Below are 461,373 nucleotides of genomic sequence, written 5' to 3'. Positions count from 1 at the left end.
TATGCCTCCCAGGCAGATGAATCTGCTTCAGGATCAGGTTCGGTAGGAGGAATTGGTTCTGGGTAAGAGAAACCGGTAATAACTCTTCTAACTTCTTCATAAAAGGCACTTGTGGCTGCCAAACTAGCTTGTGAGACAGTCGTTTCCGATTGCTGCTTAGTAGCTAGAGCAGAACTAAGATTAACTACTAATATAAATAAGACCATCATAATACCTAACATACCTATTACAAACAAAACAACATTACCTTGCTCATTCCGATAATATGATATTATGTTCTTCACTCTATCACCCTACCGTATGCCGCTGCACTATATGGTATGCTTGGTACGGAACCTCTAAACAATTCAGGAATAAAAACTAACTTAATATTAACAGCAAGCTCAGCTGTAAATTCTTTATCATATTCCCCAGGTTCTGTAGTAAAACTATCGAATACTAAATAATCTCCAGTTGCATCAATAATAGTTTTTGCTGCATCCCGAGCGTCATTCAAATCCTTTGTTACAGAATAAACCTCTGCATATTCGTTCACCGCAGACTTAGCCACTACTACAGCATTGACTCCAACAATAAACTGCCATATTATCATTAAAAAAATTAAAGCTAATGGGACAATACCAAGAAATTCAATAGTGGCACTTCCGTTTTCACTTTTTCTAATTTTATTCAGCCATTTCATAAGGCAATCCTCCATAAACAGCTCTTTTAATTGTTATCGCTAACCCTTAATTTATAGTAACGTCATGTTCCTCAGCCAGTTTAACTAATTTGTTATCAGCCTGCTGTCCTAACTCTGCAGCCTCTAACAGTTTTTGGTCTGATTCCTTTAATAATTTGCTTACCTCCTCTTCCGATTCTTCCGCTACCGTTTTCTCTAATGCTTGATATTGTAATTTAAATGCTTCTTCCCAAGCAGAAAGCTGTTTCAATCGCATCTCATGAAGTTCTTTCACTTCTCCTGATTCAGGTTGCATATCTTCAATATATTTCTTAATTTCTTCAATTAAAGGTAAAACATTTTCAGTTTGTAAATCATAAGTTTCCTGAGGGCTTTCTGTAGCAAATGACTTTTGTATTTGTTCATCTACCTGTGAGGCTAGTGAATTTACATTCTCTACATAATCGTTGTGATATTTTGCGATTTCTTCTGCTTCTGGTGATGTACTACATGAAGTTAAAATAAGTAAACTTAAGAAACTAATAAACCAGATTGTTTTTTTCATCTAATATACTCCTTTATTATTCAGTGTGCCCTAACCTATTTCTAGAGATTTCGGATAATTTTCCTAAGTTGTATATATCGATCGGATAAACCTTTTTCAAACTTTTTAGTCCAATAATTAAAGTAGTCTTCTTTACTGAAGTTACTCATATCCTGCTTATCAGTTACGATATCAAGTGATTTTTTTAATTGTTCTTCAGCGATACCACTAGTCATGTTAAACAGGGTTTTGGGATCTCTAAACTTGAAAAATGGTATTAACTCCGGATTATTTTCATTTTTATAAATAACATCAAAATCATTCCTATAACGATAACTATCATAGAACTGTTGAAATTGTATCCACCCCGGTGCAAGAAATAATGAAAGCACCTCGTCAATATCACTATCAATGAAATACCCTCTATCAAGAATATCTTGGGCAAACTTATTCACTCTACTTCTAAGTTCTAACATCTCATCTTGTAATCTAAGCGTTTTATCTACTACTTTATAAGAACGATCATAAATATCTATGAATTCCGGTTGTAATACACCTGAATTCAATATATTTCTTAAATAGTTTCGAATTTCTCCATAGATTTCAAAATTTAATTCTGCTCTTGTTTTTGTATTGTTCTCTACCTTATCAAATGTAATAGTAAAATAGACCAATTGTTTCAATGCATTTAACGCTTCATCTTTATTAGATGAATCAGGTGATAATATGGCAATATTTTTTATCTCTCGAGAAAACTTTCCTAAATAGTACGCTAAATAATAGCGATGGTTATTAATGGCATATGGGAATAGTTCAATTGTTACATCCTCATTCCACTTTTTATGCCTCTTTCCAAGCTTCAGTAGCTCATTTGCAGTAATTTGTTGCATGTATGTCACCTAATTTTTTAGGTAACAGAATAGAGTAAATCTCTATTCTGTTACCTGTATTTTAAAATGTTTATGAGAACCAACCTTTGATCATGCTACCTACCTTTTTAGCTCCCTTGGCTATGGATTTACCGGCATTTTTAATACCGTTACCAACACTTTTCCCAAAGTCAGTGATTTTATCCCAGTTATCTGCTACTAATTTAGTAGCTTTCGAGACTACAAATAATCCACCGCCTACTATTACTAAGCCTGCCCCCAAAGCCTGACCACCTGGGATTGCCGTTGCCACACCACCGACACTCATTAATGTTTCCCCGAGGTTTGCTCCAATATCGGCTATTGCAGAGGTTCGGGCAGAACCATCTTTCGTATTCTGCCAAGTGTCTATGGCATTTCCAATACTAACACCAGTTTTATAGGCTGATAGACCAGCATTTACACCGGAAGCTACAAAGTTTAACTTTGATAAAGCACCCATTGAGCTCCATGTGCTTGATAAATTTCCGAATTCAGTTTTAGTTAGAAAAACATCTGCCGAATCCTTGATTAAATTACCGTATTGAGCAAATCTAGAAGCAGTTGAAATTTGGTAAGCGTTATTGGTCATGCTTGCAGCATTTGCAGCAAACGTAGCCTGCCTTATTGCTTCTAGATCCTTATAACCACTATACATGTTGTATGCAGTATCACCTATGTCATAAAGATCAACTGCAATATGATCACCAAGCTGTAATTTAATGGTATCAACCATAAATCCTTTAAAGAAATCTGGACTCAGACCATTAGGACCTAGACCATGAAGACCATTTGGATAATTAGTCTCTATATCTATTGCAGCATTCATCATATTATCCCAAACATATTTTGCTGCATTAAACTCATCAGTATCATAGAATTGTTCTGGGGCTGAAGGATTATAAGGACCCGGTGGGTTTATTGTTGTGCCAGAACCTGGTTGACCAGCAAATGGCCCAGCACCACCTCCGCCACCGCTGGACCATGGATTACCCTGATGGCCATTTCCATTCCAGCCTGAATTAGACCAAGGATTTAGAGGTCCATTACCGTTTCCATCCCACCCTGAGTTAGACCATGGATTTCCAGAATAACCATTCCCTAGCCAACCGGTATTTGACCACGGGTTTCCTGTAAATCCATACATACTCCACCCAGAGCTTGACCATGGATTTCCTTGGAATTGATTACCATCCCAGCCTGTATTGGTCCACGAATTCCCTTGAAATGATGATCCATCCCAGCCTTGTTGGGTCCAAGAATTACCTTTAAATCCAGATAAATTCCAACCATTTTGGCTCCATGATTGATTCGTCCAACTGTTCCCATTCCAGGAATTACCATTCCAACTATTTCCATTCCAGGAATCCCCAGACCATTGCAGGTTACTACCGTCCCAAGACTTTCCATTCCATGGACTACCTTGCCATGGATCACCCGACCAGGAGGAAACTGCGTGGACAGTTGGTGTCATTACAGGTAAGAAGGTGAGAAATACAATTCCTATTAAAGCAAATATTCTCTTATAGAATGTTTTCAAAGGATATCACCTCCAATCGTACAAAATATAAATCGGTAAATTTATTCTTCAGTTCCCTTATCATATTTTTCATTAATTGACTTTTTAAGTTCGTCTAACTTATCAGTACTAATATCTTTTAATTCCTTTACGACTTCGTCTTGACCATCACGAATAATAACACGAATTTCATCACGTAGACTGCGTAAATAATTCATTTGTTCACGTGTAATAATTCCTTCATTTCTAAACAAAGTCGCTAATCTCGCAATGTTATTCGACTGTTTAGTTTCTTTTGTTCCCCACTCTACTTTTATACTCAAAATGTCAAAGTTATTATCAAGTCTTATCGCATCAACATTTCTTAAAGCATCTTTCTTCCAGCGCTCCCAGGATTTTAATACTTCTTCAGCTCGCTTGAATTCTTCCTCTAATTCACTTTGATCATTAGCTGTGGAGAAAATCCCTCCGGAAACATCTGCCATGGCTTTTAACTGCGCCTGTGCTTCATTGTCTACTTTAAATCCAATGATGTTAATAATAGGTTTAGCATTAGAATTTGAAAGTGACTTAGCAACAGCTACCGGATCACCATCACAAGTCTCTACGCCATCACTCACCACATAAATTAAGTTAGTATTATTTTCTGTGTCATACTTAGCCAATGATTCCTCTGCTTGCTTAAGCGCATCTGCAAGTGGTGTCCAACCAGCAGGTTGAATTTTATCCAGTTCTTTTTGAAACGCCGTCTCATCATACGGAGCATATCCATAAAGTTGCTCAATTGTACTACAAGAAAGATTTTTATCACTATTTGATCCGGTACCCTTGTGACCATAAACTCGTAAAGATACATTTGCTTCTTTGGGAACTTGTTTCATGAAATTATTAATTGCTTCCTTAGCTATCTGCATCATCGTTTTATTCCCAATATATGCGCCCATACTACCACTTCCATCAAGAAGAACTTCAACATTATAATTCTCTTTAAAGTGGAATCGAGAATCAGGTAAGTCTGGATCTCCAAATGAACCAAATTCCCATTTTTTAATAGTATCTTTTGGATCTGGATAGTCCTCTGCTACTAATGAATATAAATACTTAAAATAAGCATTTAGTTGTTCTTCCGTAGCATCCTCAGGAAGTGGCTCCAATTTTCTAACATCTTCAAGTACTTGGTCAATGACACTATCGTCATTTACATCGATACCAGAATAAGGACCTGCCTTTTGCTGAATAACGTCAGCAATGCTACTGGGTGGCTCGGCAATATCTTCAAGAAAACTGAGGTTACTAGATTCTTCTTCCTTATCTTTGTTATCTGGCTCATCTAAGTTCGAAACCTCTTCAGTTTTCGTTTCTGTATGTTTGTCTGGTTTTGCATTATCTGTATCATCTGACTTATCCTTTTTACACCCTGCTAAAGCAATAACAAATATGAGCAAAATAGTAATTATCAATGTATAGCGCTTCATAAAAGAACTCTCCTAAACTTATAAATTGCAAAATTTACTTCTCTGATAAACTACTACAGTTTTTATTACTTTCCACCAATCGTATCTACAAAATCAGAGAACTTCTGTTTTACAGTATCCCCGATACTATTATCATTACTAAAGACTGTAGAAATAATACCAACAACAATTACAACTACAGCAGCGATACCTAACCACTCCAGTGTTTGTGATCCAGTTTCCTCCTTTTTCCAAGAATTTAGCTTGTTCATTACCCTTACATAGTAACCATTGATCTTTTTCATTATTCTTCCTCCTATTTTTTAAAATATTGAAAATAAGCTATTTTCACCCAGTAACATATTCATGATCATCAAGCCTGCAATCATCAATATAGATACAGGGGCAATTAAAAAGGTTGTTACAAGTGTTACTTTTGGAGAAGCCTTTGCTGCTAACTCCTTCACTTTCTCCTCACGTATTTGTCGCATATCTTCTGCCTGAATTTTAAAGGTAGTGGCAATTGGAACTCCTAAATTCATCCCTTGAATGAGCGCTTTAATTAGAGATTGGAACTCGGGGTTATCATTACGTCTTAGCAACTCTCGATAAGCCCTTTCTCGCGGCACCCCTAAATCAATTTCATTGTTAAAACGTGAAAATTCTTCTCGGATAGGACCATCAAAGTGTCGAATCACCTCCCGTAAAGCGTGATCAAGACTTACCCCTGCTTGAACACTTGTACTTACTGTGTCCAAGAAGTCTGGTAATTCCTTTCGAATAAGCTCCTGACGTTTCTTAGCCTCCCTTTTAATTAAGAGAATGGGAAGAAAGTAGCCCAAAATAGGAGCAAACGCTAAAATATATTGAGAAAAAGGAAATCCGATGATTAGTACTAATATTCCGATAAATAATCCTATAAAGAATAATAGAATCTTAAGACCTTGAAATCGTTGTACAGTTAATTTAAGAGGATTTCCTGATTTCCTTAACCATTCTTCAACATCATGATTTTCACTAAAAAAATTAATGCGCTGTCCTAAATCCGAAAAATCATCTGCATATTTCGTCATTTGTTCAAACACAGCTGCCCTTTTGTTTTTCTTTTTCTCCTTTTTTTCAAAAGGATCAATATTTGTTACTTCTGAGACATATTCTAGTCGCTTCTTTTTTTCCTGTAAGAAAGTCCACATATGCTTTAAAAATAGTAAAATACATAACCAGAAACCTATGATTGTTATAATTATTAATGCATCCATAACCCTACACCTTTATATCTGTGATCTTTCGAATAATTAAAAACGATAGAACAATAGCACCAATAAATAAAATTAAAATTATGACTCCGAAACCAGAAAAGAGTGGATCAATAAAACCTTCGATAACATTATTCATTACTAGTAATAGAAAAATAGGCATAACTGGAACAATAAACGAAATATACTTCTGTTCAGCTGTCATTGTTTTAATGGTCTGTGCTAAAACCTTACGATCCTCAAATGTATTTGCCATCGTCTCAAGTGTGACAGCTAAATTTCCACCTGTCTTTTTTTGGATAAGTAACGTTGCAATAAACAAATTGAAATCCCTAGATTTATTCCTTTTTTGAACGGAACGGAAGGCAGACTCTAATGGAACACCAAGTTTCAATTCGTTCGAGATCCTTTTAAACTCATCCCCTGCTGGTCCAGTTACCTCTCTTGAAACAATCTCAATTCCTTGTGTAATCGTAAGACCAGAACGCGCAGCATTGGCTAGTAATCTACAAACCTCTGACAATTGTTCATTGAAACGGGCTTCATAATTATTTTTACGAATGTAAAATAATAAGAAATGTGATGCAATCATAATCCCAATAGAAAGCAGTAAACTTAATCGCAATGGCATGTTGAAAATAAAATTAAACAGTACAAATAATATAAGCGAACCAACTAATAGGATTCCTATGTATTCCGATGGTAATAGCTTAAGATTGGCGTTTAGTAATTTGCTTTTAAGCTTTTTTGCACTTTCTTTATTGTCATAGCGTTCGCCTAATTTACTAATAAAGCTTTTTCTTTCTTCCTCTGGAAACCATTTTTTAACCTTATAAGTCCATTCTTTTTTTTTGTCGCGGTAGCCAAGGAAGAAATATATACCAATCAATAAAAATAGCACTGCGAAACTATAGAGTATAGACACGGTGATATTCATCGGAAATCTCTCCTTTCGGCTCAAAAAATGTTTGTTCGAAATGATACCCAAAAATATCAAGGTGGCTTAAGCATTTTGGAATAGTACCAGTTGGCGTATAAAACCCTAATATTTCTCCCTTTTCATTTATTCCTGTACGTTTAAAGTAGAAAATATCCTTAACTTCAATTTTGTTTTCTTTATTCACAGACACCTCTGCTATATTTAGGATTTTCCTTGTCCCATCAGTTAGGCGCTGCACTTGAACTATATAATCTATTGCCCCGACGATATACTCACGAATAATATGAGTAGGTAAATCCATTCCAGCCATTACGACCATCCCTTCAACCCTGTTTATTGCGTCGGCAGGGGTATTAGAATGGACCGTAGTTAATGATCCTTCGTGACCGGTATTCATTGCTTGTAGCATATCAAATGCCTCAGCACCACGGACCTCTCCTACAATAATACGATCTGGCCGCATCCGGAGAGCATTCTTTACCAATTGACGGATGGATATTTCCCCTTTTCCCTCTACGTTCGGTGGCCGTGCCTCGAGTCCAACTGCGTTATTTCGATCCAATCTTAATTCAGCAGAATCCTCAATGGTTATTAAACGTTCACCAAGTGGAATTTCTTTTGCTAAAGCATTCAGAAGTGTTGTTTTCCCACTTCCAGTACCACCTGAAATCAATATGTTTTGCTTGGTTTTAACTAGTGCTTGTAGAAATTCTTCCATGTCCTTCGTAAAGGTTCCGTTTCGTCTAAGGTCCTTCATTTCAAAAGGAGTTCTTCTAAATTTGCGGATAGAAATTATAGTTCCTCCTAGGCTTACCGGTGAAATTACTGCGTTCACACGGCTTCCGTCAGGTAATCTAGCATCAACCATAGGAGAACTCTCATCTATTCTTCTGCCTAGCGGTGCTACTACACGATCAACAATATGCCTTACATGGGATTCATCCTTAAATGAAATATCTACTTGTTCCAACTTTCCTTTTTTCTCGATATATATTTCTTTAGGTCCGTTAACTAGTATTTCAGTGATATCGTCATCCTGAAGTAAAGGCTCTAAAGGTCCGAACCCGACACTTTCATCAATCAATTTAGAGAGAAGTGCTTCTTTATCATGCCTCGGAATCACTACTTTTTCCTCGGTCATAAATTGATTGATATAGCGTTCGATTTTTAACTTTTTCTCTCGTTCATCTAATGTGGTAATCTGATCAAGATTTATCTCAGTAAGTAATCTTGTCTTGTAATGCTCGACCAACTCATCTATGTAGGTACTATTTACATTAAAGTCCGGTTGTAGGTTACCCTTTTTTTCTTTACTAACTTTTTGAAAAAGAGCCATTTACACACCACCTTTTCTCTGTCTGCCAACGTTACGTGAAAGAAGTTTACTACTTTAACATGGAACGAACCCATTTTTGAACGTCTCTTGCTACTGGGGGTAATTTTTTATCCTTTTGTTCTTTTCTCAAAGGAACTCCTTGATTGACAAATGATTGGACTCCCTTCAAATCCCTTCTGACTCTAGCCGCAATTGGATAACCAATGAATCGTTCTAAATCCTTCTGATTCAGTTCATTGTCTTTTCCACTATAGTTAATAATTAGTTCCATCTTCTCATTCATCACTATTCCAAGCTGTTGAAATAATTCTTCCACACTCTTTAGTACACGTATTGCAATAGTGTCATAACTCATAACATAGTAAATTTTTTCTGATTCCTCTAATGTGGTATAAACTCTTTCATCAATCCAAGTGGGAACATCAATAATAATGAAATCATAGCTACGTTTACTTGCTCTAATTAGTCTTAGAATAAATTCTTCATCAATTCGCTCGGCTAATTCTGCATCCCTAGGACTTACTAGTATATCTAGACCCGAATGAGGCTCTTTTTCTGCTACATTGCGAATATGATGCTCGTTTAATTCTTGTATAACTGGATATAAATCAATAATTGTCCTATTACTATCAATACCTAGAAAAGTTTCGGCACTGCCATATTGTAAATTAAGGTCAATAAACAACACCTTAGCAGTAGATTCCACTTTTAGTGTTTGTGCAAATGCAGTACTTAATAGTGATTTACCTGCCCCACCTTTACCACTATAAAATGTAAAAACCTTTCCTCCGCCACGTTTAAAACCTTCCACAGTTGAAGACTGTTCGTGATTAGCAAGCTTCAACTCTGCAATCTCACGAATTCTATCTCCTAATAACCAATCCTCATCTGGCAGAACCAAATATTCCATAATACCCATACGATTTAAATCCCGTAACAACTCGAAATTCGGTATATCACTGATATAAATTAGGTGTGCTTTAGGATATAAGGATAAAACAGTCTGTGCAGTATCTAGCGGAGACATTTCATCCGTTCTCAGCATCAAGACAATTTGAACAGAGAATTTTTTAATTTCATCTATTTCTAGCATTTGAAGTTTATATTCCTGACTAAGTTGTGATTGAATCGAAGAGAGTAAATCCTCGTTATTCCCAATTACATAGATTTCATTTATTCTTTTCATGCAGATCCCCCATTACGATTTGCTTCAATGTAGACTAATAGATTTACTCCTTAGAATCAGTAGTAGTTTCTTTCTCTACATCTTCTTTAGTCGTATCTTTCTTTTCAGAACCTTCTAAGTTGCTATCTTCATTTTCTGGATCCTCAACAGAAGGATTACCTTGATTTGGCATTTGACCAACATTTGCTCGAATTACTCTTACTGTTTCTGCGTAATTTAACATATGGATCAAATCAGTAACTTCATCAAATGGAACTTCAACTTGAACTCCATTAAATTCCTTAGTTTCATTATTTGTCGCAATTCGAGCTACTTTTAAGTCTTTCATAAATACTTCAGTAACTTTCTTCCCCTCTACTTCATGAGAAACGATAATATCGACACGATCCATGTCATATAATCGTTCATCAAAAAAGACATTAGCTGTTTGCAAGATTGTAATTAAACGATTGTTTTCTTCTGTAACAGTTGAGGCTTGTTTTAGCATATTCTGCGTAATAATTTGTCCTTTTGATAGAGGTACAATCGATACAGTATTTTGAAAATCATTCACATTCGTAATATACTCATCTCGTATGTATTTAGCTGGAATTTCTGTAGTAGTAACATCATCAGGAGTAATTAAAGCTCTCGAATAGATCTCTCTATCAGCAACATAAATCTTCACCATAGTTCCAAGATTATCATTAAGATCTTTTACCTTTTGTAAAACAAAATAACCAGATAAAGCTGCTAATAAAATCGCTATAATAAAAAATATAATGGCTCTTCGCTTCGACTCTAACAACTTCTAGACCTCATTTCTTAATTATGTGAATTTTTCCATTTGGTTAGATATACATAAATAATTACATAAAGGTTTCAAAAGTCAATTCCATAAATTACCATGAAAATGCAAGATTAGGACTTTTATAACGGGAGACTTTTTAACTATATCCTTAATTCAATTTCACGTATATTTCACAAAAAGGAATCAAGTCCTACTAATATGGAAAAAAATTACTATTACATTGTCACTATTTGTCAAACTTAGGTAATTATAATCATTTTGAAATTTCTTAAGACAAATACAAATTGTTTACATAAATATTACGTATATAAAAATTAGTTAATTACTCATACTACAAACAGATTATAAAAAGGAGTGACACTAAATGGGTGAGATGACACAATTTCGTCCTGGCGATAAAGCACCAAATAATGGGGTTTATATCGAAATAGGGGAAACAGGTAGTAGTGTGAAGGATCCACAACAGATTGAATTAAATGCTGGAGAAACATTTCCTGACACAACGAATCAAAATCGGGTTTGGAAAAACAAACGTAAGAGTAACCAAGGTACACAAGGAAGAAATGGAGCACGATAGTCTATTAATCCATATTAAAAAGGAGCTAGGTCTCCAGCTAATGGATCCTCTTGCTCCTTTCACCTATTCCTTTTTCAATTCCTCTAATGCTTTTCTAACTTTGCCAGAAGCTCGTAGAACCCCTAATATAGTTGCTAATTTAGCATTTCTATCCAGTTCTTCAGCAACATCTCCGGCACAAAAAAGAAGGCTAATCTAATAAATTAGCCTTCTTTACACCTACATTTGTTCCTCTCTCGTTGGCCCCATAACACCGGGAACCTTTAAGCCTGCCTGTCTTAGTAAAACTGTCATTTGGCCACGATGATGGGTCTGGTGATCAATCATCTTACGTAATAGTGTTCCCCTCTGGATTTGCCCCCCAAAGCTTTGAACTGTCTCCTCTAATTGACCATCTGTAAAAGTCCGAACCTCTTGGATAACATCTTCGGAAATCTTCTTATATGCTTGCACAATTTCCTCAGCATTATTCGGTACATCCTTTGGACCACCTGCTGGCGTAACTGTTAATCCTACTTCACCACAGAAAAATGCTGGTGCTGTCGCCAAATGCCATCCAAGCCACCCTAACGTGTTATGCCCATCCACAATGGATTGATTAAGTTTTTCATCAGTCATTGCCTTAAGTACACGTAGGGTCCCTTCCATTTCGTGATTCCAGTCCTGTAAAAAATCTTCAACTTTTCGATACATACTTTTCTCCCCTTTCCAACTCATTCATCACCATTTTAACCAATTTATCAATTAATTACATGGGACATGCATATATATTAGTAAAAAAATATGAAAGGAGTAGAGATATGAAAACTAAAATTTCCATGCTTGGAGCATTATTAGTGCTTATATTTACATGTCTTATTGACGATCCTGCTGGTAAAATAGAGAATTCATGGTATTATCAATTCGCAAATGAGGACACGATAGATGCAGACGCACAGATCGATAAAAAATATGTCGCAACCACCTATGAATTTATCCTTGAGGATATGAAGGAAGAAGAAGATTATATTATAGAAACATATCGAGAATATGAAATTCATAAAGACAAAGAAGGTAATGTTATTATTCGGATTCCTACATCTAATTATAATTACTTACGCTATGAAAAATAACTACAAACGACATAGGCATTCACCTATGTCGTCTACTTATATATTCCAAAAAACAGCAATTGCCCCTTCTCCTGCATGAACCGCTAACGAAGAGCTTACTTCACCTATTCTAATATCAACATTGGGCATCTCGCTTTGTAGCATTTCTTTTAACGCTACCGCTTTCTCTATTGCATTAGCATTGGCAATATTTATTCTTCTAACAGAATATTTTTCAGCTGACGCTTTCAATAATTCTATAATTCTACGAGTTGCCTTTTTCTCCGATCTAATTCGTTCTTTTAGCCCTAGTTCACCATCAGGCCCAATCGATAAAATAGGCTTTATCTTTAGCAGGTTGCCTAATACAAATTGGGTACTTGACATTCTACCACCTTTGAATAGCTGTTCCAGTGTGCTTAGTAATATTAGATTCCTTTGTCCTTTTGTCATATGACGAAGCTCATTTGCAATTTCTTTGGCATCTTTACCTTCTTCGGAAAGCTCCAGTCCCCTTTCTAGTAAACTAGTTATCGCAAAAGAAAGAGAATAAGAATCTACTACTTCCACTTCAAATCCAGCTGCATCCTTACCTGCCATAGAACTAGAGATTGTTCCACTTAATTTAGATGAAACATGTATGGCAATTACTTGATCATATTCTTCCTTTAATTGTTCATAAAGCGTTTTAAATTTACCAATGTTTGGCTGTGAGGTTTTGGGAACCTCTTTTTCTGTACGAATGATTTCATATAACTTTTCTGAGGTTAAATCGATACCATCTTCATATTCTTCTCCATTTGAAATAATGACAATCGGGACTACATAAATATCTGGATGGGCTTTCAGCTCATCGGTCAAAAATACAGTACTATCTGTAACAAAAGCAATCTTCTTTGTTGGCATACATGTCCCCCATTCTAACTCATTTGATAATTTTTAAGCTACAATTATAGAATATTATACCAAGTATTAGTATCTGGTAACAATACCTTATTGAACATTAAAATTTTCTTTCTTTCCCCGAGCTTGAACCGTATAATAGGAGAGAATGTATTGAAAAAAAGAAAAGGTGTTATCATTATGAGCTTATTAACAGTAAAAGATTTAAGTCACGGATTTGGTGACCGTGCAATATTTGAGAATGTTTCCTTTCGATTATTACAAGGTGAGCATATTGGTCTTATCGGGGCAAACGGTGAGGGTAAATCCATTTTTATGAATATTATTACTGGAAAATTAGAACCAGATGCTGGTAACGTAACTTGGGCAAAACATATCCGTGTTGGTTACTTAGATCAACACGCAGTCTTAAAACAAGGAATGTCAATCCGAGATGTGTTACGAACTGCCTTTCAATATTTATATGATTTGGAAGCAGAGATGAATCAGCTATTTGCCAAAATGGGAGAGGCTTCACCAGAGGAATTGGAAAAACTTCTAGAAGATACAGGTAGAATGCAGGATACCTTAACGAACAACGATTTTTATACAATCGATGCAAAGGTCGAGGAAGTAGCCAATGGACTCGGGTTAAATGATTTCGGACTTGACCGGGATGTACATGATTTAAGTGGTGGTCAGCGTACCAAAGTACTGTTAGCTAAATTACTATTAGAAAAGCCCGAGATATTACTTCTTGATGAGCCAACCAACTATTTAGATTTCGAGCATATCGAATGGCTAAAAAGCTATTTACAAAACTATGATCATGCTTTTATTTTAGTGTCTCACGATATTCCATTTTTAAATAGTGTCGTCAATCTGATTTATCATGTGGAGAATCAAGAACTTACTAGATATCCTGGCGACTACAATGAATTCTTACGCTTATATGAGCTTAAAAAACAGCAGCAAGTTGCAGCCTATAAAAAACAACAAAAAGAAATCGCCAACTTAAAAGACTTTGTTGCACGTAATAAGGCCAATGCAGCTACTGCAAGGATGGCCATGTCCCGTCAGAAGAAGCTCGACAAAATGGACGTAATTGAACTGGATGTAGAGAAGCCAAAGCCAGAATTTAATTTTAAACTTGCCCGTACACCAGGAAAATACTTGTTTGAGACAAAGGACCTTGTGATTGGATATGGTGAACCTTTATCTCGCTCGTTAAATTTATCGATGGAGCGTGGTCAAAAAATTGCTCTCTACGGGGCAAATGGAATTGGTAAAACGACCCTTCTTAAAAGTATTTTAGGAGAAATTACTCCTGTTTCCGGTAGTGTTCAATTAGGTGAAAACCTTCATATCGGTTATTTTGAACAGGAGATTAAGTCCGAAAATAACAATACTTGTATACAAGAAATATGGGATGAATTTCCCCATTTCACACAATATGAGGTACGTGCAGCTCTTGCAAAGTGTGGTCTAACTACGAAGCATATTGAAAGTAAGATCCAAGTGCTCAGTGGTGGGGAAAAAGCCAAAGTTCGTCTATGTAAATTAATTAACCGTGAAACAAATTTACTTGTACTCGATGAACCGACAAACCACTTAGACCCAGATGCAAAAGAAGAATTAAAGCGAGCACTAAAAGAATATAAAGGTAGTGTTCTTCTCATCTCCCATGAGCCCGACTTTTATGATGGGGTAGTAACGGATATGTGGAATTGTGAGGATTGGACTACAAAGGTATTTTAAGCTAATACGCTTATGGATTTGATGGGGTTAAATAATGCCCTTTCAAACTCATAAGCGTTTCATATTCAATGCTTTAATAAGCAATTTTTCAGGTTATGTATTTTATTGTACCATGCTATGTATTTTTAAAACGAGTATATATTTGCTGAGATAGATTCAAAAATAGATATCATAAAAGCCACACAATCCCCCCTAACATCTATCTTTGTCAGTCTTCCATTGAAATATTTCTAAATCGATCCAATCATGTTGTCCAAATGCTATCCCTTCCGCCTCAAGTCTCATCAGCTGCTCATAATAAGATTGTTCATCTTTCAACCCAATTTTCCCTTGCGCATTGATTACTCGATGCCAAGGAAGCTGATACTTCTTACTCATCGAATGAAGGATTCGTACTACTTGCCGTGCAGCTCTTGGCGACCCTGCCAAGCTTGCAATCTGACCATATGTTGCTACTTTACCTTCTGGGATGTTTTGAATTAGTTGGATGACTCTCTCAGTAAACGGTGTCATTGTTGTTCCTCCAATGGTTGTCTTCTCATAAATTAAGCAGTCTTAGTCTTAATCGTCTTTTTCGACAGAGGTTCATTCACGTGGCCTTGCCCATATTAAACAAATAATTCCAGACCAATATCTTTCTACACGCTCAATTTGCAGTCTAGATTTCTCCACTAGCTTAATCATATTTCGGTTACAATGGCAACCAGAAACTTTATTGAAAAGAGGATCCACTATCTTTTGTGTGACTGAAAGAAATGGATTCGTACTTAATCCATGCTCCATCAACAATACTTTACCATCTTTCCTGCACCAATCATTTATTTTGTTCAACGTATCAACAGGATTCGGATAGCCGCACAAGGTTAAAGTCGAAACAATGGAGTCGAACGAATTGGATTCGAATTGTACATGACGAATATCTTTATTTATAAAACTGGTCTTTATATGATGCTTGGATGCTTCTCTTTCTGCACCTCTAATCATCTCTTTACTAAAGTCTACCCCTAATAGCTCATTGACCTTTTCCCTTTCGTAATAGGCGAAATTCGCACCTACTCCAATCCCAATTTCCAATACGCTACCATAAGCGTCTGGTATAATTCTACTTCTCCATTTTACAAGGGTAGGGTTATCCCGATTATTTTCATAGGCCGATACTTGTTTATCATATTTCCTAATTAGCTTCTCCTGTTTCATGGCTAGCTCTCCCTTATTTTAAGGTGGGCATAACGTATTCCTCCTCTACTTTAACACAAAAGAAATCGTACCACTAAATAGATAATCGAAAATTATAAAAATTTATCTTTAGAATAATAAAAGGAGTTAAAAGCAGAGGCTCTTAACTCCAATTTCATCAAAATAATCATTTATCATCAGTTCCGTTTAGAATCATTCCCAAATGAATGATCTTTTATTCTATCTCCTCGCGCCAGCTTCCCCAATTCCAGAATCCTACCTCATCTACCACTAAATTGCTTATCCATTTTTCATCTTTTAAGGTGAGTATTTCTTTAGTTGGTCCTGTAATCACGACTCCATAATGATGAATACCGTTTTTTTCTAAATAGGCTATTCGGTCCTTTAGCCTTAATTTTCCAAAGATTATTTTGTCTGCTTTCTTTTCATGCTCTTGTAAAAAATTTAAGGTTTTATAAAACTGTTGATGTAATAAGGAAGCATTCCCTTCCTCATACTCAGGAGATGAATAGCTCTCAGATACTGTACCACCAATGAACCCCTTCGATTCCTCCCTAGATTCTAATATCATATCATCCTCATGCCATATAGGAAAATTGGGAAAACCAATGGGGTCATGAATGATGCCCTCATTAAATTTATCATTTTCTTCGAAGCCGGTATCAACTGCAAACCAAATTAACTCCATATTTTTTTGACTGAATAACTGAAACACTTTCTCTGTATCCAAAAGATTAGAAAAAGAAACATAGGCAGAAACAACTGTTCCTTCTGGAAGCTTTTCTAATTGGTCCCAATCTGAAGAGCCTGCTTCCTCTACACCTGGAAAAACAAAAGCCGGGCCTTCCTGTGATAGCCTGCCATAATATTCATTCTCTGGATACCCCATTAACGAAAATATATAATTAACCTTCATTTCACCTACGACAACATTTTCATCTCCAATAACCTTCTTGAAATCACGATTAGCCTCTAAACCAAAGAAAGGCTTTACATTAATATCTGTACTACCGTAATACCCATATGGATTTGTTACCGTTAATGTATAATCGATGATATTTCTGAATACCTCTGACCGATCCGGTTTCCCCCAGCCATAATAAACAGAAGTAAGCACCGAGGATACAATTGTAAGTAGTATAAGAATACCTAGTGCGGTAAATGCTGTTTGAAATCTTGCTTTCCATTTACTTAATCGTAAAATTTTCCGTTGTTTTTGTTCATTCATACGATAATCAGTTGATTCTTCAGATGTGTTCTCTTCTAAATATTCTTGATATGTTTCTAGTTTCTCTAATTCCTTCTCTATTTCATCCATTTCGCTTTCTGATAATACACCTTTTTCATAGTCTTCTAGTTTTCGTTTAAAATCATCCGTCATGCTTTGCCCTCCTCTGCCTTATTGTCTGTCGACCTCTAAATAATAAGACCTTAAAATAAGATTGCTTTACATTCATTACGTTAGCTGCTTCATACTGAGAAAAGCCGTGAATATCATGCAAAAGAACTGCCAGCCTATGCTTCTCAGGTAAATTTCCTACTAGACGAATAACCTCATTAATTTCCTCTTGTACGATGATTTCTTCATCTGTTCCTATCTTCTTATCAGATATAAAGGAAAAATAACGTTCATCCTTTATAATCATCTTTTTATGTTTACGGTAATAGTCGATAAACACATGATGTGCTATTGTAAATAGCCATGACTTAATATTTTCTCCTTTATATGTTTCAATATAAAGATGTGCACGGATAAAGGTTTCCTGTACGAGATCCTCTGCTGTATGGTAATTCTGACTTAAAGAAAGGAGAAAATGAAATATATCGTTAAAGTATGCTTGATAAATTTTATTAATAGTATGCTTCATTAGCTCCTCCCCTCAACAATTAAACGCATGAAAATCAAAATGGTAACAAGAAAAAAACACCCTTTCGAAAAATAATAATTCTAAAGGGTGCTCAAAAGGTTAAACTAAATATAAAAGTACACTGAAGAAATGGCAGATAGTGCCGGCTAAAACAAATATATGCCATACCAAGTGGTGAAACTTAAAACCACGCCACATATAGAATATTGTTCCAACTGTATAACATAGACCACCAGCTACAAGTAATGCAACTCCTCCATATGGAACATTATCCAAAATGCGATTCCAGCCAATAACAACCATCCAGCCCATCAATAAATAGAGGATGGTGGAGGTGACGAGAAACTTCTTCACAAAAAATGCCTTAAAGATAATCCCTGCAATAGCTAACCCCCAAACAATACCAAACATTGTCCAGCCAAGCGTACCTTTAATAACGAGTAAAGTGAACGGCGTATACGTACCTGCAATAAATAAATAGATCGAAGAGTGATCAAAAATTTCGAATAAATCTTTTGCCTTCCCCTTTGGAAGTGCGTGTACTAAAGTTGATGAAGTGTATAAAATCACCATACTAGAGCCGAAGATTGTAAAACTAACTACATGTAAAGCTGTACCATTCATAACTGAAAACACAATGAGCAAAACTAAGCCTGCTATACTAAGCAATACACCTATCCCATGTGTTATCGCGTTAGCAACCTCTTCACCGGTTGTAAATGTGTGAGTTTCTGCCAAACCTATCATCCCTTACTTCAAAAATAGTTGTTTATATCTTTTTTATTACCTTATTATAACAACTTTAATCGTCCCTATCACTATTGTTTGTATCTTTAGTCACATCTGTTCTGGAGCTTGTATTCCTAATAGACGTAGCCCTTCCTTTAAGACAGTTTTCACAGCAAATACCAATGACAATCGATCTTGTTTATGAGATTCCTCTAAGATTTTTACTGAAGCATAGTATTTATTAAACGCCTTCGATAAATCAAGTAAGCACTTTGCAATTTGAGATGGATCAAGGCCTAACATAGCTCTCTCAATCGCCTCTGGAAATGAAAGTAATTCCTTTATAATTTGCCATGCTTCCTCATCATGTAACTCTATTTTATAATCAGTTTCTCGTACATAATTTCCCTTTCTTAATAAAGCAGCAGCGCGGGCATGTGTATATTGTACATAAGGACCAGTTTCTCCTTCAAAACGAAGCATGTCTTCTAATGAAAATTCAATATCATTCATGCGACCATTTTTTAAATCATGGAAGATGATTGCTCCTACACCGACTTGCTTAGCAATCTCCTCTTTATCAATTAAATTAGGATTCTTTTCTTCAATATTAGCTAAGGCTAACTGTATTGCTTCCTTAATCACATTCTCCAGTAAAACTACCTTGCCTTTACGAGTGGACATTTTTTTACCATCTCTTAAAATCATCCCAAATGGCACATGGGTCATCCCTTTTTGCCAACTGAAGCCTAATTTTTCAAGTACTGCAAATAGCTGTTTAAAATGTAAGGTTTGTTCATTGCCAACCACATAAATTGACTTGTCAAAATGATAATTGTCTTGACGATAAATCGCTGCAGCTAAGTCTCTCGTTGCGTATAATGTAGTTCCATCTCGCTTTTTAATTAAGCATGGTGGAAAATTTTCAAGTTGCACAACATTTGCACCATCCGATTCCACCAGTAGCCCTTTCTCTGTCAGCAGGTCTACAACTTGCTCCATTTTATCATTATAAAACGCCTCTCCATGATAGGAATCAAAGGTTATCCCTAGTAGATCATATATTTTCATAAATTCCTTTAATGACTCATCCCGGAACCATTCCCACAGATCCATGGCTTCCTTATCACCATTTTCAAGCAATTTGAATGCCTCTCGTCCAAGATCATTCAATATAGGATCTTTTTCCGCTTCTTCATGAAATTTAACGTATAAGGCCAATAATTCTTTTATAGGGCTTCTTTTTACTTTTTCCTCATCACCCCATTTTTTGTAAGCGACGATTAGCTTGCCAAATTGTGTTCCCCAATCCCCTAGATGATTTATTCGGATAACGTGATATCCATGCTTTTCTGCTATCAAGGATAAAGAATTTCCAATAACAGTAGAACGAAGATGGCCCATAGAAAAAGGCTTTGCGATATTAGGAGATGAATAATCAATGGTTATCGTTTTACCACATCCAACATGGAAAGATCCATATCGCTCTTTCTCCGAAAAAATTAATTCGAGGGTCTGCTTTGTTACATACTTCTTGTTAAGAAAAACATTCACATATCCTCCTGTTGCTTCCACTTTTTCAAACAGGGGTACGTTCACTTTTTGCGTAATTTCCTCGGAAATAGTTTTAGGGGATTGACGATATATTTTCGCTAGTTGAAAGCATGGAAAAGCGGAATCACCCATGTGGTTAAACTTTGGTTTTTCAATCATGCTTAAAATTTCCTCTAGCGATAGTACACCATCCAATATTTGTTCCAATGCATTTGCGAATTCTTGTTTGTAATTCATTATTATTCTCCTCCATTTAAAAAAGCCCCCACCTCTTCATTGTTAAAGAGGCGAGAGCTATAATAATCCCGCGGTACCACTCTAATTGTTTTATAACATATAAAAACCACTCTAAATTGATAACGAGGTCTCTCCCCGTCTTTCCCTACTAAGGTTCAGGAAAGCATCTCCAAAGTCCGGTTCATTATTTGATCATGCACTAGGCTTCCACCATCCCCAGCTCGCTTCGCTTTTCAAATAATTACTCTCTTCCTCAACGATTTTAGTTGTAAAAGTTTTTACCATTATACCAATAAAAAGATTACTTGTCATCATCTTCTCGGCTAGGGAGTGTTTCTTTTCCATTTAGAGTGTTGCACCTTCAGTAGCTTGAATTGTAGTTATTTGTTATAATTTTCTTTATCATTACTATATTTTGTAGAAAGGTTTTGTTCATGAGAAAAGTAGAGACATTAATTAAATACGAGAACCCTGATAGTCGTAAGCTACACTATTATTATCAGTACACGTTTGCAATAAACAAAGTTATTGAATTCTTAAATGAAAAATATGGTTTTTCTTTCCAGCTATATAATACCGAGAGAAGAAATGCTGGTGATTTTAACGAAATAATTAGCGATATACTGCAAAATAAACCCGAAGAGCTTGAGTTAGTTGCTAGTGTATACGATTCGTTTGGTCATGCAGATATTTTACCGAAAGATAATGGCAAACACGAGATTAAGCCATCTAGTACGAATAACATTTATTATTTTTCAGTATTTGATATTGCAATAGTTACCCTGCCGGTATATAGTTATGGACACCCGTTTACGGAAAGCTATTTATTTGGAAAAAATGACGGACAAGTCCTCGACTTCCTACAGTATATCGATGATTTAGAGCGTCAGTTTATGCTAGATGGAATTACAGTTTTTACAGATACTGATGAAGGACTTACTAGGTCAAAAGAAAAAATCACTCAGCAGATCGCACGGGAGGACGTATTACTGGAGGATAGGATAAAGACAGATATTTTTCGCTCCATTGATGAATTTTTCCTACATAGCGGGACTTTCTTTAAGACGTACCATATTCCTTATAAACGAGGGATATTATTATATGGCAGTCCAGGTAATGGAAAAACTACGTTAGTTAAATCTATTGCAGGAAGTGTTGCTGCTCCAATTGTTTACTGGCAAATCACAGAATTCACTTCTAGTTACTCAATAAGTGAAATTTTTTCAAAAGTAGTACGTTTAGCCCCGATGGTTCTAGTGATAGAAGATATCGACTCCATGCCTGAAGAATCTAGATCCGTATTTCTTAATACTCTAGATGGAGCAACATCTAAAGAGGGTATTTTTCTAATTGGAACAACAAACTACCCAGAAAAAATCGATCCCGCCTTAATTAATCGTGCAGGACGCTTCGATCGTGCTTATGAAATTAAACAGCCATCTGATATTCTAAGAAAAAATTATTTATTAAAGAAGGGTATCAGCCAATTTATAGAAGAAAATCAACTGGAGAAGTTAATCAGTAAAACAAAAGGGCTATCCATTGCACAGTTAAATGAAGTATATATGTCCATAGCACTTGATTGGCATTATGAGAAACAGGTCGATATAGATAAAATCGTAAATGATTTACAAGTAAATCAAAAGAAAGTACAGAAGCAGGATTGGGTAACGGATGATATAAGTGGTAGAGTAGGATTTTAAATTTTATTAATACATTGACATGTGCTACCTTTAGTTCATAATAAATTAAAAGCTGCTAAAGGTAGCCAAATTATATATAGGAGAGTAGGAAAATGAGTAAATCAAAAGCATTAAAGCACCGAAAAAAACTTGTACGCGAGGGCAGACTAAATCCAGAAATAAATCGCAGCCCCTATGCTCAGTTAAATCTAAGAACAAGAAAAACGAAAACAAAAAAAGATCATGTGTATCGAATGAAACATAAGAATCGTAATCCAAAGCAATGGGAAAACGGTTCTTTTTATTATCTTTTAAAAACAGCTTAGAGAAGCATGTGGATAAGAATTAAAAAGAATAAGGTCATACCGGTATAGAGGTGAACATATCTAAGTTTTATAGTAGGTTTGTATAGTCTCAGCCATCCAGTTAGCACTTGGAATGCTAAGGCAAGTAGTGCCAGTACTCCTACAAGCATTTTCACATTATATATTGTAAATCCATACCGGTAAATAACAAGCGTTCCGTGCAACATAATAGCTAAAAATGCAATATTCCCTGTCCATCGATGAATGGTCACTACCTTCTTTGAAAAGCGTGCAAGTCTTACTTTTGTCCTCCGATTAGGTACATTACGAATTGTTTCAAAAACAGCATTCCTCATCCAGTTATATAAAAACAATAATGCGCCCAAAAGTCCTATCCATACATGTATCTGTATATTTGGATGGTGAACCACATTCCAAACGATGATACCAAGTAATAAAAAATTTAATAGAAACCATTTACTCATGCTTGTCTCCTTTTCCCCAAACGATAAATTACCTTGCATTCTTTCCTTCAAAAACAGCAAAAAGTAAAAAAGGTCTGTTTTACTTCTGTGAATAGCCTAGTTTGCATTTAACTTTGAACCCAGTCCTTTTATTAGAAGTTGGCTTTAGGTATTAGCCTCATTCTTAATGACCTTCATTCAACAGGATACCATGTTACCATCCGGCTAAGCATCTTTTTTTAACAGCAATTCCATTCATCCTAGGATTCTTACGACATATTCCATTAATAAGGTAACATTTTTGAAATAATTGTTAGAATAAAGGATTTTTCTGGAGTTAATTCCGCTTTGTGGAGATTTTTTCAGACTGGAATAACATTCCAATCAATTGCTTATCCAAGTGGTAACCTAGCATCTTTCGTATCTTCTGATGGACTACCATATTTTTCTACTGATAAGTTATGTTACATCTAGTAATCTCTAGTTGTAGCCCAAAACTAGCAAATAACTAGGAGGTTAACAACTTGAATAAACTTAAAAAATTATTAGTTACCGCGACAATGTCATTATCTATTTTGACTTTACCATCTATTGCTGGTGCAGCACCTTATACGGTTCAAAAGGGTGACACTTTCTCGTCTATTGCCAAGAAAAATGGTACTACTATAGATAATTTACAAATTGCTAATAATCGATCTGGAAGTACTTTATTAGCTGGAGAAACTATTAAAATACCAGACTATGTTTCTATCGCTGACAAAGAATTAATGGCAAAGCTAGTACATGCTGAAGCAAAAGGAGAGCCCTATGCAGGGAAAGTTGCCGTAGCAACTGTCGTTCTTAATCGTGTTGATCACAAGGATTTCCCGAACACTATTAAAGGGGTAATCTATGAACGTTCAAATGGACACTACGCATTTACACCAGTAGAAAACGGAGAAATCAACGGTGGATATAAAGCTGAGGATATGAAGGCTGTGAAAGAAGCTATTGCATTTAGAGGACAAGGTAGTGGTTCTATCTACTTCTATAATCCTAAAACTGCAAAGAGCAACTGGATTAAATCACGACAACTAACTTTAACTATCGGTAATCACCGTTTTGCGAAGTAATTTAGAATAAACATAAGATGTGAAAGTATGTCCCGTACCAGCAATTTTACGAATTAAAAATCTTGCCTTTAGAGCAACCTATGATTATCAAAAAAGATGCCTGTCACATCCCATATTCATTAAAACGTGGAACATGACAGGCATCCTTTTATTATACAATCTTTAAACCAGTAACTCCGATAATTATTGCTAGCAGGCTGACCATGCGAAATAGACTTTTCGATTCACCAAAGAATAGCATGTTCATGAGAACAACTCCGCCTGTCCCTACACCGGTCCAGGTTGCATAAGCGATGCTTGTTGGCAAATAATCAAATGAAGCATAAATAAACATAAAGGATAAGGCAAGACCACCGACATAAACTAGTGCATTCGTTACATTTTTTCTTTCATTAAATTTATTCAAGCCCCAAACACCAATTAATTCGTTTACCGCGGCCAACACTACATAGAACCAACCCATTGGTTAAGCAACTCCTTTCTTTTTATTTGGTTTATCATCTGACAACTTAAGCCCAATCACTCCAGCTATTATTAGCAAAATGAAAAACACTTTTCCCGTACTGATATGTTCATGAAAAATAAATGTATCCATTAAAAATGTTCCAACCGTACCAAATCCTGCAAATATTGCATATACCGTTCCAGTAGGTAAACCCTCACACGCTTTTGCTAAAAAGTGTAAATCCATTAGTATAAAAGCTACAATGATTGCCCAATGCCACCAGGTAGATGCCGTATTAAAACCATAAATCCAAACTAATTCTGACAAACTGGTTAACACAACATAAATCCATGATTTATTCATCCTAGCACTCTCCATCATTCGTGACTGACATTCAGTCATTCACCTATTAAAAGAAATTTCCTTTAATCATTAAAGGAAATTATCTATTTCAAATAACTACTCCTATAAAACCTAGCATCTTTTATTACTTAACCTTATGGGATTCGTAACTTTTTCTACTGTCCTATGATTGTTTTACACCTAAGCCGTACATGGAAAACTCTAAAACCTCTTTTTTCTTGATTGCTTCCATATCTTTATCACCATGAGAATATAAAAAAGTTTGTTCTGCGGCTGATTCGATAAGATCAATCAATAGTACTGCAGTTTGATCAGGGTCTAAATCCTCACGAAGAATTCCGTTTTCCTTTGCATTTCCTAGGAACCTACTCATCCAGGAGTAATACTGTGAATATAGCGTTTCCCAGTCCTGTAGGTATTCAGTTGCTGCTAATCCTGCATACACTAAAGCAAAAATTTCACGAAATTCCTTTGTGACAGAGAAAACGACATCGATAACGCCCTCCATTTGCTGTTTGAAAGGATCCTTTATATTTACAGTACGCATAATTTCATGAAGTGTCTTTTCCACCATCACTTCTGCAATAGAAGGGATGACTGATAGCTTTGAAGAAAAATAAATATAAAAAGTTCCTTGAGCGATACCCGCTTTCTTTACGATATCCGATACTTTTGTCTTTTCTAGTCCTTTTTCTGTAAAAACATCCATTGCTGCATGAATTATTCGCTCTTTTTTATTGTCCATTTACTTCCTCCACAGTGACTGATTGTCATTCATTATACACTGATATACTGAAAAGTCAATAGATATAACCCTTTTTAGGCTAAAAAACAACCGACATTCTCTGTCGATTTATAGCTCTTCTTCTTGATTTTACACTTTATCGTTCTAACGTTTTCATGAATACGTACTTTCATTGATTATTTACCATTATTTTTGGATGATAACCAGCAATTTTTCCTTTACCCACTATTTGTTCATGAACTTGAACAGAGTTGATTAAATAAGAGAAAAGCTTATAGGCTTCTCTCTCCATTAATACCATTTATTGAATAGCTAACTGTAATTTCTGCACTTAGTGAATGTGCTACAGTGCAATACTTATTCTTAGATAAATCGATTGCTCGTATCACTTTATCTTCCGGAAGTTCACCTTCTAGCGCATAATGAATATTCACCTTTGTGAACTTCTTTGGATGTTCATCTGCTCGGTCCCCAGATACCTTCATATCAAATGAAGTTGGACTTAACCGCATTTTATTAAGAATCGAAATAATATCAATACCTGTGCACCCTGCCACTGCGCTTAATAGTAGCTCAGTTGGTCTGGCACCAGAATTCTCTCCCCCATCATCCTGTGATGCATCCATTTTTAATTCATGACCAGATGGTGTTAATCCTGTAAAAGCCATTTTCCCATTCCATTTAACAGTCATTTCCATTCTCTTTCCTCCTAAATAAGTTTTCGTTCTACTTACTAGTTTGCCTAGAATTATCCTACTTAACAAGAAAAAAGCTTCATACGTTTAATACATCCGATCACTAATTTGATATAGTATAGATATATTTTTTATAAAAATAGAATATAGAGGAGAGAATTTTAATGCAAAGACTAATATACGAGGATGCTTGGGCAAGGACTATCTCCGAAAAGGATCGAATTATTATAGAGAATAGCTTTAAGAATGCATTACCTAAAGGAAATTCCATTGAAATCACATTAGTTCGATGGGATATGAATTATAAAAATGAATTGCTCTTAATTGCTCTTATCCATAATTATACGAAGCATGACTTTCCTTTTATCAAAAGAAATTTACAGTATGTCCATAATGGAAGAATATTCGCAGAAAATACATTTACTTACCCTAACCTTGTCGTTCAAGCAAGGACAAGCATGCCTTGGACTTTTATTTTTCCAAAAGGAAGCTACAAAGAAAACGAAGAATTTGATAATGGGAGTATAGAAATCGTGGACAGGGCTTGACGCATAGGATAAAGAAGGAAGAAAACACAAAAAACGTTTCCAAAGAAAACGTTGCATGATTCCCCTATTTATGTTACTATAGGCAAGTGATTGCCGATTTCACGATGATGTGATAATAATTATCCTATTTTATTATATCACTTCTATTCGGAGGAGTCAACTAAAAAGAAAAAGATTGGAGTTGATGGAATGGACAATGACGTTAACATTCGTATGGAGCAGAAACGAGTTAATGATGTCATTCAAGAAATCAACATCAAAGAGAAGAAGCTCAATTCGAAAGCAGGAGGATTAAAAGAAAGTATTATTGGTCTCCGCAAAAATTTTTGGGAAGATGTTACAGTTAATCTTGAAGAGCTTGATGATGTTATTGAAACACAGGCTAGTATTAAACAGCAAGCAGAATTACTTTCGGAACGAGAACGATCTCATGGAGAGATTGATAAACAACTTAAAACATTAGAACGCTTAAAGGACTCTCCTTATTTTGGCCGAGTTGATTTTAAGGATGAGACTGATGAGGAATTTGAACAGCTTTACATTGGGATTGCTTCCTTAATGGATCAAAATGAAGAAAATTTTTTAATATACGATTGGCGTGCTCCAATTTCTAGCCTTTACTATGACTTTTCACCAGGTCCAGCTCACTTTCATACTGTCCAAGATACAATACATGGAGAAATCTCTCTTAAACGCCAATATATCATCCGCCAAGGGAAAATTAAAGGTATGTTTGATACAGGTGTTACAATTGGAGATGCATTACTACAAGCGGCACTTGGTCATAATGCAAGTACCTCCATGAAGAGTATCGTAGCAACTATTCAAAAGGAACAAAATAAAATTATTCGCAATGAACGAAGTAATATGCTAATCGTTCAAGGAGTTGCAGGCAGTGGAAAAACCTCCGCTGTACTTCAAAGAATAGCTTATTTATTATATCGTTTTCGAGGAAATCTAACTTCTGATAACCTTTTACTTTTCTCACCAAACCCTTTATTCTCAAGCTATATTTCCAATGTTTTACCTGAACTTGGTGAAACAAATATTAAACAAACAACATTTATAGACTTTCTTCGTGAGGGAATTGAGAAGAATATTTCAGTTGAATCTCCATTTGAACAAATGGAATTTACATTAACATGTAAGAATCCAACCGTATTTGAAACACGAAAACAAAATATTAGGCTAAAATCTAGTCTTTACTTTAAGGATCTTGTAGATAAATATGTCTCTACTCTCCAAACCCAAGGCATTCAGTTTCGAAATATCACATTTCGAGATGCAATACTAATTTCAAAGGAACAAATTTCGGATTATTTTTATGAACTCGAAGAAAATGTCTCCTTACCAAATCGTATGGAAATTGTTTCAAAGTGGTTGTTAAAGGAATTACGTCTAATTCAGAATAGGGAAAAGGACAAGGATTGGGTCATGGAGCAAGTAGAGCTGTTAGATAAAGAATCCTATCTACAAGCCTACTACGAAAACCAACGAATCGATGAAGACGATTTTGGTCTGGAAGAGGATATCCTCCGAAATGAGGTAGTAAAAAAACAGTTTGCAAACGTTCGAAGCCAAGTGCGTAAATTTGCGTTCGTGAATGTTTTAGAAACATATTTTAAGCTTTTTACTGATTGGAATGTAAGTCCGCTCCCCGAAAATTGGGATGCGATACGTACGTTTACGAAGGAAAATCTTCTGAATAGATTTCTCACTTGGGAAGATGCTACTGCCTACCGTTATTTTAGAGGAAAGTTACTTGGGGATCAGAAAAGTCGCTCCGTTCGCCATCTATTTATTGATGAGGCGCAGGATTATACCGCTTTTCAGTATGCATTTATTAAGGAAATATTTCCATATACACGGATGACTTTATTAGGTGACATTAATCAAGCGATATACACATATGGTTCGAGTCTAAACCCACTAATCCCTGAATTTGTAGGAGAAAATCATGAAAGGATTGTACTTACGAAAAGCTATCGTTCAACGAAAGAAATCGTTAACTTCACAAAAAGATTTGCTCCTGGTGGCGAATTAATTGAGCCTTTTGATCGACATGGAGAACCACCAGAAATTATCACACTGGAGGAGGAATCTTCTCTAGTCGATGTATTAACAGAAACCATCCATAATCTACAGGATAAAAAACATGAAACGATAGCAATTATATGTAAGACTTTCCACGAAAGCAATGAGATTTTTAAGCTACTAAAAAGCAAAGTAGCTGTAAAGCAAATAAATGAAGAAACCTATTCATTTGAAAAAGGAATTTTAGTGCTTCCTGTATACTTGGCAAAGGGGATTGAATTTGATGCAGTAATTGTTCCAAATGCATCAAACAATCACTATCACCAAGAATCAGACAGAACGCTATTCTATACAGCTTGCACAAGAGCTATGCATTCCCTAACCATAGTCACAACACATACACCATGTAAATTTCTACAGGAGGCTACTTCTTAGGTATTAGCAGAAAATAGACTTTTAAAAGAAACCGTGCACATGAACTGAAGTCATGTGCACTGTTCTTTATTTCTTAATTGGAATCCATATCTCACTATAATAATCTTCTGATGATGGGTCTTCATCACTCAAATATACTTCCATTTCTGGGCCACCTGAATGTTCATAGCCAGTAGCTGGAAACCATTCTGAGAAGATTCTGTTCCATACTTTTGGCATTGCATCAGGCATAGCACCATGAACTGGAAAAACAGCCCAGGTAGAGGCAGGGATTTCCCTTTCTTCCCAACCAGAAGGTAATTGATCGATATTCTTTTCAGCTCCAATGAAATAGGTTAAATGCTCCTGTGTTGAATCAAAATCTAAACAAATACCTAATAATCCAAGCGGGCCACAGTTCTTTGCAAGCTCGGACGATAACCCGTTTGTATTGGATTCGTTCCAGAATGCTGCAATTTCTCGATGATTTTCTCCATTAACAGTACGAGTCCTAATGCTTTTACCAACTACTAAAAATCTTTCCTTTTCGACAATTTTGTAATCCATTTCCACATCACCCTTTATTTGAATTTGAAAGGAAAGCTTTGGATATGCCTTCAAGGACTGACTACTCTTCTTGGCCATTGAAGGACTTACATTATGAATTTTTCGAAAGGCTTTCGTAAACGCTTCAGGGCTTTCATAGCCATACTTAATAGCAATATCGATAACCTTTGCATCAGAATATACCAACTCCTGAGCTGCTTTAGTAATTCTACGGTTTCGGATATACTCGCTCAAGGTAAATCCCGTTAACATGGAAAACATTCGTTGATAGTGAAACTTGGACATGCATGCTACTTTAGCGATATCCTCAATTAATAATTCACCATCTAAATTATCTTCAATGAACTCAATACTAGCAACCATATACTGAAGTCTCTCCATTCTCTCTCCCCTTTCTAAATTCAGATTATCAAAGTATTTATCGAAAAACCTGCTTTTCCTTGCTCACTTATGACAGGTTCATAGACTAACTTTTTGCATAATCCTGAAACCAATTAATTAAATATAGGTGATCTGGATATTGAATAAAGACAACCTGCGAGAGTTCCTTGAAACTTGCAAGTAATTTAGTTTCTATTGTAGCATCGCCCTCTTACCAACGTGCTATAATTTGATATAACCTTCCCTCATCGATTCATACTTTTTCGATAACTGATTACAATTTGCTTCAACTTCTTCTATAGTTAAATATTGATTTATCATTCATCTTCACCCTACTAGAATTTGCTTTTATCTATGTTAAGAGGATTACTCCTATTTTAACGTTATAAGGCGTCACTTTATTGTTTACTATTTAGTTACTATTGTAAATAAAAATTAGATCTAATGGGGATTATATTACAAAAAAAGAGACCAATACGAATTGGACTCTAATATCATATTTCACTTTTACTATATATCTCTACACCCATTAACGCCTGGGTTGCTAGATGATCAGCTTCACCATTTTTCTTCCTAGATATTAATTGAAATTCTGGATTAATTCCTAGCTTTTCAACATCCCCTTCAATTCTATCAATCCATAGCAGCAATTCAGCATCATAGCATGGCCATTCATCATTCAATTGATTAATAACCCCTTGAGAATCACCAATAAATATAACTGGCATATGTTGAACACCTAGAAATTCCAGCTCCTTTACTGCTAAATGTAATGCTGCGTACTCCGCTTCACCATTTGTATTTAACTCCTCAACAAGAGCATTTTTTCGAATGCGATATTGTTTTCCTCCCTGTTCAAAATAAATAGCACATCCTAATCCTGACTTCTTCGTGTTCCCATCGAAACCACCATCAAAAAATACAGTAATATCATGTGGAACAGCTTCTACCTTTGTCACATACTTCTTAAGTTCCTTTATGGTCCATGTTGTATCGTATTGATCATATAAAGTTAATTGCCTTACTCGCCCAGTTTTAACTATGTCTTCCGCTAATAATAAGGCTTTTTCCGGAGTTATTTCTTCTGATTTGAATCCTATCTCTGTGCCCGTTGGAGTTTTATATTTCCATTCGATGAACAGCTTCATCCCTATCCTCCCATCCTATCTATTATCTCTTATCTCTTATTTTCTACCTGACATCCTTTAACCATTCACAATTTTATATGCTAGGTATAAACTATTACACCTACACATTATTACCTTTTAAAAAAAGCCCTAGGAAAAATTCCTAGAGCTTTATGTTAGCGCAATTTATTTACATATTGACGCTTATTATCGATTGTCCCACTTAAACAAATCGCTGCTGGATCCTTCGTTATGTCTAGTTCAATATCTGATCCATCCTTTGGAAGGGTTTCTTCAAATATTACCTCATATTCTTCTACAGACACTTCTTTTCGTCTAGCAAATAGTTGTTGGTGAGCTTCTACAAAAAGGTGCTTCTTAAAGCCAGGCTGTAAGATTCCTGAGAAAAACTCTCCAACTGCTCCAGATCCATAGCTATACATGCCGATTCTAGCTCCGTCTTGTAATTCTTCTTTATTCTCAAGTAGAGATAGTAAGCTTAAATAAAGAGAACCGGTATAAATATTCCCTACATTTCGGTTGTATGTTGTACTAGCTTGATAATTATACAGTAAACGATTTTGAACATCCTCAGAAGCTTCATCTAAAACCGTTCTGAGAGCTTTAAGACCCATTTTTGTATACGGAAGATGGAAGCAGATTGCCTCCATATCACTTAATTGAAGTCCTGCTTTTTCCTTATATGCTTCCCATACCTTATTAAAGAATAAAATATATTGTTCATTGGAAAACTTTCCATCTACAAAAGCCATGTCCGAATATATTGGACGCCAAAAATCCATGATATCATTTGTCAGATAAACATTATGCTCTTCTAATTCCATGATTCTTGGATTCGCGCTAATAATCATTGCCACTGCACCGGCGCCTTGCGTAGACTCTCCAGAAGTTTTTAGACCATATCTTGCAATATCAGAACCTAATACAAGCACTTTACTATCAGGATTAAGAGCGATATGTCCTTTTGCCATTTGAATTCCAGCAGTAGCTCCATAGCAAGCTTGTTTTACTTCAATTGCTCTTGCATGAGGATTTAATCCCAAAAGCTGATGCACATAAACAGCACCCGATTTAGAGTGATCGATACCAGATTCAGAACCAAATATGACAAAGTCAATCTTTTCTCTGTCCTCATCATCGATAATTTCTAATGCTGCATTTGCTGCTAAAGAAACCGAATCCTGTGTAACAGGGGCAACAGCCATTTGACTTTGTCCAATACCTATAGTAAATTTCTCTGGTTCTACGTTTCTTGCAACAGCTAGCTTATTCATATCCACATAAATATGTGGGGCATAAAATCCTATTTTATCAATACCAATTTTCATGTTGACTTCCCCTCCTGACCAATTCCCTTTCATTATATCCATTTGTGAAAAAACACACAAATGATTTATAGATTATATATCAAAATGAAAATTCATCGAAACGAAAAAAGTAAGCCCGTCCAGAATTATTGGACAGGCAGATAACCATTACCCATTATCACGCTTCCGTTTGTTTTTCTTTCCATTAACATTTAAAAACTCCGTATCACTTGCTATCTCGACATCTTGTTTGTCGTTTTTCTTAGGTTCTGTATTATATTTAATTCCATGGTTCTTTTGTTTACCTGTATCACGATTTTGATTCTTATTCTGTTCAGACATAATAATCTCCTCCTTGAACTTCATATCAAGGATTATTATATCCAGAGATTCATTTCTTATTTTTTTGTAAATTGATACTCTACTTCGTCTTTCCCCATTACTACTTTCATATCATATTCATCCAAGAACCAAGCATCCTTTTCATTAAAGTAAAAAGTAATTCCTTCTATTTGTTGATTTACACCGATTTCTCCATCAAGGCCTACAGATATTCCTAAAAAATAATTTGGATGCTCTGTTTGAATCCCACCATATATCTTCAAGAAAAATTGAACATAGTCCCCTTTTTCCAAACCCATCTCATCCATATACCACTTCGCTGCCTCTTCTGTAATTTGTAAACTCATCGGTACACCCCACTCATTAATTTTCACTATCTATTCTATTATAGATTAACTCAAAAAGCAGACTATATGACCTCACATTTCTTAAAAATTCCTGTCATATTTGATACATAAGAAAAAGGAGGACCCCCCTCCTACCTCAACCTTTATTAAAATTTGGGCTTAATTGACTCCATACATCAAAGATATTGCCATCTAAATCATAAAACACAAAGTTGTAGCCAGGATGTCCACGGTCTTCGATTTCTCCTAATATTACTTCTTTTGTTTGAAGAAAGGCATGAAATTCTTCTAATTGTTTCAATCCATCTACTTCAAACGTTAAAGAAAAGTGTATTCTCCCATTGGCATCCTTAAATCCTATATGTTCCGTTGGCATCGCCTTGACCAAGAAAAAGCTTTGATTAGCAAAATCTAAAATTGCTTTCATTTCATCCCGGTAATTTTCTATCGCTCCGAGTATTTCCTGATACCACAAGGACGCCTTTTCTGGATCTTTAACAGGCAAATAAGTTGTTCCAACACGTTTAATATAATTAACCACTCAACATCTCCCTTTCTAGAATTATCTATAACATCTTATAATCGTATAACCATTACTCTATTTAATAATTGCTTCGATATTATCCTTTGGATAAATCTCTCCATCTGTCGCTCCATTAGCTTCTGTAAAAACCATCATAATTCCATCAACATGGGTTGTTGTATTTGCTTATTGTAACCTCCAAAAAATGATACTAGACAAGCACCTTCTCATAACAAACACATTCATGAACGCGGTTAAACTTTTTCATTATCTGTTCTTTATTCTCACCCACATAATGTGCAAATGTTACGACTGGAAATAGCTCGGGAACCGTGTATTTTATATGTCCACTTAGCTCTTCATTTCCCTCCAAATATACATGCAAATAAGAATCAACCTTATTAAATCCGCTCTTCTTATACCAAGCGTTGACCCAATCATCATCTCGTGTCCATGCTTCCAAGCGGTTAAGCTGCTTTTCTTTTGCAATTTCTTCCCCTTTCTTTAGAAGCTCTGAAGCAATGCCTTTACGACGATAATCGGGATGCACAGCAATATGCCATATCATACCACCAAGACCCGATCCTCTTGAACAAATTGTGCGCTCTTCCTTCTCATACTCTATATCTAATAATCCAACGATTTGATTATCCTCTACTGCAACAAGTTCAATTGCGGAATGATCATACGCTTCCTTTTGTTTCAAAACATTATCAAAATATGCAGTATCTAAAAATGCCAATACTCTGCAGCGCACCCATCCCTTTTCATCATCTGGTTGATATGTCCTTATCTGCATAATTTCTGTCCCCTTTATTTCGTATAATTTCAAAATACGTAAACTACTTCCATATGCGTTGAACATCGATTAAACTAAAATTTTTAAAAACAAGCTTATAAATATCTGGCATCTCTAGCGTTCTCCAAAACTGATATCCATACGTTTTGTCAAAATAGCTCATCATTAGTACCATAATATTGCCATGAGTACCTATTACAATGTTTTTTCTCTCATTTTCGGCAAGTATGTTTTTTAATGCTTTACATCCTCTTTTTTGAGCGTCTCGATTGGATTCGCCACCCGGAAAGGAGAAGGAATCATCGTGCCAAACCCTTTCGATAGCTGCTTGAAAGTCTTCCACAGGATCTACCGATAGTCTTCGTTCCTTAAAATTATCTTCCAATATAATATGTTTACTAATATGCTGAGCAATTCCATGAACTGTTTGAATTGCTCGCTTATAGGGACTTGAATATACAAGGTCAATATCTTTTTCTCTTAGAAGTTCTGTTATGTGCTTTGCATCTTTTAATCCCTTAGCGGACAGTGGTCTACCTAGTTCGTCGGGGGTATATATGGAATGAGCATGTCTTACGAAATAAATAGTGGTCATCATTTCGTCCCCTTATCTATGTTATATGGAAAATCTTAGCATAATTCAGATTACTAGAAAACAAATCTTTTTTAATAAAGTTACTTTAACTTAAATATAAGAATTAGTAATTCCTAATGACATTACCCTATTGATACTCTTTACATAGAATTCCCTTTCACCATTACCCTTTTAAAATCAGTATTATTTAGTATGAACATATTTCACAATATCGTAACGAGCAGGACAAAAGTAATATCTATTCCCGTGCTAAACTAAGAATAAAGAAAGCTAAGGTAATCACAAGAGGAAGGAGATGTTTACGATGCTGTCTGATCTCATGTTAGGATCTCGTAACAGTACACATCAGAAAATTTCTACTGAATTAAGAGAGCTTTTAAGTTCAATAGGTACAATAATAAAAATATATAAAGGTACCTATCTTTTCCATGAAGGTTTAGATGCCAACGAGATTTATATGGTTAATTCTGGACTTGTTCAAGTCTCAAAGTTAACTGCCGATGGAAAAGAGTTAATCCTCCGAATATGTAGCCATGATGATTTAGTTGGCGAACTTTCCTTATTTAGTGATGATCCTAACTATTTATTAAGTGCAAAAGTACTCGCTCCTGGTGAGGTCCTTGTCATTAATAAAGATGAGCTTGAAGAAAGTCTACTTTCAAATCCAATGTTAACCTTTGAATATATGAGGTGGACCAGTATCCATATGCGTAAGTCCCATTCAAAGATAAGAGATTTACTACTAAACGGAAAAAAAGGTGCACTATATTCAACCTTAATCCGTTTAGCAAATAGCTATGGTCTTGAACAGGATGAAGGCACATTGATTGATGTAGCCCTTACTAATCAAGAATTAGCTAATTTCTGTGCAGCTACCCGGGAAAGCGTTAATCGTATGCTTGTCGATTTAAGAAAGTTAGATGTTATTTCTATTGATAAAACGGGTAAAATTTTAGTTAGAGACATCGATTATCTTAAAAGTGAAATCGGCTGTGAAGGATGTCCTATAGAGATCTGTAACATTAACTAAATAGTAAAATACAGGAATTGTAAAAGTAAAACTAGTAATCGTTAACTATTATTCTTTCCAATACTATAGATGCCAGGTATCCACGTAATCTATCAATTATCCCGTGTCACCTGGCGTCTATTTTATTGGTGTACTCCCCAACTCTATCAACAAATAAATTCTAAATAAAAAAAATTACTACTCCAAAAGTTTATAAACAAAGATATCGATCCGAGTGTCTTCTGCTCTGCCAATTATTGATACACTTAAAACCTCCTAATCGCATCTTCAACTATATAGAAGACATCTGGGCGCTCAATTGGATTCCCACCAGTAAATACAAGCATTTGATTACCCATCTCATAAATATCAATTTGTAGAGCTTTCTATCACAGTAGGTGTGATATTTTTCACAAGGAATAGCCATAGATTGTCAAAAAACGTTTAGAAAATGTCCATCAAATTTGTAAATTTCAACGTAAAATAGAAGATAAGTGTTTGGTAGAGTCACTTATTTCGTTTAGATTGGAGATTGTTATTGATGAAAAAGCTTTTCCTCTTTGGTGGAACCATAGTACTGGTAGTAATCGGTGCTTTTTTTCTTATTAAATTTATCTTTTTAAATGATACAGCATCCGAAAAAACAACGGATATTTCTGAATTAGCAGCAAGGAAAGCCTTACCTCTTCCTCCACTACTAGAGGATTTAAATCCAGACCCAAATCAAGCTGAATTCCATTTGACAGCACAAAAAGGAAAGCTTGAAATCTTGGACGGAGTGGAATCACATACACTAGGCTATAATGGAAACTATCTTGGCCCAGTGCTTCGAGTTCGAGAAGGTGAAAAGGTTAAAGTCAAAATGAAAAATGATCTTGACGAAGCCACCACACTTCATCTGCATGGGCTTCGAGTAGACGGCGAAATGGACGGTGGTCCACATTCTGGAATTAAACCAGGTGAACGATGGGAGCCGGAATTTACAATTAATCAACCAGCTGCTACACTTTGGTACCATCCGCATATGATGGAAAAGACCGCTAAGCAGGTTTATGAAGGTTTAGCTGGACTTATATATATTGAAGATGAAAATTCAGACCAGCTTGCCATACCTAAGGAATATGGCGTGAACGATTTCCCGATAATTATTCAAGATAGACAACTAGATGCTTCTGGAAGCATGGAATATGATCCTGGGATGAATGATGTTATGATGGGACTTTACGGAGACACCTATTTGGTAAACGGTGCTATTAAACCATATCTTGAAGTTCCAAAAGGAATTGTTCGACTTCGACTTCTAAACGGTTCTAATGGTAGAACCTATCATTTTGAGCTAAGTAATCGAAGTGAATTTTATCAAATAGCTAGTGATGGAGGATTATTGGAAGAGCCAGTGGAAATGACTACTCTTCGTCAAAGCCCTGCAGAGCGAGCTGAAGTACTTGTAGACTTTTCCAAATTTAAAACCGGAGATACGGTAAGTCTTGTTGATGTGTCAACCGATGCCAAAATCGAATTAATGGAATTTGTTGTGACGAATAAAGAGTCGGGAGTTAACGAGATTCCAACTCAATTAGCAAAGATTTCTCACTATGATCCAAATAATGCTGTAAAGACAAGACAATTTGTAATGTCAGGTGTTGGGGCAACTCTTACCATTAATGATAAAACAATGGATATGACCCGTATTGATGAAGAAGTAAAATGGAATGATACGGAAATATGGGAAGTTACTAATCAACGAACTGGTATCAAAGGCGGTATGGCCCACCCCTTTCATTTACATGGTGTCCAATTTCAAGTAATTGATCGAGACGGAGAAAAACCACCAGAAAATGAGACTGGTTGGAAGGATACTATACTTATACAGCCGGGCGAAACCGTACGCATCATTACTAGTTTTAAGAATAAAGGAATTTTTATGTATCACTGTCATATTCTCGAACACGAGGATGCTGGAATGATGGGGCAATATGAGGTCAAATAATAGGCGTCTGGGCACTACTAGGAATAGTCACTTTTATTGACTAGCACCATTTTCATATTCCACTATTACCCTAATACATTTGTCCATTTCCATTTTTAACTAGCTTCATATGATGAAGTAAAGTTTAATGGAGGTGTATCATTTGTCTGTAGAATATTATCATGGTCTCTGTAATCGTTATAGAGGAAGAGCTGTCAAAATTGTAACCCGTGATGGTAGGGTTCATCGCGGAATCATTCATCGTGTTGATGGAAGAAGGGTATATTTACGTCCTATAGATGGTGCTAGAAATTTAGGTGGCTATGGATATGGATTTTTTGGTGGATTTGGTTATGGGCTAGCCTTAGGTGCTATAACTTCTATAGCATTACTTCCTTTCTTCTTCTGGTAATCGTTAAGCATTCTAGTACGAAAAACTCTCCTAATGAAACATTATGAAATAGGAGGTGTTCAGCATGCTTCCAATAGTCCCAGGAAGGCGACCGATGCCACCTAGTCGTCCAAGATTTGTACCGCGAAATGAACAAAGAAGACAACCGAACACGACGAGCAATGTACTTGCTATGTTTCGGGATAACGATGGGAACCTTGACTTAACAAAGGTTCATACTACTGTGAAACAAATTAATGATATTTATTCCCAAATTAGCCCTATGGTTTCTCGTTTTATAAAAAGATAATAGACTTCCTCCTCATTGTCAGATCCAAATCTTTTTGGATCTATTTTTTCCCATAAAGCTGATAAAACTAAGAAGAGTAACCTAGTAGGCTACTCTTCCTTTATGATTAGAGAGGAATTTAAAGGTAATAGATGAAATTATGGTAGAGAAAACCATGCTTTTAATCCAAAATCTCTAATAATTGATAATGCATCTTATTCAAAGCGCCACTGACAAAAAATAGAAGGATAAAAATAACACTACTCTTCGTGCAAAACCTCAGACCAGCTCCAAATCCTAAACCACGGCTACCAAATACTCTATCCATACCAACCGTATTCACCATAGGGTCCTTCTCTGAATATGAAAGGTATTCCCTAAGCTACAATATTAATTGCTATTAATACACACCTCCAACATAAGCAGTACCAACAATAATTAACAGAATGAATAAAACTACTACTAACGCAAATCCTTCTCCGTATCCAACTCCACCGCCACTCATTTTATTACACCTCCTTAACTAATTACACAATACTATATGTCTTTAATTAGAATGCTGATAAGGATAGAATCCTATGTTTTATGTATTTAGGCATGAAAGAACTATTTAGGACTTCTGACATAGAATAGTAAAAGGTTAATAGACTAGACGGATAGAATTACTAAATAATCGAAAGGAGCTATATCATGTATATTCGCAGAGCTTCTAAAAAAGAAACGAATGAAATACTGAAACATGCACATCAGGTTTTTATAGAGTCAACCAATGGACTATTCGATACAAATTTAGAAAAGGCTAAACAAATTAACTCACTTTTTCTCTCAAATGGTGGATATTATCTAATATGGTATGAGAATGATACGATTCTAGGTTGGATTGGAGTAGGGATAACATTTGATCCTTTTACAGATGAGGAAATCGGAATTATTCCAGAATTATATGTCCTTCCTCCACATCGTAATAAGGGAATAGCGAAGAAACTATGTCATGCAGCAATGAATAACTTTAGAAAACAAAAATGTAAACGAGTGCAGCTTAATGTATTCGAAAATAATTTGGCAAAAAATCTTTATCGTATACTAGGATTTCGTGATATTTATACAACAATGGAAAAAGTACTTGATTAATTTTATACGATAATCTCTCCCAATTTAACAAAGTCGCAGGATCTAACTGCGACTTTGTTTATTGTAATTTTTTCAATACAAACCTTTCTATAACATGCCATGGTAAAAATTTTTTAACGAACCATAAGGACTTAGCACCCTTCCCTATAGGATAGCGTAGTCTTGGGTGCTTTGTTTCGCATATTTTTCGAGCAAGTCGCGCAACCTCTTCAGGATGGTCACTAGCATTTTGATAAGCCTGTTGTGCAAGCGTAAATACTTTTTTCTTTATCGTATCCTCATCCTTTATGTATGCCCCTATGGCAAGACCCTTTTCCCATATCCCTGTTTTGTAAGAGGCAGGCTCCACCAATGAAACGTAAATATTTTCAGGAAGCAGCTCAAGCCTTAGACTTTCACTGAATCCTTCAACAGCAAATTTTGACGAACAATAAGGCCCCATACCTGGAAATCCAAAATAACCACTGACACTACTAAGATTAATTATTTTCCCATTTGGAGATTTTCTCAACAAGGGTAAAAAGTATTTCGTAGTTTGAACCAAACCAACAAGATTCGTTTCATATTGGTTTTTCCATTCTTCCATAGGTAAATCAGTGATAAAACCACCTTGCGAATAACCAGCATTGTTTATTAAAACATCTAATTTTGAGTATTTTTGACTTACTAGCTCAGAAACTGATGTGATTTGTGCTTCATTTGTCACATCCATATCTACTAACTCTAGCCGTTCTCCCCGTTCGAGCAGATTAATCTTCTCCTCTAGCTCCCTGCCATTTTCCTTATTCCTCATTGTCGCGATAACATGATACCCTGCACGAATCAGCTCAATCGTAATTAATTTCCCAAACCCGCCATTTGCACCCGTAATCAATGCAACTTTCAAGAAAACTCCCCCCAATCTTTATCCAGTTTCTCAACGCTTACAAGCATTGCTAAGAATATATACATTATAGTATATAAGACTTTCTTGCGTATAAGAAATCCACATTGAGCTTAATAAAGACCTAACTTCCTAAAATTTAACCATACTAATGAAGGGTTTCTTTAAAAAGCTATAACGAAAACTAATAGAAAGATAAAATTCCAAATAAATGCATATATTTTTTAACAATTACGACTTGACCAAATTTTTCGTTAGTGATAATTTTTATTTAGTCTATAAAAATAATTCAACGAGGAAGATTGATTATGCGTACTACATTATCCATTGCTGGCGTAGCGGCATTTATTTTCCTATTAGCTACCATCCCATTTTCTATCACTATTACAGAAGGAAATCTAGTAATTGATTTCCAGGTAATACTCTTTTACGTCAAAGATTATGTCGCCAGTATAGGGAACGGAGAAATCTTTCATTATCAGGTTGGAAAAAGCGGAACATACAATCTTCTTGCCGATTTACCTCCTTATTTTCTAACTTCACTACAATATCTTACCCTTTCTGGCTTTATTACTATTTGTATGAGTATGCTAGTTTCAGCGTGGTCCAGTAAATCGAAAAGGGAGTGGGTGAAGGACATCATCGGTTTCCTTGGTACCTTACCTGACTTTATTTTAATCTTATTTTTACAGCTTGGAGTTGTATTTATCTATCAGTCAACTGGATTTAAGATAGCTAAAGTTGCCTCCCGCTCCGCAGATGAAAATGCCTTTTTACTGCCATTAATAACACTAACATTGATACCTACGATTTACTTAATTCGCACATTATCAGAGCGGACGTACGATGTGCTTGCTGAAGATTATATTTTATCTGCAAAAGCTAAAGGGTTAAAAAAGCGGCACATCTATATGCACCATGTCATTCGTAATGTCTTACCTTACTTAAAGGCAGATTTACATAAAGTTATCGCTATAATGATGAGCAATCTATTTATTGTGGAGTATCTGTTTAATGTAAGAGGACTTACTACATTGTTATTTGGTGGGACAATGTATCAATATAATCTTGTTGTAAATACATTATTTTCACTTGTTCTGCTTTATTTACTAATCTATTGGTTGCTTAGGCTACTCATTTTGATCATGGAGAGGGTGTTTGCACATGGGTAATTGGCGGTTATGGCTAGGAATCATTGCATGCAGCTTCCTCATACTCATTGCCATTTTTGGACCATTTTTTGCCCCATATGAAAAGGACTATGTAGAGCCTACAGGATATTATTATAACAGCTCCGATGATTTCGGCTTTTACACCTCCCCCTATCCTCCCTCGAAGAAGCACCTTCTTGGGACTGATCAATGGGGATATGACATCCTGACATTACTACTATATGGAGCGAAATATACCTTGTTTGTAGGGATTGGGGTTGCATTTTTACGAATCTTAATTGGTGGTTCTCTTGGAATATGGTTTGGGCTGTCTAACAAAGAGAAGAAAAAAACAAAGCAGTCAATATTCGGGCTACTTGGTAGTATCCCTGCTTTTTTAATTGTTTATTTTTTACTTGTTGGTATAACTATCAATTCCTCATTATCTGTCATGGAGTTAGTATTATTACAGTCATTTTTAATGGTTATTATAGGATTCCCTGGGGTATATGCTGCTACGTATAGTAAAACAAGTGAGCTAAGAAAAGAGCAATTTATTATAGCGACTAAAGCACTAGGCGCAGGTAAATTACGTATTCTATGGAAGCATATTTTACCACATTTAAGAGGAACACTACTTGTCATGTTTGTAAAAGAAATCATTTTAGTTCTTACCTTAATAGGACAGTTAGGCATTTTTAATCTTTTCCTTGGGGGTACCATATTTCGCTTAGGTGGAGGTGACCCACCAGTATATATTTCCATTAGTAGGGATTGGGCGGGTTTAATTGGACAATGGCGATCCTTTGTGTATGATTCTCAGTGGATTTTATACTTCCCTTTACTTGCCTTTATTTTCCTCTTATTTTCTTTTTATATGTTATCAAGGGGAATCGAACTAAAACACAAATCTACCTTACAGAAGTTTCCACATATCTAAATAAGAACCCGAAATGAACCGCATCCTTAACGAACATACTGTGTATTATAAATGGGGTGCGGTTTAAAAATATCATCAAGCTGAGGTTCTCTTCGATTTAATAGATTCATTTATTATTGTTCTCAGATAATCGTTTTATACGGGAAGAATTCTCCTCCATTACCTTAAGACTCTTTTTCAGATCCATAATCTCTTTGTAGGTTACGTATAAAATACTATAGCGTACTTTCTGATAACCCTCAGTATCCATCTTTTTCCCCAACCGAATTAGCCACTCTTCTATTGTTTCTGACTTTCTCCTCCCCCTTTTATTTTCCCTTGCAATTATAGGGTTTTTCCGGAGCATATTTAACCAATCCCTATTAATTGAATATCAGTACAAATAAACCAGATTGAAAGAAAAGAATTACTACAACACCAGTTCAAAAAGAATCACTCGAAAAAAGGATAGCACGTGGACATTTTCACCTGTGTAGATTTTTAGAAATATTCTCTTGTTGAAGAGGTATGGAAGGTTTTTGTATTAGGTAAGCATTTTTTCGATTGTTTTTGCTTACATATAGTAGTAGGACTGTTAATAAACATATTGTAATATGATCAATATTGGAGAGGTTGCTATGTCTACAGCTCAATATAAAAGGATAAATGGACAAAAAATCTTTGTTCAGATGATTGGAGAAGGAGAAGCTATAGTCTTCCTACATGGAGGACCAGGTAGTGAGCATCGTTTTTTCCTACCGTATATATTGCCCTTATCCAAAAAATTTAGGCTAGTTTTATATGATCAGAGGGGGTGTGGTAGATCTGAAAGAGACCCCAACAATCAATATACGATGCGTGAAGAAGTGGAAACATTAGAAGAATTACGCAAGGAACTAAATCTAAAAAAAATGAACCTATTTGGAGAATCTTGGGGAAGTATTTTAGCATTGCTTTATGCAACTACCTATCCAGAAAAGGTGAAGAAGCTTTTTCTTACTGCTACTATCGGAATAAATGCTGCTGGACTTAAATCCTTTGAAAGAGAATTATTGAAAAAAATCTCCATAAAAGACAAAGTTAAACTAGTCCATGTAGAAAGAAAAATGAACAAAGGAACTGCTTCGGTTGAGGATGTTTTACAAATTTTAGATCCATATTATGTATTTGCAAAAAGTTCCATTGAAAATAAAGCACAGACCATGATGAACCAGACGGTTAACCATTTCATTGGTGAGGATATTAGCAATAATTACGATCTTACGACAGAACTAGATAAACTTAAAGAAATACCGATACTTATCGCGCAAGGAAGCCACGATATCCTTCCACCAAGGAAAATAAAAAAACTACTAACAAACTTCCTATCCCATGCTGAACTACATGAGGTACATAATTGTGGCCATTGGACCTTTATGGAGAAGCCTAATGAAATTAATCGTTTAGTAGAGGATTTTTTTAACTAATTTAGTTTAGTTAATATGCTGATTACTTTAATAAGATATACTGCCCCCAATTGTTATTGATAAACTAAATTAACAATTGGGGGCAGTATAGGATGGATTAACAATTTTTCACACGTCAAAAATAATAGTTCAGCCTATCTTAATTGTGTCTGCATCCACTTCAGCTAATGATACTTTCCAAATAAATGTTAATCCAAAGCCTAAAAACATAATAACTGCGGCAAACAAATATGGATAGTGAATGTTCACATCAAATAGCATGCCACCCAGGGCTGGACCCACGATATTACCTAAGCTCGTATAGGTTGAGTTCATACCTGCAACAAATCCCTGTTCTTTACCTGCTGCCCTTGATAAATAAGTGGTTAAAGCAGGTCGTAATAAATCAAATGCTAAGAAGATGATCGATGCAACGATTAGTACCATTAAGAAGCTTGATACTACTGCCGAAGCAACTGCTAAAATTGTTCCGACTACTAAGCAAATTTGGATCAATTTCTTTTCACCGAGTGTATCTACCATTTTTCCAAACAGGAAAAGTTGTACAAGTACTCCAAAGATGGAGCTAATTGTAATAATCACAGCAATGTCTTTTGGAGTGAAACCGAATTTATGATCAGAAAACAGACTAAATACTGTTTCATATGCTGACAATCCAAAAGCAAGAACAAAAACAATAACAAATGCGATAAAGTATGATGGATGAAGGGACTTTTTAAAATCTCTTAAAATATTGCTTCGTTTTGAATTCGCAGAGATTTCAGCAAGCTGTTCCTTTGTAAGTGGCTCCTTTAGGATAAATATCGAAATAATACAAGCTAGAAAAGCGATCGCTGCTGCAAAGTAAAACGGCATTCGGATACCGTACTCCGCTATAAATCCTCCAATCCCTGGTCCAATTATAAAACCAGTGCTAATGGCTGCAGACATATATCCCATGGCTTTAGAACGTTCCTTAATGGAAGTAACATCAGCTATATAAGCAGTTACTCCTGGCATAATTAAGGCTGCGCAAACCCCTCCTAGCATTCGTGAAACATAAAGCACTGACACATGTGTTCCTAACCCAAAGATGAGCTCCGATACTCCAAAAAGGAATAGCCCGATAATGATCATTTTCTTTCTACCAAATTGATCAACAAAACGTCCAGCAATTGGTGAAACAAGTAATTGTGTAACAGCAAAAACCGCCACAAGATAACCCATTGTTTGTCCTGATAAGTCCATGATATTTATAAATGAAGGCATTACCGGAATAATAAGTCCGATACCAAGAAATGGGATAAATATATTGCTAAGTAATATAATGATAATCATTTTTTGTTCTTTTATAGGTTTTTGCATATAATTTTCCTCTCTTTTGCTAATTCAACGCTGTGAGATACCTTTCCAATAAATTTTCCATGATGCCTCTAGTTTTTCTTCTAGTCTTTTTTCATCATTTCCGTATACTAGTTCCAGATAGATGGAATCCACTACTCCTAAAAAGGCAAGCGTCAGTGTTCTTGCCGAAAATCCTACAAGTAAGGATGCATCAAGCCAGGTCTGGAATTTATTCTCAAGAAGCTCGTGTACTACCTCATCAATATCAACAGCTTCTGCCTCTATTTCCTTTGCAAGATGAGCCGGAGGAAAAAAAGACATTCTTAGCCAAAACTTTAACTGCTCACTTTTTTGAAATAGATTAATGACAAACCTTAGAAATCCATATAAATCTTCTTTAGGATTATACGAATTAAGTGAATTAAAATATTGTCGTGTAGCAGATAATTCATTTTCCTTTGCATCATGTAATACTTGTAAAAATAAATCGTCCTTCCCTTTAAAATGTGCATAAATCGATTGTTTCTTCATGCCAACCTCTTCTGCAATCTGGGATAAAGACGCACCTTCATATCCATGTATCGTAAAGTATTTTAAAGCGACTGTTTTTATTTGATCACTCTTCATTAATATACCCCTTACTAACGAACGGTCGTAAGGTACATAGTAGCAAAATGTTATAACTATGGCAAGGAAGAATGACTGAGAGCTTGATGATTGGGCAACTTCTGAAACCTACCCTTTAAACGATATTTCTGGTGATTCAGTTTACTCTTTAAATATTAATACCGTGAAGACAAATTTAGGAAAATGGATATTATTCATATATGTATAATAGAGACATAGCTATTAAAGAAATCCACTATTATATTTCAAATAGTGGATTTGCCACTGACCTTACCGCTAAATGGATAGTAGACTAATAATATTAATATTATCAGAAAATAAAAAACAGCACTCTCCCAAAAAAGGAAAGTGCTGTTGTGTTTTATCTGATTAAAACCTTAAATGCTTTCATCATTATTTATCTGCTTCATCACATCTTTACTAATTAGTTTTAGTCTAACAATTTTAGGTGCTGTATGATCACAGGAATAAGAACAATGATTACATATGATAGCTATTATTATTGCATCAATCGCAGCAATAGTTATTCATTTCCTATTGATTAACAAAATAGATACTTCCCTCATACAATATTATTAAAATTGGAGTTGATTATCATGGTGAAATGGATTAATGTTTCGATGTCAAAACATCAATTAAAGCTTTTTGATGGAAGCACCCTTATAAAAACCTATCCTATTGCTGTTGGAAAAATAGTGTCGCCCACTCCTTTTGGATCTTATAAAATAATTAATAAACAACCTAATCCAGGTGGACCATATGGTGTATTTTGGATGGGCCTGTCAAAACCTCATTACGGTATACATGGGACAAATAACCCATCTTCAATTGGTAAGAATGTTTCACATGGATGTATTAGAATGTATAACCGAGATGTTTTGGATTTAGCATCTAGAGTCCCAATTGGTACTGATGTTGTTATTCGTAAATAATTATAAGGATTGTGCCTCATGCTGTAAAAATCAGTACTTCAAATCCCGCTCCCCAAAAGCTCTCTCATTTCTTGCTCTTTTTCTTCATGATAATTATAAGGTCTGGGTTATCCTTTTTGCATACCTACTTTTATGTAGACAAGCAGTTTAACGTAACAGGAAAAGATATTATGAATCTATTTCATGTAGAATTCATTCAACTTTACTTTCATTAGTTTAGAATGGTATTAAAACATAATATTTTATGAGAAAGGGATTGTTAAAATGGACAAGTGCATTTAATTGATCCCAATCTAATAAATACAGTTGAAAGGAGAAATACTCTGTCGGCAAAATGAGGATTATAAAATAGTAAAGCGATTCCTTTACTTCTCAGGAATCGCTTTATATCAATGTTTAATGCTGATGATTCCGATTGGGCTCGAACCAACGACCTCCACCCTGTCAAGGTGGCGCTCTCCCTGCTGAGCTACGGAATCATGTTATTATACTTGTCTAGTATCTATTATTATATGGAAAGGATGAAAACCTGTCAATCTATATAAAGATACATCGTATCGAACATGAGCTGCCCTCCACCTTATCCAGGTAGAGGGTAGGGTAACATTATTATATACTTACCTAATATTCGTATTTTGATCAAATACCAATAGCCACTTCCCATTCACATTTTCAAAAAGAAGATGTAGATAATAATTCAATTGATATGGATTTCCTTTCTCATCAAAATCATCATAATGTACATAAAGTAGTGCGGATGCCATTTGTTCTGTTTCTCTAGTATTTATCACTTCAAACTCAATGCACCAATCATTATCAGCAAACCAATCCTCATGGAAACGGATGAATTCCTCTCTACTTTGGATTAGCTTCCCATTACCCAAAACTAATGAAATTGAAACTGGATGAATGGTAGAATCAAAATCCGTTATGTTTTTCTTCATCACCGAATTCAAATGAAACGTTAGAGCTTGTCTAAAAGTCATTCACTATCCCCCTCTTCGAATTACTTCAATCATATTTAAATTCGACATTATAAATATATTTACCTTTATATTTTTTTCTCTAAGCTATAAACCTCCCATTTTATTCGACACTCGAAATATATCCTTGGAACAATACCGATTTATCCGATATAATTATAATCATCTAATATATTACGATAAAAAGTTTCATTATTTCGACAACGGGGGTTTACTTTTGTGAAAACGGTCTTTTCTTTTTTAAAGCCATATAAAATTGGTGCAATTGTCGCATTCAGTCTGATGCTTATTGAACTTGCCGTGGAACTACTACTTCCTTTCTTTCTTGGCAAAATGATTGATGATGGCGTACTAAATAAAGATTTAGGTAACATCGTTATGTGGGGAAGTATTATGATTGGGCTTGCACTTTTCTCATTTATTTCTGGATTGACTAATTCCTTTTTTTCATCCCACGTAAGCTGGGGGTTTGCACATGATATTCGGGAAAGGCTGTTCCGAAAAATCCAGGAATTTTCCTTTGCAAATTTGAATCACTATCCAACATCCCATCTTATGACACTCTTCACCAATGATGTACGCCAGGTTCAGAACACTATTTTCATGGGGCTGCGAATCATGGCCAAGGCACCATTACTAGCAATAGGTGGCGTGATTATGGCATTTGTCGTCAATCCAAGATTAGCGATTATTTTCCTAATAACCGTTCCACTTTTAATAGGATTCCTATTATGGGTATTAAAGTTTGCCTCTAAAATGTTTAACCATGTGCAAAAAAGCATCGACAATGTGAATCAAGTAATGCAGGAGAACCTTGCAGGAATGCGGTTAATCAAAGCTTTCTTCAGACGCGACTTTGAGGAAGAACGCTTCCAGGATGCGAATACAAATCTTCGTGATGTTACGAGAAGAACTTTTCGCTTTATAGAGGCATCTATGCCTGTTCTTCTTTTTGTCATGAACTTAAGTATTATTGTGATTCTCTGGATTGGGAATAATCAGTCCCTAGCTGGTACTACAGAAGTTGGAGATGTGGTAGCTACTGTGAACTATGCGATGCGTGTAGCAATGGCAATTTCAATGTTTTCATTCATTATTATGGCGATTTCGCGTACGAAGGCATCTTCTGAACGAATTAGCGAGGTACTGTTAGAGGAGGTTGATCTATTAGATCATAACGATGCAGACATGAACCAGATAGTAACAGAAGGAAAAATTGATTTTCGGGATGTATCATTTCAGTACCCTACTTCTGATTCACCTGTATTATTCAACGTAAGCTTTACCGTATATCCCGGGGAAAAGCTAGCAATTATTGGTGCAACTGGATCAGGTAAGTCATCCTTATTTCAACTGATTCCAAGACTATATGATGTATTAGACGGTGAAATTCTTATTGATGATAAACCAATCACTTCCTATCGATTGGATATATTACGCAAGAGTATTGGCTATGTTCCACAGAGTCCACTCTTATTTAGTGGTCCGATCAAAGACAATATCTCTTGGGGAAAAGACAATGCAACAGAGGATGAAATAATAAAAGCAGCAAAAAATGCGCAAATACATGATACCATTATGGAATTACCTAATCAGTACGAAACACAAATTGGTCAAAAAGGGGTAAATTTATCTGGTGGTCAAAAGCAGCGAATTTCTATTGCTCGAGCATTAATTCGGAAACCTAAAATCTTAATGCTAGATGACAGTACAAGTGCACTCGATTTAGCTACCGAAGCCCGATTACTTGATGCTATCCAGGACGACTTGAATACTCTATTGATTATTACACAAAAGGTTTCTACTGCCATGAACGCAGATCGAATTTTGTTATTAGATGAAGGAAATATTTTATCAATCGGTACACATGAAGAATTAATGCATGAGTCCGAATTTTATCAGAGGATTGTTGAATCCCAATTTGGAAAGGAGCTTCCACATGTCCATTAAACAAGCGCTTAAACATCCTTTTCAATATAAAAAAATACCAATCAATTCGATAGCTGAAGAAGTCACTAAAAAACGAGCGAATGATGCGGTCGGTACCATAAAGCGAGTTTGGTCTTATTTAGCTAGAGAAAAAGCAAAATTATGGCTCGTTATTTTAATGGTACTCATCAGCTCTGCTATGAGCTTACTCGGTCCATTTATGGTTGGTAAGGCAATTGATAGCTTTATTGTTACGAAGGAAGTATCCGGACTTGGTTTATTAGTGATTGGTTTGATTACCGTCTATATATGTCACTCCCTTTCTGTCTTTCTTCAAAGCTTTTGGATGATTGGAATTGCCCAAAATACCGTGTACGATTTGCGTTCTGATTTATTCCGTAAATTCCACCGTTTACCAATCGCATACTTTGATAAAAGACAGCACGGTGAATTAATGAGCCGTGTAACCAATGATATTGATAACGTCAATAATACATTGAATCAATCTGTTATCCAAGTGTTTTCTAGTATCATTACTCTTATTGGAACTATCGCAGTAATGCTCTATTTAAGCCCACTACTAACCATTGTAACCATGTCCATTGTTCCAGTTATGTTTGCTGCTACCCGTTGGATTACTAGACGTACTGGTCCATTGTACAAACTTCAGCAAAAGCGCCTTGGAGAGCTCAATGGTTATGTGGAAGAAACCATTTCCGGACAGCATGTTATCAAAACATATTCCCAAGAGGAGCGTGTTATTAACGAATTTGAGAAAAGGAATAAAGATCTAAATCATTCTGGGTTCTGGTCATTAACGATATCTGGCTTTATTCCAAAGGTAATGAACATGCTTAACTTTTTAAGCTTTGGTATGATTGCGCTGGTTGGTGGAGTTCTTGCATTAAATACAGAATTGGTAACTGTTGGGGTAATTGTTATCTTCACCGAGTACGCGAGACAGTTCACCCGACCATTAAACGAACTTTCTAATCAATTTAATTTACTTCTTTCTGCAGTAGCTGGTGCGGAGCGCGTATTTCATGTAATGGATGAGGTGGAAGAAGAGCTAGATGAAGATGGAGCAATAGAGCTAACACATACAAATGGGCATTTTTCCTTTGAAAATGTGTCATTTGGGTATGAGGAGAACGCTACATTATCTAATGTTACCTTTGAGGCGGTACCTGGTCAATCCGTTGCCTTTGTCGGCCATACTGGAGCCGGTAAAACTACCATGATTAATCTGATTTCCCGTTTTTATAATTATGACAGTGGTAGAATTACATTAGATGGAATTGAGTTAAAGAATATTAAACGTTCTAGTCTTCGGTCTCATATGGCTTTCGTTTTACAGGACTCCTTCCTCTTCCATGCTACGATTCGTGAAAATATTCGTTACGGCCGTTTAGATGCGACAGATGAAGAGGTCGAAAATGCAGCTAAGAAAGCCAATGCACATGATTTTATTGAACAATTACCAGAAGGCTATGATACCGTTCTAGACCAGGACGGTAGTGGAATCAGTCAGGGGCAAAAACAATTATTAACAATAGCAAGGGCCTTTGTTGCAGAGCCTTCTATATTAATATTAGATGAAGCTACTAGCAATATTGATACAATAACCGAACTAAAAATACAGGAAGCTTTAAAGGAATTGATGAAAGGGAGAACGAGCTTCATCATTGCCCACCGCTTAAATACCATACAGGAAGCAGACCAAATCATTATGCTAGAGCATGGGCACATTTTAGAAAAAGGAAGTCATGAAGAACTACTGAACAAGAAAGGACATTACTACAACCTATATAAAAGCCAGCTTCGTGAAGTTGTTGGTAGTTAACATTACAACTCCCCTATTTTCATGGTAAACTATGGTTATGAAGCTAATGAGGTGAGTTAAAATGGGCAGAAAAGGAAAAATGCTTGAAAGAGAAATTACTAGTAATTATTTACATGAAACAATTACACTAAAAATCTATTTGCCAGAATCTTTTTCACCTTTGTATAAATACCATATCTGTATCATGCAGGATGGCAATGATTATTATCAGCTCGGTAGGGTTGCTACATTTAGCGACCGATTACATGAGGAAGCTGAAATTGAAAATACAGTTTTTGTTGGAATTCATTATAAGGATCGGTACGATCGATTAAAAAAGTATCATCCAAAGGGTGAACAATATGAAGCATATACGAAGTTTTTAATTAAGGAGGTTATTCCATTATTAGATGACTTCCTTCCTACCTATCATATGGGGGGAACTCGTGCTTTAATGGGAGATTCACTAGCAGGTACTCTCGCTTTACTAACGGCAATCCGATATCCAAATACATTTGGAAAAGTCATTATGCAGTCTCCGCTTGTGGATGACATCGTACTAGAAGCTGTTCAAAATGCAAATAAGATACAGGCTTTGGATATTTATCATACAATAGGTACAGCTGAAACGAATGTAGAGACAACTGAAAAGCCAAATGTTGATTTCATAACACCTAACAGAAAGCTGAAAGAGCTTTTAGATGAAAAAGGGCTCACATACTTCTACAAAGAGATACCTGATGGCAAACATACTTGGAAGTATTGGCAAGCAGATATGACAAATGCCTTGACATCCATTTTCGGAAATTAATTACAATATTGTTTAAATAGGTAAAAAAACACTTTTCTTAGCTTATTTTTTATTATAAATTAAGAGAAATCATAAACAATAATTAAAATAAACTGTAGGAGGTATAACATGAAATACGGTATTGCAATTTTCCCTTCCAAAAAAATTCAAGATGAGGCAAACTCATATCGTAAACGTTATGACCCGCACTACCCATTAATTCCACCACATATTACAATTAAAGAGGCATTTGAAGCAGATGATGCATTAATCGACGAGCTAGTACCGGAAATGAAGCGCATTGCTAATGAAACAGAACCGATTACAATTCGTATCAATAAGGTTAGCTCCTTCGTTCCAGTAACGAATACCATTTACTTGAAAGTCGAACCAAATCAACAGCTTGATGGTCTTTATGAGAAGCTACACTCTGGAAAATTCCCACAAAATACGAAATATACATTTGTACCGCATATTACGATTGGGCAAAAATTACTTGACGATGAATACTCTGATGTTTTTGGTCGTTTGAAAATGAGAAACTTTCAATTTGAAGAAATAATAGATCGTTTCCAACTTCTATATCAGCTCGAGAATGGTTCATGGACAGTATATGAATCTTTTGTATTTGGAAAGGAATAAGTATGGACATAAAAATAACACAAAATGCTAAAGAAAAAGAACATGCATTTCGTATACGTACCCTTGTATTTGTGGAAGAACAAAAGGTACCAGTCGAAGAAGAAATAGATGAATATGACAAAACTGCAATTCATTTTGTAGGCTATGAAGATAATAAGCCTATTGCTGCAAGTAGATTGCGTTTTGTTGAAGAATACGGTAAATTAGAGCGTATCTGTGTATTGAATGAATTTCGTGGAAAATCATATGGTAAGGAAATTATCGCTGCAATGGAACAGATTATAAAAGAAAATGGCTACAAAAGAGCCAAGCTAAATGCCCAAACACATGCAGAAGGCTTTTATCAAAAACTAGGCTACAAGACAGTTTCCGATAAGTTTCTGGATGCTGGTATTCCTCATGTGACGATGATAAAGGAATCCTTATAGTTTTATAGTACTGCCCCTTCTTTACTTTCCGAAGTAGAGAAGGGGCAATATTTTTATCGCCAATTTGAAATGTATGTTTTACCATATTCCGGTCATCCTATAAGGTGAAAGGGGACGCTGTGAAGTGCTTTCATATTGGCAAATGTTTATAGAGTCAGTCTTTGGATTTTTTATCCTGTACTTTCTAACAAAAGTACTTGGAAAAACGCAAATATCGCAACTTACTCCGTTCGATTTTATTTCCGCCATTATATTAGGTGAACTAGTAGGAAGTGCTCTATTTGAGGAAAAAGCAGGTGTTCTTCACATCGGCTTTGTCATATTGATATGGGGTGGGTTAATTTATTTCGTTGAAATGATCACCCAAAAGTTTAAAAGAACACGTTTTTTATTAGAGGGGTCTCCAGAGATTATTATCCGTAAAGGTAAGCTCATTCGCGATGTAATGGCAAAAAACAAGCTTGATATTAATCAACTACAACATCTTCTTAGAGAAAAGGATGTATTTTCGTTAAAAGAAGTTGAGTATGCAATACTAGAAACAAATGGTGCTATCTCCGTATTAAAAAAATCTGATTATCAAACTCCGAACAGAAAGGATATGAAGCTTGCCCCTCAACCAGTACAGCTCTCCACTACATTAATAAATGATGGTGAAATAATTTATGATAATTTAGAGGAAAAAAATCTAACAGAGCAATGGCTAATAGAACAACTGAAAGAACAAGGTTATGATGATGTTAACGATGTCTTTTATGCAGAATATATGAAGGATGAAGATTTGCTAGTATTACCTTTCGTCAATCGGAAAAACAGGAATAAATAAAACTCCCCCTAAGGTAAAAACAATTTTTTTTCTATCTTCCTTAGGGGAAGCATATCGATATTCGCTGTTATATCATCTAGTTATTCGAGTACCTCGAACCTTCCTTTGTAAGCTTTCCTTAATTCGGATGGCCTTATTTAAGTGTAAAAAGTTATGCCTAGTCCCCGGCATTAACAGAAGACCAGCAATTGATTTCTTACCCCAATATTCAGCAATACCGCTCGCCTCAGGTAATAGCGCACATTCCTGATACAAGCGATTTACATGACTAGGTTCAACTGCCCTATTTAAATCTTCTGGTGTTAGTGCTGAAATAATGCAACGCGTTTGTAATCCTACCCTATCTCTGTAGACTAATAATTCATCTAGGTCAATGGTGGAGCTTAATCGTGCTATATCCTTGTCAACCATTTCATTCCCGCTATGATACACATGAATATTCAATTTAGATGGCCAATCTTCTAGCGTGTATACCTGTTCTTTATCAGCTACTAAAATATTCATTGTCATATCCTCTACTCTCGTTATGTGCCAAAGATGCCATGCGATGGAATTTTTAGTATCTGGGTTAGAAACCGGGAACCTTCGAAATGTTTCCACGTCTAAACCATTTAACAGATTGTCTTGTAAGGTCGAATAATTCCAGTCTAATTGATTTATTTTTGATGAATGTAACCAACTATGCTGATAATGAAACAACTGAATAGCCTCTAAATGATATTCAGATTTTTTAAGAAGTTCTCTTAATCGTTTATGATTGTTATTCCAGTCTTTACGTTGTAATTTATCGATGGCTAGCACCCCTTATTACTCTATTTTTCTAATAAGCATTAACTAACATTCAATTCTTTTATTTTCCCAAGGTATAACCTTCCCTTGCACGCTTAATATCAAAAGAAAACTCATTAAACAGTTCTCCAAAAGGAATTGTTTCTTTCTTTGCTACTTGTAGTCGATTATTACGATGATAGTGTCTTCCTAAGGCTACGCCAATTGGATAATCCTTCTCATGTGCCGCAATTAATGGATCAGCATATTCAGAATCGAATATTCTTAATAAAAAATCTGTACGTAAGATGATTTGAATTTCCCCTAAGTGAGAAAATGGACCAGCTATATTCAGATTTCTTGATTTGATAAACCCATGCCTGTCCTCTAAAGTAGTAGCTCCTGCAAGCTTATCATCAATAGCAGCAAAGGAAATATTTTTTATCCGTGATAAAATAATTGCACCAAAGCATTGAATACATGGTTCCATCGTCGAATAAATCATTGCACCAGACAGTTTTTCATAATCACTTGTTTTGACTTGAACTAATACATTCATTTCTGCATGAGCGATTCGACAATCACATAACTGTCCTTCTGGTGCAGTCAGTTCATGTACCCTATTCCTACCCTCTAGAAAAATTTCTCCTTCTGAATCAACAAGAACCGCACCAATTGGTATAGAACCATGACAATATGCTTTCCACGCTTGTAAGAAGCACCTTTTCCAGGGTTCACTTAATTCGTTCCAATTCTCCATAATATCCCCCATTATTTATTTATTTTAAATCATCTTAACATAAAGAAATAAAAAAAGGACTATCATTTTTTAGACAGTCCAGTTATAACTTTTCATTGAAAAATTGCCCAATCCCAGTAATATCGGAATAAACCCTATCCATATTTGGATAGGAGAGAATAGCCTGTTCTTCTTTAGTAGAAGGAATATGGTTTTGTTGACTCCTTTTTTCTTCCTCACTTCGAAGCTCTTCATAAGTAGATTGCAAAATGGCACGATATGATTTTTTTACAGAAGATACTGTTCTCTTTCGCGTAACCATTCGTCTTTGATAATCCGCATATTCATGTTGTTGAATTGGTAAAATATATCCCATATCCATACCTCCTCAACCTTTATTTAAAATATTCGTATTTCTCCTACAGTTTATGACTGTCCAAATAAAATTACCCTTCCATCTTCTTTTCTAATTCTCTTATCCAATACTCTATATCTCCAATTGTCTTTAGATAACGTCTATTCCATTCATCCATATCTTTTTCAAAAGCAAGCATTTTCTTTTCTGGCTGTTGAAACCATTTTTCATTCCGTTCAAGGTGCTTCTCGATAATGCCAAGATTTTTAATTAGTTTATTACGATCCATGGGGTGTTGTCCCTCCTCGCTTTAAAAAAATGCAGCTATATAAGCTGCTATGGGTATGGGATATGGTAAGTTTGTTGCTTCATATGTTAAATCCAGGAGAAAGGTCTTCTGTCGCGTTCGTCGTCTCCATCGCGTTCGACACTCACTGACTCTCTAATGCTTGACTCTAAGCGCTCCTCTTCCCTCTCACGTCTAAAGCCCCCAAAAAAAGGATCATGTCGTCTTTTCGTCTCAATAATGACATTTTCCGCTTCAATTACTAGGTCTTTAACACGAATAACCTTCTTATTTTCAGACATCTATGGTCACTCCTTCATAAGAATTTGCTCGCTATTAGTCTATGAAAACTACCCAAATGGGTATAGTCAACTGCCCTATATTTTCACTATTTTTTTCTGTAAATACGTTTTTTTTACATTAGTCGAGAATAGAATATTGTACATGTGCCCACACAATATGCCTTTATACACATATTCTATTAAAGACAATAAGTCAATAAAGTAATGAAAGGAGAAATGTTTCATGGGTTGTGGCCATGGTAGAGTAGAAGGAAGAGAAAATGATTCCTGCGTATGTGAGATTCTTCGCGATATTGTCGATGCTCAAAACGATGTATTTGAAAACTGCTGCGAAACTAGCTGCGAACAATCAATCAATGATTTATTAGGCGAAACAAATCCTGGAAACGGATTGGATACAGTTCCTGTAATCCTATATTGTGCAGGTGACTGTAAGCCGTTTAAAGGATTTGGGGCGAAACGTGGTAACGGGTTAGGTACAATTGGCGACATAAAAGCAAGCTTCATTTTCCGTGTGAAGAGTGTAACAGAAGAATGCTGTGCGGTTCTAGAATTATTGCTTGATCCAGATGACCAATGTGATTGCGAGCACTTAAAAGATCCTTGCGATCAAGAAACTGATAATCTACAAAACACTGGCATTTGTATCACGGTAGACCTAGATTGCTTCTGTCATGTAACTTGCTTACCAGCTATTAGTGTATTTGATTGATTAGATTATACACCATGGAAAGCTCGACTTTCCATGGTGTCATTTTTTTAAAAGCCTATAAGCTGAATTCCCTTAACATCCTTAATACTAATACTAGTAGTCGGCATCCTACGACCTACCTGCATTATAATATGGTCTTCTTGAAAATCCTTGATAATCCCTCGATATTTCTTTTCCTCTGTAATAACTTCACATCGCATTCTTGGTAAATGATTTGGTGTATTGATGAAATACATCACCTTTTCCAGAATTGACATGTCTCTAAATTTCTTTTTTTCATTATTATCTTTATTATCCTGTGGTTCTATCGGTATAGGTGATTCTGATGGTTCTGCTGGTGTACTATTTCCAGTTAAATCCTTGTTACTTGTATTCTGTGCTGAGTTAGCAAGATCATTTGCATTTGGGGGAGCTTCTTTTAAGTCATGTACAATATCCTTTGATATAGCACTTATATTCGTTCGTTGTTTCGTTGGCTTCGGATATTTTTTTACCGGTTTCTGGACAGACTCTATCTTGTCTTCCTTTTTAGGTGTTCTATACGTATGTTGCATAGGGGCACTTGGTCTAATAACAGTTGGTTGATGAATATACATTAATGGCTCATTCGCAAACTTACTACGTTTTGTCACGATATACTTTCTCCTCTCTAGAACATTGATCAACATAGTATATGAACGAGGAAAATGAATTGTGTTATTTGCCTATTAGATCATTTTAGATGCTGAGAGAATAATTTTATGTAAATAGCAGCCATCTTGTTTTTTCTATTTTAGCTTAGAGATATCCTCAAGCCTTTCTCCCGTATTTTTTTACGTCTTTAACTACAGATGATTTTTTCCGGCTTCATGAATATCATTCTCTGGATTAGATCTTTATCTAAAGAAATACAAAAAAGCCCCTCATCACTTTGAAGGACTTTCCTTTTTCATATACAAAATAGTTACTAACTACAATAACAAATTCATAAAGGTAGTTGCTAAACCAAAATATATTAATACAGAAATAATATCATTAATTGTTGTAATGAATGGTCCTGATGCTACTGCTGGATCAATTTTCATCCGATACATAACAAGTGGAATTAAGGAACCAGCTAAGGTCGCGATAACTAAGGTAGTCATAATAGATAGGCCAACTAGTAAGCCTAGGTACAGGTTATGTTGCCAGAGGAAAATCACGATAGCGATAATAATGCCACAAACTGTTCCTGTAATTAAGCCGGTACCTGCTTCACGAAGAATTAACTTTAATTTACCATCTTCCTCATACTCACCTGTCGCAAGACCTCTTACAGCTACCGCTAATGCTTGGGTTCCTGTATTTCCTGCCATTCCGCCTATCAATGGAATAAAAATGGAAAGAATTGTCACCTTACTTAGAGTTTCTTCAAATTGCCCTATCAAACTTGCGGTCAACATTCCTAGAAATAATAATATAATTAACCATGGCAACCGCTTCTTTGCAGCGATGAATGGGTTTGTATCAGGCCGATCTACATCAGAGATACCTGCCAATTTAGAATAATCCTCACTTGCTTCTTCATCAATGACATCTAAAATATCGTCTACGGTAATAATTCCTATTAGATGACGCTGAAAATCTACAACGGGTACCGCTAGAAAGTCGTAGTCACGCATCATCTTTGCTACATCTTCTTGATTTTCTGCAACCGACACATTGAATACATTCTCATTCATGATGGATTCTATATTCGTTTCATCATCTGATATAATTAAGTCACGTAAAGACAGTACACCGACTAATTTTTTGTCATCGTCTATGACATATAAATAATAAATTGTTTCTGCATCTGGCCCATCTTTTTTTAATTGAGCCATTGTATCTTTTACCGTTTGAGTTTTATAAACGGAGATATACTCCGTTGTCATAATACTACCCGCTGTTTTTTCTTCGTAATGGAGTAAATCCTTAATCTCATCTGCTTCTTCTACGTCCATAATCGTTAAGAAGCTTACCACCTTGTCTTTCTCCATCTCATTCAAAATATCTACGGCATCATCTGTGGCCATTTCAGCAAAAATCATCGATGCAAATCGTGGATCCATTTCAGAAAAGAAGATTTGTGCGTCTTCTAATTCGATATGCTCCATAATCCCAGCAACTTCTTCAGGTGAAAGATAGCTATAAATACGCATTCGATGGGTTGCTTCTACTTCCATGAAAAATTTTGCCTGATCATAGGGGTGTAAATCCAAAAAGTATTCTCTAAATCCTTCTAGATTTTCATCGGTGAGAAATTGTTTGATTTTTACTATGTTTTCAACTTTTAGCTCTTCCATATTTTCCATGGCGCAACCTCCTTCATATTTACTATAATAGTTATACCATACCCCAACAAATTGTTCAGCTAACATTTGAATTAAATGGTATAATAATATAATGCTTTTAAAACTTAAAAAAAAGCAGGAAATCGTGTAAACTTATATATGATAAGAATAAATAGAAAGTAATGATACAAAATGAATACTAATAAAAATAACATTGATTATACATTAATTTCAATTATATTGCTTTTAGGCGTTGTTAGTGTTTTTACAATTGCTACAGTAGAGCCCACACTTCCCGCGAAATTAGCAGAGCAGCATTTTCTTTTAAAACAAATCATTTGGTATATTGGTGGGGGCATTATTATTGCCCTCATTATGTTAATCGATTACGATCGTTTCCGCCAGTTAACTTGGATATTCTACGGAATTGGAATGATTATGCTACTCATGCTCTTTTTTCGGTTTCCAGGAAGTATTATTATTGAAGCCAATAATGCTGTGAGCTGGATTGCTTTCCCTTTGCTTGGTACAATCCAACCTGCAGAATTTATGAAGGTTATATTAGTATTAGCCTTTGCGCACGTTATGTACAGCCATAATAATAAGGTTGTGGAACAAACGGCTAAGAGTGATCTTTGGTTACTTGCTAAAATGGTTCTATTGGCTCTACCTCCTATGGCATTAATTGCAGTACAACCAGATTTAGGTGGTTTCCTTGTTCTATGTGCTATAGCTGGAGCAATGATTCTAGTCTCAGGTATACGTTGGCGTCTAATATTTTTCATTCTATTAGTTGGGCTTGGAGTAATGGGAATTATCATTGCTGCTTACTTTATTTTTCCAGATACTGTTGCTGTCTTTCTGAATGAATCCGTCTTTAAACACGTAACCAGCAGATTTTATGGGTGGATTTATCCCGAACAATATTCAGATTCTGGATTCCAGCTACTTCGTGCAAAAATGGCCATCGGTTCGGGGCAACTTTTTGGTAAAGGCATTGAAGGAATGCAAGTTTCTGTTCCCGAACGTCAAACTGACATGATTTTCACCGCTATAGCTGAACAATTCGGTTTTATCGGCTCTAGTATAGTTGTTACCTTATTTTTCTTGTTAATTTATCGACTAATCCATATTGCCATCCAAAGTAACGATAGCTATGGAAGCTATATTGTTACTGGAATCGTCGGCATGTTTTCCTATCAAATCTTCCAAAATATCGGAATGTCTATTCAGCTTTTACCAATCACTGGACTTCCACTACCTTTCTTAAGCTATGGGGGAAGTTCGACATTAACGTATCTTATTGCAATTGGTTTAGTACTCAATATCCATTCTAGAACGAAGAAATATATGTTTGAATAAGCGAGAATAGCACATACTATTCTCGCTTTTCATATAGAGGAGGCTACTGGAATGAAAATTGATGTTATAGGTGATGTGCATGGTTGTTATGAAGAACTTTGTATGCTCTTTGAAAAATTAGGCTATCGTAAAGAACAAAGAATTTATTTACATCCAGATGGAAGAATTCCTGTATTTGTTGGAGATATAACTGACAGAGGCCCTGCTTCACTACAAGTTATCCAGCTCGTTTATGAAATGGTTGTAACTCAGAGGGTTGCTAAATATGTACCAGGAAATCACTGTAATAAGCTTTATCGATTCTTTTTAGGTAATAAAGTAAAACAACAGCATGGACTTGAAACAACCGTAGCAGAATTTGAGCAACTTAATCCGAAAGCGAAGTCCAATATACGGCAACAGTTCATCCAGCTATATGAAGAGGCCCCACTTTATTTACAATTGAAAGAAGTAAATGCTGTTGTTGCACATGCAGGAATAAAAAAGCGTTATATAGGACGTTACGATAACAAGGTTAAGACCTTTGTTCTATATGGGGATATAACTGGTGAATTTGATGCAAAAGGTAAGCCTATCCGTCGTGATTGGGCACAGAAATATGATGGAGATACATGGATTGTATATGGCCATACTCCTGTTCTAAAGCCAAGAATCGTACGGAAAACGATTAATATTGATACAGGATGTGTATTCGGTAATATGCTTACCGCTTTTCGGCTACCTGAAGAAACTACTGTCTCTGTTCCATCGAATCAACCGTTTGTCGAGGAAAAATTTAAATCCTTTCCAATTAATTAATTTTTAACTGGAAAGGATTTTCTTCATATCGTCAGGTATTTCACTAGTAAATGCTAGCCATTCTTTTGTTTCAGGATGTTCAAATTGAAGCTCACAACTATGTAATGCTTGACGATTGATTTTATCCAAGCTTCCACCGTATAGGTCATCGCCAGCTAGTGGATATCCTATATACGAGAAGTGCACCCGAATCTGATGTGTTCTCCCAGTTTCTAGTTGAATAGCAACTAAGGCATATTGTCCGTCATCTTTAACAACTTCATAATTGGTAATAGCGCTCTGTCCATCCTCGCGTACTGTTCTTTCGATTATGGAATCAGCTTTCCGCCCAATATTTGCATGAATAACACCTTTAGTCGGTTTTGGAACTCCTTCCACAATTGCAATATATTTTCGTTTTACCCGACCTTGTTTTTGTCCAATCGATAATTTAGAGTGACTATAGCGATGCTTAGCAATTAGTAATAAACCAGAAGTGTCTCGATCCAATCTGGTAACAACATGTACCGTATAGGGTAGTCCCTGCTTTGCATAATGAAATAATACCGCATTTGCAATGGTTCCTGTTTGATGATGTAATGACGGAATCGTTGCCATTCCTGCTGGTTTGTCTAGTACAAGTACAAAGTCATCCTCATATACAATTTGAATGGGAATATCATCTGGGAGCATATGATTCCCTTTCTTTTCATCAGGAAACTTAACTGTTATCCTATCACCATGTTTAAGCTTGTATCGTAACGTAGCAGATTTACCATTAACCAATATCTCTCCACCATCGGATATAATGCTTTTTAGAATTCGTCTAGAGAAGCCCTGTTCTTCACGTAAAAAGTCACGTAAAATCATTACATTTTCTTTTTCAAAGGTCCATTTCATGAATACGCTCACCTTTTGTCCTGAATAAATGAGTCGCGCACTCGATTCCAAAAAGGAAACGGTCTAAATCTCGCAAAACGAATTTTTTCCTTTGCTACCCGACATTGAATAGACTTTACATTGGTGTAGTTGTGTGTAATATGGTCTATCGTAATCAGAAAACTCCGATCCACCAAAGGCTTTAATAGGCATGTATGATGCTTTGGTAGAATAAGTGGTGATCCAATCGTTCTGAACACTCGATTATTGATGGATGCCATTTCTGTTAATTGAATTGCTTCAAGAGAAGGGTGTATAATCCCCCCACCAAGTGACTTATTATAGGCAGTGCTCCCAGATGGGGTAGAGATACATAAGCCGTCACCTCTAAAGGTCTCAAACCGTTCTCCTTTTATATCGACATCGAATACAACAGATCCCTCCGTTGTTTTTATCGTTGCTTCATTTAATGCTAGAAAGGAATCCACTTGACTACCAGTTTTAGAACGAATGATTACCTCTAGTAAAGGGTACTCTACGATTTGGTAAGGAGTTTTAGCTATTTCAATTACTAACTTTTCTAGCTCCTCTGGTACATAATCAGCGTAAAAGCCTAAGTGTCCTGTATGAATACCAATAAAAGCAGTCTGGTTCAATCGATTTTGATACCGATGAAATGCTTCAAGAAATGTTCCATCTCCCCCAACTGAAATAACTAAATCTGGTTCCTCTTTATTATAATTTAGATTAAAATCAATTAAATGCTGCTTCATTTTTAACTTAATTTGATTCGATCTGTCGTCACCTTTAGAAACTATTTTAAAATTCATATTCTACCCCACCCTATTACTGCAATGTTTTCTATTTCCGATAAAAGATACGCTGTGCTTCCTGGATTTCAGTCTTAATTTTTGACATTTCCTCATCTAGCATAAAGGCTGCTTCTGCAGCAAGATGTAGCCTAGCTTTAATCTCAGCTGGAATCCTACCCTTATATTTGTAATTTAGTGAATGTTCATTCGTTGCCCAGAAATTCATAGCTAATGTTCGAATCTGGATTTCCGCAAGTACAACCTTATTTCCGTGTATCGTTTCGACGGGATACTCAATAATCATATGATAAGATCTGTACCCACTCTCTTTTTCGTTAGCTATATAGTCCTTCTCCTCAATAATGGTAAAGTCTTGTCTTGATCTAAGCATATCAACCACTGTATAAATATCATCTACAAATTGACAAACAACACGAACACCAGCTATGTCCTGGATATCCGTCTCAATTCGATCAAGTGGAATCTGTCTCTTTTCTGCTTTCTCTAGAATACTTTTTACAGGCTTAACACGTGCCGTAATAAATTCAATTGGCGAATGTCTAGCTTCATATTCAAACTGGGCTCTCATTCCCTTTAATTTTACCTTTAATTCTTCTACTACCTGTGTGTATGGCGCAAGTATTGCTTCCCAATTCATCAAAACACCACCTAGTTAAATACATGATTCGTCCTTATTCTACCATAATTATAATGGATATTCTTTGCATATTTCCAATTCATTGGCCATAATCAATATAATTACCGATTTTGTCGGAGGTTACCATGACACAGGAAATAGAAATTGAATTTAAAAACCTTTTAACCAAACAAGAGTATTTAAAATTGTTGAACCACCTTCCGTTTCCAAAGGATGGGCAAAAACAAATTAATCATTATTTTGAAACGATTGACTTTAAATTAAGGGAACAAAATTCAGCACTGCGGATACGAGAAAAAAATGGAACTTACCAGCTTACATTAAAGGAGCCACATCAGGATGGTTTATTAGAAACACACGATGACTTAACCCAAATGGAAGCAATGCAGTGGATGAACGGGAATCCTATTGCTAAATTGTCCACAAGTAAACGGCTATTGGAATTAGGAATAAGAGTTGAAGAATTGAAACCATTTGGTAATTTGACAACCATTCGGAGAGAGTATAAAGAAGATGGGATTATCTTTGTCTTAGATCAGAGTTTCTATCATAATCAAGAAGACTATGAATTAGAAATTGAAGCAAATAATCACAACTCTGGTTTACAGGCAATAAATAAAGTATTAAACGATTGGAATATTACTAAAAAAGATACACCCAATAAGATTGCTCGCTTTTTCATGAGTCTCCCGTAGCCTGCTCATCCAATCAGATAATTTGCTCATGTATATTTAATGTTGCTAAAATGTAAACAAATATTAAAGGAGTAAATTACGATGACACCAGGAACAATATATGAAGCAATTGGTGGACTTGAAACAATAGATAAATTAGTTACAGCTTTTTATAAACGTGTTGCAAAACATCCCTTACTGATCCCGATTTTCCCAGAGGATTTAACAGAGACAGCAAGAAAACAAAGTCTGTTCCTAACCCAATTTTTTGGTGGACCAAGACTTTATTCAGAGGAACGGGGACATCCAATGATGCGTCGTCGACATTTACCATTTGAAATTACACCATCAAGAAGAGATGCCTGGTTAGAATGTATGGCCGAAGCTTTGACAGAAGCTCAAATCGAAGAACCTTATCTTACAGCTATATTTGAAAAATTGACCATGACGGCTAATCATATGATGAATACACCTGAACCATAGAAAGGAGAATCAATGTGAGTTGGGAACGCACTGTGCTAATGAACTCACAGAAAGAAAACACATCGCCCGAATATAGTTGTTTTACAGCAAAAAAACCGATAGAAATATACGTATTTATTGATCCTATGTGTCCTGAATGCTGGTCACTTGAACCATATTTAAAAAAGCTTTCTATAGAGTATGGCAGGTTATTTACACTACGCCCCATTATTTCCGGCTCATCCAAACCGCTAAATCATGGAAATTTTGATCGACCAAAGAAGTTAAAAGAGATTTGGGAAAGAACTGCTTCCAGAACAGGTATGAGCTGTGATGGTGATTTGTGGATAGAAAATCCCATTCACTCTCCAATTACTGCTTATTTAGCGATAAAAGCAGCGGAATTGCAAGGGCTTCGTTATGGCAAAGCTTTTTTACGAAAGGTACAAGAGTATTTATTTCTAAAAAAGAAAAATATTTCGGATGAGTCGGTGCTGATGGAGTGCGCTAAAGCAGTAAAGCTTGATTTACAAGAGTTTAAAGCTGATTTATACGCTGTCTCAGCAAAAAAAGCACTACAATGTGACATTAAACTAGCCCATGAAATGGAAATAGATTATATGCCTACGATGGTTTTCTTTCATAAAAATATTGAGGAGCAAGGAATCAAAATATCTGGACTCTATCCTTATGATATTTATGTACGTGTATTAAGTGAAATGTTAGATCACACACCAATCCCATCTCAACATCCGCCACTTGAAAGCTTCGTTCGACATTATGAGGTTGTTGCTTCCAAGGAAATATCTGTTGTTTATAATTGGTCTATTGAAAAAGCCGAAAGAGAAATGAAGAAGCTTCAATTAAAACAACTAGTTGAAAAAATACCAGCTAAACATGGTACCTTTTGGCAGTATGTTGGGGAAAAAAATAGCCATCATTAGTATGTTATTGTAGAGCCAAGGGAGTCTCCCATTGGTTCTTTATTATTTTAAGCACGATTAAAAACTAAAAACAAATAAAAAAAACAGGATATACGGGGCAGCGTATATCCTTATTTTCTCTTTTCTTTGTATATAAACAAAGGGGGATGGGAGAAAGTTTCATGATCAAACAAAGGGGTTTTGTTTGTGATTCATCTCACATATATAATATATCAAGCTAAAAGGAATTTTTCAATGACTTTGCTCATCAGTTCATAAATCTGTCACTTCTAATCCATATTCCTGTAACATATACATTTAAAAGACTACTATGCTTTAAAGAAGGAGGCTCGACCCATGCGTGAGTTATTACCCTATCTATTTATTATCATAACGTTTTTTGCTTTTCTATTAAATTTATTCGGGCTAATGAAGCTCATTCCCCTCTACTTTACACTACCAATATTATTCTTCTGTATTTACTTTACTATCTTCTTGTTCGCGCATCGAAATAAATATCGTGGGAGAATGCGGTAGAGTTTATTTGGATAAATTTAAATAAATCTATTGGGAATCTCAGAAATAGGGGGATATTCCAAATTTCCAGCTAGCCCACAATTTCTGAAATTATCAATTACCTAAATTGAAAAAGGATGACACGTAGTCATCCTTTTCTATTATTTATGCAATAATAACTGTTCCATTTCATTCAGCTTTTCTTCAAACACATCTAATGCATCCAAGATAGGTTGTTTTGAAGTCATATCGACACCAGCTTTTTTCAATACTTCAATTGGATAGTCACTGCTTCCTGCTTTTAGGAAGTTTAAGTAACGATCAACTGCTCCTTCTTCACCAGATAGGATTTTACTAGCCAAAGCTGTTGCTGCTGAGTATCCAGTTGCATATTGGTAGACATAGTAGTTGTAATAAAAATGAGGAATTCTTGCCCACTCTAGTCCGATTTCTTCATCTGATACAACATCTTCTCCAAAATACTTTTTATTTAAATCATAGTAAATGCTTGTTAAATAATCAGCAGTTAATGCTTCCCCTTCCTGTGCACGCTTATGAATTTCATGTTCAAATTCAGCAAACATTGTTTGACGGAATAAGGTCGCACGGAATCCTTCTAAGAAATGGTTTAGTAAATATAGCTTTTGTTTTTCGTCTTCTATTGTTTTTAACATATAATCATTTAATAATGCTTCATTGGTAGTGGAAGCAACTTCAGCAACAAAAATAGAATAGTTTCCATAACGGTATGGTTGGAATTTTCTTGTAAAATAACTGTGAACAGAATGGCCAAGCTCATGAACGAGAGTAAATAGATCATTAACTCGATCCTGCCAGTTTAATAAGATGTACGGATTTGTGCCATATGCTCCTGAAGAATAAGCACCACTACGTTTTCCTTTATTTTCTTCTACATCAATCCAACGATTAGAAAAGCTCTCTTTTAGAACTTCATCATACTCCTCGCCAAGAACCTTTAAGCTATCAAACACATATTGCTGAGCTTCATCATAAGGGATTTCCATATCGACATCTTGAACTAAAGGTGCATACATATCATACATATGAACCTCATCAATACCTAGTACCTCTTTACGAAGCTTAGCGTAGCGATGTAATAATGGTAAGCGCTCATTTACAGCCTCAACAAGATTATCATAAACCGTCTCCGGGATATTGTTACTATCCAAAGCAGCCTGTCTTGCTGAATCATAATGATGCACTTTAGCATCAAAATTATGTGCTTTAACCGTTCCACCTAAAGTGGAAGCAAACGTATTTTTAAATTGACCATATGTTGTATACATTGCTTCAAATGCATCTTTTCTTACACGACGGTCCTTTGATTCTAAAAATGTTCCATAGCGACCATGTGTTAAATCAACTTCTTCTCCCTTTTCATTCTTTATACTAGGGAATTTCAAATCAGCATTGTTTAACATACTAAAGGTCTGTGAACCAGTTGATAATGCCTCAGAGGCTTCTGCTAATAGTGCTTCCTCTGTTTCACTTAACACATGCTTTCGCTGTCTCAATATTTCATTCAATACATGCTCATAGAGTCTTAGTTCTTCCTTTTCTGCTAAAAAACCTTTTATTTCAGCTTCATCTGCTTTTAATATCTCTGGGACTAAAAAACTCATCGAACTTTGTGCTAGTGTAAGAATACTTTCTGCTTTAGCATTCACTGCTTGATAAAAGGAATTAGTAGTATCTTGATCATAGCGCATATGCGCATATGTATAAAGTTTTCCTAGTCTTTCCGATAGCTCATCTTGAAGCTTTAATACACTGTAAAGTGAATCAGCAGTATCCGCTACCTTCCCCTGATATTCTGTAATTTTAGGAATTTCTCCTTTTAAGCTATTAAGCTCTTCCTCCCACTCTGTGTCCGTAGCGAAGATATCCTCTAATCTCCATGTACGTTCAACAGGTACTTCATTTCTTGATTGAAGTTCTTTCGCCTGCTTTGCCAAATTTGTTCCTCCTTTATCATTCTTTCTATAAATAGTAATTCGGTTAGAAAACAATTGTATTCCAATAGAAGAATACTATTTCCCTTATTCACAAAGAATTATTATATCCTCTTCTATGTCCTAAAGGAAAAGTTCTTACTGAATAACTATATTATTTAGTATAACGAAACAATTAGGAATCATGCTCGTATTTTGCACTCAAAATTTTGCAAATCTTGTCGATAATTTTAGCATCACCTAAAATTGCTTTTTCTATGTGGTCAAAATGCTTTATTTCAGCAATTTTTACATAGGCTTTATTTGGTAGTTCTTTTAAAATATGGAGAAGTACTAACAGTTGAAGAAATTCTTCTATAGGATTTAACGAGGCATTTATTAATGGGAGCTTTTGATAGGGAGGTAGTTTTGTTTCACAGGCTTCTAAAGAAAATCTTCCTCCTATAGGGATTGGGGCTATAATCTCCAGGCAGATTCTACTTTGCCAATCCCAGGGCTCTGTTTTCATTAGAAATTGAGACGCCACCGGAAGATATACGAGAGGTGTAATGTGCTCTCGGTGCATTCTTTTTTCATATAGCCACCGCTGCCAGACAAGTTCGCTACCATAAGGTCTGGTTGGCTGGCTTATTCTAAAGCGATATTTTGCTTTTTTCCATTCATGAAATAACAATTTCAAATTTATATCACTTGCTTTAAACAAATCAACAAACCGTAATTGATGAAGTTTCTTCATGGTAATATTTATGACTGCCTGCTTGTTTCGGGTTAGATAGGGATTTTTTGTGATGATGAAATGGGAGGTTTGAGAATCAAAGAAGTACCAAGTAGGTGAAAATTTGGCATTAAACTGATGAAGAAATTGAAGCGTGAATAAATTTATCTTTATGGTGTTTCTTCCAATCCGTTTGAATTGGTTTGCTCCTAATATCCAGATGGGAGTTATTCCCATAGATTGATAACCTTTTGTCCGTGAATGTATTTCCTGTGGAGTAGTAGTAGCACATTGATATTCGATAGCTACTTTTTTCCTATTTAGGCATATAAGCAAATCGGGTCGCTGTTTTATTTCTGGAATATATTCTTCTAATCTCACCGAAATACCTTGTCTGCGGAGCCACTCGAATAGTAGTAACTTACCCGTCTCATGATAAGCGCCTTCCCCCTTGTCATATGACAGACAGTGTGTCCTAGCTACATGGGAAAAATGTGGGATAGTCTTATTACCAGCTTTGACAATAACCCTTTCATTACAGGTAGGGCAGAAAAAGTTTTCCTTTACTCGAAGTATTGCTATTTCATCCCTAGTTAAGTGAAATAATGTGACTAATTTTCCTGTTTTCAATTTTGCTTGAAGCAAAAAAATCACCTCCAACTTCTATAATTCGATAAAGGTGACAAATTTCCTTCTACATTTTATAACAAAAAAAGAGATACCAATTTAGGTATCTCTAATTATGCTGAGAAATAGGATCGTACTTCTTCAAATGTATTGGTATCAAATATTTTCTTACCATATTCATCAAGTACGTGGATGGTCATATCAGAGTCTTCTCCATATTCAAATACGCGTGATATAATATCCTCTTGTGCATGATCATCGAGAACATCCTGTGAAAACTCCATATAAAGATAATATTTACCATTATAATAATATAGTGTTTCTTCCTCACTATTCGTATCTTCTTGGAAATGATGGCTTAACTGAATTACATCCTCAAAGTCATCAAAGCTTGCAATAATCCAAAGGTTTTCTTCGATAAAGTCCTCATCGAGGTCTTCGTTTTCACTTTTACCGAATTTTTCCTCCAAATATGTTTCAACTTTTTCATCAATTGGAATATCTATTGTCGAGCCTTCATCATCCAACGGGAATTCCAAATTATCACCGTTCTTAGATAGCTGAGCCTTCGTTACTACTATCTCTAATCCTTTTTCCAGCGCATGGACTTGAATCCACAAAGGGCCTTCTACATGAAAGTCCTCCTTGTAGTTTACTTCATCCATCATTTGCCAGAATAATTGTTCACTACGTTCGCGATTGTACCAAATTTCTTCTCGCTGAAACCCTCGATCTTCAATATCTACATAGGAGATAAAGAATTTTACCGTATTCTCATTAATTCTTTCGATTTCCATGTAATTCTCTCCCTTCTTTTGAAATTCTTGAGAAGAGCTTATTCGCATTATCTATATCAATGGATTTTTGTCTCTTTCCTATATTGTATGTTAGCATATTGCATTTTGAAAATTAATATGCCTATATCTAATTATTTAAAGTATTATTTTAACGTAATATTATCTATTTGTCATTAATTATTTGCCTATAATTAGTGATGAAAAACGCAGACCGTCTATTTCGATCTGCGCTAATTACTTTTTATATCATTGCAACCTTAATTTACCATGCGAATGGCATCACGTAATTGGAATGTGCGTACCGTCCTTGGCAAAAATCTGCGAATCTCATCTTCGTTATAACCTACCTGAAGTCTCTTCTCATCCAAAATAATTGGTCGTCTTAATAAACCTGGATTTTGTTGAATTAACGTAAATAAATCCTTTAACGGAAGCTGCTCAATATTTACATTTAATTCTTGAAAAGCTTTAGAACGTGTAGATATTATTTCGTCTGTACCGTCTTCGGTCATACGAAGAATTTCCTTAATTTCATCTAGTGATAAGCCTTCCGAGAATATATTCCTTTCTCGATAAGGAATATTATTATTCTCAAGCCAAACTTTTGCTTTTCTACATGATGTACAGCTTGGTGAGGTATAGAGTGTTACCATCTTACTTCACTCCTTAAGGTATGTCTACGTTTATTATTATTAAATTATAATAAGTTTAAATAACTTATATCTCTAAGTATACTATACTTGTCAAGTAAACGATAGGTGCATACTGCTACTTTCTCAATGTTCATAAAAAGTTCTTATTTTGGTTTTCTTCCTATATTTCATTTTAAAAAAACTTCATTTCTACTTTGACCTTTTGTTAAAAATCCCTTTACTTATTTTATATGAAGTAACAGTAACACACTAGTTACAAGAGAAGATTCAAATACATGAAATTTCTGGAATAATAAAAAAAAACAGCAGGGATCAATAAAATTCTTCCAAAGATAGTATTCACAACTACCTTTGGCGAGTTAAATCCCTGCCATCTTTTAATTTTTGTATTTCAAGTGCATATTACTTTTTATCCAATCTAGCTAGAATATCTTCTGCTTCACGGTCTTCATCATAAATTAACACTTCTTCTACTGGTTGATATGCTTTACCATATATTTCTTCGTCCTTATAGGTATGAATAGATTCGTACATTTTGCACATCTTTTTAAAAATTACTTCCTCTGATTCATTATTTGGAGACCAATATAGAATTTCCATTGGACTTTCTTTATTAGTCGCTAACGATCGTCGATTATAGCCTATCGATTGTGCATGGGTAAAACCTTCTCGCTTATAGAAAGACAATCTCTTTTCGGTATCACTGTCATCATAATCAATTGGTTCAACTTCTAAAATAATCGGTTTGTTATGTTCTTTTAGTTTTTCTATAAGCTTATGGCCGATTCCTTGTCCCCTTGATTTTGCAGATACCCATAAATAATCAATAAAAATAAAGGTATCGAATTCAGCATACATGAGTACATGATGGGATCCCTCATCTTTATGATAAACATCACCCTTTTCCTTTAATAAAAGCTCCATATGCTCTTTAGACTTCATTTCTTCAATAGGAAAGTACTTACTTAGCTTTTCATACCAATCCATGGATCTACTCCCTCTTCTTTTGTCCTTGTTAGTATAACGAAAGCAAAGAAAAATGTTAAATCAGCTTTCATGCTGTATAGGTTAAGTATGTGCAGGAATATGAAAAAAAGCGAAACTTTTAGTAAAAGTTTCGCTTTTTTTCATTAATTACGGTGTATAATCAACGTTTTGTGTATATGAGTTACCAGCATTCCAAATTAAGAACTCATGTATACCATTATCTTGAAGAGCTTTTATTTGTGCCTCTACCTCAGCTTTACCATATTGTGTAACTGGTATACCAGTACCATTATAAATCCATGGAGCCTCAAAGTCCTGTATCCACGGTCTGGAGACCGGTGGATTTGCTAATTTACCAAGGACCTCATTCTCAACCTTTGCATATTCATCCGTTAAACGGTAAGGTTCTCTATCAGGTAGTGGAATTCCGAAATAGTTGTTAGACCAGTGACTTGGATAAATCATAGACGAAATAACATCAACATTTTCAGAAATCTTTGAGAAGTTCTGCCCAATTCCGGGTGCCTCTGGAATCGTTGCTGAATATCCAAATATATCAACTGCAACATCCACATCATATGCTTCTAATTCCTTTTTAGCATATGCAACAAAATCTGTTACAGCTTGAACTCGTTTTTGAACATTATCAATATCGTCATCGGCATATTCACCTTCCGAATAGCCTAGCTCTTTATCACGACGCTCGAAGCCTTCTGGAAATCGTACATAATCAAATTGAATTTCTTGGAATCCCATTTCTGCTGCAATTTTTGCAATTGCTACATTATGATCCCAAACTTCCTTCAAAAACGGATTAACAAAGGATTCTCCACGTCCATTCTTCCAAACAGTCCCATCCTTTTCTGTAAAAGATAATTCTGGATTAGAATTGGCAAGCACACTATCCTTGAAAACAACAATCCTAGCAATTGGATAGATATTATTTTCTTCTAACGTTTTCATCATTTTAACTGGATCCTTAATATAATTTTGCCCTAACTCAGCAAATGGGGACCCCTTTTCTGGTGTAAATGTTAAATTTCCAAAATCATCCTTAATATCAATTACCATCGCATTCAAGTCTGTTGTATTGACGAGTTTTATCAAGGAATCAAATCGACTACCACCTGCTGAATGCCCAGTTACGTATATACCACGTACAGCATCAGGATATTCGAAATGATAACCAGAATCAAATACAAAACGTTTGAAATTCGTATTTTGATCTAAGGGCTGAATTACTGTTTTTCTCTGTGTATGATCAGATGCAGTTAACTCCTCTTCCCCACTACTCTTAAATGGTATCGCAAATGGAAGTGCAATGACTAGTAGGAGAACTAGCGGAATAGTAAACCTCTTAAGCTGTAAATTTTTCATTCTATCAATCTCCTAGATAAAAAATTAAGCTTGCTCCCGCCAAGTTGCGATACAACTCATCGTTTGCAACACTTTAAATCTATTATAAAACAGAATGATCTTATTTTGAATGACAAAAATAGATTTTTGTCAGATTCCGAGAATGATTGTCGAATAACGTTCAGCATGACAGCTTCCCCTTAACCATTATATTCATCCATTCGAAAAAATGGACATTTTACGGAAATTCACCTAAATATTTCCTAATTAATTATTATTGTACTGAACTACTTGAAACTAGCATCCTAATAGCAAAGCTAGCAGTTCATGCAACACTTTGGTCTGTATGACGTTCTTCACCATTTACGTACTTGTTGTTTGTTCCTCCTATCTTATCTGCTCTCATAGCAAAGACCTTACAAATTATGAAAAGATCATAAAAATAAATCACTAAGATTTTTCAAGTCGAAAAGGGTAATTTACAAATATAAGGGCAAATTATATGTGAATTTCGCCTTCATAATTAGTACTTGAAGGCAAATGCTTTACTTAGTTAGACCAGATAAACCACTGATTTTCATTCAGTAAGAAAGGAGATAAGAAGATGAACAGACAAACTTGGATTGTCATTGCCGCAATCGTCATTATAGTTGTAGTAGGTTTTTTAGTTTATCAAAATGTAGGGCAGGAGAAAGGCACTGAGCCATCGGTTGAAGAAAACAAAACAGGAAATAAGCAACCAGAGAAAAATAAAAATGAAGAATCCGATGCAAATGAAAAGGAGGATCATACAACTGTTCAGCATAAGGATTATACTGGAAAAGTAGCACCAGACTTTTCAGCTAAAGATTTAACAACTCCACCAACTACTAATTGGATTACCCATGGCGGAGATTTGTTTAATAGAAGATATTCTCCTTTAGACAAGGTGAATGCATCGAATGTTAAAGGATTAAAGCTAGAATGGGCGACTAGCTTAGGCTCTGGACTTGAGTTTAAATACTCCGGCGAGCAAACCCCATTAGTATACGACGGAATCATGTTTAGCATTACCGGAGCGAATGTCGTACAAGCATTGGATGCTAAGACTGGCGAAATCATTTGGGAGTATGTTCCCCAACTTGCCGATGGATTAGATACTCCTTGCTGCGGGTGGATAAGCCGTGGTGTTGCTATTGGTGATGGAAAAGTTTATATAAGCTTACTTGATGCGAGGCTAGTTGCACTTGATCAAAAAACCGGAAAACTCCTTTGGGAAACTACAGTCGCCGACTGGGAAAAAGGATACACCGTTACCTCTGCACCACTATATTACGATGGAAAAATTTATACTGGGGTTGCAGGTGGAGAGTACGGTATTCGTGGGTATCTAGCAGCGTACGATGCTAAAATGGGAAGAGAGATTTGGCGTACGTATACAGTCCCTGGACCAGGTGAAGTTGGTCATGAAACATGGCCAAAGGATAACGATAGCTGGCTAAAGGGTGGTGCCCCAATATGGCAAACACCAGCAATTGACCCTGACTTAAACATGGTATATTTATCAACTGGTAATGCATCTCCAGATTTTGATGGGAGTAATCGTGAGGGAGATAACCTTTTCTCAGCATCCATCTTAGCGTTGGATGCTACTACAGGAGAATATAAGTGGCATTTTCAGGAAGTAAAACATGATATTTGGGATTTAGATGCGCCTAACCCTGTCATTCTATTTGATGCCACAATAGATGGAAAAATGAGAAAGGGACTTGGCCAAGCAGGAAAAACTGGATGGGTATACTTACTTGATCGAACAAATGGCAAACCATTAATAGGTATAGAGGATCGGCCAGTACCACAAGAAAAACGACAAAAGACAGCCGCTACCCAGCCATATCCAATCGGCGATAACTTCGTACCTCAGTCGATTACAGATGAAATGAAGAATAAAGATTTGGGTAAAGACTTTGATTACAAGATTGGAGAATTATTTACACCTTTTTGGGATGAGCCGGTGACCATTACACCATCTCCACAGGGGGGAGCAAACTGGCCACCTTCAGCTTACAATCCGGAGACAGAATTATTTTATGTGTTAGGAAACTGGACCTACTTTGCTTATGCCCATCATGAAGGTGATGAGGCAAATGAGTATAAGCAAGGACAGAATTGGATAGGTAGTGTTATGCAGCCAATCGAAAACGCTCCTAACCGAGGAACTGTAACTGCAATTGATGTAAAAACGAATAAAATTGCATGGCAGCATGAATGGGATGCTCTTGCATATAGTGGCGTATTAACAACAAAGGGTAACCTTGTGTTTGTTGGACATAATGATGGGCGGATTATCGCTTATAATGCGAAGGACGGTAAACAGTTATGGGAATTTAAAACAGATGCTGGAGCAAATGCACCTCCTATAACTTATGAAATAGATGGAAAGCAATACATCACCATTTTCTCAGGCGGAAACTCCTTAGCTGGAACTACGCATGGGGATAAGATTTTTACATTCTCGTTGGAAGGACAATATGCATCCTTAGATGATGTACCAAAGGACAAGATTAATACATCACCATTCTTTAAGGATACCGATAATGATAAAAGTCAGGGCATGACTGCATCCGATGGAGATGAGAGTACAACAAAAGGATTAAAGGTATATGAGAACAATTGCTTAGCTTGTCATGGAGCTGAGGGAGTCGGTGGACATAACGGACCGAAATTAATTAATTCGAAGAAAACACGAGATGAGCTAATTGCACAGGTAAAGAATGGAAGTGGTAATATGCCACCATTTGGAGATAGCTTATCAGAAGAAGAAATCAATGCAGTTGTTGATTATCTTCAATCCATCATTAAAAAGTAACTAAGAATAAAAGGTAATGGTCAATATTAATGGCCATTACCTTTCTATTATTATCTACAAATTAATTGGAAGTTGTCTTTTCAGCTAAAGGTATATGAATTAATCGATCATCCTTCGCAGTGGGTTTACCACGATTATCATGGTTGCTTGTAATGACAAATAATGCATCTTCTTCAATAAACACATCTCGTAGCCTTCCAGCCTCGTCATAGAAGTCAGTTAATGCCTCCGTTGTAACATCGTATGTGAAAATTTTCTTTCCTGCAAGGGATGCAACATATAATTTCCCATCCCTAAATGCAACTCCAGAAGGCGCCCATGTACTGTCCCCAGAATGTACTAAAGGAGTTTCCATGCCATCTGCTTCTTCATCTCCTTGAATGACTGGCCAACCGTAGTTTTTACCAGCTTCAATTAAATTTATTTCATCATGACCATCTTCCCCATGTTCTGAATTGTACATATGCCCTTGATCATCCCAAGTGATTCCTTGGGAATTTCGGTGACCATAGGAGAACACATATGAATCTTCAAATGGATTATCCTTTGGAATTTCACCATTTAACTCTAGACGTAATATTTTACCTGCTAGACTATCTAAATCTTGTGCTAAATCATTTTTTCCAATATCACCCGTTGTAGCATATAGCTTACCATCAGGACCTATAGCAATTCTCCCACCAGTATCTTTTTCTCCACCGGGAATATGATCTAATAGGACATTTTCTTCTTTCCAGGTTGAGCCTTCTAGTACTATGGAGATAATTCGATTAGTAATTTTTCCACCCTTATCATACGTATAGTAAGCAAAAGCTCTCTTAGTATCCTTAAAATCTGGTGCAAGTGTGAAGCCTAAAAAACCAGCTTCGCCTTTATGAAAAATCTCCTCTTTTAAATCAACTCCTTGTACATCTACTAATCCGAATTCACCATCAATTGCTACAATTGTTCCATCTCGCTGACTAAGATAAAAGGTGCTACCATCCTTATTAATAGTCCAAGGAATGAATAATTTATTTGCATTAATATTTCCATCATCAGATGCAATCACCTCAATGGATTCCTCAAATACTTGTATTGCTTCAGGATCATCATTCCTCTGAACCTGTTTAGCTTCCTTCTTACCTGTATCTTTCTTTTCTTCACCATTGGTTAATAAGAATATTAAACTAGCAATAACAAGTACTCCTATTAATCCCAGTAAACCATATTTCTTCATATCTTCACCTCTTCATATATTCTTTCTTCGTACCTGCATACGAAGCTCGTATAGAAGTAATTATTTCCAATATTTTGTAGTTTAAACATTTTCATAGAAAAGAATAGTATTTTCACAGATTTTAAAGAAAGTAAAAGAAATGTACTTGCCATAAATGGAGAAATAATAAAATGAAGCTGGGATTAACATGATGGAATCAAAAAACAAAGTAGAATAATGAAATAGGTACGACACCACGGAAATATACTCTGCTTTCACTTTCAGTACAGAAATGACATCTGCTAGAAATAGAATGGCGAAGAAAAAGTGGTTTCCATTTCAAAGGCACCCAATTTTCACCCACAAAGCAGTAAATTATTCCGCTTCTATGTTGATTCATGTAGTTATATCCCAGCCCTATCAGATTTATAATTTAAATAACCTACCAAACGGACTAAACACCTTATGAACCAGGTCTGATGGTCCAAGTAATTCAGGAAAATATGCCAAAGCAATTGAAAGGATGATTGACATTGTTAAAAAAATAATCATTACAATTTTCTCTTTTTTTAAACTCTTATTTATCCTTTTCCATTCAATCACGAGAACTATAATTGCTACTACGATAATTCCGATAATATAATGAGCTTTCATTATTCTATCACCTTGTCCTTTGGAACACCTTGTGGAGTTGTTGATCGACCTGGCCGAGAAATGGAAATCTTTGTATTAACCTCTACATCAACTTCGGAAAAAGTATCCGTCCAATTATCCTTTACCGTAGCCCATTCCTTAGGATAATGACTATGAAAAGCTTCATCAAAACCAAGTACATCTGTTTTAAAGTCCTTTTGAATTACCTCCAATGTGTCATATATTTGATGACGAATAGTTTCCTCTAGTTGGCCTTCTAGTTTTTTTAAAATAGCTGGACTCATTACATCTAAATAGGTATTATTTTCAACAATATCATCATCAGCTTGAATATCTATCGTCATCTTCCATTTTCCGTTGTTTATCGTTGGTTTCATTTTTGTTTTAGCATTGATAATCGAAAACGATATATAACCTGCTGCCGCTTCAGGCTCAATAGTAACGGAAGCTTGGTCTACCTTATTTATTAACCAGAAAAGACCTCGATTTCTTTCATCATCCAATTCTCCTATCAATTTCCCGTCACTAAAAATGGCAGAGCCATTGACTTTTAGCCCAACCTTACCCGGTATTTCCTTATCAACCAATAGGTATGGCAAAGCAGCCCCTCGAGTATCGTCTGCAAGCATTTGTAATAAATCCTTTAACGTAACATCTAACCCAAATTTTTGATCAGCCAGCTCTCTAGCCGCTTCAGCTGTACTTCTTTCTAAATCTGGATTTACTTGTAATAATTCAATTGGTTTATCCTTCGTAACAAATACATATGCCTTGATTCGGGGAAATGGGTGTCTAGCGAAAAAATCTACATGTTGCTTTATCCCCTGTTTAGCCAATCTTTCTCCAATTAAAATAACTCTATTATGCCCAAGAAATAGACTACGTGGCACTTTTTCTTGGAGTTTGGAACGAGCATCATAAATTGTTTTACCAGTTGCCTTCTCTAATGACACCATAGTCCCGACACTGCCACTTCCTCCCAATTGACCTCCGCCACTACCGCTACTACCTAGTCCTTGAGGATTTACAATTTGCACGGATAATTCAACTTCTCCTTCATCTGTCAAATCAATACCTGTTGCAACAATAATTGCCATATCATTTATTTCTATTCGGTCCCAGCATCCACTTAGTAGAAAAGGAAAGGTGCAAATGAGCAATAATAAACGTCCAGGTTTAAAATAGTTACGCATTACTTTTTCACCTTTCCTTTATTCCTTCTATTCTTAGTAGCTCCTTTTTTCCGTACTTTTGCGATTACCAATAGAAGCATAGGAATGATAATTAAAACAAAAAAATCATAGAATGGAAAGCTAGTAATTAGAATTTGTTCGAGCTCCTGTAAACTAGAACTTGTCCAAAAGCTCAAGACCGTTAAAAATAGCCCAATAGGCAACACAATGGGACGAAAATCCGATATATGTAAGACTTGGGCTGTTCCAATGACAACGACATAATAAAATAATGATACCTTAATGAAGGTTCCTGCTACCCATATGGCCATTACGACAGATTCTAAATGCTGTAAAAAATCAGCAACACTTATAAACCGCGCTGCTTCCATCACTGGATAGGTAAATGATGTTGTGATAACACCAAATAAAAGCAAAGTTACTAAGTTAGTAATTACTAGGGTAATCATAACAGTAATCACGGTTAGAATGCCTGCCTTTCCAATTTTCTCACCCTTTTTAAGGACTGGTAGGATAAAGGCGATGATAAATAATTGTAAAAACCAGCTTGCTGGAATAATTGCCCCTTTTAGTGAGGGTTTTAGTCCATATTCCATTACTGGGAATAAGTTATCCAGATTCAATTCAGGAGTTAATAAAATCATTATTAATGTAAAAAAAAGAATCACAAATGGCACAAGCACTTGGGCAGTTCTAGCCATAACTTCTATACCGCCTCTAACTGCCAGTCCACAAACTAAAACCATACTTCCAATAACAATTAATAATGGCGTACGTGGAAGAAAACTTCCAATAACAAAGTTCCCATACTCTAAAAGGATAATTCCTGTAGCGTGAAAATAGTATAGAACGATTAATACCCCAATTAATTTTCCAATAAGTTTTCCCGTGATTGTTCCACTATATTGAATAATTGTTTGTTCTGGAAATCTCTGTTCTAATTTTACTGCCAAAAATATAACGAAGAGCCCCGCTAGTGAAGCCCAAATCGGCGATAACCACATATCTTTTTTAGCGTATTCTCCAGTAATTGCCGGGACGAGTAGAATTGCAGTTGCAATAATAGTTGGATAAAGGAGAGTTGCCATCTGTAACGCACTAATTCTTCCTTTTTCTATCAAGTCTATTCACCTCACTACGTACAGTTGGTTTAGTAACTTTATCCATCTCCTCCCTTTGAAGGATTCGGCTTTTGATTAGGTGCTTGACGATATTCATTATAGTCACCAGTAAAATGCGGACGTTTATTTAATTTCCATAAAGGAGCACGTATTAACACATCCTTCATTTCATTTGCCTGCATTGGAGCCATTGGACTTAAGTAAGGAACTCCAAATGAGCGTAGGGATGCTAAATGAACAATAATCAGGATAATCCCTAGCATTACCCCAAGAAGTCCTAGAATCCCAGCTAGTATTACAATGGGGAATCGAAGCATCCGTAGAGCAATTGCAGCTGAATAACGAGGGATTGTAAACGAAGCAACTCCTGTTATCGCCACAACAATTACCATTGGTGGTGAAACAATCCCTGCTGAAACTGCTGCATCTCCAATTACTAGAGCCCCAACGATACTAACAGCAGACCCTACCTGTTTTGGTAATCGTAGCCCTGCCTCCCTTAATGCCTCGAAGGTTATTTCCATTATTAATACCTCTACAATTGCTGGAAATGGCACCTGCTCTCTAGAGCCTATAATACTTATCACTAATGAAGTAGGTATCATTTCCTGATGAAAGGTTAGAACTGCTACATATAAAGAAGGGAGTAAAAGTGATATGACTAGAAAGATATATCGTAACCAGCGAAGTGCTGTTCCGATTAGAAATCGACCATAGTAATCTTCACTTGCTTGTAATAGGGAGTAAAAGGTTATAGGGGCAATTAATGAAAAGGGTGAGCCTTCCACTAAAATCGCTACTCTACCTTCTAACAAATTAGCTGTAACTACATCCGGACGCTCTGTGGCCAAGGTTTGTGGAAAAGGAGAATAGGGATGATCTTCAATAAACTCCTCTACTGTTCCACTATCAAGAATTCCATCGATATCAATTCGTTTTACCCTTCTTTTAACCTCTTCAATTAAGTCCTCACTCGCAAGTCCGTCTACATATGCAATTACTACACTAGTCTCGGAGTATTTTCCTACTAAATATCGAACCATCTTTAATTTGGGACTACGAATTCTTCTCCGCAATAAGGAGGTATTCACTGTTATATCTTCAATAAACCCTTCTCGTGGTCCCCTTACTACGCTTTCAGATTCAGGTTGCTCTATGGCCCGCTTCTCCCATTTTGTTAAACTGACGGAAAATGCCGAAGAATTTTGACTAACAAAAATCACCGTCTTCCCAACAGAAAGCTCATTAACACAGTCTATATACGTACTTACTTCTTTTATATTGGGAGCACTGACCGTCTTCGTCATTAATGATTGAATCTCTGTTCCCATATTCCTCTCATTCATTAATGGGGAGAGGACACTTTCTTCAATTTCTTGTTCATTAGATAAACCTTCAATATAAATTAATAAAGCTTTTGTCTTGTTACCTATATAAAACGTACGATAAATTACATCTGAGCAATTTTTATAAATGGAGCGAATTTTTTCTTCATTTTTCGATAGGTCACTTGAGACTATATCCCCATTTTCTTTCCTTTTATTTGAGGAATTTGCATTTACTGTATTATCAGCATGAACTTCATTGTTCTCTTTTTCTTGTTGATTCGGATTTAAAGTTTCTTTTAGCTTCACTTTACTAACTAACGGTTTAGGTCTTCTAATTTTCACCCCAATCATCCCCTCAAAAAAATAACAATGCTTCATTATAGATTGCATTTATACTAGGAAATTTATACATCCACATCCTCTAACTGGAATATGTTCCATTAATGAATTCAACCAGCCGATAGACGAAGCTCTGATAAATCGACAGAAGGATTAAACTCCTTATAAAATGATAAAACCGTATGCAATCAGTTGAAATACTTAATTGCATACGGTTTAAATCTAAATTATATTCGGTTGTTTAAAGTGAGAATTCCCTTTTTATATCATAAAAAATGATAGGATTACATACGCCAAGCCTGCGATTGTAGCAGAAATTGGTAAAGTGATTATCCACGTAATAACCATACTCTTAGCTGTTCCCCAGTTTACTGCTTTTACGCGATGGGCAGTACCAACTCCCATAATCGAAGAAGAGATTACATGAGTTGTACTAACTGGAAGATGGATTAGTGTTGCTCCAAAGATAACAGTAGCTCCAGTTAAATCGGCTGCAACTCCGTTTACTGGGCGGATTTTCATGATTTTTCCCCCAACAGTTTTAATAATCCTCCAACCGCCTACTGAGGTTCCAAGTGCCATTGCAGTAGCACAAGAAAGCTGTACCCAAAACGGAACCTCATTGACAGATAAATATCCATTTGTTAATAAAGCTAATGTTATGATTCCCATTGACTTCTGCGCATCATTTGTACCATGTGCATAGGATTGTACAGCCGCAGTAAGCACTTGTACCATCCGGAACCTACGATTTGTCTTGGCAAGGTTCGCATTCTCGAAAATAACCTTGATAATAGAGTAAATAACGTATCCCATACCAAATGCTAGAAGCGGAGATATAATTAGTGCAGCAATTATCCCTAAAAAGCCACTCCACTGAATATGAGATATACCAGCAGCAGCGATTGCTGCACCTGCAATTGAACCAATAAGTGCATGTGAGGAGCTACTTGGAATTCCAAAATACCATGTTATTAAATTCCAAGCAATTGCAGCTATTAATGCAGCTAGAATAACAATAGATCCATTTGGTAATGTAAATGGATCAACAATACCTTTTGTAATGGTTTTTGCCACTCCAGTAAAGGTCAAGGCTCCTATAAAATTCATAGTCGCTGCCAAAATAATGGCATGACGAGGTTTTAATGCTTTTGTTGACACGGATGTAGCAATTGCATTCGCTGTATCATGAAATCCATTAATAAAATCAAAGACTAATGCAAAAATAATTATTAAAACTGTAATGACAAATAAACTTCCCATTTGTTAGCACCCTTTACGCATTTTTCATGAGGATTGTCTCTAGCGTGTTTGCAACCGCTTCACACGCGTCCGCAATCTCCTCAAAGCTCTGGTAAATTTCCTTATATTGAATAATGCGAATTGGATCCTTTTCTGTCAAAAATAAATTTTTTATGGATTCTCTTTCGATTACATCACATTTTGACTCGACCGCATTAATTTTTATTACTTTCTCCCGAATGTTTTTATATTTCTTTGTTGTTAAGAGCTCAACAGATTCCAAAATTTCATAGGAGCATATTTTTATTTCTTCTACAAACTGTAGCATGTATTGATTTATATCTGTTATAGCATACATTTCAAATAATGCAGCACATTGTTCCAGCCCATCTAAAACATCATCCATACTATTAGCTAGTAGTAATATATCCTCACGATCAATAGGCGTAATAAATGTAGTGTTTAATTCTTTGATGATGTCGTGAACAATCTCATCACCCTTATGTTCATATTCCGTCATTTTATTTGCAAAAATCGCTAAGTCTTTTTCCGTTTTCACCTTATAATCCGAAAAGAAATCGGTAGACTCTTTTAGATTTGTTGCCATATTAGTTAAATATGTAGAAAACTTGTTCTTCTTCGCCATTAAAATCCCCCTAATATCTTACTGTTTATTAGCTTAAACCAAACTACAAATCCTATCCGTTATCCATTATAAATTTATCATTCGCATTTGTCACATATTGTCGAGTTAAATAGAAATTCGAAACAAAAGAATTTATATCAAAAGATACCAACTAACATAAACTGTTACGAAGTATTATTCATAAAGGTGGGAAGAAATTGAAATACTCTTATCTTGATGCATTAGCAATATTAGGGGTTGGAGGTGCACATCCGGGGGGACTTGAGTTAACGAAAAAAATTTTTTCTACTATGGATATAAAGAATGATACTACCATCTTAGACTCTGGGTGTGGAACAGGTCAAACTTCTGCATTTTTAGCACAAAAATATGGTTGTAAAATTACATCTATTGATAATAATGAGCTGATGATTGAGAAAGCAAAAAAGAGATTTGAAGTACTTAACTTACCTGTTCAAGTTATGGTAGCGAATACAGAAAGTCTGCCATTCGCCAATCAATCCTTTACTATTGTACTATCTGAATCTGTTATTGCATTTACAGACCTGGCTAAGACCCTGCGAGAATTCAAGCGAGTTCTAAAGCCTTCTGGAAGTTTAATCGCTGTAGAAATGGTACTGGAGAGGCCACTCCTAGCAGAAGAAATCGAAAAAGTAAAACACTTTTACCAACTATCAAGAATTTTGACTATTGAAGAATGGTTGGAGGAATTCAAGCAAGCTGGATTTCAACATGTCACAATAGAAAAAGATTATCCTAGTTCCACAATTCCATCTCCGGAAAACACTCCTGATTTTACTCTTTCAGATGGTATAGAGGAAGATGTTTTTATGGTAATGGAATACCACAAACAAATGCATCTGAAATTCCAAAGCTATTTAGGTTACCGAATTTTTAGGTGTAGTTAATTAAAGTACTATTATTCGGATATTTCTTGGAGATTAGCTGATACAACAATTTTAAATGGTAATAGTATATACGTATTATACAACAAATGATTTTCTAAACTTTGAAAAATACAAGCATAATAGTGATAAGAAATATAATGAAAAAGTAACCACCAAATGTTAATTAAACAAACTCGTCTCCAATGATTACCTTTGGAGACAAGTTTCTTTAATTATTGTTTTTACTCACCTGAGCAACTCTACTCATGAGGTTAATCACTTATTTGTAGGATTATTTTTCCGACATTTTGATTTTTTTCCATATATTCATGTGCTTTAGCTACTTCTTTTAATGCAAAAACAGTATCCACAACTGGTCTTATTTGTCCTCTATCCAAATATGGAATTACAACCTCTGCAAATTCTTTTGTTAGGTCCTCTTTATATTGATCACTTCTTGGAGTCAATAACGTTCCATATAACTGGACATATTTAGTCATCAAGTCCATTATATTAAGCTCTTCAATCCTATTACCGCCTAACACACCTATTAATACCCATCTCCCCCCCTTTTTAATACTCGTTAAGTTTTTCTCCCAGTAACTTGCACCGATAAAATCTAAGATGATATCAACACCTTCACCGTCCGTAATCTTTATTACTTCCTCTTCAAATGCTTGTTCTTTATAATTAATTAAATAGTCTGCACCTAGTTGCTTGCAGAATTCTAGTTTCTTCACAGAACCAGCTGTTACAATAATTTTTGCATTCGAAATTTGCTTTGCCAACTGGATAGCAGCAGTCCCAACGCCACTTGCTCCTGCATGGATTAATACTGTTTCGTTTTGTTTAAGATTCCCTATCCAATATAACGTTTGATAGGCAGTTAAAAATACCTCTGGTATAGCCGCAGCCTCATTAAAGGTATAGCTATCCGGAATTCTTATGGCACGATTGGTAGGAATAACTGCATATTCAGCATACCCACCTCCATTAACTAATCCCATTACTCGATCACCAATTTGATAAGGACCACTACCCGATATTTTTTCAACTGTACCAGCTACTTCCACACCTAGAATGGGATTATTAGCATATGTAGCTCTGCCCTCTCTTGTCATAATATCTGTACGATTTACAGCAGCTGCATGTACTTTAACAAGTAATTCACCTTCCTTAATATCTGGTACTACTAAGTCAGCTATTTGTAATTGTTCTGGTCCACCTGGTTTTCTAACAATAATTCCTTTCATTTTCCTTTACTCCTTTACATATTTCTTAGAATCTTATTTTTATATTTCATGCTTTTGTATTGTATCATCCTAACTCACAACCTATGCACAATATATTATCCATAAAAATAGGTTGTTATATTAATATACGTGTCCACAACTTCTTTTCTATTTTAAGTATAATATATTACCCCTAGTAAAGGAGGTGCTGAAGATGAGTGGTGGCGGATACGGCGGATACGGATCTGGAGCTGGATTTGCTTTAATTGTCGTGTTGTTCATTCTACTAATCATCGTCGGTGTAAGTTATACCGGTGGTGGCTATTAATGACGAGGGGAAGAGCAGAATATTATTACTCTGCTCTTCCTTTATTATTATCTCCAATTCATTTGTCTTTATGGGTAACTATTCTTTCTCAGCAACAAGATTCTAAGATTTTATAATCGATCGGATAATATGAATTGAATCCCACTCTCCAAATGAAAAGAAAGTTATTGGATATTTCTTCTTAAAGAGCTTCCTTTGAATCTCTTTCTCATGATAGCCCTGTTTGTGTAGTTCTAAAATAGATGCTTCTAATTCTTTTAAATTCTGGAGCTTACGAATCAATGCTTGTCTACTTTCTTTCACATAACCTGCATGGCAGCAAAATAGTTCACCAAAATCATAGGTTAATACATGAGTAATAGATTCCATGATAGTCGGAATACTTTCTTCTCGTAGAATAACATTCGTTCTAGGCTGAACAAATAAATCTCCAGAAAAAAGCTGTCCTGTCTCTCGATTTAGGAAGGAAAGGTGATCGATTGCATGTCCAGGAGTTTCTATTACGTCCCAAATTGCATTCCTTGAAGTAAACGTTTTACCAAGTTCTTGTGCTTCAAATGGCTTTCTGCTACCCCAAAACATTTTTCGGTAAAATGGATAATTCGCTTTTCTTGAACACTCCTCGATCATCATTCGATTCATATAAATTGGTAAACCATGTTCATTTTGCAAATAGGCAGCTCCCCCAATATGATCCTCATGAGAATGCGAAATGACAACCTGATCAATATCCACATCTATAAAGAACTTTTTAAATTCCTTTAACAGTCTTGGTGCCCCAGTATCAATTAGGACACCATCTATATTAAAACTGTATACATTTAGCTTTACACTAGAAAACATAATTGTACCGTTAATAAAACCAACATTGCTCTTTTCTCCTATCCATGCTTTTGTTTGAAATATTATACGCGCCACCCCCTGACACTCATTTTTTTTTAGAATACCATAAAATGGCTGCTCATTAGATATTTTCTCTTGCATTTCCGAATAAGACTATATATAATATAAAAAACTTAATATATATAGCAATGAAAAAGGCGTAGTACTATTTACCCGCTGATTTTAAGAGAGCTTGTGGTTGGTGGAAACAAGCATCAAGGTAAACAGGAATTGGACTTTGGAGCGATTATTAAATAAAGTGATCTTAATATTTTTTAAGATAATTAGGGTGGCAACGCGGTTCATTCGTCCCTTCTTTAGGGAATGAATGGGCTTTTTTTAATGCAAAAAAATAAGGAGTGAGTGAATATCATGAAAACTATTTTTTCAGGAATCCAACCAAGTGGTTCATTAACCATTGGAAATTATGTTGGTGCTATTCGCCAGTTTGTGGAGCTTCAGGAAACCCACAACTGTTATTTCTGTATTGTTGATGAACATGCAATTACCGTACCACAGGATCGTTTAAAGCTTCGCCAGAATATCCGATCATTAGCAGCGATCTATCTAGCTTCTGGAATCGATCCAAAAAAAGCGACACTATTTATCCAATCTGAAGTCCCTGCTCATACTCAGCTAGGTTGGATGATGCAATCCATTAACTACATGGGTGAACTAGAACGCATGACACAATTCAAAGATAAATCAGAAGGAAAAGATGCGGTTTCTGCTGCTCTATTTACCTATCCATCGTTAATGGCAGCCGATATTCTTCTTTATAATGCGGATTTAGTGCCTGTTGGCGATGACCAAAAGCAGCATTTAGAGCTAACTCGTGACTTAGCCCAACGCTTTAACAATCGCTTCCTAGAAGTGTTTAATATCCCAGAAATTAGCATCCCAAAAGTCGGTGCACGCATCATGTCATTACAAGAGCCAACGAAAAAAATGAGTAAATCAGACGAAAATCTTAAAGCCTCCATATTTATGTTAGATGAGCCAAAGCAAATTGAGAAGAAAATCAAAAGTTCTGTTACTGACTCTGAGGGAGTCGTTAAATACGATAAAGAAAACAAACCTGGCGTATCCAATTTATTAGATATACATTCTGCATTCTCTGGTGAAACTATTGCAGAACTAGAAGCCAAATATGCAGGAAAAGGATATGGGGATTTCAAACAAGGGGTAGTAGACGCTGTCATCTCCGTACTAGAACCAATCCAAAAGCGCTATTATGAAATTCTAGAATCTGATTTGTTGGACGATATCCTAGATCAAGGTGCAGAAAAAGCCTCACTTGTTGCGAATAAAACAATTCAAAAAGCAAAGAAGGCAATGGGATTAGGACGAGTTAGAAAATAATCATAAAGAAAATACCTAAAAGCTTGGAGTATAATGATATGCTTCCTCTAAGGAAAATAGATTTCTTAATCTGTCTACATTGAAAGGAGCATATCATTGCCTCTAGGCATTTTTCTTTGTATATCTATGTTAACTAATAATTTATCTAAGGAATAAGCTCTATCTTCAGTGCATCCCACAGCTAATCTTAATACTAATTTGTCGATTGCCATATTAACTTCGAGCTATAAAGCATAAAAATCAGCGAGAAAAATTTCCTCACTGATTTTTTGACTTTTGCTTTGATATACCCTCGGCGTATTGATTTTCAAGTTCCCACATTTTTTCAAGAAATGGTTGCCCTTTTATTAATTTTTCACAAAGTTCCTCATGGGCTGTGCTCCATCCAAGTTTTACTCCATCGTACAAGGCTTGCCATACCTCATCTTCATCCATAAAGCGAATAAAAGGATATTTTTTTGGATTCCACTCGGTTAACCAATATCGTAATTCTTCTAAATTATTAGATGTACGTAACTGATCTAAACCCATCATTAATAATTGCTTCAGCTGTCTTTCTCTTCTCGTTAAACCAAATACTAAGTCAGGAGACATGGATAACATATGATACTCCTTTTCATAATTCGTACCATCAAATCCAAAGCTCTGTGGTTTAGATTTTTCAATCATTTCATAAACAAGCTGTTCTTGCCTTGGGATTAAGCGACTCTTACGGATTGGAATACGATAGCCAATAGTATCAAATACCAATATATCATTTCCATCCGTTACTATGCAGGCATAGTCAACAACAGAACGATCCTGCCCCTTTCTTGTATATGCACGCTTATAAATAGCATCCAGTAAACCTTGTGGTAAATCATGCATATCATTTTCAATGTACTGATATAGGGATTCTGTTATGTATAACAAAGGGACTTGGTCAAGTAGTTCTATTCCATCATCTTTTCGCCATTCATGAAAATAACATACATTATACCCGTTTTCTTCTCCTTCAAACCAGTTCACCCAAACATCATGTAAGTATAACATACAACACCCCTCACTCTGAATGAATCCTTTCCTGAGGCTGTTCAAAATTACCAACTATACCAGTATTTTTGAACATACACTTTAGAATACATTATGACCATCATTTAAAAATTTATTCGAGAGAGTGCAAATTATCAGGTCATCATTTATTCGGAAATGAATATATGGCTACTGTCATTATGAAAAGACCAATTGGCAAGAAATAGCATTCTATCCTTCCCCCGACAAATAAAAAATACTCTAACCACGATACTCCTGCTGGTAAAAAGTTCATATATGCAATTAACGTTACTCCACCAGTAACAGCTAGCCCAAAGCCTATTAAAAAGAAAACAACATGTCCCATATAATAACCACCCATGGCTTGTCCTATGTTTTTATTAAATTATATGCAAGGAAGTTAGGAATAATGAAAATCAGAAGGATATTTTCAATGCGTAAGTCCATCTTGCATATAAGGAAAATTATGTACATGCTCTTGCATTGGGAGCATATTTTGGGCACGTGCTTCTTTATAGTTTATAGGATTAACATTGCACTCATGCTTGTGAAATCGGATATAAACAAAAAAATAACTGACTTTAAGGATGCACCCTTTAAGTCAGTTATTTTAACAATAAATTTTGATTAATATTTTTTAAATATGAGAGCTACGTTATGTCCACCAAAGCCAAGTGAATTACTTACAACAACATTAACATCTTGGTTTCTAGCTTTATTTGGAACATAATCCAGATCACAGTCCGGGTCTGGTGTTTCATAATTAACGGTTGGTGGTATGATACCATCTTCTATTGCTTTCACGGCAATGACAGCCTCAACACCGCCAGCTGCACCTAATAAATGACCGGTCATAGACTTCGTTGACGAAACTGCCAGCTTGTATGCATGATCACCGAAGATAGTTTTAATCGCTTCGGTTTCAAATTTATCATTCAAATCCGTGCTTGTACCGTGGGCATTAATATAGTCAACATCCTCTGGCTTTAGGCCAGCATCACGTAAGGCATGCTGCATTGCACGCGCTGCACCTTCTCCATGTTCAGCAGGAGCTGTGATATGGTACGCATCTCCAGTTGCACCATAGCCAACAATTTCTGCATAAATATGGGCTCCACGTTCTAAAGCAGTTTCCAATGACTCTAAAATAAGTATTCCTGCTCCTTCTCCCATTACAAAACCATCACGGTTTTTATCAAATGGGCGACTTGCCGTTTTCGGATCCTGATTGAAGGATAGTGCTTTAGCTGAAGAGAACCCAGCAAACGCCATGTTTGTAATTGGAGCTTCTGTACCTCCTGCAATAATATAATCAACATCACCTCGTTGTACTGCTTTAAAAGCATCACCTATGGAGTTCGCTCCTGATGCACATGCTGTTACCGTACAAGAGTTAATACCTTTTGCTCCAGTTTGAATAGAAACTTGTCCTGCAGCCATATCAGGGATCATCATTGGAACAAAGAATGGACTTACTCGGTTTGGTCCTTTTTCCAAAAATTTATGGAACTGTTCTTCATACGTTTTCATTCCTCCGATACCAGAACCAATCCATACTCCAACTCGATGAGCTATATCTTCTGTAATTTCAAGGTTAGCATCTTTTAATGCCATTTTAGATGCAGCAACAGCATATTGTGTAAAGAGATCCATTTTACGTGCATCTTTTTTGTCAACATATAAAGTTGGGTCAAAATCTTTAACCTCTGCTGCAACTTTTGCTGGAAAATCGTCTTTGTTCACTTGAGTAACAAAGTCAATTCCAGACTTACCAGCAAGGAGGTTATCCCACATAGTTTTAACATCATTACCAACTGGGGTAAGTGCTCCAAGCCCTGTCACAACTACTCTTCTTTCTGACATGATTAAGTACTCCTCCTAAAAAGTTTTTTCAAATATTGGGAATAGCATGTTCTCGTGCCATAACTTAGCGGCCCCAGCGTAATGCTACTGCTCCCCAGGTTAGTCCTGCTCCAAAACCAACTAATACAACTAAATCATTATCCTTAATTTTACCATCTTTAGCACTTTCTGATAAAGCCATAGGTATAGAGGCAGATGAATTATTACCATATTTTTTAATGGTTTTCGCCATTTTTTCTTCTGGAATACCTAGTTTTTCTCTTGCTGCTTCCATAATTCTAATATTTGCTTGATGCGGAATTAAATAATCCACATCTTCCTTTTTAAGACCTGCCTTCTCAATGACATTTAACGATGATTCCGGCATTTGTCTTACAGCAAATTTAAAGACCTCTCGACCATTCATGTAAATATAGCCTTTATTCTTTTGGTATAAATGCTCGGCACCGGCTCCGTTTGCACCAAGTTCAAAAGATAAAATCCCTTTACCTTCTGAAACCTCTCCCATGACAGCAGCACCTGCCCCATCACCAAACAGCACACAAGTATTACGATCTGACCAATCCGTTATCTTTGAAAGTTTTTCAGCACCAACTACTAAAATATGTTTATATACCTTTGTTTCAATAAATTGCTTTGCTGTTATCATTCCGTACATAAATCCTGCACAGGCGGCACTAACGTCCATTGCAGCAGCATTCCAAGCCCCTAGCTTTTCCTGTAAAATGCACGAAACAGAAGGAAACGGAGTATCTGGAGTAACAGTTGCGACTAATATTAAATCTAATTCTTCAGGCTTTACTCCAGCGTTTTCTAACGCACTTAAGGAAGCATGAAGTGCCATATCAGAAGTATTCATATCATCCTCAGCAATTCTTCTTTCCTCAATTCCAGTTCTTGTTCGAATCCATTCATCACTAGTATCTACTATATTTTCTAAGTCCGTATTAGTTAAGACCTTTGACGGAACATAATGTCCTACACCTAGTACTCCTACACCCATGTACCTACATCCCCTTATTTTGTTATCAAATATTATGACTTGGTACTAATTTTAATGCAAAAAAGAAAGACTTGCAAGCTGTAAATTCCCCATGACTATTTCCAAACACCATTCATTTTAGTATTGATTAGGTAGCAAGCCTGTCTCTTGATAATGTTCAATGGATTCATTCAATTTGGTTTGAAAGTACTTTGGTACATTTGGACTATACTCCCCTAAAGTAATATAATCATCTTTAAAATCAAAAGACATAATCTGTCCTTGTAATTTTCCTTTGTTAAACATATCCGCTGCAAGTAAATAAAGCTGGTCCACATGCTGAACAGTACTAGTTAAAACAGTATTAGGTTCAACCTTGAATTGATCCGTTACAAAGCCAATTGCATATAAATTATCTATACTAGCTTGCTTAATGATATCCTCATTGAAGGCATCACCTGCTGGATAAAAAACATCAACACCTTTAGCCTTCATCTTTTGGTAGGCATTGATAGCAACTTCTTTATCGTTCCAGTCATAGATAAATTCCATATTGACATTTGTATTTGGATTCTGATATTTTACTCCTTCATAGAAACCTTCAATTTCTGGTTGCCATTGATATGCAGCTATAATGCCAACCTCATTTGTGGAGGACATTTCACTAGCGAGCATTCCAGCAAAAAAACCCATCGCATTTGAATTAAAAGTCATACTAGTTAAATTAGAATTATAATAATTTCCATTAAAGTAAACAAAGTGTATATCTTTAAAATTCCTTGAAAGTTCATAAAAGGATTCCCCATATGTACTACTATGACCAAAGATTAAGTTAACACCATTATTAACAAGTTCACTAACGGCCTTTGATATTTCTTCCTCTGTTTTTACATTTTCGATAACTTCAATTTCAACCTTAAACTTTTTCTTAACTGCTAATAACCCATCAGACCCTTTCGAATTCCATGGGTTATCTTCGATTGAACCTTCTACTATCATCCCTGCTTTATATAGATTACCTTTGTTCTCACTCCCTTGACAGCTACTTAAAAGTAGTCCAACAGCAATTATGAAGGATAAACTGATTATTCTCCTCAAGTCCGGCACTCCATTCAAATTTCGGTTAATATAGATCTTTATAACGCTCATAATGCTCAAATATTTTCTTCATACGCTTCTCTATAGGAATATTGTCACGAATGTAAAGAGAATTTTCAAGTTTTACTGCATCGTCAAGGAAAACATTTCTTGAAAATACCTTTATCATGGCTTGTGAGGAAGTTTTCTCAAGTAAAGGCAGTGTTGCTTGAATAAATTCTTTAACATGTATCGCAGTGGAACGAAATTCCTCGGAATTGAAAGGTACAGTGCGATTGTCCAAAATGACACCTTCCTCTGTCATGTCCATCCATTCCCCATATAGTATCGGTGTACTTATAGTGACCGTATTTTCTTGTTCTCTCAAAGACTGTATATTGTTGGTGATTCTTATAACTTTGTCCACAGTTATATGATTAGGGAGTGGATTATTACCTATTATAATTGCAATCGGAATAGTTAAGCTACTTTGGGGATTCATTAAATGAAATAAACTGTTTCTTCCAAGGAACATTGCCAGGTTTTCTTTCTTATCTGTATCAATATTATCCATACCTACTACTTCTACACCCTGTTCTAGCAAAAAATTAACATAATGAAAACCTATCCAATGAAAACAATTATAAACCAACACCTCCATTGCTGTTCCTCCTTTATAAAAACAGTTAACAAGACGTTTAGAGCTATTTAAAGCGTAATAATATTCTTATCGATGTAACGCTATGAATAAATACTTTCCATTTATGTGTTCATTTGGTAAACTTAATAAAGAATTAATGATATGTAAAAAATGAGGTGTAATGTATGCGCTATATTGCTTCAATTTTTTGGGCTATTTTAATTTCCTTTGTGCTTTCATACGTATTATCTAGTATGGCCGGTGCTTCGCTTGATTTAGTTGCTACATTTATTGCAGCAGCTATTATCTCCATCTTTATTTTTATTTTGGGTGATGGTTTATTACGCGAAGAAAAAGAACAATAATATAACATTAGATTTCCTCATAAAGGGAAGTCCCTTTAGGGTCTGATTCCCTCATCTTACTACAGCCTTTTTGTAGTAGAGGGCTCAGACCCTTTTTCATTCAATTAATACCAAGGTAATAAGCTTATACCAGTAAGTCCAGATAGAGGTAAAACGAGTCGTCTGAACCTTCTCCTAGGACCATAAAATCCACCATAGGCAGGATAACCAAAACCAGGCGCACCGAATCCACCGTAGGCTGGGTAACCGAAACCAGGTGTACCGAATCCACCATACCCATGCCACCCATAGCCATACTGACGTTGCTCTTGTACATGGGAAGTTATTTGATCAGACATTTCATTTTCTAACGGTATAGCAAAATATACATAATCCTCATCCAAGCCTGTAATGATGCCATCAAATCTTGTGCCATCTTGTAATTGTGCTAACACATAAGCGTGGATATGTGTCTTACATTCATCATACATATTCTTTTCCTGTGCCATTTCTATCAACCTCCTCACATAATAGACTATTCACACGCCTAGATAGAGGTGACAAAAAAACCAATAAATAGCAATCTAGTATCAGGGGGATAATTTTTATGAATCAAGAATTGTTAGAGCTCATTAAATATATTTTCTTAGGACTACTACAAGGATTTACAGAACCAATTCCTATCTCATCTAGTGGCCACCTTGTATTAGCTAGGGAAATCCTTGGTGTACAAGCAAATGGATTATCCTTTGAGATATTGGTTAATTTCGGTTCACTAATTGCAGTCATTCTAGTTTATTGGAATGATATAATACGATTAATCAAAAATGGATTTCGTTACATAATCTCGAGAGATCCTAATACTAAATCTGATTTTCACTTCATTATTATGCTAATAATTGCAACCATACCAACAGGGATTATTGGACTCCTCCTAAAAGATAAAATTGGTGATTTAAGTAAATCCTTTGTGGTTGGAATTACGTTACTAATTACCGGAGTTGCGTTATGGACTATTCGTAATTTAAAAGGAGAAAGGGGAGACAAACAGATTCGGTTAAAGGATGCATTAATTATTGGCCTTGTACAATCTGTTGCCCTAATGCCAGGTATTAGTCGTTCTGGTGCAACCATTGTAGGAGCAATGCTATTAGGATTGAAACAGGAAACCGCCTTACGCTTTTCATTTTTGCTATATATACCTGTGAGCCTAGGAGTCGGTATTCTTGATATTGGTGATTTAGTTCGCGATGAAAATTTTAATACAATCCCATATTTATTAGCATTTATTTCCTCAATAATTGCTACATACTTTGCACTTAAGTGGTTTATGAACATCATGGCAAAAGGGAAATTAAAATATTTTGCTTTCTATTGTTTCATTGTCGGTACACTAGTTGTACTCTTTCTTTAATTAATAAGGGACTGCAGCTACAAATTATTGTAGCTGCAGTCCCTTTATTCATAACTATTTTGCTTTACTAATAAATTAATCTGGTATCCCTAAGGCAATTTTTGCATAACGTGACATTCTTTCTTTGCCCCAAGGTGGATCCCAAACTATATTCACTCTAGTTTCCTTTACCTCTGGAATATCATATAGTGCACGTTGAATATCTGCTTCGATATGTGCAGATAATGGGCATCCCATAGCAGTAAGCGTCATCGTAACTGTGCAAATACCCTCATCATCCAAATCTACATCATATATTAAGCCAAGGTTAACAATGTCAATTCCTAGCTCTGGGTCAATTACATTTTCAAGAGCCCCCATGAGATTTTCTTTTAAAGCTTCATCCATGGTTTTCCCTCCTCCTATCATCATATTTTCATTTAAACATATTTCCATTGTTTTTTAAATAAATTTAGTTACAGATGTGAATCAAACCATTTAACCGTTTCTAATATAGCGAATCTGCTCACTTTATGATCACGATTTTTTTCCCTTAAAAATTTCAAATTTTCCTCATTTGTATAGTGATCTTTCACCTGTTGATAGAAGGAATAGGAATGGTCAAATGGAACGGTTTGATCGTGATCGCCATGCCAAAATAATAAAGGACGATCCTTCAATTTTTCTTTTTGCTCTGACAAATCGTATGTAAATAATAGATCATATAGCTCTTTTACTTCTTGTTCTGATAAAGGAAGCTCGCCTGATTCAACATAAACATCTACTAATTCTCTAGCAAAAGTCGTGATTTTGGGAGAGCCCATGAGAACTGCGGCAGCTTTTATCCAAGGATATTGTGTTAAAGCAGATGCTGTTGTTATCCCACCCATGCTCGTACCTGCAACACCGATTCTTCCATCTAATAACAGGTTTTGTTTTTCTAAATCATTCTTTATCTCATTAAGCTCTTTAATATTTTGTATAACAATGTTAAATAAGTAATAACGTACATCAGGAATTTCATTTGTTTGTCTTTCTCCATGATATAGACTATCAGGCAAGATGACACGATACCCCTTCTCTGCAAGTAAAAAAGCAAGTGGCAAATTATGCTCCTTTGCACTTGTGATTCCATGATAATAAACAACAGCCGGCAACGCAGAATGTTGCTTCTCTGAATCAACAACAACTAAGCTTGGTATTTCACCAACATTCTGCTTCAATATTCCAATCATTCGCAAAAATCCTCTCATCCAATATTTTGTAATACTTCTATGATAGTATCTTTCATGTAAATGTTAAACTAATTTAACCGATATTTTACGGAAAATTTATTACCTTATGCTTTACAGATGTTGAAAACATGAATACACTAGGATTTAAATGAGGTGAGGAAAAATGAGTAAACAACATTTAATAGCTTTAGACTTAGATGGAACGTTATTAACTGATAAAAAAGAAATCAGTAACAAAAATAAGGAAATATTAATGAGGGCAATGGAAGATGGTCATATTGTTGTAATTGCTACGGGAAGGCCACATCGAGCAAGTATACAATATTACAAAGAACTCGGTTTAAATACCCCTATGGTTAATTATAATGGAGCATTAATTCACCATCCAACGGATACAAAATGGGATGTCCTGCATAATCCAATGCCAAGGCGAACTGCATTAAATATTGTACAGACCTGCTATGATTTAGACACATACAATGTTGTAGCAGAGGTTCAGGACAATGTCTATTTAGATAAGTTTGATCAAAAAATCATTGATATCTTTCACCAAGCATCCAATGATTCTCCATTTATCATTGGAAGCATAAAGAGCAAGCTTACAGAAGATCCAACCAGCCTATTAATCCATCCTAAAGAAGACCATATTTCCTCATTACGTAAACACCTTGATGAATTTCACGCGGAGGTCATCGAACATCGTAAATGGGGTGCACCATGGAACATCATTGAAATTGTAAAAAAAGGAATAAATAAGGCTGTCGGTCTTCAAAAAATTGCCCATTATTTTCAAATCCCACAGGAACGGATTATTGCTTTTGGTGATGAAGATAATGATTTAGAAATGATTGACTTTGCAGGAGTCGGCGTTGCCATGGGGAATGCAATCGATCCACTAAAATCAATCGCAAACCATGTTACCGTTACAAATGAAGAGAGTGGAATTGGTTTATTTCTAGAAGAATATTTAAAACTAAACGTAACAAATGTAAAGTAACGGCTTGCATGCCGAATTTTTCCTACTATATTATGATTAGAATTTTTCCATACTAAAAGTGAACGGATTACAAAACGTTCACTTTTTAGTTGGGAGGAAACGTCTTGGGCAAAGGGAGTAAGTCAAGAAGATTTAGTCAACTAAGTACTGATGCTGTGAAAAAACATGATGAAAAATTCCCATATCGCTCGAACTTCACAGATGCAGAACGTAAACGGGAAGAAGCAGATAATCATACAGTAGGAGGATTTTAACATGGCGAACAATCTTTTCCAACAAGCTAAAGATGCTGTTACACAATTTGCTAATAATATGACTGGAACGAATGAGCAAGATAAACAAGCTGCACAAAACGCAATCCAAGCTGCTATGAATGAGGCTACTCCTGAGGAGAAGCAACAATTACAGCAGTTACAAAATCAGCTTGAACAGCAAAAGCTTAGCTAACCTCCGTTAGCATGGCGGTAACTCCTTTTTTCAAAATAGAATGCTTGTGATGGTAATAGCTGATTCATTCCAAAGGATGAGAAGGGATTACTGATGAAACAAGCATTCACAAGGTGTTCCAGGATAAATTCTTGGGACACCTTTTCCTTTAAGGCTTTTTAATTATGTGCTTTTCTGCTAATATAGAGGTAAAGCACGCTTATGGGAGGTATTGAAATGGGAGTTCGAGCCGAAGCTACGCCAAATCCTAATGCAATAAAATTTACAACTGATAAGCTAATTTTCGAAGGGACTAATAGTATTTCAGTAATGCCAGGTACAATTAGCGAGCACGAAATTATGAATGACCTGATGAAACTCGAAGGAGTTGATAATGTCTTCGGTTATCAGAATTTTATTACTGTAAACAAAAGCTTTGATGCCGAATGGGATGATGTCACTCCACGGGTTAAAGAAGTATTTGAAAAGCATGGATACTGATTGATTAGGCTTTTATAGGTGTTAAAGTAAGCTTGCAGAAATTCTCCTGCAAGCTTTTTTATTCACTCTCCTCAGACATTTCCAACTGTAGGTCTATAGGAACATAATTAGGATTAATAATCTCACCTTCAGAACTTCGAGTATACAGATTAACAATAACTACCTCATCTAAGTTAATCATTTCTTTCATAATCGGAATCTCAATAATAAATTTACCCCATGTCTTATCTACTCGTACTTCCTTTTCTCTACCAATTTCCTTTTCAGCTTGAACTACAGAGTAATAAAATTTATTATCCGATGCATCCGCTTCACCTGTAATTATGATTTGATTCTTGTCTATCTGAATATCTAAACTTTGAAATTTCGCATAAGTCGTTACCTGCTCTACTTGTTGCTCCTCCTCTGCCTCTCTCCCACATCCTACTAGGATGAGAAGCACACTAAATAATAGTATTATTTTCTTCTTCATGACATCCCCTACTCTTTTCTAAAGGTACCAAATACACCTGTTGTTTGCACGATATTTACAAAAGCCGATGAATCAATTTCCTTAATTATTTTTTCTAAATCATATAATTCATAGCGAGTAATGACGAGGTACAGCATATTTTTCTCTTGATTTGTATACGCACCTACAGCAGGTAGAATAGTTATCCCTCGAACCATTTTGCTTTGAATAGCTTTCTGCAGTTCTTTTGCCTTTTGTGTCACAATCATGACAGTAAGCTTGTTATAACGAGTATGGATGGTATCAATGACACGGGTTGTAACATATAACGCTACCATCGTATAAAGTGCATTTTCTGGTTCATAAAGAATCCCTGCAAGTGCAATAATCACAGCATTTAAGGAAATTATATAAATACCAATTGGTTTATCTTTCATACGAGATAGGACCATCGCAACAATATCCATACCTCCTGTCGAGGCTCCTACCTTCAATGTAATACCAACACTGATCCCCGCAACTAATCCACCGAAGACAGCATTTAAAATAATGTCATTAGAAAGTTGCATAACCGGTAAAAATTGCAGGAATATGGATGAACATATTACAGAAATAATGCTATATACAGTAAATCCCCTTCCAACTTTAAACCAACCTAAGATGAACACTGGAATATTTAATAGAAATAATAGAATTCCTGTTGTTATATGAAACCCTACAAAATCAAGAAAAACACTTGAAATTAACTGAGCTGTACCTGTAAATCCACTTGCATACACATTGGCACTAATAAGGAAGAAATTTAAGGAAATTGCATTTAAAAATGATCCTATAATAACGACTATAATTCGTTTGGCTTCGATTAAAAACATAACAGTCTCCTTTTTGAATCGCAATTATTTTGACTATATCTCATTATAGCTATAAACTAAACTTAATATAATTATTTATGGGGAATGAAGGTGATAAGATGAGTATTAAAATTATGGCAGATTCGGCAAGTGATCTTACAAAGGAATACTTCACGAAATATGACATGGAAATGGTCTCACTAACTGTTCATCTGGATGACAAGGATTATGAAGACGGTATTACGATTTCGCCTAAGAATGTTTTTGATGCAATGCGTGTTGGTAAGTCACCAAAGACATCGCAGGTTTCGCCACAGACGTTTAAATCTATTTTCACCTCTTATGCAGAGTCTAAACAAACATTAATTTATTTGGCTTTTTCATCTGAGTTATCTGGTACATATCAAACAGCAAAAATGATGGAGTCAGAAGTAAAGGAAGAATATCCAGATGCAAATATCTACGTAATTGATACCAAATGTGCTTCCATCGGCTATGGACTTGTGGTACTTCATGCTGCTAAAATGGCGCAGGATGGAAAATCAGCTGCGGAAATTATCGAAGAAGTAAAAAACCACTCACTAAATATGGAGCATATCTTTACTGTGGATGATTTAGAATATCTATATCGTGGTGGTAGAGTAAGTAAAACAGCTGCATTTGTTGGTTCTTTATTGAATATTAAACCAATCCTCCATGTCGAAAAAGGAAAATTAATTCCACTAGAAAAAATGCGAGGGTCAAAGAAATTATTAGGACGTATGATTGAAATCATGGAGGAACGTGGCGGAAATTTTGAAAACCAAGTTATTGGAATTAGCCATGGTGATGATTTAGAGCGTGCTGAAAAGCTTGCCGACATGATTAAAGAGAAGTTCGGTGTAAAAGAATTTGTTATCGAATATGTCGGTTCAGCAATCGGTGCTCACTCCGGTCCTGGAACACTTGCACTATTCTTTTTAAATAAAAATTATAAATGATTACACATTACTGATTCATTTGCTAAAAATGGATCAGTTTTTTTTCGAAAGAATTTACTATTATGCAAAGGAAATTTGAAACATATTATAATAAAACTTCGTCTTAAGGTTATAGGAAAACAATTCCTTATTAAATGAGGTGAAAACATGAAAAAAATCGGGTTAATTAGTATATTTGGTATTATTGGTATTTGGGCAATCTGTTTTTTTGTCTTTACAGATAAAATAGTTGCAGAGATTCCTTCCTCTACAAGCTACGTATCAACTCAGAAGGATTTTACAGTACATTTTACCAAGCCAATGGATCCAGACACCTTTACAAATGAAACTGTGATAGTTAAAAAGAAAAACGGTAAGCGTGTAGCAACCGATTTAGAGTGGAACGATTCTTACACAGTTTTAATTATAAGGGCACCTAAAAGTGGCTACAGTATAGATGAAAAATACACGATTACCATTTCCGAAAATGTCAAAACTGCATCAGGGAAAAACCTGTCTAAAAGATTCTCATATGATTTTACTGCGGTAGCTGAACTAACGCAGATAAAGGATAAAAAACAGCTTGTCTCTTTATTAAAAGATCAAATAAAGAAAGATCAGCAAATAGGAGTTGAACTTTTTGATAGCAAGAAAGAATCTGCAGGTAGTGATACCGAAATGGATACCGCTAGCTCTGAAGAAAGTACCAATGATAGCGGTGGTACCTCATCCACTAACGTCCAAGTAGCTGGTGTAGATGAAGCAGACATTATCAAGACAAATGGAAAATCTATTTTCTTTGTCAGGGATGGGGATATTATTATTACCTCTGCAAACAAAGAGAATAGTAAGGTTCTTGGTATGATTAAAACAAATGGATTTTCTCCAAAAGAGATCTATTTGTACAATGACCTATTAATTGCGATTGGAGAAAAAGCTGAACCACTTAGAGAAACACCCGACCCAAAGGATACCCAAGACAGTTCAACTCAAGGAATAGGTATACCAGAACCAATCTATTACAGTCAAACGGCAATAAATATATATGATATTAAAAACCCTAAAGAGCCAACAAAATTACGTGAAGTAAGCGTTGAAGGGTATTATAGCAATTCAAGAATCCTAGATGGATATCTTTATTTAATGGCAAATGAAATTCCACCCTACCATATTTTAGAGACACGTGAGGATATAGAAATTAGGCCATATATAAAAGACAGCACATTAAGTGAGGAAAGTAAACCAGTTGATTTTGAAAATATGTATTTCTTTCCCGAAAGTAACGACGAACAGTTTTTAATCTTAACATCTATTGATCTAAATAATATGGAAAAGGAAGCACATATAGAAACGTACTTAGGGGCTTCAGACCAAATCTATATGTCCCAAAAAAATCTATATATCGCAGTAAATAAATATAAAGAAGTCGAAAAGAGTACAAATAATACAACCGATAAATCCGCAGAAATTATGATTTGGCGTCCTCAAGACGTGGATACTGAAATAACTCAATTCCAAATTAAGAATGGAAAATTAAAGTACAACACATCAACTGTAGTAAAAGGAACATTAATTAACCAATTTGCTATGGATGAGCGAGATAATACCTTCCGTGTAGCAACGACAAAAGGTGAAACGATAAATGAACAACAAAAGTCAACCAATAATATATATACTTTTGATATGAATTTAAAACCATTAGGATCTGTTGAAGGTTTAGCAGAAGGGGAACGCATTTATAGTGTGCGTTTTATGGATCATGTAGCATATATGGTTACCTTTAAACAAGTAGACCCGTTATTTGTCATTGACTTAAAGGATCCTAAAAATCCTACGGTACTTGGTGAACTAAAGATTCCTGGGTTTAGTAACTATTTACATCCTTTAGATGAGAACCATGTCATTGGGTTTGGGCAAGATACAACACTTTATAAAGAGAAAGGTATGCAAGAACCATTAATTCGAACAGAAGGAATCAAAATTTCAATTTTTGATGTGAGTGATCCAACGAACCCTAAGGAAAAATATAGTAAGGTAGTTGGTAAGGGAGGCTCGTACTCTGAGCTGTTACACAATCATAAGGTATTATTCAAGCATCCAACTGAAAATCTCTATGGTTTCCCAGCTTCCCTATCGGAAACAAAGCTAGTTACCAAAGATGGTTATGCTTTTGAGGAGTACTTCCCTACATTTGAAGGTGCACTACTCTTCAAAATTACACCTGAAGATGGAATTGAGCTAGTCGATAAAATTACACACCAAAAGAATGCAGAAGAATATCCGGAATGGGAAGCTGAAATTAGGAGATTAGTTGCTGTAGATAATACCTTATATACCTTCTCCTACAATCAAATGAAAGCTTTTGATTTAAAGCAAAAACAAGTAATCCAGTCCGTTAATTTACCTGATATAAGCTATGATCGATAATTTAAATAGAGGATGCATAAATAGCATCCTCTATTTTTAATGTACTTTAAAACTTGTTTACTTAGCATGATTTTTCCAGTTGATACATATATTTTTTATAAGTTTGTAATTGGTTATTATACATGAGGGAGGATAGGATATGCTAATACACGAATTAATCACAATATACGAGGCTGAACGCAAAGAATCACCGAAGACATTAAACGACCTACTAGATTACTTCCAAAGAAAATATATTGCAGAAGAAATTGATATAAAATCATACCGTGAAATATTTAATCTTCTTCATCAAGAAGGTGCAACCTCGGCTCATGAATTAATATAATTGCTATAAATAAACTGGTATAGACAATCCTAACTGCCAGATGTTAACCATGTAACATCTGGCTTTTTACTATGTTCGCTAATATTTTTTCATCTTCAGCATACGTAAGTTTATGTTTTACTATTTCGGATAAGGATTTCCAGTCTACTTCATCTATTATTTCGTCCGGATCCTCTATGCCAGTACTTTCACCAACTATTTCTACTAGAAAATAATGAGCTTTGACATTAACTTCCTCTATCACGCTTGTTTTAACAAATAATAATTCTTTTACCTCAACTGTATATCCAGTTTCCTCTCTTACTTCACGTACACAGCATTCTTCAGGGGTTTCCCCCTCTTCTATACTACCCGATGGGACCTCCCAAGTATCGGATTCTTTTGCTCTTACCATCAAAACTTCATAATTATCATTTACACAAATCGCTGCTGAACCAAACCATTTTTTCATTAGCACACTCTCTACTCAGACATTGAATTTTAATAATAACTATTAGAAAACCAAGTACTTAGGAATACGTATCCTGCAATAATTTGACGGAATGCTGGATTAGTTTCTCCAATACCTTCGTGTCGATATCAGCAAGCTTATTAATATATATACAACCTTTACCACTCGTGTGCTTCCCTAATTTCTCCAGCAACTCACCACGATTCTGGTCACCCGGAGCTAAATATAGACTAATTTTAGCTTTGCGTGGAGAATAACCAACCAGTGGTGCATCTCCCTCATGTCCCGAAGCATATTTATAATGGTATGCGCCAAACCCAATTATACTTGTTCCCCACATCTTCGCAGGATATCCTGTTGTATTTGTGAAAATATCTAATAATTGGTAAGCATCTTCCCGTTTTCTCGGATTTTCAACTGCTTCGATAAACTCTATTACGCTTCCATCATTTTCTTTTGTTTTTAATTCGTACATCGTAATCCTCCTAGTTTTATACTTTCCTTTTAACACTCTCCTCCAGCTCTTTTCTGAAACTTCTTAGCTACTCGATAAGACCTGTGAGTTATTTCTTTATTAATTTATATATCTTCCATTGTTAGCCCTTTAGGTGATTCCTCCCAGTATTCTTGCTCAGGATTATACCCTTCTTTCTGCCACTTTAATAGGACACTCTCATCCACAATCGTATTCGGTAATAGACGTAAAGCCTTAGGATTCGTAGCTGCTAAGTAATTTTTTGCATCATTAAAATCCTTTATTTGTGACTTTAACACCACCATTTCTGAATAGGTATAAGATTCACCTTGTTTCCCATTGAGGATAAGATACTTTCTTCTTAGAGTCGGTGCATCAATCTCCTGTGATGGTAAAACATATTCCTCTTCCAGTAGAACACGATAAATCTTATCAGTTAGAATAGAATATAATGCATGTTCTTCTTCCTCATGGATTGGTGCATAACCCGTTTTCTCTACGATAGTCTGTCCCTGTGTGGACAATATCCACTCCTTGAAAGGTTGTATATTCGGATTTGTACTTCCAGCTGTCACAGCATATATCTGATAGGTTATTGGATACTCTCCACTCTTTATTGTTTCTATTGTTGGATATACATCATCAATGGCTAGATGGCGAATCGATTTATTTTGTACCATTTCCATTGAAAAGTTTCGAAAAGAATATCCTATTGCATTTTTAAAATTTTTATAATCTGCTGTTTCCTCAATAATCCCACCCATTAAACTAACAATATCTTCCTTTGGTGGATTCATAATTGCTGTATCTCCCATCAATAATTGGAGAGCCGTTTGACTACCACTGTTATTCGGTCGTTGAAACGCTCTAATAGAATCATTTTCCCCCCCTAATTCTTTCCAATTCTTTACTTCCCCTGAATATATTCCTTTTATTTCCTCTAATGCTAAGTTATCTATTCTATTCTTTGAATTTACAAAGAAAACAAACGCTTCCATTCCAATTGGAGTTAAGGTTAAGTTTACCCCGGAATTAAGGGCCTGTTCAATTTGCTCAGCGGACGGAGCTAGTGCAAAGATTATATCAGCGTCTTGATAAATTATATTTTCATAGGCATAAGGGGTCCTATTGGACATGATTTCACTATCGTACACATCATAATCCTTCTCTGGATAAGTGGCTTGTGCAAAGGCAGCGTATACGGGATAAATAGCAGTTGCTCCGTCAATTATCGGAAGGTCCCCTTCTATTTGAAAGAAAGAAGGTTCGTCTAAGGTTACCGCCTTTGTACCATTCTTAAATGGCTGATAATCATACAGATCAAGATCCGTGTTCATGGTAGGGATTCCTCTAACATATGCATTGATCCCTTCATTAATAACAACAGAAATTACTGCAATCGTAAAAAAACTAATGACATATTTTCGGAGCCTTTTCCCTTGCACAAATGGAAAGAATCCATTAAAAATAAAACATAAGATCCCTATTGCAAACAAGATAAAAAAAGGTATGTAAAAATTGCCCCCACCCAAAACCATTGAAATGAAAGACAACATGTACGTGAAGATAGATATTGTAGTAGTAACTAGTATAAATAGAAATATTCGTAAACCAATAGAATCCTTCACATATATTCCCCCCCAAAAGTATTACATAGCGTAAATCAATTATACAGAATGTTCATAACACTTACAATATAAGATAAGCAGCATCAGAACAATGCTGCTATCTCTTAATCATTCTCCTGTTTCCTTTGTTTCCATCCTAAATAAATAACTGCTACAAGAAATAAAACAAGAACAATGGCAATTGGAGCAATAAAAGCCCAATTTATTCCAGTATTTTCCTCAACTATGTATACATCAACTGATTCCCGTTTTAAGCCAATCTTATATTCGCCATTATCTAATTGTCGGACAATATCATCGCCAAGAAGTCCTCGTAGTTGTAAGTTTGAATCCAAATCTGTAATAGAAACAGAGCGAAGTACACTATCATTATTAATAGCAATATACATCGTTTCGTCCTTATAAGTCCGTTTAAATACGAGCATCCCATGATCTGATCCCACTAATTCGGTATCCCCGTATTGGAGAGCAGGAAAATTAGTTCTTAAAGATAATATTTTCGAATAGACTTCCTTTAGATCGGGGTCTCCACTGTTGAAATCTACCAGCTTCTCTGTTTCCTCTAAACCAACACCATACATTGGAATCTCTGAACCCTGAAAGATAGAAGTTACACCAGGACTAGTTAACATGTATGCTAAGGCAAGCTGCCACGTATTTACATCATCTCTTCCATTCATACCTGCAACTTGTGCAAATCGATCCATGACTTTGTTATCAACATAAATAAGTCCGTTCCTATTCCCAAGTTCCTGCCAAGTATGAAAAATGTCAGAAACGGGAGAATCAACATGAGATAATACCTCTACGATTTTCTTCGATAGCTCCGGATTTTCTACCACGTCTATTGAAGGTATTTGAAGGAGAGCATCGGGTGTCTTATCCGAGAGAACATTCGCAACTATGTACAGATCCTGTTTCTCTGTCTTAAGTTCATTGGTGAGTCTCTCCAAAAAAACAGAATTCGATTGGTCTGCTGCATGTAATGTAAATCCATCTATATCCGTTTCATGAAGCCAATATTTTGCCACATCAATTAGCATATTCTGAACCTCTGGATTAGATTGATTTAATACAATGACACTATCAAGCCACGGTTCGTTCATTGAATCAACTCTCTTGTTTGATACTATCCAGTCTGATTTAGCAGTGTCGGTAACAATTGGGTTTGTGCTCGCCACATAATTGTTCACAAGCTCAATCATTACTTTCATATCTCGTTTATGTGCTTCACGTACTAATGCTTTCAGATCCTCAATCGTCCCGAATTGTTCTTCAACAGAATAGAAATCTTCCACCCAATAACCGTGATAGCCATCTGTTGCATTTTCCATAATTGGAGATAAGGATATTGTTGTAAAACCTAAATCCTTTAAGTCATCGAGTTTTAATTGTATCCCCTTTAAGTCCCCACCATGAAAAGCATATGGATCATCTAAACGAACCTCTTCACTAAATGCATGGTCACCATTATTAAATCGGTCTACCAAAATGGAATAGATTATTTGTTCCTGTATGTCATTACCTTTCGCATATCCTATAGTTGGAAATATATATGTAAATAATAGAATTGCTGATGTTAGCATAATAAATTTCTTCATTTTTTTCCTCCAACTTTTTTGTCATTCTTTTCTATTATTAACCTTTCAGACAAATAGTCAATGATAACATCTAATTTGTAAATAATTCTCCATAAAAAAACAGTCTCTTCAGACAAATAGCTGAAAAGACTGTTCCATTTTTTTTACATAAAACCGCCTGGTAAACGGAAGAATCCTAAAGCAATTGTAATTGCAAACGCAATAACTAATTGAATCCATCCAGCCGTAGCGGAGTCACCATCTTTTGTTTTACCTAATGTCATCTCCATTGCAGCAATTACCCAAATACCAGCCAACCCTTTGATAATTGCCTCTACCATCATCGGGCTACCATTAAAGTAATTCTTGATTAGTAGTCCACCAGAAATTAAGATTATTAAATAATCTAAACGAAGTATCATTTGTACAATTTTTGCTGCTTTGTCTTTTCCTTGTTTATGTAGAACTAATGTAACAAAAAACAGTATGAATGCCAGAACCCATGCAGTAACATGTAAATGTGTATTCATTCTATTCCTCCTATGTATTATGAAATTTAGGGTCATACTACTTCTAATCTATCATACCATGTCCGTTAACTAATACATATGAAAAATTATTGACAAATACTGACGTTTTTATTCATGAGGAAGATGGATTAGACACGTGGTCCTTGCTTCCAACAGGAACAACAAAATCTGTTTAATAAATCTCATAGTTATGTTACATTTTTAATATAGGAGGGATTTTTTATGACGTTAAGTGAATCTATTATGAAACAAACGGATACTTACGGTGCTAAAAACTATCACCCACTTCCGGTAGTAGTTTCAAAGGCAGAGGGTGTTTGGGTTGAAGATCCTGAAGGAAATCGATATATGGATATGCTTAGTGCTTATTCAGCAGTAAACCAAGGACACAGGCATCCGAAGATTATTGATTCGTTAATCGAACAAGCAGGAAAAGTAACACTCACTTCCCGTGCATTCCATAACGACCAGCTTGGACCATGGTACGAAAAAATATGTAAAATTACAAATAAGGATATGGCATTACCAATGAATACTGGTGCAGAAGCTGTTGAAACTGCAGTAAAAGCAGCACGTAGATGGGCTTATGAAGTCAAAGGTGTTCCTGAAGGTAAAGCTGAAATTATTGCCTGTGAAGGAAACTTTCATGGTCGAACAATGTTAGCGGTTTCGCTTTCTTCAGAGGCTGAATACAAACGTGGTTTCGGGCCAATGCTACCAGGTATCAAACTTATTCCTTATGGTGACATCGAAGCATTAAAGGCTGCAATTACTGAAAATACAGCTGGTTTCCTTTTTGAACCAATTCAAGGAGAAGCTGGTATCGTAATTCCACCAGAAGGTTTTCTAAAAGAAGCATATGAAGTATGTAACGAAAATAATGTTCTTTACATTGCCGATGAAATTCAAGCAGGTCTTGGCCGTACTGGTAAAATGTTTGCTTGTGATTGGGAAGCCGTTGAACCAGATATGTATATACTTGGTAAAGCACTTGGTGGTGGTGTAATGCCAATCTCCTGTGTAGTAGCAAATAAAGATATTTTAGGAGTATTCAATCCTGGATCACACGGTTCTACATTTGGTGGAAATCCTCTTGCATGTGCAGTGTCCCTTGCTTCCCTAGAGGTTCTATTAGAAGAAAATTTAGCCGAACGCTCACTTGAGCTTGGGAACTATATGATGAGTGAATTGAGAAGCATTAACAATCCAAAGATTAAAGAAGTACGAGGAAAAGGCTTATTTATTGGCGTTGAACTAACCGAATCTGCAAGACCTTATTGTGAAGCGCTAAAAGAAAAAGGCCTATTATGCAAAGAAACGCATGAAAACGTAATTCGTTTTGCACCTCCATTAGTTATTGAACAAGATGATTTACAATGGGCAATCGAACAAATTAAAGATGTACTAAAGGGTTAACTGTATGATGCCGCATATATACTATGTGCGGCATTTTTTTCATGTGCTTTTAATTTTTGGATTCATCGTTTGAATTATTGACATGCATTCTATATATGGAGGTATCTCTTTTATTTCTTGGGGTGCATACTTTCCTTAGTCTGGCGTATTCTCCCGTTTAACAGGCTCATCGCTCTTGACTACTAGATGAATGATTATCTCATTCACACCCTTCAACAATTCTCCAATCCAACATAAACTAACTATGAGGAGGATTCATATGCCAGCGAATGTAGGAGCTGTAAAAGTAAACAACGTTTCATCATCTGCAGTATTTAATATTGGTGATGTATTTTCTATAAACCCAGTGAGTTCAGCGAAGACATATACTGGTGGTGGATCTTTTAATACAGGTAATGGGACACGTGTTCAAATCAGTAATTCTTATAATTATGTATATGATAAAGATATTATCGACCAGGAGACCAAATAAATTGGAGTGAATATGATGAATATTACGGTTCACCAATCCATCCATATCAATCTAATAAAGGTTGGATCCATAGCTAACTCATCTGTTTTACAAATTGGTAGTAGTGGAGCAATTCAGGCAAGGTCCGAGCTTTATAACACTGGTGGATATACGGAACCTGCTGAAGCAGCAGAAATAGAGGAAGAAGCAATTCCAATAGTTCCCCTAGCAAGGTAAAAATTGCACAACTATTAACATACTGCATAAGATAATTTAGGCATTAGCCCACATAACAGATGGGCTAAATGGTACTAGTGAAGGGGAATAAAGAAATGAATATGTATGGATGGAACAACAATTATAATTATGTCTACGAACTGCAGCAAATTGCAGCAAATCAGAATCAACAAATTAAATTGCTTGAAGAGAGAATTAATGAATTGGAGAAACAAATACAAGCAAATAGTGGTACTTCAATTGATAGGATCGAATACCATTTTGATCAGCTGAAAATTGAACGTTTGGAAGGAACACTTCATATCGGATTATCTCCTCAGGAGCTTGCAAATATTGATGATTTAAATATACCAAATCCAACTGTACAGAATAACCCAACACTACCAGCAATTTATCAGCAATCCCTTATCCCTAATCTTTACGGATTTGTCAATGAACAGGGTCCAGCAATAATACAACGTCTTTCTAAACAGTACAATAAACCAGTTGATAAAAGACTGGAAGGAGATATGATCCATGATATGTTAGGTCAAATTCCTGACAGGGTAAAGTTTTATGATAAAGAGGCTAGAGAGCAACAAATGACAGATCCGAGTCAAATCGAGAGTTATATAGCTGATCAAATAAAAAAAGAGATTTACCTTTCTTTAGAACGATTCATGGCAAAATCTAATACTGAAAAAGGAGAGGACTAGATGAATATTGAGGTGCATAACTGGGGAATATGTGTTGGTAATGTCGGTATTGAAGCAGTTGCCTCATCCTCTGTTTTCCTAATAGGAGATAATAAGGAAATGAAATTATCTTCTTTTTTTGATACTCCCCCAGAATCGTATATTGTTGGGGCTTTAGTTCCACTAGCTCCTCAAACATAATGGGGTGATACCTATGCTACACCGGCTAGTTCAAATTAAAGAAGTGGATTTAAATACGATGACCTTTAGTGGAATATTTAACATTGGAGACACCGTTAATTTTTCACCAAGGTCAAAAGCTATCGCTGTGCAACGAGAAGGAAATGTATGGAATACAAGCTATGATGTCCATTTTCATTACTATCCCATTTTTCAGCTACCAGCAAAGTGGATAGAGAAACCGATACCAGTAGTCTCAAAAAACAACCATCATGACGGTATCATTTCTGTAAATTGTGTATCGATCCAAGCGGTAACTCAAGCAGCTGGAATCCAATTTGGTGGAATTGATTATATTAATGCGGAATCGAGAATAAAACATATTCGAATAATTAAACAAGAAGAAGAAAATATGGACTAGAAAATACACGTATTTTCATCCTTTGTCATATTTTAAAGTAAATTCTTATTTTTTTAGTAGGTGTATTACATGCCATCAATTGTCGGACCAATCAAAATTAATAGTGTAGGTGGCGGTGTTGTAAACTTTGGGGATGCTTTTTATCTTTCTCCAAAAAGCTCGTCTAAAACATCTGCTGGCTCAGGATCTTTCAACACTGGGGACTTCATTAATACGAATACAGGGGCAAACTTAACAAATCCTATTGACCCAGATGTCAATGATCAAAATCAAACGGCCAATGCATAAGAAATCCGTCTCTAAAAGGAAAGGATCTTTTGAAGAGACGGATTTTTCTTTTATGATACTTTTACTAATAATTGTTTGCTAAAGAAGTATAGATACGTTTCCTTAACTGGAGCTTTCCATATGGTTTCAAGTGCATGCCGGTATAAATCTAGCTGGACCTTATATCGGTTCACCAATTTTTGTATAACTCTATCAGTGACCTCTTGTTCAATAAAGTCTGTCTTATAATCTAAGATTATCCAACCATTATTAGATGGTATTAACACATCAAATACTCCCTGTACTAGCACCTGCTCATCGGTCTCGCTTTGCCAATTAGCATAGACCTCACTGGCAGGAAGTGTAATACTAAATGGTACTTCACGATATAGTGTTTCAACGGTTAGCATATGTTCAGCAATTTCTGTATCAAAAAATTCCACTATTGCCTTCACATCAATTCCATCCGCTTCTGGTCTTCTCAGAATCTCCCGTTCTACTAGCTTTTCTACAAATTCAAAAACTTCCTCTTCAGACATCTTTCTTTTAAAGGGTAGATGCTGCATTACTGTATGCATTGCTGTACCTTTTTCAGCGGCGGAAAGTGACTTTTCCTTTTGCAAAAATAATGGTTTTCTTACTATAGGTGTCTGAAATGGTTGTAGTATTTGAGTTGCACTATACTCATCCTTTATTTGTCGCTGGCGCTTAATCTCTGTGACACTTTGCTTTGCTCTTGACTGTGCTGCTTCTGTATAAGGGTATTGGTAAGACAATCGTTCATTAACAAAGTGATCCATGGTTGAACTATCTAATTCTATCGGTTGCCACATGTTAATTTTTTCTTTTAACTTTACGTCTTCCTCCACTAATTCCTCTTCATCATTCGTAAGTTCACTTCCATGAAGAATTGTAATTTCCCATTCAGATGGATCAACGCGAATTTCTTCTAACACAGCATCCAACACTTCCTCTGTACGTAAAGCCTCTGTTTGGTGATGTCGCATGAGTGCAGGGCAAACCCAATCTAGATAAGAGGTTGAACGGATACGAAAATGAGCTGGAAGTATCCACTCTGAATGCTCCATAATAGACTCCCATTTTTCCTGTTTCTTTGTAAAGGAGGCAACATTTCCAACCATAACAAGCTTTTCTCTTGCCCTTGTTAATGCTACATAGAGTACACGCATTTCTTCGGCAAGTAGCTCTCGCCTTTTTTCTTCTTTTAACGCATGGTAGAACAAGGTTGGGTATGTTATTCTTTTCGCGGGATCAATGTATTTTGAAGCAAATCCTAGGTCTTTGTGCAACAAATAATTTTGTCTTAAGTCTTGCATATTAAATTGCTTATCCATTGCCCCAACAATAACAACCGGGAATTCTAGTCCCTTACTTTTATGAATCGTCATAATCCGAACGACATCTTCCTGTTCACTTAATGCCCTTGCTGCTCCAAGATCATCTCCCTTTTCCTCCATTCGCTCTATAAAACGAAGGAAGCGAAATAATCCTCTGAAGGAAGTATTCTCATAGCCTCTTGCACGGTCATATAATGCTCTTAGATTTGCCTGCCGCTGTCTACCACCAGGCATTCCCCCAACAAAGTCATAATATCCTGTCTCACGATAAATTTGCCAAATCAATTCCGACAATGCTCCTTGTCTTGAAGCAAGTCGGAATTGATCGAGCAGTTCTGTAAAACGAACTAATTTTATCGATATTGGATCCTCGTTCTCTTGAAGATACTTCTCTACAGCCGCGTAATACGAATCGCGTCTGTCTGCTAGTCGTACCTTGGCTAGTTCATTTTCGTTTAGCCCAACAATTGGTGATTTCAGAACAGAAGCAAGTGGAATATCCTGTCTAGGATTATCAATAACCTTTAAAAGATTCATCATAATCTTCACTTCGATTGCTTCAAAATATCCAGTTGAAAGCTCTGCATAAACAGGAATTCCTTGTTTTTTTAGCTCATCGACAATTGTAGGTGCCCATGTCATGGAACGTAAGAGAATAACAATATCTCGATATTGTACATCCCGGAGCTTTTCCGTTGCTTTATCTACAACCTGAAGAGGTGCTTTACCTTGCGTTCCAATCCATTGCTTTATCTTCTTCGCATATACCCTCGCCTCAAGCTGAGCATACTCTAGATCCTGATAATTTTCCTCTGCATCCTCATCTTCCTGCATTATTTCTTCAGGCATCTCTCTGTCAATTATAATAAGCTCTGGATTTGGTTCTGCCAATGGCAAATTGTCATACATTTTATTAGCGTAAATTAACTCTGCATCCTGGTCATAGTTTATTTCTCCAAGATTCTCATCGAGTATCTGTCTAAAAATATAATTAGCACCTATCAATACAAGTTCACGGCTTCTAAAATTACTAGCCAAATCAATTCGAGTCCTTGAGCTACCTTCCATAGCAAAACGTTTATACTTATCGATAAAAAGAGATGGCTCTGCATGTCTAAAGCGGTAGATGCTCTGTTTTACATCGCCTACCATAAACATGTTTCCAGCTCCTACCTGATCACTTATCAAAGTTAAAATAGTTTCTTGTACTAGATTTGTATCCTGATACTCATCTATTAATAGTTCACTAAATTGTTTCTGCAAATTTTTTGCTACATTCGATGGCTTTGGCGCATCTATCGTAGATGTCTCTCCTTCGATTAATAGTTGCAAACATAAATGCTCTAAATCTGAAAAGTCTACAACAGCTTTCTCACGCTTCGCCAAAGTAAATCGTTCCATGAAATCCTTCACAATTTCTGTAAGTGATTTCACCACTGGAGCTAATTCCCTCATGTCCTCTATATGTGATACAAGATTACGATTAAACCAGTTACTTTTCACCTTGTTCCAGCGAGCCTTGTAGCTGTCACGCAGCTTTTTCACTTTACTTTTTTTATCTTCATTGCAATCTTGTTTTTTCGTAGAGAGTCGAGAAAAATCATTGGTTGTCATAAATACTTGAAGCTCTTCCCATTTATCTAATAAAGAAGTTGCTTGCTTAAGCATTTCCATATCAGCTAATATCGTTTCCGTATATTGATATGGGCCGTCATTTACCTTCGTTAATTTAAGCGCATGAGTCATTTCTTGTTCTATACCGCTAAACGTATCCTTTAGTTCCCGTTTAATAATTTGTAACCAGGGTAACTGATCCTCTGACCAATTTTCAGGAATCTGATAAACTGCAGCTAAATCATCGAGCCATGCATTTGGCCATGGGCTTTGAATTGCAAAATTATAAAGTGATAGAACTAGCTTTTCTACATCCACATCGTTTCGATCTCCAGAAAAACGATCAACTACTTGAAAAAATTTCTCCTGGCCATCCCCTTCTTTTCCATACCAGTCCTCAAATAAATCATCGAGAACATCTTGCTGCATAAGATCTGCTTCCATATCATTTGCAATGCGAAAACTTGGATCAATGTCGAGTAAGTATGCATATTGTTTCACGATATCTAAGCAAAAGGAATGTAGTGTTGATATCGATGCACGCTGTAAAAGGGATAATTGCTTTTTTAAATGAACTGATGTTGGATCTTGTTCTAATGCTTTTTCTAGGGCAAGTCCAACACGATTTCGCATTTCCTGTGCAGCAGCATTTGTAAACGTTACAACGAGAAGGGAATCAATATCAACTGGGTTTTCTTTTTTTAATAGCTTTTGAATAATTCGTTCTACAAGTACTGCCGTTTTACCTGAACCTGCTGCTGCTGCAACTAATACATCACTGCCTTCCGTATAGATAGCTGCTTCTTGTTCTTTTGTCCATTTAACCATTGATATCCCCCTCCTTTTCTCTTAGTTTCTCTAATACCTCATCCTCTTTCATTTCGGACAATCTTCTAAAATGATTGGTTTCAAGGGAGGTGTCAAACTGACATACAGATAGAAACGGGCAGAATGTACAAGCTACCTTTTGCTTTCTTTGATACGGATTTAAGTGAACAGCTCCACTCGTAATATCAATCCCAGCATGTAACATGAGATCATGAATATGATTCCGTAAGTCTTGAAATGTCTCATTACTTGCGATTTTAGAGTCAGAACGGAATGCTCCGTCCTTTTTCAAACCAGCTGGGATAATTTGACTAAATCCAGTATTCAGAGATGTATCCATCATCTGAATAACTTCTTCGTTATTAATCAATAAGCCTTTCATTTTGTAACTCTTAAATATTTCTTCCTCTAATTTTTCATCAGACAATCGGGAATCACCTGTGATCATCGGATTGTGTACATGAAAATAAAGTACACCAGCTGGTGTCGCTTTTTTTCCTAACCAGCTCTCCGATTGGGATAAGACAACATCTAGATAAGTAAGCATCTGTAAAGCAATTCCATAGTATACATCCACCATATCTAGTCCTCTTGCACTAGATTTATAATCGATGATTCGCAAATATAAATCCTCTTGATTGATTGCTTTATCTACCCTGTCAATCCGACCGCGAAGCCTAATCTCATATCCGTTTGGTAATGTTAATGTAACAGGCTTTAATCGATCATGCTTAGAACCAAAGCCAAGCTCTAAACCAACAGGTGAAAAATGACTTAATCTTGCCTGTTCACTGAGGACATAGGCTGCTCGTGCAATTACCTGCTGTAACTTGTATTGAATATATTGATACCTATTGGTACTGTGCAAAATTTGATGTTGTAATATTGGAGCAAGGGTCGTAACTGCACGTTCTGCATAAGCATCGGTATCTTTTTTAGATAAAATGGCAAAATCTCGTCCCTCTTCTTGTATCCATTCGGTAATCATTTTCAATGCTTCATGAAAAAGGTTCCCAATATCTGGTGCATCTAATTTATATGTTCTTCGTTCATTTAACCCTAAACTATATTTTGCAAAATGCTGATACGAACAGCTGTAATAAGTTTCTAATCGAGAAACACTTGCCGTTAGTTCTCTCGGATATAGTTGTTCAACTGTTGCTGTATCCATGTTTGTTGGTGTATTTTCATAATATAAACTCTGTAATATGGTGTACGTTGTATCATACTTACTATGATTCTCCATGTACCAATTTAAGACATGCCACCATACAGGCTTTACAGGGTATCCTTTTCTACTTCTAGCTAGCTGAGTTGTGAGCGCAGATCTTGTTTTAATAGGCGTAGTAATAAAACGGTCTGCTTCAAATAACTCATCCGGATCCTGCAATAGAAGATGCTCTTTACAGGATGGAAACATATCCTCCATCCGTTTGATTAGCTGAGACGGCATTTTCGCTTTTCCTTCCTCATCACTTAGCGGATAACTAACCCACAAATAATCAGAAGCAGATGTAAAGGCTAAATACATGCAGAACCAGTCATCTAAAAGCTGTCTTTTACTTGTATCCGCAAGCTTCATTCCGCTCGATGCTAATAATTCACGCTCCACCTCGTTAATCATTCCATCTGATGGGGGCTTTAATGGCCATACCCCTTCATTAACACCTACTAAGAATGAGCATTTGATTCCACTAATTCGCGAACGGTCAATGGTTCCAACAATTACATGGTCGATGCTTGGAGGTACGTGGGAAAACTTTAACGTTTCTAGCCCTGCATCTAGCGTAACACGGAAGGTCGATAAGGACATCCCTTCACTTCCTGACAACTCCACCATTTCATCCAATAGATCAATGATGGCATTCCAGACCTGCTCCTGTTCACGTCCCTTTTCTAGTTGACCACTCTCATCAAAGTAGGTTCTCATTTCCTCAAGTTTTGCTGATACCCCTATGTTCTCTAATAAGGTAAACAGGACTAAACAAATTTCCTGTATAGTTTCTGCGGCTCTAATAGCTTCGTCAAAGCTAGCTAGAGCTTGTATCACCTGCTTACGATAGCGATTGATTCGTATTTGCATTTCCTTTTCAATATCTGTCTGTGTTGCTTGCTCAAAGCCACGGAATCGCTGGAAAATCCAATCATCCTTACTTAGCCACTGCTTTCTTGTCCTAATTCCATATTCTAAGCAATAGTTTTCTAGCTCATCAATTGCATCACTGGTTAAAGGATATTCTTTATCAGTAGCTGGAATAAATCCCGTCTTCAGCATACGAAAAACTGCATCATACCGCCAGTTGGCCTCCACTACTTCTAATACAGAACGTATAAACTCTATCAAGGAATGGTTTAACATCGTCCGTTTTTCATCAATGAATACAGGGATATGGTAATCCTCAAAAATAGTTGAAATAATATCCTGATATGTTTCTGTTTGACGGATCAATACTGCTATATCCCGATAGCGGTAATTTTCTTCACGAACTAATCGCAATATCTCCTGTGCAACCCCTTCAATTTCCGCTCGTGGATGCACTGCTTCTGCAAGGAGTATAGGAGCATCACCATGAAAAGCTCTTGCCGGACGCACATCAAAATAACGCTCCAAGTGAATGAAATACGGTCTATTCTGAAATCCACTATCCTCAGGGTATAGAACTACGTGATCCTCTATTTTAATGTCATTTAATTCAGCAATTTGCTTTAAGGTTTGATAGGTTTCCTTTGTCTGATGAAATAAATCTAAATCAGAAATAATTGGACTATCCACATGGTCTACTGTTAATGATACTGTCACATGCTTACATTTTTTTAGTAGTGTTTCTACTACTACTAATTCTTTTGGTGTAAACCGGTGGAATCCGTCAAAATAGATTTCCGCACCTTCTAGAGATTTTGCCTCTTCTATCTTCTCCGCTAAAAGACTCAATTGATCCTCACTATCAACATATTGACCGGATAATGCTTGTCCTAATTTTTCATAGATAAAATGGAGGTCATCTAGTTTTTGTACTAGAGAAACCTCCCCTGGCTCCTTATGAGCATATTGATTTACCCAATGTCTTTGTGCAAGTAGGGCCTCTGGAGATATGTCATATCGCTTGAATTCCGTGATGATTTTCTCAAGCTGATTCAAAAAGCCCTGTTTCTCAACTGCTTTTTGGAAAACCTGCCAATCCCCTTCTTTTTCCTCAATAATTTTTCGTAGCATCATCTGTATTCCTACAGAGCTAATAAATTTCCTTGTAGCACCTCCCGTTTCCTGTAAAATTATCCAAGCTAAACGGGAAAAACTTGTTACTTGTGTTCGAATACTCCCTTGAAATCCTCGGTCTCGGAACAAGGCATACTCCTGTTCAAAGGTCATTTGATCTGGAACAATATAAAAAATCGGCGGACCCTGGGGGTTACCTATTGATTTTTCTTTTATTTCTTTGTATGCATAGTTACTTTTATCAGTTCCTGACCTACCTATAATAAATCGGAGCCCCATCTAAACGCCCTCCTCACTAATGAAAAAAACTCCTGACTAATTACATGTTCAAGACAGAAGTTTTTGATTTTAAATTTATTCTTACTCAGCGTCAGTAGTCTCTTCTTTTTGCATTGATTTAGAATGTAACTTTTTCTCTATGAATTTACCTACTAACCAGAAAAGCGCAATACATATTCCTACTACAATTGTTTTCGTTGGATTTTGAGCAAATGATACAATACTAGATCCTATATAAGAAATTGAAAATATCATAACAGATTTACCAAGCAATACCGCTAAAATAAACTGATACATATTTATTTTCGATAAGCCTGCTACAACATTAATAACAGAGGATGGCGAAAATGGAAAGCACAAGAGCAAAAACAATGGTCCAAATCCGTGTCTTTCTAGCCAGCCTGTTACTCTATTTACTTGTTTATTCTTGCGGATCTTCACAAAGATTTTTTTGTCCCCTAAATTTCTAACAATCAAGAATACAATTATAGCACCTGCACTAGAACCTGCCCATGAAAACAAAAAACCTTCCAGTAAACCATAAGCTGCAGCATTTGCCATTACAAATACAACTAATGGTAAAAAGGGAAGAAAAGCTTCTATAAATGGTAACAATATTCCGGGTAATGGCCCTAAGCTTTCATAATTCTTTAGTAATTCCATTATGTACTGATCGAGTTCATCATTTCTAGCAGCATTCTGCCAATCTGTTATAATACTAAACAAATTCATCCAGTAAATCTCCTCATCAAGGCCTTTATATGTACTAACTTTATTTTAATAGAATTTCCCTGTTATGAAAAGCTTTAACCAAGTTTCGTTCACTTATAAACGTTTTTAATACAAAAAATAAGCCTCTACCCTTCCTTAATCAATTAATTAATATACATTCCTGTTTATTATAGTACATTAGCATACGTTAACGTTTCTCCACATTTTTTTGCTTTTCAGTGTATTTTTTGCTTATTTTGGCGTATAATAGAACAAACGTTCCTAAAATGGAGGGTAACTTATGCGCTATCTGACAGATGAAGAATTAAACATAGCTACTCGCTTTCTTTTTCTCTCGATGGCAATTGTCGTGATACAGCAAGATATAGGAAGCATCCAAAAGGGTCCCTTTAAAATAAAGGAACCATATATTCAGCTTTTGGAAAAGATGAATTCCAATGCCTTGACAGAGCGCCGACAATTACGTTCTACAATGGAAAAGAAAAAGCTTAAGGTAATGCTTTTAAATAAAAATGATTCCTTTTCTTCCTACCTTTTTATATGCAAAGGAAAAGAGGAAAAGCGAAATTACTTTAACCCAGCTATTCGAAAAAAAGTGCAAGAAATAGTACAGGAAATTATGTGGAAGTCCTTGTCCCCGGAACAGTCTTTGGTTGCTGCAAATGCCTGATTCGATTGTCTAATAAGTAACGAAATTGTGCGGTTCGATGTATTTGATTCATTACTGATCCATAGGAAGCGTCTAAAATAATCCGCTTTCCATTCCTGAAGATAATTTCAGTAGTTTCATTGGTCGCACGGCTGACATGTTCAATATGGGAATGGGCAATCCATGAGCATTTTGCATTTGTTGGAGATGTTGTCGGGAAGAAATACATGCCACTGGAAGGATCAATCGATATTGGGGCCTTATGGGTAATTCCACAAATATCTCGCGTCCCGTCTTGTCTGCCCTTAAGACTGGAACCGAAGAACTTACAGGCATGATCGATGAGTTTGCTAGGAGGTTGTTCTACCATATATTCTGCTTCTTCCTCTAGAACAACAGTATGTACAATTCCTTTTGCATCTTTTTCTGCAACAACTGCAAGGGTGCATGGGGTAATTTCGTGTAACGGGGAGTAAAATTCATCTATTAGCATGATAATCATCCTTTCATTTCGATATGAAAGGGTGAGGCTTATATGTATTAATGTAGCAAAAAAATCACTAAATTGATACATATAACAGCCATTTTTCAACAAAATTCACTTTTAAAGCTTTATTCCTTCTCATTTCCATGATTTTGGGAAATATTTCCATATACTGCTTCTTTTTCTAGCTTCAAATCCCTGTGATATGTCTCTTTTGCTAGGAGAAAATCGGGATTTAAAAACGTAAATGTATTTAATTCTGGGATATCTTCTTTTCTAACCATTTCATCCCTCCTTAGAATAAAGTATGGAGTATTTTCCATTTTTTCATACAAGTATACTAAAAACACTTCAAAGTTAGATACTGACACTAACGTTTGAAGTGTTTTAACTTTAGGGATATATTTTTATTAATAAAGTAAGTTAACGAGGTCTTCTTTCGAAATTTTACCTAAATAATGTGCTACATCAATATCTTTTAATGCTTCTTCAATAGCATTTTTATCATGACGTACACCGATCAATTTATTTTCTAGATCTTTTACTTCTCCAAGACCAAAGAAGTCTCCATAAATCTTACAGTTTTCAATTATACCTTTGTTTACATCTAGGCGGACATCCAATAAACCAGATGGAAACTTATGAGATGCTTGTACATTAAAGGCAGGTGATTTTCCATAATTCCATTCCCATTTTTGGTAACGTTCTTCTGAGATTTTGTGAATATTATTCCAATCTTCTTCTGTTAATTCATAGCGTGGAACATCCTTCACATCTTCTACCTGGAAAATATGCTTTAATATACGCTCTTTAAATTCTTCCATTGAAATTTTCTCTTCAAGAAACTCAGAAATATTAGCAACACGGCTTCGGATAGATTTAATTCCTTTGGATTCAATTTTCTCCTTTTTCACCTTTAAAGCTTTAACGACATTTTCAATTTCTGAGTCCAGCATCAATGTCCCGTGACTGAACATACGTCCTCTTGTTGAGAACATCGCATTACCAGAGATTTTACGCCCTTCTACAACGACATCATTTCGTCCTTGAAGCTCTGCGGGAACACCCAATTCATTTAACACCTCAATAACTGGCTTTAGGAACTTTGCAAAGTTATGAAAGCTTTCTCCATCATCTTTTGTAATGAAACTAAAGTTTAAGTTTTGTTCATCATGGTAAACTGCTCCACCACCCGAAAGACGACGAACTACTTTAATACCGTTCTTCTCAACGTATTCTGTGTTAATTTCTTCAATAGTATTTTGGTTTCTGCCAATAATGATAGAAGGCTTATTAATATAGAACAGTAGGTATGTATCCTTCTCACCAAAGTTTTGCAAAATGTATTCCTCTATTGCTAAATTTATCATTGGATCTGTAATACCTTGGTTATCTATAAATTTCATGATAATCCCCCTTCTAATAATGACTAATTTCTACATTAAGTTTATCGAAAAAGAATATTGTAAGCAAAGATTAACCCTTAACTCTCCCAGGTAACTCCCTCTGCTGCTAAACGAATTTTCCCACTAAAAATGGCTGATGCCTGCTGTACTAAATCTTGATGATTACCGTACTGTGGTAAATGACTCAAAATAAGCTCTTTCACCTTTGCTTCCTTGGCAATAGAGGCTACTTCCACACATGTCATATGCCCCGCTCCTGAACCATCTTGGTCAGCATAGAAATTGCTATCTGCGACTAACAGATCAGCATCTTTACAAAATGGAATCCATTCATTCTGGAAGCTAGTATCTGCTGTATAAACAATAGATTTCTCTCCATCGGTTATCCGCATTCCATAGCATGGAACAGGATGCTTTGTTTTCAAAAAAGTAATTGAAAATGGTCCGATGTCTATTAAGCCGGTTGGATCATATGCAATGCCCTTTGTATAGTCATGTGTTAATTTGGCAAAAGCATCTTTATCTTCGGTATGTCCATAAATAGGTAAGATATCTTTCTGATTACGGACAAGCGATTTTACAAGCCTACCATATTGCAAGACACCAACATCAGCAATATGATCCTCATGATAATGCGAAAGAATAACAGCATCAATATCCATAATATCCTTATATTTTTGTAATCGTGATATAGCTCCACTTCCAACATCTATCAGAAGTGTGAAGTCATCCTTTTCCAATAGATAGGCTGATGTTGCACTTTCTGGAGCTGGAAAGGCTCCCCAATAACCAATGATTGTTAACTTCATTTTCTAACCACCTCAATAATTAAAATTGTTGTAACACAGAATTGACCTGAAACATACTGTTATAATACAATAAAAATACCAAGTAAAAGGAGGAACACATATGATTACGAATATCCTTGAGTTTTTCCGAAATCTTCCACCTAAAAAATGTCAGCAATGTGGAAGAAAAATAAATGAGCAAGCTGATTGTTATATTAACATTTGCGAAGAATGTGATCATCCAGCTAGATAACTCAGACTACGGATGACAACCATTTGTATTCCTACACAATTGTACGCCTTTCACAGATTGGAAACAACCTTTGCGCAATGCTAGGTTGTTAATTTTTTTGTTAAGAGTCCCCCCTACTCTTTGTCTTCTTATTTTTTTCCCTTAGATCAACCAAAAGTTACTCTATTAAAAAATATCTGAAAAAATAATACCCATCTCCCTAAAATTGTATTATAATATTTAGACTACCGAAATATTATTTGGAGAAAGGGGATCTATATATGACAACTGCAACATCTAAAAGACTATTACGTGCCGAGGTACCAGAGGAACAAAAGTGGGATTTAACGGATTTATTTTCGAGCACGGAAGCTTGGGAACAAGAGCTACAAGCAGTGCAAGATGAAATTACCGAGGTTACACAATATAAAGGGAAACTTGGTTCTAATGCGAAAACTTTATTAAACTGTCTAACCACGCTAGAAAACTATCAAGAACGTTTAGTTCGTGTTGGTACATATGCGAGTTTAAAGTCTAGCGCTGACGGAAGTGATCCAGAAAACCAGCGAGATGCTGCAAAAGTATCTTCTGCCATGGCTAGTATTGGTGCCAAGCTCTCTTTTATTAAATCCGAACTATTAACTTTATCCAAAGAAAAAATTGAAGAATTTTTAAATGACGAAAAAGAATTACAAACATATCAAAAAATGCTTGAGGATATTTTGGAAGAAAAGCCTCATACATTAGCTCCAGAAATAGAGGAAACGCTAGCCGCATTAAGTGAAGTCCACGGATCTCCATATATGCTATACAGCCGTAGTAAAGCATCTGATATGGTGTTTGACTCCATCTATGATGAAGCGGGCAATGAACTTCCAATGTCTGCCGCATTATATGAAGATCGTTATGAGCTTGAAGCAAACACGAAGCTAAGACGTGACGCATATGAATCATTTACAAAGACATTAAACCAATATAAAAATACATTTGCTGCAAACTACGCAACTGAGGTTACCAGACAAGTAACTATGGCTCGTTTACGAAACTATAATTCTGTTACAGATATGTTATTAGCACCACAGCAAGTTACAAAGGAAATGTATCAAAATCAATTAAAGGTCATTCAAGCAGAGCTAGCACCGCATATGCGTCGTTATGCAAAGCTAAAAAAAGAAAAACTAAACTTAGACGAAATGAGATATTGTGATTTAAAAGCACCACTAGATCCAGAATTCAATCCAAAAACAACTTATGAAGAAGCAAAAACGGTAATTTTAGATGCACTTAAGGTAATGGGTCCAGAATACCTAGAAATCATGGAAAAAGGATTAAATGATCGTTGGGTAGATTTATCTGACAATGTAGGAAAAGCAACGGGTGCATTCTGTTCTAGCCCGTACGGAGTACATCCATATATTTTAATTACATGGACAGATACAATGCGAGGCGCGTTTGTACTTGCACACGAATTAGGCCATGCGGGACACTTCTATCTTGCAGGAAAAAATCAATCCTTAGTAAATACGAGACCTTCAACATACTTCGTTGAAGCACCATCGACACTGAATGAATTGCTTCTTGCCAATCATTTGATGAATGGTACCGATGATAAGCGAATGAAACGTTGGGTTATTACGCAGCTATTAGGTACATATTACCACAACTTCGTTACACATTTGCTAGAGGGAGAATATCAGCGTCGTGTTTACGAATTAGCTGAAGCTGGTACTCCTTTAACTGCAACAGTATTAAATCAACAAAAGCGCGAGGCTCTAGAAAACTTCTGGGGTGATTCCGTTTTATTTGATGAAGGTGCTGGTTTAACCTGGATGCGCCAACCTCATTATTATATGGGACTTTATCCATATACTTACTCTGCTGGATTAACTGTATCCACTGCAGTTGCAAAGCGTATTCAAGAAGAAGGAAAGCCAGTAGTTGACAGTTGGTTAAACGTTCTTCGAGCAGGAGGCACATTAAAACCACTAGAACTAATTAAACAAGCTGGAGTCGATATGGCAAAACCAGATGCCATTCGAGAAGCAGTTGCTTTTGTCGGATCATTAATAGATGAACTAGAGAATAGTTACGAATAAAAATATTTTTGAAATAGCCTAGTCGAGGACTAGGCTATTTTTTGTGTAATTAATTGGATTGATTACATTCTCAAGTATATGTAGATGCTCAGTGAACTTCTATGGTTCATTTCAATCTCAGTTTCCTTCTGAAATGATGTTTATTGCACTTCTATGCTTCGTTTCACCCTTAGTTTCCTTCTAAAATGATGCCTAGTGCACTTCTATGTTTCATTTCAATCTCAACTTCCTTCTAAAATGATGCCTAGAGCACTTCTATGTTTCATTTCAATCTCAACTTCATTCTGAAATGATGCCTAGAACACATCTATGTTTCATTTCAATCTCAACTTCCTTCTGAAATGATGCTTAGTGCACTTCTATGCTTCGTTTCACCCTAGACTTCCTTCTGAAATGATGCCTAGAACACTTCTATGTTTCATTTCAATCTCAACTTCCTTCTAAAATGATGCCTAGAGCACTTCTATGCTTCATTTCATTCTCAACTTCCTTCTAAAATGATGACTAGAGCACTTCTATGCTTCATTTCATTCTCAACTTCCTTCTGAAATGATGCCTAGAGCACATCTATGCTTCATTTCATTCTCGACCACCTACCGGAAATGATGTTTAGAGCAAATTACAAAAATAAAAAAACCACGGTATCAACAATCTCCGTGGTCAACTGTAACATTATTTATATGGATAAATATTTCCGAACTTGCTCTACTGCCTTTTCTGCTTGCTCTATACAATCTGGAATACCGACCCCATTGAAGGAACTACCTACAAAATAAACACCTGGTAGATGTTCACTGGCCTCTTTACGGGCTTTGGCAATTCGTTCCATGTGACCAACAGTGTATTGGGGCATTACATTCCTCCACCGAGAAATAACACTAAACTCTGGCATAGCTGTTATATTCATTGTTTTGTTTAAATCTTTTAGTACTAGTTCAACTAAGTCTTCATCAGGTAGATCTACTACCTCTTGATCACTTGGTCTACCTACATAACAACGGATCAATGCTTTACCTTTTGGTGTGCTGGAAGGCCATTTTTTGTGTGTCCATGTACAAGCGGTAATTCGGAAATCACTATTCCGTGAAACAACGAATCCTGTTCCATCGATATCCTGTTTAATAGCCGATTGTTCAAAGGCTAGCGCAACGTTTGCTACAGAGCTTGAAGGAACATTTGAGAAACCCTGTAGAAAATCGTACTGGCTAAACATTTTGGGTAATGTTTTATGTGGCGTAGTAGCAATTACCGCTACTGCTTTTATCACATCACCACTACTTAATAAAACATGGTAACCGTTATCCTTTTTCTCGATATGGTCTACAGCATTATTTAACAAAATGGTCCCCTCATCTAACTTCTCGACTAATTTGTGAACCATTGTTTCTAGGCCATTTTTGAACGAAAAAAATGCACCAGGGGGGTTACCTTTTTCTTTTGTTTTCACAGGCTTTGGCATCGTTTGTTTTAATCCTTTGATTAAACTACCATAGTTTTGCTCTAATTGATAAAAATGCGGAAATGTTGCCATTAAACTCATCTCATCAATATCGCCGGAGTAAATTCCAGATAATAATGGTTCAATTTCGTTTTCCACTAATTCATTTCCAAACCGACGTCGCATAAAAGCCCCTAAGGATTGATCTACACTCGCATCCCCTTTTCCTTTAACAAGATCAAGTAATGCTCTAAGTTTTCCAAATGGAGATACAAGTCCTGTTTTTAAAAAAGGACCAATTTGCATTGGCACACCCATAAATGCTCCTTTTGGCATTTTATGTAGCTTTCCTTGAACTAAAATATAGGATTGTCCAGTTCCATTACGAATGACTTCATCTTTTAACCCTAGTTCTTCAACAAGCTTCATACCTGGCTTCTTTCTTGCAATCATGGAATCTGGACCACGTTCGATGGTAAATCCATCCTGTTTATGTGTGATAATCTTTCCACCTAAGCGATCACTTGCTTCAACCAGCTTCACTTCGTAGGGCAATGCTTCTTCTTTTAATGCCTTTTGCATATAGTAGGCAGCGGTTAAACCAGTGATCCCACCGCCTACTATAACAATTGTTTGCTTATCCATTACGCATCACGCTTTACTCGATTTTGAACAACCTTCGCTAATGTCTCAATAAATAGTGGATGTGTATTTGGCATAGGAGGACGATAGTAGCTCGCTCCTAGTTCATCACATACAACTTTACACTCGTAATCATTATCGTATAGCACTTCTAAATGGTCTGCGATAAATCCAACAGGGGTATAGACAAATGTGCGGTATCCTTTTTCTTCATAAAGGGAACGAGTAAGGTCTTGTACATCAGGTCCTAACCATGGATCAGGAGTATTTCCTTCACTTTGCCAACCTAGCTCATAATTCGTAATACCGGCTTTATCTGAAATTAATTTCGCAGTTTCTGCCAATTGATCTGGATATGGATCGCCATTTTGTAAAATTTTCTCTGGAAGACTATGAGCGGATACTACTAATACTGCTTTTTCTCGCTCCACGTCAGACATTTTTGCATAAACTTCCTGAATCCGATCAGCCCAATATTGAATAAATCCTGGTGCATCATACCAGCTTTCAACAGATTTTATTTCAATACCGTATTTAGCTGCTTCCTCATGAGCACGCGTATTATAGGATTTTACGCTAAATGTTGAATAATGCGGTGCTAGTACAATAGAAACAGCCTCTTTAATACCATCTTTTCCCATTTCCGCTACAGCATCTTCTATAAAAGGTGAAATATGTTTTAGTCCAATATATGCTTTAAACTCATATTCATCTTGTATTTCATTTAGTTTTGCTTCTAGTGCTTTTGTTTGTTCTTCAGTAATTTTAGCAAGAGGAGAAGTACCTCCAATCGCTTTATAGCGATCTTTTAAATCCTGTAACTGTTCATCAGAAGGCTTTCTTCCGTGACGAATATGCGTATAATAAGGTTCAATATCTTCTTCCTTATACGGTGTGCCATAAGCCATCACTAGTAGTCCTATTTTCTTTTTTTCCATTTTCTACACCTCTTCATGTCAGTTTTAATTTATTATCTTGCTGAATACGTGTGAATTAAATCTGTAAGTTTTTTCAAAGTCTCTGGATGAATATCCGGTGTGACACCATGTCCAAGATTAAATACATGACGACCATCTTTCATTGATTGATCAAGAATCTCTTTTGTACGCGATTCAATCGTATCCCAATCAGCTAGTAAAATTGCTGGATCAAGATTTCCTTGTAACACCTTTGTAACTCCAAGCTCTCTTGCCTCTTTTATGGATGTCCTCCAATCAAGACCTATTACATCAAGAGGTAGCTCATTCCATTCTAATAAAAGATGACTTGCCCCAACACCGAACATAATCAGTGGTACACCCTCATTTTGTAGTTCACTAAAAATTCGATGCATGACTGGTTTTATATAAGTACGATAATCCTTAGCATTTAAAGCGCCAACCCATGAATCAAAGATTTGAACTGCTTTAACACCAGCCTTAATTTGGGCCTTTACATAAGTAATCGTCATATCTGCAAGCTTATCCATCAATGCAAACCAGGCATCTGAATGAGCATACATAAATGCTTTTGTCTTGCCATAATTCTTCGATGGACCACCTTCAATTAAATAGCTTGCGATCGTGAAAGGTGCTCCACTAAATCCAATAAGAGGAACCGTCAACTGTTCAGTAGTAAGTAGCTTAATTGTGTCCAATACATATGGTACATCCTTTTCAGGATCAATTGTGCCTAAAGCTTCAACATCGTGAAAACCCTTTATCGGATTTGCTATGACTGGTCCGATCCCTGCCTTAATGTCTACATCAATACCTATTGCAGGTAAAGGAGACATAATATCCTTATACAGAATAGCAGCATCCACATTGTACATTTCTACAGGTAATCTTGTAACATATGCACAAATTTCGGGCTGATGTGTAATTTCAAACAAAGAATATTTTTCCTTAAGTTTGCGATATTCAGCCTGTGATCGGCCCGCCTGTCTCATAAACCAAGCAGGTGTGTAGTTTGTTGCTTCACCTTTATAAGCGCGAATAATAGTGTCATTTAGCTTCATTTTCTCACCCTTTTGGAAGTTCTAGCAGTGAACATTCCTTATTCCTTTATGTATTTGCTATTACTTAAAATTAGTCCTAAATACGATTAATTCCATCCTCTACTATACCTATTTCAAGGTTTGATGTATAGCAAGATACCTACTTTGTCATGAATTTGTCTAATTTGCGATTACTACAGAATAAGAATGAAACAATGTTATTATTACCTGGGAAATAATGTCCAATTTTGTCGAATAGCTAACATTATAGAAGCGAGTGATTACTTGTAAACATTCTTTAATTGTTTCTGTTATAATTGCAACCATAGTTCGGTAAAATAAAGGAAGAGAATAACAATTAGGACTGCCGCTTATTTACGTCTGCATCATACATATTATACGATAATTAAATACAATACCCAAATGATAGGCATTACTAAATAATAATTAATACAAAGAGAGGAGAGGTTATATGAATGCCTATATGACAAATGGAACAGTTGATTTCCTAAAAAAAATAGAGGAGAAATATCCCTCTATACGCTTTCACTTTATGTCTGGCTCTGTCAATGATGTTGCATATTATGAGGGTAACAAAAAACTATTTGTTGCTGGGAGAGAATATGAAATTATCATTCAAACAGGAGAAATAAGAGATAAGGGGTATATTGTCATGAATCATATCCCTGTTACAGATGAAGGTAGACCTGTCTTTGAAGATAACTTTAAGAAAAGAAAGCATGTGGCTGAACATTATGATGGATTCCAAGCATTCCGTCTATTAAAGCCTAGGAAAGGTAATACATATGTTGTACTTACCCAATGGCAATCTAAGGTGAGCTACGAGAAGTGGAAAAACTCAACAGACTTCAAAAAGTCACATGTCAATATCAAACCACCTGCTTACTTCGCAGATCGCCCTTTTGTCCATACATACAATATGATTGAAAAAGACTGACATGTTTCTAAAAGAATAGAAGAGACAGCACCTTAACCTTGTGTTGTTTAGGTGTCTGTCTCTTCACATGCTACTTGTTCTTTAGCACATATTCCTCAAAAAACGCTTTATATTCCTCTTCTGTTTTTTGTCCCTCTAATCGGCGTACCTCTTTACCATCCTCATAATAGACAAGAGTTGGTGTTGACTTAATCCCAAATTGGGGAACGGCAGTAGAAAATTCTAACAGATTTAGCTTTTTCATATCAACATTCATTTTCTTAGCTAGCGGGGCTAAATATGGTGTTGTTTTTTGACAGTAAACACAAGTTGGGCTGTAGTAATAAACTGTCATTGGCTTTCCACTCTCAACTTCTGCTATTAAATCCTTAGGCAAAATTTGATTATCGTAGTTTGGATCTTTTAATTGGTCAATTGTTGCTTGTTCCAAATCAGTCGTTCCATATGGGTTATTTGCTTCTAAAGCTTTATCATTTTTATAATCTATCACAAAATATAAAGCAAAAAATAACACGACAATAACACCGATAATAATTAGCATTTTCTTTTGCATGGTTATTTCCCCCTAGCCTGTTTAATTAATAGTATATGTAAAACAAAAATCAAAATAAAGGCTGTCCCTGCCAAAAATGGAATGGTTATAAAACCAAAATAATTCACATATTGAAAGTTACAAGGAACAAGTCCACAAGCTCCACCAGTTTCACTTAGAGCTGGTAATTTCTGAATTAGATAATGATATGTAGAAACACAAATGCCTATTCCGCTCATAATTAACCCCGGAAGTGCTATGGATATATTTTTCTTTAGTATTGCGGTACCGTAGATCACGATGAGTGGATACATTAATATCCGCTGGTACCAGCATAGCTCACATGGTTCATATCCCATCACTTCCGAATAAAACAAACTACCTGCTGTAGCAATAATTGCTATACCCCATATTCCAAGCAAGATATTTTCTTGTTTTTTCGTTTGATTCATTTAGGAATCTCCTCACCCTTGTTTTGATTTTTCCCTAGTATTATACTAGGAATTTTTACAAAAAACAAAAAAGAGGGCTTACCCCTCTTGCTTCAAAAGATGATTTTTATGCACATAAACTGCTGCCTGTGTTCTATCATGCACCTCAAGTTTTGCCAAAATATTACTTACATGCGTTTTTACAGTCTTAATGCCGATATACAATTGTTCACTAATCTCTTGATTTGTCATCCCATTTCCAATACATAAAAGAACTTCCATCTCACGATCTGTTAATTCATCATGTGGTTTACGCTGTTCTTTTCGAAAACTGGTCATCATTTTACTAGCAACCTTTGGCTCTATAACATTTTCACCTTTCGCCGCTTTCTTTATAGCGGAAACAATTTCATCTGCTGACGAGGTCTTTAATAAATAACTAAATGCCCCAGCCTCTAATGCAGGGAATACTTGTTTATCATCATAAAAACTAGTAAGAATAATAATTTTACAAGCTGGATATTCTTTCATTACTTGTTTAGTAGCATCAATACCTGTACCATCATCCATCATCAAATCCATAAGCACCACTTCTGGTCTTTCACGGAGTATTAATTTCGCCCCTTCATTCCCACTATCAGCTTGACCAATTACTTCAATTTCTGGATCTGTATTTAAATAGGCGATAATACCTTTTCGCACTATTTCATGATCATCTACTACAGCAACTCGAATCATTTAACATTCCTTCCCCTCATATTCATTTACTATCTTATTTTTTAACAAGGTATCCGTATATCAATATATGTTCCTTCATCGACATTAGATCGAATTGTGAAAGTACCGCCAAGCTCTTCACTTCTTTCTTTCATGGTTTTTAAGCCATAGGAAGTCTTCTTCTCCTGATCCTGTAGTAAGTCAAAGCCTTTGCCATTATCGGCAATATGGAGGAATAACTCTTCCCCCTTTTTATTTGCTTCGATCTTCACCTCGGTTGCATAGGCATGACGGAGTATATTGGATAAGGATTCTTGAATGATACGAAATACATGCTCTTCCGTTACAGCAGGTAGTTTTAGTGTATCCTCAATGGAAACTTGAAAGCGGATTTGCGATTTTTGCTGTAGTTCTTCAACAAGCTTCTTAATCCCTATTGGTAATGGGTTCCCTGATAAATGAACAGGTCTTAGATGGAGTAATAATGCCCTCATTTCTGTTTGTGCCTGATTAGCAGCACTTGCTACTTCAATCATTTGCTCCTTAGCAAGGGCCGGTTTGTTTTCAACTTGCCTTATTGCAGCTTCGGACATCATTGCTAATGCAAACAACTGTTGACTTACTGCATCATGCAAATCCCTGGCTATTCGCTGTCTCTCTTCAATCACAGCGGATTTATGTGCTGATTTTGCAAGCTCGGCATTTTCATCTGCCAACCTTTGTAAAGATTTCACTTGATTCTGTAACTTCTCCCCAAGCTCGTTTAATTCTCTTCCAATTCTATTAAGCTCATCTCCTTCATCAATATAGATGCGAGATTGATAATTTCCATTCGCATACTGGGTAATAAGAACAGAGAGATAATCCATCTTCTGTTTTAAATCACCACTGGAACGGAAGCCAACATAAATGGAAACGAAAAAAGCAATAACAATATAAAGTCCGATAAATAGAAAAATACTATTTGCTGTTAGCCATTTAGGGCTAATTAACACAAAAATTGATAGTAAAATTGCTAATATCGTCACAAAGGTTAAAAACAACCCATTAAGATGTGACACTATATAACTATATCGGATACTGGAAAACCGTTTCTTCACCTCATATCCCCCTATACAAGATCAACTCGTATTGACCCAGCCTTTAATTTTAATGTGAAGTTTAATTTTCTTGTTGCAGTATCATAATTAGGTGTTACATAACTGAGAGATCGATTAATGCCATCAACAGTTTGACCAACAATATCAATATCTCCCGCTTTAACTGATGCCTTAATTTGGAATTCTATGTTTTCAGGTATTAAGATATGCACATCGCCAGCAAGTGCATTAACAGTAATTGGAATTTCCTTTTCAGGTATATATGCTTTAGAGAAATCATAATAGAAATCCCCCGCCAATGTCTTAATTGTTGTAGGCTCTACTTTCCAGTTCGGCTTATTAAACTCATGATTTCCTACTGTAAAAAAAGAACTATTACTATATTCAGCATCAATAACTTCTTCATGATTGCCTTTTTTCTGAATTATTATCTTTGGTTTAAACGAATTTCCAATAAACAGAAAGCCAAAATAAATAATTAGAAGTGGCCATAACTTAAATACATCACCAAAGGAAAAAGTGATTATGTCAAATCGGTCCAATAAAAGCAATGATCCAAAGATAAAGAAAAATGATCCCCAGGCGTAGCTTCCACCACGATGCTTCATACGGTCTATCATCCATTTTATTCCAAATAGGATAAATAATGAAGGATAAATATACCCCCATGCGTCTCTTCCGTTAAAATCCATCACACCTATATTTTCTAAAACTAAAACGACGCCAAAGCCAATTAGTAAGACGGCTATTAGAAATCGAAAGAATCCAATTTTCACCCTTGTTCTCTCCCTTGTGATAATGTAAAGCTAAGTAACTTTTTATTTTTTAATAAGTTATAAACGGCAATTAATGTTACAACGAAACCACTAACAACAATAATCGCTTGTATTGGTACATTTGCTGCAATTAAGGATGATGTAACAATATAGGATACTGGAGTTAATCCAGTCGAAACGGTCATAAACATACTCATCATTCTACCTAGCATATGCTTTTCTGTAGTTTGCTGTAGCATGGTAATTAAAGGTATATTGATAATTTGCGTCAGTACTGACATTAGGGCAACAAGTCCTGCCATCATAAAAGTGTTAGCAGATAGCCCAGTTATACTAAACGATATTCCTAACCCAATTAAACTCATAATTACTGCTTTACCTGGTCTCTTTAATTTCCAGCTAGCGAGTAAGATTGCTCCTGCTAGTGCACCAACCCCCATTGATGTCTGAATCGTTGCGAGGCTTGCTGCATTTCCATCAAATACATCCTTAACAATAACCGGCATTCCAATTGCTATTGGTCCAGAGAAAAAGAAGTTTAGGAAAAACGCCATGATTACAACCGAAATAACAAGTTCGTTCTTCCGCGCATATTGAAATCCTTCCTTTAAATCGGTTAGTGGTGCAGGCTTTCTAACCTCCTCCTGCCTTTCTATCTTCAAACGAATGAACAATACTGCTAAAGAAGAAATAAATAACATGATAAACGCTACGGAATAAACACCAGCAAATCCTAATAAAGCAATTAATGTACCACCTAAAGCAGGACCCAAAATTGGACTTATTTGATTTGTCATCTGTATAAATGAATTTCCACGTTGCAGCTGATCATCTTCTAGTAATGTTGGAACTAATGAATTCATTGCTGGATAACTAAAAGCATCAGATATTCCAAATAATCCAGATAACACTAACAAATGCCAAATAGCTACAGTATCAGTCCAAATTAATAGAATTAATATTCCAATTAATAACGCCCTAGAAAAGTCAGACCAGAATAAAATAGTACGTTTATTCAGCCGATCCGCAAATAATCCTCCGACAACAAGTAGAATTAATCGTGGAATGGCTGCTACAAAAAACAACATCCCAAAATAAAAACGATTATCTGTAATACTTAGCATCAGCCATTCCGTACCTATTAAATATACAAAATATCCTGGTGATGAAAATATCGCACTTATTAATAGTAGAACAAAGTTACGATTATGAAATATGGGGACCTTCACATTCTCTTTCTTACTAACAGCATTCATTTTAAATGCTCCCTTCTCCTAAGGTTGTTAACTATATAGTAGACAATTTCGGAGATTGGAAAAACCATCTCTAGAATGCTTTTCACTCCGTCTCAAGACGGATATCTCTTTTTTTGGATATATTCAAAGAAATAGATAACACTTATCATGCAAATATACCCAAACACGAATCCTGCTATCACATCTGTTAAATAATGAACATTTATCAAATACCTACTAATTCCAATTAAAAATGCGACAAATGCAAAAAATACTTGGATTGAAAATGATAGCATTTTCGAATTTATCTTTTGTACTAGAAAATATGCAAGGAGACCATAGCAGACAATTGAAACCATTGCATGTCCTGATGGAAAACTCTCCCCCACTGCATTTGCTGCTACTAGTATTGTAGGTCTCTCTCGATGGATGAATAATTTGAACACCCCATTTAATTCATGTGTCACACAAATAGCTGTAAAATATAATATTCCTGGGAGCCAATCTCTATATATAACGATGAGAACAATTGCCATGATACCAGCAAAAGGATAGACAAACTCTTTAGAGCCTAGATTCGTTACAGAAAGGAAAAAATAATATATTTCAGTATGAGCGAGCCTATGAACTAGCTCTCTTGACATCTGGTCTATATAAGGTACTTTCCCATGAAAAATATCCATGATCCATACGCCAATCATCATTAATACCATGATAAAGAAAATTACAGAGATAATTTTCCGCTGAGCCAAATACTAATCCTCCCATTACTATGTATTCTTAATTACCATGATAGCCTATTTAATCATTATTAAAAATCATTTTTTCATATATAATAGTAAAAAAGAAAAGGGGTGGAGTAATGCTACAAGAAATACATAATGCGATTGATGCTGTATATCCTGAGATGCTTGAAACTCGACGGTATCTCCATCAATATCCAGAGCTCTCCTTCAAGGAATTTAAAACAGCGAAGTACATAGCGGATTTTTACGAGAAAATAGGTATACCATATCAAAAAAATGTAGGTGGTAACGGTATTGTTGCTACATTAAAAGGAAGGAAGCCTGGAAAAACCATTGCGCTACGAGCCGATTTCGATGCTTTACCAATTCAAGACGAAAAGGATGTGCCATATAAATCTAAAATTGATGGGGTGATGCATGCTTGTGGACATGATGGACACACCTCAACTCTACTATATTTAGCAAAGGTTATGAAATCCTATCAAGAAGAACTACCTGGTACCATTGTGTTTCTTCACCAGCATGCCGAGGAATATGCACCAGGGGGCGCCAAACCGATGATTGATGCTGGAGCCTTAAAAGATGTTGATGCTGTTTTCGGCACCCATTTATGGGCCACTACCCCTCTTGGTTTTATTCAAACAGCTAAGGGAGTACTAATGGCTGGAGCGGATCGGTTTGAGATTGTTATACAAGGCCAAGGGGGACACGGTGCCTATCCTCATGAAACAAAGGATTCCATTGTCATCGGATCGCAAATCGTTACACAGTTACAGCAAATAATCAGCCGAAGACTAGACCCACTAGAGACAGCAGTTATAACAGTAGGCATTTTTGAGGCGGGTAATGCTTTCAATATTATTGCAGATACAGCTAGATTAATAGGTACTGTGCGTTATTTGAATACGGAGATCCAAGATAGAATAATTAAAGAAATGGAGAAAATTATTAAAGGAATTTGTATAGCCAATGGATGCAACTACACATTTAACTATGAAAAAGGCTATCCGCCAGTGATTAACCATGATAAAGAAGCTGAATTAGTAATGAAGGTTAGTCAAAAACTTGCTGAAGTTGAAACGGTGGAAGAAATAATTCCTGTTATGGGTGGAGAGGATTTTGCCTATTATTTACTTGAGAAGCCGGGAGCATTTTTCTTCACAGGTGCAGAGAAGGAAGGAAATCGTTATCCACACCACCATCCACACTTTGATTTCGATGAACGAGCAATGCCTATTGCAGCGAAAACGTTAATTAGTGCTTATTATGCTTATCAAGAAGAATAATTGCCTCGTAAATTAGTTCATACCCAAAAGTCAGCATCAATAATCTGACTTTTGGGTTTCAAGATGGAAAAGTATTTATGTTGCTGAGAATGGTTTTCTATTAAATTACCATAATCAACTCTTTGATAAATTTAAGGATAACAGCATTAAATATACTTTGAAATAGTCACAAAACATAAAAGGGTGGCCCTTTATTCTTCTCAAAAGGACTACCCTTACTGTATTATACAAGCTTGTGCTTTACATACCCATTCGTAAACAAATATACAAATAGAATTCCACCAACAAGTGTTATGGCAAATCCTAAAAATGCTTGTGTAAAAAGAAAGACGATTGCATAGAGTATAGTCTGAATCATTGCTAGCTGAACAAGCCATTTTATTAGTGCTGTCTTTCGTTGTTCGACGTCAACTGGATATAAATCTAACCACATAATTGTACGATGATGCTGATATAGTGTCATCATTTGGAAGCTACTCATATATAGAAATAAAATCGCGAAAAGAATCTTGATCCAGATATTTGGAATGTAATAAATAAATAGCCCACCAATTACAATTAAACGAATATACATCGACATATAATCGCCACCGCGAATAAAGGTAATACGGTACAAATAGTCATACGTATTCTTCCTATCAAATGGGATTCTCTTTTCAACGAAGGATACGAGCCAGTGTCGTGGTCTAATTCGATTCTTCAAATGTGGTACATCTGTGAATAGATTAGCAAATCGATAAAAGGACTGCATACGATGTTGATCTTTTTCTACTAATAATTCCCAAGCAAGACCAGCTTGTTTTCTAGAAAGACCGAGGTCATAAAGAAAAATAATGACAAAAAGAATCGTTGTTATTCCCGCGATAACCATTTCCCCACTTATAAGAAAGTAAAATACGGCAACATTTAATACAAAGCGTGCAGCTTGATCTGTGTAACGGATATTTTTATCCCGTATCTTTAACATCCACCAATTTGCGAATAAATTCCACAATTTAAAAATTAGCACAACCAAAATAGTAAAAAGATATACTCTTCCCTCACGCTCTGGAAATGATGCAAAATATAATGGTCCAAATGCTGCAACTACAAGTGCAACAATATATAGTTGAATGACAAAGCTATAGATAAGGGCATTTCGAAAATAAGCACTCATTTTATGCTCAGCAGCAATTAAAAAGACGAGATCTGGCTCTTTTAACAAGGTTCGTACAGGACTATAGCTCACAACAATTCCGAAAACGATTCCCATTAACCAAGCTGTTGGGAAATTTTCTGGTATATTAGCTAACCACTGCTGATAATAATATGCTGCTGCCGCAATGAAAAACAGCATGGCGAAAGCAATATGTCCATTAAAGATATATTTTAAATATCTGCTAGTATCCTTTATATGAGTGCTAAATCGCTTCATAAAAAAGTCATGTGAGTTAAACATGGCTATCTTCCTTTGTTAGCTGAACATAGAGATCATCCAGCGTAGCCTTTGGCATATCAAATTGCTCTCGTAAATCCTCTAATGTTCCATAGGCTCTAATTTCCCCATCATGAAGAATTACAAACCTATCACAATATCGTTCAGCAGTAGCTAATATATGAGTAGACATAAGGATACCAGATCCATTTACTTTCATCTTATTCATTAAATTCAAGTACGATTGTATGCCAAGCGGATCAAGTCCCACAAATGGCTCGTCCACAATATAAAGTGGTGGTTCAATAAGAAATGCACACATTATCATCACCTTTTGACGCATTCCCTTGGAAAAATGCACTGGAAACCACTTTAGTTTTTTCTCCATTCGAAATTCCTTTAACAATATTTCAAGCCTCTTCTCAAACAGTTCCTCGGGAATATCATATGCCATTGCCGTTAAACGCAAATGCTCATATAAGGTTAACTCATCGTAAAGAATCGGCATCTCTGGAATATATGCTAATTGATTTCGATAGATTTTCGGGTTTTCCTTGAAGGTCGTACCATTAATAGATATTGACCCTTTTTTCGGCTGCATTAACCCAATGATATGTTTAATGGTCGTACTCTTCCCAGCACCGTTTAATCCGATTAAACCAACTATTTCTTTTTGGTTCACGTCAAAAGATATGCCATGAAGAACATTTTTATGGGTATAGCCCCCAACCAAATCTTCAATATGTAATAACGGTTCCACAAAGCTCTCCCCCCTAGATTTTCACTTGTTAAAATTTTATCATTAATACATTTAAAATCCAAAAGAAACTCCCATTAAGATTTTCGACATTTTTCTACTGTGATGCATAGAATTTAGATATTTGTTCAAAATAATAGTGTAGGGTCGAGGATTATTCACTGTAATCCATTTTGTTCAACAAAAATGAGGTGTTAGCGTTGGAAATTATTGAAGATGCTTCACTAAAAAATTTGTTATAAAACAAATGGGGTGTTGGTGAAAGATAATCTAATGCTATAAAACCCTTTTGTTAGAAGATATCTCAACGCCAAGGGATACTAACAAAAAGGTTTTTGTAAAAAAACCAGTAATTTGCATAAGCGAATAACAAGGTCATTTACAAGTCCCCACATTAGTATTATCCCCGACTCTACACAAAACAGGCTTGCCATTTAGGCAGCCTGTTTCTTTTTTTGTTTTAGAAGTTGGGTTTGAAGCAAATGTTCTTTAACTAAAACAACATACTTTCCTTTACTTTTACACGCCCAACTAATTACAATAGAAGAAAAAGTCAGGAGTTGGTAATATGGCACATGAAGATTGTATATTTTGTAAAATAATTGCCGGAGAAATTCCTTCTGCAAAGGTGTATGAGGATGATTATGTGTATGCATTCCTTGATATTAGTCAAGTAACAAAAGGACATACATTAGTCATTCCAAAGATTCATACGAAAAACATTTATGAAACTCCTAGTGAAATAGCAAGTGAGCTATTTGCACGCATTCCCAAAATCGCAAATGCAATTAAAGAAGCTTATCAACCAGCTGGATTGAATTTGTTGAATAATAATGAACCAGCTGCAGATCAATCTGTCTTCCATTTACATATTCATTTAATTCCTCGTTATGGCGAGGGAGACGGCTATTCGGCAAATTGGAAAGTTCATACCAATGAATATAAACAAGAGGATTTACAACGAATTGCGGCAGATATTAATAAGGAAATTAAGTAGTCAAAAATAACTAACAATTATAAAATTGTACTTTTTATTTTAAATAATGTTTGATATAATTTAAGTAAGTTTCTGCAGCTGACAACGAGTGTACAGTTGAGGAACTAAAATAAAGAGCTTAGCAAAGCTTAGTTGAGGAGAGATACAAATGAATACTAGGATTTTAGTAATTCTATCACTTTTAGTGGGGATTGGTGCAGTGCTGCACTTTATCATGCCTCCAATTTATGGTGTTACACCAGACATGATGTTGGCCATGATGTTTATAGGAATTATGCTGTTTCCTAAGCTAAAATATGTGAGTGTACTGGCCATTGCAACAGGTATTTTATCTGGATTAACTTCGAATGCACCAGGTGGACAAATTGCTAACATCATTGAAAAACCGGTAACGGCACTGATTTTCTTTGCTTTATTTCTATTAGTGAAAGATCGGTTAAATAGTAATATCGCTGCACCTGTGCTAACTGCGGTTGGAACCTTGATAAGTGGGTCAATTTTTCTAAGTCTCGTATTTTTTGTTATTGGCCTAATGGATGGAGCATTTTTATTTGCTTTTACAACTGCTGTTTTACCAGCAGCCGGACTAAATACTGTCTTAATGGTAATTATCTATCCGGTCGTCCAACAAATATTGAAACGTTCAAAGCCAATTACAGTTTAATGATTTGTACGTTAATCCTCTGGCGTTCACTTGTCAGAGGATTTTTTAAACCGATAGTAATTTATCCATGCGGCAAATTTCCGTACAGACTAGAATACTAAACATAAAATAGAGAAAACCAGGAAAAAATATAGTAAGTGGGAAAGGAGCGGTAAAGTATGGCAAGTGGTAAATCATTGTTTTTAGGAATTTTAGTAGGAGGTGTTGTAGGTGCCACCGCAACATTATTAAGTGCGCCTACATCTGGAAAAGAACTACGAACCAAGGTAATGAATCAAGGTATTGAGTGGAAGGAATTATTAGAGAAGCTAAAGCTAGACAGTTTACGTTTGAAAAATCAGCTTGCAGCAACATCTAAGGAAGGCGTTTCCCTAATTAAAGAATTAACACAGGAAATGAAAAGCTCCGTTGTCGAATGGAAGGAATCAGTTGAGCCACATCAACATAATATCCATCAATACTTAGAACAAATAGAATCCAGTTTGAAGGATTTGGAAGAAAAAGTACAAAAGGGTTAAGTTTACACAGCATAACTTAACTTTAATGAGGTTCCACACTACTGATACAATAACATTATAAGTTTGATTCAAGATAAAAGCTTTCCCGAAATTAGTTTCGAGAAAGCTTTTTCATCTTATTATTCATTCGGTTCTAAGTCTTCAATGGAATCAATGTCCATATAAGCAGGAACCACTAAACCAATTTTAGCTCCTTCTAGGTTTGCACCTAAATCATCAAAGTCGTCCTTATAGCTATCATAGAAATCCTTATGTGTGATTGGTAGCCAAGCAGCTAAAGTAGCGTCACCATCACCACCTGCAATAGATTCAAACATTACAGCAACGTCAACAGGAGTAATTGATACCTGAAAGCCCTTTTGTTCCATCACTTCTTTTAGAACACTTGCAGAAGCTCGTTCAGAATCCCATGGTGTCGATACTAATTCAATTTTAACACCATCAACATCATTTATCCCTTCTGTCCATTCCTTAACCTTATCTGAATTATTTGCTACCCATTTCTTTGCTACTTCTGCAATATCCTCACCTGTTTCATTTGACTCATACATAATTTCTTCCATATCCTCTACTTCCCAATGGAATTGGTCTAAGATTTTATACGCTTCAGGCTTATCTTCCTGTAAGCCTTTACGAGCCAAAGTTCTTATTTCTTCAACACCACCATATATCCCTTTTGGATCTTCTAAATATTTCATATCCGGATACTTGGCAAATGTCCAATGCGGGTTCCAGCCAGTGATAATAATGGGCTTTCTAGCTTTCATCGCTTTATCCAGCTCTATTGCCATCGCTGCCGTTGAGGATTGTTCAAGTGTCCATCCATGTAAGCTATCATATGCTTCAATTGCCTTTTCTGTTGTAACTGTAATACCTGCCCCTGGCTCAATACCTGTTATTGTATAATTGACTGCCTTGCTATTGCCTGTTTCATTACTGTCATTCTTTTGTTCAGAAGAGCTATCACCACAGCCCGCTAGTACGAGTGCAGCAATTAATCCAATTACTAAAGAGAACCTTTTCATTGACTTAAAAACCCCTTTACATCTTTTTTTCAAGCTAGTCTCTCATTACGACTATTAATCAAGTTTTTTGTATTTTCTAATTAGCTATTCTAAAAACAAAAGCAGACAAAATGAATTGCCTGCTCTATTATAATGACATTATTTCGCTTCAAGATCTTCAATAGAATCAATGTCCATATAAGCTGGAACTACTAGGCCGATTTTTGCACCTTCAAGATTTGCACCAAGGTCAACTAATTGATCTTTATACTCTTCATATAAGTCCCCATGTGTACCAGGTAACCATGCGGCTACCATACCATCAGCCTCACCATTAGCAACTGCTTGCCACATAACAGCATTATCAAGTGGTGTAAGCTTGACCTTAAAACCTAGATCCTCTAAAACTTTTCCAACAACATGAGTAGAAGCAACCTCTGTATCCCATTCTACATACACTAATTCAATTTCTTGACCATCAACTTTTTCTGCTCCTTTAGTCCACTCTGCAACTTTATCGGCATTTTCATCAACCCAATTAGCAGCAACTTCTGAAGGATTTCCGCCATTCGAAATTTCTAGCATAACAGCATTCATATCCTCTTCTGTCCAGAAAAATTGATCAAGTACTTTATATGCGTTTGGCTTATCTTCTTCCAGCCCTTTACGAACCATCGTAGAAATAGTCTCCTCATCACCAAATGTGCCCTTCGGATCCTCTAGATATTTAAGGTCATATTTAGCAAATTTCCAGTGTGGTGACCACCCAGTAACAATGATAGGCTCTTTATTTTTTATGGCTTCTCCTAATACGGTTGCCATTGCTCCACTTGATGATGCTTGTACTTCCCAGCCATCAAGTCCATAATCCTCTACTGCTTGTTCTGCTGCCTTAAATACGCCAGCACCTGCTTCAATACCTGTAATCGTGTAATCAACTGCTTTACTATAATTAGTTTCTCCATTACCATCAGTTGCAGTTCCATCAGATGAATCCTTATCACCTGATCCGCATCCTACTAAAACTAGGGTAAGAGATAGACCTAAAGTTAAACAAAGACTCTTCCATTTACGTTTCAACATATGTGTAAACCTCTCCTCTTTAATGATTTATATGGAACTTCTCATCTTTGAAAAGATACCAGCTCTATAAATAAGGGTATTTCCAAATTACATCCACTAATGTTTTTTAGAATTTGCACTTTGAGTAAAGCGATCAATAATGATTGCTAAAATTACAATTCCAATACCAGCTACAAAACCTGTCCCTACCTGGGCACGTTGGAGAGCAGATAATACTTCTCGTCCAAGGCCGGGTGCCCCAATCATCGATGCAATAACTACCATCGAAAGTGCTAACATAACCGTTTGGTTAATTCCTGCCATAATGGTCGCTTTAGCCATTGGTAGTTCAACCTTTAAAAGCTTCTGCATTCCCGTACTACCAAAAGCTTCTGAAGCTTCAATGAGCTCTTTAGAAACCTGACGAATTCCTAGGTTAGTAAAGCGTACGGTTGGTGGTGTTGCAAAAATTAGTGATGCAAATATACCTGGTACCATCCCAATACTGAAAAAAGCTACTGCCGGAATAAGATAAACAAATGCCGGCATAGTCTGCATAAAGTCCAAAATAGGCTTTATGATTGATTCAGCCGTTTTGCTTTTAGACATAAGAATCCCTACAGGAACCCCAACAATAACGGATAATAAACTTGCAATTAGAACTAATGCAAATGTGTTTATTAGGTGCTCCCAAAATCCTTGATTATAAATTAACCATAGACCTAAAATTGAAAAAACTGCTAAACCAAGTTTTTTTCCACTCAAGAAAAATGCTACTAAAGCAACAATGATAATAATAATCACTGGTGGTACTAACAATAGATTATCTGTTGTAAAGTCCATGAAATTGCCTAAATGCTCTTTTATAGGATCAAATAAGAATGAGAATTTTTCTGTAATTTGGTCTGTCAACCACTCCGTACCCTCTGCAATGGGTATACCATTGATAAACCAATCTTTTAACGTATTAAACATTTTCGTAATTCACCTCGCTATCCCCTGCAAGTGCGGCAATCACAGCACCCCGAACAATAATTCCTACTAATCTTCCATCTTCAACGACTGCAGTAGGGATTGGTGAACCATTAATGATAGTAAAAATTTCATGCATGGAAGTTCCCTTTTCAACCTGCTTAATATCGGTCCTTAATATTTCAGAAATATCACGAATATCTTTCTTCTTCGCCTCTGATGCATCATCAGCCGTAACATACCCCTTCAGGTTTCGTTTACTATCTACTGCTAATATACTAGATATACCAGCTTCCTTCATTCGCTCTAACGCTACTCGCGGGCCATGTTTATCCGTATTAATTGTTTCAGGTCGCTTCATAATATGTTCTGCCGTTAACACCTTCGTACGATCAACATCCTCTACAAAACGCTCTACATAATCATTTGCAGGGTTCATTAGGATTTCTTCTGGCGTCCCAATTTGTACAATCGTACCATCCTTCATTAGTGCAATCCTGTCACCAATACGAAGTGCCTCATCTAAATCATGGGTAATAAAAATGATTGTCTTTTTCATTGTGGATTGTAAATCAATTAATTCATCCTGCATATCCTTACGAATGAGTGGGTCAAGCGCGGAAAAAGCCTCGTCCATAAGTAGAATTTGGGGATCATTAGCAAGTGCTCTTGCTAAACCAACACGTTGTTGCATGCCACCTGATAACTGATTAGGCTGCTGATCAAGATAACCACCAAGTCCAACCATTTTTAAAGCTTCGGTAGCCTTCTTCGTTCTTTCCTCTTTAGATACTTTTTGAATTTCTAACCCAAATTCTGTATTTTGCAATACTGTCCGATTGGGAAATAATGCAAAGCGCTGGAACACCATTCCAAGCTTTTCTCTTCTAACCTGACGTAACGCCTTTTTATCCATTTTTGCTAGGTCCTGGCCATTAATCAATATACTTCCTTCTGTAGGTTCAATAAGTCTATTAATCAACCGAACTAAAGTTGATTTACCACTACCCGATAAGCCCATGATGACAAATATTTCACCAGGTTCAACGGAGAATGATGCACGATTAACACCAACAGTACTCCCAGTCTTTTTTAGAATTTCTTCTTTAGAAAAACCCTGTTCCAGTAATTCTAATGCTTGTTTTGGATTTTTCCCAAAAACCTTGGTGAGGTTTTTAGCTTCTATAATAGGCATTCCCTTCACCTCTTTCGATATTTTCAAGTAGTATCCATAATCCACTAGAGTTATAGATTTACAAAAACAAGTCCTACTCAATTGCAATACACTTTATTACTATACACCTGTTTATATGAACTGGACAAACTGTGTATTCCTTAATTTTTGTTTATATTTTTCATACAGTTTAAACTGTACATGTTTATGAAGTGATTTACTTAAAAATGCTCTTGAATACTCCAAAATACGTATTACTTTACCATTTTTATATTGAATGGAAGTATTGTAACCTTATGATAGGTTAGGCTTTGGGAGGTTTGTATGTTGACAAACAACATCGAAACAATTAGGAACGGAATACTTATGGAATTTGCAAAAACGGTAGAGTTATTTGATTTATCACCAATTGAGGCAAGAGTATTTACCTATTTATATATAGAAGGAAAAGCCCTAACATTAGATGATCTTAGTGAAGCACTTGGAAAAAGTAAAACATCGATGAGCACAAGCGTACGTAGCTTAGTAAATTTAAATTTAGTAAAGCGGGTCTGGAGAAAAGGTGTTAGGAAAGATTTATTTCAGGCAAATATTCAATTATTTAAGCACTTGATGAATTTATATTTAAAAAAATGGAATGATGCCACTTCTGATCGTACAGATGCATTACTAGATTTTAAAAAACAATTCGAGCTGCTTTCCAATGAGGAGAAAGATGAAAATATTAGTAAAAAGCTTGATGAATTATTGGAATTCCACCAAATGCTAGAAGATTTCTTTCAAGAAGCACTTCATATGAAAAGATAGCTTTCAATAAATACAAAAACTCTCAGAATAAGCGATTGATTCTGAGAGTTTTTCCACATTTTTATTATAGAATGTCTTTTTCCATGAGCTGGGTAAATTCCTCCATTAGCTCTGGAAAATACCCTTCTTTTTTTAGTCCATAAATTGTTTCAGCTGGCGCTAATTTTTCAGTTAATAAACCAGCAAATTTTACTAAAAGAGAAGAATAATCCAAGAGCCCTTCCTCTTTTTGCTCCATGAATTCCTGATTCAATACTTCGAGTAAATGAAATAGCCCATCATATTCCTCAGGAGAAACATTTTTTTCGATGACAAGCTTAGTAAAAGGGAATTTCTCTATGTCTATTATTTTTGTTAACAATTGTATTTGAAATGTTGCTAAATTGTCATTTTGAAACAACCTAAACCCCCCTCTATTCCCCCACTCGACAGATTAATATCAGAATATAATCGTTATTATCAGTATTAAAATATATATTTTTTTAGTAAAAGCTATTGCTTTTTTCGTTGTAAGGTACTATCATCAAAAAAGTCTTTGCTGAAACAGTAAAGGCATATAATAATGTGAACAATATGTCTAGAATGGAGCGAACTTTTAATGAATTGCTGGAAATCCATTAATTTGGATAAACAATATGGTTTCAGATGGATTAATCTAATCTCTATCCTTATTGGAATAATGACTTTTATCGTATTATATATCCCGTTTTCTATGTATCATCAAGGTGCCAAGATAAATGATTCTGTATTTATCATATTTTTCGTAGCAATTATTTGTTTGCCTACCATTCATTCATTTATGCATATTTTACCATTAATCATTTTAAATAGAAAAATAAAAGTGAAGAGTCAGCGAAAGATTGGATTACCACCAATATTTACTTTTTATACGAATTCGCATTTAAGAAAGAAAACCTATATTCTAACTGCTATTTCACCTACTATGTTCATTACGATACCAGGGATAATAGCATCCTTTCTATTTCCGAGCATCTATGTATATTTTCTCTTGGCTACATCTTTAAACATCGGCATTTCATTTATTGATTTCTTATCTATACGTCACATTTTAAGCGCACCAAAGAATGCTTATGTTGAAAATGGTGATGAAGGATTTGATATATTACTAAAAGCAGAGTAGTAGTAGAGGGAATTCCTCCCTCTGCTTTTTTAATTTTCACTATCCATATTGTGAATTTTTTGTTACAGTAAACTATAGTAATCTTACTTTAAATAGTTGGATAAGCTGACGGCATATAAGATAATATTGCATATGTGGGGAGGTTCAAGATATGATTATTATCTTCTTGTTCTATGCGTTAATTATTTTGTTCATTTTCAATACCATGACTGAAAAATTTTGTGCAAAATTAGAGATGAATGCTAAGAAACAAGCAAATGTATTTCGGGTAACAAATATTATGATTCTTATCTTACTCGTTTCCTCTTATGTTAGCGTGCTAAATGTTATGATGTAAACTAGAATTTTTTCGTGAAATGTGTAAAATGTTAGTAATTCCACTTTTAGCTATTATTTTTAGTACAAACTATGGTATATTAATCAATGCAAGAGAAGTAACCATAAGATTAGGAGTGTAATTTGATGAAAAAATTAACAATCGCAGCTACAATTACAGCTGGCGTACTACTATTATCCGGATGCTCAAATGACAAAGCAGATTCAGAGGTTGTTGTAAAAACTGATGCTGGTAACATTACTAAAGCAGACTTTTTTAACGAAATGAATGAATATATTGGTCAAGATGTTCTATACAACTTGGTTCTTATAAAATTACTAGAAGAAAAATATGATGTGTCTGATAAAGAGGTAGATCAAGCTGTTCAAGAAGTAAAAGAACAGCAAGGTGACATGTTCCAATATTCCCTAATGCAACAAGGGTTAACGGAGGATACATTCCGTGAACAAACATATCGTCGACTATTACAAGAGAAATTTGCATTTGAAGGTATTAAAATAAGTGATGAAGAATTACAAAAGAAATTTGATGAAATGAAGGAAAACAAAGAAATTGCTATTCGTGCAAGTCATATTCTTGTAGAAGATGAAGCAAAGGCAAAAGAACTTAAAAAACAGTTGGATGAAGGAGCTGACTTTGCGAAATTAGCTAAGGAAAATTCAACTGATGAGGGTTCTGCAGCAAATGGTGGAGATTTAGGTTATTTTACAGCTGGAAAAATGGTAAAAGAATTTGAGGATGCTGCATTTAGCCTAAAAGAAGGCGAAATTAGCGAACCGGTAAAATCTAAATTTGGCTACCACATTATTAAAGTAACAGATGTTCCAACCTTTGATGAGAAAAAAGAAGAAATTCGCAAACAGCTTGCATCTGAAAAAATCGATAATGAAAAGGTTCAAGAAAGACTTAATAAACTAATTAAAGATGCTGATATTGACGTGAAAATGGACGAGTATAAGGATTTATTTACTATTCCTGAAGCTAACACAAATACAAATTCAGACAAGTCCACTGACAAGGATGACACCAAAACAGATAAAGAAAAGGCTTCTGACAAAGACACTACTAAGTCAGAAGATAATAAATAAGAAGTTATTCACTTAAAACAATAAAAAGGCCAATCTCCCTATAATGATTCTTTATTTGGAGATTGGCCTTTTTTTAATTCACTTCCTCAGCCTGCTTATGTCGACGTTCACGTTCTTCTTCCATTCGCTGTAGAAAAACTTGACCATCTTGCTCAATATAGTGATTTTCCAGCCTTCTTTCGGCTCGCATTGCTCGGAAAGACATATAACCACTAAAGAAAATAAACAGAATGATCATAAAAACCCACCAAGGCATACCAAAGATCATGTCATTACCCCCTTGTCCAGCATGTCTAACACATATATATGTACAAGTGGTTAAAATAATGACGAGTTTCTCTTATTCCTCGAAGGTAGGCTTATAAAAAGCACGATTTTCCATAGCAAAAAGTTTCTCTGTAAATTCACCTGGTTTTACCTTATCAAGTGCCCGATTTAACATATTCATCTTCGCATCAATTAAATCAATAAAATGAAGTATTTCTGCCTCCCGCACTAAAGGTGGAGTGGGACTACCCCACTCCGCTTTCCCATGATGGCTTAATACTAAATGCTGTAAGATTAGTACCTCTTCACCATCTATCTTTAATTCTTTCGCAATATGACCAATTTCTTCTACCATCATAGGGATATGACCTAATAATTTTCCCTGAAGGGTATATGAGGTTGAAACCACACCAGACAATTCCTTTATCTTTCCAATATCATGAAGAATAATCCCGGCATATAATAAATCCTGATTTAGCTGAGGATATAATTCACATAACTCTTTGGCGATTTTTAACATACTAGTGATATGATGTGCAAGTCCTGATGCATATTCATGGTGATTCTTAGTTGCAGCTGGATATAACAATAAGGGCTCTTGATATTTTTTAACAACTGCACGAACAATGCGCTGAATGGTAGGATTTTCCATTTCAAAAATAGCTTCCGTTAATTTTTCCATTAATTCCTCTCGATCAACGGGAGCCTTTTCAATAAAATCCGAAACCTGAACGCCATCCGTAGTTTGAGCAATTCGTATCGCATTAATTCGCATCTGTGCTTTGCCACGAAACTGATTTAATTCACCTGTAATGTGAATAATTTGTTCCTGGATAAAAATACTTTCATCATCCTGTGTTATATCCCATAGCTTGGCTTCAATTTCGCCGGTTGCATCTCTTAATACTAATGTTAAAAACGGTTTTCCATTGCTTGCTGTTCCCTTGGTTGATTCTTTTATCAAGACAAAGCCTTCAAAGGTATCACCAATTTGATAATGCCCAATTCCCCGCTTCATACAATATCCTCCCCTTTAATAGAAATGAGATTGACAAGGTATACAATTTCTCACTGTCAATCTCTGTAGTAATGTTTCTTATTCGTTTTTGGGAATATATTCAAATATCTTCCCGGATTCGATAATCTGAATAAATTTCATTAGCCAATCATAATAATTTTTCGCATATTTCAATCGTTCTAAATCATGATTGATTTTTTCTTTTAATTCCTCATCATCAGTAATACTTTGAAGCTCGGTTAAAACTTCTATTGCTTCATCCGCTTCCTCTATATTCGATTCAGTGTACTTTCTCCAACGACTTCCAAACAGGGAAGTAAATGACTTATACCAGTCCTCCTCCGATTGGTATAAGTCCTTTCGTATCCCTTTTTTATATGTAGATTCCACCATCTTCATATCGGATAGTGCTCTCACACCTGTTGACATACTTGTCTTACTCATCTCTAGAGCATCACGCATATCATCCAATGTCATCGGCTCGTCTGAAAAATAAAGTACACCATATAACCTTCCAATAGAAGAAGTTAATCCATATAGATTCATATTCTTCGCGATTGTCTGGATGAATTTTTCTATTGTTTCCTCGTACTTATCCCATTCTTTTCGATGCTTTTCCTCAGGCAATGGATGTCCCTCCATAAAGTGAAACATTCTATTTATTTGAAACATGGCATTCATCAAAGCTTTAGGCAATGTATCTTTCAAGATGCATTCCTATAACCTAAAAATCAGTTTACCACTAATTTTCCATTATTGGAACTGGATTTGTCAACTTGATTCTATTCTTTTCTCCAAATTCTTCTAATACTTCTTGCTTACAAGTAAATAAAAGTATTTGATGATTCTTGGATATGCCTTCTAGAATGCCTATCATGCGATTTAAACGAGCTTTATCGAAATGAACAAAAGCATCATCCATAATAAATGGAACACGTAATTCTTCCCCCATCACTTCGCTGATTGCAAGCCGAAGTGAAATATAGAGCTGGTTTATTGTACCCTGTGATAACTCCTTTACCGAATATCGAATATGATTCCGATCTTCCACAATAAATGGCTTTCCATTTGCTGGTGGATAGATCATTTGATAGGTACCATCCGTAAGTATTTCAAAGAATGTCAGGGTCTTTTCAATCACTCTTGATAAATATTTCTCCTTATATCGGTCTTTCGTTGCGGATAATAATTCCTTAGCTGCTTTATAAACGGCCCATTCCTTTGCAAGCTTTTTAAGTCTCTCCTGTTCCTGCTGGAATTGATGTAAAGTAAGAGAATAGTTTTCAGAGGATTCTAATCGGTTAAACTCCGCTCTTTCTTCAGCTAATAATTGAAGCTTCCTCTCTTTAATTGCTTCATTTTGTTTCATTGATTCCTTTACTTCATTTATCTTTAACTCGATGGTACTTCTTTTGGGTGGAGAAATAACTAATTCTTCCCATTTATCCTTAGGAAAGTATGAAGCAGTTTGTATTTTAATTCTTTCACAAGCTAAAATAAGCTCCGATCGCTCTATTCCTTCCTTATTCCTTTGGTAAAATTCTTCCTCACTATCTACGTTTGCCATTTTCCATAGCTCTATTATTTCCCGTTCAATCGTTACATATTGCAGCTTATTTGTCTGTAGTTGTTCTTTAATAGTTTCTAGTAAATCCTTTTTCTGCTGTATTTCTCTTTCAATATCTTTAAATTTCTCTAATTCTTGAGCCAACATATCAAGTTTACCAGAGAAGGTCCTTGGAACTGTCTCGTAAGCATTAATTTCAAAATGAGTATTTACTAATGTTTGAAATTGTAGTATATTCCTTTGAAGCTCTTCCTCATCATGCTGAAGCAAAGGTAGTTTTTTCATTTCTTGTATAATTGCCTTTAATGAATGATAGAGATCCGGCCAATAAGTTACATCTATGTGTTGAAGAAATGGATAAAGTTCCTCCTGATGGAATAGCTCCTTAGAAAAACTCGCTTCTTGATTATCAAGTAATATTTTCTGTTCCTGTAAACTATTCTCCTGTAATTCACAGTCTTTTAATTTTTCCTCGAGTAATTGCAGCTCTTGTTTGCATTTAGCATCATTCTCTAATAGCTCTTCGGCATCACGGATTTCTTCTGGAGAAGCAGACGAAACAAGCTGCATTGGAAAAGCTTGCTGTAACATCCATTCCATTTTTTCAGCAGATTTTTTATTCCAAAGCCATTGAACACAACCAAAAACGATACTAATTAGCGTTATATTGAGAAATAATTGATATTTCGTAAAGAACGTCAATAGGAGAAAAAAAGCCGCTACCAAAGAACTCATTCCCAATAGAACGTTGGCGATTTTTGCTGATTTCTTTTTTCTTTTCTCCCATGATTGTTGTTCTTTCTCAGCCTCAAGCTGCAGACCTTCTAACACCTTATTTTCTTTAGCTGTATCGATTAAATCTTCAAGCTCTCTCCGTTGAGAAATGGGTAACAACTTAGAGGAAATACTCTCCTTTTGTTCCTCCAATACCATTTTCCGAGATTTTATAAGCTGTAGACTTTCGGCTAATGCTTCATATTCTTGGGAAAACTTCTCCGTCTCTGTTTTCAATCCACTCCAATGTTTCTCTAAGTGAAAGGGAAGATTTAACTGCTGTACCTCTTTCAAGCTTAGCCCAATATGTAAATCCGTTATTCTACTACTTAATTCATCCTGAAGCCTATTGATAGTTTCTTTTAACTTCTGTACCTCTGTTTCATTGCTATTATGCTTTGAAGCTTGTTGCAAAATTTGTCTTATTTCTTCATAAGGAAAATTAGTTATATGTTGCTCAAGCTCTAATATCTCTTGTTTTAATCGATCATGATTATTTTTTAGGACACTCATTTCACTTTGTAAGGGCAGTTGCTTCTCTTTAAGTAATTCATATCGCTTCCTGCCATCCTCAGGAAACGGGATTTCCTCTGGCAATTTTGCGAGCTTTGCTTGATTTTCATTGTATTCTTCTAATTGTGGTAAAACTTGTATAATTTTTTCAAGCTGATATAGCTGTTCTCGTTCTTTTTTTATTGTATCTATCAATACATTGAGCTCGTCCTCTAGAGTCAAGAGAATATTTTTCTTTTCTCGATAGGCTGCCTCCTCATGCTGATGGTGAGATAATTCTTTTTGAATATGCTCAAGCTTAGCTAGTTGCTGATTAACTATCGGATTTCTCCCATTCGGTTTAAAATACTCATTCACTTTTTGTTCAAGACGCTTTTCTATATTCTGAATTTGTGCCGAACCTGTTAAACCTATACCGAGCAGTACTTCACTTAAATCATCCTCAGTCATTCCTTGAATTGTCATTAAATCCAGTGCTGAAAAAGAAAAAATTGCTTGATAGGTGGCTTTATCAATACCCGATAAGCGTTCTTGTAGCCAGCCTTCATCAAATTCATTGCCATCAGGCGTATAGCATTTAGCAGCACCATTTCGGTTCTCATGAAAACGTTCAATTGTAAATTCACCAATCTTAGGATCTCTCACTGTTAATATGCCACCCATTTTACTACTTGTCTTTGGCTGATAAAAATCTCGTTCCTTCGGTGGTAGCCCAAAAAGCATGAACATAAGAAAGCGTTGAACAGTTGTTTTTCCTGATTCATTTTCCCCATAAATGGTAACAAAGGATTCATCTGTAAAGTCCAAATGGAAGTCTACCCATTTTCCAAATCCATATATGGTTGCCTGTAAAAATTTCATTCTCTCACCTCACATTTTCTGAAGTTCATAAGCAAGGAATTGATAGGCATCTAGCTTAATTTCCTCTTCTTCTTCCTTCGTTAATGAATCTAAATATTTTCGTGCTTCTCGATGTTGAAAAAGCTCCCCTATATAGTCTGATATTGAAACATCATCTACGTTTTTCATTAATTCTCCAATAAAGTGCTCCCCCATGATGATATTATTTTGTCGATTTCTTTGCTTTGTGGTGAGACGAAATACGTATAGCCAATTCCGCTGATAGCTTAATTCCTCATTTACTACACCGATAATTTCTTCTAATAAATGTTCATTTTTCCAAATAAATAAATTATCCTGTCCACTAGTTAAGGATAGATCTATAAGTTGAGGTACGTAGGAATGGTTTTGTATTAAATTATTTTTTAATTCTGCCACAAAATCATGAATCTGTTCACAATCAGATACATCTAGTTCTATATTTGTAAATTGAATAGCCTGAAGAGGAATGAACTCGGTACTTGTTCCTAGACTAGTCATCTCAACGTAATAGCAACCCTTTTCACCTGTTTCCTTTCTGTTTCTTCCTTGTATATTGCCAGGATATAAAATGGTAGGGTTCTCCTTTAAAACTTCCCGTTTATGAATATGACCAAGTGCCCAATAATGGAAGTCCTTTTCAATTAAATCACGAAGCAGAAAAGGTGCATATAAATCATGCTCTGTATTGCTTTCAATACTGCCATGTAACATAGCAATCCGAAAAGGAATGTTGGAATTATTAACTGTAAATTCCTCAGCCTTTCTTTCTATAACTGCTCGGTTCTCATAGCTGAAACCAGTAACGGAAGCAAGCTCTATATTGTCTTTTTCAAAAATAAATGTTCGTACCTGTTCATCTGGGAAAACATAAACATTTTCTGGATAAGTAATCGGAAAAATATTGCCCTTTATGTAATCATGATTCCCATAAGAAAGGTATACCTTTATATCATGTTGAGCTAATAACTCAAACGCATGACGAAGCTTTATCTGTGCTTTTAAACTTGGTTTGTCATTGTCAAATAAATCTCCTACAAGTACAACGAAATCTACCTTTCTTTTAATCGCAGCTTCTACTAAATGATCAAGTGCGTGAAAAGTACTTTGACGCACCTCCTGTAAAATAGTTTCATTAGCAATCGATAATCCTTTAAATGGACTATCTAAATGTAAATCCGCAGCATGGATAAAGGAGATCTTGTGTTCCATATTCCATACCTCCTTCCTTCGTATCTATTTTATCAAAAAGGCAAAACGAATGCACGTTCGTAACAACAGGATAAAAATATTACTTCCTTAGGATAAAGATGTATAGCTAATAAATCGCTATTGGGTTGAAAAAGACAAAAAGATAAGTGCATTAACTAAAAACGATTAAAATGAAAAATCCGAACTATTTCTAATTCTTTTTAAAGAATTATGAACTATAGTTCGGATTTTCAATTCACTTTTTCAGATTTTTGGAGACTACAGTCTATTTTACATTCGTTTCGCTAGTATTAACCAAGAAGTCCAAATAGAAATAATAATAAAAGATATCATCATCCGTATTATTGTAATAGCATCCATCTCTATAACCTCAAACCGTATAAGAGCTAACAATGAAACAAGTACAAATAAAACAATAAATACCGAATAATACATTCCTTTTTGCTTTATTTGTTTTGTACGTTCATCCTCCTCTTTAAATTGGGGATATAGATATGCAATTACAAATGCCATATATGCTATCGATCCCCAATTTAATATTTCCACAAAAGAAATGTCATGGGTTATAACAGATAGAGTCAACCTCGTTAGAAAAATAATTGTTAGTAAAGCACCTACAAAGACAAAATTCTTATTAATAGCCATACCTTTGCCCTCTTTTCTACGTAATTACATATTCCCTATTCACGTTTTGTTAACTGTAATGCCTTCTTAATATCCTTCAATGAACTTGATTTTCCATATAATAGTACCCCGCCTTTATACACCCTAGCACCAATAACAGCGAATATAAGAATAGTAGCAATCAATATACCAATCGATAGTAGAACCTCCCATATAGCTATATCTAGAAGACCTACACGAATAAACATTAGCATTGGTGAGAAAAATGGGATATAGGATGTTATCGTTACGATGGTTGCTTCTGGCGCTCCCATTCCAAACATAGCTAATAAGAACGCGATAACAATTAAGAAGGTCATCGGTATAATCATTTGATTTACCTCTTCCACTCTACTTACTAAAGAGCCAAGCATTGCTGCTAGTGTTGCGTAAAGGAAATAACCTAAAATAAAGAAGAGAACACCGTATAGAAGAATACTTACGGATACATTTTGTAAGCCAAGGGATTCCAGCATCCCACCCATTTCCTCTTGCTTCGCTTGTAGCATGAAGAAACCAACTAAAATAAATATAGCAACCTGTGTCAAACCTAATAAAGCTATCCCCACAATCTTTGCAAACATATGAATAACTGGAGATACACTGGAAACTAATACTTCCATTACCCGTGAAGACTTTTCTGTCGCAACATCTGTAGCTATTAGTGTGCCATACAGTAACACAGCAAAATATAATAGCATTAACATGACATAAACTATCCCACGAGCATGGTTTAATTCCTCCTCTGATTTACTACTTTCATCTAATGCTACAGCTTTCATTGATACAGGAGAAAAGATCTCCATTACTTGAGCTTGCTCAATTCCTAATTTTTCAGTCGCTAGACGCCCTTTTAGTTGCTGTAAATGTTGCTGTATATCTGATTGCAAATTTGTGTTCGATATGTTCTTCGCATAGTATGTTGCTTCAAGAACTCTGTTTTCATCTAATCCAAGTGTTAGGAGTGCAACATATTTTTCATCCTTAACTGCAGCTTTCCCTTCCGCTACAGAACCAGAGAACGGTTCTAGTTTTAACTCTGTCTCACTAGCTTGCAAACTAGAATTCAATGGAGCTAATAGTTCACCAGTTTCATCAATGACCGCTACCTTCCCTTCATCTTCTCCAGAAAGTACACCTATGATAGAATCAAAATTTGTCATGAGAACAATAAAAACTAGAATTAGAATGGTACTTATATAAAACATTTTTGATTTAATTCTAGATAAATACGTATGTGATGAAATGATCCAAAACTTATTCATAGGTTGCACCAACTTTCTCAATAAAAATATCTTGTAAGGAAGGCTCTTCTAATGCAAACTTGCGAACAAATCCCTTTCCTTGTAGTGCTTGAAAAATTTCTTGTGAAACAGCTTCACTTGTAATCTGTAATAAACATCCCTCTGGAGTTTGTTTATAACGGACTACCCCTTGAAAGTCTTTTAAAAAATCTAATGCTATATCTGCATGTATGGCTAGATTCTTTTTCCCAAAGGATCGTTTAATCTGTCGAAGTGATCCTTGAACAACTGGATTGCCCTTTTGTAAAATACACAAATTCTCACATAACTCTTCCACATGCTCCATTCTGTGTGATGAAAATACGATAGATGTACCTTCATTTTTCAAATCAATAACGGCTTCCTTCAACATTTCTACATTAATTGGATCCAACCCTGAAAAAGGTTCATCCAAAATTAGTAGTTTTGGCTTATGAATAACAGAGGAAATAAACTGGATTTTTTGCTGATTTCCTTTTGATAGCTCCTCTACCTTTTGGTTGAGATAATCTGGAACTTTAAACCGCTCTAACCAGTATTCTAACTCCTTCAATGCTTCATTTTTTCCCATTCCACGTAAGCGAGCTAAATAGACAATTTGTTCCTTTACTCTTAACTTTGGATAAAGTCCTCTTTCTTCTGGCAAATAACCAATAGAACTACTAGTTTCATAATTTATTGGACTTCCATTCCAAGTAATCTCACCAGCTGTACGGTCAAGTAATCCTAGTATCATACGAAAGGTTGTTGTCTTTCCTGCACCATTCCCCCCTAGAAATCCAAACATTTCATTAGCCGGTATTTCTAGTGATAGATTGTTAACTGCAACATGTTTTCCAAAGCGTTTTTTAACCTGATTTAATAGTAATGTCATATGTTTACCTCTATTCCTTTGATTGATAAAAAGCAGCCGCAACACCAAAAATGATACAATGAAGCATATATAATATCGTTAATAGAAAGAAAGCAAATGATATTCCGTCAAAAATAATGACAATGGGCCAAGTAATCAACATGATGACAAGCATAATATCCCATGTTCGACCCTTCGCACGGTTATTTACTTGATAATATCGTTCATCATAACGATGCTTTTTCTTTCCTACATTTCGTTGCACAAAAAATATAGTAAGCATCAACAAATAATTAGCGATTAAAATCAAAATGACCCATGGTGACTGTAAAAACTCTTGGCTAAGCATCATATTCCTCCAATGTTATCGTTCAATTTTCTTTAAAATGATAATAAAGTGCCGTTACCCCCATAGTAATACCGTGAAGAAACAGTATTGCCATTAAGAAAAAATAGCTAAAGGATACCCCATCAAACATAACAACCACTGGCATAGCTATCAGCATCACTATTAACATGAAATTCCATGATCTACTCTTTGCCTGATTAAATATATACTTAGAGCGTTCATCATCTGCGTATGTTTTTTTAATAATCCTTCGTTGGTACATATATCCAATTATTAGGGCAACAAATAGCCAAGCAAAAATTAGCAAAATCCATGGATTTTTCATAAACTCATCACTAAACATTTTCATCCCCCTCAAAGATAAATAAATCTTCAATCGTACATTCAAAGATCTGTGCTAGTTTATGTGCTAATACAAGAGATGGCTTATATTTTCCCTTTTCCAACGAAATGATTGTCTGTCTAGATACCTTCAATGCCTCCGATAATTCTTCTTGTGTCATATTCCTTTCTTTCCGTTTTTCACGAATTAACGTTTTCATGTTATCTCCTACTTTTTTGTAAAGTAAACTTTACGTAAAGCGTACTATACATCTTTATTCATGTCAAGGGTACTTTACATATATTTTTATTTTTATTTCTAGCAGGATTTTTCAGAAAAAAGTCGAATATTATGGTACGGAGTATACTTCAGGAGGTAAACGATATGAAGAAATACGTTTTAACAGTATTTGATAAAACAGGGGAAAAATTATTGGATGAGTCCTTTGAGGCAGCAAATGATGAGGAAGCTAAAATCCTTGGTGAAGAGCGATTAGCGAAAGATGGATATTTAGAGTATACACATCGTTGTGTTTCTCCAGAGGCAAAATTAGTTTTATTTCATCGGTAAGTAAGTATCATTTAACTAGTAACAACCTTACTGAAATTTTTGTAGAACTTTAATCCAAATAAAGCTGTCTAATAAGCACAATCAATTGCTATTAGACAGCTTATTTTATTTTAATAAGTAGTGGGTTCCTATTTTCTTAGAAAGCACTGTTCCGGCATTCTCTATTTCCCGATGAACGTAGGCTTTCTTTTTTCCAAAAAAGCCTGAACCCCTTCTTGATGATCTAATGTACTTCTAAGCTCCCATTGATTTTGCTTTTCCTTCTTCAAATAGTCATTTAGAGTTTCCAAATGGCTTTCATGATAAGTCAGCTTAGTTTTTAACATTGCTTCTAATGGTGATGTGAGGAGGGTATGAGCTAACTTTTGTGCCCCAACTAGAATATCTCCTTCTACTAACAAATCAGCTAATCCTAGATTTTTTGCTTCATCACCAGTAACTTGTTTTGGGTTTCCCCAAATGAATTGCTTTGCTTGTTGAGTACCGAGACGCTGCTCTGCCCAAAAATGGCCACCACCATCTGGAGCAAGGCCAACGCCGGCAAATAACATTCCGAACTTTGCTTCTTTGTTCGTTACAACATAGTCTGCTGTTAATGCTAAGCTTAAGCCTAAACCAGCAGCTGATCCCTGAACAGCCGAAATAACTATCTTCGGCATCATATAAAGCTTCCGTACGATATCAGAAATCGTATCCATCACATCATCAAAAAATTCCTTATCGGAAAAATCCTTCATCATCGCGATGTCACCGCCAGCACAAAAAGCATTACCTTCTCCTCTTAGTATGACGACTTTATCAGCCCTTTTTTCTACTTCCTTTACGACCTGTAATAATTCCTCAAGCATTTCCAAATTCAATGCATTGTAGCGATCCGGCCGATTTAATTGAATATAGGATATATTTAGTTTGCTTTCACAAGAAACATAATTCATTAAGTACTCCCCCTTGTCTATCGTGCATATTCAACATATTCGATATCGATAGCAATAATTCCTGCAAGAACGAGTATAATGAATACTCCATAAAGTAAAATAATGTCGGCAACTAGAAGCTACTCCGTTTGATAAAACATAAAGAACGCAAGAATATACTCCTTGCGTTCTAAGAACAAGTAATTTTAAAGTTATGGATAATTATTGACCACCATAAAGCTCTTCTAATGGCTTCGTAATAATTTGACTAAGTTCATTTATAACCACGTTTAAGCGTTGTTCCTTTTCCATCAAGTTAGCAATTCCTTCATGCTGCTGGACAAGCTCAACTATTTTACGTGCATTTTCTACCTCTTGTTCTGTAATATTTAAACCCTGCATCTGTTTTTGTTGCAATTCCATTTGTGTATTACGAAAATCCTCGAACATTTTACGAGAGGTTGGATTATTCATAACCGCTTGAAACGCAGTTTTTAGCTCATTAAATTCCACACTTTCACGAATTGCTTTTTCTAAATCATAGGCACTATCATACAAATTTGCCAAAACAAATTCCTCCTTGCTGTCGGTTACACCCACTATAACAAACCCATAATCTAATGTATACCAATAACTATCCATTTGTGACACACAAAAAAAGCTTAAAGTTTTCAACTATTGGTATAATGGAGAAAAGACTAAAGTAAATGAGGTTTTACTATTGATTGAGCAATTAAAAAAACTATTTCCATCACTTCAATATTATGAAACTATTCCAAATAAACTTGATAATCGGTTCGTATGGTATGTAACAAATAATTCACATGTTATAAGCATTGATCCAAAGGAGTTAGATAGTAAAAACGAACAATTGCTTAACTTATTTCTAATACCGTTTGAACATCTTTTCCCACCAAAATCAAAGGAAGAATTAATATGGGAAATGTATCTTCAGGAAACAGAAATAAACACGGATATCATTAGCAAGTACCGTTTAGTTTACTTTTCTATTGAATCCAATCATATAAAACCAGTTGATTTTAAAGAAGCAGTAAACCAAATCTTCGAAAAGGAAACAATTATACTTTGGGAAAATGAACGAGAAGGGATTCTGGTTGATATCATGAAGGATCATGAAGAGGAATCCATTTCATATAAAGAAATTATTGATATATTGATTACCGATTTATATGGAAATATCAAATTTTTCATTGGGCCATATCGTGAGAATTTAATAGGAATTAAACAACATTATGAATTCGTGAAAAAAGGTGCAACAATTGCGTTACCAATAGCGGAAGAAAATGTAGTATCATACCTAGACGGAATTCCAATCATTTTAATGAACCATGCAGATTATCAATACAAAAATGAGATACAAAAGATGATACTGCAGGATTTTCTTAACGATAGAGAATTTTTGAATATGATAAAAGTATTATTTGATAGTAATCTCAACATTTCTGTCGCTGCGAAACGACTTTATATGCATCGAAATAGTCTGCAATATCGCATCGAAAAATTTCATGAAAAAACAAAGTTAGATATTCGTGGATTTCATCATGCCTTAATAGTTTACTTGGCTATTTTAGCCAAAAATGAGTAAACAGGATTAGTATTTGTAAACCTGCACAAAGTTGTACATATTCTTTGTGCAGGTTTACCATTTTGCTTAATAAAGTTATCTACTATAATAAAAACAAATAGATTAAACGCTTTCATTATAGAGGGGGACTTTACTTTGGCAGAATTGCGATTAGAGCATATTCAAAAGAAATATGATAAGGATGTTGTTGCAGTAAGTGATTTTAATCTTCACATTGAAGATAAGGAGTTCATTGTTTTTGTCGGCCCTTCTGGCTGTGGTAAATCAACTACATTACGTATGATTGCTGGACTGGAAGAAATTACAGAGGGTGAACTATATATTGATGATAAAAAAATGAATGATGTTGCCCCAAAAGATCGCGATATTGCGATGGTTTTCCAAAACTATGCGCTTTATCCACATATGAATGTATATGATAATATGGCTTTTGGACTTAAATTACGTAAATTTAAAAAAGATGAAATCGATAAGCGCGTACAGAACGCTGCCAAAATCTTAGGTTTGGAAGCGTATTTAGATCGTAAACCAAAAGCACTTTCTGGTGGTCAACGTCAGCGTGTTGCGCTTGGACGTGCCATTGTCCGTGATGCAAAGGTATTCTTGATGGACGAACCTTTATCAAACTTAGATGCAAAGCTTCGGGTACAGATGCGTGCTGAAATCCAAAAACTGCACAAACGTCTCCAGACAACAACTATTTATGTGACACACGATCAAACAGAGGCAATGACAATGGCCACTCGTTTAGTTGTTATGAAGGATGGCGTTATTCAACAAGTGGGAGCACCAAAGGAAGTATATGACAATCCGAATAACGTTTTCGTTGGTGGATTTATTGGTTCTCCGGCTATGAACTTCCTAAGAGGAGTCATTAAGGATGACGGATTTGTCATGGATGATGTTAAAATTAAGGTTCCTGAAGGTAAATTAAAATTGTTAAAAGAGAAAGGCTATATTAATCAAGAAGTCATTCTTGGAATTCGCCCTGAAGACATTCATGATGAATTAATATTTATTGAGTCTTCCCCAGAGACAAATATATCTGCTTTCATTGATGTTGCTGAATTAATGGGTGCAGAAACATATTTATATTCCAAAATTAATGACCAAGACTTTATAGCACGTGTCGATTCCCGATCTGATATAAATAGTGGAGAAACCATTAAACTAGCATTAGATATGAATAAAGCTCATTTCTTTGATGCAAATACAGAAGAACGAATTAAGTAAGAGGGCCTTATGCTCTCTTTCTTTTTTTTGATCTTGATTTAAGCTGTTTCCATACTGACCTAACAGATACATATCTTAGCTTAAATCTTATAGAAACTTTTTTGTAAAGAAGGGAATTATTTCTAGAAATTAGTAAATAATACAATTAACTTTCGAGGAACAATGTAAAGGGAAAGCCTAGAAGACTTTCCCTTAAAGAGGTTTACACCTCGATGCCATTATTATTGAATTTTACCAGATAATTGTTGTTGAGCAGTTTGTACTAGACGCTTCGTGATTTCTCCACCAACAGAACCGTTAGCACGAGAAGTAGTGTCAGCACCTAGGTTTACACCAAACTCAGAAGCGATTTCATATTTCATTTGATCTAGAGCTTCTTGTACACCAGGAACAAGTAGTTGGTTTGAATTGTTGTTGTTAGCCATGTTTATCACCTCCTGTAACTATATTGTTAGCAGAAGAGAAAATCTTATCACAAAAAAGCGTTGGTAAATTGTGGTTTGCTTATGTTTTTCTTGAAATATTGGTGGCTCTATACGCCATACTTTTTTCCAAAATGAATAGCTTATCTATTCCCTAATAACCGTATTTCATGCTCCTCAAGAATTGATTACTACTTCTCAGCTTAACCGAAAAAATCCTGCCTCATCATAAGGCAGGATTTTCTATTTTATTTCGGATGTGTCATTTCTCTTGGATTCACATATTGATCAAATTCTTCAGAAGTTAGTAGGCCTAGTTCAATAGCAGTCTCTTTCAGTGTTGAATTATCTGCAAATGCTTTTTTAGCAATCTTTGCTGCATTTTCGTAGCCAATATAAGGGTTTAATGCTGTCACAAGCATTAAAGAATCATTTAAATACTTTTCAATTTGATCATGGTTTGGTTCAATACCCACAGCACAACGATCATTGAAGGAAAGTATGCTATCTGCTAATAACTGACAGGATTGTAGGAAGTTCATCGCAATTACAGGTTTAAATACATTAAGCTCAAAATTCCCTTGACTTGCTGCAAAACCAATTGTTGCATCATTCCCCATCACTTGAGCGGCAACCATTGTTACTGCTTCACTCTGTGTTGGATTCACTTTACCTGGCATAATTGAGCTACCAGGCTCGTTTTCTGGTATTGTAATTTCGCCAATTCCACAGCGTGGGCCGCTGGCTAACCAACGAACATCATTTGCTATCTTCATCATATCTGCAGCTAAGCCCTTTAATGCACCATGAGCAAATACCGTTTCATCATGACTTGTTAATGCATGGAATTTATTCGGTGCAGAAACAAATTCTTTGCCAGTAAATCGGCTAATTTCTGCGCATACACGCTCTGAAAATTCAGGGTGAGCATTCAAACCAGTACCAACTGCAGTACCACCAATAGCTAATTCCTTTAGATAAGGAAGGCTGGCTTCTATCATGCTTTCTGATTTTTCCAGCATTCGGTGCCATCCACTAATCTCTTGTCCAAGTGTTAAAGGTGTTGCATCCTGTAAGTGTGTACGACCAATCTTTACGATATCCTGGAATGCATCCATTTTGTTTTTAAAGGTGCTTTTAAGTGTACGTAAAGCAGGTAATACAACATCCTCAAGCATTAAAACTTCAGCTACATGCATGGCTGTAGGATATGTGTCATTAGAGCTTTGGGATTTATTAACATCATCATTTGGATGTAATGTTAGATCACTGCCTTGCTCCTTTAACCACTCATTTCCAACATGAGCAATCACTTCGTTTACATTCATATTGGATTGTGTTCCACTACCAGTTTGCCAAACAACTAGCGGAAAATGTGCTTCTAAATTTCCATTAATAACTTGTGTCGCTGCATATTCAATGGCTTCTGCTTTTTTCGCATCAAGCAGGCCTAGATCACTATTTGCTTTTGCAGCACTCATTTTCAAAACTGCAAACGCTTTTATAATTTCTGTTGGCATTTTCTCATGACCAATTGGAAAGTTTTCCTTACTGCGCTGTGTCTGTGCACCCCAATATTTATTAGCAGGTACCTTCACTTCCCCAAGGGTATCGTGCTCTATACGAAATTCCATATGTATTTCCTCCCAATTTGATTTTCAAATCCCTCTCTATTGTACCAAATTTTTTAAAAATGAAAATCATATTCATTGCACGTGTATAAAAAAATTATTATGGTAGAACTATGAATTATTCACAAAATTGTAATCCTTACATAGTTAATTTAGCCTTATACTTATTAATGTATTAATTAGTTGTTTAGGAGGGCTCTCCATGCCTAACATTTGGACACATATGCTCTTTTGTGAAGATATGCTTGATGCTATAAGTAAACCAGAGAACATACCTAGCCGTAGTTATATATTAAATTTAGGTGCACAAGGACCTGATCCTTTTTTCTATTATAATTTTTGGCCGTGGATAAAGGATGCATCCATTCCAAACATAGGGAATCTTCTTCACAGGAAAAAATGTGGAGATTTTCTTATGGATATAATTGTATCTGCAAAGGACAGCTCCACAGAAATAAAATCGTATGTATTTGGGTTTGTAACCCATCATATATTGGACCGAATCGCACATCCTTTTATCAACTATTATGCAGGATATGAAGGGAATAATCACTCGAAATACGAAATCATTATTGACACCTTAATGATGGAACGCTATAAGAATCTAAAAACCTGGAAAACACCTGTCTACAAAGAAATCCTTTTAAATAAACAGCAAAAAAATGAAATCGCTAATTTTCTTTATCAAGCAATTCGTAAGCACTATCCTGAGGTCACAGAATCTTCTTCAAGCTATATTAAAAAAGCTTTTAAAGATATGAAATTAGCTTTAATGATACTATCTGATCCATATGGTTGGAAAAACAAATTATTGAAAAAGGTAATTTCTGCTTTCTCCCACCAACCGATTACCAACCATAAGGATTATTTAAACTTAGAACACCAAACCTGGTATCACCCTGCGACGAAAAAACCTAGTACAAAGAGCTTCATTGATTTATACGAGCAGGCTCGAATTGAGGGTATAGAAATTATGAAAAAAGTGATTGATTATTGGTATAACAACGGTACTAGTAGGGAAGATTTAGAGGGATTAATTGGAGATATTTCGTATGATACTGGATTGCCACTCAAGCTAAAATTAGAGAACCAGTATAGTGAGCCTATTCTGTAATAAAAGCCGCAAAACCAGTGAGGGTTTGCGGCTTTTGTGCATACTTCTTTTGTATCTAAGCAGTCTTTTTCCTAGCAGCTTCTGCTCCCTTTTCCACATTTACAAAGCTTAAAATAAGAATTCCAGCAATAAAGAATACGATTAACGATAAAATACCAAACCGATTATTACCCGTTATTTGCCCGATAAATCCAAATACAAACGGGCCAAATACTGCCGAGAACTTGGATGAAATCCCGTAGAATCCAAAGAATTCACCCTTTTTATTCTCTGGTACCATACGACCAAAAATAGATCTACTCAAGGCCTGTGCACCACCTTGGACCAGTCCCACACATGTTGCCAATAAGTAAAAATGCAAGGCTGACTTCATGAAGTAACCTAAAATAACAATCCCTAAATAAACAAATAATGTAATCAAAAGTGCCTTTTTGGGCTTTATTTTTCCAGCTAACCAACCAAAAAAGAAGGTACAGGGTATGCCAACAAATTGTGTAATAAGAAGAGCGATGATTAAATCATTTTGTCCAATGCCGATTTCAGTTCCATAAATAGTTGCCATCCTGATAATTGTAGAAATTCCATCGTTATATAACCAAAAGGCAAATAAGAAAATTAATAAATGCTTAAACTGACTTATTTCCTTAAAGGTATTACCGACTCTTGAAAAGCCGATTGCCACATATGATCTATCTCGTTTTATCGGACTTTTCTTCTCATCATGAATATTTTTCAATAAAGGAATGGAAAAAATAAACCACCATATTCCAACCATAGCGAAGGAAACCTTCATTGCCATTACAACATCTGATAATCCAAACCACTCAAATTTAAGAATCATTAAAACATTTATTAATAATAAAATTCCTCCACCAACATACCCCAGGGCAAATCCTTTTGAGGATACCTTATCCATATCCTTTTCCTCTGCTACCTCAGGTAAAAAGGCGTCATAAAAAATATTACCTCCTGAAAAACCAATGGAACCAACGATGAATAATAACGCAACAAAGAGGTAGTCTCCTTCGCCAGTAAATGCAAGTAGGATACTTGCTATCATTCCCATAAAGGCAAAGAACCGCAAAAACTTTTTCTTGGCTGCAGAGAAATCACTAATAGCACCAAGAATAGGAGCTAGAATTGCCACAATTAGTACTGCAATTGAGTTAGCATAACCCCAATAACTAGTTGCTAGGCTAGATTCTATTCCTTTTGATGCCACGTTGGAATAGAAAATCGGTAGAACCGCCGCTAGCATCGTTGTAGCAAAAGCAGAATTTCCAAAATCATAAAGTGCCCAGCTTAGCTGGGTCTTCTTATCCTTTTTCAACTAATAAACACTCCCCTCAACATAAGAATAGCTGATCAATGTACTCCAATTGTAAATTTACGGTAAATATTACATTTTTTCTAAAGATGCAGCTACTTCATTTGTTTCCTCAATCACTCCTGCTAAATTAACCATACGATTGACTTGTTCATCTACGATTGCTTCAAGCTCTTCGATTGTTGCAGTAGTTACTTCGATAATTGATGCAAGATTATCCACGGATTGTTCAATAGACAGGGAGGATCCTTTTATCTCCTCTGCCTGTTTGTTTAGGTATTGCAAATAATGAATAAAGTTATTTAATTGTTCTGTAATGGTTTCAAAGTTCTGCTTAGCCATTAATGTAACTTCTGTACTGGCCACTAATTTTTGCTTGTTGTTATTCAATTCTATTTGTGTATACCTTGCATCTTTATCAATCATCTGTAGGTCTTCACGAATTTGTTTTGCTGTGTTCTGGGAAACCTCTGCAAGCTTACGGATTTCCGATGCTACAACAGAGAATCCCTTTCCAAATTCGCCCGCACGTGCAGCCTCGATACTTGCGTTCAAGGCAAGCAAATTAGTTTGCTCAGCAATATCTTGTATCTTCTCTGCATTTGCATTATTTACATCTATTCGATTAACAAGTACCTCCATATTATTTGTTAAACCATCAAAGGAAACGTGAAAGTCATTTATCGTTTCATATAAATTTCCCATAGAGATTTTGCCTTTATTTGATAAATTAACAAGCTCCTCACCATCGGCCATACTACGGGAAAAAGATACAATCATTTTTTCCAGTAATCTGTGGGTTGAATTAACCGTTTCAGTTATACCAAAAGCAGTTTCAGACTGGGCTTGACTTGCTTTTGAAATTTCTCGAAAGCTAGTAAGCATTTCTTTCATTTGCTCCTGGTTAAGACTACTATCCCCTTCAATAACTTCCATCTGCTTCCGAACCTTTTCTGCACCACTTTGAATTAGTAGAGTACGATTAGCCTCTTCTTTGGACTTCTCTTCTATTTCACCCATTGCTTGAAATAGAGTTAACAGAAAACCACGTGATACTTTAATTTGTATATATAAAACAATAAAAACTAGAGTAAAAAAAACCATTGTAATTGCTATAGATCGGGTATCAAATCCCACTGCCTGTCCGTTGAATATAATAAACAAGACTAATAAACCGATTCCTAGGATACCACCAGTCGTTAGTACAGCACGGGATAAGGATATAGCGGCGACCGCTAATAAAAAGAAGGTAAATAATATATTCGTCACATAACTAGAACCTAGCATTACAATTAGTGATACTCCAGCTAAACAAAAAATAGCAATATAAGGCACTGCAAAACTATATATCCTCTTAACATTAAAAATGGCAATTAACAAGATTCCAATGCCACCACCAATTGATATCGCTATCATATTTATTGCTGGTGCACCGACAATGAATTCAGCACCTAATCCGAGAAACAATGAGAATAATAGTATGTATAGTAATAGCTTATTTTGTTTTTGCGAAATAGTAACATCTAATTTCATAAGCTCCCCCCAACTTATTTTTTATTCAATTTCTTCCATAAAAATAGCCTTACCATACTCAGTGTGGGCAAGGCTGGTCTATTACTTTTCCGATTTTATTCCCAAATATATTGTAAATATCTTTCTCGAACTTTCTCAAAATCTTCTTTATTACCCTTTTGAATCGAAGAATTAATTTTTTCCTCAAGCATTTTCTTATTCCAATTAAAACAGATTTCATCTAAAATCATCCGTGAAGATAATTTAATTTCAAAGGATATCTCTCTTTTAGCGTTAAGGACATTTCCTTCGTACGGATAAAAGTGGTAAACTACCCTTTCCTTTTTCATGAAGTACGCCCCTCCTGCTCCTTTATGTTTATTATCCTAAATTTTTAGAATAATTGCAATGGGATTTAATAAAAAAACCATTAAAACTTAGTTCTATTTCTTGTACGAAGGAAACAAACTTAAAACATACCAATTGATATTGACAAACGCTTATTAGTTTCTCTAGACCCACCCATTTCCTATCTGATATAGTGATAAAGTTAATGAAATTAGCTGGAGGCATTATCATGAATCGTACACCAGATTTAAGAGAAGGTGAAAAAGGTGCATGGATTAGTATCTTTGCTTACCTATTTCTTTCCGGAACAAAATTAATTATTGCCTATATAGGGAATTCAGAAGCATTATGGGCCGATGGATTAAATAACTCTACGGATGTTATTGCCTCCATTGCTATCCTTATAGGACTTCGAATATCCCAAAAGCCACCAGATCAAAACCATCGATATGGCCATTATCGCGCAGAAACAATTTCTTCCTTACTAGCAGCATTTATTATGGCAGCTGTCGGCATACAAGTAATATTCTCTACCATTACAAAGATATTAGATAAAGGAAGTACCGCACCCGATATGGTAACGGCCTGGACTGCCTTGGGTGCTTCTGTAATCATGTTTATTGTCCACCGCTATAATTTAGCTCTATCGAAGAAAATAAATAGTAGTGCCCTATATGCTGCTGCTCAAGACAATCGTTCAGATGCACTTGTTAGTATTGGTGCATTTATTGGTATAATTGGAGCTAAATTTGGCATTGGCTGGCTAGATCCATTAGCTGGGCTTGTAGTGGGAGTCGTCATCTGTAGGACTGCTTGGGAAATTTTCAAGGATTCTACCCTTGCACTTACCGATGGTTTTGATGAGAAAAGGTTAACGGAGATAAAACAAACGATTACAAAATATCCTGAAGTTAAATTAGTTGCGGATATAAAAGGACGTGTGTTAGGAAATCAACCAATCCTTGATGTTACGATTAAGGTTAATCCAGAGCTAAATGTTCATCAAAGCCATGATATTACGGTTATGATTGAAAAAGAATTGGTTGAAAAGCATGGGATTTTGTATACTCATATTCATATTGAACCTTATATTGAATGAAAAATGGCCAGCACAGTATTTAGAATTAAACTGTGACTGGCCATTTTTCAGAAAGTAGTTAATAAAAATACAGACAGGATTGCTCCTACTACTACAAAAATTACATTTAATCCGATATAAGCTAATCCAATAGCAACTAATCCACCTACAAGTCCAATGTAAGGTTTATCAGGATTGACAGAAAGAATCCCTGGAAAAATCAATGCCCCTAAGGCAGCATATGGAATCGCATTTAACCAGCGATTAACCCAATCTTTAAACTGTAATTTATCTACGATGAAAGCAGGAATAATTCTAGGGAGCATGGTCACAAGAGTCATTCCAATAATAATAAGGAATATCATGCCTGTTCCTCCTTCAGTAACAATACACCACTTAATCCGCCTAATACTGTACCTGAAACTATCGCCCAGCCGCTACTCATAAATTGCAAACAAATAGCATTTATGAACATAGCAATGATAGCAATTAATCCAACTTTAAGCTCTTTTTTTACGGATGGGATTAATAATCCAATAAACATCGCATAAAGTGCTATACCCATACTTTGACTTAATGTCTCGGGTATAATTTCTCCTACTAAACCTCCTAGAAGCGAACCGAATACCCATGAAAAATATGCCGTTAACGTAAGGGCACCATAAAACCAGTGGCCATTTTTCTCTTTAGCCTCCTTAATATGTAAAGAAGAAACTGCGAAGGTTTCATCCGTTAACCCTAGTGCTAATGGTACTTTCCATCTAATAGGAACAGACCTAAGCTTATTCATAAAGGAAAAGCTCATTACAAAGTGACGGAAGTTTAAAACAAAAGTTGCAATTATAATTTCTACTGCCCCTGCACCTAAAGCAATCATATTTGCACCCATAAATTGACTTGCCCCAGCAAATACGAGCACACTCATTAATGTTAACTCCAATAACGATAGTCCTGATTGCTTTGCTAAAACTCCAAATGTAACTGCTATCGGAAGATACCCAAGCATGATAGGAAAGCCAACTGTCATCCCTCGTTTAATCAAAATAGCACGTGTTGTAAATTCTTTCTTGTTTACATTTACTGTCTCCACTTTTTCTTCCCCCCTTAGTTAAATTTCTACCATTATAACTGATTTTTCTGATATAAGAATGATAAATGCCTATAAAAATACACGGGATTCTTAACAAAAGAATCCCGTGTGTTATTTCTTTTTACCGATCTTGTTCTGTCAAAATTATCGGATCCCCATCGGTAATAACAATTGTGTGCTCATATTGAGCGGAACGTCCTCCATCAATTGTCCTTGCTGTCCAATTATTGCTATCTACCTTACTTCGCCAATCACCTTCATTTAACATTGGTTCAATGGTTATTACCATTCCCGGCTTTAAGCGAAGTCCTTTATTAGGAAGGCCGAAATGTGGAACATGTGGGTCCTCATGGATTGATGGACCAATGCCATGACCCGTGAAATCTCTTACTACAGAAAAGCCTTCTCCCTCTGCATACGTTTGAATTGCATGACCGATGTCACCAATACGATTTCCCGCTCTCGCCTGCTCAATTCCAATATAAAGTGATCTCTTAGTAACCTCCATCAAACGTAGACCCTTTTCATCCACATTTCCAACTGCGTACGTCCATGCAGAATCCGCTAATCCTCCATTAAGATTGACAACCATATCGATTGTCACGATATCCCCGTCCTGTAGTAAATCTTCACGTGGAAAACCATGACAAATTTCATCATTTATTGATGCACAGGTTGCAAAAGGAAAACCATTATATCCCTTCTGCTCTGGTATAGCTCCGTGCTCTTCTAAAAACTTATCAACAAAAGCATCAATTTCCAATGTTGAAATACCTGGTCTAATCATCTTAGCGATTTCCTTGTGTACCTCCACTAGCAAATCTGCAGCTTTCTGCATTTGTTCAATCTCACGTTTGCTTTTTCTGTTTATCATGTAATCGCCCTTTCTATTTATTCAGCATACGCCGTTAACTAATTTAGTTTCCATTAAATAAGTGTATCACAATTTAGGATCACTTACATTAAATCAACCAGTTGTATAGTATGTTAAAGCTAATACATTATAAACCACTTTAGCCTAGTTTTCTGTACATTCGCCCTGTCATATCTGGGGAAATATCATACATTATAATTGAGGAGGTGGAAAGATATGAGTAATGTAGTAGGTGGCTACGGCTCTGGTTTTGCTTTACTAGTAGTGTTATTTATTCTACTAATTATCGTTGGAGCGAGTGGTTATCATCGAGGCTATGGATATGGTGATGGCTGGTACTACTAGTCATCATAAATATATGAATTTAGTAATATGGAGGTGACTTATTAATGAGTCGCGGATATGGCGGTGGATTTGCATTTATCGTTGTCCTCTTTATCCTGTTAATTATTGTTGGAGCAGGTGGATATGGTAGGGGGTACTATTGCTAGTATAGAGAATAAGGTCTGCATATTTGCAGACCTTATTCTCCCTTTTTATAACACCACAATAGGCTCTCCTTGTTCAATTCTTCTTCTTATTTGTTCCATACTTTCCTGTAAGCCTTGATTTCGATCCTCGGGTGCAATCTTTTTATTTAAGGCCGCATAGAGTGTAATATCACGTACCTTTAAAAATAATGTTAGTTGTTCCTTCCATCTTTCCGGAGGCATAAATTCTTTTTGATAGCCTATCATAAAATTATCAATAAATCGATTGGCAAATACTCGCTTTTCATCTAAACCCTCTTCATTTCTAAATAATGAATAACAAGCATAGTATAGCGGAATTGCAATATCGGAAACATACCAAAAATAACATGCATCATCAAAATCAAAAATATAAATAGTATGATTATCGTAAAAGAAGTTTCCATTATGCACATCATTATGGATTAATCCATAGTTTGTTTCTGGTAATTCATTTAATTGCTTGATAATCTCATTCTTCCGTTGAATAACCTTTAATTCGGTTGGTACATATTTTTCTAACGCAAACAAATCATCCTCAAACCAATGCTTTCGATATCCATGCTTAGATTCATATTGATCAGTCAAACGATGTATTTTGCCTATTTCCCTTCCCCAGCTTTGGAAAAGCGTATCATTAAATTGGTCATCCGTTGAACGTACCCCTATTCCTTCAACCTTGGAAAAAAGGCAGGCAAAAAAACTTGTTTGATCGGTAGCGGTTTGTTCCTCTATTATTTGGTTATATTGCGATGGAAAAACAGTAGGAACGTTTGCACCATGATGAGACAAATAATTAACCCAGTCAATTTCCCCAAGAATTTCTTCCATTGATCGGTGAGAGCTATGAGTTACCCTAAGTATGAAAGGTTTGTTCCCTTTATATACTTCATATACATAATTCTCAAAGTCTCCTAGCAACTTATACTTTTGTTCCAGCCCGAATGCTTCAAAGAATCTATTTAATATTTCCTTTTGATAAACATGATCAACAGCCATTTCCATTTTCTTTTCTTTTCCCCCATTTAAGTATCCAATGTCCCTCAATATTTTGCATTAGAATAAAAACATCTAACCGTTTGTTATCTCATGCCAATAATAAACTAATGTCTCCATCCCCTTATCAAAACTATCTAATGGAAAGCTTTCATTTGGTGAGTGTAGTCGATCCTCAGGTGTACCGAATCCTAATAAGACAATTGGAATAGTATAAAGATGATCAATCCATTCCACAACTGGAATAGATCCACCCATTCTAACATAGACCGCCTCTTTATCGAATGCTTTTGTATAACTCGTTGCCGCTTTTTGGATTAATGGATGATTCGGCTCAACCTTGTAGGCTTTAGCAGAGAGCTTTTCTTTTTTCACTTCTACAGTAACACCCTTTGGAGCAACCTTTTTAATATGGGCTTCTAATAAACGTTGAATCGTTTCTGGGGCTTGACCTGGCACTAGTCTGCACGTAATCTTCGCAGTTGCCGACGTTGGAATAATCGTCTTCGTACCTTCTCCCTGATACCCACCAAATATCCCATTCACTTCAAATGTAGGTCTAGCCATCGTATGTTCTTTTGCTGTATACCCTTTTTCCGAAACAGTCTCTGTAATACCAGTTGCCTTGACAAAATCCTCACTTGGAACTTGTTTAATTAATTCCTTCTCCTCACTAGTCAAAGCTTCTACACCATCATAGAAACCTTCGACTGTTACAACTTCATCGTCATTTTTCATTGAAGCGAGAATATGGGATAAGGCCATAATGGGGTTACGTACTGCCCCACCATACATACCAGAATGCAAGTCATGATCTGGTCCCGTAACTGTAATTTCAATACCTGTAAATCCCTTTAATCCATAAAGTATGGTTGGTTGATTTTTCGCTACCATACCTGAGTCTGATATCACAGCAAAATCTGCCTGAAATAGCTCTTTTTTCACTTGGAGCATGGTATATAGGTTTTCACTACCAATTTCCTCTTCCCCTTCAAGACAGATCTTCACATTTAATGGGAGCTTTCCTTCCGTTTTCATTAATGCTTCAAATACAGCTAGATGCATGAACACTTGCCCCTTATCATCACTTGAACCGCGTGCATACAATCTACCTTCTCTTATCTCTGGCTTAAACGGATCACTATCCCATAATTCGATCGGATCGACCGGTTGAACATCATAATGCCCATATAATAGTACAGTAGGAGAATCAGGACCCGCTTCCATATATTCCGCATATACAATTGGATGTTTATTTGTTTCAATTTGTTGAACTTGTTGAAAACCAATCTCTGTTAAGTAAGTTTGTAGATACGTTGCTGCTCTTTGGACATCATTTTTATGTATACTATCTGTACTAACACTAGGTATTGACAAGAATTCTTGTAACCTTTCTAATAATCTTTCTCGATTGTCAGACAGATACTTCAATGCTCTTTCACTCATTTTTTGCCATTCCTTCCATTTTAATATTGTGTTCATTTTAGCATATTTGGGTTAAAAGTAACTATACTGTGTTTCCTGAAAAATAAAAAAGCAGCTAAAAGCTGCCTGTCATTTAAGCATCCCCTAAAGCCTGTGCCAAATCTTCAATGAGGTCTTCTACATCCTCAATCCCAACCGACAATCGTATTAACCCATCAGAAATACCAAGTTCTAGCCTTCTTTTGGACGGTATAGATGCATGAGTCATTTTTGCAGGTAAGGAGATTAGACTTTCTACTGCACCTAGGCTTTCTGCCAGTGTAAAATAGTTAACTCGCTTAAGGATCTCTTCGGCATAGTTTCCATCCCCGACATCGAATGATATCATACCTCCAAAACCTCTAGTTTGACTTTTAGCCAATACATGGCCCGGGTGAGTAGGCAATCCTGGATAATACACCTTCATAACCCTTTTATGCTTTAACAAGAAATCGACTATCTTCTTTGTACTTGCTTCTATTGCCTCCATTCGCAGAGCTAGTGTCTTAATTCCACGCATTAATAACCAAGAATCCTGTGGACCCAATACAGCTCCTACTGAGTTCTGGAGAAAATGAATTTTCTCAGCTAATGGCTCAGATTTAACAGATACTAAACCGCCAATCACATCACTATGTCCGCCAATATATTTTGTAGCACTGTGAAGTACGATATCTGCTCCTAAGTTTAACGGGTTTTGCCAATACGGTGAAGCAAAGGTATTATCTACTATGAGCAGCATATCGTTATTGGATGTTATCGCCGCCATTTTCCTTATATCCGTTATTTTCAGTAAAGGATTGGTTGGGGTTTCGATAAGAATTGCTTTCGTATTTTCTTTTACAGCATTCTCCACATTTTCAATGTTACTTGTATCAACAAATGTATACTCCAAATTAAATCGTTTTAATACCTTTGTTATTAATCGGTAGGATCCACCGTACACATCATCTGTTAAAATTATATGGTCTCCCGCACTGAATAACAGTAAGATTGTCGTAATTGCGGACATACCGGAACTAAAGGCAAAACCATGTGTTCCATTCTCCAATTCAGCAATTACCGATTCTAATGCAGTACGGGTTGGATTCCCTGTTCGGGAATATTCATAGCCCCTCAGCTTTCCTATACCATCTTGCTTAAAAGTACTAACCTGATAAATAGGAACAGAGACAGCACCAGTTTGCTCGTCACGCGTAATTCCACCGTGGACCATCCTTGTTTTTGAACGCATTTATATCTCCCCGCCTTTTACCTTAGAATAAATATCTTTACTTAAATAACGATCGCTGCCGTCAGGAAAAATCGTAACAATATTCGTGCCCTCAGGTGCAACTTTTGCCTCTTCCAGCGCTGCATGCATAACGGCACCGGAAGAACTCCCTACCAGTAAGCCTTCTCTGTTAGCAAGCTCTTGTACTAGTGCGAAGGCTTGCTGATCTTGGACGGTATATATTTGATCAAAATAGGACGAATCTAAAAATGGAGGAAAAAACTCCATGCCAATCCCCTCTGTTCGATGTGAACCAGGCTTACCTCCTGCAATAATGGAACCCTCGGGCTCGACAATAATTGTCTTTATCGTTGAATCTCTTTCCTTGAAGAATTGTGCACACCCCATAAATGTCCCACCTGAACCTGCTCCTGCGATAAAAATATCGACATCCCCCTTTAAATCCCTCCAAATTTCAGGCGCTAACGTGCTGTAATATGTTTTCGGGTTTGCTGGATTCTTAAATTGCTGGGGTGAGTAACTACCTGGAATTTGCTGAAGTAGTTCATTGGTCTTCTCAACGGCACCAGTCATACCAGCCTCCTTCGGTGTATGAATTATTTTTGCACCTAATGCCTGCATAATAAGCTGCTTTTCCTGACTAAAATGCTCTGGAACGACAAATATTGCCTTTAGCCCAATCTTTTTTGCGGCTAGTGCCAAGCCAATACCCGTATTACCAGCTGTAGGTTCAATGATAGTGTCACCTGGAGATAGCTTACCTCTACGTATTGCATCCTGAATAAGCTCGACACCTAGCCTATCTTTTACACTTCCACCTGGATTGTAATATTCGAGCTTTGCAAAAATATAAACATTTTCTGGAAGATGGAAATGGTTTATCTTAAGAAGTGGTGTATTCCCAACTAATTCATGTATGGAATTATAAACCACCTGTCTCCCCCCAATGTTAAAAGACTTCTCGCCATTCATCCTTTTTTAGAAGCATTTCCCTTGCGATTTCCTGTGCTCCCTTTAAACTGTGATTTTGGGCCCAGCCACACTGAACCTCATTACATGCCGGTACCTCATCCGCTTCTAGAACATCCTGTAAGGTCTTCTCTAACGCTTTTAAAACCTCATCATAGGAATCATGATTTAGGAGCGATAGATAAAATCCCGTTTGACATCCCATTGGACTAATATCCAATACTTGATCCATATGATTTCGAATATTCTCTGCCATTAAATGCTCTAATGAATGGAGACCTGCCATTTCCATATGCTCTTTATTAGGCTGTTTAAATCGAATATCATACTTATAAACCTGATCCCCATTCTCCCCAACTGTTACACCTACTAATCGTACATAAGGAGCTTTTACCTTTGTATGATCCAAATTAAAACTTTCAACGTTCATCTTCTTCAAAATGATTCCCTCCTCTTTTTTCCCTTTATAATCTGCTATGACAAACCAAACGAAATCATTCATTTGCTTCGTATAAAAAGTAAAATTTTGTTTTGTAAACATATTTTTTACGTTGTTAATTATAGGATAATACTCTCGTTCTAAATCCTCTGAAAGTGTAAAAAAGCCAGCATTTTTTGCTTCGTTTATTTTTCTGTTCTTTTCAAACTCTGATGCAAACATTGTATCCGCATAGACAACTTTTCCTCCTGGTGATAGAATCTCTGAAAACCGTTTTATTACTTTGGCTTTTTCTTCATCTGTCAAATGATGAAAAGCATACGTATTTACAATCGTGTTAATTGGTCTCGTGATTTGAGGATAGAGTAGAAAATCCCCATCCAGTATTGTCATATGAGGTAGTTTCGACTCAGCAATTATCCGCATTGCCTCTGATGGCTCAATACCAATTACATCCAACCCTTTTTCAAATAGCTTCTCCGATAAATTACCAGTTCCTACACCAAATTCCAGTACTGTTCCAGAAGAATTATCAGCAACTAACGATAAGATTTCCTCATAGTTACGGAAGACCTCCTGATACTCTGGATTCTCTCCTGCAACAGTCCGATCATAATCTTCTGCCCAATCCTCAAATATCTCCACAAACTCCCGTCCCATTTGTAACAACTCCAATTTCTTATTAAACACAGTAATCAACTATGTTTAATAAGAATTATATGTCTAAGATTAAATAAGTTGAAAACTTTTATTTCGTTCATAAAAAATAGTGCTTCCAAATTAGTGGAAGCACTATACAATTACCTACCTTTATTCTGTGGGAAAATACGCTCAATCATATTTCCCATCTCTTCAAAGAAACCTTCAACAGGTTGCCCCTGATCAACATCATTAACATAATTATTCGTCAAATTCATAAAATCTGGATTGGTTGAGACATATACATTGTCAATATCATTATCAACAGATTTGACGATAGTAGAAATTTTATTTTTGACATCGTCTGTTAATGCATCCCCATTATCGCTTAGACGGTTTCTGTTATTATTATCATCTAGCTGTGCAGCAACATAAGCATTATTATCTGTTGTTAGAACATAAGCACGTTCAATGACATCAATTTGATCGACGATTTTGTCTGCCGCCTCATTAGCAACATCATATCGATTCCCATTGTTATTATTGGTCCGATTGTCATTTGTCCTGTTGTTGACATTATTGATATTTCTGGTATTGACATTATTCGGCTCTTCTAAATCACGTTGAAGCGTGTAATTTCGATTATTATCATTGGCATCATCATGGTCTTGATAACGGACAGGATCTACATTTTGATTAGTGGTTCCTCGTTGACTTTCTGCATCATCATTATTACCATTTCCACAACCTGCCAAAACAATTAGAGCTGACGCCGCAATACCAAACAAGCTCTTTTTCATGGTTGTTTCCCTCCCTTTTTCACTTTTTAGTATGTACCTCGTCATTTTGATTATGCTAAGGAAGGCAATCCTTTATATGGAATCAACCCCAATAGGATTGTCATAGTTCATTAAAAAACCCATCCTTTAATTGGAAGCCACACCAAACTGTTATTAGAAAATATATATATATTAGGGGAAAGCTAGTAATACCCTTTAGTTAAAAAGGAGGGGAATTTCATGGATATACCAGACTATGATAAGGCACTATATTACACACTTTGGGGACAATGGGATGATTTACTTGTGCTCATGGTGCGGACAAAGGATGACTTACTTTCTAAGAAGATACAGAATTTTCTCCATGCCTACCATTATTCTTTAGATGAACAAAAAATTGTACAATCACATGAAAACCTTCTATATTATATTGACCATGCAATGAAATATACTCCCACTGCTATTTTGGAAATGTAAGTAAAAAAGGAAGGGAAATACATTCCCTTCCTAATATAAATATGGATGAAGATAGGAAAAACCGTCTTGCTTATTTTTTCCTTTTTGATTTCCATTATTATGTTGATGATGACCATTCTTTCCATTATTACCTTTATTTTTCCCATTATTTCGATTATCTTTCTGTTTTCCATGCTCCTTATTATGTTGCTTCCCTTTATTCTTATCTTGCTCTTTGTGCCCATCTTTTCCATGATTACGATTTTTATTATGGTCTTCTTGATTGTTTCCTTTTCCTTTATGTATGGAATTATTTATATCAATATTGTGAGGCTTACCTTGATTCTTTGCTTTATTCTGATTTTCTTTACCGTTATTTTTGGGATGGTTATCTCGATTTTTATCTTTTAGCTCACTAGGATGTAATTGTTCTTTTAAATCTTTATCAGTTCTTTTCTTCCCCTTATTTAATGGTTTTTCATCAGCAGTATCTTTTTCCTTGGACGTTCCAAGAGAGTTTTTACGATTATAAAATGATTGCAATACTTCCTTTTCATCTTCAGTAAGTACTTGTTTGTCTTTTTTATCTGTATCAACCTGTTTTGCTAAAACCTCGTTCATTGATTGCTTTGCCTTTTCAGCCTTCATCCTAACTTCATCGGGAATCTCTAAGGTGACCACTTGCCATTCTGTATTTTTCTTGGAAAAGTGATCATGGATCTTAGTTATTAATGGATTACCCGCATCCGCTTTATCCACATAGTGGACCCCAACTAATACATTCTTAGCTGTATTCGTGTAACCATTTTCTTCACTCAAATGAATAATTTCATCAATTGCTTCCTCTACTTTTTTACCTTTCAAACCTTTTACCTTTTGTAATAAACGTAATGCATCTTCATTTAATGCTTTTACATCAGCTACTTTGAAATTATCACTTATCTCTAGCTCGATACTTGGATTAATATCGATATCAACATATGCATACGCTTCATTCTTATTTGTAATAAAATATAAGGGCAATAATGCAATTAAAATTATACAAGCTAACGCAGCAGTACGTATAGAGAAAAAATTCCTTTGAAAAACAGAAGTAGAGGTTTTCTCAATAATGGGTTCATATATTACTTCGAACCCGATATCTACACCTTTTATAGTAGCCGCTTTTTCAAATGAGCCATCTGGTGTCAGCACTACCATATATTTTTGGTGCCGCTCCATGACAATACCCTTTTTCACTGGCCCACCCCTTTCAAATAATCCTTGAGAAAAACAAAATCTTCACTTAGAACAATAAAAATGGCCAATATAAACTTTCGATTACGTTCTAATGTCTTCTTACTTACATCAACTTTTTTAGCTAAATCCTTAATCGGTAATTTTTTCTTCTTATTTACATAGGCACTCATCTCCTGGTCATCTTGAATTATTCTTGCGATACGAACTGCAGTATCACGAGCATCACGGTGTTTTGGTGCAATCTCTGTTAGCTCATGAAGGGATAGCTTAAACGTCGCAAGCCTTTCTTTAAATTCAAGGATTTCTTGTCTGCGATACCATGCTTCTTGTTCTTGTTGATAAATTTCCTTTACTGCTTCAAGTTCAGTCGGACTTTCCATATATTCTTCGTCATATGTCTCATCCAATGAGATAGCTACTTTATTTTTGCTATTAAATCGGATATAGTCAATGACTTTACGTTTTATAACTAAATTAGCAAACGTTAAAAAAGAACTCCCTTTGTGTGGTGAATACTGTCGAATTGCCTCATGAAACGCTAATAAGCCTATACTGTACTCATCATCACGCTCCGGGTCAATAAATCGTTTACATACTTCTGAGACAGATTTAGCTATAAATGGTTGATAATTTTTTAATAAAAAATTAAGAGCAGCCTCATCATCCTTTTGCGCTTTCATTATTAGTTTATCTAAGGGGATGTCTTTTAATGAATTGTGTATGGTCATAGTAGACCACCCCATTCTTTCATATATTTCGATTGTATTACAAACTTTATGGGCGTTGCCAAATTAAAAACTATTCTAATTATTTCATTAAGGGTCATAAATACCACCATAATCCTCTATATTTTTCTATTAAGAATATGAATATCTTACCGTACAAGTATTACAATGCCCATCACAGAATTTTACATTTAGATTAAAAAAAGTTAATGCCCCTCATTATTGTGTCCCATCTATAAAAAAAATAGAAGAGAAGGACAGCCTCTCTCCTATTGTATCGGTTATTTTTGATAAATAATAAGAATCACTTATTATTTCGTTGAAAGAAGTATTCTATTGGAATAAACAAGCCAACCTCTCCGTGTATATCATGGTCGAGTGTGGCAAAGATTACACCGATTACCTCGCCTTCATCATTAATAATAGGACTTCCACTATTGCCACGGTATACCGGAGCTTCAATCATTAAAACAGGCTGATCCCAATCTTTTAAATCGGTGTATCCAATGATTGTTCCTTCATTTGCAATCCTATTAAATGCAAGTGGGTTTCCAATAAATGAAATATGTTCATTTCCCTCGAAGCTAAAGCTCTCTGCAAGGGTTAAATATGGTAATTCCTGTTCAGACTGAACCTTTAATAAAGCTAAATCCACATCTGGAAAGGCAGCCTCGATTGTACCTTGAATAAGACCTTCATTTGGAAAGGCTACTGTAATTGGGGCACCATTATCGACTACATGGTAATTTGTAAGAATATAACCATCTGGGGAAATAGAAAATCCTGTTCCCTTGCTTTCCCCTGTTTCTATGACAACAACTGCTTCTTTATACGTTTTTATATCTTCTTGGATAGAAAGTCTCGTCGAGGTTATAAGGAAGTCTATGGCTGGAATGGAGAAAGTATACGGTAATATTGCTATTATGTTAATTACCATTGTAATAGCAATAAGCCAGAACATCCATTTAGAAAATGGACGTTTTGGCTTTTTTTGTATATCTTGTGATGCTTTTAAGAGCGCCTCTTGTCTTGCTTGCTGGACAAGCTCATAAAGCTCCTCATCTTCAAATTCTTCATATAGGTCTTCATCAATGATGTCTGGTTGTATATTTTTCTCCTCATCCATGAGTACACCCCACATCTGTACCATTCTAGACTGCTCTTTGCGAGATACCTTGTTGCATCTTGTACATTTGATAGTACGTGCCTTTTTCTGCAATTAACTCCTCATGATTACCTTGTTCTATAATTTTACCATGATCCAACACAAATATGGTATTTGCTTGCTGAATGGTTGACAAGCGATGGGCAATAACTAAAGTTGTTCTACCTTGTTTTAAAACCTCTAGTGCATGCTGAATTATATTTTCAGTCTCTGTATCAATGTTAGCAGTCGCTTCATCTAGAATAAGAATTGCTGGATCAAAAGCAAGAGCACGAGCAAAGGATATTAACTGTCTTTCACCTAATGAATACGTTGTTCCACCCTCAGATACTTTTTCATCGTATTTCTTCGGCAGCTTCTCAATGAATCGATCCGCACCGACCGTTCGTAATGCTTGAATAGCTTTTTCTCGTGTTATTTTCGGGTCATTCATGGTGACATTGGAAATAATAGTCCCTGAGAATAAAAATGGATCCTGTAACACAATCCCCATATGACTACGTACTTGTTGTCTGGACCATTCCATTGTGTTATGACCGTCAATAGTTATTGTTCCTTTTTGCGGATCATAAAACCTAAATAATAAATTCATAATCGAGCTTTTTCCAGAGCCGGTATGTCCCACAAATGCTACTGTTTCTCCCGATTTAATCGACAATGATATATCTTTTAAAACATAATCCGCATCATTATAAGCAAATGAAATATGATCAAATTCAATGTTACCTTTATAACGTTCTAATTTCTCTTGGTTAACCTCTTCGCCTTCTTTATCCATTAATTCAAACACACGGCTTCCAGCAACCCTTGCTTGTTCTAGTAATGGCAATTGATTTACGATATCATTTACTGGCTCAAATAATCGGTTTAATAAGTCCACTATTGCATAGAGCATCCCAATAGAGATAATGTTTTGAATGTCTAAAGAAGCAGAACCAAAATACCAAATAAAAGCGACAAATGAAATATTTCGAAAGACCGTAACTAAATTATACGATGTCAATGCACTTAATTTTAATAATTTTCGTTGATACGTAAAATGTCTTTTATTTAATACTTCAAATTCTTCCTTCGTCTTTTTTTCACGACGAAATGCCTGTATGATGGTCATTCCTTGAATAGCTTCATTTATTTTTCCATTTATTTCACTGATTGTTGAACGGATTACTTTATTGTATTTAGTTCCGAAAAACTTATAAAACTTCATCCATACAATGATTAGTGGTATTAATAATAAAAACCATACAGCTAGTTTTGCATTCAAGATAAATAATGCGACAAAGATTCCCGCCATATAAATTGCACTTGTAATGATGATACTTAGAACCCTTTCATACAAATCACGTATAGCTTCCGTATCATTGGTAATACGAGCAACAATTTTACCTGCAGGCTGATCAACAAAATAGTTTATTGGAATTCGCTGCGTGTGTTCAAAAATGTCATTACGCATCTTTTTCACTATTTGATTGGAAGCTTTTTGAAGCATAAATGTCTTATAGAACTGAAAAATACCAGCAATGATAAGCAAACCAACATATAACGCTAATAAGAGGAGAATTGGTCTTTGTTCAGGCTTGAAAAACGAATAGATATCACTTGCAGAAATTTTCTCACCTGTAAACGTAATACTCTCTGTCTGTAATTTGATTGTAACCGTATTACCATTTACACTTCTTTCCCCTTGTAAAGGAACTTCCTCCCCTTGAACTAGGAAGTATTCACTCCCAATTTGTAGGATAGTATTCGTATTTACAATCTCATCTTTTTCATTGATGCGATCTTCGCGTTTATAGTAGTTGTTTTCAAATTCAACAGTTGTACGATCATCTTTTACAGGAACGCTATACCATGTCCCTTCAATTCCTACAACATGTTCATCTATAATTGTTTTCGCAATAAGTGGCCCCGCTAATTCCAATGAAGTAGCAATCATCAGGCAGATGATACCAATAATAATTCGCTTTTTAAATTGTAAGGCATATTGAAATAGTCTTCTCTCAGTAGATCTCTTCTTCATTAGGAGATCACCTCCTCATCATCCAGCTGCTGTTGTTCATACTGTTCCTTATACCATCCAGCATTTTGCATGAGCTCTTCATGGGTTCCTTCTTCTACAATTTTCCCGTCTTCGAGCACAATAATATGATCCGCATGGGTAACAGCAGATAGGCGGTGTGCTGCAATAAAGGTAGTTTTATTCTTTCGCTCTTTACGTAAGTGTTCGATAATCTTAGATTCTGTTTTCCCATCTACTGCTGATAGAGAATCATCTAAAATCAGAATCTCGGGCTCTTTAATAAATGCTCTCGCTAAGGCAACCCGCTGCTTTTGACCGCCAGATAATGTTACACCACTTTCCCCTACCATTGTGCCAAGGCCTTGTGGTAACTGCTTAATATCTTCTACAAAATGTGCAAGCTCCATAACGTGGAAAATCTCATCATCAGATGCATCATTTTTCCCAAACTGAATATTCTCTCGAACACTTTTCGAGAACATAATTTGGTCTTGAGGAACATAACCAATCCAAGAACGAATTTGTTCTAAATTAATCATTTCCATGTCGGTGTTTGAGAACTTAAGTTGTCCACGTACTCCTGGATACTGGCGTAGCATGATTTTAAATAAAGTAGTCTTACCTGATCCTGTCTTTCCTACGATTCCAATAGTTTGCCCCTTTTGGATATGCAGATTGATATTCTCTAATTGATTTATTTTTGTTCCTGGATATGAGAATGAGACATTATTAAAATCTATCGAATCAACATGGCCAACTTCTACGGGATTTTCTGGATTTTGGACATCTGCCTTATAGTTAATTGTCTCATTCACTCGGTCTAAGGAAGCATTACCACGCTGCAAGACATTAATTAATTCTCCAACCGCAAACATTGGCCAGATTAGCATTCCTAAATATACGTTAAAAGAAACTAAATCTCCTAAAGAAATAACATTCTCAAAAACTAGCATCGTTCCATATCCGAGGCCTATTGTATAAGAAAGTCCAACAAGAATTTTCATTGTTGGTTCAAACATAGCATCGATTTTTGCAACCGCAATGTTTTTTTGATACACTTCCTCTGTCATCGTTTCGAAACGGTCTTTATCCTGTTTTTCCTGAACGAATGCACGAATAACACGAATTCCACGAATAGATTCAAGTACCTCATTATTCATATTTCCAAAAGCTGCTTGTGCATCGGTAAATCTAGCATGAATTGCCGCACCATACTTATTCATGATGATAGCCATGATTGGTAATGGAATTAATGCAGCTAGGGTTAACTTCCAGCTAATAGAGAATCCCATCATAGCAATTAGCATGAACATAAATGTTGTGGAATCCACTAGTGTTAACACTCCAAAACCAGCAGTCTGAGCAATCGCCTTTAAATCATTCGTGCTTCTTGCCATTAGGTCACCAGTTTTGTATTTCCCATAAAATGTTGGTGTCATTTTTAAAAAGTGGTCAATTAGCTTCGAACGAGTCCAACGCTCCAAAATAACGGCACCACTAAATAGCGTGTAATCCCACAGAAAGGATATACAGTAATGAATTACTAATAGTACTACATAGCCAACGACAATAATAGTTAATAATTTTGCTGTCAGCGTACTAAATTGGATTTGATCAATTGCATATCCAATTAACCTCGGCGGAATCAGACCAATTGCACTTGCGATAATTAAAGAAACAATCGCAAAGGTATATCGTTTCCAATAATGTTTGAAAAACCAATCTAGTTTCTTAAAAACCTGAAACATCTATATCACCTTCTCTTTCTTTCTAGTTGCTTTATATATGAACCTCCACTACCTATAGATTTTTAACATTCATTCATGTGGTTATTTAGGTTACAAGGCTAATCTCAAATGAGGAATATTCAGTCACTCAAAAAACAAAAAAATGCATGTGCTAAATGGCACATGCATGTATCAATAATAGGAATACAAGACTAAAACAGACGTATAATTCCCTTAAATATCATAAAAAGGCCATAGCACACAAATGACCTTTACATAAACGAATGAAACAAAGCATACCTATGTACATTGAGTTTAAGGCATAATTTCCCGCTTACCAGAGGTCACAAGATATATTAAATTATGAACGATTAGGTTTACTTTAATGTTATTCATCTTCCATGACCTCCTTTTCTTAAAATTTTAGTACCTCATCATTATAGATTGGCAAAATTAAATAGTCAACACTTTTCTTAAATAAACTATTTTCAAACTTTTTTACGCACTTTATAACATCTAGGATTAAAATTGATGATCTTTTGGACACTTTCCTTCGATAAATTAGTTCCCTGTGAGATTTCTTCTATACTAGAATAAGGGTTCCTTCTCACATAACCACTAACCTTTTCAAGCTCTAATAAGCAGTCAATACACATATAAAATACACTATAGCTCATTTGCCTTTGACATAATTTACAATGACGGACATGCCCATCCATCCAATTCACCCCTTTATAGTTTTCATTTTGTATAATGTTCGAAAACTGCTATAGTTTTAATGGGGTAACCCAAACTGTTCATTTTAGAAGGAGTGTGAAACAATGCATCTAGACGATATGCTTGCATTTAACAAAAAATTTGTAGAGGGCAAACAATACGAAAAATATGTAACCGATAGCATTCCCAATAAGAAAATGGTTATTTTTACTTGTATGGAATCGCGATTAGTAGAGCTTCTGCAAAAGGCATTAAATATTCAAAACGGCGATGTCAAAATGGTTAAAAATGCTGGTGCCATTATTCGTAAACCATTTGATAGTATTATGAAGAGTATCTTAGTTGCTATTTACGAATTAAAGGCAGAAGAAGTAACTGTGATTGGGCACCATGATTGTGGGATGTCACGAGTTGATACGAAGGCATTAACCGATAAAATGGTGGAAAAAGGTATTCCAGAAGAAACGATCCGGACATTGGAAAATGCAGGAATAGATTTCGAAGATGAGTTTCACGGCTTCGAAACAGTAGAAGAATCTGTCATTCAAAGTGTTAACTTAATACGAAATCATCCATTACTACCATCCTATGTAAAGGTTCATGGATTAGTAATTGATCCAGGAACCGGGAAAGTGGATGTTGTTACGAGAGAAGATTAAAAAAGTCCCTTGGGAAGGAATTCCCCTGGGACTTTCTTTTTTTTCCCTAAATCCCATTCCCATTCCTTCATACATAAAATCAAGCATTTTAGACATACTAATCTCTGACCGTTAGACAACCTGGAGGTTTCTATGTGGAAAAAACAAAAGCCTAAGAATAAAGGAATTTCAATATTCCCAATAAAGATTGATACTCTAGAAAAAATTCTTATTGATAAATTCGAAGGAAATCCAGATCTAAAGTTTTCTAGATATACGGTAAGCAATCGTAATGTTGTCGTGTTTTTTATTGACTATCAAATCGATATGGCTAGCATTCAACAATCATTACTTCAACCTTTAGTAGAGTTTGACAAAAATGGTAAAAAGCTTACCAATGAAACCCTTATGAATTCTATACCAGTTAATTCGCCTTCAACTAGTGTTGACATAGAGGAAATTCTTAATGGTTTACTTATCGGTAAAGTATATATTTACATTGAAGATGAAAAAACTGCGGTTGACTATATTTTTGCTAAAAAAGAAAGCCGTTCACTAGAAAAAGCAGAGACAGAGTCAATTGTACTTGGCCCACAAATATCTTTTACTGAATCATTATCAAAGAATATGAACATCGTACGTTGGCTAATTAAATCACCTGATCTAGTCTTAGAAGAATTTAAGATTGGAAAAGTATCGCCCAAAGATGTCCGTCTTGTTTATATGAAAAGTCTTGCCAACGATGATGATGTACAGACGATGAGACAGCGATTAAAGGAACTCGATGTTGATGAAGTAGAAGATGCAATTGTATTAAAACAATATATAGAGGACTCGCAGAATAACTTATTCCCGCAATTTGATATTACAGAAAGACCCGATCGTTTCGCTTATAATATTACCAAAGGAAAACTTGGTGTTCTGGTCGAAAATAGTCCTTCTGGATTTACAGCACCAGCAACATTATTTAGCTTCTTAGAATCTACCGAAGATTTATATATGAGATGGCAGGCCGGGTCTTTTTTACGAATACTACGCTTTGTCGCCATGTTTATTTCGATTTTACTAACACCTACCTATGTTGCGGCACTGACATATCAATATGCAATTATTCCTACACAAATTCTGATATCGATTGGGCAATCACGCGTTTCCGTTCCCTTTCCACCAATTTTTGAAGCACTATTATTAGAGTTTCTTCTTGAACTATTACGAGAAGCAGGGGCTAGATTGCCTACTAAGGTGGGGCAAACAATGGGTATTGTTGGTGGTATTGTTATCGGTCAGGCTGCTGTAGAAGCTGGATTAACTAGTAATATCCTCATTATTGTTGTAGCAATGAGTGCCCTTGCTTCTTTTACTACGCCTAGCTATTTATTCGGAACTACCATACGATTAATTCGTTTTCCATTAATTATTTTGGCTGCATTTTTTGGATTAATTGGTATTGTATTTGGCATTACTTTTTTAATAATACACACACTTCGATTAAAGTCTCTAGGTCGCCCTTATTTGGTTCCTTTGTATCCACTACAAATCAAGGACTTTAATAAGGTGTTTTTCCGTACTCCCTTTAACCATAGTAGTAAACGAGCACGATCTTATCGTCCAAAATTTATTAAACGCTTTAGCTCTAAGGATGCAGATCAGATACGGGATATTGATGAGTAGGTGAGGTATGAATATTAATGTTTCAATAAAACCAGGAAACCGAATTCGAGCATTCTACCTATTCTTTATTATTTTTGATATACAAATGGGGGTAGGAGTCATTGGTGTTCCACGTTTTATCTATATGGAAGCAGGTCGTGATTCCTGGATAGCGATTCTTATTGCTTATTTGTATATCGCGTTAGTTATCTATGTTATGTTTGTGATCTTAAAAAAATATGAAAATACAGATTTATTTGGAATCCATGCAGATATTTTCGGAACTTGGATTGGAAAATTAATTAGTACTATCTTCATCATTCATTTTGGGACAAGCTTCCTCTCCATCTTATTAACGTACACAGAGGTTGTTCAGCTTTTTGCCTATCACGAACTACCAAACTTTGCTATAGCCTTCTTAATCATGCTACTAGTTCTTTATGCTGTATTTGGCGGAATAAGGGTTGTGGTTGGGTTATCCTTACTACTTTTCATTTCAACCTTTTGGCTTTATTTCATCCTCTATGACCCGATAATGAGAATGGATTGGCATAATTTTTTACCCATGTTTCAAACTTCAATTCCCGAACTATTAAAAGGAGCTAAAGAGACCTCCTACACACTGGTGGGATTTGAAATATTAATGATCATTTATCCATTTATAGCAAATAAAAATAAAGCAAAACTACCAGCTTTTCTTGGACTTACACTATCCATTTTTACAGTTCTATTAGTCACTACAATCTCTATTGGTTATTTCGCTGCAGAAGGTTTAAAACATATTGATTGGGCATTACTAATCCTATTTAAAAGTGCTTCTCTCACTTTTTTAGAGAGATTAGATTATATCGTTGTTATGGTTTGGCTGATGGTCATTTTACCAAATCTTGTATTTTTACTCTGGGCAATATCATATGGAGTGAAACGAGTATATAAAGTCCCTGAAAAAATTACCATATGGGTTTTGGCAATCTTTTATTTAACCATTGTCAATTTTTTTCATTATGATTACCAAATTGGTAAATTGACTGATTTAATTGCGAGATATAGTTTCTGGCTAATTTATGTTTATCCATTCATTCTACTCATATTCGTGTTAATAAAAAAGAGGAAGAGACGTCAAGGAAGTGAAGAAGCATGAAAACTATGAAGATATGTTTGATATTGGTTAGTTTATTGTTGCTTCTTTCTAGTTGTATGGAATCATTTCAGCTAGAGAATTTAGGAGTCATACTCACCCGAGGTACAGATATCACGGATGATGGTGAGATAGAGGTTACCCTAAGTCTTTTACAATTTGTAAAGGATTCCCCAAACGTAAATACAACAATTAGAGGAAAAGGAAAAACTGTAAAAGGTGCAGTCAGGAACGCAAATACCAAGACCAATCAAGAAATAGTGGTTGGGAAGCAAGAATTAGAAATTTACGGAAGGAGTGCAGCCGAAAAAGGTATTAAACCGCTCCTTGATACGTTAAGAAGAGATGCAAATGTCCCAAATACATTATTTTTAGCGATTAGCGAATCTGACGCAAGTAGTTTATTCAATGTTCAGGATCCAGGCATTAGTGCTAATCTGGGAGAATTTTTACATGGTCTCATCAGACCTGGGGAAGAAAAACGAATTTTTCCCGAACGCTCCTTACCAAAGGTTGCCGCATTAATTAACACACCAGGAATAGAGCCAACTCTACCAATATTAGGGATGAAGGAAGGGATCCCTTCTAAATACGGTATCGCCTTATTTAAGGAAGATAAAATGGTGGGACAGCTTCCCTTAAAGGATGAAGTGTTAGTTCAAGTCATGGAGGGCACCCTCAGGGAGCATTATTATGAGATGACCATTCCGATTGAAATGGTAGCAGATTACCTATCAGATAAAAGCCACGCCAAAAAAAATAAGAATGTCAATATGGTCTATATTGTAGAGAAAGGGAAAGGCAATATCAAATTGAAAAACAAAGAAAAATTACAATTCAAGACTACTATTAATATGCTATTAAACCTATTAGAAATATCAGAAAGTCTAAAGCTTGATAATCCCGAAGCAATTCATGGTCTTGAAAAAGAAATTGAAAATAATATTAAAAAGCGATTTGAAGAAATTCTTTCCATTATACAAGAATTAAATGCAGATATTTTTGGCTACGGGGTTCAGTATAGAATTCATAAGAAAGGAGGAGAACTCACGACGGAAGAATGGAATAGACTCTTCCCTAAAATTGATGTTGAAATTGATGTAAACGTTAAAATCATCCGACATGGTGAAGTCCATCGATAATATTAGAAGAAATGTGGAAATGCATAAGGGAAAATTGAAATGCATTTCCTTTCTTTTGTACATTAAATGTTCATAATAACTGGATTGCCATATTCTAATTAACTTGCTATGATAATATAGTTCAATAAGTGAACTATTTAACCTATGAACCTTTTTAAGGGAGGTGTAACGTATTTGGAATTAAAGGAATTAGTAGATCGGTATCAGGCAGCCATAAATCTGGTCTATCGAAAGGTTAGTATTTTATTAAAGGAAAAAATAAATGTTGATATCACATCAGATCAATTTCCAACGCTACAATACATTGCTAATAATAAAAAATGCACGAGTACTGATATTGCCTATACTTTTGGAATAGGAAAAAGTGCTGTAACTGCACAAGTAAACCGTTTATTTGATAAAGGCCTTATTATTCGAGAACGCGATGAAAAAGACCGTAGAGTAGTATATCTTCTCGCTACAGAAAAAGGAAGAGAATTTGTCACAAATACGGAGAAGATTTTATTCGAAGTATTAGGAAAATACTTATCAAACTTTGAAGATGAAGAAATCAATACGTTTATTCAATTATTAGAAAAGCTAGCCAGAATTATGGATGAGGGGGAAGTAGATGAATGAAATATATAATTCATTTTAGATGGATAATTGCATTGGTCTGGATTGCGAGTGCTATAGCACTTTTTATATTTGCTCCCAATTTACAAGACCTTGTACGTGAAAAAGGACAAATAGCAGCGCCAGAGGATTCACCTTCCGTTCAAGCACAAAAATTAATCGATTCCATGCAAACGGATAAAGAAGCGAATCGTACAAGTGCGGTACTTGTATTTCATGAAAAAGATGGGTTTAATACAACAGAAAAAGATAGTGTTGGAGAAGCAATTGAACGATTAGAAGAACAAGCAGATCATTTAGGTATTTCAAATATACTCTCTTTTAAAGAAGATCCACAAATAGAAGAGCAAACCGTTTCAGAGGATGGGAAAACGATTATCGTTCCATTGGAAGTTTCACTAAAAGACCGTGAAATAGCTGATGCGAGCGATGCAATCTATGCTTCACTTGAAGATGTTACGATTGATCATTACTTAACTGGAGAGGCTTTTATTTCACAGGATATAATTACCAACTCTGAAGAAGGTTTAAAGAAAACAGAAGTTATTACAGTAGTATTAATCCTGATTATATTATTTGTGGTATTTAAATCTTTTGTAGCTCCTTTTATTCCATTATTAACAGTTGGAATATCTTATTTAGCAGCACAAGGGGTTGTCTCTATATTAGCAGATAAATTTAATTTCCCATTATCAACCTTTACACAAATTTTCATGGTTGCAGTTATGTTTGGTATAGGTACAGATTATTGCATCCTGCTAATTAGTAGATTTAAAGAAGAAATTTCTAATGGAGAATCGATAAAGGATGCTGTATTAAACACTTATAAAACTAGTGGTAAGACCATCGCATTTGCAGGAATAGCTGTACTTATTGGTTTCTCCACTATTGGACTTTCCACCTTCTCCTTGTATCAATCAGCTGTTGCAGTAGCAGTCGGAGTTGCCGTCGTCCTTATTGCACTTGGTACATTAGTTCCTTTCTTTCTCGTTGTACTCGGTAAAAAGCTATTCTGGCCATTTGATAAAGCTGTATCCCATAAAGAAAGTAAGCTTTGGGGGATAGTAGGAACCTTTGCATGGGCACGGCCTTTCATTGCATTAATCATCGTTGCAATCATCGTTGTCCCTGCACTAGTATCCTACGATGGCAGTAAATCCTATAACTCTTTAGAAGAAATCGGGGATTCCTACCGATCTGTTAAAGGCTTTAATTATATTGCTGATAGCTTTGGACCAGGTCAAACAATGCCAATGTCTGTCGTCTATAAATTAGATACACCCATTGATACAGCTTCAGACTTTCAGCAAATTGAACGAATTTCTGAGTCATTAGCAAAGTTGGAAGGTGTCGATCAGGTAAGAAGTGCGACTAGACCAACAGGTACCATCATTGAAGACTTCTTAGTAGGAAACTTTACAGGTCAATTATCGGATGGAATAGGAAAAAGCACGGATGGTATAACCGAAATCCAGAGCGGGTTACAAGAAGCAGCCTCTGAACTTGAAAGGGCTAACCCTAAATTAGCCGATGCCCAAGATGGCGTTGACCAATTATTGCAGGGAACCAAGGCTGCTAACAATGGCATCGGAGATATTCAATCAGCCTTAGGTCAAATTGAACAAGGTATTGAATCAGGCGCTATGGGTGCTGGTGAAGTGAAAACAAACCTTCAAACAATTAAAGATAAGCTAGACCATACCATTTCTGGTAATAAAGAATTGCTGAATGGATATCAACAGTTAGCACAAGGTCTAACTGATTTAAATAATCAACAATTTAGTAGTTTAAGCCAATTACCGGGTACTATTACTCACGTATATGATAGTCTAGAAATCGTTCTTCAGAAACATCCAGAATTACAAGAGGACACTGATTTTATGACAGCATATATGACTCTTAAAGAACTACTAAACCAAGTAAAACCATTAGGAAGCATTCAACAGCTTATGGAATCTAAGGTTATTGAACCATTAAATCAGTTAAACGATAAAAATAAACAATATAATCTAAGCATGTCCATAGCTGCACAAGAGCAGATTTCATCAGGGATTGGACAATTAATAAATGGAGTTGACCAGCTCCAAGCAGGGTTAGACAAAGCTGCGAGCGGTCAGGGTCAAGTAGTTGGTAATATTCCAAGCCTACAGGATGGACTTTCTCAATTATATGGTGGTCAAGAACAATTGAAAACTGCCTTTCAAGACATGCAAGATCAGCTTGGTCAATTAGCAGCAGGATTGTCTGACGGTGCCGATGGACTTCAACAAATTGGTGATGGCCTAACAGACGTACAAGGATATCTTGCTGATATCAAAACAGATGAAGATAATCCAATGGTCATGATTCCTGAAGAGGCGCTCGAAAATGAAGCATTCATGGAAGGCGCTAATATGTATCTATCAGACGATAAAACGATTGTCAAATTTGATATTGTATTGAAATATAATCCATATTCAACGGAAGCCATTCATATGGTAAATAACGTAAATGATAAGGCCAAGGAAGCTAAACAAGGAACCATTTTTGCTGATAGCAAAGCCTTAATCGGTGGAATCAGTAGTACAAACAACGACCTGCAAAATGTTTCTGATGAAGACTACTCTAGAACGGTAATATTCATGATAATTGGTATTCTCATCGTATTAATCATTTTACTACGTTCGATTTTTATGCCAATATATCTAATCGGGTCTTTAGTTTTAACATACTTTACTTCTATGGCATTTACTGAAATTATCTTTGTCAATATTCTTGGATATGATGGTTTAACATGGGCAGTACCATTCTTTGCTTTTGTTATGCTTACCGCATTAGGTATAGATTACAGTATCTTCTTAATGGACAGATTCAATGAGTATCGTGACGGCAATCTAAAAGAAGCTATGCTAACGGCAATGAAGAAAATGGGTACAGTTATTATTTCTGCAGCAGTAATACTGGGTGGAACATTCGCTGCGATGCTACCTTCTGGAGTGTTATCTATTTTACAAATAGCCACTGTCGTGTTGATCGGATTATTCCTTTATGCATTAGTCATGTTACCACTGTTTGTACCAGTGATGGTTAAATTATTCGGAAATGTTAATTGGTGGCCATTTACAAAGAAAAATTAAAGTAGCATGTACAGAAAAAAGCTGGAATATATTTTGTTTCAGCTTTTTTCCTTATCTCTTGCTAATTTCTTACGTAATTTAATCCCAGGGGGCTGTTCCAACCAATTATACTGAATCATTATATCTGCTCCGCTTTTCGCTAACTTAGCCACCTCTAGTGATAGACGCTCATAATTCAGCATTAAATCACTGCGCTGACTTGCTGCAGATGCAGTACCGTAATTACCAATGCCAGCTTGCATCATTAAAGAGATATGAAACATATTTAATTTATCGGAAAAAGTCCACGTGGTAGAATTGCTAATACTGATATCTGGGACTTCTGGAACCTCTATATCCTCTTCCTTTAATATGTCCGTAAAAATTTTCACATGCTTTTTCGCTACGTCACTACATCTTAATATATATTCCTGTATATCCTTTGAAGGAGATGTTTGTGCAAATGCTAAACAAAGCTTATTGCCTATAGAGTTTGTCATAATATTCATATACAAATAAGAAATTTCAATAGCGTTAAGTGGCCTCTTGTCTTGAAACGGATTAAGCCCGCTTAAATAATCTTTACTATCTACAAAATCTGTCTCTTTAGGTACAGAAATATATGGGTGTCTTGAATTGACTCCTTTTTCAAGCGCTATATCTAAGGATGTATTGTAAAGTATCGTAGTTTCATGAATTACCTCTGTAAAATAATCACGAATATCCTTCCTAGTACTCATGGAAAGAAGACCACCATATGTTACAGAACCTATTTTTGCCATAAAATTAACATAGGTTAAACAAAAGACATCTGTGAAAAGCCAAGGAGCATTAGGATTTACATCTTGTTCTGCAAATCCGTTAGGTGTGGCATAGTTTTCTTTTTTAAAGATAGCTGTTAGCTTCTCAATATGTGAACATGACAAATCATAAGCATGTTGGATAACTGGTTTTATTTCTTCATCTTTTAAATCCTTCAACATAAAACTCAGTACCTGCAATGACATACTATCATTCATGTAAACTGTCCATAGTGATGCTATTTCACCTGATGTTAAATTGATATGCTTATTCACATTTTGCCTCCTTAGAACAGATATCTTTTGCTTTATTATTTCCTATTCAGAAAAAAATATTTGTTTTGGAAGCAACGTTTAAATCATTCGAATTTGTATCTATAAGAATTAAAAAGACTATTCTCTGTCACCAAGAACAAAGAATAGCCTATTTACCTATTTTGCCGATTCTTTTATTATTTCAATAACCCGATCACGTGATTTTTCACTATGATATTCTTTCATCTTATCCCGCATAACCGGTGCCTGCGATACTAACTGCTTAAGCTGTCTAGCTAAGGATTCCTCTGTTAAATCTTCCTCTTCTAATACTCTTGCATAGGATTTTTCCTGGAAGGACTTTGCATTGATAATTTGGTCGCCTCTGCTTGCCTCTTTTGATAAGGGGATAAGTAGCATAGGGATTTGTAATGCTAAAAATTCATATATTGCATTAGAGCCTGCTCGTGACAAAACATAATCCGTTGCAGCAAATATATCCTTTAATTCGTCATGCACATACTCAAATTGCATATAGCCCTCTTGACTAAAACTAGAATCTGTTTTTCCTTCTCCACAAATATGAATAATTTGAAAATGCGAGAGTAAGTTTTCTAAGGAAGACCTTACTGTTTCATTTATTTTGGCAGCTCCTCCACTTCCACCCATAACTAGTAGAACTGGTTTTTGGTGATGAAAGCCACATAATTCAAGTCCTCTTTCTTTATCCCCTTGGAATAATTCTTCACGAATAACTGCACCAACATATTCTGCCTTTTCCTTTGGTAGAAAGTTAACTGTCTCAGGAAAGGTTGCCAACACTTTCTTAGCAAAAGGGATAGCAAGCTTATTAGCAAGTCCAGGTGTGTAGTCCGATTCATGAATCACTGCTGAGACACCTCGCATTTTTGCAGCTAGAACTACCGGAACTGATACAAAGCCCCCTTTAGAGAAGATGACAGCAGGCTTTTGTTTACCAATTATTCTCCATGCTTGCAGGGTTCCTTTTAATACTTTGAATGGATCTTTAATATTTTCTAGAGACATATATCGTCGTAATTTCCCTGTTGAAATTGAATAGTAAGTAACACCATCTAATTGTTCAATTAATTTTCTTTCAATACCGTCTTTCGAACCAATATAATCAATTTTCCATCCTTCACGTTTAAAAACAGGGATCAATGCTAGATTTACAATTACATGTCCTGCTGATCCTCCGCCTGTGAATAGAATCCGTTTATTTTTCATATGATTTGGTAATCCCCTCTTTCCAATTACACATGTAAGCCTTATAATAGCATTTATGTAATCACTATCGTTCCTTCTCTATCCTATAAGAAAAATATGAAAAAAGGAAGCATTATAAATGTATGAAACCAAAACCATCAAAGAAAAGATCAAGTTATTTTTCATCATCTTTTTTCCCATTCTTATTACACAAGTAAGTCTAAATCTAATGACCTTTTTTGACACGGTCATGTCTGGGCAGGCTGGAGCAATCGATTTAGCTGGTGTTGCAATCGGATCGAGTCTCTGGGTCCCGGTTTTCACTGGAATAAATGGTATATTACTAGCCATTACACCGATAATATCCCAGCTTTTAGGTGCTAGATCTTATGACTCACTCGCAAAAAAGGTGCAGCAAGCTATCTATTTATCTATGATCCTAGCAATTATAATAATTATACTAGGTGGCCTTTTTATTAACCCCATCCTAAATATGATGAATTTAGAGAGTGAAGTTAGATTTATTTCCAAATACTATCTTATTTCATTAGGGCTTGGAATTATTCCTTTATTCATTTTTAATACATTGCGTTGCTTTATGGATGCCTTAGGACAAACGAGAGTTTCCATGATTATCATTCTTATCGCATTACCAATAAATATCATCCTTAACTACTTATTTATCTTTGGTAAATTTGGTTTTCCTGAGCTTGGTGGAATTGGTGCTGGCATTGCCACATCACTTACGTATTGGTTAACAAGTATACTTGCTATACTCATTATCCATAAAATGAAGCCGTTTAAAGAATATCAAGTCTTCTCAGCTTGGGTTAAACCAAAGACAAAACACTGGAAGGAACAACTTAAAATTGGTATCCCAATCGGCTTTGCTATCTTCTTTGAAACGAGTATCTTTGCTGCAATTACATTATTAATGAGTGAATATAATACCAATACAATTGCAGCCCATCAAGCCGCAATGAGCTTCTCTTCACTATTGTATATGATTCCACTAAGTGTTGGTATGGCACTGACAATTACTGTCGGCTATGAGGTAGGAGCAAAACGACTAAATGATGCGAAAGCTTACGGTTATATCGGTATAAGTGGTGGTATTTTTATTGCGTTACTTAACGGAATGATTTTATTCCTATTTAACGATTATGTTGCCAGCTTATATAATAGCGACCCAGATGTCATTGCATTAACAGTACAATTTATAAGCTTTGCTATTGTCTATCAACTGGCAGACGCATTCGGTGCACCAATTCAAGGAGCACTTCGTGGATATAAGGACGTTAATATGACATTAATTATCGCACTCGTATCTTATTGGGGTATTGGATTACCAACTGGCTGGCTATTAGCAAACTTCACTTCACTTGAACCATTTGGCTATTGGGTAGGCATTATCGTTGGACTAAGCACTGGTGCTGGAGCATTATTAGTTAGGTTACGCTATGTTCAGAAAAAATACGACAAACAGCAAAACCCATCTGTTGATTAACAAATGGGTTTTGTTTTGTTAAATAGAAGTAACTCATATGAACAAACCAGCAATAGTTGCTGACAGAATGGATGCTAATGTTGCCCCGAGTAAAAGCTTCAATCCAAACCTTGATACTTGTCCCCCTTTTTCACGATCAATCCCTTGAACTGTTCCAGCTATAATCCCAATGGATGAAAAATTAGCAAAGCTTGTTAAAAACACCGTTACAATTCCGATTGTTTTTTCCGAGACTGTTTCAAGCATCGGTTGAAACTCAAGCATCGCTACAAACTCATTCGTTACGATTTTCGTTCCCATGATTGCACCAGATTCTAGTACTTCATTCGCTGGTATACCCATTAAATAACCAATTGGTGCTAATACATAGCCGAGTATTTGCTGTAAGGTAACACCAGCAAAAATAGCTTGAATAATCCAGTTCACTAATTCAAGTGACGCTATAAAAGCTACTAACATGGTAGCGACTATTAATGCTATTTTTCCTCCTTCTAGAGCACCATTACCCATTGCTTCAAAAATACTATTTTCGTTGGAAACATCCGTAATGTCGACTTTATCATCCTGTTTGGAAACATAAACAGGTGCAATAATTGATGCAACAATTAATGCGCTAAACATATTAAGAGGTAAAGCAACAAGAACATATTCTGCTGGAAGCATTTGAATGTAGGCACCAATAATTGAAGCTGATACAGATCCCATCGCTGAAGCACTAACAATATATAATCGGTTAGCATTTAAATGATGAAATTGTGACCGAATAGCAATTAAAGCTTCAGACTGACCAAAGAAAATACTATTAACAGCATTGAAGGATTCTACCCTCGGTAATCCTGTTATTTTTGAGATAATCCCACCAATATATTTAATAATGATTGGCAAAATCTTCAAATAGGTAAGGACAGATAAGAGTGTAGCAAAGAATACAATTAATAAGAGAACATCAAAGAAAAAGACGCCGCCTTCTTTTTCTACTACACCACCAAGAATAAAATCAATTCCTGCCTTTCCAAATGCAATTAGTTTATTAAAAACTGCAGATATACCATTGATTATGCTTTGACCAATTGTTGTTGAAAACATAAACCAAGTAATAAGTAGTTGTACTAGAATCATTATACCTATACCACGGTAATTTATTTTGCTTCGGTCATTGGAGAGTAAGTATGAAAGCCCAAGGACAACTATTATTGCTAAAATTCCAAGAAGAATATCCATAAAGTTTCCCCCTATACAAATATAGTTTCGGTTTTAGTTGTCCCCAAGTATTTCTGAAATAACAGGAACTTAGAAAATTTTTTACTAAGTTCCTGGAAAATTAGTCCCCTCTAAATAAAAAGTCATGTTCATCGCAGCTTTTTTGCATAAAAAAATCCTGCTATAACATATTGTCATAGCAGGATTTACCTTAAATTATCCTTCTAATAATAAATCATATGGATCTTCTAGTAACTGTTTCACTCGTACTAAGAACTGTACTGCTTCTTTACCATCAACTATTCTGTGGTCATAGGATAAAGCAAGATACATCATAGGACGAACTTCGATAGAATTATCTGGCATTGCGATTGGACGCTTAATGATGTTGTGCATCCCTAAAATACCAACCTGTGGTGCATTCAAGATAGGAGTAGATAGCATAGATCCAAATGTACCACCGTTTGTTATGGTAAATGTTCCACCTTGAAGATCGCTTAGCCCTAATTGTTTGTCACGAGCTTTCTTACCTAGATTTGCAATTTCACGCTCAACACCGGCAAAATCTAATCGATCAGCATCACGTACCACAGGTACGACTAAACCATCGTCAGTAGATACAGCAATACCAATATCATAGAACTTTTTAATAACAAGATCTGTTCCTTGGATTTCTGCATTAAGCAGTGGGAAGTCCTTTAATGCTCCAACTACTGCTTTCGTAAAGAATGACATAAAACCAAGTTTAACGCCGTGCTTTTCCATGAATTTATCCTTACGCTCACTACGAAGCTTCATAACATTCGTAAGGTCTACTTCATTGAAAGTAGTTAGCATAGCAGCAGTATGCTGCGCTTCAACAAGACGATTAGCAATTGTTTGACGGCGACGTGACATTTTCACACGCTCTACAGGCTTTGTAAATTCTGTTACTTCTGCCTTAGGAGCAGCTTGTTTAGCAGGTACTGGTGCTTGTTTTGGTGCACTTGCAGCAGCTTCGACATCCTCAGAACGTACACGACCAAGTGGATCACGCGTTACTACTGTACTTAAATCAATATTTAATTCACGAGCTCGTTTTCTTGCTGCAGGTGATGCAACTACATCATGCTTCGAAGCTGATTGTTCCTCTACCTTTGGCGCTGGATCAGCCTTTGGAGTTTCACTTTTTACAGCAGGTGCTGGTGCTTCTTCTTGCACAGGTTCAGCAGTAGCTCCACCTTCTTCACTAACCTTTGCAATTACATCCCCAACTACGACGTCATCTCCTTCTTCTTTAACGAATTCAGTGATAACACCGGATACTTCGGAATTAACCTCCACGTTTACTTTATCTGTCTCCAATTCGACGACTGGATCGCCTTTTTCAACGCGATCTCCTACTTTAATAAGCCACTGAGCGATTGTTCCTTCTGTAATGGATTCGGCAAGTTCGGGTACAATAATTTCTTTCACTGGAATCTCCTCCTAAAGTCGGTTAATTGCTTGTTGCACAATGTTTTCTTGTTCTGCCTTATGCACGTTTGGATCACCAACAGCTGGTGCTGAACGATCTGGACGACCGATATAGCTTAGCGTTTGCCCTTGCTTTAATAATTCACGTAAACGTTCCTCTACAAAGCTCCAAGCGCCCATATTCTTAGGCTCTTCTTGAACCCAGACAATTTCTTCAAGATTTGGAAGTTCACTTACAATCTTCTCTAATTCCTTTTTAGGGAAAGGATAAATTTGCTCTAGTCGAACAGCACGTAACCAATCAAATTTTTCCCCTGATTGATCAATCGTTTCTTCAATATCTATCATTACTTTTCCAGAACCAATTAGTAAGCGTTTAGCATTCTTTTTACTTACTTTTAGATTTGGTTGATTACGTAATGGTTGGAATTTACCTTCCGTAAATTCTACCGCCTCTGATGCAACTCTTTGATTGCGAAGTAAGCTACTCTTTGGTGTCATTAAGACTAATGGACGAGCTTCCTCCTTATCACGTAATGCTGCCTGCCTACGTATTAAGTGGAAGAATTGTGCTGATGATGTTACATACGCTACAATCCAGTTATTCTCTGCCGCCATTTGTAAGAAGCGCTCTAGTCTTGCACTTGAGTGTTCTGGACCTTGACCTTCATATCCATGAGGAAGCAATAAAACCATATTAGATTTTTCTCCCCATTTTGCACGTGCAGCAGAAATAAATTGATCAAAAATAACTTGTGCTGCATTAGCAAAGTCTCCGAATTGAGCTTCCCAAAGTACTAGTGTATTAGGTGACTGAACACTGTAACCATATTCAAATCCTAATACTGCTGCCTCAGATAATGGGCTGTTACGAATATCAAAGGAAGCCTTAGCATCTAAGCCGTGAAATATACTATATTTTTCATTCGTGACAGCATCGTTCAATACAGCATGTCTGTGTGCGAAAGTACCACGTTCAGAGTCTTGACCTGTTAAACGAATTGGAATACCATCTTTAAGAATAGAACCGTAGGCTAAAGCCTCACCAGCTCCCCAGTCTACCGTGTTTCCTTCTTGTAAAGCCTCTCTGCGACGTTTAAATATTCTCGCCAGTTTTTTATTTTCAGTAAATCCCTCTGGACGATTAAATAATCCTTCATTAAGAACTACAAGTTCATCCATTGAAACAGCTGTCTCGTATTCTTCTAAATCAGTATTTAAGGCGTCTGGCATGTCCTTACATTCAACCTTAGCAAGATCAGTTTCACTCATGCCATCATAAATAGCCTTTAGATTCGTCTCTACTTCGGCAACCATTTTATCAAATTCTTCACGATTGATAATGCCTTTTTCTACTAGGTTATGAGCAAAAACATTGGCAACAGTCGGATGTTTGTCAATGATACTGTATAGCTTAGGCTGTGTTACCCTTGGCTCATCCATTTCATTATGTCCGTAGCGACGGTAACCGACTAAATCAATGAGGATATCCTTATGAAATTCCTTACGATAATCATAAGCAAGCTTAATTGCAGATACACAAGCAATTGGATCATCTGCATTTACATGAATTACTGGAATTTCAAATCCTTTTGCTAGGTCACTAGCATATCTAGTTGAACGTCCGTCCTTTTGATCAGTGGTGTATCCTAATAAGTTATTGGCAATGATGTGTAAGGTTCCTCCAGTTGAATATCCAGGTAAATTTGCTAGGTTAAGTGTTTCTGCAACTACACCCTCACCAATAAATGCTGCATCCCCATGAATTAATACTGGAATTGCCTTTGTAACATCTTGTTCAGGATAGCCACTTTGGGAACGATTATCTTGTGCTGCACGAGCATAACCTTCAACAACTGGATTGACAAATTCTAAATGAGAAGGATTATGAGCTAGGGTAATTTTTATTTTCGTTTCTTCCCCATCTTTAACATCCTTCACAGCACCAAAGTGATATTTAACGTCTCCTGTCCATCCGTAATTAATCCCCCTTGAACCTTCTGAAGGAATTAATTCTTTATTCGGTGAATGGTGAAACTCGGAAAAGATTTTATCAATAGGTTTTCCGAGAACATGAGCTAGAACACTTAATCGACCACGGTGTGCCATACCCATCATTATATGTTCCACTTTGTCCGCTATTGCATGCTTAACAACATGATCAAGCATTGGAACCATAGATTCAAGTCCCTCAATGGAGAATCGTTTTTGACCGACGAATGTCTTCTGTAAAAACCCTTCAAATCCTTCTACGTTTGCAAGACGATCTAATAGTTGTTTTTTCTCATCATTCGACAGATTTAAATATGCCTTACCAGATTCGATATAGTTTGATAACCATTCACGCTCTTCATCACTATCTACATGATCATATTCAAACGTAATGGAACCCGTATAATATTTTCTTAATTCACGTACTACATCTAAAGCATTATCCACACCTGCTGGGGCTTTATCCCATACCCAAGATGCAGGAATATCCTTTAATTCTGCTTCTGTCAAACCATATTTTTCTGGATGTAATAGCTCAGACTTTCTTTCTTCTTGAACACTAACTGGATAAATATTTGCTTCTAAATGACCGAAACGACGAATAGCCTCAACCAATTTAACCGTTGAGGTGATTTTCTTAACATCATTTATGGAAGTGCTAGCGTTTTCGTAAACGATATCATTTGAAGCCTGTAACCAAATAGGTGCTCCATGTTGATCGAAAATTTCCTTTAGAGATGGATCAACTGCTTGAGGATCCTCTTTGTAAAGATCATATTGTTCTTCAACATAACCTATATTAGGACCATAAAACTCTCCCCAGAATCTTTGTGAAGATTCATCATTTTGTGCCACGACTTATACCCCCATTAGAAGTTAACTTTCTCCGCATAATTTACGGCTTTTTTACACAATTCTAATTATAGAACTGAGTTATGACTTCATCAACTAATATACCTTATTTTGTCAAGGGAAACAATACATCTTATGCGTACTAAAACAAAATTGAGATAAAATAAAAAGATAGGGAATTTTCTTACTTTTCATTTCGGAAATTTGTAACCATTCTTAGTTCACATTCTGGAATTTATTCGATATAATGAGGACAGCAAATAATGTCTTTTCATACATATTGAAAAACTTGAAGGAGGGCACTCTCATGAAATTAGCACTACTTTTAGGTGTAATAGTTGTATTTTTAACTTCTATTTTTACTGCAGGATACGAAGCAAAACCAGGGGTACCAAAGAAAAATCAATAATGTTGAGAGCTAGCCCAGGACATGAGCTAGCTCTTTTATTTTTTGGGCTTATAAAATTACTTAAACGCCATTTCCTATATTTAGAACAGAAGGCGCTCTTGTAATCGCCCTTAAGTTAAAAGTGGAAAACCTTGTTGCCTCAATACCTCATAGACAATAATTGCTGCTGTGTTTGATAGATTTAATGATCTTACCTTATCGTTCATATGAATTCGAAGGCACTGATCTTCTTTACCAATCAGTAAATCCTTTGGAATTCCAGTCGACTCTTTCCCAAAAACAAAAAATAACTCCTCATCCTTGTTACTAAAGTCAAAATCGGTATAATGTTTTGTTCCAAAGTTTTCTATATAATAAAACTTTCCGTTTGGATATTTTTCATATAACTCAAAGATAGAATTATGCTCCTCTAAGTCAACTTGTTCCCAATAGTCAAGTCCAGCCCTTCGAACCATTTTACTATCCGTAGAAAATCCTAGTGGATGGATTAAATGTAACTTAGTATCTGTTGCTAGACAGGTTCTTCCAATATTTCCCGTATTAGATGGGATTTCTGGTTCATATAATACGACATGTAAACTCACACTTCATATCTCCTTAAACTTCTATTGTACAACTCTATCATTATAGCATTAATCACCAATACGGAAAAATTTATATTGTATATTTGGCGTATAAGCAGAAGAGTCCTCATAAGACCAATAGCGGTGGCGGCTATTTTGTGTATGAGCATTGACTAGTGGCATTCCATCGGCGTCTTTTTCAACCACAATGGTATTATGATTCCATCTACCGTCCCCTTCAAAATCGTAGCAAATAACGTCACCTGGTATTAATTCACTAGGTGACTCAACCTCTGTTCCTTTCAGACCATGTGTTGAACCAGAAAGAAACCATCTCAAAGCATGGGCAACCGCCCAACTATAGCTCCAATTATTCCCTTGATACCACCAGCCTTGATTTCGATGTGGTGCCCCTCGCATTGGAGCTCCTCCGGCTCTTAAACACTGTGAGATATAATTAGTACAGTCTACTTCAAATTTCCGATAAGCTGGATTATAACTATTCCACCATCTCTCCGCATATTGGACGGCTGCTCTTCGGTCATAAGTAAATCGTACAGACCGATCTACTGCATCCGATTCAACCTCTACCTTCTCCAGATGCTGTTTGGGAACATATTCTTCCATTTGACGATGTTCAATAATTTGGTCAGATTTTAATATAAATCGATGTGGAATAATTCTCTCTTCCTGAAAAAAATGATTCCCTTGCTTCATTAACATCGATATATGCAGTTGATAATACAATTTTTCTTCATTGCCTAAATTAATCCTCTGGAAAATATGTCCTTTCCCCTTGATTCTGGCAATCTTAACCCTTCGAGATTCATTTAAAATCTTTAGACGATTCCACCAATCAAATTCCTCATTTTCATTGTTAAAAAAGTTTTGCCAAAACATTTCTAGCTGTCGCACAAAAATCCCCTCCCATAGAATGTATATGGAGGGAATGCGGTCTAAAGTAGTAAATATTTGTTCTGAATTACTATTTTTAATTAATAAACTCCAGTTAAAACTAACTAGAAGTTTGCACTTCTCGAAATGCTAAACCTTTTCTCATTTCAAAGAGAACATCTTCATCCTTCTCGAATCTCATCGATTTTTCAATAGCAATGAACGCTTCCTCCGTTCCAATTTTCCCTAGTGACCATGCTGCAGTTCCTCGAATAACAGGCCGAGGGTCATTTTTCATAACCTGAATTAAGTCCTGAACTGCAGTAGTGTCACGGTAATGTCCAAGCCCGATGATAGCATTTCGTTGGATTGGCTTTTTACCACGCCAAGACCCAGCAATATGTCCAAACGTTTCTTTAAATTCACGGTTCGTAATGGTCAGCATTGGTTTTAGCTTCGGCTTGGCAATATCATCCTCAGGCTCAAATTCCGAATGTATATGAAAATCTATTTTTTTATTTTTGGGGCATACAAGCTGGCATGTGTCACAGCCATATACCCTATTACCAATTTTTGAGCGAAATTCATCCGGTAGGAAATCCTTTGTTTGCGTAAGAAATGCAATACATCGTTGTGCATTTAATTGCCCGCCTTGGACGATTGCTCCAGTTGGACAAGCATCAATACATATTCGGCAATCCCCACACCCATCTTCGGCAGGAGTATCTGGTACAAAAGGAATATTCGTCATGATTTCTCCTAGATATACAAAAGATCCAAATTCTTCTGTTATTAAGAGCGTATTCTTACCAACGAATCCGACCCCAGCACGTTCAGCCACTGCTTTATCAGACAATTCACCAGTATCGACCATTATTTTAGTAATCGCATTATCAATTCTTTCATGTATAAAGCTTTCTATTTTTTTTAGTCGTTCTCGTAGGACATGATGATAGTCCGTTCCCCAAGATGCTCTACAAAAAAATCCCCTTCGTTCTTCTTTTGTACTTTTTGGTGCATCTTTTCTCATTCGTGAAGGGTAAGCGACTGCAATTGAAATTATTGACTTTGCTTCGGGAAGTAGTCGTTTTGGTTCGGTTCTTTCCTCATTGGTTCCTTTTTCAAAACCAGATTGATAACCAAGCTCCTGCTGACGAATTAGTCGTTCCTTTAATTCACTAAACACATCTGCTGTTGTAAAACCAATTTTATCAATACCGATTTCCTTACTATAGGCAATAATTTCTTCCTTTAATTGATTTGTATTCATGGCAGTGCCTCCCTTCTTTAATTGGACTATTCTTAAGATACATTATGTCCGTAAAAAGTAAAAACGCAACGCTTCGTAAGTTTTTACGAAACACTGCGTTAAGACATATGTATGGAGCGGGTGAAGGGAATCGAACCCTCGACATCAGCTTGGAAGGCTGGAGTTTTACCATTAAACTACACCCGCATTTAAAGTGCTTATTTTAACTTGAGCATTTTTGAATGCAGAAATTATTATAGCAGGTATATGGACAACATGCAAGATTTTTTTATTCCCATTAAAAACATTAATTACGTATGCCTAGCCAACCCATTTTGTAGTTTGGCATTATAAATTATTCTCTGGCTAAAATAGGCTTAACTTCAGTTAAACCAATCTCCTCCCATCTTAACCCATTATCAAAGTTAGGAATATTATATAAAAACAATCATTTACATCATTGATGGGAAGTAATAAAATAGTCACTATACGAAGGGAGCGATAAGGTTTGTCAATTTTTCCAGTAATTTTGTCTCAAACAAAGTTTATTCATCAAGATAGCTTAAAATTTCCTTTAGAGGAGCGTGCTCTTCAATTTGGGGATGGTATATATGAAGTAATTCGAATTTATAGTGGCACCTATTACTTATTTGATGAGCATATTGATCGGCTATACCGGTCTGCTGAAGCTATAAAAATTAAACTCTTATATCCAAAAGAAGAACTTAAGCAATTATTATTAGAATTATTAAAACGAAATGAAGTGACGGAAGATGGAAAGCTGTATATGCAAGTGTCTCGAGGTTCTGCACCTCGTGATCACGTTTTTCCAAAGGATGTCGATCCGAACATTTATGCTTATATTGGCTCCCAGCCTCGCAATCTAGAAAACTTAAAAAATGGTGTAGCAGTTATTACACAGCCTGATATTCGTTGGCAAAATTGCTACATAAAAAGCTTAAACCTGTTGCCGAATGTCATGGCAAAGCAAGAGGCCTATGAACATGGCTGTTATGAAGCAATTCTGCACCGTGATGGGCTTGTTACAGAATGTTCTTCCTCGAATGTATACTTTGTAAAGGATGGGAAAATATACACACATCCTGCAACTCGGAATATTTTACACGGATGTGTACGAATGGCCATTGAGCGTTTCGCACGTGACCTTCATATCCCTTTTATTGAAGAAGCATTCATGCTAGAGGAAATTGAAGAAGCAGACGAAATCTTCTTATCTAGTAGTACTTCTGAGGTTACTCCTATTATCACGGTTGATGGTAAGCAAATAAGTGATGGGAAACCTGGCGCTATTACAAGAAAATTGCAAGCAGCATATGAAAAAGATGCAGCTATATTAGAAAATTCAATTAGTAGTTTAGTATAAAGTCACTATATAAGAGCGGGTCTATTTCCTTAATTACATGTGTTAACAAGGATATTGACCCCCTTTCTATTTACTAGAAAATTTTATTAAAGGAGTGTCTTATGAAAAAAATTACTATTTTAGGCAACCCTGGTGCTGGGAAATCAACGCTTGCTAAAAAATTAGGAAATATGCTAAATATCCCTGTATACCATATGGACACCTTTTATTGGAAACCAGGCTGGGTAGCTCGTGATGAGCAGGAACTCCTTCAGCTGCATGACGAAGTATTAACACAGGAAAGGTGGATTATTGATGGAAACTATAGTGTAACACTTTCGAAACGATTGGAAGAGGCTGACACCGTAATATTTTTACACTATTCCACAATAAAATGCTTATACGGTATAACGAAAAGGCGAATACAGTACCGTAAAAAAGCCCGACCTGATATTGGAAAGGATTGTCCTGAAAGACTTAATGTAGACTTCATTCTATGGACGAAAAATTTTAACAAAAACAAGGCAGTTAAAATCTATGAAAAACTTGCGAGAATACCGCATGCCGAGGTACATATCTTTAGAAATCGGAAACAGTTAAAAAACTTTTTAAAGGAGTTAGAACAAAATCTAGCAAATTAATAATTCGCAATTGCTTCGCAAACCGAAATAGTTTAGAATAAGGAATATTAGAAAGATATTTTCAATATTTTAATATTAAATTTCAAGCACAGGATGAAAAGGACGATTAATTTTCGCAATTTTCCGCACAAAGAAATGGAGGTTTTAAAATGGCAAAACGAGCTATTCAAGTAGACGACTTTCTAAATTTCGAGGTGTATAGTGATCCACAGTTTTCACCAGATGGATCTAAATACGCATACGTATCAACAACTATAAATGAAAATAAGGATTATGAATCGAATTTATTTATCCAAAACATGGACGAAGCGGATGCAAGACAGTGGACATTTGGACACAATAAGAATAGTAGCCCACGGTTCTCTCCTGATAACAAATCCGTTGTATTTCAATCCAACCGAAGTGGCATGCCACAGCTTTGGCTACTACCACTGGACGGTGGTGAAGCTAAACAGCTTACTACATTTAAAAATGGCGCTGTAGATCCTGTATGGTCGAAGGATGGTAAATTTATAATTTTTACCGCTCTACTAGAAGAGGGTGATGATGTTCTTGACCAAAAGGAGCTGTCCAAGGAAGAAAGACAGAAAGAAAACGAAGAGACAAATAAAAAACCTCTAGTTGTTAAAAAGCTGAATTATAAGTCAGATTCCTTAGGGTTTCTAGATGATAAAAAGTCCCAAATTATCTTGTACGATGTGGAAAAAGAAAACTTTATACAGCTTACCAATGGTGATTATCATTATGCTTACCAAGATATTTCTCCAAATGGTACTACAGTTTTATTCTCAGGAAATATTAGTGAAAATGCTGAATATGAGCTGAAAAGTGATATTTATGCACTAGATATAGCCTCCAGAGAGATAACAAGACTTACAGATGGAAAAGGTTCCTATTATTCAGCAGTATTTTCTCCAAGTGGTAACAAGATTGCTTATTTAGGTCATAAGCAAGAATATCTCAATGCAACTTTAACAAAGCTATATATTTATGATTTAGAGACAAAAGAACATACATGTCTTAGCACGGAATGGGACTTCCCAATTGGCGACCTAATTGCTGGTGATACTCGCTTAGGCAGCTCGGAAAACGGTCCAGTTTGGTCTAATGATGAAAATCGATTATTCTTCATTGGTTCGATTTACGGTGCTACCAACCTATATGAAGTTAGCCTGCAAGGAGAACTTAAAGAATTATATAATGTAGATAGTCATGTGTTCGGATTTTCTTATAATAGATTAAAGGATTCCTTCATAATTGGTGTAAGCACTCCTACGAACCCTTGTAATTTTTATCTATTAGATGCCAATTCTCAAGTAAAACAGTTAACGGATGCTAATAGAAAATTTTTAAATGAGGTAGAGATCGGAACGCCAGAAAGAATCTCCTTTAAGGCAAAGGATGGCTGGGATGTTCATGGATGGATCCTTCGTCCTTATGATTATAAAGAAGGGGCTAAATATCCACTCATTCTCGAAATTCATGGTGGGCCACATGTCATGTATGGGCAAACATTTTTCCATGAAATGCAATTACTAGCTGCAAAAGGATATGTTGTTCTTTACATTAATCCACGTGGAAGCCATGGATATGGCCAAACATATGTAAATGCTTGTCGTGGTGATTATGGTGGTGGAGATTATCAGGATCTTATGTCTGCTGTAGATTATGTACTTGAAACATATGAATTCATTGACAAGGAACGTCTAGGTGTAACAGGTGGAAGCTATGGGGGCTTCATGACAAACTGGATTGTAGGACATACAAACCGCTTCAAAGCAGCCGTTACACAACGTTCTATTAGTAACTGGCTAAGCTTCTATGGAGTTAGTGATATCGGTTACTTCTTCAATAAATGGCAGCATGGCTTTGATCTTTTAGATGACCCAAAAGCACTTTGGGATATATCTCCATTAAAATATGCGAGCAATGTGGATACACCACTACTAATCCTGCATAGTGAACAAGATTATCGCTGCCCAATTGAGCAAGGAGAACAGTTATATGTAACACTAAAGCATTTGAAGAAGGACGTAGAATTTGTCCGCTTCCCTGGTGCAAACCACGAATTAAGTCGTAGTGGCAAACCAGAACTTCGGATTGAACGATTAAATCATATTTGTTCATGGTTTGAAAAGTACTTATAAGAACATATAAGAAAACGAGGCTGGGACATAACAAAGAGATTTATTCTAAAAACGAACAATGGCCAAATTAACTTCGGAAATATACGTAGACTCCTTGAAAAAGAGAACCACTTTTTCTGCGTGCGATGTATCGCTGCCGGAGCATTCCTTGTCTGCGGGAGGAGAGGCTCACCAGCCGCCCGCGGAACGCGAAGTATATTTCCGAAGCGGGTTTACGCTGTAACTATATGAATTGTTCGATTTTTATTTTCAAATAAATTCTTTTGTCCCAGCCTCTTCTATTCCACATTTGGTCCAAACACACGATTTTCTCCTGATGAACCTTTTCCTGCTAAGCGTTTCGATAATGTATTCTTCCAACTTTCTGCAAGTAACTCACAATTTGCTAATTCTTTTATTAGCTTCAGCTCAGCTTTTTTATCATACATCACTCGGTTACAAACCGTAATTGTCCAATTCGGATATGGTCGGTCGATGAGGTTTAATTCCATCCCTTCCTGAACGCTTCCTTCCCTCAATACTCTGAAATACCAGCCAGTCTTTCCCGATTCTTGGATTCGCAGTGCAAAATCCATAGTCCGAAACCGACGGGCAGGCTTCCAGCATGGTCTTCTCGGTTGGGAAACTTGGATAATCGCCGTTCCAAGCTGATATGTATCACCGATACAAACAGTATCTTCATCCAAGAATAGTAGGGCGAGGTTCTCACCAAAAGCTCCTATTCCAATATCCTTATTTATCAGTTCCTGTTGCCAATATTCATAATGTCCTACATTATAGGCAAATATAGCTTTTTCTGGACCACCATGATTCTTCTTGTCAGCAACTTCATCTCCAACTAACCCCGTCTTGCCCAGCCAAACTTTTTCATTCGTACTTTTCTTGAACATGCCACTCTCCCATTGTTTATCCATTGGTTCTTTGGCATCTGGATCTCCAACCTTTTTTACCTTTCCTACTAATAATTTTGCAACATACGGTTTAGTCAATCATTCTCCCCCCTCTCCTAAAAGCCGATTAGTAGCATATCTTTTTTCATAGTAAAGTCTAGAAATCTAATAAGCAAATATAAAATAAGGGTACTAATATTTATCTCTTAGTACCCAATACAACCTCAACATATTAATTCATATTTTCTTGTAAAAAATCATTTAATACTTTTATATATTTTTCCTTATCCATCACAAATGATTCACCATGGTTTGCGCCATGAAACGTGACTATTTTAGCTTTACTGTTTGTATTTTCATAGAGTTTGTGAGCCATTTCTGTCGGTACAAATGTATCTGCATCACCAGTTATATATAATATCGGGATAGTGGTTTTTTTTACTTGTTTTAGAGCAGAAGCTTCTGTGAAAGAATAGCCCGCCTTTGCTTTTGTTACCAGACTAGTCGTGTGAATAAATGGAAATGGTGGAAGATGAAACATCCTCTTTATCTGGTAGGAGAATAAATCCTGTACACTCGTATATGGACTATCTGCGATGATCACTTTTACATTTGGTGGTAACTCTTCTCCACTAGTCATTAATACAGTAGCAGCACCCATGGATAAACCATGTAATATAATCTCGGTATCTGGTCCAAGCTTATCGACTAATAAATTAATCCAGTCGAGATAATCTAAACGATCTTGCCAACCAAATCCGATATAATCTCCTTCACTTCTACCGTGTCCACGTGCATCAGCTGTAAAGAAGTTATAGCCTAATGCTTCATAATAATATTGACCAAATAGCCCCATATCACTTCCACGACCTAAATACCCATGTGCTGCAACCACAACTACATTGGATGGTTTCTTTGCCTTGAGAAAGTAACCCTGTAAGGTTAATCCATCTCTTGAAGTCATTTCCAAATGCTCAAATTCCTGGTTTTCTACCCATTCTCTCCATCCACCCTCTAGTAATACATTCATGGTTTCGGCTGATACCTCGAGGTCTTTATTTCCTTGTAAAAAATCCTTTGGCCCACGGTTTATTGCTAAATCATAAAAATAGAAACTAGCTACAATATCTATAATAATCAAAACGACAACAAGTCCTGTTATAATCTTAATGATTCTTTTCTTCACTTAACTACCCCCTACCGGAAATGCCAGTTAATTTCTATAATACTATTATACTAGAGATTTCCATTACATTCCTTTGGTAGATATTTGTAAACTCCCCAACTAAAAATGGATTGACTGAATTACAGTCAACCCATTTGAATTTTAAACATGCCTACTTTCCATTAAATGAATGCCAATCCCCATCATGATAACACCCATTAGGACTAGTACACTAATTGGGAAGAGTAACTCATGAAATGAATAACCGTAGACAGTTGCACCATTTAAAATTTCCATTCCGTATTTTATCGGATTAATTTTTGATAAGGTTAGTAAGACCTTCGAGGATACAATCTCTAGAGGCCAATATGCTCCTCCAATCATTGCCATACTAACCGATACAATTGGAAGAACTGCATTAAATTGTTGCGCTTTTTTTACAACTGCAGTAATTAAAATGCTAAGTGATACAATGGAAAAGACATATGGAATTAATAATAATAAACTCTCTATGAATCTCCCATAAAAATTTACTCCCATCAGAAAACGAAAAGTTAAGAAGATAACAACCACCTGTAAATAACCTGTTAAAAAGCTATAAATCAAGTTTGCTACATACATCTCCCATTTTTTTACTGGTGATAAGATAATCCGATCCCATACACCATCTTGTTTCTCCGTTAATATTGGAAGTACATTATAGGCGATGGTGTAAATAACAAAAAATAATGTAAAGCCAAATAAACTATGCAATGAGTTATCATAAACAAATGAATCTTCATTTTGAAAACTGGAGGTTTTCATTTTAAATACTGGTGAATGCCTCAGATTTGTAAATTCTTCTACTATCTTATCTTTATCACTTCTTGTAGATATATTATCAATTAATTGTTCTTGTTGGAGTTTCTTGGTATAAGCAGCTTGGACGGTCTGTTGGACTAGTCCTTTGTTAGGTGAATCCACACCGACTAAAACTTCAAAGGTATTTTCATGTAGAATAATACCCAATTCTGCTTTTCCAGATTCTATTTTATCTTTTAATGCTTTCTCGCTCATCCAACTAAAAGAATATGCCTCTTCCTTTGCCAACTCTTTTCCAATTATAGAATCACGAATAGTCTCATTTTCACTGTGAATCGGAACGTAGATTGACGACCCTCCCATTTCAGAGCTACCAATAATAAATGCAAAGAAAATAGACATACCGGTAAAAATTAGGAACGTCCATGGATTCCGAACAAACAATTTCAGTCTTGCTAATAGTATTCCTATCACTTTGATATCCTCCTTTTCGGAAAGCATAGCGCTGCAACAATAACCAGACTAAAAGCAAATAATAGTAAGAAGATTAAATGATCACCAATATCTAATAGGCTATCCCCTCTTAAGATACTTATATATGCAGACATACTAGCACCGTTTGGTGTTATGTTTCCTATTGCTTGAAAAAATGGTAAGAAGTCGCCAATAGGAAAAAAGCTACCACCTAATACCGATAATAAGGTAACTACGACACTGCTAAAAAAACTAGTAATAGATACAGAGTTAATTCGATAGCTAATTGCAGATAATAGTACGGCTAACCCTCCTACAGAAAAAGAAAATGCTAGTGTAGTAGCGAAGAATGCAATTAAATCTGGCCAAACAATGCCAAATACAAGCCACGAAAAGGTGAATACAATAATTGTTTGCATAAATGCAAAAATAGTACCAGACAGTAATACGCCGATAAAATAAACCCAACCTGAGACATCGGAAATGATGATTCGATCAAATACATTTGATCTTTTTTCTCGAAATGCATGGCTACCTATGGAACCAGCGATATAAAGAACATTCATCACTACCATCCCAATTGAATAATATGCTTGGGAGGATATAGAACCTTTCTCATCAATGGTAGTCATTTTTCCTACCACTGTCTCATTACTTACAGCTATGACCGACGGGTCGATTCCATTTTTATCCAGGAATACACCAAGTGATAACTGATCCTGAAACTGGGTTAGAATATTGTTCACAATACCTGCCCCTACATGACTTCCTTCATTTAAGTTTATCTTTAGGCTAGGCTGTTCAGATTCTCCGAGAACTATATACTTCAATAGCTCGTAGGTAAAATTTTTCGGAACTTCAATAATGGAGGTATATGTGTTATCCTTTAAAACTTTATCTCTATCTGAAGGATTCACATAATCAAGCTCAACAAAATCCTTCATGCTTTCATCTGTAAAAACTTCCTTTAATGCAGTAATTGGCATTGACTGATTAATGTTCTCTTCTATTCCAACTAGTACATTTGGTGGAAGTTCCTTCTCTATTTCATGAAGAAATCGGTCTACTTGTTCCGGTTCTGATTCATTTTCGATTAAGGCAATTTTTACTGTAATTGGACTACTTCCTGCTTCCATAAAACCACTTAATGCTGTTCCTAGTATGGTTATTAAAACCATTGGTAAAGCAATAAGTAATAATAATTCCTGTGGATTCCGGAAAAAAATTAAACCTTGTTTTTTGATGATGTTCCATAGCATCATATCCACCTCTAATCCCTTAAAGCTCGGCCAGTAAGATGTAAAAAGACATCTTCCAGAGTAGGGGCCTTATTATCCACTGAACTCAATTCAATATGGAATTGCTCTGCAATTCTTATTACCTCTGAAAACATATTGACAGCTCTTGGAACGATAATTAGAATCTCTTTTTCCCCTACAGTTATTCTGTTTACAGAAGGATGATTCTTTATGGACTCAATAAAATCTGTACTAAACCGCTCGGCTTTGATCGAAATAGTATTTTCAGAGGATAATATTCGTTTAATTTCCTCCTTAGTACCTGAAGCAATCAAATTTCCCTTATCCATGATATAGATTCGGTCACATAAGAACTCTACCTCCTCCATGTAATGACTAGTGTAAAGAACAGTCATTTTCCTTTCTTCATTAAATCGTTTTACGGTTTCTAAAATATAGTTTCGAGATTGTGGATCTATCCCCACTGTCGGTTCATCCATGATGATAACTTCCGGATCATGCAATAATGCAACCCCAATATTTAACCTTCGTTTCATACCTCCTGAATACTTTTTTACTACCTCTTTCCTTCGATCTGTCAGTCCTATTTGTTCTAATACTTCGTCTATTTTTCTATTTAACTCCTTCCCTCTCAGCTGGTATATCCTACCGAAAAAGCGCAGATTTTCTTCTGCTGTAAGATCCTCATATAATGCAATCTCTTGTGGTACCATTCCTACCACCTTCCGAAATGCTGACGGACTTTTGATAATGCTTTTATTGTCATAACGAACATCTCCACCTGTTGGATCCAATAAGGAAGATAGCATAGAAATAGCTGTTGATTTTCCAGCACCGTTAGGTCCTAATAACCCAACAATTTCTCCCTTTTCAATGAACATATTTAAATTCTTAACCGCATAGGCATCTTTAAATTTCTTCGTTAGATCTACTAATTCAATCACTTGAATCCCCTCCTAATCAAAGAATACGTTTATAATAACCGAAAGAATACTACCGTAAGTCATTAGATTGGTCACTTCGAACATGACTAAAGTCATTTTATTATAAAAAAAGAACAGTACTTTTATGGTAAGTACTGCTCCTCGACTTATTATTATTTATTTTTCATGGATATGTTCTTCAAAAATAATGATATCGAAAAAATTACCAGACCAACCACTAGCCATATGACTCCACCAATATGCTGCTCTCTAACTGGTTCAAATGGTAGTAATAGTAGTACATCCTCCGAAGATAGCTTATATCCTGCTGGTAAACATACCTCTAGGGCTTGTGTAAAAGTTGTCAAATCTGTATATGCCTCATATAAGACCCCATTTGATACCATTAGAACAATAGAAAGTGGAATAAGCAACAGAATGCACAAAAGATGGTAAAGAACAATATACTTCATACGATGAGCAAGACGATAGATGATTGGCGTCCATAATAACGTGGCTGTAAGCAATAAACCCAGCAAATAAAAATAGTTCAAATATAAATCAATTCTTGCTTGATCAAAAATTGGTGGATGATGATAAGCGTATAAAAACAAAAAGAATGCTCCAATAGTAAAGTATGGCTTAGTTAAAAAATGAACACTACTTTTAATGATGCTTATATTCAGTAAACGATAAACTAGTTTGCGCTTCATCCCAATTAAAAGCATAGGCGGAGCCACGAAACATAGTAATATAATCTGAATAATATGTGAGCTAAACTGAATTCTACCAATAATATTTAATGGACTTCCAGCTGCAATAAAAATAATAATTAGTCCAACTAAAAAAATAACTGTTTTCCAAATAGAATGCTTTTTTTCCTGTGGGAGCAAAAACAAATAAATAATTGCAGTAAACCCTAAAAAGAGAAATATCCCTGCATTCCAAAGCGAAGAAAATTGAAATTCTTCTAGAATAACATCAAGCATTTCATACACCACCTAGCCAGGATTGCTGTCTAATTACCCTCATTATAATAGAAAGCTTCCTGTTAGGTTATTCCTAGTTTTTACAAATTCATGAATACTGAACATCCCTAAGTGGTAGAGATCTAGTCTAAAGTTCATGCTTTATAGCAAAAATTGCAAGCTGTGTTCGATCTCTTAGTCCTGTTTTTTGAAGGATTTGTGTAATATGATTTTTGACCGTTCCAATGGAAAGAAACAACTCTTCTGATATTTCTTTGTTGGTTTTACCCTCTCCTACAAGCTTGGTTATTGAAAGTTCGCGAGGAGATAAATCAATAGTCACAGCCTCTCTCCTTGCACTCTGAAGTAATTTTGGCATTACCTTTGCAGCTACTTCATCATGGATAGTTAATCCACCATGCATACAGCTATGTACCGCTTCTATTAGTTTAGTAGAATCAGATGTCTTTAGTAAGAAACCATTTGCCCCTTCCTTTAAAGCGGTCATCGCATAATCGTCATCATTAAACGTTGTGAGTATCAGTATTTTAACCTCTGGCCACCGCTTCTTAATCATCCTAGTAGCTTCAATACCGTTCATAACTGGCATCCGAACATCCATCATAATAAAATCGATGGTGTACTTTTCTAAAATCTCTATGGCCTGTAAGCCATTTTCCGCTTCATGCGTGACTTCTATATTTTTATCCTGCTCCAAAATCACCTTTAACCCTTGTCTAACAATGGCTTGGTCTTCAACCAATAACACTCGCCACATCATTATTCACCTCCAATGCAGGAATGGTACCCGTCACAAAAAACTGGTTATTAGTTTGGTATACTTCTAAACGACCATTAATCTCTTCTAGTCTACTTTTCATATTCGTTAATCCAAAGCCATATTCAAAAGATTTAGCTTTATGAACCATATTCGAAACTTCAAATGTGACATCTCCTATTGCTGACTTACCGATAATTACTTGCACCTCTTTAGAATGTCCGTGCCGCATGGCATTTGTCAATGCCTCCTGAATCACTCGAAATAATACAACACTTTTCTCATTTGACAGGGGAATCGATAAGACACCTTGCTTTATCGTAAACTGCACGAAAAGATGACTCTCTGCTTCAAGTTTTCGGATAAGATGTACAACTGTTGCTATGCCTTCATTTTCTTCATTTTGAAGCGCTTTTACTGCATGCCTTGTTTCTTCTAAACTTTCCTCTGCCATTTTCTTCAATTCACGATATCCTTCATTCTTTGATTGGATGGCCAACACTTCTAACTGCATAATTAATGCAGTTAAACGATGCCCTACAGAATCATGTATATCACGAGCAATTCGATTGCGTTCCTCAGCTCTTGCATTTTGCTCTGCAGATAAATTTAACCGTTTCAGCTTCCTATATTCCCCAAGTAATTTCTCATATAAATTTTTTTGTTCTTTAAAATAGTTCTGGTAAACACTTGTCATAATCATTAAAAAATAGAAAAGCACTGCCATAATGGTTAATTCTATAGTCAGTAGCTGCTGTTCAAAACTGACAATCAATGACAGCGAAACATTTGATATGATGTAGAACCTAAGTTTATTTTCACTTAAGCGCTGGGAAGAGATCATAGTCACATATAGTAATAGAATTATTGTTAACAGATTACCTTCCACAAAGAATATACCATGTAACACAATAACGACGGATAAGCCTAGATATAAAATGATAGATACCCGTTGTAAAGATAGGAAAAAGAAGGCTCCCACAGCAGCAGCTAAAAATAACATGCTAATTCCTTTATTAAGACTATATTCAACAATCATATAAGCCCAAAGTAAAAGAAATATAAAAAAACGCAACCAAAACTGATACATAATGACCTCTTTCATCTCTAATAGTATTTAGCATTATTTTATCATAAGAGATGCATTTGAAATATAAGGATTTTTCATACTACTCCATATTCTGATTAACATAAATATCGAAAGAGGAGGTGCTTTGGGAGCTTCAAAAAAATACTCACAGAGGCATATTTAGGAAGAACACCTAATGGAAGAATTCCACTATCTATTACAAAAGCAGCTTTAGGTGTAAGACAAATTCGAAAATGGCTTAAAGCAGAAAAAGAAGCAATGTATTATTTCATGATTCATTCCTCATATGATTGTAGCCAAGCATTACGTGATTTAGATGGATCTAAAATACGTTGCCCAGATTTAATGGAATCGGTAGAACCGATGATTGACTTTTATCGAAATATAAGATGATGAGAAGAAACAAATTGAGATACTTTAAGAATCAAAGCTTCAATTAGGTTAGGAAATTTTCAATAGAAGGAATTAAAGTTATTTACTTTTACTACTTAATAACAGCAGGAGACCTAATCCCTGCCTATTTAAACTCAGATAATATCTTCTAAAGCTTGTTCAATCGTTTCAAACATAAAGTGGTACCCAGCCTTCGATAATCTCTCCGGAACGACCCAACGACTTTTTAATACTAATTCTGTTTCGGTCCGAATGATGACAGCACCGGTTTCCAACATCCATTTGGGTGTAGGTAGACCAACTTTAACCCCCATCCTGTCTCGCAATGCCATCATAAACTCCCTATTACTGATTGGATTAGGAGAAGAGCAATTGAACACACCTTGAAGTTCCACGTGTTCATTTAAAAAAAGCACGATTTGAAATAAATCCGCGACATGAATCCAACTAAATTTTTGTCTACCACTTCCTTGTATTCCACCTAGACCAAATCTTACTAGATTGCGATATGGTGTCATTACACCACCATCTTTTCCAAGTACAATCGCTGTTCGTAATGCAATCTGTCTTGTTTTAGGTAACTCAAATTGAAAAAATTCACTTTCCCATGTTGTCGCCACATCAACGGAAAATCCCGTTCCAATCTCACCGTTCTCTTCAGTCATTGGGCGATCTTCTGCATGACGATAGATAGTTGCTGTACTTGAATTCATCCATACCTTTGGTGGACTTTTGCATGCTAAGATACAATTTCCAAGGATATTAGTGGTAGTTATCCGAGACTGCATAATTTCTACTTTATTCTTTTTGTTGTATCGACAATTTACCGACTTTCCTGCCAAATTGATGACGAATTCCGCATTCTCTAAAGCAGCAATAATTGCTGCTTCATTCTCCCATGGTATATGTCCAGAGCTCCTCGAAATGATAAATACCTTATAGCCCATTTCTTTAAATCTTTCTTCAAAGTACTTACCTATAAAGCTTGTACCGCCTGGAAGAACTACCTTCTTCATTATACAATCCCTCTACTTTCTAATTGAACTTCCACATTCATTTATGTAATATTTCAAACTACAATTTAAATCGTACATTATATAAAAATTGTTCAATCAAGTAACATTATTCGAGGAAACAGTAATAGTCCTATAGGACTCAAAGCGACAAAATACTAAAAAAAACGCGTGGTATAGGTATTTTGCAGCAAGAAATTAAATACTAAGAATATTTTACCATTTCGCAATAATCACGATACTATACCCTTATTTTTATAGTATAATGATGGGGACAGAACATAGGTCATCATCGACTATCCTTATTGGAGTTACTCGGCGGCTTCAAAAAATCCCCAGGAAAGGGGCTGAAGCTTGTGATTCCAATTGACAAGACCCTTGAGTTAATGTTAGCGTTCTCAACACTTGTGTTGTTGGTTGTGAACACCCGTGAAAAAAAGTAATCACCCTGACTCTGCATAAGAAACAGGATAATTACCTTTTTCACCATGTACGGAAGTCGCCGAAGCCTATGTAACTGTTCGAGTCGTAAGTTGCTGCTTACGACTCGCCTCTTCCATGCTACAAGCCTTCGGACACTCCCAAAGTTTATTATACAGAATGGGATATGCCCGGCACAACACTTTTTTGAAAATTGCATCACTTTATTGCGTTTTCGTTTCGTCAGTTACTCATTTATGCCTCTCCTTTAGAAAAAAGCAATGCACCATTACGCTGATCTTCATCCTTCCATAATCCCAATTTATCAATGACTGCTATCGTAAATTCTGGAAATGCAGCCCCTTTTGCAGTAATAATATTATCCAATACTTCAACTCGATTGCCCGTATATTCTGCACCTTCGAAATGGCTCTTAAATTTTTCAAAAGTTATCGCATTACATGTAAAGCTTTTCCCTTTTAAAAGTCCTGCTTGAGCGAGAAATACAGAAGAACCACACATTGCGGCAATTGGCATTTGTAATGAATTTGCTTTGCACAAAAAATCCTGAACAGTATGATCTTCCATAACTTCTCCTACGTTATCTCCTCCAGAGATTAATAGTAAATCATAATCAGCTAGTGTAACTTCTGGTAGTGATAAATGCGCCTTTGTGATAAGCCCTCCAAGGCTTTCTACTTCATGACCATCAATAGTTGCTGTTGTTATTAATGCTTTACCAAGCTTTCTTAAGAAGAATAATGTATGTGCAATTTCAAAATCAACATAGGTTGGATATGCAAAAAACAAGACTTTTTTCATAATACTCTCCCCCTAATTATGTATTACCCACTCATTGCTTCACATGATAGTGAAGCCTTACTACATTAGTCTCTAGTATATTTAATCAATAAGTTTGTATTTCATGGACTACATAATGATTTATATTCATCACCCGCAAAAAGTGCGGTGATTCCGATCCACTTATCAATAGTGGTGCTTTTAAAAATACTTCCCTAATCAATCAGTGTTTCACAACCGGAAATAATTCCGTCACCGTTTAATTGATTAAATAGACGGTTAGCATGGTCCTACCTCTCTTTCTACCTTTCCAAACGTCCAATATGTAACATTGCCCACACTTGTTGTTGTATTACTCCACCAACTGATATAAGCATGTTTAATTAATTTTCTTAATAATGCTAATTATACATCAAGAAAATTAATTGCACCAATTAGAGCAGAATAAGAATTATACATTCAATAAACTCCTAATAAATAGGAATGCCAGGCTCCAATATTCTGATACCTGGCATTCCTATTTATTAATAGTAAAAAGAAAATATTACTACAAAAATTAGTACTAGTAATAAAAATACTCCATACAGAGACAGACAAATAATACTAGTCACACGTCCCGCAATGGCAAGACCTCTTCCGGATTGTCCGGATAATGTAATTTCTTTTACACTAATATTCGCAAGTACAAGGCCAATAATTCCAAAAATAAATCCAATATAAGGTATTACTAATGATAGAATTCCTAAAACTAATGCTGCAACAGCCTTACCATTTGTTTCTTGTGGTGCCTCCACAATATTCCCCCCTTTACTACTCATTGATTATGTATATACAACAAAATATCAGATATATCCCATAAAGTATAGGGTTAAAATCTTAGTGACAGAAAAAATTCCCTTTTAACATTCGGATTTAGTATACTTATCATAGGATTTTTTTATGACTTTATTCGGAGGTAATTTCATGGTTCCTAAGCTTATTTTAGCTTCTTCTTCACCGAGAAGAAGAGAGCTTCTAGAACTCGTCAATCTAGCGTTTACTGTTCGCAAGCAAGAGTTTGACGAATCCACCATTACTACGGTAGAGCCAGCTCAAAAAGTAGAACAGCTTGCGATTAACAAAGCTAAAAGTATAACTATCTATGAAGACGAGGTTATCCTTGCAGCAGATACTGTCGTATCGTTTCAAGGACGCATTTATGGAAAACCCAAAAATAGTGATGAAGCCCTCACAATGCTTAGAAGCCTAAGCGGGAACGTGCATGAAGTATATACCGGAGTCATGATTCGTTCCCTAACAAAAGAAATTTCTTTTGTTGAAAGGACGATGGTGGAGTTTTGGCCATTGGAGATCGAAGAAATCAAAGAATATATTGCAACAAAGGATCCTTTTGATAAAGCTGGGGCATATGGTATCCAGAGCCAAGGTGCTGTATTAGTAAAAAACATTATAGGTGACTATTTTAATGTGATGGGTTTACCGATCTCTCGTGTAGTTCGAGAACTAAAACAATTTCAAATAGTACCTAATCCTACTAGATGCTAAGGAGACAATCTACATGCTTAAAAGTGAACAAGATATCCTAAAAGTAATCCAAAACGATTCCGAGATGATGGCAATTATTAACGCTGCGCAAACAATGCAGCTTCCTGATTGGTGGATTTGCGCTGGATTTGTTCGTTCAAAAATTTGGGATGTACTACATGAATTTAAGGAACCGACAATTATTGATGATGTAGATGTCGTCTATTTTGACCCAAATAATTTGGAGGAATCGATTGAAAAAGACTACGAACAAAGACTAAAAAAGCTCATGCCTTCTGTCCCCTGGTCTGTTAAGAATGAAGCACGTATGCACCATATCAATAATCTCGAACCTTATAAAAGTACCGTGGATGCCATCGCTAAGTTCCCCGAGACGGTTACTTCGTTAGGAGTAAAGCGAACTGAAGATGGAGAAATCCTCCTCGTTTGTCCACATGGTGTTACAGATGTATTATCCTTAACCGTTCGACCAACACCTTTTTTTAAACAATCGGAGGATAGAATGAAAATCTACCATTCTCGAATACATAAGAAAAATTGGAAATCCAAATGGTACAAGGTTACTTATTTCACAGAATAGGAGAATTAAATCGTGAGGATTAAAATAACCCAAATAACAAAGGAAAATATCCGGGAATGTGTGCGACTTGAAGCAGGAATATCGCTACCATAGCATGGGCTTATGTGGATGAAACTTTTACACCATATGCTATTTATCATGAAGACAACGTTATTGGTGTTGCAGCTGTGGAATATATTCCAGAAAACGATTCTGAAGACAAGCACTGGATTCCTCGTTTTATGATTGGTAGAGAATACCAAGGTAAGGGATATGGATTAAAAGCAATGGAAGCACTGATTGGAATGATTGCTAAGCATGAAGACTGTGAACGGATTCGGTTATCCGTCGTACCAGAAAATAAAGGGGCTATTGCCTTTTATGAAAAAGTGGGCTTCCATATGACGGAAGAGACAATAGAAGGGGAATTAGTTATGGAGTATCTCTTAAGGAGCTAAAAGGTACTCCAGATTAAGCAAAACAAAGCTCCAAAAAAAGTATGAAAGGAAGATAATTTTTAAAAATTACCTTCCCTTTTTAAACGATATATTTTTCAGTTTTTCCGCTAATCTAGAATTTCATCTAAAAAGTTTACTAATCTTTCTTGAAACTCTTCCGTAGCAACTGTATAGGCCTTTGTATGACCAGCATTTGGTACAATCCATAATTGTTTGTCACCTCCCGCTGCTTCGAAAAGCTCATGTGCCATTTCTGTAGGTACTAATTCATCAGCATCCCCATGTATAATAAAGAGTGGTTTTGTATTCTTTTTTACTTGTTCTAAAGCAGATGCCTCTCCGAAATAGTAACCAGCCCTAACCTTAGTAATGACACTTGTCACATCTAATATCGGGAATGATGGGAGATGATACAAGTATTTAAGCTGATGTCGAAGCTCCTCTTTAACTGTTGTATAACCACTATCAGCCACAATCCCTTTGACTTCATCAGGAAGCACTTCCCCACTCGTCATTAAAACAAGTGCAGCTCCCATCGAATTTCCATGTAGTACTATTTGGTCTTCATCATACGTCTGAATGAGAAGGTCAATCCAACGTAAGTAATCTAGTCGATCATGCCATCCATAGCCTATGTATTCCCCTTCACTCTCACCGTGTCCTCTTGCATCTGGTAGTAGCACATCAAAACCATTGTCATAATAAAATTTTACCAAATCATCCATTGTTTCCCTTGTACCACGATATCCATGTGCAAGTATTACTGCTTTTCCTGTATTTGCCTCATTCTTTAAAAATCCTGCCTTTAGGGTTAAATCATCATATGAAGTAATTTCGATAACCTCGGGTACCTGCTCACTATACCACTTTTCAGCCTCTTCAATTATTGATAAAGCAGTTTCAGTAGCCTGAGCATTGACACTTGCGGGCTCACTATGTAGCTCTACTTCTGTTCCTCTCTTTATACCTACCCCATAAAAATAATTCCCACCAATTACTAATCCAACAACGATGATACCAATTAATATACCACCTATTATGCGTAGCTTCTTTTTCAATTTTTTTCCCCCTGTTGACTACCTAACTTATTTTTCTAATAATTCTACCATAAAAAAAGGATTTCTCATAAGCTTTGAGAAATCCCTAATTACATTAGTCCCATTCTAAAAATTCCAAACGATTTCCAAATGGATCTGCTAAATAAAAACGCTGTGCTCCAGGTAAATTTTCATCAACAGTATAGCTTACTTTTTTTGTATCTAGATAATCCATAAAGCCCTTAAGGTTGTTTACTAAAATCGCCGGATGTGCCTTTTTCGCAGGATAAAATGGCTCTTCTATTCCTACGTGGATGTGAATATTACCAGCACTAAACCACGCTCCACCGCGTTTCTGTAAATTTGCAGGCTTTTCCACTTCCGCAAATTTTAATATCCCTTGATAAAATTCTCTAGCAATTTCTTCGCTTCCTTTTGGAGCAGCTATCTGTACATGATCAAATTTTTCATAATAAAAATTCATCTACTTCTCCCCCTTTTATTTCTAGCATAATGGAAAGAGCGAAACATTAATAATACAAATAGCAAATAATATCTGAAAACTTTTACTTATAGCTTCGTTGTAATGGTCCTGTTCGTCCATTTCATGAATGTACTCATACAAAAATGACCAGCCTCCCTAGGGGAAACTGGTCGCTTCATTAACTATTCAATAGCCACATATGCCGTATTTGAAATAAAAAGTTTTAAACCACCACTTCACCAAGTGGGTGTTTGCAGAAGCTTTCCTGCCTTCCGCTCTACCATGGCGGCTCGACATTAGAGCTCCGATATAAAACTCCCTATATTTCATTTAGAGGTTAAAACTTAATGAAATACGAACATCGTAGCTTGTATTCTTATCGTACTACTTATAATCTGAAATAGCAATGTTAATATCATCCAATCGAGGAAATTGGGCTATTCTGACTATAGTTTACCTCAAAAAATTAGTTCATATACCTCACGCAATTGTTGTATTCGTAAATCATCCTGCACGTTCTCTGCATAATGAATTTCTCGCTCAAGTATATGATTCAAGTATTGCATTTCCTTATCATTTAGATCTTCAACAAAGTCCGCTTCACTTGAATATGAGTTGTGCACCAATTTGTTGTAAATGGATTGACTTAATTCATTATTCTCGTAATTGGATAGTGATTCTCTTAAATACATTAATGTATGATCGATTATGCTCACCCACTTTAAATCCTTGTATTCTTTTTCTTCGCTCGATCTTCTAATTGTGACTTTGGTCGGTGGTTAGCTGTTTCTTCCGTTAAACCCTGAGGATTAACACTAGAAATAATTCGTTTTTTACTCCAATTATCGCTTTTCTCTGCCATAAAAACACCTCCTCTAACTAGTATTTCAAAAATAGAGGTGTTTATCCTTTTGATATCTTACAGACCAGCTATTATTTTTGTCTACTATATCCAAATTTTAGAAGGATATTGGTGCATCTATACATCTCCTAATCCTTCATATTCTTTACGTAATTCTCGTTTCAATACTTTTCCACTTGGGTTCTTTGGTAAGAAGTCTGTGAAGGCAATATACTTTGGTACTTTGAATGTTGATAGGACTTTTCTGCAGAAATGCATTACCTTTTCTTCGGTCAAACTAGCCCCTTCCTTTGGAACGATAATTGCAGTTACTGCTTCAATCCAATATTTGTCGGGTATGCCGATTACTGCAACTTCTGACACTCCATCTAATTGGTAGATTGTTTCTTCCACTTCCCGACTCGAAACATTTACGCCACCAGTATTTATCATATCTTTCTTCCGATCAATAATTGTAATATATCCTTCTTCATCCATAACACCTAAATCACCACTATGAAACCATCCACCACGAAAGGCTTCTGCAGTCTTTATAGGATCGTGTAAATATCCCTTCATTGCATGAGGAGTACGGTGAACTATTTCACCAACTTCTCCTCGCGCTACCTCTTGATCATGCTCATCCACAATTCTTGTTTGCAAATTCAATGTTGGCTTACCTGCTGAGCCGAGCTTTCGTAGTTGATCCTCTGGCTGTAATGCGGTTGCTAACGGAGAAACCTCGGTTTGCCCATAAAAATTCCAAAACCGGGCATTTGGTAACCTTTCAGATAATTCCTTTAACACCTCTCGTGGCATAATGGCTGCACCATAATAACATTTTTCTAATGTAGACAAATCACGAGTATCAAATTCTGGATGTCTTAATAATGCAATCCACACGGTTGGTGGGCAAAACAGTTGTGTTGCTCCCTCTTTTTCAATCGTACGTAGTATCATTTCAGGGCTTGCACCATCCAAAATAATTCCACTTGATCCTAAATAAATACTCGGTCCCAAAAAGCAGTGGAGCTGGGCACTATGATACATAGGAAGGGCATGAATTAGTACGTCCTCTTCAGACATTTTCCCATCTACAATACAGCTAACATACTCACTTATAATACTCTTATGAGTTAGCATTACTCCCTTGGGCCTTGATTCTGTACCACTAGTGTATAACACATGAGCTAGATCATCATCAGATAGTTCCGCATCTACATAATGGAATGGTTGATCCTGACGTCCAATATGTAATGGTATCCATTCTTCGAGAAATTCTGCCTGCCTTTCTCCCTCATCCATATCCATTAAATAGCGAAACTGAATATCCATTCCCATAGCTGCTAGTTCTAACACTGGAGCATATTCCTCAGAAGCGATTAACCCAATTACACCAGCATGATTTAATATGAAGGTAACATCATCTTTTGTTAGCATGTAATTAATGGGAATCATTACTGCACCTATTCGAGATAGGGCGAAATTAACGATAACAAAATCCAGACTGTTTTTAGACATGACCGTAATCATATCTCCTTTTTTCATTCCGCTTCCAAGAAAAGCATGTGCAGTTTGATTGACCAAATCATCCAGTTCCTCATAATTTAACCGCTTATCACGATAGGCTAAGGCAAACTTCTCAGGAACCCGTTCCCTTGTTCTTACTAGGAGATCACCTAATGTGTTTCTTCGTGCACGTTCCAATAAACCAGAAAGTCCATCAACTACATTTGAATCTGAATTCATTTAACAATCCCCTTCCAATGTTATATGATGACTGTTCTGTTACAATATTCTATTAATTATTTTAATTCAGTTAATTTGTAATGGCAATATACCTGTCAAAACTACATGATATTCGCCTAATTTCGACCTAACAAGCTTCTTTCCATAAGAATCGAGAATATAGTTAAAATGACTACTTACTAGGGGGAAATATGATGGAAGAATCAATGGACAGAAGACCAAGGCACCTCGCTTATCACGAGACACTCGAAATTCACGAATTAGTAGCTTCTCAATCCAATGGATTAATGAAGCTGAAGAAATCAATCGTGGACGTTCAAGATCAAAGACTGCGTTCACTTTATCAAAACACGATTATGGATTTAGAAGCCAATATTAGGGAGCTACTTCAATTTTATGGAATGGCACCTAGAGCAGATATTGCCAATCCACTAGAATTAGGGACTGGCTTCTATGCAGGAGACTTATTGGCACTAGCTAAAACAAGTGTACGTAACTATGCTAATGCTATCACAGAAACTGCTACCCCTGCAGTCCGTGAGACATTGACAAACCACTTGCAAAAAGCGATAAAATGCCATGCAAATGTGTTCAATTATATGTACGAAAATAATATGTATCCAGCATATGACTTAAAGAAGCTATTAGAGCATGATGTCATGAACGCGAACAACGCTTTAGAAATGAATTATTAAAAGGTATAGTTAAACTTTATTCCTTTCAACTGAACGAAAAAAGACACGGACTCTTTTCATATGAATCCGTGTCTTACTTCATTATCTATCAAATACAACCCTTGTGTTTCCAATCATATCATGTAATCCTTGTTTCTGTTCTGTAAAGCCAACAACGACATACAGTAACATGAGAATAGTAAAGACACGATAAATAAACCTGCCAACTACTTCTCTAAAAATTAAGTCACTCCACCGAAGAGGTTTTTCATCTTCACGAATTACTCTGATTCCTAATATCATTTTACCTATTGTTTGTCCTAAGAACTTAGTCATCAATAAAAAGTATGCGTAAAAGACGATAGAGCCTACAATACCAGTCACAGTCCAAAAGCCAATACTTATTGCAATACCATCATTAATAAACTTAAATGGAGATAGCAATATACCATTTAGACTAAAGATGACCAATACATCGATAAAGTAAGCCCAAAAGCGCATCCAAAAACCAGCATAGCGCTGATTAGTATCAGGGACATCATTTTCATATGCTACACTAATTTCACTCATAAATGGTCCTCCTTAATTGGAATATAAGTACATTGCTCTTGGTGCATTTGATTCACGAATTATATCCAGCATATTGATTAGCTCTTCATCTTTACCGATAAAGCTCTGCATTGACATGCCAAAAAACTTCTCAAAGCCTAATGGACTATTATATTTTACAACCTGTGCATTCTTTAGCTTCAAATCGTTTTTCATCAAATCAATCGTGTCATCCAAAGAGCCAAGTTCATCCACTAATCCATTTTCTTTTGCCTGGCTTCCTGTATAAACACGGCCATCACCCAGTTCTCGCACCTTCTCTTCAGACAATCCTCTACCTTCAACAATAACTTGAACAAAGTCACCATACATGTCATCAATCATGGTTTGCAGAATTTGACGTTCCTCATCTGTCATTTCGCGAAATGTTGACATAATATCTTTATGCTCGCCACTTTTTATGGTATTCACTTCAATTCCCAGCTTATCGGTCAGCTCCGACAGATTATATCCCTCCATAATCACTCCAATAGACCCCGTCAATGTTGCAGGATGTGCTACTATTTTATCAGCAGGTGCAGAAATATAATATCCACCTGAAGCCGCAGTATTACCCATGGACACATAGATAGGTTTTTTATACTCTTGTTGAATATCTACAATTTTGTCGTGAACCTCGGCACTTTCTACAACACCGCCCCCAGGAGTATTGATTCGTAATATGATTCCATCCACACTAGAATCCCTTGCCGCTACATCCAGCATCTTTAAAAACTGCTTATGATTATAAGAAGTTGTATTCAGTAATGTACTTGGAGCGGTATCCTGAATAACTCCATCTAAATGCAGCACAACAATTTTCCCCTTTGTTCCTTTTTCAACGAGCTCTTCTGGAAATTTATTTTCAGGAAAAGTAAATATTTGTTCAAAATTTGCACTTGCTATGCTTGTGGCAACTTGAAATCCGATCGAAACAACAAATAAAACTACTGCTATAAGCAGTGCAAGCCAACGTTTCTTATTCATGAAAAATCCTCCTATATTTCCAAAAATATATACATTATGAGGATACACTATTTAAGTAAGGATTCCTAATTATTACCTAAAAAGTTATTGACCTTGCAAATCCAAATTTTACAAGAAGTGGATTCCTTAACTTATCCAAAAAGAAGATGCAACTCAATTGTTGCATCTTCAGACGTATTATTTAAATATACAATGTAGTATGTTTCTTTGTACGCTTCACCTTTGGTGGCTGGTATCCTCGTTCAAATATTTTCCCCTTTACTAGGCTACACCGCTCCAAAAATCCTTCTAGTGAATCTACGCTTAATTCTTCTATAGCCTTTTGCATCACCATTGCTGCTACACGTGCATCTTCTAATGCATTATGGTGTTGAAAGGTAATCCCATGCCGTGCTGCAAGTGTATTAAGTTTATGGTTTTCCATATCTGGCCATACTTGCCTGGAAATAGTTGCCGTACATAAATACTCCATTTCAGGATATGTAATATTATCACGATCTAAGGTCTGTCTAATAACACTCATATCAAAACTAGCATTATGTGCCACTACAAGATTACCTGCTAAGTAATTCTCCATTATTGGCCAAATTTCAGAGAATGTCATGGCATCTAGAACATCCTCTTCACGTATACCATGTACACGAATATTAAATGGATTAAAATAAGTTTCAGGATTAATTAGGCTATAATATTCATCAATGATTTCCTTATCATTTGCTACTACAATTCCTACCGCACAGGGACTATTACGCTTTTCATTGGCTGTTTCAAAATCAATGGCTACAAAATTCATCTTTTTCCATTCCCTTATGAGTACTTTAATCACATCATAACATGTCAGTTCCCTGATTGTAAGCAAAAAAGCGCCACTGTTAACTGAACAGTGACACTTTTTATTATAGTAGCCCTACCATTTTTAACCCGTGTAAAATTCCATCTTGATCAACGGGCTTTGTTATATATTTCGCAACCTCTTTCACTTCATCGACACCGTTCCCCATGGCAACACTATTCTCTATAGTTGACAGCATCTCCATATCATTTAATCCATCACCAAAGGCATAAATTCTTTCATTTGGTATGTGTAATTTCTCCATCACCTTTTCAATTCCCTTTGCCTTGGATCCCCCTTTGGGTAGAACATCGACAGATACTTCATGCCAACGGACAAAATCAAATGCAGGAAATTCTTCTTCATATTGTTTTTCCTTCCCTTCCTCACAGAAAAGAAGTGATTGAAAAATATCATTTTCTTGATAGTACAATGGATCTACAGATGGAGTACCAACCTTCAAAGAAGAAAAACCAGCTGTAATATATGGATGCTCTGGAACATTTGCCTTCATCTTATTAGGATCCATAAATACAATTGGATGTTCGTTCTTTACTGCGGCATGAATAAGCTTTTCTAGAGAAGCTAATTCCATAGGATTTTTATAAACAACTTCCCCCTTTACTACTACATATTGTCCGTTATAACTGACAAAGGTATCAATACCTAACTCTTCGCCTATTTTTTTAAACATAAATGGACCACGGCCAGTAGCTATTGCCACGAAATGTCCACGCCTTTTAAGTTCGTGAATAGCCTCTTTCGTAGAAACTGGCAACTCTTTATTATGATCTAATAATGTTCCATCAATATCAAAAAAGATAACACTTTGCTCGTTCATTTGAATTTCTCCCTCAATACCTATTTTGTACCTTTTCTCATTCTATCCTATGAAAGCACTTACAAGTCAAATAATAAAGAAAAGTTTTAGATATAGTCAATATAAGAACAAATAAAGAAGGTGCTGGAAACATTCCAGTACCTCCCTTATCAATCCCATTTCTTAATCCGTTCAATCACATTTTTTCTAAATCTTGAAACCAATGTTTCTTTCCCTTCCGAACTCTTCTGCTTCTGCCATTCATTATAACTAGCTATGGCTATCAAAATGGATCCAGCAATTAGTAGGTAACCCCACCATGGTAGCTTTCCCCAATAAGGTCGTGTTTGCATAAAGACATTGAATAACAGTACACCTGCTCCAATAAAGAAGAATGACTTAGTTTGGTAAATCATCCCTGCAATTAATGATACTAACGACAATACTCCGATGATTAAAGCATCGTAGATCGTATTACTTTGTAGGCCATCTTGAACAAGTAAGATCGCCACAATAACTAAAACAGCCCATTGAATATAATTGGTAATTGTTTTTTTATCTTTCATTACATAACATCTGAGTACAATAACAACTATAATCCATGGTAGCACATAAAATTCCCTTACGAATAAATCTGGTAACTCAACATGGCCTAGGAGTGCATAATACGGTTGTAGCAAATAGACTGAAGCAGCAAATACCATCCATTTTGATGGAATATCGGTTATCCTATTGCGATTGATAAATAATAATATAACAATTAAAATTCCTGGTAATATCTCGTACACTAACATTTCATTCCCAAAGCTATACTGGTAGCTATTTAGAAAAGTAATGAATGCCATCAGAGTGTACCAATCAAGTCTAGTATTATTCTTTTTATGCTCGTATAGATGGCTATATAATATCCTACCAACAACAACAAGAATAATACCAAAACCTGCATGTACAACTAACTCATAGTCAACCAAATAATCATTCTCTGCAAATTTCATTACTGCTGCATACATCAATAATAATGGAATAATAGAAATTACATCCCATTTCATTCGATGTAATACCAGTAATACTAATGAACCGTAAAGCAATATAATCATAAACAAATCTATTTCATACGGATAGGAAATATAGAAGCTTGCTATACCCACACTTGAGAAAGGAAGAAAGTAGTATACGATACGCTTTTTCCACACCTCATTGCAAATAAACCAACTAACTAGAAGAAGTACACTTATAATTAAGTACGTGTAAGGTATCCCTTCCCACCATTCTAATTTGGAAAATAGAAGAACCAATGAAATCCAAGCTGTTGTAAAACCTGCATACATATACGTTTTAATTTGCCACTCAGGTCTTACCATTTTTACTGTTATGCCATATATCACAGTGGTAAGAAGAAAAGCCCACAATGAATCTGTACCAAGTAAGAATAAACTTATAGATAATGATATTGGAAGATAAATCTGTCCAACCCAATAATAAGCTTTCATTAGGCGCTGTTCTTGGTTTCTTATCGTTAGCCCTATACCTAGTAGTGCAATAGCTCCAATTACAAATTCAAACCATTCGAATAGTGTTGGTATTTGGGTTAATTCTGTATGAAGTACCACTAACACACTAAAGTAAAATATTAACGAAATGCTACTCATGATATAGGGAATAGCAGCCCAATTTGTTTTCCGATAAAGAAGGTAGGCCATTCCAATTCCACCTAAATAAATGAAAGCCCTAGTGATTGATTCTAACCCAAAACTTAAGCTGAATATAATGCCTAAACCATAAAAAATTTGTGCTGTATAAAAACTACTAGATGAAAAGTTTATCCACGAACTCTTCTTCCATATGTAGCTAGCAGCAAGTACGAATAAACTACCAAATATTACGCCAACCACTTGAATAGGCTCTTCTATAAACATTGCATTAGTCGGTTCCATAAAATGAGCATGTATAGTGATAATAAACAGAGCTATTGAAACCGGATGAAGCCAAGGTGCAATTTTCTTCATTGCAACTCGATTTTCATAATGGTTCATGACAATTGCAGTCAATCCTAGAATGAAAAACATCAGACTCTGTATGAATTTTGTTGAATCCAGTAGTGCGATAAATAATGTGATGATTAGCATCAGTCCGCTAATGTCACGAGAACTTTCTTTTATAGGCTTCCATAGTGCTATATTAACAAAACACCCACCTACCAGATAGAAAAGAAAGACAAATAGATAGAATGGAAATGTAATAGAATCATAATTAAACCAAAGCTTTCCTAATAACGATAATTCGTATATGGCACTTACTAGAAAAATCGGACTTAAATACGTAAACAGCTTATTCTTAACGGTTGACGCAAGATAAGTAAAATTAAGAGCGATAATAATATAGGCAATCATTAATATGATAGAACCTACTCCAGCCCTTAGTAAAATTCCTTCCAAACTAATATACAAAAATGCCATTGCTGATACGACAGCACTTGTTATACGAAATATCTTATGCAAAGATCCAGAATCCTTGATAAGCTTCGGTAGTGCTAAAAAGATTACTCCAAGTAATGCATATGCAATCTCCCCTACTCCTTCAAGGATAGAGTTTTCTACGAACTGATATGCTCCATAAATTAGCATTGCAGTAAAAACAAAATGGTAGGATCTATGATTACTAACAAAAATCATTGCAAAATAAATTACGGCTGTTAATAGCAAATTAAAACTATACATGACTTCAGAATCATAGAATACTAACATCAGCAAAGTAGAAAGGATAAGATTCGCTTGAATAAAAGGGATAAACTCCTTTATAAATAATGTTAGTTTTTGATGATTCTTAAATGTACGATAACCAAGAATTAGTAGTGCATTGTACAGCATAATACCGAAATAAAAACCATCAATTGGTAAATGGAGAGCAGCAATTACTAGCCCTACTAATATGCTCAATGTGACATAGGAAAACCAGACGAACAATCGAGATGCTAGTTTTATTGCCAAGTAAGCATAAATCGGTAAGACCACTAATGTTCCGATCGCTCCGAATAGGTATTTACCCTCTCCAGAAAAAGACAAATAGCTACCAAATAGCTCGAAGTAACCCGCCGAAACTACGATTATTGGTAAAAACAAACTACCTAACACGATAAAAGCAAAGCCAGTTTTTTTAATATGTAATACACTACTCGTTAACCATGCTAAGGTGTAAAATAAAACAGATACTGCTGTAATTAACCCTGTCTTTGTCCAATTCCCTAGCGTTTCCCAAGTACTAGTTGCTAATACCAATCCGCCTAATAATAGTAAAATTACACCAAGATTTAGCCCCCATGTAATGTTACGCTCTCTAACCTGTTTCGCAGTTAATTCTCTTTTAGACTTTATTACTGGTTGAGAAGGAACAGTTTGTTTTACTTCTTTCTGAAGTTCTTCCTTGGTCTGTGTAATACTATTTACCTGTGGCTTAGGTGCTTCCTTGGTCTGCGTAATACTATTCATCTGTGGCTTAGGTGCTTCCTGCTTTGATATTTTCGTGTCCTGTTCAATCTGATTTCCTTTTGGCAGATTACTATAATATTTTGTATGTGAATTAACTACCTTTGCAGCAATATTTAATGATAAATATCTAGCTTTTACTAGTTTATTTAATTCTTCACGTACAATCTCCCTTTTCTCCTCTGGGCTCAGCTGTGTCATTGTTTCACCAACCTTATGTAAAAATTTTCTACATCCATCATAACAGTATATTGATTCTGATTCATCAACATTTTTATAATTTGCGAACTATAGGGTATTGACAATATAATAAAACATGTGTAAATTGATTTTAACAATTTTATATCGAAATATTTCTTATCCAGAGAGGTGGAGGGACTGGCCCTTTGAAGCCTCGGCAGCGGACTCATACGAGTACTGTGCCAATTCCAGAAGTGTAACGCTTGAAGATAAGAAGAGATAGATTCATGAAGTTTATTCACCTCTTCTTATTTTTAAGAAGAGGTTTTTTGTTTTAAAAAATATAGGATGAGGTGATTAAGATGAGCTTTCAAGCTACAAATGAATTATTAAAAGTAATTGAAGTACTGAAAGAAAAAGAATGGGTAGATTTGACTCATACGTTTGGCCCTGAATCCCCACACTTCTCAGCTTTTGAATCAGCAGAGTTTAAAACTTTATTCACACATGATGAAGGATTCTTTGCCCAACAATTTACGTTTCCAGGTCAATATGGTACACATCTAGATGCACCTATACATTTTGTCCGAAATAAACGCTATCTTGAAGACCTGGAATTGAAGGAGCTTGTTTTACCACTCGTTGTAATTGATAGGTCAAAAGAAGCTTCTATGGATAATGACTACACACTTTCCGTAGCTGATGTTCTTGAATTCGAATCAACATACGGGCAAATTGAAGCAGGTAGTTTTGTTGCCTTAAGAACCGACTGGAGCAAGCGGTGGCCAAACCATGATTTGTTCAATAACAAAGACGAAAATGGTGTTGCTCATGCACCAGGATGGGGACTAGATGCACTAAAGTTTCTATTCGAGGAAAGGAATATTAAAGCTGTTGGACATGAAACATTTGATACTGACTCTGCAATAGATTACAGAAAGAATGGTGCACTTTTAGGAGAGTATTATGTTCTAGAACAGGATACATATCAAGTGGAGCTACTAACTAACTTGGACAAATTACCTGCAAAAGGTGCAGTTATTTTTAATATTGTACCAAAGGCTAAAGAAGCATCAGGATTTCCTGTACGATCATTTGCTTTATTACCATAACTTATAGAGAGAAGGAAAAAGAATGAGTGATAGATTAGTTAAAGTACCATTTCGGGCTGATCATGTTGGTAGTTTACTGCGTCCGGAAAATCTATTAAAGGCAAGAGAAGAATTTAAAAATGGAATTATTACCAAAGGTAAACTGCGAGAAATAGAAACACAGGAGCTTAAACGAATTGTAGCAAAACAAATTGAGGTCGGACTCGAGCTTGTAACAGATGGTGAATTTCGCCGTTCTTGGTGGCATATTGATTTTCTTGAAAATTTAAATGGCCTTGAGGGGTATGTTCCTGAACGCGGAATACCCTTCCAAGGAATAGAAACCGACCCCTACGATGTCCGTAATATTGGAAAAATATCCTTTAACCATGAACACCCATTTTTAGAGGATTTCAAGGTTTTTAATGAAATTGTTGCAGGGCGAGCAGTGGCAAAACAAACAATACCTAGCCCGAACCAACTATTTCACCGAGGAATAAGAAATACAGCAATCTATCCTACAGTCGAAGAATATGCTAATGACATTATCCTAGCTTATCGTGATGCAATAAAAGCTTTCTATGATATTGGTGTACGTTACCTACAGTTAGATGATGTTTATATTGCAGGCTTAAATGCTGAAAGTTTAGTAGCTTATGAGCCCGGTCTCACACGTGAAGAATTAATTGATTTAGCGCTCCGAGTCGTCAATGGCGTATTAGAGGATAAGCCTGAAGATTTATATGTGACCACCCATTTATGTCGGGGAAATTATGAATCCAGATGGGCCTTTGAAGGAAGCTATGCACATATTGCTCCTACTTTGTTTGCTAAAGAAAGGGTGAGTGGATTTTTCTTAGAATATGATGACCATCGCTCGGGTGATTTTAAGCCACTAGAGCATATCCCAATTGGCGGTGCACAAGTAGTATTAGGACTGGTTACTTCAAAGTTTGGTGAATTAGAAGATAAAGAGTCCATTAAAAAACGCATCCTAGAAGCAGCTCAATATGTCCCGCTAGAGCAATTATCACTTAGTCCGCAATGTGGATTCTCTTCGACACATCATGGAAATAAATTGACCGAGGAACAGCAATGGAAAAAATTAAAGTTTATTGCTGAAGTTGCCAAAGAAGTTTGGGGATAGACATTAGATTCATCATAATAATACCAGGTCAAGAGATGTTGACCTGGTATTTATCTATCGTTATTTTGTTACTAATTCAAGCTCAACAGGAATAAATTCTTCTACTGTATCACCATTAATGATTTTGCCTGCAGCTTCAATTCCTTTTTCTCCAATTAATTTTGGTTGTTGAGCAATTGTTGCATCTAATCTTCCTTCTTCAACTGCTGCTACAGCGTCGTCCGTTGCATCAAAACCAACAACTACTACATTTTCAAGTAATCCTTTTGCTTCTAACGCCTCAAGTGCTCCAAGCGCCATTTCATCATTATGCGCAAATACTGCATGAATATCTTTTGTACTTTGAATAATATTTTCCATTACAGTTAAACCTTCTGTTCGATCAAAATTTGCTGTTTGATTAGCCACTACTTGTAGTCCTTCTGCATTATCCACAATATTATGGAAGCCCTCTCCACGTTCACGAGTAGCAGATGCTCCAGGAATACCCTCTAGTTCTACAATATTACCTGCATCACCTAGTTTTTCAGTGATGAATTTTCCTGCCATTTCTCCACCAGCAACGTTATCAGAAGCAATGTGTGTAACCACCTCTCCACCATTTGCACTTCTATCAACCGTAATTACTGGAACACCCTTTTCATTGGCTAGTTCAACAGCAGATGCAATCGCATCAGAGTCAACTGGATTTACTAATAAGACATCGATATCTTGTTGTAACAAATCCTCTATATCACCTAGCTGGGTAGATGGATCATCTTGTGCATCGGAAACAATGAGCTTATATCCTGCTTCATCTGCAGCAGCCTGTGCTCCATCACGAAGTGTAACGAAAAATGGGTTGTTTAATGTTGATACAGAAAGTCCAATTTTCACCTCTTTGTCACCTTTATCACTTGCTTTGTTAGAGCTTGAATCATCTGAGCCAGGCTTGTCTGTAGAACATGCAGCTAATGCTACTACTAAGATTGCAACTAAACCAAACATTTTAAGCATTTTTTTCATTAGAAATTCCTCCTAAAAATGACTTTTTTATTATTTTTGGATGTTATTCATCCATTACTAACGAATTATTTTGAACGTCTATCTAGTAAAACTGCTAGTAATATAATTCCCCCTTTCACAATCTGTTGATAGAAGGATGACACATTTAATAGGTTTAAACCATTGTCAATTACACCAATGATTAGAGCACCTATTAATGTACCTACTATTTTTCCTTTCCCTCCCATCAGGCTTGTACCACCAATAACTACAGCTGCAATAGCATCAAGCTCGAAGCTCGATCCAGCTGTTGGCTGAGCTGAATTTAAGCGACTTGTTAAGATTATTCCAGCAAGTACAGACAGCATACCAGTAATAGAATATACCCATATTTTTACACGGTCTGCCTTAATTCCTGATAATATCGCCGCTTCCTCATTTCCACCTATTGCATAGACTTGCCTTCCAAATACGGTCTTCCGTAAGATAAAGTACAAAATAGCAAATGCGATTAACATAAGTATGACAGGAAAAGGAATGCCGAAGACATACCCCTTACCAATCATTTGAAAACTAAAGCTATCCGATAACCCAGTAATAGGTCGACCATCTGTATACACTAATGTTGCTCCACGATAAATCGTCATCGTAGCGAGTGTAGCAATAAAGGGTGCAACCTTACCTTTGGTGATGACTAGCCCATTGATCGCCCCTAGAACAAATCCGATTAATAATCCAATAATAATAGCTAAAATTGGATCCATTCCACTCGTTAACAGCCCAGCTGTCAACGCACTACCTAACGCCAGGATAGAACCAACTGATAAGTCAATCCCAGCTGTAAGAATGACAAATGTCATACCAAAGGCAATTAGAGCGTTAACTGAAATTTGTCGTAATAAGTTTAATAGGTTATCAAATGTAAAAAAACTATCACTAAAGATTCCTAGAATAATAGAAAAGACAATTAGTCCGATAAAAGGACCTAAAATGGAAATATTATTCGTTATGAATCGCTTCATTTTCTAATTCCCCCCAGTAGCTGCCAGCATAATAATCTCCTGATCAGCGTCTTCCCGATCTATGAAGGCGGTTACACTTCCTTCATGCAAAACCATGATTCGGTCACTAACACCAAGAATCTCAGGTAATTCCGAAGAAACCATGATGATTGCTACACCATGCTCTGTTAATTCATTAATAATAGAATAAATTTCTTTCTTGGCACCAATATCAACACCCCTAGTTGGTTCGTCCAATATAAGAACCTTTGGATTGATACCAAGCCATTTTGCTATAACTACCTTCTGTTGGTTTCCACCACTTAGTGACTTGACCTCTTGTTCTTTTCCAGTTGTTCTAACATGTAAGCGTTCGATAAGATTTTCTACTAAATCTCTTTCTTTTTTATTAGAGATTACTCCTTTTTGCGATACAGTTTTTAAGTTAACAAGTGCAATATTTTCACGAATAGATGATCCTAAAACCAATCCTTTTGATTTTCGATCCTCGGTAATAAATCCTACCCCAGCGTTAATTAGATCATTAGGATGTCTCATCTTTAATTCCTTACCATTTAGTTTTACAGATCCTGAATCTTTTTTACGGTAACCAAAAATGGTTTCCATTACTTCCGTACGGCCAGCACCCATCAGGCCTGCAACTCCAAGAATCTCTCCTTCTTTAACAGTAAAACTTACATTATGAAATGTACCATCCTTGCTTGATAAGTTATCTACCTCAAAGACAATATTACCTATCTTACTTTTCCTTGCAGGAAAGCGCTCGCCAAGTTCACGTCCAACCATCATTTTGACAACTTGCTCAAAGGAAGTATCGCTTATATTTTCTGTGCCGATATACTCCCCATCTCGAAGTATAGTAATTCGATCACAAATTTGGAAAATCTCTTCCATTCTGTGGGAAATATAGACGAAAGCTACACCCTTCCTTTTTAAATCTGTTACAACCTCAAACAAGCTCGCAATTTCCCTCTCTGTCAGTGCGGCTGTCGGCTCATCCATAATAATTAATTCTGCATTTGTTGCTAGAGCTCTAGCAATTTCAATCATTTGCTGCTTTCCGACTGATAGGTCTCCAGCAATGTCATCTGGAGAAATATTAGTAACTCCTAATTTCTGCAGGCTCTCCTCTGTTAGGGCTTTCATTTTCCTGTGGTTTAGGATACCACTACGCCCATAAGTAAGCTCTTTGCCAAGAAACATGTTTTGCGAAACTGTTAAATGTGGAATAATATTTAATTCCTGATGGATGACGACAATTCCTCTAGCCTCTGCCTGCTTGGGATTGGTGAAATGAACCTCCCCACCATTTACTTTTATTTGTCCACTATCACGTTCATGGATTCCTGTTAATACCTTAACAAGCGTTGATTTTCCCGCTCCGTTCTCTCCCATAAGTGCATGAATCTCACCTTTTTTTACTTCGAATTGCACATTATGAAGGACTTGATTACCAGAAAAGGATTTACTCACCCCAACCATTTCAACTAAAGGTGTAACCATCATAAGACCCTTGCTCCTTTCATTTAAAATAAGACGCCAGATTGGAGAATCACATTTGCGTATGGAGTTGCTTCACCAGTACGAATGATGGCTTTTACATGACTTAATTGCTGTTTTAATTCTTCATGGGTGATATAGTCAATATTGATAGCTGAATAATTATTTATTAGGTTATCATGTAAAGCACTATTGTTTATTTTGATTTCTTGTGCTAGCGTCATTTTTTCAACTACCATATCCTCAAGGACTATTTCTAGAACATTTGTAAAGCTTGGTTCCCCAAGCTTTAACGATAAATCAATGCAGGGAACCTGGTCTGGAATTGGTAATCCACAATCAGCTATAACAATCCTATCGGTATGCCCCATATGAGCAAGTATTGTGGCAATGTCACGATTTATGATTCCTGTTTTCTTCATTTTGCTAAATCCCTTTCCTTTAAAAAGTCGTTAACCTGTTGTTCTGTTGGCATACCTGCCTGTGCACCAAATTTTGTCACGGAAAGAGCTGCAGCTGCATTGGCAAAGAGAATTGCATCATCTAATGAAGCGCCACTTCCAAACTTTGTTGCAAATGCTCCATTAAAGGTATCTCCTGCACCAGTTGTATCTTCTACTTCTACGGTTAATCCAGGAACAGTAGCTTCTTCATTACCTTGATAAAATGCAACTCCATCCGCGCCTTTCGTAATAATTAATTTCTCTTGAATGGTATGAAGTATCGTATCCATGGTAATTGCTTCTGCCTCGATGTCATTAGGCGTTAAATATGTTGCTAAATTTATTACTTTAGATGGTAATGCTTGATATGGAGCTGGGTTAATAATTACTGGGATATTATTCTCGTTACAAAGCTCTGTAGTATATACAACCGTATCCAACGGAATTTCTAATTGAAGTAATACGACATCACTCTCTAATATTAACTCCTTATGTGAAGCTACTACGGAAGGGGTTACACCCCGATTTGCTCCTGGTGCTACAATTATTCGATTATCATTCTCTGAAATAATAATCGTTGCAATTCCAGTCGCTTCGTCTTCGGAAATAGAAATACCATTCGTGTTTATTCCTTCTTCTTTCAGAATATTTATCAAGCTTTTACCAAATTCATCGTTACCAACGGAACCAATCATGCTTACATAGGATCCTAGTCGGGCTGCAGCTACTGCCTGGTTCGCACCTTTCCCACCAGGAAGAGTAGAAAAGCTATCCCCAAGAACCGTCTCACCTTGATTAGGAACTTTACCCGTTTTTACAATTAAATCCATATTGATACTTCCTACCACTGTCACTTTCGGTTTCTTAACCACTGTCATTACCACCTTTATTTAGTTGATTCTCGTTTGACTAAGGTAACTTCATATTCTTCATGTTGAACCTGTTGATTAGGTTCATTTATTTGTTGTATTAATAGTTGTGCAGCGCGAGTACCCATTTCATATATTGGCTGTTTCATCGTAGTGATTGATGGCGTAATTTTTTCTCCTAAAGAAATACCATCAAACCCGATGATTTGTATATCCTCTGGAACCTTAAGACCTAATTCTTGGGCTGCCTTTAGTACACCAACTCCCATTAGATCATTAGCTACGAATATACCATCAACTTCAGGATGACTCTTTAATAGATTTTTCGTTGCATCCATAGCTTTATCATATTGGTAATCCCCAGATACTACGTAACTAGATAAAAACCACTCTTCATTTTTAACTTCATCTATATAGCCACCCAGTCGTTCCTTCGTATTGCTAACATTGTCTGGACCACAAATATGAGCAATCCTTTTACACCCTAATTGCTTCAAATATCTCACTGCCTGTCTAGCGCCATCCCTGTTTTTTACCGTTATTGAAGGAAGCTTCGCGCTAACAATTCGGTCAAGTGCAACTATTGGAACATGGATCCCCTGCAGACTTTTTTCTGTAACGGTACTTGAAACAACAATTATTCCATCTACAGATTTTTGCTCTAATGCGTAAATATAATGCATTTCCTTTTCTGGATTATCATCTGTGTTACAGAGTACAAATGTATAATCATTGAGCTTTGCAAAATCCTCAACTGCCCTTGCTAGCTCTGGAAAAAAAGGGTTCATTATATCTGGAACTAAAAGTGCAATCATTTGAGAACGACCATGAAAAAGACTACGAGCTACATTATTAGGACGATAATTTAATTGAGAGATGGCTTGTTCTACACGCTTTTTCGTTACTTCGTTTACATAGCCACTATTATTAATAACTCGAGACACAGTAGCTACAGAAACCCCAGCCATCTTAGCTACATCTTTTATAGTAGGCATTCTAAATCAACCGCCTTTTTTATTAGTAAAGAACTATATGTAACGGGTTACATATAGGTGAATAAATAAACACAAATTAAAAGCAATTTCAATTTGTGTAACCCGTTACACCTATAATAAAGCGCTTTCTTTCAGAAGTCAATAACAATAATTTACAGGTTCAACATCCTTAACAAATACTATATGATTGTTTTATGGTGGAAGTTTCACTTTATTTCCCTCCATCTTTTGGTAAAATAAAGAAAACTAACGAATCATTTTATATTCAGTAAGGAGAACTTTATATGTGGTATTGGCTAATTATTTTAGGTATTATATTAATCATTTTATTAGAGGAAGGATTATATTATATTTCGAACCGCATCGCCTTTAACAGCCAGAAAAAAGAACAGATAGAAGAAAATACAGAAGAAAAGTCCAATTCAAGAAGACGAAGAAAACTTCGACTAAAACAATAATCCTATGCGATATAGTTCTGAAGAGGAAGTAATAGCATAAGATCAGAATACATATAGTTTTAGTCTGAAATCAGCCTGCCATGCCTAGCACGCTATACACTCTCCGATATTAGGATGTCGTAAACAAAGGCTTGTTCATAATTTAACTCACCGTTTAGATGCTTTTCCATGACAAGTAAGTACCTCCAGCTATAGTAACAGCATTTGCAGTGTATGTATTAAAAGTGGTTTGATGAATGATTTAATTATATAACTAAAAGAACGACTGCTCCAGAAATGGACGCAGTCGCATATAAATTATTTTAATTCAATGATTATCTTCGTCCCTTTCCCTTCCCTACTTATTAGCTCAAATGTAGCATTTTTAATTAACCGAATCTTTTCAAATGGGTTTTTAAACCCTAATCTAGAACCATTACCTTTCAGCAGTTCCTCCTGCTTCTTCTCTGGAATTCCTGTTCCATTATCTTCTATTGTAATTAGAACAGTTCCTGCGACTTTTTTAACGGTCATTTTCAAAATGCCACCGTTATCCATCTTTGCTATACCGTGCTGTATCGCGTTTTCAACTAGTGGTTGCAACGTCATGGTGGGGATCAGTACATTTATATCTTCATCAATATCATAAACCACCTTTAGTCTATCCCCATACCTTAACTTCTCTATCTCTACATAGGACTGAACAAATTCAATCTCATTAGCTAACGGAATCAGTTCTTGATGTAATTGAGAATCTAATTTAGATCGAAAATAGATAGATAGATGTTCAAGTGCTTCACGAGATTTTTCAGGATCATAATAAATCAACGCAATGATTGTATTTAACGTATTATAAAGAAAATGTGGGGCAATTTGTCCACTATAATATTTCAATTCATTTCGGATTGAGTCACGAAATGATTCTTTTATTAATAATAATGATTGAATATGTGAAATAAATTCCTTTACATCTATAGGCTTTGTGATAACATCATTTGCACCTAATTGAATGTAATAAGGCATGTTATGGCCTGAAGCAGATAACAATAAAATAGGTAATTCAGCTAAGGCATACTCTTCTCTTATTTGTTTTAACAAATTAAACCCTATCTCATCTTGTGCCTTAACATCAATAATTGCCAAATCAACAGCTGCTTCCTGTAATAAATCATAGGCATCAGAAGAACTATTGCATGCTAATACGGAATACCCATATTCGATTAATAATTTAGTCATATAATCAAGGTGTTGGTAATCTTGATCTAATAATAGGATAACTTTAGAATCACTAGCTTGATAATGTTTTATAGGATATGAGTTTTCTTCTAAAAACTCTGTTTCATCAAGGGAGGCAGCTATTTCCTTCTCATGAGAAACTGGTAACGTAAATGTAAAACACGAACCTTCTCCAGGTACAGATTGAACCCAGATCTGACCATTCATTAATTCGATAATTTTTTTCGTGATAGTTAACCCTAGTCCTAAATTACCTTTTTTGTCAACATTTGGACGTGATACTTGGAAGAAGGTATTAAATATTTGCTCCTGATATTGTTCTTCTATTCCAATACCGGTATCTTCAACTGATACATAAACTTTTTCTTGATCATAAGAAGCAGAAACTGTAATCTTTCCTTCTTTCGTGTATGCAATAGCATTCTGGATTATTTGATAAATGATTTGCCTTAGACCATTTTCATCTGCTAAAACATACGGTAAATCTACCGGAATCTGATTCTCAATTTTAATGGTATTAGAATCCCTTAAAATAAAGCTATGCTCCTTGATTACCTCATCAATTATTGCTAACTGAACCGGCTTTATATCAAGCTGTAAATGATCATGTTCCCCTCTTACAAAGTTTAAGTCTTCTACTAAGCTAGATAATCTTTTACTAGAATAATGCATTCGATAAGCTAATTCGTATTGTTCTTTTTTTAATGGCCCTTTGCTCCCTTGCATTAAAGCATTGGTATACTCTGTAATTTGATGAATGGGCTTCTTTAATTCTTCTGTTGTTTTTTGTAAAAAATGATCTCTAAAATTCCCTAGAACAAGTAACTCCTTGGATAAATTATCAATTCTTTCATACGATAACTTCCTACGGTATCCGATAAAAAATGAAAAAGTCATGGTCATCATTAAAAATAAAAATAATGGAATTTGCTCCGTATTTATCTGAAAGAGCAGTTCAAGACCTAAAGTAGTCACATATGCAGTAAAGCAGGTAGTTGCAACTAATAAATAATCGGATCCATCGACTTTCTGCTTAAAAGCTTTCATAATCATTACTATAATGTAGATAAAGGCTAATGCTAATACGCTAACAAATACATATTGCACGAATGATAAATACCTGAATAGAAGACTAGTTGATTTTGGTATACCAAAATAGATAGCTTGAAATAAGAGGATCCATTTAATCCATTTGGTTAACTTATTCGAAGTATTATTACGAAATGTCTCATAAATAAATAGAAAGAAAAATAAAACAGCTAAGCTGATAAAGGATAATTGGATACTTAATAACCACTTCATCGGTATTTCTGGATAAAGTAAATAGATAAGCTTCTCATTTTGCGTTGAAACATAAATACCTTGTACAAAACAAAATAGTGAAAAATATAATTCATTTAAGGTATTTTTTTGAAGTACAAAATAAAAAAGAAAGATAATACCTAATAGGATATATCCACCAACGATAACTCCATCAATAAACTTACTTCTATCTGATACCAAGCTTATTTGATCTGACTTACCAAACAAAACAGGCTTTACAATTCCACCGTTCGTATTTTCTGACGCATTCGCTACATGGACTATTATTTCTAATTGTTTCTCTACACTATGTCCTCTTACAATATATTTTCCTTCACGGTAGCTATATTCATCACGACTAGAAGAAGGAACCCCAAGACCGCCAACTAACTCTCCGTTTATATAGATTTCACTAGCATGTCGAATAGAATCAATTCGTAAAGCATACTCGTCATCTTCAGGAACTACGATAAGTAATCGATATGTACCTACTTGTATATCTGACATACTCCTGTTAAACTCATCATCCCAATTAGTAGGGACGCTAATAAATTCAGGGGATAGGTTAGTATGTTCATTAGGATCTACGAAGACATCCCGATAAAACTCCCACTCTCCATCTAATTGGACAGTACTACTTCCATCCCAATTGCTTAAGTTTAATGTTCCATCCTTCACTTGGTGATAATTACCATTTGGTAAATTCAATAAAAGTAAGATAATGGTGACGATAACAACAATAATTGATATGATAATCGAAGCTATTTGCCTCATAAGCTACTTCCTTTTATATAATATTTCATTTTTTTACATTTTTTATGTATATTTAACAATATACAACATTTATCTTCGTTGCATGATTAACTAATAAAGGATGATTTTTGTTGATTCAAACCATTTTAGTTGATGATGAAAAATTGTCACTAATCCCTATGATAGAAAAACTAAAGCAATATAATGAAATCGACATTGTAAAAGCTTATTCTGATCCAAATCAAGTCCTTTCCGATATGAAGGATATCCACTTTAATGTCGCATTTCTAGATATAGAAATGAAAAAAATTGATGGGCTAACCCTTGCTAAGGAAATCCATTTGATTAATCCTAATGTACAAATAGTGTTTGTCACTGCACATTCAGAATATGCAATCCATGCATTTGAACTTGACTCAACTGACTACTTGTTAAAACCCGTAACTACAAGACGACTTGATAAAACCATCCATCGACTAAAACAAAATCTAAATCGTATAGCTAATCAACCATTAGATTCTACTCCAACGAATCAACTTATAGTAAAAACCTTTGGTGAGCTTCTAATTTATTACAACGACAAACCCGTATCGTTTAAAACTGCTAAAGTGAAAGAACTATTTGCATTTCTCATCACCTATCGAAATACGTATATACATCGCGATATCATCATCGAAAAACTATGGCCTAATCATGATTATAAAAAAGCAAAGATACATTTACATACATGCCTTTCTCACCTAAGAAAGCTATTAGAGCAAATGAATCAAGCAGGTACAATTGAATTTAAAGACCAGCATTATTGCTTAAACTTACGGATTTCTTTTTGTGATGCATTCGAAATAGATGATGTGCTGAAGGGATTAGACAGTGTTAATGACTCGAACATAAGTATTTTCGAAAAAATCGCTAATTTATATAAAGATCCTTATCTTGAATTGAATGGTTATGAATGGTCTTATGAAAAATCACAGGAATATCATCAGAAAATCATGCTTGTATTGAACAAAATAATCAACTATTACCAAGGAAAAGATTTACATAAATCATTATTTTATTTATCGATGCAACGTAAGGTAGAACCCTATTTAGATGAGAATATAAAGAAGAGCATGGAAATCCTAATGAAACAAAATAATCGATCAGAAGCAATTAAAATCTACTTAGACTATTGTAATTTAATTTCGAATGATTTAGGTCTTGAACCATCTATTTCCATTAGAAAAATCTATGACTCTTTAGTTTCTGGTTAATAGCAAATTGCTAGAGAACAGATTTACTCCTAGCAATTTGCTATTTGTATTTTTAGAATTATAGATGATTATCTCTTTAATTTATTGTCTGGATGAAACTTTTTCCTTCTCTTCATGTAATAAATAATAAGTAGGAACATCGCAATTATTAATACTCCAAACCCAATTGACCAATATAAAATGTTACGCTTATCACTATTTTCCTTTTTCTCTTCCATACTATCTAAGTTCGTTTTTTCTAACTGCTGTGTATTCGTAAAGAATTGGTCGGGTCCTGTTTGAACTGCAATTGATGAATTATTTTCCGAGTACTGTAAATAAGATAGGAAATCTCTAGTATAATATTGATTGCTATCATTTAGATTATCTAGTACCAGCATAGAATACGATTGATTCCAAGGATTAGACTGCATAAAACCATAGTAGTTTACCTCTGTCTGCAAAAATCCATGTGCACTTAATTGTGGAACATTTTCTTTATAATTTACCAGTAAGTCATCTTTCATTGCTATTAACAAATCGTGTTCTGCCAAAGAACCGATAAAGATAATGTTTCCATTTTTCAGGTCTTCCTCTTTTATTTCGGATGTTTGTTTTAGCTTAATTTCAGGTAGCCTATTATTAGTCGTTAACACATTAAACAAAGAAAGCATATCCTTACTAGATATTCCTTGTTCAGGAAGGACAATTGTTAATTCTTCCGCTTTATTGGAGAATGGATAAGGAAAATTGTTAAAGTACATATCTGACTTTTCGCCATTCCCACTCGTCGGAAAAATTAGCTTACTATCATTAAATAGTTGAATCCATCTATTTTGATCAAGTGCCACACATGATTGATCCATACGCAAACCGCTTGTCTCTATTTGCAGTGTCATTAACGGTTTATCCTTTAGAGTTGCTGGATCAATAGGAATAAGCGCCTTTATATTTCCGTTTTCATCTTCCTCTAGAGAACGAACATCTACAGGATAAGGAACATCATTTATGTTTACAATCAATTCAATTTCAGCTAATGCTACTTCTTCTTTATCTTTTAGTGTTTCTTTATTTGAATGAATAGTAGCAGAGCGCTTAAATTTTAGTTCCATGGTTGGATTTTGAATAGCACCTGTTTCCATCGGTAAGGAATAATAATATGTTTCTGTTTTCGTATGTTGACTATCTAGTTGAATATTGGGCATCCCTATCTCTTTAAACGTAATTTCCTGTTCATTCGCGTCTCCCTCAATCGGCTTAGGAAGCTCACTTACTTGTATAACATCTCCAGAAAATTGTTCATAGTATTGACTAGAGGTCAATAGATCAGTATTATGTAGAATATTTTCCGGTTTTTTTGCTAGAACTACCAATGCACGGGCAGCCTGGTTATTTTGTTTTAGTTGAATTTGGGAGAGATATAAGGAATCTTCCTTTACATTCGCTATTTCATCTTGAATTAACTGCTTAACCCAAGATGTTTTAAATTCCTCAGTCCCCCCAACTACGATACTATTTCCAAGCATTTTTTTTACTTCTTGCTCTTGCACAACGGTTACCGTGTTTTCAATTGATTGGTTCGATAAGAAATTCGCAATTATATATGCACTCTGCAATGTCTCCATTGATGGATTTTGCGGAGTGATGACGGATACTTGATTCTCTAGTGAACCAATATAAAATCTAGGATAGTCATATAATGCCATATCCTCCGAATTGTTCGGTAAAGCATCGATGTGTAAATAAGAATTCGGTTGGATGGACATCCAATTACCTGTTGTATACTGTGGAACACAGATCCCCTCTTTAACAAAGCCATCAAAGCTTACCGTAATCGTATGACTTCCTTCTAACAACGCTGCGCCAACTAATGGCACCTTTATTATATTAGTCGATTCACCTGCTAGAGTAGTTGAATAAATAGGCTCCTCGTCAACCTTAATCGTGATTGAAGACGGGTCAATGAGTAACTCTGACTTTGCCACCTCCAATTGTAAATATTGATCCTTGGCGGTAACATTCGAGTGTAGTTCATAGTAAAATTGAGCTTCTGCATACGGGCCATATAATTCTATTGGCTCATTAGTCAATGATTGTTCTGTTACTTCTTGACGAACAATTTGTATGTTTTTGTCGTTAATTTCTACTACCTTTTCTGCAAATACCTCCAGGGGTAAAGCATTAATAAAAAAGAATAAAATAATAATTGATAAAATAGATAACCTTCTTTTCTTCAAGGTTATTTGCCTCCTTCACCTACTTTGAAACGTTCGGTTTTATACCAAACTTGTTCCTCTTTTCTTAAAACCCTTTTGATTTCCAAAAACAAGGCATATACAACAAGGACAATCCACATTTGCGAATAGGTAAAGTACATGCCTATTACATACAAAATATTTTTTATTGAAAGCTGATTGCTTTCAATGCTTAAGCTAATCATAATCTCAGTTATAAACAGTAAAAACGCCATTCCCCATAACACTAAAGCAACATTTCCAATTTGCAGGTCCAAGTCAAAAAATAAATTACATATAAATATCATGTTGGACAAAATAACGCCGAAGAAAAATAAGAAGTAAGTAAAAAAGAAATAAAAGATATCAAACATAATTTTTTTATGTTTAAGACTAAACATTTTACCTAAGAACTTTAAAACAACATATTGATTTCCTCTTGCCCATCTCGTCCGTTGTTTCCACCATACCTTAAATGTTTCTGGTTCTTGTTCCCATGTAATAGCAGCTGGAAAAAAGCGAATATAATAGCCCAGATTGTAAACGCGAATCGTGAGTTCTGTATCCTCTGCTAATGCGGACGTATCCCAGCCTCCTAATTGCTCCATAATTTCACGTCTTATAGCAAAATTCGTGCCAGGTATTGTTGTAATATTAAACCAATAATAGCGCCCGGCTTGTGCCATCCATTGAAAACAAATTGTTTCAATATTAATAAACTTTGTCAGCCATGTATGATTCGCATTTATAACCCTAAATTTCCCCACCATGGCTCCTGCGTTTGGATCATTTACCAATCCCATCACTAAATTCCAAACTGCTCTTCGCTCTGGGGTATTATCAGCATCATATACCACGATAATTTCAGAATTTGAATGTTGTAAGGCATAATTTAAAGCACTAGATTTACCTTTTCCTTTAAATTCGCCTTCAGTTTCCATGATGCGAATAAACGGGAATTGCTTAGCAATTTGTTCTCCAATATCCTTTGTTCCATCACTACAATTATCGCAAATTAAAATTACCTCTAATTTATCCTTCGGGTAATAAAGACGAGACATAGCGGTCAATGTTTGTTTAATTACCACCTCTTCGTTATGTGCTGGAATAAAGATGCTTACGGTTGGAAGTTCTACCTTTTTCATTTTCTCCTCCCACGAAGGGATAACTTTCTCATATCGCTTAAAATGTTGATATCCACCTTGGGCGAGAAACATATGATAGATTAGCATGATCCAAATGATAATTAGTGAAATATAGAATAATAGATTAGCCATGCTTTGTCTCCTTAAATAATCGTTTACGATAACGCATCCGAAGCGTTACAATATGGATGATAAATAACATTACGAATATCGCAGTTACGATTACAATAATCCATAAATATTTTTCTAATGAATCTTCAGCGAACTTATCCTTTATGATTGTTAACCAAGATAATTCACTTTTTACTTCTATCTCACCATTCCCAGAGGTAACAATCTCAACAAGATCTGTCTTAACAACATGTTTTTCATTTTTCAATTCAATCCATTCGACATTCGGCACGTTTTCAATTAGTGCCACCATCTGCTTTAGATAATCTAATCCATACTCCTTCCCTAAATACGGATGATAGAATCCACCAATTACCGAACCAGGAACTTGTAATACTTGGTTTAGTGATTTTTCTATGTCTAGAATTGGATTCGAAGAGGCTGGATCAACAAAGCCAATCGTCTCTGGATATAATATCATTCCATTTAGTAAGGAGGGTTTGCTAATAAACAGGGGACTAAACATAACCTGCCAATCTTTATCAGTAGCCTGTATTTGACCAAAGATTGCCGAAAAATAATGAGATGTGACTTGGTAGCCGTTAGAGCTCATCGTATAATGTGGCGCTTCAAAAGCTGTAGGAGCAAGTCCCAATCTAGTAAGGGAATGAATGGAATTCTCTAATTTTCCATTTATATATTCTGTCTCTATCCTTTCAATCCCTTGAATATATTGCTCATATTCTTTGTTATTTAAGAATTGATCTTCTGTCATTATTTTCTCTGGCTTATCTTTTGGATTTATGGTTGTTATTGGCTGATTTAATATCGAATCCCAAAATTCGAATCCCTCTCCAGTTTCTTGTTCATTTCCATACATATGGGTGTAACCATGGGAAATAACGTAAGCCCCTCGATCAACTAATTCCTTTAACACCTTTGTAAGCTTCGGTTTATCTGATAACGTAACAATTTCATCTGATTCTGGATTTACATAGACAGGGATAATTGCCAAATAGACAGGAATATCTCTATCTAATAAATAATCGGCAGCTTCATATACATATTTGGGATCAGACATAGGAGAAATATCCTCTAATCGTATATATGCCGGATGAGTATTCGGCTTCGTCAGCTGAAATAAGTCAAAAAATGCTGCTGATATAACATTTCTCCCCTCTGCAAACAGGCTAGAAATAGTTATAAATGAATTTCTACCATCTTGTATCATAACAGGATATTCCTTACTAAATTGTTGACCTTCGACAAGTACTCTTGCAGTAGCTGATGGTTTCACAGACAACAGGTCAATTGGGTAGTTCAATTCAAAATCTCCTATACGATGAATTGATTTCATCCCTAAAAACTCCCAATCTCGAAATTGTGGAAGGGTTTTAGCTTCTTTTCCTACACCAAGTACTTCACCTTTAAAGTCTGTAAATAAATTTAGCTTCTCAATATTTGCTCCTTCTTTAGTAGCGTAATAGATAATAATATCCTGCTTCTCGATGTCTGCTTTTCGTACACTCTTTAAGTCAATTATTTCTACATGTTCAAACAATCCACTTAATGTACTGTCAAGAAAATAAACGTTCGCTAGGGTTTCATCATTTGTACCATAATATGTTATAAGAACGTTTCTATCGTCCAACCCATTAACTGATGTAGCTGCTGCAATGTCTATAGGAACAAGCAGTGGGAATAAGAATAGACCGCACAAGACGCCCAATCTTTTATAAATCATAAAACACAGTCTCCTTATCCACTTCTTGAACAAATTCCAAATAATTAATATCCTTCATTTGTTCGTTATATTCCTCAAAACTTATATGAAAAGTTAACGTCACCATTCTTCCATTCAATAATTGATGTGTTTTTAACTGTTCGGCTAACTTATCTGCAACAATCTCAACATTGTCTTTAGTTGTCTCAATTAATAAAAAGGCAAACTTATTATTACGATACCTATATTTTTTATCTGAGAAACGCAAAGAATTACTTACCTTTTCCCCTATGCCTTTCAACAAATGATCTAACTCTTTCTGACCATATGTCTTAAGAAACTCTTTATAATAATCTAATTCCAACAGTAGAATCGTAAACTTACCGCCATAACGATTTATTCGATTCATTTCCCGCTTAATTTCTATTTCCATTCTTTCAGCATTATCGAATGATGTATCAGGATCTACAGCAACAAAATGCTTTACTTCCTGTCTTAATCTATTTCTTTCTAGAGCAACTTTTCGATGTTGTTCTTGAATGGATCCACCAATTAAATCCGTTACTAATAAGCCCACACCAAAAAAGACAAAGTGCTCCATCGTTAAGAATTCATTATAGAATCCGCCATACTCTATGTTTTGAAGTCCTAAATATAAAAGGACCGAACCAATCGCAAATAAAAAGAGTAAGCTTATAATTAAACTTAGAAGCGTACCAAAGAACAATGCCATTACCGTAATAACACCATATAATAGAAATAATAATTTACCTACTTGTCCATTTGACCATAAAAAGTCAAACATCAGGATATAACTAGCAACTAGTAGACATATTTTAAAAAGCAGATGCTTTTCTTCATTCAAAAACTCCTTCATCTATTCCTTTCCTTTCTGCTAATAATGGAAGCAAGTTATCAAAAGCATGTGTTACTAAACTAGGTAAATCGATATAACCACCATAATACTTGCTTGATTCATCATTAATTTGATGTTTTTTCATACTTTCATAAAGCTGCTTCGCTAATTCGTGTTCCTCTATTTCTAAACACATTAAAATAGCAAGTGCATATACGGAAGCTCCTTCATATTGGACAATTGGCTGCTTCGTTTCATTAGAAAACCGACCATATAACACCCCATCGTATTCGTCTAAAGACTCTTTTGTAAACTCTACTAAGGCAGATACATCTCCGCCCCACAATGCTCTATGATAACCAATATAATATTGATCAATTAAGTTAATATCCTTATCATATTCATACCGTTTTTCGTTAGGATAATAGTTCTGCGGGAAAAAGCCATTTTCAGACAAAGGAGCAGATAAAAGGATGTTTCGATTTCTTTCATACTGGTCCTTCTGTAAAATATTTTCTTTATACATATAATCCAACGTATCTGGAACCAAATAGCTTAGCGTGAGGAAGTCTCCTTTATATTGACTTTTTATATCGACATGATTGATAAAGACTCCATCTAGCATATTCACCTTAACGAGTTCTTCACTCATTTTCTTTGCCATGTTCAAATAAGTTTTATTGTTCCAATTTTCCCCGGCAATTTGTAATGCATGGATAATTCTTAAATCATCTATTAATGCATTTGCCGGTGCTGGGTCATTCTTCTCGATTAACCATGGAATCAGGGTACTCTTATTCATAAAATACTTTTTTAGAACTTTTACCTGCTTATCGAACTCAGCTTGATCACTTTTTTCTACTAAATATTCCATCCATAATCCGATGGACTCTGACAAATAAATATCAGATTGGTTTGTTAAATCTGTTTTTATTAAGCCATTTTTTTCATAGAGCTGATTCTTCACAAAGGCTTCTCCAGAAAGCTCATCTTTCATCTTAAGTCCTGAGTTAGAGCCGCTTCTTATACTTAAGATTGTCCAAAGGATTAGAAGAAGGATGATTAGAAGAAATACTGTTAAAATGAGCGATTTTTTCATGTTCAACTATGCCACCTCATACTCAGTTACTCCCCTAAATTACCTGGTAGGAGATTTATTATTTTGGCCTTCTTTTATTTTCGTACATAACTTGATCAGCATAGCTCAGCAAGTCTTCTTCAGATTCACCATGAATTGGGTAGATACTATAGCCCATGCTAAAATTTAAAGGTATTTTAATCTTGTCGACTAATACGACATTAGTAAGCAACCCTTCAAAAGCTTTCATTATCGTCTCTAATAAATTTGGGTTCTCCACAATAATTAAAAACTCGTCACCTGATTTACGAAAAACATTATGCTTAGCAACATTTAGAATTTGTTTAGAGCACTCGATTAAAAATTTGTCCCCAACGATATGGCCATACGCATCATTAATATTTTTGAAATTATTAAAGTCCATAAATACGATTGCAAATGAATTGTTCATTGATTTAGAATGGTTAATTTGGTCCTGAAGACATAATCGAAAGCTACGGAAATTAGGAAGTCCAGTTAATTCGTCTGTAAATGCCAATTTTAATAACTTTTCATAAGGAATGGGTTCATCCAACTTGAAGTTATACGATAAATTCATGTGATATCACCCTTTCGTCTTTTATTCTCACTTTAAGGAAAATAATCTATATCGATTTTTATTACATGTTGTTTTAACCAGAAGAACAAAATTGTACCCAAGGAGATATAATAGTTTTAAGCTCTTACAAATCACTTAATTTTTATGACGAAATGATCTTTATCTAGTAAAAACATAAAAAACAATGAACCATTAATAGGTATTTTGTTATAAAAATTATATCACTCTTCTAGTACTATTTAATTATATTTTTCAAGAACAAAAAGAAGCAACCATACCTCGATACATGATTGCTTCTTCTGCTATAGAGCTTTTTTACCCTTTACATGCACTTCTTCTATATAATTTTGTAAAATAGGTTCTAAGTCCCATTTTCTTCTTGTACAGCAATTATCAATATATTTTCTTTAGTCCGTTTCCCTACCTCTATCTTTTTTCAAATTCCCTCTTGGCTTAATAAATGCAATTATTAGATGTTATACCTAATGCATTATCCTCCTTTTCTCTGAAATTCTCAACAACCAATTCTTGTATCCGTGAATGGAATTATTCTTTTTACTCAAACCAATTTTCATTATTATTGAAATAAATTTAATAGGATCATGGAATTAATTTACATACTTGTTAGGCTCAGATTCTTAGGTATGTGTGCATCCTATCGGGATATGTGCACATACATGTTCCCTATAACAAAAATCAACGTCAAGGCAAGGTTCTAACTTACTTGCTTTGACGTTACCAATCCATTTCTTTAGTAAACCTCATAATTTTGCCCTGTCTGTGCACCTTCTACACTTTTCTTATAGGCGAGTGCTACACGGCTTGCAGGTACTGGTGTAAAACCGACAAAATAACTCCCGAGTCTATCCCAAGACTCCTGAACGATATTCGGACTGACACTGTTGATCCGGATACCACGAGGCATCTCAATCGCTGCAGCTTTCACAAAGGCTTTTACACCTCCATTTGCCATAGCAGCTGATGCTCCCATCCTGATAGGATCATCCATCATGACACCAGTAGTTAAAGTAAAGCTTCCTCCATCGTTCACATAGTTGTGGCCGAGTAAAACTAAATTAATTTGCCCTTTCAGCTTACTCAATATTCCTCGTTCATTTAACGCAGGTGTTAGTTCCGTTATGGAAGCAAAGTTGGCTCCACCAGCAGCATTAATTACGGCATCTACTTTCCCAATCTTCTCATACATTTCCTTAATACTTTGTTCAGAAGTATTATCAACTGAAACATCCAAACCATTTCTTCCAGCTCGAATTAGATCATGATGCTCAAGTGCATTACATATTTCACTTCCAATTGTTCCAGCTGCACCAACCACTAAAATCCTCATCAACATATCTCCTTTGGATTCTCTGTATTCATCTCCATAATAAATATGTATGATACACAGTTTGTAAACTATTCCACATAAATTGTTCAGGCACTATATGACCTTTAGTAATAAGGTTGATAACGCCACTATGATATATTTCATGTCCAGGTCGACCTTTAGATGATGTTTTTATTACTCCTATAAGTCATTTCATCATCAATTCAACCTCAAAATGATGTTTACCCACTCCTATGAGTCATTTCATCTCTAAATCAACCTTTAAATGATGTTTAGAACACCCCTATGAATCATTTCATCTCTAAGTCAACCTCGAAATGATCTTTAGATCACCCCTATGAGTCATTTCACCCCAAACTCAGCCGCGAAATGACGCTTACATCACTCCTATGAGTCATTTCATCCCCAAATCAAAATCGAAATGATGTTTAGATCACTCCTATTTAGTCATTTCATCTCCAAATCAACATCGAAATGATGCTTAGAACACCCCTATACGTTCCCCCCCAAAGCCAGCCTACTAAACAATACAAAAGTCATCCCTCAACTGATTGCACAATAAATTGAGGGGGGAACAGAATATTAATCCATTGTTCCCATTGGCTTATTGTATTTGACGAAAAATGTTAATACGAGTCCGATTGCAGCAAAAACACCGGCTAGGGCAAATGCCATATTTACTCCATGTATCATTCCGCTTAAACCTTCAGATGGTATGGCTGTTGAAGTCATTACTGTGACAAGCATTGCTGTACCAATTGCACCTGCCACCTGTCGTAAAGTATTATTCATTGCCGTACCATGTGGAAGCATTTCTCGTGATAATTGATTTAACCCAGCTGTAGTCACTGGCATCATAACCATCGATATGCCAAACATCCGAAACGCATTTACTGTTGCAATATAAGTAAAAGTGGTTTCAGGAGAAAACGTAACGAACATAAATGTAGTTACTGTCACAATAATCAACCCGATTAACGATAACCATCTCGCTCCATACTTATCAAACAAACGTCCTGTTATTGGGTTCATTAACCCCATAATAATTGCACCTGGGAGTAAAGCCATTCCAGACTTCATAGGAGAAAAACCAAGCATATCCTGCATTAATAAAGGAAGAATAACAGCTCCACCAATCATGGCTAAAAATACGGTCATTCCTAACACGGTAGTTAACGTGAATACAGCGTTTTTGAATATCCTAAACTCCAATATTGGATGTTGTAGTTTTAATTGTCTTACTATAAACCAAAGTAAACCAAACGCGCCAATGATTAAGCTGCCAAATACCTGTATACTAGTCCAGCCTACACTTCCAGCAATACTAAATCCATATAACAGCCCGCCAAATCCAATAGTTGATAAGGCAATTGACACTAGATCAACCTTTGGAAACGTACGCTTTGTAACATTAACTAAGACAAAATACGCGACAATAATATCTAGTAATGCAATCGGGAAGACAATATAGAATAGACTTCTCCATGGATAATGCTCGATAATATAGCCTGATAATGTCGGTCCTATTGCCGGTGCAAATGAAATAATTAAACCAAATAACCCCATCGCTGCGCCTCTTTTTTCTATTGGAAATATTAGAAACATAATCGTTTGCATTAATGGCATTATAATACCCGCACCACTTGCCTGTAACACCCTTCCTAATAGTAAAGAATAAAATTCAGGTGCGATTGCACAAATTAATGTTCCGATAGCGAACAATCCCATTGCTGTAAGAAATAGTCCCCTCGTAGTGAACCTTTCAATCAAGAACGCCGTAATCGGGATCATAATTCCGTTTACAAGCATAAAAATCGATTGTAGCCATTGGACTGTATTATCATCAATACCGAAGTCATGCTTAATGACAGGTAATGCAGTAGCTAAAAGGGTCTGATTTAAAATTGCTACAAAAGCACCTGATAAAAGTACAATGATTAGAGGAACCTTCTTAATATTTTCACCTGTTGTTACATGATTATTTCTTCTAACCATCTTGCTTCCTTCTTTCTCTTTTTTCTCATTCTTATTGATGCCACAACAACACTTTTTTATGTTACTTTGAGAAATCTAGGTTCGGTTAAAAACTTAACGCTCGCATAAAATTTATGCGAGCGTCGATTTACAATATTATGGAAAGTGGTATCTGTGCCAGGTCTTATCGTACTCTATCCGATATCTAAATAGAGGAATATCGTAAATAATCAAAAAAATGGAACAAGCTCTCATTATAGAAAAGATACTTTGAGCTACATAATATAAAGTGATTTTTATCCTCGTATCACCTATAATTTAGGGAGAAGGAGGACTTACTAACCTATGTGCTTAATACTTTTTCAATTACAAGACCATCCATCATATAAACTAATTCTCGCAGCAAACCGCGATGAGGCATATGATCGTCCTACTAAGGAGGCAAGCTTCTGGGAAGACAAGCCTAATATTTTAGCTGGCAGGGATTTATTACAAATGGGGACCTGGTTAGGAATAACAACGGAAGGTAGATTTGCTGCGCTAACAAATTATCGTCATCCAGACCATATGAAATCAGGGAAATTCTCGCGTGGTGAAATAACAACGAACTACCTAGCAGGGAATGAATCCTCTAGACAATATATAGAAAAACTTAGTCAAGCTAAAGGGAATTATTTGGGCTTCAATCTTCTTGTTGGAAATGCTGATGGCCTAGTGTATTATAATAATATAGAAGATAAGATAACAAAAATTTCACCAGGAACTCATGGATTAAGCAATCATTTTCTTGATACACCTTGGCCAAAAGTAGAAAAGGGAAGAACAAAGCTGAGAGAGTATGTTAACCAAACAAATCAGGTGAGCCATGAGGAGCTATTTCAAATTCTGGCAGATTCAGATGAAGCACAAGAGGAACTTTTGCCTGATACTGGAATTGGATTAGAATTAGAAAAAAAACTTTCCCCATTGTTCATCAAGATGCCTGATTATGGGACCCGATGTTCTACCGTATTAACGATTGATAATTCCAATCATGTAGCCTTCACCGAAAGAACATACATTTCTGGTGTTTTCCATAATGAAAAAAAATATAACTTTCAAATATAAAGTGGAAACAAGGACTATATCCAAACACTTATAAAAAGAAAGGGGGAAATTGGAGTGAGATTTATATTGGAACTAGCGCGAATTATATTGATTTTTGGTTTACTAGGGGCTATTTTTAGTTCTGTTTTAAAATATGTTTATCAATCGTTCGGCGTAATTCAATATGAATGGCTAGGGTATATTGCTATATTACTACTATTGTTTGTAGCTTATCGGAATAAATGGCAATTTTCCGGTTGGTACAAGGGGAAAGGAAGAGAAAAGCTACCCCAATCAATCACTAATTTGCTAGTCTCTTTCTCTGTAGCGTTATTAATAGTACCTTCCGTCTTTTCTTACATTTTATAAAGTTATTGGAGTTATTCTCCCATTTATATCAGAAAAGTCTAAATAGGAGACCCTAAGCAATAGGGTTTCCTATTATTCTATACTCATAATATCCCACGCAGTAATCATACCTAATAATTTCCCATCTGCTTCACCATTATCCGTGATTAGTAATGCGTCCATGCGATTTCCTTTACTAATCTCATCTTTAAATAACTCTACTGCCGTGTAAACAGAAGTGTCCTTATCTATAAATTGATGATTCGTCTCCTTTTCATATGGTAAAATTTCTTCTATTAGCACATCCCTGATTGAGGTTTCTTTATTCATTGATAACCATTTCGTTATACCGCTCCCTGTTACGAGCCCTTTGAATTCCTGAGCGTCATAAATTGGAAATTTAGAATACCCCTTCTCTCGAATAACGTGCAGCAACTCCGAAAGTGCCTTATTGCTTTGAAAGATATGTACCCTTCTCTCAAAAATAGGAATAACAAGTCGCGGCTGTGTAAATTCTTTTTCAATCTTCTCAATACTCTCCACAACGGAATCATGGGGTTCAGCAATTACTTGAAAGGTATCCAAGCGATTATGTACAATGGCATTTCGTAGCTCAGCAAATTCAAGTAAATCATCCTTATATCTGCGTACAATAGCATTATATCTTGTTAAAATCCGTACCGCTTTGGAAAATCCAATCCCTTTACTGCTTTGTAATTCCCCATCCATTGCTTTATCAATTCGATTAAATGCGGTAATAAATCGTTCTGAATTCTCTGCCATGAATATTTCTCCTTTTAAACTGGAAAAAATAACTAGAAACGTTAAGATATCTTCGTACCGTTTTCTACCTTTTCATCTGGTCTTAATAGTATTACATCATCCTCACCAGGCACCCCACCAAGTACTAATACTTCCGATTTGAATCCTGCAATTCGCCTAGGTGGAAAATTAACAACCGCAACGACCTGGCGACCCACTAACATTTCAGGATTATATCGTTTCGTTATTTGAGCAGACGATTGCTTCATACCAAGCTCACCAAAGTCTATCTCTAGCTTAATAGCAGGCTTTCTTGCCTCAGGAAATGGTTCTGCTTTTACGACCGTTCCGACCCGCAAATCTAGCTTTAGAAAATCTTCAATTGTCGCCATAGTATGTACCTCCTAAAAAAATAATAAGCCCCTATGTGAATAATCGTTTAACATGGGGGCTCTCTTCTTCTGGTTGTTTATCCTCTATTATTACTATTGTACTATCTCTTATACATTTCTAAAAGCTTTTAATTAGCTATCTATTTATAAAATATGTAAGTATGTATTCTTTTCTTTCATAAGAAAATATTATATCCTAGTAACTGTGTACGAATTAATTTTAGGGGGATTTTACCATGACAATGAAAAAAGCATTAACCCTTGCAGGATCAGATACGAGTGGTGGCGCTGGAATTCAAGCAGATTTAAAAACATTCCAAGAACATGGCGTTTATGGTATGAATGCTTTGACTTCTATCGTTACGATGAACCCAAATGGTTGGAATCATGATGTGACAACCATCGATGTGGAGGTTGTAGAAAAGCAGCTTGATACTGTTCTATCTGTCGGTATTGATGCAATGAAATCAGGTATGCTTGGTACGGTTGAAATTATTAAGCTTGGTGCCCAAAAAATAAAGGAGCATCATATAGATAAATATGTACTTGACCCAGTGATGGTATGTAAAGGGGAAGATGAATTACTATTACCGGAGAATACTGACGCTATGCGTGAAGTCTTACTCCCATTATCACTAATTGCAACACCAAATCTTTTTGAAGCATGGCAATTAGCACAAACCTCTGGTCCTATCAAAACCATTGACGATATGAAAGATGCTGCGAAGAAAATTATTGACCTAGGGGCAAAGAATGTTGTTATAAAAGGTGGAAGAGCTATCCAGCATGAAAAAGCAGTAGACTTATTTTATGACGGAAAAGATTTCACACTACTTGAAAGTGAGAAAGTCGATACTACCTATAATCATGGTGCAGGTTGTACATTTGCAGCTGCAATTACAGCTAATCTGGCAAATGGACTATCTGTTTTAGATGCGGTTACAAATGCAAAGAAATTTGTATCGGCTGCTATCAAGCATGGCTGGAAACTTAATGAATATGTTGGACCAGTTATGCATGGTGCTTACAACAAAATGTAACGATATTTCACTTTTTTAAAAAAACTAACGCATGCCTTTTTACACAAAAAGGAGAATGCGTTAGTTTTTATCTTTAATCGTTTTTTATTTATTTCATGAAAATATTTCCTACTCATTTAAAAAGGAATCTACTAGCTCAATAAAAGCTACTCTTTCCTCTATATTAGGAGCATGACCGGAGTTTTCAAATACAACAAACTGTGCATTAGGAATATGTATAGCAATTTCTTTTCCATCTTCAGGTGGGTTCAATCCATCATGTCTTCCGTTTATCACCAATGTTTTTGCTGTCACCTTATGTAAATCTGGTCGAAAATCGAATTCGACTAGGGCATTAGCAGCTATCTCTTGTTGTTCTCTTGTTAGTCCCCCTGGGATACCTTCAAGCCATTTACCAACGGATACTAAATCATAGAAAATCTCTGTGGATAGCTGTCCCATTTGCTCTTCGAAGGTGAGACCATTTAACTCATTTGCATGTCTACCCAACAAACTAGTTGATGGATCTTTAGCATGAGAATTCCCCGAGACAAGAATCAATTTGTTCACCCGATCAGGAATTGCAACCGCCACTCCCTGGGCGACATACGTCCCCATTGACATACCGAATAGATTTGCACGTTCAATTCCGAAATCATCCATAAAAGCAATCACATCTTGAACATGGTCATTCAATGTATAGATGAGGGGTTTTTCGGACTTTCCATGTCCTCTGGAATCAAGCCCAATTACTCGAAAACGGTCCTTAAAATAGTCCATTTCCTGTTTAAGCATGAGATGATTACTTGTTAATCCATGAAGAAATATCATCACCTCTCCTTTTCCAGTTTCCTCATAATAAAGCTCTATTCCATTAACAAAAGCTTTCGGCATACTATTCCCTCCAATTGAAATGGTACTATCATTATAACAAAAAGTAATATCTAGTAATTGTTTTAACTAACTATATTCAACTCATATTAAAATCCGAAATCACGTTGAATATAAAAAAAGACAAGGAATTAGGTTATTTCCCAATTCCTTGTCTTGTATTAAGCCTCTTTTTCTTGTAAAACAGCAACAGGCTGTTTCGTAGGTAACATATTAAAAATTATATTTAATAGAATGGCAGTTACACTTCCTGCTACAATTCCGTTACTTGTTAAGATTTGTATACTAGATGGCAGCTGGGCAAATAGTTCTGGAACAACTGTAACCCCTAGTCCCATACCAACGGAGCATGCTACGATCATCGAATTGCCTGTAGATTTTCCAATTTCCTTACTTAACATTTTAATTCCTTGGGCAATAACCATACCAAACATCGCAATCATAGCCCCTCCAAGAACAGAGGTTGGAATGACGGTTGTAAATGCAGCAATTTTAGGAATTAATCCTAATGCCACTAACATTCCACCAGCGACCATAATCACTTTTCTTGTTTTTATTCCAGTTATCTGAAGCAGTCCTACATTTTGCGAGTAGGTTGTGTATTGAAGGGCACTGAAGAGTCCACCAATGACAATCGCTAAGCCCTCCGCTCTGTATCCTTTTGACAGGTCTTCTTTTGACAGCTTCTTATCGGTCATATCACTTAATGCAAAATAGACACCAGTTGATTCCACTAAGGAAACACATGCAACAAGTGTTAATGTAATAATCGCAGGCCATTCAAATGTTGGCATCCCAAAATAGAAAAACTCTGGTAATCGAAAATAAGATGCTTGATGTACTGCACTTAAATCCACTTTTCCCATAAAAGCAGCAATAATCGTTCCACCAATCAAACCGATTAAGATAGAAATCGAACGGATATAACCTTTCGAAAATCGGTACATTAAAATGATAAAGAATAATGTACCAAAGCCTAAAGCAATATTAGAAATAGAACCAAAATCAGCAGCATCTTGGCCACCACCAAGATCATTAATTGCTACCGGTATTAGCGTTACCCCTATTATTGTAACAACAGTCCCAGTTACAATAGGTGGAAAAAAACGGACCAACTTCCCGAAAAAGCCACTAACTAGTACAACGACAACTCCGGAAACAATAATTGCTCCATACATAGCACTTATCCCGTACTGACTACCAATTGCTATCATTGGGCCTACAGCGGTGAAAGTGCAACCAAGCATAACTGGTAAGCCAATTCCAAAAAAGCGATTTTTTACAACCTGAAGTAATGTTGCGACACCACTCATCAATATATCAATTGCTACTAAATAAGTGAGCTGTTCAGGGGTTAAACCTAGTTTACTACCTATTATTAAAGGAACTAATACGGCTCCTGCATACATTGCAAGTACATGTTGAATGCCTAAAGTAGTTGTCTTCATCATAATTCCTCCCTAAAGATTACTTCATTATGATGTAAAGATTCGATAATCGCCAATGATTCTACACGAACACCTTGATTTCTAAGGAAATCTCCACCTGCTTGAAATCCTTTTTCAATGACAATCCCAACACCAGATAGATGTGCTCCAGCTTGTTGAACAATATCTATTAATCCACGAACAGCCTGTCCATTCGCTAAAAAGTCATCAATAACTAATACTACATCATCATCTTTTAAGTAATCCTTTGAAACGGAAATCTCATTTGTTTCATTTTTAGTGAAAGAATGTACCTCTGCTGTCAATAAATTATCAACTAATGTGAGGGACTTTCTCTTTCTAGCAAAAACAACAGGTACACCAAGCTCTAACCCTGTCATTAAAGCAGGTGCTATACCAGATGATTCTATCGTCAGGATTTTCGTAATACCCGCTTCTCTATATCGTTCTGAAAATTCCTTACCTATCTCCTGCATTAAAGTCGGATCTATTTGGTGGTTTAAAAATGCATCAACCTTTAATACCTCTTCCGATAATACCCGACCTTTTTCTATAATAGCCTTCTTTAATAGTTTCATAGAAACCTTCCTTTCTATTCATGCATTTCACCGTTTATTTTCAAAACAAAAAAAGCTCGAAAAACATGCTCCCACTATGAAGAAGCACTGTTTTTCGAGCCAAAAGGTTGTCGAAAAATCGAATGAGAAAATACATCAATTAATAGAATGTAATTGATCATTCAGCCACTTTTCATAGTCAGTTCATTTACGGTGAACCGGTAGAAACTTGCAAGCCATATCCTTGCGATTATATGAAAAACGTATTTAATTGTTTTAAGTATAGCGGTTGAAAAAGACAAAATCAACCCTATAACCGAATATAGAAAGATTCTGATATTTCCAGATTACGAATTAAACTTAGCTTTATGCCGTTTCCAAACACGTCGATAATCCACTCTCCCGTGGTGATCCAACTCTATATTAGCGTATTCACTATCTTTATGCTGATATATCGTGTGCGTGCGATGATTTAAGAATATTATTTGATACTCCGATTTTAAATAATCCTCCATTTCAAAATAGAGTTTCCACCTAGAGGATTCATCCTGAAGCAATTTTATTCTGGTCATAAAATTATCTACTTTTTTATGAATTTCTTTACTCATAGAAGGACAAATTGGTAAATGATTAGAGACGGTAGCAGTTAAGACAGATAATAGATGGTCATCTGACAATGCTATACCACCAACTACTAAATCAAATGAACTTATGATTTTTGGCTTACTTAGCTCTGAGGATTTTACAATTTCAATAGTAGAGTCTATACCAGCTCGCTTTAATTGATTTTGTAAAATTATTGCTTCCCGTTCATGATTAACCCCTTCTCTAATTTCTTGTGCAGCAATCTTCAGTGTTGTATCAATCGGAATCATTTTAGTAGCTGCTATGAATTTTTTCTCGTTCAATTCTAGACTTCTATTCGATAGAAAGCTAGATGCAACAATTTCCCCTTCGATACAGAACTCTACAGGATTAATGATTTCGCTTAAACGTTTTCTAAATCGAATGTCCCTTATCAAAGATCGACTACAATTAAAGGTGATATAATCTGCCCCCTCTTCTATCTCTCTAATTTCCTCCCACGAATCGTCAGGCGCCTTTAACATCAGGGGATGGTTAACTTCTCTTGCTGAATTTGCTGTTTTAATTATTTCAATCTTGTCCAACCATGGTCTCTCACGATAATAATTTTTAAAAACATCTAATCTAACTAAATCGTCATCATGAACAGTCAATCTATATGGTCCTGTACCAATAGGGAATTTCTGAAATTTCTTCTCATCCCCCAGTATTACTTCTATAGGTACGATGGAGGCTTTACTATTGGAGAAATATCTTGGAAATAAGTAATCAACTTCATTCAAATAAAAAACTATCGTATACGGAGAAGGTGTAGCAATTTCTTTGATTGATTTCACTATTATATTATTGCTTGGTATCCGTTTAATGGATTGCTTAACATCTTCACTAGTCATTTCTCTCCCGTGGTGAAATGGAACGCCTTTTTGTAAATAAAATATCCATATCCTTCCATCACCACTTTCCCAACTCCGTGCTAATCTAGGAAGAAGGACGTTTCTTTCAGGGTCATATTCGACAAGCCTATCAAAGATTTGCTGGATCATATGTCCATCATGTCGCGAAACTGCTTTTATAGGATCCATACATAATTTCGTTTCATAGAATGAATATCGTAATATATCCTGTTCTACATTCTCATCCTTTTCATGTACGATTCCTAAATCTGCCTCCATCCATTGGTTGAATTCGTTTTGTAAGGATTTTAATGATTTTGCTATTTCAAACGCCTTTCTATATTTCCCAGATGAAACAAGCTCCTTTGCCTCTTCAAATAGCAGTTGCTCCTCTGTAAGAATGATGGTGAGTAAAGGTTTTTTACCCCTTCCTCTTTGTATCACCCATTGGATATCCCCTTGTTCATGCAAAGATTTTAAAATTGTTTTTACATGTCTTTCACTGCAATTCAATATGACGGCCAAGCTTGATATCGTTGTTTCCGTCTGGATATTAGAGGGAAAATAGTGTAATAACGATTTTAAATGATTCCGATATTTCATAAATTCCTCCTATTATTTTATTTCCACAAATCGTACTATGTAGCCTTATGAAAGGCAGAAATAAAATTATACTTCGCTATCTAAAAAAAGGTGAACATATCAATATCAAATCCTCACTTTTTATTCACCTTTTTAAAGGATACTATAAAATATAGCTTTAATCCATTTCCATACAGTACATACAGAAAAATAAGGAAAGAGGCATTTTAAAATGAAGAACCAAGCAATGAACGTAATGAAAGAAAAAGAGATTTCGCTTTGGAAAAATAGAAATTTTTTACTCCTGTGGGGTGGAACTGCAGTATCCAATTTTGGTTCCCAGATGTATTCGGTCGCAATACCATTATTAATTTATGAGATGAGTCAATCCGCTTTAGCAATGAGTGCAATGCGAGCAATAGAATTTTTTCCAAATATCTTTATTGGTATGCTTGCAGGAGTATTAGTAGACAGATTCAATCGAAAGAGGATGCTACAATGGACAAGTCTTATTCAAGTTATCGCTATGATTTTTATTGTTACTCTTTTATTCTATGAGAAGATAGAATTATGGCACTTATATTTATTTGGTTTCATTTTATCCTCTGCAGGTTATACGTTTGGTAATGCCAACCATTCAACAATTCCACAAATTATAACAAAGGAACAACTTACCACTGCAAATGCTAAATTAACATTTGTGAGTACTCTAATTTCTATTATTGGCCCTGGAATTGCAGGATCATTACTTGTTATATTTTCTTTTTCTTCTACATTAGCTATTTATACTGTAAGTCTATTCATTCTTTTTCTTTGTATGCAGTTGCTTCAATTACCAACAGAGGAAAAATCAAGTACAGGTAATATATCCATTTGGAAAGATATGAAAGAGGGTATTGATGAATTAATCCAAAATAAAATATTATTAACGCCAACTATAACGGTTCTATTTATTAATTTTGCTGCTAGTTTAGTAATTGGTGTGCTTATTTTCTATGTTACAGATCAATTAGGAGCGACCGAGGATGAAGTAGGGCTTATGTTTTCTATTTCAGCTATTGGAGGATTACTAGGAGCATCAGTAGTAAGTAGTATTCGAAAAAAATGGGGACGTGGAAATATTTATACCTATTGTTTATTATTCGATGTTGTAGGTATGGTTACCTTAATCATTGCACCAAATTGGTGGACAATTGGAATTGCCCTAGGTATTAGGACGTTTTCCACAACTATTTCCAATATCGTCTATTTTACTATTCGCCAAGAATTCACACCAAACCATTTATTAGGCCGTGTTGCAGGAACATCATCCATGCTCATGAAGCTTACCCTCCCCCTTGGTTTAACCATTTCAGGATTATGGGCTGAATGGCTACCAATTCCAATTTTATTTGGTATTTCAGCACTTATTATTTTTGTTCTCTTTATAAGGCTTTATTTTCATCCATTTCGTAAATTGCAATAAATCTAATGGGCTAAGAATTTTCTTCTTAGCCCAGCACTAAATTAACCATATTGATTTTACCTAGCTTTTTACTAAATACTTTAGGATATATACCTATCATGGAAAATGTGTCGCAATATAGCAATGAATTTAGCAACTTCATCCAAGATTAATCTATAACACATTTAAAAAAATTCACATCATTTTTCCTTTCAATATGACACAGGATATGGCTCTACATTACTTCTTAGCTCAAGCTCTTCTGCACCACGCAGTACCTGTAAGGAAACTGGTTCATTAATGGCTTTTGAATTTAAAAACCGCTCAAACGATTCATAGCCTAACACTGGAACATTATCCAATCCAATAACGATATCTCCCGGTTGCAATCCAGCATTCGCTGCAGCAGAACCATCATTTACTTGTAAAATTTCTGTACCAATTGACTCGTGATGAGTTGTGTGTACGATCCCAATCCACGCTTGCCATAAGTTTTTCCGATTATCTAATCCTGTTTCATAAACACTTTTAAGGTTCTCCAGAAATTGTCCAGTCCCAAATAACATATTTTCCTTTGAAGCTGCATCCATTTCTTCGAGATAAGAAGCAGAATATGTAATACTGACCTTTACCCCTTCATCCACAACCTCTACGTTTGTTATCGTTGTAAAATCACCATCATTTCCCTGTAAAACAAAGCGCCTCATAGGAACTATCTCGGTAAAAGTACCCTCTGAAGTTGCACCCCAGCCATGATCCATATAACCCTTTCCACCTACACGAAAATCCAATTTCGCTTCTTTTGTATACCATTTATTTAAGTGCTCCTCTTTTGTAAGAGCCTCCCAAACCTTTTCCATCGGTGCATTTACAACGATTTCCCGCTTAACAAAATTTTCAACCTTGGTCATCTCGACTTTCCCCTTTTTCCACATAATTTTTTAAGCTCTCGAGCTTATTATCTAGTAAGTCTGCGATGTATTGAAGCATTTCATTGTATGCAAGTTGTAATTTCCCTTTATTCAAGGAGTATACACGATATTTTCCTTGAATCTTTTCAGAAATAATATTTTCTTCCATTAAAATATTCAAATGCTTCTTGATTGCTGGTTGTGAGATATCAAATGCAGCTACAATTTCCTTTTGAGTTAAATCACCCTCCTTTAACATATTCAGGATAAATCTTCTTGTTGAGTCGCCTAAAGCTCTGTACACATCCGACATCTTTTTTCACACCTTATTCATATAACCTTTTGGTTATATATAATTTAGCAAAGGATTTCATATTCGTCAACACTTATTTAAAATTGTTTCATTCACATCAAGACAGCTTAGGAGTAACATGCTATTCTATGATTAATAAATAATAAGAGGAGAAATTAAATGAAAAAGACCCTTGGACTTTTACTTCTTTCAACCATCATACTTCTTACGGGCTGTGGCATTATTGAGGAGACAAGGAAGACGATTCATTATGCTACAGAAACAACGGACTTTATTAATGAACTAAGCGCCTTTTCAGTAGAGGTACAGTCAATAATGAATAACGGAGAAGTGAATGTAACTTCCATAGAGGAGAAACTATTGGATATAGAAAATACCATAGCTGAATTTAATTCTATTGAGGCCCCTGCAATTGCAGAAGGCATACACAACGAAATACTCATACAAAACGAAAAACTACTTGATACAATTAATAAAATACAATCTGGAGAACTAATGATAGAGGATCTCAATAAAACAGACTTCACCCAATCTATAGATAACATTACAAAGTTTATGGATCAAATACAAAATTTAGAGAACAATTGAAAAAGGATTATTTAAAAATAATCCTTTTTACAGTCATTACTCATAAAATCTCATATACTTTTTTTCTTTCCGGTAATAGTCTAATCTATTTTGTAAAGTACCTGTATGAAACTCAAATTTATGTCCATCTGGATCAGTAAAGTAAATAGATTGTTTATCCCTAGCATCCCTTTTCTCTTCCTATAAGTATACGCACATTTAGTTCCTTTAGCTTTTTACAATGTGTGTCAAAGTCCTTCTCATCCACTGAAAAAGCGATATGTGTATAGGAATGTTCTATTTCGTTTCGAGGAATTTTCTTTTCTTCATTTAATGCCAGCCATAGTCCATTCAAATCGAAGTAAGCAGTTGTTTTCCCCTTTACCAAGAGTTTTGCATCAAATACATGTCGGTAAAATTGAATGGATTGCTCTAAATCCGATACCGAAAATAATAGATGATTAATTCCACCTAATTTCATTCCTAATCCTACTCCTCGTCTCTTACCATAACAATAAACTTAACACCATCGTCCCTAACAAACTCGCTCTGCTTTATAAAATTAAACTTCTCATATAGGCGAATTGCTCGAAGGTTAAATTCTGCCACCGTTAATCGTATATTGCCTTTTGCTTCTCGTAAAACTTCTTGTAAAATAAACCGTAAAAAAATAGTTCCTATTCCTTTACCAGTTAATTCCGGTTTCATGCCAATTCCAATATCCACACAAGAATCAGCATAGGCATTAACCTCATGCCCCTTAGGTACTTGTGCATCTCTTCCTGTACAAAAGAAACCGATTACCTCTTGCTTATGAAGAACTGCTCGATAAGAATTACTCATCAACTCCAAAATGGCTTCGCCAGATAGAACATTATTATAAAAATCATACGGCTTTTCATATTTCCAAGTTAGGATCTCAATTGCAATATTTTCTTTAATTCTACATGTTGTCAATTCCAATTTCTTACCCTCTATTCTTTATTAGATAACCATAGTGACATATATTCTTCATCATAAAATGCATGATTAACCATAAGTGCCTTCTCTTCTAATCCAAATGTCTTAAAGCCATACCTTTGATAAAGTCCCTTTGCTTCTTGATTATTAGATACTACAGACAGATTGATTTTAGATATACCGCCTAATTCGTATGCCTGTTTAAGTGTAGCCTCAAGAAGTAATTTTCCAATACCTTGTCCCCGATATGCGGGTTTTACGTACATTGCAAAAATACTAGCTTTATGTTTTAATTTTTCTTTTGTTTCGGGAAATAATGTTACCATTCCGATCATCTTATTTTCCTGAAATACACCAAAATTATAGGTATTTGTCTGTCGAAAGCTCTTCTCATAATGTTCAACTATATTTGGGCTTGTAATTACTTCCTCAAAGCTCGTAGAAAAGGCTTCTGGATTTACTTGCAATGCCTCTAAACGTAAATCGTAATATTCCTTAGCATCGTGTGGCTTTAACAAACGAATTATCATAGCCATTCCCCCTATAAAATTCCTATTCTAGTATTCTAGTTTTTTCGACTAAAACCCTTTAAAAAATTAAATGTTTTCAAAAAAGTATTGATTACAAACACACGTTCCTATATAATAATAAGAAGAAGGACATGAAAATGTATGCCGTGTCCCGCTATGCAGAAGGAAAAATCGACATATGGCTCTCCAGTATATGATAGACTTTGAAAAAAAGCTTATAGCGAATTGTTTGAGGAGTTTATTCTATTTTTCAAATTACGAAGAAGATATTACACGAAGTCTTTACGAAATAAAAAATCGCTTATTGGACGGGAAGTTCTGTAGAAAAAATATAAAAGCCGTATCATATTAGGATACGGCTGAGCGCTTAAGTATTTTTCTGGCGGAGAAGGTGGGATTCGAACCCACGCGAGCTCTAAAAGCCCCTAACGCATTTCGAGTGCATCCCCTTATAACCTCTTGGGTACTTCTCCATAATAGAGAAATGATGCTGGTGAGAGCAGACGAGCCTCCTGACACTACGAATGAAGTCAATGCACCATATAACAGGATTTATTGTACATCTAATAGGGAGATTATGCAATAATTTGAAACCATAAAGAAATATGTTAAACCACTATGAATTATTACGTCAAAATGACAGGAAGATTTATCTATAATAGGGTCTAGTCCTAATTCACACCTTCAGTGAATTAGGGAGAATTCCTGAAATACCTAAATTATCGAATAACAAAAACTACTCTTCTTTACATACTCTTTTACGTCTTGAAGATCTATTGGAATGTACAGTAGATTATCTCTACGAAAATGAGAACCTAAGAGAAAGATAAAAATAGAGAGGAGAGAAGTTGATGAAGAAATGTCATTAATTAGAAACAAGAGATTGGAAAAAGATTGAAAATTGATTAAATGTATGTAGTTTACATATTAAAAAGCCTAATAATAGAGAATTACCTTAATATACTCTTCCTAGTATTCTTGCAAAAAACCTTTCAGGGATAAAGCATATGATGAAATAATAACGGATTTGAGAGAATTTTGCTAACATCCAATTAGATTTTCTTTGAACCCACCTGCAATCAGTTTTCAATCTTATAACATGCTACCACCTTATTTTCGACTATTCAAACAACATAATCATACTGAGAATGGGCTAGAATTTTTGGAACATATACCCATCCTATACCAGACTGGGCATTTCGTCCTACCCATCACTTCCTGTATGGGCGTTTTGTCCAAATCTCTTTTTATTTTGGACTAATAGTATTATAGTGGTTACGGAGGATTGAATTTATGAAATTTAATAATAGATTACAGCTAATAAGAAAAGAGAAAAAACTAAGTAGGGCTGAATTGGCTGACATGCTTGGAATCTCTTATTCAACTGTTGCTAAATATGAGTCGGGTACAAGAGAGCCTGATTTAGATACTTTGGAAAAAATATCTATTATATTTAATGTGACAACAGATTATTTATTAGGAAAATCTGATAAATCACATCTAACCGAAGTAATAACTATCGAATCAATGATAGAAAAGATTGCAAAGGAATTCACATATGCTGATTTAATGTTTAACGACTTAGCTAATATGACAGTCCAACAACTTGAAGAAGTTTATCAATTTATAAAGTTTAAGAGAAATCAAAAGGAAAATTAAATAATTACATATAGTCGTTATCAACTATGTAAAACATAGATGATATATATAATAAATCTAAAGGGGACAAAGAATAATGAAGAAAATTTTGTTTTTATTAGTAGCGATACTACTCTCTATCGCTCTAGTTGCTTGTAGTGAAGATAAACCGTCTTCAAGTGAAGATAACAACAAAGCAACAAACACTAAAACAGATGAAGGTGAAAATGATTCTAGTGAATCCGCTGAAGAAGAATCTAGTGAACCAAAAACCTTCTCAATCGGAGACACTGCTGAGGTTGGGGGAATTAAATACACATTAAAAAATGTGTCCCAAACAGATGAACGCAATGAATTCGCAGGTACTGAACCAGCTATGGTTGTAAAAGTAGAATATGAAGTAGAAAACGGATCTGAAGAAGAGATTCCTATTGGTGCTGACTTAGAAGTTTATGATGGATCAGGTAGTAAAATGGAACTTTATCCGTTAGATAACACATTAGGTAGTTTACAACCAGGTAAGAAAATTCAAGCTGTGGGCCATTTCGGAATTCAAGAAGGACCTATTGAAGTTTATTTCAAACCTTTAATATCTTTCGAAGAGCCAGCAATATTCAAAGCTGACATAAAATAAGATAAGTGGTGTACATAATAGTACACCATTTTTTACAGTTGAAAACAGAACATACATTCTAGAATGGAGGTGTACACTTTTAATATGCGATCTAGTGTATTAAGGGAAAGTAAATCCACTTAAACTAGATTAGCAAGAATCACAAAAAATATCATAAAAAATGATTAAAAACAAGACATTCGCCGTCAAAATGTCGGCATTTAGGTTTTAATAAAAGTAAATGCGGCTCCCTGCTAAGTAGGAACCGCATTTTCTCAACGTTTAAGTGATGCTGGTGAGAGGACTCGAACCTCCGACCCCTTCATTACGAGTGAAGTGCACTACCGGCTGTGCTACACCAGCATAGTAATTAAATTCATGATATACTCCGAACATAAAGCTCCCTGCATTTTCTAAATAACCCATGGATGTTGAGTGCTGTGCTTCATAGAATACATGAACCTCCGTAGCAGGTTTACGATATTAGCTAGGATACTTCGTATAGCTTACGAAAAAAATAATACTCCTATCCTTGGATGATTTCAAGTAAAAATTATTGGTAATCTATATCCCCTATTTTCATTATAAAAGCTACTAGATGTTATGAACCACAGCTTCTATTTCTACAGCTTTATAAATTTATAAAATTTATTGCAAACTTTATAAACCTGATTCTGATTTATTTGATCCTCATATTCTAATCTGATAAGTAAATAGACAATAATGGTGGCAATATAGTTGTAATGACTACTTCAATATAAATTTTAATTTTCCTATGTTTTAACATAGTAATGAAGGATATTGTAGTTTTGCTCACCTGATAGGGAAAATTCTAAGACCTATTTTTAGCATTATTTATAAACATAAATCTTTTCTATTAATAGCTTACCTTATCTGTTGCAAAGATTTTACTATATGTATAAAATACTTAAGTGCTTTTAGTTTGAAAAAAGAAAGTAGGAAGAATATTATGACTAAAGTTGAAACACAGGAACATAAAGTCCCTTATGGAATAATAGCGATATTATTTATTGGAGCATTTGTGGCCATACTAAATGAAACATTTTTAAATGTAGCATTACCTTCTATTATTGATGAATTTACAGTTAGTCCATCGAAGGCTCAATGGTTAGCAACTGGGTATATGCTTATAAATGGAATCCTTATTCCTGCAAGTGCATTCTTCATTCAGCGATTCTCAAACCGCGCGATATTTATAACAGCAATGGGCTTATTCTCACTTGGCACATTACTTGCAAGCCTATCTCCTACATTTGGCGTATTAATTGCAGCGCGAATGATTCAGGCATCTGGTTCAGCTATTATGATGCCACTACTTATGAATGTAATGTTAGTTGCTTTCCCTATTGAAAAACGTGGACAGGCTATGGGAGTATTTGGGCTTGTTATGATTGTAGCACCGGCATTAGGACCAACCTTATCAGGAATTATTGTGGAACATTATAGCTGGAGAATGTTATTTAACATTGTACTACCTTTCTCTATTCTTTCACTAGTCTATGCAATATTCAAACTTAAGAATTTTACACCGCAGCGTAAAATTAAATTAGATGTGCTGTCCATCCTATTATCTAGTATTGGTTTTGGTGGACTCCTATATGGATTTAGTGTTGCCGGAGACCTAGGATGGAGTAATCCGCAAGTATATGGTACTATCATCGCAGGAGTAATCGGTGTTATTTCGTTAATTATTAGACAGTATCGACTTGAAGAGCCATTACTTGAATTTAGGATTTTTAAATATCCGATGTTTGCGCTATCCTCCGCAATATCGATTATCATTTCACTAGCATTATTTTCAGGGATGATTTTAGTGCCAATCTACATTCAAATGATTCGAGGATTTTCACCAACAGAAGCAGGTTTACTAATGCTTCCGGGTGCGATTGTAATGGGAATTATGTCTCCTATTTCCGGTAGACTATTTGATAAGTACGGTGCAAAAACCTTATCCATTATCGGATTACTCATTTTGCTGGTTACAACCTACGAATTTAGTAAGTTATCCTTGACGACTTCATTTGCATTCGTAGCAATCTTATTCTCGATTCGTTCATTTGGAATGTCCATGGTCAATATGCCTGTCATGACAAATGGTTTGAATCAATTGCCACCACAAGCATATCCGCATGGAACTGCAATGAATAATACATTATCACAGGTATCAGGTGCAATTGGATCAGCATTATTAGTTACAGTCATGAATAAAAGAACAGAGGCAAAATTGGAAGAGTTAACGAAGGGACCGATTGACGAAAGTATGATTGATACAGGAAGCTCTGCAATTGACGTGCAATCACAACTTGTCAATCACGCAATGTTGAATGGGATAAACTTCTCCTTTTTCGTATCTTCATTGATTATAATTGCAGCATTAATATTAGCCTTTTTCATTAAAAGAGTTCCTGTTAACCAGCCTGAAGCAGAAAATAATACCAAAAGTAAATAAAGCAGAAAGACCCTTTTGAATGAATCCACCTTGGATTGTGAGCTTCAAAAGGGTCTTATTAATTATAAGTAAACAATATATTGCCTTCTTTATCTAGAATATTAAATGTTATCGTATAAGAATCTGAAATGGGCTCCTCTATCACATCGACGAAAACATGCTTTTTATTAATTTCTACATTATTTTGAAATACCTTTTCCCCTTCATCAGTACTATGTATTTTATACGCTACATGTTTAGCACCTGAGTGATGAAATATCCCACCCCATATAACATTAAATGAATCACCAGATTTTTCCTCGATTGAATTTAGCGTGATAAATTCCGACTTCTTGCCAAGCTCTATCGGAATCATCTGATCACCACTTGTGACCAAATTATAACGATCTAATCCATTTTTTTCATAGGAGCTTTGACAAATAATAAATTCTCCTTTTTCATTCTTGGTCAAAAATAATACAATTCCAATATCATCATTCTGGTACAAAATTTCCGGTTTATCAAATTTACCATACACACTATCACTTATTGCCTCTTGCAAGGTATTGGATGAACATCCAACTAAGCATATGATACCAAACAGCATTATTATAAGTAACCTCTTCATTTTCGCCTCCCTGATATCAGGGTACCGTTCCCCCCACCCTTCTCGTATTGAAGAATTAAATAGATCACTATTGTAATAGGAATAACAAATCCCATTCATGATTAATACTACAATGTAAATCCATAGAGTGGGATCTTATCCATTAGTTGGAAGGTATAATATATTCCATTAACATAGTGAAAATTTGACATTCGTCCAACCTTTAGCAAAAAACCTTTCTAATAAAGTTGGAAATCAATATAGTTTCTTGTGGGATAATAAAATAATAGTTCTCTTCTATATAAGACGAATATGGACGTGAAAAGGTTTCAAATAATTGGAAAATATTTATATTAATAGTCCGAAAGTATCATTTCTCATTAATGTCATCTAGCTAATTGGCAAAATCTTTTTAGTAAACCGTCCATAATCTTCAACTTCGTATCAAATCCTCTGGAGTGTCATTTCAATTATACCAATATTTACTTCTGGAATAGCCATTAAATCTGGAGAGGAAATAAAAATAATCTATTTTTTTCAGCCAAGCTTGTTTGGATAATGCCTTCATAAATGATTTAAATGGGGTTGCCTTTCTTTCTCGAACTATCCAATCCCTATTTCTTTCAACCTCATCATACCGACTTCAATCGATGTTTCCACGTAACCAATAATCTGTTGGAAGGTAAATACATTTAATGCTGCTTCCAGATCTTCTTGAGGATAATGGATATCTTCAATAAGATAAGGAATAAATTTCTCTACATCCGCTACCTTAACCTCCTCTAGGTCATGAATGGATGTTAGCTGAAAGTCCTTTAAAATAGTTGTATCAATCTGATAATAATGCAGTAATTTACCATTCAAAACCTTAAAATCATGGTGATATCTCTCCAAAAGGGTTTTATCTTGATCCATTCGATTTTTCAACCAACCTTGGTAAAAACCTTTTACCCAAATATAATCTGCAATAAGGTGGGTATAATACCCCAGTATATAGTCACTTTGTTGGGGATATTTTTCTAGAAAAGCGTTAAAATCGATCGAGGTTGTGTAATCATCCTCATTACCCTTATAAAAATGTGACCTTGTTTTTGGGTAGACGGCATCAGGTGCAATTCCACCGATTAGAAATGCATGCTTATCCATTATGGTAGATTGTCTAGCGATTTGAGTAGCTACGATTAAGTGCATAATTCGTGACCCCATTAGTCATTCTCCTTCTCTTTTTGAAACGTTATTAAAACAGGCTCTCTTGGGAATGGTTTAGATTTCAGCATGTGCATGGCATAAGGACTTGTAGTATCAAATTCTCCTTCAAGGAAACGGTAGCCATGTAATTGAGAATAATAGATTTGTTTTTCCAAAAGTATAGAGAGTATGTCTATCTCTGATAAATCACTTGCCCCAGACCATCCTAATTCAACAGTCCCTTGCTGGTCTGATTTATGTAGAAATGAATATGCTAATATTCCATCTCCCTTTTCATTGAGATAAACATAGCTTCCATCCAGCAATATATCCTCAGCCCAAATCATTTCCTTCCATTTATCTAACGTTAAATCAGCTACGGGATTTACAAAATGGGTTTCTTCATAGTTACGTTTTACTAGTTTTGTTAGCTGAGTGATAATGTCTGGCCTTGTTTCTAGTTCTCTTAATGATTTTATTCGTTGAAGAGCTACGGGAAGCATTCCTTGCGATGACACTGATAAATCCAATGATGGCAAATAGGTTTTTCTGATGATTTTTAAATTAAGCCTGCTAAAATAGTTGCCCAAAATGGAATTCTCATCTAAGGATATTTGTAAAGGATAATCTCCCTTACTAAGGCTACCTTCCATTTCGGCAAGTAACCTATCAAGACAATCTAAATATTCAGGTAGGGCAATACACCGAAAGTAAGTACAGTATGGATGAAAAATACTTTTCCATGAAGTAATTAACCCAATCATCTTCTCTTTTCGTAGAGCAATAAATGAACCTTTACTAGTACTACGATTGCCTTCTACTAAATTTAGAAGACTTAATTCCCCATTGGCTTGAATTATAAGTTCTCTTAGTTCCTCTTTATATGAATTATTGTATTTTTTTATAATGATTTCCATTATCTCTCCTTAGCTGATCCAGCCTTAATTTAATGCTTTCTGTAGAGCTTGGATCGCTTGTTTAACCTCGTGAACATTTTCTTTATTGTTCATATGATTTCTTGCATGAAGAAGAACGGGTCTCACTGATTCTACGGAACGGCCGAATTCATACATCCATTTATATCTTGGTACCATCCAAGTGTGAAAATGATGGGTAGTATCTTCATTATAGAAGTAATAGACATTCTCGATTCCTAAAATTTCACGCTGTGCTCTCCTAATCCTAGTTAGTAAATGAATATAATCAAGCTGTTCTTCCTCGGACATTTCATCCATAGTGGTAAAATGACGCTTGGATGCTAATATGACTAACCCTTTAATTGGGTATGCGACATCCTGATGAGCGTGAAAAAATTCAGTTTCCACCACTACTCCCCCATCAGGTTGGACTGCACCACTTACAATTTCACAGCTTAGACATTCTACTTCTACGGTTTCACCATTAGACAATTTTATGATTCTTACCATTTGTTAGTCCCTTTCTTCGTTATTACGAATTATTTTCTCTTTCCAGAAACAATATGCCAATGCAAATGTTTCGATTCTTGATACTCTCCTAAATTTGTAATTACCCGACATGCACCATATTTCTTCTCAACTTCTGCTGCTACCTTTTGGATTACCTCTATTAATTCGAATAAAATAGCCTGATCCTCTAATTCAATATTCGTTAAAGAAGGAATATGCTTTTTGGGAATAGCGACAATATGAACATCATATGCAGGTCGAGTGTGATAATAAGCTAAAACATTTTCAGTTTCGTGCACTTTTTCTACTAAAGTATTTCCGCTAAGTACTTCGTCACAATAAAAGTCGTTAGTCAATATAATGTCCCCCTATTAAAATGATTTTAAAATATTATAATATTTAGGATACGATAAAATGGAATTTAAAGCAAAAAACATCTTTTGGAGGGATATTATTGATCAAATGGGAATACCTAGTTGAGACTTGGACTCTATCAATCAACACTGCAGACCGCGAAGAGTTTGAACAAGAATTAAATGAATACGGAAGAGATGGGTGGGAATTGGTTACCATCATTCCAAACGTAGGAGATTATAACGATAGTATTTCTATTGCATGTAACCAATTAGTTTTTAAAAGAAAAGTTGAATAGCGGATAGTAAATATAGTAGGGTAGGCTCATTTATCAAAACTAGCTTTAACTAGGAATAAATAAGGTTTAATAGGAGTCTATAATTTTGACTCCTACTTGTCCTTAGTATATATGGTAGAATAATAGGCTTCTAGTGTTCCTTATTACTGGAAACAAATGCTTCTTCCATTAAAATTCCTATGAAAGGTCTAATGTGGATAAATATAAAGCCAACTCCCTTATTCGTCTATCTGTCTCATCCATTATTTGACTAATTTCCTCTGTTGTCGAATAGAAGGTATCCCCGTTTATGATATTGTCAGATAAATTTAATAGTCCAATTGCTCTTCTCTTAAAGTATTTAGCGATGGCAAAGGTAGTTGCTGTTTCCATATCGACGCCAAAATGGCCGTCCTCGGACCAGTCTTTTACAATTTCTGCTGTTTCCATGTACATGGCACTCGTTGAGAAAACAGAACCTGTCACATATTGGTACCCCTTCCTCTCACAGAAACCTATAGCGGCTTCTATTAGATCATGATCTGCATATACCATTGTATCCCCTGGAGAATACCACTGGGATACACCATCTTCCATATATGCACCTGTGACGATTAAAATATCTCCATAGTTTACATCATGAGATAATCCGCCGAAATAGCCCGTTTGAATGAACTTCTCCGTCCCTAATGTTCCAAAGAGATGGGCAGTAATAGCCGCAGATGGTCCACCAAACACATTAGAAAAACCTACTTTTCTCTCATGATGATCCCCTATTACTGTATTCCATTCAGGTAGCCATTGATCATTAGCTAAGATATTTTTCCATAGTAATAGATTTTCATGATGCTCCCATTCTCCATGTAAAATAAACGTTTCAGGAATATATTTTTCCTCTATGTTTAATGATTTCTTCCAGTCCTCTTTCGTAAAGTCCCCATATAGTTTCATTTGTCTGTCATTCTCCTTTAATTGCGCATAGTCTAGCATATGTTTGTAGTTTTCATGCCAATTCTTATAGTAGCTTTTTACATCACATGGTTTAATGAACGCCCTTCTACTAGATTCATACCTTGCCTTAAATGTATAAATAACATGTATATCCATACGTAGAACACTTGATAACCGGCTACTGGATATGGACTCAAGCCATCCCAGTTAGGGTTCTCTCGATGGTTTACCTCAATAGCACCTAAATAGAAACAGTCTCCCTCGACATATCCCTCTTCCATCACTTCACGTTTAAAGGCATCCTCCGGGGTCTCACCTGGCATTACATGTCCACCTGGAAAATCCCACCCCCGATTGTCTAAATCAACTAGCATTACCTTTCCCTCATGAAAGCAAAAACCATGTGCACTAGTCACTAACTCTCGCGGAGCTTGAAAATCTCGTAGCCAAGTTAGTTTAACTGTTGAATTGCCCCAATCTACATAAATGGACTCCATACTACCCGCTCCTAATTATTCTTTACGACATAGGTGATGGCTTTCGTTCTCAGCAATATCTCACGTTCACCTCGAGTAATCTTATACTCTAATTGCTTCACAAGACTTTTTAATACGGTCCATCCTTTATAGTTATTTTCTAAAATATGATTCATTTGCTCAGTGGAAAGATTCACTTCCACTCTTACATCTAGTTTTTCACTAGTTTCCACATCAATTTCTTCAAGGTCAGAGTTAATAATAATACAATTAATCCCTCCAGACTTAGTTCCAGCTGCCATGTCTTTTAATACCGTATGCAGTGCGAGTTCAGTTTCTACATGCTCTAGGCTTGAAACAGCTACAATGAAATCAAACGCACTTTTCTTAATGTAATAACTTTCAATCGTGGATTTGATTGGTTCAATAAGCGTCGAAACATGAAATTGTTTAGCATAAGCTCTTAACTTTTCCGTTGCCGAATCTAACAAATCAACACAAACAACCTTGCCTAATACATCCGCCTCTCGAATCCATTCCGCGATTGGAATACTATTACGTCCTACCCCACTACCTAAATCAAGAACATTCACCATCTTATAGCTAGCAAACAATGGCAATAATTCAACAACTGTACTGACTGGTTTATGCAACCAAGATCCATCTTCAAATAAAGTATAGTTGTCATAACAAAAATCGTGATAAGCTTTTTCCTCTTTACGTATATGGTCAATTCGATTCATTATGCATTTCCTCTTCTATGTATTATTTTCTTCCTCTATCTATTTATTTCGACAATTATATCCCATTTCCTGCAGTAAAGTTCCAATAAGTTAGAGCTGTTTTCGAAGATTGCCCACACCTATCCTCCCTTCCAGAAATACACTGCTATAGGGGAAGAAGGGAGGTTTAACTATGAGAAAGTACGAACTTTTTACCCTGATAAGCTTGGTGATTATTATTACCATCCCCATTCTGCTTCACTTTTTTTATACGCCACAGGAAACAACTCATAAAGCTCAAAACTCCGAAATAGCGGAAAAAGAAAATAATGTAGAAGGAAGTGAAAGCAAGAATAAGGAAGATGCTGCTAAAAACAGTGATAAAGAAAATTTAGATAAGGATAACAAACAAGATGATAAAAGTGATGATATTCAATGGGGTGTTGATTCTGCAACGTATACCGACAATGATTTCCTCGGTTGTGTTATTGACAACTATGGAAAACCAACTATATGGGGACGCTATCTTGGAGACAAAGAAGGTGTTTCCGCTGGCTTAGACAGTAATGAAGTAAAACTTTTGCATGAATCTAATATTAAAATCCTTATCATTTATAACCATGTAGAAGACGCAACTGGTCATGATAACGGAGTGGAACATGCGAAAAATGCTATCGCTATGGCAAATAAGCTTGGTGTACCAAAAGGTGTGGCTATTTTTTTAGATATTGAACCAAATTATCCAGTTGATGCAGAATTCATACAAGGCTGGTATACAACACTAGCAGACTCAAGCTATCAACCGGCAGTATACGGAGTTTTTGATAAAGATAGTGATCTATTAAAAGCTTACAATTCCATGGATAAGGAAAGACAAGAGAATACTATTGTATGGACAGCCTATCCTCAAGCAGAAATCACCACAAAGGAAGACGCTCCAAAATATGATCCACAAGGACCAGAAAATTCCAAACTCTACGGCTGGCAATACGGAATCGAAGGAAAAACCTGCAATATTGACACAAACCTATTTATCGGAAATATACTCGAAGTTCTATGGTAGTCGGAGTGGGCTTGTGCCCACTCTTTTTCTTTTTCATGTGAACCAGACTTAGTCTAAGACTAGTTCCTTAATCACTCACCTTGTTTTTTTGCAAGGTGGGCGGGCAGGCGTAGTTATATGCTTTGATTTTTTTATTAATCTCTTTAATTAGTAATCGTCTATCTCTACCTTCTAACCCCATCAACCCTTCCTTCAATCTATCAATCTCATTGGCAAGTTCAACCCATTTTGGAAGAACATGATTATCCTTTAAGGTTCTATACAGCTGTGCCTCTGATGGGTTTAGAAAGCTAGGTCCGAGATCAAGTGGTTTTCCTTTTCCAGGGAGGTTATCAAAATCACCGGCTGCTTCTGAACGTTTAACAATCTCTGTTAAATGGTCTGTATACGAAATAGGAGCATCCTGCTCATACTTTTTCTTCCTCCACTCTGGCTTTAATAAAGAGAGTACGTATGCATCATTATGTTGATTATGTTGATAAAGATAGCCTTGGAGAATTCCTTCTTCTTTAAACCCCGCCTTTTTTAATAGTCCATTGGACGCATCGTTCGCCGGATAAGTAATTGCCCCGATACGATAAATATCTAACTCTATGAAGCAATATTCTAAAACCCTAGTAAGCGCTTCTGTTAAAATTCCTTTTCTCCAATATTCTGGATGAAGTTCAAATCCTATTTCAGCCCTTTTCATACCAGGAACATAATTATGTATACCAATAGTTCCAATCAATTGATCATCCTCTTTCAAAGCAATGCCCCATCGCATCCCACGACCCTCTTCAAAAATGAATTGAAAGTGATCAATTATTGCTTCTGCTTCCTCTAACGATTTCAAGCTATTACGACCGTAATATTTGGTGACTTCATCGTTAGAGAGAATATCGTAAATATCGTTTGCAAATTCTTGATGAATTTCTATTAATCTCAATCTAGCGGTATAAAGAACAGGAAATTTCTTCATATACCTCAGCTCCCTTATTTTTATTCCGATATAAATGATTCTTTCTAATTCCAATAATCCGGATCGCCCATCCGCAGCTCTTCCACCATATCATCTAAGTCCATTGGGGTTATCAAAAATATCGGGTAATCCTTATTCGCCTTTTTTGCTTCTTCATAAAAAAACCGATTACTACCTGGATATTCTTCATCGATTAAAATTAGGCAACCATCGCTCTTTTCCACCAACCATTTATTTTTGGCGCGAAATTGAAATGGTCCCTTATATTCACCTTTGTACAAGGGCTGGTAAAAATCCACTACCATCGTCAGTTCCTCGTATTTAAATTTTAAATCCTCCGGCCAACGCTCATCCTGATTTTCAAAAGGTGGGATGAGAGCAATTTGAATATCATACTGCTCCTTTAATTCCAATGCTACCTCAGCTGTCCATAGCTCCACTCCCATTTGCCCAGAAAGAAGAATCCATTCCAATCCCTCCTCAATGAATCCGATTAATCGTTTTTTAATCGCTGCCTTTATAATAGCAATCTTAGGATCATTTTCTTTAAAAATATTTATTTCCCTTGGCTTATACCCAGTAACAGATAGTACCTTCATTGGGAATTGCACATCCTTTTTCAAGAATAACTAATACATACATTATCCCATACTTTTATAAAACTTTATCCCCAAATATCATTTTTTATGATGGAAACAGCAATGAAAAAGAGCCGACTCCATAGTCGACTCTTTTTCAAGGAAGTTATCCTCCTAGCATTGGATTTACACCTGTAGGGCCGAATCCCATGCCTGGACCCATCATTCCCCCAGGGCCCATCCCCGGACCCATCATTCCTGCAGTTCCAGGTGCTACACCCATTCCTGGACCTATTCCAGGACCCATCATTCCTGGTCCTACTCCTGGTCCCATTACTCCTGGACTAGATGGAACTTCAAACGCTCCTCCGAATGAATTAGAACTATCAACTGTATTCACAACAGATGTGGAGTGTGGGAATACATGTTGGTTATGAATATGATGATGATTCATTACAGTTGTATGGGAAGGATGGATATGCTCAACAAATTCTTCGGTGCAATTTTGTACGACATTACATATAGTTGGGTGAACAATGGTTTTCTTACATCCACAATGTGGACCACAACGATGTCTCATATGGTTTCCCCTTTCTTGTGATAAGTTCACTATTAACCTATGACAAGTGACGGATACTTGTATCAGACACTAACCTATTTTAAGGAAATTCGCTGAGATTTTTATTTCGCTTTTCTTCTGATGCTCCAGATTGCCCAAACACCAAAAATTCCCAAACAGCTAACAAATGTCCAAAATCCTGTTACCATCCACTCAGGAAAAACCCTATTAAATTCTTTCTCCAATTCCACATCTTTGGTTGGAGACATACCTTGGCCTAAAATATCAAAATCATTTTCAACGGATTGTACAGCTATGGTCCTATCACAAATACCAGTCGACAAATAATTGTCAGAATCAGATAATAACTGTTCACTTGCATAGACTAAATATTCCTCACCTACTTGAAAGTCAATTCCGCAATCCCCACCTCCGAGTCCTGTCTGAATAATGATTTGTGATTGATTAGCACCTTTCCAATTCTCCAATACATCAAATAGAACCCTTTTAGAATTGCTAGTATCTTTTGTTCCGATAACCACTCCTCGAAAAACAGCCATAGACTGCATGAACTCACCTTCAACAGATTGCTTTTCCGCACATGAGCATGCTGAACTAGTAACTGGAATAGACAATACTATTACCGTAACAAGGATTAAAATAGTATATAAACGAATCATTTTCATCAATGTTCCCCTCTTTAACTATGACGAAACTATTACGAAAAATGATTCAAAAAAAGATGGTATTAGTCGTTGACCGAATACCATCTTAAACCTTAATAATGTGCTAGTAAGCCCTTACTCATTGCATAGCGTTCACAACGTAAGAAAATAAATAGTCCTATCCCAAAGTAAAATATTCCATTGAACACTAAAATAGAAATATCACCAACACCAAATTCGGTAATAGTAGTCCCATTGATCATGACCTCTCTTACCATGTCAACTCCCTTTACAAATGGAAAAAATGCTAAGAATGGAGCTACCGATAATGGCACAAAGGTTAAACCTGCTAGTAAGAATTGCAAAATTTGTAAGAATGCCTGTATTTGCTTAATAATCATGGTGAAGCCTGCAATAATTAAGCCCAAGCCAAACATACTAATTAACGTTAAAATTAGTATTGGTAAAATTGATAGTACATCAATGTTTAACCACTGACCAGCTGTAAACATACTTAAATATAAAAGCCCAATAATTATTATAAACTCAACGATTGTAGTAGATAAAAGCCTTGAAAGCATAATCCTCCATATCCCCATTGGTGACATGCCTAATTGCTCTAATGTTCCTTGTGTTGCTTCGTTTGTAATCTGCCAACCAATATCGTTTACGACAAGCATCGCTAAAAACCAGAAAATATAATTAACAATGACATACTGGATATTTGCATCTTGTGTTGTAGGATCTCCAATTAGTGAAATTCCAAAAAACATCCCAATGAAAATGACATAAAAGGTTACAAGCATTGCAATCGTATTCGGTAAGTACCGTTTCAATAAGATAAATTCTCTTCGAATATTGGCACTAAGCACGTTCAGAAACCGCATCCTGTGTCTCTCCCTTCACTATCTTCATAAACACTTGTTCAAAATTGATTGTCTTTCTGTCAATTGTATCCACTGGAATCTGTTCTAGCTTCAGTACATCAAATAGTTCATAAATGTCTTGAGATTGTGTTAACTCGACCTCTAATGTAGATTGGAAGGTATCAGGTGTATAAACTAGAAGAGGGAATTTTTCTAAGAGCAGATGATGCTGTTCCTCGCTCAAGTGCCCATCAAGTTTAATTACATATGCCCTTACTTCAAATAGTTTCATCAGATTTTCGACACGATCATTGGTTACAACTTTTCCACTATTAATGATCACAGTACGCTCACATAAATCCTGAATAACATCCATATCATGTGAGGTAATAATAATTGTCCTCTTTTGCTCCCTCACAATTTCACGGAGTAATTCACGAACCTCATATCCTGTTTCTATATCTAAACCAAGTGTCGGTTCATCTAGTAAAATAACTTCACTTCCTGCAAGCATCGCTACCGCAATTGCCAATTTTTGCTGCATTCCTCGTGATAGACGATTAACCATTTCATTTTCTTTATCCTTCAAACGAAACTGGTGTAACAATTCCTCAATTTGACTAGTGACCTCTTTTCTTGATTTCCCACGATTACCAGCAAAATACTCCATATTCTCTCGAACGGTTAGCCGCCAATATAAATTCCTATTTCCTTCTAGAACAGCACTAATATGCTCCTGAGCACGAAGTCTTTTTGACTGATTATCAATTCCATTGATCGTAATAGCTCCACTATCAGGAACAACTAAGCCACAGATCATCTTAATTGTGGTGGTCTTTCCTGCCCCGTTCGGCCCCAGAAGACCTAAGATTTCCCCTTTATTTACTGTAAATGAAATATCATTTACTGCTGTTATGTATTCTTTTGTTTTCCGCTTTTTGTATGACTTTTTAAGGTTTTTCACCTCGACTATTTTTACAGCCATTTCTCTCATCCCTTCTCATTTTCTAATCATAGTGTACCTTTTATCAATTTTTCATTCTACAGCCCTTAGTTTGAAAAAGTTTCAGTCTAGAGACGGAGAAAACAGATAATTTAAAAAAGAATGGCAAAACATTGCCATTCTGAAATAGGAAATCATTATTAAATTAAACCAAGACCCTTCCCATAAAAAATTAAGTCTTCATATGGATGATCACCTTCTATTTCAAAGGCCATACAAATAGCCGGCTCGGTCTTTATTCCATCTGACTTCAGCTTTATAATGTTTTCTCTCTTTTCCGGATACTGCTGTAATAGCCTATGTTCAATTACCATATGAAGATAAGCATATTGTTCTTCTACAGCTTGAGCTTGACCAAATAATTCGAAGGCAAAGCCTTGAAAGGAGAAATTTGCTTTTATTACTTTTCTACCACGAATCCTCTTTTCTTTAATCCGAAATTGATTTTTATCTCCGAAGTAGACTATTAAGGCTATTTTAAATTGCTCGAAGTCATGAACTTCCATGATAATATCTACATCCGATTGCAACGTATAAATATTGATTGGAAATGTTCCACAAACAAACGGATTATAAATGGCCAATTTTCTTATTACATCTAGCTCGATAATTGCCGTATATACTCCTTTTTGTACATCATTTCCCGTCCTTAATGCTTCTAAGGAATCAAACATAATTATCTCCTTTAAAATTGCACACTTATCCTCTGAAATTCGTGGATACCTGTTCCATGTCGAATAACATCTTTTTCACGAAGATCCTGAATTAACGACTGTACCTCAAGTAAAATACTTGGATCAAGTCCTAGTTCATTATGCGAACCAAAAACGCGCTGAACCTGTAATAAGGAAATACGCTCCAAGGAGTTCACTAATGCTTCTGGGTCAGTTGTAGGATAAAATGCGTAGATTGGCGTCCCAGTATAAAGTAAATCTCCAGTAAATAAATACTCACGGTCATTGTCTAAAATGCAAATGTGACCTGGCGAATGCCCTGGTGTATGAAAAATGGTGAGTAGCCTATCACCCAAATCAATTAAGTCACCGTCTGATAATAAAGCAGTTGGTATTCCAGTAAAAGGTGTGTAAGTATGCGGATGAAAGCTACTAGGAGTAGGTTTTGTTATATCACGTCCAATATCTTTTCTTATCTGTTCGATACTTAAGCCCTTAATCCCATTGATAAGCCAATCCTCCTCGGCTTCATGAACAAGAATCGTATCGTATTCCCTATGACTTCCAATATGATCAGCATGAACATGTGTGGTAATTACCACAATAGGCAAATCCGTTAACTGATCCGTTATTTGCTTCATATTATCTATTCCTAATCCTGTATCAATTAAAGCTGCTTTCTCGTTTCCAATTAACAAAAATGAATGCACTTTTTCCCAATGACCATATTCACTAATTGCATAGGTTGTTGAATCAATCTCCTCGACAGTGAACCACGGATGGTGAATTTCTACCATAACAATTCCCCTTTACTTATTGTTTTCATTTTGTTCCCGTAAAATATCACGAATTTCTACCAATAACTTTTCTTTTGGATCTACTTTAGGTTCTTCTGTTTCTTCTTCCTTCTTTTTATGCCTAAACTTTTCTAATACACGAATAAAAATAAAAATAGATAAAGCAATTACAAAGAAATCAAATACAGACTGTATAAATATTCCATATTGGATAGCTACACCGCGAATCGTCCATACTGCATTGCTGAAATCAATTCCATTAAATAGGATTCCAACAAGAGGAGTTATAATATTTCCCACCAAGGAATTAACTATAGCACTAAAAGCTGTTCCTATCACTACAGCAACAGCTAAATCTAGTACATTTCCCTTCATTGCAAATGTCTTAAACTCTTCCCAAAATTTTTTCATACTACCAATCCCTTTTCATCAGTATAGTTCTCATAATAGGTTAACCTATTAATGGAATCAATTAAAAAATGGCATAAAAGTAAAAAGACAGTCTAAAGACTGCCTTCTTAAGGTTTTACATATCATGGTGTGGATTATGATTTTGACGGGAATGATTTTTATTCTTTACTTTTTTTGAGCCGTCTAATCCTTCTCCATAAGGCATTTCTGGCCCTAAAGGAAGATTCGGCTGTTTTTGTTGTTTTGGTCCTTTTGGTCTACTCATTATGTCCCTCCTTTCAGGTATGTTGTTAGTGTTGTGTGGTCAGGAAAATTTATTCATTCGCAGTTAGCAATACATTTTGAATTGGTTACATGATGCTACACCCTTCCCTTATATCAAAATATAGCTATTTCTATAATGATATTTACCATTAATATACGACTCGACTCGCACCTACTAAAAAAAGTAGTAGCTATCAAATGATAGCTACTACCAATAAATGTTGGAGTTATAAATGGTTAGTCGGACCCTATCTATTGATTTAAGTTAAAGCTGCAAGAAGCGCAATCAATAGGATAATCGGTGTAAAGATAACGAACCATACGAATAGCAATACAAATGCTGCTAGCATCTACAAACACCTCCTATAGCTTTACTATGAGGCCTCACATTAATACATTATGTAACTCTTTTCATTCAGTTTGGACGAAATAACTTCTCTATTAAAAAATGGTTATATTCAATAGGTTTGATAACCTATTAACTTTACTTCTAGTAGGCAAGCATATATTTAATATTAAAAATAGACTTACACACTTACCAATGGAGACCTTTATACGTACCAATGTAAAGAAAGTACTGTTAACAAAGGTGGTGATTTTCATGAAGCAGATTTCCTTTAAAAATACCGCTGCCGGAAAATATCGTCGGGCAAAGGCTAACCAGATCGATTCCACTGAGGAGGATACTATCCAACCGAAAGGAAAACCAATGACAAGTCCAATTTTATCGAAAATGAACAACAATAATCAGGGAAAGCCTCTAGATAACCTATTTGAGCAAATTCGTATAGAATGGCAGAACAAAGATATTAATTCTGATTTTTCGGATAAAATCCAGAGCATTATCAATCTAATAAATTCAGAGAAAGGAAAGGAATTTACAAAAAAGGTACTTCATTCTACAAGAAATTTGCTTAAAAAAATACCTATTAAAGGAGTGTTAAATGCGATGAAGAATGGTAACCTAAATGACCTATTTAAAAATTTAGGGGAAAATGGCGATGTGAATGATTTATTTAAGAAGATGATGAATAACCCTGAAATGAAGCAAACAGCCATGGAGATGATGCAGGAAGTGATGAGTGATGAAAAGAAACTAGCTGAGATGACAGAAATAATGTCTAAACTAATGAAGGATAACAAGTAACTATTTCAATCAATTTAAATAGAAATAATAGAAACACACTAGCAAGTACTACCTCCTTTCATATGATAATTTTAGAAAGGAGGTTTTTTAAATGTTAGAAGAAGCAAAACAAAAGGCAGCTGAAGCAATACGACAAATGCAAGCTAAACTGAGTCAAAATGCGAACAGTATGCGTTATCAAATAACACCTGTAAGAAAAGCTTCAAAAACAAACCAGTCTATTGTCAGCCTAATTAATCGTATAAGAAAATAATAACAACTGAACCCTCTCTCCTATTAATTTAGCCTTGGTTTACACCAAGGCTATTTATATTTTATAGCTTCATCTATTTTTTAGTGAAAGAAAGATATCCTTCCCTATTCTCCAAATAAATAAGTCTGTACTACTTCCAACATAAAGAGCCCCCATGGATATGGAGGCGATTATTATTGACTATTATTTTGTAAAAGCGTCAGTTAATGCAGTAACGATTTGTTTTTTACGAGATACAACACCTTTTAATAATGCACGATGACTGTTATCAAGTGTTACTCCAAATGCATCTGCTACCTTTTCATAACCCTTACCACGTGCTAATACTTCAGAATCATTGTTTATAATGTCTGTTACAACAAAGAGGAATAAATCTAATCCTTTTTCATTAATTGCTTTATCCATTACTTCTTCTAATTCTGTTTGAAGCTCATAAACTTTGCTAGCATCTACCGTATTTACTTGAGCAATTTCAACCTTTGCATCACCCATTGCAAATTCTTTTGCATCCATCGAGATTAATTCGGCAGCTGATTTATCACTTAAATCGGCTCCTGCTTGTAACATATCTAGTCCGTACTTTTCTAGTTCTACACCAGCTATATCAGCAAGCTCATGGGCTGCATCAACATCCTCCTGTGTACAGGTTGGAGATTTAAGTAATAGAGAATCAGAAATAATGGCAGATAAGAGTAGACCAGCTATTTCCTTTGTTACTTCAATGTCATTTTCCTTATACATTTTGTATAAGATGGTTGCTGTACAGCCAACTGGTTCAGCACGGAAATAAAGTGGTTCTTTTGTTTCAAAATTAGATACTCGATGATGATCGATAACCTCTAAAATTCGAACATCCTTTATATTACTTACACTTTGTTGAAATTCATTATGATCGACTAAAATAACTTGTTCAACATCCGCTGGGACAGCATCAATAAGTTGCGGTGCTTCTACATTAAAATAGTTCAATGCATAGTTGGTTTCTTTATTAACCTCACCAAGACGTGCAGGTTCAGCATTCACACCTAATTTATTTTTTAGGTTAGCATAAGCGAGCGCTGAACATATTGTATCTGTGTCAGGATTTTTATGACCAAAAACTAGTGTTTTACTCATCTTCATTCTCCTTTATCCTTTATATGTATAGCTTATAATCCATTATATCCAGATACAAGATTACCATAAAAATTTATTAGATTAAATTGTTTTACCTAGTAATTTTACATTTTCAATAATAATTCTTATAGTTATTATAGAAGATTTTTATTGAAGAGGATTTTGACTATGAAAGATTTTATAATTGTTGGTGGTGGAATTCTTGGAGCAACGACAGCCTATAAACTGGCAAAAAGTGGTGCTGATATACTTCTAGTTGACCAATCTGGAAACGGACAGGCTACAGATGCCGCTGCCGGTGTAATTTGCCCTTGGCTATCACAACGTAGAAACAAAAAATGGTATTCACTTGCAAGAAATGGTGCACGTATTTATCCTTCTATTGTCCGAGAGCTCGAGGAAGATGGTGAGATAGAAACAGGTTATGCAAAGGTTGGTGCCCTTAGCATTCATCATGCAGAAGAAAAGTTACTAGCGATGAAGGAGAGAGCGATTACTAGAAAGGAGGAAGCACCTGAAATAGGAGAAATTTCCCTGCTATCACCGAAACAAACTAGAGAACTATTCCCATTGGTTGATGAATCTTATAGCTCCATTCATATAAGTGGAGCAGCACGAGTTGATGGACGTGTTTTCCGAAATGCATTATTACGTGCTGCCAAAAAGTATGGTGCTGAGCTACTTGACGGCCATGCAACCCTTTATCATAGTAATTCACGTGTCAAAGGAATCTATATAAATGACACCATATATGAAGCAAAGACAGTAATTGCTGCTTGTGGAGCATGGATGGGAGAATTGTTACAACCTCTTGGAATCCATTTTCAAGCGAGAGGACAAAAGGGACAGCTTTTACATCTTGAATTACAAAATGAGGAAGCAAATCATTGGCCAGTGCTAATGCCTCCAACAAGTCAATCGATCGTTCCTTTTAAACACCGACTAGTAATTGGTGCAACACATGAAAATGATGTTGGCTTTGACCAGCGCATTACAGCTGGCGGAATCCATGATATTTTATCAAAGGCACTGGAGGTATTGCCTTCCTTATCCGATAGCCCTATACTTGAAGCACGCGTAGGGTTTCGCCCATTCACACCTGAATTTCTGCCAGTAATTGGTACAATTCAAGGAATAAGCGGATTAATGCTAGCTAATGGATTAGGTTCATCAGGTCTTACCACCGGACCATTTGTTGGTACTCAGCTAGCAAAGCTGGCATTAGGTGAAAAACTTGACATAGAGCTAAAAGATTATGATGTACATGGTGCACTTTTTAACTAAACCAACTTTCCTTACGTAGAAGTGAACTTTCCTAATTGCCAGGAAAAAAGAGATTTGCTAGGCTTATATCAAGTTATTTATTTAATAGAATCGAGGGTGAAAAATTTGAAAGGTAAATTCATCGTTGTTATTATGATTCTGCTTGTGATTGCGGTTTTAGGGTTTGCCTATTTTCTACTACAACAGATTATCGGTAAAACAGAGACAGCTAAAGTAGAAACTATAATTCATACATCACACATAGAGGATGCTTTATGGGGGAATAATCCCTCGTAAAGCATCCTCTATTACCTTCTTATGGCATATTGATTACCGCCTGCATTTTTTGCTTCATAAAGAGCTTGGTCAGCATTCTTAAACAAAGATTCATAAGTATTTACTCTATCCTCAGCTAACAAGGATATTCCAATACTAGTAGTCGTATTAAATTGTGCATTCTCGATACACCATGGATCTTTTACTACCTTAATAATATCCTCTGCAACTTGGATTACGTCCTGCACATCTGTCTTACCTCTTACTAATAGGACGAATTCATCTCCACCAAGACGTGCAAGTGTATCAGTTGGATGTATTTGTTTAGCAACCCGCAATGCAAATTCAGAAATAGCTTTGTCACCAATATCATGTCCAAATGTATCATTTATCGCTTTAAAACGATCCAAGTCCATAATAATAACCGCGAAGGTTTCATGATTTTTCTCAAATAAATCTAGCGCTTCTTTAAGTTGCATTGCGAAATATCTGCGATTAGGAAGTCCAGTCAACGAATCGTGATATGCGAAGTATTTCAATTTTTCCTCGTAATTTTTACGAGAAGATATATCCCTAGAAAGAACAACCATTTGCTTAAATTCTCCAACATAGTTATACACTGGTGAACCCTTTAATTCGGACCAAATCCATCCAACCGATTGATGTTTTTGTCTAAATTGTGCAACCCATGGCTTTCCAGTAGTTTTGGAAACTTCAAAGGATTGAAGTAAATGCTCAATATCTTCTGGATGAACATTATGATAAAATTCTCTCCCGATATATTCCTCTGGATTAGCCTGAAGGACATCACGATAGGATGGTGAGACATAAGAAATTTTGCCATACTGATCAAGCATGGTTATCAAATCACCGGAGTTTTCTGCAATAATTTCAAATTTATTTTCACTTTCCGTGTATTTATTTTTCATTTTTATCTGCTCAGATATATCTTTACAAATAGCATAAATCCCGACTGTTTCATCATTAACAATTATTGGTGTAAGCTTTACAACAGTTTCAATTTTTTTCCCATCTCTATTCTTTAATCGCATATGGAACTCTTCTAAAATACCATTGATGGCAATATTAAAATACTTTTCAACGATAGGAATATCTTCTTCTAAGACAAGGCTTGTATACAGTTTCCCTCTTATATCAGCAATACTATTACCAGTGACTAGCTCTAATGAACGATTTCCAGTAACAATCACCCCTTCTCTATCAATCGCAATAACTGCATCTATGTTATATTCAAAAAGGGATTGATATCGCTGTTTCTGCTCATTTAACTGCTCACGGGCGACTATAGCAGCTTTCTCTGCTAATCTTCTTTCTGTTATATCTTTTACAACTGCGACCACATGTGTACAATTACCATTTTCATCAAAAAGTGGCGTTAAAACATTTTCACCGTATCGTACCTCACCAAGTGGAGAGGGGAAAAAGTCTTCATATACTACGAGATCCTTTATTTCTACAGCTTTTTGATATTTTTCAAATAGAAACTTTGCTTTTTGTTTATCCAAAACTTCGTCGAAGGATTTGCCAATAACCTCGTTCGTAATACCTGCATATCTTTTCACAGCATGATTAATAAAATGATAGACAAAATGGCTATCCTCTATCACTTCCATGATATAAACCATGTCTTGAATTCCATTTAAGAGGACATTATTTAAGAAGTTATCCCTTTGTTTTCTCATTTACCCTCACACTCGATTTCTTAAAATAAGGTATGTAAAATCGATTCTGAATATCTAAAATATAGTTAAAAAATACTAAAAAATACCTACAAAAGCAATAGGACTTAATACCTACAAATAACGAAAAAGCTAGTAAACGTAAGAGGAAAGTATATTATATCTAAAGTGCTTCCCTTTGAAAATGATTATTTTCTTGTAATTTCATCCTATGCTGGGTACCTGAGGGCTCCATCAAAATCCTCTTTTCCATCTTTTTAAATTTTTACGAAAAATAATTCTGCTTCTATATAGTATTTTTTCTTTTTTTAAAAATTGTGATAAACTACTTAGTAGCAGCTACCAAATTCGACATTTTTTGACAGGTGAGTCGTTATGAGTCCATTTAGTATAAAAAAAGTTCCATTGTTTCTCTGGATCATTGGGATATTTGTTATCGCAATTACCATCTATATGGAAGAATATGCATCCCTTCAAACGATGGGCTTCTATTGGTATGTAAGCCTTATCATGGTTGTATTATTTTCGTATTATGGAGGTATCTTTGGCGGTATTACCATTTTTATAATTCTTGGTGGAGTTTATATGATAATGGGAATCATATCATCGCCAAATGAATTATCTGTTGAAAATCTTTTCCCATATGTTATTGGATTATTTATCGCTTTATCTATTGGCACTTTAGGATGGAAAATCAAAACAAATGAAGCTCAGTTAAAAACAATATTTGAGAATAATGATATTACGTTTTGGACATGGGACCTTGAAACAAACGAGCAAACCTTTTCTGAAGGTTATGCAGAAATATATGGTGTAACAAGTGAAAAACTAAAGGAGAATCCTAATCACTGGATGGATGTTGTCCATCCAGAAGATAAAAAAATCATACAAGAGGCTCACCTGCAACAAAAAGCGGGAAAGAAAACCTCCATTACGTATCGTTTTTATCACGCGAATGGTGAGATCCGTTGGTTAGAGGATCGTGCAACACCATATGTAGAAAAGGATGGGACGGTTTCAAGAGTGGATGGAGTCATTTTTGATGTTACGGACCAAAAAAGGGCCGAACAAAAAATGAATCACCTGATACACTATGATTCATTAACTGGACTAACTAATCGTAAATGGTTCCAGAACTATTTAGATACAGCATTACTATCTTCCAAGAAATATGGTCGTCCATTAGCAGTAATGTTTATTGATTTTGATAATTTCAAACGAGTTAATGATACACTTGGACACAGTGTCGGTGATGAACTACTCATTAAAATAGCCAACCGTTTAAAAACAATTCTTCGTCCTAGTGATGTGGTTTCCCGGCAAAGTGGAGATGAATTTTTAGTTTTAGCCGAAGGCCGAAGCTTGGCCGAAATTGAGAATCTTTCCCAAAAAATTATTAAGGAAATGTCTTCCCCATACTCAATAAATGGGATAGAAATCATTTCTACACCAAGTATTGGAATTAGTATGAACATAGACCATAAAGATAATGCAGAAAGTTTAATCAAAAAAGCGGATTTTGCCATGTTCCTCGCTAAGGAAAATGGTAAAAATAATTACCAGTTCTACAATGATGAACTAAATAAAAAAATGAAGCGGAAAATGATTTTAGAAACATATTTACATAAAGCAATTGAGAATAATGAATTAACTGTTCATTATCAACCACAATTCGATATTTCAACCTATCGAATGGTTGGGGCAGAAGCTTTGCTTCGCTGGAAATGTGAGTTAGGACATATTCCGCCTGACGAATTTATTCCAATCGCAGAGGAAACAGGACTAATTATGCCTATTGGCGAATGGGTAATCCGTCAAGCTTGTATGGATATTAAGCGATTCAAGAATAAGAACATCAATCTTTTTCCAATTTCCGTAAATATATCTACTAGACAACTGATGGCGCCTACCTTTATTGACCGTATCCGCTCTATTTTGCTGGAAGAAGAGGTTGATCCAAATTATTTGACATTAGAAATAACGGAAAGTTCTTTTCTATATTATGAAGATGCGAAGAATAATATCTTGGAATTACGAAATCTTGGTGTACGTGTTTCTCTAGACGATTTTGGAATTGGATATTCTTCCTTAAGTATGATCCGAAATATTAAAATCGATGAATTAAAAATCGACCGTTCCTTCCTAAATGATTCATTGAAGAACAACCGAGTAAAGTCACTACTTGAAGCAATTATCCAAATCGGTAAAAGAATTAATACAAAGGTCGTAGTAGAAGGAATTGAAACGAAGGAACAAATTGAATTACTATCCTCCCATGGCGTTTATGGACAAGGATATTTCTATAGCAAACCTATTCCTATCAATGAATTTGAAAGCTGGTATATAGAAACCATTGGAAAAGCGAAGACATAATACTTCGCTTTTTTCTTTTGTTTCGCTTTCTGTAGCCCTTTTTTACAAATTTCTATATATGAAAAATCACACGTAATTACTAATTTATAACTCGAATTAAAAAGGCCATATGTACAAAACGTAATAGCAAAGGGAGGGATTAAACTGACAAAAAAAATATTTACTTTACTTTTATTCGTCTTACTTCTTGGTTGTGCACCACAGGGGCAAACTACAACTCCTAGCACAGCATTAGCTAATCATATAAAGAACGCTACCTCGATTGGGAATAGCCTAAATTTCACCAGTGAAAAACTGGAAAATAACATCAGAAGCCTTACTTCAGGTATTACTACGACAAAGCATGTACAATCCTTAAGTATTGATAAAATTAAATCAAAGCCTATAAGGAAAACAGTGGAAAAACCGAAAAAGGTCGATGTTAAAGGCATATATCTCAATCGTACCTCGATAAGAGAAGAAAATGTACAAAAATATATTGATCTCATTAAAAGTACAAATCTCAATGCAGCAGTCATCGATATTAAGGATGACAACGGGAAACTAACATATAATTCTAATATTGAATTAGCCAATGAAATTGGCTCAAATAGTAACCCAGCAATAAATGACCTTAAAAAGACCATAAAGCGTTTCAAAGATGAAGGTATATATACTATTGCACGAATTGTTGTATTCAAAGACCCTTATCTTGCCGAAAACAAAGGAGATTATGCCATGAAAAGAAAAAATGGTACCATATGGCAAGATGCAGCAGGGACAAAATGGGTGGACCCTTATAAAAGAGAGGTATGGGACTATATTACTTCAATTGCTCAAGAAGTTAGTGACAGTGGCTTCGACGAAATCCAATATGACTATATACGATTCCCCGAAAATGGTAAAAGAGTGGATCAAGAAGTATCCTTTGACAATCCAGACCGACTATCTAAAGCAGAAAATATCCTCGCCTTTCTTAAACATTCAAATGATAAGTTAAAAAACGAACCTGTCTATGTATCTGCAGACATCTTTGGATTAGTAACGACAGCAACAAACGATATGGGGATTGGACAGATTTGGGAAAACATCTCCCCAAACGTGGATTATATTTCACCGATGACCTACCCTTCACACTATGCACCGGGTTCCTATGGTATTAGTAACCCTGACCGTGCACCATACGAGATCATGCTTCAAGCCATGAAAGATGCAAACATGCGCAACAACAAACTAAAAAACCAAGGTTTAAAAGCAGCTGTTATTCGCCCCTGGATTCAAGACTTTGACTACAAAAGTGTCTACAGCATAGAGGATGTACAAAAACAAATTAAAGCCCTTCACGACCAAGGAATAACCCAATATTTAATCTGGAATGCCGGTAATGTTTACACGGTAGAAGCCTTTAAATAACCACTTAACAACCGCTGAGCAATCAGCGGTTTACATAGCTATTTTGGTAAGAGTCAGCCTCTTAGCTTTACTATTCCTAAAAGACAATTCGAATAAACTGAAGTTCACTTGGTTTATTCGACTGCTCTCCGGGGTTTCTATTCTTTTGTGTCCATTAGGGTGGTTCTATTGGACTGTTTTACGGGGTTTCCGCTCTTTTGTGTCTATTAGAGCGGTTCTATTGGACTGTTTTACGCGGTTTCTGCTCTTTTGTGTCCATTAGACTTGTTCTATTAGACAGTATTACGCGGTTTCTGCTCTTCTATGTCCATTAGAGCGATTCTATTGGACTGTCTACAGCTTTTCCGCTCTTTTGTGTCCATTAGACTTGTTCTATTAGACAGTTTTACGCGGTTTCTACTCTTCTATGTCCATTAGAGCGGTTCTATTGGACTGTCTACAGCTTTTCCGCTCTTTTGTGTCCATTAGACCTGTTCTATTAGACAGTTTTACGCGGTTTCTGCTCTTCTGTGTCCATTAGTGCTGCTCTCTTAGACTGGTCTAAGGCGTTTTCCCACTTCAGTGTCCATTAGTGCTGCTCTCTTAGACTGCCCTCCAGCGTTTTCCCACTTCAGTGTCCATTAGTGCTGCTCTCTTAGACTGCCCTCCAGCGTTTTCCCACTTCAGTGTCCATTAGTGCTGCTCTCTTAGACTGCCCTCCAGCGTTTTTCCACTTCAGTGTCTATTAGAACTATGTAATCCGACTGGCACAACGAAATTCTCCCTATACTATGTTTACGATTAGCCCATACTTAGCTCTTCATTAATCTACTATCTTTAGTCAGCTTTAGTTCACTCAATAATGTTGATCCTAGTATCAGTACTCCACCAATAATTTGCACTAACCCCATGTTTTCATGCAAAACAATGGCAGCCATTAGGACTGCTGATATAGGATCTATATAGCTAAAAACAGCGATTGTTTGTCCTTTAAGCTTTTTTATAGCAGCAAAATATAATAAATAAGCTATCCCGGTATGAAATACCCCAACAACTAATATTAACAATATGGTTTCTCCACTGATTCCTGTGTAATTCATTTCCTCTGTGAATAGTACATAAGGTAACAAAACAATAGTGGCAATTGTTAGCTGCATAATGGTCGTTTCAAAATCAGATAAATTTCGGATAAATTTATTTAATAATATGACGCTTGCATAGAAGGCTGCCGCCAAAAGTCCGTATCCAATACCTACTCCGTGATGAAATCCCACGTTAGAAGGAAGTGCCTGTGGTTGAACTATCAAAAAGAAACCTGTAAATGCAAGAAGGATACTGATAGCTTTAAGAGTTGTCCACCTTTCCTTTAGTAGAAATGGAGCTAGAACCATAACAAAAATTGGAGCAAAATAATAGCTCAACGTGGCATTCGAGATGGTTGTATATCGATATGCTTCAAAAAGAAAAATCCAATTAAAGCCCATCGCTGTCCCAGAAAAAAGGAGCAATATCAAATTTTTCTTAGAGATTTGATTAAAATTTACCTTTTGTTTAAGAAACAAACTGGCAACAATCAAAAAAACACTCCCAATTGCTCCCCTAAACAATGCAAGTTCACTTGAGGATAGCTCAATATTCTTTACAAATAATCCAATACTTCCAAAAATTAACATAACAAATATAAATAGTGCTTTTGCTTTCACGTAATTTCCCCCTACCATATTCGTTCATCCATTATCTCATAATTAGAATAAATTTAGCACATGCTAAGAAAAAGACAAGGGGGATATTTTCTATGGAAAAATCGAATGGAAACTTTACTGTAGCAGGTACTAATATCGATGAAGTTAAACGGAAAAATGCAAATTCGGGTTTGTCCTATAACGAGGTCAAGGAATTACTAGCTAGAACGACAGGTGGACATGGTACATCCATCTATAGTGACACAGATCCGGAGAAAATAAGAAGCAAATAAACACGGATATCTTACAAAGGAATGAATAACAATGGCAGAAAAGGACTTTGAAAAAATTTATAATGAATACCGAAACCAAAGTGAACAAAACGAAAATAAGAGCCAACAGGAAATTAGCGATAAAGAACAAATTACAGCGGTTAGAAAAAATGATGATGGAGATATCATTGCTTTTAAAACGAATACTGGTCGAGAGTTAGATTACGTGACAGCACTTGAAGAAGCCAGATTAGGTAACCTAGCACATGTCGATGTCTTTCATAAGTATGGACGCGATATTATTCGCAGTGAGCCAGATGGCATGAAGGAAAATAACTTAGATCAATTACCTGAATTTTAAAAGGAGCAACCATTAAGTTGGCTGCTCCTATATATCCATCCAAACGCGAATTTATTTTGGATTTAATTTCATATCAATATCAGAAATATCTACCTTTTCTCCAAACCAAGCATGTAGTTTTTCTTTTGCTTTCCTTTTGACTTCATCATCAACATAAGCAGCAACTTGGAGTAAAGCAGCAGTAAGTACTCCTAAGTCATCCACAAAGCCTGCACCTAAAGCAACATCTGGGATAATATCGATCGGCAAAATAAAATATCCTAATGCTCCTAAAATAGTTGCTTTAACTTTTACAGGAAGCTCTGGCTTTTGCAACGTATAATATAGTATCAATACAACATAGATTACCGATGCTCCTGCTTTCTTTGCGAATCGTTGGATTTTCTTCCATAGTTTCTCTTCTGAATAATGTTCTACATGCTTTTCCAATTCTTCTTCCGACTGTAAAGATTCAATATCTATTTCCTCAATTTGTACTTCATCTAGTTTTATTTGTTCTGGGCTTAATTCATTGTTCTGATCCAATTCAACTCTATTTGACTTCTTTTTCTTGAATTTCTCAAACATTCGCATCACCTCATGGGTTGCTTAGATTTTATAAGGATGTCTTACCTAAATCATAATCTTTTCTATTCTCCCCGTAAAGTGATGAACTCAAAACTAGTCCCGATTAATAGCATTTTCTAAAAACAAATAGCCTTCACCAACTTCCTGAGGAGTGAAGGTTATTTTATCATTTTTATCCTCTAACATTAAGTAAAATTTTCCCGGAGTGTTGCCTATTCTCAATTAACCTATGGGCTTCAGCAACCTTGTGCAATGGAAACTCGTCTCCAATTATAATATGTAATTCACCACTTACTAAAAAGCGAATAACCTGATCTGCTACCTCGTTTAATAAATATGGTCTCTTTTTTCTTGTATTTCCAAGGCTGAATCCCAAAACAGAGCGACAGCTTGAATGTATTTCATTTGTTTTGAATGTCCCCAGTTCGCCACTTGAATTCCCAAAATGGACGAGCCGACCATATTCTGCGAGACAATCCATACTCTTTTCTGTCACTTTACCAGAAACAGAATCAAGGATGAGATCCACCCCATTGCCATTCGTGACGTCTAATACATTAGAAGTAAAGTCCTCATAGGTAAAAACCTCATCGGCACCTGCTTCAAAGGCAGTTTTTTTCCTTGCCTCACTACCAACTGTACCTATAACTTTACTAGCACCTAAAAGTTTTGCAATTTGAATAGCTGTAGTACCTACACCACCTGCTGCTGAGTGAACTAGTACTGTTTCCCCTTTAGAAATTCTTCCAACATTTTGGAAAAGCATGTACGAGAGAAAACTGACTATAGGGCTTGCTGCAGCAATATCTGTATCCATATTATCTGGAATAGGAAAAACAAGCTGTTCATTCGCAATGGCAAATTCTGCATAGGAGCCACTATGTGGGAAAGCAATCACTCTTTGGCCCTTTTTTATATTTTTCACATCTGGACCAACCTTTTCAACTATACCAACCAAATCGATGCCTAATATCAGTGGAAAATTCCCTTTAGATTTTTTCCCATTCCTATTCTTAATATCAGCAAAGTTAACACTAGTCTTCCACGTTTTTATTAAAACTTCCCCTGCATTAGGTTCAGGCATTGGAATTTCTAGATATTGTAATACCTCTGGACCACCGAACGCTTCTAATACAACTGCCTTCAAAACAACCCCCTCCAAACATGCTTTACTATATTAAAAATCTATTATAGCAAAATAGTTTTCGCCATTAATTCAGCAAGTTATTGGCTTTTCATACAAAAAATTGTATAAATCCAGATGAAAGAAGTAATTTCTCTCCCCATCACTCTCCATAAACATCTTCCCTCGAATGAAACCCATCCGCTATAATTGTATCATCAATATTATCCTTGTTAACTTCAATCGGAGAAAGCAAGATAGATGGGACTTCAATTTTTCCGTTATTAATCTTTCTATTCGTTTTAATTGTTTCTCCATCTGCAAGCTTGAGGGCAAGATCTGCCGTTTCTTTCGCTAAAGAGCTAATAGGCTTATAGACAGTCATTGCCTGTTCACCTTGAACAATACGTTGAACTGCTGTAAGATCAGCATCTTGACCGGCTACTGGTATCTTGCCTGCAAGTCCCTTTTCTCTAAGTGCTCTAATAGCTCCCTCTGCAGTAGAATCATTAGCTGCAATAACGGCGTCTATCTTATTATGATTAGCCTCTAGTGCCGCTAACATGTTTTTATAGGCATTATCTGGATTCCAGTCCTCGGTCCATTGGTCATATACAACTGTTATATCTCCATTTTGTATGTAAGGCTGCAGTACTTTAAACACACCTTTTTTAATTAAATTGGCATTATTGTCTGTTATCGCCCCACCAATATATACATATTTTCCTGTTGGAACCAGGCTTGTAATTGCCTTTGCTTGCAATTCTCCTACCATTTCATTATCAAAAGAAACATATAAATCAACATTCGCATTTTTAATGAGCCGATCATAGGATATCACCTTGATTCCAGCTAAATGGGCTTTCTCTACGATTGCCGCAGCAGGCTCGGTGTTATAAGGAACGATGACTAATACATCCACCCCATTATGAATTAATGTCTCAACTTGTGCGATTTGCTTCGCTACATCTTCGTTTGCCACCATGATATCTATTTTGGCACCTAATTCCTCTACTTCCTTTTTAAAAAGCTCCCTATCCTTCAACCAACGTTCTTCCTCTAAGGTGTCCATAGAAAACCCAATGTGTATTGGTCCAGATTCAGCTCCCTCTTCTTCGAGTTCTAATGAAGGTTCAGGGGAGCTTTCCGATTCTGTTGGCTCAGCCTTTTCACAAGCTATTAACAAGAAAATGAATAAGACTATCAACATTATTTTCATACAATGAGGAATAAATCGTTTCAAGATAATCCCCTCCCTCTAACCAATCCACAATTAGTCTTTCTTGCCCAGAACAGTTTTCTGATAATCGCTTGGCGAAATACGAACCATTTTCTTAAAAACCTTACTAAAATAATTTGGTTCATGATAACCAACCTCGATAGCAATTTCTTTTATACTGCGATTTGGATCTGCCATTAATTTCTTTGCCCTTTCTATACGACATTCTGTCAAAAAATCAATATAGTTAACCCCTATTTTCTCTTTGAAAATTTTACTAATATAGATAGGACTTAAACCCATCCTTTTCCCTAATGCCTCAAGTGATATATCCTCATGAGAGTGCTCGATAATGTATCGCTTAATCTGTTCCACATTATCCGCCTCAAGTCTTTGATAATACTCTGTATGTAATTGTTTCATCTGTCCTAGCAAGGACACTGTTTCACTCCGAAGCTGTCTATAGTCAAGTGTTCGATACGAGTACAGAGGTGTGTCGGAATCAATTCCTAATTCATTTAAAACTTTTGATACAGTCCACAATACCTCTAAAATTCTTTGCTGAGCTTGTAATGGGTTAATGCCATTGTTTTCAAAAAGGCGAATGACGTTTATTATCTTTACTTGAACTTGTTCCCATTGACCAAACCTAATAAGATCAGGAAGTTCTTTTTGCAGTAATTTTACTTGGTCATTGGACTCGTAATTATCTCCAGGAATATCTGGATAAAATTTATATTTTACAGGTGTTGTTATATCCAAGCATGATATTAATGCCTCTTGATAGGACTTTCGGACATCATCAAGGGATGGGTAAACTTTTCCAATGCCAATAAACCACCCTTCTTCATTTGGATTCTCTCTAACGGAGAGAATCTCACGAGCAAGCGAAGTAGCTTGAGAACGATAGGATATCCCATTAGTACGGAAGACAATAATGGGAAGCTGATTGCTATGTAAAGCTCCCACTAAGCTATAACCTGTCTGCCTAACTACCTCTTTAATTTTCGAATAATTATCCTCGGAACCTGCTGGGAGATGAATATTTATCACAAACATTTCAGCTTTTGTTTCAATACCTAAAATTTCTACTAACATATCAAGGTGGACTTCATGAACATGATCAAATAATAGCTGTGTAACTACATCTGTTTCGATTACGGACATCGTTTTTTGGAAAATATGTTGCTGGCGTTTCGTAGAGATACGGGATTTTTGTTCTAGCATAATTTGCTTGAGTACCTTACCGACAATGTCAATAATATCGTTTATCTTGCTCGGTTTAAGTAGATAGTCTGTTGCCCCAAGTTTAATCGCTTGGCGCATATACTCAAACGTATCATATGCCGTGACCATGATAAATTTCGTATCGGGATTGTCTTCCCTAATCTGTTCCATCGCCTCAAGCCCACTCATTCCTGGCATCTTAATATCCATTAAAATGAGATCAGGTTTCCTCTCTCTCGCTACATCAATGGCCATTTTTCCATTTCTTGCTTCGATAATTGATAGACTTGGAAATGAACGACTTAAAATCGCCCTCATCCCTTCTCGCTCTACATGCTCATCATCAACGATTAGTACCCGCATCATTACTTCCCCCATTTTGCTTCGGTATATGTAGAACTATTTTTGTAAAACTTCCTACTATACTTTCCATCTTAATGACCTCATCGAACCCATAGTATAGCCGTAGTCGTTCCACCACATTACGAAATCCAATCCCTGTGGATGTGCTGTCACCTGACTTCAACTTACTATTAAGTAATTGTTCCATTTTTTCCGCTTCCATCCCCATACCATTGTCCTCAATCTCGATTTTCACCTGTTCTCTATAATCCTTAATTCGAACCCAAATTGCACCGCCTTCCTCCTTTGGCTCTATACCATGGATGACAGCGTTCTCAATTAGTGGTTGCAGAATAAGTGTCGGAATGGGAACAGCTAGACATTCTTTATCTACGACAAGGTGAAAATGAAGTCTATCTGTTAATCTTGCTTTTTGAATTTCCATATACTGCTTTAAAACGATAACCTCTTCTTCAAGTGGAACAGTTCGATCCATTTGCTTTAGATTGTATCGAAGTAGCCCAGCAACATTAACAAGTAAATCACTTGTTTCGTGTGACCCTTCTAGATACGCCTTTTTGGATAACGTATTCAATGTATTAAATAAAAAGTGAGGGTTAATTTGGCTTTGCAAACTACGAAACTGGCTTTCTTGTAATAATATTCTATTATGCTGCAATTCCTGCTCAAGCTTAGCTTTCTGTTTTGTTTCCTGAAATAGCTTATTAATGTTTTTGCGCATATGATCAAATGTATTCGCCAGAAAAGCGATTTCATCTTTTGTATCGATTTTTACTTGTACATCAAATCTCCCTTTGGAAAGCTCATTTGCTGCCTTGGTTAACTGTAGGACCGGCTTTGTGATGCTCCGTGAAAACAAGTAGGAAAACACAAGTAATGAAAAAGCGATTAATATTAATAGCCAGATTCCTAGTTCCCTTAAATCCCGTGATTGTTCCATAATTCCAAGATAGAATTGATCATATGTTTCTAATTCCTTATCAATTAAGGTCAGAGTCATATCTGAAATATGATTCGAAATACTCGTCGCTTCTGCAAATTCTCTCGCAGACTCCTCTACCTCATTTTCCTCATAAAAGATAATGAAACGATTCGTTGTCTCAATGAAACTGTCAATTAAATGTATATAATTGGTTAACGTAAAATCATTTATTTCATTTCGAAGATGATTTACATTATTTTTTGCTTGCTGTACTTCTCGCTTACTAAGTTCAATTTGCTCTAAATTATCTAACGATGGGTGTAGCATATAATCGTTTAAATCATTAATAACCTGTTGGCTCGCATCTGTTACTTCATTCATACTTAAATATCGTTGAAGAATGTCATTGTATTGATTTAATGATTTATTATGATAATAAGTAAGTGTAATCCATATCGCTGACATAATGACTAGGACAATAGTTGATACAGTCCATATTTTGTTCTGAATTTTGTTCATGGTGCATCAGTCGCCTTCATTATATGAATTTCAGTTAAATAGCCATCAGAGTCAAGTGGAATAGTCTCTCCCTTAAGCCAATCTGTCATTAACTCCACACTTTTTCTTCCCATGATTTCAGGGGATTGTCTTAAAACACCATCAATCATTCGCTTTTCCAGTAACGGAATGGCTTCTGGTCCATCATCAAATGTATAAATATAAAAGGGAGATACTTGATAACGCTTACCTATTTCTTGAACCATAGCCCCGATAGTATTTGCATTTACTGCAATAAATGCATCCGCATCAGTCACTTTATTTAAAATATCTTGTGTAGAAGTGATTACTTCATCCCGTTTATTCGAAGTTTTCGCATGCTCAATGAGGATATTAGGATATTGCTTTAATAAATCCTCCATTCCAGCTAAACGCTGTTCTTGGTAATACTCCAATTCATCGTTGAACATAATTACTACCTTGCCAGCTGTTCCCATATCGGTGATGAGCTGTTCGGCAATCATTCGCCCCGCCTTATATTGGTCAGAGCCCACATAAGTTCTTCTCAAGCTCTCAGCCATGGGAACATCATTAGCAATCGTGATAATTGGAATACCATAAAACGATGCCTTCACCTTAGTCAGCTCTTTAAACTCCTTAGAGTCTAACCCTTGTACAATAATTCCATCCACCTTGGACTGAATAGCAACCTCCAAATTAGTTAAGAAATCCTCTCGGTGACTACCGTAATTCCCCCATATCTCAAGGCTTACACCAAGCTTTTTTGCCTCATCCAACGCAGCTCTGCCAACAGCATCCCAAAAAGGTGTATCAATATCCTGCGTAATCAAAACAAGACGATATTCGGATTGCTGTTGATCAATTGCCTCAGGAAGCTCCCAATCGGATTGAAAGACACTTAAAGCAGATACGGAGGTAAAATAACATAGAATGATAAATAGAATGATTAACAAAAAAATGCTTAATTTTCTCAAGAAGTTTTATCCCCTTCCTACTTTTCAGGCAAGCTATCAACTGAATGAAGCTTCATTTTTTCTAACTATTATCATACCATCAAACCGTACATCTTCCATACTGCAAAAATTCAGAACTATACCAAAAAAGAAGAAGCTATAATTAGCTCTTCTTTTTTCATAGAACTAGTATTCTATTTTCCTCGTTTTCTAGTCATGACATCAAAGATAACAGCTAGTGCTAATACACCACCACGAATCATGTATTGATAAGAAATCCCGACCCCAAGCAAGTTCATACCATTCGTCAGTGACGCCATAACAACTGCACCAACAATTGCTCCAGTTACTTTTCCGACTCCACCGGCAGAGGAAACACCACCAACATACGCTGCCGCAATTGCATCTAACTCAAATAACGTACCTGCAGTAGTTGTTGCTGACTGTAAACGAGATGTAAACAGGATTCCAGATAATGCAGATAACAGTCCCATTGAACCAAATACGAGTAATGTAATCCTGCCGACATTAATTCCACTTAGATGTGCAGCCTCTGGGTTACTTCCTACAGCATAAATATGTCTACCGATAACGGTTTTCGTCGTGATGAAATGATAGATTAATACAACAAGAAGGATAATAACGATTGTCCAGGATAATCCATGATGACCGGCAAGAATCCAAGTGATATAACCAATAATTGCTGACACAAAAACCAATTGTAAAATAAAGATTGGTGTAGATACTACCTCAAAATTATATCTCAGCATTTTTCTACGCTTGGACAGAGCACCATAAATATATAAGATAATCCCTAGTACACCTACTAGCAAGGATAGTAAATGTAATCCACCAATTTGCGTAATTGAGGGAATATATCCATTCCCAATAGCATTAAATGCATCATTTTGAATGATGATTGTACCTGACCCTTCTGTAACACGTAGTAACGCACCTCTAAAAATCAGCCATCCAGCAAGTGTTGCAACAAATGAAGGAATTCCTACTTTTGCTACTAAAGTTCCAGTTGTTAACCCAATTAGTAACCCGATTAATAGAATAATTGGTATGACCACATATACTGGTAATCCAACCTTCATCAGTAGAATTGCAGATATGGCACCAAGAAAACCAGCTAGGAACCCAATTGATAAGTCTATGTGACGAATCACGATAACTATCATTACCCCTACCGCTAGGACCGCAATATACCCTGCAGAATCTAGCAGATTACTTATATTTCTTGATGACATAAAAAGACCATCCGTTAATATCGTGAATGTCAGCATGATAACGAATAAGGCAATATACATACCGTAGTCACGAACATTATTCTTCAGTAACTCTTTTAATTCTGTTATAAAACCCATAGACCCCACTCCCTATTGCGTAGCAAGTTGCATAATTTTTTCTTGACTTGCCTCTTCACTTGATAACTCACCTTTTATCTCACCATCAGCCATAACATAAATTCGATCACTCATCCCTAAAACTTCTCCAAGCTCAGAGGAAATCATAATGATGCTCATGCCTTCTTCAATTAGACTATTCATAATCGTATAGATTTCAAATTTCGCTCCTACATCAATTCCTCTTGTTGGCTCATCTAAGATGAGTAGCTTTGGTTTTACAAATAACCATTTCCCAAGGGAAACCTTTTGCTGATTACCACCACTCAAGTTTCCAACTAATTGTTCAATCGAAGAAGCTTTAATCGTTAGATCCTTTTTATATGCTTCTGCAACTTTAATCTCTTCATTTTCATTAATAACACCACTTGTGGAAATTTCATGTAGATTAGCAACTGAAATATTCTTTAAAATATCCTGTGTTAAAAATAACCCATCACCCTTACGATCCTCTGTTACATAAGCAATTCCAGCTTTTATTGCATCACTCGTATGTTTGAAGCTTCTCGTTTTCCCGTCTACTTTTAAGTCGCCCTTCAATTTATAGGACTTAGGGTTACCAAAAATACTCTGAGCAAGCTCTGTTCGTCCTGCACCCATTAACCCTGCGATACCTACTATCTCACCTTGTCTTACGCGAAAATGAACATCCCTTAGAATTTGCTTACCTAATTGAGAATCATAAGCAGACCAATTATTAACCTCGAGTATGGTATCACCAAAAGCCTTCTTCTCACGCTTTGGATAAATGTCAGTAATTTCACGCCCAACCATGTGCTTGATAATAATGTTTTCGTTAATTTCTCCCTTTGCAGCATCTAATGTGCAAATGGTATTCCCATCGCGAAGAACCGTAACACTATCAGCAATCGCAATAACTTCCTTTAGTTTGTGAGAAATCATGATACTCGTAATTCCTTGCTTCTTAATCTCCTTTAAAAGCGCTAGTAAATTTTCACTATCATCTTCATTCAATGCCGCTGTCGGTTCATCCAAAATTAATAGCTTAACATCCTTGCTAAGTGCCTTTGCAATCTCGATTAATTGCTGTTTACCAACTCCAAGGTCCTTTACAAGTGTTTCAGGATTAACCCGCAGATTAACCTTCTCAAGCATTTTCTTCGATTCTACAATCGTTTGGTTCCAATCTACAATTCCTCGATGCTGTACTTCATTACCAACGAATAGATTTTCATATACGGAAAGGTCAGGAAATAATGCTAGCTCTTGATAAATTATCGCGATTCCTGCATTTACACTATCATTGATCTTAGAGAATTTTTGAACTTCTCCTTCATAGATAATGTTCCCATCGTACGTTCCATAGGGATAGACTCCACTTAATACCTTCATTAACGTCGATTTACCTGCACCGTTTTCACCAACTAAACAATGAATTTCTCCCTTTTTCACTTTAAAGTTAACATTGTTCAGTGCTTTAACGCCGGTAAATTGCTTCGTTATTTGATCCATTTCCAAAATGTATTCACTCATCGTTCCCACCCTTTGACAAAACAAGTTAGAATGGTGAAATAGTAATAGGATTTCCTATTACTATTTCACGCTTGTATCCCTTATTCTAATCCTGTAAATTCGCTTGCTTCGTAATAACCAGAATCAATGAGTTCTGCTTTTACATTTTCTTTATTTACCACAATAACGTCTGTTTGTTTTGCTTTAACATCCACTGAACCATTATTGTAAGAACCAGTTGTTTCAGGTGTATTACCTTCTAGAACTTCAATTGCCATCTTCATCGCATCACTTACTAATGTACGTACATCCTTGAACACTGTCATTGTTTGCTTGCCATCGATAATATATTGAATAGATGCCTTCTCTGCATCCTGTCCTGTTACAACATAACTAGTAATCGCCGGATCAGAACCAAATACGTCGGCAATTGCACGAGCTGTTCCATCATTTGGTGCAAGAATTGCAACATCACCCTTTAAGTCGTCACCCACTGCTGTTAAATGTGTTTCAGCTTTGTTCTTCGATTCGTTTGGATCCCAATTCGTTGTAACCTGTCCAAGAATGGCACTCATTTCATCACGAGTTAATTCTGCTTTATCCTTTAATGCTTCTGCCTCACTAGAGTTTGCAATGACAAAGGTACCATCAGCAATCTTCGGCTGAAGTACACTCCATGCTCCCTCAAAGAATAAGAATGCATTGTTATCAGAGGATGCACCAGCATACAGATAAAGCGGAACCCCTGAACCACTAGCGTTATCGATTAAGTATTGACCTTGTGCCTTTCCAACAGCAACACTATCAAATGTTACATAATAATCAATTGCATCTGTGTCAGTAATTAAGCGGTCATAAGAGATAACAGTTATTCCTTCTTTTTTCGCTTCTTCTACGGCAGCACCTGCTGCAGCCCCATCATGTGGAGCAATAATTAGAACTTCAATACCTTTACTAATTAACGTCTCAACGTTTTCCTTTTCCTTTGCGGAAGAACCTTGGCTAAATAAGATTTCCGTTGTGTACTCAGAATCCTTCAAAGCAGCCTTAAATCTCTCTTCATCTTGAACCCATCTAGGCTCGTCTTTTGTAGGAAGGACAATACCTACACTAATTTTGCCACCTTTACCACCACTCTCACTGCCACATGCAGCAAGAACTACCATTAACATTAAAGCCATAAGCCCAATAGTTAGCGCTTTCAAATTCTTTTTCATGCTTTCCTTCTCCCCTTCTTTTGTAGTTCTTTTTGTCTACAAGTCACATTATATCGAGATATGCTTGGGTTGAAAGCGTTAACATGTGGTAATTTTTTAGTATTGTCTGTAATTTTTTAAGGTGGGATTAGGAAAAACTGGAAGATCTAACGTTAGAATAATGGAAAGTTCATAAATGCAATGAAAAAAATTTAGATATTTGAGGACTCTATCCTTTATTCGGTCATCGATTATAAAAGAGGATATATTCATTAAACAGTTTGATTTATTTTTTACTCTTGTGTATAAATAAAAAAACTCAATAAGCAAAAGCTCTAGCTTATACTTATTGAGGCAACGCTTTATTCAATGTATGTATTATTTGACTCTTCAGTGTCATAGTGGTTATTTCACAATATCTCAATTATTAAATTAAAACCAGAAAATATTTTCTTTAATCTTTACCCCATCAGCCTCTGTCAGTTTTTTTAGTAAAAGTAATCTGATACTTGTGTTATAATCTGATGTTTTTTCGGCAATAACTGCATCACTTTGTAACTGGTTAAGAGTATCTACAATATCTGCTGGGTATTCAAGAATAAAATCGATTTCTTGATTGCCTTTTGTAAATATCTCATAACTTTCTGTGTCAAAATCATTTAAAGACAAGCAGAGCTGTGACATTATTTTTTACGCAAGGAAAAAATTCACCTTTTTTACTGATAAAAGGAAATGATAGGATTTATCAAAAAGGAGCATTCCCATATGAGAATGCCCCCCCTAAACCTTCTGTATTTACAAATTAAAGAACTGGGTTTCGTTTCTCAAATATCACTGTCCCCATAAATCAGATCAGCTGTATTTTTAAATTCGTCTTTACCAAATATTGATAAAAATCTATTTTCTTCCTTTCCTGAACTAATAAAAATAACTGTCGGAGTGCCTTCAATATTGAACCCCTCCATTAGTAGGTTTTTATTTTTGTCTGCATTTATGTCTACTGCAAAAATATCCTTTCCTGTTGTCTGAATGTAATCATTTATAATTGGGTTTACTTGTTTGCATGGAGCGCAGTTTTCTTGATAGAAATAAGCAATAAAAGTTTCCTGTTCTTCCTTCATTTTCTTTATTTGATCTGAGGATACTTTTTTATATAAAGCCGGTTCACTTCCCACTAAATTACTAACAGAAATGTATCCAATAATTACCATAGTTACCACTGCAGAAACAAATACTATAAGTTTCTTCACAAAATCACTCCATTCAAAAAGAATTAATAAGTTTTTGTTTAATATCTCCATCCTCTTGGGGATTGATGGTGGAAGTTTTTCCATTATTTAAGGCGTAAATTTTATCACACGCTGTTGCTAAATCTAGGTCATGGGTTATAAAAATAACAATCATTGGAGCCTCACGTAATAATTGTTTTATTTGATTCCTTTTTACAAAATCTAAACCATTAGTTATTTCATCTAAAATTAAAACATCAGGCGAAGATAGTATATAGCGAGTTATATTTAACATTTGTTGTTGTCCCATTGATAACTGAACACCTTTAGATCCAATTACTGTGTTATAACCTTCTGGCATAGAATTAACTACCTCTTCGAATCCTACTAATCTTGATACCTCTTTGACAACCTCAAAATCTATATCTCTATGAAGTAATATATTGTTTAGAATTGTATCATTAAATATTTGAATGTCTTGAGGAATATACAAGACCTTCTTTAATAAAGACGCTTGGTTTATATTACTAATACTTATATCATTAAATAAAATATCTCCCTTTTCTGGTTCGTAATAGCCTGCTAGTAATTTTGCTATTGTTGATTTACCTGAACCACTTCCTCCAATTAGTGCGATTTTTTCACCTTGCTTAACTTCAATATTTAGGTTGTTTAACACATAATTATTGGGGGTAAAAGAAAAATATAAATTTTGAATTACTATTTTCTCTATTTTATTTTCTATTTCAATTCCTTGATCAGGTTTTTTTTGTACAGAATTAACTATATCTTCATATCTAAGAGTAGCTACTCTTCCTTGTTCTAACGTTGCTTGTAAAGTGGTTAAATTAACAAAAGGGTTGAAAACATTAGAAACCAAGGAGTTGAACATTAATAACATACCAGAGGATAAATCATCATTTATAACTAAATAGGAACCAAAAGCAAAAAAACAGACATTAAAAAAATTCACCACAGACACCTTGATTAGGTTTTGAAAATTATCGAATGATATAAATTTTTCTCTTATAGCGTATACTTCATCCAATCTTTTGATTACCTTATCTTTCATTTGGTTGGTAATGTTATAATTTTTAATACTTTCAGTGTTATCCACCGTTTCTATAAGTTCCGTGTTAAGGTACTCTTGTTTTTCAAATAAGTTATAGCTCAGATTTTCATATCGTTCCCTTGAGAAAAATAGTAGTAAAAAGAAAGTAATTATAGGGATAAAGGTTAGCAAGGATAAATATACATTCATTCTAAATAAAATAATAAAAGTAACAATTATTGCTAAAGTGTCCAAGGGTAAGGTTTGTATAAAAAATAAATATCTAGTTCTTATGTCACTAATATTACTAAATCTAGTTATTAATTCTCCGCTTTCAAATTGTTCCGTGAATGTATAATCCTGTGCAAAGTATTTTGAAACTAACTTTTCTACTAAGTTTTTGTCTATGGAATTATTTGTTTTTACATTGATTACAGAATTAATGTATTTTAAAAAAAACTGAATAGTTACAGCCAAAAGATATATTACTGTGACCCCAACAATAAGTCCAACTGCTTCATTTGGTATAATTAAATCAAAATACGTAGAGAACATTCCAGCTAGGTAAATAGTGAGTAAATATACAATACCCGACAATATCCAGGATGTTATAATATATTTTTTAATTGTAAATAAACTCTTAATAATAGTGTTGCTTTGTTTGGTTTCAGTAATTGAGTATGATGTTAGTTTTTGGCTATCAATCAACTTTTCAACTTCAAGTACAAATGGAACCCAGTTAGACAAAAATCTATTTATTTTCATCCTCTTTATCTGATTTTTTGAAGGATCTCCTATATAAACATGATTTTTAGTAGCCTTAAATAGGGTTATAAAATGGTTATTGCTTCCTTTGATTTGGGTAATACATGGATATTTTAATTCTTGAAACGTTTCTTTAGAGGAAACACATTTTGATACATTTGTTTCCACCCCCAGTTTTTGGAGACCACGTTTTATTCCTAAAAAAGTAGTACCATTTTTGTTAGTAGACAATATTACTTTTAATTGAGATAGTGTCATTTCTATATCCCATGAATATTTAATGAGCATAGATACGGCTGCAGGCCCACAATCGTTTTCTTCAAGTTGTTTTGTGAAATATTTTTTTTTCATTTTCCTCTCCAATTTGTAGTAAATATTTTTGTAATGCATCATATAGTTCCATATAATTTTCTTGATATTCTCCATATTGTGCATCTTCTAGCTTTTTTAGAATGTTAAAACAGCTGTTATAATCTCTTATATTAAAGAAAAGTTGAGACAAGAGATAATCAAGATGGAACCCATTTGAATTTAAACTACCGTAATCTAGTCCTTTATTAGTTTGTTTATAATCTATAATTTGTTGTATAAATTGATGATATGCGTACTCAAAAATAATGAGTTGGATGAATATATCCCAATATAAAGTATCAGTCATATTAGGTGCCAATTTCTTTAGATCTTCTAAATAATACTTTGCGTTTTCAATATCTCCAGCACTTAGATAATGTGCTATTAAGTCGCTTAGTGCTCTTAATTTATATTCTTCGTAAAAAGGGGCTTGTCCACATAATGTTATTACCTTTAAAAGTGAGTCTCTATAAAAATTTTCCTCTAGTACACCTTTCCCATCCCTACAAAGTAGATAATACCATTTAGGATTCAATGGTTCTTTATCAATCATAGTGTAAAGTAAGGAAGTATTACGTTCTTGTTTTTGTTTAGCTGAGGATACAGATTTCATATACCCATCATGATGTAAAATAACATCATCAAAAGCTAAAAAATTTAATTCTGACTTGTTGATATGTCGAGGTTCTTCATGGACCATTCCGAAGTAAAAAACGGAATCATTATTAGGTATAATTCTTCTAACAGTTTGCACAACGTGCCCGCCTGAATTAACAATAGCGGGGCAACAAACTACTGTTGTATTTAATGTATCTACAATAGAAAGATGAGATTTTAAATTCTCAAATGACCCCTTTTCAATAGTTTCATCAGCATCAATAAATACTATCCAATCTTTTGTAGCTTGAGATATTCCAAGATTCCTTATTTCAGCAAAATCATTATTCCAACTTGTTTCAATGATTGAGTATTTATTGGTCATACTAAAATTGTTTAGAATATTTAATGTGTCATCAGCTGATCCAGTATCAATTACAATAACCTCATCATTAATTCCAATATTATTTTTTATTGCATTTAAACATCTTGCTATACACCTTTGTTCGTCTTTACACATTATTATCACTGATAGACTTGGCTCTTTAAGTAATAGGTTGTCAAAAGAGTTTAATTCTAGATGTCTAATATTTTCACTTATGTTAGGCGAGTATAGCTTTAAGTGTTCAAAAAATTTTTTTGCTGTCTTAGTATTTTTTGGCATACCCTTCATATCTCCTTATTTCTTCAAAATATAAATCTAAACTTGTATTATAGTAATCTACTATTTTAACTAAGATACTTACTGGAACCTCCCTTTCAGATCTTTTGTACTTCGAATACAAAGATTGATTGCACTATAATATTGATGATGTTTCTGCATGTGACAAATTATCCTATTCTCTCAATTCCTTTACAAAAATACATCCCCCATTCCTCATATTATAATTAGTAGAAATAGTTCAAAAATTGTTAACATTTTTATTGTTCGATGTTATAATTATATCATCAATGGTGAATATTTAAAATAGAGTTAATAATTTTAAAATTATAATTAAGAGGAGGCTTATTGTATGTCAAAACTAAAGACTGTATTGACAGAAGAAGAAATTAATACGTATACAAAAGAAGGAAAAGGGTTATGGGATCCAGGAGGTGCTCTATGGTGTAGTTACTATATGGCCTTGTGTAGCACCGGATATGACTGTGGAACTTGTGGCTGGATATTTAAGCAATGTGGTGCTGGTGGAGGAGGTGGTGGAGGTGGTTGCGGCACTTGCGTATGCCGATAATGCAGGGTGAATATAGTAAATAGTTCTTTTGCTAACTAAACCTAATTCACCATTGTAATTAAATATTATAGGGCTGCATCAAAAAGTACAAAATTGGAATTCTTATTGATGACAGCCTTTTTGTTTTAGCTATTATAAAGCGTTTTTTCTTAGGAATCTTCTTATTAAAACAGAAAGATTACTAGTGTTTCCCTCCTTGTAGGCAGTATTCAGTATGGACTTAGAAGTTACGTCTGTCCTGAATCAGGTTGTCACATAATGGCAAGAGATACTATGCTCTAGTGAAAAAGGATGCAGGGGAGTGAGTTACGATGAAAAAACTTGAATCGGTGTTGTTTCCTGGTGAGTACATAAAGACGAAGATAGCAGGGACCTTTGAAGTAAAAGAGAAAACAGGCATAGAATATAAATTTGGGGAGTTCCTTGCAACTAACAAAAGACTTATTTGGTACACAAAATACCCTTTTGCCCACGAAGAAGTAGAAATTCATAATTATAGCGAAATATCAAGGGTAGATATTGATTATTCTTTTTTTACATTTAATAGCGGTGTATCAATGAAGATTAAATGGGCAAGTCATGGAGATAGGCAATTCTTTTTTGAAAATCTGAATGAATTAATTCATTAGAATATTACGTTTGTTGCACATGAAAAATAAGCAAGATGTTCTTAACTTTTATAGCAGCAATTAAAGACAAGGAAGGGTATCCAAACCAATCTTGTGATAAACCCCAATTATCGTTTTGAAATTGTTTTTAGACACGCAACGGAATTTATTTTTTGTTCCTGCGAAATAGGAGGCGACACAGGTACTCTGTTTTTGTCATTGAACACTCAGATGGATGTCGCCTCAGCCAATTACACTGTAGACTGGGAGGACTTTTGTTAAAAAACTAAATCAAAAAGAGCAACTTCGTCCAACCTTCCGTTACAAAATTATTATTAGAAAAAGTGTTTACAGTATATTAAGCAACCAATTAGAGTTACAAATGAGCTCATAGCGTTTCTTTTTATTATATTATTCCATTCGATTGATTAATAATCTAATTGACGTAAATACAGAAGAAGACTGTCCTCTTGATTTTTAAGTGTATACTTACGGATTTTACTGTCTATCCTTTTTTGTTGTTTACTATCTTTGCTAAGCCAGTTTATGAAATGAAAAAAGGGACTGGATAATAAGTTCGCTGTACCACGAAAACCTAATTCAAACCCCATTTGTTCTTTTTCAGTTAAGGATAATTGCGTATTTTTCAAGAATTCTTCCTTGAAATGCTTCGGAATTAATATATATGGCTCTTTTTTCTCTAATGCAGAAAGTAACTCTTCAGCATTACCAGCAACAAAGTGATTATTCGATCCATCTGCCTTCATTTTTTATTCCTCCTTCTATTAAATAATTATATTCATATTTTTTAGTCAATTCAAGTAAAGGTATAAAATACCTTTCTCCTTGGTGGGGTAAATAACCAATTCTAAATGCACAATATATACTTTTATAATATTTGTATTAAATTAAATTCGATCCTTCTTACTCTACAGATACTTTGCAATAAAAATAAGTTTTTAATACACAATCATTAAAAAAAAGTCCGTTAAGGAATTAACAATAGTGTTTCCGAAAATATATTAAGATATAAATATAGAAATTTATATTTAAAGGTTCATCAACTTGATAGAAAATGTTATCCCTTCACTTACAAGGGAGACTCACATGAAATTGTTTAACGCCATATGTGATGGGCGTAATTATTATTGTCTCTATAAAAGTGCGTATGTACAAAAGAACATTTTTTAAAAGAGTCGTGTGTCTAATAAAGACAGACGGCATTTTTGTGTTTAACATAATGGTTCTATATCAAATGTTGTCGTTATCACACAATTTGAATAAAAAAAGTGCACGATATCAACCAATTCTTTATACTTAATTGACCAGGAACAAGAAAAGAATGGGGATATGGATTTTTAGAGTATATAAACAATCTAATAAAAGTAATGAAACGGAACGCTTTCAAGCGAAAATATTATTAACACATAAGTATAAAAAATTGGTGTTCACATTAGGTAAGGGTGAAGCAAAATTCACTTCACCCCAACATTTGACGTTGAACCATTTTTTCGGAGCGACCCGAACCTATTTTTTATATCCTTCTTGTCTTAGCTTCTATTCTTTCTAATTTCTTTTTGAATTTTGCGTAGTGCTTTTTTTGAACCACGCTCGATATCATGCTGCATTTTTCGCGTATGATGTTCGATAAATAGTGTATCCAAATCATATCCTTCTGGGTATAAATCTACCGCCGGTATGTCTAAGGAAAGCCGCTTAACATTTACTTCGATAAATTCCCCATTATGAAATACGATTACATTATAGAAATTATTCATTTCTTCATATACAATTCCGTAATCGTCATAATCTAATAATTTCACACGATCCCCTTTTTTATATTCATACTTCACACTCGATTTCTCATTGGAAGTCTTTGGTTTCCTTATTTTAGACTCGTTTACAGGCTCCAACGTATATTCTTTATTTTCCATATAATATTTTGCTCTCTGTAATACATTTTCTCGCACATTCATTTTTCTAGAAATCCAAAGGGCATTACTTTCTCCTGATTTTCCGATTATTAGCTTATACATTGGTTCCAATGTTTCACTATTAAATTTCATTGCAGCATTCATAAAATCAGGATGTATCTCTGAAAAACGTTTTATTTCACCATAATGAGTCGTCGCCACAGTTATACATCCCATGTGGTAAAATTCTTCTAAAATCGAAATCGCAAGTGCCGCACCTTCATTTGGCTCCGTACCGCTTCCTATTTCATCAAATAATAAAAGTGTATTATTATTGGATACCCTCATAATTTCTGAAATGTTTTTCATATGTGATGAAAATGTGCTTAGTGCATTTTCAATACTCTGGTTATCACCTATATCCGCAAAGATATTCTCAAATACGGCAATCTCGGTTTCCTTGTCTGCAATAATGTGAAAACCCGACATTACTGCCAATGTTATTAATCCAATTGTTTTCAGTACAATTGTTTTCCCGCCAGCATTTGGTCCTGTAATAATCAAGCTACGATAGTCTTTCCCAATTTCAAAATCAAGTGGCACAACCTCTCCTGTTAATAAGGGATGTTTGCATTGGACTAATTTAATATAGCCAAAATCATTCAGTTTGGGCTCTATTCCGTCGATATGTTTGCTGAATTTTGCTTTGGCAAATACCATATCATATTGGCTAATAAGCTCGATATTTATCTTTATCGCGTGAAGATTTTCTAAGATCATTCCTGTTAAAGTGGCTATTATTTGATATTCTTCTATGGCCTCTTCCGATTTTAGAGTTGCAAGCTCTCCATGTAATTTTGTAACTGTGTTTGGCTCAATAAAGACTGTGGAACCTTTGGAAGAAACTTCGACGATTGTCCCTGATACCTGATTTTTATAAGAAGCTTTTATCGGAATCGTATACCGATCGTCTTTCTTCGCAATAAAAAATTCTTGAATGTATTTCTTGTTGGCACTACTATTAATAAATTTGTTTAATCGTTCTTTAATTTTCGCTTCAAGGGATTCAATATTATTTCGTATTCGCTTTAGTTCTTTACTTGCTCCTGAATCAACTTTATTTCCTTTAATTGAAAAATTAATTTCTTCTTCCACTGATAGAAATTCCGTCATTGAATTCGCATAGGAAGCAAGCACAGGGGCAAAGAATTCCTTATTTAACATAAACTTTTTAATTCTTCTACATCCTCTTAAAAAGTCCGATATACTAACCAACTGACTTGGCTCAAGCATCAGACCTTTTTCGAGTTTTTGAATAATGCTTTGAATATTAGATATTCCCAAAAACGGTACATGGCCTTCAGCATCTATTATCGCCCGTGCCTCCGTTGTTTCATTCAAACGGTTTTTTACTACCTCTATGTCTGAACTTGGTTCTAGATCATCTAACAATTGTTTTCCCAATCCACTTACACAATACGATTTAACAATTTGTTTTAATTCGTGATATTGTAGCTTTTCATATGTTGTTTGATTCATTTTATACGCTCCTCACTATGATCAATTTATTATCATACATGAAGATACCGACCGATTAGATTTCAATGAAACACTTAAAAATATGCATAAAAAAGCTGCGGGGATACCGCAGCTTCCTTTACATTTAAAAGGCATGTGTAATAGACATATACAATGAAATAAGCCATCAAACATAGCTAACTCTTCATCATTACACGCTTCATAAAGTATTGTAGGTATCTTCATAGGTATTGAAATAAATCCATGACAAAATTAAAGGGAGTGAAATCTATAAAAGTCCCTATTTGTCATCCAATTTATTTCATTAAATTTTTTCCTATTTAGAACCTACAACACTCACAAAAGCACCTCATATCATTATTTATTTTTATTCATTGAAATCTAATTAACAGTTATTATACTATGCTTTATTAAAAAAGGAAAGCTGATATGTATTAGTAAATTTGGTTTCTTAGGCTTCTCTAATTAACTCAATCTCTTGCGGAATTGTAAGACATTCCGAAATCAACTCCACTTCTCTCCAATCTTATGACTAAGAAGAAATACCGGGATGAAAAGAACGGCGACGACAAATGAAGCTGCAATAGTATTCATCGTTAACATACCTGCTTTAGCGAAGTGGTAGAAAAACAAAATATTATAAGGGATAACCAATAATATTGATGTCCACACCCCTGGGGTGTAGCACCTTAGAAATAGTGACTGTAATGGATGCGTAAAAATATTTAAGGCAAAAATCAGATTTAATCCTAAAAATAAAAAATAATGCTCTGTAACTGCGGCTACTAAAATCAAAGCAGAACATGGAATGGAAAGGACAAAAACAACAACAGCAAACTGTGCAGCTGTAATATCTTGAAACTTCTCAATTTCCTTTTGTGCAAACAAAGGGATTCTTTTTCTAACCCGAGGATATGTTCTCTTCATCCATCTCTCAACCGTTATGATTTCCTCTAAATTGTGGAGCATGAAGATGATGATAAAAGCCAGAATTAATAGATTAGTATTCATACGCTTCTCTCCGATCTACATTTATATTGTTCAGTCAATTATTCCAAACCTCCATTACTTCACACAATCATATTAACATAATTTTCAGTCAAAACACATCACACGATTTATTTATATTTGCAGACCACATATTTTCAATCTAAAAAAACTATTTACCTTTCTTCCCACTGTCTAACAAAGATTCCTTTCACAGCAGAAATATCTCCTCCTTCTTGAACTACCTCGTGGTTTAATAGAGATTACTGTATTCTGTACTTTAATTATTTGAGTCATTTATTCACCCATTTTCTATAAAATTATAAAAGCAGAAGTTACCGTGAATTGGCAAGCTTCTGCTTTTCTTAGTTGTATTCAAATACTAATAAGCTATCAATGTTGTGGTTGATAGAATTTTAGTTTTAGAAGATTTTGTCATTATTATCCCCTAATTGCAATTCTAATAATAGAATTATATCATAAAACAATATCCTTCCTTTCAATACTAACAAGTTACTCATCACTAATATAAAAAATAGGAAGCCACTCTTTTGGTAGACTTCCTATTCGTAAATTAACTCCTTCAAATCTTATTTAATTATATCCTGTACAATATATTTGTATAACCTATTCTCAACCGGCTTCTCCATAATCATATTCATATGAACTACAGGGATCTTTTTACCTTTTTTATCTAGCATAGTATCCTGTTCAATAGTTTCTTTATCTGGAGTTGCCTTTCCAAGATAGTAAAAATTACTTCCCTCATCGTCATCCTTTTTGATAAAGATATGAATGTCAATGTTTCTTTCTTCAGCATGAATAATTTTTTGAACTTCTTCTGACTGTAATGTTCTATTGCTTCTTGTATACCATTTCAACGTTTCCGGGTTAATGAATTCATCACCATAGTCTACACTCGATTCGACTTCGTCATCTTTATGATATGTTACAAAGATTGGACATGTATCATGTTTTGGCTTGTAACCATACATTGTCGAGCTCTCATCACTATCCCAATTAAGAAGTTTACATGCATCTTTTCTCGAATATTTCTCATATAAAGTCAAGGCTTGACTGCAGTCATACTTAGTACTGTTCTCAAAACCACTTGATAAAATATCATTTATTAAATGCAGGAAATATTTATTTGATTGAAGGCTCTTTATGATTGATTTATTAAATGAGTATTTATTATCTTCTCCAAATAAGATAATTGGTTGTTGTCCATACTTTTTCTTATCAGACTGAGTAAAAAATGATAAGTCAAAAATTCTAAGCATGGATTCTATTGTTTTCTCATCAGTTGAGCATCCCTCCTCTACTAAAAAATTAATAAATTCTTTTTCATCTACTTTACCTTTCTCTATTAGCAGTTTTAGAAGAATAAGTTCGTGTTTACGTTTACCATTTAAAAGCTCAATTGATAACATAGTTAAAACTTTTTCTTCATAAAAATTTATATTAGGCACTTCTTCATTCATCTTCATTAGAAACTGATAGTAATTTTTATATTTATCTACTATTACTATCGGATCAATAGAATGGTTCCTAATAAAATCAATTAAACCAGGCACTCTTCCTAAACGGTTTTTAAGCTCGATATATGCTTCTCTTAAAACTTTTACTGCAGTAAGATTGCTACTGTTAATTGATTTAAAAATCTGCTTTCTAGCCACTTCTTCAAAATTAACAGTTGATACCCCTTTAATATAGCTAGTTTCTGAAGTGTGCCTTCTAATATTATCTTTGTTCTGTGACTTATCCCCAGATAAAGCTATTGGGATTAAGTAGTTGTTTTTGTAGTTACCAATAAAATCAATAATCGTAACAAAATCTTTTGATTTATGTTTTCTGAGTCCTCGCCCTAATTGTTGAATAAATATGATACTAGATTGAGTCTGCCTCAACATAACAACTTGATTTACACTAGGTATATCAATACCTTCATTAAATATATCAACTGTTAAGATATAGTCTAACGCACCATTTTCTAATCTTGAAACCTGCCACATTCTTTCCTCTTGAGAATTGTCGCCTGTTAGAGCAATAGTACGAAGTCCCTTCTCATTTAGAGCATGTGATAGCTTGACTGCCTCTTCTTTTCGGCTACAAAACATCAAGCCCTTTACTTGTGTACCCGAATATCCATAATAATTAATCTTATCTAGGATATGTTTTACCCTTTCTTCAGTTACCAATTTAGAAAGAATGGTAGTATCGTCAATTAATTCACCCTCATATTCAAAATCCGAAACTCCGAAATAATGGAATGGACAAAGCATGTCCTCCTCCAACGCTTCCTGCAATCGAATTTCATAGGCTATATTATAGTCAAATAGCTCATAAATATTAAAATCATCAGTTCTTTCAGGAGTAGCAGTCATACCCATTAAGAATTTTGGGGTAAAATAATCAATTACTTTAAGATAAGAACTTGCACCCGCTTTGTGGACCTCATCGATCAGAATATAATCAAATTCGTCCGGATTAAAACTTTCCAGGTTCTCTCTTTTAGATATAGATTGGATAGTGGCAAATAAATATCTAGCATCGGTTTGCTTACTGGAACCAGATAAGATTCCAAAATCTTTTTCTAGTCCTCCCAATATACGTTTAAAATCAGATTTTGCTTGATTAAGAATCTGTTCTCTATGAACAATAAATAACATTTTCTTAGGGGCAAACCGTCTTACATCAAAAGCTGACAAGTATGTTTTACCTGTACCAGTTGACGAAATTACCAATCCTTTATCAAACCCTTTAGCTCTCACACCAGCAATTTGTTTTAAAGCAGCCTGTTGCATCTTATTCGGTTTTATCCTCATTGCATCTTCTAAAAAGTTTTGATTATAGCCTACAGGAAAATCAATAACTTTCTCTGCAGTTTTAAAATCTATAGATTTATATTTTTCCTCGTAGCCCATAATCCAATTTTCATTTAAAGGGATACTATCCACCCATATTTTTTCAAATTGGTCTTTAAAATGTTGAACTAATTCACCATTTTCATGTGATGTGAGCTTAACATTCCATTCATGATTAACTTTTAAAGCTTGTGCAGTAAGGTTTGAGCTTCCAACAATTAAAGAATAATAATTCTCTCTTTCAAATATGTAGCCTTTTGAATGAAAGCCCTCAACATTTGCTAACCTTACTTCAACATTTGTAATTTTTAAGAGTTCTTTAAATATCTTTGGCTGATTAAAATTTAAGAATGTTGAAGTTAAAATCCTACCTGTGATTCCTCTTCTATTTAAATCTAGTAAATGTGACTTAAGGGTAGCAAGACCACTTTCAGTAATAAACGCTACAGAAAACAGAAAACTCCTGCAGTTCTCTAGTTCTTCTATAATTGAGGCTAATACATACTCATTTCCTTTTTGATTATTGATTAATAGTTTTGGTGAGAATCTCCCGTAATTACTTATTTGCTTATCAATGAACCCTTTATGTAATGCTAATTTTAAATCCTTTATAAATTGCTCCATGGACCTTTCCCCACCCTAAAAATTTATTTCTATGTATTTTCAATATCTATTTAGTGAAATTTCTAGAAATTATAGCTTGACAGTTTTTTGATAGCTGGTATATCAGCCGGTGCCCAGTCTAATGATGGAAGTTCATTTGGTTTCAACCACTCTATATTTACGTGTTCTGTTAAAATTGGAGTTCCTTCCTCGAGGCTACAAATATATGTAGTTAGATGAACAATTCCAAAATCATATTCATACCTTGTATATTCAACTTTATCCTTCACTCGAATTTTACAATTCATTTCTTCTTCTATTTCTCTACGTAAAGCATCTTTTGGTAATTCCCCTTTTTCAATCTTTCCACCTGGAAACTCCCATTTGTAAGGTAAAGATTTATTAGGTCCACGCTGAGCACATAAAATTTTTCCGTCTTTTGTAATTACTGCACCAACTACATGTATATCTTTTTTCATTTTCTCCTCCTAAGGAAAAGTATTTTCTTTATTTGAATAATACTTTAAATATATAGAATCCAGATCTACATTGTCCAGATCTATATATATCTTCAACCCTTAACAGCTTATTACAAAATTGATATCTGGTACTTAACACAATTCTTTTTGAAACTTGTTTAGATCTTCTATCAAATATCATAGTGCAATCCATCTCTTCATCGGCTACACCACCTACTTGACGCTATTTTAGGATAAGTACATTCAAATATCAAACAATCCATAAAATACTACTGAATTATATGCGAAAAATGTCAGGCAAACAAAAAATTCTATTTTATCCCTTGTGGTAGAATCTTAATAACAACTAGATAGGATAGAGGGCGGTTGGCTATCCGATTTAAGTAACCGGGAGTATGGATGAATACACATGAAGAAATTAGATTGATAATGCAATTTAGCTTAACTTTCACTTCAGGTTTAACACTCATTAGTTCTATTCCCTCTTCCTAAACAAAAAGAAATAACCGCCCCAACTAAACAGCGATTACTTCTTTATCAATATAAATAACTAGCTAGTAAACTGCTCCATGTCCTACCATATAAGTAAGACATTAATTACGACCATCAATTTCCTCAACACACTATAAATTTATACCTCCCCCTAATGAAACAACCCAGACTCCTTCCCCTTCTCCTTTACCTTACTCGTGTATTTATCAATAGGACCTTTTAATAGCCCTCCTAAGATAAGAGCCAACAATCCAAAGACAACTAACAATAATACATCATGCAAAACCTTCTCCCATATAATCCCCCCAACCGCTTCCCGCATAAGTGAAATTGCATAGGTAAAGGGTAGGAACGGATTAATGACTTGGAAGAATTTAGGTAAAAGCACCACTGGATAGGTACCACCTGCTCCAGCAATTTGCAGCACTAATAATACAATGGCAAGTGCCTTTCCAACATCACCAAAAACGGAAACCAATGTATAGACGATCATGACAAATATTAAGCTGCACAACAGACCAAATAACACAAACCAGAATGGTTCTGCTATCCTTACATTTAGAATAAACATGTCTCCTAACGTCACAATCAACGTCTGGAATAAACCAATTGTTAGAAAGGTAAGCATTCTTCCTACATAAACTTGTTTTTCGGTATAGGACAATTCTGACCGGTGAACATCAGTTGAGAGTAAGGAAATTAATAATAAGCCTCCGACCCATATCGCAAGTACTGTATAGAACGGTGTCATGCCAGTACCATAATTAGGAATTGGAAAAACCTTATTTTCATTAAGCACAACAGGTTCTTCAAAGAAACCTTTTTCTGCAATAGGGTCATGTCGTAGTATGTTAATCAATTCACCTAGACTCATTTCACCTTGAATATCTCTTATACGATTTGCGAGTTGATTTACTTTTTCATTTACATAGGGAAATTCTCCCATAACATTTTTAAGCATTTTCTTACCAGAAGAAAGATTATCACTGGTCCTATTTAGAATACCTTGAACTTCTGGAATAGCGGATTGTACATCAGCTAATATTCCTCTTGCACTTGTGAGAGTATCTTTTGCCTTTGCTACTTCATTCCTAACTGTAGGTTCAATTGTTTCCTTATATTCCTTTACGAATGCATTGACTCTCTCATTTACCTTAGCAGAACGATCTTTAATACTGGAAAATAGTTGATCAACTTCTGCCTGCTTTGCCTCCAAGTAGGAATTAACACTGTTAACCTGATCACTAAGCTTTTCTAAACTCTGCCTGATAGCCTGTACCTCACTTAAGGCACGGTTTATTGTTTCATCATTTCCTTCCTGTGTTTCTTGAAGCTGATGAAGTGCATTTTCAATTACAGTGATGGACTGTAGTGCATCGTTTATTTGTCCTGTAACATTGCTTCCAACAGGATTTCCCTCTGTTATATCAACGTCTGCAGAATTAATGCTGTTAATAAAATCATTAACCCTTTTTGTCATCGTTTGAATCTTGTTTAAATCCTCATCAACTTTAGGAGATATCTTATTTAATCTAGATTCTGCTTCATTTAAGAAACTCGTTGTCTGGTCAATAATCTCGATTCCATTCGCAGTCGCGTTTTTCACTTCAGGTATTAGTCCCTTTGCCCTTTTCAGCATATTATCTGCATGATTGGCATCTTCTGATGTTTCATTTAGGATGTTATTTATTTCTGGCAACCTGTCCTGTAATGTAAAGATATAGTTCTCAAATCTTTCAATATCTGGTCGTTTCTCTCCTATTTCAATTCCAATTTTATTAAAAATATCAAAAATGATTCCATTAACAGTCGAGACAAATTTTCTAGTAATTTGGTCGACAATCACACTTGCACCTTTGTCTGTAATTTTTGGTGCAATGGCATTTATTTTTTCGTTTACATAGTACTCTACTTGTGCTTTCTCAGGTTTGTTGCTCATAACCGTACCTAATTTTTCCGAGAAGTTCTTCGGAATAACAATAACAGCATAATACTCCCCATATTCTAATCGGTCCATTGCCTTACTACGATTAACAAACTGCCAACCAAGTGTCTTATTTTTCTTTAATTCGGCAACCAAATCTCTTCCCACATTAATTTTCTCGTCTCTTACTGTAGCTCCTTCATCCTCATTCACCACTCCGATTGGAATCTGTTCTGTTTGGCCATATGGATCCCACGATGCATTGATATTTAACCATGCATAAAGGGATGGTAATAATATCAGTCCTCCAATAATAATGATAGCAACCCAGTTAGTAATAATATTTTTTATATCATGGATAAAAATCTGAATACTGTTTTTCATCTTTATCATCCTTATCAATTACACTCTTGAAAATTAGCTTTCTAATCATTTAGGTTGTCCAAAATTTTCTATATCATCAAGGAAGGATTAATAAAAGATTTTAAACTGGCACATAGCCAAACGATTTCCCAAATTCAAGTTACACCAAAGGAAAAGCAAATCAAAAAGCAGCCCAAATTACAACTAAATGGGCTGCCATACGGAGATATTATTTCCAATGTTTATTGTCGCTTTTTCGTTTTCTTATTATTATATTTTTCATTAGCGGTTAATGGCTCATTCGCAAATTCATGGTCGAATTGCTTCGAGAGCTTTTTGCGTACAGCTTGTTCATCACTAAAACCACCAGAACTCAGCTTCTTCTTACTCATGGATTAACACCTCCAAGCTTAGTTTCTTCATTTTGGAGGCAAATATGTTGATTTGTTCGTGAAGTAACTTGGCAGAAATGAATAAAGAGTAACCCGTAAAATCTGGATTACTCTTTTAAATGGTTGTCATTATCTTTAGTATTCTTAGTTTAATTAGTTTTAAAAATCAACTCATTTACAGTAGAACTGTTATCTTCCCTTTGCCTATTTTTTGTGAAAAATTCTTCTTCTAATCCAGTTAAAATAGTTAGAAATCCTTGGTTTATCCTTAGTTCATCCATAATTTCAGTAACAGTATAAAACTCCTTATCAAAAAGTAATTGTAGTATACTTTTTACTTTGGACGGGCGTTCAATTGGGATTCTATTATCTAATGGTTCAACTTGTTTATATCCTTTTTTATTAACCAACATATAAAAGTAACGGTATTGCTGATAATCAATAATTCCTAACTTAAAAGCCCTTGCTGCCATTGCTTGTAACGATACTAGCCACTTTTCCTTTAATTCAATATATGCATCTGGATTCGATTTTTTCCCTATATTTTCACAGTCTAAAGAAAATTGATATTCTGGTAACAAAAACTCAGATGCAAACTGATTTGCCTCATCTTCTAGGGCTCGATAATCTTTTTTATCTTGAATAGAAAACTCTACTTTATAATGTAAAAGTAAGTGCCCCAGTTCATGTGCTAAATCAAAATTTCTTCTCACTGCAGATTTTTTTACAGTTCCTAACACAATATAAGCCCTATTGTCTTCACTCCATAAGCTATAAGCATCAATTGAATCACCAATTTCTTTTTCAAAAACAAAAGCACCTGCTCTTTCCAATAAAAATAAAAAGTTATTATTGGAATTGCTATCCATGCCTATTTTTTTACGAGAATAATCGGCCACATGCTTTATTAGACTATCTTTATTCATATCAGGATTTTGCTTTAAATAATTTATCGTATAATTTCTTAATTCTAGGAGGATATTCATTGGGTAACTAATTCTAGTTTCCACTTTCTTCAAAAAAGAATCAATAAATCTAATATGCATTGACTCACTTTGAGTTTTTTGTAGTGAATTAATAGTACTTGAACGATAAGCAATATTTTCAATAAGTATATTATCCTTGTTATATGAACTCAATATGTCATCGTGGTAGAAATAACTTGATTTAACATTAAAGATAACTTTTAAACGATTAACCACTTCTAGCTTTGGTGATACATAACCATTTTCATATTGCCAAATAGCCTGTTCAGTAACTCCAATTCTATCTGCCAACTGTTTTCTGCTTAACCCATGAAGTATTCTAATGTTGGTCAAGCTATTGCCTTTGAACACAGGCTATACCTCCTTATATAACTAACCTTCTTTTTTAGTAATCTCCTCATTTATACCAATATCAAATTTGTACGCATCCATATTATTGTTAATATCATCACTATTTATTAGTACTTCTCTTAATTCATCATCAATTTGAACCATGTTTGAGGCATTAATGTATTTTGTTAAGTCATCAATTAGATAAGCTTTATTATCTTTTGGGTTCGGCATAAATAAAGATATATTGGATATTAATTGGCTCTCATCGATTGCATAAACAACAATATAAAAGCGATCAAATTCACTTTTTATCTTTCCAATATCATAATGATCTTGTTCATTTAAGAATCCTTCCTCTAATAATTCTAATTGAATAGATCTATTCGCCCTTTCAGTTGGAATACTTTTGAAATCAATATTGGAATTTATTCGCATCAAATCTTCCATATAAGACATCTTATTCTTACTTGCTTTCCCTAATGCATCTTTTCCTCTACTAACCTGTTCTTTATTAAAATATCTAGCGTTTTTTACAATAAACAGTATTTTATTTTCATGATGTTGAAATTGAAGATATTGCCAGGTCAGGCCTGCTTTAGCTAATTTACTCTCTACACCGAATAATTTACATGCCTTTGAAACTTGATCATCAATATGATTTCCTTTAACCCATGCATATGCACCGCTAACCTTCATACTTCTTGACTTTTCTCTTCTTACTTCAAGGTATTCACGATATCCATCCATTAAACCATCAACAATTCTTTGATTGAGTTCTGTCGTTAATTTAAAGTCTGTCATCCAATTACCCCCTTAATATAAACAACATCATTGTACTTAATACAATTCTATTAAAGAAAATATGATTTGTACATATTTTTATTAAAGTTTCTAGATATACTTGCATCCATTAATAGGAAGGGCTAATGCTATATCTATTTTTATTTGCTTTTAAACACTTTTTAAAACAACATTCACTTTACTGCATATACTCTGAAATAGTAAAATTTCCCAATCGAAGAAGTTGATACTATCCCTGCTTTGCAGATGTATTCGTTTATCTATGAAACCGAGGAAAGTGTTTTTAACTTTATAAATTAGAAAAAAGAGCAACCGATTAAAAAATATCGATTGCTCTTATAATTATTCTTCATCCCCACCGCGATAGCGCTTATACGGTAATGGATTCCACGTACGGTAAGCTATCTCTTCTTTTCGTAATGCGACAGGAATATCCTCTAAAATTTGTTTCGCTACTTCTAGCTCACGTTCTGCTTCAGCTTTATCTTGGTACATAAACTCATCCGATGCCTTTTCCAGGGCATTATCTACCTTCTGCTCCAGGTTTTCCACGACCATTTGTTGCTGACTACGGATGGATTCACGTGCTTCGGCAACCCATTGTGGCTGAACATTACGTAGATTATCAGTAACATAGCTGAATTCCTCAAATATACCTTTATATACAAGATCGGCATTATTCCGAACATCAGTAATTACCGCTTCTAAATCCTCAATGGAAAGCTGTTCCACTTCAAGTGGGCTTCTACGCTTCGGTCCGCCAATACCAGTATTTTCTAAGTAATAAGGGAAAATACTCTTAATGGTTTTTCCAACTGGATTAATTGCAAGACCATTCTCATCCACACCCTTAGGCTGAACCCCTTGCATTGCAATACGGGCGGATTCTGGGCGTACAATCTCTTTAGGTGGTAGCACACCATAGCGTAATAATTCTCGGATTCCTGTGCCTGAAATATTAATTCGATATTTCGCATCATGTGGACAGGTTTGTTCTGTTGCAGGGTTATCACAACGGGTACAATAGAAGACCTCATGGAATAAACGAATATCAATTCCTAATTCATCTGGCGTAAATTCATCAAAAATAGAGTGACTGGCATATTTGTCGTAATAATCCCCAATACCAGCATGATCTCGGCCAATTAACGCATGGGTACATCCATAGTTTTTCATAATTAATGCATGAAGAACAGCCTCACGAGGACCTGCAAAGATATAGGTAACCCGTAAAGGTGCAAGCATCGTTCTATCCTTTGGATAATACTCCTCAAGCACGGCCCGATAGGAAAGCATACGGAACTCGTGTCGTGTATATTCACGTTTAGCCATTTCAACCAATGGCTGAACAAAAAGACCGTCCAACTCTTCTAAAGCGTTCCGATGAATATACTCATGGCCTCTGTGTAATGGATTAGCTCCAGTGATAAATCCTCCAACTGACTTGAATTTCTTCTCCTCATAAAACATCCTCCAGGTATCTTTCGGTTCCATTCGGATGCTTTCAAATGGTCCCCAATGTACACGCCGAACTAATGTAATTGGCCCAGCTAGAGCTGTATCTCCCATTCTCCGGTATATCGCATCAACACCAGGATGGTCACGGTCAGTCGTTCCGAAGACATGCTGTGCACGAAATTCACGATCATAATAGAAAATATCCTCTAGCTTTAAGATTGCTACCGGTTCCCTTGTTTCGTCAGCTAAGGCAACCTCATCGCCTACCGACAAACCTTGGATAATCTGCTTATTGCGATCACCAATCGGTGCAAAGCTTAATGGTACAGGCCATACGACACCATTTGATAGACGTCCTTCTGTCAAAACTGATTTATAGTCCTTCTCATTCATAAAGCCTTCATTCGGAGATAAGACACCTGTTGCAATCATTTCAAGTGTAATAACTGCCTCTAGATCAACCATAATCATTGGCAGCTGCTTTGCTCGCTCCATAGCTTCTTCACGTTCCTTACCAGTTAGAACACGATTTACCAGTTTCCCACCATGTGGCTGCTGTGGATAGCTTGCAAATTTTTCTTCTGTTAACATCATTGTATCTTGACTCAATTCTACTTCTCCTCCTCATATTCTCTTTCTATAAATCTATTTGTAAGAACAAGCTTACATTCATCAATTCCTTGAAATGGAAAAGCAGCTGTACCAATAAATAGTAACAGCCCTTTCCCAAATCGAAATACCTATCCATATGAAACGAAACGTATCACATATCCGATTTATTCGTTATACCCTGTATTTGCTCTTACCTTTACCTTTGCATAGCGTTCGAAATCATGTTCCTTAGAGAATATCGTCCCTAAGTATCCACCTAAAAATCCTAATGGCACACTGACAAGTGCTGGGTTATCAAGTGGGAAAATTGGATTTCCAACAAATAGCGCAGCTCCTTCTACAGGTGAAAATACACTAGGACTCATGGAAACGAGAATTAATGCTGATCCAAGACCTGATATAACCGCCCAAACTGCCCCGCTTGTATTAAAACGCTTCCAATACACGGTGTACAGGATAACAGGTAAGTTCGCGCTTGCTGCGATACAGAATGCCAGTGATACGAGGAAGGCAACATTTAAGTATTGTGCCCCTAGTGATAGGATGATGGAAAATACCGACACACCTAGCGCTGCATAACGTGCTGCTAGCATTTGTTGCTTTTCGGTTGCTTTTCCTTTTTTAATTATTTCCCCATAAACATCATGAGCAAATGCAGAAGCTCCTGATAATACAAGCCCTGCTACAACCGCAAGAATCGTGGCAAATGCTACTGCTGAAATAAAGGCGAACAGAATGTTTCCTCCAATAGCTTCGGCTAGTAACGGAGCCGCCATATTACCACCAGGGTTTGCAGCTAAAATTTCACTCTGTCCCACGTAAATCGCTGCCCCAAAACCAAGGAATAGGGTTAAGATATAAAATATCCCAATCGTCCAAGTAGCTGTGATAACAGAGCTTCTTGCAGTTTTAGCATCTTTAACAGTAAAGAAACGCATTAAGATATGAGGTAACCCTGCTGTTCCAAGTACAAGTGCTAGCATTAAGGATATTGTTCCAAGTGGATCCTTATACTTAATTCCCGGATTTAAATAATCTGCTCCATGACTTGTTGCTGTTTTTACTTCTGTAAACATAGCTGAGATATTAAAGTTAAATTTCATGAGGACAATAAATGAAATGATTACCATTCCCGCCATTAAAAGTACTGCTTTCGTAATCTGAACCCAGCTTGTTGCTATCATACCACCAAATAATACGTAAATTGTCATCATGACTCCAACGATTAAAACAGCAACCCAATAAGGGATATCAAATAATAGTTGAATCAGTGCTCCTGCACCTACGAGCTGGGCAATCATGTAAAATAATACGATTGTAATCGTGCTTAGTGCAGCAACACCTCTTACTTTTTTCGCATCAAAGCGAGAATTAATCATATCTGCAAGTGTGTATTTCCCTAAATTACGTAGTGGCTCTGCTACTAATAAAAGCACAACTAAGTAAGCAATAAGGAAACCAATACTATAGAAAAACCCATCAAATCCTTGTAAGGCAATTGCCCCAGCAATTCCAAGAAAGGATGCAGCAGATAAATAATCACCTGCTATCGCAAGTCCATTCTGCCAGCCTGTCAGCCCACCACCAGCTGTGTAGAAATCACCTGTTGACTTCGTACGTTTTGCTGCATAGTACGTAATGACTAGGGTAAGTGCAACAATCGCTAAGAAAAGGATAACGACAATTGGATCCATTAGGCCTTACCTCCCTTGTGAATTTGCTCTTCAATAATTTGTTCAGCCTCTTTATCAAAGGAAGCTGCCTTTTTTACATAAATTGTGCAAATCACCCATGTCATAATAAACTGAGCAATTGCAAATACCCAAGCCCATGAAATATCACCAAAGAAAGGGGTATTTAAAAATTTACCGTAGGATGTTGAAATTGGCAGTAAGAAATAAAAAACGAGGAAGAATATTGTCAGTGGTACAATAAACTTCTTTTTCCTATTCATAAACTGTTTAAACTGTGGACTGCTTTCAATCTTCACATAGTCCACACCCTTTTTCCCCCGGTCATCCACTAATTTAGGTTGTGCCATACATTCATCCTCCCAATTACCAAAATTGTAAGCGCTTACTGATAATTATAATAATTTTGGACATTCATAATATAATGTCAGTATAAATGGTTGAATAATGTGGTTGAATGGTTTTATTTTGGTTGTAAATGGTTGTGAAAATGATTCTATAGCTATCGAGGGACATCTTTTAGTCGTGTTCACCTCCTAAATGTCTGCAATATCGTCTTACTTGCAGACCTACTCACTGGTATTTTTGTATTTTCCTTATCCTTCAACGTTATATTACTAGTACCATTAAACCATGGGGTAATTTCTAAAATGTGGTTCAAATTGACTAAATAGCTTCGGTGAGCACGAAAAAACATATCTCCAGACAATTTATCCTCCAGCTCTTGTAATGTCATTCTGCTCATAATAACCTTATCTTCTGTATGAATTTCCAATAATCGATTACTTGGTACAGCATAATAAATAGATTCCGGTGACAGGACCACCATTCGTTCCCCATCGTCAACTAATAGTTTGGAGGTGGTAGGCTTTAGTATTACTTCCTTGCCTTGTCTACCATTCGCTCTACTAGTCAAAATTTTTCTTATCCGTTTCATTGTCTTTCGAAAACGGATTTCATCATATGGCTTCAATAAATAATCTACCGCTTCAATTTCAAAGGCATCCAAGGCATACTCATCATATGCAGTCGTAAAGACAAATAATGGTGAATGACCAGCTGACAAATCGGAGATATATTTTGCCGCTTCTACCCCAGTTACGCCTGGCATCTCTACATCGAGAAAAATAACATCTGGTTGATGCTCGGTATATAATTCAATTAACTGTTCCCCTGCTTCTGCATGTGGTAAAAGAATAATATCCTTCTCTTCCTTTAATAAATATAACAGCTCTTTTCTTGCCATTATTTCATCTTCCGCAATCATTATCCGAATTTTCACCCTACCACCTCGCTTCTATTATAATTTGAAATGGGAATGGAAAAGCTCACCTCACTACCACCATTTGGTAGATTACAGATGTGAAGTCTTGCAGATTCACCTATTAATCTAATTAATCGCTGATTAACATTATAAAGACCAATCCCCCCATTTTGGTTATCTACTAATGGTTTATGACTTACTAGGGGTAAAATATGCGTAGGAAAGCCACAGCCATTATCCCGCACATATACTGTAATAATACCATCTACTCTCTCTATCTTGATTTCCACTTTAGCTTCATCCGATACATCCTTTAGTCCATGCTGAACCGAATTTTCAATTAGAGGCTGAATCGTAGCAGGTGGAATATAGGTATGTGAAACATCATCTGGCTTTTTAAAATTTATATGTAATCGTCCTTGAAATCTTGCTTGAATGATCGAGGTATAGGCTTGGACATGCTCACATTCCTTCTCCAGCTCCACCAATGATTTTGATACTAGTCTTAAGTTAAACCGCATATAACTCGCTAGCTGCAAAGTAATATGACGCGCATTTTGTGGATCCTCCCGAAACAATGCCGCGATAAGCTGTAAGGTATTAAACAAAAAGTGTGGGTTAATTTGTGCTTGTAAATTTCTTAATTCCGCATCACGAATATGTGCTTTCATTATTTCCGTTGTCATTACATTGAGCTGATTTGAAATGAAATGCCCAAGTCCTTCAGCCATCATTAATTCAACTGGCGAAATATGCTGTGGCTTTCGAAAATAAAAAGTGATAACACTTGTCACCTCGTCCGATTCCATAATCGGAATTATTATGGCTGCTTCTAAGGGACATTTTTCATGATGACACTGTATATCTGCCTTTACGTATGTTACCTGCATCTCTTTTGATTCAATTGCTTTTTTCATAATGGGGGCAGTAATGGGATCTCCTGCTTGGTGATGCTTATCACCTAAACCTTTGTGTGCTAAAACCTCATTTCTATTTGTAATCGATACTGCTGCAAGCTTTAGACGATCATATAATAAAGTAGCTAGCCCGTTCGCTACTTCTTTACTAGAATCCTTTTTCAAAAAAGGGAGGGCTTCTTCCGCTATCGTTAATGCTTGTCTTGTTGCTAATGCTGCCTCATTTTCTTGTTCCCGCATTACAATCCCAATCATCGCTGTAAAAATAGCTATAGCAATACTGTTTGAGAGCACTAGTGGTAGTCCAATTTTGTCTACTATATGCACCATTTCTCCACCATCAGTATACAAAATAAGGAGTAGCTGCATTTGTAGGACCGGTGGAAATACCCCAATAAATAATGCCTTTAATGGAGATATAACCCGCTCATTAGAAAAAAAGCGCGCCGTTAATCCAGCAAGTAACCCTGTCAAAGGATTAACTAAGCCATTCGCAAGCCCACCAATGCCACCAAGAAACATGAGATGCACACCAGCAATGAGTCCAGCAACTAGACCAACAATTGGTCCACCTAATAAACCTGCAATAACAATCGCAACTAGACTTGAGCTTACAATTAGTTGATTACTATCTACAGGAAAAATAACAAATCCATGAATGATCTCGGCTTCTTCTGTAATGATAATCCCAGTAACAGTACTAGCAATTCCAAAAACCCCAAACACGAAGGCATGAACAAGAGACATTCTAATACTGTATTCACGATATAATAAGGACTTGAACCCCGGAGTTCGCGTCATCACAAATGCAATAACGAGAAGTAAACCTAACCGTTCAAATAAAATGATTGTTAAATCCTTCACGGTTCTCCTCTCCTTGATGCAATACCTGTTTGTGATTGAATAAAGAATCGTTTAAATTCCTCATTGGATTGCCGTTGTTTTTTTGAAAAAATAGTGCCAAGATATGCACCTAAAAATCCGATTGGAATGGCAATAATCCCAGGATTTTGAATCGGAATTATTGCTTCCCTTGCAATCCAGCCACCATCTGGATTCATAATATGCGGGCCAAGTATCACAAGTAGAAGGGAGGCGACTAGACCGCTCACCATTCCTGTGATGGCACCCATTTGTGTGAAGCGCTTCCAATATATCGTGAGAACTAGAATCGGAAAATTACTTGCAGCTGCAACAATAAATGTCATTGATACGAGAAATGTTACATTGATGGTTTCTAAACGTAGCGCAAATAGGGTAGAAATTAATCCAATTCCTAAAGCTGTCCATCTCGCTGCTCGTAATTGTTCTTTTTCTGTTGACTTACCTCTCTTCAAAATATGGTGAAAAATATCATGGGAAAAAGCCGTTGTTGCTGATATTACAAGACCAGCAACCACTGCTACAATGGTCGTAAAAGCAATAGCTGAAACAAATGCTAGTAGAAAGTCACCACCAACCTCTTTTGCAAGTAAAGGGGCGGCAAGATTACCTGTCGGGTCATTAGCAATTAAGGTTTGGTAACCAAGTAATGCGACTGTTCCAAGACCAAGTACAAGTGTCATTAAATAAAATAATCCGATAATCCAGGTGGAACTAATAAGGGAACGCCGAACCTCTAACGTATTCCGAACGGTAAACAACCGCATTAAAATATGTGGTAAACCTGCTGTACCAAGTACAAGGGCTAGCTGTAGTGAAAAAAACTCGATTGGATTACCAAAAAGATGCCCTGGTAGAAAAAAAGCATCTCCTAATGGCGTTAATTCCTTTACTCGCTCAACTAGAAAAGGTACATTCCAATTAAAATTAGAAAAAACGATTAATGAAAGTAAAAATGTACCAGACATTAGCACAACCGTCTTTACAATTTGAACCCAAGAAGTGGCAACCATACCACCAAATACAACATAAATAGTCATTAATCCTCCAATAATAATCACAGAAATGGAGTAATCAATATTTAATAATAAACGAAGTAAAAAGCCAGAAGCGACAAGCTGTGGAATCATATAAAGAATGGAAATAGCAAAAGCGCCAAATGCCATTATCCAGCGCATTTTATTACTTGGAAACCGTGAACAAATAACATCTCCAAGGGAATATTTACCAAGGCGATGGACAGGCTCAGCAACTAAATATAGGACAACTAAATAAGATACTAAAAATCCAATCGAATATAAAAAACCATCATAACCATTAATCGCTATCATGCCGACGATACCTAGGAATGATGCTGCACTTATAAAATCACCAGCTATCGCCATCCCGTTCTGAAAGCCTGTCAAACTACCAGAAGCTACATAAAATCGATTAGTTGTATTACTGCGCTTTGCTGCCCAATAGGTAATAATTAATGTACAAACGATGATACATATGAAGAACAAAAAATATGTGAGGTTCACGGTAATTCCTCCTGGATAGTTTCTTCCATTCGTCTATCAAACTGTTTTGCTTTGACATGATAAAGCCAGACCATGAACCAAACAAATGGCAGTTGTAAAAATGCATACAGCCAGGCCCAAGTAACTCCAGTAACAAAGCTTTTTTTATTCATGAAGTCAGGATAAAAAATTAGCGATAAAGGGAGCATAAAATAAAATAAAAAGATTATCGCTAGATTCGGAATCAACAATCTTTTTTTTCGTCGAATTAACTCCAGTACACGCTCATCCACCCTTATTCCCCCAATTACTAATTCGCAAGAGTCTGTAAATTTATTTAATTCGAATAATAGCTGAATAACTAATGCTTGTAAAGGCATTTGTTTGCATTTAGCTCGAATGTAATCTCTGTCACCCCCTATTTATATAACTTTTTTTATCCGTGCCTTCACTTTGTCCACTTTTTTTGCTATACTTATATGGTTACTCTTGCTAACTATTATCCTTGTTAACTATTAAGGGAGGTATTCCAATTAAATCATCACAAAAGTTTTTTCATCAGCTCATCCTTTTGTATCGTCCATTTGAGAACCGCTTAAATATTGAATTAAATAAGCATGAATTACACCGAGCACAGTGGACTATTTTATATTATTTATTTCACAATGGCTCTTCAACAAACGTTGAAATCGCTCATTATCAAGGAGTAGAAAAACCAACAATAACAAGAACAATTATTAGCTTGGAAGAAAAAGATTATGTCAAGCAAGTAAAAGGTAAGGATAGACGAGAAAAACGAATACAGCTTACACCAAAAGGTATGGCCGTGTATGAATCTGTTCGAATCACCATTGACGAATTTGAGGAAGAAATATTAACAGGAATATCGGAACAGGAACAACAGGAGACTATCCGTATATTGGAAGCAATACGGAAAAACATCATGAATTAAGGAGATATGCACGTGGAACAAGCAAAAGCAAAACTGTGGACGAAAGACTTTATCATCATATCGTCTGCGAACTTTTTCTTATACTTAGTATTTTATTTATTACTAGTAACAATGTCAGTTTACGCTGTAGAAGAATTTCATGTATCTGAAAGTCAAGCAGGTTTAGTGACAGGTATATTCATTATTGGAACGTTAATTGGACGATTATTTATTGGTAAAATGATTACAACTATCGGAAGTAAGCCGATGCTTTATACTGGTTTAATCTTTTTTATTGTAACTTCCTTTCTCTATTTTATAAAACTAGGGATTGTCTTCTTACTAATTAATCGCTTTTTACAAGGAATCGCCCTTGGCATGGCAAGTACTGCAACAGGAACCATTGTTGCACAAACTATTCCCAACGATCGGAAAGGAGAAGGGATTAGTTACTATAGTATGAGTGTTACACTAGCAACAGCTATCGGACCGTTCATTGGGATTTTTATGAGCCATCATACAAGTTATCAAATTATCTTCGGTTTTTGTCTTGCGTTAGGTATTATAAGTTTTATTATCTCAACCCTTTCAACAATCCCAGATAGTAAATTACCGAAAGAAAAAGTGCCCTCTAGTGCATTTAAAATTTCTAATTTTATCGAGCCTACTGCACTACCGATTGCCCTTGTGGTATTCATTCTATCGTTAGGGTATTCGAGTGTTCTATCTTTCATTAATTTCTATGCCATCGAAATTAACCTAGTGGAAATTGCCAGTCTATTTTTTGTCGTCTATGCTGTCGCAATACTTGTTTCTAGACCGTTTTCTGGCCGCTTAATGGATGCTAAAGGTGCTAATTCCATAATGTATCCAGCATTTATATTAAATGCTGCAGGACTACTCCTTTTAAGCACAGTAGAAAATAGTATACCATTACTATTAGCAGGTGTTCTAATCGGTCTAGGCTATGGGAATATGCAATCCACTACACAAGCTATTGCTGTTAAGGCAGCACCACCTCAATCTGTGGGGTTAGCTACATCAACCTATTATATTTTCCTTGATGCTGGATTAGGATTTGGTCCTTATTTATTAGGTCTTATTATCCCGTACATGGGTTATCGTAAGTTATATATGGTAATGGGCTTTCTGGTCTTATTTACAACCATTATCTATTATCTAATGCACGGAAAAAAAGAGCGTAACAAAGTAAAAAATATAAACCATACGGTTAAAGGATAAACAAATTCGTTTATCCCCTCCCACCTTTTTATATGGTTTAAATAATAAGCAAAAGAAAAAGCTATCACATCTTTAATTTGTGATAGCTTTTTCATGAAAAATACTACCTTATCTTTCCATTACAGCGAAATAGTTTTCTTCATCATCCGCAAAATTGAAAACTCTACCATTGGGTAGTTCAACTATTTCCCCAACCTTTACATTTTTACTAGATAAATTTCGGTATAATTGATTGAAATCCTTCGTAAAAAACATCAGAGATGGTGTTCCCAAATTTAATTCTGGTTCCATTTTATCCACCTGTTCCTTATTATGGAGCACAATACTTGTTTCTGTATTATTCGAAGGGGCAATCTCAATCCAGCGGAAGCCTTGCCCATCATCCTCCTCTGCAATGACATGAAAACCAACCTTCTCCGTCCAAAACGTTACTGCAGCATCCTGGTTGTTCACATACAGCATTATTTGACCAACTTGATTAATCATCTGGCATCCTCCTCTCTTTTTGTAGATCTTCTATTAAGACTAATATAGAAATACGCTCATCACCTGTAAAGCTAAAAAGTACTACATGAGAAAAAATAAACTATCCTCTTTTTAATCCGTACTCTTTTAGCATTCGAATTAACTCCTGTAAAGCTTTGGTTTGATATGGGGATGCGGTAATGATTGAAAAGTTTCTTGTGTATGGCAAGCCTTCTACCTCGATTATTTTCATATTGTTATGAAGAAGTTCTTTTTGAACCGCAATCTCTGATAGCAAACTAACCCCAAGTCCGGCAATTACTGCTTCTTTTATCGATTGGGTGCTACTAAATACCATTAAATTGGTAGGTCGAATCCCTAATCGCTGGAATATTTTTTCCCCTGCTTCCCTAGTCCCAGAACCTTCTTCTCGTAATATCCATGTCTGCCTCTCTAATTCACCTAAATCTATGGTTCCTTTGTTCTGTGTCAACGAATTATTAAAAGAAGCAACAATTACCATTCTATCCTCCAAGAAATCTTCTTTCTCTAGTTGACTATCCTCCTTTATATTCCCTTCTATGATTCCAATATCTATCTGATGACCTTTTACTAGTTCCGCAATTTTCTCCGTGTTTTCAATCGTTACAGAGGGGTGAACTTCTGGATAGGACTTTTTCATATTGGCAATTACATGTGGAAGAACATATTCGCCAAATGTATAACTGGAACCAATTGACAGTACTCCACTTACTTTATTCGTCAAATCCATCAAAAGGTTCTCCATTCTTGCGTATAATCCAACGATTTCCTTTGCGTGATGATACACAATCTCACCCGCTTTATTTAATCGGACATATTTATTCGTTCTATCTAAAAGCTTCATACCTAAATTGCCCTCAAAAGTACGTATATACTGACTTACAGCTGGCTGTGTCATATGTAATTCCTCAGCTGCCCGCGAAAAGCTTTGTTTTTCCACCACAGAAATAAAAACTCGAAGCTGTTGATCCAACTTACTAACACCTCAACTATCGTTCATAATTGTTTGCTTATGATTATTATAACTTATATTTATTTCTCTTATAGAATTAATTTTATTACACTTATTATTGAGGTGATATTATGGCTCTAGCAACTAGTAAAAAATTATATCCCCTAATGACTTGGTCACTCGGGGTTTGCTTTACTTTTTTGATTGCTCTACTTGGATATTTATTAGCGTTAGTACCAGGATTTAATCAGGTTGGACAGCTCGCATGTGCAATTATTATTGCTGTTCTTTACCGACAAATCTTTCGTTATCCTGAAATTTTACGATCAGGAATTGCTTTTTCATCCAAGCGTTTATTACGTGCTGCTATAATTTTATACGGTCTTAAACTTAATATAAATACTGTTCTAAGTGATGGAATCGGGCTTCTAATAAGAGATGCTTTGGTTATCATTTTTGCAATCCTTTTAACAATTTGGATAGCAAAGCTTTTAAAGGCAGACTATATGATTTCCTTATTATTAGGAGTTGGAACAGGTGTCTGTGGTGCAGCAGCCATTGCAGCCATTGCACCAATTGTAAAATCAAAGGATGAGGATACTGCTATTAGTGTAGGAATTATTGCGTTAGTAGGAACTGCTTTTGCTATTATGTATACTATTTTGCGTCCATTTCTCCCATTAGATGCTATTCAGTATGGAGTCTGGTCCGGTAGCAGTTTACATGAGGTTGCCCATGTTGCATTGGCTGCTGCACCTGGTGGCGAAAACGCGCTAGCAATTGGACTTCTTGCCAAGCTAGGACGTGTATTTCTCTTAGTTCCACTATGCTTCATCTTTATCTTCTTGATGAAGAGAAAAAATAAACATTCTGATACACAGGATGCCAAAATAGAATTTCCATGGTTTCTATTCGGTTTTATTCTATTAAGTATTCTTGGAAGCTATGTTTTTGGTCATTCCATCCCAGTTTCTCAAGATAGCATGAATATAATTTCTTCCATAACAACCTGGTTACTTACGGCAGCCATGGTAGGGCTAGGGCTCAATGTGAGTTTGAAAGATTTGCGTTCAAAGGCTTTAAAGCCACTAATTGCAATGCTCATTACATCTGTTGCACTGTCAATCTTGATGTACTTTACTATTTAGCGATCAATCCTCTCGGGCCCTTTACTCGAGAGGATTGATCGCTTTACAATCATTTTACACACAAGACATCAAGACTTAATTATTTTTCAATATAATTATTACTAGTTTGAACTTTATGTACTATAGCTTAAAAATTTGAGAAAGAGGTCATAATAGAAAACAATTTGTAAAATAATTAACGAAAATGTCATTTACTTCTTGACGGTTGTACATATTAATCTATACAATTTAATAGTTAGTGTCATACTAAAACATCTTAGGAGGATTAAAAAGCGTGAAAAAGATATTATTGTCTTTAATGGTCATTATGTTTATTGCTGTACTTTCTGCTTGCGGAAGTTCGGATGATTCTTCAAAGGATAAGAATTCAGACGACAACGGAAACAAAGTCATCGATAAATTATCCGTTGGTTTTGTTCCCTCAAGAGAGCCTGAAGAAATTATTACTGCAACAGAGCCTTTAAAAGAACTTCTAAAAGAAGAGCTTAAAAATCAAGGCTATGATGTAAAGAATGTAGATATTACAGTAGGTACAAACTATGAGGCAGTAGGAGAAGGACTTTCTGCTGGAACAATCGATATTGGCCTTATCCCTGGTGGTACTTATGTATTATATGATGATGGTGCAGAAGTTGTCTTAACAGCAACTCGTGCAGGATTAAGCATTGATTCTGATAATGCAAAGGACTGGAATGATAATAAACCAACTGAAGCTTCAGATGAGCAGGTTACTTACTACCGTGCTTTAGCAATTGCTGGTCCTTCTAAAAAAGGACAAGAGCTAGCTGAGAAAGTAAACAATGGTGAAGAGCTAACTTGGGACGATTTAAATAGCGCTAATTGGGCTGTAATGTCATCTTCATCACCAGCTGGCTATATTTACCCAGCAATTTGGTTAAGTGATAATTATGATAAAACGATTACTGACCTTGATAAAGTAGTTCAATCCGATTCATATGGAAGTGCATTTGCTCGCTTAGCTGCAGGTCAAATTGATGTTGTAGTAACATATGCAGATGCTAGACGTGATAATGAAGACGCATGGAAAAATGACTTCAATCGTGAAAAGTCTATCTGGGATGAAACAAATGTTATTGGGGTAACACCTGGAATTTACAACGATACTATCAGTGTTAGTAAAAACTCCAAGATCATGGATGATGATCTAAAAGCAGCAATTCAAAAAGCATTTATGAATATTGCTCAAACAGATAAAGGAAAAGAAGTTATCTCCATCTATAATCACGAAGGCTATCAAGAAGCAAAATCTTCTGATTATGATAATGAAAGAAAAGCACAAGAAATTGTTAGAAATCTAAAATAATCTGTTAAATAATGAAGCCAATGAGGTTGTTTCATAGCAAGGTCTTCCCGTTTAGAGGGATACCTCTATGAGACATCCTCATTTTTGAGAAGATTGGAGAACCATATATGATTGAATTTATCAATGTTGAAAAAACATATGGAAATAATGTAAAAGCACTACAGGATATTAATTTAAAAATAGACCAAGGAGAGTTTGTTGCTATTATTGGTCTTTCTGGAGCAGGTAAGTCAACATTAATCCGCTGTATCAATCGTATGCATGATATAACTGGTGGAAGCTTAATCGTTGATGATATTGATGTTAGCTCCTTAAGAGGAAAAGAAGTTCGTAAGTTTCGTAAGCGAATTGGAATGATATTCCAATCATTTAATCTTGTTACGAGAACATCTGTGTTAAAAAATGTACTAGTCTCCTTTGTTCCTGAGCTACCATTTTGGAGAAAATTAACTGGTGTATTCTCCAAAGAGCATAAAACGAAAGCACTTACTGCTTTAGATCAAGTCGGTATTCTTGATAAAGCATATGTCCGCGTTGATCAATTATCAGGCGGCCAACAGCAGCGTGTTGCACTAGCACGTACATTAGCCCAAAATCCTGATATTATTCTCGCAGATGAACCGATTGCTTCCCTTGATCCTGTAACTGCAAAACAAGTAATGAATGATTTTAAACGAATCAATGAAGAAATGAACATTACTGTTATTATTAATATCCACCATGTCGAGATTGCACTTGAATATGCTAATCGAATTATTGGTGTTCGTGATGGAAAAGTCGTATTTGATGGAAAATCAGCAGAAGTAACAGAAGAAGTATTAGATTACATCTATAAAGGCCAAATAGAAAAGGAAACTATGTCACAGGATAAAGGGGAATAGAAAATATGTATGATAAAATTTTTCCTCCAAAAAAGATAGCCCTTCCGAATGGTAAGGTCGTATTGGAAAAAAGATCCCGTGTCCCCGTTATTTTAGTCCTACTTCTGATAGCGGCTTATTTTTCAATCAAATTCACTGGATTTAGTTTATCCGTTTTAGCTGAACGGTGGAATGAATTTTTCGTTATTATTATAGACATGATTCCACCAAAATGGGACTATACGCCTCATATATGGAAACCACTACTTGATACAATTAAAATGTCGTTACTTGGTTCAGTTCTAGGTTCCATTGTTGCAATTCCTATTGCATATCTCGCATCCACTAATGTTGTGAAAAGCAAAATAGTTGTTGCGATTACAAAAGTTTTCTTGAGTATTTTAAGAACGATGCCTACACTAGTAACCGCATTAATTGCTACTTTTGTTTTTGGTCTAGGAACATTAGCAGGTACCGTTGCAATTTTTATTTTTACAGTGGCATATGTTGGTAAGCTATTATATGAGCAAATTGAAAATGTAAATATGGGTGCATTTGAGGCAATGGAGTCACTCGGTATGAATCGAATACAAGCCTTCCGCTATGCAATTTTCCCACAGGTTTTGCCAAATTATTTATCCACATCATTGTTCTGCTTCGAAGGAAATGTTCGATATGCTGCTATTTTAGGATATGTTGGCGCAGGTGGAATTGGATTATTATTAAATGAAGGGTTAGGCTGGCGTGATTATGCAAGCGTTGGAATGATTCTATTAACACTAGTTATTACAGTATTTATTATTGAAAGAGTCAGTGAACACTTCAGAAAAAGGTTAATCTAGAAGGGGAACAATATTATGGATACAATTGAAAAACAGCTAAGTGCATCACCAAATAATAGACGGTATCTACTTGTTGTTACAACAATATTATTGGTATTGTTTATTTGGTCTTTTACAGCAATTAATTTGCAAAATGTTGAGGAAAGCGGATGGAAGATTGCTACTAGCATCCTTTCAGGTATTGTACATCCTGATTTAGATTTATTGCTAACCTTTACAACACAGGGAGTTCCATATTTACTTGTCGAAACAATAGCAATCGCTTTTTTAGGTACTATTATTGGTTCAATACTAGCCATCCCGCTAGCGTTTTTGTCAGCATCTAATGTGGTGCCATCTCCAGTCGCTTGGGTAACACGACTATTGCTTATTATGATTCGAACGGTTCCTGCCCTTGTATATGGACTAATGTTCATTCGGGTAACTGGCCCTGGTCCTTTTGCCGGTGTCCTAACAATTGCATTAGTTTCCATTGGGATGTTAGCAAAGTTATTTGTCGATGCTATTGAGGATCTTGACACGAGCATTTTGGAATCGATGACCTCTATCGGATGTACAACATTTGAAAAAATAAGATTTGGTATCGTACCACAGCTATTCTCTATGTTCTTATCAACCATTATATATCGATTTGATATGAACCTTAGGGAGGCTTCTGTACTTGGTTTAGTAGGTGCAGGAGGAATTGGTGCCCCACTAATTTTCGCGATGAATTCTTATCGTTGGAATGAAGTTGGATCAATTTTAATTGGCTTAGTAATTCTCATTCTTATTGTTGAATTATTATCCAACAATTTACGTGGAAAACTAGTTCGTGGTTAATAATATTTAATTAACTTCATCGATCTTGGCGCTAAAGCTTAAGAGGCATCCCTACTATAGGGATGCCTCTTAAGTGTTTTATCCAAGTATATTTTTACTTAAATAAAATAAAATCCTATTCCCATTATTGTATAAGCAGCGAGTAAGATGAGACCTTCAAACCAGTTAGTGTCACCGTCAATCGTTAGCATGATGATTAATAGTACACTTGTCACCATACTTATTAGCTCTGGCCAAGTAAAAACCAGTGGCATCGTGGTACTAAATAATAACGAGAGTAATACTAGTATTGGTAACACGAACATCGCTACTTGAAGTGTTGAACCGATAGCAATTTCAATAGCGACATCCATTTTATTTTTGAATGCCATTATGATTGCAGAAGCATGTTCTGCAGCATTTCCTACAATAGCAACAATAATGATACCAATAAATAATTCAGACCACCCAAAGGCTTGTCCAATATCATCGAAAGTACCAACTAGATGCTCTGAAATAAATGCTACCGCAATCGTAGCAACTGCTAAAACAATAATTGCCTTGAATCTCCCCCATTCAGGTTCTTCCTCTGCCTGTGCATCCTGCTCCCTTTTATCATTACTTTGATATACCCCACGATGCGTTACAAATTTAAACAAGAGCGCAGCAAAATATAACACGATTAATATGATGGATATCCCGATACTTAGCCCCATCGTTTTTTGCTCATTCATAGCACTTGAAAATACTTCTGGAACCACAAAAGCAATAATCACCGCAAAAATTAATAATCCTGCATTATGCCGAGCCTCATGAATACTGAATGATTGCCGTTTATATTTTAGACCACCCACAAAAAAAGAAAGACCGGCAACTAAAAGTAAGTTACCTATAACCGAACCAGTTAACGACGCTAGAACAATCCCAACTAGCCCTGCTTTCAATGAGAAGATTGAAATAATTAATTCAACTGCATTTCCAAACGTTGCATTAAGTAACCCGCCAATTCTTGGGCCCATTACAATTGCAAGACTCTCTGTTGCTCTTCCAATTAGTCCAGCTAAAGCAATAATCGATAAACAGTAAATAATAAACATAAGTATGGATGGCCATTCTAGGAACGCACCGATCAGGGATACAGGAACACCCACAATAACTGAAATAGTAAAGATCTTATCCATCAACATTATCTCCACCTTCTTGTGCCTGAATAACAATATATTACCCAATTCACTCGAATTTATATCGATAGTTAACCAACCATTACTAATTGTGCTACTTCCAAAAAATATAGTTTAGTGTTAAACTAGTATTGTAATTAGTTTAACACTAAACTATTTTCAAGGAGATGACAGCTTCTGAATTATTTCCAGGATAAAGTAGTTAATTATTACTGTTAAAATTGGTAGTGGCCTTGTCAATGTGTAGAATATGTTATTGGTACGCTTGTTATAAGAAGAATGTCAATAACCATTAAAGGAGTAATAAGTTGAAACAGACGAATATCTTTAAATTAATTCATGCTATTGAACAAATGAATAATGAAAATATTATTCAATTTACAAAGGAATTCCACTATCCTTTAGGAATATCTCCTATCCTCGTATTAGCAGAACTGCAGACGAAAGGCCCACAAAAGCAAGTGGAGTTGGCAGATACAATTGGCTACACAAAAGGTGCTATGACACATATTGCAACGAAATTAGTTCATCTAGAGTTGATAGAGAAGACCTATGATGAATCCGACAAACGTGCTGTCCAATTAGAAATTACTACGAAAGGATCTAAGGCATTAAAAGAAGCACAGGCTATTGGCAAAAAAGTATTTATTGAGCTTTTTGAAGTTCTTTCTGAAGAGGAAATCGAGCAATATTTGAACATTCAAGAAAAGCTAATGAAAGGAATTCAAGCAAGAAAAAACAAAAACAAATTTTAACTAACAAGGAGAACCTTAAATGACAAGATTAAATGGAAAAATCGCAATTATTACTGGCGCAGCTCGTGGAATGGGTGCCTCTCATGCACGACTATTTATTAATGAAGGTGCAAAAGTTATGATAGCAGATATATTAGAGGAAGATGGACAGGTATTAGCAAGAGAGCTTGGTGAAAATGCTAAATTTGTAAAACTAGATGTAACAAAAGCAGCAAATTGGGAGGAAGTTGTTTCCCAAACCGAAAAGGAATTTGGGCCAGTAAATATATTGGTAAATAATGCAGGAATTAGTATGAATAAATCCATTGAGGAGATAACAGAAGAAGAATATAGGAGGATCGTTGATATCAACCAGATCTCTGTTTTCTTAGGGATGAAAGCTGTCCTACCATCTATGAAAAAAGCAAATGGAGGTTCCATTGTGAATATTTCTTCTATAAATGGACTAGTCGGTGGAGCTATTGGCTACACAGATACGAAGTTTGCTGTTAGAGGTATGACAAAGGCCGCTGCACTAAACTTAGCTCATAATGGTATTCGTGTTAACTCCGTTCACCCTGGAGTGATTGAAACACCTATGATATCCCAAGCAGATTCTAAGGATATTATTAAAGAATTTGCCAAACATATTCCAGCAGGGAGAGTGGCTAAACCAGAGGAAGTTTCAAACCTGGTCTTATATCTTGCATCTGATGAATCAAGCTATAGCACTGGTTCAGAATTTGTTATTGATGGTGGTTTAACAGCTCAATAACAAGATAGGTTTTGTCTAATAAATTAACCCCGAACCACCTTACCGTGATTCGGGGTTAATCCTATGCTGATAGAATTTTTCTGCTTCATTCTTTTTCCGGGAGGAGAATTTTATATCTCGATGTACTTTGATCCAGATCAACATGGATATGTTTTGTTTGGGTATAGGCTAGCAGGCCCTGAATACCTAATTCTCTCCCTATCCCACTCTGTTTATAGCCTCCAAATGGTGCAGTGTCTGCTAATAGATGATATGCATTTATCCATACCGTACCAGTTCTCATTCGTTTTGCAACACTTACGGCCCTCTTATTATTTTTCGACCAGACACCACCAGCTAATCCATAAATCGTATCGTTGGCAATTTGAACTGCTTCATCATCTGTTTTGAATTTGATTACCGATAATACAGGACCAAATATTTCTTCCTGTGCTATTCGCATATCATTTTTAACATCAGCAAAAATAGTTGGCATAATCCAGAATCCTTTTTCGAATATACTACCGGCCGGCCTTTCACCACCTAGGACGAGTCTTGCCCCCTCCTCTTTACCAATGCGAATATATTCTTCAATTTGATCACGTTGTTTTCTAGAGATAACTGGTCCCATCCCTGACTGCGGCTGGAATGGATCACCTACTTTTATCATTTTCGCGCGTTCAACTAGTTTATTGATTACTTCATCATAGATACTCTCCTGTACAAGCAGCCTTGTCCCAGATTCACATACCTGTCCACTATGGTAGAACGTACCAAATAGTGCTCCATCTATTGCTACTTCTAAATTAGCATCATCTAAAATAATATTTGCTGATTTTCCTCCTAATTCCAATGTCACAATTTTCACATTGGTGGAAGCAAGTTCCATCACTCGTTTACCAACAACCGTTGAACCAGTAAATGCAATCTTATCGATTTGTGGATGTTCGGCTAAGGTTTCACCAATTACTGCACCTGACCCTGGAATAATGTTTAATACACCCTTTGGCAATCCAACTTCGTCTACAATTTTAGCTAACTCAAGCATTGTTAAAGGTGTTTCACTAGCTGGCTTTACAATTATGGTATTCCCAGTTGCTAGTGCTGGAGCAATCTTCCAAATGGCGAGACTAAACGGGAAGTTCCAGGGAACAATTCCAGCACAAACGCCAATAGGTTCTCGTTCTATAAAATTATAGCTAAAACTAATTGCTTCCTCATTCGGAGTAATTGCCTCATAATGATAATCCGTTTGACATAGTTTTGCAAAATGACGAATCGTACGGACGGAAGAATGAATCTCTCCTTTTGCTTTTATAATAGTAGAGCCTGACTCCTGTACATGTAGCTTTGTCAAGGCATCTATTCGTTCCTCTAGCTTATCGGCAATTTGATATAAATAGGAAGCTCTCTGAGAAGCCTTAAGTCCACTCCAAGACCCATTGTCAAAAGCTATTCGTGCATGTTGTATTGCTTCTTCCGCTTCTTCTTTCGTTGCTTTTACACAGCTACCTACTACCTCTTCCGTTGCTGGATTCAGCACAGTAATTTTTTCTCCTGAGGATGTATCACGAAATTCACCATTCACATACATTAAATAATAATTGTCCACCTAATCCCTTCTTTCCATTCCATTTGGTTTTAGAATCTACCCCAAATAATGTTTTATTCGTTTGAATATATGGAAAGAAATAGATTTAACATACGAATTATTTATAGTCTCTTAACTTCAGATTATTTCCTAGAAAATCAATAATTAGAGAAATAATTATTCCAAAAGTATACCGAATCAAATCTACATACAAAAAGCCTTTTCCTAAGATTAATCCAAAGAGCCATTTATTCCTAATCTGATTAATCCAATCCGCCTGATACAATTGGCTAAACTCAATTCCAAAACTAAACAACATACTTAAAATAAAAGCAAATAACATACTCTTATTCAAAAATAAAACACGGAAACCGAAATAGACCATCATCGCCCACAACATATCCCCTGCATTCTCTGCAATAAATTCCGGTAGAGAATCAGAAAATCTTCTTGAGGCTAAGCCTAAAGCAATCGTAAGTGCAACTGCTAACAAATAAACATACCTATTTTTTCTTTCTTTTAAAACATCCAATGAATGACACTTCCCCATCCTCTATTTTGCTTATTCCTAATCTTACTATCTATCATTTAATTCTATCATTTCTATGTGGCTTTATATTCATTTTTATTATTCTCCTTTAAAGAGTAGCTTCCATTATGATAATGGTAGTTTTCTTTATTTTCTGTTTGCTTTCAATTATATAGATTGTTATGTTAATAGAGACAAGAATAAGAGAAAGGACAATGTATATGGGGAACAAGGAAAAAGTGCTATCTCTACAAAATTTAACAATGAGCTATTCAGGGAAAAATGTTTTAACAGGGGTAAATTTAGATGTCTATAGTGGGCAGATCATTGGGTATATTGGTCCAAATGGCGCTGGAAAAAGTACTACGCTAAAAATTATGCTTGGATTAATTAATGGTTATGGTGGAAAGGTTGAGATCTTTGGTCAAGATATTGCAATCAGTGACCAATCATTCAAACAGAAAATTGGTTATGTACCTGAAAATGCAGAAGTTTACGATACGCTTACCGCAATGGAATATTTAACCTTTATCGGTGAGCTATATGGTTTGAATCGAGAAAAAGTAGAAGTAAAAGCAGAAAGACTGCTAGAAGAATTTGGTTTACATGAGGTAATGCATTCACGAATATCTTCCTTTTCAAAAGGAATGAGGCAGAAAGTTCTTATCCTATCAAGTTTGCTACATAATCCAGATTTACTATTTCTTGATGAGCCACTTAGTGGATTAGATGCTAATAGTGTAATGATTATAAAAGACTTGCTCGAGGAGCTTGCTAACCAAGGCAAGACGATATTTTACTCTTCCCATATTATGGACGTAGTAGAAAAGATAAGCACTCGCATTGTCTTATTGGTAAACGGTCAAATAGCTGCAGATGGTACATTTGATGAATTAAAAGAAAAGAGTAAAGAAGGTTCGCTAGAAGGGATATTTAATCAGCTTACTGGATTTGATCAACATAAGCATACAGCAAAAAAAGTTGTCTCCATTGTAATGGAGGATGATGACAATGCATAATTTCACTTCACTCAAGATTCTAGACTTTTTTCAGCCTCTTTTTCGTACGATGAAAATAGACTACCCAACCATGAGGAAAATTCTAGAAGTCAAACTAACCATGGATCAGCGACGAGTACCGACCATACTTAATGATATGTCTAAAAAGAAAAAAGAAGGAAAAAACAACTTTCTCCTGTCACTATTGATATACGCATTTTATGGTCTAATGTTAGTTCCTTTTATTTTTCTTGGGGATAGCTATATGTTCCAGATTAGCATCATGATTGGTATATCCATGTTTATATTAATGACATCCTTGATTTCGGACTTCTCCTCTGTTCTATTGAACATCCGCGATAAAGCGATACTAAATACAAAACCAATTCATCCGCGAACCCTAAGTGCGGCAAAAATTGTTCATATAGCAATTTATTTGAGCCTAATTACAGGTGCATTTATAGCTATACCATCCGTAGTGATGATTTTCACGAAAGGTATCGTATATTTCCTTATATTTCTTGTGGAAATTATCTTATTAGGCCTCTTTATCATGGCATTTACAGTGCTCGTATATATGTTTATATTGCGTTTATTTGATGGAGAAAAACTAAAAGATATTATTAATTACGTACAAATACTGCTTGCTATTGGAGTAGTAGTTGGATATCAAATCGTCATCAGATTATTTGATTTCGTTGATCAGGAATTCATTTATGATTTCAGCTGGTGGCATGTTCTTATTCCGCCAATTTGGTTTGGAGCACCATTCGAGCTCTTATTAAACCAGGAATATTCAATTGGAATCATTCTTTTATCCATACTTGCTGTGATTGGTCCAATTGTTTCTATTTATATCTATTCTCTTCTCATGCCTTCGTTTGAACGAAATTTACAGAAACTAATGGAAGAATCAGGGACAAGAAAAAAGAGAAGCTGGAACCTTAGTGAATCGGTTGGGAGGTTTATTTGTATTAGTAAAGAGGAAAGAGCCTTCTATCGTTTTTCCTCTATCATGTTGCGTCGCGAAAGAGATTTTAAATTAAAGGTGTATCCGTCACTTGGAATGGCGTTAGTGTTTCCATTCATTTTTCTTTTTAATAATTTAGGGTATCAATCATTTTCTGATATAAGCCAGGGGAAATCTTACTTAACGATTTATTTTTGCAATATCATAATTGGCACGGTTGTATATATGCTCCAATTTTCTGGAAAATATAAAGGTGCATGGATTTTCCAAACAACTCCAATTCATAAGCATTCAGCAGTATATCGTGCAACCTTAAAAGCTTTTTTAGTTCAACTGTATCTACCTATCCTATCAGTACTGTCCATTGTGTATATTTGGATATTCTCATTTCGAATAATACCAGATTTAATCATTGTTTTCTTGTCAGCTATTTTGCTAGTTCTCATTGCCTATCGTGTATTTAATAATGGAAAATACCCGTTTACAGAGCCATTAGAATCTGCCAATCAAAGCGGTGGAAATACTGGGAAAATGATTTTATTAATGGTAGCTGTTGCCTTTTTTGTATTGGTACATTTTATCGTGCTAGCAATCCCATTTGGAATCTACGGATATTTACTTGTATTAAGTATTATTAATATCGTTGGATGGAAACTAGTTTTCAAGTAATCCTGTAATCATGTTTTTGGTACACTATTTTAAAAGAACAGAGGCATTTTTTATAAATCGTCCAGCTTCTGTTCTTTTTTATGCACTAGTCCTTGTGGATTGCTTTTTCATATTGCGCCTTTCCATTAATATAATAATCCCTTTAAATTTATCCAATGAAAAAGCAAATACTGGACTTTGAATAAATGTAAAAATAAAAGTAAATAAAAATACAGGTCCGCCTAAACACAATCCAAGTAGTAATACTAATAACTCCACAATGATTCTAATTAAACCAACAGACTTACCTAGCTTCTCTGCAATGGAAAGCATAAATCCATCTCTTGGACCTGCCCCCATTTCAGCCGAGTTATACAAGCCACCCCCAATTCCCATTGTAATAATGCCAATAACCATCATTACTATATCGAACCAGTTATGACCTGCAGTGGGGAGAAAATCTAACCATAAGAAAAAGTCCACAAATACTCCTACTAATATAGCATTTAAAAAGGTTCCAATTTTAATATAGCTTTTATCCAATACCCAGGAAACAATGATTAATAGAATGGAAATAATAATTGCCCAAGTTCCAATTATTAATCCTAACTTTTCATACAGTGCAACATTTAGGACATCCCAAGGGTGAATGCCTAAATATTGCATTTTTAATGCAATGGCTATTCCATAGCTAAACATAAAAAGCCCAGAGAAATAAAATAGCCAGCGGATGACCCGTGTCATTTCATCCCTTCCCTCTGCTTCCATTTTCTCAACCGCAAGAAGACACTTATGAAAAAAATTTAAATGCAAAAAAATTTTAATTACGTGATTTAAACTTACTTGGCTTTGTTACGTAACCCTCTAGAATATATCCACAATTCCGTACAAACAATATATTCAATACCTGAGCTAGAAAACTTATTCGCCGGGTTACTGCATATCCACTATGTCTCCCCTTCTATTCCATTATTTTCTCAATAGTAGCACAATATTCTTCTTTTGATAATCCATAATAAATTTGCAAGCTTCTTGCTGATGATTCTCATAAGAAATCATAGTAATTCATCCTTTAGCCACTGACTTTATCGTTGATAATGTTACATAACCTATGTTAGTATTACATTATGTAACATAATTGGAGAGAGTAAAACGATGGAATATGTTGTCCCAATTAAAGAATTAGAAAAGATTAATAAGATGAAAGAAATACTGGAAAGATCTTCAAGAAGGGATTATACCCTTTTTGTGATAGGTATTAACACTGGGATAAATGCACAGGATTTATTATCTCTAAAAGTAGAAGAAGTTTGGGATGGAAACCAACCAAAGGAATTTCTTTTCTTACGGGATGAAAAGTCAAAGGGCTTAAAGGGACACTATTTAAATAGTAGGGTTCAAGAAGCATTACAGAACTATTTACCTTATAGTCAGTTAAAAGCTGGGGATTATTTATTTAAATCAAAGAAAAATGATAAACCAATAACTCGTCAGCAGGCATATCGAATTATTAATCATGCTGCCAAAGCGGCTGGAATTGAAGAAAAAATTGGCACACATACCATGCGTAAAACTTTTGGGTACCATGCTTACCAAAAAGGGGTTGCCATTTCTATTTTAATGTCAATCTTCCACCATAACTCTAGAAAGGAAACCTTGAAATATATCGGCATTTCCGAGGAAGAAAAAAAGTTGGTAAAGGTTGACGTGAATCTCTAAAAAAAATAACTCTCCATATGTGGAGAGTTATGTAAAAATTATGATTTACTTTCCTGTTCATAGTCAACATGCATTTCAACTTTTTTAAGTTCCTTTACTAGTCCTTCAGTCACTTGTACCTTAAACAGTTCTTTATCTTTCATAAATTTAAATATTCCATTATCAAAGTCAGTGCCCTGCTCTTTAAAGAAGATTCCTTCATAAATAATGGAATTCGAATGCTTAAACGTTAATTGGTAATGCTCATCTTCCTTTATAAGATAAGCTCTTACCCCTCGTTGAAATTGTCCATTCTCATCACGAATATACCGCGTTACAGAAATAATGTGCAAATCAACAAAAGGAATCTCGTGAAGTAAGGCATTAATCAAAGATCCTTTCGTGATTTGTTCCCATCTGCTTTGCGCTGTTTGACCAAGAATAATTTGAGTTATATGTTTTTCACGGGCAACTTCAGCAATTACCCTTGAAACAGGTCGTTTCTCATTGTCCATAATAATAAAATCGGCTGCGTTATGTTCTTCTGCCAACTGTTTCCAGCTTTCTATATAAAAGCTTCTTTCAGCATCCATTTCATCAAATGGCTTTGCATCAACAGTAAGAATATATAACGGACACCCTAGCATTTTGGCAATATTACAACCACGCTTTATAAGTCGTTCACCATTTGGACCGTAATGAACACATACGAGTATACTTTCATCACAACGGCCTTGCATAGTTTCCATAACTATATTCACCCCATGGATTATATATAAAAAGTTAACTTATTCGTAAACTAAGTATGACTATATCATTATGCTTCATAAAGAGTCAATGCCATAAGTGAATTTCATACCTTTTTCCTTTATACATTTTGAAAATGGGTTATTTTTAATACAAGGAGTGAAAGTTTTGAGTTTGTTTCACATGATTCTCTTATTACCATTTATAGCCGCAATATTCGTTCCAATCATCTACAAAAAATTGAACTCTACTTTTCATACGGGATGGTATGTCATCCTAGTACCATTCATCATTTTTGTATACTTTCTCAAACATATTCCTGCTATTGCTAATGGCGAGACTATATATTTATCTATGTCCTGGATCCCTTCCTTAGATATTAACTTCGATGTCTATTTAGACGGGCTTTCCCTAATGTTTGGCCTCATTATTAGTGGAGTGGGAACTTTAGTTGTAATGTATTCGATATTTTATATGGCAAAAGAACGTGAAGCACTTCATAACTTTTATATTTATTTATTAATGTTTATGGGGGCAATGCTTGGCCTCGTGTGTTCGGATAATGTTCTAGTCCTATATACACTGTGGGAGCTCACCAGTGTATCTTCATTCCTATTAATTGCCTATTGGTATGAACGAAAAAGATCCCGTACTGGTGCTTTAAAGGCAATGCTCATTACAGTATTTGGTGGACTAGCTATGTTAGCTGGTGTCATTATGCTAGCCATAATAAATGATACGTACAGCCTTCAAGAAATAATGGCAAATGTCGAAAACATACATAGCCATTCTCTCTTTATTCCAGCTATGGCTTTAATTCTTCTTGGAGCATTTACAAAATCCGCTCAATTTCCTTTTAGTATTTGGCTACCTGATGCGATGGAAGCACCAACACCAGTTAGTGCATATCTGCACTCCGCAACCATGGTAAAGGCCGGATTATATTTAGTAGCACGGATGTCACCCATTTTTGGTGGTAGTTCTATTTGGTTCTGGCTAGTTGCAGGAATTGGAATAATCACTTTGATTTATGGCTCTATTCGGGCAGTTAGACAAACCGACCTTAAGGCACTTTTAGCATTTTCTACGATCAGCCAACTAGGTTTGATTATGAGTTTACTTGGAGTAGGATCTGCAGCATTAACAAGTGGAATTGGAGATTCTAAAGAAATATTTGCCTTTGCAATTTTCGCTGCGCTATTCCATTTATTCAACCATTCAACCTTCAAGGGATTATTATTTATGGTTGTTGGAATAATTGACCATGAAACAGGGACCCGAGATATCCGAAGGCTAGGAGGACTAATGGCAATCATGCCCATTACTTTTACCATTGCATTAATAGGTAGTCTTTCTATGGCTGGTTTACCACCTTTCAATGGTTTTTTAAGTAAGGAAATGTTCTTTACAGGAATGCTCACAGCTTCTGATAATCCCATATTTGGTTTTAATGGTTTAACTAAACTATTTCCATTCATAGCTTGGATTGCTAGTGTCTTTACCTTTATCTACTGCTTTATGCTATTCGTTCGACCATTTTTCGGGACCTTTCATCCTGAACGACTTCCTAAGGAAAAGACACATGAAGCACCAATTGGTATGCTTTTGCCTCCTACCATATTAGGAATACTTGTTGTTTTGATTTTCTTTGTTCCGAATCTATTAGCTACCTATATTATAAAACCAGCTCTAGTTGCTGTAGTACCTTCCGTGTCAGCTACTCATAAATTATTTGAAATCAAAGCTTGGCATGGGGTAAATACAGAGCTCCTTATGACAATTGGAGTAATTATTTTTGGATTGTTGCTTTTCTATTCAATAAAAAAATGGAATATTGCTTTCCGGATTTATCCGGAAAAACTAAGCTTGAACTATCTATACAATGCAGGTATGGAAGGAATGGAACAGAGATTTGCTTCCTTTACTAATCGCTACATGACTGGGTCTATTCGCCACTATCTACTATATATCTTAATTTTTATAACGGTAGTACAGATTAGTTCTCTTATTATTTTCGATGGGTTAAAACTAGACCTTTCTAGTAATGCAGATTACTCCATTTATGATGTAGGGATTTTAGTTGCAATGGTTATTGCTGCCCTCACCACTTTATTTACAACGAATCGAATTACAGCGATTGTAGCGTTAGGTGCAGTTGGATATTTAGTCATGATGCTCTTTGTTATTTTCCGCGCACCAGATTTAGCACTCACACAAATGGTAGTTGAAACAGCGACAACTGTATTGTTTTTACTATGCTTTTACCATCTACCAAAGCTTGGAAAAAAGCTTGAAAAGATGAAATTCAAACTCGTCAATCTCTTGATATCTATTTGTGTTGGAATTACTGTTACGCTTATGACTTTAAGTGCTTCTGGTCATAAATTATTTACACCCATCTCAGAGTTCTTTGAAAATGCCTACGAATTAGCAGGGGCAAATAATATTGTTAATGCGATTTTAGTTGATTTCAGAGGATTTGACACGATGCTAGAAATAGCTGTATTACTGATTGCCGGTATCGGCGTGTATACCCTAATTAAGCTTCGCCCAAAAGGAAGTGAATATGATGAAACCTGAACCAAATGACGTGATATTGCACACTGTAACGAAGATTGCCTCCATTATCATTTTTACCTTTTCCATTGATTTATTTTGGGCGGGTCATCATTATCCTGGTGGTGGCTTTATAGGAGGTTTAACAACAGCAGCTGGTATCGTCCTACTTTATTTGTCCTTCGACATTGAGAAAATAAGAAAAAATCTACCGATAGATTATAAAAAAATGGCTGCACTGGGGGTATTGATCTCCGTATTTACAGGACTAGTTGGCATGATTTATGGAGACAATTTTTTAGAACAAGCATTTGGCTATTTTAACCTCCCTGTTTTTGGCAAGACTGAACTCGCTACTGCAGTGTTATTCGATATTGGCGTAGCACTTGCTGTCATCGGTACTGCCGTGACCATCATTACAAGCATAAGTGAGGATGAACTGTAATGGAAACATTAATGGCAATCGTTATCGGAATCCTTTTTACAATTGGAACCTATTTAATTTTAACCAATCAAATGCTTCGAATCATACTTGGACTTTCTCTCATCAGTCATGCCATCAATTTAATGATTATGGTAATGGGTGGACTGAAACAAGGAGGTCCCCCACTACTTACGGAAAAATTGCATACCTTTACCGATGCAATTCCACAGGCATTAATCTTAACGGCAATCGTCATTAATTTTGCAGTAACCGCATTTCTATTAGTGCTAAGTTATCGGACCTATAAAAAACATGGTACAGCTGACATGAACAAATTGAGAGGTAATGAACATGAATAACTTATTAATATGGCCAGTCATTATGCCGTTAATCGCTGGACTAATCTTTATTCTATTTCGGAATCACATTCGACTGCAGCGAATAATCAGTTTAATTGTCATGGTCTTAGTCTCTGGAATCTCCATAATTATCATTGGTCAAATAAAGAATAATGGAATTCAAACCCTGCAATTGGGTGGATGGCAGGCACCATATGGAATTGGGCTTGTGGGCGATATGTTCTCTATGTTATTAGTTCTTACAAGTAGTATTGTTTCACTATGTTGTTTACTTTTTTCCTTTAAAACAATTGGTCAAGGTAGAGAAAAGCATTATTTTTATTCTTTATTTTTATTTTTGATTACAGGTGTAAATGGTTCATTTTTAACTGGGGACTTATTCAATCTATACGTCTTTTTTGAAATTCTTCTCCTTGCCTCGTATGTATTGGTTTCATTAGGTGGTGGAAAGTTACAGCTGAGGGAGACAATGAAATATGTAATTATTAATGTCTTGTCCTCCGCATTTTTCCTAATCGGAATTGCGTATATATATTCCTTAACGGGTACGCTTAATCTGGCACATATATCTGTACGTATTGCAGAGGCTGGGCAGGATGGATTTATAACAACTGTTGCATTATTATTCCTGCTCGTATTTGGTATTAAGGCTGGCTTATTTTTATTTTATTGGCTTCCTGGCTCCTACCAGGTTCCACCTGCAGCCATATCGGCTCTATTTGCAGCATTATTAACGAAGGTTGGGATATATGCAATCATTCGCATGTTTACGCTTGTATTCTATCATGAACCTGAAATAACACACACCATGATTGGGGTATTAGCTGCCTTAACCATGATTCTAGGTGGTATCGGTGCTATTGGTTATTGGGATATTAGTAGAATCTTAACCTATAATGTCATTATTGGATCTGGTTTTATACTAGCTGGGCTTGCGACTTTTACAAGCTTCGGACTGTTAGGTACTGTTTATTATTTAGTGCATGACATGATTACTAAGGCGTTAATCTTTCTTATTGCGGGAGTTATCATTTATTTAACTGGGACTAGAAATATAAAGGAAATGAGTGGGTTAATTCGCAACCATCCTTATTTGGGGTGGATGTTCTTCATCGCTGCTCTCGCATTGATTGGAATCCCCCCATTAAGTGGATTTATCGGAAAGGTCTTTATTACGAGAGGTTCTTTTGAAGCTGAATACTATTGGCTAGGTGCAATTGGTTTAATTACTAGTCTAATGATTTTGTATTCTTTAATGAAGATTTTTATGAACGTCTTTTGGGGAGAAACTATTTTAAGTGAGGATGAGGAAAAGGGATCAACAAAGGGTCTTATTCTACCACTTGTATTATTGACAGCCTTGACAATAGCACTAGGTATTGGACCAGAATGGATTCATTCCTATGTGGAAATTGCTGTAGATGGATTAATGGATCCTGAAGTATATATAGAGGCAGTTTTCGCTGGAAATGATATCCCATGATGTGGAAAGGGGTAATGATTTTTGCCATTTCAAATTTTAGTGAATCTATTTATTGCTTTTTTATGGATGTTTTTTCAGGATGAGTGGAATTTTCTTGCTTTTTTAAGTGGATACATTATCGGTATTATCATTTTATTTTTTATGCGACGTTTTTATCAAAAGCCCTTTTACTTATTCTTTGTTTGGGCTGCACTTAAATTATTTTATGTATTTGGGCGAGAACTCTTAAGTTCCGCTGTTGTTGTAATAAAACAAATACTACGTCCAAAGATCAATGTGACTCCAGGGATATTTCGAATTGATACTGATTTAGAAGGCGATGTGGAGATTACCCTGCTTTCCTTATTGATTTGTTTAACACCTGGATCCGTTGTGATGGAGGTTACTCCTGATGGAAAGAGCCTATATGTTCATGCCATGGATATACCAGAATCAAAAATTTCCGTATTAAAATCACAGGTAGTATTTGAGCGCGCTATTAAGGATGTGACGAGAAAATATGTTTAATCTGTTAATGATTTCATCACTAATCGTATTAACAATTTCTATCCTATTAAATATATATCGTGTTGTAAAAGGGCCATCTAGTGCTGATCGAATCCAAGCATTAGATGCAATTGGAATAAATCTCATTGCAGGGATTGCCATCTTCTCTGTTTACCTAGACTCTCATGCATTTTTTGAATTGATATTATTAATCGGCATTCTGTCCTTTATCGGCACTATTGCGTTTGCCAGATTTCTTGAAAGGGGTGTAGTCATTGAACGAAAGCGCTGAGATTGTTGCAGGGGTTTTTATTTTAATAGGAACCGTAGTTAGTTTAATCAGTTCGATTGGCTTGGTTCGCTTACCAGATGTCTATACACGTTCACATGCTGCATCCAAGAGTTCAACAGTAGGAGTATTATTTATTCTAATAGGAACTTTACTTTATTTTTTAATTTCCGAGGGATATTTTAGTATTCGTCTAATCCTTGGAATTATCTTTGTATTCTTGACCGCACCAGTTGCGGCCCATGTTATATGTCGAGCAGCCTATCGAGCTAATGTACCATTAGCAAAGACTAGTGCTGAGGATGAATTGAAGGATTATTTTACTGCTCATAACATTAAAAAAGAGAATGAATAAGAAAAACTACCGAGTCGATTTATTCCAAAAAGTCGGATAGTCAAAAGTATTGGCTTTTTGGATACAAATCAATTCGGTAATTTTCTGTATGCTAGTCCTCTTGTTTACGTAATTCATTTTTGTGAGTTATTCTCTCGACTACACCTTTTAAATCATTTCCAGTCGGATTTTGGAATATTCGAAGCCCAAATTCTGGAGCTACGGCAAATAGATGATCAAAGATGTCTGACTGAACAGACTCATAAAATGACCAGTTTACATCATTAGTAAATGCATAAACCTCTAGAGGTATGCCGTTTTCTGTTGGAGCTAGCTGACGAACCATTAAGGTCATATCCTGATTGATTCCAGAATGATGCTTTAGATAATTGGTTACATACGCTCGAAAAACGCCAATATTTGTTAGTGCTCGACCATTAACTGGGTTTTCTCTATTTATATGCATCCTCTTGTTAAACGCTTCTATTTCTTTTCCTCTTTCGTTTATATAATCCGTCAATAGCTGAATATGTTTAAATCTCTCTATCATCTCTTCTGAACAGAACTGAATACTTGTTGTATCAAAAAATAAAGCACGTTTAATTCGTCTTCCACCAGAGGTTTGCATCCCTCTCCAGTTTTTAAATGAATCGGATATAAGTGCATAGCTTGGAATAGTTGTAATGGTCTTATCCCAGTTCTGCACTTTTACAGTATTTAATGAAATATCAATAATATCGCCATCCGCTCCGTATTTTGGCATTTCAATCCAGTCGCCTACGCGAACCATATCATTGGAAGACAATTGAACACCTGCAACCAGTCCCAAAATTGAATCCTTGAAAACTAACATAAATACAGCAGAAAGTGCACCAAAGCCACTGAGTAAAATAAGTGGACTCTCCCCTATTAAAGTTGCAATGACCAAAATTACCCCAAAAGTTAATATCACTATTTTAGCTACCTGGATATATCCTTTTATTGGTCTGCTCTTAGAGATTTCATAGGTTTGATAAATATCATTAATAACATTTAATAAGCTATTGATAACGGATAAACTCACTATGATCACATACGTAATAGCTGCCTTCTCAATTAGATCCTGATACGACGGATAGGTGACAGCAAAACGAAAAATAATAATTGCAGGAACAATATGGGATAATTTACGAAATACTTTTCTCTCTAATAAAATATTACCCCATTTGTAATTATGCCGTTTTAAGATACGTGTAATAATCCGAATGACAATCTGTTTAGTAATAAAATTCGCAATTACACAGACTACAGTAACGAAAATAATCGTTAATGTAACCGAAAGATACTTATCTAATGGTGGATTGATATCATATCCAGAAATCCAGTTGTTAATAAAATCCATAATGATCCTCCATTATTCGTTTATCCCACTTCTCCAAAATAGAATGGACTATATTAGTTATCTATTATAACAGAAAAAAATATCCTCTTGTCATCCAGTTAATATATTGTTAAACTATTCGCAATAGATTATTAAAATTACGTTACAGTTGTATTACAAAATAACAACTATCCATCTTTGTTGTTCTGTAATACAAGATTCCAAAAAGGGGAATTCAACTAATGATTAGATCAATGATGGTTCATGAATTCAAAATGATACTCAAAAACAAAAAGAACGTATTATTTATTATTGCCTTAGTTAGTTTAATTCTGAGTTATTTGCTTTTAGTTTTGCCAACTAAAGAAACTTCGGATTCCTTTGATCCTGAAGCGATGAGGTTGGAATTAAAGGACTTAGAGGCAGTCACACAAGGAATGATTGCTAGGGGCGGTACTGGATATGGTGAGATGACTGGTACACCATTTGCAAGCAATACATATGCAATAAAAGTACAATCTAGAATGATACATGCCTTTGAGGACAAAGATTATAATCGTTTTATTCAGCTTCGTATGAAAGGTTTCGGTTTCAACGCAATGAATGAGCAGCGAGACTGGATGTTGATTGCAAATGCACCATACCCTGGTATTGATCAAGCACGTAATAGTAGTTTAGTAGATCTTCGCTATCAAGGCTATCTAGATGCAGGTATTCCCATTACATATGAAATGATTGAGCAAAAAACAGCATTACAAACAATCGTAAATTTCATTTTAGGTACGACAGCCTTTATGGTTCTATTTTGTGCCATCTATTTTAGTAGTGACATGATGACAAAAGATCGACAGCATCGCTCTCTCTTACAAGGTATGCCTATCGGATGGTATCGATTAATTAACATTAAATCAGTTGTTGCATTTTTTTACACTCTACTCGTATTAGCTGCATTATTACTATTAGTAGTAATAATCTTGTCCATCCAAAATGGTTTTGGGTCCTTTAAACTTTCTGTGCCAATTACAATTCCTAGCTCACTGCCAGATGATTATTTTGGGTACCGATTTGCGGAATTTGAAACTATTACTATAGCAAAATTCTTGTTAATGACATTTGGAATGATACCGATTCTTGTTTACTTATTTATTCGCTTAAATGCTATTCTAAGCCTATTACTTAAAAATTCTTGGTTAGTGCTTATGGTAGGCTCGGTTATACTATTTTCAGAGCGAATCTATTATTCTAGAACATTAACAAAACTTTTTGGCATTGAGCTTAGCAATTTACCACAGACTTATTTTGATTTTGGAAGAATTATTTCAGGTGAAAAGCAATATTTGGTCCACCTTGAATCGATTACATTTGAAAAAGGGTTTATCGTTTTACTAAGTACAATTTTAGTATTAGAAATTACCCTTTTTGTTGTTTCACGAGTCGTTAAAAAACAGCGTTTTTATCGATTAGCAGCGTAAGGTCATAAGAATAGAGAGGATAGTTATTATGTTTTGGAAGTTTACGCAATTTGAGACGAAATTAATTTTAAAAAACCGAAAAAATTGGTTCATTGCTGCATTCCTTCTACTCTTCTTCGTCTTGTTTTTTATTTACTATAGTCAGGAAACTCCCATACCGTTAACTGATAAAAAGAGAACAGAAACGCAAATGTCCTATGCAGTCTTTGAATACCTTGATTTGCAGCGTCACGACCTGCCAGAGGTTGCGGAAGTGTATGATTATCATACTCAAATTCAGTCCTTACTAGGTATGCAGCTTTGGTTTATCGGTAATGGAAATGACAGTGAGCAGTATATTGAAAATGGTTTGGAAATAAATCGATTGCGTCTGAAGGTTCATGAGCTAGGAAATAATGGTATTCCTGATCACTTAATCACCCCAAAGGAAGAGATTTTAAAAGAGGACGCACTACTACATTATATAAAAGATAATAATTTGCCGATTGAATCAGATTCTTTCTCAACAAATCATTATTTTACAAATGTACTTACGATGTTATCCGGACTATTATTCTTAGTGATTGTCTTAGTAAGTGGGAATGAAATGCTTATCTATGAACAAAGACACCAATCAGTTATGAGGGGCTTCCCTTTATCCTTTATGAATAAAGTAATAAGTAAATTGATGGTTCACTTTGTTCACACTTATACGTTTCTACTACTTGGATTTACTATTGGGGGCATCTATGTTGCTACAAAATTTAATGCCGGTGAATTTTCTTTTCCTATACTAGTTTATAAGAATGAAAATTATATTGCTATTTCTACCGGGAAGTTCCTACTCTATATGTTCCTAGGACTAGGTCTTGCAATAATTGTACTATTGGCACTTTCCATCTTGCTTAATATGCTTTTCAAGAATGCATTTGCCAATATACTTATTGGACTAGGTATCTATCTAATCCCTGATATTGCAATGGCTGCAGGGTTAAAGGCGACCTTTTTACATCCAATTAAATACATTGATATATACAAGGTTCTCTCCGGTGATCTTGCATTAGAACTTGGAAATAGTCGTATTGATTACTGGCATGTAATGGTTACATTAGGAATTATTGCAGTAGTCTTGTTGGGGGGAATTTATGCAATCAATAAAATCACCTATCATCGTGTACCGAAACATGCACCATTGGTAAAAGCATTTTGATTGCGTGAAAATGGTACTTAAATTTAATAAGTAGAAAAGAGGATTGTCATGCTAAAACTAGAAAACGTCTCCGTAAAGTATAAGGATAAAGTAGTGTTGGATAATCTTTCATTAACAGCAAACAGCGGGGAAATCATTGGTCTAGTAGCTCCAAACGGAACCGGTAAAACGACACTATTTAATGTCATTTCAAACTTTCTGAAACCGAATAAAGGTAATGTTACGTTTAATGAAAATCTACAGTATAAAACCGAAAGAAAAGAGATTTCCATTCATAAACAACTTGCTACTTTTCCTGACCAAGGGGATCTATTTGAGGAATTAACAGGTGTCGACCATATGAAGCTGTATGCTAATATGTGGAAAGGCACTACGAAGCATGTAAAAGAAATTTATGAGCAGCTACAAATGGAAGGCTATGTGAAAAAGAAGGTTAAAACTTATTCCTTAGGGATGAGGCAACGCTTATGCTTCGCCATGATTGTAGCAGCTGATACGCCTATCATGCTAATGGATGAAGTAATGAATGGACTCGATGTAGCCAATGTTTCGCTTATCTCTAAGCGATTAATGCAAATGAAACAAGAAGGAAAGCTAATTTTTGTTGCATCCCATTTACTCTCAAATTTAGATTTATACGCTGATCGCGTGCTTTATTTAAAGAATGGTGACATCATTCATCAGCAAGCATTAAATGAGTCTACGGAAGAATATTTGAAGATAGAATTAACGCCTGAACAATACGAACAATTACGATTGACATTACCGGATAATCATCACTTTATTGCTAATCATCTGTGCTGCATTCCAACCGGAAATATGGATATGGATGAACAAAAGGAGTGGATTGTGAGATTATCCACCTATAAAGGAAAAGAATTAACCATTGGACCCCTAGGAACAGCCGAATACTATGAAAAATACTATCATGAGGATTGACCATTGGAGGGACTATTATGAATCGAATATTTTTACTCGCAACTATTACAAGTTTATTCGTTCTAACCGGTTGCGGACAACAGCCCTCAGAGAAATTATTGGCATATGAAGAGAATCATGAAATTATTGGAACGGAAAAAGATGAAATAATAGGAGAAGTCAGTAGTACCATTTATGATACAATTGACAGAAGTAATTCCAAAGCAACAGAACTTATCGTTGGTCCAATAACAGCACAGGGAGAGGATATCATTCCTCCCGAAGGACGATACATGATTACAGCTGCAGAGAATTTAACTGGTAAACCACAGTCAGGAAGAGTTCTCATATATGATACTGATGGAGTTCTTTTATATGAAACTCTCTTGGGCATGGGCGGTGTAGATACTGTAACCGTTGATTTAAACGGTTCCCATACTGTCCATTTTGATGGGATAGATCAAGCTATTATTACTCCAGTTCCTACTGGGATTTCAAATGAACTAACTGCCGGTATTTGGGAGGTTGGAACGGATATAGAACCTGGAGACTATTCGATTACTACTGAATCTGAATTTGCACTTGGAGATCTACAACTATTTGAAGAAGGAAAGTCTCCTAGAGTTTTCGAATTCTTAAATAGCAACCCAGAAACAGCTGTTAATATCCAGTTAAAAGAAGGACAGAAATTAAAGATTGATAATTTATCTTATCTGAAATTTGAGAGAGTACCTTAAGCAAACGTTATTCTTAGAAAAAGAATGAAATGCCGTTCAAATCGGAATAGGTACAAATAAAACAACACAAATAGACGCATTCCTCTTTTAAATCAAAAGGTCTTTAAGAGAGGAATGCGTCTTATTAATTTGTTTCAGACCTATCTCCTCCCACAAATTCCATGGGTAAGTATCGGAAGGAAAAGCGTTTACTCCCAATGGCTCCTTTTTAACAGGATGTTCCATATATATCGAATAGGACCAAAGGGCAATTTGCTCTCCAGTTTGATTTACACCATGACCATATTTTTGATCCCCATAAATTGGATTTCCACTAGTGGATAGCTGTACCCGAATTTGATGAGGTCGGCCAGTAATTAGATTAACAGTGAGGAGACTCAATCCTTTTTTCGAACCAATTACTTCATACTCTAGAACAGCCTTTTTGGCATCTTTATGATTGGGAGAAACTGCGAACACCTGATTTCTCCGCTTATCTTTATATAGGTAATGGACCAATTGCCCCTTTTTCTTTTCTGGAATCCCTCTTACAACTGCCAAATAATTTCGCTCTATAACATGTCTTCTCATCATATCCGATAATCTCGAAGCAGCCTTGGAAGTTTTTGCAAAAACCATCACACCACCAACAGGTCGATCTAGCCGATGAACTAATCCTAAATATACATTGCCTGGCTTTTGATAACGTCTTTTAATATCATCTTTAAGGATTGTTAATACATCCAAATCTCGGCTACTATCCTCCTGAACTGGGATATTTACCGGTTTTTGAATAAAAAGGAGATGATTATCCTCAAATAGTATTGGTATATTCATAGATTCATCCCTATCCTCTAGGCATATTGAATCTATCATAGCATAAATAAAATTTATAAACAGATATCTTATTACTTTTACTCTATTTCACGTAGCAAAAAACCTCTTCACTTTTTATTGAAGAGGTTTTTTATGATTAAAGTTTGCGTAGCTTTTCTAATATCTCTTGGGATTTATAGCCCACTTCAAAGTCATAGATTTCTGCTTGCTGACCACTGATAGCCTTAATCAATTCATCAATTAAGTTCTTTGATTGAACAGTTTCATATGAAATAACCTGCAATTTCTCACCGTTCTTCCCACCTCGAAGCTCTCCCCAATTATCCAGTGAAAGGATTCCTTCCGTACCATATGCGGTGAAACCAATAAATTCCTTCCCAGCAAATTGGCTTAATCCTTCAATTAGGACTGGTGTACCATCAAGAAGCTCAGCTGATGCGATAATTCCTGTCTCACATTTATTTGGATCAGTGGGTAATTCTAGTTTAGCAGTAATGTTTGTAATATCACCAAATATCTTTAAAGTTTGCTGAATAAAATGCACTCCCACTTCAAGTACAAAACCACCTTGCTCACGACCAGCTACCCATGCATTTCTCTGCCATGGACGTGGCCATTCTGGAAAATGCATAGTAAGCTGCAACCGTCGTAACTTACCAATATAATTTTGATTTATTAGCTCAGCAAACTTAATTGCAGCCTCATCATAATTTAATGGAAAGTTCATCGCATGTATCACATTTGCTTCCTTAGCAGCTTTCCATAATTCAACTGCTTCTTCTACTGAGTTTGCTAACGGCTTTTCACACAGAACATGTTTTTTTGCCTGTAATACATCCATGACAACCTGATGATGGATTTTAGGAGGTACCGCTACATATACCAACTCCACTTTAGGATCAGCAATTAATTCCTGATGCTTCTTATAGGTCCCTACATTACCAAGTTCTGCTGCAGTTTCTGTGACTAATGAATCTATCTGGTCACATATTGCAACCACTTGAACTTCTAGATGATCCATAAATCTATTTAATAAACGCTGTCCAATAGCACCTAGTCCAACTATACCAATATGTATCATGATTTCTCTCCCTCACTGTCGCAATTAAATCATTACTCTTTCATTATAATCAAAGTTCCATAAGCCGTATAATAGTAGAATGTTATTTCTTTTTATAGACTGAGATAAATATTTCTCTTTCCTAGTAGAATGGATCCGCTACATCACTCTCTCGATCTACTAAACTACATTTTTGGGGCCAGTTTTAGTTAGATCCATTAATCTCAATCAAACTTATCTGGCTCTGATTCCAAAATCTCACTGGTGCAACACTCGTCCCAAGACCACTGTCAATATATATATACTGTTCAGATCCTATTTCAAAGGTACCTTTATCGTATTTAGGAAAATATCCTTGATTTGGAGCTACAATTGCACCAACCAATGGTAACCTTATCTGTCCCCCATGTGTATGACCACTTAATATTAAGTCAGCTGGGATATCCTGATAGTTCATTACTACACCAGGTGAATGGGAAAGTAAAATGGTATATTTTTCGTGCTTTATACCAGAAAATGCTAGATTCATATTTTCATGATTGGTCGATTCATTATCTATTCCTACAAGATTAATCGTTGAATCCCTAATCATGATTTCTGTATTACTATTGCTAAGTACTGTGACACCACAATCCGCCAATCCAGCTAATAATTCATCAACATTGCTATTATCCCTTTCATGATTACCAGTCACGAAAAAGGTATTTTGATTAACTTCTACCAGCTGTTCAATGAATAAGAATACATTGGTTAAATCTGCTGTAGTTCGATCAACTAAGTCACCTGTTAATACAATTACATCCGGATTCACTCTTATTACTGCCTCAATCAGTTTTTCATGCTGGCTACGGGAAATCTTATTATGTACATCACTTATCTGTAAAACCGTTATTTTAGACCCTGCAGCAATTTTATTTGTTTGAAATTGGACTTTATTGATCTTGAATACATTCGTGTCAAAATAGGCTTTTGCCGATGTTCCAAGAATTAATAGTGTGCCGAGAAATAACCACATTTTCCTTTTAAATTTTTTTGGATAGGGAGACCTCATATATTACCTCCTTACACTATTTTTAGAATAACCATATCCTAGTTGTTGCTCTTACTATTGTGTTTCATCTTGGTACTATTTTTTGCATTTGGACAACCCTTATTTATTTCCGTCGAATAGAACAATCTATTATCCACAAACTAAAGCAAAGTAACCTAATTAAATCACGAAAGGAATACAAAATATGAATTTCCCAGACATCCATACTAATTTTTGGGATGCTGTTATTGCGGTTCCCTTAACCGTTATCCTAACACAATTTTTTAAACTATTCCCAATTCCACGCAAGTATTTTCCAACCATTGCGACTATTATTGGATTCCTTATTTCCATATTTATTAGCCACCGTCATGATCTAATTGCCGGGCTGTTTATGGGAGGGTTTTACGGTACTGCTGCAATTGGTGTATATTCTTCCTTAAAGACCACCTGGCTTGCCTATAAAAGAAAGCGAAACAAGAAAAAAAATCAATAAAATAGTAATGCTAGACGCTACATTGATTGAGAGCAATCAGTCAATGTGTCGCCTAGCATGCAACTATTCTTTCAAGGTTTCTCTTATTTGAGAAAGATGACGTTGTTCGTGCAAGGGTAATAATTCTACCCATTGGTCTAATGCCATTGTATCAAAAGCAGGATGTTTAACCACCTTCCTCGTTAATTCAGATAAGTCTTCCAAGCTATTAACTGTTTCAAGTAATTGCTTCCTTGAATCAGCTAACATTTCTTTTAATTGCTCCAGCTCTAAAGATTCCTCGGAGGGCTCTACCACACTGGGGGCAGGATATTTTACTGTTCTGTCTAGTATAAGCTGAATATTTTTCCTTCTGTCATCAGACTCCTTCCCCTCCTTTAATCCCCATTTAATTGCTCTTACAGTGGCGATTTCTGTTAAATATAGGTGGTGACAATTTTGAGCAACACTCCATGTCTCCATATTCGGTTTTCTGTTTAACTCCTCAAAGGTTAATGATGTAATCTCCTGCAAAAGCTCCTCACGAGTTTGTTCCAAGCTATTACGAATTAAGTTACTCATAAAGCTCCCCTCTACTTTTCAAATTTATTCTAATTTTGTCTTACTAACCAATAGACCCTTGTAACTTCTGCGGTAGCACCATAACAATACCCCTTCTAATACAGCTACCACTATCGCTAACCAAAGTAAGTCTATATCAACAAACAGCTGGAACGCTATTATATTGACGATTAGGCTAGCCAGAACGATTAATACTAGTGGAACAAATCGGCGAATTAGTAGTAAGACTCCCGCTATTATCTCCACACCTTTTTCCATTGCCAATAAATAGCCATCCCCCAAGAACTCTGTTGCAGCAGGACTAGTTGGTGCAAATGGCTCGAAGCCAAATAAGACAACATAACCATTCAAGCCCGCTCCAAGGAAAATAAGACCAAGGAGAATTTCAGCTATCCTTATTAACACCATTACAGGAACTCCTTTCAGTAATATTTGTATTAAACTACCTCATGATTGCATCCGTTTTTAAATATTATGACTTTTCATTACAATAATATCACTTTTATCTACGGTTTAGGTTATTTTGAAGCAAAAATAAAGGTAGGCTCTATTACTTTAAACAAAAGCAAAAGAACTTACCTTTATTACGTTAGATATTCACATCTCGCTTTTTAATAAAGACAAACGCAAGCGTTAGAACGAATATACTAGCTATACGAATATAGAAAACTGTATAGTCATTCCTTCAACCATTGGTCCACCAGTAAAATTTACCTCTAGTAGGGTGTTGACAAAGAGAGAATATTTCACCCAATCCGTAAAAAAATAGTAGGGAATGGGTTTCTGCTTTTATACAATCCTCCCTTTATTCTTCTTCCCAGAATAATTCGTCTAACGTTTTATCTAAAGCTCTACAAATGGCTTTGCACAGGCTAAGTGTGGGATTATATTTCCCTAATTCTATTAGACCAATTGTTTGTCTAGAAACACCCACTCGTTTAGCTAATTCCTCTTGAGACAAGTCATGCTCTACACGCGCTATTTTCATTTTAATATTTTTCATTGTCATCACCGTCAAGCTCTTCTAACTGCTTTTCAATTACTTTTTTACTCCTACTTCTTGCTATTTCATGGCCAACTACAAAGACTAGCATAAAGACAGGTACATTGATCAATATTGTTACGAAAAAAACTAAAATAAAATAGTATATGGACTGGGATGTACCTTCCCCATAATTAATAGCACTGTTCAGCCCCGTAATAATAGCTAAGATAATAACGAGAGCTAGGATGAACATAATATTTTTCTTAGTCATTGTCCATTTACTTGTTCTATCGTGGATCTCAACCTCATCTGAGAATATTCCAAGCTGAACTGTTCGGAAGGTGTAGTATAGTCCACCAAGAATTAAAATAACTAATTCTGTTAGGATGTGGTTAATATCGAAGTTAAAATAATAGATTTTTAATAAGATGGATACACTGCAAATCACGAGAATTAAATAATATATTTCCTTAAAAATTTTATTCTGAATATTAATAATGCGCTCATCACTTATCTTCTTTTTCTTAAACCATTCCATAAAGGATTCCCCCATCGTTTTTATTGTTATACTTATAATACATTTATTTTTGTCATTTTGCAATATATATATGTCATTATGATTATTAAAATTATCAAATCACTTTTGGAGATGGCAAAACATAAAAATATTAGCTTATCCATATACAAGAACGTACATTCGTGTTATTCTGCTAGTAGGATAACTTAATAAGGAGAATGTGCATGGAACAAACTAATATTAATGTGGAGAACCGAATGAAACATTATAATGTAATAGGTCTTAGCATTGCTTTACTAAATAATTATGAGATCAGTTTTACAAAGAACTTTGGTGTACTTGAGGCAAATTCTGAAAGAAAAGCCGATAACAACTCTATTTTTAGTGCATGTTCCATAAGTAAATTTCTAACCGGGTTACTAGTAATGAAACTAACAGAACAAGACATTCTTAATTTAGACGAGGATGTAAATCAACAATTGATATCCTGGAAGGTTCCTTGCAATGAGTTTACAAAAAACAAAAAGGTTACATTACGACACCTACTTAGTCATCAATCTGGTATCATCGATCCTAAAGGTAGTTTCACAGAATTTAATTCTTCCTTTGGAGTACCCTCTATCGTCGAACTATTAGAAGGAAAAACACCATATTGTAAAGTCCCTATTGAAGTAAAACAAGTTCCTGGTAGTGAGTTTTCTTATTCGGATGCCGGTTATTGTGTCATTCAACTGCTAATTGAGGATGTTACTGGAAGACCTTATGGGGAAATCGTCAACGAATTCATCTTTACCCCATTGAAAATGAACCATAGTACCTTTAACACTACCAAAATTCCAAAAGAAACCATATCTAGTGGTCATAACAAATATGGTAGCTTAGTTAATGGAAAAATCCCTATCTATCCATACCCTGCTGCTTCAGGATTATGGGCAACTGCTTCAGACTTGGCAAAATTATTGATAGAACTAATGAATGCAATAAATGGGAAAAGTAAACTTGGAATCTCTAAAAGAACGGCAAAAGAATTCATTAGCCCACAGGGTGGTAAAAGCTGGACTGGATTAGGCTGCTTTTTAAGTGAAACAGAAAATGGGTTAGAGATTTCATCACTTGGTTGGGGTATTGGTTTTCAATGTATGTTGGCATCATATCCTTATATAGGAAAAGGTGTCGTTATAATGACAAACTCAGAACTTGGTGTTCACCAAATGGAAGGAATTATTGGTGAAATTTATCATGCAATTGATTTTTAAAAAAGACTCTCCTTGCACTATTTTCCTTAGTCCAAGGAGAGTCTTTTTTTAAACCGAATTTAAGAAAAAGCTCATATTATATATCTATTTTAATGCCAACTTTTTCGCCATCCAAAGTAATTTTTTTCATCTCAGGATCCATAGCGAAAAACATTTCTTTTAATAATAGGTTTCTTTCTAATAATAGCCTATGTTCTTCAATTACTGTTCTCATCATTGATTAACGTTAAACGTTTATGGGGCACAACTATAAGCTTTCTATTGTCTAGCTCTCATAGATACACATTTCCCTTAACGAATCTAAGCAATTTATTATTAGAAGTTAAATTAACTAGAAGATAATTTATTAGAATAATTTGTGTTCGGAAAGAAAAGCTATAACCGTGATGATAATATAAAGGAGATCTAACATGGATTACAAAAATATCACTGTAGCTGGAAGTGGAGTTTTAGGAAGTCAAATTGCCTACCAAACCGCATATAAAGGATTTAATGTTTCTGTTTTTGATATTAACGACGAGGCAATTGAAATAGCAAAGGATAGAATACAAAAGCTGAAAGCACGCTATCAAGAAGATCTAGGAGCTACACAAGAAGAAGTAGACAATGCTTATAACCGCATGAATTTTTACAGTGATTTGTCTAAGGCTGTTTCTTCAGCAGATCTCTTGATCGAAGCCGTTCCAGAAGTTGTTGACATTAAGATGGATTTTTATAAAAAGCTAGCACAAGTTGCTCCAAATCATACGATATTTGCAACCAATTCTTCTACCCTTTTACCAAGTCAATTTGCAGAAGCAACAGGAAGACCAGATAAGTTCCTTGCTCTTCACTTTGCCAATGAAATTTGGAATAACAATACTGCAGAAATCATGAAACATCCAGGTACCGATGAAAAAGTTTTTCAAGATATTATTGAATTTGCCAAGGCAATTGGGATGGTTGCCCTTCCTTTGTACAAAGAACAACCAGGATATATCCTGAATTCCCTGTTAGTTCCCTTTTTGGAGGCAGGTCAAAAACTATTAGTGAATGGGATTGCCGATGTAGAAACCATTGATAAGACATGGATGATTGCAACTGGAGCACCACAAGGTCCGTTTGCAATTCTTGATGTTGTTGGAATTAGAACAGCTTATAATATTACAGTAGCTAAAGTGAAAGCAACCGGGGATGAAGAGTTTCAACGTATGGCAGATTTTCTTAAAACAGAGTATATCGATAAAGGAAAACTTGGAATTGAAACAGGAGAAGGATTTTATAAGTATCCTAATCCAATGTTTAAGGATCCTGGCTTTTTAGATAATTAACAGATAACCGCTTCCCCATGAAGCGGTTTTGCTATTATGACAGTGCTTATATAATTTATTCCCCCATGGTTTAGACAAAAAATTGACTATTATCACGCATCGATTAAACTCTTTTCAATGGGTTTTCATTGAGTTCGGCTTTTGGAACGTTTCTATTAGACATATTTACTCTTTTTACCATTGAGTTTGTCTATTAGAACATCTCTATTAGACATACTTACTCGGTTTTCATTGATTTAGTCTATTAGAACATCTCTATTAGACATACTTACTCGGTTTTCATTGATTTAGTCTATTAGAACATCTCTATTAGACATAGTTACTCTTTTTTCATTGATTTAGTCTATTAGAACGTCTCTATTAGACATAGTTACTCTTTTTTCAGGAAATTAGTCTATTAGAACATCTCTATTAGACATAGTTACTCTTTTTTCATTGATTTAGTCTATTAGAACGTCTCTATTAGACATAGTTACTCCTTTTTCATTGATTTAGTCTATTAGAACATCTCTATTAGACATAGTTACTCTTTTTTCATGGAATTAGGCTTTTAAGGTAACCAGAAAAGTACTTCTATCCTCATGTTTCAGACCCTTATTTAGTATCCTTACTCACCTGGTGATTTTTCCGTTCCATTGCTTTAAACAACACTTTTAATAAGGGAGGAATAGCAAAAAAGATAAAAAAGGTTCGAAATAGCTGATAGCCCGATACCATCGATAAATCCGCATTAATTTCATGAGCAATAATTCCCATTTGATCCATCCCCCCAGGCGCGAGGCTCAATAATGCGGTAGCATGTGAGACATCGTGAAGAACTGTTAATAATATACTAAGTAAAATGGATCCTACCATAAGCAGAATTCCACTTCCAATAGCCAGTGTGAACGTCCATCCTTTTTTGACAATTTGATCTGTTTGTAGCAAAAGGCCAACATGGCTCCCAATCATAAGCTGTGCTAAATCGACAACGGCTGCCGGTAAATGGGGGCCTGCCACACCAGTGAGCTGCAATAATGCTGTTCCGATAATTGGACCTAATAAATAGGCGGTAGGAAAATGTATTTTGTTTCCACCTATTGCGAACACAATACACACCAGTGCAAAGAATACTATATTCGGAAACATTGCGACTGAATCCACAGTGGCAGTCGATACTTGGTCCCCTGATACATTGCTAAATATCGGTAACATAACTAACAGTGGCATAGAAATGACAATAATCATGAGTCTTAGAACTTGAGTGATGGTGACAACTGCGAGGTTAATACCCTTCGTCTCCTCAGCAAGCATAATAACCTGCGTGAGCCCTCCAGGAATACTTCCAAGTAATGCAGATTGAAAATCTATCTTTGATACCTTTGATACTAGAAAGGCAATTCCCGAACACCATAGCATCAATAGAATTGTTAGCAAAAGCATAGAAGGCAACTGCTCAGCCATTTCTTTAAGAGCTGCAGAAGTCATCGATAGTCCAATTGTATAGCCTACTATTATCATTCCACTATCTCGGAGTTCACTCGGCCATGTTAAGTTCCATTTCATTACATTTTTACAAATCACCATTACAAGCATTGGCCCCAGTAGCCATGGGACAGGAATATGCAATAAGCTAAACAAAGCTCCGCCAACAAGTGCAGCAAGAGCAGTAATCATTATTTTCTTCAAGTCTTTCATAAGCTGCGTCAAATGTAGTGCCTCTTTTCTTCTAATAAGTGAAATAAATTGATATTAATGACATTGTCATCATAAATCTTATACTTATATCAAGCAAATAATCTGCATAATTTATGACAAATGAAAAAGCATCGACCCTTTTTTGGCAATGCTTTTCATATAATAAAAGTATTAAAATCTGAATCACAAATCTAGATCAGTAGCTAGTTCATACACAATCCTTCCAGCAACAACTGTTTTAACTGCTTTAGCTGCAAGCATTTCCTCTGAAGTTCCTTCGAAAAGATCCCGGTCAAAAATTGAGAAGTCAGCCAAATAACCTGGCTTAATCAAGCCCTGTTCATGTTCCTTGCAGATTGCTTGTGCGCTACCAAGCGTATATAACTGAACCGCTTGAAAACGTGTTAATTTCTCACCTGGCAAATAGCCATCATGTGAGTCATAAGGCTTTTTACGTTCAACCGCTGCATAGATAGTTGCGATAGGATTAATATCCTCTACCGGTGCATCCGTACCTGCAGCACACATGAATCCATGTTCCAACAATTTTTTCCAAGCATAGGCCCATTCAAGCCGATTTTCTCCTAGCCTATCAATCACCCAAGGAAAGTCAGATGGTACAAATGCTGGCTGTATATCAATTACTACCAGCAGTTTCTTCATTCTTTCTACTAAGTCTTCTCTTAACAGACAAGCATGAATTAATCGGTCCCTTTTTCCATTAGTTAACGGATATTTTTCCAAAATAGTTAATAGTTGTTCTGCCCCCGCATCACCGATAATATGAACTGCAACCGATTCATTGTGGGTTCGCGCAAGTTTTACTAGCCTTTCCAATTCATCATCTGACTGGATTAATAGCCCTTTATTATTAGGCTGATCAGCATATGGGTTTGATAATGCAGCAGTTGAGCCACCTAAGGCTCCATCAACAAAAATCTTCATCGCTCCAAGTTGGATAAATGAGTCATTATATATAATATTATCTTCCATCATTTCTTCAAAAACTGACTGATGTCGTAATAGATTTACCCGAAAATGCTGTTTCTTCCCCACCACTCGTTGATAAGCAGTTAATGGGTTTTTATAATTTCCAAAATAACTCATATCCTCTGAATGTCCACCGGTTAAACCATATGAAAGCATATCCTTAATTGCAAGGTCAAGGATATTTGTGAGTTCATCCACATATGCCCCGCCTTCCTTTAGAATTGCCTCTGTTACAGGATTGGCAGCTTGCTCATATAATAGTCCATTTAACTTTCCATCTGCATCTCTACCAATCTCGCCACCGAAAGGAGGAGCACTTGATTCGTCATACCCTCCAGCCGAAAGTGCTGCTGTATTTCCTAGAACTACATGATGACAAATTCTGGTCAATAAAATAGGCTCTTTTCGAATAGCATCAAGTTCTTGTATCGTCGGAATGCGATTATCTGGATAATTATTTTCATTCCACCCTTCACCGAATAACCATTGGTTCTTCGGTGTATTCTTTGCTGCTTCTCTTATCATCCCTAGCATTTCATCAGTTGTAGTAGCTATTGATAAATTAAGACGAGTTAATTTCTGTCCTTGATAAATAATATGTAGATGACTGTCCACGAAACCAGGATACATCGTTGCACCGTTTAAATTATATAATTCATCAGCCTGTTTAACTAGTTCTTCATAAGATCCTACCGCACTAATTCTGTCTGCCTCCACAAGAACTGCCTCAACTGTCTCATTTTCTCTTTCCATTGTATAGATTGTTCCACCATACCAAAGCTTTCTCACTGCAGATTCCTCCCTAACTTCTATTGAATTTCTTTATATCGCATAACTTGTATGTTTAAACTTGCACGGTGCGTATTAGCCTTATATTTAATTAAAGAATTAAATCTGTCAAGCAGAGAAGAACATATTTTTAAAAAATTCCAACAACAAACATGTGACCACTTATATTCATAAAAAAACGGCTATCCTTCTGTAACGGACGCCGTTCTTTCGTTAATTATTCATTTCTGCTATCATATCCAACCATTTTACATCTGCTTCTAAATGCAGTAGTGCACCTTCTATTAGCATCTTCATCGTGACATTATGAGAACTAGTCATTTGTTTTTTTAAATGTGTCAGATGAAGAATATCCTTAATGATGGTTTCCTTTTGATTTCTAATCATGACCTGCTTATTTTCATAGGAAACATGATTCGCACAAAGAAACTTAAAATAAAATTCGTCTTTAAATAAAGACCTTCCAACAGGCTGCTCTAACCAGTCCCAAAGTTCCTCTTTACCAGCATCGGTAATTGTATATAGTTTTCGATCCTTTTTATCATGGCCAGGAGTTTCAACTAATCGATCTCGTTCCAAACGATCAAGGGTGGTATAGACTTGACCAGCATTTAAAGGCCACATCCCTTGCACCATTTCTTCAAAACCCGTCTTTAATTCATAGCCATGTCGCGGTTTTTCATACAATAGGGCAAGTAATGAATGTTTTACTGACATGATGATGATCCCCACTTATTCATAATTTATCGCTGCCTTTATTGGTATTCGTGATGCTGAATTACTAGGTAGCCATGAGGCAATAAGCGTGAAGGCAATTCCTCCCGCCATAGCCAAAGCTAAACTAGTCCACGGAATCGAAAAACTAAGAAACATTGGTGCTTGCTTTGAAATTGCATTTAAATAAACAACCAAAATTCCATATAATGTTCCAACAATAACACCTGTAATACCAATGAATAAACCTTCTGCCATAATCATAAATCTGACTTGCCACTTTGTAAATCCAAGTGCTCTCATAGTTCCAAGCTCTCTCGTACGTTCTAGCGTATTCATAAATAATGTATTACTGATACCAATTGCAGATATCGCAATAACTAGCAATAGTAGACCCTGCATCAAATCATTCATTCCCGTTATGCCACTTTTTGCCTGCTCAATGGTTGAGCTCATTACGTCCACATAAACGATAGTTTCTCCAAAGATATTATCTAGTCCTGACAATATGATAGGAATTGAGTCCTCTTCTGCTACATCAACTACAAGATGATAGTTCCATGGCCAATTTAGGATATCTCTGACAACTGCTTCCTCAACAAATCCAACATAGCTTGTGTAGTGAGAGGTCTCAACAGTACCTTTTACGAAAAATCTACCTTCACCAGCAGGTGTATTCAATGTGATAAGGTCGCCAATATATCCGCCCCATTCTTGAAGTGCACGTTCACCAACATAGATAGAGGGGTATTCACTATTCTTATCCGTTTTTTCTATTACATTAAACATATTTTCCCCGTCTAAATCTGAAAAGGAGATAATCGAAAACTCCCGTATAGCATTACGTTGAGTATGCCATGTCACATTCGGTATCTCTGCGTAAGAATAAACCTCGGATATATCTGCCAAACCGTTTACCCTTTGTATATCCGTATCGGTCCATGGTGTTTCTTTCTCTATAATTATATCCCCACCGAATGTCTCTCTTATATCATCTTCCATGCCTTCTGGTAATGATTTTAATGCTGCACTCATAAAGAGGGCTAAGCTTACACCGATAGCAAGCATGGCTGCTGTATTCGCATTACGATTAACAAATTGGTGTATCGAACGTACTGCCTGTTTCCCTGAAAAACCAAAAATCCTCTCTAAAATAGGACTTAGTACAAATTGAACTATTTTCATCCATAATGGAAATAGAAGAACAAGCCCAACGAATAAGAATAGAAATACCCATACATTATCAATTAATCCGATTCCAGTACAAATTACCCCTAGAATTATTCGCGGTATATGTAGCTTATTTAAGGTACTGAATGAAACATTCTTATTAAACATTGCCTCTAGAATTGGGGTATTTGCCGCTTTATATAATGGTAATGCTGCAGCAATAAATGGGAAAATCAAGCCAACAAGAGATGCTGTGATTAAAGGAGTAATGATTTCCACATGATGGACTATATCCTGTGTGACAATTGCAGTGATTAACATATCCTGAACAACAAATCCAAGCCATATTCCTATGCCCAATCCAAACAGAGTTCCAAGTACTGCAAGAAAACCAACTTCCTTTAAAACTAATTTAAACACATTTCCCTTTGTATATCCTAAGCTTTTCATAATAGAAATCTCTTTTTTACGCTCAACAATACTTGTATTAATCATATTAAATGCAATAAATGCACTGATAAAGATAGATAGAATAGCGATAAGATCAAAGACAAAATACATACCCTCAATATCATTATATTGCTGTGTATCTAGAACAATGGGCTGAACAAATAAGTTAGTATCTTCTAATTTTAATTGATAGGATGATAATAATTGACTCTTATCCAGAACATTCTTCACATTAAACCGGTACTCTGAAATTTGGTTGTTCATTCCAGTCCATCCTTGGAGTACTTTCAAAGGTACAATCACTCCAAAATCACGGAATAATGCTTCATCCATTGATTCAGGGCTATTGATTATCCCTCCCTCGTTAACAATTGCTGTTATTGTCAAACTACCCATGCCCTGAAACATTACTTTATCTCCAAGATTTTTGTTCCAAAGGTCAGCAGCATTTTCCGTTATAATGAGTCCTTCCTCCGTAATGTCTCCCTCTTTAACTGGTAATTCAATTAGTCCATTTTGAAGGTTTGAGATGCCGATAAATCTCACTGTAGTCTGTTCTGGATATTCAGTGTCCATGTCTACAAATCCACGCTTCGTTAAGATTCTAACCTCACCAGCTAATTCATCTTTTTCCAGGACTCCATCCAATTCACTTTCCGAGAAAAATCGTTCATTTCCTTTAATCCGAAAATCTGCATTTCCAGCAGTTAATTGCTCCTGCTCATCCATTAGATTAAAAAAGGTTTCCTTAGCTATTAACATACTAGTCATTACAGCTATACCTAGTACTACAGCAACAAGAGTGAAAAAGAATCGCTTTTTATGTCTAGTCACATTACGCCATGAAACGCGAAAGGAACTTAGCATAGTCCTCATCCTCCCTTTTCACTTCCGCTTCCATTACGCCATCTTTAAATAATACAATTCGATCTGCATACCCTGCTGCAAACATGTCGTGTGTTACCATGACTATAGTTTGCTTTCTCTCTTGATGAAGCCTAGCTAGTAAATCAAGAATGTCACTTGCCCGTTGTCTATCCAAGTTACCAGTAGGCTCATCTGCCAAGAGGATTGAAGGCTCATGAATTAGCGCTCTTGCAATGGCGACCCGTTGCTGCTGACCGCCGCTTAGTTCACTAGGAAATCGTTTTTCATATCCGACTAAATCAACATCCTGTAGCAGTTGTAAAACCTTATCCGGTGTAACTTTTTTACCATCCGCATGTAAAGGGAAAATAATATTTTCATAGACGGTTAATGTAGGTAGCAATTGATAGTTTTGAAAGATCAAGCCTATTTTTTTACGTCGTAGAATCGTTCGTTCTTTTTCTGATTTTGTAGTAATATCAACTCCATCCAATTCGATTGTTCCAGTCGATATGGTGTCAAGACCAGCTAATAAATGGAGTAAAGTTGTTTTGCCAGATCCACTTGGCCCAATAATACAAACAAACTCCCCTTCTTCAACTGAAAAATCGACGCCCTTTAAAATAGATATCTCTTCTGTTGCAGTTTTATAGTTTTTCTGCAAACCTTTCACTTGTATCATCACTATTCACCTCCTTGTTTTGATGGAAATATGGTATAGGACCACGAATATATAAAATCAATAATAAATACTAATCCCCAAACCTGTGATATCCCATATAATACCTCGTTCGGATAAGGAGTGTTTTCTACATTGGATGTTCCTATCCAAGATAAATCTGTAAGATAAGAAATTACTTTCTCGATACTACCCAATCCGATATACCAAAAGATAGCCTGAGCACATACAAAGATAACGAAATGTATCATGGAACTGTATCGATATTTTTGTGCAATATATCTGGGATCCTTCTGTTTCCTCATTAATAATTTATCTTCTTCAGTTAGTAAATCGATTCCACGCCAATTTCCTATTTTCAATCTCATATAACGATCCAGTTTTTTAAAATCGCCGATTCCAAATGTACATGCATAGATGACAAAGATAGTAATAACAATTTGAAAAGTGGAAATTTCTCCAGTCTCTCTGTATAGAACAACTGCTAAAGCAGCCTCCATTAAGAGCAATACAAGAAATAAAAATAAAAATAGTACACTACTTTTCTTCTTACTTAATAAATACCGTACTATCCCAAATAATAAGATTGAAACAAGAGAAAGTACTTCTAATAAAATAAAAATTTCCCATTGATAATCGAGTAAAAACTGCATCAATCTCCCTCACTTTTTATATACTGAGTAAATATATACTGAGTATATATTTACTCAGTATATATGTCAATAGAAAAATAATTTAATAATAAACAAGATTTTCAGTGCGTGATGATTAGTAACCCTCATCTACTATTTCTTCCAAAACAAAAAGCCTGCCCTATAGTTAGGACAGGCTTTAGTATTTCTTTAAGCTAGCTCATATAAATCTATCTCATCTGGCTTGATGGTCTTTATTTTCTTGATGAAATAGTAATGCTTAATAACAGCAAGTAGAACCATGATAATCCTTACCAAAAGAATCTTCACAAAAATAATTGATAGCAAAATAAAAAAATCAGCTATTAAATTAATCCGGATTTTTTCCATCCTTGTCATCGCTTTTCTTAAGAAGTATCGATCGACATACCTTTTATAGAAGGAGGTCCGCTTGAACCATTTTTCAAGACGTTCTGAGCTTTTTGCAAAACAATAGGATGCAAATAGAAAAAATGGTCCACCAGGCAATACTGGAAGCACAGTACCCGCTACACCTATTCCAAAAGATATGAATCCAAGTAGAATATACAAAATCCGTTTCATATTCTTCATGATTACCACCTACTATTCGTTATTCTGTCTATATAGCGATTTATGAAAAAAAGGACGTGCGCAAGTAAAAAAGAGATTGCACAAGTCCTAGAAAATTTGGACTGATTTCATGCTACAATAGCCTATAATAAATTAATATATGCTCTAATATCAATTATAGTCATTGTTTGACTTTATAGCAATGAAATCACTATTTCTATTCGTATTAAAGGTGTTCAATTTTATCAAAAATTGGAATCCCTCGTTTTTAATAAATAGCATGCTTTAACTGTTTAACATAGAATAACCGAACAATTAAAAAATAAATGATTTGAATCAAGGCAAAACTACCTAATACAAATGTTGCTTCCTTCATTAAATTAAAGTCAAACATGTGAGATAAAGCAGTTAATGCAACTGCTCCGTGAATTAACGCAACAATAATTGGAGCAAAAAATAACAAGGCAGTCTGTCGATTTACTATTTTTTTCAATTCATTTTGTGTTAAGCCCATTTTAGCAACTGAACCAAACTTACGCTTATCATCTTCCAAATCTGAGTATAACCTAAAGTACAGAAAGCTTCCTGCTGAAACAAAGAATACTATACCAATGAATAAGCCAATAAATAAGATTGGTCCAAAGGTCTTATTGATTTGATAAACATTATAATCAACGGACTGTGCTTTATACGGGACCTTTTCAGATATCTTTTCCCCAGCTTCAACTACTTTGTCTGTTTGTCCTTTATCCACTTGCCATACATAATACATACTACTTCTTAGTGGAGAACCTAATTGTTCATAATTATTATCTGTAATAATATAGTAACCATTAAACTCCGGTAAAATTTCAGTTTCTATTTTAGCCGTTGGGGTTAGTTCTGCACCATTTTCCAATTTAATAGTAGATTCCATTAGTTGATCACTAGGATTGGAATACGATAAAATTTTCGAACTCTGGTCCACTACAATAGCTTCTTTTTCCCCCGGATGAATCTCTTTTTCACCAACGAGTCTGGCAAAGTTGTTATAATCGGATGCCTTTACAAATAATACACCTTCATCTCTGTATGGAGATGAATAATAATTTAGCGCTATCTGCTTCATCTCAGAATGAATATCTTTTTCATTTAGGATGGCTTGGATTTGATTTAATTCGTTATTAATATCCTTATCCGTATCATCTGCATATGAAAAATACGTGATGGAAAATGGATTTGCCTGTACCATGCCTTTTGTAAGATAAGATTGAAATCCAAATAAAGTACCTATAGCACTAAAAGCAACAGTCGAAATAATCGCTACCATAAAAAATGTCCTAGCATTATCCTTCATTCGAAATGACAAATCTGAAAATAAAAGCATATTCGTCTTTCGCCAAAAAATTGTACGATTCCCTTTTAGTTTTCTTATGATGTATACACTAAGCTGTGTAAATAAAAGATACGTACCGAGTATTACCACTACAATAACTGGAATCATAGCGTAAACGACTAGTGCGCCCTTTACAGTTAAGGCAACTCCATAGCCGATAATTAGTAAGAGTGCAGCAAAAATAGCTAAGAATATATTTGCTTTTGGTTCCCCTTTTGACTGTTTATCTCCTTTAATTAAATCTATCAATTTTTTCGTACGTAGAATAAACGCTACGAACATAGAAATAAACAAGAATAATACCATAAAGCTAATGAATGTAACTCCAATAGCAAGTGATGGAAAATAGAAATTTAGAGATTCATTAACAATTAACACATTTTCAGCAATGAGGAGAACAGCCTTGGAAAATACTAAACCAAGAAGAATTCCACCAACTGTCGCTAGAAACCCTACTAGTATATTTTCCATAAACACCATTAGCCGGATCTGGGTCGTGGATGCTCCTTGTAACATCAATAGCCCAAACTCTTTCTTTCTTGACTGTAAAAATGAGCTCATCGAGTACAATACAAAGAAGAAAGAAAAGATATAGATGATTCCACCAGCTACTGCCATACTAAAGAGGGCCTTGGAATCTACAGTACCACCTGTAAAAACAGGGTGAAAAGCAAAGTTAGCAAACGTGAAAAAAACCATTACTGTAAATAAACTACTTAAAAAATATGCTACGTACAGGCGCTTATTGCGGAGAACATTATTAAACGCGAACTGACGAAAGGTCATTGCCATCGCCTCCCATCAAGGAGAGCATGTCTATAATCTTTTGGAAAAATGCTTGTCTTGACTCTCCATGGTGTATTTCCGAATGTAGCTTCCCGTCTCTGATAAAGATAACGCGATCCGAATAGCTAGCTGCCTGTGGATCATGGGTTACCATCAATAGACTAGTTTGTTCTTTTTCATTAATAGAAACAAGCATTTCCATTACATCCTTCGACGCTTTGGAGTCTAGATTTCCTGTTGGCTCATCAGCAAGAAGAAGCTTCGGTTCATGAATCATGGCGCGAGCAATAGCCACACGCTGTGCTTGACCACCAGATATCTCATAGGTACGTTTATTCATAATTGCACCAATCCCTAGCTTCTCAGCAATCGTACTCGCTTTTTCTTTCATTTCCTTTATTCTTGCGCCATCTAGAGTTAATGGTAGAACGATATTTTCTTCAACTGTTAATGTGTGTAATAAATTAAAGTCCTGAAAAATAAACCCAAGCTCCTGTCTACGAAACTTTGCAAGCTCATTCTTTTTAAGCTGATGTGGACTTTTGCCATCGATTTCAACCACTCCTGCAGTTGGCTCATCAATGGTTGAAATAATATTAAGCAGTGTAGTTTTCCCACTACCAGACGGCCCCATTATTGCCACGAATTCACCTTTTTCAACCTCTAAATCAATATCTGTTAATGCTCTATATGCAACCTTTCCTTCGTATACCTTACCTACTTTCTTTATTTTAAGCATAATCGTACTCCTTTCTATCTCGTTATATGTAGTATAGCCCTTCTCAACAGTGGCTAACTATCGATTATGCTTTCATTAACCTTACATTGGTGTAAGGTTTTGTGACTTAGAAAAAACAATCCGGATTGTAGTACCGCGATTTTCCTCAGATTCAAGCTCAATACGATGCTCTAGCCTTTCACTTACCTCCTTCACTAAATAAAGTCCCATTCCTGTTGATTCACGAAAGCTCCGCCCATTTTCTCCGGTAAAAAACTTCTTAAATACACGCTTTTGGTCTACGACAGGAATCCCTACCCCAAAATCCTTCACTTCTAGTATTGCCTTTCCAGCTCGTTCATATAGTGAAATGATAATACTCTTGCTCTTCCCAGAGGAATATTTAACAGCATTATGAATGAGCTGGGACAACATAAAGAAAAGCCACTTTTCATCCGTCTCTACCGTAATCCCTAATTTATCTTCTTGAAGGTGCGGGTATACCTCACTTCGGATGAAAAACCGTTTGTTTTCTTGGTTCACTTCATGTACAAGCTTCGATAAAACAACGGGCTTTATTTGAAAATCTTCCTCTATAGTTCGAAGCCTAGCCATATATAACACGGTATTCAACCCATTCCGCATCCTCTCTGTTTCTTCCCTTATGCTAGACGATTCTGGCTCATCAATGCTTTGTGCCGTTAACTCGATAACAGAAAGAGGCGTCTTCATTTGATGCACCCAGCGGTCCATAAAAAGAATATGCTCCTCTTGACTCTCCTTTGCTCTCTGAAGCTCCTCTTGGTATAGGTGGTATTGTGAACGTAATAATTGATCAAGTGCCTCTGCTATAGACGTTTGATCTGTCCGCTCTAAGGAACCATCTAAGCTATCGATTGGATTAGACAATCGCTTATAATAATACATTCGACTAAACCATCGATATACGAGAAAACAGCTAAATAAAAAGAAGGATAGAAATACCGCATATCCAATTAATTTAATGTTCCGATACCCATCCAACCAAAATAGTAATGGTAGAATGGTACACTGAACACATTGTAGAATGATAAGAAGAACATGATCTCGCAAAAATAGTTTCATCCCTTTGCCTCTTTCCACGTTATTCGTAGTCGATAACCTGCTCCTCTAACTGTTTCAATAGCATCCTCGACACCCAAATCTTGTAGCTTCTTTCGGACACGCGTGATATTAACATTCAGTGTATTTTCATCAATATATGCTTGGTCGTCCCATAACTTAATAAGCAAATCCTCTCTTCCCGCAACACGTGGGAAACGATCCATCAGGCTTTCCATAATATCCGTTTCCTTTTTTGTTAATGTTACGACAGCCTTTCCATATCGCAGTTCTAACCGCTCTGGAAATAATTGAAGACCATCCTGTACTAACACTCTTTCTTCATGTTTGGAGGCATACTCACCATACGCACGTCGAAGTTGACTTCTAATCTTAGCCATGACGATATCGGGATGAAATGGCTTCGTAATGAAATCATCACCACCATTTTCTAGTGCCATTACCTGATCCATCTCTCCTGTCCGAGCGGAAATGAAAATTACTGGGCAAATCGATTCATTACGGATTTGTCTACACCAATAGTAGCCATCATAGCTAGGTAAATTAATATCTAATAAGACAAGGTCAGGAAGTTCTTTTCGAAACTCTTCCATCAAGTTTTCAAAGTTCTCTGTTAGCGTCACATCATATCCATATTTCGTAATATAGTTTTGCAGATATTCGGCAATTTTCAAGTCATCTTCCACAATCATGATTTTTTCCATATTTCATCCTCCTTCATCCTTTCCCTAAACGGGCTATGAATTGATAAAATCGCAATAAGCTGTTGGTTTAGTTCCTGAAAAGATGTCTTGTAGCCTTCTTTATGCCATTCAATGATGATGCCTATAATTGCATTCGTTTGATAGCTAATTAAATAATCTATATCTATCGCTTGTTCCTTTATAAAGATTTCATTAGTAAGAGAATCCTTCATGAATGACCGGACCGTATCAAAAAACAAATAGTAATACATCATTGGAATTCGTTCATCAAAGATGATTTGGTAAAAGTCTTGGTATTTCTTTACATGATGAAATATTTTAATCATATCTGCTTGGATATTTTCTATATTATAATTTGTCTTAAAAATCGGCTCCTCATAGGACTGCTTTAAATCATTTACGATAACCTCTAGATAGTGCTTAAATACATCATGAACATCCTTATAATGCAGATAAAATGTTCCTCTATTTATATTAGCTAAGCGACACAGCTCTGCTATGGTAATAGCTTCGAGAGGCTTCGTTTTTAGTAATGCTAGTAGTGCATGCCGTAAACTTGCCTGTGTTTTTACAATTCGCAAATCCTTTTTCATATTTTTTTCCTCCATTAGTATACACTTCTTTTAAAAACCGTTGATTAATTAACGGTTATTACATTTTCTGTTGTTTGTACTACTAGTGGTAATGACGTATAATTTTATTGTACAAGTGTTCAATATTTTCTTCAATTAAGAGGAGGAGATTACGTTGAAATTAAAAAACAAAGTAGCGGTGGTTACTGGTGCAGCTTCAGGGATGGGGAAGGCTATTGCAGAACTTTATGCCAAGGAAGGCGCAAAAGTTATTGTAGCAGACCTTAACCTAGAGGGAGCAGAAGAGGTAGTTAAAGGAATTACTGAGAATAATGGAGAAGCAATAGCTGTTCAAGTAAATGTTGCCAAACAAGAAGATGTTGACAATATGATTGATACAGCAGTAAAAAAATTTGGCACACTAGATATTTTAGTTAATAATGCCGGTATTATGGATGGATTCGAACCAGTTGCAGATATTATGGATGAGCGCTGGGATCTAATTTTTGAAATCAATACGAAGGGTGTTATGCGTGCGATGCGCAAAGCAATACCGATTTTCCTCGAAAAAGAATCAGGTGTTATTATTAACACAGCATCAACCGGTGGCTTAAATGGTGCCCATGCAGGTGCAACTTACGGAGCATCTAAGCATGCTGTTATTGGCTTAACGAAAAATACCGGTTATATGTATGCACAAAAAGGTATTCGCTGCAATGCTATAGCACCTGGTGCAGTTGCAACCAATATTTCCGCTTCGATGAAAAATGTTAATCCATTTGGTATAGAACGTACAAAGCCTGTACAAGGAGTCATTCCTCGAATTGGACAACCAGAAGAAATTGCCCAGGTTGCACTGTTCTTAGCATCTGATGAATCAAGCTTTGTAAATGGATCTGTTATTACAGCTGATGGTGGTTGGACAGCTGCATTTTAATACAAATTAAAGATGATTAGCTGAAGGCTAAAACCAAAAGTCCAACGATTTTTCGGTTTTAGCCTTCACTTTTTAACATGAACTGACACCCAAGGATGAACATGCTACTATAAGGATAACTGGTTGAACTAGGGGGATGTTTATGCCGGATTGGTCTTATCATGGAATTTTTAAACCGTTGTTATTTAAATTACCACCAACTATATCAAGGGAGTTCATTCACAAAGGAATGAATAGCATCGCTTCACTCCCATTTGGGATTGGACCTAGGATTATAAATTTTTTAGGAAGAGAAGAAAGCTCTATTTTAATTCGACAAGAAATACATGGGATTGACTTTCCAAATCCTGTGGGTTTATCTGGTAAAATTGATCCACTACTTTCAGGAACTAGGGCGTTTACTAATTTAGGCTTTGGTTTTATTGAGATTGGGCCAATATCCATGGAAATGACAGAAAAATTTACTAGTCCAATTGTAGATCAAGCGAACCAAAAAATATCCTTTCCTCCTAAAATAGAATCTATTGGAATCGAAGAGACTGTTAAAAAAATAAGGAAATTAAAAAAGAAACAACCAATTTTTTTTAGGCTTTCTGGCAATTATCATGAAGTGGTATATATGCTAAAGAAGCTTGATAGCTATGCAGATGGGTTTATTTTAGAGGCAAATTTCAAAGAGACTATAAAACAAACAAATAAACCACTATTTTTAGTTACCTCTCTAGTAAATGAAGAGATTATAGATAGTCCTTTTTCTGGATTACTATTAGAGCACAGCTTTGAAGAAGGTAGTTTAGTTGAGAAAATCAAATCGTTACGAAAAATGGGGTATCATGGCACCATTATAGCATCGGGAGGAATCTATGAACCAGAACAAGCCTTACAAGCTTTAGATTCGGGGGCTAATTTGATAATGCTAACAGATGGCTATATATTTGCAGGGCCTGGATTACCAAAGAGGATTAATGAAGCACTCGTTGATCGTTCTTCGATTCGCCCCTCTCCTCAAGCCGGCTGGTTTGCTTATTGGTTATTTGGCTTGTCCATTTTAATTGGCGGAATCATTGCCTTTATCTTAAGTATTACAACGATAATTCTCCCATATGATGAAATATTTCTTAATATGAAACGTCAAACAATATGGGCTTTTAATGACAGAATTATGCTATTTATGGCACATGACAGAATGACTCTAGCTGGAACCATGATTTCTGGTGGAGTAGTCTATATGCAGCTCGCCAAGCACGGTGTAAAATGGGGATTGAAGTGGGCAAAGCAAGCCATTGATATAGCAGCTATTATTGGATTCCTTGGTATATTTGCCTTCATTGGATTTGGTTATTTTGATTGGCTGCATTTACTATTCTGGCTTATATTACTCCCTTTTTACCTTTATGGTTTGTATAAAACACGAGGAATCCGAGGTACCCCCGCATCTAAGAATAGAAGAAATGACAGAATTTATAAGAGAGGCATCTATGGTCAATTGGCATTTGTACTTTTAGGTTTTTCCTTTGTTTTGGGTGGAGTAATCATATCATTTATTGGTGTCACCAGCATCTTCGTGTCTACAGATTTAGCTTATATCTGTATGCCAAAAGAAATGCTACAAGAATTTAACGAGAATTTACTTCCGGTATTAGCACATGATCGAGCGGGATTTGGTAGTGCTTTACTCAGTGTTGGCTTATTAGTTTTGACTATGTCGCTATGGGGAGTTCAACAAGGAAATCGATGGGTTTGGTTGACCTATTTAATCGGCGGCTTACCAGCATTTTATGCAGGATTATATATACATTTTGCAATTGGCTACACAACATTCATCCATCTACTACCTGCTTATATTGCATTCGTTTTATTTTTAATCGGTCTAATACTTACATACTCCTTCTTTAGAAAGCAATATTAAAAAAGATACTGCACCCTTTTAAGCTGGACAGGGTGCAGTATTAGTTTGTTGATTATGAATCAGCTGGTGGAACAATCCTATTATTCATACTAGTATAGGAGAGCTATTGGATTGACGTTTTGAACTGGTCTTCACTTCAATTCATCCTTGTTAACTTTTGAAATGGTTGATAGACTTAAAAATTTACTTATTTTCCGCTTAGTCTAAAGCTGAAATAGCAAGGACTTTAGCTTACCAATAAGGATAATATGGGTACCCGTAGCCATACCCATACCCATACGGTCCAATTAAAGAACTACCCACTAATCCACCTAGAACTCCTCCGAGAAACGGTGCGCCAAAGCCGAATCCAAATGGTCTGCCAAATCCAAACCCAAATGGCCTCCCAAATCCAAACGGCCTAAAACCAAATCCGAACGGACGTCTCCCAAATAATCTCTCATCATTTTCCCAAACCTGTGGGTAGCTTCCATCACTTCCCCAAACCTGAGGATAATTACCATCATTATACATACTTTCTCTCCTCCCCATATTTCAAGTAATCAATTGACTAATTGTCAATAGACAACTAACCTAGTCGTTTTTAAAATATGCTAAAATCATGGGTTTGCTTGGGCTACAACCTAAAGACAAAAGTCATTTTTCCTTAAATGGATTTATGCATTTATTTTGATTCATGACATTTCTGTGAAGATTCGTTTTAGATATATGTTTATGATAAAATATACAAAGATTACATGTATAAATGAAATAATTTTATAGGAGTTGAACTATAAGTGAAAAAGAGTTTACTGGCAATTACGAGCATTTTACTTTTCGCCATCTTAGCAGCTTGCAGTGACAGCACATCAAACGAGGACGGATCACAGAACGATATTAAAAAGTTAGTAAATGACTACAGTGTTGGTAACTATGAAAATGTGAATGCTTCCATTACATCTACTGAGCTTATTGTAACAGACAAAGAAGAGAAAAAGACTACCTATGCCCTACCAGAAAATGAATTTTTCGTATCCATTGCACCATTTGAAAATGAAACACACCCTTGTGCCATTCATAGCTTGACAGGTTGTCAAGGAGAATTAGCTGGAAAGGAATTTGAGGTTTTTATTGAGGATGATGATGGAAATGTTATTGTTGATCAAAAAATGGCATCACTTCAAAATGGCTTCATTGACCTATGGTTACCAAGAGATAAGACATTTGAAGTAAAAATTGGATATAATGGAAAAACTGCCGAGTCCACTATTTCCACCTTTGAAAACGACAATACATGTATTACAACGATGCAGTTACTTTAATTTTAAATATGCACCCAGATAATTCTAGGTGCATTTTCTGCTTTAGCCTCGTGCTTGAAAGTCCATTACTTTATTTACTTTTGATAGGTAAGCCCGAAAAAGAATATAAGCCATTATAGATACGAACATTCCAGAAATGTACGGTAGCCCAATACTTACTGAGTATAAATAGCCCCCTAATACAGGCCCAATAATTCTTCCTAATGAATCAAATGACGATAAATATCCAGTCGTGGCACCATGGCCAATTTTTGATTTCTTTGTTAATAAAGAAGATACACTTGGTCGAATAACACCATTTCCTATACCAAAAACAGCTAGAAAAATAGCCGCCGTTACAAAACTATGTGTGAATAGAATTAACCCAAACCCAATTACCGAAATGGAAATTCCCACTTGAATGACTAGCGCTTCTCCATATTTTTTAGATAAAATACCCATAGAGCCTTGAACGGCAGCACTAGCAAATCCCATAATCATGAAAGCATAGCCTAATGATATAGAGTCCATACCCGCTTTCTTTGCCGCAAAATAAGCAAAGGTTGCTTCTAAGCCAGATAATGATAAAGATATAAAAAATTGTAGAAAATACAGCATGGCTAATGGTTCATTTGAAACCTTATTCCATGACTTTTTTCTTTTTTGGACTACTGCTCTTGTTGAAAGATTTAATGATTCCCTTAGGCTAAATAATACAAATATTAGAGTAACAAAGGAAACTGTCCCAGCAATATAGAACGGTGTATGTAAATTAATATTTGTAAACGTACCACCAATTGCTGGCCCAAAAATAAAACCAAGTCCTGTAGCTGCACCAATTATTCCCATACCTTTTCCACGATCTTTCTCTGTTGTAATATCAGCGACATAAGCCTGTACGGTTGGCATATTTGCTGCAGACAGGATTCCACCTATTATGCGAGCAGCAAATAGCATCCACAAACTTGTGGAAATCGCCAATAAGAAAAAGGATAAAGATAACCCAAAAATACCAATCATCATTACTGGCTTACGGCCAACACGATCGGAAATACGTCCCCACATAGGGGCAAATAAAAACTGCATCAGTGAATAGACTGCCATTAACAAGCCAAGCTCAGTAGGTGTAGCACCCATATCCTCAGCGTAAAATGGAAGAACGGGAATAATAATTCCAAAACCAACCATAACTAGGAACATAATTAAAAATAAAATAGGTAGTACTTTATTCAACTTCAAGATAATTCCACCCTTGTATATGCTTGCAAGTCCATTGTAAACCTAGTAATAAAAAAATAACAGATTAACGAAGATAGATTTTTAAGAAGACAGGTATTCTAGTTAGAAACAAAAAGCATTACTTTAAATAAAAAAATAAGACGTGAGCATCAGCAAAGTAATTTAATGCTCTCCGTCATCAAAAAGTCCTTTCTAGGATGTTGGCATTGTAACGCAGTCTTTTAAATTTCTCATACAAGTATTGAATTCCGTATAATAGATAACATTTATAATGTAAATAAATAAAAAACTGAATATTACTTAAACGTTTCAGTCTTACGATTTTAAGCCTCTTTAAAAAATTCATAATTAAAAAAGCAAAGACTCCGTCAGCTATTACATTAATCAGTACAAATTTCTTGAAGTTACCAAATGAATATTTTAGTATCCATAACGAAATGGGCATGTAAGGACCAATACTAAAGGGTAACTCGTCCCTTAAAAAGAATCTAGGTTTATCGTAAAACTTCCACCATTTTCTTTTATGACCATAAATATGATTTATTATCTCAAATATAACAATAAAAATCGCTGAAACTGAAAAACGTTTAATATGGTGTTTACCAAGAAATAAAATTGATAGCCACGGAACAACAAGCAGTAAAACATTAAATAGCAAATGTTTTCTAGATATCATACATAACCCCACCTCTTCATCCTTCTGTTTCTTTTTAAGGTGTCCATTTGCTATAAAAAAAATCAAAAACTGTACAATAGTTAGTAGAATGGATTTTCCTGTACATTAATCCAGTAATCACTTGTTTCTAATTCTCCTGCTAATTGCAATAACAAATCCTCTCGTCCTCTCCTAGCCATCACTTGTACGCCACAAGGAAGACCGTCCTCTGTTTGATGCAGTGGAAGACTCATAGCTGGCTGCCCTGTTAAATTAGCTAGTTGCGTAAAAGGGGTTCGCATAAGACTTTTATGTGCCACTTGGTCCACAAAGCCTGACTTTTTCAATATTCCACCTAACCCTAGACCTCCAACGATTCGGATGAGCATTTTTTCTAATTTAGTCTGGTCTAACTCCCCTAATCGAGAAGGGGGAAATGCAGTTGTCGGTGTAAGATAGAAGTCGTACTCATCATGAAAATATTCCATTTTTATGGCTACTTCATCCCAAAACTTTAAGCTTGTTAAAAACTCCTCTGAGGATACAGCCTTACCTAGTAAACCTAATATCCATGTTGCTGGTTCTACATCGTTATATGTAACTTTCCTACCGATTATACTTTCAATGGCACGAAAAGTAGATCCAACCTCTGCAAAGTACATCATCATATAGCTATTTGCTAATCGCTTGCCATCAATTGGGGCTTCTTTTTCCTCGACTATATGCCCCATTGTTTCTAGGAGCTTAACCGTCTTAAGTACTGCTTCCTTGCATGCTGCATCAACAGTAGAGCCTAATGGTGATAAGGTGGTAAAGGCAATTTTTAATGGCTGTCTAATTGGTGTCTCGGAAGCAATTAAATAGGATTCGGTATATTTTCGCGCATAAAAGGCATTAGTTCGGTCATATAGATACTGATCCAGCATTGCAGCACTATCACGGACCGTACGACTTAGAATATGGTCAACAGAAGCACCTTGCCACGAACGCCCCCTTTTTGGTCCAACCGGCGTACGACCACGAGTTGGCTTTAATCCAAAGATTCCACAATAGGCTGCAGGAATCCGAATTGATCCCCCTCCATCATTAGCACCAGCAATAGGAACCATACCTGAAGCTACAGCAGCTGCTGAACCACCACTTGATCCGCCTGGTGTATAGTTAATGTTCCAAGGATTCCTTGTAGGTCCATCATGTTTAGGCTCTGTAGTCCCCATCAGTGCAAATTCTGGAACATTTGTCTGACCGAGGATGGTCACACCAGTGTCCTTCAACTGACGAACAAACTCACTATCCTCATTAGCAATGAAATTAGCTAGTAACTTCGAACCCTCTGACATTAGATGACCTTTTGATTCCTGAGAGATATTTTTCGTTAGGACTGGAACTCCGGAGAAGATTCCAGTTTCGAAAGCTTCGATTTCCTCCTGATGTTTATAAATTTTGTAAATAACTGCATTTAGCTTAGGATTTTTTTGCTCAATTTCCTGAATAGCAGCTTCTTGGACCTCCTCTTGCTTTATCTCATTATTTTTTACTAGTTCTGCTAGTCCAAGAGCATCATAATTTTTATATTCAAACACAATATCTTCCCCCTAACATCTCTAACCCCTACACTATTAAATGAAAGAATTTTCTTATAACTGTTATCTATTTTACCATAAATGAATTAAGTACTATTTGTACGCAAAATAGAAAAGCCCAAATCTAGTTTAGATTTAGGCAATTACTGTGAGGTTTTAAATTTAATTATTTTATCAAATGCTACTTTATCAAAACCCTTTGCGAAGGATTGATCCGTTCGCAATGACTTTCCAAAATGATATTGCTCTGCACCTACAGCTTTATGAATCCATTCGATATTAGTACTCGTTAGTCCTGATCCTGGCAGAATCTTAGGACCTTGAAGTCTAACTGATAAGTCAACTAATCTTTTTAAGCTGTTCTTCCCGTCTTCACAATTTGCTTTCCCACCTGAAGTTAAAATACGACGAACATTTTGTTTGAATTGATTTAGGATAAGATAAGCAGCCTCTTGGGAAGACACCTCATCAAATGCACGGTGAAATGTAATGTCTAAATCTGGAGAGAGTTGAATAATATTTTTCAATGCTTCCTCATTGATTGTGTTATCTTTGTGGAGTGCACCGAATACAATACCAGTACCTCCAAGTGAAATTATGTTATTAACATCTTCATACATCGTATCTAAGTCACTAGAACTATAATGAAAATGATAGCTATGTGGCCGAATCATAATTTGTACTGGTATGGATACACTTTTTAGTACCTGTTTAATTGTTCCATAACTAGGGGTTAGTCCTCCTTCTCCTATACCAGAAACTAATTCAAGCCTGTCAGCTCCTAACCTCTCAGCTTCTATTGCTTCTTCTACTGTTTGAACAATAACTTCAAGTAACATCTTTACCCCACTTTTCTAATTTTATATTTTACTTCACTTTTTTAAGGAGGGCTCTATTCATCCTATTAACATGTGCCATTTTCTAACGTATTAGGAAATAATCACTTTAACAAATGATGAAGAAGCCTGTCCTTATCTTCAAAAAGCTGCTGAAATATCTGATTAGATCAATATATTTTATGTAATAACCCGAAGTGTAGATCTCCTCTCTAGCTTACTTAATTTCTTATATGATACGTCAAACCCAAGCTACATACAAAAATATTAGGGTTTACAAAAATAAAAACATTCTATATAATAATAGAGGATAAAATATTCAGAATTTAATGGGAGGTTGTATGCTATGGTTAAGTTTAATAATGTGATCAAAATGGCTAAATTTAATTATTTGCTTCATACAACCTATGTGTCATGTTAAACCTGTTTAGTTTATTTAAATTTTACTGACTATAGACCATAGAATGTATGATATATTCTATGGTTTTTTATTTTCTACTCTACTTTAGGTGGCTATTTTAGTAGAAATATGTATTTTCATTTAAAGAACCATTCCAATTACGAATGGTTCTTTTTTTGGTAGAAAATTAACCATGTATTGGTAGAAAGAGAAAGGTATTTTAGTAACATATTACTCTTATTATCTGCCATGCTTTCCAATAGTTAGTATGATTGAAGAATCGATCAGATTTGAAATTCTGAAGATAAAGGGAGATGAAACAATGGACATCAAGATTATCAAATACGATGACAGTTACGCTGCAAAGGTTGCGGATATGTGGAACCATAGTAGAGATGGCTGGGGTGGAGCAAACACCGTAGATACAGAGGAAACGATTCTACACCGTGAAAGGAACTCAACTAATATTCACACATTCCTTGCTCTAGAAGGAGAAAGGGTTGTTGGATATTGTGGATTTAGTGAATATCGCGATGATGAAGGCGCATTATATATTCCACTTTTAAACGTTCGAGATGATTACCATGGAAAGAAAATTGGGAAGAAATTACTCTTAACCGCATTACAGGAAACAATCGACTTAAAATGGCCAAGACTTGATTTATATACATGGTCTGGGAATACAAAAGCTGTTCCTCTCTATAAAAAATGCGGATTCTTCTGGGAGGATAGAGACGATACGACACATTTAATGAATTTCATGCCAACGGTATTACATACAGAGGCAGTGAAAGATTTCTTCCATGATGTTAATTGGTATGATATTAGTACTAGAAAAATTGAAGTGAAGCCAGATGGTAGGGTAGAAAACGACTTTCATTACTATGAATACTTATGGGAAAAAGAAAAAACACAACTTCGGATTGAATTTGAACGCACTGGAAGGGGAATTCGTCTGATTGAAACAGATGATTATTTAATTTCTGCGCATGTCGATCAACATCAGCTCGTATTTGGCGAACACTATTCTATTCGTTATAAAATAGAAAACAAAACAGGTAAACCTCTTCATGTATCATTAAATGGTGTAAGCGACAAGAATATAGATTTTACACTTGAAAAATCAATGGATGTTACGGGTATGGAAGAAGTTATTGGTACCTTCTATGTTGGTGCAATTGATGAAGAGCAAAATACCTTTCACACACATCCAGCTGTGCAAGCTACTGTTCATATCAATGGAAAAGAGGCAGTCTTTAAGGTGGGTATATTACCGAAATATCCTGCCCAGCTAGAAGCTCATGTGCTTGAAGATTTATCATTCATTGATCAACAAAACGTCTTTTATTTAGACCTAAAAAATAACTTTCCAGAAAAAGTTCAATTCGAGATGGTGTTTCCTGAATCGCCACTTATCCATCTAAAATCACAGCAATTTGCTACTAAATTAGAAGCAAAGGAAAGAATATCAATCCCATTTGAATTTGTAACGAAGTCTCATGGCTACTATGATGCGAAGCTGGAGCTTAAAGCAATAAAAGAAAACGGTGAAGAAATTCATTTTAACAAACAAATTGGGATTCCATTAAGAGGCATTGGTGCACGGTTTCATGGAGAAGACCAGGATAGAATTCAATTGTTCAATGGTCAATATTTTGCCTCTCTCATAAAAGATGGGAACACTATTCAAATAGGCCGAAAGAAAAATGATGAAGCAATTGTTCTAATGACACCTAAAGTCGGTAAGCCATATTCAGAAGAAATTTCAAAGGCAAAACCAGTTGCAAAAGAATTTTTTGAGGGAATGGGCTATATCGGAGCGAAAATCTCGTACGAACTGACAGCTTTTCCAGGTCTCCAATTACATTATGTAATAAAGCTATTCGGTGAAGGTCTTGTTGAAAACTACTATGAGGTAGAGAATTCATTAGATGTTCCAATCGAACAACCGATATGGTTCAGCCAATCCATTATTTTTGATTTAGAAAAAGCATTAATCCCTTATCGTGGGAAGATTATTGAATTGGATGATTCAATTGGTAACTCGTATCACTATTGGAATGAAAAACAGGTTAGCGAGAATTGGATTTTTGTTAAAAAGGATAGTAATCCGCTTGGAATGTGCTGGCACGAAAATGATAGCATACACTTTGGTAACTGGTTTAGCTATTTTGAGCATAATCTCGGACACATTAATGAAAGAAGCATTGCTAGAACAAATTCGCATTATTTTTCAATTGGGGCATTCCATGATTTAGAGAGCTTTCGAGCTTTTGCAAGGCAATCTAATAATAACCCTATAGAAAAAACAATAGACCATTTAAATATTTCATTACAGAATTCTAATCCATTTGTTCAAGGGGAAAAAGCAGTTATTCAGGTTACTGACTATAAATCCAATTTTTTACATGGTGAATTGGCAATTTCCCTATTTCGTTCTGAAAATGATATAGCAACTGCCAAGTTTAATCGTGAAGAACAACTTACAAAATGGGTTACAGAAATAGACTTAAGTAAATCGCCATCCATTTCAACACTAAAGCTTAAAGCAAATCTAGATGCTGCTAATGTTGAAAGGGAAACAGTAGTTATTCGCTCATTGAATAGCAAGCTGAAAGAAGCTATTGTTCAAGAAAATGGTTTAGAAACATGGAAAATAGATAATGGGGTTATTCAGTTCAAAGCCTCACCTAATTTTTTCCCAGCACTACATTCCTTAAGCTACCAAGGGCATGAATGGTTAAATACATCATTTCCTAATCCCGGACCAAAATTATGGTGGAATCCTTGGTCTGGAGGAATAACAAGTGGATTAGCTGCTATCAGGCCCTATTCCCTTGCAAAGGAGAAAACAATAGCAAGCTTTACTAGCTTAATTGATAACAAAGGGAATCATTGGCAAGGCATTAAATTGTCTACTTCCATTGTAGAGAATGACGATTACAAAGGGCTGAAGTTTCATCAGTACTTTCTCACGTTACCAGGTACTCCGGTCTTATGCCATGTATCTGAAGTTCAGCAAGAGACTGGGAAGCTGTTAAATAACAAAGCATGGATAACTGATGGATTCTTTATGCCAGGGGCTACCGTGGAGGATAATTGGGCGAAATTCCAAAATCAAGCTGGTAATTGGACTAAGTTAGTCGCCGGTAAGGATGAAAATGATTTCTCTGTTGAGCGCAATATGCTAATTGGCTGTAAGAATCGAAAAGAACAATTACAAGTTATTTCTAGCTCGGAAAAAACTGCTCGAGAAGCATATATAAATAAAGAAATATTGCTTCATGTCAATGAAGAAAAACTTACAATCCCATCCGGAAAAACACAATTTACTACACCTAGCTTCTATATTTTTACTGATGAAGCAATTGCAAGTGATGCACAACAGGATTTAGAACAGATTTGTTTCGACGGAAAAATTCCAGAATAACTAGACTTTATCAAGCTGAAGTCTTTGTTGTTGATTCTCAGCACGAATTAATAATAGGAGTTATTAACACAAAACAATTAAGCATATGAAATGGTACTGATCCCAGAAGGTTAGATATTTTACTCTACCTCGGCGGTCGGTACCTTTCATTATTCTAGACGTTTTCTCTTCTTTCATAGGGAACTGTTACACATCCCCGTTTCGACAATAAATGACAAAAAGATAGAAGTGCTTGGCACCTCTTCCTTTTTTAAATAATTTTGATACAATGAGAGTTGGTAATTATCTTAAAATTTTCCGAGATGGGGTGTTTTGTCTGTCAGTCATTATTTCCTTTTTAAAGGTTTTGCCTTTTATTTTATTTTACGGTCTTATATTACTTCTTATCTATTTATATCTTAAAGACAAGTATCAAAATCAGCATTCAATTTTAAAAACACATCCACTGTTAGGCAGACTGAGGTACATTTTTGAAATGATTGGTCCCGAGTTCAGGCAATATTGGTTCTTAAATGATAAGGAAGGTAGACCTATTGACCGGGATACACAGGAAACAATTGCAAAAGCTGGTAAATATGCGAACACAGTAATTGGGTTCGGTTCGAAGAAGGATTTTAGTAAAACAGACTTCTATTTATCTAATTCCATGTTTCCGTTAAATGTTGATGAGTTACAGGTTGATAATTCTTCACCTATCACTACATACACGTATCAAATAATAAATGAGTCCATTACTAGTAGAAAAGAAAAAAGAAACCAAAAGATAATCAAACCATGGCACTTAACCCAAGACGATAGTGTTGTTATTGGAAGAGAACGTGAACATCCGTTTAAAGTAAAAGGTCTAATCGGAATCTCTGCTATGAGCTATGGGGCTCTTTCCAAAAGTGCAGTGAAAGCGCTATCCCAAGGGGTAGCCATTAGTGGAGGAAGCTTTATGAATACTGGGGAAGGTGGTATTTCCCCTTATCATCTTTCAAAGGTATACCGCATTGTCGAAGGAGCTATGGTGCCTTCAGAGCGAATAAGTAGGAAGATTTTTTCGTATATAAAAGAATATCCGCACGCTTCTAATTTTGAGCTTGAAAAAAAATTTGGCGATCATGCTAAAGTAACCGTTCAAGATCTACTTGAAAAAGGGGTTCTAGAAGAAAAAGGAGCAGACCTAATCTTCCAAGTAGGTTCTGGCTTATTCGGCGCAAGGAAGGATGGAAAATACTGTGAAGAAACTTTCCTAAAAAATGCACTCCGTCCAGAGGTTAAGGCAATTGAAATTAAACTTGCGCAAGGAGCAAAGGTTCGTGGTGGAAAATTGCCTAAAGAAAAGATCACGAAAGAAATTGCTGAGATAAGAGGAGTAGAGATGGGGAAAGATGTAGAAAGTCCGAATCGATTCCCATTGTTTTCAGATATGGAAGGCTTGTTTAAATTAATCACCCACTGGCAAAAGATCACTGGAAAACCTGTAGGAATCAAGGTAGTTGCCGGTGATAATCACTCCTTCGATGAACTAGCAATTCATATAAAAGAGACTGGTGACACACCAGACTTTATATCAATTGATGGTGCAGAAGGTGGTACTGGGGCTACCTATCAGGAAATGGCAGATGGACTTGGTTTACCGATTTTCTCTGGCATTCTAATATTGGATCAAACATTACGTAGATATGGGATACGGGACAATATCAAAATAATCGCTTCTGGAATGTTAGCTACCGCAAATAAAATGGCTACCGCACTATCTCTTGGAGCAGATTTAATCTATGTTGCAAGAGCTGCAATGAATACGGTGGGATGTATAAATGCTGGAAAATGCCACACGAATCTTTGTCCCGTTGGAATTACCTCACATTTACCACATCTTGAAGCAGGTTTAGCAGTAGAGGAAAAAAGATTCCGTACGGCCAATTATTTAACTACCATGCGAGAAGGTTTATTTATGCTTGGAGCATCGTGTGGTATAGACTCACCAACAAAATTTAGCCTAGAGCATATCACGTTAAGAAAGTCAGATAATGATGTAAAAAAATTCTCTAACACGCTTAATTTAGAACATTTCCAAGCCACAGAAAGTGTAGAAAACGCAATTGAAAGGGTCCGAGAATTTGTAAACAGCTAAGAGGGGAGTGCCTGTCACTCCCCGAATTTCAACATATTTTCTTCATCCAATTATCCCTAGTTAACTTCATATTGATGGAATCAATCCATTCTCCTTCATATTCTAAATCCTTCTCATCAATACTATGAAATACAAAGCCAACTTTTTCATAGACTGCTTTCGCCCTAGGGTTAAAAGCAAATACACTCAATGTTATAAAATTTATATCTGTATGCTGAAATAGGTAATTAACCATTAGTTGTGTTGCTTCTGTCCCAAGACCACGATTCCTACCTCTTGGCCCAATCATAATTCTGAAATTCATACTATTTTCCGCTTCATCATACAGATTAGCTACCACCTCACCAACTAGGTTTTCAGTTGATTTATCAATAATAGCCAGATCCAAACGGTCTAATTGCTCATTTCTAGTATTATACCAATCCCAGACTTCTTGTTTATCAAAGTCATCTGTAGATCCGGTTAGCTTTATAACTTCTGAATCCTGTAAACACTCTTCTAAAAATGGAAAATCCTCTTTCATTTTAAATGGTCTTAAAATAACTGTCTCCCCTTCGATTATTGGTTTATGTTTTAAATTAACCATATCATTTACTCCTTTAATACAGAATCATCCAACATTATAAATCACTATTCGTTACAAAAGATTTGAAATTTTACCAATAATTTTATTATACCCTTCTATTTCTTGTTCAACAAACATATTCTATGTAGGAAAATAAAGAGGGATGAATTCGCTTCTACGATGAGGCGACTAATTCTTCCCTCCAATTAGCATTCGAATGTATTCATTCTAATAATTGCCATACATAATTTCGGCAGTAAATGACATATCCCAGGAGTGACACTCACTACACCCTACTTCAAATTTCAATTAAAATAGGTACTATCATAGGTCGTTTTCGTGTATTTTCTCTTATATACTGGCCGATTAATTTTTTGATTTGTTTTTTCTTTGTGTTCCATGAATATCGATTTTCTGCATGAAGTTCTTCTATCGTTTCAGTTATAATCCCTATCATCCCTTTTCGAAGTTCTGAGAAATGATTATCAACAAAACCACGAGAAATTATCTCCGGCTCGGCGAGCATTTTTGCATCTGGTTTACTCATTGGTAAAATAATCATGAGCAACCCATCTTCAGAAATGTGCTTTCGATCTCGTAAAACAAATTCCATATTCCCAACATCGATTCCATCCACATAGGTACTACCTACCGGAATAGTTCTGGTAGAACGGGCAATTTTGTTTTCAACCTCAATAACATCACCATTATTAATCAAAAATATATTTTCTCTCTTTACACCAATAGCCTCTGCGAGCAGCAGATGATGATGTAGCATCCGATATTCACCATGTATTGGAACAAAATAAGTTGGCTTCATAAGTGTAAGCATTAGCTTCAGATCCTCCTGGTAACCATGACCAGAAACATGTAACCCAAAGCTACTCCCAGAACCGTAAATAACATGTGCACCCAGTTGATAAAGATTATCTATTATCGTAGATATATTCTTTTCATTCCCGGGAATTGGTCCAGCTGCAAGAATAACCGTATCCTCCGGAAGAATTTCTACATCACGAAAATTTCCAGTGGAAAGACGACTAAGTGCAGCACCTGGTTCTCCTTGGCTTCCCGTACATAATATCGTTACATTCTCTGGAGGTAATTCCATCGTCTCCTTCGGTTCAATTAGCATCCCCTTAGGAACCGTCAAATACCCTCGTTCTATGGCCACATTAACTACATTTACCATTGATCTGCCGATAAGTGCTAATTTTCGATCCGTTTTTTCCGAAGCCTGAACTATCTGCTGAACACGACTTATATTAGATGCAAATGTTGATACAATAATTTTCCGTTTTGCTTTCATGAATAGCCCTACTAAGTTTTCACCAACCATCTGCTCTGACGGGGTAAAACCTTGTCTTTCTGCATTTGTACTCTCCGACAGCAAGAGTAGTACCCCTTTATTGCCAATAGCAGCCATTTTGTGGATATCAGGCCGTTCCTGATTCGCAGGAGTCAGATCAAATTTAAAATCACCGGTGTGTACAATAGTACCCTCTGGAGTATTAAAAACAATTCCGAGGCAATCTGGGATACTATGATTCACTTTAAAAAAGCTAATGGTTAGTTCTCCAATCTGGACCTCTGATTCAGAATTAATTTCATAAAGCGTGCTTTCCCTTAATATCCGATGTTCTTTTAGCTTAATCTCGATGACTCCTAGTGTAAAACGCGTAGCATAAACAGGAACATTAATCTTCTTTAAGAAATATGGAACCCCACCAATATGGTCCTCATGACCATGTGTAACTATTAATCCTCGTATCTTTTCCTTGTTCTCTTCCAGATAAGAAAAATCCGGGATTATTAAATCTATTCCTAATAACTCCTCATCTGGAAACTTGTTTCCACAATCAATGAGTACAATATCATCCCCATATTCGATAGCATACATATTTTTCCCAATTTCATTTAATCCGCCAAGCGCAAAAACTGATAATAGTTTTCCCAAAGTAAAACCTCCCCAGTTTGTAACTTTAAATTAGTATGCCCATTGAGCTTCCATTTATGGGGGGAGGAAAATCTATTTTTATCATTCGAGCAATTCATTCGACTATAAAATAACAGAAAAAGGAGAGACAGGGGATGTATATACCTGTCTCTCTACAATGATTCTTTTATTAGCTTTCGATAATAGGCTACTGATAGTACACTAAATATGGAATAGAGTATTGTGTAAAGTGACATAACGATGATCATTGGTGTCCATAGTTCTGTACCAAACCAAAACCAGCCTGATTTAACTGCAAAATAGCTATGGCTTAATCCTAGTACTAATGGGATTCCGAAGTTAAATAGTTGCTTCACCTTTATCCCATTTAAAATATCAGTACGAGTGAATCCTAGCTTTCTCAAAATAGTATAGCTTGACTTCTCTTCCTCTCCTTCATCCATCTGTTTAAAATAAAGGATACATCCTGAAGTAATTAAGAAGGTTAGTCCTAGGAACCCGACGACAAACATAGCAATACCCATGATCTGCTTTTGTCTTTTAAAATCTTCTAGCTGCGACTCATGACCTGGCCATTTTCCTAATTCTAGCTCATTGAAAATTTCATTTGCCTTGTTTAAGTCTCCCCTGTCAGTTATATCGACCCCAATTGAATGAGTGAATTCACTATGCTCCTCTGGGTCAATATCCGCAGAAATTTGTTGATATAACGCTTCATCTATGACAGCGACAGGAAGCCCGCTATTCGTTAATCTAAGTGGAAGCACATTATTATCCTTCATACCAACAAACTCTAGCTCATACGTTTGGCTCTTTCCCTTTAGTGAGAAACTTCCCTCTTTAAATGCCATAAATGTCTCTGTTGCTCGATTACTATTAATAAAAATGGACTTATCCTTATCTACGTCAATCTCTTCTAAATAACGATCTGAAATAACTGTCAGTGGTAATATCAAATCTTCATCATTTCGTTCTGAATCATTTTTATCGGTTAATATGTTTGTTCCATCAGCTTTAACTGTTACTATTTCCATTTCTGTTTTCGTATAGTCTATTTGCTGCTCATCAAGCATTGCGATGAACTCTTCTGCATGACCCTTATTAGGAATGGAAAAATCATATATTATTGATTCCTTAGAAGATTTTTCAGCAGAATAATAAGCAATATACGTTAATGACAATAAGCCTATTGCCAATGCAGAAACAGTTGTTACCACAGTAAGTAACAAAGAATTAGACTTCATCCGGAACATTATCGATGATAGTGACAATACTTTATGGATAGAAAGATAGCCATTATTCTTTTTTCGAATAAGATTAAAAATAAACCGAATAGACCCCTTATAAAAGAAATAAGTTCCTATGATAACGGAAGCAAGAATAACAAGCATCGCCATAAACATTTGCTCCATCATTACAAACTGTCCATCAAAAAGTTTTGTAGATAAATAATATCCAAAAATGATTAATCCCAGACCTAGTACACCAATGAATATTTCAATAAATGATACCTTCCGCTTCTTGTCTTCAGATGTGGAGGTAGTATGAAATAATGACAAGATGCGTTGCCGCTTAATATATAAAGCATTAATCAACATTATTATGATATATATAGCAGCAAAAACAATAACCGTTAGCACTAACGCACGAGAAGAAAATCGTAATGCCGCAACCTCATCCATCGCAATAATTTTTAGTAATACCATCATAATTAGCTTGGAAGAAATAAATCCAAGGAAAATCCCAATCACCATTGAGCTAAAGTATAAAATAATGTTTTCCAAGCCAATAATTCTAAATATTTTCCCTTTAGATAATCCCACTAACTGAAATAGGCCGATCTCTTTACCTCTTCTTTTAATAAATAGGTTATTTGCGTACACGAGAAACACCGTAACGATGGCAATTAATAAAATGGAACCCGTCTTCATTGCTGCTTCTCCCTTTACAGATCCAGAAACACTATCCATCGCTGGGTCATATTGTAGGGTCACAAAAGCAAAATACAATGCGACACTAAATATAAGGGCAAAAACATAAAGATAATAATTTCTCATATTTTTTAACAGATTACGAAAGATGAGTTGTTTAAAGCTCATTTTGCACCCCACCTAACACGCCCTGTGTTTTAATGATGTCATTAAAAAATTCCTGCCTACTTTCATCCCCACGATTTAGTTTCGTAAATATTTGTCCATCTTTAATAAAAATTAATCGACTACAATAGCTAGCCGCTAGTGGATCATGTGTCACCATGATGATTGTGGAATTAAGTTTGTTATTTAAATCACTTAGCTTATTTAGTAAGTCAGAAGCAGATTTGGAATCTAGTGCTCCTGTTGGTTCATCAGCAAATATAATGCTAGGATTATGCACAAAGGCACGCGCTGCAGAAGTCCGCTGTTTCTGTCCACCAGATATTTCATTTGGATACTTGTCCTTAACATCATAGATGCCTAATTCCTTTGCCACTTGTTCAAATAAAACTTGTGCTTCTTTATTTGGTACCTTATTAACAGTTAGAGGTAACATAATATTCTCTTTTACGGTCAACGTATCTAGTAAATGATACTCTTGAAAGATAAAACCTAAATGAAGCTTACGAAATTCCGCTAATTGTCTTTCTTTCATTCTGGTAAAATCCTTACCATCAACACGTATAGAGCCTTGGGTAACACTATCAATGGAGGAAAGTACATTAAGTAAAGTTGTCTTCCCTGACCCAGATGGCCCCATAATACCAACGAATTCCCCTTTTTCCACTGTAATATCAATACCCTTTAAAACCTCTTGTCTATTCCATTTATTTCCGTATTTCTTTACAATTTTTTTCGCTTCTAATATGCTCATCTTATTCAACTCCTTTGTCTACCTTAATCATAAAAGGATATTCTTCTTTTTTCCTTCGAATCTACGAACAAAATACGAAAGCATGTGACAATCTTGTCACATGCTTGATAGCTCATTAAATTCATTCTTCCTTGGAAATGTTAAAGTAAAGATAGTTCCTTCCCTATAGACAGATTCAACATCTATATGGATTTTTAAGGATTCTGCTGCCTTTTTTGCTAAAAAGAGTCCCATTCCAGTTGCTGCATGGTCCATATGATCCATTGTCGATGTAAATCCTCTATCAAAAATGCTTGGAATATCCTTTGACTCAATTCCCCTACCATAATCTTGGATTTCCATCAGTACCCTGCCATCCTTTTCCATGCTGCGAATAACGATATCCGCTCCTTCGCTATATTTTACAGCGTTCGTTAACAATTGACGAAGAATAAACTGTAGCCATTTTCCGTCAGATAGAACCAGTTGAATTTCTAAGGAGACATCAAAGCCTATCCCTTTTTGCATACACCATGACTGTAACATTCGTATCTCTTCTACTATTATCTTTTCCAAATTTACCTTTTCGATATAAATATCATTTTCCATAAATGAAATACGCCGGCTATGTAATTGCTGGTCAAGGAGTAAATGAATCCGAAGCCATTCATACATGAGCTGCCTTTTTAATGTGCTATCCTCGACCCTCTCCAGCATTAGCTTCATTGTTGTTAAAGGTGTTTTCACTTCATGAAGCCACGACAGTAACTCCTCTTTCTCTCGTTCTACACTTGTTCCTAGGTCATTTAATTCCCATCTATGTATATCAAGTTGTTCCTTCCATGCGCTCTCTACTATTTTCTCAAATGGCGTTCTGCCCTCTTGTATGTTATTCACATCGGCAAAAGGATCCGTTTCTTCAATCATTTTATAGAAGGTTGTTTCCTTTTTGTATCGAATGATGAAAAATAATATAAAAATAATCATTGATAAAAAGACAATATAAATAATCGTGCTGAGATTAATAGACGGATCTAAATAACCGATTAAGAGTAATAGTCCTTGAAGACAGCAAAAAAATAGTACCCAGCTAAGTCGCTCGATTAAATACTTCTTCATCATTCGGTACTTTCCTGTTCTTTAGCCATGTACCCAAGACCAACCTTTGTTTCAATAAATTGTCCTAAATCAATCTCTTCCAATCTTTTTCTCAATCGATTCACATTAACAGTTAATGTATTATCACTAATAAACCGGTCATCACTCCAAAGTTCCTTCATCAGTTCTTCACGACTTACAATCTGATTACTATTTTCTAATAAGATTTTTAAGATATATATTTCATTTTTCGATAGTTCAATTATTCCAGTTTCATTTTGCACAGTGCTCTTTAAAAAATCAACGGTAGCACCATTCCAAACTCTTAATTGCAATGGTTGTTCCACACTGTAATTATAGACGCGTCTTAAGACAGCCTGAATTTTTGCTATTAAAACATCAAAATGAAATGGTTTCTGTATAAAATCATCCGCACCGAGCTGCATCGACATTACCATATCTGTTGGGTGATCTCTTGAGGATAGGAAAATAATCGGTACTGTTGAATGGGTGCGAATCATTCGGCACCAATGGAATCCATCGAACTTAGGTAGCTGTATATCTATAATTACAAGGTCTGGCCTTCGTTCTGAAAATTCCTTTACGACATTACTAAAATCCGTCACTCCGTACACCTCATAGGACCACTGTGCCAAACGTTCTTTTATTTCATGAAATAATGTAACATCATCTTCTATTAGAAAGATTTTAAACATCTAAACCACCATTTCCCCTCATAGTTACCTCCATATTATACTAGATTTGAAATCTCTATTGCTATATTCACTTGGATAAAATAAGAGAGCCAATTGATTTTACGTTACAAAATCAATTGGCTCTCTTTACAATTATAAAAATTTATAGCTTCTGATTGATTACTTTTCGAGCCTGAGCTAGTAAAGGTTATCCCCAGAAAGCAATGGGAAAATTTCGTGGCAAAGTATAAAAGATGTTGCCATGTAATTTACGGTAATTCAATAATCCTAGTGTTTTTATTTATAGAAGATTGATCAGCAATGGTAAAAATCGGAAAGTCACAAATTAATCTTCATTAACTTTCGTAAATAATGCCTCTGGAATCATCTCAAAGCCTTCAATCATCGTAGTTTCCTCTAATTCTATCATAAGGTATAGCTTCCCATTCAAATGGACTTGACGTACATGTCTTAGTTCCTGTGGACTTACAGAAAGGTCTGCAACCTTTGTTTTTATTTTAATGGACTTTGATGTGTACTTCGGCAATATATTGCTTGCCTTAATCTCATAGCCTTCATCATCCAATACTGTTTTAAAAGCAGATTCAACCTTTTCCGTATCAATATCTTTCACACCACTAGTCCTTAATACTTTTTCTACATCCTTATAGTCTAATTTCGGTACTTCTTCCTCTTCATTCTCTTCGATGACACGATGTATCTCATCATATACATTGGAAAGAGTGGATGTATTAATTTGTTCACCAGCGACATGCTTTACAATTTCCTCAAAAACTACCTTATCATCTTCTGCTGTCATTGCTTCTTCTGCATTTAATACCTCTTCAATAAAATGGTAGCTTAACTCATACTTCTTTCCCGCAGAATATAAAACATGATTGACATCGGCTGCATTATCCGTGAAGCAAGGAAAAAGAAATCCGGATAACGGCGCTTTCAGATTAATAATAGGATCAACAACAATATTATATTTAAATTGTTTTTCCACGTAGTCAAAGAGCAATTCTTTTTTAGGATCTTGTGTACGATTCATGCTACATAATATAAATGGATTAGCATAAACCGTGTCCCTTTCACTTTCTTCTGCTTCTTCACTCTTGCGTTTAACAGGCTTCATATATTCCCCACGAATAAAAGTAACGACAATATCCATTTCATATTGCTTATCCGTAAGCATCTTCTCCACCAAACGAAGCATATGCCCTTTCCATTCCTCGGTTTCACTACTTAATAAACCTTGGTGAAGAATTAATTGACTATTATTTTCTACATCACGCTTAAATTTCAATTCAAATAGCTTCTCGTCCAGTTGCCCTGATAATACCTTTTTAAAGTTATCGATAAATAGCTCTTGTTGTTCCTTTTCTAGCATTTCAAAAGGAAAGCTTTGATGATGATAGATTTCACTAGATTCTTTCATAATGTATACATAGAAAATTTCATGTATCCGAAGTAAGTCATTGTTTACTTTAAATTGTCTCTTAAAGTTCGCTATATCTTTTTTGTTCAATATTGTTACACTCCTAAGTTGGTAATCAGCATGCATTTTTCAATATGCATTCTATCATTTTATCATAGAAAGCTTACTTTTTGAGATAAACAATTCATCTAAGAGGATTGAATATTTTCCCATAATTTTCGTGTGGTAAACTAATTAATACTTCTTAATAACAATTCAATACAATACAATACAGAACAAATACCAAGTAGTTTATCAAAACTACTTGACATTCCTGTAAAAACATCATATGATACAAAACAATATATAAAAAACGGTGAACAGACCAGTAACCAATGCTTAACTGAAAGAGAGTGGAATCCATAGGCTGGAAGATTCCGCCAGACCTAGGCATGGTGAACCTATCTGGGAGTTATTAGCAAAAACTAATCGCAGTCATGCTGTGTTATCAAATGGAGCTGGGCATCATGCATGCCAATTTAGGTGGTACCGCGGAACCCGTTTCGTCCTATACGTTAGGATGATACGGGTTTTTTATATGTTTAAGGAGGAGGTTGAGATTATGAATGGGAAAATGGCGTTTATCGGAGCGGGATCAATGGCTGAGGCGATTATAGCCGGCGTTATAAAAACTGGGAAGATACAGGGCGATAATATGTATGTAATGAATAAATCGAACCAAGCACGTATACAGCACCTTAAACATACTTATTCTATTCAAGCTACCTCGGATAAAGCTGCAGCACTCAGGCAGGCGAGTATCATTGTCCTTTCTACAAAGCCATATGATATGAAAGAAGCAATTGAAGATATTAAATCCCATATTAGAAAAGACCAATTAATCATTTCCGTAATTGCTGGTATGTCAACAGATTATATTACCACACTGCTAGGAAAAGATATCCCAATAGTCCGTGCTATGCCAAATACTTCTGCATCTGTTGGCTGTTCTGCAACGGCTATTACTGCGGGAAAACATGCGAAACTCATCCATCTAGAAACGGCTCAGAAATTATTTAACACTATCGGCTCAACTGTTCATGTAGATGAGAAGGATATGCACACCGTAACAGGTATTTCTGGAAGCGGTCCAGCTTATATATACTACCTCGTTGAAGCAATGGAAAGCGCAGCAATAGAAGCTGGACTTGATGAAGACTTAGCAAGAAAATTAATTACCCAAACTGTTATTGGGGCAGGAAAAATGCTTGAAAAATCCACAGATTCAACCCATGTTCTACGAGATAGGATTACTAGTAAAAGAGGAACAACTGAAGCTGCTATCCAAACTTTAAATAACTATAACTTCCAGCAAGCAGTGATGGAATGTGTCAAAAACGCAAGAGAACGATCAATTGAATTAGGCAAATTAGAGTAAGATGCCTGTAACTTTCAACTCTCTGTCTAAAATTAGGAGGTAATGAAATGAAACTAGTAGGCGTATCGGGAACTCTAGCAGGAAATAAGACCTCACAAGCGGTTCATGAGGTGTTAACAGCCGCTACGGCCATAGACTCAAATATACAAACAGAACTGATTGATTTAAGGGAATATGAGGTTGAATTTTGTCGTGGAGAACCATTAACCTATTATAATGAGGACACATGGAATGTGGTTAAAAAAATAGTAGACGCAGATTTTATTGTGTTCGGTACACCGATCTATCAGGCATCAATTTCTGGAGTTTTAAAAAATCTCTTAGATTTCTTTCCAGAATATGCATTTAAAAATAAAGTAACTGGAATCATTGCAACAGGAGGTTCGGAAAAGCATTTTCTCGTACCAGAAAATCATTTAAAACCAATACTATCCTATCTTAGAGGACTAGTTCCATCGACACATGTGTTTGTCCACAATGATAAATTTGATGTAGAGACAGACGAAATCATTGACCAAAAAATTGCCAGTAGAATTCAAAATCTCGCCGAGGAAATGGTTTTCCTCCAGAGAAGTATTAATAATAGAAAGAATACAAACAAAAAAGGAGATAACGAGGTATAGATTACGACCTCTTATCTCCTAGTTATATAAATTCATAAGCCTTTTGCCTAGTTACACAACAAATAAACTCTTGTTAGTAGTCAAATAATAATCAGCTAAACTTTATTTAATATTCAATAACAACCATATAAAATAAAACACCTATTTTTTCACAAATTTCTTTTATATATCCCATCTTTACCATATACATAAAGAAACGACCCTCGCATAAACACGGGACCAATAATACGTTTTCCGTTTTTATCAGTTATTTGTAGTTTTTCCTTTGGAGCATAGCTTAGTTTATTTCTTCGATAACGCATCATTGTATTCATATCTATTTGACCAATTAAATCCTCTTCGTCAAACATAAATTGTTGTAATGTATGATGGCGACTATTTATACGATATCGAATAGATTCCTTCATCTCATTCAGTTGAACGAGATAAAATTCATCATAGTAGTAGAAGAACACTTCCTTTGAACTTACAACATTCAATGCATAACAATCCACAATTCCATAATCACTTGCACCCCATAAACGATCACCGTTCATTGTATAAGCGACAACACCAGCACTCCCCATCGGTTGCTCCCATCCAAAATTTCCAAATATACCTTCATCAAAATAGCTTACCCAAATGGTATCAGTTTCGTCAATTTGCACATTACTAATACCGTCTCCTAACGTAAATGCATCAATTAATTGCCCGTTAGTATTATATCTCCTGGCGTTTCGTTCGATGTAATTACCATCCTTTAAACAACGACTTTGTACAATAAGTAAGGTACCATCTGAAAATAAGTCTACTTCCGTTGGGATAAGGGGAACATTTCTTAAAATCACCGTTTCTATACTTCTGCCCTTTATAATCTTAATTATCCAGTTGTTTTTCGATACAGGACGTTGAAAAAAGTCAAACTCTTGTAAACTGCTTTCAATTAATAATAATGTTCCATCTCTCGTTATTTGACCAGCCACAAAATTACAATTTGAGGTATAATCAACATATTTTTCTAATTTTAATCTCTCTATTTCTATCACCTCAATTAAGTATTCCGCGAGAAGCTAATAGTACTCATTTTTGCCAGACGATAACAACAAATTGACCCCGTCCACTTTCAATACTTAAAGGATTAACTTGTCGAATATTATTAATATCCCAACAGCTCATCATAATGTTGTTTCCAACGTCTGGCGATTTCCTCTTCAGATGACATATCATCATAAGCAGGTGAGATAAGCGAGGCAGATTGAAGAACCTTAACTAGGACCACAGCCTTTATACGGCTTGGATCTGTTCCCCTGCTTTGCTTAAAGTGTTCAACAATTTTGTTATACGTGGATCCTGATTTCAGAATTTGCGCTTTGCCTTTAAAGCGATACCCTTTCCGTCTAATTGGATCAACAACATTAAGTTCTATTGAAGAATTTTGTTCTAGGTTACTTACTGTTCCATGTGAATATAAATGTAAAAAAACAAGATGCTCCTCTTCCCAAACAGCGATTGTCCCCTTTGGGGATAGATTCGGACTACCATCTGGACATACCGTAGCCACAAAAGCCAAGCGCTGTTCTTCAATTACGCGACGCATATCATCGTCAATCATCATATGAATCACTCCTTGGTTTGAATCTAAATATCAGAATGTACTTGCGATTTAAATATTGAACCTCTATACAACTTTTTTACTCTCAATATTAAAATTCCCTTCCCCATCACCCTAAACACTCTATAAGCAGACAATCAGTACTGAAGAAGCAATTTAAAATAAATTGTAACCCACTTCATAGAAAGGTCACTATTCTTGTTCAAGAAATGCTGTGTTCCCCTAACTAATTTTTATGTATGATAAACACCCCTTTTCCAACAGAAACAATTAATGAATCGTGGCTTTCTGAGCTTTGAATTAATTTTATGAAATCCGCAACTTCTTCTCTGTGTGAATTGGCATTATCCACAATCATTAATGAATTTCTTTGGAGAACTCGGTTTAAATCCTCCCACCAGTCTATATAATGACTACGATCTGAATCTAAAAAGATAAAATCAAATGTTTCATTAGCCTGCCTTTTTAAAAATGCCCCAGCATCCTCATGGTGGGATGTAACATACTTTTCCAAATTGGCCCTTCTAAAATTTGCTCTCGCCATAACAATTTTTCTATCATCAATTTCCACAGTTGTTACATGGGCATCTGAATTTATAAAGTTTTTTGCTATCCAAATAGTCGAATATCCATTCGATGTCCCGATCTCTAAAACGTTTTTTACCTTACTGCTTTTAATAAGCAAGGATAAAAATTGCCCGGTATCTTTAGTGATATTTTTCATTTTTGGGCTATCTTCTTTTACGTTAATGTCATTCTCTAGCCCAAAGGACTCTAATTCATTTAGCAATCTTTCAATACTTGTATCCATAATCAACCTCCCATTAATAACTACTATTTCGATATCCTTTCAAAATTTCCTGTATTACTCTACAAATTGGTCGGTGATATTAAGTTGAATTTCTTATATCGATTATGAGCAGTGTTATCGGGGTAGAATGTATCACCACTAGACAATGAACTTTTTCACTAAATCATTCACATCTAATTAGGAGAAACATATTAAGACTGGTTTTGGTGGGGACTTCAGCCAATAAATTGACTTAATACACTGTTAAACTTGTCACGTTCCTCCCAAAAAGCACCATGGCCACTATAATGGAATGGAACAAGCTGTGAATTACTTATTTTTTGATTTAGTTCTTGAGCTTGTGCAAATGGAATTACCTTGTCGTGAACACCATGAACGATTAAAGTAGGGACAAGTATTTTTTGCAAATCTGCATACAGCTTTTCATCTCTTAATGTAACTATGATTGCTGCAGTTGACCAACCTGCTGCTTGTAAGCCCAATTGAAAGAACCACTCTGCGAATGAGCTTGTTATATATTGAAAGAAAAAGCTATCTTTCACTTCTCTCATCATCTTCGGACGATCATTCAATGCCTGAGTGAGGAACCTAGTCGCAGTCTCTGTAGTAAATCCTATCGGAGCTGCAGCGTCTACAAGGACAAGATTAGATACTCCGTAACCATTATGTCGAGACATATACCGAATCGCAATTGCCCCTCCTGTAGAGTGACCAACAAGAGTGAAATTGTCTAATTGAATTACATCAACTACTGTACGGATATCATCTGCCAATCGGTCAAAATTGTAACCGCTTATTGGCTTATCCGACTTTCCGAAACCTCTCCAGTCAATTCCGATACAGCGGTAACCCATTGCTGCAAGAACATCAAATTGATACTCAAACTGCTTATGACTTAACGGCCAACCATGTAAAAACACGATCGTCTTACTGCCCTCAGGATATATATCCTCTACATATAATTTCACACCTGAATCTACCGTAACATAGTACCCCACATCAAAGCCCCCTAAAAAATGTCTTTAATAATAAGCTATTCAAATAGGCGCACATGGGTGAATACCTATTACGTTTCGAATAGAGGGTGGTGGTAATGGAGATGTTATAAAATTGCCCTTTAAATTCCTTTTGCTACAGCACTGTATCGTTTCACTGATCTTGTTAATCAATTATACTCATTACTTCGATAACTATTCAGGAGCTACTAGTTCTACTTTTATTCTATCTGGGTCTTCAAAATACACAGCATAATGATTATTTCCCCCAGCAAAAGGATGTTTTTGGGGATAAAGAATGCTTATTCCCCGTTCCTTTAATTTGTCTGTCATTTCATCTACGTGTTGACGGGAGCTTGCATGGAACGCTAGATGGTTCAGACCTACTCGGCATCTATGGTACGGAATATCCAAAAACCTGTCCTCCGCTTGTACAAAAACAATGTATGTAGTATCTAATCTCCAACTTTGTCCACTTTCCCATTCTTGGAAAGAAGTGTAGCCTAGTTCCTCAAGAAACCATCCCCAAAAGTCCACTGTTCTTTTTATATCTGATACATATAGTTCAAAATGATGAATCAACCCTTTTGACATTGAAAACTCCCCTTGATTATTCCGCTATTCTGTTTCGTTAGCACAATACTTGGATTCTATTAACTAACCTATCATTTACCAAAAAATTTATATAGTAACTCAATTTTTAACTTAGTACTAACTTAATATACGAAATGTTTCTCAAAAAATAAAGACCATCAATTTGATGATCTCTTATCTGATGCCTGCCCAGTTACGATAATTACATTATCAATTATGATTGCTTGTGTTAGACGAGATATAATACCTTTTTTCAACTTTTTCTAGAAGGAAAATAGTGAACAAAATCAGCCAAGCACCAACTTTAATAGTAATATCGGTAGTCCAGATTACTGTAAAAAATACTAGCAATAATAAGGAAACTAAGGAAACTGCCTTTGATATACTAGACTTTGTTTTATGTAAATTCTTTGGTAATAGTAAACCAAGGATGAAGAATATAACAAAAAAAATGAGAGCACCTGCTATATCGCTAACGGCAAGGTAAATTAAACAGGCAAATAATGCCGAATATAAAAATGTAAAAATAATCTTGCTTAAAATATTTCCTCTGTTTGACTCTTCTGCCCATAAAAGAGCATAAATTAAATTTTGTTTTTTTGCTTCCATACATTTCCCCTACCTCTATCTATTTTCACAAGACCCTATATAAACTTGCATCGCTAGTTTAAAAGAAATAGTTTAACTCTATTTTATCATATTTATTATCAGACTCATATGAATTAAAGTAATTATTTAATTATTCATTTGGAAATGTAATTTCAATTTTAAATAGGAGTAATTAAAATATTATTAAGTAAGATAAGAAGACTCAATCTATATAAAGCTACTTTTACCAATGATTAAGGTGCATTTTTTTGTTTTTTATAGTAATGAAAAAGACAAATTGAAGGGTAAAGTAATCCTGCAATAGAAAAATCCCTAAGAAGTTCGTTTTTAACAAAAATCGAAAAAAAGATAATACAAAGTATAAAAAACAATAATATACTGAACATTGTATAATTTATTTTTTTATAGTTCACAAAATACTTCCTCCTTGTACCTCTTATTCTATTATGAGTTTTTAAAAACCTGACCTACAAGTTGTTATAAAATACTTCCTAGAATTATGCCCCTACTAAAAAAGCATTTACTTTAAAAGCTATGGCATATATACCACGTTATATTAAATGAGAATTCCATTTCTTCTAAAGGGAAGACAATTAAGATAAACTCTGTGAGCTAAAATTAACACTATCATTAAAAAACAATTAATTGGCAATTTTATAAAAACACTTTTTTATATTTTAATGTAGCACTAGAGGTTTTTATAAAATTATATGTCACAATACAAAGTTAAAGCATATCCCCGAGAAATATCTAACCTCCCGTAGGATAATAACAGGAACATCTCCTCATCTCGAAGTAAAGCAATCTTTAATTCATTATGTGTACATCTCAACATTAACATAGTATTCAAAAAATAAAACATAGTCTTTAGACAAAAACAAGATGACCTATTTTAATCAGCTAGTTTAACTATTGCGTCATATAGTTCATAACTGAAGTTTTACTAAGTTACCTTTTTTATCTTTCTATAAATTCAAAATGAGAATGCTGTAATTTTTCGTAGATTCCTCTTAAATTACTCACATGTTTTGAATCTTCAATTTCAAATTTTGAGTCACTAATTTCTACTGAATACTCTCTAAAATCTTTATCACTTTCTTTAAGTATGAAGTCTATTTCTAAATACTCATTTTCATTTTCAAACTGAGTCACAAGTTTATCATTTTTCAACTCATAAGACCCCTCTTCATAAATATACAAGGCGACCTCATTTAAGAGATCGCCCTTTGTTCTTTAATAATTTATTGTTTAGTAGCAACCTTCCAATCCTCATAAAAGTCTCTCACCGTTGAATACCTTTTATTCCGATCTTCTTCAACAGCTCTTATTGCTACTTCATATAGACTCTGATTTGCATCCCATTTTGAGAAGGAACGATCCATTTCACCACCCAGTAATCCAAACGAAATTGCTCCAAGATTAAAGACATTTGTAATAGAATCAATTGGAGAGCCAAGTTCATACTCCTCTGGTGATTTTGAACGATTTGACCCCCAGAAGTCTTTACCTAAATCATTTATAGAGGGTGACTTTCGATAAAAATCAATATCACATATTTTGGTTTCACCATTTTTAAAATCGTATAAGATACTTCCATCATAAAAATCTACTGCGACATATTTTTGTGATTCTACATAAGTATGGAAAGAAAAGATTGCATCTAATGCCTTTAAACGCTTTTCCACTTCTAAATTCTTAAAACGGTAATAAGGTGACTTGGGGTTTGTATATTTTGCTACACCACCAAACGACCAATGAGAATGTAAACATTCACCTCATACCCATTTTCGGTGGAAAAATAGTCTAATAACTTTATTAAGTGTGGATGTTCTAACGATTGATAAACTGGTAAAGCCTTTTTCAATCGTTCAATAGCACCCTCAGGGTTTCCATTAAAGTCAATGGGTTTTGCTCCAGCATATTTCACAAAATACTTTTGTCCATCCTGTTCAACACCGAAACTTATATTTCCAGAATCTTGTTGATCAAAAACACAAAAAACATTACCTAAGTGCTTTAACCAATTGAAATTATGCTCTTCTTGTAATTGGAAATCCACTTTATTAAGTGTCATAGTAATTGAATTCGTTTGTTTAAAGGTTTCCAAAATATGATCCTCCTATTTGTAAATAGGGATCACGTAGTTTATAGGGGTCTGATACGTTTACCCTTTAATTAAATTGTACCCCGCTAATTATTCTCGTTATTTTCATAAAACAACGCCTCCTTTCAGTTCTTTAAAGAAAATTATACCATTTTATAAAAAACTGCTCACTTATTAGTCAATTGTTCAATAATTCTTCATCGATTTTCCTCAAAACATAATGCTATGCAATATCCCTATTGTAAGTTCGTATAAAGAAGTACATGAACACAAATCATAAGGATAATGTACACAAATAATAGGAGAAACAAATGAAAATTCGATTTGGCTATGTAGCAACTGCATTAGACTTATGGAATGCAAGTCCGGCAAAAACGATAACCTTCAAGCAATATTCTACTCTTCCAAAAAATGAGAGGCTCGATAAACTGAAACATATTACAGCCCAGAACCTACATCATACAAAGAGGATTTTGCACTATAACATTGCACATGAGATAAAACTATATCGGTTTTCAAGTTCGCTTGCACCACTAGCTACTCATCCAGATGTAATGTGGGATTATATTACACCTTTCCAAAAGGACTGGAAGGAAATTGGACAATTAATTCAAAATCATAAGATCAGAGCAAGTTTTCACCCAGGTCAGTACACCTTATTTACAAGTGATAAAGAGAAGATAACAGTAAATGCAATAAAAGATATTACCTATCATTATCGAATGCTTGAAGCGATGAATTTACATAAAGAAAGTATTATTAATATACATATTGGAGGAGCCTACGGAGATAAAACAAGTGCCATTGAGCGATTTCACGAAAATCTCAAAAAGTTACCTAGAGAAATGAAGAAGCAAATTACACTTGAGAATGATGATAAAACCTATAATGTAGAAGAAACGCTAATCGCCTGTGAAAAAGAAAACATCCCAATGATTCTTGACTTTCATCACCATATGGCAAATCCAACTGATACAGACCTTAATGATTTTTTACCTCGTATCTATAATACTTGGAGCAATTCTAATACCATACCAAAAGTTCATCTTTCTTCACCGAAGTCTCAGCAAGCATATCGTTTCCACTGTGATTTTGTTTCTATTAATTTTATCCTTCCCTTCTTAAAAATGGCTAAAGATCTAAATCAGGATTTTGATATCATGGTAGAAGCAAAGCAAAAGGATCTCGCAATGAGAAGGTTGGTAGAGGAAATAGCTAGTATACGTGGAGTGAAACGAGTAACAAGTTCGGCGGTGGAATGGTAAACCACGAAGAGGAGTTGGTTTAATTGACAATAGTCCGTCTAGGTTATGTCGCAATGAGTATGGAGCTTATCAATGCATCACCATCCAAAACAATGACTTTTCATCAATTCCAACAAATTCAAGACCGAGAAGCCGCAATTCGTAAGCTAGAACGAATTACATTACAAAACATAAATAACACAGTAAGAATATTAAAACATACTATCGCATCAGAAATTCATTTTTACAGATTAACCTCTCGCTTAATTCCTTTAGCAAATCATGAAGAATTACAGGATTGGGATTATATGAAGCCTATCAAAGGCGCACTTCGTGAAATAGGAGAATTAGCCAATACACATCAGATGCGAATGGATTTTCATCCAGACCATTTCGTTGTTCTAAACTCCGAAAAAAAACATATCTTGAAAAATTCCATTTCCTCCTTAAAAATGCATTATTTATTACTGAAATATATGGGGATTCATCCACTTCATCGTTGTGTAATCCATGTAGGTGGCCACTACAATGACACAGAACAATCACTTGAACGTTTTATCAATAATTGGATGTACGTTCCTACAGCCATTCAAAACATGATCATGCTAGAAAACGATGATAAATCCTTTACATTAGAGGACACCTTGTACTTATGTGAAAAGTTAGATATACCATTAGTGTTTGATTACCATCACCATTTAGCTCATCACCATGATTCCAATTGGGTAGCCCATTGGGATAGAGTCATCCAAACCTGGCGGAATTCCTCACTTCCAATAAAAATGCATATTTCAAGTCCGAAAAGTCCAGAAATGTATCGTCACCACTCGGATTATATCGATATAAATATGTTCTTTAAGTTTCTTATGGCGATAAAGGATAGCGTTCCACAAATTGACTGTATGATTGAAGCCAAGCGTAAGGATAAAGCATTATTTAAATTAATGGAAGAAATCAAAGAAAGAAAAGACATTGAAATTATTGACGGGTCCACCTTCCGTATATAGTGGTCGTTGGCTAAGAGCTAATTATCTAAGTGAACCAAATAATGTATTCTCTTCCTCTTATTGAATTTATTTTTTACTCTAGAGATAGCAGTAATAAAGAAATCCCTCGTTTTTTCTAAAAAGCGAGGGACCATCTAGTATTAATTAGTTATTCCTCTACCGGCTTTCTCCATAGTCCCAATAGAACTGCAGCAATAATAGCACCAATCACTAATGATAATAAGAATAATAGTGGATTCTCAGCAAGTGGAACAACAAATATTCCTCCATGTGGTGCTGGAATAGCCGTATTGAAAAATTGTGTCAATCCCCCTGCAATTGCTGAACCAACGATGGATGACCCGATTATACGCAATGGATCAGCCGCTGCAAATGGGATTGCACCCTCAGTTATAAATGAAAGGCCCATAACATAGTTCGTCACTCCAGACTTACGTTCTTCAGCAGAAAACTTATTTTTAAAGAATGTACTTGCTAAAGCAATTGCTAGAGGCGGAACCATTCCACCTGCCATAACAGCAGCCATTAAACTTCCATCGCCTGTATCCGTAAATATTCCGATTGAAAAGGCATATGCAGCTTTGTTAAATGGGCCACCCATATCAATCGCCATCATACCACCTAGTAATAATCCGAGAATTGTTGCATTACCTGTCCCAAGCCCCTCAAGAAAATTAACCATAGCATTATTAATTGTTGCAAAAATAGGTCCAAAAACAAAATACATTAATAGTCCTGTTAAAAATAGACTTAATACTGGATAGATTAAAATAGGTTTAAGTCCCTCTAAGGTTTTAGGCAACCCTCGGAATACTCGCTTTAGAAGGATAACTACATATCCTGCTAGAAATCCAGCAACAAGTCCACCTAAAAATCCAGCATTACTGTTTACTGCGATTAAACCACCTACCATACCTGGCATTAAACCCGGTCGATCAGCAATACTTAAAGCGATAAAGCCAGCAAATATCGGAATCAAGAAACTAAACGCATTACCACCGATTTCATTCAAAAATGTAAAAGCGGTACTATCCTTTCCCAACACACTCTCTAATAAGAACGAAATAGCAAGTAAGATACCTCCCCCAACAACAAATGGAAGCATATGGGATATTCCATTCATTAGATCCTTGTAAATTCTTCCCCAAATAGAATTAGACTTATCCTCCATATCATCTGCCTTTATCTCACTGCCTCCCTCATTGTAAATCGGGGCATCTTGATGGATTGCCAACGAAATTAACTCTTCCGATTTCTTTATTCCGTCGGCAACAGGGCGTTGAATTACATGTTTTCCATTAAAACGGTTCAAATCCACCTTCTTACCAGCAGCAATAATAACTGCATCAGCTCGTTTAATTTCCTCATCTGTCAATCTATTCTTTGCACCTTCTGATCCTTGTGTTTCAACACGAATATCAACATTCATCTCTTTCGCTTTTTTCTTCAGTGCGTCCTCCGCCATATACGTATGAGCAATCCCTGTTGGACATGCTGTAATCGCAACGACAAAAGGTTTCTTCTGATCATTTTGCTCATTTAAAGTGGTTTCCTGTGCCTCCTCTTGCTCTTCCGAAAATAAAGAAAGTACTTGCTCAGGCGTATCTGCATCTTTTAGCTGATTGACAAAATCCCCATCAATTAATTTTCTAGATAATGCTGCTAAAGTTTCTAAGTGAGTATTATTTCCACCTTCAGGAACAGCAATCATAAAAAACAAATATGCTGGCTGTCCATCAAGTGAGTCATAGTCTACACCCTTATTACTTTTAGCAAATAGAACAGTGGGTTCTTTCACAGACTTATTTTTTGCATGAGGCATGGCAATCCCATCACCAAGTCCAGTAGAAGATTGTTCCTCACGCTTTAAGATGGCATCCTTAAATTCAGCTACATCTGTCAAAATTCCACTTTTATGAAGGCTTGTAATCATTTCATCGATTGCAGCTTCTTTTTCCGTTGCCTGCAAATCAAATATCATGATGTCCTTTCTAAGTAAATCTGTTATCTTCATTCAAATCATCCTTTATTAAAATCGATTTATATTGGCCTAACTTCAACTTTATTCAAAAGAGAGAGAATATCATTATTCTTGGCTAGATCATCTGAGAATGCAGTTGCACTCCCAGATGCAATCCCCAATTTAAATGCTTTAATTGGATCTTTAGACTGCATATATTCACCAGTAAATCCGGCAATCATCGAATCTCCTGCTCCCACTGAATTCTTAACTGTTCCTTTAGGACTTTCTCCCTTGAATATTCCATTCCGTGTAAATAATATTGCCCCTTCTCCAGCCATTGAAACAATGACATGCTCTGCACCTATTTCAAGAAGTTTCTTACCATATCCGAGGACATCATCCATACTAGCTATCTCTGCTTGGAATAGTTCCGCTAATTCTTCCTTATTCGGTTTCACTAATAATGGGTGAAATGGTAAAGATGCCATTAAATCCTCACCGGTTGTATCAATGATAAAATTCGCATGAGAATCCTTGATCACCTTGACTAGTTGCTGATAATAATCTTCCGGTAGTGCTGGAGGTTTACTGCCAGAGAGAATTACTAAATCGTTCTCTGTTAATCGTTCTAGTTGTTGAATCAATCGATTAGCCTCTTCCTGAGAAATGACTGGACCACGACCATTGATTTCGGTTTCCTCTTTTGACTTTAATTTTATATTTATCCGAGTATCATCTTGGATTGTTATAAAATCAGATTCTACACCCTCATTTATTAACCAATCCTTAATAAAATCGCCTGTGAATCCGCCTAAAAAACCTAACGTCTTTGTTGGTATGCCTAGTTCGTGTAGTATTCTAGATACATTAATTCCTTTACCACCAGGTAATTTAAGATCATTTTCCATCTTGTTTAACTTCCCTAGATCCACTTGTGAGACGTTTACGATATAGTCAATGGAAGGATTCAGTGTTACCGTATATATCATGATGTTGCCCCCATTATTGTTGTTTTTTCTTTAAAGGATGTAAGGTCCACACGACTCTTGTTCGTCAGAATCGTAACATCTTGTAAATCACATACCTTAACAAAATTAACTTTATTCCACTTCGTTTCATCCGCTAAACAATAGCTAACTGCAGATTGGTGAATGGCTAATTTTTTAATGGCCGCTTCTTCAGGGTCTGGTGTCGTACATCCAAATTCAATATCTATCCCATTAATACCAATAAATGCTTTGTCAAATTGATAGCTCTTTAGTTCATTAAGACTAGTAGACCCCACTATCGCTTTTGTAGAAGCTTTTATTTTACCACCTAATAAAATCGTTTGAATATGATGTTCAGCAAGTATTGACGCATGTTGTATTCCATTCGTTACTACTGTTATATTTCCTTTTTTCAAGGAATCTATAAGAGCCAAAGTAGTAGTTCCTGCATCGATAAAAATGACATCATCATTTTCTATCAAAGATGCTGCAAACTTACCTATATTCGTTTTTTCTTGAATGTTTTTGAGTGATTTTTCTTGGGTAGATAATTCTTGATTCAACTGATACAGTCTTTTTGCACCACCATGAACGCGCTTTAATTTATTTGCTTTTTCAAGTTGGTCAAGATCTCTTCTAATAGTAGACTCAGAGCAATCCAATACCCGCATTAATTCTTGCGTTTTTACTATCCCAGCATCGTTTAAAAGGGATAAAATAATTGCATGTCGTTCATCTGTTAACATAACACCACTCCTAAAACGGTATTTTACCATCAATATCAGTCAAAAACAATCATAACGTCTATAAAAACCACGTGACTATGAGAATTGAATTTTTCTTTTAATCAAAAAATAACCCTTTTGATATAAAAGGGTTATTGCGATTTAAATTATAAAATATTCACTTTTGTACCTAATTGCAAAATAGTATCCAATGCATTAAATTGCCCAGTCTCCATTTCGGAATATCGGGACAATCGTTCCATCTTCCTTGATACCATCAATGTCCATCTTGTCTGAGCCAATCATGAAGTCTACATGAGTTGTGGAGACATTCATACCATGTTTTAATAGTTCTTCTTCACTCATTTTCGTACCACCTTGGATGGTTGTCGGATATGCAGCTCCGATAGCAAGATGATTGGATGCATTTTCATCGAATAATGTCTCAAAAAAGGTTATTCCTGATTGAGAAATTGGTGACGGATCTGGAACAAGAGCTACCTCGCCTAAACCTGTTGCGCCCTCATTATCTTGAACGAGCTTTTTGATTGCCTCATCACCTTTGTCAGCAGAAATATCAATAATTTTACCGTCTTTAAAATGTACCTCGATCCCCTCAATTAAAGTCCCTGCATAACTTAACGGTTTCGTACTCCGAACTACTCCTTCCATACGATGAGTATCTGGAGCTGTAAAAACTTCTTCTGTTGGCATATTGGCTATGAATTCTACACCATTTGGATCATAACTTTCTGCACTTGCCCAAATATGATTTTTCGGTAAACCTAGAATCAAATCCGTACCTGGCGCTGTGTAATGCAATGCATCAAATTGATATTCGTTTAACTTACTTGCCTTCTCCTTTAGTGTTTCCTTATGCTGATCCCAGATGGCAATCGGGTCCTCATGGTAAATGCGACATGTTTTAAAAATTTGATCCCACAACGCATCCACTTGTTCTTCAGAGGTTTTTAAATTTGGAAAAACATGTTTTGCCCATGCCTCGCCTGCCGCTGCTGCAACAGTCCATTTTAAATCATCATTTTGTGTCGCTACTCGCTGTGCCTTGAATGCTTTTCCAGCTACCTTTTGATATGCAGCGACCTTATTAGGATCTACCTCATTCAATAATCCAGGATCATTAGATAAAATAGATAGTCGGCATACATGATGATTTAATACATGATCCTCGGATTCCTCAATTTCGTATTTTGGTATATTCGTCAATACCTCTTTTGGTTGATGCATGTAGTTTAATTTAGTAATCTCATCATCAGACCATTTAATAATTACCTTTTCTGCCCCTCTTTCATATGCCTCTTTTGTAAGTAGACGGGCTAAGGGAGCTTGATCAACGGCAATACTTACTTTTACCCAGTCCCCTACCTGAACATTAAGTCCTTTTACAATTAACAGCCTTGCATACTTTCGCAAATTCTCTTCAAAATTAGGTAATACCATTTTCTTCCTCCTTCTTGATGCCAATTTTTAAGGGCCCTTCGCTTCCCAATATTAGTAATATATTTTCGATAGAGTGACGCTTGAAAAATTTTCTGCCAGCCTAATTTACAACATATAACCAAATCCGGGGAGTGACAACCCACGACCTTACAATTCCATACTTATTTTACATGATTACCAAAAATCTTTCCTCTATTGTTAGTTAATAATTGAATTTTTCTTATAAAATTAAATACTACTCGCTGAATGAATATTATTGTGACAACTACCATAAGATATAAGTGGAATATATTAGTAAATAAGGAATAGGTGATCATATGGATAAAGAGTCATCAAGAAACCATCAGTCCATGAGCAGTGATGCTAAACAAAGACAGTTAGATCAATTCCGTATACAGAACACCGGAAATCCAATGACAACAAACCAAGGAAAGAAACTCGCAAATGATTCAGAAACCTTAAAAGCCGGTGTGCGTGGGCCTTCATTACATCAAGACTGGCATTACTTTGAAAAAATGACACATTTTGTGCAGGAAGAAGAACCAGAAAGAGTGGTACACGCAAGGGGTTACAGTGCCCATGGGGAGTTTGAATGCTATCAGTCGATGAAGCATGTGACAAAAGCATGTTTTTTACAGGAACCCGGGAAAAAGACTCCATTGACTATCCGCTTTTCTACCGTGCAAGGGCCAAGAGGATCCTATGATACAGCAAGGGACTTACGCTGCCAGGGAGTTAAATTCTATACAGAAGAAGGAAATTATGACCTAACAACAATTGCAATGCCTGTCTTAATCAATCAAGACCCAATGAAATTCCCAGATGCGATGCATGCATACCAAGCAAAGTCGGATGATGATATTCCAACAGCTACAGGTGCACATGACAGGTTTTGGGATTATGTAGCCAATAATCCAGAATCCATTCATATGGTGACATGGATTATGTCTGACCGTGGGATTATTCGAAGTTATCGAATGATGGAATCGTGGTCGATTAATACGTATCTATTTGTCAATGAACAGGGAGTCGCAACCTTTGTTCGATTTGTCTGGAAGCCTGTTCTTGGTGTACATTCCCTACTTCAGGATGAAGCAATGAAAATCGGTGGGCTTGATCCGGACTTTCACCGAAAGGATTTACGAGAAGCCATTGCTAAGGGATTTTATCCAGAATATGAACTAGGTGTCCAATTGATTCCGATGGAAGATGAATTCAACTATGATTTTGATATTCTCGATCCTGCAAAGTTCTGGCCAGAGGAGCTTATCCCTGTGCAGCTAGTCGGTAAAATGACGTTAAATCGAAACATTGATAATTACCATACAGAATCAGAACAAGTAGCATTTAATCCAGCGAATGTTGTTCCGGGAATTGATTTTTCTAATGACCCCGTATTACAAGGTAGGTTAATTGCTTATCATAATGCACAAGTACACCGAATCGGAAGAAACTTCCAAGAATTACCAATAAATAAACCGATTTGTCCATTTCACAATAACCAACGACGTGGCCCTATGAGATTTAGAATTGATGTTGATCAGGTCAACTATCACCAAAACTCATTAGCAAATAACACACCATATACCACCCCTCCAGAAGAGGGCGGATATGAACACTACCCAAAAAAAGTAGAGGGAGTCGTAATCAGAGGAAGAAGCGAATCGTTTAACGACTTTTTCTCTCAAACAAGAATCTTCTGGAATAGCCTGACACCTATTGAAAAGCAACACACAATTGATGGATTTAGTTACCAACTTGGGAAGGTAAGAAGTGCATCTGTCCGCCAACAAAATGTCGATTTATTGGTTAATGTGGATAAGGAATTAGCTACTATTGTTGCTAGAAATATTGGTGTAAATCCACCAGAGGGCTCCCATGTACCTGTCTCTACAGTGTATCCTTCGCTTAGTCAGTATCGTACACCTAAATATGCATTAACCCAAAAGGTCGGTATTCTTGTTGGTGATAACTTTAACGATAATGAAGTAATAGGTGTGCTTAACCTTCTGCAAGATAATGGCGTATTCTTTCTAATCATTAGTGATACACTTGGTACAGTAACTGGAGCAAATGGTACAAAACTGAAGGTTGATGAAACCTTTATCACAACAAGTCCTTATTTAGTCGACACCCTGTATGTAGTTGGAGGAAACTCAAATAATCAAGAAAAGTTTAATGCAGATGTTACTAATTTTGTACATGATGCCTATATGCATTATAAGCCAATTGGTGTCGCTTCAACTGGACAGTCCTTTATTCAGGCATCTGACAAAAACAATTTAGCTGGTGTTGTGTTTTCAGCAAATAATCCAAACTTCGGAGAACAATTTCTCTCTGCCATCACCCAACAGCGCTTCTGGAATAGAACGTAACACGTCCATGAAAACTTAGATGTTCACTTCCTAGTATAAAATAAACGTGATACTCACCATCATGATTGGTGTGATATCACGTTTATTTTTGCTCCTCTAGTGAAGCAGTATATAGACAACTATAAACCATCAATTTTTCTCGTCATCTGTCTTATCAAAATCAATTACCGCCTTGCCAATCATCACGATTAATCCTATCATTACTCCAACCCCAACAATCAAATACATCATTGTAAAAAGCTTCCCTAGGTTAGTAGCAGGGCTCAATCCCGTGTCAAAGCCACTTGGAATCAGACTAACAACTGAAAAATAAATAGAATCTAATAATGCCCATCCCTCAATCCTTGTATAAAATAATGTACCTGATAAAATAATGAACACTAACGTAAAGAATAACGATTTAAATACTTTATGTCGAAATGACTTCCACAATGCTTTCAATAGTCGCTTAGCAGTTAAAATGAATGAAATCATGCTTTCTTTCCTCCATAATTAATAGAATTTCCCTTTTCATATCCAAATAGTTTATTTTCCTATGTTTTGTCACAAGGTATACAATAAAAGCACATTTCATTATATCGAAATGTGCTTAAAGAATTACAAGACTTCATGCGAGGTTTTATTGACAAGTTTATCCTCTATTGGTGGATTAAACTGTCCTTCCCATTTAGCAACAACAATGGCTGCTAATGAATTTCCGACCACATTAACCGCTGTACGTCCCATATCAAGAATACGATCAATACCTGCAATAAAAGCTAAACCAGAAGCAGGTAAACCAATGGTACTGAATGTTGCTAGCAGTACTACAAATGAAACGCCAGGTACTCCCGCCATCCCTTTAGAAGTTACCATTAGGACTAACATTAGTGTAATTTGTTGTCCAATGCTTAATTCTATACCATACATTTGTGCTATAAACATCGATGCAATTGCCTGGTACAAAATGGAACCATCCAGATTAAAGGAATAGCCTGTAGGAATAACAAAGGTTGCAATATGCTTCGGACTTCCCGCCTGTTCCATTTTATCCATGATTTTGGGAAGTACCGTTTCTGAGCTTGACGTTGAAAATGCTAAGATTAATTCTTCCTTAATCATTTTCAGCAATTTAAAAATACTAAACCCAACAAACTTAGCCATTAAACCTAATACGACAATAACAAAGAAAATCATTGTTCCATAAACTGTGAGAGCCAGTTTTCCAAGTGGAATAAGGGAAGCAAATCCATATTTGGAGATGGTAACACCAATTAATGCAAAAACACCAATTGGTGCATATTTCATAAATAGATTGGTTACATAGAACATGGCATTAGCCATTCCCTCGAAAAACCGTAGAATCGTTTTTCCTTTTTCCCCAATAGCTGCAATCCCAAGTCCAAATACTACTGCGAAGAAAATAATTGCTAACATATCTCCTTCTACCATAGCTTGAATTGGGTTAGTCGGAACAATATGAAGAAGTGTGTCTGTTATCGACTTTCCTTCTTGCTCCTTGGATGTTTCAACATAGTTTGAGATATCTGTCTGCTCAAGCTTGTCCATATTTATACCAGCACCAGGCTGAAATACATTACCAGCAATTAAGCCGACTGCAACAGCAACCATTGTCATTCCGATAAAATAGGTTAACGATTTAGCTCCTAGTTTACCTACTGATTTCAGATCACCGACACCAGCTATCGCTACAATAATACTAGATAATACAATTGGTACGACTATCATTTTGATTAGCCGGATAAATAGATCTCCGAATGGCTGTAAAATATTTTGCGCTGTTTCACTTCCATAAAAAATTCCACCGACAATTATACCTAATATAAGACCAATAAAAATTTGGCTAGCCAAACTTAATTTAAACTTCTTCATTGATTACCCCACCTTCTGATGACTTAAATTAAATAAATTTCTCAGGTAAGGGAAACAAGATGATATAACGAAACACAATAATTAAAAATAACAAAAAAACCGGCAAAGCCGAATGTGACATACTATCATTCTGTTTCCACTAAAACGCTTACGAGGTTAGCTTTCAGGTTAGGACTTCGGGAAACAATAAGCCCCTTCTTCATAGAATTCACCTATAGCGGAAGTATTCACATTAAACAGAAATTTCCGCGAAAATAATTGGGTCCCCCGCTCTTATTGAAAGATTAAGCAATAGAACTATATCAAATATTTTATCATTAAAATTACCTTTTTGTATATTATGAAGCTCTAAAGCCATGTAATAAGGGGGATCTATTATTTTAAAACGTAAATAATAGATCCCTAAGCTTCAGTTTACCAACTCTAAGTACGCTTCTTTTTCTTTCGTGAAGAATCTACTTTCATTCTTCCAGTTTCTCTATTTGTTGTTCCTTGCCCTTCCACTTCTGGGGAGCTTAGACCATTCGTTAATGGATTAGCCTTTCTCTTTGACATAGGTGTTCACCTCCAGTGTTAGTATACGTTTGAAGACTTAATATTATTGGGACATGAAAATTAAATCAAAAGTCTTTTAAGGAAACTAATTGCTCGTCTTATTTTTAAACTTCAAGCATAGATTTTTACGAGGTGAAAAAAATGAGACAAACTTCTATGGAAAAAATGCACATTTTTATCGTCATGTTTTTTATGAGTCTAGTTATGAGTGTTCAAGCACCAATCTTTGCACCATATGCAGCAAAATTAGGCGCATCTAGCGTGGTTATTGGGATTATGCTGAGTTTAGCATCATTCACAAACTTGACAGGAAATTTGATTGCCGGACCATTAGTCGATCGGTTTGGGAAGAAAGTTTTTATTACACTACCCATATTCGTTTCAGGTGGATTATTTATTGCTCATGGACTCGCTACAAGTTCAGCTAACTTGTTACTACTCCGTGCGTTAAATGGCTTTTCTCTAGCATTCCTAATTCCTTCTGCGTTTGCGTTATTATCTGGCTATGCAAAGAATAGTCACCAGCAAGGAAAAAATATGGCGATCAATGGAATACTTGGCACAATTGCAAGTATTGTTGCACCAATAATTGGTGGAATGATGGGATCAGCATTCGGGTATGAAAACACCTATTATACAATAGGTACCGCTCTCCTTCTTATCGGTATTTACACTACCCTTTGCTTACGGGAAAAAGAAAGTATTATTGTGGTAGGCTCTCACAGAAAAGCATTTAGTTTGATACAGGTGTTACAGAAAAAAAGCTTACAGATGGTTTTTCTTACAGGTTTTGCATTAATGTATATTCACGGGGTTATCATTTACGAGGTCCCATATCTCGCTGTTGAACAGGGATTATCTACTGCCATTACTGGGGTTCTATTTAGTTTCTTTGGAGTTGGAACGTTTTTTTCCTTGTCATTATTTTTTATTAACCGCTTCAATCCAATGAAACGTATTATGTTCGGTTTATTTGGAATGTGTATGAGTTTATTCGCTGTCTTTACCCAGTTACTCACACTCCCATTGATGTTATTTCTATTAGGATTCTTCTTTGGCATTATGATGCCAGCTATGGCAACGGCTTTAACTGATACAGTATCGAGTGATGGACATGGACGTGCTTTTGGAGTAATGTCTGCTGTATACTCTTTGGGGATGATTACGAGTTCCTTTATTACAGGGATTATTCGTGATGTACTTTCTCCGTACTTTGTAGCATTTCTTATTGGAATGCTTACTCTTATGATTTTAGGTTACAGTAGAATTCAATCTGGCTCACCTAAGACAGCACGTACACCTTATCAATATTGAATTACTTTTATAACGCTTTTCAAGTAACAACATATTCCTAGAAGGAAAAAAGGTACCAATTCCGTTCTATACTGGCAATTGATACCTTTTTATCATTTTACTCAATGAATATAGTTGACGGCTACCTACCATTAGCGTTATTTAAGTCGTGTAGTTTTATTCCAATATGGTTCACTTTTGTTTCTTCTCTTGTAAGGAGTAATTTGCAAAATCTACTGGTTTCTTCGCTCAATCAAATTAATGCCTAGTCCCATCGCTATAACACCAATTAATAACATCAACAATAGTGACATCATTACATCTCGCAAGCCAGCGTCATAGAAGACAACAGACATAATTGCATCCATTGCATGGGACATTGGAAAGAGATCAGCTATGAACATTAACACAGGATTGCTGATTGTTCCTGGCATCATATATGCTCCACTAACAAGTGGGATTAGTGGAATAACGGAGGGATAAATGCTATAAAATTGCTCTGGTGTCTTTACAAACCCAGTTATCAACATAGCGATACTAATCATACTAAAAACAAAGAACGATGCAATTAGTAGGATTAGACCAAGATTATCCCCCACTTCATAGTTCATGACATATTTAAATAAAATAAGCACCACGATAACTTGAAACATTGTAATGAGAAAGGTGTATAAAATATACCCACTATACATCCCTGTCTTACGGATTGGTGAAAGAATCATTCGATTCCAAACACCAGAGACCTTATCATTAGTTACATTGTTTACCTTAAGTCCGAGCATAAACATGGCAACTAAAAAAACAAATGCAAACAACAGCTGAGTTCCCAGATTAAAATTCGGAAGCCCTTCACCGTCTAGTCCTTTCGCCTCAATCTGAATGGGTGCGTTTTTGAGATAACTATTCATTTTACTCCGGACATTTTTGTCCCCTTTCGCTTCTTCAAGTGCACGGAATTGTGCTTCTCGTTGAAAAACTTTTTCTACATGCTGCTGAACGAAAGAGACTGTCGGAAGTTCACTAGCTATGACTATTTGATAATCCGTCTCCGTTACGTTCACTGCTACATCTATCACGCCATTCATGACATCCTCGCGGGCTTTTTCTGGGGTAACGATTTCAAATTGAAATGAACTATCTACATTTAATAGCTCATGCCATTTTTCTTCAATTTCTGGGGCGTTTTCCTCCTCACTAAACACGGCAACCATAGTTGGAGTTTGAATGCCTCCTGCAAATAAAATGGTAGCGACAATACTTGCAGCGATAAATAATAGAATAAATAGCGGATTTCGCTTATCTTTCATTAATTGTGCCCACATAACTGACTTCATTATGCTTCCCCCCTTTTTGGATACAGTGCAAAACTAAGCAATGTAAAGAGTAGAAAGATTCCAATCAACAATAAACCTGGTGTGAAGATATTTGATAAATCCTCAAACTGAATCCATTTGGTTACCATAACTAAAGATATTCCATTTGGAGTCCATTCACCAATTTGTTGAAGCCAATCTGGTAATACATAAATAGGAACAAAACCTCCACCTATCGTACCGAAGAGCAATATAACTAACATAAATATCCCATTCGCAGCATCTATATTTCTCACTCGAAGTGAGATGCTCGTAAATAAAGCAGCTAATCCTGCAATTGCTAATGAAAGTAAACTAGCTATTCCTATGACACCAAACCAGAAGCTCACCGTTCTACCTGGAAATACGTCTAAGATAAAATGAGAGAACACAAAAATAAACATAATCTGTAACCAAGTTAAGCAAAATGTCGATACCATTTTTCCAATTAAGAATAGGATTGGATTACTATTTGTTAATAGGATACGATTAAAAACCTTTTGCCTAATCTCTAAGCCTGTTTTCGTTCCAACAGTAGAAGCTAAGAATAAAGCGAATAATGCTCCCATTGCGGTAGTAAAATATTGGGTCAATGTAAAACTCTCCCCTGCTCCTACCTTCTCTACCCCACCTGTTGGCAGTGTTACCTCGTTTTCTAAAGCGTCCATTTCCTGTAACGCAAATTGATAATTTAGTTGATCTGTAAAGCCTTGAACAATATCAAATAAAATACTAGTATTATTCGTTTCTTTTTCCATTTTAAATTCTAATGATTTTGTTGGGGCTTCTCCTACAAAGGCAGCATACAGACTTTCAACAGTAAACCCATCAGGTATGATTAAAATACCGTCTAAATCACCGTCTTCTACCTTTGTTATAGCTTCTTCCTCCCCAAGCTCATGAATGGTCACTAAACCCTTTAACTCATCACTATCTAGGTAATTTAGTAACATCGAGACCGGATCTAAATGACTTGCCTGTTCCACAAATACATTTGCTTCTCCTTCTCCTACTAATCCTTCATTCACTAATTTTTCCTTCAATTTTTCTAATGAGTCTGTTGCATTGTCTTGATTCACGACAGCTAAATTTAAATCCAAATTGGATTCCGTATCTTTACCTAACAATCCAGCAAAGGCAAAATTTAGTATGATTACTAATAGAATTGGTAAAATAAGCACTGTTATAAGCTCTTTCCGATCACGCCAAAAAATTAATAAATCCTTTTTAATAAAGTTTCCCATTCCTACACCTCCTTAATCCCGTAAGGTTCGACCTGTCAAATGAAGGAATACATCCTCTAAACTAGGATTCTCCGTATGAAAGTTAATCAATTGGATATGATGTTGTTCAGAAAGGTACACAAGCTCACTAACTAGGTTAATACCTTTTTTAGCAATAATTTTCAAATTCGTATTAGCAGCTTCTACCTTCCGAACTCCCTCTATTGATTTTACTTGTGTAACAAACCTATCATCCATTTTACTTAGCTGTACCTTGATCGTATCCTCTGTTGACAATATGCTTAGCAATTCTCCTTTTGTACCTGAAGCTATAATTTCACCATGGTCCATAATGTACAACCGGTCACAAAGCTGTTCTACTTCCTCCATGTAGTGACTCGTATACATAACTGTTGTACCTTCGTTTTTATTTAGCATGCGAACCGTCTCTAAAATATGATTTCTTGATTGAGGGTCAATTCCAACAGTAGGTTCATCTAAAATCAGTATTTTAGGATGATGTAATAATGCAGCTGCAATGTTTACCCTACGCTTCATACCACCAGAGAACGTTTTTACCAAATCCTTTTGACGATCTTGTAATCCAACTATTTCCAGTGCCCGTTGAATACTTTTATCGAGTTCATTTCCTCTTATTTTATAAATAGAGCCAAAAAATTTAAGATTTTCATATGCTGATAACGCTTCGTATAGTGCCAATTCCTGTGGTACTACACCTAAAATTCTTCTAATTTGTTCTGGGTTATTGATAATATTTACACCGTTAAGCTTGATTTCTCCTGCAGTTGGCTTGATTAATGATGAAATCATGGAAATAGTAGTAGATTTCCCTGCTCCATTTGGACCTAACAATCCAACGGATTCCCCACTATCCAAATATAAATTGACATCTTGCACTGCCTTCTTCCCCTTGAAAGATTTACTTAATTTTATTGTTTCAAGCATGATTATCCTCCTCTATCCAACTAATAATTGCATCATAAACGAAAATAACCAAAGTCACTACTGACTTTGGTCACTACCCAAATAAACGCATATTACTTTTGTCATTTTTTCTAAACTAATCGATGACGAATCGCATAAATTGCTAATTGTGTACGATCCCTTAACATTAATTTATCTAATATTTGACTCGTTTGATTTTTAACTGTTCCAACAGACAGACCTAATCGTTCCGCTACTTCCTTATTATTCAGCCCTTCACCAATACATTTTAAAATAGCTCTTTCTCTTGGTGTTAATGAAGGATCAACCGATTCGGCCACCTCTTGGCTTTGCAGTAAAACTGGCATTACCTTCGCTGCAACCTGATCCTCTAGTGACAGTCCACCACTCATGGTACTTCTAATCGATCGTATCAGTGATTCCGTATCACCATTTTTCAACATATACCCACTAACTCCAACCTTTAGTGCATCTACCACATATTGTTGATCATCAAAGGTCGTTAGCATTAAAACCTTGATTTGTGGAAAGCGATTACGTAATACTTTGGCAGTTTCGATCCCATCCATTTCCGGCATCCGAATATCTAAAATGGCTACATCAAAAAGTTGTTTTTCACATAAGCGGACGGCTTCCTTACCATTATCCGCTTCACCTATTACAACAATCTCCTCATCTGTTTCAATCATCGCTTTCAAGCCTTGACGTACCATCACTTGGTCCTCTGCTAGCAATACTTTAATCATAGGCCACACTCCGTTCTATTAATTGAATCGTACCTCTTACGGAAAATTGCTCCTCATCCTGAATAACTTCTAATGAACCGCCTACTTTTTCTAATCGATCTCGCATCGCCTTTAATCCATATCCTTCTTGATAAAAGGAATTAGGTATTACGCGATTGATTACTTCAAATCGAAAAATGCTTCCTCCAGGAGCTTCAAACATGACCTGCGCCTCCCGTGTAGCGCTATGCTTCATAATATTAGTGAGTGCTTCTTGTACGGCACGATAAATTGCAAAGGATTGTTCCCCAGTTAATGGAGCTGCAAATGCACCATGTTTAACTGAAAAGTGAACTTTCATAAAGCTCTCTACTTCCAATTTACGAATTAATCTTATAATCCCTTGAAGGCCCCCTATTTCTTCCTGCTTAAAGGATTTTACGGCTTTTCGTGTTTCCTCTAAGCTTTGCTCGGTAAGCTCTTTAAGATTTGTAATTTTTTCTATATCCTGAGCCCTTGCAGATAAACGAAATGCTTCAAATTGCATTAACAGAGCTGTTAGTTTATGTCCAACTGAATCATGGATTTCACGTCCAATCATATTCCGCTCATCCATCCTAGCTAATTCTTCTTCTACCATGAGCTGTCTTTTCATTTTTCGATACTCGTCCAGTAGAGCATCATTCCTTTTTCCTAATTCGATCTCGTGTTTATGTACTTTTTGATAATGTAAGAGTGCAATAACAACCAATACATCTATAATCCCATACCAAATTAATGTCGATGTAGGGAGCGTTGCTTCTATCATAATGAATAAAATAGATACAAATTGAACTCCAATCACAATGAAGCTCTTCTTCTGGGAAAGATAAAACACTGCCTCCGCTATAATTAATAGATGAATTACAATTATATATGGATTGAGTACATGGTCAATAGGATAAAAAATACCAATTGTTGTCAGTGCTTGTACGGAAAACAAAATGGTTTGCCAGTTCGGTTTATCTGCAAAAATCGGAAGGATAAACAAGATGGCCAAAAACAAACAAATACACACCAGTTGTATTTCAGTTAAACTTGCCTGAAATTCTAAATAAGTGAATACCCATACAACACAATAAATAGAAAGCCATATAAAATATGATTTCTTCATCTATAAAAGCTCCTTTAAAACTTACTCCCCGCTTTTTAAATTATACTATGGAAATCAATGTTAAGCATCTCTACATCTAAATGACAAATTCTCAATGAACATTGCCCATCCGATTCTTCCTCTATTGTTATCACTATCGTGTTTATAACAAGATGCTTTATTAAGATTTGTTTTCCTCTAATTGTGGGAATACTAACATTGTGAAAGGATACAACTTACCTACATATCCCACCAAAACATCGTTCACCAGAAATAAGTTTTATACTAAACCTTGTACATAGGAGTGATTTTTTTAATGCAGACAAGAGCAGTAATTATAAACCAATACGGTGGTAAAGAGGTATTAGAAGAAGGTAGCGTAACTCTACCAGAATTAGGAGAAAATCAAGTACTCGTTCGCGAAAAGGCTACGTCCATTAACCCAATCGATTGGAAGCTTCGCGAAGGCTATTTGAAGCAAATGTATGAATGGAAATTCCCCATTATTCTCGGGTGGGATGTTGCTGGTATTATTGAGGCTGTTGGATCAAACGTAACGGAATGGAAAATAGGGGATGAAGTATTTGCTCGCCCGGATACAACTCCTTTTGGAACGTATGCAGAGTATACTATTGTTGATGATCATCTACTGGCGAAAAAGCCTGCTAATATTTCTTTTGAGGAGGCTGCAGCAGTTCCATTAGCAGGATTAACTGCATACCAAGCATTGTTTGATCATGGTAATTTAGAAAGAAACCAAAAGGTACTAATTCATGCAGGTGCGGGTGGGGTTGGTACATTTGCCATTCAACTAGCGAAGAATGCAGGAGCATATGTTTGTACAACCGCTAGCCCAAAAAATCACGAGCTTCTTCGGTCATTAGGTGCAGATAATATAATTGATTATCACACAACCAATTTCAAAGATGTACTTCGTGATATCGACCTAGTCTTTGACACGATTGGTGGCGAGATACAGAATGACAGTTTTCATGTCCTTAAAGAAAATACAGGCAGACTGATTTCAATTGTAGGTGAACCTGATCAAGACAGGGCAAGAGAAAAAAATGTCATAGCAAAAAGTATTTGGCTGAATCCAAATGGTCAACAGCTAAGTATTCTTGCAAAATTATTAGAAGAAAGAGAAATGAAGAGTATTGTTGGAAATACATTCCCATTGACACAAAAAGGTGTTTATGACGCACATACTTTAAGTGAGACTGGTCATGCTGCCGGTAAGATAATTATCGTTATTGATTAAATTAGCTAGAAGATAAATAATCTCAATTTATTTATCTTCTAGCCATTAGATCTTTTAGACCATAATTTGGAATTATGGATACTCAGGTAATCTTGCTCATATTGTTCAGCTAAGAGGGTTTCCGAACTACGTTTAACTTATAGTATTCATTAACTCATATTGCCGAAGTCTTAATTCGAACAAAGTAAGTGGATCGCGGTAGATTTCAGGTTGATTCCGCATAGTTTCTAGCGAGTAGTTTTGTTTTTCAATATCACCGTGCAATTCCTCACTTACTCTATTTAGTACTTCCAGAGAATTTGAGAAAAATTTGCTTATATCCCACTCGATTGACCCCTCAAACAGTTCTAATTGTTTTATGAGCGGATTGATAATTTCCTGTGTAATTTGACTATAGTCCCCATTTTCAATGTAGTTCTTATACTTGCTATGGAGCTTTTCATTACTTTTGGAAATCGAACCCAATAGCTTCCCTGCCCCTTTTAACAACAATTGGGAAGGGTTGTTACGCAGCATAATATTCGCTTTTTCTATATGCAGCATTCCTCTTGATATCCGTTCCATATCTCTCTTCCAATCATCCAATACCTTAAAGTCGCCCTCTAATACAATTTTCTCTTCATTATACTGATAATTAAAACCTTCACTTATTTCGTTTATTTTAATTTGGCAGTCATTAAACTCTCGCTCGCAGTCCTCAATCCAACGTTGAAATGCATGTTTAAAATCATGTAAGGCCGTGTTTTCCATATAATCAGCAATCCGTCTATTCATTTCATCATTAAGGTCAACATGAAGCTTACCAAAATCACTGTCCTCATGAACCAATTCAGAGCAATTTCGAAGTAGTTCAGGGAGCGTAAGCATCATATGTTGACTTAAATCATTTTTTATTTTACGGAAGGAATCTTTTATCACTCTCGCTTCAACTTTTTCCATATCATCCAGCTGAAGCTGTATATCTTGGAGTTTAACAAGTAATTCTTCATCCCAATTAATATTATCAATAACAGCATTTTCTACTTCTATTCGTTTTTCAACAAGAAACGCAATTGTAGCTTTAATAATACTCCTTATTTTAGAAGGGCTAGCCACTTCTATATTGTACTCCTCAATCATAGGCATAATATTTACATACAAATCATCTAATAAGCCTTCTTTCTCCGCCCATTGCTTAATCGATTCAAATAGCTTAATACCTTCTTGTCTGCCATATTGATACGAATTTGAGTGTTCAAAATAATCCTCTGCTTTACTTACTAAAGTGACATCTAGATCAGATGGGAAAATATCATTCCAAGCGAGGATAGCTGAGGATGAAATTAAGGAATCTGATACGGTTGATATTTCCAACCAATTCGTTAAATGGTCTTGAATTAGCATCGAAATATCACTTATTAAAAATTCTCCGCTAATTAAATCAAAGTAAGATTCTTTAAATAGGTTGGGAAGCTTCTTCCACATATAAGCTTCTTCTAAATTATATGTCAAAAGAAGCTGGTTGATTTCCTTTAACCACGGAATATATAAGTTACTATGTTTATAACTGTTCCACAATAATTCAGAAAGACTTTCAAATCTTAATTTATCAATGTGTAATACGGTCACTAATACCTCATTAAAATAATTTGGTTGAAAATCATAGGTAAGTCCCTGCTCCACATACTCTTCCAAAATCGAAACCCAGGAAAGTGACTGTGTTCGAATTGATTCATTTACTGCAAGTTCAACTGCGCTATTCCAATCCTTAATATCCTCAAAATAAGACTGAGCTATCTGTGTCACATAGGAATAATCTGGATTTAGCTGAACTGCATTTTTAATTGCATCAATCGCCTTTTCGGTACTACCTTGTTGTATGTATAGAGAAAAAAGCTGCAGCAGAACTTCCACCTTCAACTCCATTACATCCGTATCGACTGCCTTATAGCATTCTTCAGCAAGCTCTAATAAACCCATTTCAAAATGGGCATCCGCTATATTTTTTTGAGCCCAGGGAATTAATCTATCATCTAATGGTGTGCCCCATTTATAAATCGCTGCCTCATAATCATTATTTAAGAAATATACCTCCCCTTGCGCATAGCGGATAGAGGATAAATCTGGCCGCTTTTTCTGCATCTCATTCATATACATTTCACCCAACACTTTTATTGGGTGCTCTTTTTCATTTTCAGCTACTAAAGTTTGATAATAGGATTTATTAATTAGTTCATTCTCGATAGTCATGATAATCCCTCACATTGTTGTTAAAATTTGATAGTAAATTGCTACCTACCAATTATTTATAGTTATGTCATACACAGTTATTAGAAAAAAGTATTTTTCATAAAAAAAGTACAGATATAGATAGTTCACCTTTATTGTATTCGAAATAACCTTTTGGTTTATGGGGATAGAGATGTATTTATTAAGGACTAGTTTAGATTTGGAGATATCATCTGATAAAACTAAACTACTAATTGTTTCTTTAGAAACTCTTGAAAAATCTACTTCGCATAAACTTGTTAGTATAATAGATGTTGTGGAGAGTTATTACATAAAAAACAATTGCTTAAGCGAAATATTTTTAACCGTGTGGATACGTAACCTTATTACTTACTTAAAAAAGACAAGCTTTGTGTTGAATGATGTTATTAGATTGTTAAGACTGCATTTATAGGAAAGAAAGGAGTACTAATATAAAGTAGAGTAGTTGTTTCATATAGGAGATTACGCTGATATATACAAAAAAGAGCCCTCACCAATGTGAGAACCCTTGACCTTACACTATTTTATACCGGCGATAATATGCTCTTACCCCTGTAATATAGGTTATCGCTAACATGATAACATAATATTCCAACACTTTATAATTGCTTGTACGACAGATTTCATCAGCAGGTAGTCCACCATAGAAACTCCATAAACTTTTTCCATTATATGAAGTATTTTCATTCCAGGATATCCTTGGTCACTTCCCCATTTGTGCCGGCTTGTGTAGTAACTAATTTTCGGCTATGACTTCTTGATAAAGCCCTTTTTCTTTTCCATATTTAAAAAGTGTTATGAGAAAAGATTCACCCATTTAGTTTCTTAAATAATCGATAATTTCCTCAAAGTCCGGGTCTTCCCCTCCCGTTTTGAAATAAACAAAGTCATCTGGAATTAAAAATGAATCGAAAAATATCTTCATTTCATCTGCATCGGAAAAGTGATAAACATTATCCGGATTAATCCCTGCTTCTATTGCAGGCTCTACAAAATCTTTTGCAATGAAACCTTTAGTAATAAGAACATCAATCCCTAATTTTCCGAGCAAATGCCCTGCCTTTTTGTATTCTTCATCACCATAATCACCTAGTGCTGACATTCTTCCCAAAACAACAATTTTTCTTTGATTTGGCAACGCTATACTACTTAATGTTTCTAAGCCTTTTCTTAAAGAAGCAGGATTTGACTTCCAAGTATCATCTACCACTTTTATTTGGTTTCGTCCTTTAATTATTTCGAAATGGGACTTCATGTGCTGAAACTTTGATAATCTTTTTATAGCATAGTGTAAATCCACTCCTAAGACTTCAGCGGCTACCAATGAAGTAATTGCATTGTATACATTATGTTCGCCAAGACCCGGTATATATCCCTTAAAAGTATTTTGCTTATATTTAAACCAAAAAGTCATTCCTGATGAATCATGTTGAGACCACTTAATCCTAAAATCAGCATCCCTATGTTTGCCGAATGTTATAATTTCCCCTTTAAACTTAGAAGTATCGAGAGAGGAAAGATATGGGTCGTCTATATTAAGAATGAGAGTCCCTTCATTGTTCATACCTTCCATTATTTTTGCTTTTTCTGCTAAATAATCAGCAAATGAGCGAATTTTATCCGTATGGTCTACATCAATCATCGTTATAATCCCAATAGTCGGATAAAAATATTTGCAGGACTCCGTCATATCCCCTCTTTTAGAAACAGCTGTTTCAAACACAGCCACATCGGTATCTTCATCAATTCCCAATAAGTAAGGTAGGTTGAAATAATCAGCATTTTTACTGGATACAGTTGCCTGGACGTTATATTCTTCTTCCAAAATGTGTTTTAGCATTTCTTTTGTAGTAGACTTTCCACAAGTACCAGTAACAGCAACCACTGGTATGTTAAACAAATGTCTGTAGTACGAAGTAAATTTAAAGTAGCTATCTTCGAGATCCTTTACCATAATGATTTGTTCGGGTTTTAATCTATCCATTTTAGCAAATGGTGTTTCTGTAACGATAAATACATTCTCATATTTCTTTATCTTTTTAACAGGTACCTCACTGTTATACCAACGAAAATATAAAGTATGATTATCTATTTCATCACTGTCGTTCGTGACCTTCTGGATTTGATTACCTCTTTGCTTATCATTAAACTGAATGTTCATAGCAGTTAAAATGTCCTCCAATAATAATGTCTTCAAAATGTCCCTCCTATATAGCCTTTGTTGAAAAAGGCATTCTCGCATACTATTCTTGATTCAATTTTGAATTCAAATACTAAAATAGTATATGAGGTGTCACTCGGTGTAGTTTGGGATAAATACTCAATCAATTAGAGTAATTATTTAATGCCATAAACGTATCAGGTTTAGAATTTAATTTAGTGAATTTTTTAATTTCCTGCCTAACTTTTACTAGCATTCTTTTTCCAGAATAGATAAATGGACTTTAATTCTTTAATTTAATATAAAGTCTGTATCGATTATTAATTAGTAATTATTTCTACTAGTTCAAAAGATGAGTTTTACTAATTGAAATGGAGTATAGTCCTAAAAAACAGCTCAAAATCAGGTTTTTTGTCACTTCCTTTCCTTTAAATATAAAATAAATATTCAAATCTCTTTATAAAAGTTAATTTTCCTTTTAAAGAGATTCTGCACATCTGCAATTTAGTCTGACTACATAAATGGACCATCTTGATTTGTCTGTGCGAACGCATATTTTATTATTTATGGATAATTATCCATTCAATACCATCTATCTACAATACAATACAATCAGGAGGAGAATTGACAGGATTTTAATGCCAAATATTCAAAAATTCCAATGGATTATGGAGGCAACATTAAAATTAAGTGCACTAATTTATTGCTAGAGGACATTTATCTAATTGTTATGTTGACGATTGAAATGTAATAAACAAATTATACAAAATAGAAATGAGGGAATTTTCTTTTGAGAACTATCATCTTCCTTCACACAATGAAATCAGGGTCAAGTAGAGAGGCGATTAAGGCAGCTGAAAAACTAGGCTATTTTACCATTCTGCTTACAAGCAATGAAAAGTTTTTAAAACAAAGAACTGAATTTCCAGACGTCCACCGAATGATTTTAGTTGATTTTTCGAATGTGGAAGGATTAAGAACTACTATAAAAGGGTTCCAAAGTGAAGGGTTAATCATAAATGCAATTATCAGCTTTGTTGATCCGTATATGTATTTAGCAACTAAATTACATGAAGAATACTGTAACAAGGTGCTGTCTATCGATGCAATAAAAGCAATGGAAGATAAAATTTTAACGAGGGAAATACTAAAAGACTCACCCTTCACACCTAATTTTTTCAAGCTAAATGGTATGGAATCTGAAGAGTCATTAGCCTCTATTAGTAAACATTATTCGTATCCATTAATGGTTAAATCCCCTATCTCTACTGGTTCAAAGGATGTAATAAAGGTTGAAAATGATAAAGAACTATTCGACAGTGTCAATTTACTTGCAAGAAAGTATCCAAATCAATCTATTCTGATCGAGGAATATCTTGATGGCCCACAATATTTAATTGAAACTGTTGTGATTAATGGAAATATCCATATTATTGCCATCCTTGAACAAGAAATAACTCAATATGAGAGATTTATCATAACAGGATATAAATTATTGAATGAAATTAATAAGACTCTTCTCCTAAACATTCAGCAAGCAGTCGAAAGTATCATCAAATCCTTCAAAATGGAAACAGGCACTTGTCATTTAGAGATAAGGATTATTCAGGGCCAATGTAAACTAATTGAAATAAATCCAAGGATTTCAGGTGGAGCAATGAACAGAATCATTGAAATTGGATACGGCATTAATTTAGTTGAAGAAACATTAAAAATTTCACTTGGTATTCCACCTAATCTGACAAAAAAATGGAAGAAGCCTGTATTCACGCAATATGTCACTATTTCTAAGAGAGGGATTTTGGAAAAAGTAACAGGTAAAGAACGAGCTTCTAATCTACCAGGTGTTCAAGAAGTTTATGTAAAGCCTAGGAAAGGTAGGTTGCTTACCCCGCCTATATCTATGGGACAACGATATGCATATATTATCGCAACAGGATATTCATCAATACAGGCCAAAAAGAATGCCAAAACTGCTGCAAAAGAAATAAAGTTTCATTTAAAACCTGTTGAATAATAGAAATAAACCATAGATGAATAGGATGTTATTTATTTTTATCTTAATGGATGCACTGTTTTGTTAAGCAACTTTTTAGGATAGTTGAAAATATCATCGGAGGAATGCAGATGATCACAATAGGTATGCTACATTACCGGAAAGATCCGCAAACTGTTTTTAAAACATACGCATATGCAGCCGCAGCAAAAATGGAGGGAGTAGATTTTTTCTACTTTTCTCCAGGAAAAGTAGATTTAAATAGAAGGCGTATTAATGGATTATTTTATGAAAATGGTGTATGGGTAGAACGTAAAACCAGATATCCAGACGTTATATACAATGCAGGAGGGACACTAACCGCAAATCAAGACCGTATAGTAGATGCTTTAGAAAAAGAAATTCCTTTTACAAGTCACCCCATTGGAGATAAAATGAGCGTTTATTATCGAATCAAAAAAGGGAAAATCTTTGAAAATTATTTAATACCTTCCGAGGAATTTGAAGAAGTTAACTTGGCCCTTTCATACATCGATAAATATAACGCTATCATCGTTAAACCTCTTTCAGGAGCTAAAGGTGAAGGTGTTCATTATATAGAAAAAATTCAAGATGAATATCTACTAATTGATTCAGGAACAAAACACGTATTATCAGAAGGGCAACTTGAGAATTGGTTAGATGATATTTTATTAGAAGATAGGACCTATTTAGTACAACCTTTCATTCAATCGAAAACTAAGCAAGGGCAATCATATGATATTCGCCTACATGTACAAAAAAATGGTGAAGGAAAATGGACATTAACAACGATGTATCCTCGCATTGCTAGCAAAGGAATTGTGTCAAATGTAAGTAGCGGGGGCTACACAAGTGTAATCACTTCTTTTTTACAGGAACAATTTGATGAGGACTACTACGATATCAAGCGTTATTTAGAAGTATTTGCTGTACAATTTTCAACACATTTTGATAGTTTATACGATCAACCATTAGACGAGCTTGGAATCGATATAGGGATTGATCAACATAATAAGATTTGGATTTATGAAGTGAATTGGCGACCAGGTCAACCTATATTATTTTATTTGGAAATGGATGTAGCGAAAAGAATGATTCAATATGCTACTTACCTGGCCAAAGAAGCAAAAAAGAAAAGAAAGAAAATTGAGATAAGAATATAACTACTACTCCTTGAAACTATTAAAGTACTAGAATAACAGATAAGGTCATTATCGAAGGTCGCGGAGATACCCAAGATGTGTAAAAGGGTTAGTAATTCACATTACTTGGGCTAATTGAATAAATCCATCATTTAATGAATAAATAACTCGATTAGACATGAGATAAAAAGTGGTGAAAATAAATTAAGTTGTTTAAGATTCTACCTTTTACAAATTATATAAAAAGGCTCAAGAAAATTGGTGTATCAACCCTCTTGAGCCTTTTTACATTTATTAAAACACATCATTTTCTATTATATACTTAGAAAATAGAAAAGAGCTCATAAAACCTTTAACATCAAGGATTATGAGCTTAATCAACTATTTCTTTCGCAACTAAATTTAACCTAAAGATACCGGTGGTCGGGGTCGAACCGACACGTCCCAAGGGACACGGGATTTTGAGTCCCGCGCGTCTGCCAATTCCGCCACACCGGCATGTGCCATATTTGACTGACAAGTAATAATATAGCACGGAATAGGTGAACTAGTCAATGACAAAGTTTTGGAAATATCTAAAGCACCTATATACCGGTATGGCTTTTTTTCGACTTTAATACTATGAGTTGAATAACTTTTCCAATAAAAAAACCTAAAATCAAAGATAGAATAGGTAGCCAAATCACTCCAAAATATATTCCATTAATATTGAATACTGGTGAGTACACCACACCTATGGTGCCAATAAATGCTGAGAATACGAAGGGTAAAAAGGAATAAGAAGATGTCCCTCCACCCGCATCCCGATAAGCATCCCAGATTGCGAATAAATATAAACATGGATAAAACATTAACCATTGAAAGTCTGTGTTCACAATGGATTCTTGCATATTACCATAAAAGCTAGGAAGAATTGCATAATTTAGTCCTGATTTTACATTCACAATAAATTCTAGAATGATTAATACAGTTCCTTTTACAATCTTCCCATTTAAATACTGTCCAAAACCTGGTAATGCAATACTCCAAAATATCACTTCAGCTCTTTTATCTTTGGCCATTACATTTCCTACCCATCTGCTAATGCATCCCTATCTGTTGCTCTTGGTGGTTGTTCTAGCCATCCATTATCAATCATTATATTTGCCCCATCTTCTGAGTACTTAAGAATCTCGCTACTCAACCGAACAAAATGGGTAGAAAGATCTCTTCTCATGCTCCCTGCTAAAGCAATACCATAATGACCTAAACTAACCGAGATTAAGGATGCTGTATGATACATAATTAATTTATCTGAGAATACATAAGCAGTAGAGCTTGTTACCTCTGAGGCCCAGGACATAGGTGTTGGAAGATTGTCTTCATTTAATATTGAATTAAATACTTCTAAATGCTTAGAGGCAATTTGCTTACCTCTCATCGTATAATTTTTAACTTCTTTTGACTGCGCAATTTGAGAAAATGCAACCATTGTAGAAGCTCCTAATACATTTCGCTGTATGTTTGCATATATACTAGCAATCTCCATCGCAGTTAATGGGCGTCTCTCACCAAACCAACCCGTTAGAAAGGATTGCTTTTTTACATACTCTGACTTTTCTGGTGGCTGAATATAAGGACCTCGTACATAAGTACCTTTTTCAAGCATCAAATTTTTGGCTATACGATGCAATTTATTTGTTTCAGTAAAACAAGTAGAGAAATATTCATAGACATCTTCTCTTGCGGCAAAGCCTAATGCAGTGCCATACGCATTCATACCAATAGCAGCAAAGTCACGCATATAGTTTAATATATAGCTATCTGAAAAAATTCTTGGTGCATGAACATCTACATCCTCATTTTCATTAAAGCCAATTGGAATTGGAAATTTCTCTTTTTCAAAGATAACTTTTAACTTTTTTAGGTGAGTTTCGGATATGTTCAGTCCGAATTGAACTACTTCTTTAACATTAGAATCCTCTGTGCAATTCATAAAATATTTTAAGACACAAGCAGATTGACTATCGTTCACATAAGCATTCCAAATATGTGAAATTTCAACAGAAGTTAATCGCGGATTATGCTCTATTTCCATGGTTTCACCTCCAATTACTTAAACTAATGATAGTATCCCCTAAAAAGTAAATATATTACAGTACGTGAAACTTATTTGTAACTGGACAATAAAAAAACTCTTTTGTTTGAATTGCCATAAAAATAGCAACTTAAACAAAAGAGTTTAAAAAGATAGTACAAATTAGAAAGGTAAATTTGGAGGCGGTAACCGGATTTGAACCGGTGATAAAGGTTTTGCAGACCTCTGCCTTACCACTTGGCTATACCGCCATTTATATGGAGCGGAAGACGGGATTCGAACCCGCGACCCCCACCTTGGCAAGGTGGTGTTCTACCACTGAACTACTTCCGCGCTTGGCTGGGCTACTAGGATTCGAACCTAGGAATGACGGGACCAAAACCCGTTGCCTTACCGCTTGGCTATAGCCCAATATGGGGCGATCGGTGGGAATCGAACCCACGAGTGCCGGAGCCACAATCCGGTGCGTTAACCACTTCGCCACGACCGCCATTATATAAAAATGGCAGGGGTAGTAGGAATCGAACCCACATCAAAGGTTTTGGAGACCTTCGTTTTACCATTAAACTATACCCCTACTGTATAAAATATGACTATAAAATTTTAAAATGGTGGAGGGGGGCAGATTCGAACTGCCGAACCCGAAGGAGCGGATTTACAGTCCGCCGCGTTTAGCCACTTCGCTACCCCTCCATAAAAAAGAAAAAGACATAAATGGTGGCTCGGGACGGAATCGAACCGCCGACACATGGATTTTCAGTCCATTGCTCTACCGACTGAGCTACCGAGCCGTTATGTTTGTTATAGATAAGTTTAAGTTTTTTGTGAAAATGGCGGTCCGGACGGGACTCGAACCCGCGACCTCCTGCGTGACAGGCAGGCATTCTAACCAACTGAACTACCGGACCACTTTTTATCATATTACTGATATTCAACTTTTACATAAGTGAATTCTTCACAGTAAGTTAAAAGATTTGGTTGCGGGGGCAGGATTTGAACCTACGACCTTCGGGTTATGAGCCCGACGAGCTACCAGACTGCTCCACCCCGCGATAATATAAAGTATTTAGTTTGTTGGTATATTACCAATATGGTGGAGGATACAGGGCTCGAACCTGTGACCCCCTGCTTGTAAGGCAGGTGCTCTCCCAGCTGAGCTAATCCTCCATGTTGGTGACCCGTACGGGATTCGAACCCGTGTTACCGCCGTGAAAGGGCGGTGTCTTAACCGCTTGACCAACGGGCCAATATAATAATAGTGGCGGAGAGCGAGGGATTTGAACCCTCGAGACCACTTTCGCAGCCTACACGATTTCCAATCGTGCTCCTTCGACCACTCGGACAGCTCTCCATGGCTCCACAGGTAGGATTCGAACCTACGACCGATCGGTTAACAGCCGATTGCTCTACCACTGAGCTACTGTGGAATAATGGAATTTGCCTGGCGGCGTCCTACTCTCGCAGGGGCAATGCCCCAACTACCATCGGCGCTGAGAAGCTTAACTTCTGTGTTCGGTATGGGAACAGGTGTGACCTTCTCGCCATCACTACCAGACATATCCTGAAAACCAAGTGATACCGATTTTTTTCGTGACAAACTTTATTATAATAGTTTTTCAAAAAAAATCAAGCACTATGTAGGGATTTATACCCTAAAAACTAAATAAGAGTAACGCACGACAGCTAGTTAGTTAAGTCCTCGATCGATTAGTATCCGTCAGCTCCACGTGTCACCACGCTTCCACCTCGGACCTATCAACCTCATCGTCTCTGAGGGATCTTACTCACTCGAAGTGATGGGAAGTCTCATCTTGAGGGGGGCTTCATGCTTAGATGCTTTCAGCACTTATCCTTTCCACACGTAGCTACCCAGCTATGCTCCTGGCGGAACAACTGGTACACCAGCGGTGTGTCCAT

448 protein-coding genes, 18 tRNA genes, 2 rRNA genes, 1 other RNA gene, 5 pseudogenes, 3 riboswitches and 2 other annotated features (1 of these 479 only partly in view) are annotated in these 461,373 nt (G+C 35.6%); of the genes and pseudogenes, 148 read left to right on the top strand and 326 right to left on the bottom strand.

Annotated elements, in window-relative coordinates; translation table 11 throughout:
- The 12 genes from KI338_RS02360 to KI338_RS02305 all read right to left on the bottom strand — a co-directional run.
- Nucleotides 1-284, bottom strand: partial view of a Tad domain-containing protein gene (locus tag KI338_RS02360; protein WP_212919360.1) — the 5' end (the start) only. It extends 481 nt beyond the left edge of the window; only the first 284 of its 765 coding nucleotides appear in the window; its start codon is at nucleotides 282-284; its stop codon lies off the left edge, out of view.
- Complete coding sequence (locus KI338_RS02355) at nucleotides 281-682, bottom strand: pilus assembly protein (RefSeq protein WP_212919359.1); 402 nt, start codon at nucleotides 680-682, stop codon at nucleotides 281-283. The genes KI338_RS02360 and KI338_RS02355 overlap by 4 nt, the downstream gene beginning before the upstream one ends.
- A gap of 46 nt (nucleotides 683-728) precedes the next feature.
- On the bottom strand, nucleotides 729-1,226 hold the full coding sequence (locus KI338_RS02350; protein ID WP_212919358.1) for a hypothetical protein: 498 nt from the start codon (nucleotides 1,224-1,226) through the stop codon (nucleotides 729-731).
- A 41-nt stretch (nucleotides 1,227-1,267) separates the two neighbouring features.
- Nucleotides 1,268-2,095, bottom strand: coding sequence for a hypothetical protein (locus KI338_RS02345; RefSeq protein ID WP_212919357.1), 828 nt, complete (start codon nucleotides 2,093-2,095; stop codon nucleotides 1,268-1,270).
- A gap of 70 nt (nucleotides 2,096-2,165) precedes the next feature.
- Nucleotides 2,166-3,653 (bottom strand): hypothetical protein, encoded by a 1,488-nt coding sequence (locus KI338_RS02340; protein WP_212919356.1) that lies wholly within the window; start codon nucleotides 3,651-3,653, stop codon nucleotides 2,166-2,168.
- 41 nt (nucleotides 3,654-3,694) lie between these two features.
- Nucleotides 3,695-5,107, bottom strand: a complete 1,413-nt coding sequence (locus tag KI338_RS02335) for a VWA domain-containing protein (protein WP_212919355.1) — start codon at nucleotides 5,105-5,107, stop codon at nucleotides 3,695-3,697.
- A 65-nt stretch (nucleotides 5,108-5,172) separates the two neighbouring features.
- Nucleotides 5,173-5,391, bottom strand: coding sequence for a hypothetical protein (locus KI338_RS02330; protein WP_212919354.1), 219 nt, complete (start codon nucleotides 5,389-5,391; stop codon nucleotides 5,173-5,175).
- An 18-nt stretch (nucleotides 5,392-5,409) separates the two neighbouring features.
- The gene (locus tag KI338_RS02325) at nucleotides 5,410-6,345 is read right to left on the bottom strand and encodes a type II secretion system F family protein (protein ID WP_212919353.1); all 936 of its coding nucleotides are present in this window, start codon (nucleotides 6,343-6,345) and stop codon (nucleotides 5,410-5,412) included.
- A 4-nt stretch (nucleotides 6,346-6,349) separates the two neighbouring features.
- A complete protein-coding gene (locus KI338_RS02320) occupies nucleotides 6,350-7,279 on the bottom strand; it encodes a type II secretion system F family protein (protein WP_212919352.1) in 930 nt (309 codons plus the stop codon).
- Nucleotides 7,251-8,618 carry a TadA family conjugal transfer-associated ATPase gene (locus KI338_RS02315; RefSeq protein WP_212919351.1) on the bottom strand — a complete coding sequence of 456 codons (1,368 nt, stop codon included), beginning with the start codon at nucleotides 8,616-8,618 and terminating at the stop codon, nucleotides 7,251-7,253. The genes KI338_RS02320 and KI338_RS02315 overlap by 29 nt, the downstream gene beginning before the upstream one ends.
- A gap of 49 nt (nucleotides 8,619-8,667) precedes the next feature.
- Nucleotides 8,668-9,804, bottom strand: a complete 1,137-nt coding sequence (locus KI338_RS02310) for a CpaE/TadZ family protein (protein ID WP_212919350.1) — start codon at nucleotides 9,802-9,804, stop codon at nucleotides 8,668-8,670.
- A 43-nt stretch (nucleotides 9,805-9,847) separates the two neighbouring features.
- Entirely contained in the window at nucleotides 9,848-10,591 is a 744-nt protein-coding gene (locus KI338_RS02305) for a flagella basal body P-ring formation protein FlgA (RefSeq protein WP_212919349.1), read from the bottom strand.
- A 367-nt stretch (nucleotides 10,592-10,958) separates the two neighbouring features.
- Here KI338_RS02305 and KI338_RS02300 point away from each other — a divergent pair, with 367 nt between their 5' ends.
- Complete coding sequence (locus tag KI338_RS02300; RefSeq protein WP_212919348.1) at nucleotides 10,959-11,171, top strand: YjzC family protein; 213 nt, start codon at nucleotides 10,959-10,961, stop codon at nucleotides 11,169-11,171.
- Between the two features lie 219 nt (nucleotides 11,172-11,390).
- Here the strand turns inward: KI338_RS02300 and KI338_RS02295 are convergent, their stop codons facing one another.
- Nucleotides 11,391-11,864: a DinB family protein gene (locus KI338_RS02295; RefSeq protein WP_212919347.1), complete on the bottom strand. Its 474-nt coding sequence runs from the start codon at nucleotides 11,862-11,864 to the stop codon at nucleotides 11,391-11,393.
- A gap of 107 nt (nucleotides 11,865-11,971) precedes the next feature.
- Here KI338_RS02295 and KI338_RS02290 point away from each other — a divergent pair, with 107 nt between their 5' ends.
- On the top strand, nucleotides 11,972-12,283 hold the full coding sequence (locus tag KI338_RS02290; protein ID WP_212919346.1) for a hypothetical protein: 312 nt from the start codon (nucleotides 11,972-11,974) through the stop codon (nucleotides 12,281-12,283).
- A gap of 36 nt (nucleotides 12,284-12,319) precedes the next feature.
- Here KI338_RS02290 and fakB (KI338_RS02285) read toward each other — a convergent pair whose 3' ends face one another.
- Nucleotides 12,320-13,168, bottom strand: a complete 849-nt coding sequence (gene fakB / locus KI338_RS02285) for a DegV family protein (protein WP_212919345.1) — start codon at nucleotides 13,166-13,168, stop codon at nucleotides 12,320-12,322.
- A gap of 177 nt (nucleotides 13,169-13,345) precedes the next feature.
- Here fakB (KI338_RS02285) and KI338_RS02280 point away from each other — a divergent pair, with 177 nt between their 5' ends.
- Nucleotides 13,346-14,902 (top strand): ABC-F family ATP-binding cassette domain-containing protein, encoded by a 1,557-nt coding sequence (locus KI338_RS02280; RefSeq protein WP_212920025.1) that lies wholly within the window; start codon nucleotides 13,346-13,348, stop codon nucleotides 14,900-14,902.
- Between the two features lie 192 nt (nucleotides 14,903-15,094).
- Here the strand turns inward: KI338_RS02280 and KI338_RS02275 are convergent, their stop codons facing one another.
- The 6 genes from KI338_RS02275 to argS all read right to left on the bottom strand — a co-directional run bounded on the left by KI338_RS02275 (nucleotide 15,095) and on the right by argS (nucleotide 20,487).
- Nucleotides 15,095-15,415, bottom strand: a complete 321-nt coding sequence (locus tag KI338_RS02275) for an MGMT family protein (RefSeq protein WP_212919344.1) — start codon at nucleotides 15,413-15,415, stop codon at nucleotides 15,095-15,097.
- A gap of 72 nt (nucleotides 15,416-15,487) precedes the next feature.
- Nucleotides 15,488-16,099, bottom strand: coding sequence for a class I SAM-dependent methyltransferase (locus KI338_RS02270; RefSeq protein ID WP_212919343.1), 612 nt, complete (start codon nucleotides 16,097-16,099; stop codon nucleotides 15,488-15,490).
- A 214-nt stretch (nucleotides 16,100-16,313) separates the two neighbouring features.
- Entirely contained in the window at nucleotides 16,314-17,480 is a 1,167-nt protein-coding gene (locus KI338_RS02265) for an anti-sigma factor (protein WP_212919342.1), read from the bottom strand.
- Nucleotides 17,470-17,967, bottom strand: coding sequence for a sigma-70 family RNA polymerase sigma factor (locus KI338_RS02260; protein ID WP_212919341.1), 498 nt, complete (start codon nucleotides 17,965-17,967; stop codon nucleotides 17,470-17,472). Before KI338_RS02260 ends, KI338_RS02265 begins: the two co-directional genes overlap by 11 nt.
- 99 nt (nucleotides 17,968-18,066) lie before the next feature.
- Nucleotides 18,067-18,705, bottom strand: a complete 639-nt coding sequence (gene trhA, locus KI338_RS02255; protein WP_212919340.1) for a PAQR family membrane homeostasis protein TrhA — start codon at nucleotides 18,703-18,705, stop codon at nucleotides 18,067-18,069.
- Between the two features lie 99 nt (nucleotides 18,706-18,804).
- Nucleotides 18,805-20,487, bottom strand: a complete 1,683-nt coding sequence (gene argS / locus KI338_RS02250; protein ID WP_212919339.1) for an arginine--tRNA ligase — start codon at nucleotides 20,485-20,487, stop codon at nucleotides 18,805-18,807.
- 43 nt (nucleotides 20,488-20,530) lie between these two features.
- Nucleotides 20,531-20,753, bottom strand: a binding site (T-box leader).
- Between the two features lie 168 nt (nucleotides 20,754-20,921).
- On the opposite strand from argS, the gene KI338_RS02245 reads away from it, so the two are divergent.
- Together KI338_RS02245 and brfA are read left to right on the top strand one after the other, a co-directional pair.
- The gene (locus tag KI338_RS02245) at nucleotides 20,922-22,190 is read left to right on the top strand and encodes an ATP-binding protein (protein WP_212919338.1); all 1,269 of its coding nucleotides are present in this window, start codon (nucleotides 20,922-20,924) and stop codon (nucleotides 22,188-22,190) included.
- Nucleotides 22,191-22,282: 92 nt separating this feature from the next.
- Nucleotides 22,283-22,495 carry a ribosome rescue factor BrfA gene (brfA, locus tag KI338_RS02240; RefSeq protein ID WP_212919337.1) on the top strand — a complete coding sequence of 71 codons (213 nt, stop codon included), beginning with the start codon at nucleotides 22,283-22,285 and terminating at the stop codon, nucleotides 22,493-22,495.
- Here the strand turns inward: brfA and KI338_RS02235 are convergent.
- Complete coding sequence (locus tag KI338_RS02235) at nucleotides 22,492-22,959, bottom strand: hypothetical protein (protein WP_212919336.1); 468 nt, start codon at nucleotides 22,957-22,959, stop codon at nucleotides 22,492-22,494. The two genes, brfA and KI338_RS02235, sit on opposite strands and share 4 nt — an antisense overlap.
- A gap of 503 nt (nucleotides 22,960-23,462) precedes the next feature.
- On the opposite strand from KI338_RS02235, the gene KI338_RS02230 reads away from it, so the two are divergent.
- Nucleotides 23,463-24,050: a cell wall hydrolase gene (locus tag KI338_RS02230; RefSeq protein WP_244853292.1), complete on the top strand. Its 588-nt coding sequence runs from the start codon at nucleotides 23,463-23,465 to the stop codon at nucleotides 24,048-24,050.
- A 151-nt stretch (nucleotides 24,051-24,201) separates the two neighbouring features.
- Here KI338_RS02230 and KI338_RS02225 read toward each other — a convergent pair whose 3' ends face one another.
- The 4 genes from KI338_RS02225 to KI338_RS02210 all read right to left on the bottom strand — a co-directional run bounded on the left by KI338_RS02225 (nucleotide 24,202) and on the right by KI338_RS02210 (nucleotide 26,301).
- A complete protein-coding gene (locus KI338_RS02225; RefSeq protein ID WP_212919335.1) occupies nucleotides 24,202-24,513 on the bottom strand; it encodes a DMT family transporter in 312 nt (103 codons plus the stop codon).
- 3 nt (nucleotides 24,514-24,516) lie between these two features.
- On the bottom strand, nucleotides 24,517-24,858 hold the full coding sequence (locus KI338_RS02220; RefSeq protein ID WP_212919334.1) for a DMT family transporter: 342 nt from the start codon (nucleotides 24,856-24,858) through the stop codon (nucleotides 24,517-24,519).
- A 163-nt stretch (nucleotides 24,859-25,021) separates the two neighbouring features.
- A complete protein-coding gene (locus tag KI338_RS02215) occupies nucleotides 25,022-25,603 on the bottom strand; it encodes a TetR/AcrR family transcriptional regulator (protein ID WP_212919333.1) in 582 nt (193 codons plus the stop codon).
- Between the two features lie 272 nt (nucleotides 25,604-25,875).
- Nucleotides 25,876-26,301, bottom strand: coding sequence for an OsmC family protein (locus KI338_RS02210; protein ID WP_212919332.1), 426 nt, complete (start codon nucleotides 26,299-26,301; stop codon nucleotides 25,876-25,878).
- A gap of 161 nt (nucleotides 26,302-26,462) precedes the next feature.
- Between KI338_RS02210 and KI338_RS02205 the strand changes: the two genes are divergently transcribed.
- Both KI338_RS02205 and helD read left to right on the top strand, forming a co-directional pair.
- Nucleotides 26,463-26,846 (top strand): SLAP domain-containing protein, encoded by a 384-nt coding sequence (locus KI338_RS02205; protein WP_212919331.1) that lies wholly within the window; start codon nucleotides 26,463-26,465, stop codon nucleotides 26,844-26,846.
- A 189-nt stretch (nucleotides 26,847-27,035) separates the two neighbouring features.
- Entirely contained in the window at nucleotides 27,036-29,315 is a 2,280-nt protein-coding gene (helD, locus tag KI338_RS02200) for an RNA polymerase recycling motor HelD (protein WP_212919330.1), read from the top strand.
- Nucleotides 29,316-29,381: 66 nt separating this feature from the next.
- Here helD and KI338_RS02195 read toward each other — a convergent pair whose 3' ends face one another.
- The 8 genes from KI338_RS02195 to KI338_RS02160 all read right to left on the bottom strand — a co-directional run bounded on the left by KI338_RS02195 (nucleotide 29,382) and on the right by KI338_RS02160 (nucleotide 35,303).
- A complete protein-coding gene (locus KI338_RS02195) occupies nucleotides 29,382-30,242 on the bottom strand; it encodes an AraC family transcriptional regulator (RefSeq protein ID WP_212919329.1) in 861 nt (286 codons plus the stop codon).
- A 494-nt stretch (nucleotides 30,243-30,736) separates the two neighbouring features.
- A complete protein-coding gene (locus KI338_RS02190) occupies nucleotides 30,737-31,390 on the bottom strand; it encodes a reverse transcriptase-like protein (RefSeq protein WP_212919328.1) in 654 nt (217 codons plus the stop codon).
- 155 nt (nucleotides 31,391-31,545) lie between these two features.
- Nucleotides 31,546-32,718 (bottom strand): hydroxymethylglutaryl-CoA synthase, encoded by a 1,173-nt coding sequence (locus tag KI338_RS02185; RefSeq protein ID WP_212919327.1) that lies wholly within the window; start codon nucleotides 32,716-32,718, stop codon nucleotides 31,546-31,548.
- Between the two features lie 147 nt (nucleotides 32,719-32,865).
- Nucleotides 32,866-33,039 (bottom strand): hypothetical protein, encoded by a 174-nt coding sequence (locus tag KI338_RS02180; RefSeq protein WP_212919326.1) that lies wholly within the window; start codon nucleotides 33,037-33,039, stop codon nucleotides 32,866-32,868.
- Nucleotides 33,040-33,095: 56 nt separating this feature from the next.
- Nucleotides 33,096-33,386 carry a HesB/YadR/YfhF family protein gene (locus KI338_RS02175; RefSeq protein ID WP_212919325.1) on the bottom strand — a complete coding sequence of 97 codons (291 nt, stop codon included), beginning with the start codon at nucleotides 33,384-33,386 and terminating at the stop codon, nucleotides 33,096-33,098.
- A 136-nt stretch (nucleotides 33,387-33,522) separates the two neighbouring features.
- Nucleotides 33,523-33,927 (bottom strand): VOC family protein, encoded by a 405-nt coding sequence (locus KI338_RS02170; RefSeq protein WP_212919324.1) that lies wholly within the window; start codon nucleotides 33,925-33,927, stop codon nucleotides 33,523-33,525.
- Between the two features lie 193 nt (nucleotides 33,928-34,120).
- Nucleotides 34,121-34,708 (bottom strand): GNAT family N-acetyltransferase, encoded by a 588-nt coding sequence (locus KI338_RS02165; protein ID WP_212919323.1) that lies wholly within the window; start codon nucleotides 34,706-34,708, stop codon nucleotides 34,121-34,123.
- A 43-nt stretch (nucleotides 34,709-34,751) separates the two neighbouring features.
- On the bottom strand, nucleotides 34,752-35,303 hold the full coding sequence (locus KI338_RS02160; protein WP_212920023.1) for a histidine phosphatase family protein: 552 nt from the start codon (nucleotides 35,301-35,303) through the stop codon (nucleotides 34,752-34,754).
- A gap of 304 nt (nucleotides 35,304-35,607) precedes the next feature.
- Here KI338_RS02160 and KI338_RS02155 point away from each other — a divergent pair, with 304 nt between their 5' ends.
- The gene (locus KI338_RS02155) at nucleotides 35,608-36,333 is read left to right on the top strand and encodes a Crp/Fnr family transcriptional regulator (protein ID WP_212919322.1); all 726 of its coding nucleotides are present in this window, start codon (nucleotides 35,608-35,610) and stop codon (nucleotides 36,331-36,333) included.
- Between the two features lie 251 nt (nucleotides 36,334-36,584).
- Here the strand turns inward: KI338_RS02155 and KI338_RS17905 are convergent.
- Nucleotides 36,585-36,698, bottom strand: a pseudogene (locus KI338_RS17905) (radical SAM/SPASM domain-containing protein); the annotation flags it as partial.
- A 155-nt stretch (nucleotides 36,699-36,853) separates the two neighbouring features.
- On the opposite strand from KI338_RS17905, the gene KI338_RS02150 reads away from it, so the two are divergent.
- The 3 genes from KI338_RS02150 (at nucleotide 36,854) to KI338_RS02140 (ending at nucleotide 38,982) form a co-directional block, all read left to right on the top strand.
- Entirely contained in the window at nucleotides 36,854-38,302 is a 1,449-nt protein-coding gene (locus KI338_RS02150) for a multicopper oxidase family protein (protein WP_212919321.1), read from the top strand.
- Between the two features lie 142 nt (nucleotides 38,303-38,444).
- Nucleotides 38,445-38,693: a hypothetical protein gene (locus KI338_RS02145; RefSeq protein WP_212919320.1), complete on the top strand. Its 249-nt coding sequence runs from the start codon at nucleotides 38,445-38,447 to the stop codon at nucleotides 38,691-38,693.
- A gap of 64 nt (nucleotides 38,694-38,757) precedes the next feature.
- Nucleotides 38,758-38,982: a YppG family protein gene (locus tag KI338_RS02140; protein ID WP_212919319.1), complete on the top strand. Its 225-nt coding sequence runs from the start codon at nucleotides 38,758-38,760 to the stop codon at nucleotides 38,980-38,982.
- Nucleotides 38,983-39,142: 160 nt separating this feature from the next.
- Here the strand turns inward: KI338_RS02140 and KI338_RS02135 are convergent, their stop codons facing one another.
- Entirely contained in the window at nucleotides 39,143-39,307 is a 165-nt protein-coding gene (locus tag KI338_RS02135; protein ID WP_212919318.1) for a hypothetical protein, read from the bottom strand.
- Nucleotides 39,308-39,361: 54 nt separating this feature from the next.
- Entirely contained in the window at nucleotides 39,362-39,466 is a 105-nt protein-coding gene (locus KI338_RS02130; RefSeq protein ID WP_212919317.1) for a YjcZ family sporulation protein, read from the bottom strand.
- Nucleotides 39,467-39,651: 185 nt separating this feature from the next.
- On the opposite strand from KI338_RS02130, the gene KI338_RS02125 reads away from it, so the two are divergent.
- Nucleotides 39,652-40,092, top strand: a complete 441-nt coding sequence (locus KI338_RS02125; RefSeq protein WP_212919316.1) for a GNAT family N-acetyltransferase — start codon at nucleotides 39,652-39,654, stop codon at nucleotides 40,090-40,092.
- A 58-nt stretch (nucleotides 40,093-40,150) separates the two neighbouring features.
- Here KI338_RS02125 and KI338_RS02120 read toward each other — a convergent pair whose 3' ends face one another.
- Nucleotides 40,151-40,978 carry an SDR family oxidoreductase gene (locus tag KI338_RS02120; protein WP_212919315.1) on the bottom strand — a complete coding sequence of 276 codons (828 nt, stop codon included), beginning with the start codon at nucleotides 40,976-40,978 and terminating at the stop codon, nucleotides 40,151-40,153.
- Nucleotides 40,979-41,283: 305 nt separating this feature from the next.
- On the opposite strand from KI338_RS02120, the gene KI338_RS02115 reads away from it, so the two are divergent.
- The 3 genes from KI338_RS02115 (at nucleotide 41,284) to KI338_RS02105 (ending at nucleotide 44,511) form a co-directional block, all read left to right on the top strand.
- Complete coding sequence (locus tag KI338_RS02115) at nucleotides 41,284-42,147, top strand: ABC transporter permease subunit (protein WP_212919314.1); 864 nt, start codon at nucleotides 41,284-41,286, stop codon at nucleotides 42,145-42,147.
- Nucleotides 42,140-43,066, top strand: a complete 927-nt coding sequence (locus KI338_RS02110) for an ABC transporter permease (protein WP_212919313.1) — start codon at nucleotides 42,140-42,142, stop codon at nucleotides 43,064-43,066. The genes KI338_RS02115 and KI338_RS02110 overlap by 8 nt, the downstream gene beginning before the upstream one ends.
- Nucleotides 43,067-43,683: 617 nt before the next feature.
- Nucleotides 43,684-44,511, top strand: coding sequence for an alpha/beta fold hydrolase (locus KI338_RS02105; RefSeq protein ID WP_212919312.1), 828 nt, complete (start codon nucleotides 43,684-43,686; stop codon nucleotides 44,509-44,511).
- 129 nt (nucleotides 44,512-44,640) lie between these two features.
- Here the strand turns inward: KI338_RS02105 and KI338_RS02100 are convergent, their stop codons facing one another.
- Entirely contained in the window at nucleotides 44,641-45,855 is a 1,215-nt protein-coding gene (locus KI338_RS02100; RefSeq protein WP_212919311.1) for an MFS transporter, read from the bottom strand.
- Nucleotides 45,856-45,879: 24 nt separating this feature from the next.
- Nucleotides 45,880-46,461, bottom strand: coding sequence for a TetR/AcrR family transcriptional regulator (locus tag KI338_RS02095; RefSeq protein WP_212919310.1), 582 nt, complete (start codon nucleotides 46,459-46,461; stop codon nucleotides 45,880-45,882).
- 596 nt (nucleotides 46,462-47,057) lie between these two features.
- Between KI338_RS02095 and KI338_RS02090 the strand changes: the two genes are divergently transcribed.
- Nucleotides 47,058-47,393 carry a L,D-transpeptidase gene (locus KI338_RS02090; RefSeq protein WP_212919309.1) on the top strand — a complete coding sequence of 112 codons (336 nt, stop codon included), beginning with the start codon at nucleotides 47,058-47,060 and terminating at the stop codon, nucleotides 47,391-47,393.
- A gap of 406 nt (nucleotides 47,394-47,799) precedes the next feature.
- Here the strand turns inward: KI338_RS02090 and KI338_RS02085 are convergent.
- Both KI338_RS02085 and KI338_RS02080 read right to left on the bottom strand, forming a co-directional pair.
- Nucleotides 47,800-47,872 (bottom strand) — tRNA-Val (locus KI338_RS02085).
- Nucleotides 47,873-48,010: 138 nt separating this feature from the next.
- On the bottom strand, nucleotides 48,011-48,379 hold the full coding sequence (locus KI338_RS02080) for a YybH family protein (protein WP_212919308.1): 369 nt from the start codon (nucleotides 48,377-48,379) through the stop codon (nucleotides 48,011-48,013).
- 216 nt (nucleotides 48,380-48,595) lie between these two features.
- Between KI338_RS02080 and KI338_RS02075 the strand changes: the two genes are divergently transcribed.
- The 6 genes from KI338_RS02075 to KI338_RS02050 all read left to right on the top strand — a co-directional run bounded on the left by KI338_RS02075 (nucleotide 48,596) and on the right by KI338_RS02050 (nucleotide 54,813).
- A complete protein-coding gene (locus KI338_RS02075) occupies nucleotides 48,596-50,326 on the top strand; it encodes an ABC transporter ATP-binding protein (RefSeq protein ID WP_212919307.1) in 1,731 nt (576 codons plus the stop codon).
- A complete protein-coding gene (locus tag KI338_RS02070) occupies nucleotides 50,316-52,148 on the top strand; it encodes an ABC transporter ATP-binding protein (RefSeq protein WP_212919306.1) in 1,833 nt (610 codons plus the stop codon). The genes KI338_RS02075 and KI338_RS02070 overlap by 11 nt, the downstream gene beginning before the upstream one ends.
- Before the next feature lie 61 nt (nucleotides 52,149-52,209).
- Nucleotides 52,210-52,938 (top strand): alpha/beta hydrolase, encoded by a 729-nt coding sequence (locus KI338_RS02065; protein WP_212919305.1) that lies wholly within the window; start codon nucleotides 52,210-52,212, stop codon nucleotides 52,936-52,938.
- Between the two features lie 108 nt (nucleotides 52,939-53,046).
- Nucleotides 53,047-53,559 (top strand): YjcG family protein, encoded by a 513-nt coding sequence (locus KI338_RS02060; RefSeq protein WP_212919304.1) that lies wholly within the window; start codon nucleotides 53,047-53,049, stop codon nucleotides 53,557-53,559.
- Between the two features lie 2 nt (nucleotides 53,560-53,561).
- On the top strand, nucleotides 53,562-53,987 hold the full coding sequence (locus tag KI338_RS02055) for a GNAT family N-acetyltransferase (protein ID WP_212919303.1): 426 nt from the start codon (nucleotides 53,562-53,564) through the stop codon (nucleotides 53,985-53,987).
- Nucleotides 53,988-54,111: 124 nt separating this feature from the next.
- Entirely contained in the window at nucleotides 54,112-54,813 is a 702-nt protein-coding gene (locus tag KI338_RS02050) for a YetF domain-containing protein (RefSeq protein WP_212919302.1), read from the top strand.
- A 72-nt stretch (nucleotides 54,814-54,885) separates the two neighbouring features.
- Here the strand turns inward: KI338_RS02050 and KI338_RS02045 are convergent, their stop codons facing one another.
- The 5 genes from KI338_RS02045 to KI338_RS02025 all read right to left on the bottom strand — a co-directional run bounded on the left by KI338_RS02045 (nucleotide 54,886) and on the right by KI338_RS02025 (nucleotide 57,263).
- A complete protein-coding gene (locus KI338_RS02045; protein WP_244853289.1) occupies nucleotides 54,886-55,614 on the bottom strand; it encodes a DinB family protein in 729 nt (242 codons plus the stop codon).
- A 49-nt stretch (nucleotides 55,615-55,663) separates the two neighbouring features.
- The gene (locus KI338_RS02040; RefSeq protein WP_212919301.1) at nucleotides 55,664-56,341 is read right to left on the bottom strand and encodes a nucleoside deaminase; all 678 of its coding nucleotides are present in this window, start codon (nucleotides 56,339-56,341) and stop codon (nucleotides 55,664-55,666) included.
- Between the two features lie 82 nt (nucleotides 56,342-56,423).
- Nucleotides 56,424-56,696 (bottom strand): hypothetical protein, encoded by a 273-nt coding sequence (locus KI338_RS02035; RefSeq protein WP_212919300.1) that lies wholly within the window; start codon nucleotides 56,694-56,696, stop codon nucleotides 56,424-56,426.
- 70 nt (nucleotides 56,697-56,766) lie between these two features.
- Nucleotides 56,767-56,964 carry a hypothetical protein gene (locus KI338_RS02030; protein WP_212919299.1) on the bottom strand — a complete coding sequence of 66 codons (198 nt, stop codon included), beginning with the start codon at nucleotides 56,962-56,964 and terminating at the stop codon, nucleotides 56,767-56,769.
- 86 nt (nucleotides 56,965-57,050) lie between these two features.
- Nucleotides 57,051-57,263 (bottom strand): hypothetical protein, encoded by a 213-nt coding sequence (locus tag KI338_RS02025; RefSeq protein WP_212920068.1) that lies wholly within the window; start codon nucleotides 57,261-57,263, stop codon nucleotides 57,051-57,053.
- 223 nt (nucleotides 57,264-57,486) lie between these two features.
- Here KI338_RS02025 and KI338_RS02020 point away from each other — a divergent pair, with 223 nt between their 5' ends.
- Nucleotides 57,487-57,975, top strand: a complete 489-nt coding sequence (locus KI338_RS02020) for a CotY/CotZ family spore coat protein (protein WP_212919298.1) — start codon at nucleotides 57,487-57,489, stop codon at nucleotides 57,973-57,975.
- Nucleotides 57,976-58,022: 47 nt separating this feature from the next.
- Here the strand turns inward: KI338_RS02020 and KI338_RS02015 are convergent, their stop codons facing one another.
- Both KI338_RS02015 and mgtE read right to left on the bottom strand, forming a co-directional pair.
- Nucleotides 58,023-58,607, bottom strand: a complete 585-nt coding sequence (locus tag KI338_RS02015) for a CotO family spore coat protein (protein WP_212919297.1) — start codon at nucleotides 58,605-58,607, stop codon at nucleotides 58,023-58,025.
- Nucleotides 58,608-58,925: 318 nt separating this feature from the next.
- Nucleotides 58,926-60,287 carry a magnesium transporter gene (gene mgtE / locus KI338_RS02010; RefSeq protein WP_212919296.1) on the bottom strand — a complete coding sequence of 454 codons (1,362 nt, stop codon included), beginning with the start codon at nucleotides 60,285-60,287 and terminating at the stop codon, nucleotides 58,926-58,928.
- Nucleotides 60,288-60,458: 171 nt separating this feature from the next.
- Here mgtE and KI338_RS02005 point away from each other — a divergent pair, with 171 nt between their 5' ends.
- Both KI338_RS02005 and prpE read left to right on the top strand, forming a co-directional pair.
- A complete protein-coding gene (locus KI338_RS02005; RefSeq protein WP_212919295.1) occupies nucleotides 60,459-61,628 on the top strand; it encodes an FtsW/RodA/SpoVE family cell cycle protein in 1,170 nt (389 codons plus the stop codon).
- A gap of 51 nt (nucleotides 61,629-61,679) precedes the next feature.
- A complete protein-coding gene (gene prpE, locus KI338_RS02000; RefSeq protein ID WP_212919294.1) occupies nucleotides 61,680-62,426 on the top strand; it encodes a bis(5'-nucleosyl)-tetraphosphatase PrpE in 747 nt (248 codons plus the stop codon).
- 3 nt (nucleotides 62,427-62,429) lie between these two features.
- Here the strand turns inward: prpE and KI338_RS01995 are convergent, their stop codons facing one another.
- From KI338_RS01995 to yjbM, 3 genes are read right to left on the bottom strand one after another with little or no spacing between them, the layout of a single operon-like run.
- Nucleotides 62,430-63,305, bottom strand: a complete 876-nt coding sequence (locus tag KI338_RS01995) for an RluA family pseudouridine synthase (RefSeq protein ID WP_212919293.1) — start codon at nucleotides 63,303-63,305, stop codon at nucleotides 62,430-62,432.
- A gap of 8 nt (nucleotides 63,306-63,313) precedes the next feature.
- Nucleotides 63,314-64,114: an NAD kinase gene (locus KI338_RS01990; RefSeq protein WP_212919292.1), complete on the bottom strand. Its 801-nt coding sequence runs from the start codon at nucleotides 64,112-64,114 to the stop codon at nucleotides 63,314-63,316.
- 31 nt (nucleotides 64,115-64,145) lie between these two features.
- On the bottom strand, nucleotides 64,146-64,754 hold the full coding sequence (gene yjbM / locus KI338_RS01985) for a GTP diphosphokinase (RefSeq protein WP_212919291.1): 609 nt from the start codon (nucleotides 64,752-64,754) through the stop codon (nucleotides 64,146-64,148).
- 125 nt (nucleotides 64,755-64,879) lie between these two features.
- On the opposite strand from yjbM, the gene KI338_RS01980 reads away from it, so the two are divergent.
- The 4 genes from KI338_RS01980 (at nucleotide 64,880) to KI338_RS17960 (ending at nucleotide 67,350) form a co-directional block, all read left to right on the top strand.
- Nucleotides 64,880-65,449, top strand: coding sequence for a CYTH domain-containing protein (locus KI338_RS01980; RefSeq protein WP_212919290.1), 570 nt, complete (start codon nucleotides 64,880-64,882; stop codon nucleotides 65,447-65,449).
- A gap of 81 nt (nucleotides 65,450-65,530) precedes the next feature.
- Nucleotides 65,531-65,911, top strand: coding sequence for a globin domain-containing protein (locus tag KI338_RS01975; RefSeq protein ID WP_212919289.1), 381 nt, complete (start codon nucleotides 65,531-65,533; stop codon nucleotides 65,909-65,911).
- Nucleotides 65,912-65,925: 14 nt separating this feature from the next.
- Entirely contained in the window at nucleotides 65,926-66,834 is a 909-nt protein-coding gene (locus KI338_RS01970; protein ID WP_280530716.1) for a ClpXP adapter SpxH family protein, read from the top strand.
- 336 nt (nucleotides 66,835-67,170) lie between these two features.
- Nucleotides 67,171-67,350 carry a hypothetical protein gene (locus tag KI338_RS17960; protein WP_488168369.1) on the top strand — a complete coding sequence of 60 codons (180 nt, stop codon included), beginning with the start codon at nucleotides 67,171-67,173 and terminating at the stop codon, nucleotides 67,348-67,350.
- A gap of 140 nt (nucleotides 67,351-67,490) precedes the next feature.
- Here KI338_RS17960 and pepF (KI338_RS01965) read toward each other — a convergent pair whose 3' ends face one another.
- From pepF (KI338_RS01965) to KI338_RS01940, 6 genes are all read right to left on the bottom strand, one after another.
- Nucleotides 67,491-69,305: an oligoendopeptidase F gene (pepF, locus tag KI338_RS01965; protein WP_212919288.1), complete on the bottom strand. Its 1,815-nt coding sequence runs from the start codon at nucleotides 69,303-69,305 to the stop codon at nucleotides 67,491-67,493.
- Nucleotides 69,306-69,477: 172 nt separating this feature from the next.
- The gene (locus tag KI338_RS01960) at nucleotides 69,478-70,662 is read right to left on the bottom strand and encodes a competence protein CoiA (RefSeq protein ID WP_212919287.1); all 1,185 of its coding nucleotides are present in this window, start codon (nucleotides 70,660-70,662) and stop codon (nucleotides 69,478-69,480) included.
- A 95-nt stretch (nucleotides 70,663-70,757) separates the two neighbouring features.
- Nucleotides 70,758-71,441: an adaptor protein MecA gene (gene mecA, locus KI338_RS01955; RefSeq protein ID WP_212919286.1), complete on the bottom strand. Its 684-nt coding sequence runs from the start codon at nucleotides 71,439-71,441 to the stop codon at nucleotides 70,758-70,760.
- Nucleotides 71,442-71,698: 257 nt separating this feature from the next.
- A complete protein-coding gene (gene spxA / locus KI338_RS01950) occupies nucleotides 71,699-72,094 on the bottom strand; it encodes a transcriptional regulator SpxA (protein ID WP_212919285.1) in 396 nt (131 codons plus the stop codon).
- 402 nt (nucleotides 72,095-72,496) lie between these two features.
- The gene (locus KI338_RS01945; RefSeq protein ID WP_212919284.1) at nucleotides 72,497-73,081 is read right to left on the bottom strand and encodes a GNAT family N-acetyltransferase; all 585 of its coding nucleotides are present in this window, start codon (nucleotides 73,079-73,081) and stop codon (nucleotides 72,497-72,499) included.
- A gap of 147 nt (nucleotides 73,082-73,228) precedes the next feature.
- Nucleotides 73,229-74,458, bottom strand: coding sequence for a putative glycoside hydrolase (locus KI338_RS01940; protein WP_212919283.1), 1,230 nt, complete (start codon nucleotides 74,456-74,458; stop codon nucleotides 73,229-73,231).
- Between the two features lie 583 nt (nucleotides 74,459-75,041).
- Between KI338_RS01940 and KI338_RS01935 the strand changes: the two genes are divergently transcribed.
- Nucleotides 75,042-77,285, top strand: coding sequence for a PQQ-dependent dehydrogenase, methanol/ethanol family (locus KI338_RS01935; protein WP_212919282.1), 2,244 nt, complete (start codon nucleotides 75,042-75,044; stop codon nucleotides 77,283-77,285).
- A 61-nt stretch (nucleotides 77,286-77,346) separates the two neighbouring features.
- Here KI338_RS01935 and KI338_RS01930 read toward each other — a convergent pair whose 3' ends face one another.
- The 7 genes from KI338_RS01930 to KI338_RS01900 form a co-directional block, all read right to left on the bottom strand.
- On the bottom strand, nucleotides 77,347-78,504 hold the full coding sequence (locus KI338_RS01930) for a PQQ-dependent sugar dehydrogenase (RefSeq protein ID WP_212919281.1): 1,158 nt from the start codon (nucleotides 78,502-78,504) through the stop codon (nucleotides 77,347-77,349).
- A gap of 405 nt (nucleotides 78,505-78,909) precedes the next feature.
- Nucleotides 78,910-79,137 carry a hypothetical protein gene (locus KI338_RS01925; RefSeq protein ID WP_212919280.1) on the bottom strand — a complete coding sequence of 76 codons (228 nt, stop codon included), beginning with the start codon at nucleotides 79,135-79,137 and terminating at the stop codon, nucleotides 78,910-78,912.
- The gene (locus KI338_RS01920) at nucleotides 79,137-80,330 is read right to left on the bottom strand and encodes a Ger(x)C family spore germination protein (RefSeq protein WP_212919279.1); all 1,194 of its coding nucleotides are present in this window, start codon (nucleotides 80,328-80,330) and stop codon (nucleotides 79,137-79,139) included. Before KI338_RS01920 ends, KI338_RS01925 begins: the two co-directional genes overlap by 1 nt.
- Nucleotides 80,330-81,451 (bottom strand): GerAB/ArcD/ProY family transporter, encoded by a 1,122-nt coding sequence (locus KI338_RS01915; RefSeq protein ID WP_212919278.1) that lies wholly within the window; start codon nucleotides 81,449-81,451, stop codon nucleotides 80,330-80,332. Before KI338_RS01915 ends, KI338_RS01920 begins: the two co-directional genes overlap by 1 nt.
- A gap of 38 nt (nucleotides 81,452-81,489) precedes the next feature.
- Nucleotides 81,490-83,121: a spore germination protein gene (locus KI338_RS01910; RefSeq protein WP_244853287.1), complete on the bottom strand. Its 1,632-nt coding sequence runs from the start codon at nucleotides 83,119-83,121 to the stop codon at nucleotides 81,490-81,492.
- A gap of 258 nt (nucleotides 83,122-83,379) precedes the next feature.
- Nucleotides 83,380-84,381 carry an inorganic phosphate transporter gene (locus KI338_RS01905; protein WP_212919276.1) on the bottom strand — a complete coding sequence of 334 codons (1,002 nt, stop codon included), beginning with the start codon at nucleotides 84,379-84,381 and terminating at the stop codon, nucleotides 83,380-83,382.
- 13 nt (nucleotides 84,382-84,394) lie between these two features.
- Nucleotides 84,395-85,012 carry a DUF47 domain-containing protein gene (locus KI338_RS01900; RefSeq protein ID WP_212920020.1) on the bottom strand — a complete coding sequence of 206 codons (618 nt, stop codon included), beginning with the start codon at nucleotides 85,010-85,012 and terminating at the stop codon, nucleotides 84,395-84,397.
- Between the two features lie 191 nt (nucleotides 85,013-85,203).
- Here KI338_RS01900 and KI338_RS01895 point away from each other — a divergent pair, with 191 nt between their 5' ends.
- Nucleotides 85,204-85,914, top strand: a complete 711-nt coding sequence (locus tag KI338_RS01895) for a class I SAM-dependent methyltransferase (protein WP_244853285.1) — start codon at nucleotides 85,204-85,206, stop codon at nucleotides 85,912-85,914.
- Nucleotides 85,915-86,165: 251 nt separating this feature from the next.
- Here the strand turns inward: KI338_RS01895 and KI338_RS01890 are convergent, their stop codons facing one another.
- On the bottom strand, nucleotides 86,166-87,146 hold the full coding sequence (locus tag KI338_RS01890) for an NAD(P)H-quinone oxidoreductase (protein ID WP_212919275.1): 981 nt from the start codon (nucleotides 87,144-87,146) through the stop codon (nucleotides 86,166-86,168).
- A 193-nt stretch (nucleotides 87,147-87,339) separates the two neighbouring features.
- Between KI338_RS01890 and KI338_RS01885 the strand changes: the two genes are divergently transcribed.
- Complete coding sequence (locus KI338_RS01885; RefSeq protein ID WP_212919274.1) at nucleotides 87,340-87,453, top strand: YjcZ family sporulation protein; 114 nt, start codon at nucleotides 87,340-87,342, stop codon at nucleotides 87,451-87,453.
- Between the two features lie 102 nt (nucleotides 87,454-87,555).
- On the opposite strand, the gene KI338_RS01880 is transcribed toward KI338_RS01885, so the two are convergent.
- Complete coding sequence (locus KI338_RS01880; RefSeq protein ID WP_244853386.1) at nucleotides 87,556-88,362, bottom strand: MBL fold metallo-hydrolase; 807 nt, start codon at nucleotides 88,360-88,362, stop codon at nucleotides 87,556-87,558.
- A gap of 113 nt (nucleotides 88,363-88,475) precedes the next feature.
- Nucleotides 88,476-88,652, top strand: a binding site (T-box leader).
- Nucleotides 88,653-88,707: 55 nt separating this feature from the next.
- Here KI338_RS01880 and trpS point away from each other — a divergent pair.
- Nucleotides 88,708-89,697, top strand: a complete 990-nt coding sequence (gene trpS, locus KI338_RS01875; RefSeq protein ID WP_212919272.1) for a tryptophan--tRNA ligase — start codon at nucleotides 88,708-88,710, stop codon at nucleotides 89,695-89,697.
- Nucleotides 89,698-89,955: 258 nt separating this feature from the next.
- Here trpS and KI338_RS01870 read toward each other — a convergent pair whose 3' ends face one another.
- From KI338_RS01870 to KI338_RS01845, 6 genes are all read right to left on the bottom strand, one after another.
- Nucleotides 89,956-90,729, bottom strand: coding sequence for a YjbA family protein (locus KI338_RS01870; protein WP_212919271.1), 774 nt, complete (start codon nucleotides 90,727-90,729; stop codon nucleotides 89,956-89,958).
- Between the two features lie 142 nt (nucleotides 90,730-90,871).
- The gene (locus KI338_RS01865) at nucleotides 90,872-91,075 is read right to left on the bottom strand and encodes a YuzI family membrane protein (RefSeq protein ID WP_212919270.1); all 204 of its coding nucleotides are present in this window, start codon (nucleotides 91,073-91,075) and stop codon (nucleotides 90,872-90,874) included.
- A 281-nt stretch (nucleotides 91,076-91,356) separates the two neighbouring features.
- Nucleotides 91,357-92,592: a beta-ketoacyl-ACP synthase II gene (gene fabF, locus KI338_RS01860; RefSeq protein ID WP_212919269.1), complete on the bottom strand. Its 1,236-nt coding sequence runs from the start codon at nucleotides 92,590-92,592 to the stop codon at nucleotides 91,357-91,359.
- A gap of 64 nt (nucleotides 92,593-92,656) precedes the next feature.
- Nucleotides 92,657-93,595, bottom strand: coding sequence for a beta-ketoacyl-ACP synthase III (locus tag KI338_RS01855; protein ID WP_212919268.1), 939 nt, complete (start codon nucleotides 93,593-93,595; stop codon nucleotides 92,657-92,659).
- Between the two features lie 117 nt (nucleotides 93,596-93,712).
- A complete protein-coding gene (locus tag KI338_RS01850) occupies nucleotides 93,713-94,672 on the bottom strand; it encodes a BMP family ABC transporter substrate-binding protein (RefSeq protein ID WP_244853282.1) in 960 nt (319 codons plus the stop codon).
- Nucleotides 94,673-94,697: 25 nt separating this feature from the next.
- The gene (locus KI338_RS01845) at nucleotides 94,698-95,312 is read right to left on the bottom strand and encodes a hypothetical protein (RefSeq protein ID WP_212919267.1); all 615 of its coding nucleotides are present in this window, start codon (nucleotides 95,310-95,312) and stop codon (nucleotides 94,698-94,700) included.
- A gap of 164 nt (nucleotides 95,313-95,476) precedes the next feature.
- Here KI338_RS01845 and KI338_RS01840 point away from each other — a divergent pair, with 164 nt between their 5' ends.
- Entirely contained in the window at nucleotides 95,477-95,656 is a 180-nt protein-coding gene (locus tag KI338_RS01840; protein WP_212919266.1) for a DUF2929 family protein, read from the top strand.
- A 104-nt stretch (nucleotides 95,657-95,760) separates the two neighbouring features.
- Here KI338_RS01840 and KI338_RS01835 read toward each other — a convergent pair whose 3' ends face one another.
- A complete protein-coding gene (locus KI338_RS01835; RefSeq protein WP_212919265.1) occupies nucleotides 95,761-96,144 on the bottom strand; it encodes a hypothetical protein in 384 nt (127 codons plus the stop codon).
- Nucleotides 96,145-96,242: 98 nt separating this feature from the next.
- Between KI338_RS01835 and KI338_RS01830 the strand changes: the two genes are divergently transcribed.
- The gene (locus tag KI338_RS01830; RefSeq protein WP_212919264.1) at nucleotides 96,243-97,049 is read left to right on the top strand and encodes an undecaprenyl-diphosphate phosphatase; all 807 of its coding nucleotides are present in this window, start codon (nucleotides 96,243-96,245) and stop codon (nucleotides 97,047-97,049) included.
- Between the two features lie 75 nt (nucleotides 97,050-97,124).
- On the opposite strand, the gene KI338_RS01825 is transcribed toward KI338_RS01830, so the two are convergent.
- Nucleotides 97,125-97,436 (bottom strand): metal-sulfur cluster assembly factor, encoded by a 312-nt coding sequence (locus tag KI338_RS01825; protein ID WP_212919263.1) that lies wholly within the window; start codon nucleotides 97,434-97,436, stop codon nucleotides 97,125-97,127.
- A 68-nt stretch (nucleotides 97,437-97,504) separates the two neighbouring features.
- The gene (locus tag KI338_RS01820) at nucleotides 97,505-98,263 is read right to left on the bottom strand and encodes an alpha/beta fold hydrolase (RefSeq protein WP_212919262.1); all 759 of its coding nucleotides are present in this window, start codon (nucleotides 98,261-98,263) and stop codon (nucleotides 97,505-97,507) included.
- A 163-nt stretch (nucleotides 98,264-98,426) separates the two neighbouring features.
- Between KI338_RS01820 and KI338_RS01815 the strand changes: the two genes are divergently transcribed.
- From KI338_RS01815 to KI338_RS01800, 4 genes are all read left to right on the top strand, one after another.
- The gene (locus tag KI338_RS01815) at nucleotides 98,427-99,260 is read left to right on the top strand and encodes a Cof-type HAD-IIB family hydrolase (protein WP_212919261.1); all 834 of its coding nucleotides are present in this window, start codon (nucleotides 98,427-98,429) and stop codon (nucleotides 99,258-99,260) included.
- 104 nt (nucleotides 99,261-99,364) lie between these two features.
- Nucleotides 99,365-99,514 (top strand): hypothetical protein, encoded by a 150-nt coding sequence (locus KI338_RS01810; protein WP_212919260.1) that lies wholly within the window; start codon nucleotides 99,365-99,367, stop codon nucleotides 99,512-99,514.
- A 1-nt stretch (nucleotide 99,515) separates the two neighbouring features.
- Nucleotides 99,516-99,707, top strand: a complete 192-nt coding sequence (locus KI338_RS01805; protein WP_212919259.1) for a DUF3813 family protein — start codon at nucleotides 99,516-99,518, stop codon at nucleotides 99,705-99,707.
- A 216-nt stretch (nucleotides 99,708-99,923) separates the two neighbouring features.
- Entirely contained in the window at nucleotides 99,924-100,187 is a 264-nt protein-coding gene (locus tag KI338_RS01800; protein WP_212919258.1) for a NifU N-terminal domain-containing protein, read from the top strand.
- A 58-nt stretch (nucleotides 100,188-100,245) separates the two neighbouring features.
- Here the strand turns inward: KI338_RS01800 and KI338_RS01795 are convergent, their stop codons facing one another.
- Nucleotides 100,246-100,659 (bottom strand): hypothetical protein, encoded by a 414-nt coding sequence (locus tag KI338_RS01795; protein ID WP_212919257.1) that lies wholly within the window; start codon nucleotides 100,657-100,659, stop codon nucleotides 100,246-100,248.
- 8 nt (nucleotides 100,660-100,667) lie between these two features.
- The gene (locus KI338_RS01790; protein WP_212919256.1) at nucleotides 100,668-101,510 is read right to left on the bottom strand and encodes a YitT family protein; all 843 of its coding nucleotides are present in this window, start codon (nucleotides 101,508-101,510) and stop codon (nucleotides 100,668-100,670) included.
- Between the two features lie 98 nt (nucleotides 101,511-101,608).
- On the opposite strand from KI338_RS01790, the gene fakB (KI338_RS01785) reads away from it, so the two are divergent.
- The 3 genes from fakB (KI338_RS01785) (at nucleotide 101,609) to yppF (ending at nucleotide 105,200) form a co-directional block, all read left to right on the top strand.
- Complete coding sequence (gene fakB / locus KI338_RS01785) at nucleotides 101,609-102,469, top strand: DegV family protein (RefSeq protein WP_212919255.1); 861 nt, start codon at nucleotides 101,609-101,611, stop codon at nucleotides 102,467-102,469.
- A gap of 147 nt (nucleotides 102,470-102,616) precedes the next feature.
- Nucleotides 102,617-104,875 carry a beta-propeller domain-containing protein gene (locus KI338_RS01780; RefSeq protein ID WP_212919254.1) on the top strand — a complete coding sequence of 753 codons (2,259 nt, stop codon included), beginning with the start codon at nucleotides 102,617-102,619 and terminating at the stop codon, nucleotides 104,873-104,875.
- Between the two features lie 139 nt (nucleotides 104,876-105,014).
- Nucleotides 105,015-105,200: a YppF family protein gene (gene yppF, locus KI338_RS01775; protein WP_212919253.1), complete on the top strand. Its 186-nt coding sequence runs from the start codon at nucleotides 105,015-105,017 to the stop codon at nucleotides 105,198-105,200.
- Nucleotides 105,201-105,243: 43 nt separating this feature from the next.
- Here yppF and KI338_RS01770 read toward each other — a convergent pair whose 3' ends face one another.
- The 5 genes from KI338_RS01770 to KI338_RS01750 all read right to left on the bottom strand — a co-directional run bounded on the left by KI338_RS01770 (nucleotide 105,244) and on the right by KI338_RS01750 (nucleotide 109,864).
- Entirely contained in the window at nucleotides 105,244-105,651 is a 408-nt protein-coding gene (locus KI338_RS01770) for an NUDIX hydrolase (RefSeq protein WP_212919252.1), read from the bottom strand.
- A 58-nt stretch (nucleotides 105,652-105,709) separates the two neighbouring features.
- Nucleotides 105,710-106,126: a DUF1801 domain-containing protein gene (locus tag KI338_RS01765; RefSeq protein ID WP_212919251.1), complete on the bottom strand. Its 417-nt coding sequence runs from the start codon at nucleotides 106,124-106,126 to the stop codon at nucleotides 105,710-105,712.
- Between the two features lie 104 nt (nucleotides 106,127-106,230).
- The gene (locus KI338_RS01760) at nucleotides 106,231-107,754 is read right to left on the bottom strand and encodes a PstS family phosphate ABC transporter substrate-binding protein (protein ID WP_244853279.1); all 1,524 of its coding nucleotides are present in this window, start codon (nucleotides 107,752-107,754) and stop codon (nucleotides 106,231-106,233) included.
- A gap of 104 nt (nucleotides 107,755-107,858) precedes the next feature.
- Nucleotides 107,859-109,355, bottom strand: a complete 1,497-nt coding sequence (locus KI338_RS01755) for an alpha-amylase family glycosyl hydrolase (protein WP_212919250.1) — start codon at nucleotides 109,353-109,355, stop codon at nucleotides 107,859-107,861.
- Between the two features lie 143 nt (nucleotides 109,356-109,498).
- On the bottom strand, nucleotides 109,499-109,864 hold the full coding sequence (locus KI338_RS01750) for a YisL family protein (protein WP_212919249.1): 366 nt from the start codon (nucleotides 109,862-109,864) through the stop codon (nucleotides 109,499-109,501).
- Between the two features lie 222 nt (nucleotides 109,865-110,086).
- Between KI338_RS01750 and KI338_RS01745 the strand changes: the two genes are divergently transcribed.
- The 7 genes from KI338_RS01745 (at nucleotide 110,087) to KI338_RS01715 (ending at nucleotide 113,531) form a co-directional block, all read left to right on the top strand.
- Nucleotides 110,087-111,280: an ornithine--oxo-acid transaminase gene (locus KI338_RS01745; RefSeq protein WP_212919248.1), complete on the top strand. Its 1,194-nt coding sequence runs from the start codon at nucleotides 110,087-110,089 to the stop codon at nucleotides 111,278-111,280.
- Between the two features lie 259 nt (nucleotides 111,281-111,539).
- Nucleotides 111,540-111,752 (top strand): spore germination protein, encoded by a 213-nt coding sequence (locus KI338_RS01740; protein ID WP_212919247.1) that lies wholly within the window; start codon nucleotides 111,540-111,542, stop codon nucleotides 111,750-111,752.
- Between the two features lie 15 nt (nucleotides 111,753-111,767).
- Entirely contained in the window at nucleotides 111,768-111,968 is a 201-nt protein-coding gene (locus KI338_RS01735; protein ID WP_212920016.1) for a spore germination protein GerPB, read from the top strand.
- A gap of 95 nt (nucleotides 111,969-112,063) precedes the next feature.
- On the top strand, nucleotides 112,064-112,663 hold the full coding sequence (gerPC, locus tag KI338_RS01730) for a spore germination protein GerPC (RefSeq protein WP_212919246.1): 600 nt from the start codon (nucleotides 112,064-112,066) through the stop codon (nucleotides 112,661-112,663).
- Entirely contained in the window at nucleotides 112,664-112,843 is a 180-nt protein-coding gene (locus KI338_RS01725) for a spore germination protein GerPD (protein ID WP_212919245.1), read from the top strand.
- A 13-nt stretch (nucleotides 112,844-112,856) separates the two neighbouring features.
- The gene (locus tag KI338_RS01720) at nucleotides 112,857-113,243 is read left to right on the top strand and encodes a spore germination protein GerPE (RefSeq protein WP_212919244.1); all 387 of its coding nucleotides are present in this window, start codon (nucleotides 112,857-112,859) and stop codon (nucleotides 113,241-113,243) included.
- Between the two features lie 69 nt (nucleotides 113,244-113,312).
- Nucleotides 113,313-113,531, top strand: a complete 219-nt coding sequence (locus KI338_RS01715) for a spore germination protein (protein ID WP_212919243.1) — start codon at nucleotides 113,313-113,315, stop codon at nucleotides 113,529-113,531.
- 50 nt (nucleotides 113,532-113,581) lie between these two features.
- On the opposite strand, the gene addA is transcribed toward KI338_RS01715, so the two are convergent.
- From addA to KI338_RS01700, 3 genes are all read right to left on the bottom strand, one after another.
- Nucleotides 113,582-117,310, bottom strand: coding sequence for a helicase-exonuclease AddAB subunit AddA (addA, locus tag KI338_RS01710; protein WP_212919242.1), 3,729 nt, complete (start codon nucleotides 117,308-117,310; stop codon nucleotides 113,582-113,584).
- Nucleotides 117,303-120,806 carry a helicase-exonuclease AddAB subunit AddB gene (addB, locus tag KI338_RS01705; protein ID WP_212919241.1) on the bottom strand — a complete coding sequence of 1,168 codons (3,504 nt, stop codon included), beginning with the start codon at nucleotides 120,804-120,806 and terminating at the stop codon, nucleotides 117,303-117,305. Before addB ends, addA begins: the two co-directional genes overlap by 8 nt.
- A gap of 81 nt (nucleotides 120,807-120,887) precedes the next feature.
- Complete coding sequence (locus tag KI338_RS01700; RefSeq protein WP_212919240.1) at nucleotides 120,888-121,538, bottom strand: TVP38/TMEM64 family protein; 651 nt, start codon at nucleotides 121,536-121,538, stop codon at nucleotides 120,888-120,890.
- A gap of 280 nt (nucleotides 121,539-121,818) precedes the next feature.
- Here KI338_RS01700 and KI338_RS01695 point away from each other — a divergent pair, with 280 nt between their 5' ends.
- Nucleotides 121,819-122,208 carry a YhjD family protein gene (locus KI338_RS01695; RefSeq protein ID WP_212919239.1) on the top strand — a complete coding sequence of 130 codons (390 nt, stop codon included), beginning with the start codon at nucleotides 121,819-121,821 and terminating at the stop codon, nucleotides 122,206-122,208.
- Here KI338_RS01695 and KI338_RS01690 read toward each other — a convergent pair.
- From KI338_RS01690 to KI338_RS01675, 4 genes are all read right to left on the bottom strand, one after another.
- Nucleotides 122,156-122,680 carry a competence protein ComK gene (locus KI338_RS01690; RefSeq protein ID WP_212919238.1) on the bottom strand — a complete coding sequence of 175 codons (525 nt, stop codon included), beginning with the start codon at nucleotides 122,678-122,680 and terminating at the stop codon, nucleotides 122,156-122,158. The two genes, KI338_RS01695 and KI338_RS01690, sit on opposite strands and share 53 nt — an antisense overlap.
- 119 nt (nucleotides 122,681-122,799) lie before the next feature.
- A complete protein-coding gene (locus KI338_RS01685) occupies nucleotides 122,800-122,955 on the bottom strand; it encodes a hypothetical protein (RefSeq protein ID WP_212919237.1) in 156 nt (51 codons plus the stop codon).
- Between the two features lie 126 nt (nucleotides 122,956-123,081).
- A complete protein-coding gene (gene lplA, locus KI338_RS01680; RefSeq protein ID WP_212919236.1) occupies nucleotides 123,082-124,077 on the bottom strand; it encodes a lipoate--protein ligase in 996 nt (331 codons plus the stop codon).
- A gap of 77 nt (nucleotides 124,078-124,154) precedes the next feature.
- Nucleotides 124,155-124,886 (bottom strand): MBL fold metallo-hydrolase, encoded by a 732-nt coding sequence (locus tag KI338_RS01675; RefSeq protein ID WP_212919235.1) that lies wholly within the window; start codon nucleotides 124,884-124,886, stop codon nucleotides 124,155-124,157.
- A gap of 100 nt (nucleotides 124,887-124,986) precedes the next feature.
- Here KI338_RS01675 and yhfH point away from each other — a divergent pair, with 100 nt between their 5' ends.
- Entirely contained in the window at nucleotides 124,987-125,118 is a 132-nt protein-coding gene (yhfH, locus tag KI338_RS01670) for a protein YhfH (RefSeq protein WP_212919234.1), read from the top strand.
- 260 nt (nucleotides 125,119-125,378) lie between these two features.
- Nucleotides 125,379-127,193 carry an oligoendopeptidase F gene (gene pepF / locus KI338_RS01665; RefSeq protein WP_212919233.1) on the top strand — a complete coding sequence of 605 codons (1,815 nt, stop codon included), beginning with the start codon at nucleotides 125,379-125,381 and terminating at the stop codon, nucleotides 127,191-127,193.
- 676 nt (nucleotides 127,194-127,869) lie between these two features.
- Here pepF (KI338_RS01665) and hemY read toward each other — a convergent pair.
- The 3 genes from hemY to hemE are packed head-to-tail and all read right to left on the bottom strand — an operon-like array spanning nucleotide 127,870 to nucleotide 131,272.
- The gene (gene hemY, locus KI338_RS01660; protein WP_212919232.1) at nucleotides 127,870-129,276 is read right to left on the bottom strand and encodes a protoporphyrinogen oxidase; all 1,407 of its coding nucleotides are present in this window, start codon (nucleotides 129,274-129,276) and stop codon (nucleotides 127,870-127,872) included.
- Nucleotides 129,276-130,211 (bottom strand): ferrochelatase, encoded by a 936-nt coding sequence (gene hemH / locus KI338_RS01655; RefSeq protein WP_212919231.1) that lies wholly within the window; start codon nucleotides 130,209-130,211, stop codon nucleotides 129,276-129,278. The genes hemY and hemH overlap by 1 nt, the downstream gene beginning before the upstream one ends.
- A 32-nt stretch (nucleotides 130,212-130,243) precedes the next feature.
- Nucleotides 130,244-131,272, bottom strand: coding sequence for a uroporphyrinogen decarboxylase (gene hemE, locus KI338_RS01650; RefSeq protein WP_212919230.1), 1,029 nt, complete (start codon nucleotides 131,270-131,272; stop codon nucleotides 130,244-130,246).
- 451 nt (nucleotides 131,273-131,723) lie between these two features.
- On the opposite strand from hemE, the gene KI338_RS01645 reads away from it, so the two are divergent.
- The gene (locus KI338_RS01645; protein WP_212919229.1) at nucleotides 131,724-132,209 is read left to right on the top strand and encodes an antibiotic biosynthesis monooxygenase family protein; all 486 of its coding nucleotides are present in this window, start codon (nucleotides 131,724-131,726) and stop codon (nucleotides 132,207-132,209) included.
- Between the two features lie 70 nt (nucleotides 132,210-132,279).
- Here KI338_RS01645 and KI338_RS01640 read toward each other — a convergent pair whose 3' ends face one another.
- The 7 genes from KI338_RS01640 to KI338_RS01610 form a co-directional block, all read right to left on the bottom strand.
- Nucleotides 132,280-132,762, bottom strand: coding sequence for a thioredoxin family protein (locus KI338_RS01640; RefSeq protein WP_212919228.1), 483 nt, complete (start codon nucleotides 132,760-132,762; stop codon nucleotides 132,280-132,282).
- Nucleotides 132,763-132,764: 2 nt separating this feature from the next.
- Nucleotides 132,765-133,193, bottom strand: coding sequence for a disulfide oxidoreductase (locus tag KI338_RS01635; protein ID WP_212919227.1), 429 nt, complete (start codon nucleotides 133,191-133,193; stop codon nucleotides 132,765-132,767).
- 78 nt (nucleotides 133,194-133,271) lie between these two features.
- Nucleotides 133,272-133,910, bottom strand: a complete 639-nt coding sequence (locus KI338_RS01630; RefSeq protein ID WP_212919226.1) for a response regulator — start codon at nucleotides 133,908-133,910, stop codon at nucleotides 133,272-133,274.
- A gap of 41 nt (nucleotides 133,911-133,951) precedes the next feature.
- Nucleotides 133,952-134,989, bottom strand: a complete 1,038-nt coding sequence (locus KI338_RS01625; RefSeq protein WP_212919225.1) for a sensor histidine kinase — start codon at nucleotides 134,987-134,989, stop codon at nucleotides 133,952-133,954.
- Between the two features lie 11 nt (nucleotides 134,990-135,000).
- Entirely contained in the window at nucleotides 135,001-135,765 is a 765-nt protein-coding gene (gene liaF, locus KI338_RS01620; RefSeq protein ID WP_244853277.1) for a cell wall-active antibiotics response protein LiaF, read from the bottom strand.
- Nucleotides 135,762-137,021, bottom strand: a complete 1,260-nt coding sequence (locus KI338_RS01615) for an MFS transporter (protein WP_212919224.1) — start codon at nucleotides 137,019-137,021, stop codon at nucleotides 135,762-135,764. Before KI338_RS01615 ends, liaF begins: the two co-directional genes overlap by 4 nt.
- Nucleotides 137,022-137,113: 92 nt before the next feature.
- Nucleotides 137,114-137,752, bottom strand: coding sequence for a phosphatase PAP2 family protein (locus KI338_RS01610; protein ID WP_244853274.1), 639 nt, complete (start codon nucleotides 137,750-137,752; stop codon nucleotides 137,114-137,116).
- Nucleotides 137,753-137,862: 110 nt separating this feature from the next.
- Here KI338_RS01610 and KI338_RS01605 point away from each other — a divergent pair, with 110 nt between their 5' ends.
- The gene (locus KI338_RS01605; RefSeq protein ID WP_212919223.1) at nucleotides 137,863-139,032 is read left to right on the top strand and encodes a M20 metallopeptidase family protein; all 1,170 of its coding nucleotides are present in this window, start codon (nucleotides 137,863-137,865) and stop codon (nucleotides 139,030-139,032) included.
- Nucleotides 139,033-139,255: 223 nt separating this feature from the next.
- Here KI338_RS01605 and KI338_RS01600 read toward each other — a convergent pair whose 3' ends face one another.
- Both KI338_RS01600 and KI338_RS01595 read right to left on the bottom strand, forming a co-directional pair.
- Nucleotides 139,256-140,470: an ABC transporter permease gene (locus tag KI338_RS01600; protein WP_212919222.1), complete on the bottom strand. Its 1,215-nt coding sequence runs from the start codon at nucleotides 140,468-140,470 to the stop codon at nucleotides 139,256-139,258.
- Entirely contained in the window at nucleotides 140,463-141,206 is a 744-nt protein-coding gene (locus KI338_RS01595) for an ABC transporter ATP-binding protein (RefSeq protein ID WP_212919221.1), read from the bottom strand. The genes KI338_RS01600 and KI338_RS01595 overlap by 8 nt, the downstream gene beginning before the upstream one ends.
- 565 nt (nucleotides 141,207-141,771) lie before the next feature.
- Between KI338_RS01595 and KI338_RS01590 the strand changes: the two genes are divergently transcribed.
- The 3 genes from KI338_RS01590 to KI338_RS01580 all read left to right on the top strand — a co-directional run bounded on the left by KI338_RS01590 (nucleotide 141,772) and on the right by KI338_RS01580 (nucleotide 143,382).
- A complete protein-coding gene (locus KI338_RS01590; RefSeq protein WP_212919220.1) occupies nucleotides 141,772-142,200 on the top strand; it encodes an HIT family protein in 429 nt (142 codons plus the stop codon).
- Between the two features lie 148 nt (nucleotides 142,201-142,348).
- On the top strand, nucleotides 142,349-142,864 hold the full coding sequence (locus KI338_RS01585; RefSeq protein WP_212919219.1) for a tryptophan transporter: 516 nt from the start codon (nucleotides 142,349-142,351) through the stop codon (nucleotides 142,862-142,864).
- Nucleotides 142,865-143,022: 158 nt separating this feature from the next.
- A complete protein-coding gene (locus tag KI338_RS01580) occupies nucleotides 143,023-143,382 on the top strand; it encodes a YtxH domain-containing protein (RefSeq protein WP_212919218.1) in 360 nt (119 codons plus the stop codon).
- Nucleotides 143,383-143,501: 119 nt separating this feature from the next.
- Here KI338_RS01580 and KI338_RS01575 read toward each other — a convergent pair whose 3' ends face one another.
- From KI338_RS01575 to KI338_RS01560, 4 genes are all read right to left on the bottom strand, one after another.
- Nucleotides 143,502-144,407: a glycine betaine ABC transporter substrate-binding protein gene (locus KI338_RS01575; RefSeq protein ID WP_212919217.1), complete on the bottom strand. Its 906-nt coding sequence runs from the start codon at nucleotides 144,405-144,407 to the stop codon at nucleotides 143,502-143,504.
- A 138-nt stretch (nucleotides 144,408-144,545) separates the two neighbouring features.
- Nucleotides 144,546-145,469: a glycine betaine ABC transporter substrate-binding protein gene (locus tag KI338_RS01570; RefSeq protein ID WP_212919216.1), complete on the bottom strand. Its 924-nt coding sequence runs from the start codon at nucleotides 145,467-145,469 to the stop codon at nucleotides 144,546-144,548.
- 96 nt (nucleotides 145,470-145,565) lie between these two features.
- Nucleotides 145,566-146,423 (bottom strand): ABC transporter permease, encoded by an 858-nt coding sequence (locus tag KI338_RS01565; RefSeq protein WP_212919215.1) that lies wholly within the window; start codon nucleotides 146,421-146,423, stop codon nucleotides 145,566-145,568.
- Nucleotides 146,416-147,615 (bottom strand): quaternary amine ABC transporter ATP-binding protein, encoded by a 1,200-nt coding sequence (locus KI338_RS01560; RefSeq protein ID WP_212919214.1) that lies wholly within the window; start codon nucleotides 147,613-147,615, stop codon nucleotides 146,416-146,418. The genes KI338_RS01565 and KI338_RS01560 overlap by 8 nt, the downstream gene beginning before the upstream one ends.
- A 303-nt stretch (nucleotides 147,616-147,918) precedes the next feature.
- Here KI338_RS01560 and KI338_RS01555 point away from each other — a divergent pair, with 303 nt between their 5' ends.
- Entirely contained in the window at nucleotides 147,919-148,401 is a 483-nt protein-coding gene (locus tag KI338_RS01555) for a GbsR/MarR family transcriptional regulator (protein WP_212919213.1), read from the top strand.
- A 64-nt stretch (nucleotides 148,402-148,465) separates the two neighbouring features.
- On the opposite strand, the gene KI338_RS01550 is transcribed toward KI338_RS01555, so the two are convergent.
- Nucleotides 148,466-148,801, bottom strand: coding sequence for a DUF1878 family protein (locus KI338_RS01550; RefSeq protein ID WP_212919212.1), 336 nt, complete (start codon nucleotides 148,799-148,801; stop codon nucleotides 148,466-148,468).
- A 198-nt stretch (nucleotides 148,802-148,999) separates the two neighbouring features.
- Between KI338_RS01550 and KI338_RS01545 the strand changes: the two genes are divergently transcribed.
- The 3 genes from KI338_RS01545 to KI338_RS01535 all read left to right on the top strand — a co-directional run bounded on the left by KI338_RS01545 (nucleotide 149,000) and on the right by KI338_RS01535 (nucleotide 150,967).
- The gene (locus KI338_RS01545) at nucleotides 149,000-149,542 is read left to right on the top strand and encodes a DUF3267 domain-containing protein (RefSeq protein ID WP_212919211.1); all 543 of its coding nucleotides are present in this window, start codon (nucleotides 149,000-149,002) and stop codon (nucleotides 149,540-149,542) included.
- A gap of 151 nt (nucleotides 149,543-149,693) precedes the next feature.
- On the top strand, nucleotides 149,694-149,879 hold the full coding sequence (locus KI338_RS01540) for a hypothetical protein (protein ID WP_212919210.1): 186 nt from the start codon (nucleotides 149,694-149,696) through the stop codon (nucleotides 149,877-149,879).
- A 125-nt stretch (nucleotides 149,880-150,004) separates the two neighbouring features.
- On the top strand, nucleotides 150,005-150,967 hold the full coding sequence (locus KI338_RS01535) for a peptidylprolyl isomerase (protein WP_212919209.1): 963 nt from the start codon (nucleotides 150,005-150,007) through the stop codon (nucleotides 150,965-150,967).
- A gap of 73 nt (nucleotides 150,968-151,040) precedes the next feature.
- Here the strand turns inward: KI338_RS01535 and KI338_RS01530 are convergent, their stop codons facing one another.
- From KI338_RS01530 to KI338_RS01480, 11 genes are all read right to left on the bottom strand, one after another.
- Nucleotides 151,041-151,235 (bottom strand): sporulation YhaL family protein, encoded by a 195-nt coding sequence (locus KI338_RS01530; RefSeq protein ID WP_212919208.1) that lies wholly within the window; start codon nucleotides 151,233-151,235, stop codon nucleotides 151,041-151,043.
- A gap of 72 nt (nucleotides 151,236-151,307) precedes the next feature.
- Complete coding sequence (gene yhaM / locus KI338_RS01525; protein WP_212919207.1) at nucleotides 151,308-152,252, bottom strand: 3'-5' exoribonuclease YhaM; 945 nt, start codon at nucleotides 152,250-152,252, stop codon at nucleotides 151,308-151,310.
- A 78-nt stretch (nucleotides 152,253-152,330) separates the two neighbouring features.
- The gene (locus KI338_RS01520) at nucleotides 152,331-152,879 is read right to left on the bottom strand and encodes a GbsR/MarR family transcriptional regulator (RefSeq protein WP_212919206.1); all 549 of its coding nucleotides are present in this window, start codon (nucleotides 152,877-152,879) and stop codon (nucleotides 152,331-152,333) included.
- 115 nt (nucleotides 152,880-152,994) lie between these two features.
- Nucleotides 152,995-155,967, bottom strand: coding sequence for an ATP-binding protein (locus KI338_RS01515; protein WP_212919205.1), 2,973 nt, complete (start codon nucleotides 155,965-155,967; stop codon nucleotides 152,995-152,997).
- 9 nt (nucleotides 155,968-155,976) lie between these two features.
- Nucleotides 155,977-157,197, bottom strand: coding sequence for a metallophosphoesterase family protein (locus KI338_RS01510; RefSeq protein WP_212919204.1), 1,221 nt, complete (start codon nucleotides 157,195-157,197; stop codon nucleotides 155,977-155,979).
- A 270-nt stretch (nucleotides 157,198-157,467) separates the two neighbouring features.
- Complete coding sequence (locus KI338_RS01505; RefSeq protein WP_212919203.1) at nucleotides 157,468-157,842, bottom strand: hypothetical protein; 375 nt, start codon at nucleotides 157,840-157,842, stop codon at nucleotides 157,468-157,470.
- 35 nt (nucleotides 157,843-157,877) lie between these two features.
- Nucleotides 157,878-159,125, bottom strand: coding sequence for an ABC transporter permease (locus KI338_RS01500; protein ID WP_212919202.1), 1,248 nt, complete (start codon nucleotides 159,123-159,125; stop codon nucleotides 157,878-157,880).
- Entirely contained in the window at nucleotides 159,118-160,017 is a 900-nt protein-coding gene (locus KI338_RS01495; RefSeq protein WP_212919201.1) for an ABC transporter ATP-binding protein, read from the bottom strand. Before KI338_RS01495 ends, KI338_RS01500 begins: the two co-directional genes overlap by 8 nt.
- 10 nt (nucleotides 160,018-160,027) lie before the next feature.
- Entirely contained in the window at nucleotides 160,028-160,348 is a 321-nt protein-coding gene (locus KI338_RS01490) for a DUF2178 domain-containing protein (protein WP_212919200.1), read from the bottom strand.
- 19 nt (nucleotides 160,349-160,367) lie between these two features.
- Nucleotides 160,368-160,688 (bottom strand): DUF2178 domain-containing protein, encoded by a 321-nt coding sequence (locus tag KI338_RS01485; protein WP_212919199.1) that lies wholly within the window; start codon nucleotides 160,686-160,688, stop codon nucleotides 160,368-160,370.
- Nucleotides 160,681-160,887 (bottom strand): helix-turn-helix transcriptional regulator, encoded by a 207-nt coding sequence (locus KI338_RS01480; RefSeq protein ID WP_212919198.1) that lies wholly within the window; start codon nucleotides 160,885-160,887, stop codon nucleotides 160,681-160,683. Before KI338_RS01480 ends, KI338_RS01485 begins: the two co-directional genes overlap by 8 nt.
- A 164-nt stretch (nucleotides 160,888-161,051) precedes the next feature.
- Here KI338_RS01480 and KI338_RS01475 point away from each other — a divergent pair, with 164 nt between their 5' ends.
- On the top strand, nucleotides 161,052-161,237 hold the full coding sequence (locus tag KI338_RS01475; RefSeq protein ID WP_212919197.1) for a YhzD family protein: 186 nt from the start codon (nucleotides 161,052-161,054) through the stop codon (nucleotides 161,235-161,237).
- A 161-nt stretch (nucleotides 161,238-161,398) separates the two neighbouring features.
- Here KI338_RS01475 and KI338_RS01470 read toward each other — a convergent pair whose 3' ends face one another.
- Together KI338_RS01470 and KI338_RS01465 are read right to left on the bottom strand one after the other, a co-directional pair.
- Nucleotides 161,399-162,172, bottom strand: coding sequence for an enoyl-CoA hydratase-related protein (locus KI338_RS01470; protein WP_212919196.1), 774 nt, complete (start codon nucleotides 162,170-162,172; stop codon nucleotides 161,399-161,401).
- 201 nt (nucleotides 162,173-162,373) lie between these two features.
- A complete protein-coding gene (locus KI338_RS01465; protein ID WP_212919195.1) occupies nucleotides 162,374-162,718 on the bottom strand; it encodes a YlbF/YmcA family competence regulator in 345 nt (114 codons plus the stop codon).
- 154 nt (nucleotides 162,719-162,872) lie between these two features.
- Here KI338_RS01465 and KI338_RS01460 point away from each other — a divergent pair, with 154 nt between their 5' ends.
- Together KI338_RS01460 and KI338_RS01455 are read left to right on the top strand one after the other, a co-directional pair.
- On the top strand, nucleotides 162,873-163,757 hold the full coding sequence (locus tag KI338_RS01460) for a PucR family transcriptional regulator (protein WP_212919194.1): 885 nt from the start codon (nucleotides 162,873-162,875) through the stop codon (nucleotides 163,755-163,757).
- A gap of 135 nt (nucleotides 163,758-163,892) precedes the next feature.
- Nucleotides 163,893-164,990, top strand: a complete 1,098-nt coding sequence (locus KI338_RS01455) for an ABC transporter ATP-binding protein (protein WP_212919193.1) — start codon at nucleotides 163,893-163,895, stop codon at nucleotides 164,988-164,990.
- 221 nt (nucleotides 164,991-165,211) lie between these two features.
- Here the strand turns inward: KI338_RS01455 and KI338_RS01450 are convergent, their stop codons facing one another.
- Together KI338_RS01450 and fumC are read right to left on the bottom strand one after the other, a co-directional pair.
- A complete protein-coding gene (locus tag KI338_RS01450) occupies nucleotides 165,212-165,415 on the bottom strand; it encodes an alpha/beta-type small acid-soluble spore protein (RefSeq protein ID WP_212919192.1) in 204 nt (67 codons plus the stop codon).
- 245 nt (nucleotides 165,416-165,660) lie between these two features.
- On the bottom strand, nucleotides 165,661-167,046 hold the full coding sequence (fumC, locus tag KI338_RS01445) for a class II fumarate hydratase (protein ID WP_212919191.1): 1,386 nt from the start codon (nucleotides 167,044-167,046) through the stop codon (nucleotides 165,661-165,663).
- Nucleotides 167,047-167,245: 199 nt separating this feature from the next.
- On the opposite strand from fumC, the gene KI338_RS01440 reads away from it, so the two are divergent.
- Complete coding sequence (locus KI338_RS01440; protein ID WP_212919190.1) at nucleotides 167,246-168,157, top strand: zinc dependent phospholipase C family protein; 912 nt, start codon at nucleotides 167,246-167,248, stop codon at nucleotides 168,155-168,157.
- Between the two features lie 55 nt (nucleotides 168,158-168,212).
- Here KI338_RS01440 and KI338_RS01435 read toward each other — a convergent pair whose 3' ends face one another.
- The 3 genes from KI338_RS01435 to KI338_RS01425 all read right to left on the bottom strand — a co-directional run bounded on the left by KI338_RS01435 (nucleotide 168,213) and on the right by KI338_RS01425 (nucleotide 171,346).
- Nucleotides 168,213-169,487 carry an MFS transporter gene (locus tag KI338_RS01435; protein WP_212919189.1) on the bottom strand — a complete coding sequence of 425 codons (1,275 nt, stop codon included), beginning with the start codon at nucleotides 169,485-169,487 and terminating at the stop codon, nucleotides 168,213-168,215.
- A 69-nt stretch (nucleotides 169,488-169,556) separates the two neighbouring features.
- On the bottom strand, nucleotides 169,557-171,017 hold the full coding sequence (locus KI338_RS01430; protein WP_212919188.1) for a methyl-accepting chemotaxis protein: 1,461 nt from the start codon (nucleotides 171,015-171,017) through the stop codon (nucleotides 169,557-169,559).
- 95 nt (nucleotides 171,018-171,112) lie between these two features.
- Complete coding sequence (locus KI338_RS01425; protein WP_212919187.1) at nucleotides 171,113-171,346, bottom strand: hypothetical protein; 234 nt, start codon at nucleotides 171,344-171,346, stop codon at nucleotides 171,113-171,115.
- A 227-nt stretch (nucleotides 171,347-171,573) separates the two neighbouring features.
- On the opposite strand from KI338_RS01425, the gene KI338_RS01420 reads away from it, so the two are divergent.
- Nucleotides 171,574-172,443 (top strand): cation diffusion facilitator family transporter, encoded by an 870-nt coding sequence (locus KI338_RS01420; protein ID WP_212919186.1) that lies wholly within the window; start codon nucleotides 171,574-171,576, stop codon nucleotides 172,441-172,443.
- Nucleotides 172,444-172,490: 47 nt separating this feature from the next.
- Here the strand turns inward: KI338_RS01420 and KI338_RS01415 are convergent, their stop codons facing one another.
- The 3 genes from KI338_RS01415 to map form a co-directional block, all read right to left on the bottom strand.
- Nucleotides 172,491-172,787, bottom strand: a complete 297-nt coding sequence (locus KI338_RS01415; RefSeq protein WP_212919185.1) for an AzlD domain-containing protein — start codon at nucleotides 172,785-172,787, stop codon at nucleotides 172,491-172,493.
- Nucleotides 172,784-173,449 (bottom strand): AzlC family ABC transporter permease, encoded by a 666-nt coding sequence (locus tag KI338_RS01410; RefSeq protein WP_212920013.1) that lies wholly within the window; start codon nucleotides 173,447-173,449, stop codon nucleotides 172,784-172,786. Before KI338_RS01410 ends, KI338_RS01415 begins: the two co-directional genes overlap by 4 nt.
- 184 nt (nucleotides 173,450-173,633) lie before the next feature.
- Entirely contained in the window at nucleotides 173,634-174,386 is a 753-nt protein-coding gene (gene map, locus KI338_RS01405) for a type I methionyl aminopeptidase (RefSeq protein ID WP_212919184.1), read from the bottom strand.
- 216 nt (nucleotides 174,387-174,602) lie between these two features.
- Between map and KI338_RS01400 the strand changes: the two genes are divergently transcribed.
- Both KI338_RS01400 and KI338_RS01395 read left to right on the top strand, forming a co-directional pair.
- A complete protein-coding gene (locus tag KI338_RS01400; RefSeq protein WP_212919183.1) occupies nucleotides 174,603-174,731 on the top strand; it encodes a YjcZ family sporulation protein in 129 nt (42 codons plus the stop codon).
- A gap of 44 nt (nucleotides 174,732-174,775) precedes the next feature.
- On the top strand, nucleotides 174,776-174,877 hold the full coding sequence (locus tag KI338_RS01395; RefSeq protein WP_212919182.1) for a YjcZ family sporulation protein: 102 nt from the start codon (nucleotides 174,776-174,778) through the stop codon (nucleotides 174,875-174,877).
- Nucleotides 174,878-174,922: 45 nt separating this feature from the next.
- Here the strand turns inward: KI338_RS01395 and KI338_RS01390 are convergent, their stop codons facing one another.
- The 7 genes and pseudogenes from KI338_RS01390 to KI338_RS01360 form a co-directional block, all read right to left on the bottom strand.
- The gene (locus tag KI338_RS01390; RefSeq protein WP_212919181.1) at nucleotides 174,923-175,900 is read right to left on the bottom strand and encodes a phosphotransferase enzyme family protein; all 978 of its coding nucleotides are present in this window, start codon (nucleotides 175,898-175,900) and stop codon (nucleotides 174,923-174,925) included.
- 66 nt (nucleotides 175,901-175,966) lie between these two features.
- Complete coding sequence (locus KI338_RS01385) at nucleotides 175,967-177,337, bottom strand: dipeptidase (RefSeq protein WP_212919180.1); 1,371 nt, start codon at nucleotides 177,335-177,337, stop codon at nucleotides 175,967-175,969.
- Between the two features lie 112 nt (nucleotides 177,338-177,449).
- Nucleotides 177,450-178,589, bottom strand: a complete 1,140-nt coding sequence (locus KI338_RS01380) for a bifunctional cystathionine gamma-lyase/homocysteine desulfhydrase (RefSeq protein WP_212919179.1) — start codon at nucleotides 178,587-178,589, stop codon at nucleotides 177,450-177,452.
- On the bottom strand, nucleotides 178,590-179,522 hold the full coding sequence (locus KI338_RS01375; RefSeq protein ID WP_505804915.1) for a PLP-dependent cysteine synthase family protein: 933 nt from the start codon (nucleotides 179,520-179,522) through the stop codon (nucleotides 178,590-178,592).
- Nucleotides 179,523-179,538: 16 nt separating this feature from the next.
- Nucleotides 179,539-180,000, bottom strand: a complete 462-nt coding sequence (locus KI338_RS01370) for an S-ribosylhomocysteine lyase (RefSeq protein WP_280530723.1) — start codon at nucleotides 179,998-180,000, stop codon at nucleotides 179,539-179,541.
- A gap of 198 nt (nucleotides 180,001-180,198) precedes the next feature.
- Nucleotides 180,199-180,657 (bottom strand): annotated as a pseudogene (locus KI338_RS17655) (class I SAM-dependent DNA methyltransferase); the annotation flags it as partial.
- A gap of 140 nt (nucleotides 180,658-180,797) precedes the next feature.
- On the bottom strand, nucleotides 180,798-181,436 hold the full coding sequence (locus KI338_RS01360; protein WP_212919177.1) for a YhcN/YlaJ family sporulation lipoprotein: 639 nt from the start codon (nucleotides 181,434-181,436) through the stop codon (nucleotides 180,798-180,800).
- A gap of 219 nt (nucleotides 181,437-181,655) precedes the next feature.
- On the opposite strand from KI338_RS01360, the gene KI338_RS01355 reads away from it, so the two are divergent.
- Nucleotides 181,656-181,892 (top strand): YhdB family protein, encoded by a 237-nt coding sequence (locus tag KI338_RS01355; RefSeq protein ID WP_212919176.1) that lies wholly within the window; start codon nucleotides 181,656-181,658, stop codon nucleotides 181,890-181,892.
- Between the two features lie 30 nt (nucleotides 181,893-181,922).
- On the opposite strand, the gene KI338_RS01350 is transcribed toward KI338_RS01355, so the two are convergent.
- The 5 genes from KI338_RS01350 to KI338_RS01330 all read right to left on the bottom strand — a co-directional run bounded on the left by KI338_RS01350 (nucleotide 181,923) and on the right by KI338_RS01330 (nucleotide 188,768).
- Nucleotides 181,923-183,110 carry an anti-sigma factor domain-containing protein gene (locus tag KI338_RS01350; protein WP_212919175.1) on the bottom strand — a complete coding sequence of 396 codons (1,188 nt, stop codon included), beginning with the start codon at nucleotides 183,108-183,110 and terminating at the stop codon, nucleotides 181,923-181,925.
- The gene (gene sigI, locus KI338_RS01345) at nucleotides 183,107-183,838 is read right to left on the bottom strand and encodes an RNA polymerase sigma-I factor (RefSeq protein WP_212919174.1); all 732 of its coding nucleotides are present in this window, start codon (nucleotides 183,836-183,838) and stop codon (nucleotides 183,107-183,109) included. Before sigI ends, KI338_RS01350 begins: the two co-directional genes overlap by 4 nt.
- Nucleotides 183,839-184,139: 301 nt before the next feature.
- Nucleotides 184,140-184,985 (bottom strand): S1 family peptidase, encoded by an 846-nt coding sequence (locus KI338_RS01340; RefSeq protein ID WP_244853272.1) that lies wholly within the window; start codon nucleotides 184,983-184,985, stop codon nucleotides 184,140-184,142.
- 1 nt (nucleotide 184,986) lies between these two features.
- Nucleotides 184,987-187,020: an ABC transporter ATP-binding protein gene (locus KI338_RS01335; protein ID WP_212919173.1), complete on the bottom strand. Its 2,034-nt coding sequence runs from the start codon at nucleotides 187,018-187,020 to the stop codon at nucleotides 184,987-184,989.
- Nucleotides 187,020-188,768, bottom strand: a complete 1,749-nt coding sequence (locus KI338_RS01330; protein ID WP_212919172.1) for an ABC transporter ATP-binding protein — start codon at nucleotides 188,766-188,768, stop codon at nucleotides 187,020-187,022. The genes KI338_RS01335 and KI338_RS01330 overlap by 1 nt, the downstream gene beginning before the upstream one ends.
- Nucleotides 188,769-189,568: 800 nt before the next feature.
- Between KI338_RS01330 and KI338_RS01325 the strand changes: the two genes are divergently transcribed.
- The 6 genes from KI338_RS01325 (at nucleotide 189,569) to KI338_RS01300 (ending at nucleotide 197,763) form a co-directional block, all read left to right on the top strand.
- Nucleotides 189,569-190,123, top strand: a complete 555-nt coding sequence (locus KI338_RS01325; RefSeq protein WP_212919171.1) for a beta-class carbonic anhydrase — start codon at nucleotides 189,569-189,571, stop codon at nucleotides 190,121-190,123.
- Nucleotides 190,124-190,255: 132 nt separating this feature from the next.
- Nucleotides 190,256-191,773: a spore germination protein gene (locus KI338_RS01320; protein WP_212919170.1), complete on the top strand. Its 1,518-nt coding sequence runs from the start codon at nucleotides 190,256-190,258 to the stop codon at nucleotides 191,771-191,773.
- 7 nt (nucleotides 191,774-191,780) lie between these two features.
- Complete coding sequence (locus KI338_RS01315; protein ID WP_212919169.1) at nucleotides 191,781-192,893, top strand: GerAB/ArcD/ProY family transporter; 1,113 nt, start codon at nucleotides 191,781-191,783, stop codon at nucleotides 192,891-192,893.
- The gene (locus KI338_RS01310; RefSeq protein WP_212919168.1) at nucleotides 192,890-194,032 is read left to right on the top strand and encodes a Ger(x)C family spore germination protein; all 1,143 of its coding nucleotides are present in this window, start codon (nucleotides 192,890-192,892) and stop codon (nucleotides 194,030-194,032) included. Before KI338_RS01315 ends, KI338_RS01310 begins: the two co-directional genes overlap by 4 nt.
- Before the next feature lie 174 nt (nucleotides 194,033-194,206).
- Complete coding sequence (locus KI338_RS01305; RefSeq protein WP_212919167.1) at nucleotides 194,207-194,650, top strand: MarR family winged helix-turn-helix transcriptional regulator; 444 nt, start codon at nucleotides 194,207-194,209, stop codon at nucleotides 194,648-194,650.
- Nucleotides 194,647-197,763 (top strand): MMPL family transporter, encoded by a 3,117-nt coding sequence (locus KI338_RS01300; RefSeq protein ID WP_212919166.1) that lies wholly within the window; start codon nucleotides 194,647-194,649, stop codon nucleotides 197,761-197,763. Before KI338_RS01305 ends, KI338_RS01300 begins: the two co-directional genes overlap by 4 nt.
- Nucleotides 197,764-197,801: 38 nt before the next feature.
- On the opposite strand, the gene KI338_RS01295 is transcribed toward KI338_RS01300, so the two are convergent.
- Both KI338_RS01295 and murG read right to left on the bottom strand, forming a co-directional pair.
- A complete protein-coding gene (locus KI338_RS01295; RefSeq protein WP_212919165.1) occupies nucleotides 197,802-198,818 on the bottom strand; it encodes a DUF3231 family protein in 1,017 nt (338 codons plus the stop codon).
- A 156-nt stretch (nucleotides 198,819-198,974) separates the two neighbouring features.
- Complete coding sequence (murG, locus tag KI338_RS01290; RefSeq protein ID WP_212919164.1) at nucleotides 198,975-200,045, bottom strand: undecaprenyldiphospho-muramoylpentapeptide beta-N-acetylglucosaminyltransferase; 1,071 nt, start codon at nucleotides 200,043-200,045, stop codon at nucleotides 198,975-198,977.
- 118 nt (nucleotides 200,046-200,163) lie between these two features.
- Between murG and KI338_RS01285 the strand changes: the two genes are divergently transcribed.
- Nucleotides 200,164-201,531 (top strand): MATE family efflux transporter, encoded by a 1,368-nt coding sequence (locus KI338_RS01285; protein ID WP_212919163.1) that lies wholly within the window; start codon nucleotides 200,164-200,166, stop codon nucleotides 201,529-201,531.
- A gap of 33 nt (nucleotides 201,532-201,564) precedes the next feature.
- On the opposite strand, the gene KI338_RS01280 is transcribed toward KI338_RS01285, so the two are convergent.
- The 7 genes and pseudogenes from KI338_RS01280 to KI338_RS01250 all read right to left on the bottom strand — a co-directional run bounded on the left by KI338_RS01280 (nucleotide 201,565) and on the right by KI338_RS01250 (nucleotide 210,352).
- A complete protein-coding gene (locus KI338_RS01280; protein WP_212919162.1) occupies nucleotides 201,565-202,752 on the bottom strand; it encodes a NupC/NupG family nucleoside CNT transporter in 1,188 nt (395 codons plus the stop codon).
- Between the two features lie 195 nt (nucleotides 202,753-202,947).
- Entirely contained in the window at nucleotides 202,948-204,186 is a 1,239-nt protein-coding gene (gene odhB, locus KI338_RS01275) for a 2-oxoglutarate dehydrogenase complex dihydrolipoyllysine-residue succinyltransferase (RefSeq protein ID WP_212919161.1), read from the bottom strand.
- Nucleotides 204,116-207,033: pseudogene (locus KI338_RS01270) on the bottom strand (2-oxoglutarate dehydrogenase E1 component). Before KI338_RS01270 ends, odhB begins: the two are co-directional and overlap by 71 nt.
- A 516-nt stretch (nucleotides 207,034-207,549) precedes the next feature.
- Entirely contained in the window at nucleotides 207,550-208,023 is a 474-nt protein-coding gene (locus KI338_RS01265) for a tRNA (cytidine(34)-2'-O)-methyltransferase (RefSeq protein WP_212919159.1), read from the bottom strand.
- A 48-nt stretch (nucleotides 208,024-208,071) separates the two neighbouring features.
- Nucleotides 208,072-208,917, bottom strand: coding sequence for an amidase domain-containing protein (locus KI338_RS01260; RefSeq protein WP_244853269.1), 846 nt, complete (start codon nucleotides 208,915-208,917; stop codon nucleotides 208,072-208,074).
- Between the two features lie 100 nt (nucleotides 208,918-209,017).
- On the bottom strand, nucleotides 209,018-210,166 hold the full coding sequence (gene queG, locus KI338_RS01255; RefSeq protein ID WP_212919158.1) for a tRNA epoxyqueuosine(34) reductase QueG: 1,149 nt from the start codon (nucleotides 210,164-210,166) through the stop codon (nucleotides 209,018-209,020).
- 112 nt (nucleotides 210,167-210,278) lie between these two features.
- Nucleotides 210,279-210,352, bottom strand: a tRNA-Gly gene (locus KI338_RS01250).
- 301 nt (nucleotides 210,353-210,653) lie between these two features.
- Here KI338_RS01250 and dat point away from each other — a divergent pair.
- The 3 genes from dat (at nucleotide 210,654) to KI338_RS01235 (ending at nucleotide 214,296) form a co-directional block, all read left to right on the top strand.
- On the top strand, nucleotides 210,654-211,529 hold the full coding sequence (gene dat, locus KI338_RS01245; RefSeq protein ID WP_212919157.1) for a D-amino-acid transaminase: 876 nt from the start codon (nucleotides 210,654-210,656) through the stop codon (nucleotides 211,527-211,529).
- Nucleotides 211,530-211,630: 101 nt separating this feature from the next.
- Nucleotides 211,631-212,149: a P-loop NTPase family protein gene (locus tag KI338_RS01240; RefSeq protein WP_212919156.1), complete on the top strand. Its 519-nt coding sequence runs from the start codon at nucleotides 211,631-211,633 to the stop codon at nucleotides 212,147-212,149.
- Nucleotides 212,150-212,298: 149 nt separating this feature from the next.
- Nucleotides 212,299-214,296: a S9 family peptidase gene (locus tag KI338_RS01235; protein WP_212919155.1), complete on the top strand. Its 1,998-nt coding sequence runs from the start codon at nucleotides 212,299-212,301 to the stop codon at nucleotides 214,294-214,296.
- Nucleotides 214,297-214,574: 278 nt separating this feature from the next.
- On the opposite strand, the gene KI338_RS01230 is transcribed toward KI338_RS01235, so the two are convergent.
- From KI338_RS01230 to KI338_RS01180, 11 genes are all read right to left on the bottom strand, one after another.
- Nucleotides 214,575-215,285, bottom strand: coding sequence for an MOSC domain-containing protein (locus tag KI338_RS01230; protein WP_244853267.1), 711 nt, complete (start codon nucleotides 215,283-215,285; stop codon nucleotides 214,575-214,577).
- A gap of 133 nt (nucleotides 215,286-215,418) precedes the next feature.
- Nucleotides 215,419-216,372 (bottom strand): alpha/beta hydrolase, encoded by a 954-nt coding sequence (locus KI338_RS01225; protein WP_212919154.1) that lies wholly within the window; start codon nucleotides 216,370-216,372, stop codon nucleotides 215,419-215,421.
- A gap of 141 nt (nucleotides 216,373-216,513) precedes the next feature.
- The gene (locus KI338_RS01220) at nucleotides 216,514-217,626 is read right to left on the bottom strand and encodes an ABC transporter permease (RefSeq protein ID WP_212919153.1); all 1,113 of its coding nucleotides are present in this window, start codon (nucleotides 217,624-217,626) and stop codon (nucleotides 216,514-216,516) included.
- A complete protein-coding gene (locus KI338_RS01215) occupies nucleotides 217,623-218,888 on the bottom strand; it encodes an ABC transporter permease (RefSeq protein WP_212919152.1) in 1,266 nt (421 codons plus the stop codon). Before KI338_RS01215 ends, KI338_RS01220 begins: the two co-directional genes overlap by 4 nt.
- An 8-nt stretch (nucleotides 218,889-218,896) precedes the next feature.
- The gene (locus KI338_RS01210) at nucleotides 218,897-219,829 is read right to left on the bottom strand and encodes an ABC transporter ATP-binding protein (RefSeq protein WP_244853264.1); all 933 of its coding nucleotides are present in this window, start codon (nucleotides 219,827-219,829) and stop codon (nucleotides 218,897-218,899) included.
- Between the two features lie 152 nt (nucleotides 219,830-219,981).
- Nucleotides 219,982-220,797, bottom strand: a complete 816-nt coding sequence (locus KI338_RS01205) for a cytochrome c oxidase assembly protein (protein ID WP_212919151.1) — start codon at nucleotides 220,795-220,797, stop codon at nucleotides 219,982-219,984.
- A 127-nt stretch (nucleotides 220,798-220,924) separates the two neighbouring features.
- Nucleotides 220,925-221,554, bottom strand: a complete 630-nt coding sequence (locus tag KI338_RS01200; RefSeq protein ID WP_212920007.1) for a response regulator transcription factor — start codon at nucleotides 221,552-221,554, stop codon at nucleotides 220,925-220,927.
- Nucleotides 221,532-222,644: a sensor histidine kinase gene (locus KI338_RS01195; RefSeq protein ID WP_212919150.1), complete on the bottom strand. Its 1,113-nt coding sequence runs from the start codon at nucleotides 222,642-222,644 to the stop codon at nucleotides 221,532-221,534. The genes KI338_RS01200 and KI338_RS01195 overlap by 23 nt, the downstream gene beginning before the upstream one ends.
- A gap of 527 nt (nucleotides 222,645-223,171) precedes the next feature.
- Nucleotides 223,172-224,056 (bottom strand): TIGR01777 family oxidoreductase, encoded by an 885-nt coding sequence (locus KI338_RS01190; protein ID WP_212920006.1) that lies wholly within the window; start codon nucleotides 224,054-224,056, stop codon nucleotides 223,172-223,174.
- Between the two features lie 669 nt (nucleotides 224,057-224,725).
- The gene (locus KI338_RS01185) at nucleotides 224,726-225,292 is read right to left on the bottom strand and encodes a DJ-1/PfpI family protein (RefSeq protein WP_212919149.1); all 567 of its coding nucleotides are present in this window, start codon (nucleotides 225,290-225,292) and stop codon (nucleotides 224,726-224,728) included.
- A gap of 503 nt (nucleotides 225,293-225,795) precedes the next feature.
- A complete protein-coding gene (locus tag KI338_RS01180; RefSeq protein WP_244853262.1) occupies nucleotides 225,796-226,065 on the bottom strand; it encodes a DUF4190 domain-containing protein in 270 nt (89 codons plus the stop codon).
- A 169-nt stretch (nucleotides 226,066-226,234) separates the two neighbouring features.
- Between KI338_RS01180 and KI338_RS01175 the strand changes: the two genes are divergently transcribed.
- The 3 genes from KI338_RS01175 (at nucleotide 226,235) to KI338_RS01165 (ending at nucleotide 227,833) form a co-directional block, all read left to right on the top strand.
- Nucleotides 226,235-226,816: a Maf family protein gene (locus tag KI338_RS01175; protein WP_212919147.1), complete on the top strand. Its 582-nt coding sequence runs from the start codon at nucleotides 226,235-226,237 to the stop codon at nucleotides 226,814-226,816.
- A gap of 13 nt (nucleotides 226,817-226,829) precedes the next feature.
- Nucleotides 226,830-227,396 carry a nucleotidyltransferase family protein gene (locus tag KI338_RS01170; RefSeq protein ID WP_212919146.1) on the top strand — a complete coding sequence of 189 codons (567 nt, stop codon included), beginning with the start codon at nucleotides 226,830-226,832 and terminating at the stop codon, nucleotides 227,394-227,396.
- Between the two features lie 104 nt (nucleotides 227,397-227,500).
- Nucleotides 227,501-227,833: a GNAT family N-acetyltransferase gene (locus KI338_RS01165; RefSeq protein WP_212919145.1), complete on the top strand. Its 333-nt coding sequence runs from the start codon at nucleotides 227,501-227,503 to the stop codon at nucleotides 227,831-227,833.
- A gap of 107 nt (nucleotides 227,834-227,940) precedes the next feature.
- Here the strand turns inward: KI338_RS01165 and KI338_RS01160 are convergent, their stop codons facing one another.
- From KI338_RS01160 to KI338_RS01135, 6 genes are all read right to left on the bottom strand, one after another.
- Nucleotides 227,941-228,891 (bottom strand): alpha/beta hydrolase, encoded by a 951-nt coding sequence (locus KI338_RS01160; RefSeq protein WP_212919144.1) that lies wholly within the window; start codon nucleotides 228,889-228,891, stop codon nucleotides 227,941-227,943.
- Nucleotides 228,892-228,985: 94 nt separating this feature from the next.
- Nucleotides 228,986-229,354 (bottom strand): VOC family protein, encoded by a 369-nt coding sequence (locus KI338_RS01155; RefSeq protein ID WP_212919143.1) that lies wholly within the window; start codon nucleotides 229,352-229,354, stop codon nucleotides 228,986-228,988.
- A 186-nt stretch (nucleotides 229,355-229,540) separates the two neighbouring features.
- A non-coding RNA gene (ssrS, locus tag KI338_RS01150) (6S RNA) lies at nucleotides 229,541-229,727 on the bottom strand.
- Between the two features lie 85 nt (nucleotides 229,728-229,812).
- Entirely contained in the window at nucleotides 229,813-230,061 is a 249-nt protein-coding gene (locus tag KI338_RS01145) for a sporulation protein (RefSeq protein WP_212920005.1), read from the bottom strand.
- A gap of 14 nt (nucleotides 230,062-230,075) precedes the next feature.
- A complete protein-coding gene (gene sspL / locus KI338_RS01140) occupies nucleotides 230,076-230,216 on the bottom strand; it encodes a small, acid-soluble spore protein L (RefSeq protein WP_212919142.1) in 141 nt (46 codons plus the stop codon).
- Nucleotides 230,217-230,333: 117 nt separating this feature from the next.
- Nucleotides 230,334-231,944, bottom strand: coding sequence for an acyl-CoA synthetase (locus tag KI338_RS01135; RefSeq protein ID WP_212919141.1), 1,611 nt, complete (start codon nucleotides 231,942-231,944; stop codon nucleotides 230,334-230,336).
- A gap of 194 nt (nucleotides 231,945-232,138) precedes the next feature.
- Between KI338_RS01135 and KI338_RS01130 the strand changes: the two genes are divergently transcribed.
- The gene (locus KI338_RS01130) at nucleotides 232,139-232,639 is read left to right on the top strand and encodes a spore coat protein (RefSeq protein ID WP_280530722.1); all 501 of its coding nucleotides are present in this window, start codon (nucleotides 232,139-232,141) and stop codon (nucleotides 232,637-232,639) included.
- 81 nt (nucleotides 232,640-232,720) lie between these two features.
- Here the strand turns inward: KI338_RS01130 and KI338_RS01125 are convergent, their stop codons facing one another.
- From KI338_RS01125 to KI338_RS01105, 5 genes are all read right to left on the bottom strand, one after another.
- Nucleotides 232,721-233,188, bottom strand: coding sequence for an RDD family protein (locus KI338_RS01125; RefSeq protein ID WP_212919140.1), 468 nt, complete (start codon nucleotides 233,186-233,188; stop codon nucleotides 232,721-232,723).
- A 12-nt stretch (nucleotides 233,189-233,200) separates the two neighbouring features.
- A complete protein-coding gene (sppA, locus tag KI338_RS01120; protein ID WP_212919139.1) occupies nucleotides 233,201-234,193 on the bottom strand; it encodes a signal peptide peptidase SppA in 993 nt (330 codons plus the stop codon).
- 181 nt (nucleotides 234,194-234,374) lie between these two features.
- Nucleotides 234,375-234,986, bottom strand: a complete 612-nt coding sequence (locus tag KI338_RS01115; RefSeq protein ID WP_244853260.1) for a 3'-5' exonuclease — start codon at nucleotides 234,984-234,986, stop codon at nucleotides 234,375-234,377.
- A gap of 103 nt (nucleotides 234,987-235,089) precedes the next feature.
- Complete coding sequence (locus tag KI338_RS01110) at nucleotides 235,090-235,866, bottom strand: Cof-type HAD-IIB family hydrolase (protein WP_212919138.1); 777 nt, start codon at nucleotides 235,864-235,866, stop codon at nucleotides 235,090-235,092.
- A gap of 149 nt (nucleotides 235,867-236,015) precedes the next feature.
- Complete coding sequence (locus tag KI338_RS01105) at nucleotides 236,016-239,528, bottom strand: hypothetical protein (RefSeq protein ID WP_212919137.1); 3,513 nt, start codon at nucleotides 239,526-239,528, stop codon at nucleotides 236,016-236,018.
- A gap of 153 nt (nucleotides 239,529-239,681) precedes the next feature.
- A riboswitch (SAM riboswitch) is annotated at nucleotides 239,682-239,783 on the top strand.
- Nucleotides 239,784-239,869: 86 nt separating this feature from the next.
- Between KI338_RS01105 and KI338_RS01100 the strand changes: the two genes are divergently transcribed.
- Nucleotides 239,870-240,619 (top strand): cyclase family protein, encoded by a 750-nt coding sequence (locus tag KI338_RS01100; RefSeq protein ID WP_212919136.1) that lies wholly within the window; start codon nucleotides 239,870-239,872, stop codon nucleotides 240,617-240,619.
- 22 nt (nucleotides 240,620-240,641) lie between these two features.
- A complete protein-coding gene (locus KI338_RS01095) occupies nucleotides 240,642-241,745 on the top strand; it encodes a 5-methyltetrahydropteroyltriglutamate--homocysteine S-methyltransferase (protein ID WP_212919135.1) in 1,104 nt (367 codons plus the stop codon).
- A gap of 60 nt (nucleotides 241,746-241,805) precedes the next feature.
- Here the strand turns inward: KI338_RS01095 and rbsB are convergent, their stop codons facing one another.
- The 6 genes from rbsB to KI338_RS01065 form a co-directional block, all read right to left on the bottom strand.
- Nucleotides 241,806-242,750 carry a ribose ABC transporter substrate-binding protein RbsB gene (gene rbsB / locus KI338_RS01090; protein WP_212919134.1) on the bottom strand — a complete coding sequence of 315 codons (945 nt, stop codon included), beginning with the start codon at nucleotides 242,748-242,750 and terminating at the stop codon, nucleotides 241,806-241,808.
- 65 nt (nucleotides 242,751-242,815) lie between these two features.
- A complete protein-coding gene (locus KI338_RS01085; protein WP_212919133.1) occupies nucleotides 242,816-243,751 on the bottom strand; it encodes an ABC transporter permease subunit in 936 nt (311 codons plus the stop codon).
- Nucleotides 243,752-243,754: 3 nt separating this feature from the next.
- Nucleotides 243,755-245,257 carry a sugar ABC transporter ATP-binding protein gene (locus KI338_RS01080; RefSeq protein WP_212919132.1) on the bottom strand — a complete coding sequence of 501 codons (1,503 nt, stop codon included), beginning with the start codon at nucleotides 245,255-245,257 and terminating at the stop codon, nucleotides 243,755-243,757.
- 20 nt (nucleotides 245,258-245,277) lie between these two features.
- A complete protein-coding gene (gene rbsD / locus KI338_RS01075; RefSeq protein ID WP_212919131.1) occupies nucleotides 245,278-245,673 on the bottom strand; it encodes a D-ribose pyranase in 396 nt (131 codons plus the stop codon).
- Entirely contained in the window at nucleotides 245,670-246,572 is a 903-nt protein-coding gene (gene rbsK / locus KI338_RS01070; protein WP_212919130.1) for a ribokinase, read from the bottom strand. The genes rbsD and rbsK overlap by 4 nt, the downstream gene beginning before the upstream one ends.
- 8 nt (nucleotides 246,573-246,580) lie before the next feature.
- Nucleotides 246,581-247,558, bottom strand: coding sequence for a LacI family DNA-binding transcriptional regulator (locus KI338_RS01065; protein ID WP_212919129.1), 978 nt, complete (start codon nucleotides 247,556-247,558; stop codon nucleotides 246,581-246,583).
- A gap of 284 nt (nucleotides 247,559-247,842) precedes the next feature.
- Here KI338_RS01065 and KI338_RS01060 point away from each other — a divergent pair, with 284 nt between their 5' ends.
- Complete coding sequence (locus KI338_RS01060) at nucleotides 247,843-248,016, top strand: hypothetical protein (protein WP_212919128.1); 174 nt, start codon at nucleotides 247,843-247,845, stop codon at nucleotides 248,014-248,016.
- Between the two features lie 297 nt (nucleotides 248,017-248,313).
- Here the strand turns inward: KI338_RS01060 and KI338_RS01055 are convergent, their stop codons facing one another.
- Nucleotides 248,314-251,307 (bottom strand): ATP-binding protein, encoded by a 2,994-nt coding sequence (locus KI338_RS01055; protein WP_212919127.1) that lies wholly within the window; start codon nucleotides 251,305-251,307, stop codon nucleotides 248,314-248,316.
- 110 nt (nucleotides 251,308-251,417) lie between these two features.
- Here KI338_RS01055 and KI338_RS01050 point away from each other — a divergent pair, with 110 nt between their 5' ends.
- Nucleotides 251,418-252,539: a response regulator gene (locus KI338_RS01050; RefSeq protein WP_212919126.1), complete on the top strand. Its 1,122-nt coding sequence runs from the start codon at nucleotides 251,418-251,420 to the stop codon at nucleotides 252,537-252,539.
- A 68-nt stretch (nucleotides 252,540-252,607) separates the two neighbouring features.
- Here the strand turns inward: KI338_RS01050 and KI338_RS01045 are convergent, their stop codons facing one another.
- From KI338_RS01045 to KI338_RS01010, 8 genes are all read right to left on the bottom strand, one after another.
- On the bottom strand, nucleotides 252,608-254,755 hold the full coding sequence (locus KI338_RS01045) for a cellulose biosynthesis cyclic di-GMP-binding regulatory protein BcsB (RefSeq protein ID WP_212919125.1): 2,148 nt from the start codon (nucleotides 254,753-254,755) through the stop codon (nucleotides 252,608-252,610).
- A gap of 2 nt (nucleotides 254,756-254,757) precedes the next feature.
- Complete coding sequence (locus KI338_RS01040) at nucleotides 254,758-256,029, bottom strand: glycosyltransferase family 2 protein (RefSeq protein WP_212919124.1); 1,272 nt, start codon at nucleotides 256,027-256,029, stop codon at nucleotides 254,758-254,760.
- On the bottom strand, nucleotides 256,022-257,752 hold the full coding sequence (locus tag KI338_RS01035) for a DUF2334 domain-containing protein (protein WP_212919123.1): 1,731 nt from the start codon (nucleotides 257,750-257,752) through the stop codon (nucleotides 256,022-256,024). Before KI338_RS01035 ends, KI338_RS01040 begins: the two co-directional genes overlap by 8 nt.
- On the bottom strand, nucleotides 257,742-258,608 hold the full coding sequence (locus KI338_RS01030) for a GGDEF domain-containing protein (RefSeq protein WP_212919122.1): 867 nt from the start codon (nucleotides 258,606-258,608) through the stop codon (nucleotides 257,742-257,744). The genes KI338_RS01035 and KI338_RS01030 overlap by 11 nt, the downstream gene beginning before the upstream one ends.
- Entirely contained in the window at nucleotides 258,589-259,686 is a 1,098-nt protein-coding gene (locus KI338_RS01025; RefSeq protein WP_212919121.1) for a glycosyl hydrolase family 8, read from the bottom strand. Before KI338_RS01025 ends, KI338_RS01030 begins: the two co-directional genes overlap by 20 nt.
- 58 nt (nucleotides 259,687-259,744) lie before the next feature.
- Nucleotides 259,745-260,263: a GGDEF domain-containing protein gene (locus KI338_RS01020; RefSeq protein ID WP_212919120.1), complete on the bottom strand. Its 519-nt coding sequence runs from the start codon at nucleotides 260,261-260,263 to the stop codon at nucleotides 259,745-259,747.
- Nucleotides 260,264-261,014: 751 nt separating this feature from the next.
- The gene (locus KI338_RS01015) at nucleotides 261,015-261,611 is read right to left on the bottom strand and encodes a short chain dehydrogenase (RefSeq protein ID WP_212919119.1); all 597 of its coding nucleotides are present in this window, start codon (nucleotides 261,609-261,611) and stop codon (nucleotides 261,015-261,017) included.
- A gap of 582 nt (nucleotides 261,612-262,193) precedes the next feature.
- Nucleotides 262,194-263,606 carry a DHA2 family efflux MFS transporter permease subunit gene (locus KI338_RS01010; protein ID WP_212919118.1) on the bottom strand — a complete coding sequence of 471 codons (1,413 nt, stop codon included), beginning with the start codon at nucleotides 263,604-263,606 and terminating at the stop codon, nucleotides 262,194-262,196.
- Nucleotides 263,607-263,930: 324 nt separating this feature from the next.
- Between KI338_RS01010 and KI338_RS01005 the strand changes: the two genes are divergently transcribed.
- Nucleotides 263,931-264,692 carry an NRDE family protein gene (locus KI338_RS01005; protein WP_212919117.1) on the top strand — a complete coding sequence of 254 codons (762 nt, stop codon included), beginning with the start codon at nucleotides 263,931-263,933 and terminating at the stop codon, nucleotides 264,690-264,692.
- 54 nt (nucleotides 264,693-264,746) lie between these two features.
- Nucleotides 264,747-265,040, top strand: coding sequence for a hypothetical protein (locus tag KI338_RS01000; RefSeq protein ID WP_212919116.1), 294 nt, complete (start codon nucleotides 264,747-264,749; stop codon nucleotides 265,038-265,040).
- A 72-nt stretch (nucleotides 265,041-265,112) separates the two neighbouring features.
- Here KI338_RS01000 and KI338_RS00995 read toward each other — a convergent pair whose 3' ends face one another.
- Both KI338_RS00995 and csaA read right to left on the bottom strand, forming a co-directional pair.
- Complete coding sequence (locus KI338_RS00995; protein ID WP_212919115.1) at nucleotides 265,113-265,802, bottom strand: CBS domain-containing protein; 690 nt, start codon at nucleotides 265,800-265,802, stop codon at nucleotides 265,113-265,115.
- A 41-nt stretch (nucleotides 265,803-265,843) separates the two neighbouring features.
- Nucleotides 265,844-266,173 carry a chaperone CsaA gene (gene csaA, locus KI338_RS00990; protein ID WP_212919114.1) on the bottom strand — a complete coding sequence of 110 codons (330 nt, stop codon included), beginning with the start codon at nucleotides 266,171-266,173 and terminating at the stop codon, nucleotides 265,844-265,846.
- Between the two features lie 236 nt (nucleotides 266,174-266,409).
- Between csaA and pdxK the strand changes: the two genes are divergently transcribed.
- Nucleotides 266,410-267,213 carry a pyridoxine/pyridoxal/pyridoxamine kinase gene (gene pdxK, locus KI338_RS00985; RefSeq protein ID WP_212919113.1) on the top strand — a complete coding sequence of 268 codons (804 nt, stop codon included), beginning with the start codon at nucleotides 266,410-266,412 and terminating at the stop codon, nucleotides 267,211-267,213.
- A 108-nt stretch (nucleotides 267,214-267,321) separates the two neighbouring features.
- Here pdxK and KI338_RS00980 read toward each other — a convergent pair whose 3' ends face one another.
- The 4 genes from KI338_RS00980 to KI338_RS00965 form a co-directional block, all read right to left on the bottom strand.
- A complete protein-coding gene (locus tag KI338_RS00980; RefSeq protein ID WP_212919112.1) occupies nucleotides 267,322-268,086 on the bottom strand; it encodes an alpha/beta fold hydrolase in 765 nt (254 codons plus the stop codon).
- 158 nt (nucleotides 268,087-268,244) lie between these two features.
- Complete coding sequence (locus tag KI338_RS00975; RefSeq protein WP_212920002.1) at nucleotides 268,245-269,531, bottom strand: nucleobase:cation symporter-2 family protein; 1,287 nt, start codon at nucleotides 269,529-269,531, stop codon at nucleotides 268,245-268,247.
- Nucleotides 269,531-270,109 carry a xanthine phosphoribosyltransferase gene (locus KI338_RS00970; RefSeq protein WP_212919111.1) on the bottom strand — a complete coding sequence of 193 codons (579 nt, stop codon included), beginning with the start codon at nucleotides 270,107-270,109 and terminating at the stop codon, nucleotides 269,531-269,533. Before KI338_RS00970 ends, KI338_RS00975 begins: the two co-directional genes overlap by 1 nt.
- A 155-nt stretch (nucleotides 270,110-270,264) precedes the next feature.
- Nucleotides 270,265-270,366, bottom strand: a riboswitch (purine riboswitch).
- 69 nt (nucleotides 270,367-270,435) lie between these two features.
- The gene (locus KI338_RS00965) at nucleotides 270,436-272,169 is read right to left on the bottom strand and encodes an ABC transporter substrate-binding protein (RefSeq protein ID WP_212919110.1); all 1,734 of its coding nucleotides are present in this window, start codon (nucleotides 272,167-272,169) and stop codon (nucleotides 270,436-270,438) included.
- Nucleotides 272,170-272,380: 211 nt separating this feature from the next.
- Here KI338_RS00965 and KI338_RS00960 point away from each other — a divergent pair, with 211 nt between their 5' ends.
- Nucleotides 272,381-273,613, top strand: coding sequence for an MFS transporter (locus KI338_RS00960; RefSeq protein ID WP_212919109.1), 1,233 nt, complete (start codon nucleotides 272,381-272,383; stop codon nucleotides 273,611-273,613).
- A gap of 191 nt (nucleotides 273,614-273,804) precedes the next feature.
- Here the strand turns inward: KI338_RS00960 and KI338_RS00955 are convergent, their stop codons facing one another.
- Nucleotides 273,805-274,503: an SRPBCC domain-containing protein gene (locus KI338_RS00955; RefSeq protein WP_212919108.1), complete on the bottom strand. Its 699-nt coding sequence runs from the start codon at nucleotides 274,501-274,503 to the stop codon at nucleotides 273,805-273,807.
- Nucleotides 274,490-274,816 (bottom strand): metalloregulator ArsR/SmtB family transcription factor, encoded by a 327-nt coding sequence (locus tag KI338_RS00950; protein ID WP_212919107.1) that lies wholly within the window; start codon nucleotides 274,814-274,816, stop codon nucleotides 274,490-274,492. The genes KI338_RS00955 and KI338_RS00950 overlap by 14 nt, the downstream gene beginning before the upstream one ends.
- A 159-nt stretch (nucleotides 274,817-274,975) precedes the next feature.
- Between KI338_RS00950 and KI338_RS00945 the strand changes: the two genes are divergently transcribed.
- Nucleotides 274,976-275,404 (top strand): DUF6376 family protein, encoded by a 429-nt coding sequence (locus KI338_RS00945; protein WP_212919106.1) that lies wholly within the window; start codon nucleotides 274,976-274,978, stop codon nucleotides 275,402-275,404.
- Between the two features lie 36 nt (nucleotides 275,405-275,440).
- On the opposite strand, the pseudogene fosB reads toward KI338_RS00945, so the two are convergent.
- From fosB to KI338_RS00925, 4 genes and pseudogenes are all read right to left on the bottom strand, one after another.
- Nucleotides 275,441-275,864 (bottom strand): annotated as a pseudogene (fosB, locus tag KI338_RS00940) (metallothiol transferase FosB).
- An 8-nt stretch (nucleotides 275,865-275,872) separates the two neighbouring features.
- Nucleotides 275,873-276,346, bottom strand: a complete 474-nt coding sequence (locus KI338_RS00935) for a GNAT family N-acetyltransferase (RefSeq protein WP_212919105.1) — start codon at nucleotides 276,344-276,346, stop codon at nucleotides 275,873-275,875.
- Nucleotides 276,347-276,357: 11 nt separating this feature from the next.
- A complete protein-coding gene (locus KI338_RS00930; protein ID WP_212919104.1) occupies nucleotides 276,358-276,873 on the bottom strand; it encodes a GNAT family N-acetyltransferase in 516 nt (171 codons plus the stop codon).
- 380 nt (nucleotides 276,874-277,253) lie between these two features.
- Nucleotides 277,254-277,346: transfer RNA gene (locus tag KI338_RS00925), tRNA-Ser, on the bottom strand.
- Nucleotides 277,347-278,166: 820 nt separating this feature from the next.
- On the opposite strand from KI338_RS00925, the gene KI338_RS00920 reads away from it, so the two are divergent.
- Nucleotides 278,167-278,532, top strand: coding sequence for a helix-turn-helix domain-containing protein (locus KI338_RS00920; RefSeq protein WP_212919103.1), 366 nt, complete (start codon nucleotides 278,167-278,169; stop codon nucleotides 278,530-278,532).
- A 76-nt stretch (nucleotides 278,533-278,608) separates the two neighbouring features.
- The gene (locus tag KI338_RS00915; protein WP_212919102.1) at nucleotides 278,609-279,145 is read left to right on the top strand and encodes a DUF4352 domain-containing protein; all 537 of its coding nucleotides are present in this window, start codon (nucleotides 278,609-278,611) and stop codon (nucleotides 279,143-279,145) included.
- Nucleotides 279,146-279,414: 269 nt separating this feature from the next.
- Here KI338_RS00915 and KI338_RS00910 read toward each other — a convergent pair.
- Nucleotides 279,415-279,487 (bottom strand) — tRNA-Thr (locus KI338_RS00910).
- Between the two features lie 607 nt (nucleotides 279,488-280,094).
- Here KI338_RS00910 and KI338_RS00905 point away from each other — a divergent pair.
- Nucleotides 280,095-281,594: a DHA2 family efflux MFS transporter permease subunit gene (locus KI338_RS00905; RefSeq protein ID WP_212919101.1), complete on the top strand. Its 1,500-nt coding sequence runs from the start codon at nucleotides 280,095-280,097 to the stop codon at nucleotides 281,592-281,594.
- A gap of 58 nt (nucleotides 281,595-281,652) precedes the next feature.
- Here the strand turns inward: KI338_RS00905 and KI338_RS00900 are convergent, their stop codons facing one another.
- From KI338_RS00900 to KI338_RS00880, 5 genes are all read right to left on the bottom strand, one after another.
- On the bottom strand, nucleotides 281,653-282,201 hold the full coding sequence (locus KI338_RS00900) for a hypothetical protein (RefSeq protein WP_212919100.1): 549 nt from the start codon (nucleotides 282,199-282,201) through the stop codon (nucleotides 281,653-281,655).
- Nucleotides 282,202-282,783: 582 nt separating this feature from the next.
- Nucleotides 282,784-283,386 (bottom strand): zinc dependent phospholipase C family protein, encoded by a 603-nt coding sequence (locus KI338_RS00895; RefSeq protein ID WP_212919099.1) that lies wholly within the window; start codon nucleotides 283,384-283,386, stop codon nucleotides 282,784-282,786.
- Nucleotides 283,386-284,285 carry a hypothetical protein gene (locus KI338_RS00890; protein WP_212919098.1) on the bottom strand — a complete coding sequence of 300 codons (900 nt, stop codon included), beginning with the start codon at nucleotides 284,283-284,285 and terminating at the stop codon, nucleotides 283,386-283,388. Before KI338_RS00890 ends, KI338_RS00895 begins: the two co-directional genes overlap by 1 nt.
- Before the next feature lie 24 nt (nucleotides 284,286-284,309).
- Nucleotides 284,310-284,795, bottom strand: coding sequence for an HIT family protein (locus KI338_RS00885; RefSeq protein WP_212919097.1), 486 nt, complete (start codon nucleotides 284,793-284,795; stop codon nucleotides 284,310-284,312).
- Between the two features lie 29 nt (nucleotides 284,796-284,824).
- Nucleotides 284,825-285,151 (bottom strand): HIT domain-containing protein, encoded by a 327-nt coding sequence (locus tag KI338_RS00880; protein WP_212919096.1) that lies wholly within the window; start codon nucleotides 285,149-285,151, stop codon nucleotides 284,825-284,827.
- Nucleotides 285,152-285,249: 98 nt separating this feature from the next.
- Here KI338_RS00880 and KI338_RS00875 point away from each other — a divergent pair, with 98 nt between their 5' ends.
- Nucleotides 285,250-285,447, top strand: coding sequence for a DUF4177 domain-containing protein (locus KI338_RS00875; RefSeq protein WP_212919095.1), 198 nt, complete (start codon nucleotides 285,250-285,252; stop codon nucleotides 285,445-285,447).
- A gap of 177 nt (nucleotides 285,448-285,624) precedes the next feature.
- Here KI338_RS00875 and KI338_RS00870 read toward each other — a convergent pair whose 3' ends face one another.
- Genes KI338_RS00870 through KI338_RS00860 form a run of 3 tightly spaced genes read right to left on the bottom strand, consistent with a single transcriptional unit; the run spans nucleotide 285,625 to nucleotide 287,596 of the window.
- Entirely contained in the window at nucleotides 285,625-286,533 is a 909-nt protein-coding gene (locus KI338_RS00870; RefSeq protein WP_306345288.1) for a nucleoside phosphorylase, read from the bottom strand.
- On the bottom strand, nucleotides 286,455-286,874 hold the full coding sequence (locus tag KI338_RS00865; RefSeq protein WP_306345287.1) for an NUDIX domain-containing protein: 420 nt from the start codon (nucleotides 286,872-286,874) through the stop codon (nucleotides 286,455-286,457). The genes KI338_RS00870 and KI338_RS00865 overlap by 79 nt, the downstream gene beginning before the upstream one ends.
- Nucleotides 286,875-286,885: 11 nt before the next feature.
- Nucleotides 286,886-287,596, bottom strand: coding sequence for a class I SAM-dependent methyltransferase (locus KI338_RS00860; RefSeq protein ID WP_212919094.1), 711 nt, complete (start codon nucleotides 287,594-287,596; stop codon nucleotides 286,886-286,888).
- A gap of 172 nt (nucleotides 287,597-287,768) precedes the next feature.
- On the opposite strand from KI338_RS00860, the gene KI338_RS00855 reads away from it, so the two are divergent.
- Nucleotides 287,769-288,638, top strand: coding sequence for a glycoside hydrolase domain-containing protein (locus KI338_RS00855; RefSeq protein WP_212919093.1), 870 nt, complete (start codon nucleotides 287,769-287,771; stop codon nucleotides 288,636-288,638).
- Nucleotides 288,639-288,705: 67 nt separating this feature from the next.
- Here KI338_RS00855 and KI338_RS17875 read toward each other — a convergent pair whose 3' ends face one another.
- The 10 genes from KI338_RS17875 to KI338_RS00805 form a co-directional block, all read right to left on the bottom strand.
- Nucleotides 288,706-289,599, bottom strand: coding sequence for a GNAT family N-acetyltransferase (locus KI338_RS17875; protein WP_212919092.1), 894 nt, complete (start codon nucleotides 289,597-289,599; stop codon nucleotides 288,706-288,708).
- A gap of 44 nt (nucleotides 289,600-289,643) precedes the next feature.
- Entirely contained in the window at nucleotides 289,644-290,198 is a 555-nt protein-coding gene (locus tag KI338_RS00845; protein WP_212919091.1) for an SLOG family protein, read from the bottom strand.
- Between the two features lie 145 nt (nucleotides 290,199-290,343).
- Nucleotides 290,344-290,757 carry a CotD family spore coat protein gene (locus KI338_RS00840; protein WP_212919090.1) on the bottom strand — a complete coding sequence of 138 codons (414 nt, stop codon included), beginning with the start codon at nucleotides 290,755-290,757 and terminating at the stop codon, nucleotides 290,344-290,346.
- A 101-nt stretch (nucleotides 290,758-290,858) separates the two neighbouring features.
- Complete coding sequence (locus tag KI338_RS00835) at nucleotides 290,859-291,422, bottom strand: hypothetical protein (RefSeq protein ID WP_212919089.1); 564 nt, start codon at nucleotides 291,420-291,422, stop codon at nucleotides 290,859-290,861.
- A gap of 92 nt (nucleotides 291,423-291,514) precedes the next feature.
- Complete coding sequence (locus tag KI338_RS00830; protein WP_212919088.1) at nucleotides 291,515-292,288, bottom strand: ABC transporter permease; 774 nt, start codon at nucleotides 292,286-292,288, stop codon at nucleotides 291,515-291,517.
- The gene (locus tag KI338_RS00825) at nucleotides 292,266-293,252 is read right to left on the bottom strand and encodes an ABC transporter ATP-binding protein (RefSeq protein WP_212919087.1); all 987 of its coding nucleotides are present in this window, start codon (nucleotides 293,250-293,252) and stop codon (nucleotides 292,266-292,268) included. The genes KI338_RS00830 and KI338_RS00825 overlap by 23 nt, the downstream gene beginning before the upstream one ends.
- A 158-nt stretch (nucleotides 293,253-293,410) precedes the next feature.
- Entirely contained in the window at nucleotides 293,411-293,944 is a 534-nt protein-coding gene (locus tag KI338_RS00820; protein WP_212919086.1) for a DUF4269 domain-containing protein, read from the bottom strand.
- Between the two features lie 11 nt (nucleotides 293,945-293,955).
- Entirely contained in the window at nucleotides 293,956-294,741 is a 786-nt protein-coding gene (locus KI338_RS00815) for an MBL fold metallo-hydrolase (protein ID WP_212919085.1), read from the bottom strand.
- A gap of 12 nt (nucleotides 294,742-294,753) precedes the next feature.
- Nucleotides 294,754-295,152: a large conductance mechanosensitive channel protein MscL gene (gene mscL, locus KI338_RS00810; protein ID WP_212919084.1), complete on the bottom strand. Its 399-nt coding sequence runs from the start codon at nucleotides 295,150-295,152 to the stop codon at nucleotides 294,754-294,756.
- Nucleotides 295,153-295,267: 115 nt separating this feature from the next.
- Entirely contained in the window at nucleotides 295,268-295,417 is a 150-nt protein-coding gene (locus KI338_RS00805; RefSeq protein WP_212919083.1) for a small acid-soluble spore protein P, read from the bottom strand.
- 600 nt (nucleotides 295,418-296,017) lie between these two features.
- Between KI338_RS00805 and KI338_RS00800 the strand changes: the two genes are divergently transcribed.
- A complete protein-coding gene (locus KI338_RS00800; protein ID WP_212919082.1) occupies nucleotides 296,018-296,563 on the top strand; it encodes a hypothetical protein in 546 nt (181 codons plus the stop codon).
- Between the two features lie 91 nt (nucleotides 296,564-296,654).
- A complete protein-coding gene (locus tag KI338_RS00795) occupies nucleotides 296,655-296,816 on the top strand; it encodes a hypothetical protein (protein ID WP_212919081.1) in 162 nt (53 codons plus the stop codon).
- A gap of 183 nt (nucleotides 296,817-296,999) precedes the next feature.
- Here the strand turns inward: KI338_RS00795 and KI338_RS00790 are convergent, their stop codons facing one another.
- Nucleotides 297,000-297,932: a manganese-dependent inorganic pyrophosphatase gene (locus KI338_RS00790; RefSeq protein WP_212919080.1), complete on the bottom strand. Its 933-nt coding sequence runs from the start codon at nucleotides 297,930-297,932 to the stop codon at nucleotides 297,000-297,002.
- Between the two features lie 168 nt (nucleotides 297,933-298,100).
- On the opposite strand from KI338_RS00790, the gene KI338_RS00785 reads away from it, so the two are divergent.
- On the top strand, nucleotides 298,101-299,216 hold the full coding sequence (locus KI338_RS00785) for an NAD(P)/FAD-dependent oxidoreductase (protein WP_212919079.1): 1,116 nt from the start codon (nucleotides 298,101-298,103) through the stop codon (nucleotides 299,214-299,216).
- A 105-nt stretch (nucleotides 299,217-299,321) separates the two neighbouring features.
- Entirely contained in the window at nucleotides 299,322-299,492 is a 171-nt protein-coding gene (locus KI338_RS00780; RefSeq protein WP_212919078.1) for a hypothetical protein, read from the top strand.
- An 11-nt stretch (nucleotides 299,493-299,503) separates the two neighbouring features.
- Here KI338_RS00780 and KI338_RS00775 read toward each other — a convergent pair whose 3' ends face one another.
- Nucleotides 299,504-301,174 (bottom strand): diguanylate cyclase domain-containing protein, encoded by a 1,671-nt coding sequence (locus tag KI338_RS00775; RefSeq protein WP_212919077.1) that lies wholly within the window; start codon nucleotides 301,172-301,174, stop codon nucleotides 299,504-299,506.
- Between the two features lie 372 nt (nucleotides 301,175-301,546).
- Here KI338_RS00775 and KI338_RS00770 point away from each other — a divergent pair, with 372 nt between their 5' ends.
- On the top strand, nucleotides 301,547-303,544 hold the full coding sequence (locus KI338_RS00770) for a bifunctional diguanylate cyclase/phosphodiesterase (RefSeq protein WP_212919076.1): 1,998 nt from the start codon (nucleotides 301,547-301,549) through the stop codon (nucleotides 303,542-303,544).
- A 396-nt stretch (nucleotides 303,545-303,940) separates the two neighbouring features.
- The gene (locus KI338_RS00765) at nucleotides 303,941-304,936 is read left to right on the top strand and encodes a putative glycoside hydrolase (protein ID WP_212919075.1); all 996 of its coding nucleotides are present in this window, start codon (nucleotides 303,941-303,943) and stop codon (nucleotides 304,934-304,936) included.
- A 791-nt stretch (nucleotides 304,937-305,727) separates the two neighbouring features.
- Here the strand turns inward: KI338_RS00765 and KI338_RS00760 are convergent.
- A complete protein-coding gene (locus KI338_RS00760) occupies nucleotides 305,728-306,618 on the bottom strand; it encodes a DMT family transporter (RefSeq protein WP_244853256.1) in 891 nt (296 codons plus the stop codon).
- A gap of 92 nt (nucleotides 306,619-306,710) precedes the next feature.
- Here KI338_RS00760 and KI338_RS00755 point away from each other — a divergent pair, with 92 nt between their 5' ends.
- Complete coding sequence (locus tag KI338_RS00755; RefSeq protein ID WP_212919073.1) at nucleotides 306,711-306,890, top strand: gamma-type small acid-soluble spore protein; 180 nt, start codon at nucleotides 306,711-306,713, stop codon at nucleotides 306,888-306,890.
- 31 nt (nucleotides 306,891-306,921) lie between these two features.
- Entirely contained in the window at nucleotides 306,922-307,230 is a 309-nt protein-coding gene (locus KI338_RS00750; RefSeq protein WP_212919072.1) for a DUF3892 domain-containing protein, read from the top strand.
- A 51-nt stretch (nucleotides 307,231-307,281) separates the two neighbouring features.
- Here the strand turns inward: KI338_RS00750 and KI338_RS00745 are convergent, their stop codons facing one another.
- The 13 genes from KI338_RS00745 to KI338_RS00685 all read right to left on the bottom strand — a co-directional run bounded on the left by KI338_RS00745 (nucleotide 307,282) and on the right by KI338_RS00685 (nucleotide 322,858).
- A complete protein-coding gene (locus tag KI338_RS00745) occupies nucleotides 307,282-307,797 on the bottom strand; it encodes a YkvA family protein (RefSeq protein ID WP_212919071.1) in 516 nt (171 codons plus the stop codon).
- A 172-nt stretch (nucleotides 307,798-307,969) separates the two neighbouring features.
- A complete protein-coding gene (locus KI338_RS00740; RefSeq protein ID WP_212919070.1) occupies nucleotides 307,970-308,944 on the bottom strand; it encodes a quinone oxidoreductase family protein in 975 nt (324 codons plus the stop codon).
- 139 nt (nucleotides 308,945-309,083) lie between these two features.
- Nucleotides 309,084-310,163 (bottom strand): sugar ABC transporter substrate-binding protein, encoded by a 1,080-nt coding sequence (locus tag KI338_RS00735; RefSeq protein WP_373306322.1) that lies wholly within the window; start codon nucleotides 310,161-310,163, stop codon nucleotides 309,084-309,086.
- A 30-nt stretch (nucleotides 310,164-310,193) separates the two neighbouring features.
- Nucleotides 310,194-311,732, bottom strand: coding sequence for a response regulator (locus KI338_RS00730; protein ID WP_212919069.1), 1,539 nt, complete (start codon nucleotides 311,730-311,732; stop codon nucleotides 310,194-310,196).
- Nucleotides 311,710-313,170 carry a sensor histidine kinase gene (locus KI338_RS00725; protein ID WP_212919068.1) on the bottom strand — a complete coding sequence of 487 codons (1,461 nt, stop codon included), beginning with the start codon at nucleotides 313,168-313,170 and terminating at the stop codon, nucleotides 311,710-311,712. Before KI338_RS00725 ends, KI338_RS00730 begins: the two co-directional genes overlap by 23 nt.
- A complete protein-coding gene (locus tag KI338_RS00720) occupies nucleotides 313,167-314,144 on the bottom strand; it encodes a sugar ABC transporter substrate-binding protein (protein ID WP_212919067.1) in 978 nt (325 codons plus the stop codon). The genes KI338_RS00725 and KI338_RS00720 overlap by 4 nt, the downstream gene beginning before the upstream one ends.
- A 173-nt stretch (nucleotides 314,145-314,317) precedes the next feature.
- Complete coding sequence (locus KI338_RS00715) at nucleotides 314,318-315,493, bottom strand: sugar ABC transporter permease (protein ID WP_212919066.1); 1,176 nt, start codon at nucleotides 315,491-315,493, stop codon at nucleotides 314,318-314,320.
- 12 nt (nucleotides 315,494-315,505) lie between these two features.
- A complete protein-coding gene (locus tag KI338_RS00710; RefSeq protein ID WP_212919065.1) occupies nucleotides 315,506-317,026 on the bottom strand; it encodes an ATP-binding cassette domain-containing protein in 1,521 nt (506 codons plus the stop codon).
- Between the two features lie 80 nt (nucleotides 317,027-317,106).
- Nucleotides 317,107-318,222, bottom strand: coding sequence for a sugar ABC transporter substrate-binding protein (locus KI338_RS00705; protein ID WP_212919064.1), 1,116 nt, complete (start codon nucleotides 318,220-318,222; stop codon nucleotides 317,107-317,109).
- A gap of 411 nt (nucleotides 318,223-318,633) precedes the next feature.
- Nucleotides 318,634-318,885: a hypothetical protein gene (locus KI338_RS00700; protein WP_212919063.1), complete on the bottom strand. Its 252-nt coding sequence runs from the start codon at nucleotides 318,883-318,885 to the stop codon at nucleotides 318,634-318,636.
- Between the two features lie 140 nt (nucleotides 318,886-319,025).
- A complete protein-coding gene (locus KI338_RS00695; RefSeq protein ID WP_212919062.1) occupies nucleotides 319,026-319,451 on the bottom strand; it encodes a thioredoxin family protein in 426 nt (141 codons plus the stop codon).
- Between the two features lie 13 nt (nucleotides 319,452-319,464).
- Nucleotides 319,465-321,597: a peptidase domain-containing ABC transporter gene (locus KI338_RS00690; protein ID WP_212919061.1), complete on the bottom strand. Its 2,133-nt coding sequence runs from the start codon at nucleotides 321,595-321,597 to the stop codon at nucleotides 319,465-319,467.
- Nucleotides 321,566-322,858 (bottom strand): glycosyltransferase, encoded by a 1,293-nt coding sequence (locus tag KI338_RS00685; protein ID WP_212919060.1) that lies wholly within the window; start codon nucleotides 322,856-322,858, stop codon nucleotides 321,566-321,568. Before KI338_RS00685 ends, KI338_RS00690 begins: the two co-directional genes overlap by 32 nt.
- Nucleotides 322,859-323,207: 349 nt before the next feature.
- Here KI338_RS00685 and gccF point away from each other — a divergent pair, with 349 nt between their 5' ends.
- Together gccF and KI338_RS00675 are read left to right on the top strand one after the other, a co-directional pair.
- Nucleotides 323,208-323,426, top strand: a complete 219-nt coding sequence (gene gccF / locus KI338_RS00680; RefSeq protein ID WP_212919059.1) for a glycocin F family RiPP peptide — start codon at nucleotides 323,208-323,210, stop codon at nucleotides 323,424-323,426.
- 311 nt (nucleotides 323,427-323,737) lie between these two features.
- Entirely contained in the window at nucleotides 323,738-324,055 is a 318-nt protein-coding gene (locus KI338_RS00675; protein ID WP_212919058.1) for a PH domain-containing protein, read from the top strand.
- A 407-nt stretch (nucleotides 324,056-324,462) separates the two neighbouring features.
- Here the strand turns inward: KI338_RS00675 and KI338_RS00670 are convergent, their stop codons facing one another.
- The 16 genes from KI338_RS00670 to KI338_RS00595 form a co-directional block, all read right to left on the bottom strand.
- Nucleotides 324,463-324,801 carry a hypothetical protein gene (locus KI338_RS00670; RefSeq protein ID WP_212919057.1) on the bottom strand — a complete coding sequence of 113 codons (339 nt, stop codon included), beginning with the start codon at nucleotides 324,799-324,801 and terminating at the stop codon, nucleotides 324,463-324,465.
- Nucleotides 324,802-325,584: 783 nt separating this feature from the next.
- On the bottom strand, nucleotides 325,585-327,486 hold the full coding sequence (locus KI338_RS00665) for an endonuclease MutS2 (protein WP_212919056.1): 1,902 nt from the start codon (nucleotides 327,484-327,486) through the stop codon (nucleotides 325,585-325,587).
- A gap of 504 nt (nucleotides 327,487-327,990) precedes the next feature.
- Nucleotides 327,991-328,497 (bottom strand): HXXEE domain-containing protein, encoded by a 507-nt coding sequence (locus tag KI338_RS00660; RefSeq protein WP_212919055.1) that lies wholly within the window; start codon nucleotides 328,495-328,497, stop codon nucleotides 327,991-327,993.
- Between the two features lie 566 nt (nucleotides 328,498-329,063).
- The gene (locus KI338_RS00655) at nucleotides 329,064-331,964 is read right to left on the bottom strand and encodes a DEAD/DEAH box helicase (protein WP_212919054.1); all 2,901 of its coding nucleotides are present in this window, start codon (nucleotides 331,962-331,964) and stop codon (nucleotides 329,064-329,066) included.
- A gap of 62 nt (nucleotides 331,965-332,026) precedes the next feature.
- Nucleotides 332,027-332,422 carry a (deoxy)nucleoside triphosphate pyrophosphohydrolase gene (locus KI338_RS00650; protein ID WP_212919053.1) on the bottom strand — a complete coding sequence of 132 codons (396 nt, stop codon included), beginning with the start codon at nucleotides 332,420-332,422 and terminating at the stop codon, nucleotides 332,027-332,029.
- Nucleotides 332,423-333,065: 643 nt separating this feature from the next.
- On the bottom strand, nucleotides 333,066-335,222 hold the full coding sequence (locus KI338_RS00645) for a YhgE/Pip domain-containing protein (RefSeq protein WP_212919052.1): 2,157 nt from the start codon (nucleotides 335,220-335,222) through the stop codon (nucleotides 333,066-333,068).
- A 221-nt stretch (nucleotides 335,223-335,443) separates the two neighbouring features.
- Complete coding sequence (gene sspO / locus KI338_RS00640) at nucleotides 335,444-335,593, bottom strand: small acid-soluble spore protein SspO (RefSeq protein WP_212919051.1); 150 nt, start codon at nucleotides 335,591-335,593, stop codon at nucleotides 335,444-335,446.
- 149 nt (nucleotides 335,594-335,742) lie between these two features.
- Nucleotides 335,743-336,930 carry a spr1629 family repressor/antitoxin gene (locus KI338_RS00635; RefSeq protein WP_212919050.1) on the bottom strand — a complete coding sequence of 396 codons (1,188 nt, stop codon included), beginning with the start codon at nucleotides 336,928-336,930 and terminating at the stop codon, nucleotides 335,743-335,745.
- Between the two features lie 21 nt (nucleotides 336,931-336,951).
- On the bottom strand, nucleotides 336,952-337,713 hold the full coding sequence (locus KI338_RS00630) for a spr1630 family ClpXP-sensitive toxin (protein WP_212919049.1): 762 nt from the start codon (nucleotides 337,711-337,713) through the stop codon (nucleotides 336,952-336,954).
- A gap of 342 nt (nucleotides 337,714-338,055) precedes the next feature.
- The gene (locus tag KI338_RS00625) at nucleotides 338,056-339,780 is read right to left on the bottom strand and encodes a sulfate adenylyltransferase (RefSeq protein ID WP_212919048.1); all 1,725 of its coding nucleotides are present in this window, start codon (nucleotides 339,778-339,780) and stop codon (nucleotides 338,056-338,058) included.
- A gap of 167 nt (nucleotides 339,781-339,947) precedes the next feature.
- Nucleotides 339,948-341,477, bottom strand: coding sequence for a solute symporter family protein (locus KI338_RS00620; protein ID WP_212919047.1), 1,530 nt, complete (start codon nucleotides 341,475-341,477; stop codon nucleotides 339,948-339,950).
- Nucleotides 341,477-341,824, bottom strand: coding sequence for a DUF485 domain-containing protein (locus KI338_RS00615; RefSeq protein WP_212919046.1), 348 nt, complete (start codon nucleotides 341,822-341,824; stop codon nucleotides 341,477-341,479). The genes KI338_RS00620 and KI338_RS00615 overlap by 1 nt, the downstream gene beginning before the upstream one ends.
- A gap of 179 nt (nucleotides 341,825-342,003) precedes the next feature.
- Entirely contained in the window at nucleotides 342,004-342,756 is a 753-nt protein-coding gene (locus KI338_RS00610) for a LytR/AlgR family response regulator transcription factor (protein ID WP_212919045.1), read from the bottom strand.
- On the bottom strand, nucleotides 342,753-344,519 hold the full coding sequence (locus KI338_RS00605) for a LytS/YhcK type 5TM receptor domain-containing protein (protein ID WP_212919044.1): 1,767 nt from the start codon (nucleotides 344,517-344,519) through the stop codon (nucleotides 342,753-342,755). The genes KI338_RS00610 and KI338_RS00605 overlap by 4 nt, the downstream gene beginning before the upstream one ends.
- Nucleotides 344,516-346,060, bottom strand: a complete 1,545-nt coding sequence (locus KI338_RS00600) for a solute symporter family protein (RefSeq protein WP_212919043.1) — start codon at nucleotides 346,058-346,060, stop codon at nucleotides 344,516-344,518. The genes KI338_RS00605 and KI338_RS00600 overlap by 4 nt, the downstream gene beginning before the upstream one ends.
- Complete coding sequence (locus KI338_RS00595) at nucleotides 346,057-346,332, bottom strand: DUF485 domain-containing protein (protein WP_212919042.1); 276 nt, start codon at nucleotides 346,330-346,332, stop codon at nucleotides 346,057-346,059. The genes KI338_RS00600 and KI338_RS00595 overlap by 4 nt, the downstream gene beginning before the upstream one ends.
- A 212-nt stretch (nucleotides 346,333-346,544) precedes the next feature.
- Between KI338_RS00595 and KI338_RS00590 the strand changes: the two genes are divergently transcribed.
- Entirely contained in the window at nucleotides 346,545-346,991 is a 447-nt protein-coding gene (locus tag KI338_RS00590) for a MarR family winged helix-turn-helix transcriptional regulator (protein WP_244853253.1), read from the top strand.
- A gap of 12 nt (nucleotides 346,992-347,003) precedes the next feature.
- Nucleotides 347,004-348,212, top strand: a complete 1,209-nt coding sequence (locus KI338_RS00585; RefSeq protein WP_212919041.1) for an MFS transporter — start codon at nucleotides 347,004-347,006, stop codon at nucleotides 348,210-348,212.
- A 108-nt stretch (nucleotides 348,213-348,320) separates the two neighbouring features.
- Here the strand turns inward: KI338_RS00585 and KI338_RS00580 are convergent, their stop codons facing one another.
- Nucleotides 348,321-348,698 carry a VOC family protein gene (locus tag KI338_RS00580; RefSeq protein WP_212919040.1) on the bottom strand — a complete coding sequence of 126 codons (378 nt, stop codon included), beginning with the start codon at nucleotides 348,696-348,698 and terminating at the stop codon, nucleotides 348,321-348,323.
- A 100-nt stretch (nucleotides 348,699-348,798) separates the two neighbouring features.
- Nucleotides 348,799-349,692 (bottom strand): LysR family transcriptional regulator, encoded by an 894-nt coding sequence (locus KI338_RS00575; RefSeq protein WP_212919039.1) that lies wholly within the window; start codon nucleotides 349,690-349,692, stop codon nucleotides 348,799-348,801.
- 110 nt (nucleotides 349,693-349,802) lie between these two features.
- Here KI338_RS00575 and KI338_RS00570 point away from each other — a divergent pair, with 110 nt between their 5' ends.
- The 5 genes from KI338_RS00570 to phnE (KI338_RS00550) all read left to right on the top strand — a co-directional run bounded on the left by KI338_RS00570 (nucleotide 349,803) and on the right by phnE (KI338_RS00550) (nucleotide 354,667).
- Nucleotides 349,803-350,819 carry a YeiH family protein gene (locus KI338_RS00570; protein ID WP_212919038.1) on the top strand — a complete coding sequence of 339 codons (1,017 nt, stop codon included), beginning with the start codon at nucleotides 349,803-349,805 and terminating at the stop codon, nucleotides 350,817-350,819.
- A 298-nt stretch (nucleotides 350,820-351,117) separates the two neighbouring features.
- Entirely contained in the window at nucleotides 351,118-352,143 is a 1,026-nt protein-coding gene (locus KI338_RS00565) for a phosphate/phosphite/phosphonate ABC transporter substrate-binding protein (protein ID WP_212919998.1), read from the top strand.
- A gap of 107 nt (nucleotides 352,144-352,250) precedes the next feature.
- Nucleotides 352,251-353,024: a phosphonate ABC transporter ATP-binding protein gene (phnC, locus tag KI338_RS00560; protein WP_212919037.1), complete on the top strand. Its 774-nt coding sequence runs from the start codon at nucleotides 352,251-352,253 to the stop codon at nucleotides 353,022-353,024.
- A gap of 5 nt (nucleotides 353,025-353,029) precedes the next feature.
- Nucleotides 353,030-353,845, top strand: coding sequence for a phosphonate ABC transporter, permease protein PhnE (gene phnE, locus KI338_RS00555; protein ID WP_212919036.1), 816 nt, complete (start codon nucleotides 353,030-353,032; stop codon nucleotides 353,843-353,845).
- A gap of 15 nt (nucleotides 353,846-353,860) precedes the next feature.
- Entirely contained in the window at nucleotides 353,861-354,667 is an 807-nt protein-coding gene (gene phnE, locus KI338_RS00550) for a phosphonate ABC transporter, permease protein PhnE (RefSeq protein WP_212919035.1), read from the top strand.
- Between the two features lie 98 nt (nucleotides 354,668-354,765).
- On the opposite strand, the gene cax is transcribed toward phnE (KI338_RS00550), so the two are convergent.
- A complete protein-coding gene (gene cax / locus KI338_RS00545; RefSeq protein ID WP_212919034.1) occupies nucleotides 354,766-355,827 on the bottom strand; it encodes a calcium/proton exchanger in 1,062 nt (353 codons plus the stop codon).
- Nucleotides 355,828-356,135: 308 nt separating this feature from the next.
- Here cax and KI338_RS00540 point away from each other — a divergent pair, with 308 nt between their 5' ends.
- A complete protein-coding gene (locus KI338_RS00540) occupies nucleotides 356,136-356,582 on the top strand; it encodes a MarR family winged helix-turn-helix transcriptional regulator (RefSeq protein WP_212919033.1) in 447 nt (148 codons plus the stop codon).
- A 19-nt stretch (nucleotides 356,583-356,601) separates the two neighbouring features.
- A complete protein-coding gene (locus KI338_RS00535) occupies nucleotides 356,602-357,336 on the top strand; it encodes a glucose 1-dehydrogenase (RefSeq protein WP_212919032.1) in 735 nt (244 codons plus the stop codon).
- Between the two features lie 85 nt (nucleotides 357,337-357,421).
- On the opposite strand, the gene KI338_RS00530 is transcribed toward KI338_RS00535, so the two are convergent.
- Both KI338_RS00530 and KI338_RS00525 read right to left on the bottom strand, forming a co-directional pair.
- Complete coding sequence (locus tag KI338_RS00530) at nucleotides 357,422-358,927, bottom strand: aldehyde dehydrogenase family protein (RefSeq protein WP_244853249.1); 1,506 nt, start codon at nucleotides 358,925-358,927, stop codon at nucleotides 357,422-357,424.
- Between the two features lie 97 nt (nucleotides 358,928-359,024).
- A complete protein-coding gene (locus KI338_RS00525; RefSeq protein WP_244853247.1) occupies nucleotides 359,025-359,438 on the bottom strand; it encodes a ribosomal maturation YjgA family protein in 414 nt (137 codons plus the stop codon).
- A 218-nt stretch (nucleotides 359,439-359,656) separates the two neighbouring features.
- Here KI338_RS00525 and KI338_RS00520 point away from each other — a divergent pair, with 218 nt between their 5' ends.
- Nucleotides 359,657-360,454 carry an ABC transporter ATP-binding protein gene (locus KI338_RS00520; RefSeq protein ID WP_373306329.1) on the top strand — a complete coding sequence of 266 codons (798 nt, stop codon included), beginning with the start codon at nucleotides 359,657-359,659 and terminating at the stop codon, nucleotides 360,452-360,454.
- Nucleotides 360,447-362,072 (top strand): hypothetical protein, encoded by a 1,626-nt coding sequence (locus tag KI338_RS00515; RefSeq protein WP_212919029.1) that lies wholly within the window; start codon nucleotides 360,447-360,449, stop codon nucleotides 362,070-362,072. The genes KI338_RS00520 and KI338_RS00515 overlap by 8 nt, the downstream gene beginning before the upstream one ends.
- 78 nt (nucleotides 362,073-362,150) lie before the next feature.
- Here the strand turns inward: KI338_RS00515 and KI338_RS00510 are convergent, their stop codons facing one another.
- Nucleotides 362,151-362,795, bottom strand: a complete 645-nt coding sequence (locus tag KI338_RS00510; protein ID WP_212919028.1) for a YczE/YyaS/YitT family protein — start codon at nucleotides 362,793-362,795, stop codon at nucleotides 362,151-362,153.
- A 411-nt stretch (nucleotides 362,796-363,206) separates the two neighbouring features.
- Between KI338_RS00510 and KI338_RS00505 the strand changes: the two genes are divergently transcribed.
- Nucleotides 363,207-363,770 (top strand): tyrosine-type recombinase/integrase, encoded by a 564-nt coding sequence (locus KI338_RS00505; protein WP_212919027.1) that lies wholly within the window; start codon nucleotides 363,207-363,209, stop codon nucleotides 363,768-363,770.
- A 38-nt stretch (nucleotides 363,771-363,808) separates the two neighbouring features.
- Here KI338_RS00505 and KI338_RS00500 read toward each other — a convergent pair whose 3' ends face one another.
- Nucleotides 363,809-364,498 carry a universal stress protein gene (locus tag KI338_RS00500; protein WP_212919026.1) on the bottom strand — a complete coding sequence of 230 codons (690 nt, stop codon included), beginning with the start codon at nucleotides 364,496-364,498 and terminating at the stop codon, nucleotides 363,809-363,811.
- Nucleotides 364,499-364,664: 166 nt separating this feature from the next.
- Between KI338_RS00500 and KI338_RS00495 the strand changes: the two genes are divergently transcribed.
- From KI338_RS00495 to KI338_RS00465, 7 genes are read left to right on the top strand one after another with little or no spacing between them, the layout of a single operon-like run.
- The gene (locus tag KI338_RS00495; RefSeq protein WP_212919025.1) at nucleotides 364,665-367,076 is read left to right on the top strand and encodes a Na+/H+ antiporter subunit A; all 2,412 of its coding nucleotides are present in this window, start codon (nucleotides 364,665-364,667) and stop codon (nucleotides 367,074-367,076) included.
- Nucleotides 367,066-367,497, top strand: coding sequence for a Na(+)/H(+) antiporter subunit B (locus tag KI338_RS00490; protein WP_212919996.1), 432 nt, complete (start codon nucleotides 367,066-367,068; stop codon nucleotides 367,495-367,497). The genes KI338_RS00495 and KI338_RS00490 overlap by 11 nt, the downstream gene beginning before the upstream one ends.
- On the top strand, nucleotides 367,497-367,835 hold the full coding sequence (locus tag KI338_RS00485) for a Na(+)/H(+) antiporter subunit C (RefSeq protein WP_212919024.1): 339 nt from the start codon (nucleotides 367,497-367,499) through the stop codon (nucleotides 367,833-367,835). Before KI338_RS00490 ends, KI338_RS00485 begins: the two co-directional genes overlap by 1 nt.
- Entirely contained in the window at nucleotides 367,828-369,318 is a 1,491-nt protein-coding gene (locus tag KI338_RS00480; RefSeq protein ID WP_212919023.1) for a Na+/H+ antiporter subunit D, read from the top strand. Before KI338_RS00485 ends, KI338_RS00480 begins: the two co-directional genes overlap by 8 nt.
- 21 nt (nucleotides 369,319-369,339) lie before the next feature.
- Complete coding sequence (locus KI338_RS00475; protein ID WP_212919022.1) at nucleotides 369,340-369,825, top strand: Na+/H+ antiporter subunit E; 486 nt, start codon at nucleotides 369,340-369,342, stop codon at nucleotides 369,823-369,825.
- Nucleotides 369,818-370,096 (top strand): Na(+)/H(+) antiporter subunit F1, encoded by a 279-nt coding sequence (locus KI338_RS00470; protein WP_212919021.1) that lies wholly within the window; start codon nucleotides 369,818-369,820, stop codon nucleotides 370,094-370,096. Before KI338_RS00475 ends, KI338_RS00470 begins: the two co-directional genes overlap by 8 nt.
- Nucleotides 370,080-370,448 (top strand): Na+/H+ antiporter subunit G, encoded by a 369-nt coding sequence (locus KI338_RS00465; protein WP_212919020.1) that lies wholly within the window; start codon nucleotides 370,080-370,082, stop codon nucleotides 370,446-370,448. The genes KI338_RS00470 and KI338_RS00465 overlap by 17 nt, the downstream gene beginning before the upstream one ends.
- Nucleotides 370,449-370,539: 91 nt before the next feature.
- Here KI338_RS00465 and KI338_RS00460 read toward each other — a convergent pair whose 3' ends face one another.
- Entirely contained in the window at nucleotides 370,540-371,808 is a 1,269-nt protein-coding gene (locus KI338_RS00460; RefSeq protein ID WP_212919019.1) for a mechanosensitive ion channel family protein, read from the bottom strand.
- A 221-nt stretch (nucleotides 371,809-372,029) separates the two neighbouring features.
- Here KI338_RS00460 and KI338_RS00455 point away from each other — a divergent pair, with 221 nt between their 5' ends.
- From KI338_RS00455 to KI338_RS00440, 4 genes are read left to right on the top strand one after another with little or no spacing between them, the layout of a single operon-like run.
- Nucleotides 372,030-373,259 (top strand): hypothetical protein, encoded by a 1,230-nt coding sequence (locus tag KI338_RS00455; RefSeq protein WP_212919018.1) that lies wholly within the window; start codon nucleotides 372,030-372,032, stop codon nucleotides 373,257-373,259.
- Between the two features lie 28 nt (nucleotides 373,260-373,287).
- On the top strand, nucleotides 373,288-374,448 hold the full coding sequence (locus tag KI338_RS00450; protein WP_212919017.1) for an ABC-2 transporter permease family protein: 1,161 nt from the start codon (nucleotides 373,288-373,290) through the stop codon (nucleotides 374,446-374,448).
- 48 nt (nucleotides 374,449-374,496) lie between these two features.
- Complete coding sequence (locus KI338_RS00445) at nucleotides 374,497-375,387, top strand: ABC transporter ATP-binding protein (protein WP_212919016.1); 891 nt, start codon at nucleotides 374,497-374,499, stop codon at nucleotides 375,385-375,387.
- A gap of 17 nt (nucleotides 375,388-375,404) precedes the next feature.
- The gene (locus KI338_RS00440; protein WP_212919015.1) at nucleotides 375,405-376,103 is read left to right on the top strand and encodes a hypothetical protein; all 699 of its coding nucleotides are present in this window, start codon (nucleotides 375,405-375,407) and stop codon (nucleotides 376,101-376,103) included.
- Between the two features lie 87 nt (nucleotides 376,104-376,190).
- On the opposite strand, the gene KI338_RS00435 is transcribed toward KI338_RS00440, so the two are convergent.
- From KI338_RS00435 to KI338_RS00425, 3 genes are all read right to left on the bottom strand, one after another.
- The gene (locus KI338_RS00435) at nucleotides 376,191-376,919 is read right to left on the bottom strand and encodes an RluA family pseudouridine synthase (protein WP_212919014.1); all 729 of its coding nucleotides are present in this window, start codon (nucleotides 376,917-376,919) and stop codon (nucleotides 376,191-376,193) included.
- A gap of 136 nt (nucleotides 376,920-377,055) precedes the next feature.
- Nucleotides 377,056-378,000, bottom strand: a complete 945-nt coding sequence (locus KI338_RS00430; protein ID WP_212919013.1) for a Gfo/Idh/MocA family protein — start codon at nucleotides 377,998-378,000, stop codon at nucleotides 377,056-377,058.
- 184 nt (nucleotides 378,001-378,184) lie between these two features.
- The gene (locus KI338_RS00425; protein WP_212919012.1) at nucleotides 378,185-379,030 is read right to left on the bottom strand and encodes a metallophosphoesterase; all 846 of its coding nucleotides are present in this window, start codon (nucleotides 379,028-379,030) and stop codon (nucleotides 378,185-378,187) included.
- Nucleotides 379,031-379,214: 184 nt separating this feature from the next.
- On the opposite strand from KI338_RS00425, the gene KI338_RS00420 reads away from it, so the two are divergent.
- Nucleotides 379,215-379,505 carry a hypothetical protein gene (locus tag KI338_RS00420; protein ID WP_212919011.1) on the top strand — a complete coding sequence of 97 codons (291 nt, stop codon included), beginning with the start codon at nucleotides 379,215-379,217 and terminating at the stop codon, nucleotides 379,503-379,505.
- A gap of 63 nt (nucleotides 379,506-379,568) precedes the next feature.
- On the opposite strand, the gene KI338_RS00415 is transcribed toward KI338_RS00420, so the two are convergent.
- From KI338_RS00415 to KI338_RS00400, 4 genes are all read right to left on the bottom strand, one after another.
- Nucleotides 379,569-380,066: a DinB family protein gene (locus KI338_RS00415; RefSeq protein WP_212919010.1), complete on the bottom strand. Its 498-nt coding sequence runs from the start codon at nucleotides 380,064-380,066 to the stop codon at nucleotides 379,569-379,571.
- Between the two features lie 24 nt (nucleotides 380,067-380,090).
- Nucleotides 380,091-380,474 (bottom strand): hypothetical protein, encoded by a 384-nt coding sequence (locus tag KI338_RS00410; RefSeq protein ID WP_212919009.1) that lies wholly within the window; start codon nucleotides 380,472-380,474, stop codon nucleotides 380,091-380,093.
- 397 nt (nucleotides 380,475-380,871) lie between these two features.
- Nucleotides 380,872-381,069: a helix-turn-helix transcriptional regulator gene (locus tag KI338_RS00405; protein WP_212919995.1), complete on the bottom strand. Its 198-nt coding sequence runs from the start codon at nucleotides 381,067-381,069 to the stop codon at nucleotides 380,872-380,874.
- The gene (locus tag KI338_RS00400; RefSeq protein WP_212919008.1) at nucleotides 381,056-381,589 is read right to left on the bottom strand and encodes a DUF6773 family protein; all 534 of its coding nucleotides are present in this window, start codon (nucleotides 381,587-381,589) and stop codon (nucleotides 381,056-381,058) included. Before KI338_RS00400 ends, KI338_RS00405 begins: the two co-directional genes overlap by 14 nt.
- A 203-nt stretch (nucleotides 381,590-381,792) precedes the next feature.
- On the opposite strand from KI338_RS00400, the gene KI338_RS00395 reads away from it, so the two are divergent.
- Both KI338_RS00395 and KI338_RS00390 read left to right on the top strand, forming a co-directional pair.
- Complete coding sequence (locus KI338_RS00395) at nucleotides 381,793-382,824, top strand: serine hydrolase domain-containing protein (protein ID WP_212919007.1); 1,032 nt, start codon at nucleotides 381,793-381,795, stop codon at nucleotides 382,822-382,824.
- Nucleotides 382,825-383,234: 410 nt separating this feature from the next.
- Entirely contained in the window at nucleotides 383,235-384,134 is a 900-nt protein-coding gene (locus tag KI338_RS00390; RefSeq protein WP_212919006.1) for a 3-hydroxyacyl-CoA dehydrogenase, read from the top strand.
- Nucleotides 384,135-384,728: 594 nt separating this feature from the next.
- Here KI338_RS00390 and KI338_RS00385 read toward each other — a convergent pair.
- The 12 genes from KI338_RS00385 to KI338_RS00330 form a co-directional block, all read right to left on the bottom strand.
- Nucleotides 384,729-385,823 carry an AbrB family transcriptional regulator gene (locus tag KI338_RS00385; RefSeq protein WP_244853244.1) on the bottom strand — a complete coding sequence of 365 codons (1,095 nt, stop codon included), beginning with the start codon at nucleotides 385,821-385,823 and terminating at the stop codon, nucleotides 384,729-384,731.
- A 171-nt stretch (nucleotides 385,824-385,994) separates the two neighbouring features.
- Nucleotides 385,995-387,590, bottom strand: a complete 1,596-nt coding sequence (locus KI338_RS00380; protein ID WP_212919005.1) for an amidohydrolase — start codon at nucleotides 387,588-387,590, stop codon at nucleotides 385,995-385,997.
- 213 nt (nucleotides 387,591-387,803) lie between these two features.
- On the bottom strand, nucleotides 387,804-388,307 hold the full coding sequence (locus KI338_RS00375) for a PadR family transcriptional regulator (RefSeq protein ID WP_212919004.1): 504 nt from the start codon (nucleotides 388,305-388,307) through the stop codon (nucleotides 387,804-387,806).
- 15 nt (nucleotides 388,308-388,322) lie between these two features.
- Nucleotides 388,323-390,791, bottom strand: coding sequence for an ABC transporter permease (locus KI338_RS00370; protein ID WP_212919003.1), 2,469 nt, complete (start codon nucleotides 390,789-390,791; stop codon nucleotides 388,323-388,325).
- Nucleotides 390,760-391,473, bottom strand: a complete 714-nt coding sequence (locus KI338_RS00365) for an ABC transporter ATP-binding protein (RefSeq protein ID WP_212919993.1) — start codon at nucleotides 391,471-391,473, stop codon at nucleotides 390,760-390,762. The genes KI338_RS00370 and KI338_RS00365 overlap by 32 nt, the downstream gene beginning before the upstream one ends.
- A 2-nt stretch (nucleotides 391,474-391,475) precedes the next feature.
- The gene (locus KI338_RS00360) at nucleotides 391,476-392,123 is read right to left on the bottom strand and encodes a hypothetical protein (RefSeq protein WP_212919002.1); all 648 of its coding nucleotides are present in this window, start codon (nucleotides 392,121-392,123) and stop codon (nucleotides 391,476-391,478) included.
- Nucleotides 392,124-392,312: 189 nt separating this feature from the next.
- Nucleotides 392,313-392,714 carry a YbaN family protein gene (locus KI338_RS00355; RefSeq protein WP_212919001.1) on the bottom strand — a complete coding sequence of 134 codons (402 nt, stop codon included), beginning with the start codon at nucleotides 392,712-392,714 and terminating at the stop codon, nucleotides 392,313-392,315.
- A 247-nt stretch (nucleotides 392,715-392,961) separates the two neighbouring features.
- Nucleotides 392,962-394,854, bottom strand: a complete 1,893-nt coding sequence (locus KI338_RS00350; RefSeq protein ID WP_212919000.1) for an ABC transporter permease — start codon at nucleotides 394,852-394,854, stop codon at nucleotides 392,962-392,964.
- Nucleotides 394,829-395,593 (bottom strand): ABC transporter ATP-binding protein, encoded by a 765-nt coding sequence (locus KI338_RS00345; RefSeq protein ID WP_212918999.1) that lies wholly within the window; start codon nucleotides 395,591-395,593, stop codon nucleotides 394,829-394,831. Before KI338_RS00345 ends, KI338_RS00350 begins: the two co-directional genes overlap by 26 nt.
- Before the next feature lie 81 nt (nucleotides 395,594-395,674).
- Nucleotides 395,675-396,676 (bottom strand): sensor histidine kinase, encoded by a 1,002-nt coding sequence (locus KI338_RS00340; protein ID WP_212918998.1) that lies wholly within the window; start codon nucleotides 396,674-396,676, stop codon nucleotides 395,675-395,677.
- Nucleotides 396,673-397,377, bottom strand: a complete 705-nt coding sequence (locus KI338_RS00335; RefSeq protein ID WP_212918997.1) for a response regulator transcription factor — start codon at nucleotides 397,375-397,377, stop codon at nucleotides 396,673-396,675. Before KI338_RS00335 ends, KI338_RS00340 begins: the two co-directional genes overlap by 4 nt.
- Nucleotides 397,362-397,970, bottom strand: coding sequence for a TetR/AcrR family transcriptional regulator (locus tag KI338_RS00330; protein WP_212918996.1), 609 nt, complete (start codon nucleotides 397,968-397,970; stop codon nucleotides 397,362-397,364). The genes KI338_RS00335 and KI338_RS00330 overlap by 16 nt, the downstream gene beginning before the upstream one ends.
- Before the next feature lie 154 nt (nucleotides 397,971-398,124).
- Here KI338_RS00330 and KI338_RS00325 point away from each other — a divergent pair, with 154 nt between their 5' ends.
- Nucleotides 398,125-398,886, top strand: a complete 762-nt coding sequence (locus KI338_RS00325) for an SDR family oxidoreductase (RefSeq protein WP_212918995.1) — start codon at nucleotides 398,125-398,127, stop codon at nucleotides 398,884-398,886.
- Between the two features lie 142 nt (nucleotides 398,887-399,028).
- Nucleotides 399,029-400,795, top strand: a complete 1,767-nt coding sequence (locus KI338_RS00320; RefSeq protein WP_212918994.1) for a beta/alpha barrel domain-containing protein — start codon at nucleotides 399,029-399,031, stop codon at nucleotides 400,793-400,795.
- A 231-nt stretch (nucleotides 400,796-401,026) separates the two neighbouring features.
- Here KI338_RS00320 and ymaG read toward each other — a convergent pair whose 3' ends face one another.
- Nucleotides 401,027-401,308 (bottom strand): inner spore coat protein YmaG, encoded by a 282-nt coding sequence (ymaG, locus tag KI338_RS00315; protein ID WP_244853241.1) that lies wholly within the window; start codon nucleotides 401,306-401,308, stop codon nucleotides 401,027-401,029.
- Nucleotides 401,309-401,571: 263 nt separating this feature from the next.
- On the opposite strand from ymaG, the gene KI338_RS00310 reads away from it, so the two are divergent.
- Nucleotides 401,572-402,096 (top strand): CueP family metal-binding protein, encoded by a 525-nt coding sequence (locus KI338_RS00310; RefSeq protein WP_212918993.1) that lies wholly within the window; start codon nucleotides 401,572-401,574, stop codon nucleotides 402,094-402,096.
- Nucleotides 402,097-402,138: 42 nt separating this feature from the next.
- Here KI338_RS00310 and KI338_RS00305 read toward each other — a convergent pair whose 3' ends face one another.
- From KI338_RS00305 to KI338_RS00295, 3 genes are all read right to left on the bottom strand, one after another.
- Nucleotides 402,139-403,314, bottom strand: a complete 1,176-nt coding sequence (locus KI338_RS00305) for an MFS transporter (RefSeq protein ID WP_212918992.1) — start codon at nucleotides 403,312-403,314, stop codon at nucleotides 402,139-402,141.
- 756 nt (nucleotides 403,315-404,070) lie between these two features.
- Nucleotides 404,071-405,552 (bottom strand): amidase family protein, encoded by a 1,482-nt coding sequence (locus KI338_RS00300; RefSeq protein WP_212918991.1) that lies wholly within the window; start codon nucleotides 405,550-405,552, stop codon nucleotides 404,071-404,073.
- 143 nt (nucleotides 405,553-405,695) lie between these two features.
- Nucleotides 405,696-406,391 (bottom strand): copper homeostasis protein CutC, encoded by a 696-nt coding sequence (locus tag KI338_RS00295; RefSeq protein WP_212918990.1) that lies wholly within the window; start codon nucleotides 406,389-406,391, stop codon nucleotides 405,696-405,698.
- Between the two features lie 719 nt (nucleotides 406,392-407,110).
- Between KI338_RS00295 and KI338_RS00290 the strand changes: the two genes are divergently transcribed.
- Nucleotides 407,111-410,218: a GNAT family N-acetyltransferase gene (locus KI338_RS00290; RefSeq protein WP_212918989.1), complete on the top strand. Its 3,108-nt coding sequence runs from the start codon at nucleotides 407,111-407,113 to the stop codon at nucleotides 410,216-410,218.
- A 475-nt stretch (nucleotides 410,219-410,693) separates the two neighbouring features.
- Nucleotides 410,694-412,337 (top strand): FMN-binding glutamate synthase family protein, encoded by a 1,644-nt coding sequence (locus KI338_RS00285; protein WP_212918988.1) that lies wholly within the window; start codon nucleotides 410,694-410,696, stop codon nucleotides 412,335-412,337.
- A gap of 28 nt (nucleotides 412,338-412,365) precedes the next feature.
- Here KI338_RS00285 and KI338_RS00280 read toward each other — a convergent pair whose 3' ends face one another.
- The 7 genes from KI338_RS00280 to KI338_RS00250 form a co-directional block, all read right to left on the bottom strand.
- The gene (locus KI338_RS00280; protein WP_212918987.1) at nucleotides 412,366-412,923 is read right to left on the bottom strand and encodes a GNAT family N-acetyltransferase; all 558 of its coding nucleotides are present in this window, start codon (nucleotides 412,921-412,923) and stop codon (nucleotides 412,366-412,368) included.
- Between the two features lie 277 nt (nucleotides 412,924-413,200).
- On the bottom strand, nucleotides 413,201-414,802 hold the full coding sequence (locus KI338_RS00275) for a ribonuclease J (protein WP_244853379.1): 1,602 nt from the start codon (nucleotides 414,800-414,802) through the stop codon (nucleotides 413,201-413,203).
- 209 nt (nucleotides 414,803-415,011) lie between these two features.
- Nucleotides 415,012-416,958, bottom strand: a complete 1,947-nt coding sequence (locus KI338_RS00270) for an FtsX-like permease family protein (RefSeq protein WP_212918985.1) — start codon at nucleotides 416,956-416,958, stop codon at nucleotides 415,012-415,014.
- Nucleotides 416,948-417,709, bottom strand: a complete 762-nt coding sequence (locus KI338_RS00265) for an ABC transporter ATP-binding protein (protein ID WP_212918984.1) — start codon at nucleotides 417,707-417,709, stop codon at nucleotides 416,948-416,950. Before KI338_RS00265 ends, KI338_RS00270 begins: the two co-directional genes overlap by 11 nt.
- Before the next feature lie 96 nt (nucleotides 417,710-417,805).
- Nucleotides 417,806-418,810 carry a sensor histidine kinase gene (locus KI338_RS00260; protein ID WP_212918983.1) on the bottom strand — a complete coding sequence of 335 codons (1,005 nt, stop codon included), beginning with the start codon at nucleotides 418,808-418,810 and terminating at the stop codon, nucleotides 417,806-417,808.
- Nucleotides 418,807-419,502 (bottom strand): response regulator transcription factor, encoded by a 696-nt coding sequence (locus KI338_RS00255; RefSeq protein WP_212918982.1) that lies wholly within the window; start codon nucleotides 419,500-419,502, stop codon nucleotides 418,807-418,809. The genes KI338_RS00260 and KI338_RS00255 overlap by 4 nt, the downstream gene beginning before the upstream one ends.
- Nucleotides 419,503-419,827: 325 nt before the next feature.
- The gene (locus KI338_RS00250; RefSeq protein WP_212918981.1) at nucleotides 419,828-421,012 is read right to left on the bottom strand and encodes a DUF4317 domain-containing protein; all 1,185 of its coding nucleotides are present in this window, start codon (nucleotides 421,010-421,012) and stop codon (nucleotides 419,828-419,830) included.
- 511 nt (nucleotides 421,013-421,523) lie between these two features.
- Here KI338_RS00250 and proC point away from each other — a divergent pair.
- Together proC and KI338_RS00240 are read left to right on the top strand one after the other, a co-directional pair.
- Nucleotides 421,524-422,339 carry a pyrroline-5-carboxylate reductase gene (proC, locus tag KI338_RS00245; protein WP_212918980.1) on the top strand — a complete coding sequence of 272 codons (816 nt, stop codon included), beginning with the start codon at nucleotides 421,524-421,526 and terminating at the stop codon, nucleotides 422,337-422,339.
- Nucleotides 422,340-422,386: 47 nt separating this feature from the next.
- Nucleotides 422,387-422,962, top strand: a complete 576-nt coding sequence (locus KI338_RS00240) for an NADPH-dependent FMN reductase (protein WP_212918979.1) — start codon at nucleotides 422,387-422,389, stop codon at nucleotides 422,960-422,962.
- A 149-nt stretch (nucleotides 422,963-423,111) separates the two neighbouring features.
- On the opposite strand, the gene KI338_RS00235 is transcribed toward KI338_RS00240, so the two are convergent.
- The 8 genes and pseudogenes from KI338_RS00235 to KI338_RS00200 all read right to left on the bottom strand — a co-directional run bounded on the left by KI338_RS00235 (nucleotide 423,112) and on the right by KI338_RS00200 (nucleotide 429,636).
- A complete protein-coding gene (locus KI338_RS00235; RefSeq protein WP_244853237.1) occupies nucleotides 423,112-423,987 on the bottom strand; it encodes a YxiH-YxzG fusion protein in 876 nt (291 codons plus the stop codon).
- A gap of 110 nt (nucleotides 423,988-424,097) precedes the next feature.
- Complete coding sequence (locus KI338_RS00230; protein WP_212918978.1) at nucleotides 424,098-424,556, bottom strand: pyridoxamine 5'-phosphate oxidase family protein; 459 nt, start codon at nucleotides 424,554-424,556, stop codon at nucleotides 424,098-424,100.
- 223 nt (nucleotides 424,557-424,779) lie between these two features.
- Nucleotides 424,780-425,364, bottom strand: coding sequence for an O-methyltransferase (locus KI338_RS00225; protein WP_212918977.1), 585 nt, complete (start codon nucleotides 425,362-425,364; stop codon nucleotides 424,780-424,782).
- A gap of 215 nt (nucleotides 425,365-425,579) precedes the next feature.
- Entirely contained in the window at nucleotides 425,580-426,362 is a 783-nt protein-coding gene (locus KI338_RS00220; RefSeq protein ID WP_212918976.1) for an alpha/beta fold hydrolase, read from the bottom strand.
- Between the two features lie 192 nt (nucleotides 426,363-426,554).
- Nucleotides 426,555-426,953, bottom strand: coding sequence for a VOC family protein (locus tag KI338_RS00215; protein ID WP_212918975.1), 399 nt, complete (start codon nucleotides 426,951-426,953; stop codon nucleotides 426,555-426,557).
- Nucleotides 426,954-427,163: 210 nt separating this feature from the next.
- A complete protein-coding gene (locus KI338_RS00210) occupies nucleotides 427,164-427,562 on the bottom strand; it encodes a hypothetical protein (RefSeq protein ID WP_212918974.1) in 399 nt (132 codons plus the stop codon).
- A gap of 957 nt (nucleotides 427,563-428,519) precedes the next feature.
- The gene (locus tag KI338_RS00205; RefSeq protein ID WP_212918973.1) at nucleotides 428,520-428,732 is read right to left on the bottom strand and encodes a hypothetical protein; all 213 of its coding nucleotides are present in this window, start codon (nucleotides 428,730-428,732) and stop codon (nucleotides 428,520-428,522) included.
- Nucleotides 428,733-428,803: 71 nt separating this feature from the next.
- Nucleotides 428,804-429,636, bottom strand: a pseudogene (locus tag KI338_RS00200) (serine/threonine protein kinase).
- Nucleotides 429,637-429,977: 341 nt separating this feature from the next.
- On the opposite strand from KI338_RS00200, the gene uvsE (KI338_RS00195) reads away from it, so the two are divergent.
- The gene (uvsE, locus tag KI338_RS00195; protein WP_212918972.1) at nucleotides 429,978-430,931 is read left to right on the top strand and encodes a UV DNA damage repair endonuclease UvsE; all 954 of its coding nucleotides are present in this window, start codon (nucleotides 429,978-429,980) and stop codon (nucleotides 430,929-430,931) included.
- A gap of 23 nt (nucleotides 430,932-430,954) precedes the next feature.
- Nucleotides 430,955-431,917, top strand: coding sequence for a UV DNA damage repair endonuclease UvsE (gene uvsE, locus KI338_RS00190; protein ID WP_212918971.1), 963 nt, complete (start codon nucleotides 430,955-430,957; stop codon nucleotides 431,915-431,917).
- Nucleotides 431,918-432,065: 148 nt separating this feature from the next.
- On the opposite strand, the gene KI338_RS00185 is transcribed toward uvsE (KI338_RS00190), so the two are convergent.
- From KI338_RS00185 to KI338_RS00170, 4 genes are all read right to left on the bottom strand, one after another.
- On the bottom strand, nucleotides 432,066-433,931 hold the full coding sequence (locus tag KI338_RS00185) for a PTS fructose transporter subunit IIABC (protein ID WP_212918970.1): 1,866 nt from the start codon (nucleotides 433,929-433,931) through the stop codon (nucleotides 432,066-432,068).
- A 26-nt stretch (nucleotides 433,932-433,957) separates the two neighbouring features.
- Nucleotides 433,958-434,869 (bottom strand): 1-phosphofructokinase, encoded by a 912-nt coding sequence (pfkB, locus tag KI338_RS00180; RefSeq protein WP_212918969.1) that lies wholly within the window; start codon nucleotides 434,867-434,869, stop codon nucleotides 433,958-433,960.
- Nucleotides 434,866-435,615: a DeoR/GlpR family DNA-binding transcription regulator gene (locus KI338_RS00175; protein ID WP_212918968.1), complete on the bottom strand. Its 750-nt coding sequence runs from the start codon at nucleotides 435,613-435,615 to the stop codon at nucleotides 434,866-434,868. The genes pfkB and KI338_RS00175 overlap by 4 nt, the downstream gene beginning before the upstream one ends.
- A gap of 195 nt (nucleotides 435,616-435,810) precedes the next feature.
- Nucleotides 435,811-437,055, bottom strand: coding sequence for an aminopeptidase (locus tag KI338_RS00170; RefSeq protein ID WP_212918967.1), 1,245 nt, complete (start codon nucleotides 437,053-437,055; stop codon nucleotides 435,811-435,813).
- Between the two features lie 317 nt (nucleotides 437,056-437,372).
- On the opposite strand from KI338_RS00170, the gene KI338_RS00165 reads away from it, so the two are divergent.
- Nucleotides 437,373-439,430, top strand: coding sequence for a catalase (locus tag KI338_RS00165; RefSeq protein WP_212918966.1), 2,058 nt, complete (start codon nucleotides 437,373-437,375; stop codon nucleotides 439,428-439,430).
- 129 nt (nucleotides 439,431-439,559) lie between these two features.
- Here KI338_RS00165 and KI338_RS00160 read toward each other — a convergent pair whose 3' ends face one another.
- The 3 genes from KI338_RS00160 to KI338_RS00150 all read right to left on the bottom strand — a co-directional run bounded on the left by KI338_RS00160 (nucleotide 439,560) and on the right by KI338_RS00150 (nucleotide 441,857).
- Nucleotides 439,560-439,904, bottom strand: coding sequence for an ion channel (locus KI338_RS00160; protein WP_212918965.1), 345 nt, complete (start codon nucleotides 439,902-439,904; stop codon nucleotides 439,560-439,562).
- Nucleotides 439,905-440,027: 123 nt separating this feature from the next.
- A complete protein-coding gene (locus KI338_RS00155; protein ID WP_212918964.1) occupies nucleotides 440,028-441,302 on the bottom strand; it encodes a cation:dicarboxylate symporter family transporter in 1,275 nt (424 codons plus the stop codon).
- Between the two features lie 130 nt (nucleotides 441,303-441,432).
- A riboswitch (cyclic di-AMP (ydaO/yuaA leader) is annotated at nucleotides 441,433-441,603 on the bottom strand.
- Nucleotides 441,604-441,725: 122 nt separating this feature from the next.
- Nucleotides 441,726-441,857 (bottom strand): YuzL family protein, encoded by a 132-nt coding sequence (locus KI338_RS00150; RefSeq protein WP_212918963.1) that lies wholly within the window; start codon nucleotides 441,855-441,857, stop codon nucleotides 441,726-441,728.
- A gap of 141 nt (nucleotides 441,858-441,998) precedes the next feature.
- On the opposite strand from KI338_RS00150, the gene KI338_RS00145 reads away from it, so the two are divergent.
- Nucleotides 441,999-443,171: an MFS transporter gene (locus KI338_RS00145; protein WP_244853234.1), complete on the top strand. Its 1,173-nt coding sequence runs from the start codon at nucleotides 441,999-442,001 to the stop codon at nucleotides 443,169-443,171.
- A gap of 212 nt (nucleotides 443,172-443,383) precedes the next feature.
- On the opposite strand, the gene KI338_RS00140 is transcribed toward KI338_RS00145, so the two are convergent.
- The 5 genes from KI338_RS00140 to KI338_RS00120 all read right to left on the bottom strand — a co-directional run bounded on the left by KI338_RS00140 (nucleotide 443,384) and on the right by KI338_RS00120 (nucleotide 448,569).
- Nucleotides 443,384-444,484, bottom strand: a complete 1,101-nt coding sequence (locus tag KI338_RS00140; protein ID WP_212918962.1) for an ABC transporter permease — start codon at nucleotides 444,482-444,484, stop codon at nucleotides 443,384-443,386.
- Nucleotides 444,484-445,746 (bottom strand): ABC transporter permease, encoded by a 1,263-nt coding sequence (locus tag KI338_RS00135; protein ID WP_212918961.1) that lies wholly within the window; start codon nucleotides 445,744-445,746, stop codon nucleotides 444,484-444,486. The genes KI338_RS00140 and KI338_RS00135 overlap by 1 nt, the downstream gene beginning before the upstream one ends.
- Before the next feature lie 12 nt (nucleotides 445,747-445,758).
- Nucleotides 445,759-446,691: an ABC transporter ATP-binding protein gene (locus KI338_RS00130; RefSeq protein WP_212918960.1), complete on the bottom strand. Its 933-nt coding sequence runs from the start codon at nucleotides 446,689-446,691 to the stop codon at nucleotides 445,759-445,761.
- 110 nt (nucleotides 446,692-446,801) lie between these two features.
- Nucleotides 446,802-447,437, bottom strand: a complete 636-nt coding sequence (locus tag KI338_RS00125; RefSeq protein WP_212918959.1) for a response regulator — start codon at nucleotides 447,435-447,437, stop codon at nucleotides 446,802-446,804.
- Nucleotides 447,430-448,569: a sensor histidine kinase gene (locus KI338_RS00120; RefSeq protein WP_212918958.1), complete on the bottom strand. Its 1,140-nt coding sequence runs from the start codon at nucleotides 448,567-448,569 to the stop codon at nucleotides 447,430-447,432. The genes KI338_RS00125 and KI338_RS00120 overlap by 8 nt, the downstream gene beginning before the upstream one ends.
- Before the next feature lie 295 nt (nucleotides 448,570-448,864).
- Between KI338_RS00120 and KI338_RS00115 the strand changes: the two genes are divergently transcribed.
- Nucleotides 448,865-449,809, top strand: coding sequence for an NADP-dependent oxidoreductase (locus KI338_RS00115; RefSeq protein ID WP_212918957.1), 945 nt, complete (start codon nucleotides 448,865-448,867; stop codon nucleotides 449,807-449,809).
- A gap of 132 nt (nucleotides 449,810-449,941) precedes the next feature.
- Here the strand turns inward: KI338_RS00115 and KI338_RS00110 are convergent, their stop codons facing one another.
- Complete coding sequence (locus KI338_RS00110; protein WP_212918956.1) at nucleotides 449,942-452,038, bottom strand: tetratricopeptide repeat protein; 2,097 nt, start codon at nucleotides 452,036-452,038, stop codon at nucleotides 449,942-449,944.
- 838 nt (nucleotides 452,039-452,876) lie between these two features.
- A complete protein-coding gene (locus KI338_RS00105) occupies nucleotides 452,877-454,256 on the bottom strand; it encodes a UDP-N-acetylmuramoyl-tripeptide--D-alanyl-D-alanine ligase (protein WP_212918955.1) in 1,380 nt (459 codons plus the stop codon).
- 754 nt (nucleotides 454,257-455,010) lie between these two features.
- Between KI338_RS00105 and KI338_RS00100 the strand changes: the two genes are divergently transcribed.
- Both KI338_RS00100 and KI338_RS00095 read left to right on the top strand, forming a co-directional pair.
- A complete protein-coding gene (locus KI338_RS00100) occupies nucleotides 455,011-456,237 on the top strand; it encodes an ATP-grasp domain-containing protein (protein ID WP_212918954.1) in 1,227 nt (408 codons plus the stop codon).
- 110 nt (nucleotides 456,238-456,347) lie between these two features.
- The gene (locus KI338_RS00095) at nucleotides 456,348-457,400 is read left to right on the top strand and encodes a YheC/YheD family endospore coat-associated protein (protein ID WP_212918953.1); all 1,053 of its coding nucleotides are present in this window, start codon (nucleotides 456,348-456,350) and stop codon (nucleotides 457,398-457,400) included.
- 393 nt (nucleotides 457,401-457,793) lie between these two features.
- Here the strand turns inward: KI338_RS00095 and KI338_RS00090 are convergent.
- The 18 genes from KI338_RS00090 to KI338_RS00005 form a co-directional block, all read right to left on the bottom strand.
- A tRNA-Leu gene (locus KI338_RS00090) sits at nucleotides 457,794-457,877 on the bottom strand.
- A gap of 86 nt (nucleotides 457,878-457,963) precedes the next feature.
- A complete protein-coding gene (locus tag KI338_RS00085; protein WP_212918952.1) occupies nucleotides 457,964-458,440 on the bottom strand; it encodes a hypothetical protein in 477 nt (158 codons plus the stop codon).
- A gap of 8 nt (nucleotides 458,441-458,448) precedes the next feature.
- Nucleotides 458,449-459,456 (bottom strand): DUF3231 family protein, encoded by a 1,008-nt coding sequence (locus KI338_RS00080; RefSeq protein ID WP_212918951.1) that lies wholly within the window; start codon nucleotides 459,454-459,456, stop codon nucleotides 458,449-458,451.
- 177 nt (nucleotides 459,457-459,633) lie between these two features.
- Nucleotides 459,634-459,707, bottom strand: a tRNA-Cys gene (locus tag KI338_RS00075).
- A 7-nt stretch (nucleotides 459,708-459,714) separates the two neighbouring features.
- Nucleotides 459,715-459,789 (bottom strand) — tRNA-Gly (locus KI338_RS00070).
- A 3-nt stretch (nucleotides 459,790-459,792) separates the two neighbouring features.
- Nucleotides 459,793-459,867, bottom strand: a tRNA-Gln gene (locus KI338_RS00065).
- Between the two features lie 3 nt (nucleotides 459,868-459,870).
- Nucleotides 459,871-459,946, bottom strand: a tRNA-His gene (locus KI338_RS00060).
- Between the two features lie 13 nt (nucleotides 459,947-459,959).
- Nucleotides 459,960-460,033, bottom strand: a tRNA-Trp gene (locus tag KI338_RS00055).
- Nucleotides 460,034-460,065: 32 nt separating this feature from the next.
- Nucleotides 460,066-460,149: transfer RNA gene (locus KI338_RS00050), tRNA-Tyr, on the bottom strand.
- Nucleotides 460,150-460,171: 22 nt separating this feature from the next.
- Nucleotides 460,172-460,247, bottom strand: a tRNA-Phe gene (locus KI338_RS00045).
- A gap of 40 nt (nucleotides 460,248-460,287) precedes the next feature.
- Nucleotides 460,288-460,364, bottom strand: a tRNA-Asp gene (locus tag KI338_RS00040).
- 67 nt (nucleotides 460,365-460,431) lie between these two features.
- Nucleotides 460,432-460,508: transfer RNA gene (locus KI338_RS00035), tRNA-Met, on the bottom strand.
- 39 nt (nucleotides 460,509-460,547) lie between these two features.
- Nucleotides 460,548-460,623: transfer RNA gene (locus tag KI338_RS00030), tRNA-Val, on the bottom strand.
- A gap of 4 nt (nucleotides 460,624-460,627) precedes the next feature.
- Nucleotides 460,628-460,702, bottom strand: a tRNA-Glu gene (locus tag KI338_RS00025).
- Nucleotides 460,703-460,715: 13 nt separating this feature from the next.
- A tRNA-Ser gene (locus KI338_RS00020) sits at nucleotides 460,716-460,807 on the bottom strand.
- A gap of 1 nt (nucleotide 460,808) precedes the next feature.
- Nucleotides 460,809-460,883 (bottom strand) — tRNA-Asn (locus KI338_RS00015).
- A gap of 12 nt (nucleotides 460,884-460,895) precedes the next feature.
- Nucleotides 460,896-461,011, bottom strand: a 5S ribosomal RNA gene (gene rrf / locus KI338_RS00010).
- Nucleotides 461,012-461,143: 132 nt separating this feature from the next.
- Nucleotides 461,144-461,373 (bottom strand): 23S ribosomal RNA (locus tag KI338_RS00005); the annotation flags it as partial.

This window comes from Ornithinibacillus bavariensis (assembly GCF_018333235.1).
GTDB lineage: Bacteria > Bacillota > Bacilli > Bacillales > Amphibacillaceae > Ornithinibacillus > Ornithinibacillus bavariensis.
Note: the sequence above shows the minus strand (reverse complement) of the source record. Positions and strands in the feature narration are given on the sequence as shown.

What these genes read in the sequence shown, in the direction of transcription:
- KI338_RS01685 (WP_212919237.1), bottom strand. Translation starts at nt 122,955, where the DNA reads ATGGTTAGAAAAGAAGATATCCCAGAATTAAATACATTTACGTTTTTA.
- rbsD (WP_212919131.1), bottom strand. Translation starts at nt 245,673, where the DNA reads ATGAAGAAAACAGGAATCATAAATCGTGACATTGCCACAATACTTGCT.
- KI338_RS02320 (WP_212919352.1), bottom strand. Translation starts at nt 7,279, where the DNA reads ATGAATATCACCGTGTCTATACTCTATAGTTTCGCAGTGCTATTTTTA.
- KI338_RS00335 (WP_212918997.1), bottom strand. Translation starts at nt 397,377, where the DNA reads ATGGAAAAAATCATGATTGTGGAAGATGACTTGAAAATTGCCGAATAT.
- murG (WP_212919164.1), bottom strand. Translation starts at nt 200,045, where the DNA reads ATGAAAAATAAACGGATTCTATTCACAGGCGGAGGATCAGCAGGACAT.
- pfkB (WP_212918969.1), bottom strand. Translation starts at nt 434,869, where the DNA reads ATGATATATACGGTAACACTGAATCCTTCCATTGACTATATCGTAAAC.
- KI338_RS01425 (WP_212919187.1), bottom strand. Translation starts at nt 171,346, where the DNA reads ATGAAAAAGGAAAGGGTAGTTTACCACTTTTATCCGTACGAAGGAAAT.
- KI338_RS02260 (WP_212919341.1), bottom strand. Translation starts at nt 17,967, where the DNA reads ATGAAGCATACTATTAATAAAATTTATCAAGCATACTTTAACGATATA.
- csaA (WP_212919114.1), bottom strand. Translation starts at nt 266,173, where the DNA reads ATGGCGACAATTGAAGATTTTCTAAAGCTAGATTTGCGGGTCGGAACG.
- proC (WP_212918980.1), top strand. Translation starts at nt 421,524, where the DNA reads ATGAATGGGAAAATGGCGTTTATCGGAGCGGGATCAATGGCTGAGGCG.
- KI338_RS00345 (WP_212918999.1), bottom strand. Translation starts at nt 395,593, where the DNA reads ATGCTTAAAATAAAGAAAGTAGGTAAGGTATACGAAGGAAAGGTTGCA.
- KI338_RS02060 (WP_212919304.1), top strand. Translation starts at nt 53,047, where the DNA reads ATGAAATACGGTATTGCAATTTTCCCTTCCAAAAAAATTCAAGATGAG.
- KI338_RS01870 (WP_212919271.1), bottom strand. Translation starts at nt 90,729, where the DNA reads ATGTTATACTTACATGATGTTTGGGTGAACTGGTTTGAAGGAGAAGAA.
- KI338_RS01450 (WP_212919192.1), bottom strand. Translation starts at nt 165,415, where the DNA reads ATGGCTAACAACAACAATTCAAACCAACTACTTGTTCCTGGTGTACAA.
- KI338_RS01440 (WP_212919190.1), top strand. Translation starts at nt 167,246, where the DNA reads ATGCCTAACATTTGGACACATATGCTCTTTTGTGAAGATATGCTTGAT.
- KI338_RS01240 (WP_212919156.1), top strand. Translation starts at nt 211,631, where the DNA reads ATGAAAAAAATTACTATTTTAGGCAACCCTGGTGCTGGGAAATCAACG.
- KI338_RS01130 (WP_280530722.1), top strand. Translation starts at nt 232,139, where the DNA reads ATGGAAGAATCAATGGACAGAAGACCAAGGCACCTCGCTTATCACGAG.
- KI338_RS01995 (WP_212919293.1), bottom strand. Translation starts at nt 63,305, where the DNA reads ATGAAATGGACCTTTGAAAAAGAAAATGTAATGATTTTACGTGACTTT.
- KI338_RS01020 (WP_212919120.1), bottom strand. Translation starts at nt 260,263, where the DNA reads ATGAATTTATCGTATAACTTCAAGTTGGATGAACCCATTCCTTATGAA.
- KI338_RS01390 (WP_212919181.1), bottom strand. Translation starts at nt 175,900, where the DNA reads ATGGAAATGGCTGTTGATCATGTTTATCAAAAGGAAATATTAAATAGA.
- KI338_RS00675 (WP_212919058.1), top strand. Translation starts at nt 323,738, where the DNA reads ATGAAAAAACTTGAATCGGTGTTGTTTCCTGGTGAGTACATAAAGACG.
- gerPC (WP_212919246.1), top strand. Translation starts at nt 112,064, where the DNA reads ATGAATATGTATGGATGGAACAACAATTATAATTATGTCTACGAACTG.
- KI338_RS01865 (WP_212919270.1), bottom strand. Translation starts at nt 91,075, where the DNA reads ATGGGACATGTTGTTTTCTTTTTAATAGGCTTTGGGCTAGCTGTTACT.
- KI338_RS00630 (WP_212919049.1), bottom strand. Translation starts at nt 337,713, where the DNA reads ATGACAGACTTTAAATTAACGACAGAACTCAATCAAAGAATTGTTGAT.
- KI338_RS01065 (WP_212919129.1), bottom strand. Translation starts at nt 247,558, where the DNA reads ATGCCTACTATAAAAGATGTAGCTAAGATGGCTGGGGTTTCTGTAGCT.
- lplA (WP_212919236.1), bottom strand. Translation starts at nt 124,077, where the DNA reads ATGAAATTTATAGATAACCAAGGTATTACAGATCCAATGATAAATTTA.
- KI338_RS00095 (WP_212918953.1), top strand. Translation starts at nt 456,348, where the DNA reads ATGATCACAATAGGTATGCTACATTACCGGAAAGATCCGCAAACTGTT.
- KI338_RS02330 (WP_212919354.1), bottom strand. Translation starts at nt 5,391, where the DNA reads ATGAAAAAGATCAATGGTTACTATGTAAGGGTAATGAACAAGCTAAAT.
- KI338_RS00775 (WP_212919077.1), bottom strand. Translation starts at nt 301,174, where the DNA reads ATGAGAAAACAAAGGGATAACTTCTTAAATAATGTCCTCTTAAATGGA.
- KI338_RS01035 (WP_212919123.1), bottom strand. Translation starts at nt 257,752, where the DNA reads ATGATTTATAAAAGATTGGGCGTCTTGTGCGGTCTATTCTTATTCCCA.
- phnE (WP_212919036.1), top strand. Translation starts at nt 353,030, where the DNA reads ATGTATGATAAAATTTTTCCTCCAAAAAAGATAGCCCTTCCGAATGGT.
- KI338_RS00185 (WP_212918970.1), bottom strand. Translation starts at nt 433,931, where the DNA reads ATGAAGATAACAGATTTACTTAGAAAGGACATCATGATATTTGATTTG.
- KI338_RS01975 (WP_212919289.1), top strand. Translation starts at nt 65,531, where the DNA reads ATGACACCAGGAACAATATATGAAGCAATTGGTGGACTTGAAACAATA.
- KI338_RS01695 (WP_212919239.1), top strand. Translation starts at nt 121,819, where the DNA reads ATGCGCTATCTGACAGATGAAGAATTAAACATAGCTACTCGCTTTCTT.
- fabF (WP_212919269.1), bottom strand. Translation starts at nt 92,592, where the DNA reads ATGTCAGAAAGAAGAGTAGTTGTGACAGGGCTTGGAGCACTTACCCCA.
- KI338_RS01315 (WP_212919169.1), top strand. Translation starts at nt 191,781, where the DNA reads ATGAATATTAATGTTTCAATAAAACCAGGAAACCGAATTCGAGCATTC.
- KI338_RS02225 (WP_212919335.1), bottom strand. Translation starts at nt 24,513, where the DNA reads ATGGGTTGGTTCTATGTAGTGTTGGCCGCGGTAAACGAATTAATTGGT.
- KI338_RS00785 (WP_212919079.1), top strand. Translation starts at nt 298,101, where the DNA reads ATGAAAGATTTTATAATTGTTGGTGGTGGAATTCTTGGAGCAACGACA.
- KI338_RS00840 (WP_212919090.1), bottom strand. Translation starts at nt 290,757, where the DNA reads ATGAGACATCGTTGTGGTCCACATTGTGGATGTAAGAAAACCATTGTT.
- mgtE (WP_212919296.1), bottom strand. Translation starts at nt 60,287, where the DNA reads ATGGAAAATATGGAAGAGCTAAAAGTTGAAAACATAGTAAAAATCAAA.
- KI338_RS00145 (WP_244853234.1), top strand. Translation starts at nt 441,999, where the DNA reads ATGAGACAAACTTCTATGGAAAAAATGCACATTTTTATCGTCATGTTT.
- KI338_RS01535 (WP_212919209.1), top strand. Translation starts at nt 150,005, where the DNA reads ATGAAAAAATTAACAATCGCAGCTACAATTACAGCTGGCGTACTACTA.
- KI338_RS00215 (WP_212918975.1), bottom strand. Translation starts at nt 426,953, where the DNA reads ATGTCAAAAGGGTTGATTCATCATTTTGAACTATATGTATCAGATATA.
- KI338_RS00375 (WP_212919004.1), bottom strand. Translation starts at nt 388,307, where the DNA reads ATGTCAGTAAAACATTCATTACTTGCCCTATTGTATGAAAAACCGCGA.
- KI338_RS01485 (WP_212919199.1), bottom strand. Translation starts at nt 160,688, where the DNA reads ATGTTTAGTGATGAGTTTATGAAAAATCCATGGATTTTGCTAATTTTT.
- KI338_RS01800 (WP_212919258.1), top strand. Translation starts at nt 99,924, where the DNA reads ATGGGAGTTCGAGCCGAAGCTACGCCAAATCCTAATGCAATAAAATTT.
- KI338_RS00825 (WP_212919087.1), bottom strand. Translation starts at nt 293,252, where the DNA reads ATGGCTGTAAAAATAGTCGAGGTGAAAAACCTTAAAAAGTCATACAAA.
- KI338_RS02035 (WP_212919300.1), bottom strand. Translation starts at nt 56,696, where the DNA reads ATGGGATATATTTTACCAATTCAACAACATGAATATGCGGATTATCAA.
- KI338_RS02040 (WP_212919301.1), bottom strand. Translation starts at nt 56,341, where the DNA reads ATGGAGAATTGGAACGAATTAAGTGAACCCTGGAAAAGGTGCTTCTTA.
- KI338_RS01745 (WP_212919248.1), top strand. Translation starts at nt 110,087, where the DNA reads ATGACGTTAAGTGAATCTATTATGAAACAAACGGATACTTACGGTGCT.
- sppA (WP_212919139.1), bottom strand. Translation starts at nt 234,193, where the DNA reads ATGAATAAGAAACGTTGGCTTGCACTGCTTATAGCAGTAGTTTTATTT.
- KI338_RS02135 (WP_212919318.1), bottom strand. Translation starts at nt 39,307, where the DNA reads ATGGTGAATACGGTTGGTATGGATAGAGTATTTGGTAGCCGTGGTTTA.
- KI338_RS01080 (WP_212919132.1), bottom strand. Translation starts at nt 245,257, where the DNA reads ATGATGGTTACACCTTTAGTTGAAATGGTTGGGGTGAGTAAATCCTTT.
- KI338_RS01765 (WP_212919251.1), bottom strand. Translation starts at nt 106,126, where the DNA reads ATGTACGAATTAAAAACAAAAGAAAATGATGGAAGCGTAATAGAGTTT.
- KI338_RS00430 (WP_212919013.1), bottom strand. Translation starts at nt 378,000, where the DNA reads ATGATACATATTGGTATAGTTGGACTAGGTGCTATTGGACAGCGTTTA.
- KI338_RS00915 (WP_212919102.1), top strand. Translation starts at nt 278,609, where the DNA reads ATGAAGAAAATTTTGTTTTTATTAGTAGCGATACTACTCTCTATCGCT.
- KI338_RS00930 (WP_212919104.1), bottom strand. Translation starts at nt 276,873, where the DNA reads ATGATAATTCGTTTGTTAAAGCCACACGATGCTAAGGAATATTACGAT.
- KI338_RS01300 (WP_212919166.1), top strand. Translation starts at nt 194,647, where the DNA reads ATGAAATATATAATTCATTTTAGATGGATAATTGCATTGGTCTGGATT.
- KI338_RS00980 (WP_212919112.1), bottom strand. Translation starts at nt 268,086, where the DNA reads ATGCCGAAAGCTTTTGTTAATGGAATAGAGCTTTATTATGAGGAAACT.
- KI338_RS02190 (WP_212919328.1), bottom strand. Translation starts at nt 31,390, where the DNA reads ATGAAGCTGTTCATCGAATGGAAATATAAAACTCCAACGGGCACAGAG.
- KI338_RS02180 (WP_212919326.1), bottom strand. Translation starts at nt 33,039, where the DNA reads ATGTCTGAACAGAATAAGAATCAAAATCGTGATACAGGTAAACAAAAG.
- KI338_RS00320 (WP_212918994.1), top strand. Translation starts at nt 399,029, where the DNA reads ATGCCGGATTGGTCTTATCATGGAATTTTTAAACCGTTGTTATTTAAA.
- KI338_RS00415 (WP_212919010.1), bottom strand. Translation starts at nt 380,066, where the DNA reads ATGAGTAACTTAATTCGTAATAGCTTGGAACAAACTCGTGAGGAGCTT.
- KI338_RS00120 (WP_212918958.1), bottom strand. Translation starts at nt 448,569, where the DNA reads ATGAAGAAATCATATTTTATATGGCTTTCTATTTATTGTGTTGTATGG.
- KI338_RS00330 (WP_212918996.1), bottom strand. Translation starts at nt 397,970, where the DNA reads ATGAAAAAGGATTTGCGAATTGTAAAAACACAGGCAAGTTTACGGCAT.
- pepF (WP_212919233.1), top strand. Translation starts at nt 125,379, where the DNA reads ATGACAACTGCAACATCTAAAAGACTATTACGTGCCGAGGTACCAGAG.
- KI338_RS02025 (WP_212920068.1), bottom strand. Translation starts at nt 57,263, where the DNA reads ATGTCTGAAAATAAGAAGGTTATTCGTGTTAAAGACCTAGTAATTGAA.
- KI338_RS00395 (WP_212919007.1), top strand. Translation starts at nt 381,793, where the DNA reads ATGGAACAAACTAATATTAATGTGGAGAACCGAATGAAACATTATAAT.
- KI338_RS02270 (WP_212919343.1), bottom strand. Translation starts at nt 16,099, where the DNA reads ATGAAACAGGAGAAGCTAATTAGGAAATATGATAAACAAGTATCGGCC.
- KI338_RS01715 (WP_212919243.1), top strand. Translation starts at nt 113,313, where the DNA reads ATGCCATCAATTGTCGGACCAATCAAAATTAATAGTGTAGGTGGCGGT.
- KI338_RS00350 (WP_212919000.1), bottom strand. Translation starts at nt 394,854, where the DNA reads ATGACCTTTCGTCAGTTCGCGTTTAATAATGTTCTCCGCAATAAGCGC.
- KI338_RS02280 (WP_212920025.1), top strand. Translation starts at nt 13,346, where the DNA reads ATGAGCTTATTAACAGTAAAAGATTTAAGTCACGGATTTGGTGACCGT.
- KI338_RS01925 (WP_212919280.1), bottom strand. Translation starts at nt 79,137, where the DNA reads ATGAAAGCTCATTATATTATCGGAATTATCGTAGTAGCAATTATAGTT.
- yppF (WP_212919253.1), top strand. Translation starts at nt 105,015, where the DNA reads ATGCTAATACACGAATTAATCACAATATACGAGGCTGAACGCAAAGAA.
- KI338_RS02325 (WP_212919353.1), bottom strand. Translation starts at nt 6,345, where the DNA reads ATGGATGCATTAATAATTATAACAATCATAGGTTTCTGGTTATGTATT.
- KI338_RS00295 (WP_212918990.1), bottom strand. Translation starts at nt 406,391, where the DNA reads ATGTTACTTGAAGTTATTGTTCAAACAGTAGAAGAAGCAATAGAAGCT.
- KI338_RS01740 (WP_212919247.1), top strand. Translation starts at nt 111,540, where the DNA reads ATGCCAGCGAATGTAGGAGCTGTAAAAGTAAACAACGTTTCATCATCT.
- KI338_RS02350 (WP_212919358.1), bottom strand. Translation starts at nt 1,226, where the DNA reads ATGAAAAAAACAATCTGGTTTATTAGTTTCTTAAGTTTACTTATTTTA.
- KI338_RS01040 (WP_212919124.1), bottom strand. Translation starts at nt 256,029, where the DNA reads ATGGCTAATCTATTATTCTATATTTCACTAATTATCATTTGGATCATG.
- KI338_RS01420 (WP_212919186.1), top strand. Translation starts at nt 171,574, where the DNA reads ATGAATCGTACACCAGATTTAAGAGAAGGTGAAAAAGGTGCATGGATT.
- KI338_RS01110 (WP_212919138.1), bottom strand. Translation starts at nt 235,866, where the DNA reads ATGAACGAGCAAAGTGTTATCTTTTTTGATATTGATGGAACATTATTA.
- KI338_RS01500 (WP_212919202.1), bottom strand. Translation starts at nt 159,125, where the DNA reads ATGAATAAGTTTTGGATCATTTCATCACATACGTATTTATCTAGAATT.
- KI338_RS00570 (WP_212919038.1), top strand. Translation starts at nt 349,803, where the DNA reads ATGGCTCTAGCAACTAGTAAAAAATTATATCCCCTAATGACTTGGTCA.
- KI338_RS01790 (WP_212919256.1), bottom strand. Translation starts at nt 101,510, where the DNA reads ATGTTTTTAATCGAAGCCAAACGAATTATAGTCGTTATTATAGGATCA.
- mecA (WP_212919286.1), bottom strand. Translation starts at nt 71,441, where the DNA reads ATGGAAATCGAAAGAATTAATGAGAATACGGTAAAATTCTTTATCTCC.
- KI338_RS00845 (WP_212919091.1), bottom strand. Translation starts at nt 290,198, where the DNA reads ATGAAGGTACTATCTGTTACTGGGTATAAGCCAAGGGAAATAAATATT.
- KI338_RS00660 (WP_212919055.1), bottom strand. Translation starts at nt 328,497, where the DNA reads ATGAATACTAATCTATTAATTCTGGCTTTTATCATCATCTTCATGCTC.
- uvsE (WP_212918972.1), top strand. Translation starts at nt 429,978, where the DNA reads ATGAAAATTCGATTTGGCTATGTAGCAACTGCATTAGACTTATGGAAT.
- KI338_RS02300 (WP_212919348.1), top strand. Translation starts at nt 10,959, where the DNA reads ATGGGTGAGATGACACAATTTCGTCCTGGCGATAAAGCACCAAATAAT.
- KI338_RS00950 (WP_212919107.1), bottom strand. Translation starts at nt 274,816, where the DNA reads ATGTCGGATGTGTACAGAGCTTTAGGCGACTCAACAAGAAGATTTATC.
- KI338_RS01540 (WP_212919210.1), top strand. Translation starts at nt 149,694, where the DNA reads ATGATTATTATCTTCTTGTTCTATGCGTTAATTATTTTGTTCATTTTC.
- KI338_RS01200 (WP_212920007.1), bottom strand. Translation starts at nt 221,554, where the DNA reads ATGTGGCGAGTGTTATTGGTTGAAGACCAAGCCATTGTTAGACAAGGG.
- KI338_RS01505 (WP_212919203.1), bottom strand. Translation starts at nt 157,842, where the DNA reads ATGGCTATTAATAAGAATTTTGTCTTTGTAGGTGCTTTACTAACAATT.
- argS (WP_212919339.1), bottom strand. Translation starts at nt 20,487, where the DNA reads ATGAATTACAAACAAGAATTCGCAAATGCATTGGAACAAATATTGGAT.
- KI338_RS00725 (WP_212919068.1), bottom strand. Translation starts at nt 313,170, where the DNA reads ATGAACAAAATTCAGAACAAAATATGGACTGTATCAACTATTGTCCTA.
- KI338_RS02020 (WP_212919298.1), top strand. Translation starts at nt 57,487, where the DNA reads ATGGGTTGTGGCCATGGTAGAGTAGAAGGAAGAGAAAATGATTCCTGC.
- KI338_RS00965 (WP_212919110.1), bottom strand. Translation starts at nt 272,169, where the DNA reads ATGAAATATCGGAATCATTTAAAATCGTTATTACACTATTTTCCCTCT.
- KI338_RS00440 (WP_212919015.1), top strand. Translation starts at nt 375,405, where the DNA reads ATGAATCGAATATTTTTACTCGCAACTATTACAAGTTTATTCGTTCTA.
- KI338_RS00255 (WP_212918982.1), bottom strand. Translation starts at nt 419,502, where the DNA reads ATGTTTAAAATCTTTCTAATAGAAGATGATGTTACATTATTTCATGAA.
- KI338_RS01215 (WP_212919152.1), bottom strand. Translation starts at nt 218,888, where the DNA reads ATGATGCTATGGAACATCATCAAAAAACAAGGTTTAATTTTTTTCCGG.
- KI338_RS01795 (WP_212919257.1), bottom strand. Translation starts at nt 100,659, where the DNA reads ATGAAGAAGAAAATAATACTATTATTTAGTGTGCTTCTCATCCTAGTA.
- KI338_RS01400 (WP_212919183.1), top strand. Translation starts at nt 174,603, where the DNA reads ATGAGTAATGTAGTAGGTGGCTACGGCTCTGGTTTTGCTTTACTAGTA.
- KI338_RS00865 (WP_306345287.1), bottom strand. Translation starts at nt 286,874, where the DNA reads ATGGAGTCCATTTATGTAGATTGGGGCAATTCAACAGTTAAACTAACT.
- KI338_RS00945 (WP_212919106.1), top strand. Translation starts at nt 274,976, where the DNA reads ATGAAAAAGACCCTTGGACTTTTACTTCTTTCAACCATCATACTTCTT.
- KI338_RS01935 (WP_212919282.1), top strand. Translation starts at nt 75,042, where the DNA reads ATGAACAGACAAACTTGGATTGTCATTGCCGCAATCGTCATTATAGTT.
- KI338_RS00645 (WP_212919052.1), bottom strand. Translation starts at nt 335,222, where the DNA reads ATGAAAAACAGTATTCAGATTTTTATCCATGATATAAAAAATATTATT.
- KI338_RS01580 (WP_212919218.1), top strand. Translation starts at nt 143,023, where the DNA reads ATGGCAAGTGGTAAATCATTGTTTTTAGGAATTTTAGTAGGAGGTGTT.
- cax (WP_212919034.1), bottom strand. Translation starts at nt 355,827, where the DNA reads ATGGATAAGATCTTTACTATTTCAGTTATTGTGGGTGTTCCTGTATCC.
- KI338_RS02315 (WP_212919351.1), bottom strand. Translation starts at nt 8,618, where the DNA reads ATGGCTCTTTTTCAAAAAGTTAGTAAAGAAAAAAAGGGTAACCTACAA.
- KI338_RS00535 (WP_212919032.1), top strand. Translation starts at nt 356,602, where the DNA reads ATGACAAGATTAAATGGAAAAATCGCAATTATTACTGGCGCAGCTCGT.
- KI338_RS02185 (WP_212919327.1), bottom strand. Translation starts at nt 32,718, where the DNA reads ATGAAAATTGGTATTGATAAAATAGGATTTTATGCCCCACATATTTAT.
- fakB (WP_212919255.1), top strand. Translation starts at nt 101,609, where the DNA reads ATGAGTATTAAAATTATGGCAGATTCGGCAAGTGATCTTACAAAGGAA.
- KI338_RS00710 (WP_212919065.1), bottom strand. Translation starts at nt 317,026, where the DNA reads ATGAGTGAATACATTTTGGAAATGGATCAAATAACGAAGCAATTTACC.
- fakB (WP_212919345.1), bottom strand. Translation starts at nt 13,168, where the DNA reads ATGCCAACAAAGAAGATTGCTTTTGTTACAGATAGTACTGTATTTTTG.
- KI338_RS01930 (WP_212919281.1), bottom strand. Translation starts at nt 78,504, where the DNA reads ATGAAGAAATATGGTTTACTGGGATTAATAGGAGTACTTGTTATTGCT.
- KI338_RS00685 (WP_212919060.1), bottom strand. Translation starts at nt 322,858, where the DNA reads ATGCCAAAAAATACTAAGACAGCAAAAAAATTTTTTGAACACTTAAAG.
- KI338_RS00830 (WP_212919088.1), bottom strand. Translation starts at nt 292,288, where the DNA reads ATGCGGTTTCTGAACGTGCTTAGTGCCAATATTCGAAGAGAATTTATC.
- KI338_RS01330 (WP_212919172.1), bottom strand. Translation starts at nt 188,768, where the DNA reads ATGTTTCAGGTTTTTAAGAAACTAGATTGGTTTTTCAAACATTATTGG.
- KI338_RS00225 (WP_212918977.1), bottom strand. Translation starts at nt 425,364, where the DNA reads ATGGATACAAGTATTGAAAGATTGCTAAATGAATTAGAGTCCTTTGGG.
- KI338_RS17960 (WP_488168369.1), top strand. Translation starts at nt 67,171, where the DNA reads ATGCGTGAGTTATTACCCTATCTATTTATTATCATAACGTTTTTTGCT.
- KI338_RS00900 (WP_212919100.1), bottom strand. Translation starts at nt 282,201, where the DNA reads ATGAAGAGGTTACTTATAATAATGCTGTTTGGTATCATATGCTTAGTT.
- KI338_RS00155 (WP_212918964.1), bottom strand. Translation starts at nt 441,302, where the DNA reads ATGAAGAAGTTTAAATTAAGTTTGGCTAGCCAAATTTTTATTGGTCTT.
- KI338_RS00700 (WP_212919063.1), bottom strand. Translation starts at nt 318,885, where the DNA reads ATGTCACAGCTCTGCTTGTCTTTAAATGATTTTGACACAGAAAGTTAT.
- KI338_RS00705 (WP_212919064.1), bottom strand. Translation starts at nt 318,222, where the DNA reads ATGAAAAAGAATTTGAAAGCGCTAACTATTGGGCTTATGGCTTTAATG.
- KI338_RS01510 (WP_212919204.1), bottom strand. Translation starts at nt 157,197, where the DNA reads ATGGAACACAAGATCTCCTTTATCCATGCTGCGGATTTACATTTAGAT.
- KI338_RS01855 (WP_212919268.1), bottom strand. Translation starts at nt 93,595, where the DNA reads ATGGGTGTAGGAGTACTAGGTGTAGGACATTATGTTCCGTCAAAGGTC.
- KI338_RS02065 (WP_212919305.1), top strand. Translation starts at nt 52,210, where the DNA reads ATGGGCAGAAAAGGAAAAATGCTTGAAAGAGAAATTACTAGTAATTAT.
- KI338_RS00405 (WP_212919995.1), bottom strand. Translation starts at nt 381,069, where the DNA reads ATGAAAAATATTAAAATGAAAATAGCGCGTGTAGAGCATGACTTGTCT.
- KI338_RS00650 (WP_212919053.1), bottom strand. Translation starts at nt 332,422, where the DNA reads ATGAAAAAAGATATACATGTAGTTGGTGCAGTAATTACAAAAGACGGA.
- KI338_RS00490 (WP_212919996.1), top strand. Translation starts at nt 367,066, where the DNA reads ATGAAACCTGAACCAAATGACGTGATATTGCACACTGTAACGAAGATT.
- KI338_RS01320 (WP_212919170.1), top strand. Translation starts at nt 190,256, where the DNA reads ATGTGGAAAAAACAAAAGCCTAAGAATAAAGGAATTTCAATATTCCCA.
- KI338_RS02030 (WP_212919299.1), bottom strand. Translation starts at nt 56,964, where the DNA reads ATGGATCGTAATAAACTAATTAAAAATCTTGGCATTATCGAGAAGCAC.
- KI338_RS00365 (WP_212919993.1), bottom strand. Translation starts at nt 391,473, where the DNA reads ATGATACAAGTGAAAGGTTTGCAGAAAAACTATAAAACTGCAACAGAA.
- KI338_RS01735 (WP_212920016.1), top strand. Translation starts at nt 111,768, where the DNA reads ATGAATATTACGGTTCACCAATCCATCCATATCAATCTAATAAAGGTT.
- KI338_RS01585 (WP_212919219.1), top strand. Translation starts at nt 142,349, where the DNA reads ATGAATACTAGGATTTTAGTAATTCTATCACTTTTAGTGGGGATTGGT.
- fumC (WP_212919191.1), bottom strand. Translation starts at nt 167,046, where the DNA reads ATGGAATTTCGTATAGAGCACGATACCCTTGGGGAAGTGAAGGTACCT.
- phnC (WP_212919037.1), top strand. Translation starts at nt 352,251, where the DNA reads ATGATTGAATTTATCAATGTTGAAAAAACATATGGAAATAATGTAAAA.
- KI338_RS01480 (WP_212919198.1), bottom strand. Translation starts at nt 160,887, where the DNA reads ATGAAAACGTTAATTCGTGAAAAACGGAAAGAAAGGAATATGACACAA.
- KI338_RS02095 (WP_212919310.1), bottom strand. Translation starts at nt 46,461, where the DNA reads ATGAAGAGTGATCAAATAAAAACAGTCGCTTTAAAATACTTTACGATA.
- KI338_RS00450 (WP_212919017.1), top strand. Translation starts at nt 373,288, where the DNA reads ATGTTTTGGAAGTTTACGCAATTTGAGACGAAATTAATTTTAAAAAAC.
- KI338_RS01750 (WP_212919249.1), bottom strand. Translation starts at nt 109,864, where the DNA reads ATGAATACACATTTACATGTTACTGCATGGGTTCTGGCATTCATACTG.
- KI338_RS01720 (WP_212919244.1), top strand. Translation starts at nt 112,857, where the DNA reads ATGCTACACCGGCTAGTTCAAATTAAAGAAGTGGATTTAAATACGATG.
- KI338_RS01335 (WP_212919173.1), bottom strand. Translation starts at nt 187,020, where the DNA reads ATGAAGAAGAGATCTACTGAGAGAAGACTATTTCAATATGCCTTACAA.
- KI338_RS01630 (WP_212919226.1), bottom strand. Translation starts at nt 133,910, where the DNA reads ATGATTCGAGTTGCTGTAGTAGATGATCATGAAATAGTGCGAAAAGGT.
- KI338_RS00270 (WP_212918985.1), bottom strand. Translation starts at nt 416,958, where the DNA reads ATGAGCTTTAAACAACTCATCTTTCGTAATCTGTTAAAAAATATGAGA.
- KI338_RS00285 (WP_212918988.1), top strand. Translation starts at nt 410,694, where the DNA reads ATGATTGGTCCCGAGTTCAGGCAATATTGGTTCTTAAATGATAAGGAA.
- KI338_RS00510 (WP_212919028.1), bottom strand. Translation starts at nt 362,795, where the DNA reads ATGACACGGGTCATCCGCTGGCTATTTTATTTCTCTGGGCTTTTTATG.
- KI338_RS01105 (WP_212919137.1), bottom strand. Translation starts at nt 239,528, where the DNA reads ATGACACAGCTGAGCCCAGAGGAGAAAAGGGAGATTGTACGTGAAGAA.
- KI338_RS00795 (WP_212919081.1), top strand. Translation starts at nt 296,655, where the DNA reads ATGTTAGAAGAAGCAAAACAAAAGGCAGCTGAAGCAATACGACAAATG.
- KI338_RS00800 (WP_212919082.1), top strand. Translation starts at nt 296,018, where the DNA reads ATGAAGCAGATTTCCTTTAAAAATACCGCTGCCGGAAAATATCGTCGG.
- KI338_RS00975 (WP_212920002.1), bottom strand. Translation starts at nt 269,531, where the DNA reads ATGAAGACAACTACTTTAGGCATTCAACATGTACTTGCAATGTATGCA.
- KI338_RS01310 (WP_212919168.1), top strand. Translation starts at nt 192,890, where the DNA reads ATGAAAACTATGAAGATATGTTTGATATTGGTTAGTTTATTGTTGCTT.
- brfA (WP_212919337.1), top strand. Translation starts at nt 22,283, where the DNA reads ATGAGTAAATCAAAAGCATTAAAGCACCGAAAAAAACTTGTACGCGAG.
- KI338_RS00355 (WP_212919001.1), bottom strand. Translation starts at nt 392,714, where the DNA reads ATGAAGAATATGAAACGGATTTTGTATATTCTACTTGGATTCATATCT.
- KI338_RS00470 (WP_212919021.1), top strand. Translation starts at nt 369,818, where the DNA reads ATGTTTAATCTGTTAATGATTTCATCACTAATCGTATTAACAATTTCT.
- KI338_RS01830 (WP_212919264.1), top strand. Translation starts at nt 96,243, where the DNA reads ATGAATCAAGAATTGTTAGAGCTCATTAAATATATTTTCTTAGGACTA.
- KI338_RS00715 (WP_212919066.1), bottom strand. Translation starts at nt 315,493, where the DNA reads ATGGGTTTTATAACAGAATTAAAAGAGTTACTGAAGAATAATGTTCGT.
- KI338_RS01545 (WP_212919211.1), top strand. Translation starts at nt 149,000, where the DNA reads ATGAATTGCTGGAAATCCATTAATTTGGATAAACAATATGGTTTCAGA.
- KI338_RS01725 (WP_212919245.1), top strand. Translation starts at nt 112,664, where the DNA reads ATGAATATTGAGGTGCATAACTGGGGAATATGTGTTGGTAATGTCGGT.
- sspL (WP_212919142.1), bottom strand. Translation starts at nt 230,216, where the DNA reads ATGGCAGAGAAAAGCGATAATTGGAGTAAAAAACGAATTATTTCTAGT.
- KI338_RS00970 (WP_212919111.1), bottom strand. Translation starts at nt 270,109, where the DNA reads ATGAAACTATTAAAGAAGGCTATTATAGAAAAAGGTCGGGTATTATCG.
- KI338_RS00920 (WP_212919103.1), top strand. Translation starts at nt 278,167, where the DNA reads ATGAAATTTAATAATAGATTACAGCTAATAAGAAAAGAGAAAAAACTA.
- KI338_RS02125 (WP_212919316.1), top strand. Translation starts at nt 39,652, where the DNA reads ATGTATATTCGCAGAGCTTCTAAAAAAGAAACGAATGAAATACTGAAA.
- addA (WP_212919242.1), bottom strand. Translation starts at nt 117,310, where the DNA reads ATGGTTAAATGGACAAAAGAACAAGAAGCAGCTATCTATACGGAAGGC.
- KI338_RS01135 (WP_212919141.1), bottom strand. Translation starts at nt 231,944, where the DNA reads ATGAATTCAGATTCAAATGTAGTTGATGGACTTTCTGGTTTATTGGAA.
- KI338_RS00260 (WP_212918983.1), bottom strand. Translation starts at nt 418,810, where the DNA reads ATGATGAAGAAGTATTTAATCGAGCGACTTAGCTGGGTACTATTTTTT.
- KI338_RS01555 (WP_212919213.1), top strand. Translation starts at nt 147,919, where the DNA reads ATGTTGACAAACAACATCGAAACAATTAGGAACGGAATACTTATGGAA.
- KI338_RS01325 (WP_212919171.1), top strand. Translation starts at nt 189,569, where the DNA reads ATGCATCTAGACGATATGCTTGCATTTAACAAAAAATTTGTAGAGGGC.
- KI338_RS01155 (WP_212919143.1), bottom strand. Translation starts at nt 229,354, where the DNA reads ATGAATTTTTATTATGAAAAATTTGATCATGTACAGATAGCTGCTCCA.
- KI338_RS00665 (WP_212919056.1), bottom strand. Translation starts at nt 327,486, where the DNA reads ATGAATCAAACAACATATGAAAAGCTACAATATCACGAATTAAAACAA.
- KI338_RS01055 (WP_212919127.1), bottom strand. Translation starts at nt 251,307, where the DNA reads ATGAGGCAAATAGCTTCGATTATCATATCAATTATTGTTGTTATCGTC.
- KI338_RS00130 (WP_212918960.1), bottom strand. Translation starts at nt 446,691, where the DNA reads ATGCTTGAAACAATAAAATTAAGTAAATCTTTCAAGGGGAAGAAGGCA.
- KI338_RS01945 (WP_212919284.1), bottom strand. Translation starts at nt 73,081, where the DNA reads ATGGATTGGTATGAAAAGCTAAGTAAGTACTTTCCTATTGAAGAAATG.
- KI338_RS01490 (WP_212919200.1), bottom strand. Translation starts at nt 160,348, where the DNA reads ATGATGCTTAGCCAAGAGTTTTTACAGTCACCATGGGTCATTTTGATT.
- KI338_RS00265 (WP_212918984.1), bottom strand. Translation starts at nt 417,709, where the DNA reads ATGAGCATATTAGAAGCGAAAAAAATTGTAAAGAAATACGGAAATAAA.
- KI338_RS00410 (WP_212919009.1), bottom strand. Translation starts at nt 380,474, where the DNA reads ATGGTGTTAATAAGGATAGCTGAAATTCTCCTTGGTCTTATTTTCCTT.
- KI338_RS00505 (WP_212919027.1), top strand. Translation starts at nt 363,207, where the DNA reads ATGGAATATGTTGTCCCAATTAAAGAATTAGAAAAGATTAATAAGATG.
- KI338_RS02155 (WP_212919322.1), top strand. Translation starts at nt 35,608, where the DNA reads ATGCTGTCTGATCTCATGTTAGGATCTCGTAACAGTACACATCAGAAA.
- map (WP_212919184.1), bottom strand. Translation starts at nt 174,386, where the DNA reads ATGATAAACAGAAAAAGCAAACGTGAGATTGAACAAATGCAGAAAGCT.
- KI338_RS01825 (WP_212919263.1), bottom strand. Translation starts at nt 97,436, where the DNA reads ATGGATGAAGCTTTAAAAGAAAATCTCATGGGGGCTCTTGAAAATGTA.
- KI338_RS01340 (WP_244853272.1), bottom strand. Translation starts at nt 184,985, where the DNA reads ATGGTACAGATGTGGGGTGTACTCATGGATGAGGAGAAAAATATACAA.
- KI338_RS01840 (WP_212919266.1), top strand. Translation starts at nt 95,477, where the DNA reads ATGCGCTATATTGCTTCAATTTTTTGGGCTATTTTAATTTCCTTTGTG.
- KI338_RS02130 (WP_212919317.1), bottom strand. Translation starts at nt 39,466, where the DNA reads ATGAGTGGCGGTGGAGTTGGATACGGAGAAGGATTTGCGTTAGTAGTA.
- KI338_RS00755 (WP_212919073.1), top strand. Translation starts at nt 306,711, where the DNA reads ATGGAAAAATCGAATGGAAACTTTACTGTAGCAGGTACTAATATCGAT.
- KI338_RS02355 (WP_212919359.1), bottom strand. Translation starts at nt 682, where the DNA reads ATGAAATGGCTGAATAAAATTAGAAAAAGTGAAAACGGAAGTGCCACT.
- KI338_RS01575 (WP_212919217.1), bottom strand. Translation starts at nt 144,407, where the DNA reads ATGAAAAGGTTCTCTTTAGTAATTGGATTAATTGCTGCACTCGTACTA.
- KI338_RS01010 (WP_212919118.1), bottom strand. Translation starts at nt 263,606, where the DNA reads ATGGTTAGAAGAAATAATCATGTAACAACAGGTGAAAATATTAAGAAG.
- KI338_RS02160 (WP_212920023.1), bottom strand. Translation starts at nt 35,303, where the DNA reads ATGACCACTATTTATTTCGTAAGACATGCTCATTCCATATATACCCCC.
- KI338_RS01690 (WP_212919238.1), bottom strand. Translation starts at nt 122,680, where the DNA reads ATGCTAATAGATGAATTTTACTCCCCGTTACACGAAATTACCCCATGC.
- KI338_RS02105 (WP_212919312.1), top strand. Translation starts at nt 43,684, where the DNA reads ATGTCTACAGCTCAATATAAAAGGATAAATGGACAAAAAATCTTTGTT.
- KI338_RS00390 (WP_212919006.1), top strand. Translation starts at nt 383,235, where the DNA reads ATGGATTACAAAAATATCACTGTAGCTGGAAGTGGAGTTTTAGGAAGT.
- KI338_RS01015 (WP_212919119.1), bottom strand. Translation starts at nt 261,611, where the DNA reads ATGAGGATTTTAGTGGTTGGTGCAGCTGGAACAATTGGAAGTGAAATA.
- KI338_RS00275 (WP_244853379.1), bottom strand. Translation starts at nt 414,802, where the DNA reads ATGTATGCTATCGAATATGGGGATGATATTGTACTCATTGATTGTGGA.
- KI338_RS00290 (WP_212918989.1), top strand. Translation starts at nt 407,111, where the DNA reads ATGGACATCAAGATTATCAAATACGATGACAGTTACGCTGCAAAGGTT.
- KI338_RS00360 (WP_212919002.1), bottom strand. Translation starts at nt 392,123, where the DNA reads ATGCAGTTTTTACTCGATTATCAATGGGAAATTTTTATTTTATTAGAA.
- yhfH (WP_212919234.1), top strand. Translation starts at nt 124,987, where the DNA reads ATGATTACGAATATCCTTGAGTTTTTCCGAAATCTTCCACCTAAAAAA.
- prpE (WP_212919294.1), top strand. Translation starts at nt 61,680, where the DNA reads ATGAAAATTGATGTTATAGGTGATGTGCATGGTTGTTATGAAGAACTT.
- queG (WP_212919158.1), bottom strand. Translation starts at nt 210,166, where the DNA reads ATGAATACAAATCAATTAAAGGAAGAAATTATTGCCTATAGTAAGGAA.
- KI338_RS02055 (WP_212919303.1), top strand. Translation starts at nt 53,562, where the DNA reads ATGGACATAAAAATAACACAAAATGCTAAAGAAAAAGAACATGCATTT.
- KI338_RS00170 (WP_212918967.1), bottom strand. Translation starts at nt 437,055, where the DNA reads ATGGTATTACCTAATTTTGAAGAGAATTTGCGAAAGTATGCAAGGCTG.
- KI338_RS01280 (WP_212919162.1), bottom strand. Translation starts at nt 202,752, where the DNA reads ATGGATATTCTTCTTGGAATTTTAGCAATAATAGTTGTCCTTGGGCTT.
- KI338_RS02090 (WP_212919309.1), top strand. Translation starts at nt 47,058, where the DNA reads ATGGTGAAATGGATTAATGTTTCGATGTCAAAACATCAATTAAAGCTT.
- KI338_RS00995 (WP_212919115.1), bottom strand. Translation starts at nt 265,802, where the DNA reads ATGGCAGAGAATTCAGAACGATTTATTACCGCATTTAATCGAATTGAT.
- KI338_RS00895 (WP_212919099.1), bottom strand. Translation starts at nt 283,386, where the DNA reads ATGGGGTCACGAATTATGCACTTAATCGTAGCTACTCAAATCGCTAGA.
- KI338_RS02195 (WP_212919329.1), bottom strand. Translation starts at nt 30,242, where the DNA reads ATGGAGAGACTTCAGTATATGGTTGCTAGTATTGAGTTCATTGAAGAT.
- KI338_RS01780 (WP_212919254.1), top strand. Translation starts at nt 102,617, where the DNA reads ATGAAAAAAATCGGGTTAATTAGTATATTTGGTATTATTGGTATTTGG.
- KI338_RS00730 (WP_212919069.1), bottom strand. Translation starts at nt 311,732, where the DNA reads ATGATGCGGGTACTAATCGTTGATGATGAGCATGTAGAGCGAGAAGGG.
- KI338_RS01395 (WP_212919182.1), top strand. Translation starts at nt 174,776, where the DNA reads ATGAGTCGCGGATATGGCGGTGGATTTGCATTTATCGTTGTCCTCTTT.
- KI338_RS02175 (WP_212919325.1), bottom strand. Translation starts at nt 33,386, where the DNA reads ATGAGTTTACAAATTACAGAAGAGGCAGCGAAGTGGTATATGGATGAG.
- KI338_RS01600 (WP_212919222.1), bottom strand. Translation starts at nt 140,470, where the DNA reads ATGTTTAACTCACATGACTTTTTTATGAAGCGATTTAGCACTCATATA.
- KI338_RS01495 (WP_212919201.1), bottom strand. Translation starts at nt 160,017, where the DNA reads ATGACATTACTATTAAATCAGGTTAAAAAACGCTTTGGAAAACATGTT.
- KI338_RS00520 (WP_373306329.1), top strand. Translation starts at nt 359,657, where the DNA reads ATGGGGAACAAGGAAAAAGTGCTATCTCTACAAAATTTAACAATGAGC.
- KI338_RS02265 (WP_212919342.1), bottom strand. Translation starts at nt 17,480, where the DNA reads ATGACGGATGATTTTAAACGAAAACTAGAAGACTATGAAAAAGGTGTA.
- sspO (WP_212919051.1), bottom strand. Translation starts at nt 335,593, where the DNA reads ATGAGTAAGAAGAAGCTGAGTTCTGGTGGTTTTAGTGATGAACAAGCT.
- trpS (WP_212919272.1), top strand. Translation starts at nt 88,708, where the DNA reads ATGAAAACTATTTTTTCAGGAATCCAACCAAGTGGTTCATTAACCATT.
- KI338_RS01885 (WP_212919274.1), top strand. Translation starts at nt 87,340, where the DNA reads ATGAGTGGTGGCGGATACGGCGGATACGGATCTGGAGCTGGATTTGCT.
- KI338_RS02290 (WP_212919346.1), top strand. Translation starts at nt 11,972, where the DNA reads ATGAAAACTAAAATTTCCATGCTTGGAGCATTATTAGTGCTTATATTT.
- KI338_RS00790 (WP_212919080.1), bottom strand. Translation starts at nt 297,932, where the DNA reads ATGAGTAAAACACTAGTTTTTGGTCATAAAAATCCTGACACAGATACA.
- KI338_RS01615 (WP_212919224.1), bottom strand. Translation starts at nt 137,021, where the DNA reads ATGAATGCTGTTAGTAAGAAAGAGAATGTGAAGGTCCCCATATTTCAT.
- KI338_RS02345 (WP_212919357.1), bottom strand. Translation starts at nt 2,095, where the DNA reads ATGCAACAAATTACTGCAAATGAGCTACTGAAGCTTGGAAAGAGGCAT.
- KI338_RS01175 (WP_212919147.1), top strand. Translation starts at nt 226,235, where the DNA reads ATGGTTCCTAAGCTTATTTTAGCTTCTTCTTCACCGAGAAGAAGAGAG.
- KI338_RS01590 (WP_212919220.1), top strand. Translation starts at nt 141,772, where the DNA reads ATGGCACATGAAGATTGTATATTTTGTAAAATAATTGCCGGAGAAATT.
- KI338_RS01700 (WP_212919240.1), bottom strand. Translation starts at nt 121,538, where the DNA reads ATGAATTTGTTTAGTATTATAACAGATTGGCAGAATGCTGCTAGAAAT.
- KI338_RS01410 (WP_212920013.1), bottom strand. Translation starts at nt 173,449, where the DNA reads ATGACAGTTGGCTTTCCTATCATGCTTGGGTATCTTCCGATAGCAGTT.
- KI338_RS00955 (WP_212919108.1), bottom strand. Translation starts at nt 274,503, where the DNA reads ATGACCAAGGTTGAAAATTTTGTTAAGCGGGAAATCGTTGTAAATGCA.
- KI338_RS00150 (WP_212918963.1), bottom strand. Translation starts at nt 441,857, where the DNA reads ATGTCAAAGAGAAAGGCTAATCCATTAACGAATGGTCTAAGCTCCCCA.
- KI338_RS01890 (WP_212919275.1), bottom strand. Translation starts at nt 87,146, where the DNA reads ATGAAAGGAATTATTGTTAGAAAACCAGGTGGACCAGAACAATTACAA.
- spxA (WP_212919285.1), bottom strand. Translation starts at nt 72,094, where the DNA reads ATGGTAACACTCTATACCTCACCAAGCTGTACATCATGTAGAAAAGCA.
- KI338_RS02005 (WP_212919295.1), top strand. Translation starts at nt 60,459, where the DNA reads ATGAATACTAATAAAAATAACATTGATTATACATTAATTTCAATTATA.
- KI338_RS00855 (WP_212919093.1), top strand. Translation starts at nt 287,769, where the DNA reads ATGAGAAAGTACGAACTTTTTACCCTGATAAGCTTGGTGATTATTATT.
- KI338_RS01355 (WP_212919176.1), top strand. Translation starts at nt 181,656, where the DNA reads ATGGATATACCAGACTATGATAAGGCACTATATTACACACTTTGGGGA.
- KI338_RS01940 (WP_212919283.1), bottom strand. Translation starts at nt 74,458, where the DNA reads ATGAAAAATTTACAGCTTAAGAGGTTTACTATTCCGCTAGTTCTCCTA.
- KI338_RS00835 (WP_212919089.1), bottom strand. Translation starts at nt 291,422, where the DNA reads ATGAAAATGATTCGTTTATATACTATTTTAATCCTTGTTACGGTAATA.
- KI338_RS01060 (WP_212919128.1), top strand. Translation starts at nt 247,843, where the DNA reads ATGTGGTATTGGCTAATTATTTTAGGTATTATATTAATCATTTTATTA.
- KI338_RS00500 (WP_212919026.1), bottom strand. Translation starts at nt 364,498, where the DNA reads ATGGAAACTATGCAAGGCCGTTGTGATGAAAGTATACTCGTATGTGTT.
- KI338_RS00815 (WP_212919085.1), bottom strand. Translation starts at nt 294,741, where the DNA reads ATGGTAGAAATTCACCATCCGTGGTTCACTGTCGAGGAGATTGATTCA.
- KI338_RS00435 (WP_212919014.1), bottom strand. Translation starts at nt 376,919, where the DNA reads ATGAATATACCAATACTATTTGAGGATAATCATCTCCTTTTTATTCAA.
- KI338_RS01675 (WP_212919235.1), bottom strand. Translation starts at nt 124,886, where the DNA reads ATGAAGTTAACAATCATTGGTTATTGGGGAGCCTTTCCAGCTCCAGAA.
- KI338_RS01835 (WP_212919265.1), bottom strand. Translation starts at nt 96,144, where the DNA reads ATGGCACAGGAAAAGAATATGTATGATGAATGTAAGACACATATCCAC.
- KI338_RS01560 (WP_212919214.1), bottom strand. Translation starts at nt 147,615, where the DNA reads ATGCCTATTATAGAAGCTAAAAACCTCACCAAGGTTTTTGGGAAAAAT.
- KI338_RS00240 (WP_212918979.1), top strand. Translation starts at nt 422,387, where the DNA reads ATGAAACTAGTAGGCGTATCGGGAACTCTAGCAGGAAATAAGACCTCA.
- KI338_RS02220 (WP_212919334.1), bottom strand. Translation starts at nt 24,858, where the DNA reads ATGAATAAATCATGGATTTATGTTGTGTTAACCAGTTTGTCAGAATTA.
- KI338_RS00885 (WP_212919097.1), bottom strand. Translation starts at nt 284,795, where the DNA reads ATGGTAAGAATCATAAAATTGTCTAATGGTGAAACCGTAGAAGTAGAA.
- KI338_RS00770 (WP_212919076.1), top strand. Translation starts at nt 301,547, where the DNA reads ATGAGTCCATTTAGTATAAAAAAAGTTCCATTGTTTCTCTGGATCATT.
- KI338_RS01755 (WP_212919250.1), bottom strand. Translation starts at nt 109,355, where the DNA reads ATGAAGAAATTTATTATGCTAACATCAGCAATTCTATTATTTACATAT.
- KI338_RS02165 (WP_212919323.1), bottom strand. Translation starts at nt 34,708, where the DNA reads ATGCAGATAAGGACATATCAACCAGATGATGAAAAGGGATGGGTGCGC.
- hemE (WP_212919230.1), bottom strand. Translation starts at nt 131,272, where the DNA reads ATGAAGCTAAATGACACTATTATTCGCGCTTATAAAGGTGAAGCAACA.
- KI338_RS02080 (WP_212919308.1), bottom strand. Translation starts at nt 48,379, where the DNA reads ATGACTTTTAGACAAGCTCTAACGTTTCATTTGAATTCGGTGATGAAG.
- KI338_RS01360 (WP_212919177.1), bottom strand. Translation starts at nt 181,436, where the DNA reads ATGAAAAAGAGCTTGTTTGGTATTGCGGCGTCAGCTCTAATTGTTTTG.
- KI338_RS00670 (WP_212919057.1), bottom strand. Translation starts at nt 324,801, where the DNA reads ATGAAGGCAGATGGATCGAATAATCACTTTGTTGCTGGTAATGCTGAA.
- KI338_RS02310 (WP_212919350.1), bottom strand. Translation starts at nt 9,804, where the DNA reads ATGAAAAGAATAAATGAAATCTATGTAATTGGGAATAACGAGGATTTA.
- KI338_RS02150 (WP_212919321.1), top strand. Translation starts at nt 36,854, where the DNA reads ATGAAAAAGCTTTTCCTCTTTGGTGGAACCATAGTACTGGTAGTAATC.
- KI338_RS00370 (WP_212919003.1), bottom strand. Translation starts at nt 390,791, where the DNA reads ATGCTAAGTTCCTTTCGCGTTTCATGGCGTAATGTGACTAGACATAAA.
- KI338_RS00210 (WP_212918974.1), bottom strand. Translation starts at nt 427,562, where the DNA reads ATGGAAGCAAAAAAACAAAATTTAATTTATGCTCTTTTATGGGCAGAA.
- KI338_RS00515 (WP_212919029.1), top strand. Translation starts at nt 360,447, where the DNA reads ATGCATAATTTCACTTCACTCAAGATTCTAGACTTTTTTCAGCCTCTT.
- KI338_RS00960 (WP_212919109.1), top strand. Translation starts at nt 272,381, where the DNA reads ATGAAGAACCAAGCAATGAACGTAATGAAAGAAAAAGAGATTTCGCTT.
- KI338_RS00860 (WP_212919094.1), bottom strand. Translation starts at nt 287,596, where the DNA reads ATGAATCGAATTGACCATATACGTAAAGAGGAAAAAGCTTATCACGAT.
- KI338_RS00890 (WP_212919098.1), bottom strand. Translation starts at nt 284,285, where the DNA reads ATGGAAATCATTATAAAAAAATACAATAATTCATATAAAGAGGAACTA.
- KI338_RS01530 (WP_212919208.1), bottom strand. Translation starts at nt 151,235, where the DNA reads ATGATCTTTGGTATGCCTTGGTGGGTTTTTATGATCATTCTGTTTATT.
- KI338_RS00565 (WP_212919998.1), top strand. Translation starts at nt 351,118, where the DNA reads ATGGTCATTATGTTTATTGCTGTACTTTCTGCTTGCGGAAGTTCGGAT.
- KI338_RS00485 (WP_212919024.1), top strand. Translation starts at nt 367,497, where the DNA reads ATGGAAACATTAATGGCAATCGTTATCGGAATCCTTTTTACAATTGGA.
- KI338_RS02215 (WP_212919333.1), bottom strand. Translation starts at nt 25,603, where the DNA reads ATGGACAATAAAAAAGAGCGAATAATTCATGCAGCAATGGATGTTTTT.
- KI338_RS02100 (WP_212919311.1), bottom strand. Translation starts at nt 45,855, where the DNA reads ATGCAAAAACCTATAAAAGAACAAAAAATGATTATCATTATATTACTT.
- KI338_RS00905 (WP_212919101.1), top strand. Translation starts at nt 280,095, where the DNA reads ATGACTAAAGTTGAAACACAGGAACATAAAGTCCCTTATGGAATAATA.
- KI338_RS01115 (WP_244853260.1), bottom strand. Translation starts at nt 234,986, where the DNA reads ATGAATTTTGTAGCCATTGATTTTGAAACAGCCAATGAAAAGCGTAAT.
- KI338_RS02115 (WP_212919314.1), top strand. Translation starts at nt 41,284, where the DNA reads ATGCGTACTACATTATCCATTGCTGGCGTAGCGGCATTTATTTTCCTA.
- KI338_RS00745 (WP_212919071.1), bottom strand. Translation starts at nt 307,797, where the DNA reads ATGTTTGAGAAATTCAAGAAAAAGAAGTCAAATAGAGTTGAATTGGAT.
- KI338_RS00425 (WP_212919012.1), bottom strand. Translation starts at nt 379,030, where the DNA reads ATGAGGTCTCCCTATCCAAAAAAATTTAAAAGGAAAATGTGGTTATTT.
- KI338_RS01380 (WP_212919179.1), bottom strand. Translation starts at nt 178,589, where the DNA reads ATGCGTTCAAAAACAAGGATGGTCCACGGTGGAATTACGCGTGACGAG.
- KI338_RS01845 (WP_212919267.1), bottom strand. Translation starts at nt 95,312, where the DNA reads ATGGAGGTGTTGGTTTATAATTGTTTTCATTGGATAGGTTTTCATTAT.
- KI338_RS01605 (WP_212919223.1), top strand. Translation starts at nt 137,863, where the DNA reads ATGCTACAAGAAATACATAATGCGATTGATGCTGTATATCCTGAGATG.
- KI338_RS02335 (WP_212919355.1), bottom strand. Translation starts at nt 5,107, where the DNA reads ATGAAGCGCTATACATTGATAATTACTATTTTGCTCATATTTGTTATT.
- KI338_RS02245 (WP_212919338.1), top strand. Translation starts at nt 20,922, where the DNA reads ATGAGAAAAGTAGAGACATTAATTAAATACGAGAACCCTGATAGTCGT.
- KI338_RS02205 (WP_212919331.1), top strand. Translation starts at nt 26,463, where the DNA reads ATGCAAAGACTAATATACGAGGATGCTTGGGCAAGGACTATCTCCGAA.
- KI338_RS01235 (WP_212919155.1), top strand. Translation starts at nt 212,299, where the DNA reads ATGGCAAAACGAGCTATTCAAGTAGACGACTTTCTAAATTTCGAGGTG.
- KI338_RS00080 (WP_212918951.1), bottom strand. Translation starts at nt 459,456, where the DNA reads ATGGAAATAGAGCATAATCCGCGATTAACTTCTGTTGAAATTTCACAT.
- KI338_RS01470 (WP_212919196.1), bottom strand. Translation starts at nt 162,172, where the DNA reads ATGAATTATGTTTCTTGTGAAAGCAAACTAAATATATCCTATATTCAA.
- KI338_RS00480 (WP_212919023.1), top strand. Translation starts at nt 367,828, where the DNA reads ATGAATAACTTATTAATATGGCCAGTCATTATGCCGTTAATCGCTGGA.
- KI338_RS02275 (WP_212919344.1), bottom strand. Translation starts at nt 15,415, where the DNA reads ATGACACCGTTTACTGAGAGAGTCATCCAACTAATTCAAAACATCCCA.
- KI338_RS00160 (WP_212918965.1), bottom strand. Translation starts at nt 439,904, where the DNA reads ATGATTTCATTCATTTTAACTGCTAAGCGACTATTGAAAGCATTGTGG.
- KI338_RS01805 (WP_212919259.1), top strand. Translation starts at nt 99,516, where the DNA reads ATGGCGAACAATCTTTTCCAACAAGCTAAAGATGCTGTTACACAATTT.
- KI338_RS01100 (WP_212919136.1), top strand. Translation starts at nt 239,870, where the DNA reads ATGAGCTTTCAAGCTACAAATGAATTATTAAAAGTAATTGAAGTACTG.
- KI338_RS01170 (WP_212919146.1), top strand. Translation starts at nt 226,830, where the DNA reads ATGCTTAAAAGTGAACAAGATATCCTAAAAGTAATCCAAAACGATTCC.
- KI338_RS00655 (WP_212919054.1), bottom strand. Translation starts at nt 331,964, where the DNA reads ATGGAGCAATTTATAAAGGATTTAAAATTAGCATTACATAAAGGGTTC.
- KI338_RS02110 (WP_212919313.1), top strand. Translation starts at nt 42,140, where the DNA reads ATGGGTAATTGGCGGTTATGGCTAGGAATCATTGCATGCAGCTTCCTC.
- KI338_RS01475 (WP_212919197.1), top strand. Translation starts at nt 161,052, where the DNA reads ATGAAGAAATACGTTTTAACAGTATTTGATAAAACAGGGGAAAAATTA.
- KI338_RS01285 (WP_212919163.1), top strand. Translation starts at nt 200,164, where the DNA reads ATGTATGAAACCAAAACCATCAAAGAAAAGATCAAGTTATTTTTCATC.
- KI338_RS01185 (WP_212919149.1), bottom strand. Translation starts at nt 225,292, where the DNA reads ATGAAAAAAGTCTTGTTTTTTGCATATCCAACCTATGTTGATTTTGAA.
- KI338_RS02070 (WP_212919306.1), top strand. Translation starts at nt 50,316, where the DNA reads ATGTCCATTAAACAAGCGCTTAAACATCCTTTTCAATATAAAAAAATA.
- KI338_RS01980 (WP_212919290.1), top strand. Translation starts at nt 64,880, where the DNA reads ATGACACAGGAAATAGAAATTGAATTTAAAAACCTTTTAACCAAACAA.
- helD (WP_212919330.1), top strand. Translation starts at nt 27,036, where the DNA reads ATGGACAATGACGTTAACATTCGTATGGAGCAGAAACGAGTTAATGAT.
- sigI (WP_212919174.1), bottom strand. Translation starts at nt 183,838, where the DNA reads ATGACCATACACAATTCATTAAAAGACATCCCCTTAGATAAACTAATA.
- KI338_RS01640 (WP_212919228.1), bottom strand. Translation starts at nt 132,762, where the DNA reads ATGCAAAAGAAAATGCTAATTATTATCGGTGTTATTGTCGTGTTATTT.
- KI338_RS01645 (WP_212919229.1), top strand. Translation starts at nt 131,724, where the DNA reads ATGAATGCCTATATGACAAATGGAACAGTTGATTTCCTAAAAAAAATA.
- addB (WP_212919241.1), bottom strand. Translation starts at nt 120,806, where the DNA reads ATGGGGCTCCGATTTATTATAGGTAGGTCAGGAACTGATAAAAGTAAC.
- KI338_RS02295 (WP_212919347.1), bottom strand. Translation starts at nt 11,864, where the DNA reads ATGTATCGAAAAGTTGAAGATTTTTTACAGGACTGGAATCACGAAATG.
- KI338_RS01005 (WP_212919117.1), top strand. Translation starts at nt 263,931, where the DNA reads ATGTGCTTAATACTTTTTCAATTACAAGACCATCCATCATATAAACTA.
- KI338_RS00445 (WP_212919016.1), top strand. Translation starts at nt 374,497, where the DNA reads ATGCTAAAACTAGAAAACGTCTCCGTAAAGTATAAGGATAAAGTAGTG.
- KI338_RS02235 (WP_212919336.1), bottom strand. Translation starts at nt 22,959, where the DNA reads ATGAGTAAATGGTTTCTATTAAATTTTTTATTACTTGGTATCATCGTT.
- KI338_RS01030 (WP_212919122.1), bottom strand. Translation starts at nt 258,608, where the DNA reads ATGAAGGAGTTTTTGAATGAAGAAAAGCATCTGCTTTTTAAAATATGT.
- KI338_RS00125 (WP_212918959.1), bottom strand. Translation starts at nt 447,437, where the DNA reads ATGATTAAAGTATTGCTAGCAGAGGACCAAGTGATGGTACGTCAAGGC.
- KI338_RS00580 (WP_212919040.1), bottom strand. Translation starts at nt 348,698, where the DNA reads ATGATTAATCAAGTTGGTCAAATAATGCTGTATGTGAACAACCAGGAT.
- yjbM (WP_212919291.1), bottom strand. Translation starts at nt 64,754, where the DNA reads ATGAATTGGGAAGCAATACTTGCGCCATACACACAGGTAGTAGAAGAA.
- KI338_RS02210 (WP_212919332.1), bottom strand. Translation starts at nt 26,301, where the DNA reads ATGGAAATGACTGTTAAATGGAATGGGAAAATGGCTTTTACAGGATTA.
- KI338_RS00135 (WP_212918961.1), bottom strand. Translation starts at nt 445,746, where the DNA reads ATGGGAAACTTTATTAAAAAGGATTTATTAATTTTTTGGCGTGATCGG.
- phnE (WP_212919035.1), top strand. Translation starts at nt 353,861, where the DNA reads ATGGATACAATTGAAAAACAGCTAAGTGCATCACCAAATAATAGACGG.
- KI338_RS00615 (WP_212919046.1), bottom strand. Translation starts at nt 341,824, where the DNA reads ATGGCACAACCTAAATTAGTGGATGACCGGGGGAAAAAGGGTGTGGAC.
- KI338_RS01635 (WP_212919227.1), bottom strand. Translation starts at nt 133,193, where the DNA reads ATGAATCAAACGAAAAAACAAGAAAATATCTTGCTTGGAATATGGGGT.
- KI338_RS00620 (WP_212919047.1), bottom strand. Translation starts at nt 341,477, where the DNA reads ATGGATCCAATTGTCGTTATCCTTTTCTTAGCGATTGTTGCACTTACC.
- KI338_RS00140 (WP_212918962.1), bottom strand. Translation starts at nt 444,484, where the DNA reads ATGAAGTCAGTTATGTGGGCACAATTAATGAAAGATAAGCGAAATCCG.
- gccF (WP_212919059.1), top strand. Translation starts at nt 323,208, where the DNA reads ATGTCAAAACTAAAGACTGTATTGACAGAAGAAGAAATTAATACGTAT.
- KI338_RS01205 (WP_212919151.1), bottom strand. Translation starts at nt 220,797, where the DNA reads ATGCTTGATGTTATTCTAGAAGAATTTCAATTTTCTTCGCTTTGGAAT.
- KI338_RS01565 (WP_212919215.1), bottom strand. Translation starts at nt 146,423, where the DNA reads ATGTTTAATACGTTAAAAGATTGGTTTATCAATGGTATACCCATTGCA.
- KI338_RS00280 (WP_212918987.1), bottom strand. Translation starts at nt 412,923, where the DNA reads ATGGTTAATTTAAAACATAAACCAATAATCGAAGGGGAGACAGTTATT.
- KI338_RS01195 (WP_212919150.1), bottom strand. Translation starts at nt 222,644, where the DNA reads ATGTATCAGTTTTGGTTGCGTTTTTTTATATTTCTTTTACTTTGGGCT.
- KI338_RS17875 (WP_212919092.1), bottom strand. Translation starts at nt 289,599, where the DNA reads ATGAAGAAATTTCCTGTTCTTTATACCGCTAGATTGAGATTAATAGAA.
- KI338_RS00165 (WP_212918966.1), top strand. Translation starts at nt 437,373, where the DNA reads ATGGATAAAGAGTCATCAAGAAACCATCAGTCCATGAGCAGTGATGCT.
- KI338_RS00870 (WP_306345288.1), bottom strand. Translation starts at nt 286,533, where the DNA reads ATGGATATACATGTTATTTATACATTTAAGGCAAGGTATGAATCTAGT.
- KI338_RS01385 (WP_212919180.1), bottom strand. Translation starts at nt 177,337, where the DNA reads ATGAGTGAAAGAGCATTGAAGTATCTGTCTGACAATCGAGAAAGATTA.
- KI338_RS01430 (WP_212919188.1), bottom strand. Translation starts at nt 171,017, where the DNA reads ATGAAATTAGATGTTACTATTTCGCAAAAACAAAATAAGCTATTACTA.
- KI338_RS01095 (WP_212919135.1), top strand. Translation starts at nt 240,642, where the DNA reads ATGAGTGATAGATTAGTTAAAGTACCATTTCGGGCTGATCATGTTGGT.
- hemY (WP_212919232.1), bottom strand. Translation starts at nt 129,276, where the DNA reads ATGGATAAGCAAACAATTGTTATAGTAGGCGGTGGGATCACTGGTTTA.
- KI338_RS00400 (WP_212919008.1), bottom strand. Translation starts at nt 381,589, where the DNA reads ATGGAATGGTTTAAGAAAAAGAAGATAAGTGATGAGCGCATTATTAAT.
- KI338_RS02140 (WP_212919319.1), top strand. Translation starts at nt 38,758, where the DNA reads ATGCTTCCAATAGTCCCAGGAAGGCGACCGATGCCACCTAGTCGTCCA.
- KI338_RS01025 (WP_212919121.1), bottom strand. Translation starts at nt 259,686, where the DNA reads ATGAAAAAATCGCTCATTTTAACAGTATTTCTTCTAATCATCCTTCTT.
- pdxK (WP_212919113.1), top strand. Translation starts at nt 266,410, where the DNA reads ATGACAATGAAAAAAGCATTAACCCTTGCAGGATCAGATACGAGTGGT.
- KI338_RS00340 (WP_212918998.1), bottom strand. Translation starts at nt 396,676, where the DNA reads ATGAAACTATTTTTGCGAGATCATGTTCTTCTTATCATTCTACAATGT.
- KI338_RS01415 (WP_212919185.1), bottom strand. Translation starts at nt 172,787, where the DNA reads ATGATATTCCTTATTATTATTGGAATGACTCTTGTGACCATGCTCCCT.
- KI338_RS00750 (WP_212919072.1), top strand. Translation starts at nt 306,922, where the DNA reads ATGGCAGAAAAGGACTTTGAAAAAATTTATAATGAATACCGAAACCAA.
- yhaM (WP_212919207.1), bottom strand. Translation starts at nt 152,252, where the DNA reads ATGAAGCGGGGAATTGGGCATTATCAAATTGGTGATACCTTTGAAGGC.
- hemH (WP_212919231.1), bottom strand. Translation starts at nt 130,211, where the DNA reads ATGGAAAAAAAGAAAATAGGACTACTAGTGATGGCTTATGGCACACCG.
- KI338_RS00085 (WP_212918952.1), bottom strand. Translation starts at nt 458,440, where the DNA reads ATGGCCAAAGATAAAAGAGCTGAAGTGATATTTTGGAGTATTGCATTA.
- KI338_RS00690 (WP_212919061.1), bottom strand. Translation starts at nt 321,597, where the DNA reads ATGAAAAAAAAATATTTCACAAAACAACTTGAAGAAAACGATTGTGGG.
- KI338_RS00805 (WP_212919083.1), bottom strand. Translation starts at nt 295,417, where the DNA reads ATGAGTAGACCAAAAGGACCAAAACAACAAAAACAGCCGAATCTTCCT.
- KI338_RS00110 (WP_212918956.1), bottom strand. Translation starts at nt 452,038, where the DNA reads ATGACTATCGAGAATGAACTAATTAATAAATCCTATTATCAAACTTTA.
- KI338_RS00820 (WP_212919086.1), bottom strand. Translation starts at nt 293,944, where the DNA reads ATGTTTGATTCCTTAGAAGCATTAAGGACGGGAAATGATGTACAAAAA.
- KI338_RS00175 (WP_212918968.1), bottom strand. Translation starts at nt 435,615, where the DNA reads ATGTTAACAGATGAACGACATGCAATTATTTTATCCCTTTTAAACGAT.
- KI338_RS01920 (WP_212919279.1), bottom strand. Translation starts at nt 80,330, where the DNA reads ATGCGTAACTATTTTAAACCTGGACGTTTATTATTGCTCATTTGCACC.
- KI338_RS01570 (WP_212919216.1), bottom strand. Translation starts at nt 145,469, where the DNA reads ATGTTGAAACGTAAATGGAAGAGTCTTTGTTTAACTTTAGGTCTATCT.
- KI338_RS00115 (WP_212918957.1), top strand. Translation starts at nt 448,865, where the DNA reads ATGCAGACAAGAGCAGTAATTATAAACCAATACGGTGGTAAAGAGGTA.
- KI338_RS00455 (WP_212919018.1), top strand. Translation starts at nt 372,030, where the DNA reads ATGATTAGATCAATGATGGTTCATGAATTCAAAATGATACTCAAAAAC.
- KI338_RS01815 (WP_212919261.1), top strand. Translation starts at nt 98,427, where the DNA reads ATGAGTAAACAACATTTAATAGCTTTAGACTTAGATGGAACGTTATTA.
- ymaG (WP_244853241.1), bottom strand. Translation starts at nt 401,308, where the DNA reads ATGTATAATGATGGTAATTATCCTCAGGTTTGGGGAAGTGATGGAAGC.
- rbsK (WP_212919130.1), bottom strand. Translation starts at nt 246,572, where the DNA reads ATGACAGTGGTTAAGAAACCGAAAGTGACAGTGGTAGGAAGTATCAAT.
- KI338_RS00230 (WP_212918978.1), bottom strand. Translation starts at nt 424,556, where the DNA reads ATGATGATTGACGATGATATGCGTCGCGTAATTGAAGAACAGCGCTTG.
- rbsB (WP_212919134.1), bottom strand. Translation starts at nt 242,750, where the DNA reads ATGAAAAAAATGCTTAAAATGTTTGGTTTAGTTGCAATCTTAGTAGTA.
- KI338_RS01905 (WP_212919276.1), bottom strand. Translation starts at nt 84,381, where the DNA reads ATGGGAAGTTTATTTGTCATTACAGTTTTAATAATTATTTTTGCATTA.
- KI338_RS00420 (WP_212919011.1), top strand. Translation starts at nt 379,215, where the DNA reads ATGAATTTCCCAGACATCCATACTAATTTTTGGGATGCTGTTATTGCG.
- KI338_RS01990 (WP_212919292.1), bottom strand. Translation starts at nt 64,114, where the DNA reads ATGAATTTTAAAATAGTTTCTAAAGGTGACGACAGATCGAATCAAATT.
- mscL (WP_212919084.1), bottom strand. Translation starts at nt 295,152, where the DNA reads ATGAAAAAATTTTGGGAAGAGTTTAAGACATTTGCAATGAAGGGAAAT.
- KI338_RS01515 (WP_212919205.1), bottom strand. Translation starts at nt 155,967, where the DNA reads ATGAAATTTTTACAGGCAACCATATATGGATTTGGAAAATGGGTAGAC.
- KI338_RS01125 (WP_212919140.1), bottom strand. Translation starts at nt 233,188, where the DNA reads ATGAGTGAAATTAGTGTAGCATATGAAAATGATGTCCCTGATACTAAT.
- KI338_RS01820 (WP_212919262.1), bottom strand. Translation starts at nt 98,263, where the DNA reads ATGATTGGAATATTGAAGCAGAATGTTGGTGAAATACCAAGCTTAGTT.
- KI338_RS00460 (WP_212919019.1), bottom strand. Translation starts at nt 371,808, where the DNA reads ATGGATTTTATTAACAACTGGATTTCTGGATATGATATCAATCCACCA.
- KI338_RS01085 (WP_212919133.1), bottom strand. Translation starts at nt 243,751, where the DNA reads ATGAAGCGATTCATAACGAATAATATTTCCATTTTAGGTCCTTTTATC.
- KI338_RS01770 (WP_212919252.1), bottom strand. Translation starts at nt 105,651, where the DNA reads ATGAAAAAATGGTTTGGTTCAGCAGCGATTTGTGTAAATGATAATTAT.